General features: G+C 71.9%; 415 protein-coding genes, 3 tRNA genes, 3 pseudogenes and 1 riboswitch (1 of these 422 running past the window's edge). Of the genes and pseudogenes, 164 read left to right on the top strand and 257 right to left on the bottom strand.

Annotation, left to right across the window (positions count from 1 at the left end):
• Positions 1-1087, top strand: partial view of a maltokinase gene (locus ABZ898_RS02105; protein WP_361651823.1) — the 3' portion only. 311 nt of this gene lie to the left of the window's left edge; 1087 of the gene's 1398 nt are visible here — the last part of the coding sequence; the start codon falls outside the window, past its left edge; its stop codon occupies positions 1085-1087.
• A 26-nt stretch (positions 1088-1113) separates the two neighbouring features.
• A complete protein-coding gene (glgB, locus tag ABZ898_RS02100) occupies positions 1114-3534 on the top strand; it encodes a 1,4-alpha-glucan branching enzyme (RefSeq protein ID WP_361651822.1) in 2421 nt (806 codons plus the stop codon).
• Between the two features lie 42 nt (positions 3535-3576).
• Here glgB and ABZ898_RS02095 read toward each other — a convergent pair whose 3' ends face one another.
• The 17 genes and pseudogenes from ABZ898_RS02095 to ABZ898_RS02015 form a co-directional block, all read right to left on the bottom strand.
• The gene (locus ABZ898_RS02095; RefSeq protein WP_361651820.1) at positions 3577-5850 is read right to left on the bottom strand and encodes an ATP-dependent DNA helicase; all 2274 of its coding nucleotides are present in this window, start codon (positions 5848-5850) and stop codon (positions 3577-3579) included.
• 132 nt (positions 5851-5982) lie between these two features.
• The gene (locus ABZ898_RS02090; RefSeq protein WP_361651818.1) at positions 5983-6315 is read right to left on the bottom strand and encodes a thioredoxin domain-containing protein; all 333 of its coding nucleotides are present in this window, start codon (positions 6313-6315) and stop codon (positions 5983-5985) included.
• The gene (locus ABZ898_RS02085) at positions 6312-6740 is read right to left on the bottom strand and encodes a MerR family transcriptional regulator (protein WP_361651815.1); all 429 of its coding nucleotides are present in this window, start codon (positions 6738-6740) and stop codon (positions 6312-6314) included. The genes ABZ898_RS02090 and ABZ898_RS02085 overlap by 4 nt, the downstream gene beginning before the upstream one ends.
• A 43-nt stretch (positions 6741-6783) precedes the next feature.
• A complete protein-coding gene (locus tag ABZ898_RS02080; RefSeq protein WP_361651813.1) occupies positions 6784-8196 on the bottom strand; it encodes a DUF6177 family protein in 1413 nt (470 codons plus the stop codon).
• A pseudogene (gene eccCb, locus ABZ898_RS02075) lies at positions 8193-12199 on the bottom strand (type VII secretion protein EccCb). The gene ABZ898_RS02080 and the pseudogene eccCb overlap by 4 nt, the downstream one beginning before the upstream one ends.
• Positions 12196-13317 carry a type VII secretion protein gene (locus ABZ898_RS02070; protein ID WP_361651811.1) on the bottom strand — a complete coding sequence of 374 codons (1122 nt, stop codon included), beginning with the start codon at positions 13315-13317 and terminating at the stop codon, positions 12196-12198. Before ABZ898_RS02070 ends, eccCb begins: the two are co-directional and overlap by 4 nt.
• Before the next feature lie 16 nt (positions 13318-13333).
• Complete coding sequence (gene eccD, locus ABZ898_RS02065; RefSeq protein ID WP_361651809.1) at positions 13334-14644, bottom strand: type VII secretion integral membrane protein EccD; 1311 nt, start codon at positions 14642-14644, stop codon at positions 13334-13336.
• Between the two features lie 52 nt (positions 14645-14696).
• Positions 14697-14942 carry a hypothetical protein gene (locus ABZ898_RS02060; protein ID WP_361651807.1) on the bottom strand — a complete coding sequence of 82 codons (246 nt, stop codon included), beginning with the start codon at positions 14940-14942 and terminating at the stop codon, positions 14697-14699.
• 76 nt (positions 14943-15018) lie between these two features.
• Positions 15019-15468 carry a hypothetical protein gene (locus ABZ898_RS02055; RefSeq protein ID WP_361651805.1) on the bottom strand — a complete coding sequence of 150 codons (450 nt, stop codon included), beginning with the start codon at positions 15466-15468 and terminating at the stop codon, positions 15019-15021.
• Entirely contained in the window at positions 15468-15716 is a 249-nt protein-coding gene (locus tag ABZ898_RS02050; protein WP_361651803.1) for a hypothetical protein, read from the bottom strand. The genes ABZ898_RS02055 and ABZ898_RS02050 overlap by 1 nt, the downstream gene beginning before the upstream one ends.
• Positions 15717-16002: 286 nt before the next feature.
• Positions 16003-16863 carry an immunity 49 family protein gene (locus ABZ898_RS02045; protein ID WP_361651801.1) on the bottom strand — a complete coding sequence of 287 codons (861 nt, stop codon included), beginning with the start codon at positions 16861-16863 and terminating at the stop codon, positions 16003-16005.
• A 12-nt stretch (positions 16864-16875) separates the two neighbouring features.
• The gene (locus ABZ898_RS02040) at positions 16876-17247 is read right to left on the bottom strand and encodes a hypothetical protein (protein WP_361651799.1); all 372 of its coding nucleotides are present in this window, start codon (positions 17245-17247) and stop codon (positions 16876-16878) included.
• Positions 17247-19469 carry a YwqJ-related putative deaminase gene (locus ABZ898_RS02035; RefSeq protein ID WP_361651798.1) on the bottom strand — a complete coding sequence of 741 codons (2223 nt, stop codon included), beginning with the start codon at positions 19467-19469 and terminating at the stop codon, positions 17247-17249. Before ABZ898_RS02035 ends, ABZ898_RS02040 begins: the two co-directional genes overlap by 1 nt.
• Positions 19466-19867: a DUF6507 family protein gene (locus ABZ898_RS02030; RefSeq protein ID WP_361651796.1), complete on the bottom strand. Its 402-nt coding sequence runs from the start codon at positions 19865-19867 to the stop codon at positions 19466-19468. Before ABZ898_RS02030 ends, ABZ898_RS02035 begins: the two co-directional genes overlap by 4 nt.
• 59 nt (positions 19868-19926) lie before the next feature.
• On the bottom strand, positions 19927-20238 hold the full coding sequence (locus ABZ898_RS02025) for a pore-forming ESAT-6 family protein (RefSeq protein WP_361652274.1): 312 nt from the start codon (positions 20236-20238) through the stop codon (positions 19927-19929).
• Positions 20239-20257: 19 nt separating this feature from the next.
• The gene (locus ABZ898_RS02020) at positions 20258-20587 is read right to left on the bottom strand and encodes a hypothetical protein (protein WP_361651795.1); all 330 of its coding nucleotides are present in this window, start codon (positions 20585-20587) and stop codon (positions 20258-20260) included.
• Between the two features lie 205 nt (positions 20588-20792).
• Positions 20793-22472 carry an MFS transporter gene (locus ABZ898_RS02015; RefSeq protein ID WP_361651793.1) on the bottom strand — a complete coding sequence of 560 codons (1680 nt, stop codon included), beginning with the start codon at positions 22470-22472 and terminating at the stop codon, positions 20793-20795.
• A gap of 131 nt (positions 22473-22603) precedes the next feature.
• Between ABZ898_RS02015 and ABZ898_RS02010 the strand changes: the two genes are divergently transcribed.
• Positions 22604-23221, top strand: coding sequence for a TetR/AcrR family transcriptional regulator (locus ABZ898_RS02010; protein ID WP_361651791.1), 618 nt, complete (start codon positions 22604-22606; stop codon positions 23219-23221).
• An 81-nt stretch (positions 23222-23302) separates the two neighbouring features.
• Here ABZ898_RS02010 and ABZ898_RS02005 read toward each other — a convergent pair whose 3' ends face one another.
• Positions 23303-24718, bottom strand: coding sequence for a cation:dicarboxylase symporter family transporter (locus tag ABZ898_RS02005; protein ID WP_361652273.1), 1416 nt, complete (start codon positions 24716-24718; stop codon positions 23303-23305).
• A 122-nt stretch (positions 24719-24840) separates the two neighbouring features.
• On the opposite strand from ABZ898_RS02005, the gene ABZ898_RS02000 reads away from it, so the two are divergent.
• Positions 24841-26532 carry a sensor histidine kinase gene (locus ABZ898_RS02000; RefSeq protein WP_361651790.1) on the top strand — a complete coding sequence of 564 codons (1692 nt, stop codon included), beginning with the start codon at positions 24841-24843 and terminating at the stop codon, positions 26530-26532.
• Positions 26529-27233 carry a response regulator gene (locus tag ABZ898_RS01995; RefSeq protein WP_361651789.1) on the top strand — a complete coding sequence of 235 codons (705 nt, stop codon included), beginning with the start codon at positions 26529-26531 and terminating at the stop codon, positions 27231-27233. The genes ABZ898_RS02000 and ABZ898_RS01995 overlap by 4 nt, the downstream gene beginning before the upstream one ends.
• 62 nt (positions 27234-27295) lie before the next feature.
• On the opposite strand, the gene ABZ898_RS01990 is transcribed toward ABZ898_RS01995, so the two are convergent.
• A complete protein-coding gene (locus ABZ898_RS01990; protein ID WP_361651787.1) occupies positions 27296-28321 on the bottom strand; it encodes an ATP-dependent 6-phosphofructokinase in 1026 nt (341 codons plus the stop codon).
• 269 nt (positions 28322-28590) lie between these two features.
• Between ABZ898_RS01990 and pta the strand changes: the two genes are divergently transcribed.
• The 3 genes from pta (at position 28591) to pyk (ending at position 33425) form a co-directional block, all read left to right on the top strand.
• Complete coding sequence (pta, locus tag ABZ898_RS01985; protein ID WP_361651785.1) at positions 28591-30681, top strand: phosphate acetyltransferase; 2091 nt, start codon at positions 28591-28593, stop codon at positions 30679-30681.
• The gene (locus ABZ898_RS01980; RefSeq protein ID WP_361651783.1) at positions 30678-31886 is read left to right on the top strand and encodes an acetate kinase; all 1209 of its coding nucleotides are present in this window, start codon (positions 30678-30680) and stop codon (positions 31884-31886) included. Before pta ends, ABZ898_RS01980 begins: the two co-directional genes overlap by 4 nt.
• A 108-nt stretch (positions 31887-31994) precedes the next feature.
• Positions 31995-33425: a pyruvate kinase gene (gene pyk / locus ABZ898_RS01975; protein ID WP_361651781.1), complete on the top strand. Its 1431-nt coding sequence runs from the start codon at positions 31995-31997 to the stop codon at positions 33423-33425.
• A 96-nt stretch (positions 33426-33521) separates the two neighbouring features.
• Here the strand turns inward: pyk and ABZ898_RS01970 are convergent, their stop codons facing one another.
• From ABZ898_RS01970 to ABZ898_RS01955, 4 genes are all read right to left on the bottom strand, one after another.
• The gene (locus tag ABZ898_RS01970; protein ID WP_361651779.1) at positions 33522-34826 is read right to left on the bottom strand and encodes a hypothetical protein; all 1305 of its coding nucleotides are present in this window, start codon (positions 34824-34826) and stop codon (positions 33522-33524) included.
• On the bottom strand, positions 34816-35364 hold the full coding sequence (locus tag ABZ898_RS01965; protein ID WP_361651777.1) for a DUF6114 domain-containing protein: 549 nt from the start codon (positions 35362-35364) through the stop codon (positions 34816-34818). Before ABZ898_RS01965 ends, ABZ898_RS01970 begins: the two co-directional genes overlap by 11 nt.
• Positions 35365-35574: 210 nt before the next feature.
• A complete protein-coding gene (locus ABZ898_RS01960) occupies positions 35575-36216 on the bottom strand; it encodes a DUF6230 family protein (RefSeq protein ID WP_361651775.1) in 642 nt (213 codons plus the stop codon).
• 622 nt (positions 36217-36838) lie between these two features.
• Positions 36839-37810, bottom strand: coding sequence for a tetratricopeptide repeat protein (locus ABZ898_RS01955; RefSeq protein WP_361651773.1), 972 nt, complete (start codon positions 37808-37810; stop codon positions 36839-36841).
• A 214-nt stretch (positions 37811-38024) separates the two neighbouring features.
• On the opposite strand from ABZ898_RS01955, the gene ABZ898_RS01950 reads away from it, so the two are divergent.
• Positions 38025-38675 (top strand): TetR/AcrR family transcriptional regulator, encoded by a 651-nt coding sequence (locus tag ABZ898_RS01950; protein WP_361651771.1) that lies wholly within the window; start codon positions 38025-38027, stop codon positions 38673-38675.
• A 24-nt stretch (positions 38676-38699) separates the two neighbouring features.
• Here ABZ898_RS01950 and ABZ898_RS01945 read toward each other — a convergent pair whose 3' ends face one another.
• From ABZ898_RS01945 to ABZ898_RS01930, 4 genes are all read right to left on the bottom strand, one after another.
• The gene (locus ABZ898_RS01945; protein WP_361651769.1) at positions 38700-40400 is read right to left on the bottom strand and encodes a methylmalonyl-CoA mutase family protein; all 1701 of its coding nucleotides are present in this window, start codon (positions 40398-40400) and stop codon (positions 38700-38702) included.
• A 74-nt stretch (positions 40401-40474) separates the two neighbouring features.
• A complete protein-coding gene (locus ABZ898_RS01940; RefSeq protein ID WP_361651767.1) occupies positions 40475-40813 on the bottom strand; it encodes a DUF3817 domain-containing protein in 339 nt (112 codons plus the stop codon).
• A 68-nt stretch (positions 40814-40881) separates the two neighbouring features.
• A complete protein-coding gene (locus ABZ898_RS01935) occupies positions 40882-41391 on the bottom strand; it encodes a MarR family transcriptional regulator (RefSeq protein ID WP_361651765.1) in 510 nt (169 codons plus the stop codon).
• Positions 41392-41402: 11 nt separating this feature from the next.
• On the bottom strand, positions 41403-42644 hold the full coding sequence (locus ABZ898_RS01930) for an MFS transporter (protein WP_361651763.1): 1242 nt from the start codon (positions 42642-42644) through the stop codon (positions 41403-41405).
• A 75-nt stretch (positions 42645-42719) separates the two neighbouring features.
• On the opposite strand from ABZ898_RS01930, the gene ABZ898_RS01925 reads away from it, so the two are divergent.
• Both ABZ898_RS01925 and ABZ898_RS01920 read left to right on the top strand, forming a co-directional pair.
• Positions 42720-43697 carry a DUF5937 family protein gene (locus ABZ898_RS01925; protein WP_361651761.1) on the top strand — a complete coding sequence of 326 codons (978 nt, stop codon included), beginning with the start codon at positions 42720-42722 and terminating at the stop codon, positions 43695-43697.
• A gap of 281 nt (positions 43698-43978) precedes the next feature.
• The gene (locus tag ABZ898_RS01920; protein ID WP_361651759.1) at positions 43979-44959 is read left to right on the top strand and encodes a hypothetical protein; all 981 of its coding nucleotides are present in this window, start codon (positions 43979-43981) and stop codon (positions 44957-44959) included.
• 41 nt (positions 44960-45000) lie between these two features.
• On the opposite strand, the gene ABZ898_RS01915 is transcribed toward ABZ898_RS01920, so the two are convergent.
• Positions 45001-45294: an MTH1187 family thiamine-binding protein gene (locus ABZ898_RS01915; protein ID WP_361651757.1), complete on the bottom strand. Its 294-nt coding sequence runs from the start codon at positions 45292-45294 to the stop codon at positions 45001-45003.
• Positions 45291-45635 (bottom strand): DUF3817 domain-containing protein, encoded by a 345-nt coding sequence (locus ABZ898_RS01910; RefSeq protein WP_361651755.1) that lies wholly within the window; start codon positions 45633-45635, stop codon positions 45291-45293. The genes ABZ898_RS01915 and ABZ898_RS01910 overlap by 4 nt, the downstream gene beginning before the upstream one ends.
• Positions 45636-45836: 201 nt before the next feature.
• Here ABZ898_RS01910 and ABZ898_RS01905 point away from each other — a divergent pair, with 201 nt between their 5' ends.
• The 4 genes from ABZ898_RS01905 to ABZ898_RS01890 all read left to right on the top strand — a co-directional run bounded on the left by ABZ898_RS01905 (position 45837) and on the right by ABZ898_RS01890 (position 48505).
• Entirely contained in the window at positions 45837-46469 is a 633-nt protein-coding gene (locus tag ABZ898_RS01905) for an AIM24 family protein (RefSeq protein ID WP_361652272.1), read from the top strand.
• 1 nt (position 46470) lies between these two features.
• Positions 46471-47121 carry an AIM24 family protein gene (locus ABZ898_RS01900; RefSeq protein WP_361651753.1) on the top strand — a complete coding sequence of 217 codons (651 nt, stop codon included), beginning with the start codon at positions 46471-46473 and terminating at the stop codon, positions 47119-47121.
• Entirely contained in the window at positions 47118-47936 is an 819-nt protein-coding gene (locus ABZ898_RS01895; RefSeq protein ID WP_361651751.1) for an AIM24 family protein, read from the top strand. Before ABZ898_RS01900 ends, ABZ898_RS01895 begins: the two co-directional genes overlap by 4 nt.
• A gap of 92 nt (positions 47937-48028) precedes the next feature.
• Positions 48029-48505 (top strand): MarR family transcriptional regulator, encoded by a 477-nt coding sequence (locus ABZ898_RS01890; protein WP_361651749.1) that lies wholly within the window; start codon positions 48029-48031, stop codon positions 48503-48505.
• A gap of 143 nt (positions 48506-48648) precedes the next feature.
• On the opposite strand, the gene ABZ898_RS01885 is transcribed toward ABZ898_RS01890, so the two are convergent.
• The 3 genes from ABZ898_RS01885 to ABZ898_RS01875 all read right to left on the bottom strand — a co-directional run bounded on the left by ABZ898_RS01885 (position 48649) and on the right by ABZ898_RS01875 (position 52210).
• Positions 48649-49863, bottom strand: coding sequence for an MFS transporter (locus ABZ898_RS01885; protein WP_361651747.1), 1215 nt, complete (start codon positions 49861-49863; stop codon positions 48649-48651).
• A 137-nt stretch (positions 49864-50000) separates the two neighbouring features.
• Positions 50001-50957 (bottom strand): methylmalonyl Co-A mutase-associated GTPase MeaB, encoded by a 957-nt coding sequence (gene meaB / locus ABZ898_RS01880; protein ID WP_361651745.1) that lies wholly within the window; start codon positions 50955-50957, stop codon positions 50001-50003.
• Positions 50958-51010: 53 nt separating this feature from the next.
• The gene (locus tag ABZ898_RS01875; protein ID WP_361651743.1) at positions 51011-52210 is read right to left on the bottom strand and encodes an acetyl-CoA C-acetyltransferase; all 1200 of its coding nucleotides are present in this window, start codon (positions 52208-52210) and stop codon (positions 51011-51013) included.
• A gap of 149 nt (positions 52211-52359) precedes the next feature.
• Here ABZ898_RS01875 and mce point away from each other — a divergent pair, with 149 nt between their 5' ends.
• The 5 genes from mce to ABZ898_RS01850 all read left to right on the top strand — a co-directional run bounded on the left by mce (position 52360) and on the right by ABZ898_RS01850 (position 60234).
• Complete coding sequence (gene mce, locus ABZ898_RS01870; RefSeq protein ID WP_361651741.1) at positions 52360-52800, top strand: methylmalonyl-CoA epimerase; 441 nt, start codon at positions 52360-52362, stop codon at positions 52798-52800.
• A 209-nt stretch (positions 52801-53009) separates the two neighbouring features.
• A complete protein-coding gene (gene scy / locus ABZ898_RS01865) occupies positions 53010-56855 on the top strand; it encodes a polarized growth protein Scy (RefSeq protein WP_361651739.1) in 3846 nt (1281 codons plus the stop codon).
• Positions 56856-57077: 222 nt separating this feature from the next.
• Positions 57078-58013: a cellulose-binding protein gene (locus ABZ898_RS01860; protein ID WP_361651737.1), complete on the top strand. Its 936-nt coding sequence runs from the start codon at positions 57078-57080 to the stop codon at positions 58011-58013.
• A gap of 197 nt (positions 58014-58210) precedes the next feature.
• The gene (locus ABZ898_RS01855; protein WP_361651735.1) at positions 58211-59380 is read left to right on the top strand and encodes an ABC transporter ATP-binding protein; all 1170 of its coding nucleotides are present in this window, start codon (positions 58211-58213) and stop codon (positions 59378-59380) included.
• A complete protein-coding gene (locus tag ABZ898_RS01850; protein ID WP_361651734.1) occupies positions 59377-60234 on the top strand; it encodes an ABC transporter permease in 858 nt (285 codons plus the stop codon). The genes ABZ898_RS01855 and ABZ898_RS01850 overlap by 4 nt, the downstream gene beginning before the upstream one ends.
• A gap of 12 nt (positions 60235-60246) precedes the next feature.
• Here the strand turns inward: ABZ898_RS01850 and ABZ898_RS01845 are convergent, their stop codons facing one another.
• Positions 60247-60579, bottom strand: a complete 333-nt coding sequence (locus ABZ898_RS01845; protein ID WP_361651732.1) for an ATP/GTP-binding protein — start codon at positions 60577-60579, stop codon at positions 60247-60249.
• Between the two features lie 242 nt (positions 60580-60821).
• Here ABZ898_RS01845 and ABZ898_RS01840 point away from each other — a divergent pair, with 242 nt between their 5' ends.
• Entirely contained in the window at positions 60822-61850 is a 1029-nt protein-coding gene (locus tag ABZ898_RS01840) for an LLM class flavin-dependent oxidoreductase (protein ID WP_361651731.1), read from the top strand.
• Positions 61851-61879: 29 nt separating this feature from the next.
• Here ABZ898_RS01840 and ABZ898_RS01835 read toward each other — a convergent pair whose 3' ends face one another.
• Positions 61880-62272 carry an SCO5389 family protein gene (locus ABZ898_RS01835; RefSeq protein ID WP_361651729.1) on the bottom strand — a complete coding sequence of 131 codons (393 nt, stop codon included), beginning with the start codon at positions 62270-62272 and terminating at the stop codon, positions 61880-61882.
• A 299-nt stretch (positions 62273-62571) separates the two neighbouring features.
• Here ABZ898_RS01835 and nucS point away from each other — a divergent pair, with 299 nt between their 5' ends.
• Complete coding sequence (gene nucS / locus ABZ898_RS01830; protein WP_361651728.1) at positions 62572-63243, top strand: endonuclease NucS; 672 nt, start codon at positions 62572-62574, stop codon at positions 63241-63243.
• Positions 63244-63250: 7 nt separating this feature from the next.
• Here the strand turns inward: nucS and ABZ898_RS01825 are convergent, their stop codons facing one another.
• The 3 genes from ABZ898_RS01825 to ABZ898_RS01815 form a co-directional block, all read right to left on the bottom strand.
• The gene (locus ABZ898_RS01825; RefSeq protein WP_361651726.1) at positions 63251-65719 is read right to left on the bottom strand and encodes an ATP-binding protein; all 2469 of its coding nucleotides are present in this window, start codon (positions 65717-65719) and stop codon (positions 63251-63253) included.
• A 254-nt stretch (positions 65720-65973) separates the two neighbouring features.
• On the bottom strand, positions 65974-66297 hold the full coding sequence (locus ABZ898_RS01820; RefSeq protein ID WP_361651724.1) for an STAS domain-containing protein: 324 nt from the start codon (positions 66295-66297) through the stop codon (positions 65974-65976).
• Positions 66298-66478: 181 nt separating this feature from the next.
• Positions 66479-67327: a 3-hydroxyacyl-CoA dehydrogenase family protein gene (locus tag ABZ898_RS01815; protein WP_361651722.1), complete on the bottom strand. Its 849-nt coding sequence runs from the start codon at positions 67325-67327 to the stop codon at positions 66479-66481.
• 263 nt (positions 67328-67590) lie between these two features.
• Between ABZ898_RS01815 and ABZ898_RS01810 the strand changes: the two genes are divergently transcribed.
• Positions 67591-69237: a hypothetical protein gene (locus ABZ898_RS01810; protein WP_361651721.1), complete on the top strand. Its 1647-nt coding sequence runs from the start codon at positions 67591-67593 to the stop codon at positions 69235-69237.
• 42 nt (positions 69238-69279) lie between these two features.
• Positions 69280-69852: a cob(I)yrinic acid a,c-diamide adenosyltransferase gene (locus ABZ898_RS01805; protein ID WP_361651719.1), complete on the top strand. Its 573-nt coding sequence runs from the start codon at positions 69280-69282 to the stop codon at positions 69850-69852.
• 56 nt (positions 69853-69908) lie between these two features.
• Here ABZ898_RS01805 and ABZ898_RS01800 read toward each other — a convergent pair whose 3' ends face one another.
• Genes ABZ898_RS01800 through ABZ898_RS01785 form a run of 4 tightly spaced genes read right to left on the bottom strand, consistent with a single transcriptional unit; the run spans position 69909 to position 72733 of the window.
• Positions 69909-70109, bottom strand: a complete 201-nt coding sequence (locus tag ABZ898_RS01800; protein ID WP_361651717.1) for a hypothetical protein — start codon at positions 70107-70109, stop codon at positions 69909-69911.
• Complete coding sequence (locus ABZ898_RS01795) at positions 70106-70516, bottom strand: hypothetical protein (RefSeq protein WP_361651715.1); 411 nt, start codon at positions 70514-70516, stop codon at positions 70106-70108. The genes ABZ898_RS01800 and ABZ898_RS01795 overlap by 4 nt, the downstream gene beginning before the upstream one ends.
• A 55-nt stretch (positions 70517-70571) precedes the next feature.
• Positions 70572-72041 carry a HAMP domain-containing sensor histidine kinase gene (locus tag ABZ898_RS01790; RefSeq protein WP_361651713.1) on the bottom strand — a complete coding sequence of 490 codons (1470 nt, stop codon included), beginning with the start codon at positions 72039-72041 and terminating at the stop codon, positions 70572-70574.
• Positions 72038-72733 (bottom strand): response regulator transcription factor, encoded by a 696-nt coding sequence (locus tag ABZ898_RS01785; RefSeq protein ID WP_361651711.1) that lies wholly within the window; start codon positions 72731-72733, stop codon positions 72038-72040. The genes ABZ898_RS01790 and ABZ898_RS01785 overlap by 4 nt, the downstream gene beginning before the upstream one ends.
• Positions 72734-72971: 238 nt before the next feature.
• Here ABZ898_RS01785 and ABZ898_RS01780 point away from each other — a divergent pair, with 238 nt between their 5' ends.
• Positions 72972-74798: a glycoside hydrolase family 18 chitinase gene (locus ABZ898_RS01780; RefSeq protein WP_361651710.1), complete on the top strand. Its 1827-nt coding sequence runs from the start codon at positions 72972-72974 to the stop codon at positions 74796-74798.
• A gap of 87 nt (positions 74799-74885) precedes the next feature.
• Here ABZ898_RS01780 and ABZ898_RS01775 read toward each other — a convergent pair whose 3' ends face one another.
• From ABZ898_RS01775 to ABZ898_RS01655, 25 genes are all read right to left on the bottom strand, one after another.
• Complete coding sequence (locus ABZ898_RS01775) at positions 74886-75332, bottom strand: DUF2550 domain-containing protein (protein WP_361651708.1); 447 nt, start codon at positions 75330-75332, stop codon at positions 74886-74888.
• A gap of 171 nt (positions 75333-75503) precedes the next feature.
• On the bottom strand, positions 75504-75881 hold the full coding sequence (locus ABZ898_RS01770; protein WP_361651706.1) for a F0F1 ATP synthase subunit epsilon: 378 nt from the start codon (positions 75879-75881) through the stop codon (positions 75504-75506).
• 111 nt (positions 75882-75992) lie between these two features.
• Positions 75993-77429 carry a F0F1 ATP synthase subunit beta gene (gene atpD / locus ABZ898_RS01765; RefSeq protein WP_361651704.1) on the bottom strand — a complete coding sequence of 479 codons (1437 nt, stop codon included), beginning with the start codon at positions 77427-77429 and terminating at the stop codon, positions 75993-75995.
• Positions 77430-78347 (bottom strand): F0F1 ATP synthase subunit gamma, encoded by a 918-nt coding sequence (locus ABZ898_RS01760; RefSeq protein WP_361651702.1) that lies wholly within the window; start codon positions 78345-78347, stop codon positions 77430-77432.
• A 21-nt stretch (positions 78348-78368) separates the two neighbouring features.
• Complete coding sequence (atpA, locus tag ABZ898_RS01755; protein ID WP_361651700.1) at positions 78369-79961, bottom strand: F0F1 ATP synthase subunit alpha; 1593 nt, start codon at positions 79959-79961, stop codon at positions 78369-78371.
• A gap of 134 nt (positions 79962-80095) precedes the next feature.
• Positions 80096-80911 carry a F0F1 ATP synthase subunit delta gene (locus ABZ898_RS01750; protein ID WP_361651698.1) on the bottom strand — a complete coding sequence of 272 codons (816 nt, stop codon included), beginning with the start codon at positions 80909-80911 and terminating at the stop codon, positions 80096-80098.
• Positions 80908-81453, bottom strand: coding sequence for a F0F1 ATP synthase subunit B (locus tag ABZ898_RS01745; protein ID WP_361651696.1), 546 nt, complete (start codon positions 81451-81453; stop codon positions 80908-80910). Before ABZ898_RS01745 ends, ABZ898_RS01750 begins: the two co-directional genes overlap by 4 nt.
• Before the next feature lie 35 nt (positions 81454-81488).
• On the bottom strand, positions 81489-81728 hold the full coding sequence (locus ABZ898_RS01740) for an ATP synthase subunit C (protein ID WP_037721453.1): 240 nt from the start codon (positions 81726-81728) through the stop codon (positions 81489-81491).
• Between the two features lie 77 nt (positions 81729-81805).
• A complete protein-coding gene (atpB, locus tag ABZ898_RS01735; protein WP_361651694.1) occupies positions 81806-82642 on the bottom strand; it encodes a F0F1 ATP synthase subunit A in 837 nt (278 codons plus the stop codon).
• Positions 82643-82852: 210 nt separating this feature from the next.
• Positions 82853-83293, bottom strand: a complete 441-nt coding sequence (locus ABZ898_RS01730) for a hypothetical protein (protein ID WP_361651692.1) — start codon at positions 83291-83293, stop codon at positions 82853-82855.
• A gap of 405 nt (positions 83294-83698) precedes the next feature.
• On the bottom strand, positions 83699-85021 hold the full coding sequence (locus ABZ898_RS01725; RefSeq protein ID WP_361652271.1) for an MraY family glycosyltransferase: 1323 nt from the start codon (positions 85019-85021) through the stop codon (positions 83699-83701).
• A 129-nt stretch (positions 85022-85150) separates the two neighbouring features.
• Positions 85151-86389, bottom strand: coding sequence for a serine hydroxymethyltransferase (gene glyA, locus ABZ898_RS01720; protein WP_361651690.1), 1239 nt, complete (start codon positions 86387-86389; stop codon positions 85151-85153).
• A gap of 118 nt (positions 86390-86507) precedes the next feature.
• Entirely contained in the window at positions 86508-87167 is a 660-nt protein-coding gene (locus ABZ898_RS01715) for a protein-tyrosine-phosphatase (protein ID WP_361651688.1), read from the bottom strand.
• 52 nt (positions 87168-87219) lie between these two features.
• Positions 87220-87867, bottom strand: a complete 648-nt coding sequence (locus ABZ898_RS01710) for an L-threonylcarbamoyladenylate synthase (RefSeq protein ID WP_361651686.1) — start codon at positions 87865-87867, stop codon at positions 87220-87222.
• Between the two features lie 52 nt (positions 87868-87919).
• Positions 87920-88759, bottom strand: a complete 840-nt coding sequence (gene prmC / locus ABZ898_RS01705; protein WP_361652269.1) for a peptide chain release factor N(5)-glutamine methyltransferase — start codon at positions 88757-88759, stop codon at positions 87920-87922.
• Positions 88760-88842: 83 nt separating this feature from the next.
• A complete protein-coding gene (gene prfA / locus ABZ898_RS01700) occupies positions 88843-89919 on the bottom strand; it encodes a peptide chain release factor 1 (protein ID WP_361651684.1) in 1077 nt (358 codons plus the stop codon).
• A 108-nt stretch (positions 89920-90027) separates the two neighbouring features.
• The gene (gene rpmE, locus ABZ898_RS01695; protein ID WP_161145758.1) at positions 90028-90249 is read right to left on the bottom strand and encodes a 50S ribosomal protein L31; all 222 of its coding nucleotides are present in this window, start codon (positions 90247-90249) and stop codon (positions 90028-90030) included.
• A gap of 192 nt (positions 90250-90441) precedes the next feature.
• Positions 90442-91572 (bottom strand): LCP family protein, encoded by a 1131-nt coding sequence (locus tag ABZ898_RS01690; RefSeq protein WP_361651682.1) that lies wholly within the window; start codon positions 91570-91572, stop codon positions 90442-90444.
• Positions 91573-91920: 348 nt separating this feature from the next.
• Complete coding sequence (gene rho / locus ABZ898_RS01685) at positions 91921-93903, bottom strand: transcription termination factor Rho (protein WP_361651680.1); 1983 nt, start codon at positions 93901-93903, stop codon at positions 91921-91923.
• Positions 93904-94326: 423 nt separating this feature from the next.
• Positions 94327-95244 (bottom strand): homoserine kinase, encoded by a 918-nt coding sequence (thrB, locus tag ABZ898_RS01680; RefSeq protein WP_361651678.1) that lies wholly within the window; start codon positions 95242-95244, stop codon positions 94327-94329.
• Between the two features lie 260 nt (positions 95245-95504).
• Positions 95505-96563, bottom strand: coding sequence for a threonine synthase (gene thrC / locus ABZ898_RS01675; RefSeq protein WP_361651676.1), 1059 nt, complete (start codon positions 96561-96563; stop codon positions 95505-95507).
• Between the two features lie 6 nt (positions 96564-96569).
• On the bottom strand, positions 96570-97862 hold the full coding sequence (locus tag ABZ898_RS01670; RefSeq protein WP_361651674.1) for a homoserine dehydrogenase: 1293 nt from the start codon (positions 97860-97862) through the stop codon (positions 96570-96572).
• Positions 97863-98007: 145 nt separating this feature from the next.
• Positions 98008-99399, bottom strand: coding sequence for a diaminopimelate decarboxylase (gene lysA / locus ABZ898_RS01665; RefSeq protein ID WP_361651672.1), 1392 nt, complete (start codon positions 99397-99399; stop codon positions 98008-98010).
• Positions 99400-99432: 33 nt separating this feature from the next.
• Positions 99433-100425 carry an ArgS-related anticodon-binding protein NrtL gene (gene nrtL, locus ABZ898_RS01660; protein WP_361651670.1) on the bottom strand — a complete coding sequence of 331 codons (993 nt, stop codon included), beginning with the start codon at positions 100423-100425 and terminating at the stop codon, positions 99433-99435.
• Between the two features lie 134 nt (positions 100426-100559).
• Positions 100560-101045: a response regulator gene (locus tag ABZ898_RS01655; protein WP_361651668.1), complete on the bottom strand. Its 486-nt coding sequence runs from the start codon at positions 101043-101045 to the stop codon at positions 100560-100562.
• Between the two features lie 142 nt (positions 101046-101187).
• Between ABZ898_RS01655 and ABZ898_RS01650 the strand changes: the two genes are divergently transcribed.
• The 3 genes from ABZ898_RS01650 (at position 101188) to ABZ898_RS01640 (ending at position 104317) form a co-directional block, all read left to right on the top strand.
• Positions 101188-101259 (top strand) — tRNA-Arg (locus ABZ898_RS01650).
• 250 nt (positions 101260-101509) lie between these two features.
• The gene (locus ABZ898_RS01645) at positions 101510-103627 is read left to right on the top strand and encodes a toll/interleukin-1 receptor domain-containing protein (protein ID WP_361651667.1); all 2118 of its coding nucleotides are present in this window, start codon (positions 101510-101512) and stop codon (positions 103625-103627) included.
• A 15-nt stretch (positions 103628-103642) separates the two neighbouring features.
• On the top strand, positions 103643-104317 hold the full coding sequence (locus ABZ898_RS01640) for a class I SAM-dependent methyltransferase (protein ID WP_361651665.1): 675 nt from the start codon (positions 103643-103645) through the stop codon (positions 104315-104317).
• Here the strand turns inward: ABZ898_RS01640 and ABZ898_RS01635 are convergent.
• The 3 genes from ABZ898_RS01635 to ABZ898_RS01625 form a co-directional block, all read right to left on the bottom strand.
• Positions 104309-104803 (bottom strand): NUDIX domain-containing protein, encoded by a 495-nt coding sequence (locus ABZ898_RS01635; RefSeq protein ID WP_361651663.1) that lies wholly within the window; start codon positions 104801-104803, stop codon positions 104309-104311. The two genes, ABZ898_RS01640 and ABZ898_RS01635, sit on opposite strands and share 9 nt — an antisense overlap.
• A 219-nt stretch (positions 104804-105022) precedes the next feature.
• Entirely contained in the window at positions 105023-106090 is a 1068-nt protein-coding gene (locus tag ABZ898_RS01630) for a hypothetical protein (protein ID WP_361651661.1), read from the bottom strand.
• 198 nt (positions 106091-106288) lie between these two features.
• Entirely contained in the window at positions 106289-107335 is a 1047-nt protein-coding gene (locus tag ABZ898_RS01625; protein WP_361651660.1) for a Ku protein, read from the bottom strand.
• A gap of 65 nt (positions 107336-107400) precedes the next feature.
• Between ABZ898_RS01625 and ligD the strand changes: the two genes are divergently transcribed.
• From ligD to ABZ898_RS01585, 8 genes are all read left to right on the top strand, one after another.
• Entirely contained in the window at positions 107401-108282 is an 882-nt protein-coding gene (ligD, locus tag ABZ898_RS01620; RefSeq protein WP_361651658.1) for a non-homologous end-joining DNA ligase, read from the top strand.
• A 153-nt stretch (positions 108283-108435) separates the two neighbouring features.
• On the top strand, positions 108436-108861 hold the full coding sequence (locus ABZ898_RS01615) for an SH3 domain-containing protein (RefSeq protein WP_361651656.1): 426 nt from the start codon (positions 108436-108438) through the stop codon (positions 108859-108861).
• Between the two features lie 31 nt (positions 108862-108892).
• On the top strand, positions 108893-110254 hold the full coding sequence (locus ABZ898_RS01610; protein ID WP_361651654.1) for an FtsW/RodA/SpoVE family cell cycle protein: 1362 nt from the start codon (positions 108893-108895) through the stop codon (positions 110252-110254).
• Positions 110255-110295: 41 nt separating this feature from the next.
• Positions 110296-111753: a penicillin-binding transpeptidase domain-containing protein gene (locus ABZ898_RS01605; RefSeq protein ID WP_361652267.1), complete on the top strand. Its 1458-nt coding sequence runs from the start codon at positions 110296-110298 to the stop codon at positions 111751-111753.
• A 131-nt stretch (positions 111754-111884) separates the two neighbouring features.
• Positions 111885-112823, top strand: coding sequence for a diiron oxygenase (locus tag ABZ898_RS01600; RefSeq protein ID WP_361651652.1), 939 nt, complete (start codon positions 111885-111887; stop codon positions 112821-112823).
• Positions 112824-112870: 47 nt separating this feature from the next.
• Positions 112871-113530, top strand: coding sequence for a TetR/AcrR family transcriptional regulator (locus tag ABZ898_RS01595; RefSeq protein ID WP_361651650.1), 660 nt, complete (start codon positions 112871-112873; stop codon positions 113528-113530).
• Positions 113517-113900 (top strand): hypothetical protein, encoded by a 384-nt coding sequence (locus ABZ898_RS01590; RefSeq protein ID WP_361651648.1) that lies wholly within the window; start codon positions 113517-113519, stop codon positions 113898-113900. Before ABZ898_RS01595 ends, ABZ898_RS01590 begins: the two co-directional genes overlap by 14 nt.
• Before the next feature lie 115 nt (positions 113901-114015).
• Positions 114016-115059 (top strand): C40 family peptidase, encoded by a 1044-nt coding sequence (locus ABZ898_RS01585; protein ID WP_361651647.1) that lies wholly within the window; start codon positions 114016-114018, stop codon positions 115057-115059.
• A 35-nt stretch (positions 115060-115094) separates the two neighbouring features.
• Here ABZ898_RS01585 and ABZ898_RS01580 read toward each other — a convergent pair whose 3' ends face one another.
• From ABZ898_RS01580 to ABZ898_RS01560, 5 genes are read right to left on the bottom strand one after another with little or no spacing between them, the layout of a single operon-like run.
• Positions 115095-116348 carry a styrene monooxygenase/indole monooxygenase family protein gene (locus ABZ898_RS01580; protein WP_361651645.1) on the bottom strand — a complete coding sequence of 418 codons (1254 nt, stop codon included), beginning with the start codon at positions 116346-116348 and terminating at the stop codon, positions 115095-115097.
• Between the two features lie 29 nt (positions 116349-116377).
• Positions 116378-117034 carry an ATP/GTP-binding protein gene (locus ABZ898_RS01575; protein WP_361651643.1) on the bottom strand — a complete coding sequence of 219 codons (657 nt, stop codon included), beginning with the start codon at positions 117032-117034 and terminating at the stop codon, positions 116378-116380.
• Positions 117015-117437, bottom strand: coding sequence for a DUF742 domain-containing protein (locus ABZ898_RS01570; protein ID WP_361651642.1), 423 nt, complete (start codon positions 117435-117437; stop codon positions 117015-117017). Before ABZ898_RS01570 ends, ABZ898_RS01575 begins: the two co-directional genes overlap by 20 nt.
• Positions 117434-117934, bottom strand: a complete 501-nt coding sequence (locus ABZ898_RS01565; protein WP_361651641.1) for a roadblock/LC7 domain-containing protein — start codon at positions 117932-117934, stop codon at positions 117434-117436. Before ABZ898_RS01565 ends, ABZ898_RS01570 begins: the two co-directional genes overlap by 4 nt.
• Positions 117931-120684: a nitrate- and nitrite sensing domain-containing protein gene (locus ABZ898_RS01560; protein WP_361651639.1), complete on the bottom strand. Its 2754-nt coding sequence runs from the start codon at positions 120682-120684 to the stop codon at positions 117931-117933. The genes ABZ898_RS01565 and ABZ898_RS01560 overlap by 4 nt, the downstream gene beginning before the upstream one ends.
• Positions 120685-121064: 380 nt before the next feature.
• On the opposite strand from ABZ898_RS01560, the gene ABZ898_RS01555 reads away from it, so the two are divergent.
• Positions 121065-121853, top strand: a complete 789-nt coding sequence (locus ABZ898_RS01555; RefSeq protein WP_361651637.1) for a protein phosphatase 2C domain-containing protein — start codon at positions 121065-121067, stop codon at positions 121851-121853.
• Between the two features lie 16 nt (positions 121854-121869).
• Here ABZ898_RS01555 and ABZ898_RS01550 read toward each other — a convergent pair whose 3' ends face one another.
• Entirely contained in the window at positions 121870-122316 is a 447-nt protein-coding gene (locus ABZ898_RS01550; protein WP_361652265.1) for a MarR family transcriptional regulator, read from the bottom strand.
• Positions 122317-122588: 272 nt separating this feature from the next.
• On the opposite strand from ABZ898_RS01550, the gene ABZ898_RS01545 reads away from it, so the two are divergent.
• Positions 122589-123407 carry a lysozyme gene (locus ABZ898_RS01545; RefSeq protein WP_361651635.1) on the top strand — a complete coding sequence of 273 codons (819 nt, stop codon included), beginning with the start codon at positions 122589-122591 and terminating at the stop codon, positions 123405-123407.
• Between the two features lie 57 nt (positions 123408-123464).
• On the opposite strand, the gene lon is transcribed toward ABZ898_RS01545, so the two are convergent.
• A complete protein-coding gene (lon, locus tag ABZ898_RS01540; protein ID WP_361651633.1) occupies positions 123465-125894 on the bottom strand; it encodes an endopeptidase La in 2430 nt (809 codons plus the stop codon).
• 126 nt (positions 125895-126020) lie between these two features.
• Here lon and ABZ898_RS01535 point away from each other — a divergent pair, with 126 nt between their 5' ends.
• The 4 genes from ABZ898_RS01535 to ABZ898_RS01520 all read left to right on the top strand — a co-directional run bounded on the left by ABZ898_RS01535 (position 126021) and on the right by ABZ898_RS01520 (position 132808).
• Entirely contained in the window at positions 126021-126698 is a 678-nt protein-coding gene (locus ABZ898_RS01535) for a spermidine synthase (RefSeq protein ID WP_361651632.1), read from the top strand.
• A 108-nt stretch (positions 126699-126806) separates the two neighbouring features.
• Complete coding sequence (locus ABZ898_RS01530) at positions 126807-127547, top strand: response regulator transcription factor (protein WP_161148422.1); 741 nt, start codon at positions 126807-126809, stop codon at positions 127545-127547.
• Complete coding sequence (locus ABZ898_RS01525; protein ID WP_361651630.1) at positions 127544-128656, top strand: HAMP domain-containing sensor histidine kinase; 1113 nt, start codon at positions 127544-127546, stop codon at positions 128654-128656. Before ABZ898_RS01530 ends, ABZ898_RS01525 begins: the two co-directional genes overlap by 4 nt.
• 315 nt (positions 128657-128971) lie before the next feature.
• Positions 128972-132808, top strand: a complete 3837-nt coding sequence (locus ABZ898_RS01520) for a multifunctional oxoglutarate decarboxylase/oxoglutarate dehydrogenase thiamine pyrophosphate-binding subunit/dihydrolipoyllysine-residue succinyltransferase subunit (protein WP_361651629.1) — start codon at positions 128972-128974, stop codon at positions 132806-132808.
• Positions 132809-132879: 71 nt separating this feature from the next.
• Here the strand turns inward: ABZ898_RS01520 and fxsT are convergent, their stop codons facing one another.
• From fxsT to ABZ898_RS01480, 8 genes and pseudogenes are all read right to left on the bottom strand, one after another.
• Entirely contained in the window at positions 132880-135885 is a 3006-nt protein-coding gene (gene fxsT / locus ABZ898_RS01515) for an FxSxx-COOH system tetratricopeptide repeat protein (RefSeq protein ID WP_361651627.1), read from the bottom strand.
• 129 nt (positions 135886-136014) lie between these two features.
• The gene (locus ABZ898_RS01510) at positions 136015-137418 is read right to left on the bottom strand and encodes an HEXXH motif-containing putative peptide modification protein (protein WP_361651626.1); all 1404 of its coding nucleotides are present in this window, start codon (positions 137416-137418) and stop codon (positions 136015-136017) included.
• The gene (locus ABZ898_RS01505) at positions 137415-138584 is read right to left on the bottom strand and encodes an FxsB family cyclophane-forming radical SAM/SPASM peptide maturase (RefSeq protein ID WP_361651624.1); all 1170 of its coding nucleotides are present in this window, start codon (positions 138582-138584) and stop codon (positions 137415-137417) included. The genes ABZ898_RS01510 and ABZ898_RS01505 overlap by 4 nt, the downstream gene beginning before the upstream one ends.
• A 304-nt stretch (positions 138585-138888) precedes the next feature.
• Positions 138889-139074 carry an FxSxx-COOH cyclophane-containing RiPP peptide gene (fxsA, locus tag ABZ898_RS01500; RefSeq protein ID WP_361651623.1) on the bottom strand — a complete coding sequence of 62 codons (186 nt, stop codon included), beginning with the start codon at positions 139072-139074 and terminating at the stop codon, positions 138889-138891.
• Between the two features lie 35 nt (positions 139075-139109).
• On the bottom strand, positions 139110-142421 hold the full coding sequence (locus tag ABZ898_RS01495; RefSeq protein ID WP_361651621.1) for an SAV_2336 N-terminal domain-related protein: 3312 nt from the start codon (positions 142419-142421) through the stop codon (positions 139110-139112).
• 7 nt (positions 142422-142428) lie between these two features.
• Positions 142429-143469 carry a MoxR family ATPase gene (locus ABZ898_RS01490; RefSeq protein ID WP_361651619.1) on the bottom strand — a complete coding sequence of 347 codons (1041 nt, stop codon included), beginning with the start codon at positions 143467-143469 and terminating at the stop codon, positions 142429-142431.
• Between the two features lie 109 nt (positions 143470-143578).
• Positions 143579-145717, bottom strand: a complete 2139-nt coding sequence (locus ABZ898_RS01485; RefSeq protein WP_361651618.1) for a trypsin-like peptidase domain-containing protein — start codon at positions 145715-145717, stop codon at positions 143579-143581.
• Between the two features lie 434 nt (positions 145718-146151).
• Positions 146152-146481: pseudogene (locus ABZ898_RS01480) on the bottom strand (CU044_2847 family protein); the annotation flags it as partial.
• 240 nt (positions 146482-146721) lie between these two features.
• Here ABZ898_RS01480 and ABZ898_RS01475 point away from each other — a divergent pair.
• The 3 genes from ABZ898_RS01475 (at position 146722) to ABZ898_RS01465 (ending at position 149173) form a co-directional block, all read left to right on the top strand.
• Positions 146722-146901 carry a DUF6104 family protein gene (locus tag ABZ898_RS01475; protein ID WP_003992906.1) on the top strand — a complete coding sequence of 60 codons (180 nt, stop codon included), beginning with the start codon at positions 146722-146724 and terminating at the stop codon, positions 146899-146901.
• A gap of 258 nt (positions 146902-147159) precedes the next feature.
• A complete protein-coding gene (locus ABZ898_RS01470) occupies positions 147160-148050 on the top strand; it encodes a DUF4097 family beta strand repeat-containing protein (RefSeq protein ID WP_361651617.1) in 891 nt (296 codons plus the stop codon).
• Position 148051: 1 nt separating this feature from the next.
• The gene (locus tag ABZ898_RS01465; protein ID WP_361651616.1) at positions 148052-149173 is read left to right on the top strand and encodes a helix-turn-helix transcriptional regulator; all 1122 of its coding nucleotides are present in this window, start codon (positions 148052-148054) and stop codon (positions 149171-149173) included.
• A gap of 62 nt (positions 149174-149235) precedes the next feature.
• Here the strand turns inward: ABZ898_RS01465 and ABZ898_RS01460 are convergent, their stop codons facing one another.
• The 4 genes from ABZ898_RS01460 to ABZ898_RS01445 all read right to left on the bottom strand — a co-directional run bounded on the left by ABZ898_RS01460 (position 149236) and on the right by ABZ898_RS01445 (position 152503).
• Entirely contained in the window at positions 149236-149799 is a 564-nt protein-coding gene (locus ABZ898_RS01460; protein WP_361651615.1) for a Clp protease N-terminal domain-containing protein, read from the bottom strand.
• Positions 149799-150008, bottom strand: a complete 210-nt coding sequence (locus ABZ898_RS01455; RefSeq protein ID WP_030807538.1) for an HTH domain-containing protein — start codon at positions 150006-150008, stop codon at positions 149799-149801. The genes ABZ898_RS01460 and ABZ898_RS01455 overlap by 1 nt, the downstream gene beginning before the upstream one ends.
• A 152-nt stretch (positions 150009-150160) precedes the next feature.
• Positions 150161-151126 carry a zinc-binding dehydrogenase gene (locus tag ABZ898_RS01450; protein ID WP_361651613.1) on the bottom strand — a complete coding sequence of 322 codons (966 nt, stop codon included), beginning with the start codon at positions 151124-151126 and terminating at the stop codon, positions 150161-150163.
• A gap of 153 nt (positions 151127-151279) precedes the next feature.
• Complete coding sequence (locus tag ABZ898_RS01445; RefSeq protein WP_361651611.1) at positions 151280-152503, bottom strand: NADP-dependent malic enzyme; 1224 nt, start codon at positions 152501-152503, stop codon at positions 151280-151282.
• Positions 152504-153120: 617 nt separating this feature from the next.
• On the opposite strand from ABZ898_RS01445, the gene ABZ898_RS01440 reads away from it, so the two are divergent.
• The 3 genes from ABZ898_RS01440 to ABZ898_RS01430 are packed head-to-tail and all read left to right on the top strand — an operon-like array spanning position 153121 to position 155841.
• Positions 153121-154068, top strand: a complete 948-nt coding sequence (locus tag ABZ898_RS01440) for an ABC transporter substrate-binding protein (RefSeq protein WP_361651609.1) — start codon at positions 153121-153123, stop codon at positions 154066-154068.
• 37 nt (positions 154069-154105) lie between these two features.
• Positions 154106-155041 (top strand): amino acid ABC transporter permease, encoded by a 936-nt coding sequence (locus ABZ898_RS01435; protein ID WP_361651608.1) that lies wholly within the window; start codon positions 154106-154108, stop codon positions 155039-155041.
• Positions 155042-155079: 38 nt separating this feature from the next.
• Positions 155080-155841: an amino acid ABC transporter ATP-binding protein gene (locus ABZ898_RS01430; RefSeq protein ID WP_361652263.1), complete on the top strand. Its 762-nt coding sequence runs from the start codon at positions 155080-155082 to the stop codon at positions 155839-155841.
• A gap of 56 nt (positions 155842-155897) precedes the next feature.
• On the opposite strand, the gene ABZ898_RS01425 is transcribed toward ABZ898_RS01430, so the two are convergent.
• The gene (locus tag ABZ898_RS01425; protein ID WP_361651607.1) at positions 155898-156683 is read right to left on the bottom strand and encodes a class I SAM-dependent methyltransferase; all 786 of its coding nucleotides are present in this window, start codon (positions 156681-156683) and stop codon (positions 155898-155900) included.
• 77 nt (positions 156684-156760) lie between these two features.
• Here ABZ898_RS01425 and ABZ898_RS01420 point away from each other — a divergent pair, with 77 nt between their 5' ends.
• Positions 156761-157408, top strand: coding sequence for a CGNR zinc finger domain-containing protein (locus tag ABZ898_RS01420; protein WP_361651605.1), 648 nt, complete (start codon positions 156761-156763; stop codon positions 157406-157408).
• On the opposite strand, the gene sodX is transcribed toward ABZ898_RS01420, so the two are convergent.
• The gene (sodX, locus tag ABZ898_RS01415) at positions 157294-157725 is read right to left on the bottom strand and encodes a nickel-type superoxide dismutase maturation protease (protein WP_361652261.1); all 432 of its coding nucleotides are present in this window, start codon (positions 157723-157725) and stop codon (positions 157294-157296) included. The genes ABZ898_RS01420 and sodX overlap by 115 nt on opposite strands.
• A 144-nt stretch (positions 157726-157869) precedes the next feature.
• On the opposite strand from sodX, the gene sodN reads away from it, so the two are divergent.
• Entirely contained in the window at positions 157870-158265 is a 396-nt protein-coding gene (gene sodN / locus ABZ898_RS01410) for a superoxide dismutase, Ni (protein ID WP_217463124.1), read from the top strand.
• Positions 158266-158272: 7 nt separating this feature from the next.
• Here the strand turns inward: sodN and ABZ898_RS01405 are convergent, their stop codons facing one another.
• On the bottom strand, positions 158273-159427 hold the full coding sequence (locus ABZ898_RS01405) for a site-specific integrase (protein WP_361651603.1): 1155 nt from the start codon (positions 159425-159427) through the stop codon (positions 158273-158275).
• Between the two features lie 21 nt (positions 159428-159448).
• Complete coding sequence (locus ABZ898_RS01400; RefSeq protein WP_265292550.1) at positions 159449-159952, bottom strand: helix-turn-helix transcriptional regulator; 504 nt, start codon at positions 159950-159952, stop codon at positions 159449-159451.
• A 120-nt stretch (positions 159953-160072) separates the two neighbouring features.
• Here ABZ898_RS01400 and ABZ898_RS01395 point away from each other — a divergent pair, with 120 nt between their 5' ends.
• From ABZ898_RS01395 to ABZ898_RS01380, 4 genes are all read left to right on the top strand, one after another.
• Positions 160073-160267: a helix-turn-helix domain-containing protein gene (locus tag ABZ898_RS01395; protein WP_361651601.1), complete on the top strand. Its 195-nt coding sequence runs from the start codon at positions 160073-160075 to the stop codon at positions 160265-160267.
• A gap of 574 nt (positions 160268-160841) precedes the next feature.
• A complete protein-coding gene (locus tag ABZ898_RS01390; protein WP_361652259.1) occupies positions 160842-162026 on the top strand; it encodes a DUF3631 domain-containing protein in 1185 nt (394 codons plus the stop codon).
• 373 nt (positions 162027-162399) lie between these two features.
• Positions 162400-162951: a hypothetical protein gene (locus ABZ898_RS01385; protein ID WP_361651599.1), complete on the top strand. Its 552-nt coding sequence runs from the start codon at positions 162400-162402 to the stop codon at positions 162949-162951.
• Positions 162941-164635, top strand: coding sequence for a mobilization protein (locus ABZ898_RS01380; protein ID WP_361651597.1), 1695 nt, complete (start codon positions 162941-162943; stop codon positions 164633-164635). The genes ABZ898_RS01385 and ABZ898_RS01380 overlap by 11 nt, the downstream gene beginning before the upstream one ends.
• A gap of 65 nt (positions 164636-164700) precedes the next feature.
• Here the strand turns inward: ABZ898_RS01380 and ABZ898_RS01375 are convergent, their stop codons facing one another.
• The 4 genes from ABZ898_RS01375 to ABZ898_RS01360 form a co-directional block, all read right to left on the bottom strand.
• A complete protein-coding gene (locus ABZ898_RS01375; protein ID WP_361651595.1) occupies positions 164701-165279 on the bottom strand; it encodes an HAD domain-containing protein in 579 nt (192 codons plus the stop codon).
• Positions 165280-165309: 30 nt separating this feature from the next.
• Positions 165310-166005: a class I SAM-dependent methyltransferase gene (locus ABZ898_RS01370; protein WP_361651594.1), complete on the bottom strand. Its 696-nt coding sequence runs from the start codon at positions 166003-166005 to the stop codon at positions 165310-165312.
• Entirely contained in the window at positions 166006-166917 is a 912-nt protein-coding gene (locus ABZ898_RS01365) for an aminoglycoside phosphotransferase family protein (protein WP_361651592.1), read from the bottom strand. It lies immediately after the preceding gene.
• Positions 166918-166994: 77 nt separating this feature from the next.
• A complete protein-coding gene (locus ABZ898_RS01360) occupies positions 166995-167744 on the bottom strand; it encodes a hypothetical protein (protein ID WP_361651590.1) in 750 nt (249 codons plus the stop codon).
• A 227-nt stretch (positions 167745-167971) separates the two neighbouring features.
• Between ABZ898_RS01360 and ABZ898_RS01355 the strand changes: the two genes are divergently transcribed.
• The gene (locus ABZ898_RS01355) at positions 167972-169330 is read left to right on the top strand and encodes a tetratricopeptide repeat protein (protein WP_361651588.1); all 1359 of its coding nucleotides are present in this window, start codon (positions 167972-167974) and stop codon (positions 169328-169330) included.
• 35 nt (positions 169331-169365) lie between these two features.
• Positions 169366-169866, top strand: a complete 501-nt coding sequence (locus tag ABZ898_RS01350) for an NUDIX domain-containing protein (RefSeq protein ID WP_361651586.1) — start codon at positions 169366-169368, stop codon at positions 169864-169866.
• A 97-nt stretch (positions 169867-169963) separates the two neighbouring features.
• Here the strand turns inward: ABZ898_RS01350 and ABZ898_RS01345 are convergent, their stop codons facing one another.
• The 7 genes from ABZ898_RS01345 to ABZ898_RS01315 form a co-directional block, all read right to left on the bottom strand.
• Positions 169964-170320 carry a hypothetical protein gene (locus ABZ898_RS01345; RefSeq protein WP_361651585.1) on the bottom strand — a complete coding sequence of 119 codons (357 nt, stop codon included), beginning with the start codon at positions 170318-170320 and terminating at the stop codon, positions 169964-169966.
• Positions 170317-171075, bottom strand: a complete 759-nt coding sequence (locus ABZ898_RS01340; protein ID WP_361651583.1) for a hypothetical protein — start codon at positions 171073-171075, stop codon at positions 170317-170319. The genes ABZ898_RS01345 and ABZ898_RS01340 overlap by 4 nt, the downstream gene beginning before the upstream one ends.
• Positions 171076-171255: 180 nt before the next feature.
• A complete protein-coding gene (locus ABZ898_RS01335; protein WP_361651581.1) occupies positions 171256-172836 on the bottom strand; it encodes an AAA family ATPase in 1581 nt (526 codons plus the stop codon).
• A gap of 457 nt (positions 172837-173293) precedes the next feature.
• Positions 173294-174097, bottom strand: a complete 804-nt coding sequence (locus tag ABZ898_RS01330) for a class I SAM-dependent methyltransferase (RefSeq protein WP_361651579.1) — start codon at positions 174095-174097, stop codon at positions 173294-173296.
• Between the two features lie 698 nt (positions 174098-174795).
• Positions 174796-175161: a DUF952 domain-containing protein gene (locus ABZ898_RS01325; RefSeq protein WP_361652257.1), complete on the bottom strand. Its 366-nt coding sequence runs from the start codon at positions 175159-175161 to the stop codon at positions 174796-174798.
• A 229-nt stretch (positions 175162-175390) separates the two neighbouring features.
• Complete coding sequence (locus tag ABZ898_RS01320; RefSeq protein WP_361651577.1) at positions 175391-176533, bottom strand: family 2 encapsulin nanocompartment cargo protein polyprenyl transferase; 1143 nt, start codon at positions 176531-176533, stop codon at positions 175391-175393.
• Between the two features lie 92 nt (positions 176534-176625).
• Entirely contained in the window at positions 176626-178032 is a 1407-nt protein-coding gene (locus tag ABZ898_RS01315; protein WP_361651575.1) for a family 2B encapsulin nanocompartment shell protein, read from the bottom strand.
• Between the two features lie 322 nt (positions 178033-178354).
• On the opposite strand from ABZ898_RS01315, the gene ABZ898_RS01310 reads away from it, so the two are divergent.
• Both ABZ898_RS01310 and ABZ898_RS01305 read left to right on the top strand, forming a co-directional pair.
• Positions 178355-178948 carry an N-acetylmuramoyl-L-alanine amidase gene (locus ABZ898_RS01310; protein WP_361651573.1) on the top strand — a complete coding sequence of 198 codons (594 nt, stop codon included), beginning with the start codon at positions 178355-178357 and terminating at the stop codon, positions 178946-178948.
• 43 nt (positions 178949-178991) lie between these two features.
• Positions 178992-179915, top strand: coding sequence for a pyridoxal-phosphate dependent enzyme (locus ABZ898_RS01305; protein WP_361651571.1), 924 nt, complete (start codon positions 178992-178994; stop codon positions 179913-179915).
• Positions 179916-180135: 220 nt separating this feature from the next.
• On the opposite strand, the gene ABZ898_RS01300 is transcribed toward ABZ898_RS01305, so the two are convergent.
• Positions 180136-181731, bottom strand: coding sequence for a Na+/H+ antiporter (locus tag ABZ898_RS01300; protein ID WP_361651569.1), 1596 nt, complete (start codon positions 181729-181731; stop codon positions 180136-180138).
• A 60-nt stretch (positions 181732-181791) separates the two neighbouring features.
• Here ABZ898_RS01300 and ABZ898_RS01295 point away from each other — a divergent pair, with 60 nt between their 5' ends.
• From ABZ898_RS01295 to ABZ898_RS01285, 3 genes are all read left to right on the top strand, one after another.
• On the top strand, positions 181792-182052 hold the full coding sequence (locus ABZ898_RS01295) for a UBP-type zinc finger domain-containing protein (RefSeq protein WP_361651567.1): 261 nt from the start codon (positions 181792-181794) through the stop codon (positions 182050-182052).
• 290 nt (positions 182053-182342) lie between these two features.
• Complete coding sequence (locus tag ABZ898_RS01290) at positions 182343-182759, top strand: anti-sigma regulatory factor (protein ID WP_018544439.1); 417 nt, start codon at positions 182343-182345, stop codon at positions 182757-182759.
• The gene (locus ABZ898_RS01285) at positions 182756-183865 is read left to right on the top strand and encodes an RNA polymerase sigma factor SigF (RefSeq protein ID WP_361651565.1); all 1110 of its coding nucleotides are present in this window, start codon (positions 182756-182758) and stop codon (positions 183863-183865) included. Before ABZ898_RS01290 ends, ABZ898_RS01285 begins: the two co-directional genes overlap by 4 nt.
• A 25-nt stretch (positions 183866-183890) precedes the next feature.
• On the opposite strand, the gene ABZ898_RS01280 is transcribed toward ABZ898_RS01285, so the two are convergent.
• Positions 183891-184340 (bottom strand): hypothetical protein, encoded by a 450-nt coding sequence (locus tag ABZ898_RS01280; RefSeq protein WP_361651563.1) that lies wholly within the window; start codon positions 184338-184340, stop codon positions 183891-183893.
• A 125-nt stretch (positions 184341-184465) separates the two neighbouring features.
• Between ABZ898_RS01280 and ABZ898_RS01275 the strand changes: the two genes are divergently transcribed.
• Positions 184466-185434 carry a diacylglycerol kinase family protein gene (locus tag ABZ898_RS01275; protein WP_361651561.1) on the top strand — a complete coding sequence of 323 codons (969 nt, stop codon included), beginning with the start codon at positions 184466-184468 and terminating at the stop codon, positions 185432-185434.
• 321 nt (positions 185435-185755) lie between these two features.
• Positions 185756-186013, top strand: a complete 258-nt coding sequence (locus tag ABZ898_RS01270) for a WhiB family transcriptional regulator (RefSeq protein ID WP_016639615.1) — start codon at positions 185756-185758, stop codon at positions 186011-186013.
• Between the two features lie 242 nt (positions 186014-186255).
• Here the strand turns inward: ABZ898_RS01270 and ABZ898_RS01265 are convergent, their stop codons facing one another.
• Positions 186256-187731, bottom strand: a complete 1476-nt coding sequence (locus ABZ898_RS01265; protein ID WP_361651559.1) for a PAS domain-containing sensor histidine kinase — start codon at positions 187729-187731, stop codon at positions 186256-186258.
• Positions 187732-188215: 484 nt separating this feature from the next.
• Between ABZ898_RS01265 and nagB the strand changes: the two genes are divergently transcribed.
• On the top strand, positions 188216-189001 hold the full coding sequence (gene nagB / locus ABZ898_RS01260) for a glucosamine-6-phosphate deaminase (protein WP_361651557.1): 786 nt from the start codon (positions 188216-188218) through the stop codon (positions 188999-189001).
• Between the two features lie 46 nt (positions 189002-189047).
• Here the strand turns inward: nagB and ABZ898_RS01255 are convergent, their stop codons facing one another.
• The 4 genes from ABZ898_RS01255 to ABZ898_RS01240 all read right to left on the bottom strand — a co-directional run bounded on the left by ABZ898_RS01255 (position 189048) and on the right by ABZ898_RS01240 (position 193720).
• Positions 189048-190529: a glycoside hydrolase family 3 protein gene (locus ABZ898_RS01255; RefSeq protein WP_361651555.1), complete on the bottom strand. Its 1482-nt coding sequence runs from the start codon at positions 190527-190529 to the stop codon at positions 189048-189050.
• Positions 190530-190537: 8 nt separating this feature from the next.
• Positions 190538-191380: a carbohydrate ABC transporter permease gene (locus ABZ898_RS01250; protein ID WP_361651553.1), complete on the bottom strand. Its 843-nt coding sequence runs from the start codon at positions 191378-191380 to the stop codon at positions 190538-190540.
• Positions 191377-192366 (bottom strand): sugar ABC transporter permease, encoded by a 990-nt coding sequence (locus ABZ898_RS01245; protein ID WP_361651551.1) that lies wholly within the window; start codon positions 192364-192366, stop codon positions 191377-191379. Before ABZ898_RS01245 ends, ABZ898_RS01250 begins: the two co-directional genes overlap by 4 nt.
• An 85-nt stretch (positions 192367-192451) precedes the next feature.
• A complete protein-coding gene (locus tag ABZ898_RS01240; protein ID WP_361651549.1) occupies positions 192452-193720 on the bottom strand; it encodes an extracellular solute-binding protein in 1269 nt (422 codons plus the stop codon).
• 409 nt (positions 193721-194129) lie between these two features.
• Between ABZ898_RS01240 and ABZ898_RS01235 the strand changes: the two genes are divergently transcribed.
• The 6 genes from ABZ898_RS01235 (at position 194130) to ABZ898_RS01210 (ending at position 201242) form a co-directional block, all read left to right on the top strand.
• Positions 194130-194894 carry a GntR family transcriptional regulator gene (locus ABZ898_RS01235; protein ID WP_161148126.1) on the top strand — a complete coding sequence of 255 codons (765 nt, stop codon included), beginning with the start codon at positions 194130-194132 and terminating at the stop codon, positions 194892-194894.
• A gap of 132 nt (positions 194895-195026) precedes the next feature.
• The gene (locus tag ABZ898_RS01230) at positions 195027-195290 is read left to right on the top strand and encodes a DUF3311 domain-containing protein (RefSeq protein WP_361651547.1); all 264 of its coding nucleotides are present in this window, start codon (positions 195027-195029) and stop codon (positions 195288-195290) included.
• Entirely contained in the window at positions 195287-196897 is a 1611-nt protein-coding gene (gene mctP / locus ABZ898_RS01225) for a monocarboxylate uptake permease MctP (RefSeq protein ID WP_361651545.1), read from the top strand. Before ABZ898_RS01230 ends, mctP begins: the two co-directional genes overlap by 4 nt.
• 78 nt (positions 196898-196975) lie before the next feature.
• Positions 196976-197482 carry a GNAT family N-acetyltransferase gene (locus tag ABZ898_RS01220; protein ID WP_361651543.1) on the top strand — a complete coding sequence of 169 codons (507 nt, stop codon included), beginning with the start codon at positions 196976-196978 and terminating at the stop codon, positions 197480-197482.
• Between the two features lie 88 nt (positions 197483-197570).
• Positions 197571-197650, top strand: a riboswitch (cobalamin riboswitch).
• A gap of 143 nt (positions 197651-197793) precedes the next feature.
• Entirely contained in the window at positions 197794-200178 is a 2385-nt protein-coding gene (locus tag ABZ898_RS01215; protein WP_361651541.1) for a ribonucleoside-diphosphate reductase subunit alpha, read from the top strand.
• Between the two features lie 56 nt (positions 200179-200234).
• Positions 200235-201242, top strand: a complete 1008-nt coding sequence (locus tag ABZ898_RS01210) for a ribonucleotide-diphosphate reductase subunit beta (protein WP_361651539.1) — start codon at positions 200235-200237, stop codon at positions 201240-201242.
• Here the strand turns inward: ABZ898_RS01210 and ABZ898_RS01205 are convergent.
• Positions 201155-201403, bottom strand: coding sequence for a hypothetical protein (locus ABZ898_RS01205; RefSeq protein WP_361651537.1), 249 nt, complete (start codon positions 201401-201403; stop codon positions 201155-201157). The two genes, ABZ898_RS01210 and ABZ898_RS01205, sit on opposite strands and share 88 nt — an antisense overlap.
• Positions 201404-201495: 92 nt before the next feature.
• Between ABZ898_RS01205 and ABZ898_RS01200 the strand changes: the two genes are divergently transcribed.
• Positions 201496-202458 carry a helix-turn-helix domain-containing protein gene (locus tag ABZ898_RS01200; RefSeq protein ID WP_361651535.1) on the top strand — a complete coding sequence of 321 codons (963 nt, stop codon included), beginning with the start codon at positions 201496-201498 and terminating at the stop codon, positions 202456-202458.
• A gap of 28 nt (positions 202459-202486) precedes the next feature.
• Here the strand turns inward: ABZ898_RS01200 and ABZ898_RS01195 are convergent, their stop codons facing one another.
• From ABZ898_RS01195 to ABZ898_RS01150, 10 genes are all read right to left on the bottom strand, one after another.
• Positions 202487-203857: a cytochrome P450 gene (locus tag ABZ898_RS01195; protein ID WP_361651533.1), complete on the bottom strand. Its 1371-nt coding sequence runs from the start codon at positions 203855-203857 to the stop codon at positions 202487-202489.
• On the bottom strand, positions 203854-204936 hold the full coding sequence (cyc1, locus tag ABZ898_RS01190) for an epi-isozizaene synthase (RefSeq protein ID WP_361651531.1): 1083 nt from the start codon (positions 204934-204936) through the stop codon (positions 203854-203856). The genes ABZ898_RS01195 and cyc1 overlap by 4 nt, the downstream gene beginning before the upstream one ends.
• 245 nt (positions 204937-205181) lie before the next feature.
• Positions 205182-205832 (bottom strand): peptide deformylase, encoded by a 651-nt coding sequence (gene def / locus ABZ898_RS01185; RefSeq protein ID WP_361651529.1) that lies wholly within the window; start codon positions 205830-205832, stop codon positions 205182-205184.
• A gap of 80 nt (positions 205833-205912) precedes the next feature.
• The gene (locus tag ABZ898_RS01180; RefSeq protein ID WP_361651527.1) at positions 205913-206893 is read right to left on the bottom strand and encodes a tetratricopeptide repeat protein; all 981 of its coding nucleotides are present in this window, start codon (positions 206891-206893) and stop codon (positions 205913-205915) included.
• A gap of 110 nt (positions 206894-207003) precedes the next feature.
• Complete coding sequence (locus ABZ898_RS01175; RefSeq protein ID WP_361651525.1) at positions 207004-208233, bottom strand: metal-dependent phosphohydrolase; 1230 nt, start codon at positions 208231-208233, stop codon at positions 207004-207006.
• On the bottom strand, positions 208230-209543 hold the full coding sequence (locus ABZ898_RS01170) for an HD-GYP domain-containing protein (RefSeq protein WP_361651523.1): 1314 nt from the start codon (positions 209541-209543) through the stop codon (positions 208230-208232). The genes ABZ898_RS01175 and ABZ898_RS01170 overlap by 4 nt, the downstream gene beginning before the upstream one ends.
• Positions 209544-209650: 107 nt before the next feature.
• The gene (rsrA, locus tag ABZ898_RS01165) at positions 209651-209953 is read right to left on the bottom strand and encodes a mycothiol system anti-sigma-R factor (protein ID WP_361651521.1); all 303 of its coding nucleotides are present in this window, start codon (positions 209951-209953) and stop codon (positions 209651-209653) included.
• A complete protein-coding gene (locus ABZ898_RS01160) occupies positions 209950-210645 on the bottom strand; it encodes a sigma-70 family RNA polymerase sigma factor (protein WP_361651519.1) in 696 nt (231 codons plus the stop codon). Before ABZ898_RS01160 ends, rsrA begins: the two co-directional genes overlap by 4 nt.
• A gap of 258 nt (positions 210646-210903) precedes the next feature.
• Positions 210904-211554 (bottom strand): alpha/beta family hydrolase, encoded by a 651-nt coding sequence (locus ABZ898_RS01155; protein WP_361651517.1) that lies wholly within the window; start codon positions 211552-211554, stop codon positions 210904-210906.
• A 1-nt stretch (position 211555) separates the two neighbouring features.
• Positions 211556-212410: an SOS response-associated peptidase gene (locus ABZ898_RS01150; RefSeq protein WP_361651515.1), complete on the bottom strand. Its 855-nt coding sequence runs from the start codon at positions 212408-212410 to the stop codon at positions 211556-211558.
• A 50-nt stretch (positions 212411-212460) separates the two neighbouring features.
• Here ABZ898_RS01150 and ABZ898_RS01145 point away from each other — a divergent pair, with 50 nt between their 5' ends.
• From ABZ898_RS01145 to ABZ898_RS01130, 4 genes are all read left to right on the top strand, one after another.
• Positions 212461-213183: a M50 family metallopeptidase gene (locus ABZ898_RS01145; RefSeq protein ID WP_361651513.1), complete on the top strand. Its 723-nt coding sequence runs from the start codon at positions 212461-212463 to the stop codon at positions 213181-213183.
• A gap of 60 nt (positions 213184-213243) precedes the next feature.
• On the top strand, positions 213244-214560 hold the full coding sequence (gene aroA, locus ABZ898_RS01140; RefSeq protein WP_361651511.1) for a 3-phosphoshikimate 1-carboxyvinyltransferase: 1317 nt from the start codon (positions 213244-213246) through the stop codon (positions 214558-214560).
• A gap of 17 nt (positions 214561-214577) precedes the next feature.
• Complete coding sequence (gene rsgA / locus ABZ898_RS01135; protein WP_361651509.1) at positions 214578-215588, top strand: ribosome small subunit-dependent GTPase A; 1011 nt, start codon at positions 214578-214580, stop codon at positions 215586-215588.
• Positions 215589-215672: 84 nt separating this feature from the next.
• Entirely contained in the window at positions 215673-215996 is a 324-nt protein-coding gene (locus ABZ898_RS01130; protein WP_361651507.1) for a multidrug efflux SMR transporter, read from the top strand.
• A 4-nt stretch (positions 215997-216000) separates the two neighbouring features.
• Here the strand turns inward: ABZ898_RS01130 and ABZ898_RS01125 are convergent, their stop codons facing one another.
• Positions 216001-216606 (bottom strand): helix-turn-helix domain-containing protein, encoded by a 606-nt coding sequence (locus tag ABZ898_RS01125; RefSeq protein ID WP_361651505.1) that lies wholly within the window; start codon positions 216604-216606, stop codon positions 216001-216003.
• Positions 216607-216770: 164 nt separating this feature from the next.
• Between ABZ898_RS01125 and hisN the strand changes: the two genes are divergently transcribed.
• The 3 genes from hisN (at position 216771) to ABZ898_RS01110 (ending at position 218692) form a co-directional block, all read left to right on the top strand.
• Complete coding sequence (gene hisN / locus ABZ898_RS01120) at positions 216771-217571, top strand: histidinol-phosphatase (protein WP_361651503.1); 801 nt, start codon at positions 216771-216773, stop codon at positions 217569-217571.
• A gap of 162 nt (positions 217572-217733) precedes the next feature.
• Positions 217734-218159 carry a CBS domain-containing protein gene (locus ABZ898_RS01115; protein ID WP_361651501.1) on the top strand — a complete coding sequence of 142 codons (426 nt, stop codon included), beginning with the start codon at positions 217734-217736 and terminating at the stop codon, positions 218157-218159.
• Positions 218160-218275: 116 nt separating this feature from the next.
• Positions 218276-218692: a transcriptional repressor gene (locus tag ABZ898_RS01110; RefSeq protein ID WP_361651499.1), complete on the top strand. Its 417-nt coding sequence runs from the start codon at positions 218276-218278 to the stop codon at positions 218690-218692.
• Positions 218693-218783: 91 nt separating this feature from the next.
• Here the strand turns inward: ABZ898_RS01110 and ABZ898_RS01105 are convergent.
• The 4 genes from ABZ898_RS01105 to ABZ898_RS01090 all read right to left on the bottom strand — a co-directional run bounded on the left by ABZ898_RS01105 (position 218784) and on the right by ABZ898_RS01090 (position 223958).
• Positions 218784-218857, bottom strand: a tRNA-Met gene (locus tag ABZ898_RS01105).
• 72 nt (positions 218858-218929) lie between these two features.
• Entirely contained in the window at positions 218930-220759 is a 1830-nt protein-coding gene (locus ABZ898_RS01100; protein WP_361651497.1) for a tetratricopeptide repeat protein, read from the bottom strand.
• Between the two features lie 205 nt (positions 220760-220964).
• Positions 220965-221038, bottom strand: a tRNA-Met gene (locus ABZ898_RS01095).
• Positions 221039-221081: 43 nt separating this feature from the next.
• Positions 221082-223958 (bottom strand): UPF0182 family protein, encoded by a 2877-nt coding sequence (locus ABZ898_RS01090; RefSeq protein WP_361652255.1) that lies wholly within the window; start codon positions 223956-223958, stop codon positions 221082-221084.
• 157 nt (positions 223959-224115) lie between these two features.
• On the opposite strand from ABZ898_RS01090, the gene ABZ898_RS01085 reads away from it, so the two are divergent.
• On the top strand, positions 224116-224664 hold the full coding sequence (locus ABZ898_RS01085) for a PPA1309 family protein (RefSeq protein ID WP_361651495.1): 549 nt from the start codon (positions 224116-224118) through the stop codon (positions 224662-224664).
• A gap of 97 nt (positions 224665-224761) precedes the next feature.
• Here the strand turns inward: ABZ898_RS01085 and ABZ898_RS01080 are convergent, their stop codons facing one another.
• The 4 genes from ABZ898_RS01080 to ABZ898_RS01065 all read right to left on the bottom strand — a co-directional run bounded on the left by ABZ898_RS01080 (position 224762) and on the right by ABZ898_RS01065 (position 227892).
• The gene (locus tag ABZ898_RS01080; RefSeq protein ID WP_361651493.1) at positions 224762-225859 is read right to left on the bottom strand and encodes a PDZ domain-containing protein; all 1098 of its coding nucleotides are present in this window, start codon (positions 225857-225859) and stop codon (positions 224762-224764) included.
• Between the two features lie 50 nt (positions 225860-225909).
• Positions 225910-226083, bottom strand: coding sequence for a hypothetical protein (locus tag ABZ898_RS01075; RefSeq protein ID WP_361651491.1), 174 nt, complete (start codon positions 226081-226083; stop codon positions 225910-225912).
• 141 nt (positions 226084-226224) lie between these two features.
• A complete protein-coding gene (locus ABZ898_RS01070) occupies positions 226225-226686 on the bottom strand; it encodes a molybdenum cofactor biosynthesis protein MoaE (RefSeq protein ID WP_361651489.1) in 462 nt (153 codons plus the stop codon).
• Positions 226687-226764: 78 nt separating this feature from the next.
• Positions 226765-227892 (bottom strand): SDR family oxidoreductase, encoded by a 1128-nt coding sequence (locus ABZ898_RS01065; protein ID WP_361651487.1) that lies wholly within the window; start codon positions 227890-227892, stop codon positions 226765-226767.
• A gap of 191 nt (positions 227893-228083) precedes the next feature.
• On the opposite strand from ABZ898_RS01065, the gene ABZ898_RS01060 reads away from it, so the two are divergent.
• Positions 228084-229553 carry a zinc-dependent metalloprotease gene (locus ABZ898_RS01060; RefSeq protein WP_361651485.1) on the top strand — a complete coding sequence of 490 codons (1470 nt, stop codon included), beginning with the start codon at positions 228084-228086 and terminating at the stop codon, positions 229551-229553.
• Positions 229550-230071 (top strand): NUDIX hydrolase, encoded by a 522-nt coding sequence (locus tag ABZ898_RS01055; RefSeq protein WP_361651483.1) that lies wholly within the window; start codon positions 229550-229552, stop codon positions 230069-230071. The genes ABZ898_RS01060 and ABZ898_RS01055 overlap by 4 nt, the downstream gene beginning before the upstream one ends.
• A 103-nt stretch (positions 230072-230174) precedes the next feature.
• Here the strand turns inward: ABZ898_RS01055 and ABZ898_RS01050 are convergent, their stop codons facing one another.
• The 4 genes from ABZ898_RS01050 to ABZ898_RS01035 all read right to left on the bottom strand — a co-directional run bounded on the left by ABZ898_RS01050 (position 230175) and on the right by ABZ898_RS01035 (position 233928).
• Positions 230175-230930, bottom strand: coding sequence for an AIM24 family protein (locus ABZ898_RS01050; RefSeq protein ID WP_361651481.1), 756 nt, complete (start codon positions 230928-230930; stop codon positions 230175-230177).
• 17 nt (positions 230931-230947) lie between these two features.
• The gene (locus ABZ898_RS01045) at positions 230948-231628 is read right to left on the bottom strand and encodes an AIM24 family protein (protein ID WP_361651479.1); all 681 of its coding nucleotides are present in this window, start codon (positions 231626-231628) and stop codon (positions 230948-230950) included.
• 11 nt (positions 231629-231639) lie between these two features.
• Positions 231640-233250, bottom strand: a complete 1611-nt coding sequence (locus ABZ898_RS01040) for a TerD family protein (RefSeq protein ID WP_361651478.1) — start codon at positions 233248-233250, stop codon at positions 231640-231642.
• 111 nt (positions 233251-233361) lie between these two features.
• The gene (locus ABZ898_RS01035) at positions 233362-233928 is read right to left on the bottom strand and encodes a M48 family metallopeptidase (RefSeq protein ID WP_361651476.1); all 567 of its coding nucleotides are present in this window, start codon (positions 233926-233928) and stop codon (positions 233362-233364) included.
• Between the two features lie 239 nt (positions 233929-234167).
• Between ABZ898_RS01035 and ABZ898_RS01030 the strand changes: the two genes are divergently transcribed.
• Both ABZ898_RS01030 and ABZ898_RS01025 read left to right on the top strand, forming a co-directional pair.
• The gene (locus tag ABZ898_RS01030) at positions 234168-235427 is read left to right on the top strand and encodes a TOMM precursor leader peptide-binding protein (protein ID WP_361651474.1); all 1260 of its coding nucleotides are present in this window, start codon (positions 234168-234170) and stop codon (positions 235425-235427) included.
• Positions 235420-236838, top strand: coding sequence for an AarF/ABC1/UbiB kinase family protein (locus ABZ898_RS01025; RefSeq protein ID WP_361651472.1), 1419 nt, complete (start codon positions 235420-235422; stop codon positions 236836-236838). Before ABZ898_RS01030 ends, ABZ898_RS01025 begins: the two co-directional genes overlap by 8 nt.
• A 162-nt stretch (positions 236839-237000) precedes the next feature.
• Here ABZ898_RS01025 and ABZ898_RS01020 read toward each other — a convergent pair whose 3' ends face one another.
• The 4 genes from ABZ898_RS01020 to ABZ898_RS01005 form a co-directional block, all read right to left on the bottom strand.
• Positions 237001-237327, bottom strand: coding sequence for a hypothetical protein (locus ABZ898_RS01020; protein WP_361651471.1), 327 nt, complete (start codon positions 237325-237327; stop codon positions 237001-237003).
• A gap of 11 nt (positions 237328-237338) precedes the next feature.
• Positions 237339-237716 (bottom strand): WhiB family transcriptional regulator, encoded by a 378-nt coding sequence (locus tag ABZ898_RS01015; RefSeq protein ID WP_350744648.1) that lies wholly within the window; start codon positions 237714-237716, stop codon positions 237339-237341.
• A 172-nt stretch (positions 237717-237888) separates the two neighbouring features.
• Positions 237889-238206 (bottom strand): hypothetical protein, encoded by a 318-nt coding sequence (locus ABZ898_RS01010; RefSeq protein WP_361651469.1) that lies wholly within the window; start codon positions 238204-238206, stop codon positions 237889-237891.
• Positions 238207-238344: 138 nt separating this feature from the next.
• Positions 238345-240633 carry an ATP-dependent DNA helicase UvrD2 gene (locus ABZ898_RS01005; RefSeq protein ID WP_361652253.1) on the bottom strand — a complete coding sequence of 763 codons (2289 nt, stop codon included), beginning with the start codon at positions 240631-240633 and terminating at the stop codon, positions 238345-238347.
• A gap of 135 nt (positions 240634-240768) precedes the next feature.
• Between ABZ898_RS01005 and ABZ898_RS01000 the strand changes: the two genes are divergently transcribed.
• Positions 240769-241026 (top strand): mycoredoxin, encoded by a 258-nt coding sequence (locus ABZ898_RS01000; RefSeq protein ID WP_361651468.1) that lies wholly within the window; start codon positions 240769-240771, stop codon positions 241024-241026.
• A 60-nt stretch (positions 241027-241086) separates the two neighbouring features.
• On the opposite strand, the gene nudC is transcribed toward ABZ898_RS01000, so the two are convergent.
• From nudC to ABZ898_RS00975, 5 genes are all read right to left on the bottom strand, one after another.
• Entirely contained in the window at positions 241087-242031 is a 945-nt protein-coding gene (gene nudC, locus ABZ898_RS00995) for an NAD(+) diphosphatase (protein ID WP_361651467.1), read from the bottom strand.
• Positions 242032-242186: 155 nt separating this feature from the next.
• Complete coding sequence (locus tag ABZ898_RS00990; protein ID WP_361651465.1) at positions 242187-243590, bottom strand: dipeptidase; 1404 nt, start codon at positions 243588-243590, stop codon at positions 242187-242189.
• Positions 243591-243600: 10 nt separating this feature from the next.
• Positions 243601-247011 carry an ATP-dependent DNA helicase gene (locus ABZ898_RS00985; RefSeq protein ID WP_361651464.1) on the bottom strand — a complete coding sequence of 1137 codons (3411 nt, stop codon included), beginning with the start codon at positions 247009-247011 and terminating at the stop codon, positions 243601-243603.
• A 96-nt stretch (positions 247012-247107) separates the two neighbouring features.
• The gene (locus ABZ898_RS00980; protein ID WP_361651462.1) at positions 247108-250512 is read right to left on the bottom strand and encodes an ATP-dependent DNA helicase; all 3405 of its coding nucleotides are present in this window, start codon (positions 250510-250512) and stop codon (positions 247108-247110) included.
• Positions 250513-250716: 204 nt separating this feature from the next.
• Positions 250717-251088 carry an MGMT family protein gene (locus ABZ898_RS00975; protein WP_361651461.1) on the bottom strand — a complete coding sequence of 124 codons (372 nt, stop codon included), beginning with the start codon at positions 251086-251088 and terminating at the stop codon, positions 250717-250719.
• Between the two features lie 185 nt (positions 251089-251273).
• Between ABZ898_RS00975 and ABZ898_RS00970 the strand changes: the two genes are divergently transcribed.
• Both ABZ898_RS00970 and ABZ898_RS00965 read left to right on the top strand, forming a co-directional pair.
• Positions 251274-254084, top strand: coding sequence for a lysylphosphatidylglycerol synthase transmembrane domain-containing protein (locus ABZ898_RS00970; RefSeq protein WP_361651459.1), 2811 nt, complete (start codon positions 251274-251276; stop codon positions 254082-254084).
• A gap of 96 nt (positions 254085-254180) precedes the next feature.
• Positions 254181-255722, top strand: a complete 1542-nt coding sequence (locus ABZ898_RS00965; RefSeq protein WP_361651458.1) for an alpha/beta hydrolase — start codon at positions 254181-254183, stop codon at positions 255720-255722.
• An 82-nt stretch (positions 255723-255804) separates the two neighbouring features.
• On the opposite strand, the gene moeZ is transcribed toward ABZ898_RS00965, so the two are convergent.
• The 12 genes from moeZ to ABZ898_RS00905 form a co-directional block, all read right to left on the bottom strand.
• Complete coding sequence (moeZ, locus tag ABZ898_RS00960; protein WP_361651457.1) at positions 255805-256983, bottom strand: adenylyltransferase/sulfurtransferase MoeZ; 1179 nt, start codon at positions 256981-256983, stop codon at positions 255805-255807.
• Positions 256984-257047: 64 nt separating this feature from the next.
• A complete protein-coding gene (locus ABZ898_RS00955; protein WP_361651455.1) occupies positions 257048-257788 on the bottom strand; it encodes a spherulation-specific family 4 protein in 741 nt (246 codons plus the stop codon).
• Complete coding sequence (locus ABZ898_RS00950) at positions 257776-258735, bottom strand: NAD-dependent epimerase/dehydratase family protein (RefSeq protein WP_361651453.1); 960 nt, start codon at positions 258733-258735, stop codon at positions 257776-257778. The genes ABZ898_RS00955 and ABZ898_RS00950 overlap by 13 nt, the downstream gene beginning before the upstream one ends.
• A 207-nt stretch (positions 258736-258942) precedes the next feature.
• On the bottom strand, positions 258943-260115 hold the full coding sequence (locus tag ABZ898_RS00945; RefSeq protein WP_361651451.1) for a hypothetical protein: 1173 nt from the start codon (positions 260113-260115) through the stop codon (positions 258943-258945).
• Positions 260112-261794, bottom strand: a complete 1683-nt coding sequence (locus ABZ898_RS00940) for a DUF3492 domain-containing protein (RefSeq protein ID WP_361651449.1) — start codon at positions 261792-261794, stop codon at positions 260112-260114. Before ABZ898_RS00940 ends, ABZ898_RS00945 begins: the two co-directional genes overlap by 4 nt.
• Positions 261795-261996: 202 nt before the next feature.
• Entirely contained in the window at positions 261997-263592 is a 1596-nt protein-coding gene (locus ABZ898_RS00935) for an ABC transporter ATP-binding protein (protein WP_361651448.1), read from the bottom strand.
• The gene (locus tag ABZ898_RS00930) at positions 263589-264587 is read right to left on the bottom strand and encodes an ABC transporter permease (RefSeq protein WP_361651446.1); all 999 of its coding nucleotides are present in this window, start codon (positions 264585-264587) and stop codon (positions 263589-263591) included. Before ABZ898_RS00930 ends, ABZ898_RS00935 begins: the two co-directional genes overlap by 4 nt.
• Positions 264584-265579, bottom strand: coding sequence for an ABC transporter permease (locus ABZ898_RS00925; protein WP_361651444.1), 996 nt, complete (start codon positions 265577-265579; stop codon positions 264584-264586). Before ABZ898_RS00925 ends, ABZ898_RS00930 begins: the two co-directional genes overlap by 4 nt.
• Positions 265580-265583: 4 nt before the next feature.
• Entirely contained in the window at positions 265584-267296 is a 1713-nt protein-coding gene (locus ABZ898_RS00920) for an ABC transporter substrate-binding protein (RefSeq protein WP_361651443.1), read from the bottom strand.
• Between the two features lie 185 nt (positions 267297-267481).
• Positions 267482-267577, bottom strand: coding sequence for an Ms4533A family Cys-rich leader peptide (locus tag ABZ898_RS00915; RefSeq protein WP_324608470.1), 96 nt, complete (start codon positions 267575-267577; stop codon positions 267482-267484).
• A 57-nt stretch (positions 267578-267634) separates the two neighbouring features.
• Positions 267635-269011, bottom strand: a complete 1377-nt coding sequence (locus tag ABZ898_RS00910) for a DUF3152 domain-containing protein (protein ID WP_361651441.1) — start codon at positions 269009-269011, stop codon at positions 267635-267637.
• Between the two features lie 8 nt (positions 269012-269019).
• Complete coding sequence (locus ABZ898_RS00905; protein WP_361651439.1) at positions 269020-270000, bottom strand: alpha/beta fold hydrolase; 981 nt, start codon at positions 269998-270000, stop codon at positions 269020-269022.
• 198 nt (positions 270001-270198) lie between these two features.
• Here ABZ898_RS00905 and ABZ898_RS00900 point away from each other — a divergent pair, with 198 nt between their 5' ends.
• The 4 genes from ABZ898_RS00900 (at position 270199) to ABZ898_RS00885 (ending at position 271997) form a co-directional block, all read left to right on the top strand.
• Positions 270199-270423 (top strand): hypothetical protein, encoded by a 225-nt coding sequence (locus tag ABZ898_RS00900; protein ID WP_361651437.1) that lies wholly within the window; start codon positions 270199-270201, stop codon positions 270421-270423.
• A 146-nt stretch (positions 270424-270569) separates the two neighbouring features.
• Positions 270570-271211, top strand: a complete 642-nt coding sequence (locus ABZ898_RS00895; protein WP_361651435.1) for a TetR/AcrR family transcriptional regulator — start codon at positions 270570-270572, stop codon at positions 271209-271211.
• A 120-nt stretch (positions 271212-271331) separates the two neighbouring features.
• Positions 271332-271559, top strand: coding sequence for a DUF3107 domain-containing protein (locus ABZ898_RS00890; protein WP_361651433.1), 228 nt, complete (start codon positions 271332-271334; stop codon positions 271557-271559).
• A gap of 168 nt (positions 271560-271727) precedes the next feature.
• Positions 271728-271997 (top strand): hypothetical protein, encoded by a 270-nt coding sequence (locus ABZ898_RS00885; protein ID WP_361651432.1) that lies wholly within the window; start codon positions 271728-271730, stop codon positions 271995-271997.
• Between the two features lie 22 nt (positions 271998-272019).
• Here the strand turns inward: ABZ898_RS00885 and ABZ898_RS00880 are convergent, their stop codons facing one another.
• On the bottom strand, positions 272020-272784 hold the full coding sequence (locus tag ABZ898_RS00880; RefSeq protein ID WP_361651430.1) for a ferritin-like fold-containing protein: 765 nt from the start codon (positions 272782-272784) through the stop codon (positions 272020-272022).
• 504 nt (positions 272785-273288) lie between these two features.
• Here ABZ898_RS00880 and ABZ898_RS00875 point away from each other — a divergent pair.
• The gene (locus ABZ898_RS00875; RefSeq protein ID WP_361652251.1) at positions 273289-275556 is read left to right on the top strand and encodes a DEAD/DEAH box helicase; all 2268 of its coding nucleotides are present in this window, start codon (positions 273289-273291) and stop codon (positions 275554-275556) included.
• Between the two features lie 63 nt (positions 275557-275619).
• Here the strand turns inward: ABZ898_RS00875 and ABZ898_RS00870 are convergent, their stop codons facing one another.
• Positions 275620-276516: an NYN domain-containing protein gene (locus ABZ898_RS00870; protein ID WP_361651428.1), complete on the bottom strand. Its 897-nt coding sequence runs from the start codon at positions 276514-276516 to the stop codon at positions 275620-275622.
• A 219-nt stretch (positions 276517-276735) separates the two neighbouring features.
• Between ABZ898_RS00870 and ABZ898_RS00865 the strand changes: the two genes are divergently transcribed.
• The gene (locus tag ABZ898_RS00865) at positions 276736-276891 is read left to right on the top strand and encodes a hypothetical protein (protein WP_361651426.1); all 156 of its coding nucleotides are present in this window, start codon (positions 276736-276738) and stop codon (positions 276889-276891) included.
• 47 nt (positions 276892-276938) lie between these two features.
• Here the strand turns inward: ABZ898_RS00865 and ABZ898_RS00860 are convergent, their stop codons facing one another.
• From ABZ898_RS00860 to ABZ898_RS00845, 4 genes are all read right to left on the bottom strand, one after another.
• The gene (locus tag ABZ898_RS00860; protein WP_361651425.1) at positions 276939-277544 is read right to left on the bottom strand and encodes a MarC family protein; all 606 of its coding nucleotides are present in this window, start codon (positions 277542-277544) and stop codon (positions 276939-276941) included.
• 141 nt (positions 277545-277685) lie between these two features.
• On the bottom strand, positions 277686-278543 hold the full coding sequence (locus ABZ898_RS00855) for a PHP domain-containing protein (protein ID WP_361651423.1): 858 nt from the start codon (positions 278541-278543) through the stop codon (positions 277686-277688).
• 92 nt (positions 278544-278635) lie between these two features.
• Entirely contained in the window at positions 278636-279283 is a 648-nt protein-coding gene (locus ABZ898_RS00850) for a DUF6758 family protein (RefSeq protein ID WP_361651421.1), read from the bottom strand.
• A 118-nt stretch (positions 279284-279401) separates the two neighbouring features.
• Positions 279402-279998, bottom strand: coding sequence for a suppressor of fused domain protein (locus ABZ898_RS00845; protein ID WP_361651419.1), 597 nt, complete (start codon positions 279996-279998; stop codon positions 279402-279404).
• Positions 279999-280457: 459 nt separating this feature from the next.
• On the opposite strand from ABZ898_RS00845, the gene ABZ898_RS00840 reads away from it, so the two are divergent.
• Entirely contained in the window at positions 280458-281573 is a 1116-nt protein-coding gene (locus tag ABZ898_RS00840; protein ID WP_361651417.1) for a magnesium and cobalt transport protein CorA, read from the top strand.
• A 23-nt stretch (positions 281574-281596) separates the two neighbouring features.
• The gene (locus tag ABZ898_RS00835) at positions 281597-282124 is read left to right on the top strand and encodes a hypothetical protein (RefSeq protein ID WP_361651416.1); all 528 of its coding nucleotides are present in this window, start codon (positions 281597-281599) and stop codon (positions 282122-282124) included.
• 19 nt (positions 282125-282143) lie between these two features.
• Here ABZ898_RS00835 and ABZ898_RS00830 read toward each other — a convergent pair whose 3' ends face one another.
• The gene (locus ABZ898_RS00830; protein WP_361652249.1) at positions 282144-282800 is read right to left on the bottom strand and encodes a hypothetical protein; all 657 of its coding nucleotides are present in this window, start codon (positions 282798-282800) and stop codon (positions 282144-282146) included.
• 295 nt (positions 282801-283095) lie between these two features.
• Between ABZ898_RS00830 and ABZ898_RS00825 the strand changes: the two genes are divergently transcribed.
• Genes ABZ898_RS00825 through ABZ898_RS00815 form a run of 3 tightly spaced genes read left to right on the top strand, consistent with a single transcriptional unit; the run spans position 283096 to position 286114 of the window.
• Positions 283096-284400 carry a CBS domain-containing protein gene (locus ABZ898_RS00825; RefSeq protein WP_361651414.1) on the top strand — a complete coding sequence of 435 codons (1305 nt, stop codon included), beginning with the start codon at positions 283096-283098 and terminating at the stop codon, positions 284398-284400.
• Positions 284393-284938: a DUF1003 domain-containing protein gene (locus ABZ898_RS00820; RefSeq protein WP_361651412.1), complete on the top strand. Its 546-nt coding sequence runs from the start codon at positions 284393-284395 to the stop codon at positions 284936-284938. Before ABZ898_RS00825 ends, ABZ898_RS00820 begins: the two co-directional genes overlap by 8 nt.
• Before the next feature lie 42 nt (positions 284939-284980).
• Positions 284981-286114, top strand: a complete 1134-nt coding sequence (locus tag ABZ898_RS00815) for an Mrp/NBP35 family ATP-binding protein (RefSeq protein ID WP_361651410.1) — start codon at positions 284981-284983, stop codon at positions 286112-286114.
• 61 nt (positions 286115-286175) lie between these two features.
• Here the strand turns inward: ABZ898_RS00815 and ABZ898_RS00810 are convergent, their stop codons facing one another.
• The 5 genes from ABZ898_RS00810 to sigE form a co-directional block, all read right to left on the bottom strand.
• Positions 286176-286847: a hypothetical protein gene (locus ABZ898_RS00810; protein WP_361651408.1), complete on the bottom strand. Its 672-nt coding sequence runs from the start codon at positions 286845-286847 to the stop codon at positions 286176-286178.
• A 273-nt stretch (positions 286848-287120) separates the two neighbouring features.
• A complete protein-coding gene (locus tag ABZ898_RS00805; RefSeq protein WP_361651406.1) occupies positions 287121-287573 on the bottom strand; it encodes a sec-independent translocase in 453 nt (150 codons plus the stop codon).
• Positions 287574-287657: 84 nt separating this feature from the next.
• Entirely contained in the window at positions 287658-289370 is a 1713-nt protein-coding gene (locus ABZ898_RS00800; RefSeq protein ID WP_361651405.1) for a trypsin-like peptidase domain-containing protein, read from the bottom strand.
• 141 nt (positions 289371-289511) lie between these two features.
• On the bottom strand, positions 289512-290441 hold the full coding sequence (locus ABZ898_RS00795; RefSeq protein ID WP_361651403.1) for a zf-HC2 domain-containing protein: 930 nt from the start codon (positions 290439-290441) through the stop codon (positions 289512-289514).
• Positions 290438-291220, bottom strand: a complete 783-nt coding sequence (sigE, locus tag ABZ898_RS00790) for an RNA polymerase sigma factor SigE (protein WP_361651402.1) — start codon at positions 291218-291220, stop codon at positions 290438-290440. The genes ABZ898_RS00795 and sigE overlap by 4 nt, the downstream gene beginning before the upstream one ends.
• A 158-nt stretch (positions 291221-291378) precedes the next feature.
• Here sigE and ABZ898_RS00785 point away from each other — a divergent pair, with 158 nt between their 5' ends.
• Entirely contained in the window at positions 291379-292092 is a 714-nt protein-coding gene (locus tag ABZ898_RS00785) for an O-methyltransferase (protein ID WP_361651400.1), read from the top strand.
• A gap of 71 nt (positions 292093-292163) precedes the next feature.
• On the opposite strand, the gene ABZ898_RS00780 is transcribed toward ABZ898_RS00785, so the two are convergent.
• Complete coding sequence (locus ABZ898_RS00780; protein ID WP_018544333.1) at positions 292164-292331, bottom strand: DUF3117 domain-containing protein; 168 nt, start codon at positions 292329-292331, stop codon at positions 292164-292166.
• 373 nt (positions 292332-292704) lie between these two features.
• On the opposite strand from ABZ898_RS00780, the gene ABZ898_RS00775 reads away from it, so the two are divergent.
• Positions 292705-293511, top strand: coding sequence for an enoyl-CoA hydratase-related protein (locus ABZ898_RS00775; protein ID WP_361651399.1), 807 nt, complete (start codon positions 292705-292707; stop codon positions 293509-293511).
• Position 293512: 1 nt separating this feature from the next.
• On the opposite strand, the gene ABZ898_RS00770 is transcribed toward ABZ898_RS00775, so the two are convergent.
• On the bottom strand, positions 293513-294118 hold the full coding sequence (locus tag ABZ898_RS00770; RefSeq protein ID WP_361651397.1) for a DNA-3-methyladenine glycosylase I: 606 nt from the start codon (positions 294116-294118) through the stop codon (positions 293513-293515).
• The gene (locus tag ABZ898_RS00765) at positions 294115-294462 is read right to left on the bottom strand and encodes a DivIVA domain-containing protein (protein WP_361651395.1); all 348 of its coding nucleotides are present in this window, start codon (positions 294460-294462) and stop codon (positions 294115-294117) included. Before ABZ898_RS00765 ends, ABZ898_RS00770 begins: the two co-directional genes overlap by 4 nt.
• 157 nt (positions 294463-294619) lie before the next feature.
• Between ABZ898_RS00765 and folP the strand changes: the two genes are divergently transcribed.
• The gene (folP, locus tag ABZ898_RS00760) at positions 294620-295480 is read left to right on the top strand and encodes a dihydropteroate synthase (protein WP_361651394.1); all 861 of its coding nucleotides are present in this window, start codon (positions 294620-294622) and stop codon (positions 295478-295480) included.
• Positions 295481-295537: 57 nt separating this feature from the next.
• Here the strand turns inward: folP and ABZ898_RS00755 are convergent, their stop codons facing one another.
• Together ABZ898_RS00755 and dapE are read right to left on the bottom strand one after the other, a co-directional pair.
• A complete protein-coding gene (locus tag ABZ898_RS00755) occupies positions 295538-296296 on the bottom strand; it encodes a TIGR00730 family Rossman fold protein (RefSeq protein WP_361651392.1) in 759 nt (252 codons plus the stop codon).
• A gap of 106 nt (positions 296297-296402) precedes the next feature.
• Complete coding sequence (gene dapE / locus ABZ898_RS00750) at positions 296403-297482, bottom strand: succinyl-diaminopimelate desuccinylase (protein WP_361651390.1); 1080 nt, start codon at positions 297480-297482, stop codon at positions 296403-296405.
• Positions 297483-297577: 95 nt separating this feature from the next.
• On the opposite strand from dapE, the gene ABZ898_RS00745 reads away from it, so the two are divergent.
• Both ABZ898_RS00745 and ABZ898_RS00740 read left to right on the top strand, forming a co-directional pair.
• On the top strand, positions 297578-298576 hold the full coding sequence (locus tag ABZ898_RS00745) for a heavy metal transporter (RefSeq protein WP_361651389.1): 999 nt from the start codon (positions 297578-297580) through the stop codon (positions 298574-298576).
• A gap of 292 nt (positions 298577-298868) precedes the next feature.
• Positions 298869-299027 (top strand): annotated as a pseudogene (locus tag ABZ898_RS00740) (ATP-binding protein); the annotation flags it as partial.
• 184 nt (positions 299028-299211) lie between these two features.
• On the opposite strand, the gene ABZ898_RS00735 reads toward ABZ898_RS00740, so the two are convergent.
• Both ABZ898_RS00735 and fdxA read right to left on the bottom strand, forming a co-directional pair.
• Entirely contained in the window at positions 299212-300309 is a 1098-nt protein-coding gene (locus ABZ898_RS00735) for a bifunctional succinyldiaminopimelate transaminase/glutamate-prephenate aminotransferase (protein ID WP_361651387.1), read from the bottom strand.
• Positions 300310-300431: 122 nt separating this feature from the next.
• Complete coding sequence (fdxA, locus tag ABZ898_RS00730; RefSeq protein ID WP_018561461.1) at positions 300432-300752, bottom strand: ferredoxin; 321 nt, start codon at positions 300750-300752, stop codon at positions 300432-300434.
• 140 nt (positions 300753-300892) lie between these two features.
• Here fdxA and ABZ898_RS00725 point away from each other — a divergent pair, with 140 nt between their 5' ends.
• Positions 300893-301912, top strand: coding sequence for a GNAT family N-acetyltransferase (locus tag ABZ898_RS00725; RefSeq protein WP_361651386.1), 1020 nt, complete (start codon positions 300893-300895; stop codon positions 301910-301912).
• A gap of 9 nt (positions 301913-301921) precedes the next feature.
• Positions 301922-302803, top strand: a complete 882-nt coding sequence (locus ABZ898_RS00720) for a transglutaminase-like domain-containing protein (RefSeq protein ID WP_361651385.1) — start codon at positions 301922-301924, stop codon at positions 302801-302803.
• 57 nt (positions 302804-302860) lie between these two features.
• Here the strand turns inward: ABZ898_RS00720 and ABZ898_RS00715 are convergent, their stop codons facing one another.
• The 9 genes from ABZ898_RS00715 to ABZ898_RS00675 form a co-directional block, all read right to left on the bottom strand.
• The gene (locus tag ABZ898_RS00715) at positions 302861-303475 is read right to left on the bottom strand and encodes a response regulator transcription factor (protein WP_361651384.1); all 615 of its coding nucleotides are present in this window, start codon (positions 303473-303475) and stop codon (positions 302861-302863) included.
• Positions 303472-304656: a histidine kinase gene (locus tag ABZ898_RS00710; RefSeq protein WP_361652247.1), complete on the bottom strand. Its 1185-nt coding sequence runs from the start codon at positions 304654-304656 to the stop codon at positions 303472-303474. Before ABZ898_RS00710 ends, ABZ898_RS00715 begins: the two co-directional genes overlap by 4 nt.
• Before the next feature lie 5 nt (positions 304657-304661).
• On the bottom strand, positions 304662-305420 hold the full coding sequence (locus tag ABZ898_RS00705) for an ABC transporter permease (RefSeq protein WP_361651382.1): 759 nt from the start codon (positions 305418-305420) through the stop codon (positions 304662-304664).
• Positions 305417-306352, bottom strand: a complete 936-nt coding sequence (locus tag ABZ898_RS00700; protein ID WP_361651380.1) for an ABC transporter ATP-binding protein — start codon at positions 306350-306352, stop codon at positions 305417-305419. Before ABZ898_RS00700 ends, ABZ898_RS00705 begins: the two co-directional genes overlap by 4 nt.
• A 129-nt stretch (positions 306353-306481) precedes the next feature.
• Positions 306482-308737 carry a hypothetical protein gene (locus tag ABZ898_RS00695; RefSeq protein ID WP_361651379.1) on the bottom strand — a complete coding sequence of 752 codons (2256 nt, stop codon included), beginning with the start codon at positions 308735-308737 and terminating at the stop codon, positions 306482-306484.
• 152 nt (positions 308738-308889) lie between these two features.
• Positions 308890-309306, bottom strand: a complete 417-nt coding sequence (locus tag ABZ898_RS00690) for a DUF6113 family protein (protein ID WP_361651377.1) — start codon at positions 309304-309306, stop codon at positions 308890-308892.
• Entirely contained in the window at positions 309303-310157 is an 855-nt protein-coding gene (gene mshB / locus ABZ898_RS00685) for an N-acetyl-1-D-myo-inositol-2-amino-2-deoxy-alpha-D-glucopyranoside deacetylase (RefSeq protein ID WP_361651375.1), read from the bottom strand. Before mshB ends, ABZ898_RS00690 begins: the two co-directional genes overlap by 4 nt.
• Complete coding sequence (locus ABZ898_RS00680) at positions 310154-311008, bottom strand: helix-turn-helix domain-containing protein (protein ID WP_361651374.1); 855 nt, start codon at positions 311006-311008, stop codon at positions 310154-310156. The genes mshB and ABZ898_RS00680 overlap by 4 nt, the downstream gene beginning before the upstream one ends.
• A 229-nt stretch (positions 311009-311237) precedes the next feature.
• Positions 311238-311663, bottom strand: a complete 426-nt coding sequence (locus tag ABZ898_RS00675; RefSeq protein WP_361651372.1) for an ATP-binding protein — start codon at positions 311661-311663, stop codon at positions 311238-311240.
• Between the two features lie 183 nt (positions 311664-311846).
• Between ABZ898_RS00675 and ABZ898_RS00670 the strand changes: the two genes are divergently transcribed.
• The 3 genes from ABZ898_RS00670 to rho (ABZ898_RS00660) all read left to right on the top strand — a co-directional run bounded on the left by ABZ898_RS00670 (position 311847) and on the right by rho (ABZ898_RS00660) (position 314389).
• Entirely contained in the window at positions 311847-312722 is an 876-nt protein-coding gene (locus ABZ898_RS00670; protein WP_361651370.1) for a helix-turn-helix transcriptional regulator, read from the top strand.
• Positions 312719-312925: a DUF397 domain-containing protein gene (locus tag ABZ898_RS00665; RefSeq protein WP_361651368.1), complete on the top strand. Its 207-nt coding sequence runs from the start codon at positions 312719-312721 to the stop codon at positions 312923-312925. The genes ABZ898_RS00670 and ABZ898_RS00665 overlap by 4 nt, the downstream gene beginning before the upstream one ends.
• 330 nt (positions 312926-313255) lie before the next feature.
• A complete protein-coding gene (rho, locus tag ABZ898_RS00660) occupies positions 313256-314389 on the top strand; it encodes a transcription termination factor Rho (protein WP_361651366.1) in 1134 nt (377 codons plus the stop codon).
• 53 nt (positions 314390-314442) lie between these two features.
• Here the strand turns inward: rho (ABZ898_RS00660) and ABZ898_RS00655 are convergent, their stop codons facing one another.
• Complete coding sequence (locus ABZ898_RS00655) at positions 314443-314637, bottom strand: hypothetical protein (RefSeq protein WP_018544306.1); 195 nt, start codon at positions 314635-314637, stop codon at positions 314443-314445.
• 214 nt (positions 314638-314851) lie between these two features.
• Here ABZ898_RS00655 and ABZ898_RS00650 point away from each other — a divergent pair, with 214 nt between their 5' ends.
• Positions 314852-316972 (top strand): alpha/beta fold hydrolase, encoded by a 2121-nt coding sequence (locus tag ABZ898_RS00650; RefSeq protein WP_361651364.1) that lies wholly within the window; start codon positions 314852-314854, stop codon positions 316970-316972.
• Between the two features lie 140 nt (positions 316973-317112).
• Here the strand turns inward: ABZ898_RS00650 and ABZ898_RS00645 are convergent, their stop codons facing one another.
• Genes ABZ898_RS00645 through ABZ898_RS00625 form a run of 5 tightly spaced genes read right to left on the bottom strand, consistent with a single transcriptional unit; the run spans position 317113 to position 322679 of the window.
• Positions 317113-318177: a dipeptide ABC transporter ATP-binding protein gene (locus ABZ898_RS00645; protein WP_361651363.1), complete on the bottom strand. Its 1065-nt coding sequence runs from the start codon at positions 318175-318177 to the stop codon at positions 317113-317115.
• Positions 318170-319156, bottom strand: a complete 987-nt coding sequence (locus ABZ898_RS00640) for an ABC transporter ATP-binding protein (protein ID WP_361651361.1) — start codon at positions 319154-319156, stop codon at positions 318170-318172. The genes ABZ898_RS00645 and ABZ898_RS00640 overlap by 8 nt, the downstream gene beginning before the upstream one ends.
• Positions 319153-320136 (bottom strand): ABC transporter permease, encoded by a 984-nt coding sequence (locus ABZ898_RS00635; RefSeq protein WP_361651359.1) that lies wholly within the window; start codon positions 320134-320136, stop codon positions 319153-319155. Before ABZ898_RS00635 ends, ABZ898_RS00640 begins: the two co-directional genes overlap by 4 nt.
• The gene (locus ABZ898_RS00630; RefSeq protein ID WP_361651358.1) at positions 320129-321052 is read right to left on the bottom strand and encodes an ABC transporter permease; all 924 of its coding nucleotides are present in this window, start codon (positions 321050-321052) and stop codon (positions 320129-320131) included. Before ABZ898_RS00630 ends, ABZ898_RS00635 begins: the two co-directional genes overlap by 8 nt.
• A 4-nt stretch (positions 321053-321056) precedes the next feature.
• The gene (locus ABZ898_RS00625) at positions 321057-322679 is read right to left on the bottom strand and encodes an ABC transporter substrate-binding protein (RefSeq protein ID WP_361651356.1); all 1623 of its coding nucleotides are present in this window, start codon (positions 322677-322679) and stop codon (positions 321057-321059) included.
• Between the two features lie 471 nt (positions 322680-323150).
• On the opposite strand from ABZ898_RS00625, the gene ABZ898_RS00620 reads away from it, so the two are divergent.
• From ABZ898_RS00620 to ABZ898_RS00595, 6 genes are all read left to right on the top strand, one after another.
• On the top strand, positions 323151-324182 hold the full coding sequence (locus tag ABZ898_RS00620; RefSeq protein WP_361651354.1) for an ABC transporter permease: 1032 nt from the start codon (positions 323151-323153) through the stop codon (positions 324180-324182).
• Positions 324183-324266: 84 nt separating this feature from the next.
• Positions 324267-326027 carry an ABC transporter substrate-binding protein gene (locus ABZ898_RS00615; RefSeq protein ID WP_361651352.1) on the top strand — a complete coding sequence of 587 codons (1761 nt, stop codon included), beginning with the start codon at positions 324267-324269 and terminating at the stop codon, positions 326025-326027.
• A 95-nt stretch (positions 326028-326122) separates the two neighbouring features.
• The gene (locus tag ABZ898_RS00610) at positions 326123-327103 is read left to right on the top strand and encodes an ABC transporter permease (protein ID WP_361651351.1); all 981 of its coding nucleotides are present in this window, start codon (positions 326123-326125) and stop codon (positions 327101-327103) included.
• A gap of 47 nt (positions 327104-327150) precedes the next feature.
• Positions 327151-328188 (top strand): ABC transporter ATP-binding protein, encoded by a 1038-nt coding sequence (locus ABZ898_RS00605; protein ID WP_361651349.1) that lies wholly within the window; start codon positions 327151-327153, stop codon positions 328186-328188.
• Positions 328189-328214: 26 nt separating this feature from the next.
• Positions 328215-329258, top strand: a complete 1044-nt coding sequence (locus ABZ898_RS00600) for a dipeptide ABC transporter ATP-binding protein (protein WP_361651347.1) — start codon at positions 328215-328217, stop codon at positions 329256-329258.
• 205 nt (positions 329259-329463) lie between these two features.
• A complete protein-coding gene (locus ABZ898_RS00595; protein ID WP_361651345.1) occupies positions 329464-330204 on the top strand; it encodes a class I SAM-dependent methyltransferase in 741 nt (246 codons plus the stop codon).
• 54 nt (positions 330205-330258) lie between these two features.
• Here ABZ898_RS00595 and ABZ898_RS00590 read toward each other — a convergent pair whose 3' ends face one another.
• The 7 genes from ABZ898_RS00590 to ABZ898_RS00560 form a co-directional block, all read right to left on the bottom strand.
• Entirely contained in the window at positions 330259-331383 is a 1125-nt protein-coding gene (locus ABZ898_RS00590) for an oligopeptide/dipeptide ABC transporter ATP-binding protein (RefSeq protein WP_361651343.1), read from the bottom strand.
• Between the two features lie 20 nt (positions 331384-331403).
• Positions 331404-332462 (bottom strand): ABC transporter ATP-binding protein, encoded by a 1059-nt coding sequence (locus tag ABZ898_RS00585; protein ID WP_361651341.1) that lies wholly within the window; start codon positions 332460-332462, stop codon positions 331404-331406.
• Between the two features lie 10 nt (positions 332463-332472).
• Positions 332473-333453 carry an ABC transporter permease gene (locus tag ABZ898_RS00580; protein WP_361651339.1) on the bottom strand — a complete coding sequence of 327 codons (981 nt, stop codon included), beginning with the start codon at positions 333451-333453 and terminating at the stop codon, positions 332473-332475.
• Between the two features lie 88 nt (positions 333454-333541).
• Entirely contained in the window at positions 333542-335368 is a 1827-nt protein-coding gene (locus ABZ898_RS00575) for an ABC transporter substrate-binding protein (protein WP_361651338.1), read from the bottom strand.
• An 88-nt stretch (positions 335369-335456) separates the two neighbouring features.
• Complete coding sequence (locus tag ABZ898_RS00570; protein ID WP_361651336.1) at positions 335457-336491, bottom strand: ABC transporter permease; 1035 nt, start codon at positions 336489-336491, stop codon at positions 335457-335459.
• Positions 336492-337069: 578 nt separating this feature from the next.
• On the bottom strand, positions 337070-338977 hold the full coding sequence (typA, locus tag ABZ898_RS00565; RefSeq protein WP_361651334.1) for a translational GTPase TypA: 1908 nt from the start codon (positions 338975-338977) through the stop codon (positions 337070-337072).
• 158 nt (positions 338978-339135) lie between these two features.
• Positions 339136-341301 carry an ABC transporter family substrate-binding protein gene (locus ABZ898_RS00560; protein ID WP_361651332.1) on the bottom strand — a complete coding sequence of 722 codons (2166 nt, stop codon included), beginning with the start codon at positions 341299-341301 and terminating at the stop codon, positions 339136-339138.
• A gap of 196 nt (positions 341302-341497) precedes the next feature.
• Here ABZ898_RS00560 and ABZ898_RS00555 point away from each other — a divergent pair, with 196 nt between their 5' ends.
• On the top strand, positions 341498-343003 hold the full coding sequence (locus tag ABZ898_RS00555; protein WP_361651330.1) for a hypothetical protein: 1506 nt from the start codon (positions 341498-341500) through the stop codon (positions 343001-343003).
• 164 nt (positions 343004-343167) lie between these two features.
• Here ABZ898_RS00555 and ABZ898_RS00550 read toward each other — a convergent pair whose 3' ends face one another.
• The 5 genes from ABZ898_RS00550 to ABZ898_RS00530 all read right to left on the bottom strand — a co-directional run bounded on the left by ABZ898_RS00550 (position 343168) and on the right by ABZ898_RS00530 (position 348528).
• A complete protein-coding gene (locus tag ABZ898_RS00550; RefSeq protein ID WP_361651329.1) occupies positions 343168-345750 on the bottom strand; it encodes a SpoIIE family protein phosphatase in 2583 nt (860 codons plus the stop codon).
• Positions 345751-346072: 322 nt separating this feature from the next.
• The gene (locus tag ABZ898_RS00545) at positions 346073-346501 is read right to left on the bottom strand and encodes an ATP-binding protein (RefSeq protein ID WP_361651327.1); all 429 of its coding nucleotides are present in this window, start codon (positions 346499-346501) and stop codon (positions 346073-346075) included.
• 184 nt (positions 346502-346685) lie between these two features.
• On the bottom strand, positions 346686-347096 hold the full coding sequence (locus ABZ898_RS00540) for a (deoxy)nucleoside triphosphate pyrophosphohydrolase (protein ID WP_361651326.1): 411 nt from the start codon (positions 347094-347096) through the stop codon (positions 346686-346688).
• Between the two features lie 72 nt (positions 347097-347168).
• Complete coding sequence (locus tag ABZ898_RS00535; protein WP_361651325.1) at positions 347169-347360, bottom strand: SPOR domain-containing protein; 192 nt, start codon at positions 347358-347360, stop codon at positions 347169-347171.
• A 415-nt stretch (positions 347361-347775) separates the two neighbouring features.
• Entirely contained in the window at positions 347776-348528 is a 753-nt protein-coding gene (locus ABZ898_RS00530) for a GntR family transcriptional regulator (RefSeq protein WP_361651323.1), read from the bottom strand.
• Between the two features lie 379 nt (positions 348529-348907).
• Here ABZ898_RS00530 and ABZ898_RS00525 point away from each other — a divergent pair, with 379 nt between their 5' ends.
• From ABZ898_RS00525 to ABZ898_RS00505, 5 genes are all read left to right on the top strand, one after another.
• Positions 348908-350125 carry a serpin family protein gene (locus ABZ898_RS00525; RefSeq protein WP_361651321.1) on the top strand — a complete coding sequence of 406 codons (1218 nt, stop codon included), beginning with the start codon at positions 348908-348910 and terminating at the stop codon, positions 350123-350125.
• 44 nt (positions 350126-350169) lie between these two features.
• On the top strand, positions 350170-350445 hold the full coding sequence (locus ABZ898_RS00520) for a hypothetical protein (RefSeq protein WP_361651319.1): 276 nt from the start codon (positions 350170-350172) through the stop codon (positions 350443-350445).
• Entirely contained in the window at positions 350442-350849 is a 408-nt protein-coding gene (locus ABZ898_RS00515; protein WP_361651318.1) for a PIN domain-containing protein, read from the top strand. The genes ABZ898_RS00520 and ABZ898_RS00515 overlap by 4 nt, the downstream gene beginning before the upstream one ends.
• 78 nt (positions 350850-350927) lie before the next feature.
• A complete protein-coding gene (locus ABZ898_RS00510; protein ID WP_361651316.1) occupies positions 350928-351194 on the top strand; it encodes a hypothetical protein in 267 nt (88 codons plus the stop codon).
• Positions 351191-351583 (top strand): PIN domain-containing protein, encoded by a 393-nt coding sequence (locus ABZ898_RS00505; RefSeq protein WP_361651314.1) that lies wholly within the window; start codon positions 351191-351193, stop codon positions 351581-351583. The genes ABZ898_RS00510 and ABZ898_RS00505 overlap by 4 nt, the downstream gene beginning before the upstream one ends.
• Positions 351584-351783: 200 nt before the next feature.
• Here the strand turns inward: ABZ898_RS00505 and ychF are convergent, their stop codons facing one another.
• Entirely contained in the window at positions 351784-352872 is a 1089-nt protein-coding gene (gene ychF, locus ABZ898_RS00500; protein WP_361651312.1) for a redox-regulated ATPase YchF, read from the bottom strand.
• Between the two features lie 216 nt (positions 352873-353088).
• Between ychF and ABZ898_RS00495 the strand changes: the two genes are divergently transcribed.
• Positions 353089-353655: a DUF6542 domain-containing protein gene (locus ABZ898_RS00495; RefSeq protein WP_361651310.1), complete on the top strand. Its 567-nt coding sequence runs from the start codon at positions 353089-353091 to the stop codon at positions 353653-353655.
• A 46-nt stretch (positions 353656-353701) separates the two neighbouring features.
• Here the strand turns inward: ABZ898_RS00495 and ppgK are convergent, their stop codons facing one another.
• Positions 353702-354457, bottom strand: coding sequence for a polyphosphate--glucose phosphotransferase (gene ppgK / locus ABZ898_RS00490; protein WP_361651308.1), 756 nt, complete (start codon positions 354455-354457; stop codon positions 353702-353704).
• A 29-nt stretch (positions 354458-354486) separates the two neighbouring features.
• The gene (locus ABZ898_RS00485; protein WP_361651306.1) at positions 354487-355494 is read right to left on the bottom strand and encodes a 4-hydroxy-3-methylbut-2-enyl diphosphate reductase; all 1008 of its coding nucleotides are present in this window, start codon (positions 355492-355494) and stop codon (positions 354487-354489) included.
• Between the two features lie 100 nt (positions 355495-355594).
• Here ABZ898_RS00485 and xseA point away from each other — a divergent pair, with 100 nt between their 5' ends.
• From xseA to ABZ898_RS00470, 3 genes are all read left to right on the top strand, one after another.
• Positions 355595-356815 carry an exodeoxyribonuclease VII large subunit gene (gene xseA, locus ABZ898_RS00480; protein WP_361651304.1) on the top strand — a complete coding sequence of 407 codons (1221 nt, stop codon included), beginning with the start codon at positions 355595-355597 and terminating at the stop codon, positions 356813-356815.
• A 9-nt stretch (positions 356816-356824) separates the two neighbouring features.
• On the top strand, positions 356825-357049 hold the full coding sequence (locus tag ABZ898_RS00475) for an exodeoxyribonuclease VII small subunit (protein WP_361651303.1): 225 nt from the start codon (positions 356825-356827) through the stop codon (positions 357047-357049).
• Positions 357050-357152: 103 nt separating this feature from the next.
• Positions 357153-357743 (top strand): malonic semialdehyde reductase, encoded by a 591-nt coding sequence (locus ABZ898_RS00470; RefSeq protein ID WP_361651302.1) that lies wholly within the window; start codon positions 357153-357155, stop codon positions 357741-357743.
• 124 nt (positions 357744-357867) lie between these two features.
• On the opposite strand, the gene ABZ898_RS00465 is transcribed toward ABZ898_RS00470, so the two are convergent.
• Positions 357868-358392 carry a DUF4245 domain-containing protein gene (locus tag ABZ898_RS00465; protein WP_361651301.1) on the bottom strand — a complete coding sequence of 175 codons (525 nt, stop codon included), beginning with the start codon at positions 358390-358392 and terminating at the stop codon, positions 357868-357870.
• Positions 358393-358517: 125 nt separating this feature from the next.
• Here ABZ898_RS00465 and glpX point away from each other — a divergent pair, with 125 nt between their 5' ends.
• Complete coding sequence (gene glpX / locus ABZ898_RS00460) at positions 358518-359552, top strand: class II fructose-bisphosphatase (protein WP_361651300.1); 1035 nt, start codon at positions 358518-358520, stop codon at positions 359550-359552.
• Between the two features lie 80 nt (positions 359553-359632).
• Here the strand turns inward: glpX and ABZ898_RS00455 are convergent, their stop codons facing one another.
• Positions 359633-359998 carry a WhiB family transcriptional regulator gene (locus ABZ898_RS00455; RefSeq protein WP_361651298.1) on the bottom strand — a complete coding sequence of 122 codons (366 nt, stop codon included), beginning with the start codon at positions 359996-359998 and terminating at the stop codon, positions 359633-359635.
• Between the two features lie 177 nt (positions 359999-360175).
• Complete coding sequence (locus ABZ898_RS00450; RefSeq protein WP_361651297.1) at positions 360176-360877, bottom strand: DUF1707 domain-containing protein; 702 nt, start codon at positions 360875-360877, stop codon at positions 360176-360178.
• 189 nt (positions 360878-361066) lie between these two features.
• On the opposite strand from ABZ898_RS00450, the gene ABZ898_RS00445 reads away from it, so the two are divergent.
• From ABZ898_RS00445 to ABZ898_RS00425, 5 genes are all read left to right on the top strand, one after another.
• Positions 361067-362737, top strand: coding sequence for a fumarate hydratase (locus tag ABZ898_RS00445; protein ID WP_361651295.1), 1671 nt, complete (start codon positions 361067-361069; stop codon positions 362735-362737).
• Between the two features lie 48 nt (positions 362738-362785).
• Positions 362786-363565, top strand: coding sequence for an SDR family oxidoreductase (locus ABZ898_RS00440; protein WP_361651293.1), 780 nt, complete (start codon positions 362786-362788; stop codon positions 363563-363565).
• 128 nt (positions 363566-363693) lie between these two features.
• Complete coding sequence (locus ABZ898_RS00435) at positions 363694-365082, top strand: class II fumarate hydratase (RefSeq protein ID WP_361651291.1); 1389 nt, start codon at positions 363694-363696, stop codon at positions 365080-365082.
• A gap of 94 nt (positions 365083-365176) precedes the next feature.
• Positions 365177-365866, top strand: a complete 690-nt coding sequence (locus ABZ898_RS00430) for a DUF402 domain-containing protein (protein WP_361651289.1) — start codon at positions 365177-365179, stop codon at positions 365864-365866.
• Positions 365867-366161: 295 nt separating this feature from the next.
• Positions 366162-368240, top strand: a complete 2079-nt coding sequence (locus ABZ898_RS00425) for a SpoIIE family protein phosphatase (RefSeq protein WP_361651287.1) — start codon at positions 366162-366164, stop codon at positions 368238-368240.
• A 67-nt stretch (positions 368241-368307) separates the two neighbouring features.
• Here the strand turns inward: ABZ898_RS00425 and ABZ898_RS00420 are convergent, their stop codons facing one another.
• On the bottom strand, positions 368308-370659 hold the full coding sequence (locus ABZ898_RS00420; RefSeq protein ID WP_361651285.1) for a transglycosylase domain-containing protein: 2352 nt from the start codon (positions 370657-370659) through the stop codon (positions 368308-368310).
• Between the two features lie 234 nt (positions 370660-370893).
• Between ABZ898_RS00420 and ABZ898_RS00415 the strand changes: the two genes are divergently transcribed.
• The gene (locus ABZ898_RS00415; protein ID WP_361651283.1) at positions 370894-371415 is read left to right on the top strand and encodes a PadR family transcriptional regulator; all 522 of its coding nucleotides are present in this window, start codon (positions 370894-370896) and stop codon (positions 371413-371415) included.
• The gene (locus ABZ898_RS00410; RefSeq protein ID WP_361651281.1) at positions 371412-372101 is read left to right on the top strand and encodes an ABC transporter ATP-binding protein; all 690 of its coding nucleotides are present in this window, start codon (positions 371412-371414) and stop codon (positions 372099-372101) included. Before ABZ898_RS00415 ends, ABZ898_RS00410 begins: the two co-directional genes overlap by 4 nt.
• A 20-nt stretch (positions 372102-372121) precedes the next feature.
• On the opposite strand, the gene ABZ898_RS00405 is transcribed toward ABZ898_RS00410, so the two are convergent.
• Positions 372122-373090, bottom strand: a complete 969-nt coding sequence (locus tag ABZ898_RS00405; RefSeq protein ID WP_361651279.1) for a hydrogen peroxide-inducible genes activator — start codon at positions 373088-373090, stop codon at positions 372122-372124.
• Positions 373091-373225: 135 nt separating this feature from the next.
• Between ABZ898_RS00405 and ABZ898_RS00400 the strand changes: the two genes are divergently transcribed.
• The gene (locus ABZ898_RS00400) at positions 373226-373780 is read left to right on the top strand and encodes a peroxiredoxin (RefSeq protein WP_361651277.1); all 555 of its coding nucleotides are present in this window, start codon (positions 373226-373228) and stop codon (positions 373778-373780) included.
• Between the two features lie 3 nt (positions 373781-373783).
• Positions 373784-374317 carry an alkyl hydroperoxide reductase gene (locus ABZ898_RS00395; RefSeq protein WP_161178329.1) on the top strand — a complete coding sequence of 178 codons (534 nt, stop codon included), beginning with the start codon at positions 373784-373786 and terminating at the stop codon, positions 374315-374317.
• A gap of 22 nt (positions 374318-374339) precedes the next feature.
• Here the strand turns inward: ABZ898_RS00395 and ABZ898_RS00390 are convergent, their stop codons facing one another.
• The 6 genes from ABZ898_RS00390 to ABZ898_RS00365 all read right to left on the bottom strand — a co-directional run bounded on the left by ABZ898_RS00390 (position 374340) and on the right by ABZ898_RS00365 (position 381162).
• The gene (locus ABZ898_RS00390) at positions 374340-375680 is read right to left on the bottom strand and encodes an AI-2E family transporter (protein ID WP_361652245.1); all 1341 of its coding nucleotides are present in this window, start codon (positions 375678-375680) and stop codon (positions 374340-374342) included.
• Positions 375681-375825: 145 nt separating this feature from the next.
• Positions 375826-376524, bottom strand: coding sequence for a transglycosylase SLT domain-containing protein (locus ABZ898_RS00385; protein ID WP_361651275.1), 699 nt, complete (start codon positions 376522-376524; stop codon positions 375826-375828).
• 420 nt (positions 376525-376944) lie between these two features.
• Positions 376945-378270 (bottom strand): PhoH family protein, encoded by a 1326-nt coding sequence (locus ABZ898_RS00380; protein ID WP_361651273.1) that lies wholly within the window; start codon positions 378268-378270, stop codon positions 376945-376947.
• A gap of 406 nt (positions 378271-378676) precedes the next feature.
• Positions 378677-379450, bottom strand: coding sequence for an isoprenyl transferase (locus ABZ898_RS00375; RefSeq protein WP_361651271.1), 774 nt, complete (start codon positions 379448-379450; stop codon positions 378677-378679).
• 387 nt (positions 379451-379837) lie between these two features.
• Positions 379838-380620 (bottom strand): methyltransferase domain-containing protein, encoded by a 783-nt coding sequence (locus ABZ898_RS00370; RefSeq protein WP_361651269.1) that lies wholly within the window; start codon positions 380618-380620, stop codon positions 379838-379840.
• Positions 380621-380652: 32 nt separating this feature from the next.
• Positions 380653-381162 (bottom strand): GNAT family N-acetyltransferase, encoded by a 510-nt coding sequence (locus ABZ898_RS00365; protein ID WP_361651267.1) that lies wholly within the window; start codon positions 381160-381162, stop codon positions 380653-380655.
• An 81-nt stretch (positions 381163-381243) separates the two neighbouring features.
• Between ABZ898_RS00365 and ABZ898_RS00360 the strand changes: the two genes are divergently transcribed.
• Positions 381244-381603, top strand: a complete 360-nt coding sequence (locus ABZ898_RS00360; RefSeq protein WP_361651265.1) for a DUF192 domain-containing protein — start codon at positions 381244-381246, stop codon at positions 381601-381603.
• A gap of 255 nt (positions 381604-381858) precedes the next feature.
• Here ABZ898_RS00360 and ABZ898_RS00355 read toward each other — a convergent pair whose 3' ends face one another.
• The 14 genes from ABZ898_RS00355 to ABZ898_RS00290 all read right to left on the bottom strand — a co-directional run bounded on the left by ABZ898_RS00355 (position 381859) and on the right by ABZ898_RS00290 (position 392958).
• The gene (locus ABZ898_RS00355) at positions 381859-382446 is read right to left on the bottom strand and encodes an OmpA family protein (RefSeq protein ID WP_361652243.1); all 588 of its coding nucleotides are present in this window, start codon (positions 382444-382446) and stop codon (positions 381859-381861) included.
• 37 nt (positions 382447-382483) lie between these two features.
• Positions 382484-383062 (bottom strand): hypothetical protein, encoded by a 579-nt coding sequence (locus tag ABZ898_RS00350; RefSeq protein ID WP_361651263.1) that lies wholly within the window; start codon positions 383060-383062, stop codon positions 382484-382486.
• A gap of 22 nt (positions 383063-383084) precedes the next feature.
• Positions 383085-383678 (bottom strand): pilus assembly protein TadG-related protein, encoded by a 594-nt coding sequence (locus ABZ898_RS00345; protein ID WP_361651261.1) that lies wholly within the window; start codon positions 383676-383678, stop codon positions 383085-383087.
• Positions 383678-383863, bottom strand: coding sequence for a hypothetical protein (locus ABZ898_RS00340; protein WP_361651259.1), 186 nt, complete (start codon positions 383861-383863; stop codon positions 383678-383680). Before ABZ898_RS00340 ends, ABZ898_RS00345 begins: the two co-directional genes overlap by 1 nt.
• A 113-nt stretch (positions 383864-383976) precedes the next feature.
• On the bottom strand, positions 383977-384702 hold the full coding sequence (locus tag ABZ898_RS00335; protein WP_361651257.1) for a response regulator transcription factor: 726 nt from the start codon (positions 384700-384702) through the stop codon (positions 383977-383979).
• Positions 384703-384723: 21 nt separating this feature from the next.
• Entirely contained in the window at positions 384724-386046 is a 1323-nt protein-coding gene (locus ABZ898_RS00330) for a histidine kinase (RefSeq protein ID WP_361651255.1), read from the bottom strand.
• A 47-nt stretch (positions 386047-386093) separates the two neighbouring features.
• Entirely contained in the window at positions 386094-386981 is an 888-nt protein-coding gene (locus ABZ898_RS00325; RefSeq protein ID WP_361651253.1) for a DUF5936 domain-containing protein, read from the bottom strand.
• A 16-nt stretch (positions 386982-386997) separates the two neighbouring features.
• On the bottom strand, positions 386998-387942 hold the full coding sequence (locus ABZ898_RS00320) for a type II secretion system F family protein (protein ID WP_361651251.1): 945 nt from the start codon (positions 387940-387942) through the stop codon (positions 386998-387000).
• Positions 387943-387946: 4 nt separating this feature from the next.
• A complete protein-coding gene (locus ABZ898_RS00315; protein ID WP_361651249.1) occupies positions 387947-389284 on the bottom strand; it encodes a CpaF family protein in 1338 nt (445 codons plus the stop codon).
• Positions 389285-389297: 13 nt separating this feature from the next.
• On the bottom strand, positions 389298-389648 hold the full coding sequence (locus tag ABZ898_RS00310; protein ID WP_361651247.1) for a TadE/TadG family type IV pilus assembly protein: 351 nt from the start codon (positions 389646-389648) through the stop codon (positions 389298-389300).
• A 1-nt stretch (position 389649) separates the two neighbouring features.
• Complete coding sequence (locus ABZ898_RS00305) at positions 389650-390036, bottom strand: TadE family protein (RefSeq protein WP_361651245.1); 387 nt, start codon at positions 390034-390036, stop codon at positions 389650-389652.
• Between the two features lie 2 nt (positions 390037-390038).
• Positions 390039-391292 carry an AAA family ATPase gene (locus ABZ898_RS00300; protein ID WP_361651243.1) on the bottom strand — a complete coding sequence of 418 codons (1254 nt, stop codon included), beginning with the start codon at positions 391290-391292 and terminating at the stop codon, positions 390039-390041.
• A 12-nt stretch (positions 391293-391304) separates the two neighbouring features.
• Positions 391305-392015, bottom strand: coding sequence for a Flp pilus assembly protein CpaB (gene cpaB, locus ABZ898_RS00295; protein WP_361651241.1), 711 nt, complete (start codon positions 392013-392015; stop codon positions 391305-391307).
• 61 nt (positions 392016-392076) lie between these two features.
• Positions 392077-392958, bottom strand: coding sequence for a hypothetical protein (locus tag ABZ898_RS00290; RefSeq protein WP_361651239.1), 882 nt, complete (start codon positions 392956-392958; stop codon positions 392077-392079).
• Between the two features lie 307 nt (positions 392959-393265).
• Between ABZ898_RS00290 and ABZ898_RS00285 the strand changes: the two genes are divergently transcribed.
• Positions 393266-394963, top strand: coding sequence for a glycoside hydrolase family 18 protein (locus ABZ898_RS00285; protein ID WP_361652241.1), 1698 nt, complete (start codon positions 393266-393268; stop codon positions 394961-394963).
• Between the two features lie 64 nt (positions 394964-395027).
• Here ABZ898_RS00285 and ABZ898_RS00280 read toward each other — a convergent pair whose 3' ends face one another.
• The 5 genes from ABZ898_RS00280 to ABZ898_RS00260 form a co-directional block, all read right to left on the bottom strand.
• Positions 395028-395561, bottom strand: coding sequence for a hypothetical protein (locus tag ABZ898_RS00280; protein ID WP_361651237.1), 534 nt, complete (start codon positions 395559-395561; stop codon positions 395028-395030).
• An 89-nt stretch (positions 395562-395650) separates the two neighbouring features.
• The gene (locus tag ABZ898_RS00275; RefSeq protein WP_361651235.1) at positions 395651-397129 is read right to left on the bottom strand and encodes a gluconate:H+ symporter; all 1479 of its coding nucleotides are present in this window, start codon (positions 397127-397129) and stop codon (positions 395651-395653) included.
• Between the two features lie 127 nt (positions 397130-397256).
• Entirely contained in the window at positions 397257-397667 is a 411-nt protein-coding gene (locus ABZ898_RS00270; RefSeq protein WP_361651233.1) for a RidA family protein, read from the bottom strand.
• Positions 397664-398428, bottom strand: a complete 765-nt coding sequence (locus ABZ898_RS00265; RefSeq protein ID WP_361651231.1) for an IclR family transcriptional regulator — start codon at positions 398426-398428, stop codon at positions 397664-397666. Before ABZ898_RS00265 ends, ABZ898_RS00270 begins: the two co-directional genes overlap by 4 nt.
• Positions 398425-399483, bottom strand: a complete 1059-nt coding sequence (locus ABZ898_RS00260; RefSeq protein WP_361651229.1) for a sugar kinase — start codon at positions 399481-399483, stop codon at positions 398425-398427. The genes ABZ898_RS00265 and ABZ898_RS00260 overlap by 4 nt, the downstream gene beginning before the upstream one ends.
• A 146-nt stretch (positions 399484-399629) precedes the next feature.
• Between ABZ898_RS00260 and ABZ898_RS00255 the strand changes: the two genes are divergently transcribed.
• A complete protein-coding gene (locus ABZ898_RS00255) occupies positions 399630-400907 on the top strand; it encodes an alanine racemase (protein ID WP_361651227.1) in 1278 nt (425 codons plus the stop codon).
• Positions 400908-400920: 13 nt separating this feature from the next.
• Positions 400921-402531, top strand: coding sequence for a D-aminoacylase (locus tag ABZ898_RS00250; RefSeq protein ID WP_361651225.1), 1611 nt, complete (start codon positions 400921-400923; stop codon positions 402529-402531).
• Positions 402532-402547: 16 nt separating this feature from the next.
• On the opposite strand, the gene ABZ898_RS00245 is transcribed toward ABZ898_RS00250, so the two are convergent.
• The gene (locus tag ABZ898_RS00245; RefSeq protein ID WP_361651223.1) at positions 402548-403372 is read right to left on the bottom strand and encodes a serine protease; all 825 of its coding nucleotides are present in this window, start codon (positions 403370-403372) and stop codon (positions 402548-402550) included.
• 239 nt (positions 403373-403611) lie between these two features.
• On the opposite strand from ABZ898_RS00245, the gene ABZ898_RS00240 reads away from it, so the two are divergent.
• A complete protein-coding gene (locus ABZ898_RS00240; RefSeq protein WP_361651221.1) occupies positions 403612-404823 on the top strand; it encodes a pyridoxal phosphate-dependent aminotransferase in 1212 nt (403 codons plus the stop codon).
• 110 nt (positions 404824-404933) lie between these two features.
• Positions 404934-405347 (top strand): hypothetical protein, encoded by a 414-nt coding sequence (locus ABZ898_RS00235; protein ID WP_361651219.1) that lies wholly within the window; start codon positions 404934-404936, stop codon positions 405345-405347.
• Positions 405348-405353: 6 nt separating this feature from the next.
• Here ABZ898_RS00235 and ABZ898_RS00230 read toward each other — a convergent pair whose 3' ends face one another.
• Positions 405354-407186, bottom strand: a complete 1833-nt coding sequence (locus tag ABZ898_RS00230) for a phosphoenolpyruvate carboxykinase (GTP) (protein WP_361651217.1) — start codon at positions 407184-407186, stop codon at positions 405354-405356.
• Positions 407187-407558: 372 nt separating this feature from the next.
• Here ABZ898_RS00230 and ABZ898_RS00225 point away from each other — a divergent pair, with 372 nt between their 5' ends.
• Complete coding sequence (locus ABZ898_RS00225) at positions 407559-408242, top strand: hemolysin III family protein (RefSeq protein WP_361651215.1); 684 nt, start codon at positions 407559-407561, stop codon at positions 408240-408242.
• Positions 408243-408273: 31 nt separating this feature from the next.
• Positions 408274-409005, top strand: coding sequence for a Mut7-C RNAse domain-containing protein (locus ABZ898_RS00220; protein WP_361651213.1), 732 nt, complete (start codon positions 408274-408276; stop codon positions 409003-409005).
• A 7-nt stretch (positions 409006-409012) separates the two neighbouring features.
• On the opposite strand, the gene ABZ898_RS00215 is transcribed toward ABZ898_RS00220, so the two are convergent.
• The 3 genes from ABZ898_RS00215 to ABZ898_RS00205 all read right to left on the bottom strand — a co-directional run bounded on the left by ABZ898_RS00215 (position 409013) and on the right by ABZ898_RS00205 (position 412720).
• Positions 409013-409900: a prohibitin family protein gene (locus tag ABZ898_RS00215; protein WP_361651211.1), complete on the bottom strand. Its 888-nt coding sequence runs from the start codon at positions 409898-409900 to the stop codon at positions 409013-409015.
• Positions 409901-410014: 114 nt separating this feature from the next.
• Positions 410015-412048, bottom strand: coding sequence for a thioredoxin domain-containing protein (locus ABZ898_RS00210; RefSeq protein WP_361651209.1), 2034 nt, complete (start codon positions 412046-412048; stop codon positions 410015-410017).
• A gap of 78 nt (positions 412049-412126) precedes the next feature.
• Complete coding sequence (locus tag ABZ898_RS00205; RefSeq protein WP_361651207.1) at positions 412127-412720, bottom strand: TetR/AcrR family transcriptional regulator; 594 nt, start codon at positions 412718-412720, stop codon at positions 412127-412129.
• 50 nt (positions 412721-412770) lie between these two features.
• Here ABZ898_RS00205 and ABZ898_RS00200 point away from each other — a divergent pair, with 50 nt between their 5' ends.
• From ABZ898_RS00200 to ABZ898_RS00190, 3 genes are all read left to right on the top strand, one after another.
• Complete coding sequence (locus tag ABZ898_RS00200) at positions 412771-413322, top strand: GNAT family protein (RefSeq protein ID WP_361651205.1); 552 nt, start codon at positions 412771-412773, stop codon at positions 413320-413322.
• 28 nt (positions 413323-413350) lie between these two features.
• The gene (locus ABZ898_RS00195) at positions 413351-413827 is read left to right on the top strand and encodes a YbaK/EbsC family protein (protein ID WP_361651203.1); all 477 of its coding nucleotides are present in this window, start codon (positions 413351-413353) and stop codon (positions 413825-413827) included.
• 146 nt (positions 413828-413973) lie between these two features.
• Entirely contained in the window at positions 413974-417180 is a 3207-nt protein-coding gene (locus ABZ898_RS00190) for a tetratricopeptide repeat protein (RefSeq protein WP_361651201.1), read from the top strand.
• A 42-nt stretch (positions 417181-417222) separates the two neighbouring features.
• Here the strand turns inward: ABZ898_RS00190 and ABZ898_RS00185 are convergent, their stop codons facing one another.
• Together ABZ898_RS00185 and mca are read right to left on the bottom strand one after the other, a co-directional pair.
• Positions 417223-417462: a hypothetical protein gene (locus ABZ898_RS00185; protein ID WP_361651200.1), complete on the bottom strand. Its 240-nt coding sequence runs from the start codon at positions 417460-417462 to the stop codon at positions 417223-417225.
• Positions 417455-418336 carry a mycothiol conjugate amidase Mca gene (gene mca, locus ABZ898_RS00180; protein WP_361651198.1) on the bottom strand — a complete coding sequence of 294 codons (882 nt, stop codon included), beginning with the start codon at positions 418334-418336 and terminating at the stop codon, positions 417455-417457. Before mca ends, ABZ898_RS00185 begins: the two co-directional genes overlap by 8 nt.
• Before the next feature lie 158 nt (positions 418337-418494).
• On the opposite strand from mca, the gene ABZ898_RS00175 reads away from it, so the two are divergent.
• Entirely contained in the window at positions 418495-418893 is a 399-nt protein-coding gene (locus ABZ898_RS00175; protein WP_361651196.1) for a DUF4307 domain-containing protein, read from the top strand.
• 171 nt (positions 418894-419064) lie between these two features.
• Positions 419065-419565 (top strand): transcription elongation factor GreA, encoded by a 501-nt coding sequence (greA, locus tag ABZ898_RS00170; RefSeq protein WP_361651194.1) that lies wholly within the window; start codon positions 419065-419067, stop codon positions 419563-419565.
• Between the two features lie 64 nt (positions 419566-419629).
• Here the strand turns inward: greA and ABZ898_RS00165 are convergent, their stop codons facing one another.
• The 3 genes from ABZ898_RS00165 to ilvA form a co-directional block, all read right to left on the bottom strand.
• A complete protein-coding gene (locus tag ABZ898_RS00165) occupies positions 419630-420487 on the bottom strand; it encodes an ABC transporter permease (protein WP_361651192.1) in 858 nt (285 codons plus the stop codon).
• Entirely contained in the window at positions 420484-421485 is a 1002-nt protein-coding gene (locus ABZ898_RS00160) for an ATP-binding cassette domain-containing protein (RefSeq protein WP_361651190.1), read from the bottom strand. The genes ABZ898_RS00165 and ABZ898_RS00160 overlap by 4 nt, the downstream gene beginning before the upstream one ends.
• A 193-nt stretch (positions 421486-421678) precedes the next feature.
• Positions 421679-422908: a threonine ammonia-lyase gene (gene ilvA / locus ABZ898_RS00155; RefSeq protein ID WP_361651188.1), complete on the bottom strand. Its 1230-nt coding sequence runs from the start codon at positions 422906-422908 to the stop codon at positions 421679-421681.
• Positions 422909-423131: 223 nt separating this feature from the next.
• Here ilvA and ABZ898_RS00150 point away from each other — a divergent pair, with 223 nt between their 5' ends.
• From ABZ898_RS00150 to ABZ898_RS00140, 3 genes are all read left to right on the top strand, one after another.
• Complete coding sequence (locus ABZ898_RS00150; RefSeq protein WP_361652239.1) at positions 423132-423626, top strand: MarR family transcriptional regulator; 495 nt, start codon at positions 423132-423134, stop codon at positions 423624-423626.
• A gap of 124 nt (positions 423627-423750) precedes the next feature.
• Positions 423751-424236, top strand: a complete 486-nt coding sequence (locus ABZ898_RS00145) for a sigma factor-like helix-turn-helix DNA-binding protein (protein WP_361651186.1) — start codon at positions 423751-423753, stop codon at positions 424234-424236.
• Positions 424237-424249: 13 nt separating this feature from the next.
• The gene (locus ABZ898_RS00140; RefSeq protein WP_361651184.1) at positions 424250-424498 is read left to right on the top strand and encodes a hypothetical protein; all 249 of its coding nucleotides are present in this window, start codon (positions 424250-424252) and stop codon (positions 424496-424498) included.
• A 6-nt stretch (positions 424499-424504) separates the two neighbouring features.
• On the opposite strand, the gene ABZ898_RS00135 is transcribed toward ABZ898_RS00140, so the two are convergent.
• The gene (locus ABZ898_RS00135; protein WP_361651182.1) at positions 424505-425662 is read right to left on the bottom strand and encodes a cystathionine gamma-synthase; all 1158 of its coding nucleotides are present in this window, start codon (positions 425660-425662) and stop codon (positions 424505-424507) included.
• Between the two features lie 177 nt (positions 425663-425839).
• Between ABZ898_RS00135 and ABZ898_RS00130 the strand changes: the two genes are divergently transcribed.
• The 4 genes from ABZ898_RS00130 (at position 425840) to msrA (ending at position 430740) form a co-directional block, all read left to right on the top strand.
• Positions 425840-426958: a hypothetical protein gene (locus ABZ898_RS00130; protein WP_361651180.1), complete on the top strand. Its 1119-nt coding sequence runs from the start codon at positions 425840-425842 to the stop codon at positions 426956-426958.
• A 222-nt stretch (positions 426959-427180) separates the two neighbouring features.
• Entirely contained in the window at positions 427181-428815 is a 1635-nt protein-coding gene (locus ABZ898_RS00125; protein ID WP_361651178.1) for a M48 family metallopeptidase, read from the top strand.
• 63 nt (positions 428816-428878) lie between these two features.
• Positions 428879-430000 (top strand): hypothetical protein, encoded by a 1122-nt coding sequence (locus ABZ898_RS00120; protein WP_361651176.1) that lies wholly within the window; start codon positions 428879-428881, stop codon positions 429998-430000.
• A 74-nt stretch (positions 430001-430074) separates the two neighbouring features.
• Positions 430075-430740, top strand: a complete 666-nt coding sequence (msrA, locus tag ABZ898_RS00115; protein ID WP_361651174.1) for a peptide-methionine (S)-S-oxide reductase MsrA — start codon at positions 430075-430077, stop codon at positions 430738-430740.
• A gap of 111 nt (positions 430741-430851) precedes the next feature.
• Here msrA and ABZ898_RS00110 read toward each other — a convergent pair whose 3' ends face one another.
• Positions 430852-431895 (bottom strand): NAD(P)-dependent alcohol dehydrogenase, encoded by a 1044-nt coding sequence (locus tag ABZ898_RS00110; RefSeq protein WP_361651172.1) that lies wholly within the window; start codon positions 431893-431895, stop codon positions 430852-430854.
• A gap of 179 nt (positions 431896-432074) precedes the next feature.
• Between ABZ898_RS00110 and ABZ898_RS00105 the strand changes: the two genes are divergently transcribed.
• Positions 432075-432962: a helix-turn-helix transcriptional regulator gene (locus tag ABZ898_RS00105; RefSeq protein WP_361651170.1), complete on the top strand. Its 888-nt coding sequence runs from the start codon at positions 432075-432077 to the stop codon at positions 432960-432962.
• Between the two features lie 78 nt (positions 432963-433040).
• Here the strand turns inward: ABZ898_RS00105 and ABZ898_RS00100 are convergent, their stop codons facing one another.
• Positions 433041-434303 carry an Ig-like domain-containing protein gene (locus ABZ898_RS00100; RefSeq protein ID WP_361651169.1) on the bottom strand — a complete coding sequence of 421 codons (1263 nt, stop codon included), beginning with the start codon at positions 434301-434303 and terminating at the stop codon, positions 433041-433043.
• Between the two features lie 225 nt (positions 434304-434528).
• Entirely contained in the window at positions 434529-434879 is a 351-nt protein-coding gene (locus ABZ898_RS00095) for a hypothetical protein (RefSeq protein ID WP_361651167.1), read from the bottom strand.
• Positions 434880-434988: 109 nt separating this feature from the next.
• Here ABZ898_RS00095 and ABZ898_RS00090 point away from each other — a divergent pair, with 109 nt between their 5' ends.
• Positions 434989-435339: a hypothetical protein gene (locus ABZ898_RS00090; RefSeq protein ID WP_361651165.1), complete on the top strand. Its 351-nt coding sequence runs from the start codon at positions 434989-434991 to the stop codon at positions 435337-435339.
• 65 nt (positions 435340-435404) lie between these two features.
• On the opposite strand, the gene hutH is transcribed toward ABZ898_RS00090, so the two are convergent.
• The 3 genes from hutH to ABZ898_RS00075 form a co-directional block, all read right to left on the bottom strand.
• The gene (gene hutH / locus ABZ898_RS00085) at positions 435405-436943 is read right to left on the bottom strand and encodes a histidine ammonia-lyase (RefSeq protein ID WP_361652237.1); all 1539 of its coding nucleotides are present in this window, start codon (positions 436941-436943) and stop codon (positions 435405-435407) included.
• Positions 436944-437015: 72 nt separating this feature from the next.
• A complete protein-coding gene (locus ABZ898_RS00080) occupies positions 437016-438164 on the bottom strand; it encodes a GGDEF domain-containing protein (protein WP_361651163.1) in 1149 nt (382 codons plus the stop codon).
• A gap of 75 nt (positions 438165-438239) precedes the next feature.
• Positions 438240-439034, bottom strand: coding sequence for an enoyl-CoA hydratase-related protein (locus ABZ898_RS00075; RefSeq protein ID WP_361651162.1), 795 nt, complete (start codon positions 439032-439034; stop codon positions 438240-438242).
• Between the two features lie 625 nt (positions 439035-439659).
• On the opposite strand from ABZ898_RS00075, the gene ABZ898_RS00070 reads away from it, so the two are divergent.
• Positions 439660-440196 (top strand): hypothetical protein, encoded by a 537-nt coding sequence (locus ABZ898_RS00070; RefSeq protein ID WP_361651161.1) that lies wholly within the window; start codon positions 439660-439662, stop codon positions 440194-440196.
• Positions 440197-440202: 6 nt separating this feature from the next.
• Here ABZ898_RS00070 and ABZ898_RS00065 read toward each other — a convergent pair whose 3' ends face one another.
• Positions 440203-441327: an adenylate/guanylate cyclase domain-containing protein gene (locus tag ABZ898_RS00065; protein WP_361651159.1), complete on the bottom strand. Its 1125-nt coding sequence runs from the start codon at positions 441325-441327 to the stop codon at positions 440203-440205.
• Positions 441328-441653: 326 nt separating this feature from the next.
• Entirely contained in the window at positions 441654-442514 is an 861-nt protein-coding gene (locus tag ABZ898_RS00060) for a biotin--[acetyl-CoA-carboxylase] ligase (protein WP_361651157.1), read from the bottom strand.
• A 110-nt stretch (positions 442515-442624) separates the two neighbouring features.
• On the opposite strand from ABZ898_RS00060, the gene ABZ898_RS00055 reads away from it, so the two are divergent.
• From ABZ898_RS00055 to ABZ898_RS00040, 4 genes are read left to right on the top strand one after another with little or no spacing between them, the layout of a single operon-like run.
• A complete protein-coding gene (locus tag ABZ898_RS00055; RefSeq protein ID WP_361651155.1) occupies positions 442625-444226 on the top strand; it encodes an acyl-CoA carboxylase subunit beta in 1602 nt (533 codons plus the stop codon).
• 22 nt (positions 444227-444248) lie between these two features.
• Positions 444249-444458: an acyl-CoA carboxylase subunit epsilon gene (locus tag ABZ898_RS00050; protein ID WP_361651153.1), complete on the top strand. Its 210-nt coding sequence runs from the start codon at positions 444249-444251 to the stop codon at positions 444456-444458.
• Between the two features lie 60 nt (positions 444459-444518).
• A complete protein-coding gene (locus tag ABZ898_RS00045; RefSeq protein WP_086693449.1) occupies positions 444519-444647 on the top strand; it encodes a hypothetical protein in 129 nt (42 codons plus the stop codon).
• A gap of 27 nt (positions 444648-444674) precedes the next feature.
• Positions 444675-445289 carry a nucleoside triphosphate pyrophosphatase gene (locus ABZ898_RS00040; RefSeq protein WP_361651151.1) on the top strand — a complete coding sequence of 205 codons (615 nt, stop codon included), beginning with the start codon at positions 444675-444677 and terminating at the stop codon, positions 445287-445289.
• Here ABZ898_RS00040 and ABZ898_RS00035 read toward each other — a convergent pair.
• A complete protein-coding gene (locus ABZ898_RS00035) occupies positions 445261-445794 on the bottom strand; it encodes a hypothetical protein (RefSeq protein WP_361651149.1) in 534 nt (177 codons plus the stop codon). The genes ABZ898_RS00040 and ABZ898_RS00035 overlap by 29 nt on opposite strands.
• A 387-nt stretch (positions 445795-446181) precedes the next feature.
• Here ABZ898_RS00035 and ABZ898_RS00030 point away from each other — a divergent pair, with 387 nt between their 5' ends.
• Positions 446182-447954, top strand: a complete 1773-nt coding sequence (locus tag ABZ898_RS00030; RefSeq protein WP_361651147.1) for a biotin carboxylase N-terminal domain-containing protein — start codon at positions 446182-446184, stop codon at positions 447952-447954.
• A gap of 60 nt (positions 447955-448014) precedes the next feature.
• Here ABZ898_RS00030 and ABZ898_RS00025 read toward each other — a convergent pair whose 3' ends face one another.
• The 3 genes from ABZ898_RS00025 to ABZ898_RS00015 form a co-directional block, all read right to left on the bottom strand.
• Positions 448015-448965 carry an HNH endonuclease signature motif containing protein gene (locus ABZ898_RS00025; RefSeq protein WP_361651145.1) on the bottom strand — a complete coding sequence of 317 codons (951 nt, stop codon included), beginning with the start codon at positions 448963-448965 and terminating at the stop codon, positions 448015-448017.
• Positions 448966-449002: 37 nt separating this feature from the next.
• Positions 449003-449941, bottom strand: a complete 939-nt coding sequence (locus tag ABZ898_RS00020) for a DeoR/GlpR family DNA-binding transcription regulator (RefSeq protein ID WP_361651144.1) — start codon at positions 449939-449941, stop codon at positions 449003-449005.
• Between the two features lie 154 nt (positions 449942-450095).
• Positions 450096-451544, bottom strand: coding sequence for an NAD(P)H-quinone dehydrogenase (locus tag ABZ898_RS00015; RefSeq protein ID WP_361651142.1), 1449 nt, complete (start codon positions 451542-451544; stop codon positions 450096-450098).
• A gap of 166 nt (positions 451545-451710) precedes the next feature.
• Between ABZ898_RS00015 and ABZ898_RS00010 the strand changes: the two genes are divergently transcribed.
• Positions 451711-452535, top strand: coding sequence for a purine-nucleoside phosphorylase (locus ABZ898_RS00010; protein ID WP_361651140.1), 825 nt, complete (start codon positions 451711-451713; stop codon positions 452533-452535).
• Positions 452536-452580: 45 nt separating this feature from the next.
• A complete protein-coding gene (locus ABZ898_RS00005; protein WP_361651138.1) occupies positions 452581-454212 on the top strand; it encodes a phospho-sugar mutase in 1632 nt (543 codons plus the stop codon).
• Positions 454213-454334: the final 122 nt, after the last annotated feature.

The following is a 454334-nucleotide window of genomic DNA, read 5'->3' as shown; positions in this document are numbered from 1 at the left end:
CGGCCATGTCGCGGACGGCCCGCTCGCCGGGCGCACGGTCTACGACGCGCTGTACGACCCGCGGCCCGCCGAAGTGCTGCTGGAGGCCCTGCGCACCGGTGCGCGCGTGGGCGCCCTGCGCTTCGAGAAGGACCCGGCGCACGAGATCCGGGAGCAGCTGGTCGCCCGGCTGATGACCGCGGAGCAGTCCAACTCCTCCGTGGTGTACGGAGATACGTTCATCCTAAAGCTGCTGCGCCGGGTCACCGCCGGCGTCAACCCCGACCTGGAGCTGCCGCTCGCGCTGGCCCGTGAGGGCTGCCCGCGGGTACCCGCCCCGGTGGCCTGGCTGCGCGCCGAGCTGGACACCGAACCGTACGTGCTCGCGGCGCTCCAGCCGTTCCTGAACGGCGCGACGGACGGCTGGGAGCTGGCGCTGCGCGAGCTGGCCAAGGGCGAGGAGTTCACCGGCGAGGCGCGGGCGCTGGGGCGGGCCACCGCCGAGGTGCACACCGCGCTCGCCCGCGCCCTGCCCACGGTCACCCTCGGCCACGCCCAACTGGACCTCCTGGTGGCCGGGATGACCGAGCGGCTGACGGCCGCGGTGCAGGCGGTCCCCGCGCTGCGGCCCCACGAGCGGGGGCTGCGCTCGGCCTACGAGGCCCTGGCCGACCTGGGCCGCGAGGGCCAGAGGTGGACCGCGCAGCGGGTGCACGGCGATCTGCACCTCGGGCAGTGCCTGCGCTCGCCGTCCGGCAACTGGTCACTGATCGACTTCGAGGGCGAGCCGTCCCGGCCGCTGGCCGAGCGGCGGATGCCCCAGCCCGCGGTGCGCGACATCGCGGGGATGCTGCGCTCCTTCGACTACGCGGCCGCGCATTCCCCGCAGGGCCGGGCCCCCGCCTGGGCGCACGCCTGCCGGGCCGCCTACTGCACCGGGTACGCCGAGGTCACCGGCCGCGACCCGCGCACCGACCCGGTGATGCTGCGCGCCTACGAGACCGACAAGGCGGTCTACGAGGTCGTCTACGAGGCCCGGCACCGCCCCGAGTGGCTGCCGGTCCCGCTGTCGGCGGTACGCCGCCTCGCCACGTCCGACCCGACCTGACCCGAACCCGACCGGGAGACTCGTCCGTGACGCCCAAGAAGTCAGCCGGCCCGAAGAGCAAGTCCGGTAAGAAGCAGGCCAAGTCCGCGCAGGCGGACGTCGCCGGGAAGACCCGGGCGAAACCCGGCAGGCAGGCGGACTCCCCGGAGAACGCGCCGGAGAAGGCGCCGGGCAAGACACCGGAGAACGCGCCCGCGATCCCGAAGGCGCGCACCCCCGAGGCAGGCACCCCCGAGGCGCCCGCACCCGAGGCGCCCGCCGTCTCCCCCGCCCTCGGCCCGGCCGACCGCGAACGCCTGCTCGCGGGCACCCATCACGACCCGCACTCCGTGCTGGGCGGCCACCCGGTGCCCGGCGGGGTCGCCTTCCGGGTGTTCCGCCCGTACGCGCACGGGGTGACCGTCGTCTTCGAGGACGTCCGGGCGGAGCTGCGCGACGACGGGGACGGCTTCTTCTCCGGTTTCCTCCCGCTGACCGAGGTCCCGGCCTACCGGCTGGTGGTGACGTACGACGGCTCGACGCACGAGACCGAGGACCCGTACCGCTTCCTGCCCACCCTCGGCGACCTGGACCTGCACCTGCTCGGCGAGGGGCGGCACGAGGAGCTGTGGCGGGCGCTGGGCTCGCGGGTGCTGACCCAACAGGGCGTCACCGGCACCCGGTTCGCGGTGTGGGCGCCGAACGCGCTCGGAGTGCGGGTGGCGGGCGGCTTCGACTTCTGGGACGCGACCGGCTTCCCGATGCGCTCGCTGGGCTCGTCCGGGGTGTGGGAGCTGTTCGTGCCCGGGGTCGGTGAGGGCGAGCTGTACAAGTACGAGATCACCCGCCCGGACGGCTCGCGGACCACCCGCGCCGACCCGATGGCCCGGCGTACGGAGGTGCCGCCGGCCACGTCCTCGATCGTGGACGTCTCCCGCCACGAGTGGGGGGACGCGGAGTGGATGGCCCACCGCGCGGACCGCCCGGTGCACGAGGCGCCGTTCTCGGTGTACGAGGTGCACCTGCCGTCCTGGCGGCCGGGGCTGACCTACCGGCAGCTGGCCGAGCAGCTCCCCGCCTATGTCGGCGATCTCGGCTTCACCCACGTCGAGCTGATGCCGGTGGCCGAGCATCCCTTCGGGGGTTCCTGGGGCTACCAGGTCACCGGGTTCTACGCCCCGACGGCCCGGCTCGGTACGCCCGACGACTTCAAGTACCTGGTGGACAGGCTGCACCAGGCGGGCATCGGCGTGCTGATGGACTGGGTGCCCGCGCACTTCCCGCGCGACGAGTGGGCGCTGGCCGAGTTCGACGGGCGTCCGCTGTACGAGCACGCCGATCCGCTGCGGGCCGCCCATCCCGACTGGGGCACGCTGGAGTTCGACTTCGGGCGCCGCGAGGTGCGCAACTTCCTGGTCGCCAACGCCGTGTACTGGTGCGAGGAGTTCCACATCGACGGCCTGCGCGTGGACGCGGTCGCCTCGATGCTCTACCTCGACTACTCGCGCGAGGCAGGCCAGTGGACGCCGAACGAGTTCGGCGGGCGGGAGAACCTGGACGCGGTCGCCTTCCTCCAGGAGATGAACGCCACCGTCTACCGGCGCTGCCCCGGTGTGGTCACCGTCGCCGAGGAGTCGACCGCCTGGGACGGCGTGACCCGGCCCACCCACCACCAGGGCCCGAGCGGCTTCGGCGGGCTGGGCTTCGGGCTGAAGTGGAACATGGGCTGGATGCACGACTCGCTGGCCTACATGGCCCATGAGCCGGTGCACCGCAAGTACCACCACCACGAGATGACGTTCTCGATGGTGTACGCGTACAGCGAGAACTACGTCCTGCCCATCTCCCACGACGAGGTCGTGCACGGCAAGCGGTCGCTCGTCTCCAAGATGCCCGGCGACTGGTGGCAGCAGCGCGCCAACCACCGGGCCTACCTCGGCTTCATGTGGGCCCACCCGGGCAAGCAACTGCTCTTCATGGGGCAGGAGTTCGCCCAGGGCGCCGAGTGGTCCGAGGCACACGGCCCGGACTGGTGGCTGCTCGATCCGGCCTACGGCGCCGAGTCCGACCACCGGGGCGTGCGCGACCTGGTCCGCGACCTCAACACCGCCTACCGGGACACCCCGGCGCTGTGGGAGCGGGACACCGATCCGGCGGGGTTCGAGTGGATCGTGGGGGACGCGGCGGAGGACAACGTCTTCGCCTTCCTGCGCCGGGACGCCGAGGGCAACCCGCTGCTGTGCGTCGCCAACCTGTCCCCGCTGGTCCGCCACGAGTACCGGCTGGGCGTCCCCGACGACGTCCCCGCCTGGCACGAGACCCTCAACACCGACCTCGGCCGCTACGGCGGCGGCGACGTGACGAGCCAGGACACCGTCAAGCCCGAACCCCAGCCGTGGCACGGCCGCCCGGCCAGCGTCCGCCTCACCCTGCCCCCGCTGGCGACGGTGTGGCTGCGGCCGGCCTGAGGCCCGGTCCGTCCGGGGGCACCGGCCCCCGGACGGGACCCGTCACACCGTGAGCGCGGCGGGGACCTCGCCGGTGTGCAGCACGCCGAGCCGCTGCGTGGCGCGGGTCAGGGCCACGTAGAGGTCGCTCGTGCCGTAGGCCGCGGGTTCGACGACCAGGACCGAGTCGAACTCCAGGCCCTTGGACTGGCGCGGGTCGAGCAGGACCACGTTCCGGGTCAGGTCGGGCAGGCCGTCGGCCGTGACGCCGTCCAGCCGGGCGGCCAGGCTGTCGTGTAGCTCGCGCGGGGCGATCACCGCGAGGCGCCCCTCGGCCGGGGTCAGCTCGGCGACCGCCCGCTCGACCGCGCCGGGCAGGTCGCCGGCGGCGTCCCGCACCCAGGGCCGGACGCCGGTGGAGCGGACCGAGCTGGGCGGCTCGAAGTCCGGCCGCCCGGCGCGGACCACCGCGGCCGCCAGCTCCATGATCTCGGCCGGGGTGCGGTAGTTGACGCCCAGCCGGGTGTGCTCCCAGCGGTCCTCGACGTACGGCTGGAGGATCTCGGACCAGGACCCGACACCGGCCGCCTCGGCGGTCTGCGCGGGGTCCCCGACCAGGGTCATGGAGCGGGTCGGGCTGCGCCGCATCAGCAGCCGCCACGCCATCGGGGACAGCTCCTGCGCCTCGTCCACGATGATGTGCCCGAACGCCCAGGTCCGGTCCGCCGCCGCCCGCTCGGCGGCGCTGCGGTGGTCGTCCTCCTCGTGCCGCTCGGCGAAGCGCTCGGCGTCGATGATGTCGTGCGCGGAGAGCACCTCGGACGACTCCGGGTCGTCCTCCTCCTTGTCGTCGAACTCGTAGGTGCGCGAGGCGTACGACACGTCCAGCACGCCCTGCGCGTACGCGATCTGCGTCTCGCGCTCCCGGTCCGCGCGGGCGCGGGCCAGCCGGTCGTCCTCGCCGAGGAGTTCGGCGGCCTCGTCCAGCAGGGGCACGTCCGCGACCGTCCAGGCCCGGGTCACCGGACGGCGTACCGCGTCGGCGTCCTCGGGCGCCAGGTGCCCGCCCGGCTCGGCGAGGAAGTCCGATACCAGCCGGCGCGCCGTGATCCGGGGCCACAACTGGTCGATGGCCGCCCAGACTTCGGGGTTCTCGGCGAGTTCGTCGCGGATCTGGGTGATGTCGGAGGGGTCGAGCAGGCTGGAGCCGTCGTAGGGGTCGGTGCCCACGCGCTCGGCGTACAGGTCGGTGAGCGTGTTGAGGATGTGGCCCTCGAAGTGCTCGCGGGCCGCGTTGTGCGGCAGCTTGGCCGCGCGGGTGCGCTCGCGGGCGGTGGCCACCAGGCCCTCGTCGAGCATCAGCACCTCGCGGTCGTGCTCGATCGCGATCACCGGGTCCGGCAGCGCCTGCCGCTCGGCCACGACGGCGGCGAGCACGTCGGCCATCTCCGCGCGCCCCTTCACGACGGCCGCCTGAGGGGTGTCGGCGGCGGTGGCCCTCACCCCGGGGAACAGCTCCCCGACGGTGGCCAGCAGCACGCCGGTCTCGCCGAGCGCCGGCAGCACCTCGCCGATGTAGCCGAGGAAGGCGGGGTTGGGGCCGACGATCAGCACGGCGCGCCGGGCGAGCAGTTCGCGGTGCTCGTAGAGCAGGTAGGCGGCCCGGTGCAGGGCGACCGCGGTCTTGCCGGTGCCGGGACCGCCCTCGACCACCATGACACCCCGGTGCGGGGCCCGGATGATGTCGTCCTGCTCGGCCTGGATGGTCTGCACGATGTCGCTCATGCGGCCGGTGCGCGCCGAGTTCAGCGCGGCCAACAGCACGGCGTCGCCGGTGGGGTCCTCGTGGCCGGTGCGGGTGTCGTCGCCGAGGTCGAGGATCTCGTCGTGCAGCGCGGTGACGGTACGGCCCTCGCTGGTGATGTGCCGACGGCGGCGCAGGCCCATCGGAGTGTGCCCGGTGGCCACGTAGAAGGGGCGGGCGACGTCGGCGCGCCAGTCGATGAGGACGGGGGTGCGCTCGGCGTCCTCGCGACGCAGGCCGATGCGGCCGATGTGGTGGGTGGTGCCGTCGGCGAGGTCGATCCGGCCGAAGCAGAGCGAGCCGTCGACGGAGTTCAGCGCGGCGAGCAGCCCGGAGCGCTCGGCGACCAGGATGTCCCGCTCCAGCCGGGCCTGCTGGGGCTTGTCGCCCTGCGCGAGGGCGTCCTTGACGCCGGTCTCCGCGTCACCGCGCAGCTCGTCCACGCGCTCGTAGAGTCCGTCGATGAATTCCTGCTCGAACCGCAATTCATCGTCCGGATATTCGGTGTTTGACAATTCCACTCCCGCCCGCATATACTGTGCTCATCAAGCTTCCGCGCAACTTCTCATAAAGAAGTCGCGAACGGTCCAATATACCGAAAGAAATCCCCCGGGCGCCAATGCCCGGGGGATTTCTTCGCTTACGGGGTGCCTTGTTCAGGGCAGTCAGAGCAGGTCGGACAGCTCCTCCAGCAGCTTCCGCTTCGGCCGGGCGCCCACCATGGACCGCACCGGCTCACCGCCCCGGAAGACCATGAGCGTGGGCGTGGAGAGCACGTTGTAGGCGATCGTGGTGCCGGGATTGCGGTCCACGTCGAGCTGGAACACCTTCAGCCGGTCCCCCTCCTCGAAGGCGATGTCCCGCAGCACCGGCGCGAGCTGCCGGCAGGGCCCGCACCACTGGGCCGTGAACTGCACCAGCACCGGAAGATCGGAGCCCAGCACCTCGCTCCCGAAATCCGCGTCCGTGACCTCGTCCAGTCCGCTGACCGCACTCATGCCTTCGTCCCTCCCAGCTCGCACACGGGTTCCGGACCCCCCGGAACCAGCGAGTCGGCGGCCAGCCCGTCCCGCGCCTCCTCGGCCCGCCGCAACTGCCCCGCGACCGTCGCCCGCACCGCCACCAGCTCCCCGATGAGCCCGTCCAGCTCATCCAGCTTCCGCCGGTACACGGCCTGCGACGCCGGACACGCGTCCCCCTCCGGATGCCCGGCCCGCAGACACTCCACGAACGGCCGCGTCTCCTCCAGCTCGAACCCGAAGTCCCGGAGCGTGCGGATCTGCCTGAGCAGCGCGAGATCCCGCTCGCCGTACACCCGATGCCCGTTGCCGTCCCGCCGCGCGGGCAACAGCCCCCGGCTCTCGTAATACCGCAACGCCCGCACGGTCGTCCCGGCCCGCTCGGCCAGCTCACCGATTCGCATGGACTCGACGGTAGGGGGTGACGTGGGCGTCAGGGCAAGGCGCTCACGCGGGGGAACCGGCCTTGAGGTGCTCGGTGAGCACCTGGAGCGCCGTCCAGGCGGCGGCCTCGGTTCCGTCGCCCAGGGCGTAGTGGAGGGCGGGGGCGGTCGCGGGACCGAGTTGCCGGGGGCGCGGGGCGAGGGGCGGCCGCCGGGCGTGGGTGAGGCCGATGGTCCGTACCTCGCGCGACCCGAGGGTGAAGGCGACCGGCAGGGGCGGCGGCTCCAGGTGCGGCGGCAGCGTGAGGTCGGCGCGCGCCCGGCGCAGCGTGGTGAGCATGGTGGTCAGACCGTGCTCACCGACCAACTCCTCGGCCATGGCCTCCAGCGCGTCGAGAGGAACCTCCTCGGGTGCGGTGAAGCCGAGAGTCAGGGTGGTGTCCTCGGCCACTCCGGCGGTGGTACGGGTGACGCGATGCGTGGCGACGGCCGGCCGGCCGGGTGCGCCGATGACGACGAGGTGGGTCGGCGAGGGCGCCCGGTCACGAGCCGCCTGGGTCAACTGACGCCGCGACCAGGGCAGGTTCACCGGCTCCGCGGTGCCCCATCCGGCGGGCGGCGCACCGGTGAGGTGACGCCAGGCGGATTCGAGGGCGCCGCCCAGCTCCAGGCCGGCGTCGGGTGCGTGCACCGTTCGGAAGGAGATGGTGAGCTGTCGGTGCCCGGCGGGCGTCGCCCGCGAAGTGAAGGCGGCGGCGACCTCGGTGCCGAGCGGGGCGAACGTACCGTCGCGCCAGGCGAGCCGGAGACCGGACAGGCCGTCGTGGTACCCGCCCGCGGGGTCCTGGACCACCCAGCGGTTGGGCGCGCCGCCCAGTGCGGTGCGCAGCGGCAGCGTCAGGCGGACATGCGGCGGAGTGACGAGGTGGAACGCACGGTCGGAACGGGTGGTGGCGCGCAGGAGGTCCGAGAGCCATGCGGTGAGCGGGACGACGGGGCGGTCCGCCAGGACCACAGCAGTCGACCCGGTCAGCACGTCGACGACGGGCAGAGCGGGAGCTCCGGAAGCCGGGGACGGCTGCGCGGCGTCGCCGTCCGGCGTGGTCACGCGTGCGGTGTGCCCGGCCTCCGGCGGCCACACGGAACCGCCGAGCAGCATCGTCAGGCGGCCGCACACGGAACCCGCGAGGGACTCCGCGGCGGGGACCGCGGTGGACGCGCGCGTCTCGGTCCACCAGTACGGAGGCTCGGGCGCACCGGCCCCCAGACCGAGCAGACGCTCCGCCTCACCGGGGGTGTGGACGAGGAGCGGGGCCTCGACCGACACCAGCGGACGCCCGTCGGCCGTGCAGAGCTGGAGGACCGCTCCGTCGTCCGTGGCGGTCAGGCCCAGATCGGGTCCGCCCGCGTGCAGAGCGGCCAGGAGTGCGTCGGTGCCGGGCATCTTCGGGGTGAGCGCGATGACGTCCTTGGTCACGCCGGTGCCTCCCCGGCCCCGTTCTCGGCCGTGAGGGCCGTCTGGATGAGCTGGTGGCGCGGCCCCGGCGCACCAGAGTGCCCCGGCCCGGCGGCTGCGCGGAGGCGTACAGACCGGGAAAGAGCTGGCCCTCCGTGCGGTCTCCCGTCATCACCAGCGCCGATGCGCCGGTCTCGCGCAGCGCCGTCATGACGGGGTCGTACAGGGCCCGCGAGGCACCTGCGACCCGGCGCGCGACGACGAAGTGGAGTCCGATGTCCTGGGCGGCGGAGATGTACGGGAGGAACGGCGCGAGAGGCTGTGATCCGGCCGCGGTGAGGACGTCGTAGTCGTCGACGAGGATCACGACGCGCGGGCCGGAGAAACCGGGTTCGTCGGTCAGGGCGTCGGGATCGACGGAGTCCGGGAGACGCTTGCCCAGCTCGGCCTCTATGCCTCCCGCCAGCGCCAGCGCCAGCTTGGCGTTGTGCGCGTAGCCGCCCCGGTACGGCTCCGGCACCGCGCGGCGCAGGCCGCGCCGGGGATCGAAGACCGCGAACACCAGCTCGTCCTCGCCGTACCTGTCCACGAGCGCTTGGGCGATCAACCGGAGCAGGTTCGTCCTGCCGCACTCGTTGTCCCCGAGCACCAGGAGGTGCTGGTCGGTCCCGAAGAGGTCCAGGACGACGGGGGCCAGGGAGTCCTGGTCGACCCCGATCGGCACGGCGCGGGGTTCCTTGTCCGGGCCGGGCAGGTGCCGCGCGGGCAGGCGCGTCGGCAGCACCCGGACGGGGGCGGCGGAATCGCCGTGCCAGGTGGCCCGCAGGGAACGCGCGGCGGACTCCAGGGCCGGACCCAGGTCCGTGGCGGAGGCGGTCGCGTCGAGCCTCGGCAGGGCGGCCTGCGCGAACAGCTTGCCGTCGGTGAGGACCCGGCCGGGGGTGTCCGCGGGCAGCGTCTCGGACAGTTTGCGGTCCACGGAGGAGTCGGCGGGATCGTTGAGGCGGAGCTCGATCCGGCTGCCGAACATCGACTGTGTGGCGATGCGTACGTCGTTCCAGCGGAGCATGCCCGCGACGACGTGGATGCCGTAACCGCCGCCCCGCTTGAGGAGGTCGGCGACCGGCTCGTCCAGCTCGGCGAACTCGTCCCGCAGCGCGCCGAACCCGTCGATGAGCAGCACCACGTCGGTGGAACCCAGTTCTGGCAGTTCGCCCTTGGCGCGCAGCGTGCGGAGCTGGTCGACGGAGTCGATGCCGCGCTCACGGAAGACGGCCTCCCGCTCGGCGAGCATCGCGCGCACCTCGGCGACCGTGCGGGCGGCGCGCTCATGGTCGGCGCGTCCGGCGATCCCTCCGACGTGCGGCAGTCCGGCCAGTGCTCCGAGGCCGCCGCCGGCCAGGTCGAGGCCGTAGACCGCGACATCGCGCGGGGTGTGCGTGACGGCCAGGGACAGCGCCAGGGTGCGCAGCAGCGTGGTCTTGCCGGACTGCGGGCCGCCGATGACGGCGGTGTGACCGCCGGCGGTGTTCAGGTCGTGCACCCATCGGCTCTGCCACTGCTTCGCCGGGTCGTCGAGTATCCCGAGAGGTACACGCAACGGACCCTCCGCGGAGGTGAGTCGTATGCCCTCCGCGGATGCCCGCACGGGTCCGGCCGCGCCGGTCAGCGTCACCGCTCCGGGCAGGGGCGGCAGCCAGATCCGGCGCACCGGCCTGTCGGCGTCCGTGAGCCGGTCCACCACGACGGACAGCACGGTGGGTCCGGTCTCCCGCTCGCGCGGGAGGGCCTCCTGTCCGTCACCTCCCGAACCGGCGGGACCGTCGAGCGTGTTGTAGGCCGGGTACGGCCACGCGGAAGGCTCCTCGTCGGCCACAGAGTCCGGCCGGAGCGGCCCGCGGTACGCACCGGAGACGAAGCCCGCCTTGAACCGCGTATAGGTGGAGGTGTCGACCTTCAGGTAGCCGAAACCGGGAAGCGGCGGCAGGTTGAAGGCGTCCGGGGTGTCAAGGACCGTACGCGACTCGTCCGCCGAGAAGGTGCGCAGCCCGAGGCGGTACGACAGATAGGTCTCCAGACCCTTCAGCCTGCCGCTCTCGATGCGCTGGCTGGACAACAGCAGATGCACGCCGATGGAGCGGCCGATCCGGCCGATCGAGAGGAACAGGTCGATGAAGTCCGGTTTCGCGGTGAGGAGTTCACCGAACTCGTCGATCACGACGAACAGATGAGGCAACGGTTCGAGGTCCGGGCGGGCGGTCTCGCGCAGCGACCGGTAGTGGCCGATGTCCGCGACGTTCCCGGCGTCCTTCAGGACCTGCTGGCGCCGCTTGATCTCCCCGGCCAGGGAGGCGTGGACGCGCTCCACCAGATCGGCCTGGTTCTCCAGGTTGGTGATGACACCCGACACGTGAGGCAGACCCGCGAACGGCGCGAAGGTGGCACCGCCCTTGTAGTCGACCAGCACCATCGCAAGATCCTCGGGCGGGTGTGTCGTCACCAGGGCGAGCACGAGGGTGCGCAGCAGCTCGCTCTTGCCGGAACCGGTCGAACCCACGCAGAGACCGTGCGGCCCCATGCCGAGTTCCGACGACTCCTTGAGGTCGAGCAGGACCGGCTGATGCCGGTCGTCCAGCCCGATCGGCACCCGCAGGAAGTCGCGTTCCCCGCGCGGCGCCCACTGCCTCGGCAGGTCGAGCGCCGCCGGATCGTCGATGCCGAGCAGATGCGGGAAGTCCACCGGCCCCGACACCGGGGCGCCCTCCGCGGACGACTCCGGGGAGAGCCGCAGCGGCGCCAGCATCCGGGCGAGCCCCTCGGCCAAGGCGTCGCTCACCGGGTCCAGGGTCCCGGCGACGCGTACGACCCGCTCGCCCCGCAGGTCCTCGACCACGACCCGGTCACCGTCGACGACGATCCGCACCGCCACGTCACCGGGCTCCTGCACCTGCTCGGCGAGCAGATGCAGGACGGTGACGCCCATGTCGGAGAGGGCCACCGCCGAGTCCGGCCGTGGGAGTTCGGCCGCGTTGTGCCCGTACTCGTCGCTCACCACGAGCAGACGGCCGCCGAGGCTCAGCGCCGTACGGTCGGCGAGGCCGCGGCCCACCTCGGCCGCATAGGAGGCGCGCTTCTTCAGATCGGCACCGATGACGCGGGCCAGCTCGTGCAGATCGGGTGCGATCCGGCGGGCGGCGACCGGACCGTCGTCCGTGCCGGTGTCGAGGACGTGCGGGAGCCACTTGGCCCATTCCCACTCCGCCAAGCGCTCACAGGGCACGCCGAGGCCGAGCGCCAGGTCGTCCGGGGCGTGGGTCACCGCGGCCTGTACGAGGAGCGCCCGTGCGACCCGTAGGACACCCTCGCGGTCGCCGACCACGCTCACGTCGCCCACCCGGTCCAGCGGCACGGTCAACGGATGTCCTGCGGATGTGGTGAAGCGCGCCTGGAGAGCGCGCGCCTCGTTCAGCATGAACGGGTCCGGTGGAGTGAGCACGCCGCCCGCCGTGTTCTGGCCGACCACCACGTCCTGCACCGGTACGTCACCGACGCCGACCCGTACCCGCAGGAAGTCCGCGTCCGCGCGCCGGCGTTCCCACAGCCGGGCCGGGTCGCGCAGAAGGTCGTACAGCGCGGCCGGCGGCGGGCTGAGTTCCCGGGCCCCCTGCCGTCGGGACCGCTCGGCCGCGCCCAGTTCCTCCCGCAGTTCCTCCAGATACTCCAGATACCGCTCGCGCTGAACCCTGCGCTGGCGCTGCGCCTTGCCGCGCTGCGACAGGAACAGTGCCACCGCGCCGAGGAGCGCGATGACGAGCACGACCGCGCCGAGACCCGCGAACTGGCTGGACCGGATGACGGTCATCATCACCACGGACCCCATGACACCGGTCATGGGCAGCAGTGCGGTGGCCGCGCTGCCCATCTTGCCCTCGGGCAGGTTCGGCGGCGGCTCGATGGTGCGCGCCTCGGTCTCGGGCAGCGGGCGGGTGGCACGGGCCGGCCGGTGGACGACGTGCTGCGTCAACGGACCCGCACCGCCCGCCCGAGCGCTTCCGCCGCCAGCCGTGTGCTCGCACCGCGGGTGGCGGACGCCAGCAGTTCCGTGCGTATGGGTCCGCCGGCCGCGAGATGCCGGTCGTAGGGCAGGTGCACGATGGTGACCCCTGTCTCGCGCAGATGCGCCGTGGCCGTCTTCAGGTCGAGATTCATGTCGGGTGTGCCCGAGGTGAGGGCGACGGTGGTGGAGGCGAGGGCATCGTGCGGGAGCCGGGCCAGCCAGTCGAGGACGACCCGGGTGCCGTCGACGCCCTCGGCGGTGAGCGGCGCGACGACGACCCGGGCGTGAGCGGTGTCCATCGCGGCGCGGGCCACTTCGGCGGGGAGCGTCTCGCAGTCCACCACGGTGACGGCGAAGTACCGGCGCAATGCCTGCGTCACCTTGAGGTAGACCCGCGTCTCCAGGGGCGCGCCGACCCGCCCCTGGCTAGCCGGGAGCAGCCAGCCGCCGTCCGGGACGGGCACCAGGTAGCCGGTGATGTCGGTGAGCTGCATGGACGGGGTGAGGATCTGGGCCAGTTCGGCACACGACCACCGCACCGACTCCGCGCCCATCCGCACCGGCAGCGTGCCGAGCGCGGCGTCCGCCTCCAGTGCCAGCACCGGGTCGTGCCGGTAGTGGTGGAGGGTGCGGGCGAGCAGCGCGGCTGTCGTCGTCTTGCCGACCCCGCCCCGGATCGACGTCACGGCGATCACCCGGCCGGTCGTCACCGGCTGCTGAAGCTCCTGCGCGATGCGCGTCTCCTCCGCAACCTCCTGCGAGGCGGACGCGGCCAGCCGCCGGATCGAGCGTCCGGTGCGCCGGGTGACGGAGTCCCCGTGGTGCGGCCTGCCGAGGGCCACGGCCAGCCGGGGGTCGATGGTAGGGACGGACTCGGGGGTGGGCAGGGGGCGGGAGAGGGTGGTGGGAGCGCGGACGACGGGGGACGTGCTCGGCCGCCTCTCCTGCACCGGTGCCTCGGGTTCGGTGCTGTCGTCCACGGAGGTCGCGGCCGTCTCCGCTGCCGCTGTCGGGCTCGGCAGGGATATGTCGCTCCGCAGTTCGCGCAGCACATCGTCCTGCCAGCCGTCCTGGGGCCGGGTCATGCTTGCCGCCTCCAGCTCACGCGAACGTGCCGAGCAGCCGCCCGTACACCCCGAAGACGCCCATCAGGAGCGGGAACAACGCGATCACCCCGATGGACTCCAGTACGTCGCCCAGTCGGCGCAGCCGTACCCGTACGTGCTCGGGCGGCTGGACGACGAGGACGGCGAGCGGTACGACCGCCAGCGCCACCGGTACCGCGAGCGGGGCGGCCGTGGCCGACCGTTCCTGCCACACCCAGGCCAGCCGGACCAGCACGACCGCGGCGGCCACGAGCAGGGCCACCACCTCGGGGACCAGCGGGTACGCCCGCGCCCGCAGGCCGAGCACCAGCGCGACGGCCACCGCGAGCAGCACAGTCCAGACCGAGACCGTACGCAGCGCGAGCGCCCCGGCGACCGCGGCGGAGACAGCGGTCACGACCGTCGCCAGTACGAGTCCCCGGTGCGCGGCGGCGAGCGCGGTCGACACCTGATACCGGCTCACGGAGACCCCGCCGGACCGGCGGTCGTCGAGCCCCGCGAGGCCCGAGGCCATCAGAGCGAACCTGGGCAGCAGCCCCAGCACCACCACGGACACCACGGACAGCAGCGCCCCCGAGCGGGCGGCGGACTGGAAGAAGAGAGCGGCCTCCCAGCAGACGCCGCCACCCACGAGCGCGGCAGCGCCGAACAGTCCGCCCCGCCCGAGGGACGAGCACCATCCGAGCAGCAGCAGCGCTCCGGCCAGTACGCCCGCGACTCCGGCGAGCCGCGCCGGCCCCGACCAGGCGTGGGCGTCCGCGAGACTCCAGGCCCCGAAGCAGCCCAGCGCACCACCGGTGACGGCCAGCGTGGCGGCGAGCCCGCGCGCACCGGCCCGTCCGGCCACGGCGCCCGCGACCGCGCCGAGCACGGCGAGGACGACCAGCGCGGTACCCACGGTCTGCGCCGCGAACTCCTGCCGGGCGAGAACCGACGCGGCAAGGGCCCAGGCGACGGCGGCGGCTCCGGCGACGACCCGCCGCGCCGCGGGGTTCCACCGCCACGCCCGTACGTCCAGGTCGTCCGCGGCCTCGTCGGTCACGTCGTGGATGACGGGCGCCGACGGAACATCCTCCACACGCACGAGCCGCAGCACCGCGCCGTCGGCCACGGCCGCCGACTCCAGGGTGGCGTCCGGCTCCAGGACACTGCCGTCTCCGGCGACCAGATGCCGCGTTTGCGGTCGCGTACCGACCTGGTCGTCCAGCAGTCGCATCACCTCGGGAAGCAGCCGCCCGACCGGCTCCCGCGAAGGAAGGACCAGATCGACCCGCCGCCGCTCACCGACCAGAGTGACCCGGCTCAACGCCGGTCCCGTACGGCTCGATGTCCCCGTAGATAGCACGCGTTCGAACTTATCACCGAGTGGTGGTCGGGCCAGCGGGCGAGGAAGTGGCGGGCAGCACCCGGTGCGAGACGAACGACCACCCCACGCAACCGGCACAGAGCACGGCCCCGATCACGAGCCCCGCGAACACCTTCCCCAGCCGCTCATCGACGGTACGCCGCTGCCGCTGCCCCCCGAACAACACCGCATCCCGCAACCTCCGTCGCCGCACGGCGACGGATTCGAGAAGCTGGCTGTCGTAGTCCTGGGCCGACATGACTCAATTCCTCGGGATGCTCAAGGGCAAGCAAGACAGATTCGGTTCCGACACTGTGGCGGGGGCGCTCCGCCCCTCAGCGATCGCTGCCCGTCGGCGATGCCAGGCCCAGAGCAAACTCCGCGCCAGCCAGCATTCGGGTAATGTCGATCGGCAGACTAGCAAATTCCTGACCCACCAACTGAAGCGGGTCAAGGACACGGCTGCGCCCGTCACGCCCAACAGCAGCGATCACGTACCGATACCCGCGAGGCGACGCAGGATCATTCTCAACGCTCCAACGTGCACCATGCTTATTGATCAGGTAGTCCGCGACGTAGGACATCAAATCGGCGTGCAGGGTAACCCAGTCGGACTGCTCGAACTCCTCGAACGGTGCGCGCGAGACGTAGTCCTGGAGGGCGGGGACGAGATTCGCCGGTTCGGCGCGGTACGCCTCGGGAGACACGCCGAGCACGTCGGCCAGATCGAGGACGTTGCGCCTCTCGCTCTCGGCCCACCCGTGCAGGTCTGGTTCCTTGTTCATCACTGGGACGAGGTGCTGGTGGGGGCGGGCGCTGTGGTCGCGGGCAGTACCCGGTGCGAGACGAATGACCAGCCCACGCATCCGGCACAGAGCACGGCTCCGATCACGAGCCCCGCGAACACCTTCCCGAGCCGCTCGTCGACGGTACGCCGCTGCCGCTGCCCCCCGAACAACACAGCGTCCCGCAACCGCCGCCGCCGCACGGCGACGGATTCAAGAAGCTGACTGTCGTAGTCCTGGGCCGGCATGGCTTTCCTAACGTCGCAGAGACAATCTCGGACATCGAACTCGTCGACCCAGTCTCGCCAGAGGAGTTACTCCCGCTCCCGCCCGGGAAGTTTCCCAGAGTACGGATCGATCACGAGGCAGGCTTTGAGCCACAACGACCTCACTCGGGAGGAACGGGCTGCACCCCTCCCTCGAACGAGTAGCCGCCGCATCCCGCAGCCTCCGCCGCCGCACGGCAACGGATTCGAGAAGCTGACTGTCGTAGTCCTGGGCGGACATAGCTTTCCTTACGTCGCAGAAACGATCTCAGACCTCGAACTCGCCGAGCCAGTCCCGCTGGAGGAGGTGCTTGGGGAGGTACTCCGACTCCACCTCGATCGGGAAGCCGGCGTCGCAGGCGAGACAAGTGATGGCCAGGAGGCTGAACGACGCCACACCCTCGAAGTCGTTGGCACGCTCTTCGTCGGCCGACCAGTAGGCCTTGTGGAAATGCAGCGCCTCGATCAGCGCGGTGTTGAAGGCGTCGTGATCCTTGCGGAGAAACTGGTAGAAGAGGTTGATCGGTGGATACAGGACGTTCTGGAGGAGAGCGCGAGGCGCGATCGTGGCGACTTCGGGGAAGGAATTGTCAATCGCCTGCCCCAACTTCTCCACCAGGCCCGGACGTTCGAGCCAATACGCCTGAAGTGCGTCGATCCAGTTGTAGATGTACTCGTCACCCCGGACGCCGGATGCCCGCAGCACTTCCAGCGGGACCTCGCACAGCTCGGTCATGCGCACCTGATCACGACAGATGATGGCGAGCCAGAAGGCGTTGAGCCAGTTACCCGCATTCGCGTGGAACTGAGGGCCCGTTGCGGGGATCGACCGCACCTCGTGCAGGATTCGGCACTCCACAGTGCCGTCCGTCCGCGCTGCAGCGGCGAAGGCAGCCTGCCTGACCTGCATGGCAGCCACAGTCGCCTCCCACGTGGGAAGTTCCTCAGCGTTCGGGTCGATCACGAGGCGGGCCAGGAGAGCGGTGAGAGATTCATCGACAGCGAACGCAAAGACCGTTGTCGATGCCCCAAGGCTCTCGACATCGCTCTTCACATCCTCGATCAGCTCCTGCACCGCAGCCACGTCTACAACACCGGGCCTGCGGTGCCGGTTCACCGCTTCCGTCACGACAGCCCTCCCTCAGCCGTCTTTCAGCCGCCACTCACGCGTCGGCCTACCCGCGTCATCCCATGCAAGGTCACATCTGAGCGTGAGGCCGTCCTCGTCGAAGATCTTCAACGATGCCAAGACCCCGTTCGGGTGCCACTCTCGGTGTTCTCCGCGAGGCAGGCCGCCGCGTACGAGACCTTCGGATCGGAGAGTTCCATCCTTGTACCATTCCCGCGACAAACCATTCAGCAATCCGTCAGCATAGATATCTAGACTGACGAGCTTGCCAGTGAGGTGTTCGGTCACCTCACCCGTGAATAGACTGCCACGATAAAGTAGTCGTTGCGCATCGTCCATATCAACGTCCGGGTCGTCGATGTCGATCCTGGGGACATCACTCATCAGGGAATCCAATTCTCGTCACTCGGCGGGTACCCGGTAAATCGCCCGTGGCTGCTCGGCACTCCCCTGAGCATGTGATTACAGTTCGCGCAGAAGGGAGCCGACCTGCCTTGAACTCCCGTCACTCTGTCCGCGAGGTAAGGGAATACGACGGAGGCCCGCATCTCGTGCAGCGCTTCTTCACCGTCAGGCATGCCACGTTTCGCGCGCTCCCAGAGTAGCGCGTTGGCCGCCTTCACCTCCGCATGGCCCAGTGGATGGTCCTCGTGCGGGGGCTGCGCACGAATTTCCTCGTAACGGGCAGCCAGCGTCGGGTGAAGCTGATCGACGGGGATCACGTTGCCGGGCTTACCATTAAGCCCTTCGACGACCTCACCCGTGCGCAAGTCGATCACGGCCCCCACACACGCGCCAGCCTGCTTGCGCGGAAAGGTCCCGGCTTCCTTCGCCGCCAGGTAGGCCGCGCCGCGCCGCTGGGACAAACCGTCGAGGTAATCGCTGACAGGTCGGCCGTCAACGTGTGTGATCAGGCCGTTCGCTCGCCTCACTCGTGCCTCGGGGAGTTCAACGAGAATTTTGTCGCCATGACCCGGAAGGGGTGCACTCTCGAGGTCCGCATGCATCGAACCCGGCGGATGTTCGTCACCGGGTGATGAATGATGGACGTGATGATGATCGAAAGAGTGCGGGCCGTCGCCGACTGCCGGTTTGGATGAGGAAAAGTGTGCGCCGTCGGCGCTGCCGACACCGTGAGCAGCCTCGTCGCGTCCGACATGGGCCTGCACAGTAGAACGTTCGCTCGACTCGGCACCATGCGCCGAGTGATCGTCGTGTCCCGCATGGGCATGGGCGTTCAGCCCGCTTCGGTCATTGGCCGAGGGTTCCACCATGGCGTGGTCGGGGTTCTGACGTACGCTGCCGTCCGCATTCAGTACATGGCCGTCCTCGGTCAGGTAGACAGACCTGCCCCGCGCATCCACGTACTCAACAGCACTCTCCGGCACAGAAACCGGCCGCTCCCCCACCCCCAGCGGATGCTCCGCCGGCGCATACCTCCCGCCCAGGTCGGCCATGTCCGCGTACGCGCCCGTGCGGAGGTTCTTCAGGGTGCTGAAGGTGTCGCCGACCCGGACGAAGGCGAACTTGGCGGCCTTGCCCGCGTAGGTCATCGGGTCGATGGCGCGGCCGACCTTGCCGGCGAGGGAGAGGGTGCGGGCGGCGGCACCCGCCTTGCCGGCGCCGCTCACGGCGCTGCCCGCGCCCTCGGTGCCGACGATGGTCAGTACGTTGAAGCCGACCGCGCCCGCAGCACGGGCGGGGTTCGTCTTCCACTGGTCGTAGGCGATGAAGCCCTTGGCCGTCTCCTTGTACGCCTTGCGGGAGTCGCGCAGCCAGGACGGCTGCTTGTCCTCGGGCAGCAGCCACCACGTGCCCATCGTCACGCTGGTGAGCGCCGAAGCCGTGCCCAGCTTGGCCAGGTTCTTCCACGCCTCACCGGCCGCGTCCCAGCCGTCCGAGCCGAACAGGGTGCCCACCCCGTGGATGGTGCCGATGACGCCGTCCTGCCAGACGCCGTCCCACACCTGCTTGCCCTGGTGGGCCAGCCAGGCCCACCCCTCGTACTCCCGCTCGGCGGGCGCTCCCCAGGGGGTCGCCTCGGCGTGGTCGAGGTCCTCGGCCCGGTAGCCGTACTTGTTCTTGCCGCCGGAGCCGTCGTCGACGCCCATCCGGGTGCCACCGATCAACGCCATGATCTTGTTGTAGGCGGTGCGTTCGGCGTCCTGGAAGGCGGCGACGGTGTGGTTGACGTCGTGCCACAGGTCGTTGTTGTGGTCGACCTTGTCCTGGTCCTTGCGCCAGTCGTCGTCACCGGAGACGGAGTTCACGAAGGCGGTGGCGTCGGACTTCAGCGTGTCCAGCTTTCTCGCCAGCGGCTGGACCTCGAAGCTGTAGTCCGACAGGGCGGTGGCGACCTTCTCCAGATCGTCGGCGAAGGCGTCGGACTTCTGCTTCACCGGAAGCGTGGTGGCGAACAACTGCTCCGCCTCCGGCGCCTCGTAGAACGCCGACAGCCCCTGGAACTCGGTGTGCACGTCCGCCCCCGAGGCGCGGAACTGGCCCGCGTCCGCCGTCAGCAGCATCACGTCGGTGTCCAGCGTGCCCAGGTCACCGATGAAGTGCGGTATGCCGGACGGATCGATCAGCTTCGCGTCGTCGCTCATCGCCGCGGCCCGTCTCCCCCGTGGCCCCCGCCCTCACCGGGCAGGTCCACCTTCGGCTCCCTGGCCGCCTCCCGCTGCGCGTTCGCCGCCTGCTCCAGCGCCCCGGCGACATAGCAACGGGTCGCCTGATCAGCCCCGTCGAGGGACTTCGACGTGCGCTCGGCGATGTAGAGCAGGTCCCGGCCCCAGGCCTGCGCGAACTGTCCCAGCGCCGAGCCGACGAGCCCGACCGTACTGCTGTAGGGACCGTACTGACTGGTCAGCGTGCCCGCGGCGGACGCCGCCTCCTCCAGATTGCCCTGCATCGCGCTGCCCGTGTCCGACATGCTCTTCGCCGCGGTGCCGGCCTTGGACAGCACGCTGTACACCCCGGCCGGATCGACGTCCCACCCCGTCACGAAATGCCCCTCATCCCCGTACCCGCCGAGCACCTGCGCGACGGGCTTCTGCCGCCGTGTCAGCCGATGTTGTCGACCGCGGCACGGGCCTTGGCCAGCGTGGCCTGCGCGGTGCCGTCGTTCTTCTCCAGCGTGCCGCGCACCAGTTGGATGATGTCGCGGACCTCGCCGGCGGCCTTGTGCCAGCGGACTTCCTTGCCGTGGTACTCGTCCGAGACCCCGTCGGCCTGGTAGTCGGCCATGGCGGCCTTCACCGCGCTCTCGCGCTCGCCGAGCACGGTCTCCAGCCGGCCGATGATCCCCTGAAGACTGCTCTGTACGTCGCCGGAGGCACCGGTGTCGTAGGAGCGGCGGTCCTGGTTGGCCATGATGCTCAAGTCCCCCTCTGGTTCAGCCGCGGAAGCGGGCCGCGTCGAAGTTGGCGGCGCTCATCGTCTGGTGGGCGTTGTCGGACTGTTCCTGGTCACCACTGACGAACGCCTTGTCCATCCCGGACTGACCGCCGAGGATCGAGGCGAGCGAGCCGTTCAGCGCGGCGGTGATCTCGTCCGCGCGCTGCTTGAACGAGTCGAACATCGTCTTGCCCTCGCCGTTGAACTTCCCCTCCAACGGCTGGGCCGCGGCGATCAACTGGTGGATCAGCGCCCCGAGATCGTCGCTCGATCCGACCGTGCTCTTCGTCAGAGTCGCCAGCGTCGTCGACCCCATGTCGAACTTCATGCAGATTCCCCCCGCACCCGTGGTCCAGATCATCGGTGGCGTTGACGTCACATCACTCTCCGACGCCACACCTGCCACCCATCTCATCACACATACTCACGGGGGGCGGTTGCTGGTGCAACGCATAAACGCCGAGTTGGCTTGAACTGCTGTCGTGGCGAACGTGCCGCTCCGTCACATCGCGGAGCGGCACGTTGGTGGACGGTCAGTTGGCGGCAGTCTCCACGGAGGGCTCTTCCGGCTTCTCGGCAACCTCGGCCGGAGGCGGCGTCTCCCGCCCCGGCAGCAACACAGCCACCACGACTGTGCCCACGCCCAGGATCACCGCCCCGATCAGGCTCGTATGGGCCACCGCGTCCGAGAACGACGCCCCCACGGCCTCCGCCATCCGATGTGCCCCCGTCGCCAAGGACGAAGCCTGCTGCTTCAGTTGGGCCGCCTCGGCCGGGTCCCCCGCCCCGGCCGCCTTCGCGGCCAGGGACTGGGCCTTCTCGCCGATGGCCTGGGCGACCGCGTAGCCCGCGCCCACGGAGTCCTGGGCCTGCGCCAGGGCGTCGGCGGGCAGGCCGCTCCCCTTCGTCGCCGACGTCAGGTGGTCGTCGTACGACGTCGCCAGCAGCGAGCCCAGGATCGCGATGCCCAGCGAGCCGCCCAGTTCCAGCGACGTGTCGTTGACCGCGCCGCCCACGCCCAGCTCGGACTCCGGGAAGGCGCCCATGATCGCGTCCGTGCAGGGGGACAGGGCGAGGCCGATGGCGAGGCCCAGGACCACCAGGGACGGGACGAAGTCGGCGTACGTCGACCCCGCGTCCACCCGCGTCAGCAGCGCGAGCGCCACCGTGCCGCCGACCATGCCCGCGCCGACCGTCCAGCGCATGCCGACGCGCGGCGTGAGGTAGCCGGTCAGGGCCGAGCCCGCGAAGACCGCGCCGGCCAGCGGCAGCATGCGGACGCCGGTCTCCAGGGCGTCGTAACCGAGGACGAACTGGAGGTGCTGGGTGAGGTAGTAGAAGGCGCCGAAGACGGCCAGGAAGAAGAGGGCGACGGCGAGGTTGGAGCCCGCGAAGCGGCGGTTCGTGAAGCGGCGTACGTCCAGCACCGGGCGCGGGTGGCGCAGCTCCCAGAGGACGAAGGCGATCAGGCCGACGCCAGCGACGACCGCCGCCGTCACCGCCTTCGCGCCCCAGCCGAAGTGCGGGCCCTCGATGATCATGTAGACCAGCGCGGCGATCCAGAGGACCGAGAGCAGGCCGCCGACGTAGTCGATGCGGTCGTGGTGGCCGGCCCTCGACGGCGGTACGAGCACCAGCGCGCCGACGATCGCCAGGGCGACGACGGGCACGTTGATCAGGAAGGTCGACGCCCAGCCGTGGTCCCGCAGCAGCGCGCCCGCGACGACCGGTCCGGCCGCGATGGCGAGGCCGGCGGTGGCGGTCCACAGGGTGATCGCCTTGACCCGCTCGGCGCGCGGGAAGGTCGCGGCGAGCAGCGAGAGCGTCGCGGGCATGATCAGCGCCGCGCCGACGCCCATGACCGCGCGGGCCGCGATGACCGTGGCCGCCGAGTCCGCGAGGTTGCCGAACACCGCGCCGCCGCCGAAGACGACGAGGCCGAGGACCAGCGCCCCACGCCGGCTGTACTTGTCGCCGATCGCGCCGAGCAGCAGCATCAGCGCCGCGTACGGGACGGTGTAGCCGTCGATGACCCACTGGAGGTCAGCGCTGGACAGCCCGAGGTCGCGGGTCATGTCGGGCGCGGCGACCGTGAGGGCGGTGTTGGCCATCACGATGATCAGCAGGCTGAGGCAGAGCACGAGCAGCGCCCACCAGCGCCGGGCGTAGGGGCGCTCCATCCTCTCGACCGGTTCGTTCATGACGAGTCGCATGGCAGCGGCTGACCTTCCTCGACAACAGGGACAACAGGTACTTGCACAGTGGCGTGCAATTGCACAACCATGTGCAATGTACGACCTTGCACAGTGCCGTGCAAGTCGAGAAGGTGTGCACAATGACTGCCATGACCACGGGTAACACCAGCCGCGCCGACACCAACCGCCGCCGCATCCTCGACGTCGCCCTCGCCGAACTGCTGCGCGACCCGGACGCCTCGATGGACCAGATCGCGCGCGCTGCCGGTGTCGTACGACGCACGGTGTACGGGCATTTCCCGAGCCGGGAGGCGCTGATCGGCACGCTCGTCGACGACGCGGTGCGGGTCCTGACGGAAGCCGACGTGTGCGCCCGCGACGACGGGGCCGGACCGGCCGAGTCGGTGGCCCGCTCGGTGCTCGCGGTGTGGGACATCGCCGACCGATACCGCCTGCTGATCGCCCTGGCCCAGCGCACGGTCACCGTCCAGGGCATCCGCGACCGCCTCGCACCCCTGCGCGAGGAGAAGACGCGGGTGCTCCAGCGCGGCCTCGACGAGGGCGTGTTCAGCACGCCGCTGCCCGCCGCCGCGCTGGCCTTCGTGCACGAGCAGCTGCTCTTCGCCGTCATGGAGTCGGTGAACGAGGGCCTGCTCGCGCCCGAGGAGGCGGGCCCCGCCGCGGCGGTCACCGCGCTCACGGCGGCGGGCGTCCCCGCGGACCGGGCGACGGAGCTGGTGGCGCGGGCGGCCCGCGGCGCCACGTGAAAGACCGGCCGCCCGGCCCCGGTTCAGGCGGGGTCGGGCGGCCGGCGGCACAAGGGCCCGCGATCGGGCCCCGCTACGGGATCACGCCTTGGCGAGTTCCTTCCCGCCCTCTTCCTCTTCCTCCGCCGGGCGCCGCTCGTCAACCCCTTCGTCCAGCAGCGTCGTCTCGTCGAAGGGCAGCTCCCCGGCGAGCACCCGCTTCACCCGGTCCGCGTCGATCTCCTTGGTCCAGGTGCCGATCAGCACGGTGGCGACGGAGTTGCCCGCGAAGTTGGTCAGCGCGCGGGCCTCGCTCATGAAGCGGTCGATGCCGACGACCAGGCCGATCCCGTCCACCAGCGCGGGCTTGTGCGACTGCAGGCCGCCCGCGAGGGTGGCGAGACCGGCGCCGCTGACACCCGCCGCGCCCTTGGAGGCCAGCAGCAGGAAGAGCAGCAGCGGGATCTGCTCGCCGAGGGACATCGGGGTGCCCAGCGCGTCCGCGATGTAGAGGGACGCCATGGTCATGTAGATCATGGTGCCGTCGAGGTTGAAGGAGTACCCGGTCGGCACGGTGATGCCCACGACCGCCTTGCTGACGCCGAGGTGCTCCAGCTTGGCGATGAGCCTCGGCAGCGCGGACTCCGAGGACGAGGTCGACAGGATCAGCAGGAACTCGCGGGCGAGGTACTTCAGCAGCAGGAAGATGTTCAGCCCGGAGACGATCCGCAGCAGCGCGCCGAGCACCACGAAGACGAACAGCACGCAGGTGACGTAGAAGCCGAACATCAGCACGGCGAGGCTCTTGAGCGCGTCCATGCCCGCGGAGCCGACCACGGCGGCGATGGCACCGAAGGCGCCGACGGGCGCGGCCCACATGACCATGGCCAGGATGCGGAAGACCAGCCGCTGGACGTGCTCGATGCCGCGCAGCACCGGCTGTCCGGCCGGGCCCATGGCCTGGAGCGCGAACCCGGCGAGCAGTGCGATCAGCAGGGTCTGCAGGACCTGGCCCTCGGTGAAGGCGGAGACGAAGGTGACCGGGATGATCGACAGCACGAAGTCGACCGGGGGCAGCGCGTCGCTGGAGACCTGGGCGTGGCCGGTCTGGCGGAGCGCGTCGGTCAGGTGCAGGCCCTCGCCGGGGTGCAGGACGTTGCCGACGACCAGGCCGATGGCGAGCGCCACCAGCGACATCACGGTGAAGTAGCCCAGCGCGATGCCGCCGACGGCGCCGACCTTGGCGGCCTTGCGCACCGAGCCGATGCCGAGCACGATCGTGCAGAAGATGATCGGCGAGATCATCATCTTGATCAGGTTCACGAACCCGGTGCCCAGCGGTTTGAGCTCGACCCCGGCGTCGGGCCAGATGAGGCCCACGGCGATGCCGAGCGCGACCGCCACGATGACGGCGATGTACAGGTAATGGGTCCGGTCCCGCTTCACGGCGGGTGCGGCGGGTGCCGGTGCGGGGGTGCTGGCGGCCACGACTGCTCTCCTTGACGTCTTCGTCGGCATGACCGGCGTGCGGCTCACGTCCGGGCGTTGCAGGGGATCGCGGAGACTATCTCCCGCCGTGTGAGGGCGGTCACCCTTCCGTTCATTTAGTTCATGCCCGAACGGACAGGCACACTGCTGGCATGCGTGCCCCCGCTCTCCCCCGACCCCGCAGCCTGGCGGGCCAGCTCTTCGCCATGCAGGCCGTGCTGATCGCGGTGGTCGTGGCCGGGTACGCGCTGTTCACCTACGTCAGCGACCAGCGCCAGGCGCACGACGCGGCGGTACGGCAGGTCACGGCGGTGGCCCGGTCGATCGCGGACGCCCCCTCGGTCCGCGCGGCGATCCGCACCCCGGACCCCTCCGCCGAGCTGGAGCCGTACGCGCTCCAGGTCATGCGGGACGCCGACGTCGACTTCGTCACGATCATGGACCCGGAGGGCATCCGCTGGACCCACCCCACGCGGGACGAGATCGGCCGGCGCTTCCTCGGCCGGATCGCGCCGGCCCGGCAGGGGCACACCTTCACCGAGACGTACACCGGCACGCTGGGCCCCTCGGTGCGCGCGGTGACCCCGGTGACGGACGGCGGCCGGGTGGTGGGGCTGGTCAGCGCAGGGATCAAGGTGGAGGCGATCAGCGCGCGGGTCCAGGACCAGGTGGCGGCGCTGCTCGGGGTGGCGGGGGCGGCGCTGCTGCTGGGCGCGGTGGGGACGTACGTCGTCAACGCGCGGCTGCGGCGGCACACCCACGGGATGAACGCGGCCGAGCTGAGCCGGATGCACGACTACCACCAGGCGGCACTGCACGCGGTGCGCGAGGGGCTGCTGATGCTGGACGGGCGGTACCGGGTGGCGCTGATCAACGACGGCGGCCGGGAACTGCTCGGGGTCGGCGCCGAGGCCGTCGGCCTCTCCGTCGCGGAGCTGGGACTGCCGGGACCGCTCACCGGGGCGCTGCTGTCGTCGGAGCCCCGGGTGGACGAGGTGCACCTGACCGCGTCCCGGGTGCTGGTGGTCAACACCTCGCCGGTGTCCGGCGGGGAGCACCGGGGCACGGTCGTCACGCTCCGGGACGTCACCGAACTCCAGTCGCTGACGGGTGAGCTGGACTCCGAGCGCGGGTTCAGCCAGGCGCTGCGGTCGCAGGCGCACGAGGCGGCGAACCGGCTGCACACCGTGGTCTCCCTGATCGAGCTGGGGCGGGCTCAGGAGGCGGTGGAGTTCGCCACGGCCGAGCTGGAGCTGGCCCAGACGCTCACCGACCAGGTGGTGGCCGCGGTCGGCGAACCGGTGCTGGCGGCGCTGCTGCTGGGCAAGACCGCGCAGGCGCACGAGCGGGGCGTGGAGCTGGTCGTCTCCCCCGACAGCCGCCTCGACGACGGCGTGCTGCCGCCGGGCCTCGCCGTACGCGACCTCGTGACCGTCCTCGGCAACCTGATCGACAACGCGGTGGACGCGGCGCAGGGCAGCCCCGGGGCGCGGGTGACGGTGACGGCGTACGCGGCCGGGGAGTCGCTGCTGCTGCGGGTGAGCGACACCGGGCCCGGCGTCGACCCGGCCCACGCGGACCTGGTGTTCCGGCGCGGCTTCACCACCAAGCCGGCGGGTCCGGGCGGCCGGGGGCTCGGGCTGGCGCTGGCCCGGCAGGCGGTTACCCGCCTCACCGGCACGCTGACGGTGGCCGAGGCGGAGGGCGGCGGCGCGGTGTTCGAGGCCCGGCTGCCGCTGGGACCGCCGACGGAGAACGAGGCCACCCGGCCGTCCGCCCCGGCGGCCGAGGCGTGCGGACGCATGACGCCGGGTCCCGCCGGGACACCGGGAGGCGGCGGATGACCTCCGAGCAGCCCCCGATCCGTGTCCTGGTCGTGGAGGACGACCCGGTGGCCGCCGACGCGCACGTCCTCTACGTCGGGCGGGTGCCGGGCTTCGTGGCCGTCGGCCAGGCCGGGACCGGGGCCGCCGCACGGCGGTTCCTGGAGCGCGCCCCGGTCGACCTCCTCCTGCTCGACCTGCACCTCCCCGACGTGCACGGCCTGCAGCTGGCCCGCTCCCTGCGCGCGGCGGGGCATCAGGCGGACGTCATAGCGGTGACCTCGGCCCGCGATCTGGCGGTGGTCCGGGAGGGCGTCTCGCTGGGCGTGGTCCAGTACGTCCTGAAGCCCTTCACCTTCGCCACCCTGCGCGACCGCCTGCTGCGCTACGCCGAGTTCCACGCGGCGGCGGGCGAGGCGAGCGGCCAGGAGGAGGTCGACCGGGCCCTGGCCGCCCTGCGCACCCCGGCCCCCGCGGCCTTGCCGAAGGGCCTGAGCGCGCCGACCCTGCAACGCGTCACGGCGGTCCTGCGCGACTCCCCGACCGGTCTGACGGCGGCGGGCGTCGCCGAATCCGTGGGCATCTCCCGCATCACGGCCCGCCGCTACCTGGAACACCTGGTGACGACCACCCGAGCGGCCCGAAGCCCCCTGTACGGCCAGGTGGGCCGCCCGGAACTGGTCTACCGCTGGCTGTCGGAGGCGGAGGGCAGGGGCCGCTGAGCCCGTAGGGACCTCGGCTCCCGTGCGCACGGGGCTGCCGAGCCCCGCCCGGCAGGACCGGTCTAGAAGACCGACTCCGCCTCGTCCATGCGGGACACCGGGACCGTCTTCAGTTCGGTGACCGCCTCGGCGAGGGGGACCATGGCGATGTCCGTGCCGCGCAGGGCGGTCATGCCGCCGAACTCGCCCCGGTGGGCGGCTTCCACGGCGTGCCAGCCGAAGCGGGTGGCGAGGACGCGGTCGTACGCGGTGGGGGTGCCGCCGCGCTGGATGTGGCCGAGGATGACCGGCCGGGCCTCCTTGCCGAGGCGGCGCTCCAGCTCGTAGGCGAGGGCGGTGCCGATGCCCTGGAAGCGCTCGTGGCCGAACTGGTCGATGTCGCCCTTGCCGTAGTCCATGGTGCCGTCGAGCGGGTGCGCGCCCTCGGCGACGCAGACGACGGCGAACTTCTTGCCGCGCGCGAACCGCTCCTCGACCATCTTCGTGAGGTCGGCCGGGTCGAAGGGGCGCTCGGGCAGGCAGATGCCGTGGGCGCCGGCGGCCATGCCGGACTCCAGGGCGATCCAGCCCGCGTGCCGGCCCATGACCTCGACGACCATCACGCGCTGGTGGGACTCGGCGGTGGTCTTGAGGCGGTCCATCGCCTCGGTGGCCACGCCCACGGCGGTGTCGAAGCCGAAGGTGCGGTCGGTGCCGGAGATGTCGTTGTCGATGGTCTTCGGCACGCCGACGACCGGCAGGCCCGCGTCGGACAGCATGCGGGCCGCCGTCAGGGTGCCCTCGCCGCCGATCGGGATCAGCGCGTCGATGCCGAACTCCTCGGCCATGTCGGTGGCCCGCTCGCAGGCCTCGCGCAGCCGGTCGCGCTCCAGGCGGGAGGAGCCGAGGATGGTGCCGCCGAGCGCCAGGATGCCGCTGACCGCGTCCAGGTCGAGGGTGCGGTAGTGGCTGTCGAGCAGCCCCCGGTAACCGTCCTCGAAGCCGATGACCTCGTCGCCGTAGTGCGCCACGGCGCGGTGCACGACCGACCGGATCACGGCGTTCAGGCCGGGGCAGTCGCCGCCTGCGGTGAGAACTCCGATGCGCATCGTGCTGTGTCTCCTGCTCGCTGTGGGTACCGGTGAGCCGCTCCGATTCTTTCACGGCCGCCGAACAGGCGACGACCACCACCTGCTCACGGCCGCGAACCCGCCCCGACCAGCACGGACGTGGCCCCACCGAGCTGACGGGCGCCTTATCCAGCCCCGCAGGTATTGTCAAGAGGGTTCCGCTCACCTCGGGTGGGCGATTTCTGTGAAGCGTGCGGCGGCGCCACGATTCGGGCGGACGGCGCACGAGCGAGGATCGGAGAGCACGCGTGACACGCAGCGTGTACGTGACCGGGATCGACCGGGGAGACGGCCGCCAGGTCGTCGACCTGGGCGTCATGGAGCTGCTGACCCGGCAGGTGGACCGGGTCGGGGTGTTCCGCCCCCTGGTGCACGACGGGCCCGACCGCCTCTTCGAGCTGCTGCGGTCCCGCTACCGCCTGAGCCAGGACCCCGCCACCGTCTACGGCATGGGTTACCAGGAGGCGTCCACGCTCCAGGCCGAGCGCGGGACCGACGAACTCGTCTCCGCCCTGGTCGACCGCTTCCACCTCGTCGCCCGCGAGTACGACGTGGTTCTCGTCCTCGGCACCGATTTCGCCGACACCCAGCTTCCCGACGAGCTGGCCCTCAACGCCCGCCTCGCCAACGAGTTCGGCGCGTCCGTGATCCCGGTGGTCGGCGCCCGCAAGCAGTCCGCCGAGTCGGTGCTGGCCGAGACGCGCAACGCCTACCGCGCCTACGCCGGTCTCGGCTGCGACGTCCTCGCCATGGTCGCCAACCGGGCCGCCCGCGAGGACCGCGACGAGATCGCCGGCCGGCTCGCCGACCGCCTGCCGGTCCCCTGCTACGTCCTGCCCGACGAGCCCGCCCTCTCCGCGCCGACCGTCTCGCAGATCGGGCACGCCCTCGGCGCCAAGGTGCTGCTCGGCGACGACTCGGGCCTCGCCCGCGACGCGCTGGACTTCGTCTTCGGCGGCGCGATGCTGCCCAACTTCCTCGCCGCGCTGACCCCCGGCTGCCTGGTCGTGACCCCGGGCGACCGCGCCGACCTGGTCGTCGGCTCGCTGGCCGCGCACAGCGCCGGCACCCCGCCCATCGCCGGTGTGCTGCTCACGCTGAACGAGGTGCCGAGCGAGGAGATCCTCACCCTCGCCGCCCGCCTCGCCCCCGGCACCCCGGTGCTCTCGGTGGCCGGCACCAGCTTCCCCACCGCCGGGCAGCTGTTCTCGCTGGAGGGCCGGATGACGGCCGCCACCCCGCGCAAGGCGGAGACCGCCCTCGGCCTGTTCGAGCGGTACGTGGACACCGCGGACCTGGCCCGCCGGGTCTCCGCGCCCAGTGGCGGCCGGGTCACCCCGATGATGTTCGAGCACAAGCTGCTGGAGCAGGCCCGCTCCGACAAGCGCCGGGTCGTGCTGCCCGAGGGCACCGAGGAGCGCGTGCTGCACGCGGCGGAGGTGCTGCTGCGCCGGGGCGTGTGCGACCTCACCCTGCTCGGCCCGGTGGACCAGATCCGCAAGAAGGCCGCCGACCTCGGCATCGACCTGGCCGACTGCCAGTTGATCGACCCGGCCACCTCCGAGCTGCGCGACTCCTTCGCGGAGAAGTACGCGGCCCTGCGCGCCCACAAGGGCGTCACGGTGGAGCTGGCCTACGACGTGGTCTCCGACGTCAACTACTTCGGCACCCTGATGGTGCAGGAGGGCCTGGCCGACGGCATGGTCTCCGGCTCGGTGCACTCCACCGCGGCCACCATCCGCCCGGCCTTCGAGATCATCAAGACCAAGCCGGACTCGGCGATCGTCTCCTCGGTGTTCTTCATGTGCCTGGCCGACAAGGTGCTGGTCTACGGCGACTGCGCGGTGAACCCGGACCCGAACGCCGAGCAGCTCGCGGACATCGCGGTGGAGTCGGCGGCGACGGCGGCGCAGTTCGGCGTGGAGCCGAGGATCGCCATGCTGTCGTACTCGACGGGCACCTCCGGCTCGGGCGCCGACGTGGACAAGGTGCGCGAGGCCACCGAGCTGGCCCGCGAGCAGCGGCCCGACCTGAAGATCGAGGGGCCGATCCAGTACGACGCGGCCGTGGACGCCGCCGTGGCCGCGACCAAGCTGCCCGGTTCGGAGGTCGCGGGCCAGGCCAGCGTGCTGATCTTCCCGGACCTCAACACGGGCAACAACACCTACAAGGCCGTCCAGCGCTCGGCCGGCGCGATCGCGGTCGGACCAGTCCTGCAGGGCCTGCGCAAGCCGGTCAACGACCTCTCGCGCGGCGCCCTGGTGCAGGACATCGTCACCACCGTCGCCATCACCGCCATCCAGGCGCAGGCGCCGACCGGAAAGGCTCCCCAGCAGTGACCGCCACCCGTGTACTCGTCCTCAACTCCGGCTCGTCCTCGCTGAAGTACCAGCTCCTGGACATGCGGGACAGCAGCCGCCTGGCGGTGGGACTGGTGGAGCGCATCGGCGAGCAGACCTCGCGGCTGCGCCACACCCCGCTGTCCACCGGCGAGAGCCGCGAGCAGAACGGGCCGATCGCCGACCACGAGACCGCGCTGAAGGCGGTCGCCGAGGAGCTGGCCCGCGACGGCCTCGGCCTGGACTCGCCGGAACTGGCCGCCATCGGGCACCGGGTGGTGCACGGCGGCATGTTCTTCACCGAGCCGACCGTGATCGACGACTCGGTGCTCACCGAGATCGAGCGCCTGATCCCGGTGGCCCCGCTGCACAACCCGGCCAACCTGACGGGCATCCGTACCGCCATGGCGCTGCGCCCCGACCTGCCCCAGGTCGCCGTCTTCGACACCGCGTTCCACACGTCGATGCCGGAGTCGGCCGCGCGCTACGCGATCGACCCGAAGCTCGCCGACCGGTACCGCATCCGCCGCTACGGCTTCCACGGCACCTCGCACGCCTACGTCTCGCGGGAGACCGCGCGGCTGCTGGGCAAGGAGCCGGAGGACGTGAACGTGATCGTGCTGCACCTGGGCAACGGCGCCTCCGCCTCGGCGGTGGAGCGGGGCCGGTGCGTGGACACCTCCATGGGGCTGACCCCGCTGGAGGGGCTGGTGATGGGCACCCGGTCCGGAGATCTGGACCCGGCGGTCATCTTCCATTTGGCCCGTGTCGGGGATATGTCCATGGACGAGATCGACACTGTTCTCAACAAGAGGAGCGGTCTGTTCGGTCTGTGCGGGGACAATGACATGCGGGAGATCCGGCGCCGGGTGGACGAGGGCGACGAAGCGGCGGCTCTCGCCTTCGACATTTACATTCATCGCATCAAGAAGTACATCGGCGCCTATTACGCCGTACTCGGCCATGTGGACGCGGTCGCGTTCACGGCCGGGGTCGGGGAGAACGCGGCGGCGGTGCGTTCGGCGGCGGTCGCGGGCCTGACGGGCCTGGGCCTGGCCGTGGACGAGGAGCTGAACGCCGTACGGAGTGGCGAGGCACGGCTGATCTCGCCCGGTGACGCGCGGGTGGCCGTCGCCGTGGTGCCGACCGACGAGGAACTGGAGATCGCCACGCAGACCTATGCGCTGGTCGGAAAGAAGAGCTGAGCATTACACCGCAGTAACACGCCTGAGCGCCTGTCCGCCCATTTGTATCGTCTCTATCTTCCGCCGGCCGGAATATTCCGCGGTGAAACAAACCGATAGGATCACCTCATGCGCCGTTCGAAAATCGTCTGCACTCTCGGCCCCGCGGTCGACTCCCACGACAAGCTTGTCGCCATGATCGAGGCGGGCATGAATGTGGCCCGCTTCAACTTCAGTCACGGCACCCACGCCGAGCACCAGGCGCGGTACGACCGCGTCCGGGACGCCGCCAAGGAGACCGGGCGCGCCATCGGCGTCCTGGCCGACCTCCAGGGCCCGAAGATCCGTCTGGAGACCTTCGCCGAGGGTCCGGTGGAGCTGGAGCGCGGCGACGAGTTCGTCATCACGACCGAGGATGTGCCGGGCGACAAGCACATCTGCGGTACGACGTACAAGGGCCTGCCGGGCGACGTCTCGCGCGGCGACCAGGTCCTGATCAACGACGGCAACGTCGAGCTGAAGGTCGTGGACGTCGAGGGTCCGCGGGTGAAGACGATCGTCATCGAGGGCGGTGTCGTCTCCGACCACAAGGGCATCAACCTGCCCGGCGCGGCCGTCAACGTGCCCGCGCTGTCCGAGAAGGACGTCGAGGACCTGCGCTTCGCCCTGCGCATGGGCTGCGACATGGTCGCCCTGTCCTTCGTCCGCGACGCCAAGGACGTCCAGGACGTCCACAAGGTGATGGACGAGGAGGGCCGCCGGGTCCCGGTGATCGCCAAGGTGGAGAAGCCGCAGGCGGTCGAGAACATGGAGGACGTCGTGATGGCGTTCGACGGTGTGATGGTCGCCCGTGGCGACCTCGCCGTCGAGTACCCGCTCGAGAAGGTCCCCATGGTGCAGAAGCGCCTGATCGAGCTGTGCCGGCGCAACGCCAAGCCGGTGATCGTGGCGACCCAGATGATGGAGTCGATGATCACCAACTCCCGGCCGACCCGCGCCGAGGCGTCCGACGTGGCCAACGCGATCCTGGACGGCGCGGACGCGGTCATGCTGTCGGCCGAGTCCAGCGTGGGCGCGTACCCCGTCGAGACCGTGAAGACGATGTCGAAGATCGTCAAGGCGGCCGAGGAGGAGCTGCTCTCCAAGGGGCTCCAGCCGCTGGTGCCGGGCAAGAAGCCGCGTACGCAGGGTGGTTCGGTGGCCCGCGCGGCCGCGGAGATCGCCGACTTCCTCGGCGGCAAGGGGCTCATCGCCTTCACCAAGTCCGGTGACACCGCCCGCCGTCTGTCCCGCTACCGCGCGGCCCAGCCGATCCTGGCGTTCACCACGGACGAGGGCACCCGCAACCAGCTCACCCTGAGCTGGGGCGTGGAGTCGCACGTGGTGCCGTTCGTGAACACCACGGACGAGATGGTCGACATGGTCGACCAGGAGCTGGCCAAGCTCGGCCGCTTCAACGACGGCGACACGGTCGTCATCACCGCGGGCTCGCCCCCCGGCGTCCCCGGCACCACCAACATGGTCCGGGTGCACCACGTGGGCGGCGGCGACCGCGACTGACGTTCCCCGGAACACGACCGTGGCCCGGTCCCCCTCGGCTGGAGGGGGACCGGGCCACGGTCGTGTTCGACTCCCGGAGGGTCCGGTGGTTCCGGCTCAGTCGATGTACTGGTGGAGCCGGGGGATGGTCAGCGTGCCGCCGAACTGGCCGGCCTGGCGGACCGTCACGTCGGTGAAGTAGATCTCGGGGAGGTTGAGCGGCGGCGGGCTGTCCGGGGTGAAGGTCAGCGGGATCAGGCCGAGCAGCTTGCCCGAGATGCTCTCGGTGTACATCACCGTCTCGCCGCCGGTGATCGTGGACTTCGTGCCTTTGCCGGCCTGTACGTGGTACGTCTTGCCGGTGGCCTTGTCCTTGACCGTCTGGTGCAGGTCCCCGATCTCGGTGCCGTCGGAGATGACGTACTTCAGCACCTTCTTGGTCTTGCCGCTCGCGGTCCGCACCTCGACGATGCCCTTGTAGTCGGCGCCCTTGAGCAGCAGGGAGCTGGCGTTGAGGTACCACGGGTCGTCGGGCAGCAGCTGCTTGTTGTCGACCCCGCCGACGGCGTCGGTGGCCTTCTCGCAGTCCTCCGCGTCCTTGGAGGCACTGGCGGAGGGGCTGGGCGTGGCGGACTTGGAGGCGGACTCCTCGGGCTCCTGCCCGGCCTTCTCCGTCTCCTGACCCGTACCGGGTGCGGGCGTGTCCGCGGTCTTGGCCGCGGCCCCGGCCGCCGCCTCCCGCTTCTGCCCCGCGGAGGCGGAGGCCGAGGGCGTCCCGGAAGCGGACGGCGTGGCGGAGGCGGAAGCGGAGGGGGTCGGACTCGCGGACGGCGAGGCGGACTTGCTCCCGCCGTTCAGCACGTCGCCGATCGTGTCCCCGATCGTCCCCAGCAGGCCGCCTCCGGCCTCCTTCGAGCCGCCGTCGGCCGGGGCCGAGCCGGCCGGGTCCGAGGGCTTGGCGGAGGACGTGGGCGCGGGCGCGGAGGCGCCGGGCTCGGGGGACTTCCCGCCGTCGGAACCTGAATCCGACGATGAGGTCCCGCCCGCCTTGCCGGCGGACGCCTTGCCGTCCTTGCCCGCGTCGCTCGCGGAGCCGTCGTCCTTGGCGGCGCCGGTGTCGCTCGCGGACGGGGAGGGGGTGGCGGAGGCGTCGTCCTGGTCGCCGCCGAGGGCGTCGACGCAGTCCTTGTACTCGTCCGCCAGCTTCGAGTTGGGGGGCTGGTCACGGGCGACGGCCAGCGTGGGCGTGAATCCCATGCCCATGAGCACGGCCGTCGGCATGGCCGCCATGGCTATCGCCTTGCCGGCGGGCAGGTGCAGCCGGGTCATCAGCGGTTTGCGGTGGGCGGCGTGGCGGGGGCCGGTTCTGTCCTGCTCCGGTTCCGCCGCCGCGCTCTGGCCGCGGGCCTCGTCAGCCGACACGGTACCCCCCGTTGGAGTCGTCGGTCCGGGCGGCCTCTGCGGGCGCGCCCTCGGACAGCGGGGCGTCGACGCCGCCCTCGCGCGGAGCCGGTACGTACCCCGTGGCCGTGTCGGCCGGGGCGGTCCCGGGCTCGGGGGCCGTCTTGGCCGGAGCCCAGGCGATGGACAGCGCGCCGCCGAGCATGGCCAGCACGAAGCCCACGATGAAGCCGCCGATGTTGGAGACCACCAGGGAAACCAGCGCCAGCAGGATCGCGGCGACGCCCGCGAAGATGCGGGTGGCCTGCTGGAACCACATGGTCAGGCCAAGGGTGACCAGGAGGAGCCCGATTATCAGCGAACCCGCGCCGGCGGTCGTCGCCATGGAGACCGCCATGGTGCCCAGCTTGAGCGTGGCGTAGGGGAAGTAGGCGATCGGCAGTCCGCCGAGCAAGGTGAACAGACCCGCCCAGAACGGCCGGCCGCCCCGCCAGTCACGGAATCGCAGGCGCAGTCGGGTGAAAGTCCCGACGCTCTGGACCGGAGTCTCGGCACTCATGGAAAACAGCTCCCTGGGTCCGGTGGTAGTTCATACCGGCTAGGCCGTATGCGTGGAGAAGCCGGAAGGTCTGAGTCTGGGGAGAGGCGGCCCGGTGCACGGCACCGGACCGGGACGGCGGCCCGGGACGCAGGGCGGGGAAGCTCGCGCTCCCCCGCCCTGACCCGGTCACGGCTCAGCCGGCCGGGAACGCCCCGAGGGACGGAGCCGTCAGTAGCACTCCATCTTGGGGTTCAAGCCGAGGCGCATCTTCAGGCCGCTGAGCTTGAAGGTGCCCGCCGTGGTCGCCCACGCCGTCTGCTCGACGTTGTAGAGGTCGGCCGACTGCGCCTGCTGGGCGAAGCCGCCCGGCAGGGTGGACTGGTCCTTGACCGCCGGGCCACGGGTCTTGTCCTTGACCGCGACGCCGATGTCGATGTTGTTGAACGTCGCGTCGGCGTCGAGCTGGGCGACGTCGATGTAGAGGTTCTTCGCCTCGACCTTGTGGTCGTCGTCCGGACCGGCGTCCAGACGGAGGTAGATCGTCTTCCCTATGAGGGGAATCTCCGTCTTGACGGACTGGCACATCTTCGTGATCTGGGCGCTGTCGAACGACGAGATCGCGACCGGGCGGATCGTCTTTTCCTTGCCCTCGGTCGACGTGTAACCGGTGTCGATACCGCCGTACTGGGCGAAGCCCTCACCGTGCAGATGCTCGGCGCCGACCTTGAACTCCTGGCCGGAGACGCTGAAGGACGCCGCGAGGGCACCCTGCGCGAGACCGACACCCACACACGCTGCGGCAGCGACGCTGGGCACCATGACCACAGCGAAGCGCTTCCATCTGGTCCCGCCACGCACCTGGGACTCCATATTTCCTCCTTCTCGGACGTACATCTCCTGTCCCGGGATCGCCCCAGCGGGCGGCTCGGCCGGGCAGGGATGGGAGAAGTGCTACGTCCTCGGGAAGGGGAGCGCCCGCGCTCGACGGCACGAACCCGCGCCCGAACAACCGGCGTTCACCCCCGAGCGACAACCACTGGTCGCGCCTGACGCACATCACGCACAACCTTCGGGACAGGCTCCGCCGTTGTGGCGAAGACCCCCCTGTCCCAGAGCCGGCGCCACTGCCGCCGGCTCTGCTCGGTGGGGACCCAGAGGCTCCGCTTCCCGGCCGGCTGCCGGGGGTGCGGAAATGGACCGAGCGTGGCCGATCGTGGTGCATTCTCGCCGCCCGCACAAGGGGCGCCGTTACCGGCTAGTAACGGCGCGATAACCGAACAACGACCCAGTGGTCTCGGAGGGCGACAGACCGTGCCATCGGTGGGCAGAGCAAAGCCGTTGATCCTCGGGCGAAGCCGGACAGACCAACGGCTCTGGCTTACTCGGAGTAACAGTGAGCGGGTTTACCAAGTTTTGGTAAAGCGTGATCACTCAGGCATCAGATCGGCCATTCGGCGAGCACGGCCCCAGGCGCCTCGCGCCCGACGCGGGGTCAGAACAGCGCCCGCGCCAGGGCCCTGCGCGCGGCGACGACCCGGGGGTCGTCGGCACCCACGACCTCGAACAGCTCCAGCAGGCGGCGGCGCACCGCGTCCCGCTCGTCGCCGGCCGTGCGGCTCACGGTCTCGATGAGCCGGCCGAAGGCGTCCTCGACATGACCGCCCACCAGATCCAGGTCGGCGGCCGCGATCTGGGCGTCCGCGTCACCCGGCTTGCCGGCGGCGTCCGCGCGCACCTTCTGCGGGTCCATGCCCTGTACCCGCTGGAGCAACTCGGCCTGCGCGAGACCGAGTTTGGCCTCGGTGTTGGCCGGGTCGTCGTTGAGCACGTTCTTGTACGCCTGGACGGCACCGCCCAGGTCGCCCGCGTCCAGCGCCTCCACGGCGGCGGCCAGCAGGGCGTCGTACGGACCCTCCGGCAGCTCGGCCGCGGGGGCGGCGCCCGGAGCGGCGTCCGGGTCGACGGCCAGACCGGTCAGGCCGAAGCGCTGCTCGGCGACCTGGACCAACTGGTCGAGCGTCTCCCGGATCTGCTGCTCGTCGGCCGCGCCCTGGAAGAGCGGCAGCGCCTGTCCCGCGACGACCGCGAAGACGGCCGGAATCCCCTGGACCCCGAACTGCTGCATCAGCATCTGGTTGGCGTCGACGTCGACCTTGGCGAGCAGGATGCGCCCGTTGTACTCGACGGCCAGCCGCTCCAGCAGCGGGCTGAGCTGCTTGCAGGGCTGACACCATTCGGCCCAGAAGTCGATGACGACCGGGACTTCGGCGGAGCGCTGGAGGACTTCGCGCTCGAAGCCCGCCTCATCGACGTCGATGACGAGGTCGGCGGGCGAGACCGCGCCCGCGCCGCCGTGCCGGGCGGCCTCGGCGCGCGCCTGCTCCGCCTTGGCCTTGGCCTCCTGGGCCGCCTTCACCGCGGCGAGGTCGACGACGCCGCTCATGGACATGTTCCGTGGCTGCATGCGTCTATCCTCCCCCGTTCCGGCGTATGAAGGAAAAAAGCGATCGTGGTCGGCGATCGCGGTCGGCGCCGGGTCCCCACCTGGCGCCAGTGGTCGTCGCCCGTGTACGTCCGTCACGAGCTTTCGCTACGAGTCGTAGCGTAATACCGGAACCCCGGTGCGCGACACCGCTTTCCGGTGATCTCTCTCACGACCTGCGGTTAAGGTCGTGTCCATGCAGAGCCGCACCCCCGCCGGACGTACCGGCCGCCCGCGCAGCGCCGCCGCGGACGCCGCGATCCTGGGCGCGACCCGGCAGGCGCTGGTGGAGCTGGGCTGGTCCGGACTGACGTTGTCCGACGTGGCCGTGCGGGCCGGGGTGGCGAAGACCACGGTGTACCGGCGGTGGCCCGGCAAGCACGAACTGGTCGTCGACGCGGTCGCCGAACTCTTCGACGAGCTTCAACTGCCCGACCGGGGCTGCCTGGCCGCCGACATCGAGGGCGTGGTGCTCCAGTTCGCCGCGATCCTGGCCCGGCCGGAGGCCAAGAGCGGCCTGATGGGCGTGGTCGCGGAGTCGACGCGCGACGACGCGCTGCGCGAGCGGGTGCGGACCTCGATCGTGGAACGGCAGAAGCGGCTGGTGCTGGACGGGCGGGCGCGTGCCCAGGAGCGCGGCGAACTCCCGCCGGAGGCCGACCCGGCGGAGGCCGCGCGCACGGTCGACCTGATCTTCGACATGGTGGCGGGCGCGGTGGTGCACCGCACCCTGGTCAGCGGCAAACCGGCGGACGAGGAGTGGGTGCGCGGCTTCACCCACATCCTCCTGCTGGGCCTGTCGGCCCCGGCCCCCGACCTCACTCCTCCGGGGGGACCGGCGAGTTGACGCGGGGGCTCTGACCGAGGGGCGTCAGAAGCCCGCCGGTTCCGTGTAGACGCCCCACTCGTCGCGCAGCACGCCGCAGATCTCGCCGAGGGTGGCCTCCGCGCGGACCGCTTCCAGCATCGGTCCGATCATGTTGGCGCCGGAGCGGGCGGCGGCCAGCATGGCGTCCAGCCCCTTCCGTACGGCCTGCTCGTCGCGTGCCGCCTTGCGGTCGGCCAGGACGCGGACCTGCTCGCGCTCGACCTCGTGGCTGACCCGGAGGATCTCCAGGTCGCCGGTGACCGAGCCGGTGGCGACGTTGACGCCGACGACCCGCTTCTCGCCCTTCTCCAGCGACCGCTGGTAGCGGAAGGCGGACTCGGCGATCTCGCCGGTGAACCAGCCGTCCTCGATGCCGCGCAGGATGCCGGAGGTGATGGGGCCGACGGGGTGCTGCCCGTCGGGGTGGGCCCTGAGGCCGCGCTCCTTGATCTGCTCGAAGATCTTCTCGGCGTCGGCCTCGATGCGGTCGGTGAGCTGCTCGATGTACCAGGAACCGCCCAGCGGGTCCGCGACGTTGGCGACGCCGGTCTCCTCCATCAGCACCTGCTGGGTGCGCAGCGCGATCTCGGCGGCCTGCTCGCTGGGCAGGGCGAGGGTCTCGTCGAGGGCGTTGGTGTGCAGCGAGTTGGTGCCGCCGAGTACGGCCGCGAGCGCCTCCACGGCGGTGCGGACGACGTTGTTGTACGGCTGCTGCGCGGTCAGCGAGACCCCGGCCGTCTGGGTGTGGAAGCGCAGCCACTGCGCCTTGTCGGTCTTCGCCCCGTAGACCTCCCGCATCCACCGGGCCCAGATGCGGCGGGCGGCGCGGAACTTGGCGATCTCCTCGAAGAAGTCCACGTGGGCGTCGAAGAAGAAGCTGAGGCCCGGCGCGAAGACGTCCACGTCCAGGCCGCGGGAGAGGCCGAGTTCCACGTACCCGAAGCCGTCCGCGAGGGTGTACGCCAGCTCCTGCGCGGCCGTGGCCCCGGCCTCGCGGATGTGGTAGCCGGAGACCGAGAGCGGCTTGTACGCGGGGATGCCGGCGGCGCAGTGCTCCATCAGGTCGCCGATGAGGCGCAGGTGCGGCTCGGGCTGGAAGAGCCACTCCTTCTGCGCGATGTACTCCTTGAAGATGTCGGTCTGCAGCGTGCCGTTGAGCACCGCCGGATCGACACCCTGGCGCTCGGCGGCGACCAGGTACATGCAGAAGACGGGGACGGCGGGCCCGCTGATGGTCATCGAGGTGGTGACGTCACCGAGCGGGATGTCCCGGAACAGCACCTCCATGTCGGCGGCCGAGTCGATGGCCACACCGCAGTGCCCGACCTCGCCGAGCGAGCGCGGCTCGTCGGAGTCGCGGCCCATCAGCGTCGGCATGTCGAAGGCGACGGACAGGCCCCCGCCGCCCGCGGCGAGGATCATCTTGTACCGCTCGTTGGTCTGCTCGGCGTTGCCGAACCCGGCGAACTGGCGGATGGTCCAGGTGCGGCCCCGATACCCGGTCGCGTGCAGCCCGCGCGTGTAGGGGTACTCCCCCGGCCACCCGATCCGCTCGAACCCCTCGTACACGTCCCCGGCCCGGGGCCCGTACACGGGCTCGACGGAGTCACCGGAGAGCGTGCTGAAATCCGCGTCGCGCTTGCGCGCGGCGTCGTACCGGTCCTGCCAGCGCCGGCGGCCTTCTTCGATCGCGTGAGCGTCCATGGCATCGAATTTACTTGGACGTCCTACTAAATGTCGATGGGAAACCGCCGTACGAGTGCGTACGGCGGTTCCGGTTACGCCTCGACGGCCGCCCCGGACGGCTGCGCGACCTTGCCGTCCAGCTCGCGGCTGATCTTCCGCTCGACGAAGAACGCGGCGGTCGGGATGGTGCCCGCGATCAGGACCCAGAGCTGCTTGCCGACCGGCCACTTCGCCTTGGAGCCCAGGTCGAAGGCGAAGACCAGGTAGACGACGTACAGCCAGCCGTGGGCGATGCCGACGATCCGCGTGAAGTCCGCGGCGCCGTCCATCTCCAGGAGGTACTTGGCGATCACGCCCAGGGTCAGCAGGACCAGCAGCACACCGGTGACGTAGGCCATCACGCGGTAGCGGGTCAGCACGCTCTTCTTCATGCACACGAGCGTAACCACGCGTTCCGGGAGATCTTGCCCCAGGGTCACCCCCGCGGGGAACCCCGAGGTCACTCCCCCTCGAAGTCACCCGCCGCGACCCGCAGGGGGCGCAGGATCTCGAAGACGTCCGCGCAGCCCTCCGCGTCGTAGGCGCCCAGACCGAAGTCCATCGCCATCAGGTCGCGGGTGGCGGAGTCGACCACCTCGCGGCCCTTGGCGGTGATGACGGCGAGGGTGCCGCGGCCGTCCTTGGGGTTGGGCCGCTTGGCCACCAGACCGGCCTTGACCAGGCGGTCCACCGTGTTGGTCACCGAGGTGGGGTGCACCATCAGCCGCTCGCCGATCTTGGACATGGGCAGCTCACCCTCCTTGGAGAAGGTGAGCAGCACCAGCGCCTCGTAGCGCGCGAAGGTCAGCCCGTACGGCTTGACCACCGCGTCGACCTCGGCCAGCAGGATCTGCTGGGCCCGCATGATCGACGTGATCGCGGCCATCGAGGGCACGCTTCCCCAGCGCTGCTTCCAGAGCTCGTCGGCACGGGCGATGGGGTCGAAGGGGAGACTGAGAGGCTTGGGCACGTCATCAGACCCTACCGGCCGGTCATATGCCGGGCAGCCCCGTCTCGGCTTTCGGTCACCCGGCACGCCACCGCGAGCCCCACGCAGCACAGCGTTCCCGCGGCTCCGGCCGCCACGACGGCCGTGCGCGCCCCGACGGCCTCGGCCACCACGCCCGCCAGCGCCATCCCCACGCCCTGGATCGTCATCAGCCCGGCGCTCAGCAAGGTCATCGCCCGCCCCCGGAACTCCTCGGGCACCGCCCGGACGAACCACTGGTCGAGCCCGAGGGTGTACGCCGAGCACGCGCCCGCGAGGACCAGGAGCAGCAGGGAGGGCCAGAGCCCCGGCGCGAGGGCGTAGCCGAGGTACGGCACCACGGCGAGGCACAGCAGCGGCAGCACGATCCGCTCCCGGCCGGCCGGTCCGAGCCGCGCCCCGGCGAACAGCTCGCCCGCGACCGTGCCGACGGGCAGCGCGCACATCAGCAGGCCGAGGCCGGTGGAGCCCGCGCCCAGGGCGTGGGAGTAGGGCGCGGCGAGCGCCTCGGGGACGACGGAGAACATCGCGGGCACCCAGAAGACCAGCAGCAGCACCAGCACGCGCCGGTTTTGCAGCAGCGCGCGCGTGCCGCCGCCGTCCTTCCGCTCCGGCCGCCGCCGGGCCGGCCGCTTCCGGGTGCCGAAGCGCAGCAGCGCGGCCGAGGCGAGGAAGGTGCCGACGGTGATCAGCAGGGCGTGCCGGGGGCTGACGGCGGTCAGCAGCAGCCCGCCGAGCCCGTACCCGGCCAGCAGCGCGCTCTGCGAGACGATCCGGATCAGGGAGCGGCCGAGCACGAAGGCGTCGCCGTCGCCGAGGACGTCCGCGAGGGTGGCCATCCGGGTGCCGGAGAACACCGGGGAGACCACGGCGACACCGAAGCGCAGCGCGAGCAGCACGGCCACGCCCGTGCCCGGCGCCACCATCGCCGCGACGCACGCCGCGCACACCAGGTCGCAGACCACCAGCACCCGCCGGGCCGGGAAGCGGTCGGCGACGGGGGCGAGCAGGGTGCCGCCGAGGGCGTAGGGCAGGAAGCCGACCGCGAAGGCGAGGGCGCTCATCAGCGGCGAGCCGGTGAGGTCGTAGACGAGCACGGACAGCGCGATCTCGCTGACGACCATCCCGAGCAGGGACAGCACATGGGCGGCGAAGACGGCCCGGAACTCGGGGACGGCGAGGACGTGGCGGTAGCCGGTGCGGGCGGAGGCCGGGGCCCTGGGCGGTGCGGACATGCCCGGCAGCCTGCCGGGGGCGGCGGCGGGCGACGTAGAGTTTCGGCTCCGGCCGAATGTCAGGGGGGAGCGATCGTGGCCTCGCACCTGCGCTTCGGCGAGGAGGACTTCCTCAACTGCCGGTTCGCGCTGTCCCCGCTGTGGGAGACGCAGGACGCGGTGCGCACGCTGCGCCGCCCGGACCGGCACGGCTACCACACGCCGTGGCTGCGCCGCATCCGTGCGGCGGCGGCCGGTGTGGACCTGGCCCCGCTGTGGCTGCTGATGCCCCGCCGGGGTCACTCCCCGGACTGGCTCGGGGCGCCGCCGATCGGTCCGGCGGCCACCTTCGAGGAGGAGATCGCGGCGGTACGGGCGGCCGACCCGGAGGCGGCCCGTGCGGACACCGCCCGCTCGCTGGCCTGCACCCCGGGCGCGCTCGACTCAGGCCGGGGCCGGGCGTGGCTGGCGGACCCGGTGCGGATGGTGCGGGAGCTGGCGGACGCCCTGGAGGCGGCCTGGCGGGTCCTGGTGGAGCCGGAGTGGCCCCGGCTGCGGGCGCTGCTGGAGGCGGACGTGGCCTTCCACTCGCGCCGTCTCGCCGAGGTCGGGCTCGGCACGCTGCTGCCGGAGCTGGACGCGCGGCTGAGCTGGGACGGCCGCACGCTGACCGTGCCGGGCGGGGCGTACGAGCGCCGGCTCGGCGGGAGGGGGCTGGTGCTGATGCCGAGCGTGTTCTGCTGGCCGGACGTGATCACCGGCTTCGACCCGCCCTGGCAGCCCACCCTCGTCTATCCGGCGCGCGGTGTCGGCGGCCTGTGGGCCGAGCCGGGCGCCCGGACGCCCGGTGCCCTGGTCCGTCTGCTGGGCCGCAACCGGGCGGCCGTGCTGGCGGCGCTGGACGATCCGGCCTCCACCACGGCCCTTGCCCACCGGCTCGGGCTCGCCCCGTCCTCGGTCTCCGCCCATCTGTCGGTGCTGCGCGAGAGCGGCCTGCTGACGTCACGCCGGTACGGGCACCAGGTGCTGTACGAGCGGACGCCGCTGGGGATGGCGCTGGCGTCAGGGGGCTGAGGGACACCGCGCCGCGTGGAACATCCATGCCGGAAATCGAACTTTCACGCCAGTTTCATGGCACCGCATCTCCAATGATCACTGACGGTTCGTCACATTATCCGCCGGGAAGTCCAGTTCTCCATGGGGAGTACCGGGGGTGATGCCTCGAACTGGACGTTCGAGCGGTCCGGGGCGCACCTATTCTGGGCGGTCTTCATGCCGCGAGGCATCGCTGCCGATGGACGTGGAGAGGGAGGCGCGCCGTGGATGCGCCACGCATGTCCGCTTTTCAGCTTCGGATGACAGTGGCCACGCTCAGCCTCGTGCTGTTCGCCCAGACGGCGTTCTGGCTGCTCTACGACATCGTCGCGAGGGGCCTGCCCACCGCATGGTCCGGGTGGACGTCGGGTGACGCCACGGGCCTGTCGGCGACCTCCTCGCTCGACCTGGGACTGGCGGCCCTGCAGCTCGCGGCGGGAGTCGCGGCGCTGTTCGAGACCCGCGCCGTCGGTGGTCTGCTGCTGGCCGCGTGCACCGTGACGCTCGGGTTCAGGCTGCCCGTCGTCTGGTACTTCCTGCTCGACTCGCCGTCCGACCCCTGGTTCGGCACGCTCGCCGGCCCCTCGGTCGGCGCGGTCGGCGGCACCGCGATCCTCGCGGTCCTGGTGGCCCTCGCCCTCGGCGCACTGCTGCTCTGGGCGCGGCAACAGGAACAGCAGGCGTCCCTGCGCATCGGCGCCGTCGGGGGAATCCGCCCGGTGAAGGTGACCGCGACCGCCTCCGGCATGCTCCTCGCGGTGCTGAACATCTTCTACATCGGCCGCAACGCCGTGACGGCGTTCGACGTCGGCCCCGGCGTGCTGGGCGACCTCATCGTGGGGAAGGGCAGCGGTCGCGCTGTGCTGGGGGTGTCCTCCCCCTACCAGTGGGCCTGCCTGACCGTGCTGTGCGGGGCCGGCATGTTCCTCGCGGCCCGGCGGCGGCCCACGGCCACCGGCTTCTCGGTCGGACTGTCCCTGTTCATGATGCCGTCGGCGTTCACCGACCTGTGCGCCTACGCGGCAGGCGGGGCCTCGCAGACCCTCGTGGACACGTCCCAGAACCTGCTCGAGTTCATCGGGTCCGCGGCGGTGGTCGCCCTCATCGTCAGGGACATCCGGAACGACCACCGGCCGAAGCCGGGCGAGGACGACGGCAGCGGGCCGGCCCTCGGCACCGAGGGCGCCGAGGCAGCCGCCCCGCGGCAGAGCGTCACCACGGCGGACGCCGGCGAGGGCTGAGACGGTCATCCGGTGAGAGCGAACCCCGACGGGCATCCCCGCTAAGGGCGCAGGTGGCGTTCCACCGTCTCCACCTTGGAGGTGAGGCCGTCCTCGACGCCGGGGCGGATGTCGGCCTTGAGGACCAGCGAGACGCGCGGCGCGCGGGCCTCGACGGCGGCCACGGCGCGCTTCACGACGTCCATGACCTCGTCCCACTCGCCCTCGATGGACGTGAACATGGCGTCGGTGCGGTTCGGCAGCCCGGACTCGCGGACCACGCGGACGGCGTCGGCGACGTACTCCCCCACGTCCTCGCCGACGCCGAGGGGCGTCACGGAGAAGGCGACGATCATGCGTTCACGGTCCCTTCCTCGCGGGCGCGGGCCGCGATGAGGGCGTTCTCGGACTCGCGGCGCAGCTTGCGCTCGGCGAAGAAGCCGCCAGTGGGCAGCACCGAGAGGACGAAGTAGAGGGCGGCGGTGCCGAAGCTCCACTTGGCCCGGTTCCAGGCGTCCAGCCAGAAGATCACGTACAGCACGAACAGCACGCCGTGGACCGCGCCCATCACGGGGACCGCGTTGAAGTCCGTGGTCCGCTTCAGCACCGAGCACAGCAGCAGGATCAGGAAGGACACGGCCTCCGGCGCCGAGACCAGGCGGAGGCGGCGGATGGCGGAAGCGGTCTTGAGGTCCACGGGTCACCTTCGGGGAGACGTCGGCTGGGGCTGCCGGGCACGCGATCGGCGCACGACCGGCTCATGATCCGGTTTGTGAATGGAAGCACAAGCGTCCCCCCATTGTGACAAACGCGGCCCCTAGGGGTGTGCTCAGGGTCGCTCTCCACCCAGGGGCCCTGTTCGCTCCACCCGGGCGCCCGCTACTTTCGCGGTGTGGCGATGTTCCGACTGCAGGGAAGCAAGGTCCTCGCCGTCGACATGACCGGGGACGCCGTGAAGGCGAAGAACGGCTCGATGGTCGCGTACGACGGACAGATGGCCTTCAAGAAGATGAGCGGCGGCGGTGAGGGGCTGCGCGGGATGGTGACGCGCAGGCTGACCGGCGAGCAGATGACGGTGATGGAGGTGAGAGGACAGGGGACCTGCTGGTTCGCGGACCGGGCGTCCGAGATCAATCTCGTCGCCCTGCGCGGCGACACGCTGTACGTGGAGTCGAGCAACCTCCTGGCGACCGACGGAGGGCTGCGCACGGGCACCACCTTCACCGGGCTGCGCGGTGCCTCGCAGGGCAACGGGCTGTTCACCACGACCGTGGAGGGCACCGGCCAGGCGGCCCTGCTCTCCGACGGTCCTGCGGTGGTGCTCCGGGTCAGCCCGCAGTACCCGCTGACCGTCGACCCGGGCGCGTACATCGCGCACCAGGGGAACGTCCGGCAGTCCTTCCAGTCCGGCGTCACCTTCCGCACCCTCATGGGCGAGGGCGGCGGGGAGGCGTTCCAGATCCGCTTCGAGGGTGACGGGCTGGTCTATGTGCAGCCCAGCGAGCGGAACACGATCGCGGGGGATCTGTGAGATGAGCTTCCGGGAGATCAACTCCAAGATGGTGCAGGCCACCGTGGCGCCGGGCGAGCGGCTGTTCAGCCAGCGCGGGGCGATGCTGGCGTACAGCGGCGAGGTGTCCTTCACCCCGAACACGCAGAGCGGCCAGGGCGGGGTCCTGTCGATGCTCGGGCGCCGGGTGGCGGGCGAGGCGGCCCCGTTGATGACCGTGGAGGGCAGCGGAACGGTCCTGTTCGGGCACGGCGGCCACCACACCCATGTCATCAACCTCGGCGGGGACACCCTGTACGTGGAGGCGGACCGGCTGCTCGCCTTCGAGGGCTCGCTCCGGCAGGGCACGATGTTCCTCGGCTCGCAGGGCGGCGTCATGGGTCTGGTGCGCGGCCAGGCGACCGGCCAGGGCCTGTTCACCACGACCCTCCAGGGCCACGGCTCGGTCGCGGTGATGGCGCACGGCGGGGTCTTCGAACTGCCCATCACCCCGCAGCGCCCGGTCCATGTGGACCCCCAGGCGTACGTCGCCCACCACGGGGACGTGCGCAACAAACTCTCCACCGCGCTGGGCTGGCGCGACATGGTGGGCCGCGGCTCGGGCGAGGCGTTCCAGCTGGAGCTGAGCGGCAGCGGCACGGTCTACGTCCAGGCGTCGGAGGAGAAGCTGTGAGCGGATACACGAGCGCGGGCGGCCCGGCGGCCGGCCCGGTGGTCCTCGACCCGGTGACGCTCCCTGTCGACGACAACGTGAACCCGTACACCTTCTGCGTGGAGCTCAAGGGCTCCCAGTGGTTCCTGCAGAAGGGGAAGATGATCGCCTACTACGGTTCGATCGAGTTCAACGGCATCGGGCACGGCCGGCTGGACCGGCTGGTGCGTACGTCGTTCCATTCGCCACTGCACGCGAGCGACTGGGTCGTGGCGGAGGGCTCGGGCAAGATGCTGCTCGCCGACCGGGCCTTCGATGTGAACTCGTACGACCTGGAGGACGGCAATCTGACCGTTCGCGCGGGCAACTTGATCGCTTTTCAGCCAAGCTTGGCACTCAAACAGTCGATCGTGCCGGGCTTTCTGACGCTGATCGGAACCGGAAAGTTCGTGGCCGCCTCGAACGGCCCTGTGGTCTTCATGGAGCCGCCGATCCGGGTGGACCCCCAGGCGCTGGTCGGCTGGGCCGACTGTCCCTCCCCCTGCCATCACTACGACCACTCCTACCTCACGGGCGTGATGGGCGGTCTACGTGCGATGACGGGACTGGGCGGGGCTTCCGGGGAGGAGCACCAGTTCGAGTTCACGGGTGCGGGGACCGTGCTGCTGCAGTCCAGCGAGACGCTGATGGCCGAGCAGTCCACGGGCGCTGTTCCGGCCGAGCCGGGGGTACCCGGAGGGGGCGCAGCAGGGCCGATGGGGCCCGGAACGGGGGCTTCCGGGGTACCGCGCCTTCCCGGACAGCTGGGAGACCTCCAGCGTCGCTTCGGGCTGTGAGCGGTAGTCTGCGGAGTGTGACGTCGAACGCGTGCGCACAGTCACATCACCCAGAGTAGTTCGTCATTCAACTTCTTAGGTAGACTTCATTCATGGAGACCGAGACGGCCACGCACTGGCTGACCGATGCGGAGCAGTGCGCCTGGCGCACCCACCTGGAGGTCAACAGGCTGTTGACGTACCAGCTCGAAAAAGATCTGCAGCCGTTCGGGCTGACGATGAACGACTACGAGATCCTCGTCAATCTGTCCGAGTCGGACGACATGCGGATGCGGATGAGCGACCTGGCGGGCGCGACCATGCAGTCCAAGAGCCGCCTCTCGCATCAGATCACGCGCATGGAGAACGCGGACCTGGTCCGCCGGGAGAACTGCGAGTCGGACCGGCGCGGTCTCTTCGCCGTCCTGACCGAGCACGGCCTGCAGACGATGCGCAAGGTGGCCCCGCACCACGTGGCCTCCGTCCGCCGCCACTTCATCGATCTGCTCTCCCCCGACGCCCTCCAGGACCTGGACAAGTCCCTGAAGCCCATCGCCGAGCACCTCAGGGACCAGCGCGGCAGGCCGTAACCCGGCCGGGTCCGCGGGCATCCGTCCGGCGCGACGCCCCGCCCACCCGACGCACCGCACAGGTGCGAGGGGGGCGGGGCGTTCGGCTGTCCGGGAGACGGCCCGGCAGGCCGAGCGGCATCAGCGGCTCACCACCGCGCGGCTCAGACCGCCGCGGGCTCCCGCCGCCTCCCGCTCGCCAGGGCCACCCCCGCCGAGGCCAGCGCGGTGGCTCCCGTCAGGGCGAAGCACAGGGGCAGGGGAAGGTGGCCGACAAGGGCGCCGGTGCTCACGCCGCCGGCCGAACTGCCCGCGTTGACCGCCATGTTGACCCAGGCCCCGGCCCGGGTGCGGTCGCTCGCGGGGGCCGACTCGTCCGCCAGCAGGTAGGCCGTGGTGAGCGCCGGGGCGATGAAGGCGCCCGCGCAGGTCATGGCCGCCGTGAGCGTCAGGACGCCCGGCGCCAGGCCCGCCGCCGCGATCGTCAGGCCGAGGGCCGCCGCGAGACCGGCGAGACGCGGCCCGGCGGGACCGCGCCAGTCGATCGCCCCGTTCGCCAGCCCGCCCAGCGCGCTGCCCACCGACAGGGCGCCCAGCACCCAGGGGACGAGGTCGGTGTCGCCCGAGTGCTCGCCGACGTGCGCCAGCACCAGCAGTTCCACCCCGCTGACGGCGAGCCCCGCGCCCGCCGCCACCGCGACCGGCGCCACGAGACTCCGGACGCCGCCCAGACGGCCCTCGTCCCCGGTCCGGGGCCGGGGCCCCGTCATCGCCGGGGAGGTGACGAAGGCGGCGGTCCCCGCGATCATCAGTACCGCCCCGGACAGCACCCCGGCCGCCGGGACGGTCCAGGCGACCAGGACGCCCACCAGGGCGGGACCGGACACGAACAGCAGCTCCTCCGCGACACCGTCGAGGCTGTACGCCCGCCGCAGCAGGTCCCGGTCGGCGAGGAGTTCGGACCACACCGCCCGCATCGTCGGCCCCAGCGGCGGGGCGCAGGCGCCCGCGAGGACGGCGGCGCCCCCGATCAGCGGCACCGGCGTACCGGGCCGCCAGGTGAGCGCGGCCAGCACGCCCAGCAGCAGCCCGTGGGCGACGCCCAGCGGGAGCAGGGCGCGGCGGGCGCCGTGCCGGTCCACCAGGGAGGCGCGCCGCGGGGTCAGGAGGACCACGGCGGCGCCGTACAGGGAGAGCACCGCACCGGAGGCGGTGTACGAGCCCGTGGCCCGCTGGGTGGCGAGCAGCAGGGACAGCGGGACGATCCCGTAGGACAGGCGGCCCACCAGCGCGGTGGCGAAGGTGCGGCGCGCGTGCGGGACGCGGAGGACGGCGGCGTACGAGGGCGCGGCGGGGCGCGCGGAAGCGGGCGCGGACATGCGCGGGGTTCCTCACGGGAGGCGGGACGAGGGCACGGGTGCGCCGCGCGAGACCCCGGCCCGGAGCCGGTCGGCCGCGCGGCGCGGGTGCGCTCTACGCCATCAGGAGGAACATGCCGATCAAGGTAGCAGCGGCCTCAGCCCTGCGTAAGCCCCTCCACCAGCTCGTCCGCCGCGCGGTACGGGTCGAGTTCGCCCGTGACGATGCGGTCCGCGAGGGCGGAGAGGCGGCGGTCGCCGTGGAGGTCGCCGATGCGTTCGCGCAGGGTGGTGACCGCGATCGTCTCCACCTCGCGGGCCGCGCGGGCGCGGCGCCGCTCGGCGAGGACGCCGTGCTCCTCCATCCAGGCCCGGTGCTTCTCCAGGGCCTCCACCACCTCGTCGATGCCCTCGGCGCGGGCGGCGACCGTCTTGACGATGGGCGGGCGCCAGTCGCCGGGGCCGCGGGCCTCGCCGAGGCCCAGCATGTGGTTCAGCTCGCGTGCGGTGGCGTCGGCGCCGTCGCGGTCGGCCTTGTTGACGACGTAGACGTCGCCGATCTCCAGGATTCCGGCCTTCGCGGCCTGGATGCCGTCGCCCATGCCGGGCGCCAGCAGGACCACGCTGGTGTCGGCCTGGGAGGCGATCTCCACCTCCGACTGGCCCACGCCGACCGTCTCGACCAGGATCACGTCGCAGCCGGCCGCGTCCAGCACCCGGATCGCCTGCGGCGCGGACCAGGCGAGCCCGCCGAGGTGGCCGCGGGTGGCCATGGAGCGGATGTAGACGCCGGGGTCGGAGGCGTGGTCCGACATCCGGACCCGGTCACCGAGCAGCGCGCCCCCGGAGAACGGCGAGGACGGGTCGACGGCGAGCACGCCGACCCGCTTGCCCTGCTTGCGGTACGCGGTGACCAGCGCGGAGGTGGAGGTGGACTTGCCGACTCCGGGTGAGCCGGTCAGCCCGACCACGTAGGCGTTGCCGGTCAGCGGGGCCAGCGCCGCCATCACCTCACGGAGTTGCGGGGACGCCCCCTCGACCAGGGAGATCAGCCGGGCCACGGCCCGGGGCCGGCCTTCCCTGGCCTCGGCCACCAGAGAGGAGACGTCCCGCATCAAACAGCTCCGTTCACTCGCACCGCTCGCGCACACCGCCGGAAAAGAACAGCTCAGCCCTTGGGTACCCGCACGACGAGCGCGTCACCCTGCCCGCCGCCACCGCACAGCGCGGCCGCGCCGATGCCGCCGCCCCGGCGCTTCAGCTCCAGCGCCAGGTGAAGGACCAGACGGGCGCCGGACATGCCGATCGGGTGACCGAGGGCGATGGCGCCGCCGTTGACGTTCACCTTTTCCGTGGACACCCCGAGGTCGTCCATTGACTGCACGGCGACCGCCGCGAACGCCTCGTTGATCTCGATGAGGTCCAGGTCGGAGACGTCCAGGCCCTCCTTGCCCAGGGCGTGCCGGATCGCGTTGGACGGCTGGGACTGGAGGGAGTTGTCGGGGCCGGCGACGTTGCCGTGCGCGCCGATCTCCGCCAGCCAGTCCAGGCCCAGTTCCTCGGCCTTGGCCTTGCTCATCACGACCACGGCGGCCGCGCCGTCGGAGATCTGCGAGGAGGACCCGGCGGTGATGGTGCCGTCCTTGGCGAAGGCGGGCCGCAGCCGGCCGAGCGACTCGGCGGTGGTGTCCCCGCGGATGCCCTCGTCCTTGCTGAACAGCACCGGGTCGCCCTTGCGCTGCGGGATCTCCACGGGGGTGATCTCGGCCTCGAACAGGCCGTTCTTCTGCGCGGCGGCGGCCCGCTGGTGGGACAGGGCGGCGATCTCGTCCTGGGCGGCGCGGGCGATGCCGAGGCGGGTGTTGTGCTTCTCGGTGGACTCGCCCATGGCGATGTTCTCGAAGGAGTCGGTGAGCCCGTCGTGGGCCATCGAGTCCAGCATCTCCACCGCGCCGTACTTGAAGCCCTCGCGGGACTTCGGCAGCAGGTGCGGGGCGTTGGTCATGGACTCCTGGCCGCCCGCGACCACGATGTCGAACTCACCCGCGCGGATGAGCTGGTCGGCCAGCGCGATCGCGTCGAGGCCGGAGAGGCAGACCTTGTTGACGGTGAGCGCCGGGACGTTCATCGGGATGCCGGCCTTGACGGCCGCCTGGCGGGCCGGGATCTGACCGGCACCCGCCTGGAGCACCTGGCCCATGATCACGTACTGGACCTGGTCGCCGCTGATCCCGGCGCGGTCGAGGGCGGCCTTGATCGCGAAGCCGCCCAGGTCGGCACCCGAGAAGGACTTCAGCGAACCGAGCAACCGTCCCATGGGCGTCCGGGCGCCCGCGACGATCACGGAGGTGGTCGTTCCAGAAGACATGAGCTGCGATCCCCTTACCGGCCTGCACAGCCGAGGAGTGAACGAGGGTTTACTTCGAATGTACTGACCGGTACCGGAGCCCGTCATCGCCCGTGCGGTGTGATCGCGCGCACGTTGCGTAACCACCTCCGGAGCGCTGCACTGAAACCATGCTGACGCGAATCGACCACATCGGGATCGCCTGCCACGACCTCGACACCACCGTCGAGTTCTACCGGACGACCTACGGCTTCGAGGTGTTCCACACCGAGGTGAACGAGGAGCAGGGCGTCCGGGAGGCCATGCTCAAGATCAACGAGACGTCGGACGGCGGCGCCTCCTACCTGCAGCTGCTCGAACCGACGCGGGAGGACTCCGCGGTCGGCAAGTGGCTGGCCAGGAACGGCGAGGGCGTCCACCACATCGCCTTCGGTACGGCGGATGTGGACGCGGACGCCGCGGACATCCGCGACAAGGGCGTACGCGTCCTGTACGAGGAGCCCCGCATCGGTTCCATGGGGTCACGGATCACCTTCCTGCACCCCAAGGATTGCCACGGAGTCCTGACAGAACTGGTCACTTCGGCGGCAGTTGAGTCACCTGAGCACTGACTCTCGTACATAAGGGCCGGTAGGGTTGGGGGCGGTCGTCCCCGAACACGGGGGACGACCGATGCCGGGGTTAAGGGTTTCGGGGGACGAGCGTCGGGGCAGCAGCCGGTGCTCCGCCGTTGATCTGACACCATTCCCCGGAGGGCCCCGTCCGGCGGACGGACGGTGCTCGTCGGAGAAATTCACCAGGGGACGGATGGGACCGCGCAGTGCGGGGCTACGAGAGCCAGGAGCGAGAGCCGGCGGCTGACGTCGACCACCTCTCTCGGTTCGAGGCCGAGATGAAGCGGCTGAAGACCGAGCGGGAAAAGGCGATCCAGCACGCCGAGGACCTCGGCTACCAGGTCGAGGTGCTGCGCGCCAAGCTGCACGAGGCGCGCCGCACCCTGATGACCCGTCCCGCCTATGACGGCGGTGACATCGGCTACCAGGCCGAGCAGTTGCTCCGCAACGCCCAGGTCCAGGCCGACCAGTTGCGGCAGGACGCCGAGCGCGAGCTGAGCCAGGCCCGCGCGCAGACCCAGCGCATCCTGCAGGAGCACGCGGAGCACTCCGCGCGGCTCCAGGCGGAGCTGCACCAGGAGGCGGTGACCCGCCGCCAGCAACTGGACCAGGAGCTGGCCGAGCGGCGCCAGACGGTCGAGTCCCACGTCAACGAGAACGTGGCCTGGGCCGAGCAGCTGCGCGCCCGCACCGAGCAGCAGGCACGCCGGCTGCTCGACGAGTCCCGCGCCGAGTCCGAGCAGGCCATGGCCGCCGCCCGTACCGAGGCCGAGCGGCTCACCCACGAGGCCCGTGAGCGGCTGCGCACCGACGCGGAGGCGGCCCGCAGCGAGGCCGAGCAGATCCTGCGCCGGGCCCGCACGGACGCCGAGCGGCTGCTGAACGCGGCCTCCTCGCAGGCCCAGGAGGCCACCGACCACGCCGAGCAGCTCCGCACCTCCACCGCCAGCGAGTCGGACGCCGCGCGCCGGCAGGCCGCCGAGCTGAGCCGGAGCGCCGAGGAGCGGATGGCGGAGGCCGAGCGCAATCTGCGCAGCGCCCGGTCCGAGGCGGAGAAGCTGGTCACCGAGGCCAAGGAGTCCGCCGCGAAGGCGCTCTCCAGCGCCGAGGCCGCCAACGAGACCCGGACCCGGACCGCCAAGGAGCAGGTCGCCCGGCTGGTCAGCGAGGCCACCAAGGAGGCCGAGTCCACCAAGGCGGACGCCGAGCAACTGGTCGCGGACGCCCGCGCGGAGGCCGAGAAGATCCTCGCGGAGGCCGGGGAGAAGGCCCGCAGCGCCACCGCAGAGGAGACGGCGAGCCAGCTCTCCAAGGCGGCCCGGACGGCCGAGGAGGTCCTGAACAAGGCCGCCGAGGACGCCCGCAGGACCACCAGGGCCGCCACCGAGGAGGCCGAGCGCATCCGCTCGGAGGCCGAGACCGAGGCGGACCGGCTGCGTGCCGAGGCGCACGACATCGCCGAGGGGCTCAAGGGCACGGCGAAGGACGACACCAAGGAGTACCGCGCCAAGACGGTCGAGCTGCAGGAGGAGGCGCGCCGGCTGCGCGGCGAGGCCGAGCAGCTGCGCGCCGACGCGGTCGCCGAGGGCGACTCCATCCGCGCCGAGGCCCGCCGGGAGGCGGTCACCCAGATCGAGGAGGCGGCGAAGTCCGCCGAGGAACTCCTCGCCAAGGCCAAGGCGGACGCGGACGAGCTGCGCAAGACCGCCACCACCGACAGCGAGAAGGTCCGCACCGAGGCCATCGAGCGGGCGACCGGCCTGCGCCGGCAGGCCGAGGAGACGCTGGAGCGCACCCGCAAGGAGGCCGAGCGGCTCAAGGCCGAGGCCGAGGAGCGGGCCGAGACGGTCGGGGCCGACGCCGAGAAGGCCGCGCGCGAGCTGCGCGAGGAGGCCGAGAAGGCCGCCGAGGCCCGCCGCGAGGAGGCGGCCGGTGAGCTGACCCGGCTCCAGACCGAGACGCAGGAGCGGCTGGACTCGGCGGAGGGCGCGCTGTCCGAGGCGCGCGAGGAGGCGTCCCGCATCCGGCGCGAGGCCGGCGAGGAGTCCGAGCGGCTGCGTTCGGAGGCCGCCGAGCGCATCCGTACGCTCCAGCAGCAAGCGGAGGCCGAGGCCGAGCGGCTGCGCGACGAGGCCGCGGCGGACGCGTCCGCCTCGCGTGCCGAGGGCGAGTCGGTGGCCGTGCGGCTGCGGTCGGAGGCCGCGTCGGAGGCCGAGCGGCTCAAGGCGGAGGCCCAGGAGACGGCCGACCGGGTCCGCGCGGAGGCGCAGGCCGCCGCCGAGCGGCTGGGCACGGAGGCGTCCGAGACGCTGGCCGCCGCCCAGGAGGAGGCCGCCCGTCGCCGCCGCGAGGCGGAGGAGCTGCTCGGTTCCGCCCGCGAGGAGGCGGACCAGGAGCGCGAGCGGGCCCGCGAGCAGAGCGAGGAACTGCTGGCCTCGGCGCGCAAGCGCGTGGAGGAGGCGCAGGCCGAGGCGACCCGGCTGGTGGAGGAGGCGGACCGGCGGGCCACCGAGATGGTGTCCGCCGCCGAGACCCACGCGGCGCAGGTCCGGGAGTCCGTCAGCGGGCTGCACGAGCAGGCGCAGGAGGAGATCGCCGGGCTGCGTTCGGCCGCCGAGCACGCGGCGGACCGTACCCGGCGGGAGGCCGAGGAGGAGGCGGACCGGGTCCGCACCGACGCCTACGCCGAGCGGGAGCGGGCGAGCGAGGACGCCACGCGGCTGCGCCGGGAGGCGGACGAGGAGTCCGAGACGGCGCGGGCGCTCGCGGAGCGCACGGTCGCCGAGGCGGCCGAGGAGTCGGAGCGGCTGCGTTCGGAGGCGTCCGAGTACGCCCAGCGGGTGCGTACCGAGGTGTCGGACAAGCTGGCCGAGGCCGACCAGAGCGCGTCGCGGACGCGGGCGGACGCCCGTGAGGACGCCAACCGCATCCGTTCGGACGCGGCGACGCAGGCCGACGCCCTGATCACCGAGGCGAGTTCCGAGGCGGAGCGGCTCCAGAGCGAGACGGCCGCGGAGGCGGACCGGGTCCGCGCCGAGGCGGTGGCGGGCGCCGAGAAGCTGATCGCGGACGCGACCGACGACGCGGAGCGGCTGCGCGCCGAGGCCGCGGAGACGGTCGGTACGGCGCAGCGGCACGCGGAGCGGATGCGTGCCGACGCCGACCGGGCCAGGTCCGACGCGGAGGCCGAGGCCGAGCGGCTGACGGGCTCGGCGCGCGAGGAGGCCGAGCGCACGCGGGACGAGGCACGGCAGGACGCCAACAAGCGGCGCTCCGAGGCGGCCGAGCAGGTCGACACGCTCATCGCGGAGACGGCGGCCGAGGCGGACAAGCTGCTCGCGGAGGCGCGGCAGCAGGCGCAGCAGGCGACCAGGGACGCGGAGGGCCAGGCCGACACGATGGTGGGCGCGGCCCGCACCGAGGCCGACCGGATCGTGTCCGAGGCGACGGTGGAGGGCAACTCCCGTGTGGAGAAGGCCCGTACGGACGCCGACGAGCTGCTGGTCGGGGCGCGCCGGGACGCGACCGCGATCCGGGAGCGGGCCGAGGAGCTGCGCGTGCGGGTCACCTCGGAGATCGAGGAGCTGCACGAGCGGGCCCGCCGGGAGGCGTCGGAGACGATGAAGTCGACCGGGGACCGCTGCGACGCGCTGATCAAGGCGTCCGAGGAGCAGTTGTCCAAGGCGCAGGCGAAGGCCAAGGAGCTGGTGTCGGAGGCGAACTCCGAGGCGGGCAAGGTGCGGATCGCCGCCGTGAAGAAGGCGGAGGGTCTGCTCAAGGAGGCCGAGCAGAAGAAGACCAGGCTCGTCAAGGAGGCCGAGGAGCTGAAGGCCGAGGCGATCCGCGAGGCGCGGCTCACGGTCGAGGAGGGCAAGCGGGAGCTGGAGATCCTGGTGCGCCGCCGGGAGGACATCAACACCGAGATCTCCCGCGTCCAGGACGTGCTGGAGGCGCTGGAGTCCTTCGAGGGTCCGGCCGGCAAGGACGGCGTTGTCAAGGCGGGGGCCACGGTGGGACCGCCCCGATCGGGTGGCAAGAACTCGGAGGGGTAGAGCCGGGAGGAGACGGGTAACTCCGGCGGCGCCGGGCGGCGCGGAGGGCGGATTACGGGTCTGATGGGCTGCTTTGCCCTGGTATTCGGCAAGCTGTCGGGTGGTCAGCCACCCGAAAGAGGTGTCATTCTCCAGACCAAACACGTATCCGCTCGATGACACACCGCTTCGGCGCCTAGGATTCCCTCTATCACCTCACCGGTCTCATTCGACAGGAACCCCATGAGCGACACTTCCCCCTACGGCTTCGAGCTAGTGCGGCGTGGATACGACCGCGCTCAGGTGGACGAACGCATCTCCAAGCTCGTCTCCGACCGTGACAGCGCGCTCTCCCGGATCACCGCACTGGAGAAGCGCATCGAGGAGCTCCACCTCGAGACGCAGAATGCCCAGGCCCAGATCACCGACGCCGAGCCGTCGTACGCGGGTCTCGGCGCGCGGGTCGAGAAGATCCTGCGCCTCGCCGAGGAGGAGGCGAAGGACCTGCGCGAGGAGGCGCGGCGCGCTTCCGAACAGCACCGCGAGCTGGCCGAGTCGGCCGCCCAGCAGGTCCGCAACGACGCCGAGGCGTTCGCCGCCGAGCGCAAGGCGAAGTCCGAGGACGAGGGCGTCCGGATCGTCGAGAAGGCCCAGGGCGAGGCGTCGCAGCTGCGCTCCGACGCGCAGAAGGACGCGCAGTCCAAGCGCGAGGAGGCGGACGCCCTCTTCGAGGAGACCCGCGCCAAGGCCGCGCAGGCCGCCGCCGACTTCGAGACCAACCTCGCCAAGCGGCGCGAGCAGTCCGAGCGGGACCTGGCCTCGCGTCAGCAGAAGGCGGAGAAGCGGCTCGCGGAGATCGAGCACCGCGCCGAGCAGCTCCGCCTGGAGGCGGAGAAGCTGCGCACCGACGCCGACCGCCGTGCGCGCCAGACGGTGGAGACGGCGCAGCGTCAGGCCGAGGACATCGTCGCGGACGCGAACGCGAAGGCCGACCGCATCCGTTCGGAGTCCGAGCGGGAGCTCGCGGCGCTGACCAACCGCCGCGACAGCATCAACGCGCAGCTCACCAACGTGCGCGAGATGCTCGCCACGCTGACGGGTGCCGCGGTCGCCGCCGCCGGTTCCCCGGTGGACGACGAGACGGTCGCGCGCGGCGTTCCGGCGCAGCAGACCCGGTAGGGTCCGGCGCGGTCCCGTCGAGCGCGAAGCCCTCTGCCGCCGGCGCGGCAGGGGGCTTCGGCCGTCCCGGTCCGGACACTCCCGGTGAGCCTTTGGCTTTACTTTCTCTTGGGCGGAACCGGGGTGGTCCGGATATCCTCCTAACCCTTACGGGGGCACGCGCCCCGCTGTCCTGAACCTTCCGATGGGTGCGGAGCATGATCGAGGCTGTTGGCCTGACCAAGCGGTACGGCGACAAGACCGCCGTGCACGACCTCTCCTTCCAGGTGCGTCCCGGTGCGGTGACCGGCTTCCTCGGTCCCAACGGCTCCGGCAAGTCGACGACCATGCGGATGATCCTCGGGCTGGACAACCCCACCTCCGGCTCGGTGACCATCGGCGGCTACCCGTACCGCAAGCTGCCCAACGCCCCCCGTCAGGTCGGCGCGCTGCTGGACGCCAAGGCCGTGCACGGCGGCCGCAGTGCCCGCAACCATCTGCTGAGCCTCGCCCAGCTCTCCGGCATCCCGGCCCGCCGGGTGGACGAGGTGCTCGGGGTCGTCGGTCTGCAGGAGGTGGCCCGGCGGCGTTCCAAGGGCTTCTCGCTCGGCATGGGCCAGCGTCTCGGCATCGCCGCCGCGCTGCTGGGCGACCCCCAGGTGCTGCTCTTCGACGAGCCGGTCAACGGGCTCGACCCCGAGGGCATCCTCTGGGTCCGCAATCTGATGAAGGCGCTCGCCGCCGAGGGCCGTACGGTCTTCGTGTCCTCGCACCTGATGAGCGAGATGGCGCTGACCGCCGACCACCTCATCGTGATCGGGCGGGGTCAGCTCCTGGCCGACATGAGCGTGACCGACTTCATCTCCGCGAACTCCGCCGACTTCGCCCGGGTGCGCACCCCGGACACCGAGCCGCAGCAGCGGGAGAAGCTGACCTCGGCGCTGACCGAGGCGGGCGGCCATGTGATGCCCGAGCTGGACGGCGCGCTCCGGGTGACCGGGCTGGCACTCCCCCGCATCAGCGACCTCGCGCACGAGGCGGACGTACGGCTGTGGGAGCTGTCGCCGCATCAGGCGTCGCTGGAGGAGGCGTACATGCGGATGACGCAGAGCGTCGTCGACTACCGCTCCACCGTCGACCAGCGCTCGGGGCTCCAGCAGCCGCTGCCGCCCGGTGTCCAGCCGCCCATGCCGGTGCCGGGCCAGGGCCAGCCGGGCTGGTACGCACCGCCGCCGCCCGCGCCGGGCACCCCGTACGCGCCTCCGGCGCCGGTCGCGCCCGCCGGTCCCGCGGCCGGTGGGCCGAACCCGTACGCGGCGCCCGCCACCGGCGAACCGAACCCGTACGCCGCGCCCGCCGAACCGACCAAGCCCGAGGACTCCCGATGAGCACCCAGCAGCCCCCGACGCCCGAGGCGCCCGCCGTCGCGCCCGGCGGCCCCCACGCCGGCTACAGCTCACCGATCCCCGTGACCCGGACGCATCTGGGGCACGCGCTGGCCTCGGAGTGGACGAAGATGAAGTCGGTGCGCTCCACGGTGTGGACGCTCGGCGTGTTCGTCCTGCTCGTGGTCGGCATCGGCCTGCTGGCCGCGGTGGCGGTCCGGGGCGCCGGTGAGCTGGACGGCCAGAACCCGCTGACCCTCGGCTTCTTCGGGCTGCTGCTCGGCATGATGTGCGTGATGACGCTGGGCGTGCTGACCACGGCGTCCGAGTACGGCACGGGCATGATCCGTACGACGATGACCGCGTGCCCGGCCCGGGGGCGGGTGCTGGCGGCCAAGTCGATCGTGTTCTTCGTCGTCGCCTTCGTGGTGACGCTGGCCACCGTGTCCTTCGTGGCGCTGCTGCAGACCGCGATGCTGGAGGGGCACGGCACCCTCACCCCGAGCACCGGGGAGTGGGTCAAGGCCACCGTCGGCATCAGCCTGTACGTCGCGCTGCTCGGTCTGCTGTCGCTGCTGGTCGGCTCGATGATCCGGCACTCGGCGGGCGCGATCACCATCATGATCGGCGCGGTGCTGGCCCCGCTGGTGATCGCGCTGTTCATGAACGCGAACTCGCTGGAGAAGGTGCAGCAGGCGCTGCTGGAGTACTCGATCCCGAGCCAGATGGGCGTCTTCTACGACAACACCCTCAGCCACTCCGGGCCCTCGGGCTGGGAGCCGCTGTGGATCATTCTCGGTGTGACGGCGGCGGCGTTCGCCGGCGCGTACGCGCTGCTGGAGAGCCGGGACGTCTGACCCCGGCCGGGTTCAGAACCTGGGCCAGTCACCGGACCGCCGCACCCGCGTGGTGCGGCGGTCCCGTGCGTTCCAGCACGCCTTGTGCCAGTGCCGCCGGTCGTCGACGCCCGCGTGCTGCGGCCAGGCCACCACGTGCGGGACGCCGGAGGGGATGACCTGGTCGCAGCCGGGGCAGCGGTAGGTCTTGCCGTCGGCGTTGGCCCCCGCGACGTGGCGCACGCTCCACTCCTCGCCCTGCCAGCTCTCGGTCGACTGCCAGCCGCCGTACCGGCCCGACCGGTCGTCCTCGGCACCCCGGCCGGACGAGTCTGCGGTCTTGGGTCGGTTGCGACGCGGGGACACGGGGCACCTCTCGGGGCTATACAGGAAGCACGGGCCGCATCCAGCCTACGCGGCACCGGCCGGGGTACGCGTAGGTCACCAACCCGTGCAAGTCCCCTTCCAGGTCGATCCATTCCAGCAGAGAAGCGACCATTCTGCAGACAATCCGCAAATCCCTCCACGAAGCCGTGTCCTGGGCACGTGTCATGTGGTTATGCCGGTCGGGGGAGCTCCCGGTCGGAGCCAAGGAAGCGGGAAATGCGATGCGCGTAGGAAGTTTTGTGCTGTCGGCCCAGTATCCGGGCCAGGGCGCCGGAGAGGCCCTGCACCGGGCGGTGCGCTCGGCGGAGGTGGCCGACGAGGCGGGGCTGGACACCGTGTGGCTGGCCGAGCACCACTTCGTGCCGTACGGCACCTGTCCGTCGGCCGTCACCCTGGCCGCGCTCCTGCTGGGCCGCACCCGGCGGGTCCGCGTCGGCACGGCGGTCAGCGTACTGCCCACCGCCCATCCGGTGGCCCTCGGCGAGCAGGCCGCGCTGCTGCACGTCACGAGCGGCGGCCGGTTCACGCTCGGCGTGGGGCGCGGCGGCCCCTGGGTGGACCTGGAGGTGTTCGGCGCCGGACTCGGGGCGTACGAGCGCGGGTTCCCGGAGTCGCTGGACCTGCTGCTGCGCTGGCTGCGCGAGCCCTCGGTCGGCGCCTCGGGCGAGCGGTACGCCTTCCGCGAGGTGCCGGTGGTGCCGCGCCCGGCCGACGCGCTGACCGAGGCTCCGGGGCCCGAGGTGGTGGTGGCGTGCACCTCGCCGGGCAGCGTGCGGCTGGCCGCCGAGCGGGGGCTGCCGATGCTGCTGGGCATGCACGTCGGGGACGAGGAGAAGGCCGAGATGGTGGCCCTGTGGCGGCGCCACGCGCGCGCGGCGGGGCGGGCACCCGAGGAGATCGCGGCCGCCGGGCACGTCTCGGCCGGCGTCTGCCAGCTCGCGGACCGCCCCGGCGATGCCGCCGAGACGCTCCTGAAGGCGATGCCAGGCTGGCTGAAACAGGGCCTGGAGGCCCATGTGACGGTGGACGGCCGGGCCCGCGCGATGCGCGATCCGTACGCCTACACCGAACTGCTCTGCGGGCTGCACCCGGTGGGTACGCCCCGGCTGGCCGCCGACCGTCTCGCGGCCACCGCGGAGCGCACCGGGATCTCCCGCTTCGCCCTGCTGGTCGAGGGCTCCGGCGATCTGGCGGCGACGGAGGAGAACCTGCGGCGTCTGGGCGCCGAGGTGCTGCCCCAGTTGCGCTGACCGCCGGAGCGGGCGTCGCACGTCGTACGTCAGCAGTCCCTGAGCTCCGGGGACTGGTTCAGTAGCTGGCCGCGCACCGAGGTGAAGCGGGCCAGCCTCTCGTCCACCGCGGGGTCCAGCGGGAACACCGCCACCCGGTGGCAGTTCTGGAAGGCCAGGCGCACGCCGAAGTGGCGCTGGAGCGCGCCGCGTATGGCGTCACTGGCGAGCGCGCGCAGCAGCTGGCCGCGCGCCTGCTCGTTTGGCGGCGGCGTCTGGTTGTCGGCGAACTCTCCGCCGTCCACCTTCAGCCGGGCCACCAGGGAGCTGATCATCTCCCACGCGTAAGGCAGGGAGGTCCGGACGCAGTCGACGAATTCTGCTTCGTCGACCTCGCCTCGCTCGGCCTGTTCGAGTAGGGCCGGTGAGACGTCGAGCGACATGGGTTCTCCTCTCGCACCCCTGATGGACAGGGGTTGCCGGACAGAAAGAGGGAGTGCGCGAGACCGGACACGCTCGTACCCCCACCGCGGCCTCCCTTGTCCTACGGTAGGCAACCGTCGGTGACGACACCAGCAGAATGCGTATATGGAACGGTCGCACTGCGGTCACAATCGGCCAGGGATGAACAAGAGTTTCCAGGGACAATTGGGGTGGCCCACCGGGCCGGGGTGACTGCGGGCATGGGGTGGGGAGCGGGCGAATCGCGTGCACCCGTGCGCGTCGAGTAGCGTTGCCGACCATGCGTCTCGTCATTGCCCGGTGCTCGGTCGACTACGCCGGCCGGCTCACCGCCCACCTGCCCTCGGCCCCCCGCCTGATCCTGGTCAAGGCGGACGGCAGCGTCTCCATCCACGCGGACGACCGGGCCTACAAGCCCCTCAACTGGATGTCGCCGCCCTGCACGCTGAAGGAGGGCGCGGGTGACGAGGCGGGTGTGTGGACCGTCATCAACAAAGCGGGCGAGAAACTGATCATCACGATGGAGGAGATCCTCCACGACTCCTCGCACGAGCTGGGGGTGGACCCCGGTCTGATCAAGGACGGCGTGGAAGCGCACCTCCAGGAGCTGCTCGCCGACCGCATCGAGACGCTGGGCGAGGGCTACACCCTCATCCGCCGCGAGTACATGACGGCGATCGGCCCGGTCGACATCCTGTGCCGGGACGCGAACGGCGGCACGGTCGCCGTCGAGATCAAGCGGCGCGGTGAGATCGACGGCGTGGAGCAGCTCACCCGTTACCTGGAACTGCTCAACCGCGATCCGCACCTCGCCCCGGTGCGCGGGGTGTTCGCGGCCCAGGAGATCAAGCCCCAGGCCCGCGTGCTGGCCACGGACCGGGGCATCGACTGCCAGATCCTCGACTACAACGCGATGCGCGGCATCGAGGACGACAAGCTCCGCCTGTTCTGAGCCCGGCTCACATCACCGTGGGCACGGCGCCGGCGCTCTGGGTCGCCGCCCCGGACGCGGACGCCGGCCCGGTCACGGTGGGACCGCTGGCCGAGGTCGAGGTCGTCGGGGGCGTGCTGGGGGCGCCGGTGGGCGTCTGACTGCCGGTCGGCTTCGAGGACGGCGACGGGCTGGAGCCGGTCGGGGACGGCGACTGGCTGGTCGTCCCGGTCGGCCTGCCCGACGGCTTGCCGGACCCGCCGCGCGGCGGCGTGGCGGACTGCTTGCCGCCGCCGCTGCCCTTGGTGCCCGTCGGGCCGGCGGTCGGTGTCCCCGCGCTCGTGGACGGCTCCGGGGCGTCGGAGGTCGCGGCGCCGGGGCCGGGCGTGACGGGGTGGCTGGTGGCGGCGCGGGCGGGTGCCGGTTCGTCCCCGCGCGGGACCGCGCCCAGGTTGCCGTCGTCCAGGTCCTGGGTGGCGGACGGGTTGCCCCCCACCTCGCTCGCCGGACTGCGCCCCGCGCCCTCGTCCGAGGCCATGCCGAGGGTCACGACGGTGCCGAGCACCGCGACCAGCAGCGCGCCGGACCCGGCGGCGACCAGGTTGCGCCGGGCCATGGCCCGCACCCCGCCGCGCCCTTGCGCCGTGCCGGAGCCCCGGCCGACCACGGTCTCGTCCCCGAAGCCGTACGCGGGCGGGTGGGCGGCCGGGACCGGGGCGAGCGTCGCCGTGCGGGACGCCGGGGTGTCCTCGGCCGTCAGCGCGGCGAGACCCGGCAGATCGCCGCTGCGGTCGGCGACCAGGGCGAGCGCCCTGCGGCCCGCGACGGTGCCCCGCTTGTCCGCGAGCGCGGTGCGCAGCCCGTGGGACGCCTCCAGTTCGGCGCGCGCCCGGTCCAGTTCACCGGCCACCAGCGCGAGGATGCCCAGCTCGTGGTGGAAGTAGGCCCGTTCGGCGGGGTCCTGGGCGAGGCGGGCGGCCTCGGAGCCGGCGTGCAGCGCCTGCTCCCAGGCGGTCCAGTGCAGTCCGGCGGCGAAGGCAGCGGCGGCGGCGTGGGCGAGCCGGACCGCGCAGGCCGGCTCGTCCTCGCCTTCGGCGGCGGGTTCGGTACCGGGGACGACGGCCTCGAGCGCGGCCAGCACCGCGTCGGCCTCGGCGCACGCCCGCTCCGGGGTGACCGAGGGGTGGGCGGCCCACCAGGCGTAGTGCCGGGCGGCGGTGAGCGCCTGCGCGGAGGCGTCCTCGTCGTATCCGGCGGCCTCCAGCTGGGCGCGGACCCCGGCGGCCAGGCGGTAGCGGGGGCCGGCCGGGGAGACCAGTCCGCAGCCGAGGAGTTCGCCGAGCGCGGCGTCGGCGTGGGTGTCGCCGACGAGGGCGGGCAGGTGCGCCGGGTGCGGCAGCTCGCCGTCGAGGGCCACGGCGAGGCGCAGCGCGTCGCGGGCGGAGGTGCTGAGCCGGGAGGCGAGCAGCGGCGCGGGGGCGGCGGCCTCGGCGAGGGAGGGCAGCGGGACCTCCTCGGCCTCCTCTTCCTCCAGCGGCCGGTCGAGCACGGCGTCGGCGGGGGCGCGTACGTCTTCGAAGACGCCGTACTCGTCGACGACGCCGCCGCTGGCGCGCAGTTGCTCGCGCTGGCGGAGCAGGGCGCCGGCCTGGACGAAGCGCAGGGGCAGGCCCTCGGACTCGAACCAGAGGTCCCCGGCCCAGACGGCCTCCTCCTCGGTGAGCGGCCGGCCCACCGAGCGCTCCAGGATCTCCGCCCCGGCCGCGCGGTCGAGGCCCGGAAGGCCGACCTCCTCGATGTCACTGGCGGCGGGGGCGGGGGCGTCGGGGGTGGCGGCGAGGAGGAACGCGCACTCGGGGGCGGCGTCCAGCAGTTCCGCCAGGGCGGCTCCCCCGCACTCCAGGTCGTCCACGACGACGACCGCGCCGATCGTCCCGACCGCCTCCCGCAGCTCGTCCGGCTGGAGCCGGTGGTGCGGGGCGTCGTGGACGGTGTGGAAGAGGTCGCGCAGCAGGTCGTCGGGGGTGCGGTTGAGGCCGTCGAGCCGGACCACACCGTCGGGGGCGAGGTCGGCGCAGTCCTCGGCGACGAGGTCCAGCAGGGCGCTGCGGCCGGAGCCGCCCGGGCCGGTGAGGCGGACGGTGCGGCCCCGGGTGAGCAGCCGGACCAGGCGCTCGCGGGTCTCCTGGCGCTCCAGCAGCTCGGTCTCGGGGAGCCGGGCCCCGGGCGGGGCGGGCGGCAGCGCGGCGCGTTCGTGCTCGGCGCGGCCGGCCGGGGTGCGCCGGGCGGGGCTGTCGGGGCGCTGGTGCGGGGGGCAGGGTTCTATCTCGCCGCCGTCGACGGGGTTGACGGTCAGCAGGAAGTCGCCGCAGACGAGCCGGGTGGTGCGGGCGGGCACGGGGCCGCCCGGGGCGAACTCGGCGGTGAGGGGGTCCCGCGGCGGACGGCGGCTCGGTGCCTGACCGTGGTCCTCGGTTCCCGGGAGTATCGGGTCCATGGGTTCCAGCCCCCAAAAGCGTCGTGTGCCGTCCTCGGCCCCTCCCGGCCTGCCGCACATCGCGCTGTCGCCTGTGGTCCGGGCCCGCTCGCGGTTTCACGAGGCGGCGGGCGACCGAACCCTAAACCGTCAGGCGGTGTCCCCGACAGGGCGGGGTACCGACCGGTCCGAGACATCCGGGAGATGACGGTCCGGCGAGGATTGTGCGCGACGCGCGGTTCGGGACGACTTGGAGCCCGCCCGGTGCCGGGCGCTCACACGCGGGGCAGGGACTCCACGCCGACGCCGCCCTCGATGGCGAGGATGCGGTGCAGCCGGGTGGCGACCAGCAGACGCTGCATCTGCGGCGGCACCCGGCGCAGCACCAGGCGGCGGCCGCAGCGGCCCGCGCGCCGGTGGGCGCCCATGATGACCCCGAGACCGGTGGCGTCCCAGGAGTCCAGCTCGGACAGGTCGAGCACCAGATCACCGGTCCCGGCGTCGAGCGCCGCGTGCAGGGCCGTACGGGCGTCCGCCGCGCTGCGGACGTCGAGGCGGCCCCCGACGACCAGCTCGGCGTGGTCGCCCCTGATGTGCATATGCGCTCCCCGTTGAGTGCGAGTGGCGTTCTTTCGTCACGGTGCTGTGCACCGTCTGACTGTGTGAGTGTCGATCCGGTTGCTGGTTGTAAGCGAACCGATACCGAATTCACCCGCGGGGGTGATCCCCCTGGGCGGTTGTGCGGATCGCGTACGGGATCGGGGTGCGACCCGGACGCGATCAGTACGTGTAGAAGCCCTGCCCGCTCTTGCGGCCGATGTCACCGGCGTCCACCATCCGGCGCATCAGCTCCGGCGGGGCGAACTTCTCGTCCTGGCTCTCGGTGTAGATGTTGCCGGTGGCGTGCAGCAGGATGTCGACGCCGGTCAGGTCGGCGGTGGCGAGCGGTCCCATCGCGTGCCCGAAGCCGAGCTTGCAGGCGAGGTCGATGTCCTCGGCGGTTGCCACGCCCGACTCGTAGAGCTTGGTGGCCTCGACCACGAGGGCGGAGATGAGGCGGGTGGTGACGAACCCGGCGACGTCGCGGTTGACGACGATGCAGGTCTTGCCGACCGACTCGGCGAACTCCCGCGCGGTGGCCAGGGTTTCGTCGCTCGTCTTGTAGCCCCGGACCAGCTCGACCAGCCGCATCATCGGCACCGGCGAGAAGAAGTGCACGCCCACCACGCGCTCGGGGTGCTCGGTGGCGGCCGCGATCTTGGTGATCGGGATGGCGGAGGTGTTGGAGGCGAGCACGGCGTCCGGGCGCACGATCCTGTCGAGCGCGCGGAAGATCTCGTGCTTGACCTCCAGCTTCTCGAAGACCGCCTCCACCACGATGTCGGCGTCGGCGACCGCCTCAAGCTCGGTGGTCGGGGTGATGCGGGCCAGGGCGGCCTCGGCGTCGGCCGCGTCGAGCTTGCCCTTGGCGACGAACTTGTCGTACGAGGCACGGATGCCGTCGAGACCCCGCTTGAGCGCCTCGTCGGTGACGTCGCGCAGGACCACGTCCCAGCCGGCCTGCGCGGCGACCTGGGCGATGCCGGACCCCATGAGACCGGCCCCGATGACGGCGAGCTTCCCTGCCACTCCGACTCCCCTTACGCGCTGTTTATGGTTCCTCTCGGCGGACACTAGCGCTCCGCCGACCGGTTGAGGACGGTAAGTAATGCGTGTCACGGTCTCACGGGGTGAGACGCCGGTCACGTCCGCGGTGGCGGGTCAGTTCGGGCGCGCAGCAGTGCAGTTGGGGGCCTCCGCGTACAACCGTTTGTCCGCGGCGGCGGTCTGGTCGGTCGCTCGGCCGACAACCCGGTCGTCCGGCTGCCCGAAGGAGTCCCGTGCTGCGATCCATGCCCCGACACGCCCTCAGGGCGGGCTCCACCGCCGTCGCGGTGGGACTGCTGACCCTGGGCGCGGCACCCGCCGGCCATGCCGACGAGGCCCCGGAGACGCTGAGGTTCTCCGACTACGGCAAGACGGTGAACGTGGAGCCGTACACCGACGGCGGCTACACCAGCCCGCTCTGGACGTCGGCCGTGAACACGAGTTCACAGCCGTTGAAGGACTTCACGGTCACGATCGACGCCTCCGCCTTCAAGGGCCAGTTGAGTCTGTCGGCGTCCGACACCCCCACGCCCTGCGTCAGCAGGAGTGAGTCGGTCCTCGTCTGCGACAGCGAGAAGCTCGACGACGGCCGGCCGGTCCCGCCGGGTGGCCATATGCGGGGTATCGACTTCCGGCTCCGGACACTGGCGGCCGCGCGCCCCGGCTTCTCGGGACAGATCCGGATCACGGCCGAGAAGAACGGAGCGGTGATCGGAAAGACCGGGATCAAGGCGGCGGTGGCCGACATCGGCCCGGTCACGGACCGCCACGGGCAGGACGTCTCCGGTGTGAAGCCCGGCGCGGTGCTGGGCACGACGGCCGGCTTCACGCAGTACAGCGCCCGCGGGCTCGACGGTGTCTGGGTCAGCGCCTCACTCAGTCCGGGGCTGTCCTTCACCAAGGAGTTCGGCAACTGCGAGTACGGCGACGAGGGGTACGGCAGCGGAGCGCGCTGCTACGTCGAGACCCCGGTCGAACCGGGCCACGCCTACGACGTCGGCAGTTTCCCCTTCAAGGTCGACGGCACCGCGCTGGCCGAGCGGTGGGGCGTCACCGTGAGCGCGGAGCGCCCCTCCTACCCGGAGCTCTCCCACAGTCACCGCGGCGACGGCCCCCGACTGAACCTCAGCGAAAGGCCCTCGGGACCCGGCCTGCTCCAGCGCGGTGGAGCCTCCGCGAGCGTCCAGGCCGACAACACACTCGACCTCCAAGTGCTGGGCACCTCCGTCGACGGCAAGGCGGGACAGGTGGTGCGGGCGAAGCTCGGCGTACGGAACAACGGGGCCGCCGTCTTCAGGCAGTGGTACGGGAGCGACCGAGGCGACGACCCCGGCGTCATCGTCCAGGTCACCGTTCCCGCGGGCACCACGGCTGTCGATGTCCCCGAACGGTGCAAGGCGATGGGCGAGTCCGGGGCCCAGGTCTACTGGTGCTATCAGGACGTGGACGACACCTGGTTCGAGGTCGGTCAGCTCACGTCGTACGACTTCGGCCTGCGCATCGACAAGCCCTCCGCCCTCGCACCCGGCTCGGTGAAGCTGACGCGGCCGGAGAGCGACGACAACAGCAAGAACAACACCGCCGCTGTCATCGTCACCGTGGACGGCAAGCTGGGTGACGGCTCCGTCCCCGCCCCGGGCGGCGACGGCTCGACGGGCGGCTCGGGCGGCTCGGGCTCCGCCGGCGGTACCGGTTCCACGGCCGGGAGCCAGGACTCCGCGGGCACGTCCGCCGCGGGCGGCACCGGAACCGGGGCTCCGGACCCCGCCCCGCGCGGCTCCATGGCCTCCACCGGCGCGGGCCCGCTCGCCTGGTACGCGGCCGGAGCCGCCGCGGTCCTGGCCACCGGCGCCTCGCTGTTCACCGCCGCCCGCCGCCGCAGGGCCGCCTGAGCCCCATCCCCAGGTCCCGGCGAAGCTCACTACGCTGGCCGCATGGTCAATCTGACGCGCATCTACACCAGGACCGGCGACCAGGGCACCACCGCCCTCGGCGACATGAGCCGGACCGCCAAGACCGACCTGAGGATCTCCGCGTACGCGGACGCCAACGAGGCGAACGCGGTCATCGGTACCGCCGTCGCGCTGGGCGGGCTGGAGGAGGAGGTCGTCACGGTGCTCACCCGGGTGCAGAACGACCTGTTCGACGTGGGCGCCGACCTGTCGACGCCCGTGGTGGAGGACCCGGCGTATCCCCCGCTGCGGGTCGAGCAGTTCTACGTGGACCGGCTGGAGGCGGACTGCGACCGGTTCAACGAGCGGCTGGAGAAGCTGCGCTCGTTCATCCTGCCCGGCGGCACCCCTGGCGCGGCCCTGCTGCACCAGGCGTGCACGGTGGTCCGCCGGGCCGAACGCTCCACCTGGGCGGCCCTGGAGGCGCACGGCGAGACGATGAACCCGCTCACCGCGACCTACCTCAACCGCCTCTCCGACCTCCTGTTCATCCTGGCCCGCACGGCGAACAAGGAGACCGGGGACGTGCTGTGGGTACCGGGCGGCGAGCGCTAGCACCGCGTACGGGGGCGGGGGGACGTCCACGAGACGTCCCCCCGCCCCCTTCCGCCCTAGCGGTCCGCGTCGCTCGTGGCGTCGCTGTCGGCCGCGGCGGCCGCCGATTCGGCCGCGTCGACCTTCTGCTTCATGTCGGCGTAGCCGGAAGGGGTGCTCGACGGTGTGGCGGCGTCGTCGTGGCCGCAGGCGGTGGTGAGGGCCGCGAGGGCGGCCAGGGCGACGGCCGCCGCCGCTCGTCGGAGGCCGCGCCTCACTTGCCGCCGTCCTTCTTGCCGTCGTCGTTCTTCTCGCACCAGGTCTTGACCCCGGCGAGGTCCTTCTTGCGCTCCGCCAGGTCCTTCTTCAGCGACTCGCGGTGGTCGAGGCGGCCCTGGAGGAAGGTGGCGATCTCGGTGTGGCCGGCCTTCTTGGCGTTGTCCACCCGCTGCTGGAGCCGGGCGACCGAGCCGCGCCGGGCCTTGCCCGCGTCGAGCCGCTTCAGGGCGCGGTCGATCCGCTTGTCGATCTTCGGGGCCCGCTTGCACAGCGCGTGCGCGCCGTCGCCGGAGGGCTTCGCGCCCTGTGTGGCGTCGGCCGCGGACGCGGCGCCGGCCGAGCCCGCCAGCACCGCCGCGGCGGCCAGGCCCGCGAGGAGGGTGCGGGTGCGTCGTCGTGCGTCCATGTGCGTCTCCGTTCACGTCCGGGAGGGGCGTGGCGCCCCTCCGTCGCCCGGAAGGCTAGGAGGCGTCTTTGGGGAAACCCTGTGACCGGTTCGTCCCGGCCGTGGACCCGCCGGGTGCCGCCGTGCCGATGAGCCAGTCCCGCCGCCCGACCTCCCCGGTGCCGTCCAGGGGGAGGCGCACCTCGAAGCGGGCACCGGTGCCGTGCGGGGCGGCTGCCGCCTCGACGCTGCCCCGGTGCAGGGCCGCCTGCTGGGCGACGAGCGTGAGTCCGAGGCCGGAGCCGGTGCTGTCCGGGCCGCGCTGGAACCGCTCGAAGAGCCGCTGCCGGGACTCGGGCGGTATGCCGGGGCCCTGGTCGGTCACCACGAGGACCGCCCGCTCCCCGGCCCGCCGCACCTGGACCCGTATCCGCGCCAGGCCCGCCGGATCGCGGCCGTGGGCGAGCGCGTTGGCCAGCAGGTTGTCCAGCAGCAGCCGCAGGCCCGGCTCCCAGCCGGGCACGGTGAGTCCCGGTTCGGCGTCCAGGGTGATGTCGGCGGCCCGGTCGCGGCGCCGTACCTCGGCCACGGCGGCGTCCGCGAGGTCCGCCAGGTCCACGGTGTCGAAGGTCTCGGCCTCCACCAGGTCGCCGCGCCCCAGTTCGCGGAGCATCACGAGCAGGTGCAGCAGGCGGGCGTGTTCGAGGCGCAGGTCGGCCAGGGCGTCGTCCCGGTCCGGGGCGGGCAGGCCGGGCAGGGCGAGGACGTCGAGGTTGGTGCCCATGCTCATCAGCGGGGTGCGCAGTTCGTGCGCGGCGGCCGAGGAGAAGGAGCGGGCGGTGTCGAGGGCTTCGGCGGTGCGGGCGGCCTGCTCGTCGTAGCGGGCGAGGACGGTGCGCAGGGTGGCGCTGAGTTCGTCGACCTCGGTGACGCCGGTGCGTTCCGGCTCCAGCCGTACGCCGCTGGTGCGCGGGTCGAGACCGGCGGTGCGCCGGGTGAGGCGGCGCAGCGGGGCGCTCACGCCTCCGGCCAGCGCCCAGGCGAGCACGCCGGAGGCGGGGGCGGCGAGCAGCGCGGTGAACACGACCCGGCGCCGGACCAGCAGCACCTGCGCCCGGTCGGCGGTGTCGGGGGCGAAGACCCACAGGGTGCCGCCGCGCACGGGCCGGGCCAGCGCGCGCCAGCTCCGGGCGCCGTCGCGGACGGTGACCGGTCCGGTGGCCGCCGCGGGCAGCCGGGCGGCGGGGCCGGGCTGCGGGCCGCCGCTGAAGACGCCGTCCGGCCCCTGCACGCGTACGCCGACGTCGAGGGCGGCGCTGAACAGCCGCCGCTCGCGCAGGTCGGCGACCTTGGGGCGGTCTCCGGCGGAGGCGCGCAGCAGGGCCCGCGCGTCGGGGGCGATGGCGGTGGCGCGCTGCCGCAGGTGCTGGTCGCCGGCCCGGTGCAGGTCGCGCGCGACGAGATGGGTCAGCAGCCAGCCGGAGGCGAGCACCAGCAGCGGCACGGTGCAGCCGACGGCGAGGCCGACTCGGGTGGAGAGCCTCATGACGCGTCCCGGAACACGAAGCCGACGCCGCGCACGGTGTGGACGAGCCTGGGGGCGCCGCCCGCCTCCAGCTTGCGGCGCAGATAGCTGACGAAGGTGTCGACGGCGTCGGTGCGGACCTCGAAGTCGTAGCCCCAGACGCGTTCGAGGAGCTGGTCTCGGGTGAGGACGAGTCCGGCGTTGCGCATGAGCACCTCCAGGAGCTGGAACTCGCGCCGGGTGAGGTCGAGCAGGCGGCCGTCCCGGCGGGCGGTGCGGGCGCCGAGGTCGATCTCGGTCCCGGCCTCGCGCAGCACCTCGCGGCCCGCGGGCGGGCTGCGGCGCAGCAGGGCGCGCAGGCGGAGCACGAGTTCCTGGAGGGCGAAGGGCTTGACGAGGTAGTCGTCGCCGCCCGCCTGGAGCCCGGCGATCCGGTCGGCGGTCTCGTCCAGGGCGGACAGCATCAGCACGGGCAGCTCGCGCCCCTCCTCGCGGAGCCGGGCGCACACCTGGATGCCGCTGAGGCCGGGCATCGACACGTCCAGCACCAGCACGTCCGGCGGCTCCTGGGCGACGGCGGCGAGCGCGGCGGTGCCGTCGGCGGCGGTGCGCACGCGGAAGCCGTTCAGCCTCAGGCCGCGTTCCAGGGAGCGGCGGATCGCCGCGTCGTCGTCCACGACCAGGACGGTGGTGGGGCTCGCCGAGTCACTCATGAGCGGCCACGATACGGCGCCCCGCCGAGCCGTCGGCAGGCATCCGCCGGGTCTCTCGCGTCTCCTCAAACCCCCTGAGTCACACGCGAGTTGAGGTTAAGTCGAATTGCGGAACAAATGGTCCAGACCTATTGACCGCTGGTCCAGACCTTTCTATTCTCGCGGCAGCATGGGCGTGAAGGCTCAGTCATGCCCCCCATGCCTCCTGAAGTTCCCCCCGACATCGAGGGAGGCGCACATGCGCTTCAGACACAGAGTCGCGGCGGGTGCCGTGACCCTGCTGCTCCCCCTGGCCGGCCTCGTCGGCCTCGCCGCCCCAGCCCAGGCCGCCACGAACGTCACCGCGACCTACGTGAAGTCCCAGGACTGGGGCAGCGGCTTCGAGGGCAAGTGGACCGTCAAGAACACCGGCACCACGGCCATCAGCTCCTGGACGATCGAGTGGGACTTCCCCTCGGGCACGTCCGTCTCCTCCGCCTGGGACGCCGACGTCACCTCCTCCGGCACCCACTGGACGGCGAAGAACAAGTCGTACAACGGCTCGGTCGCCCCCGGCTCCTCCGTCTCCTTCGCCTTCAACGGCGCCGGAACCGGCTCCCCCGCCAACTGCAAGCTCAACGGCGACAGCTGCGACGGCACCACGGTCCCCGGCGACGCGGCGCCCTCCGCCCCCGGCAAGCCCACCGCCTCCGCCGTCACCGACACCTCGGTGAAGCTGAGCTGGTCGGCCGCCACCGACGACAAGGGCGTCAAGAACTACGACGTGCTGCGCGACGGCACCAAGGTCGCCACCGTCACCACCACCTCGTACGCGGACACCGGCCTGAGCGCCGGCACCGACTACTCCTACAGCGTGCGGGCCCGTGACACCGCCGACCAGACCGGTCCGGCGAGCGGCTCGACCGCCGTGCGCACCACCGGCGGCGGCACCAACCCGCCGCCCGCCACCGGCGACAAGGTCAAGCTCGGCTACTTCACCGAGTGGGGCATCTACGGCCGGAACTACAACGTCAAGAACATCGTGACGTCCGGCTCCGCCTCCAAGATCACGCACATCAACTACGCCTTCGGCAACGTCACCGGCGGCAAGTGCGCGATCGGCGACTCCTACGCCGACTACGACAAGGCGTTCACCGCCGACCAGTCCGTCAGCGGCACCGCCGACACCTGGGACCAGCCGCTGCGCGGCAACTTCAACCAGCTGCGCCAGCTGAAGGCCAAGTACCCGAACATCAAGGTGCTGTGGTCCTTCGGCGGCTGGACCTGGTCCGGCGGCTTCGGCGAGGCGGCGAAGAACCCGGCCGCGTTCGCCCAGTCCTGCTACGACCTGGTGGAGGACCCGCGCTGGGCCGATGTCTTCGACGGCATCGACATCGACTGGGAGTACCCCAACGCCTGCGGCCTGTCCTGCGACACCAGCGGCTCGGCCGCCCTCAAGAACGTGGCGTCCGCCCTGCGTTCCAAGTTCGGCGCCAACTACCTGGTCACCGCCGCGGTCACCGCGGACGGCTCCAGCGGCGGCAAGATCGAGGCTGCCGACTACGCGGGTGCCGCGCAGTCGATGAACTGGTTCAACGTCATGTCCTACGACTTCTTCGGCGCCTTCGACGCCAAGGGTCCGACGGCCCCGCACTCCCCGCTCACCTCGTACAGCGGCATCCCGAAGGCGGGCTTCACCACCGCCGACGCGATGGCCAAGTACAAGGCGGCCGGCGTCCCGGCGAGCAAGCTCCTCATCGGCATCGGCTTCTACGGCCGCGGCTGGACCGGTGTCACCCAGGACGCCCCCGGCGGCACCGCCACCGGAGCCGCGCCCGGCACCTACGAGGCGGGCATCGAGGACTACAAGGTGCTCAAGGGCTCTTGCCCGGTCACCGGCACGATCGCGGGCACCGCGTACGCCCACTGCGGCAGCAACTGGTGGTCCTACGACACCCCGTCGACCATCGCCGGCAAGATGAGCTGGGCCAAGAACCAGGGCCTGGGCGGCGCGTTCTTCTGGGACTTCACCGGGGACACCAGCAACGGTGAACTCGTGACGGCCCTCAGCAACGGCATTTCGTAGGGAAGTTCGGGGGCCTGACCCCCTAAGCGACGTTGACGCTCCCCCAGACTTCGTCCGGGGGGACCCCCACCCAGCGAGTGAATGTGGCTACGCCACATTCACTCGCTGTCCGGGCGGGGCTGCTTCCAGCCAAGCGAGAAACCCGGTCAGCGCGTCCTCGCTCATGGCGAGTTCGAGGCGGACGCCCTGGTGGACACAGGCCAGGATCACCGCGTCGGACAGCAGCGCCAGTTCCTCCTCGCCCTCGGGCAGCCGGCGTCCGGCCACCTCGATCCGCGAGCGCTCCAGGACCCGGCGCGGGCGCGGGGCGTAGGAGAAGACCCGGAACCACTCGATGCGGTCGCCGTTGTAGCGGGCGACGCCGTAGCTCCAGCCCTTGCCGTTCACGTCCGACCGCTCCGACACGTCCCACCGCAGCGAGCAGTCGAAGGTGCCGCCGGAACGCTGGATCAGCCTGCGGCGCAGGCCGAACAGGAACAGACCCACCACCACGAGCGCGACCACGATTCCGCACACAGTCAGAGCGAGGACCATCGACACCGACCTCCTCGTCTCCCAGTAGTGGAACTGCTTCGGCTCAGGGTAATGAAACCGCAGAGCCAGGTAATGGAACCGGAAAAACACCCGGATTCACCTCAGCCGCGACCGGCACCGGAATGCTCCGGGCCGGCCGCGGCTGAATGATGGGTCATACGGCGCGATGGATCAGCGCGCGGCGGTCGCCGCCCGCAGACGGACATCGGCGCGGCGCTGGGCGTCCGCGTCCTCGTCCGCCTTCGCACGCTCCAGCTCGCGCTCGGCGCGCTGGACGTCGATCTCCTCCGCCAGCTCGGCGACCTCGGCCAGCAGCGACAGCTTGTCGTCCGCGAACGAGATGAACCCGCCGTGCACCGCGGCGACGACGGTTCCGCCGTCGCTGGTGCGGATGGTCACCGGGCCCGACTCCAGCACACCGAGCAGCGGCTGGTGACCGGGCATGACGCCGATGTCGCCGGACGTGGTGCGCGCGACGACCAGGGTGGCCTCGCCGGACCAGACCTGGCGGTCGGCGGCGACCAGCTCGACGTGCAGCTCAGCAGCCAAGGTTGGCTCCTCGGATCACCACCCGGCTGTGGTGCCGGGTGTCGGGGTCAATTCTAGTGGGCTTGGCCGAGGGGGCGGGACGTGCCCGCCCCCCGGCCAGGAGCGCGGGGGTCAGGAGACGCCCAGCTCCTTCGCGTTCTTCTTGAGGTCCTCGATGCCACCGCACATGAAGAACGCCTGCTCCGGGAAGTGGTCGTACTCACCGTCGCAGATCGCGTTGAACGCGGCGATGGTCTCGTCCACCGGAACGTCCGAACCGTCCACGCCGGTGAACTGCTTGGCGACGTGGGTGTTCTGGGACAGGAAGCGCTCCACGCGACGGGCACGGTGGACGACGAGCTTGTCCTCCTCGCCCAGCTCGTCGATACCGAGGATCGCGATGATGTCCTGGAGGTCCTTGTACTTCTGCAGGATGTTCTTGACGCGCATGGCGCAGTCGTAGTGGTCCTGCGCGATGTACCGCGGGTCCAGGATGCGGGACGTGGAGTCCAGCGGGTCCACGGCCGGGTAGATGCCCTTCTCGGAGATCGGACGGGAGAGAACCGTCGTCGCGTCGAGGTGGGCGAACGTGGTGGCCGGGGCCGGGTCGGTCAGGTCGTCCGCGGGGACGTAGATCGCCTGCATCGAGGTGATCGAGTGACCGCGCGTCGAGGTGATGCGCTCCTGGAGGAGGCCCATCTCGTCGGCCAGGTTCGGCTGGTAACCCACGGCGGACGGCATGCGGCCGAGCAGCGTGGAGACCTCGGAACCGGCCTGCGTGAAGCGGAAGATGTTGTCGATGAAGAACAGCACGTCCTGCTTCTGGACGTCACGGAAGTACTCGGCCATGGTGAGGCCGGCCAGCGCGACGCGCAGACGGGTGCCCGGCGGCTCGTCCATCTGACCGAAGACGAGCGCGGTCTTGTCGATGACGCCCGACTCGGTCATCTCCGCGATGAGGTCGTTGCCCTCACGCGTGCGCTCACCGACACCGGCGAACACGGAGACACCGTCGTGGTTGTTGGCGACGCGGTAGATCATCTCCTGGATGAGCACCGTCTTGCCGACGCCGGCACCGCCGAACAGGCCGATCTTGCCGCCCTTGACGTACGGGGTGAGCAGGTCGATGACCTTGACGCCCGTCTCGAACATCTCGGTCTTCGACTCGAGCTCGTCGAAGTTCGGCGCCTTGCGGTGGATCGGCCAGCGCTCACCGGTGTGCTTCTCGTCGACGTTCAGCACCTCACCGAGGGTGTTGAACACCTTGCCCTTGGTGAAGTCGCCGACCGGGACGGAGATGGCGTCGCCGCTGTCCGTCACGACGGACTGGCGGACCAGACCGTCGGTGGGCTGCATGGAGATGGTGCGGACCAGGCCGTCACCCAGGTGCTGGGCGACCTCCAGGGTCAGCGTCTTCTTCTCACCCTGCTTCGCCGGGTCGGAGACCTCGACGGTGAGGGCGTTGTAGATGTCCGGCATCGCGTCGACGGGGAACTCCACGTCGACGACCGGGCCGATGACGCGGGCGACGCGACCCGTGGCCGCCGCGGTCTCAACAGTGGTGGTCATTTATCGGTCACTCCCCGCGGTCGCGTCGGCCAGGGCGCTGGCGCCACCGACGATCTCGCTGATTTCCTGGGTGATTTCGGCCTGGCGGGCCGCGTTGGCAAGACGGGAGAGCGTGTTGATCAGCTCGCCCGCGTTGTCGGTGGCCGACTTCATCGCGCGCCGCGTGGCGGCGTGCTTCGAAGCGGCCGACTGGAGCATCGCGTTGTAGATGCGGCTCTCCACGTAGCGCGGCAGCAGGGCGTCGAGGACGTCCTCCGCCGAGGGCTCGAAGTCGTACAGCGGGAGGATCTCGCCGTCGCCGGCCTTCTCCTCCGCGACCTCGTCGAGGCTCAGCGGCAGCAGTCGCTCGGCGACCGCCGTCTGCGTCATCATCGACACGAACTCCGTGAAGACGATGTAGAGCTCGTCCACACCGCCGTCCGCGTCGGGCGTCTCGATGGCCTCGATCAGGGGCGCCGCGACCTTCTTGGCGTCCCCGTACGTCGGCTCGTCGGTGAAGCCCGTCCACGACTCCGCGATCTTGCGCTCGCGGAAGTTGTAGTGCGCGACACCGCGGCGGCCGACGATGAACGTCTCCACCTGCTTGCCCTCGCGCTCGAGGCGCGCGGTCAGCTGCTCGCCCGCCTTGATGGCGTTGGAGTTGAAGGCGCCGGCCAGACCGCGGTCGCTCGAGAGGAGCAGGACCGCGGCACGGGTCGGGTTCTCGGCCTCCGTGGTGAGCGGGTGCTTCGTGTTCGACCCGGTGGCGACCGCCTTGACCGCGCGGGTGAGCTCATCCGCGTACGGCTTGGAGGCCGCCACCTTGCGCTGCGCCTTGACGACACGCGAGGCGGCGATCATCTCCATCGCCTTGGTGATCTTCTTGGTCGCGGTGACGGATCGGATGCGACGCTTGTAGACCCGGAGCTGGGCTCCCATGAGTCAGGTCCCTTCCTTACGTCACTTGGCGGCAGCGGCCGGGGTGTCGTCGCCGAGGAGCTTGCCGTCCGAGGTCTCGAACTGCTTCTTGAACTCCGCGATCGCGTCACCGATGCCCTGCAGGGTGTCGTCCGACAGCTTGCCGCCCTCCTTGATGGAGGTCATCAGGCCCTGGTGGCTGCGGTGCAGGTACTCCAGCAGCTCCTTGTCGAAGCGGCGCACGTCGTCGACCGGCACGTCGTCCATGCGGCCCGTACCACCGGCCCAGATCGAGACGACCTGGTCCTCGGTGGACATCGGCTGGTACTGGTTCTGCTTCAGCAGCTCGGTCATGCGCTGACCGCGCTCCAGCTGGTTCTTGGACGCCTGGTCCAGGTCGGAACCGAAGGCGGCGAACGCCTCCAGCTCACGGAACTGGGCGAGGTCCACGCGCAGTCGGCCGGAGACCTGCTTCATCGCCTTGTGCTGGGCGGAACCACCGACTCGGGAGACGGAGATACCGACGTTCAGCGCGGGACGCTGACCGGCGTTGAAGAGGTCCGACTCCAGGAAGCACTGGCCGTCGGTGATGGAGATGACGTTGGTCGGGATGAACGCCGAGACGTCGTTGGCCTTCGTCTCGACGATCGGCAGACCGGTCATCGAGCCGGCGCCCATGTCGTCGGAGAGCTTCGCGCAGCGCTCCAGCAGACGGGAGTGCAGGTAGAAGACGTCACCGGGGTACGCCTCGCGGCCCGGCGGGCGGCGCAGCAGCAGCGACACGGCGCGGTAGGCGTCGGCCTGCTTCGACAGGTCGTCGAAGACGATCAGGACGTGCTTGCCCTGGTACATCCAGTGCTGGCCGATGGCGGAACCGGTGTACGGCGCCAGGTACTTGAAGCCGGCCGGGTCGGACGCCGGGGCGGCGACGATGGTCGTGTACTCCAGCGCGCCGTTCTCCTCCAGCGCGCGGCGCACGCTGGCGATGGTGGAGCCCTTCTGGCCGATGGCGACGTAGATGCAGCGGACCTGCTTCTCCGGGTCGCCGGTGCGCCAGTTGTCGCGCTGGTTGATGATCGTGTCGACGGCCAGGGCGGTCTTGCCGGTCTGGCGGTCACCGATGATGAGCTGGCGCTGGCCGCGGCCGATCGGGGTCATGGCGTCGACCGCCATGTAGCCCGTCTCCATCGGCTGGTGCACCGACTGGCGCTCCATGACCGTGGGGGCCTGCAGCTCGAGGGCGCGGCGGCCGTCGGTCTCGACCTCGCCGAGGCCGTCGATCGGCTGACCCAGCGGGTCGACGACACGACCGAGGTAGCCGTCGCCGACGGCGACGGAGAGGACCTCTCCGGTGCGGTGCACCGGCTGGCCCTCCTCGATGCCGCTGAACTCGCCGAGAACGATGGCACCGATCTCGCGCTCCTCGAGGTTGAGGGCGAGACCGAGGGTGCCGTCCTCGAACTTCAGCAGCTCGTTGGCCATGGCCGAGGGGAGACCCTCGACCTTTGCGACGCCGTCGCCGGCGACGGTGACCGTACCGACCTCCTCGCGCGAGGCCGCGTCCGGCTTGTACGACTGGACGAAGTTCTCCAGTGCGTCCCGGATCTCCTCCGGCCGGATCGTGAGCTCCGCCATCTGGGTTCCCTGCTCTCCTTGTTGGGCCCGAAGTTTCACTTTGGGGGGATGTCTGGACTCCGGACTCCCCCCTGAACGAGGTGAATCCTCTGCACGGCCCAACCAGGGCCGTAAGTACGTCTTACGTTGTGTTACTAGCTCGCCATACGGCGGGCGGCGTCGTCCAGCCGGTCCGCCAGGGAGCCGTTGATGACCTCGTCACCGACCTGGACGCGGATACCGCCGATGACATCGGGGTCCACCTCCAGGTTGAGGTGCATCCGGCGGCCGTAGAGCTTCGCCAGGGCGTCGCCCAGGCGACGCTTCTGGGTCTCGCTCAGCGGCACGGCCGAGGTGACGGTCGCCACCAGCCGGTCACGGCGCTCGGCGGCCAGCTTGGACAGGGACTCCAGTCCCGACTCCAGGCTACGTCCACGCGGCTGGGTGACCAGCCGGGTGACCAGACGCTCGGTGGCGGGCTTGGCCCGACCGCCCAGCAGCCGGTGCAGCAGCTCGACCTTGGCCGAGGTGTCGGCACCGCGGTCGGTGAGCGCGGCCCGCAGGTCCGGGTGCGAGGCGACGATCCGGCCGAACCGGAACAGCTCGTCCTCGACGTCGTCCAGCGTGCCCGACTTCTCCGCGGCGGTGAGGTCGGCGATCTCCGCCAGCTCCTCCGTCGCGTCCACCAGGTCGCGGGTCTGCGACCAGCGGGACCGGGCCATCTGGGCCACCAGGTCGGCGGTGGTACCGCTCACCTGGCCGCCGATCAGGCGCTGCACCAGCTCGGCCTTCGCCTCGGCGGGCTGCGCCGGGTCGGTGAGGACCCGGCGCAGGCCGGCCTCGCGGTCGAGCAGCGCGGTGACACCCGCCAGCTCGTCGGCGAGCTGCGCGGCGTCCACGGACGGGGAGTCCGTGGCGGCGTCGAGACGCTCCCGTGCGGCTGCCAGGGCCTCGCGGCTCGCTCCGTTCATCGCGTGGCCTCGGCCTTCTCGTCGAGCTCGTCGAGGAAGCGGTCGATCACACGGCTCTGCCGGGCGTGGTCCTCGAGGGACTCACCGACGAGCTTGCCGGCCAGGTCGGTGGCGAGCTTGCCGACGTCCTGGCGGAGCGAGGCCGAGGCGGCCTTGCGGTCGGCCGCGATCTGGGCGTGACCGGCGGCCACGATGTCCTCGCGCTGACGCTGGCCCTCGGCCCGCATCTCGGCGATGAGCGTGGCGCCCTGCTCCTGAGCCTCCTGGCGAAGCCGGGCGGCCTCGTGACGGGCCTCGGCGAGCTGGGCCTTGTACTGCTCGAGGACGCTCTGAGCCTCGGTCTGCGCGGCCTCGGCCTTCTCGATCCCGCCCTCGATCGCTTCGCGGCGCTCCTCCAGAACCTTGTTGATGTTCGGGAGGAGCTTCCAGGCGAGGAAGCCGAAGACGATGACAAAGGCGATCAGGCCGATGACGAGCTCTGGGATCGGCGGGATGAGGGGGTTCTCGGCCTCCTCAGCCGCCAGCTGAACCAGGGGGCTCATATCAGTGCCTTCCGTCTAGTGGTGCGGCGGTCGAGTCAGGAGCCGTAGACGAACGGCATAACCAGACCGATCAGGGCGAGCGCCTCACAGAAGGCGAAGCCGAGGATCTGGTTGGCGCGGATCAGGCCGGCAGCCTCGGGCTGGCGGGCGAGAGCCTGGGTGCCGTTACCGAAGATGATGCCGACGCCGACGCCGGGGCCGATGGCGGCGAGACCGTAGCCGATGGAGCCGAGGGCCTTGAGGTCACCGGTGACAGCGGCGAGAGTCTGGGTCATGCCAGTTCTTCCTTCTCTTTCAAGGACCGGTGGACTTGGGCCACCGGACGTCTCAGGGGATGGGGGTTGGCGGATGCTCAGTGGTGCTCGGCGAGCGCGCCCTGGATGAAGCTGCACGTCAGGAGCACGAAGACGTACGCCTGAAGGGCCTGGACGAACAGCTCGAAAGCCGTCATCACGATGGTCATGATGAACGACACGCCGGCGTACGCGATTCCGATGCCGTTCAGCAGGTACCAGCTGGCGATCGTGAAGAGCAGCAGCAGGGTGTGACCCGCGAACATGTTCGCGAAGAGCCGGACCGCGTGCGTGAAGGGGCGGACGATCAGGTTCGAGAAGAACTCGATCAGCATGGCCAGCGGGAGAACCGCGCCGAGCGACTTGTCGTAGCCGGTGAAGTTCTTGAACGCCCCGACGAAACCGTGCCGCTTGAACGTCAGCGACACCCACAGGATGTAGACGATGAGGGCGAGGCCGATCGGGTACGCGATGATCGACGTGACCGGGAACTGCGCGACCGGAATGATCGCCCAGAGGTTCATCATCCAGATGAAGAAGAAGAGCGAGACGACCAGGGGTACGTACTTCTCGCCTTCCTTCTTTCCGATCGTCTCGTAGACGACGCCGCGCCGGATGAAGTCGTAGCCGGACTCCGCGATCATCTGGAGCTTGCCCGGGACGACCTTCGGCTTGGCGAAGGCGGCCCAGAAGAAGACCACGACGATGATGGAACCGAGCAGCGCCAGCAGCATCGGCTTGTTGAAGTACAGGCTGCTGTCCGCGTCGCCCCAGAGCGGCTTGAACAGGAACGAGTGCAGGCCCGGAGCCGGGAAGCCGCACCCGGAGAACAGGTGGCAGCTCGTGTCGAAAGCGAGCGTCTGCGTCGGCTCAGCACTCACCGCGGGCTCCTTCATCGTGGCGCATAGGTACGGCAACCTCGTTGTGTCGGCGCGGCGTACGGCCGCGGTTCGGCACGGGACTGGTGTTACGGATGTGGGGGCGGCCGGGGGGCATCTAGCCTCGCAGTGGAACAGGCGTCAGCTCGGATGCCCGCGCCCGCGATGCCGCAGTTGGCACCGGACGATAGCAGGATCTCTCCCGCGCCTTTATCCCGGCCCTACCCCTCATGACGAACGGTCCGTCTTCTGGGACTTGTCTTCCTTCGACGACGCGTCGGGATCGACGTAAAGGATCTTCGCCTTCATGTGGGCACGCGCCTGGGCGGCGATCCACGTCAGGGTGGCCACCACCAGAACGACGGCGAAGGCACGGGGGTTGAACAGGGTCGTGTTCTTGAACAGGCCCACGAAGATGACCAGCAGCAGGAGTTGGGCCGCGTAGAGCAGCAGACCCATCATCTGGAACAGCTGCGGGAAGGACCTGGCGGTGCGCTGGAGAACGTAAAGACCGATCCCCATGAAGAGGATGACGATCAGTGTGCCCACGACGGCCCCGACCGCGCCCTTGCCGCCGACGACAACACCGCTGACGACGGCGGCTATCGCGCCGACGGCAGCCGTGGGCACGGCGGCCTGGGCAAGAATCCGGACGTCATTGGACGGCATGGCGGCAACTCCGCTTTCACAAGGGGGCAGGGTGTCGTCATGGACGAGCGTAGTCCCGGTCCGAGTACGGAAAGTCTCACGCCGTCGGACCGTCGCTTCACGGTCTCCGGCTCTGTCCCGGGTTCTCGTGAACCGTATCACAAACTATTTGATGCAGTCTTTACCTGGGGGTGTGCCAGACGTCACGCATGAGAGTGATGGTGCGCGCATGTGCGGGAACCGGGTGGGCTTGTCTGGTATTAGGGGACTTTGCTCCCCCACGACTTGGCAATGCTCTAGTCAGATTCTTACCTTGTGACGGTCCGGACGCCGGTCTGCATCGCACCGGACGGCCACCTGCCCGGCATGCCAAGAGCGCCTCCGGGAAACCCTTTACGGGCTCCCGGAGGCGCTCGGACATGGTCCTCAGATCCTGACCTTGCCGTCCTTGGCGGCGCGGGAGCGGGCGCCGAGGGCCGTCGCTCCGTTGACGCCGGGTACGGCTGCCGCGGTGGGGGTGGGCTCTGTGAGGGCCGGGGTGTCCTCGGGGGACTCCTCGGCGGACTCCTCCGGGGGCTCTTCGTACCTTCGGTAGCGCGGGGGGACGAAGCGTTCCGCCCAGCGTGGGGCGTGGGGGGTGAAGCGGGGCAGGAGCAGCATCACCAGGCCGATGGCGCTGAGGAAGACCACGCCGAGCACGATCCACATCGACGCCGAGTTCACCGAGTACGCCAGCACGCCGAAGCCGATGAGCGCCGACCAGAAGTACATGATCAGCACGGCCCGGCTGTGCGAGTGGCCGATCTCCAGCAGCCGGTGGTGCAGGTGGCCGCGGTCCGCCGCGAACGGCGACTGGCCGCGCCAGGTGCGCCGCACGATGGCCAGCACGAGGTCGGCGGCCGGGATGGCGATGATGGTCAGCGGCAGCAGCAGCGGGATGTACGCGGGCACCATCTGGTGCACGGTGCTGCGCTCGGAGCCGGAGAACAGGTTCAGCCGGTCCGGGTCGACCTGCCCGGTGACGGAGATGGCGCTGCCCGCCAGCACCAGGCCGATGAGCATCGATCCCGAGTCGCCCATGAAGATGCGCGCCGGATGCATGTTGTGCGGCAGGAAGCCCAGACACATGCCCATCAGGATCGCCGCGAACAGGGTCGCCGGCGCGGCCGCCTCGATGCCGTAGCCGTACCAGATGCGGTAGGCGTACATGAAGAACGCGGCGGTGGCGATGCACACCATGCCGGCCGCGAGACCGTCCAGGCCGTCGACGAAGTTGACCGCGTTGATGGTGATGACGACCAGGGCGACGGTCAGCAGCGTGCCCTGCCACTGGGTGACGGCGACCAGGCCCACACCGGGGATCGGCAGCCACAGGATCGTCAGACCCTGCACGACCATCACACCGGCGGCGATCATCTGGCCGCCCAGCTTGATCAGGGCGTCGATCTCGAACTTGTCGTCCAGCACGCCGATCAGCCAGATCAGCGCGGCCCCGGACAGCAGGGCGCGGGGCTCGTTGGAGTTGACGAAGACCTCGTTGAGGTTCTCCAGGTGGTCCGCGACGAGCAGGCCCGCGCACAGTCCGAAGAACATGGCGATGCCGCCGAGCCGCGGAGTGGGCTCCCGGTGCACGTCCCGGGCCCGGATCTCCGGCATCGCTCCGGCCACGATCGCGAATTTCCGTACCGGCCCTGTCAGCAGGTAGGTCACCGCGGCCGTGATGCAGAGCGTCAGGAGGTATTCACGCACGGGCATCCCCACAGATTTCGCTGGCCATCACAGCCCCACACCCTAGCGAGGGACAGGTAATGGTGAGGACCTGCGGGGGCCGGTGACGGTTGCGGCCGGGGCCTTGTGTCCCGTATGCCGCCCTCCGGCTCACTCGGGGTACGGCGGGAAATCGGCGGTCAGCGCGCGCACCTCGGCCCGTGCCGCGGCCGGGTCCCGCCCGCCGCTGACCACTCCGGCCAGCAGCGCGGCGATCCGCGCCATGGCCGGCTCGCCCATGCCCTGGGTGGTCACGGCGGCCGTTCCGAGCCTGAGCGCCCGGCCGCCTGTGTGCGCAAGCGCACAGCAGTCCAGCACCAGACCGGCCGCCGCGAGCCTGCCGCGCGCGGTCCGGCCGTCCATGCCGAGGGGGGCGGGATCGGCCACGACGAGATGGGTGTCGGTGCCGCCGGTGGCGATCGTGAACCCGGCCGCCGCCAGGTGCCCGGCGAGCGCGCGCGCGTTGGCGACCGCCTGGTGGGCGTAGGCGGCGAACGCGGGGGTGGCCGCCTCGCCGAACGCGACGGCCTTGGCGGCGATGGAGTTCATCTGGGCGCCGCCCTGGGTGAAGGGGAAGACGGCCCGGTCGACCCGCCGCGCGAGCCCGGCCCCGCACAGGATCATCCCGCCGCGCGGCCCGCGCAGCGTCTTGTGCGTGGTGGCGCACACCAGGTCGGCGTACGGCAGCGGGCTCGGCGCCGCTCCCCCGGCGACCAGTCCGGCGGAGTGCGTCAGCGTCACGATGAGATACGCCCCGACCTCGTCCGCGACCTCGCGGAAGAAGGCGTGGTCGAAGTGGCGGGGGTAGGCGGTGGAGCCGCACACGATGGCTTTCGGCCGGCGCTCGCGGGCCAGCCGGCGCACCTCGTCGTGGTCGACGAGCCCGGTGCCCGGGTCGAGGCCGTAGCCGACGAAGTCGAACCAGCGGCCGGAGAAGTTCGCGGGCGAGCCGTGGGTGAGGTGGCCGCCGTCGTCGAGGCCGAGGGCGAGGACGGTGTCGCCGGGGCGCAGCACGGCGGCGTAGGCGGCCAGCATGGCCGAGGAGCCCGTGTGCGGCTGGACGTTGGCGTGCTCGGCGCCGAAGACGTCCTTGGCGCGCTCGACGGCGATGCGTTCGGCGGTGTCGGCCAGCGCGCAGCCGCCGTGGTGGCGGGCGCCGGGATACCCCTCGGCGTACTTGTTCGCCAGTGACGAGCCGAGGGTGGCGAGGACGGCGGGCGAGGCGAAGTTCTCGGCCGCGGTGAGCTGCAGGGTCGTCGACTGCCGGTCCAGTTCGCCGCGCAGGATCTCCGCCAGCTCGGGGTCGGTCCGGCTCAGGGCGTCCGTGTCCAGCACGGGTGTGACCGACATGACGGGCTCCGGGCGGTCGACGGTGACGAGGGGCGGCGCCCCGGGTCTCCAATGTAGGCCGTGCCGCGGGCGGACGCTTCTCCGCCGGGTCCGGCCCCCTGCCGGAGCCCGGCGCGCGTCACATGCGGGCGGGCACGCCCGTCAGCGCGGTGACGACCGGGTCGAGGGCGTCGCGTATCTCGTCGCCGATGGAGCGGAAGAAGGGCAGCGGGGCCCCGTAGGGGTCGTACACCTCGTCCGCCTCGGCGGTGGGGGCCAGCAGCCAGCCGCGCAGCGCGGCGGCCGCGCGGACCAGGGCGCGGGCGCGCAGCACCACGCCGTCCTCCAGGGGCGGCAGGGTGGCCGGGTCTATCGCGCGGACCAGGCGGGTGAACTCCTTCAGCGTGAAGGTGCGCAGGCCCGCCGAGTGGCCCATGGAGATGACCTGGGCGCGGTGGTCGCGGGTGGCGGTCAGCACCAGGTCGGCCATGATGACGTGCTCGTCCAGCAGCTCCCGGCCGGTGAACCCGGCCGCGTCCGCGCCGAACTCGGCGAGCACGGTCTCCGCGTTCTCCTCCATCCGGGCACCCTCGTGGCCCCAGGTGCCGGCGCTCTCCACGATCAGGCCGCCGCCGAGCACGCCGAGCCGCTCCGCCACGAAATGCCGGGTCAGCCGCTCGGTGATGGGTGAGCGGCAGACGTTGCCGGTGCTGACGTGGAGGATGCGGAAGGTGTCGCGCGGGAACCCGAACGTCGTGGTCTGCTCCGCCGGGTGTTCCGCGCCGCCTATGCCGCGCATGGGGTGACCCCCTGCTCGGGCGGGACGGCGCGGGTGTGCGGTCCGGGGGCCGTCAATTCGCCACCTCAAGGTCGGGTACGACCTTGCGCAGCTCCTCCGGGGAGATCGCGCCCTGGCGCAGCAGCAGCGGCACCGGGCCGGAGACGTCCACGATGGACGACGGCACGTTGCCGGGGGTGGGGCCGCCGTCGAGGTAGACGGAGACGGAGTCGCCGAGCATGCGCTGGGCGTCGTCGCAGGTCTCCGGCGCCGGGTGGCCGGTGAGGTTGCCGGAGGAGACGGCCATCGGGCCGAACTCGTTGAGCAGCTCGATGGCGACCGGGTGCAGCGGCATGCGCACGGCGACGGTGCCGCGGGTGTCGCCGAGGTCCCACTGCAGGGACGGCTGGTGCCGGGCGACCAGGGTGAGCGCGCCGGGCCAGAAGGCGTCGACGAGCTCCCAGGCGGCCTCGGAGAAGTCGGTGACGAGACCGTGCAGGGTGTTCGGGGAGCCGATGAGCACGGGGGTGGGCATGTTGCGGCCCCGGCCCTTGGCGGCGAGCAGGTCGGCGACGGCCTCCGCGGAGAACGCGTCGGCGCCGATGCCGTAGACCGTGTCGGTCGGCAGCACCACCAGTTCGCCCCGGCGTACCGCGGCCGCGGCCTCGCGCAGGCCCGTCACGCGGTCGGTGGCGTCGTTGGTGTCGTATCGCCGTGCCATGTCTAGCGGGCCTCCTCGTACGCGTACAACTGGGGGTGGTTGCGGTCGGTGCTCACGGTGTCGCCTTGCGGGCCGTGGCGAACCGCGGGCGGTTGTTGAGGTCGGGGTGGTCGGCCGCGTCGGCCCAGCCCCGCTCCTCGGTGAAGATCCACGGCACCTGGCCGCCCTGGGTGTCGGCGTGCTCGATGACGACGACCCCGCCGGGGCGCAGCAGCCGGTGCGCGGTGCGTTCGATGCCCCGGATGAGGTCGAGCCCGTCCTCTCCGGAGAACAGGGCCAGCTCGGGGTCGTAGTCGCGGGCCTCGGGGGCGACGTACTCCCACTCGGTGAGCGGGATGTACGGCGGGTTGGAGACGACGAGGTCGACCTGGCCGTCGAGGTCCGGGAAGGCGGACAGGGCGTCGCCCTGGCGCAGGTCGACGCGGGAGCCCTCGACGTTCTTGCGGGTCCACCGCAGGGCGTCCTCGGACAGCTCGACGGCGTGCACGCGGGAGCGCGGCACCTCCTGGGCGAGCGCCAGCGCGATGGCGCCGGAGCCGGTGCACAGGTCGACGATGCAGGGCTCGACGACGTCCATGGCGCGTACCGCGTCTATCGCCCAGCCGACCACCGACTCGGTCTCCGGCCGGGGCACGAAGACTCCGGGGCCGACCTGGAGCTCCAGGTAGCGGAAGTAGGCCCGCCCGGTGATGTGCTGGAGCGGCTCGCGCTGCTCGCGGCGGGCGATGACCTCCCAGTACCGGGCGTCGAAGTCGGAGTCCTTGACCGTGTGCAGGGCGCCGCGCTTGACGCCGTGCACGAACGCGGCCAGTTCCTCGGCGTCGGTGCGCGGGGAGGGCACTCCGGCGTCGGCCAGCCGCTGGGTGGCCTGGGCGACCTCCGCGAGCAGCACGCTGCGGGGGCTCGGGGGTCGCCCCCCGAAGTCTTGCTGCACGCTTCTCCTCCGGTCCTCGTGCGTGGTCCTGCCGGGCGTTCTTACGCGTTCGCGAGCTTCGCCGCCGAGTCGGCGTCGACGCACGCCTGGATCAGCGCGTTCAGCTCGCCGTCCAGGACCTGGTCCAGGTTGTACGCCTTGAAGCCGACACGGTGGTCGGAGATGCGGTTCTCCGGGAAGTTGTACGTACGGATCTTCTCGGAGCGGTCCACGGTGCGCACCTGGCTGCGGCGGGCGTCGGCGGCCTCGGCCTCGGCCTTCTCCTGGGCCGCGGCGAGCAGCCGGGAGCGCAGGATGCGCATGGCCTGCTCCTTGTTCTGGAGCTGGCTCTTCTCGTTCTGGCAGGAGGCGACCACACCGGTGGGCAGGTGGGTGATGCGCACGGCGGAGTCGGTGGTGTTGACGGACTGGCCGCCGGGTCCGGACGAGCGGTAGACGTCGATGCGCAGGTCGTTGGGGTTGATCTCGACGTCGATCTCCTCGGCCTCCGGGGTCACGAGGACACCCGCGGCGGAGGTGTGGATGCGGCCCTGGGACTCGGTGGCCGGCACGCGCTGCACGCGGTGCACGCCGCCCTCGTACTTCAGGCGGGCCCACACGCCCTGGCCGGGCTCGGTAGCGCCCTGGCCGCCCTTGGTCTTCACGGCGACCTGGACGTCCTTGTAGCCGCCCAGCTCGGACTCGGTGGCGTCGATGATCTCGGTCTTCCAGCCGACCCGCTCGGCGTAGCGCAGGTACATGCGCAGGAGGTCACCGGCGAACAGGGCGGACTCGTCGCCGCCCGCTCCGGCCTTGATCTCCAGGATGACGTCCTTGTCGTCGCTCGGGTCGCGCGGGACCAGCAGCAGGCGGAGCTTCTCGGTGAGCTGCTCGCGCTGCTTCTCCAGGTCCTTGACCTCGGCGGCGAAGTCGGGGTCGTCGGCCGCGAGCTCGCGCGCGGTCTCGATGTCGTCCCCGGTCTGCTTCCAGGAGCGGTAGGTGCCGACGATCGGGGTCAGCTCGGCGTAGCGCTTGTTGAGCTTGCGCGCGTTGGCCTGGTCGGCGTGGACCGACGGGTCGGCGAGCTTGCTCTCCAGATCGGCGTGCTCGGCGACGAGTTCCTCGACGGCCTCGAACATCTTTCGGCTCCTGATACGGCGGGTGAAGGGGTGGCGGGCGACCAAAAACGCCGGTCCCTGGCGCGCCCCGCGAGGGGCGCGACCGTGGACCGGCGGTTCGGGGGCTCGCTACTTCTTGGAGCCGGAAGCCTTGCCGAAGCGGGCCTCGAAGCGGGCCACACGGCCACCGGTGTCGAGGATCTTCTGCTTGCCCGTGTAGAACGGGTGGCACTCGGAGCAGACCTCGGCACGGATGGTGCCGGAGTCGATGGTGCTCCGCGTGGTGAACGAGGCGCCACAGGTGCAGCTGACCTGCGTCTCGACGTACTCGGGGTGGATCTCGCGCTTCAAGGTGTCTCCTAGGTTCAGGGAGGGCGCCGGGTCGCCACCGCGGGATGCGGGCGCGTGAACCGGAGCCGACGTACCAGTCTGCCAGGACTGGCGCCATCCCCCAAAACCGGGGGTGGGGCCGATGTATTCCCGCGGGCGTCCCGAGGGGGGGCGCGGAACGGCGTGGGGCCGACTTGGGGGGGCGGGGCCGCGTCAGGGTGTGACGACGCCCTTGGCCCCGCCGGTGGCCGTGCCGATGGTCGCCGAGTCGGGGATCGGCCTGTCGTTCTTCAGGGCCGTCCAGATCCGCTGGGCCTTGTGCCGCTCCAGCAGGACGCGGTTGGGGTCGGCGGGGTCGTACTGGACGGGCATCGTGACCATGTGCATCCCGGAGGCGCTGATGCCCTTGAGGCCGCCCGCGAAGTCCGCGAGGGAGTTGACCGAGCCGAGGTCGGAGTCGGTGGTGACGGTCCGGGTCGCGGTGTCGGCGAGGTCGTAGAGCTTCTTGGGGTTGCTCAGCACGCCGAGCTGCCTGGTCTGGGCGATCAGGGCCTTCACGAACGCCTGCTGGAGCTGGATGCGGCCCAGGTCGGAGCCGTCGCCGACGCCGTGCCGGGTGCGGACCAGGCCGAGGGCCTGCGCGCCGTCGAGGGTGTGGGTGCCCGCGGTCAGGTCCAGGTGGCTGTCGGGGTCCTGGATGGCGCGGGTCGTGGTGACGCGTACGCCGCCGAGGTCGTCGACGAGGCGCTCGAAGCCCGCGAAGTCGACCTCCAGGTAGTGGTCCATGCGGATACCGGTGAGCGACTCGACGGTTCTGACCGCGCAGGGCGCGCCGCCGGTGGCGTAGGCCGAGTTGAACATGACGTCCCGCGCGGCCGGATACGTGTGGCCCTTGGTGTCGGCGCAGGCGGGGCGGTCGATGAGGGTGTCGCGGGGCACGGAGACGACGGACGCCTTCTTGTGGCCCTTGTAGAGGTGGACGATCATCGCCGTGTCGGAGCGGGCGCCGCTGTCGGCCGCTCCGCCGCCGAGCTTGCGGTTGGCGCCGGCGCGGGTGTCGGAGCCGAGGACCAGGATGTTCTGCGAGCCGTTGTCGGCCTTGGCGGGCCGGTCGCGGCCCAGCACCTGGTTGATGTCGATGCTCCGGATGTTCCCGTTGAGCTTGAAGTAGACGTACCCGGCGCCGGCACCGGCCAGCACGACCACGCCCGCGGCCGTCCAGGCCGTGGCGAGCAGGGCCTTGCGGCCCGCGCTGCGGGGCTTGCGGCGGCGGCCCTTGCCCCGGCGGCGGGGGCCGTCTCCGGTCTCCGGTATGCCGGGCTCCGGCGTGCTCTCGGTGGACACTGCGCTCCTAGGTCTCGTCCGTTCGATTACCCCCTGCGATCAGGGTCGGGAGCGGTCATCACCACTCCATCGTCGCTCCGCCTGCTGGAACAGGGAAACTCGGGACAGGCTCGCACAAAGCACAGCGCCGCCTGGTTCGACAGTGGTCACCTTGAGTGATCGACTCCGCGGAGCGTCTCCGCGTTCACCTGCGCTTTCTCGGAAGGGGCCGTACCGAGCCAAGTCGGTACCGAACGTCACACCTGTGGCAAAGGTCTCGCGGGAGCCGTCGGCACGCAAAAGGGCCGCTCCCGTCGCGTGTGCGGCGGAGGCGGCCCTTGAGGTCCCGGGAGGGTGGCTCAGCTGTGCTCAGTCACCGTTGCCGGGAGCCGGCGTCGTCTTCTGGATCTGGGTCAGGAACTCGATGTTCGACTTGGTCTGCTTCATCTTGTCGAGCAGCAGCTCGATCGCCTGCTGCTGGTCGAGCGCGTGCAGCACGCGACGCAGCTTCCAGGTGACGGCGAGCTCCTCGCTGCCGAGCAGGATCTCCTCCTTGCGGGTGCCGGACGCGTCGACGTCCACCGCCGGGAAGATGCGCTTGTCGGCGAGCTTCCGGTCGAGCTTGAGCTCCATGTTGCCGGTGCCCTTGAACTCCTCGAAGATCACCTCGTCCATGCGGGACCCGGTGTCGACGAGCGCGGTGGCGAGGATGGTCAGCGAGCCGCCGTCCTCGATGTTGCGCGCCGCGCCGAAGAAGCGCTTCGGCGGGTAGAGGGCGGTCGAGTCGACACCACCGGAGAGGATGCGGCCCGACGCCGGGGCGGCGAGGTTGTACGCACGGCCCAGACGCGTGATCGAGTCGAGCAGCACGACGACGTCGTGGCCCAGCTCCACCAGGCGCTTGGCGCGCTCGATGGCCAGCTCCGCGACCGTGGTGTGGTCCTCGGCCGGGCGGTCGAAGGTCGAGGAGATGACCTCGCCCTTGACCGAGCGCTGCATGTCGGTGACCTCTTCCGGACGCTCGTCGACCAGGACGACCATCAGGTGGCACTCGGGGTTGTTGTGCGTGATCGCGTTGGCGATCGCCTGCATGATCATGGTCTTGCCGGTCTTCGGCGGGGCCACGATCAGACCGCGCTGGCCCTTGCCGATCGGCGACACGAGGTCGATGATCCGGGTCGTCAGGATGCCGGCCTCGGACTCAAGACGCAGACGGTCCTGCGGGTACAGCGGCGTCAGCTTGTTGAACTCCGGCCGCCCGCGGCCGTGTTCGGGCGCCATGCCGTTGACGGAGTCGAGCCGCACCAGCGCGTTGAACTTCTCGCGGCGCTCGCCCTCCTTGGGCTGGCGGACCGCGCCGGTGAGGTGGTCGCCCTTGCGCAGGCCGTTCTTGCGGACCTGGGCGAGGGAGACGTACACGTCGTTCGGGCCCGGCAGGTAGCCGGAGGTACGGATGAACGCGTAGTTGTCGAGGATGTCCAGGATGCCCGCGACGGGGATCAGGACGTCGTCCTCGTTGACCTGCGGCTCGGCGATCTCGTCGCGTCCGCGGCGGCCCCGGCGGTCGCGGTAGCGGCCGCGACGGCCACGGCGGCCGCCCTCGAAGTCGTCGTCGTCCTGCTGCGTCTGGCGGTCCTGCCGGTCCTGACGGCCGCCCTGCTGCTGGCCCTGCTGGCGGTCCTGGCGGCCGCCACCCTGCTGGTCGTCGCCCTTGCCGCGGCGGTCGCGGTCACGGCCGCCCCGGTCGCGGTCACGGTCACGGCGGTCGCGGCGGCCACGGCCCTCGCCGTCGCCCGCGTCGCCCTTGCCCTCGGCCTGCGTCTGCTGGGCGTCGCCCTTCGGCTCGCCCTTGTCGCCCTTGTGCTCGGCGGACTCGGCGGCGGCCGGGCTGCCGGCGTCGGCGGTGGCACGACGGCGGCGGCGCTCGCCCTGCGCGTCGTCGCGCTCGGCGGCGGGCTGACCCGGGATGTCGATCTGCTGCGCGGCGGCGGCCTTGTCGGCGGCCGGCTGCGCGGACTTCTCCGCCTTCGCCTCGGTGGAGGCCTCACCCGTACGGGCCTTGGAGGTGGCGCGGCGCTTGGGCTTGGTCTCCTCGGCGGCCTCGGCCTTGGGGGCGCCGCCCCCGGCCTGGGCCTCCTTGATGACCTCGATGAGCTGGCTCTTGCGCATCCGCGCGGTGCCCCTGATGCCGAGGCCCGAGGCGACCTGCTGGAGCTCGGCGAGCACCATGCCCTCGAGGCCGGTGCCGCGGCGCCGACGGGAGCCGGCACCGGTGGCGGGCGCGGAGTCCGTGGCGGGCGCGGCAGCGGTCTCCTCGACACGCGCGCCCATCAGATCGGTGGTGTCGCTCACGAAGGGTCCTTCCCTGGAGCGGACGTCGGCCTGTCTGGCTCGGCGACCGGTTGTGCTGTCCGGCATCGGTGCTGTGGGTAAGTACCTGGCCGGGGCGGTGGTCCGCCTGGAAGCGGCGGAAGAGAATTTCTGGTGATGACGCTCCCGCGAGCCGTGACACCCGGTGTCACGTGGCGCGGCGGCGCCGGTTCCGGAGCTCCCCCAGAGGGGACACCCCTACCGAGGACTGGCTCAGCGCCCCCATCCGACGTACTGCCCAAGTACGGCGCACGGAACACGGAGTGGCTCGGGAGGCTCCCGGAAGAATGTCTGTCCCTGACGGGGACACGAAGCACCGCGCCATGGTGGGGTCGGGTGCAGACTTGAGATTAACACTACCGGATGCAACAAACATTCCCCCTCTCCAAATCCGGCAACCGGGTGTCAGGGCGCAAGCGGCAGCACGCTCGCTCCCTGCATGTCGAGGCTCAGCCGGTTGGCCGCCCAGTCGGCGCCCGCGAGGGCTTCCACCTTGTCCGCGGTGGCCTCGTCGGTGAGCGCCATGACGGTGGGCCCGGCACCGGAGATGACGGCCGGTACGCCGTCCGCGCGCAGCCGTTCCACCAGCGCGGCGCTCTCCGGCATGGCGGGTGCGCGGTACTCCTGGTGCAGCCGGTCCTCGGTGGCCGGCAGCAGCAGCTCGGGGCGCCGGGTCAGGGCCTCCACCAGCAGCGCGGCACGGCCGGCGTTGGCGGCGGCGTCCACATGGGGGACGGTACGGGGCAGCAGACCGCGCGCGGTCTCGGTGAGCACGGGCTTCCCGGGCACGAAAACCACCGGAACGATGGAACGCTCGGGGTCCATCCTGATGGCGCGGGCGGCGCCGGACTCCAGCCAGGAGAGGGTGAACCCGCCGAGCAGACAGGCCGCGACGTTGTCCGGGTGGCCCTCGATCTCGGTGGCCAGCTCCAGCAGCGCGGTGTCGTCGAGGCGGGCCTCGCCGCCTATGGTCACCGCGCGCGCGGCGACGATGCCGGCGCAGATGGCGGCGGAGGAGGAGCCGAGGCCCCGGCCGTGCGGGATGCGGTTGGCGCAGACGATCTCCAGCCCGCGCGGCTGCCCGCCCAGCAGGTCGAAGGCGGTGCGCAGGGACCGTACGAGCAGGTGGCGCTCGTCGCGCGGGAGGGTCTCACCGCCCTCGCCCGCGATGTCGATGTGCAGCCCTGAGTCGGCGACCCGGACGACCACGTCGTCGTACAGCCCCAGTGCCAGGCCCAGGGCGTCGAAGCCCGGACCGAGGTTGGCGCTGGTGGCGGGGACGCGCACCCGGACGGCGGCGGCGCGGAAGGCGGGACCGGCCATCGCTCGAAGTCTCTCCTTGAGCTGCGTGACGGACGTGATTGCCGAACGACCCGCTGGGGGCGTCCGGTGCGGACACTCGATGACGTACGAAACCCGTCGGGCCGCTCGGCACGGCGCGGCCACGGGCCACACGCGTGGGCATATGCGGTGGGCGGGTTGCTCACAGCCTATCGAAGGAAGGTTCTGCCGCGACATAGGGCGCACAGGAGGCGCACGATGCGTGTCGCAAGCCCCCTGTGCACCCTCCGCGGTGCGGCACGTCAGGCGAGGCCGAGCCGCTCGGCCGCGACGGACGCGTCGACCGGCACGGTGACCGGCGGCGGGGCGCCGGCCACGGCCCAGTCCGGGTCCTTCAGACCGTTGCCGGTGACGGTGCAGACGATGGTCTGGCCGGGGTCGACCTTGCCCTGCTCGGCGGCCTTGAGGAGACCGGCGACCGAGGCGGCGGAGGCGGGCTCCACGAAGACACCCTCCTGCGCGGCCAACAGCCGGTAGGCGCGCAGGATCTCACGGTCCGTCACCTCGTCGATGTGGCCGCCGGACTCGTCCCGCGCGGCCAGCGCGTGACTCCAGGACGCGGGGTTGCCGATGCGGATGGCGGTGGCGACGGTCGAGGGGTCCTTGACGACCTCTCCGCGCACGATGGGCGCGCTGCCCGACGCCTGGTAGCCCCACATGCGCGGGGTCCGGCCGGCCGGACCGTCGGCGGCGTACTCCCGGTAGCCCTTCCAGTAGGCCGTGATGTTGCCGGCGTTGCCGACCGGGAGGACGTGGATGTCGGGGGCGTCGCCCAGCATGTCCACGATCTCGAAGGCGGCGGTCTTCTGGCCCTCGATGCGCACCGGGTTGACCGAATTGACCAGCGACACCGGGTAGTTGTCGCTCAGGTCGCGGGCGAGGTCGAGGCAGTCGTCGAAGTTGCCGTCGACCTGGAGGATCTTCGCGCCGTGCACGAGGGCCTGGCCCATCTTGCCGAGCGCGATCTTGCCCTGCGGGACGAGCACGGCGCAGACCATGCCGGCCCGCACCGCGTAGGCGGCCGCGGAGGCGGAGGTGTTGCCGGTGGAGGCGCAGATGACCGCCTTGGCGCCCTCCTCCTTGGCCCGCGTGATGGCCATGGTCATGCCCCGGTCCTTGAACGAACCGGTGGGGTTGGCCCCCTCCACCTTGAGGTGGACCTCGCAGCCGGTGCGCTCGGAGAGCACCTGCGCGGGCACGAGGGGCGTGCCGCCCTCGCGGAGCGTCACGACCGGCGTGCTGTCGGAGACCGGCAGCCTGTCCCGGTACTCCTCGATGATTCCGCGCCACTGGTGGGTCATTGCCGCTTACTCCCCTTCAACCCGCATGATGCTGGCGACACCCCGCACGGTGTCGAGCTTGCGCAGCGCCTCCACCGTCCCCGTCAGGGACGCGTCGGAGGCCCGGTGGGTGACGACGACGAGGGACGCCTCGCCGTCCTTCCCCTGCTGCCTGACCGTATCGATGGACACCCCGTGCTCGGCGAAGACCGTGGCGACCTGCGCGAGGACACCCGGTTTGTCGGCGACGTCGAGGCTGATGTGATAGCGCGTGACGACGTCCCCCATCGGGGAGACGGGCAGCGCCGCGTACGCCGACTCGCCGGGGCCGGTCGCGCCGCCCAGGCGGTTGCGGCAGACGGCGACGAGGTCGCCGAGGACGGCCGAGGCGGTGGGCGCGCCGCCGGCGCCGGGGCCGTAGAACATGAGCTGCCCGGCCGCGTCGGACTCCACGAAGACCGCGTTGTACGCGCCGCGCACCGAGGCCAGCGGGTGGGTCAGCGGGATCATCGCCGGGTGGACGCGGGCGGTGACCGAGGCGCCGTCCCTGGCCCGCTCGCAGATGGCGAGCAGCTTGATGGTGCAGCCCATCTCGCGGGCCGAGCGGAAGTCGGCCGCGGTGACCTCGGTCATGCCCTCGCGGTGCACGTCGTCGAGGCGGACGCGGGTGTGGAAGGCGATCCCGGCCAGGATGGCGGCCTTGGCGGCGGCGTCGAAGCCCTCGACGTCGGCGGTGGGGTCGGCCTCGGCGTACCCGAGCGCGGTGGCCTCGTCCAGCGCCTCCTGGTAGCCGGCGCCGGTGGAGTCCATCTTGTCGAGGATGAAGTTGGTGGTGCCGTTGACGATGCCGAGCACCCGGTTGACCTTGTCACCGGCGAGGGACTCGCGCAGCGGGCGGATCAGCGGGATGGCACCGGCGACGGCGGCCTCGTAGTAGAGGTCGCGGCCGTGCTCCTCGGCGGCGGCGTGCAGGGCGGCGCCGTCCTGGGCGAGCAGGGCCTTGTTGGCGGAGACGACGGACGCGCCGTGCTCCAGGGCGGTGGTGATGAGGCCGCGGGCGGGCTCGATGCCGCCGATGACCTCCACCACCACGTCGATGTCACCGCGCTTGACCAGGGCGGTCGCGTCGGTGGTGACCAGCGCCGGGTCGATCCCCTCGCGCACCTTCGAGGGCCGCCGTACGGCGACCCCGGCCAGTTCGACCGGGGCCCCGATGCGGGCGGCGAGGTCGTCGGCGTGCGTCGTCATGATGCGCGCCACCTCGGAGCCGACCACTCCACAGCCCAGCAGCGCCACCTTCAGCGGACGCGTACGCATCATCCGACCTCGTTTCCTCTCACCGTCTACGGTTTGACCAGTCTCACTCACCGGACGGGGCTTTCTACCCTTCGTCCGGATCGTGAGACATCTGTTTCGCGTTCCCGGACCGGTACGGACCGGGACCTGTGGCGGCCCTGGGCGGGCCTCAGCCGACGTCGAGCCGGAGCAGGTCCTCCTCGGTCTCACGCCGGACGATCACCCGCGCCTCGCCGTCGCCGACCGCGACGACCGGCGGGCGCAGGACGTGGTTGTAGTTGCTGGCCATGGACCGGCAGTAGGCGCCCGTCGCCGGTACGGCGATCAGGTCGCCCGGCGCCAGGTCGGCGGGGAGGAACGCGTCCTTGACCACGATGTCCCCGCTCTCGCAGTGCTTGCCGACCACGCGGGTCAGCATCGGCTCGGCGTCGCTGGTGCGCGAGACGAGGGCGACGCTGTACTCGGCGTCGTACAGCGCGGTGCGGATGTTGTCCGACATCCCGCCGTCGACGGACACGTACGTCCGCAGCCCGTCGAGCGGCTTGACCGTGCCCACCTCGTACAGCGTGAACGCGGTCGGCCCGACGATGGCGCGGCCGGGCTCGACGGAGATACGGGGGACGCCGAGCCGCGCCGCCTCGCACTCGCGGGTGACGATCTCGGTGAGCGCCTTGGCGATCTCGTGCGGCTCGCGGGGGTCGTCGGAGCTGGTGTAGGCGATGCCGAGGCCGCCGCCGAGGTCGATCTCGGGCAGCTCGACGCCGTGCTCGTCGCGGATGTCCTTCAGCAGGCCGACCACGCGGTGGGCGGCGACCTCGAAGCCGGACATGTCGAAGATCTGCGAGCCGATGTGGCTGTGGATGCCGATGAGTTCGAGCCCGTCGAGGGTGAGCGCGCGCCGTACGGCCTCCGCGGCCTGTCCCCCGGCCAGCGGGATGCCGAACTTCTGGTCCTCGTGCGCGGTGGCGATGAACTCGTGGGTGTGCGCCTCGACGCCGACGGTGATCCGGATCTGCGCCTTCTGCCGCTTGCCCAGTTCCTGGGCGATGTGGGCGACGCGGACGATCTCCTGGAAGGAGTCGAGCACGATGCGGCCGACCCCCGCCTCGACGGCGCGGCGGATCTCCTCGGTGGACTTGTTGTTGCCGTGGAAGGCGATGCGCTCGGGGTCCATCCCGGCCGACAGCGCGGTGGCCAGCTCGCCGCCGGAGCAGACGTCGAGGTTGAGCCCCTCCTCGTCCAGCCAGCGCACGACGGCGCGGGAGAGGAACGCCTTGCCGGCGTAGAACACGTCGGCGTCGGCGCCGAAGGCGGTGCGCCAGGCGCGGGCCCGGGCGCGGAAGTCGGCCTCGTCGAGGATGTAGGCGGGGGTGCCGAACTCCTCCGCGAGCCGCGTCACGGCACGGCCGCCGACGGTGAGGACACCGTCCTCGTCCCGGCTCACGGTCCGGGCCCACACCTTGGGGTCGAGGGCGTTGAGATCGGACGGCGGGGCGGAGTAGTGCCCCTCGGTCAGGACATCGGCGTGACGGGGCCCGGCGGGGTGGGCGGAACGGCTCATGAGTGCTCTCTGTTCTCTGATCGTTCTCTGATCTCAGAGGTGTTCGGGTGCGTCGATGCCGAGCAGGGACAGGCCACCGGCAAGCACCGCCCCGGCGGCTTCGGCGAGCGCCAGCCGGGCGCGATGGGCGGCCGTGGGTTTCTCCTCCCCGACGGGGAGTACCTCGGGGAGGAGGGGGAGGAGAGCGTCGGCGACGGTGAGGAGGTGCCGGGCCAGGCGGTCGGGGGCGTGCTGGGTGGCGGCCGCGCGGAGGATGCGGGGGTGGTCGGCGAGGGGGGTCTGGAGGGGGTGGGGGTGTCCGGGAGCGGCGCCTGTGTCGAGGTCGCCCGGCTCCCCGGCGAAGCCGAGGTCGCGGGCGTTGCGGGTGAGGGCGCGTACGCGAGCGTGGGCGTAGCGGACACGGAAAAGGGGGTTGATCTCGCGCTGCACGAGGTGGTCGGCGGTGATGCGGGGCCGGTCGTGCGCGGCGGGGTGCAGCAGGGCCCAGCGGGCGGCGTCGGGCCCGAGCGGCGCGGGGTCCTCGGGTGCCGGTACGGGCCGCAGGGTGACGGGCTCGCCGTGCTCGATCTCCGCCCGGCCGCCCTGGGCGGCCACGAGCCGCGCGACGGCGTCGGCGACGACCTCGGCGCGCACCTCGTACGGCACCCGCAGCACGACGGTCTTCCCGGCGAGGGCGTCGCCGTGCCCGTACTCCGTACCGCGCTCGCGGATCTCGCGGACGAGCCCGGTGAGGAGTCCGTCGCGCGCGCGGAGGGTGATGTTGAGGAACCCGGGCCCGGTGACGACGACGTCCCGAATCCCCTCGGCGTCGAGCACGTACGTCCGCAGGACCTCGGCGACGCGCAGCGGGGGCAGGCCGGCGGGGCGGGCGAGGCGGAGGGCCACGTTGGTGGCGAAGTCACCGCACCCACCAGGGCCGGGCTCGGTCACGGTGACCCCGTCCGGCGGGGCCACACTCAGCTCCCCCGTACCCACGGCACGGCGCACCGCGTCCAGCACGGTACGGGACAGCTCGGCGGGGGTCACGGGACAAGCCTAGGGGAGGAGGGTGGGGCGGAAGGGGACGGGTGGGTGGGCGTCCGGGCGGCCTTGATCCGGAGAACGGCCATGACCCGGAGGACGGGCTGATCTGGAGGACGGGCCTGATCCTGTGGACGGCCCTACCCGCCGAAGCAGACCCCGTCGGCGAGCCCACTGGCACCGTCTCCCCCGCGCCGCGGGTCGCTGCGCTCCAGGAGCCCCTTGACCAGGCGGACCAGTTCGTCGGGCTCGAAGGGCTTGGGGAGGAAGGCATCGACACCGGCGTCGAGCCCGCTCTCGACCTCATACTGGGTGCAGGCACTGATGATCGCGAGCGGGAGGTCACGCGTACGGGGGTCGGCGCGGAGGCGGGCGGCGGTGCTGAGCCCGTCGAGGCGCGGCATGACGACGTCGAGCGTGACGACGTCGGGCCGTACGTGATGCACCACCTCAAGACACTCGGCACCATCGACCGCGGTCACCACCTCGAGCCCTTCCAGCTCGAGGTTGACCTTGATCAGCTGCCGGATGCCCTTGCTGTCGTCCACAACAAGCACCCGGCCAGAGGCGCCTGACACAACTCGAGAGTAGGTCGGGGCGAGGGGCGGCGTCCCGGTTTTCCCCACTTCTCGCTCTGACGGGTGGGGGCGGGATCTGAGTGGACGCGGATGGCCGGCGACGCCGCGACCCTGCCTGCACAAAGCCGTTCCTGATCACCCCGGAAGACCTGCTAGGGTTCTACCCGTCGCCGCAAGCAGCGGCCGACACGCCCCCGTAGCTCAGGGGATAGAGCAACGGCCTCCGGAGCCGTGTGCGCAGGTTCGAATCCTGCCGGGGGCACCCACTATGAGGTGCCCAAAGACCCCGTCACCAGCGGAAACGCTGAGGCCGGGGTCTTCGCGTATGTGCGGGCTAGTACGGATGCCATGATCGACGTCGGCTCGACCGCGCCACTTGCCCTGCTTCGCAAATCGCGAGGTCAGTTATCGGCATGATCCGAACTTCGCCGCTCTCCACTCCGGCCCATACCGTCAAGAGGTCTCTGCCAGTACGCTGGTTGTCGTGTGATCCGACGGGGCGGGGGCGGTACATGGCGGACGTGACCGACGCCTGGGAGTACGACGCCTTTATCAGCTACGCGCGCTTCGACGAGAAGACGCGTGGCTTTCTTTCGGATTTCACCGGTGCCCTGTCCGAGGCATTCCGCTCGCTGAGCGGCCGGCCGTTGAGGCTTTTCGTCGATACCACGCAGATTCGGGCGTCGTCCTTATGGGAGACGCGGCTGCTCCATTCTCTGCGGCGCAGCGCGACCCTCATAGCCGTTCAGTCTCCCTCGTACGCCACCTCCGACTGGTGCGCCCGGGAGTGGGACACCTTTCTCACTCTGGAGAAGGAACGCAGGTCGGAGTACGAGCTGCTGCCTTACGAGTCCCTGGTGTTCCCGGTGCGTTTCATCTCCACCGGGCAGGTGTCGGCCCCAGGGCCGGACGCCGCTCGCAGGATCAGGGAAGCCCAGACGAGGCAGAGCGTGGACCTGACCGGCATCGAGCCCGGTGACCCGCTCTTCGCGACGCGCGTCACGGCCCTGGCCCGCGACCTCCTCGCCATGCTGGAGAATCTCGCTCCGGACCGGCGCCTCCGGGCACAGGGCGATGACGACGGAGGGCCCTCGCTCCACATCGGCGCCTCCCCGGAAGCCCATGTCCCCCTCGTCACCACACATCGCGGGCCGGACCAGCGCCGGTTCATCGAGCACCTCACCGAAGCCCGTTCGGTCACGATCATCACCGTGTCCGACGACTCGCTGCCGGATCTCATCGAGGAAGCGGCGTTACGGAAGGCGCGGACCGCCGAGGGATTCTGGGATCACCTGCACGTGGTCTTCCCCGACAACTCCGTTCTGCCCTTCATCAACGACGGACTCAGCGCGCGTTTTCCCGACCGGAACGCCGCGGTCGCGGAGCGCAAGTACCGGGTCTGGCAGGTACGTCGACGCCTCATGTCGCTGCTGTTGCGGTACGGCCGGCTCGGCCACTGGACGATTTCCTTATGCCCTTTCGCGCCGCCGTTCATCGGGACGCTGTTCTCCATGCCCGACGGAAGACAGAGCGTGCAGCTCTCGATCTCCCGGCCCAAGCTCGAATCCGCCGAGGATCTGCAGGTCAATTTCCTCGACCGGGTGGACCACTACTTCGAGCAGGCCTTCCGGGAAGTCGTGGAGTCGAGCCGCGAGGAGCACGAGATCGTGCTCGCCGGCGAGCCCACCCCGGGTACGCACGAGTTCCGGTGCAGCGGAGCTCGGTTCAGACGCAGCGTGCTGGTCGACGGCCAGGAGACCGGCGACTGGCTGGCGGCGCTGGTCGCGATCACGTGGAGACGGGGCAGGACCGGCGCCGAACCACTGCTCCAGATCAATACTCCGCGCACGTCGACCCGCGAGATGGGGAAGATCTCCCATGTGAGCGGGTACATCAATCAGCGGGACTGCGCTCTCCCCGAGTCGGGCTTCCTGACACCGTCGGGTGATTCCCACTTCCTCGTTTCCGATGTCGCGGCCCGGACGGCTCTCGATCGCGAGCTTCTGCAGGATTTCGGCATCTCTGAGTGCACCGATCCACCCGAGCTGGTGGATTCTCTCAATTTCTACTACCCGGACAAGGAAAATCTCTTCTTCTACCTGTTCGAGCAGCAACTCCCCCGCGAGACCAGATACGCCGCCGAGCTGCACATGCTCCCCTGGGGGATGGACGACCTGGTGACCATCAGGGAACACCAGGTGTATTCCAACGTGCTGACGATCTGCGGGAACGACTCACTGGACTCGTTTCAACGCGCCGGCGTCGCCCACGTTCTCGCGCTGAATCTGCGTCTGCACGGCAAGAGTGACGCCGCCGATGCGCTCGTCAGGGAGATGAGCCGGGCGAAAGTGTCCGACGAACTGCTCGGCCAGTTCGCCGCGGCCCTGCAGGAGACCAAGCGCACGCGGCGTTCGGCCCAGAAGAACGTCTACATCACGGGAATCGCGGGACTGCAGTACCGGGCCTTTTTCACGCACCTGGTTCCGACCTACGAGCGCGTGGGCGTTCCCGGCGCTCCGGATCTGCTGTCCGCCATCCAGGACGACGCATCGAGGAGGAACGCGCTCTCGGAGCTGGCCGAAGCCTACGACGACCGTGAATTCATGGAGTCTCTTCCTCTGGAAGCATAAGGACAGGGGTGTCGCATGACGGAGATACAGGAATTTTTCGATGCCGCCTACCGCGGTACCGATCGGTACTGGTGGCGCCAGGCCCACCGGTACTCCACCGATCCCGACGACCATCCCGCGTCGCTCATGACGCAGTCGATCCTGCGCTGGGCACGTCAGCGGCCGCCGGGGCGCGCGCTCGACATCGGCAGCGGAGAGGGTACGGACGCCATCAGGCTCGCCCTCCTCGGATGGCAGGTCGAGGCCGTGGAGCTGAGTGGCATCGGCGCTGCCAAGGTCCGGCGTTTCATGCGTGAGGCCGGGGTGGAGGTGGCGGTGCATCACACCGACATCCGCGATTTCGCGCCTGCCCACGCGTTCGACCTCGTCGTGTGCAACGGCGTCCTGCACTACATCGAGGAGAAGTCCGCGGTGTGCAAGCAGATGCAGGACATGACGGCCCCGGGCGGCATGAACGCCGTGTCGCTGTGGAGTACGTTCAGCCCCGTGCCCCGGCCGCACCAGGTGGTCCCGACCTTCCCCGACGACGAGGAGGGCGCCGTCGTGGGCGCGTACGGCCGGTGGCGGAAGGTCCTGCTCTACATGGAGAGGATCAAGCAGGAAGCCGGGCATCTGGACATGGACGAGCATGCCCACAGTTTCATCAAGATGATCGCGGAAAAGCCGTCCACCGCAGACGAATCACGCTGAATCCTGCGTCACCTTCAGGGCCTCGGCGACCATGGGGAGCGAGCGGTCGACGAAACTCGTCACCTGCATCGCTTCCCGCTCCTGGCTGAGCCGTTCGAGGCTGAAGTGCTCCACGCGCGCGACCTCGGCCTCTTCGATCTTGATGGGGCCGTCGTAGGAACCCAGGAAGACTCCGACCATCTCGCGGTCGGCCTCGGAGTAGAACTTCCCCACCTGCCGGCACTTGGTCTCGATGCCGAGCTCTTCCCTCAGCTCCCGGTGGGCAGCCTCTTCGTAGCTCTCGCCCGCGTCCACATGTCCGGCCGCCGCCCCCGACCAGTACAGGGGGTATGCGCGCTTCGTGGCAGCACGCTGATGCAACAACAGCTCCCCGCGGCCGTTGTGGAGCATCACGAACGCGACGCGGGAGATCAGACCCTTTTCCTCGATCTCACCCTTCTCGGCTTGCCCAATAACCTCGTCGTCCGTATTGACGATGTCTCGCATGGGTCCCCTTCGAAGTGGTGGGTCGACGCCCCGACGTGCGTTACGCACGGCGCAGCCTAGCAGTGACAGACGATCAAACTCCGTTGATCTACGTCGCATTGACGTCGACGGAAAGGTGTCTCCGCCGCCTCTACTCGCACGATCCCAATAGCCGACTCGAAGTCCTCTCGCCCTGGTCGCCGAAAATGTGGTCGCGGTCGGTTCTCCCGGTGCGCCCCCTCACTCCGGCAACTCCACCACCGTCTCCTCGTCCTCGTTCGCCGCGTACGGGTGTACCGGGGAGACCGGGGTGTACGGGGTGAACCAGGTGTCGGGGTCGTCGGGGGTGGGGGGTGCGGGTGGGATCGGGGGGTGGAGGGTGGTGGCGAAGGTTTCCAGGGCCTGGGTGACCTCGTCGGTCAGGAGGCTGTAGAGGTCGGCCGTCACCTCCGCCTGGTTCAGCAGCGACTTCAGGAGGAGTTCCTCGGCCAGACAGGTGGGGTGGTCGAACGGGGGGCGGGTGAGGCGGCCCGTCAGGGTGATCGCGGTGACGGTGAGGCGGCGGGTGAAGAGGACGGTGTAGGCGTCCGCCAGGTGCGGGGGCAGGTCGTCCAGGATCATGAACGTCGCGTTGCTGCGGGCGACCGTGGGGCCGTCGTCCTCCAGGGCGGCCAGGTCGGTGAAGAGTTCGTCCACCAGGAGGTCGATCGCGTAGACCACGGCGCCCGCCGCTATCTCCGCCGCCTCCCTGCCGACCTCGCACTCCGGCGCCGACTCGTGGTGGCCGAACGCCTCCAGCGTGAACGCCGTGAGGGTCGGCGCCAGTTCGCGCAGCCTCGTGCGCATCGCCTGGCTCTCCGAGTGGCCCGGGGCGTCCGGGGCCGCGGGGGTGGTGCCCGCCGCGTGGCGCCGGGCGCGTTCCGCCGGGTCGGACGGCGGGGCGTCGGGGCCGTCCGCCGCGTCCAGGCTCTCCTGGAGCATCTCGGAGTTCAGCTCCACCGCGCAGCGGGTCAGGCGCCAGTCGGCCAGCGGCTCGGTGCGCTCCATCAGCTCCGTCACCACCTCCCGCGCTGCGTCCTCCGCGAACTCCAGCGCCGGGGCGTCCACGAAGAGCTTCAGCAGGGCCCCACCCGGGTGGGCGGCGATCACGTCGTCCAGCAGGTCGACCTCCATGCCGTCCGGGCCCTCGACCGCCTCCAGCGAGTCGAAGCCCTTGCGCAGCAGGAAGACGACTCCCTCCCGGCGCAGCGCGTCGAGTTCCGGGGCCCCCTGGGGCGGGGCCATCGCCACGGTCACCACGTATGTCACATGTTCATCGTGCCTGAGGGCGCGCCGTTCGGGGAGGTGAATCCGAGGTACGGGACGCGGGGGCGTGCGCGGGCGGCGACCCCGGGTGCGTCTACAGCGCCGGTCCTGCTCCGTCCCCTCAGGTCCTCAGGTCCTCAGGTCCTCAGGTTCTCGATCCCTCGATCCCTCGATCCCTCCCGCCCTCACGCCCTCCCACCCTCAAGCCGACCGCTTCCCCGCAGCCGCCTTCTTCGCCGTCTGCTTCTTCGCGGGTGCCTTCTTCGCCGCGCTCGCCGTCTTCTTCTCCGTCGCCTTCGACGTGGACTTCGCCGCCCGCTTCCCCGTCTTCGGCTCCGCCGCCTTCGACGTCGACTTGCGCGCGCTCGCCGTCTTCTTGGCGGCCGCCTTCCCCGTCGTCGCCGTGGACTTCTTAGCCCCCGTCTCCTTCGGCGTCCCCCGCCCGTGCAGGTTTCTGACCTCCGCCTCCCCGGCCCGCGACTCGCGGGCCTCGCGGACGCTCTTCTCCAGGGCCGCCATCAGGTCGAGGACCTTGCCGCCGTCGGCCGGGGCGGGGGTCTCGGGCGGGGTCTCGCCGGCCGCCTTGGCGGCGATGACCTCCTCCAGAGCCTCGCGGTACTCGTCGTGGAGGTCGGACATGTCGACCTCGCCGAGGGTGTCCATGAGGGCGTCCGCGAGGTCGAGCTCCTGGTCGCGGACGGTGACCTCCACGTCCGGGGCGACGCCCTCGGGCGCGCGTACCTCGTCGGGCCAGAGCAGGCCGTGCAGGACGATCACGTCGCCGACCACGCGCAGCATGCCGAGCCGCTCCCGGCCGCGCAGCGCGAACTTGGCGATGGCGACCTTGTGGCTGCGCTTGAGGGCCTCGCGCAGCAGGGTGTACGGCTTGGCGGCCGGGGCTCCGGCGGCGGCGATGTAGTACGCGGCGTCCATCTGGAGCGGGTCGATGCGGTCGCCCGGGACGAAGGCGACGATCTCGATGGTGCGGGCGGTGGGGAGCGGGAGGTGGGAGAGGTCGTCCTCGCTGATCGGGATGATCTCGCCGTCGGCGCCCTCGTACGCCTTGCCGATCTCGGACTGGGTGACCTCGCGGTCCTCCAGTTCGCAGACCTTGCGGTAGCGGATGCGGCCGTTGTCCTCGGTGTGGACCTGGCGGAAGGAGACCGAGTGGTTCTCGGTGGCGTTCACCAGCTTGATCGGGATGCTGACGAGGCCGAAGGAGATGGCGCCGTTCCATATGGATCGCACGTGCCGGGTCCCTTCCGTACGGTTTCGATTTATCCCGTTCGCCCCAGTTCTGGGATTGTCATCCTATGACGCCAGTGACGGAGGTGGAGGGGCGGCGGGTCACGCTCAGCAACCTGGAGAAGGTGCTGTACCCCGCGACCGGCTTCACCAAGGGCGAGCTGCTGCACTACTACGCCACCGCCGCCGACGCGCTGCTGCCTCATCTGCGCGACCGGGCGGTGTCCTTCCTGCGCTATCCGGACGGTCCCGGCCACGGGGAGTTCTTCACCAAGAACGTGCCGCCGGGTACGCCCGACTGGGTCACCACCGCCGAGGTCCCCCGTTCGGCGGGCGCGGCCCGGATGGTGGTGGTGCGGGACCTGCCGAGCCTGATGTGGGCGGCGAACCTGGTGACCGAGTTCCACACCCACCAGTGGCTGGTGGGTCGCCCGGACGTCGCCGACCGGCTGGTCTTCGACCTCGACCCCGGCGCCCCCGCCACGGTCGTCCACTGCTGCGAGGTCGCCCTGTGGCTGCGGGACCGGCTCGCGGCCGACGGGATCGAGGCGTACCCCAAGACCGCCGGGTCCAAGGGGCTGCACCTGCTGGCGGCCGTGCGCGGCGGCTCGTCGGCGGAGGCGAGCGACTACGCCAAGGCGCTCGCCGTGGAGGCGGAGCGGGCGATGCCGGGGCTGGTGCTGCACCGGATGACGCGCAGCCTCCGGCCGGGCAAGGTGTTCGTCGACTGGAGCCAGAACGCCGCCCGCAAGACCACGGCCGCCCCGTACACCGTGCGCGCTCGCGCGGTCCCCGCCGTCTCCACGCCGGTCACCTGGGACGAGGTCGAGCGCTGCCGCGAGCCGGCCGGCCTGGAGTTCACCGCCGGGGACATCGCGCCCCGGCTGGAGCGGTACGGGGATCTGCTCGCCGGCCTGCTGGACCCCGGACGGGCGGCACCCATGCCCTAAGGGCCCTTAGCCCCCCCCTTACCCCCCCTGAGCGGGCCGACCGGAGGAAGCCCGCGGGACACTCCTCCCCGATGGCCCACTGCGGCGGGCAGTCGCCCGGGGTGCCTCCTAATGTGGCGGTTAGTCAGATCCGTCCGCTTCCGGAGGTCTTCCATGTCCCTGCGTTCCGTCCTCTACCACGGCCTGGCACTGGCGGCCGTGACGGGCGTGCTGCTCGGCGGGGCCGTGCCCGCCGGTGCCGCGGACGGCCCGGCCGGCTCTGCGGCCGCCCGGCAGTCGGGCGGTACCGGCGGTGCCGGGAGCCCCGACGGGCAGGCGGGCGGGCGGGGCGACCGCGACCCTCGCCGCTACGACGGTGTGGTGACGGCCAAGGGCGGCATCTGGCTGCGCGACCGTCCCGACCGCGGCACCCGCCGCGTCCGCTTCGCCGCGCAGGGCGAGCACGTGTCCATCTACTGCAAGGTGGCCGGCGACCGGGTGGACGGCAACCCGCTGTGGTACCTACTCACGGACGGCACCTGGGCGTGGGCCTCGGCCCGGTACATCGGCAACGTCGGGCCCGCCCCGCGCTGGTGCTGACCCCCCGGGGACGGGCGGGCGGGGCGTGCCCATGACCCAGGCCGGGACCGTGCCCCCCACCTCGCCCGCGACCGCGCCGAGCCCGGTCCTGCCGCGTCGGCGCGGGGTGGAGCTGGCCCTGATCGTGCTGGCCGTGCTGCTGTCGGTGTACGGCTACTGCGCGGTCGGTCTGGCGCGCACGGGCGCGGTGCCGCCCGGCGCGGTGGGGTACGGCGCCGGGCTCGGCGGGCTGGCGCTGCTGGCGCACCTCGCGGTGCGGCTGCGGGCGCCGTACGCCGATCCGCTGCCGCTGCCCATCGCGGTGCTGCTGAACGGGCTGGGGCTGGTGCTGATCTACCGGCTCGACCTGCAGACCCCGGCCGACCGGGCCGCTCCGGCGCAGCTGGTGTGGTCCACGCTCGGGGTCGGTCTCTTCATCGTGGTGGTGCTGGTGCTGCGGGACCACCGGGTGCTGCAGCGGTACGCGTACGTGTGCGTGGCGGCGGCGCTGGTGCTGTTGCTGCTGCCGATCCTGTTCCCGGCGGTCAACGGCGCCCGGATCTGGATCAGGATCGCCGGGTTCTCCATCCAGCCGGGCGAGTTCGCCAAGGTGCTCCTCGCGGTGTTCTTCGCCGCGTACCTGGCCGCGAACCGCAGCGCGCTGGCGTACACCGGGCGCCGGCTCTGGCGGCTGCAGTTCCCGACCGGGCGGGTGCTCGGGCCGATCGTGACGATCTGGCTGCTGAGTGTCGGGGTGCTGGTGCTGGAGCGGGATCTCGGCACCTCGCTGCTGTTCTTCGGCCTGTTCGTGGTGCTGCTGTACGTGGCGACCGGGCGGACCGGATGGATCGCGGTGGGGCTGGTGCTGGCGGTGGTGGGCGCGTGGGCGGTGGGGCATCTGGAACCGCACGTGCACGGCCGGATCGAGGACTGGCTGCACCCGTTCGCCACCATCGACGCCGGTCAGGGCCCCAACCAGCTCGCCCAGTCGCTGTTCGCCTTCGCGGCGGGCGGGATGTCGGGCACGGGGCTGGGGCTCGGCCACTCCACGCTGATCGGCTTCGCCACCAAGTCGGACTTCATCCTGGCGACGGCGGGTGAGGAACTGGGCCTGGCCGGGCTGGCGGCGATCTTCCTGCTGTACGCGCTGCTGGTGGAGCGGGGTTTCCGGGCGGCCCTCGCGCTGCGCGAGCCGTTCGGCCGGCTGCTCGCGGTGGGGCTGGCGTCGATCCTGGCGCTGCAGGTGTTCGTGATCGCGGGCGGGGTGACCGGGCTGATCCCGCTGACCGGCATGGCGATGCCGTTCCTCGCCCAGGGCGGCTCCTCGGTGGTCACCAACTGGGCGATCGTGGCGCTGCTGATCCGGGTGAGCGACTCGGCGCGCAGCCAGTACGACGGCGAGGAGGCCCCGTGAGCGGACCCGGCGAGTACGGCGACACCCCCGCCAACCGCCCGATGGCCCCGTACATCCGGCACGCGCTGGGCTTCTGCGGGCTTCTCCTGCTGGCCCTGCTGGTCAACGCGGCCCGGGTGCAGGTGGTGGAGGCGGGGGCGTACGGCGACAACCCGGCCAACCGCCGCTCCGCCATCGCCCGGTACCAGCAGCCGCGCGGGAACATCGTGGTCGGCGGGACGGCGGTGACCGGCTCGCGGGACACCGGCGAGCAGTTGCGCTACGAACGCACGTATCTGGACGGCCCGTTGTACGCCCCGGTGACCGGCTTCGCCTCGCAGGGGTACGGCTCCACGCTCCTGGAGCACACCGAGGACGGGCTGCTCGCGGGCACCGACCCGCGGTTGTCGGGGTTCCCGGTGTGGAACGACGTGTCCCACGAGCTGAACCCGGGCGGGAACGTCGTCACCACGCTGGACGCGAAGGCGCAGCGGGCCGCGTTCCGGGGGCTGGCCGGGCGCAAGGGGGCGGTGGCGGCGATCGAGCCGGCCACGGGCAAGGTGCTGGCGCTGGTGTCGGCGCCGTCGTACGACCCGGCGCTGCTGTCGGGGAACGGCGCGGGCACGACGGCGGCGTGGGAGCGGCTGAACGCCGATCCCGACAAGCCGATGCTGAACCGGGCGGTGCGGCAGACGTATCCGCCGGGGTCGACGTTCAAGGTGGTGACGGCGGCGGCCGCGCTGGACGCGGGGGTGATCACGGATCTGGACGCCTCCACCGACTCCCCCGACCCCTACCGGCTGCCGGGCACCACGACCCGGCTGACCAACGAGGCCGACGGCTGCCGGAACACCTCGCTGCGGGAGGCATTCGCGTGGTCCTGCAACACGGTGTTCGCCAAGCTGGGTGTGGACGTGGGGCTGCCGGACATGACGGCGACGGCGCGGGCCTTCGGCTTCAACGACACCGGGCTGCGGGTGCCCTTCTCGGTGGCGCAGTCCACCTTCGACACGACGATGGACAAGGCGCAGCTGGGGCTGTCCTCCATCGGGCAGTACAACACGCGGGCCACTCCGCTGCAGATGGCGATGGTGTCGGCGGCGGTGGCGGGCGGCGGGCAGGCGCGGGCGCCGTATCTGGTGGAGCGGACCACCCGCTCCGGCGGGGAGACGGTCTCGGGCGGGGGTGCCCACGCGCTGCGGCAGGTGATGCGGCCGTCGACGGCGTGGCAGCTGAAGGAGCTGATGCGGGACGCGGTGGAGCACGGCACCGGCGGCAACGCGGCGATCCGGGGTGCCACGGTCGGCGGCAAGACGGGGACCGCGCAGCACGGGGTGGGCAACACCGGGCTGCCGTACGCCTGGTTCGTCTCCTGGGCGCAGGCGGACGGCTCCCCGGAGCCGGAGGTGGCGGTCGCGGTGGTGGTGGAGGACGCCTCGGCGGACCGGGGGGAGATCAGCGGGGGCGGGGACGCGGCGCCGATCGCCCGTGAGGTGATGCGGGCGGTGCTGGGGTCCTGAACCGGGTCCGGCAGCAAGGGGGTTCGTCGTCGTCAAAAGTCGTGCGCGGGGGATTGACGCCCTTGCTGACACGCAGTCTCATAAGAGGCGGACGACGACGTACCCCTGGCTGGACGAGGTGACTTCAGGCCATGACGACCCTGACGGAAGAGGAAACGCTCGACGGGCTCCGCGACGCGCTGGGCGCGCTCAAGGACCGCGAGCAGGTGGCCGAGCGACTGCTCGTCTCCTCCGCCAAGCACTCCTTCGACCCGGACAAGGAGCTGGACTGGGACGCCCCCTTCGAGGAGGGCAAGTGGTTCTGGCCCCCGGAGCTGGTGTCCCTGTACGGCACCCCGCTGTGGCACCGGATGAGCGAGGAGCAGCGCATCGACCTCTCCCGGCACGAGGCCGCCGCGCTCGCCTCGCTGGGCATCTGGTTCGAGCTGATCCTCATGCAGCTGCTGGTACGGCACATCTACGACAAGCCGGCCACCAGCGCCCATGTGCGGTACGCGCTCACCGAGATCGAGGACGAGTGCCGGCACTCCAAGATGTTCGCCCGCGTGATCACCCGCGGCGGCACCCCCTGGTACCCGGTTAGCCGGGCCCACCAGAACCTCGGGCGGCTGTTCAAGACCATCTCCACCACGCCCGGCTCCTTCACCGCCACCCTGCTCGGCGAGGAGGTGCTGGACTGGATGCAGCGGCTGACCTTCCCCGACGAGCGGGTGCAGCCCCTGATCCGGGGCGTCACGCGCATCCACGTGGTGGAGGAGGCCCGGCACGTGCGGTACGCCCGTGAGGAGCTGCGCCGCCAGATGGTGACGGCGCCGAAGTGGTCGCGGGAGTTCACCCGCGTCAGCTCGGGCGAGTTCGCGCGGATCTTCTCCGTCGCCTTCGTCAACCCGGAGGTGTACACCAACGTCGGCCTCGACAGGCGCGAGGCGCTGGCCCAGGTGAAGGCCAGCGGGCACCGGCGCGAGGTGATGCAGACCGGCGCGAAGCGGCTCACCGACTTCCTGGACGAGATCGGCGTCCTGCGCGGCACCGGGCGGCGGCTGTGGAAGGCGTCGGGGCTGCTGGCGTAAGGGCGGCCACGGCCGGGGTCCGGGCCGGAGCGATTACGCTGCCGGACATGACCCCGCAGGCCGCCACCCCCGCCTACCGACGCCTCAGTGTGGAGCAGCGCCGCAGCCAGCTTCTGGAGTCGGCGCTGTCCCTCTTCGCGCACCGCGCGCCCGAGGACGTCTCGCTGGACGACGTCGCCGAGGCCGCCGGGGTCTCCCGCCCGCTGGTCTACCGCTACTTCCCCGGCGGCAAGCAGCAGCTCTACGAGGCCGCGCTGAAGTCGGCCGCCGAGGCGCTGCGACTGTGCTTCGACGAGCCCCGCCAGGGGCCGCTGACACCCCGGCTCGGGCGCGCCCTGGACCGCTACCTGGCCTTCGTGGACGAGCACGACACCGGGTTCAGCGCCCTGCTCCAGGGCGGCAGCGTGGTGGAGACCTCCCGGACGACGGCCATCGTGGACGAGGTGCGCCGGACCGCCGCCGAGCACCTCTTCAGCCACCTCGGGGTGGCCGACCCGGGCCCCCGGCTGCGGATGACGGTGCGGATGTGGATCGCGGCGGTGGAGGCGTCGTCCCTGATCTGGCTGGACGAGGGCAAGCGGCCGCCCAGGGACGAGCTGCGCGACTGGCTGGTGGAGCAGTTCACGGCCGTGCTGGCGGTGACGGCCGGGCGCGACCCGCAGACGGCGGCCGCCCTCGCCGCGGCCGGACCGGATGACCGACACTGAGGGCGTGAAGAGTCAGGACACCCCCTTCGAGGGCGGGCCCATGGACGGCAGGGTGCTGCCCGTGCTGCTCGGCCCGACCGGCCACCCCCCGAAGACGTACCGCATCCCCGTCCCCGACGCGGCCGGCGGCCCGCCCACCGTGCTGGTCTACCGCCGCACCCCGCGCGGGCACTCCAGGCGGCTGGGGCTGGTGCGGGGGTGGAAGTACGTGCACGACCCCGAGGGCCTGGGCGACGCCGACCGGCTCCGCTGGCCCTGGTCGAAGCCGAGGCCGAGGCCCCGGCCCGGGGCCGGTCCCGCCTCGGGCGGCACCCCGGAGGGCACCCCGCACAACACGCCGGACGGCAAGCCGGACGACCCCACCGGGTGACAGGGTTGCGCCGGTCCGCGCACGCTCGGCGCGCGGACCCGGCGGGACGCGGCACAAGCTCGCGGTACGAAAGGCAGGCGGGAGGACCGCCGCCCCTCGCACCGGAGGTGATGTCATGTCAGGAACCCTGCTGCGCCTGGCCTGCACGGCCGCGCTGGCGGCCCAGGCCGCCCTCGCACCGCTGCCCGCCGCGGCGGCGCCGGAGCCGCGGCGCTCGGTGGCGCAGCTCCTGACGGACCTTCAGCAGGCGTACCGGCAGGCGGAGCAGGCCACCGAGACCTACAACGCCACCACCGGGAAGCTGGCCGCGCAGCGGGCCGAGGTGAAACGCCTGGACGGCGAACTGGCCCATGCCCGGCTCGCGTTGCACGGCAGCCGGGCGGACGCCGGACGGCTGGCCCGCGCGCAGTACCAGAACAGCTCCGGCTTCTCCGCCTACGTCCGCCTGCTGCTCGCCCGCGATCCGCAGCAGGCGCTCGACGAAGGCCATGTCATCGGCCGGGTCGCCACCGAGCGCGCCGCCACCCTGGACCGGCTGAGCGGCGCCGAGAAGCGGGCGGACACCCTGGCCAGGGCGGCCCGCAAGGCCCTGGACACCCAGCTGACGCTGGCCGGCCGGCAGAAGGAGCAGCGCGACGACGTGACGGGGCGCCTGTCGGAGGTGGAGCGCCTGCTCGCCTCCCTCACCCCGGAGCAGCACAGCGAGGTGTCCCGGCTGGAGCAGGAGGGGGTCCAGGCGGCTCAGCGGCGCCTGACGGAGTCCGGCGCCCTCGGCGAGGACCGGCCGGCGTCGGCGGAGGGCGGCCGTGCGGTGGGGTACGCGCTGGACCAGATCGGCAAGCCGTACCGCTGGGGCGCCCAGGGCCCCGCGTCCTTCGACTGCTCGGGCCTCACCTCACGCGCCTGGGCGCGGGCGGGCACCCCGATCCCCCGCACCAGCCAGGAGCAGTGGGCCCGTCTCCCCCACGTCCCCCTGGACAGCCTGCGTCCCGGCGATCTGGTGATCTACTTCCCCGAGGCCACCCACGTCGCCCTCTACCTGGGCGAGGGCAAGGTGGTCCAGGCCCCGCGGACCGGCGAGAAGGTACGGATCTCTCCCCTGGCGGCCAACCCGGTACTGGGCGCGGTCAGACCGGACGCGGCCCCGCGCCGCCTGTGACAGGCGGGCACGGGGCCGGGAGAGTCGTCGGTGGATCAGGCTCCGGCGACCGAGCCGACGTACGCCTCCGTCTTCGCGGGGTCGTAGAAGAAGTTCTCGAAGTCGGCCGGGTTGTCGAAGCCGTTGGCGAAGCGGTCGGCGACGGGCTGGAGCTGGCCGGCGGCGCCGATCAGGTTGAGGATGTGCTCCGGCGGCGGGGCCAGCATGGCGTTGGTCCACTTGGTGACGTGCTGGGCGGTGTCCCAGTAGCGGTCGAAGGTGGCCTTCATCCACTCCTCGTCGAAGGGCTGGTCGCCGCGCTCGATGATGGAGGCAAGGTAGGCGGCCGCGCACTTGGACGCCGAGTTGGAGCCCTGGCCGGTGATCGGGTCGTTGGCCACGACCACGTCGGCGACGCCGAGGACCAGGCCGCCGCCGGGGAGCCGGCCGATGGGGTTGCGCACGGTCGGCGCGTAGCGGCCGGCCAGGGTGGCGCCGGCGTCGGTCAGTTCGACCTTGGTGGCGCGCGCGTACTCCCAGGGCAGGAACTTCTCCATGAGTTCCAGGGTCAGGGAGAGGTGCTCGGCGGGGTCCTTGATGCCGTTGAACACGTCGAGCGGGCCGCCCGGGATGCCCTCCCAGAAGAGGATGTCGGCGCGGCCGGACGTGGTCAGGGTCGGCATCACGAACATCTCGCCGACACCGGGGACCAGGTTGCAGCGGACCGCGTCGAACTCCGGGTGCTCCGGGCGCGGGCCGAGCCCGTGCACGTACGCCACCGCGAGCGCGCGCTGCGGCTCGGTGTACGGGGAGCGCTCCGGGTCGCGGCCGAACATCGACACCAGTTCGCCCTTGCCGGCCGAGACCAGCACGAGGTCGTAGGTGCGGGAGAAGTAGTCGAGGTCGCCGACGGCCGCGCCGTGGATGACGAGCTGGCCGCCGCGCTGGGCGAAGGTCTCCATCCAGCCGGCCATCTTGACCCGCTGGTCGACCGACTGGGCGTAGCCGTCGAGCTTGCCGACCCAGTCGATGGCCCGCTGGGAGGGGCCGGGGTCGAAGGAGCCGGGGGCGGCGACCGAGACGCCGAGCCCCTCGATCTTCGGGGCCTGCGACTCCCAGAAGTTGAGCTGGAGGTCGCGCTCGTGCTGGAGGGCCGTGTCGAACATGCACTGGGTCGACATGACCCGGCCGGAACGGATCTCGTCCGCCGTCCGGTTGGACATCAGGGTGACCTCGTAGCCGTTCGACTGCAGGCCGAGGGCGAGCTGGAGACCGGACTGACCGGCTCCCACGACGAGTATCTTCCGCATGCGGGGGTTTCTCCTACGGGGGCTGGGGGCTACTCGGGGGTTACGTCGAGCGCGTGGCCCACCAGGGCCAGGAGGGTCTCGATGGCCGAGATCCGGCGGCGCGCATCCATGATCATGACAGGGATGTGCGCGGGTATGGTCAGGGCCTCCCGCACGTCCTCCGGTCCGAACATCTCGCTGCCGTCGAAGTGGTTGACCGCGACCACGTAGGGCAGGCCGCAGCTCTCGAAGTAGTCCAGCGCCGGGAAGCAGTCCTTGAGCCGCCGGGTGTCGGCCAGGACCACGGCGCCTATCGCGCCGCGGACGAGGTCGTCCCACATGAACCAGAACCGCTGCTGGCCCGGCGTGCCGAACAGGTAGAGCACCAGGTCGTCGTCGAGCGTGATGCGGCCGAAGTCCATCGCCACGGTCGTGGAGGTCTTGCCCGGCGTGGCGGTGAGGTCGTCGGTCTCCTCGCTCGCCTGGGTCATCAGCGCCTCGGTCTGGAGCGGGGTGATCTCCGAGACCGCGGTGACCAGGGTGGTCTTGCCGACGCCGAAGCCGCCCGCCACCACGATCTTCGTGGCGACGGGGGCCCGGCTGCGGTCCTGCTGCCAGGACTTCAGTTCCCCGTCGGGTTCGGCAAGGCCGTCGACGAGGGGAGCGTTCCCGACGGGGGCGGTCGCGTCAGAGACGGCGGAGTCCACTCAGCACCCTTTCCAGCAGCGCGCGGTCCGGACGGCCGGTGCCGTGACCGGTCCCGGTGCCGTAAACACGGATCTTTCCCTGGTCCGCGAGGTCGCTGAGGAGCACGCGGACGACACCGAGCGGCATTCTCAGCAGCGCGGCGATCTCGGCCACCGTGCGCATACGGCGGCACAGTTCGACGATGGCGGCCATCTCCGGCATCACGCGCGGAGTGGGGCCGTTCGCCAGTTCTCTGCGCTCCTCGGCGGCGTCGAGCGCGGCGGTGCTGGCCACGAACGTCTCCACGAGGAGGACGTGGCCGAAGCGGGTGCGGCCGCCGGTGAGCGAGTAGGGGCGCACCCGGGCGGCCTTGCGGTCGCCGCCGCGCGTGGGGAGCTGCGTCTTCTTGGCGATGGCGCTCATCGGACGCTCCCGCTCGGCTCGGACTCCATGGATTTCCGCAGTTCGCTGCGGAGTTCCGGGGTCAGCACGTGTCCGGCGCGGCCGACGAAGAGCGCCATGTGGTACGCGATCACACTCATGTCGCACTCGGCGGAGCCGTGCACGCCGAGCAGCGAGCCGTCGCTGATCGACATGACGAAGAGGCTGCCCTCGTCCATGGCGACCATGGTGTGCTTGACCGAGCCGTAGTCCATCAGCTTGGCGGCGCCCACGGTGAGGCTGCCGATGCCGGAGACGATGGTGGCGAGGTCTGCGGCGGAACCGCGGGGGCCCTTGGTGACGGGGCGGCTCTGCCGCTCCGCCTCGGCGCGGCCCGGGTCGGACGACAGCAGGAGGAGGCCGTCGGAGGAGACGACCGCGACCGACTGGATACCGGGTACTTCTTCGACCAGGTTGGTCAGCAGCCAATGCAGGTTGCGGGCTTCACTGCTCAGTCCGTAGGTACTGGGCGTGGTCAACTGCTTGCCTCCTCGGCGTGTCCCCCCGTGGACTCTTCGGCGTTCGCGCTGGTGGCGGGCCGCTGGTTCTGCGCCGTGCGCTCGGCGATCTCCGCTTCGACGTCCCGGTACCCGGCCTGGGCGCCCTGGCGGAAGCCGCCGAGCCTGCGGCGCAGGGCCTCGGCGTCCACGCCGGTGGCGCGCGGGCGGACCGGCTCCTCGGGAGCGGTGATCTTCGGGGTGCGCTTGGGCAGGCCCTTGCTCGTCAGCTTCTCCTCCGTCTCGTCCGGGGCACGGTCGTGCGTGGCCTCGGCGGGGAGGGGGGCGGCGGGCTCGGGAGCGACAGGCGCGGGGGTGGCGGCCGTGTTCCCGTCGGCGGGGGCGGCCGCCGGGAGCAGCAGCTCCATCGTGGTCTCGGGGGCCGACTCCGGCAGTGCGCCGGGCGGCGTCTCGGGCGGCAGCGCGCGGGTGGCCTGCCGCGGGATCACCGCGTCGCCGGCCGGTTCGGGCTGCTCGGCGGCCGCGTTCCGCTCGCTGTCGGCCACGGCCTTCTCGGCGAGGGCGACGAGCGGGTCGGCGCCCTTGGGGCGGCCGCGCAGCACGTTGGAGTTGGCCTCGGCGTCGGCGCCGGGCAGGGAGAAGCTCCGGCCGGCGTCCGTGCGGGTGGCGGGGTCCGGGACCGCGCCGACGGGGGTCTCGGTGAGCAGCGACCGCGGCAGGACGACGACGGCGGCGACCCCGCCCTGCTTCTGCTCGCGCAGCTGGACGCGGATGCCGTGCCGGTGGGCGAGCCGGGCTACGACGTACAGCCCGAGGCCGAGACCGTCCTCGCCCTCCTGCTCGTACGGCGACTCCGGGTCGAAGTCCGCGAGGCGGCCGTTGAGGCGCTCCATGCGCTCGTCGGCCATGCCGATGCCCTCGTCCTGCACGGAGAGCATGACCTCGCCGGACTCCAGCAGCCAGGCGGAGACCTCGACGGGCAGGTCGGGCGGGGAGAACGAGCTGGCGTTCTCCATCAGTTCGGCCAGCAGGTGGGAGAGGTCGTCGGCGGCGAAGCCGGCCACGTGGGCGTGCGGGGGCAGCGCGGCGATGCGGACGCGTTCGTAGCGCTCGATCTCGCTGACGGCCGCGCGGACCACGTCGACCAGCGGGACCGGCCCGTGGGCGGGCTGGATGTGCTCGGTGCCGGAGAGGACCAGGAGGTTCTCGCTGTGGCGGCGCATGACCGTGGCGAAGTGGTCCAGCTTGAACAGGGTGGCCAGCCGCTCGGGGTCCTGCTCGCGCTCCTCCAGGCCCTCGATGACGGAGAGCTGGCGCTCGACCAGGCCGAGGGTGCGCAGCGCGAGGTTGACGAAGGTGCCGCCGATGCTCTCCCGCAGCCGTTCGAGCTGGGCGCTGGAGTCGGAGAGTTCGCTGCGCAGGGCCTCGCGGGCGTCGGCCATCTTCTGGCGCTGGCCGACCAGGTGCTTGCGGTCGGCCTCCAGGGTGGCGACCCGCTCGTGCAGGGCGACGGCGTGCGCGTGCAGGGCGTTGACGGACCGGACGACCTGGGCGAACTCGTCGTTGCGGCCGGTGAAGGCGATCGGCTCCTGCCCGGTGGGGTCCTCGGCGCCGGCCAGGCGGGCCGAGCCGCGGCGCAGCACGGACAGCGGCCGGGTGAGGGTGCGGGCCATGGCGGTGGCGATGCCGACGGCGACCAGCATCAGGGCGCCGAGCACCGCGATGCGGATCTCCAGGCCGGTGACGTCGTCGTCCCGGAGGGTGGCGAGGCTCTGCCCCTGGCGCTCGTAGAGAGCGGACTCGGCGCCGCGCATCAGGTCGACGCGGGCGGAGAGCGCGGCGTCCAGCTTCTTGGCGCTGACGGCCATCTGGCTGTCGCCGAAGGTGGGCTGGGTGGTGAGGAGGTCCAGGTACTTGTCGGCCGAGTTGACCTCGGGGCCGGTGACCGTGGAGTCGTAGGAGGTGACGGCCGTCTTGGGCGCGGTCTCGCGGAAGGTGGCGAGGCCGGCGTCGGCGCGCAGCCGGGCCCGCTGGGCGGCGGCGGTGAGCGCGTCGCGGCGCGCGGTGTCGGCCTCGGAGCTGCCGGAGGTCGTGACGGGCAGCCCGGTGACGGGGTTGATCTGGGTGCGGGACGTCGAGGGGACGCTGAGCGCGGCCAGCAGCAGGCCGCGGGCGGCGGCGGACTGCTGGACGGCGGAGTCCAGTTCGGCGAGCGCGTAGGCACCGGAGCCGGCCCGCGGGGGCGTCCGCTCGGCGAGCTCCTCGGCGAGCCGGTGCAGTTCGGTGATGGTGGCGGAGTACGCCTGGTGCGTGCGCAGCGCGTCGGTCTTGCCGCTCAGGGCGGCCCGGCGCAGCGTGGCGATGCCGTCCAGCGCGGTACGCAGCCTGGCGGGCAGGTCGGTGTCGGCGCGCAGGTCCTCGACCTGGCGGTCGACGCGGGTGCCGCGCTGCTCGGAGGGCGCCTTGGTCTTGGGGCGTCCGGCGGCGACGTAGGAGGTGACCTCGTCGCGTTCGTCCGCCAGGGAGTGGGCGAGCGCGAGGGCGTCCTGCGTCTCGTCCGCCCGGGTGACCAGCTCCTGGGACTCGTTGAGGTCCTGGGAGGCGGTGAGCAGGGCGGGGGCGCCTGCTCCGGCTATGGCGGCGGCCACCACGGCCACGGCGACGATCAGCCGGTTGCGCACATGGGTGGGGCGTCCAGCGCCCACGGGGGTCTGTTCGGTCCCCTCGGGGGCCGTCTGCCTGCCTGTGCGCCGAGGCCGCTTCTTCTGCACCGGTGCTCGCAATCCTGAACTCGTCTACGGAAGGGCCGGGCGGCGCCCCGTCGTCTCGGTGCCAAGTGGTGCGTACACCCGATTCGTGGTTCCCGACCCTCCCAGCGCCGGTGGGCAGTGGCCGCGCATCACCTGACCCGCCACCCGAAGGAGTGAACATGCCCGGGGAGTTGGCGGGCAAGTCGCGGTGGCGCGCCGAGGGGCCCCGCACGGCGGGCCGGTTGGACGCGCGGGGCAGGCTTTGGCAATATTCGCCGCCACGCATTCCCGGACCATGCCATTTGCCGCCAATTCCGGCGTGCGGGGCGCGCGTCGGCGCCGATCGGGGCTGACGGACCGGTCCCGGTCCGGCTCGTGAAGGCTTCGTGCAGACTGGCGGGGTGCGTACTGATCTCGTCTCGGAACCCGGCGACGCCGGCCGGCCCAACGAGGACTTCGCGGGGGTCGGACTACCCGCCTCCGGACAGGGCGGTTGCGTGATCTTGCTGGACGGAGTGACACCGCCCGAGCGGACGCCGGGCTGTTCGCACCCGGTCCCCTGGTTCACGGCCCGGCTCGGCGGCGCGCTGACCGAACTGACCGTTTCCCACCGAGATCTGACGCTGACGGAGATTCTCGGCCGGGCGATCCGCCAAACATCCGAGGCCCATCTGATCACCTGTGACCTTTCTCACCCGCGCACACCACAGGCGACGGTGGTGCTGGTGCGCTGGTCGGAGCGGACGGTGGAGTACCTGGTGCTCTCGGACTCGGCGCTGCTGCTGCGCGCGCCGGACGGCACGGTGACCCCGGTGCTGGACGACCGGCTGGCCCGGCTGCCGCGCTCGGCGCTGGCGAGCGCGGCGCGGGTGGACGCCGAGCTGCGCAACCGGGAGGGCGGGTTCTTCACGGCCGCCGCCGACCCCTCGGTGGCCCGGCGCGCGGTGACCGGCACGGTGCCGCGCGGGGAGGTGCGCTCGCTGGTGGCGCTGACGGACGGCGCGGCCCGCTGGACGGAGAAGTTCCGCGAGGGCGACTGGACCGCCCTGTTCGACCTGGTGGCCAAGGAGGGCACCCGGGCCCTGGTGGACCGGGTGCGGGAGCTGGAGTCGGCGGACCGCGAGGAGCGGGCGTTCCTCGGCCGGAGCAAGACGCACGACGACGCGACGGCCGTCCACGTGGAGCTGTGAGGGCCGCCGGAGCGCGCTACTTCTCCGCGATGGCGTTCAACTCGTGCAGCAGCCGTGCCAGTTCGGCGACCTCGCGACGGTCCCAGTGGGCGAGCTGGCTGACGTAGCGGGCGCGGCGGGCCTCGCGGACCCGGCCCACGCGACCCCGGCCCTCGTCGGTGAGGGTGACCAGCCAGGCGCGTCCGTCGGCCGGGTCGGGCTCGCGGGCGATCAGGCCCAGGTCCTCCAGCGCGCGCAGCTGGCGGGACATGGTGGCCTTGCCGACCCCGATGTAGGCGGCCAGGTCGGTGGCCCGCTGGGCGCCCTGCTCGTCGAGCCGGATGAGCAGCCCGTAGGCGGCGGGCTCCAGGTCGGGGTGGACCTCGCGGGCCATCTCCCCCTGGTTGGACCGTGCCCGCCTCAGCAGCACGGTCAGTTCGCGCTCCAGCGCCAGGAATTCCTGGTCGACACAGCGCGGCGCCACGGGTGCGGTGTCGCCGCCCGTACCGTTGTTCCCGTCCTCGTGCACCTCAGTACCCCTGCCCGGTTTCGCGTCTGAAAGTTTCTGCCGGACCCCGTCATCTCCGCAGCTCGGTCAGTATTTCGCAGGCGTAGACCAACGGCGGCATCCGGACCCTCTTCCCACTCCGGCATCTACGTGCGTAGCTGGAGCGGCGGGCCCCTTGCGGCGGCCCGGCGCAACAGGCTCACCGGTCGTTTCAGGTCCCCCCACTTTCACTCCCGAAAGGCCACGCCATGCCCGTGCACAGACCCGGCCCCGCCAGCGGGCGCACGCTCGCCGTCTGGCTCACGGCCCTGCTCGGCACGCTCAGCCTCGTCATCGGTACCGCTCCCGCCCAGGCCGCGCCCCACCGCGGCGACGCCCACCTCGGCATGGGCGTCCTCGCCCACGACGGCAGTTCCGGCACCCCGGACGGTTCCCGGGCCGCGCAGACCGAGGGCGTCGACGTCTCCGGCCACCAGGGCGCCGTCGACTGGGCCACGCTGTGGAACAGCGGGGTGCGCTGGGCCTACACCAAGGCCACGGAGGGCACCTACTACACCAACCCGTCCTTCGCCCAGCAGTACAACGGCTCGTACGACGTGGGCATGATCCGGGGCGCGTACCACTTCGCGACCCCCGACTCGGCGAGCGGCGCGGCGCAGGCGAACTACTTCGTGGACCACGGCGGCGGCTGGTCGCGCGACGGCCGGACGCTGCCCGGGGTGCTGGACATCGAGTGGAACCCGTACGGCGACGCCTGCTACGGCATGGCCGGGGCGGCGATGACCGGCTGGATCGCGGACTTCCTGAACACCTACCGGGCGCGCACCGGCCGCGACGCGGTGATCTACACGGCGACGAGCTGGTGGACCCAGTGCACGGGCGACAGCGCCGCCTTCGGCGCGGTCAACCCGCTGTGGATCGCCCGGTACGCGACCGCGCCGGGCACGCTGCCGGCGGGCTGGGGCGTCCACACCATGTGGCAGTACACCTCCTCGGGCCCGACGGTCGGCGACCACGACCGGTTCAACGGCGCCCTGGACCGGGTGCAGGCCCTGGCCAACGGATAGCGGCACGCCGAAGGCCCGGGTCCCCCTGAGAACAGGGGACCCGGGCCTTCGTGCGGCTCAGGCCGCGACCGGGACCCCGGCCGGGGCGGCGGCGGGCGCGAGGGCCAGCTCCAGCACCTGGCGCACGTCGGTCACCGCGTGGACGTCGAGCTTCTCCAGCACTTCGGCCGGGACGTCGTCCAGGTCGGCCTCGTTGCGCTTGGGGATGATCACGGTGGTCACCCCGGCGCGGTGCGCGGCGAGCAGCTTCTGCTTCACCCCGCCGATCGGCAGCACCCGCCCGGTGAGCGAGACCTCGCCGGTCATCGCCACGTCCGTGCGGACCAGCCGGCCGGAGAGCAGGGAGGCCAGCGCGGCGGTCATGGTGATGCCCGCGCTCGGCCCGTCCTTGGGGACCGCGCCCGCCGGGAAGTGGATGTGCACACCCCGGTCCTTGAGGTCGGCCACCGGCAGCTCCAGCTCGGCGCCGTGGCTGCGCAGGAAGCTCAGCGCGATCCGCGCCGACTCCTTCATCACGTCACCGAGCTGCCCGGTCAGGGTCAGCCCCGCCGCGCCCGTCTCCGGGTCGGCGAGCGACGCCTCGACGTAGAGCACGTCGCCGCCCGCGCCGGTGACGGCGAGTCCGGTCGCCACACCGGGTACGGCGGTACGGCGCTCGGCCGGGTCCTGGGCGGACTCGGGCACGTGGTGCGGGCGTCCGACCAGTGCGCGCAGGTCCTCCTCGCCGACGGTGAACGGCAGCTCCCGCTCGCCCAGTTCGTGCTGGGCGGCGACCTTGCGCAGCAGCCGGGCCACGGTCCGCTCCAGGGTGCGCACGCCCGCCTCGCGGGTGTACTCCCCGGCGAGCTTGCGCAGCGCGCCCTCCTCCAGCGTGACCTCGTCACCGGTCAGGCCGGCCCGCTCCAGCTGGCGCGGGAGCAGGTGGTCGCGGGCGATGACGACCTTCTCGTCCTCGGTGTAGCCGTCCAGCCGGACGATCTCCATCCGGTCGGCGAGCGCCTCCGGGATCGCCTCCAGCACGTTGGCGGTGGCGAGGAAGACCACGTCGGAGAGGTCGAGTTCGACCTCCAGGTAGTGGTCCCGGAAGGTGTGGTTCTGCGCGGGGTCGAGCACTTCGAGCAGGGCGGCGGCCGGGTCGCCCCGGAAGTCCGAGCCGACCTTGTCGATCTCGTCGAGCAGCACGACCGGGTTCATCGACCCGGCCTCCTTGACCGCGCGGACGACGCGGCCGGGCAGCGCGCCGACGTAGGTGCGCCGGTGGCCCCGGATCTCCGCCTCGTCGCGGACACCGCCGAGCGCGACCCGGACGAACTTCCGCCCCATCGCGTGCGCGACGGACTCGCCGAGGCTGGTCTTGCCGACGCCGGGAGGTCCGACCAGCGCGAGCACGGCACCGCCGCGCCGCCCGCCGATCACGCCGAGGCCGCGCTCACCGCGCCGCTTGCGCACCGCGAGGTACTCGGTGATGCGCGCCTTCACGTCGTCGAGGCCGGCGTGCTCGGCGTCCAGGATCTCCTGGGCGCCCTGGATGTCGTAGGCGTCCTCGGTCCGCTCGTTCCACGGCATCTCCAGGACGGTGTCCAGCCAGGTCCTGATCCAGGAGCCCTCGGGCGACTGGTCGGAGGAGCGCTCCAGCTTCTCCACTTCCTTGAGCGCGGCCTCGCGGACGTGCCCGGGCAGGTCGGCGGCCTCCACGCGGGCGCGGTAGTCGTCGGACTCCTCGGCCGCGTCCGGGCCGTCGCCGTTCAGCTCGCGCAGTTCCTTGCGGACCGCTTCGAGCTGGCGGCGCAGCAGGAACTCGCGCTGCTGCTTGTCGACGCCCTCCTGGACGTCCTTGGCGATGGTCTCGGCCACGTCCTGCTCGGCGAGGTGGTCGCGGAGCTGCTGGGCGGCGAGCTTCAGGCGGGCCACCGGGTCGGCGGTCTCCAGCAGCTCGGTCTTCTGGTCGGTGGTGAGGAAGGGCGAGTATCCGGAGTTGTCGGCCAGCGCGGACACGTCGTCGATGGCCTGGACCCGGTCCACGACCTGCCAGGCGCCGCGCTTGCGCAGCCAGGTGGTGGCCAGCGCCTTGTACTCCTTGACCAGCTCGGTCACCTGGCCGGGCAGGGGGTCGGGGAGCGTCTCCTCGACGCGGACGCCCTCGACCCACAGGGCGGCGCCGTTGCCGGTCGTGCCGGCGCCGATGCGCACCCGGTCACGGCCCTTCACCAGGGCGCCGGGGTCTCCGTCGGCGAGCCTGCCGACCTGCTCCACGGTGCCCAGCACGCCGGTCTTCGCGTACGTGCCGTCGATGCGCGGGACCAGCAGCACCTTCGGCTTGCCGGAGCCCGGACGCGCGGCGGCCTGGGCGGCCTCGACGGCGGCCCGGATCTCGGCGTCGCTCAGATCCAGCGGCACGACCATCCCGGGCAGCACGACCTCGTCGTCGAGCGGCAGCACGGGCAGGACGAGCGTGAACTCCATGGAGTCACCCGACTCATTAGCCATGATCTCCCCTTTGGCAGTCAACTTGAGCAACACTGACTCAATGCGCCGGGAAGCTTGAATGTTCCGCGAACGGCGTTCGCTCTGGGCGAAAGAAGACTTCCTCGACGAGCGGGGCAGGATGTCGGCATGACTGCCACGCACGAAGACCCCGTGGTCCTGGACCGGCGGGAGGGGCCGTACGGGGAGGTGGTGCTGCGCCGCAGCGGGGAGCTGCTGCAGATCATCGCCAACGGATGCTTCCTGATGGACACTTCGGACGGCCGCTCGGAGCGCCTCCTGGTGGACGCGGCGCGGGACGCGCTGGACGGGCGCCCGGCGCCGGAGGTGCTGATCGGCGGGCTCGGCGTGGGCTTCTCCCTCGCACACGCGGCCGCCGACCCCCGCTGGGGCCGGATCACCGTGATCGAGCGGGAGTCCGCCGTCGTCGACTGGCACCGGGCCGGGCCGCTGGCCGCGATCTCCGCCCCGGCACTGGCCGACCCGCGCACGCGCGTCGTGGAGGCGGATCTGGTGGCTTACGTCAATGAGACATCGGACACGTTCGACGCGTTGTGCCTCGACATCGACAACGGGCCGGACTGGACCGTCACCGAAGGCAATGACAGCCTGTACACACCGGACGGACTCGCCGCGTGCGCAAGGGTGTTGAGGCCCGGTGGGGTACTGGCCACCTGGTCCGCGCAACCCTCTCCGGAATTTGAAGGAACCTTGCGGAATGCCGGGTTCCGACAGGTGCGTACCGAAGAGGTCCCCGTTGCCCGTGGCGTTCCCGACGTGGTCCACCTCGCCGTCCGACCTGGATAGCGATGGCCAGGCGTGTCCCCGTAATGTGCAGCGTGACGCGGATCATTCAAGCGTCAATCGCAGTCATGGGATCACCCCACGGATTCCGGAAAGCAACAGGGGCGGGCGATGGAGCAGACACACACCTCCCAGACCGGTGCGGCGACGACGTCTCAGGGCGCGCAGCGCCGGGTACTGGTCGTCGAGGACGACCCCACGATCGTCGATGCCATCGCGGCGCGGCTGCGCGCCGAGGGATTCCTCGTGCAGACCGCCGGTGACGGTCCGTCGGCGGTCGACACGGCCGAGGCCTGGCAGCCCGACCTGCTGATCCTCGACATCATGCTGCCCGGCTTCGACGGCCTGGAGGTCTGCCGCCGGGTGCAGGCGTCCCGCCCGGTGCCGGTGATGATGCTCACCGCGCGCGACGACGAGACCGACATGCTGGTGGGCCTCGGCGTCGGCGCCGACGACTACATGACCAAGCCGTTCTCCATGCGGGAGCTGGCGGCGCGCGTGCACGTCCTGCTGCGCCGCATGGAGCGCGCCGCGCTGGCCGCGACCACTCCCCGCTCGGGCATACTCCGCCTCGGCGAGCTGGAGATCGACCACGCCCAGCGCCGGGTGCGGGTGAAGGCGGACGACGTCCACCTGACGCCCACCGAGTTCGACCTGCTGGTCTGCCTGGCCAACACCCCGCGCGCGGTGCTCTCCCGGGAGCAGCTGCTGGCCGAGGTCTGGGACTGGGCGGACGCCTCCGGCACCCGGACCGTGGACAGCCACATCAAGGCGCTGCGGCGGAAGATCGGCGCCGAGCGCATCCGCACGGTGCACGGAGTCGGTTACGCGCTGGAGACGCCGACGCCGTGAGTCCGGAACGGGAAGCGGGGCGCGGACGTTCCTGGGGCGAACCCTGGAGCGGCATACGCCCCTTCTCGATCAAGACCAAGCTGGGCGCGCTGGTCGTCATCTCGGTGCTGATCACCACCGGTCTGTCCATGATCGCGGTGCACACCAAGACCGAACTGCGCTTCATCACGGTCTTCTCGATGATCGCCACGCTGCTGATCACCCAGTTCGTGGCGCACTCGCTCACCGCGCCGCTGGACGAGATGAACGCGGTGGCCCGCTCCATCTCGCACGGCGACTACACGCGCCGGGTGGGCGAGGGCCGCCGCGACGAACTCGGCGACCTGGCCGTGACGATCAACGTCATGGCCGACGAGCTGGAGGCACAGGACCTCCAGCGCAAGGAGCTGGTGGCGAACGTCTCGCACGAGCTGCGCACCCCCATCGCGGGGCTGCGCGCGGTGCTGGAGAACATCGTCGACGGCGTCACCGAGGCCGACCCGGAGACCATGCGCACCGCGCTGCGCCAGACCGACCGGCTGGGCCGGCTGGTGGAGACCCTGCTCGACCTCTCCCGGCTCGACAACGGCGTGGTCCCGCTGAAGGCCCGCCGCTTCGAGGTGTGGCCGTACCTGTCCGGGGTGCTCAAGGAGGCCAACATGGTCGCCTCCGCGCGTGCCGGGCTCGCCTCCGGCTCCGGCAGCCACACCCGTACCGACGTACACCTGCACCTGGACGTGTCGCCGCCGGAGCTGACCGCGCACGCGGACCCCGAGCGCATCCACCAGGTCGTGGCGAACCTCATAGACAACGCGGTCAAGCACAGCCCGCCGCACGGCCGGGTCACGGTGAAGGCCCGGCGCGGACCCCGTCCGGAGTCGCTGGAGCTGGAGGTGCTGGACGAGGGTCCGGGCATCCCCCGCTCGGAGTGGCACCGCGTGTTCGAGCGGTTCAACCGGGGCTCGGTGACCCGGCCGCACGGTCCGGGCAGCGACGGCGGCACCGGGCTGGGCCTGGCCATCGCCCGCTGGGCGGTGGATCTGCACGGCGGCCGGATCGGTGTGGCCGAATCCGAGCGCGGATGCCGGATCATCGTCACCCTTCCGGGAGCCGCTCCGGCGTCGAGTTGACGCTCCGGGTGACGTAGGGTTCGGCTCGAAGGATCAAGATCCACGAGCGTTCGCGCAGCCGGACACGTGTGATCAGGGAAGGGCCCGCGCACAGCGCCGAGCGAAGACGCTCCTGGCCCCGCTCCGCCGCACCCTCATCCCCTCCCCCACATGCGGAACCCCGCTTGTTTCCCGCCATTTCACGGCCCGAAACACGGTTCCGGATGTGACTTACACGACGATGAACGGGCCCGACCTGACCTTCCCGCTCCGGGAGGCGTAGCCTTTATTCCCGCTGTCCATCACCTTGTGAAGCGGAAGAGGGCGGTTGCCGCCGTGTCGCCACAGTCCCCCAGTAACTCGAACTCCCCCAGCCTTCGGCCGGGTGGTGCCCCCAGGACCGACGACCAGGCCGGGAAGAACCCCGCCGCGGCGTTCGGCCCGAACGAGTGGCTCGTCGATGAGATCTATCAGCAGTACCTCCAGGACCCGAATTCGGTAGACCGTGCCTGGTGGGACTTCTTCGCCGACTACAAGCCTGGGGCGCCCGCCGCCTCGGCTCCGGCGGGTACCGCGGCCGCGGGGGCCGCGGGCACCACCCCCACCGCTCCCCCGGTCCAGGCCGCGCCCGCCCAGGCGCAGCCGCAGGCCCCGGCGAAGCCCGCCGCGGCGCCCGCCCAGGCCCCGGCTCAGGCTCCGGCCCAGGCGCCCGCCGCGAAGGCCGCTCCGGCCGCGGCCGCGCCGGCGAAGCCCGCGCAGGCCCCGGCCAAGCCGAAGGCCGCCGCGCCCGCCACCGAGGCCCCCGAGGGCCCGGAGCTGGTCACGCTGCGCGGTCCGGCCGCCGCGGTCGTCAAGAACATGAACGCCTCGCTGGAGCTGCCGACCGCCACGTCGGTCCGCGCCGTCCCGGTGAAGCTGCTGTTCGACAACCGCATCGTCATCAACAACCACCTCAAGCGGGCCCGCGGCGGGAAGATCTCCTTCACGCACCTCATCGGGTTCGCCATGGTGCAGGCCATCAAGGCCATGCCGCCGATGAACTACTCGTTCGGCGAGAAGGACGGCAAGCCGACCCTGGTCAAGCCGCCGCACGTCAACCTCGGTCTGGCCATCGACCTGGTGAAGCCCAACGGCGACCGCCAGCTGGTCGTCGCGGCCATCAAGAAGGCCGAGACGCTGAACTTCTTCGAGTTCTGGCAGGCCTACGAGGACATCGTCCGCCGCGCCCGCGAGGGCAAGCTCACGATGGACGACTTCACCGGTGTCACGGTCTCCCTGACCAACCCCGGCGGACTCGGCACCGTGCACTCCGTGCCGCGCCTGATGCCCGGCCAGTCGGTGATCATGGGCGTCGGCTCCATGGACTACCCGGCGGAGTTCCAGGGCACCAGCCAGGACACCCTGAACAAGCTCGGCGTCTCCAAGGTCATGACGCTCACGTCGACCTACGACCACCGGGTCATCCAGGGCGCCGCCTCCGGCGAGTTCCTGCGCCAGGTCGCGAACCTTCTCCTCGGCGAGAACGGCTTCTACGACGACATCTTCGAGGCGCTGCGCATCCCCTACGAGCCGGTCCGCTGGCTCAAGGACATCGACGCCAGCCACGACGACGACGTCACCAAGGCCGCCCGCGTCTTCGAGCTGATCCACTCCTACCGGGTCCGCGGCCACGTCATGGCCGACACCGACCCGCTGGAGTACCAGCAGCGCAAGCACCCCGACCTCGACATCACCGAGCACGGGCTCACCCTGTGGGACCTGGAGCGCGAGTTCGCCGTCGGCGGCTTCGCCGGCAAGTCGATGATGAAGCTGCGCGACATCCTCGGCGTGCTGCGCGACTCGTACTGCCGCACCACCGGCATCGAGTTCATGCACATCCAGGACCCCAAGCAGCGCAAGTGGATCCAGGACCGTGTCGAGCGCCCGCACTCCAAGCCGGAGCGCGAGGAGCAGCTGCGCATCCTGCGCCGCCTGAACGCCGCCGAGGCGTTCGAGACCTTCCTGCAGACGAAGTACGTCGGCCAGAAGCGCTTCTCGCTGGAGGGCGGCGAGTCCGTCATCCCGCTGCTGGACGCGGTCATCGACTCCGCGGCCGAGTCGCGCCTGGACGAGGTCGTCATCGGCATGGCCCACCGCGGCCGGCTCAACGTGCTCGCCAACATCGTCGGCAAGTCGTACGCGCAGATCTTCCGGGAGTTCGAGGGCAACCTCGACCCGAAGTCGATGCACGGCTCCGGTGACGTGAAGTACCACCTGGGCGCCGAGGGCACCTTCACCGGTCTTGACGGCGAGCAGATCGCGGTCTCCCTGGTCGCCAACCCCTCGCACCTGGAGGCGGTCGACCCGGTCCTGGAGGGCGTCGCCCGCGCCAAGCAGGACATCATCAACAAGGGCGGCACGGACTTCACCGTGCTCCCGGTGGCGATCCACGGCGACGCGGCCTTCGCGGGCCAGGGCGTGGTGGCCGAGACCCTGAACATGTCGCAGCTGCGCGGCTACCGCACCGGCGGCACGGTCCACATCGTCATCAACAACCAGGTCGGCTTCACCGCCGCCCCGGAGTCCTCGCGCTCGTCCATGTACGCCACCGACGTGGCCCGCATGATCGAGGCCCCGATCTTCCACGTGAACGGCGACGACCCGGAGGCCGTGGTCCGCGTCGCGCGGCTCGCCTTCGAGTTCCGCCAGGCGTTCAACAAGGACGTGGTGATCGACCTCATCTGCTACCGCCGCCGCGGTCACAACGAGTCGGACAACCCGGCCTTCACCCAGCCGCTGATGTACGACCTGATCGACAAGAAGCGCTCGGTGCGCAAGCTGTACACCGAGTCCCTCATCGGTCGCGGTGACATCACCCTGGAGGAGGCCGAGCAGGCGCTCCAGGACTACCAGGGCCAGCTCGAGAAGGTCTTCACCGAGGTCCGCGAGGTCACCTCGCAGCCGACTCAGGGCGAGTCCCAGGCGCCGAAGGACGGCTTCCCGACGGCGGTCCCGACCGCGATCTCCGCGGAGGTCGTCAAGCGGATCGCGGAGTCCCAGGTCAACGTCCCGGACAACATCACCGTCCACCCGCGTCTGCAGCCCCAGCTCCAGCGCCGGGCGGCGATGGTGGAGGACGGCACGATCGACTGGGGCATGGGCGAGACCCTGGCCGTCGGCTCGCTGCTGCTGGAGGGCACCCCGGTCCGCCTCGCGGGCCAGGACTCCCAGCGCGGCACCTTCGGCCAGCGCCACGCGGTGCTCATCGACCGGGAGACCGGCGAGGAGTACACCCCGCTGCAGTACCTCTCCGAGGACCAGGCGCGGCTGAACGTCTACAACTCCCTGCTGTCCGAGTACGCGGCGATGGGCTTCGAGTACGGCTACTCGCTGGCCCGCCCCGACGCGCTCGTGATGTGGGAGGCGCAGTTCGGCGACTTCGTCAACGGCGCGCAGACGGTCGTCGACGAGTTCATCTCCTCGGCCGAGCAGAAGTGGAACCAGACCTCCGGTGTGGTCCTGCTCCTGCCGCACGGTTACGAGGGCCAGGGCCCGGACCACTCCTCGGCCCGTCCGGAGCGGTTCCTCCAGCTCTGCGCGCAGAACAACATGACGGTCGCCATGCCGACCTCGCCGGCGAACTACTTCCACCTGCTGCGCTGGCAGGTCCACAACCCGGACCACAAGCCGCTGATCGTCTTCACCCCGAAGTCGATGCTGCGTCTGAAGGCGGCGGCCTCGTCGGCGGAGGAGTTCACCTCCGGCGAGTTCCGTCCGGTGATCGGCGACAGCACGGTCGACCCGGCCGCGGTCCGCAAGGTCGTCTTCTGCACCGGCAAGGTCTACTACGACCTGGAGGCCGCACGGCAGAAGCGCGGCGCCACGGACACGGCGATCATCCGCATCGAGCGGCTGTACCCGCTGCCCGGCGAGGAGCTCCAGGCCGAGGTCAACAAGTACCCGAACGCCGAGAAGTACCTGTGGGCCCAGGAGGAGCCGGCGAACCAGGGTGCGTGGCCGTTCATCGCGCTCAACCTGATCGACCACCTGGACCTGGCGGTCGGCGCCGACGTCCCGGCCGGCGAGCGGCTGCGGCGCATCTCGCGCGCGCACGGCTCGTCCCCGGCGGTCGGCTCCGCCAAGCGCCACCAGGCGGAGCAGGAGCAGCTCATGAACGAGGTCTTCGAGGCGTAGCCTCCGGCTTCGGCACCTGAAGGGCCCGGCCCCCGGATCTGATTTCCGGGGGCCGGGCCCTTCCCGCGTGCTCAGCTGGCCTGCGGCTCGAAGTCCCAGTAGGGGCGGTTGCGGGAGCGGGCGGAGACGGTGTGGATGTGCTGGGGGCCGAGGGTGGCGGCGAGGTCGGCCAGGGCCTCCTGCTCGACCTTCTCCGCCTGCCGGCGTTCCCGCAGGCCCCGCAGGTCGGCCGCGTGGGCGACCCGGGCGGTGAGGGTGAGGGGGTGGGTGCGGCCGAGGGTCTCGGCGGCGCGCAGGATGGTGAGCCGGCTGAGTTCGGCGGCGGACTCGGTGTCCCCGACGAGGTTGCGCAGCGCGGCGGCGTTGACGGCGCAGCCCAGCGCGTAGGGGTGGCTGTCGCCGAGCGCGGCGGACATGTCGGCGAGGCTCTGCTCGATCAGTACGTGCGCGTGGTCGCGTTCGCCGACGCTGCGCAGCACCAGGGCGTGGTTGGCGCGGGCGCCGATGACGAAGGGGTGGCCGTCGGGCAGCAGCAGTTCGTAGCGGGCGAGGACGGACTCGCTGGCCTCGCGGGCCTGGTCGATGTCGCCGTGTTCGCGGGCGAAGCAGCTCTGGCTGACGGCGGCGGCCAGGGTGTGGGTGTGGGTGTCGCCGAGCTTGCGCTCCAGCCCCTCCAGGACGCGGGTGAGCAGTCGGCCGGCCGCCGCCCGGTCCCCGCCGCGCAGCTTGCACAGGGCGAGGTTGTGCTCGGCGCGCAGGGTGTTCTGGTTGTCCGGGCCCATGACGATGCGGTACTCGCGGACGTTCTTGGTCTGGATGGACTCGGCCTCGGTGTAGCGGCCCAGCAGGCGCAGGTCGACGGCGTAGGAGACCTCGGAGAACAGGGTCCAGGGGTGGCGGCCCTTGAGCAGCAGGCGGCGGGCCTCCAGGGTGCGGGCGTCGATGCCGCGGGCCTCTTCGTAGCGGCCGAGGAGGCGCAGGGTGAAGCCGAGGTTGTTCTGGGCGTTGAGGGTGCGGGAGTCGTGTTCGCCGAACAGGCCCTTGTAGGTGGGGTAGAGCCGCTGGTCCAGGTCCAGGGCGGCGTCGTACTGGCCGAGTTCGCGCAGGTCGGCGGCGAGTCCTCCGGCCATCCTCAGGTGGTCGAGGTCGTTCTCGCCGCGTTCGGCGAGCAGTTGGTCGCGGGCGGCCCGGTCGATGGCCTCGGTCTCCTGGAAGCGGCCGGCCGAGCGCAGCAGGTTGGCGTAGTGGTAGGTGACCTCCCACACGCGGGGGTGGGACTCGCCGAGCAGCCCGCGCCAGGTGGCCAGCGCGCGGCCGCCGAGGTTGACGCCGGCGGTGTACTCCCCGGCGAAGAGCATGTACCGCAGGCAGTTGAGCACCAGCCCCTGCACCCTGCGGTCCTTGCTGCGCAGCACGTCGGCGTATTTGAGGTGCGGGACGATCTCGGCGTACGCGTCCCAGTTGCGGGTGTCGGTGGGGCGGCCGGGGTCGGCCTCGGCGAGGGCGCGGCGTACCACCTCGATGAACTCTCCCCGGTCGGTCTCGGGCATGTCCTTGTGCACGATCTGGTGGACCATGCGGTGCAGGTAGACCGACTCGCCGGAGGCGACCGCCTCGTCCAGCATCGCCTCGTGCGACTCCAGCCGGACGACGGAGTACTGGCGGAGCTGGTTGACGGCCTTGTTCCACAGCAGCGGGTCGTCGAGCAGCCCGGCGAGCTGTTCGGGCAGGTCGTCGTGGTTCATCTCCTTCAGCAGCCTGACCGGGATGAAGCCGGGGGCGAAGAAGGTGCACAGCCTCAGCAGGTCGACCGATTCGGGGACGGTCTCGCGGAGCTTGTTCAGCAGTATCGACCAGGCGGTCTGGAAGGCGAGCGGGAAGTCCGCCGACACCTTGACCACGTCCTGGTCGATCCCGCCGTCCAGCAGGGCGATGTACTCCTCCACCGACAGGTCGGAGTCGTTGAGCCAGCCCGCGGTCTGGTCGAGCAGCAGCGGCAGGTCCTCCAGGGCCTGGGCGAGCTGGTCGGCGTCGGCCTCGGTGAGCCGGGGCGCGCGGCGCCGGATGAAGGCGACCGACTCGTCGCGGCCGTAGACGGGGACTTCGAGGAGCTTGCTGTTGTGCTCGCTCCACTCGGGGTTGCGGGAGGTGATGAGGACGTGGCCGGGGCCGGTGGGGACGAGGTCCCAGATCTGGTCGGGTTCGTCGGCGCCGTCCAGCACGAGCAGCCAGCGGGAGTACGGGGTGCCCCGGCGCAGCGCGTCGCGGACGGCGCGCAGCCGCTCGCCGTACTCGGCGCCGGTGGACAGGCCGAGTTTGGGGGCGAGTTCGGCGAGCAGGCGGCGGTAGCTGACGCGTTTCTCGGCGTTGACCCACCACACGACGTCGTACTCGGAGCCGAAGCGGTAGACGTACTCGGCGGCGAGCTGGGTCTTGCCGACGCCGGACATGCCGTGCAGGGTGAGGACGCCCGCGCCGGGGTCGCTGCCCTGGAGCAGGTGGTAGGCGTCGTTGAGCAGCGGCTCGCGGCCGGTGAAGCGGGTGTTGCGGCGCGGTACGCCGCCCCACACGTCGGGCATGGCGGCGGGGAAGCGGGGGGCCGGGTGGGCCGGGTCGTCGGCGCGGGGGCCGTCGTAGGGCAGGTCGAGGCGGTCCAGCAGGCGGCGTTCGGCCTCGTCGGCGCCCATGTTGGTCAGGTCGACGGGGGCGAGGGCGGCGACGGCCGAGGGCACGGAGGCGGTGGTGACGGAGACGGCGGCGAACCGGCCCGGAGCGGACCCGGCCACCTCGCGCAGGGCCGCGTTCCACTCGTCGTGGCCGCGCGGGCCGAGCTGGAAGTACCACTCGCTGACCACGATCAGGGTGCGGCCCTCGGCGAGGGTGAGGTCGCGCAGCAGGTCGGTGAGCGACTGGTCCGGCGGGGCGTCCCAGCGCAGGTAGACGACTCTGAGGCCGCGCCGCTCCAGCCGGTCGCCGATCCAGGCCGCCCAGGCCCGGTTGAACCCGGCGAAGCTGATCGTGACGGTCTGCCGGCCGGCCCCGTTCCCGTTCGGTGCCGGCGTACGAGCTTCAGACATGCGGCGGCCTCCAGCACGTAGACAGGAAATCGTAGAACCTCGGCGCGGCTCTGGGGAGTACGGCGACCGCCGGAGACGAACGCCTCGGTGCGCCGATCTTCGCGCAGCCGGGGGTGGTAAGTCGGCATTTCACCGGTTCGGGATCGGTGGCGTGGGGGGCCGTCGCTGGGCCCAGAGGGTGCGGGCCGCCTTGACGTACGCCTGCGCGCGCGCCGTGTGCCCCCGGGGTGCGGGGCGGGCGGAGAGCCGTTCGTGGGCGGCGGCCATGCCGTCGACGAACCGCCGTCCGGCCTCGGTGAGGTCCGGTGAGGCGGCGAGCGCGGGCAGGGCGGCGGCGACCTGGGCGTGGTAGCGGGCGTGTTCGGCCCAGGCCGCCTCGCGGCGGGCGGGTTCGGCGAGGGCGGTGCGCTGGAAGTGGCCGGCCAGCGCGAGGTGCGCGTAGGTGCCGTGCAGCAGTCCGTCGTAGGGGCGCGGGTCGGGGCGCCAGGGCGCGAAGTAGCGGGCCTCGGGTCCGGCCCGGTGCAGTTCCACCAGCTCGCCGAGCGCGGCGAGTTTGGTGTGCTGCATCTCGTGCACGAGGGTCGCGGCCAGCGCGGCCGGAGTGGCGGGGGTGGTGCTGAGCAGCGCGCCGAACGCCTCGCGGCGGGTGCCGCTGGAGCTGCCCCGGCCGTCCGAGCCGGGCGGGGACGCGAGCGGGACGAGGCAGCGCAGCAGGGTGACGGCCTCGGTGAGCCGTTGTTCGCCGCCGGTGCGCAGAGCCTGAGCGGTGCCGGACCACGCCTGGAGCCAGCGCTTGCGTTCGGCGTGGTCGGGCCCCATGGGCCCGCTGAACGCGAAGCGGCCGGGGTCCCTGGGCGGGGTGCGGTACGGGTCGAGGTCGTCCAGCGGTACGGGGGCGGCGCCGGGCAGCAGGCCGGGCAGGGCGTGGGCCGGGGTCCAGGCCGGGGCGCCGGACCAGGCGCCGACGCCCTGCTCCAGCCGGACGTGGACGTCGGAGGCGCCGCGTCTGCGCAGGGTCAGGCGGCCGTTCTTGTGCCGTACCTCGATCCGGTCCGCGCCGGTGCGCGCGATGCGCAGGGCGCCGAGGGAGGGCAGGCAGAGCACGCCGTCGCGGGCGGTGACCTCGGTGGTGAAGGGCAGACCGGCGCGGGCGGCGGCGGCCACCGCCACGGCGCCGAAGTAGGCCAGGTCGAGCGGGAGCCGGCCGGTGCGGGCGCCGTCGCCGCCGGTCAGCGCGGTCAGGCAGCGTCTGGCCCAGGGGCCGGTGAAGGGGTGGGTGAGGCGGTCCCGCGCGGGCGAGCGGGGTCCTTCGGCGGCCCGGTCGGCCGCCACCAGCAGGGCCCAGTCCTCGCGCAGCCGCCGTTTCGCGGCGGGCGGGCAGTCGGCGGGGCCGGCCGCCTCGGCGGCGTCGAGGACGGCGCGCAGCAGGAGCATGCGCCGGGTGTCCTGGTCGCGGACGAGGAGGGCGAGGGTGTCGGGTCCGCCCTCGGTGCGGCTGAGTTCGGCGAGGGCGCGGTCCAGCGGAGCGGTCACGGGGCGCCCCCTTCGTCGGCGGCCGGGCGGGCGCCGGCCCGGGCGAGCCGGGCGGCCACGTGCCGGATGAGGAGCTGGAGGTCGGCGCAGTACACCGACGGGTTCCCGAAGCCGTGCCCGGCGCGGTAGCGGTGGGCGTAGTGGCCGCCCCCGCACACCGTGACCAGCGGGCAGGCGCGGCAGTGTGCGGACAGTCCGGCGAGACCGGCCTGCCGGGCGGCGACGCCGGGGTGGGCGAGGGCCTGGTCGAAGTCGTGCCGGAAGACGTCGAGTCCGGTCTCGGCGGCGCCGTCGTAGGCGGACTTCAGCGAGTCGACCTGTTCGATGGAGCCGTCGGTCTCGATGACGACGGCGTCGAAGGGGGCGAGGCCGAGGGACTCGGTGGCGGCGGGCAGGCCGAGCAGCAGGGCGAGGCACTCCTCGAAGAGCCGTACCCGTGTCTCGCGCCGCCCGGCGGACCACCAGCGGTCGAAGACCCGGCACAGCCAGCGGCCGTACTCGCCCCGGTGCGGGGGCGGTGCCGACCAGTTGCCGTGCGGCAGCAGCAGGTCGAGCGCGGGCGGGCGCAGGGTGAGCAGCGATTCGTAGGTCCCGACGGGGTCGGTGGTGGGGTCGACGACGGTGAGGACGCCCGCGTACGCCTCGGGGAAGCGGTCGGCGACCAGGCGGGCGCCGCGTGCGGCGGCGGGCCAGGAGGGGCGTCCGGCGTGGTCGACGCGGCGGTGGTTGAGCGCGGCGCTGCCGCCGTCGAGGCTGATGCCGACCCGGATGCCGTGCCGGGCGAGGACGGCCACCCGGTCGTGGGTGAGCAGGGTGGCGTTGGTCTGCACGGTGGCGTGGACGGCGCAGCCCCTGGGCACGCGGGCGCGCACGGTGGTGGTGAAGCCGGCCAGGGTGCCGGCCCCGGCCAGCAGGGGTTCGCCGCCGTGCAGGACGAGGGAGAGCGCGGGCAGGGCGTGGTCGCGGGCGTGCCGGGCGATGCGGTCGGCGGTGCGGTCCAGCACCTCGGCGGGGGCGGCGGCGGGGCGGTCGCGCCAGGTGCGGTCGGGGCCCTCGTACAGGTAGCAGTAGCGGCAGGCGAGGTTGCAGCGGCCGTGCGCCTTGACGATGAACTGGCGGAAGGGGCGCGGTCTGGCCCGCGCCGGGGCCGCGGTCGTCCCGGACATCGCAGCACCCCCGTACCCCCGCGCGGCGTGATGCGGGCGCGGCTCGTTCGCCCGTGTGTGCGGGCCCATGCCCGGCCGGCGCCCGAAGCCAAACGCACGGCGGCGGAACTTGCCGGTTTCCGCCGTGGAGTGACCAGTATCTAAGGGCTGTCCCGTAATCCCCGGCGGATCAGCGCGCGGCGTCAGATGCGGTGCATCGCAAGGCGGAGGGTCATCCGCATACTGGATGTATGCGGATGATCCGACAACGCGGCGAGGTGCCGTAGCTGTCGTCGCGCGCCCGCTGGGGATTGCGGGACAGCCCTTAGAGGCAGTTGTTGAAGCCCCAGAGCATCTCGGCGGGTTGCCGGGCCCGCTCGGTGAGCGTCTCCAGGACCTCGCGCAGGACGGGGTGGTCCAGGGTGCGCAGCTCCTCCAGGTCCATCGCCAGCAGATCGGGCAGCGGCTCGCCGTGCTCCGGTACGGCCGTCTCGTCGCCCGCGCTCGTCATCGCTGCCTCCCGTGATGTCCCTCGCCGCGGTCCGGTCAGCCGAGCCCGGCCAGCCGGCCGGCGGTGTCCTCGGCCGTCGGGGCGCCGGTGCCGAGGGTGCCCTCGGGCAGACGCGCCCACTCGGCGCGGGCCGCGCGGTAGGCCTCGCGGGCCGCGCGCGGCCGGGACGCCGCCTCATAGGACATACCCCGCCAGTGGTGCGCCTGCGCGCACAGTTCGACGGCGATCCGGCGGGCGCGGTCCGACTCGGCCGCCGCCTCGGCCTCCCGCGCCGACTCGGCCGCCGCGCGGAAGGCGTCCACGGCGTCGTCCAGCCGGGTCGGCCGGGCCAGGCCGCGGTACGCCTCGTACTGCGCCTGGCCCAGCTCCAGGGAGCAGCGCGCCGCCAGCAGCGGGTCGTCCGCCTCGGCCGCCGCGAGCCCGAAGAGGTGCTCGGCCTCGCGCAGGTCGACCCGGTCGGCGTGCAGCCGGTAGCGCCGCATCAGGGCGCGGCCCAGCATCAGCAGGCGGTGCGCGGCGTGCCTGCTGCCGGTGTGGGTCTCGCGGCGGCAGTCCCGCAGCACCCGGATCGCCTGCGCGAGGGACTGCCGGGCGAGTTCGCCGCTCTCGGCGTCCGCGAGCCGCAGCAGCACCTCACCCCACTCGGCGAGCACGGACGGGTAACCGGGGGCCTCCCGTGAGGTGTCGGCGGCCGCGCGCGCGAACGCCTGCGCCGCTTCGCGCAGTTCACGCGACTCGCCCGTCTCGGCGTACCGGGCCACCCCGATCCGGCCGGCCCGCACGTGCAGCCGGGAGCGCAGGGCGCGTCCGGTGGTGGCGGCGAGCGCGGCGTCGACGTGCCCGCGGGCCTCGTCGAGGTCGCCGCCGGAGCGCAGCAGGGCGTCGGCCAGGTCGAGCCGTGTCCGGACCGGGTCGCGTCCCGCGTCGTCGCCCGCCGTGCCCGGCGCCGGTCCGGCGGCCAGCGCGTCGCGCAGCGAGGCGGCGGCCTGCGCGGCGTGGCCGCGCGCCTGCTCGGGGTCGCCGGTGGCGTCGGCCAGGCGCAGCAGGAGTCTGCCGTGGGCGAGCGGAAGGTCACCGGGACGCTGTCTGCGGTCGGGCCAGACGTCGGCGAACGCCTCCAGCATGCCGACCGCGACCTGGAGCAGGGCGCTGTCCCCGCCGAGCCGCCACTGCGCCTCCAGCGCGCCGACCCGTTCCAGGGTCAGCCGCAGCGCCTGGCCGGGTTCGAGGTCGGGCGCGGCGCAGGCGACGGCGTACTCCCGGTCGGCGCGGCGCAGCAGGTCCAGGGCGCCGGGCCGGTCGCCGTGCCGTCTGCGGTCGGTGGCGCCCGCGTGCAGCACACGGGCCAGCGCCGCCCGCTCCCGCTGGGCGTGCGGGTGGGCCGCGGCACGCTCGGCGGCGGCCTCCGCCTCGGCCAGCAGCGCGGGCCCGCCCTGCACCTCCCACAGCCGCAGCGTGGCGTGCGCGTACTCGGCCCACAGGCCGGGGTCCGCCCCGGCGGGCCGCTCGTTCTCGGTGGCGCCGCGCAGCAGCTGGACGGCGTCGATCACGTCCTGCACCATGCCGTCGGTGCCGAAGCGGGCGAGCAGGGTGCGGGCCCGGAGCACCGCCGGGTGCGCGGGCCGGGGTCCGGCGGCGGGGCCGAGGCGGGTGCCGTAGATCCGGAACTGCTCCGGCAGCGGCATGAACCGCTCCAGCACCCGCGCGGCGACCTCGGCGAAGGGCTGGGGGACGAGGGTGGCGTCGCCGTTCTCGCCCGGGTACGCGCCGAACAGGCGGGCGCCCGCCGCCGTCTCCTCGGCCCGCCCCGGCTGGGAGGGGCCGCCGAGCTGGGCGAGGGCGAGGGCCGGGAAGTTGGCGCCGCCCTTGCCGAAGCGCTGCTCGATGTACTCGGAGCAGTGCTTGAGGACGAGCAGTGCCTCGTCCCGGCCGAGCGTGGACAGCAGCGCCTCGCGCACCGCCGGCTCCATCTCGTACCACTGGCCCGCGTCCGGCCCGTGGTCCTCCCCCGCCCTCCGGACGAGGCCGCCGAGGAGCACCTCGGCGAGTTCGGCCGGGCCGGAGCCGGGCAGCATGGTGCGCTGCACCAGCCGCATCACCGGCAGGCAGAGCGGGGCGGCGGCGAGGTAGACGGCGAGGCGTCCGGCTGCCGGTGAGGCGGTGGAGCGGAACCTGCTGACCCGCTCCACCGGCGTCGGCGCGCGTCCGCCGCCCGCCTGCGGCGCGGGCCGCTGGTCGGCGCGCACCCAGCCCACCGCGCCGGGCACCGGCCCGGCACCGGCCCCGGCGAGCAGCCGCGCCCACGCCCCGAGCGCCACCGGTTCGGGCGGCAGCACCGGCACGGGCAGCACGCCCGGCGGCGGTACGAGGGGTGCGCCGTCCGGGGTGCGTACCCGCAGCGCGGTGCCGCCGGGGGTGTCGCCGCGGGTCAGCGCGGCGTAGGTGACCGGCAGCCGGGTGCGGCTCCACAGCCGCTGCGGGAGCGGCTGGAGCACGGCGACGGGGGCGATCCGGGCCAGCCGGTGCAGCAGGCGGTGCGCACGGCCCGAACGCCACAGGGGGCCCGCGCAGTCGCTGACCAGGAGGGTGATCCGGCGCCCGGTGGGATCGCTGAGCCGGTCGACGGTGTGCTGGGGCGCGCCCCCGGGATCGGCGCCGGCGCTGACCGTCGCCTCCCCGTCGGGGCCGGTGTGCAGATGGGCGATCCGGATGTCCGCGAAGGCGCCGAGCCGGGCGAAGACCTCTTCGAGTTCGGTGAAGAGCCGGTCCCACACCCGCATCGAGGGGGCCGCGTCCAGCACGAGCTGGAGCCGGGTGTCGCCGCGCCGCGTCTCCCGGTACACCGGCAGGATCAACCCGCATGCCTGGGCGCTGAGTTCGGCGGTCGCAGTCTCGTCCAGCTCCCGGCGCAGCGGCGGCGCGGCACTGCGGTACGCCTGCAACGGACGTAATGCGCGCTGGAGTTCGAGTGCGGAAGGCAGGGCGGGAGCGGCGGGCACGCCGACCGGGAGCGCGGCGAGCCGCACGGCGGTGCGGGGGCGGCCGGTGCGGGCCGCCGGGTAGAGCGGGACGCTCCGGTCGGGACCGGCGGGCGCCGGCTCGGGGTCCCGGCGCGGGACGGGCGGCCGGGGCGCTGGCGGGGGGACGGGAGCGGGCGCGGCGGGACCGGGGTCCGGGTCCCGCCCGGCCGGGCCGTCCGCAGACCGGCCGCCCGTCCACCGGGCCAGCCACAGGGCGTCGCTCAGCCCCTCGGCGTCCGGCTCCAGTCCGGCTCCCCTGAGGTGCAGGACGAGTTCCGCGAGCCGGTCGGGGGTGTCGGGGCCGTGTCGTGCCGGGGCGTCGGGCATCGGCTCCTCACCTCGGGCGGTCGAGTCGCTGGACGAGCAGGTCGGCGAGGCGCTCGCGGCTGGGCGGGGCGGCCGCGTCGGTGAGGTAGATGGCGTTCAGCAACTGGTCGGTGGCGAGGAGTTCGCCGCGCGAACGCTCCAGGAAGCGGGCGATCAGGTCGTCCCCGGCCCGCGCGGCCTCGTCGCCCAGGTGCGCGCGGACGAAGGTGGCGAGCCGGTTGTGGTCGGGCCGGCCCAGCTCCAGGTGGATGCAGCGGCGCATCAGCGGGGCGGGGAAGTCCCGTTCGCCGTTGCTGGTGAGGACCACGAAGGGGAACGAGGTGCAGCGCACCCGGCCGTCGCGCACCCGTGCCTTGGTGCCGTCGGCGGTGAGCACCTCGGCCTCGCCCCCGGGCAGCCGGTCGGCCAGGCGCCGCAGCTCGGGTATCTCGAACTCGCCCTCCTCCAGCACGTTCAGCAGGTCGTTGGGCAGGTCGATGTCGCTCTTGTCGAGTTCGTCGATGAGCAGCACGCGCGGGGTGTCCGAGGGCAGCAGGGCGGTGCCGAGCGGGCCGAGCCGGATGTACCCGCCGATGGCCTCGACCGAGCCGGGGCTCCCGGCCGCGCCGCCGTACCCGCCCTGCGCGGCGATCTGCACGTCCTGGAGACGGGCGATGGCGTCGTAGTGGTACAGCCCGTCGAGCAGGGTCGAACGGCTGACGACGGACCAGCGCAGCACCTCGCCGAGCCCCAGCTCGTAGGCCACGGAGTGCGCGAGCGTGCTCTTGCCCGCGCCGGGGCTGCCGGTGACCAGGAGCGGACGGCGCAGGTACAGCGCCGCGTTGATCATCTCCAGCTCCTCGGCGCCGGGCCGGTGCAGTTCGGCCAGGTGCCGGTGCGCGCCGAGCCTGCGGTCGCGGGAGCCGTCGCCGTCCTCGCCCTCGGTACGGGCGGTGTCCGCGGCGCGGCCGGAGAAGTCCCGCCAGGGCGGCGGCGGGGGCAGCCGGCTCATGCCGTCATGGGGTTCCCCGGCGCCTCGGTAGATGAGCCACTCGCTGGATTCCGTCATGTGCGGTCCTCGTCGTCACTCGTCGCCGGGGGCAGCCGTGGAACGCCCCTCACGGTATCGACCCGTCCGGCGCCTGGTAAGGGGACCAGGAACGAACCGGCGCCCCGGATCACGGCGCCTCCAGCAGGTCCCCGGTGCCGGGCAGGGGGCGGTACGGGTCGTCGTACAGCAGCGCGGTGCCGTGGGCCCAGAAGGACTCGGTGTCCCCGGCGCCGACCTGTCCGCGCAGCGCGTGCACCGCGCCGGGCAGGGACCTGGCGCCCTCGCTGTCGTCCACGGCCGCCTTCACGCCCCGGTGGAACTCCCCGCACACCGCGTCCGGCCCCCGCCTGCGGCGCCACAGCACCACCCCGAACCCGGCCCGCAGCACCCGGCCGAGCGCGGCGGGGTCGTCCGTGGAACGCGGGTCCCCGGGCCGGCACAGCACCGGCACGGTGTACGGCGCGAGCCCGCGCAGCGCCGCCGCTTCCGGTACGGGTCTGCGGACGCCGTCGTCGCAGTCCAGCACCTCGGCCTGGGCCTCGCGCAGGTGCAGCCGCCGCCAGCGGTCCCGGCGCTCGGCGTCCAAGTCCCCCGCGCCGTACGCCTCCCAGGGCGCGGAACCGCTCCGCCGGGACGGCGGTTCCTCGTCGGGGAGCTGGTCGCGGTCCGAACAGCGGACCAGGACCGGCCGTTCGGCGCCGAGGGCGGCGCCGCCGGGTGCGAGCCGCCAGTCGTCCACGGGCAGGCCGAGGTGAAGGTGGGGCAGGGCCGCGTAGAGGACGGCGGGCCTGCCCGGCCGGTCGCAGTGCCGGAACGCCTCGGCCAGGGGCGCCGCCACATGGTCCGACAGGACGGCCAGCGGGGCGCGTTCGCCCTCGTAGAGCCGGGTCGGCTCCTCCTCGGGGCCGCCGCCCACCGACACCGACCAGTCGCAGTGGTCCGGCTCCCAGCCCCGGCTCAGCACCACCAGCAGCACGGAGGCGTCCGGGGACCGGTCCGGCCCGGCGGGGCGGGGGCGCGCCGGCCGCGGCGCCGTCACCGTGTCCGCGCCGGACGCGGCCCTTTCGTCGTCCGCCCGGGTACGGCCGAGCAGCCCGGCCCGGCGCTGGGCGAGGGTGTGGCGGTAACCGCTGTCCAGCCCGGCCGCCGTGTGCCGCACCCACTCCCACAGGGCGCGTTCGGCGGCGAGCGTGCTGGGGGCGGCCGGGCGTTCGGCGGCGAGCACGGCCATCGCGTACTCGAGCACCAGCTTCAGCGCGCCGTCCGGGCGGGCGTGCTCGTAGAGCAGCCCCAGCCCGTCCCGCCAGCCGCGCGGGGCGGGGACGAGGGAGGGCACGCGGAAGTCGGGCAGCGAGCGGAGCACGTCGAGCAGGCCGCGGGTGCTCGCGGGCGGGGGCAGGTCGGCGAGCAGCCCGAGCAGTTCGCCGCGCTGCTGCGGGCTGAGGGTGCGGCCGGGGCGGGCGCCTAGCTCGCCCTGGATGTCGGCCCAGGTGGGGTCGGGCGAGTCGGCGGCCTGCTGGCGGTCGCGGTGGTAGCGGTCGTGGGCGTGGAAGACGGACTGGTACACGTCGTTGCCGTCGGCGGGCAGGCGCAGGGTGCGCAGGCGTTCCACCCCGATGGAGGTGCCGCCGCCCCCGTGGTCCGCGCGCGACTTGAGCACGCCCACGACCTCACCGCGCACGAGGTCGACCACGGGCCCGCCGGAGACGCCGGAGGGCAGGTCGTTCTGTCCGAGCCGGACCTGTTCCTCGGGCGACCAGGCGCTGATGGTCCCCTGCACGGTGAGCCGCCCGTCCAGGATCTGCAGCCTGCCCCGGGGCGCGGTCCAGCCCGCGTAGAACACCCCGGTGCCGCCGAAGTGGGGGTTGGGGCGCTCGGAGACGTACACGCAGGTGTGGCCGGCCGGTTCGCGCAGCCGGACCAGGGCGAGGTCGGGCGCGGGCCAGTTCGCGGGCACGGGGCCGCCGGTCCGCTCGGGAAGCATCGCGGCCACGCGTCCGGGCACCGCGCGCGGGTCGTCCCAGGGGCTGGTCCGGTACACCACGGTGACCTCGCCCCCCTCCCCGGCGTGAACCACGTGTGCGCAGGTCAGAACCCAGTTCGGCGCGACGAAGAAACCACTGCCGAGGAAGCTGACGGGCTCGTCGTGGGCATACCCGGCCCCCGCGCGATGAATGCGTACGGTCGCCGCCAGAACGAGGTCACGCAGCGCAAGTTCCGCAGCACCGCCCCCGTCCGGTGCGCCCCCGCCGTACCCCACGCTCATCCCGCATGCCCCCGCACGCCGACCAACGCCCCGGACCGGGGGGTTGAGGAGGGGCGGCGAGCGGGCATGGAGGGGGACGCCTCGGAGGGGGGCGGGCCGGGGAGGTCCCCCGGGTCCGGCGTCCCCGCCGGGCCCTCTCCGTGACCGGTGCCTGTGCCTGAGGCTTGGGCGGTGGCTGTGTCTGAGGCTTGGGCGGTGTCCGTGTCTGACGCGCGGGCGATGCGCGTGCTCGACGCGTGGACGGTGCCCGTGCCCGGCGCGTAGGCGGTGCCCGTGGGCGGGGCGGGCGCGCGCGGGGCGGGGGGCGGGCCCGCGCCCGGTGACGCCAGGCCGCCGGAGCCGCCCGGGCCGGGACCGGCTCCCGGTCCGCTCCCGCCGAACGGACCAGTACCGGACCCGGACCCGTCCGGCGCGGTACCCGGCACCGGGCCCGGCTCGGGCGGGCCGCCGTTCCACGTCAGGGTGACCGTCAGCGCCGCCTTGGCCTCGCCGTCCGCGAGCAGGCCGACGACCTTGCCGGCCTTCGCGGTCAGCTCGATGCCGAACTCCACGCTGACCTCGTCCGGCCGCACCGCGCTGAGCGGGCCGGACAGCGAGCGGGCGACCCCGGTGATCAGCGAGTGCAGGCTCTCCACGCTCGCCTCCACCCGGTCGTGGAAGCCGGTGTCGGTGTACGACAGCTCCTCGGCCCCCGAGATCCGGGCCCACACCGGCGTGCCGTCCGGCAGCTCGATCCGCGCTACCCGCGTCGATTCCCCGTTCATCGGACTCCCCCGTCCTCTCCCCCGCAGGTCCCCCGGTACCGCGGCGCCCGGCGCCCCCGCCGCCGCCTCGCGGCACCGGCTGCCCACCGCGCCCGGAGGCTGCCTATGCTTTTCCTGTCCTCGACCGGCTCCCCAGCCGGAGCGGGCGGCACCCTCCGTGCTCGCGGTCACGTCCGCGAATGAGGGTTCTTCCCGCCCAGGACCGGACCTACCCCTGCACCGACCGACGGAGCGTCATCCATGTACTTCACCGACCGAGGCATCGAAGAACTGGAGAAGCGGCGCGGCGAGGAAGAGGTCACCTTCGAGTGGCTCGCCGAGCAACTGCGCACGTTCGTCGACCTGAACCCCGACTTCGAGGTCCCGGTGGAACGCCTGGCCACCTGGCTCGCCCGGCTGGACGACGAGGACGACGAGTAACCCGGCTTCCGCCCCGGTTCTCACGTGAGGGCACCGGCCCCACCGGCGGCCGGTGCCCTCACGCATGCCCGGACACCGCGAGTCCGATCGCCTTCGCGGCTCGCCCTCCTCGTCCCCCGAAAGGGTGTCTTGACTTCCGACAGGCACGATATATCGTGATTGACAGGAGACGCGATATGGCGTGACGAGCAGGCACGCTCGCGCACCGCACCTCGCCCCGCTCCGCCCTCTTGTCCGCGTCACGCCCGAGGAGGACCCGTGTCCGAGTGGACCGTCGCCGAACCCCAGAAGCTGACCTTCGACGCCCCGGTGACCGAGCTGAACGTCCGCATCGTCAACGGCACGGTGAACGTCGTGGGCACCGAGGAGAGCTCCGCCCGCCTGCAGATCTCGGACATCGAGGGCCCTCCCCTGATCGTCACCGAGCGCCAGGGCGTCCTGACGGTGGCGTACGAGGACCTGCCCTGGAAGGGCTTCCTGAAGTGGCTGGACCGCGACGGCTGGCGCCGCAGCGCGGTCGTCTCCCTCGCTGTACCCTCGGGCACCCGCGTCGAGGTGGGCGTGGTGGGCGCCGCGGCGGTCGTCTCCGGGGTGCGCGGCCCCTCGGTGGTCAAGGGCGTCACCGGCGACACCACCCTCGTCGGCGTCTCCGGCCCGGTCCGCGCGGACACCGTCTCGGGCAATGTGGAGGCCCAGGCCGTCAGCGGCGAGCTGAGGTTCAAGTCGGTCTCCGGCGACCTGACCGTGGTCGACGGCACGGGCCCCTCCGTCCGCGCCGACTCGGTCAGCGGCTCCATGATCATCGACCTGGACCCGGAGGGCCCCACCGACGTGCGCCTGACCAGTGTCTCGGGCGAGATCGCCATACGGCTCCCGCACCCGGCGGACGCGGACGTGGAGGCGAACACCGCCAGCGGATCGATCTCCAACGCCTTCGACGGCCTGCGCGTGCAGGGCCAGTGGGGCGCGCACAAGATCACCGGACGCCTCGGCTCGGGCACCGGCAAGCTCCGGGCCACCACGGTCTCCGGTTCGATCGCCCTGCTGCGCCGCCCGGCCGGGGAGGACGACGACATCCCCGGGGAGACCGCCCCCGGCTCCGCCCCCGCCTCCCCCGCGGACGGCACGACCGACAAGAAGGTGCTCTGACATGCCCCCCGTCTTCGCCCACGGCCGCCTCCGCCTGTACCTCCTCAAGCTCCTCGACGAGGCCCCGCGCCACGGCTACGAGGTGATCAGGCTCCTCGAAGAACGCTTCCAGGGCCTGTACGCCCCCTCGGCCGGCACGGTCTACCCGCGCCTGGCCAAGCTGGAGGCGGAGGGCCTGGTCACCCACACCTCCGAGGGCGGCCGGAAGGTGTACTCCATCACCGACGCGGGCCGCGCCGAGCTGGCCGGCCGCAGCGGCGAACTGGCCGACCTGGAGCTGGAGATCGGTGAGTCGGTCGCGGAGCTCGCGGCCGAGATCAAGGCCGATGTGCGGGGCGCCGCGGGCGACCTGCGGCGCGAGATGCGCGCGGCGGCCTCCCGCACCCGCGGCGGCGACGCGGGGGCCGCGCGTGCGGGCTCCTCCGACGCCCAGGCCGGCCACGGGGACGCCGAGGCGTGGCGGACCGCCAAGGAGGAGATGCGCCGCGCCAGGCAGGAGTGGAAGGAGCAGGCCCGGCGCGCCAAGGACGAGAGCCGCCGCGCCCGCGAGGAGGCCCAGCAGGCGCGGCGCCAGGCCCAGGAGGCGCAGTCTCGGGCCAACGCCCAGGCCCAGGAGGAGATGCGCCGGCTGGCGAACCGGGTCCAGGAGCGGGTGCAGGACCACTTCACCCGCGGCGACTGGCCGACGGGCGTCCGTGAGGGACTGGCCGAGCTGGCCCGGGAGTTCGGCGACTTCGGCAAGGAACACGGCAGGCGGACCGGCGCGGCGGGCTCTGGCGCGACAGGGTCCGGTGCGACAGGGCCTGGCGCAACGGGGCCCGGTGCGGCCGAGTCCGAGCCGGGCAGGTCCGGCGCGGGCAGCATGAAGGCCGAGCCGCCAGTCCCCGACTACTCCGCCACCTCGCCGGACTTCCCGATGGAGTACGAACCGGCGTGGGCCCATGAGCCCGCCACGGGCGATCCGGCCCGTGACCTCGACCGCCTGCTGGACCGCTTCCGGGACGACGTCCGGGACGCGGCCCGCGACCACGGTGTCACCGAGGACCAGCTCCAGGACGTCCGCCGCCGCCTGTCGTCGGCGGCGGCCCACATCGGGGCGATACTCGGCGGCCCGAAGGTCTGAGCCCCTCCGGCTGAGGTCCGAGCCCCTCCGGCTCCGGCAGGGGGGGGCGGCCCGAAGCGGCGTCAGCCCGCCTGCGCCGCCCCCTCGCCGTACAGGACCCGGTGCAGCGACTCCTGGGTCACCCCGTGGTCGGCGAGCACCTCGGCGGGCACTCCGGGCCGTACGGTCAGGGCGAGCAGGAGGTGTTCGTCGCCGATGCGCCGGTCGCGGTGGCCGATGGCGGCGCGCAGGGCACCCTCCAGCACGTCCTTGGCGTCCTGCTCGAAGGTCCGGCGGCCGGACCAGCCGGCCGTCTCGCGGCGGTCGCCGGACAGCGCCCCGGCGCCGTGCGCCTCCTCGACCCGGGACACGATCTCCGTGACGTCGATCCCGAGTCCGGCGAGGGCGTCCGTGTCCGCGCGGGTCAGTCCCGCCCGGCGGCGGGCCTCGGCCAGCGCCAGGCGCAGGGACTCCTTGCGTTCGGCGAGGCCGAGCGCGGCGAGGGCGAAGGAGGCCCGGCTGCCCTCGCGGTCGAGGAGGGCGAGCAGCAGATGCTCGGCGCCGACGGACCGTACCCCGGCGCGCTCCGCGTGCTCGACCGCGCGGCGGACGACGTCCCGGGCGTCCTTGGTGAAGCGTTCGAACATCACTGCCTCCCGTACTTCTTGTGCACGGCCTGCCTGCTGACTCCCAGCTCGGCGGCGATCTCCTGCCACGACCAGCCCTGATTGCGCGCGCCGCGCACCTGCACCGCCTCCAGCTGCTCCAGCAGCCTGCGCAGTGCGGCCACGGCCCGCAGCCCGACCCGCGGATCGCGGTCACCGGCCCGCTGGGCGAGATCCGTTGCATCCGTCATGATGTCAACTTAGGTTGACGCGTCACGCTTGTCAATCAAAGTTGACAAGCGAGTCCGCGAAAAGGCGGGCCCGGCATCCGGACCCGCCTGTGCGCACCTCACGCCGCGCACCTCGTTCCGCGCAGCTCATCCCGCCCCGCCCGAGAAGGAGTTCAGGAGTTGCTGAGCACGATCTTCCCGAACTGCTCACCGGACTGCAGCCGCTCGAAGCCCTCCCGGGCCCGGTCCAGCGGCAGCACCTCGTCGACGACCGGCCGCACACCGGTCGCGGCACAGAAGGCGAGCAGATCCTCCAGCTCGTCCTTGGTGCCCATGGTGGAGCCGACGACCTTCAGCTCCAGGAAGAAGATCCGGGTCAGCTCGGCGTGCGAGGGCCGGTCGCCGCTGGTGGCCCCGGAGATCACGACGGTGCCGCCGGGCCGCAGCGACTTGACGGAGTGCGACCAGGTCGCGGCGCCCACGGTCTCGATGACGGCGTCCACCCGCTGCGGCAGCCGCGCCCCCGGCTCCAGGGCCTCGACGGCGCCCAGCTCCAGTGCCCGCTTCCGCTTCGCCTCGTCCCGGCTGGTGGCGAACACCCGCAGTCCGGCAGCCCGGCCGAGCACGATCGCGGCCGTGGCGACACCGCCGCCGGCCCCCTGCACCAGGACCGAGTCGCCGGGCCGCACCCCGGCGTTGGTGAACAGCATCCGGTACGCGGTCAGCCAGGCGGTGGGCAGACAGGCGGCCTCGGCGAAGGACAGCTCCTTCGGCTTGGGCAGCACGTTCCAGGTGGGCACGGCGACCCGCTCGGCGAAGGTGCCCTGATAGCGCTCGGTGAGGATGGAGCGGGGTTCGCGGGGACCGACCCCGTGGCCGCTCTGGCCGATGACGGAGTGCAGGACGACCTCGTTGCCGTCCTCGTCGATCCCGGCCGCGTCGCAGCCGAGGATCATCGGCAGCCGTTCCTCGGGGAGTCCGACGCCCCGCAGGGACCAGAGGTCGTGGTGATTGAGGGAGGCGGCGCGCACGTCGATGACGCTCCAGCCGGGCCGGGCCCCGGGGGCCGGGCGCTCCCCCAACTCAAGGCCGGAGAGCGGCTGGTCACGGTCGATCCGGGCGGCATAGGCAGCGAACATGCCGCCGACGATAGATTCCGCACCGCTCCGGCGGAACCGGCCGGTGGTGTGACACACACCCTCTTGCGCGAGCACGTCCGCGGCTTTCGGAAGAACAGAACGGCCCCGCCCTTGCGGACGAGGCCGTTCACGCTCACACCCCTGCGCGCGCCGTCAGCGCCGGGCGACGCCCTCCGCACGGGCGGCCGCCGCGACCGCGGCGGTGACCGCCGGGGCGACCCGCTCGTCGAACGGCGAGGGGATCACGTAGTCGGCGGCGAGGTCGTCGCCGACGACCGCGGCGAGCGCCTCGGCCGCGGCGATCTTCATCCCCTCGGTGATCCGGGAGGCCCGCACCTGCAGCGCCCCGGCGAAGATGCCGGGGAAGGCCAGCACGTTGTTGATCTGGTTCGGGAAGTCCGAGCGCCCGGTGGCGACGACGGCCGCGTACTTGTGCGCGACCTCCGGGTGCACCTCGGGGTTCGGGTTGGCCATGGCGAAGACGAAGGCGCCCTTCGCCATGGAGGCGACCGCCTCCTCCGCGACCGTGCCGCCGGAGACGCCGATGAACACGTCGGCGCCGGCCAGCGCGTCCTCCAGCGTGCCGGTGAGACCGGCCTTGTTGGTGAAGGAGGCCAACTCCCGCTTGACGTCGGTCAGGTCGGTCCGGTCGGCGGAGACGACGCCCTTGCGGTCCGCGACCGCGACGTCCCCGATCCCGGCCTCGATCAGCATCCGGGCGATGGCGACACCGGCCGCCCCGGCCCCGGAGATGACGACGCGCAGTTGCCCGATCTCGCGTCCGCTGAGGCGGGCCGCGTTGCGCAGCGCCGCCAGCGTGACCACGGCGGTGCCGTGCTGGTCGTCGTGGAAGACCGGGATGTCCAGCCGCTCCTGCAGGCGCCGCTCGATCTCGAAGCAGCGCGGCGCGGAGATGTCCTCCAGGTTCACACCGCCGAAGGACGGGGCGAGGCGGACGACGGTCTCCACGATCTCGTCGACTCCGGTGCAGTCGAGCGCGATCGGCACCGCGTCGACTCCGCCGAACTGCTTGAACAGGATCGCCTTGCCCTCCATCACGGGGAGGGAGGCCTCGGGACCGATGTCCCCGAGACCGAGCACGGCCGTGCCGTCGGTGACGACGGCGACGACCGAGGACTTCCAGGTGTAGTCGTTGACCAGCTCCGGCTGTTCCGCGATCGCGGTGCACACGCGCGCGACGCCGGGGGTGTACGCGAGGGAAAGGTCTTCCGTGTCCGTGACCGGCACGGTGGCCCGCACGGCCATCTTGCCGCCACGGTGCAGCGCGAAAGCGGGGTCGAAGGAGTCCAGGGGCTCGGCCCCGCCCTCCGGTCCGGCACCGCTGTCGCTGCGAGGATTGACGATCTCCGCTGCCACTTTGTCTTACCCCTTAGGTATGCATGGTTGAGGGTCGACCACTCCGGGTGAGGAGTGGGCGGGCACCGCGCACGGCTCGATTGACGGATACGTACGAGCACATACGCGACGGGCGCGCCGCACACGCGCCCTGAGCCCCGGATGAGGGGTGTAAAGAACCTTCATACCGGACGGAGGGACGGACCACGAGTCCATTAGGCGCTAGGTCACATGTCGCCCCGGAATGCCGGGAGCGCGCCAGGGGTGCCCCGGGAGCCCCTCGCTGACACCTCGCGGGCATCCCGCGGGCACCTCGGAGGGTGCCTCAGGAGAACCTCAAGCGCCTCGCGAATCCCCCGAAACACCGCACAGCAGCCGTCCGCATGATGAGACCCCGTGCGGATCTTCCGGTGTGAACAGCGTATTTCCGCAGATCATCCGGCATGAATAGAGCGCTGATGTACCGACCTGATGCGGTTCTCGATCACCCGTTATCCGATTTTGACATTGTGACGCCCCTGAATGGCCCAGTCCGAATGGCAAGATGCCGTAAACCCACGAGGTCGCGACACCCGAAGGTGTGTGTTCTCGTCGACCCATCGGTACGTCTTCTCTTCCCATCCGCCGGAGGAACCACGATGACCGCAAGCTCCACCCGTCGTACGACCGCACGGTCCCGGATCGCAGCGGTCGGTGCGATCGCGGTCGCGGGCTCCCTGCTCCTCACCGGCTGCGGTGACCAGACCAAGAGCAAGGACGCCGGCAGCACCTCCAGCGACGCCCCGCTCGCCAAGCTGCTCCCCGCCGACATCCGGGACAAGGGCGAGATCCTGGTCGGCTCCGACATCCACTACGCCCCGGTCGAGTTCAAGGACTCCTCGGGCAAGGTCGTCGGCATCGACCCGGACATCGCCACCGCCCTGGGCGACCAGCTCGGCGTCAAGTTCACCTTCAAGGAAGGCACGTTCGACGGCCTGCTGACCGGTCTGCGCTCCGGCCGCTTCAACATGGCCATGTCCGCGATGACGGACAACAAGAACCGGCAGGAGGGTGTCGACCCCGACACCGGCAAGAAGGTCGGCGAGGGCGTCGACTTCGTCGACTACCTGACGGCCGGCGTCTCCATCTACACGCGCAAGGGCGACACCAAGGGCATCACCGACTGGTCGGACCTGTGCGGCAAGAAGCTCGCGGTCCAGCGCGGCACGGTCTCCGAGGACCTGGCCAAGCAGGAGAACAAGAAGTGCGCGGCCGGCAAGAAGATCCACATCGAGCCGTTCGACGACGACCAGCAGTCCCAGACCCGGCTGCGCTCCGGTGGTGTGGACGCGGCCTCCTCCGACTTCCCGGTCGCCGCCTACGCGGTGAAGACCTCCGGCGGCGGCAAGGACTTCGAGGTCGTGGGCGACCAGGTCGAGGCGGCGCCGTACGGCATCGCGGTCGCCAAGAAGGACACGCAGCTGCGCGACGCCCTCAAGGCCGCGCTGGACGCGATCATCAAGAACGGCGAGTACGCCAAGATCCTCAAGACGTGGGGCGCGCAGGACGGCGCCGTCAAGGAAGCCGCGGTCAACGGCGGCAAGTGATCCGCGGAACCTCAGCGGCCACCGAGAGGCAATACCTGTGACTGACATCGAGAAGACGGCCGGGGACAAGGGCGCTGCCCCGGCCGTGCCGGAGGCCATCAGGGCCATCCCGGTCAAGCACTACGGACGCTACGTGTCCGCCGTCGTCGCCATCGCCCTGCTCGCGGCGATCGTGTACGCCTTCAGCCAGGGCAAGATCAACTGGCAGGCGGTCCCCGACTACTTCTTCGACGACCGCATCCTGACCGGCGTCGGCAAGACGCTGCTGCTGACGGTCCTGTCGATGGTGATCGGCATCGTGGGCGGCATCGTCCTCGCGGTGATGCGGCTGTCGAAGAACCCGGTGACCTCGTCGATCTCCTGGTTCTACATCTGGTTCTTCCGCGGCACCCCGGTGCTGGTGCAGCTGTTCCTGTGGTTCAACCTGGGTCTCGTCTTCGAGTACATCAACCTGGGCCCGATCTACAAGAACTACTGGTCGGACTTCATGACGCCGCTGCTCACGGCGCTGCTGGGCCTCGGCCTCAACGAGGCCGCCTACATGGCGGAGATCTGCCGGGCCGGCCTGCTCGCGGTCGACGAGGGGCAGACCGAGGCGTCGCACGCGCTGGGCATGAGCCACGCCAAGACGCTGCGCCGGGTCGTCATCCCGCAGGCGATGCGCGTGATCGTGCCGCCCACGGGCAACGAAGTGATCAACATGCTGAAGACGACCTCGCTCGTGGCGGCCGTCCAGTATCCCGAACTCTTCCGCTACGCCCAGGACATCGGCCAGAACTCGGGCGCACCGGTGGAGATGTACTTCCTCGCCGCCGCCTGGTACCTGATCATGACCTCGATCCTGAGCGTGGGCCAGTACTACATCGAGCGGTACTACGCCCGAGGCTCCAGCCGCCAGCTGCCTGCCACCCCGTGGCAGAAGGTGAAGGCGAACATGTTCTCCCTGGGCCGTCCGAAGGGAGGCGCGGCATGACCGACAAGCTGAGCAAGACGGACACTCCGCCGAAGGCGATCGTGCCGATGGTGAAGTCCGAGGGCGTGCACAAGTCCTTCGGCTCGGTGGAGGTCCTCAAGGGCATCGACCTGGAGGTGAAGCCGGGCGAGGTGTTCTGCCTCATCGGCCCCTCCGGCTCGGGCAAGTCGACGTTCCTCAGGTGCATCAACCACCTGGAGAAGGTCAACGCCGGACGCCTCTACGTCGACGGCGAGCTGGTCGGCTACCGCCAGAAGGGCGACAAGCTGTACGAGCTGCGCGACAGCGAGGTCGCGCTGAAGCGCCGGGACATCGGCATGGTCTTCCAGCGCTTCAACCTCTTCCCGCACATGACGGCCGCGGAGAACATCGCCGAGGCGCCCGTGCAGGTCAAGGGCGTCTCCCGGCGGGCGGCGCAGGAGCAGGCGATGGAGCTGCTGGAGCGGGTGGGCCTCGCCGACAAGGCGGGCAACTACCCCTCCCAGCTCTCCGGCGGCCAGCAGCAGCGGGTGGCGATCGCGCGGGCGCTCGCCATGGAGCCCAAGCTGATGCTGTTCGACGAGCCGACGTCGGCGCTCGACCCGGAGCTGGTGGGTGACGTCCTGGACGTCATGCGCGACCTGGCCGAGTCGGGCATGACGATGGTCGTCGTCACCCACGAGATGGGCTTCGCCCGTGAGGTCGGGGACAGCCTGGTCTTCATGGACGGCGGCGTGGTCGTCGAGTTCGGCCACCCGCGCGACGTCCTGACCGACCCCCAGCACGACCGCACCAAGTCGTTCCTGTCGAAGGTGCTGTAAGCCGCGACCCGCGAGGGGCGGTACGGGTTCAGCCCCGTACCGCCCCTCGCGCGTTGTCACTTCAGGGCGAGCAGCAGGGTGTCCGAGGGCGAGCACCACACCGGCCGGACCTCCGCGAACCCCTTCTCGCGCAGGGCCGCCGCATGCCAGGCGGCGGAGGGGGTGTCGCCGTCCGCGTGCTCGCCGTAGATCTCGTAGCGGCGGGCGGTGGGTCCGGCGAGGACCGGGTCCTGGGCGGCGAGCCGCCACCACTCGGACCAGTCCAGCACGCCGTCGCGCTTGGCCCGCTCCATGCCGGCGTGACGCTGCGCGTGCTCGGCCGCGTTGATCCGGGGCGTGGACTCGTCGGGCATGTGGTCGGCGTTCATGAAGACCCCGCCCTCCCGCACCAGCGGGGCGAGCTGTCCGTAGAGCGTGGCGAGGGCGCCGCTGTGCAGCCAGTGCAGCGCGGTCGCCGTGAGGACGGCGTCGTAACTCCCGTGCGGCAGGGCCGCCGGCCAGTCGGGGCTCTTGAGGTCGGCCTCCACGAGGGTGACCCGGTCGTCGCCCTCGAAGGTGCCGCGCGCGATGGCCAGCAGCGCCGGGTCGAGGTCGACGCCGGTGCTGGTCGCCCCGGGGAAGCGGGCGAGCAGCCGCGCGGTGATGCTGCCGGTGCCGCAGGCGAGGTCGAGCACGCGCGGGGCGGTGCCGACGAGCGCCTCGACCATGTCGAGCATGACCCGGAACCGCTCCTCGCGGTCGGGGAGGTACCACTCCTGCTGCCGGTCCCAGCTCTCCTGCCAGGCGGTCCAGTTCGTTCCCGTACCCGTGGTGGTCACGATTTCCCGTCCCTTTCCCCGCATGCGTAATACCCTGGAAGCGCGATCGGCTGTTACCCGGCCGCGGACACGACCATAGAGCGCCTCCGTAAGGACTACAAGTGGAACTCGCCCATTACTCGGATTACGCCGTGCGACTCGTCAACAGCGAGGAGCCGGGCCAGGGCAAGGACTCCCTGACCTCGGTCGAGGCGGTGCGCGACCTCTTCGGCGCCAACGCGTCGGCGGCCCGCCGCGCCGCCGACGCCGATGTCACACGATTCCGTTCGGTGCGCGGCAGGCTGCGCTCGGTGTTCGAGGCGGCCGACGCGGGTGACGAGACGCTGGCCGTGGACCTGCTCAACTCCCTGCTGCTGGAGTTCCCGGTCAGCCCGCAGATCTCGGGCCACGACCACCGCGACGACGACGGCCGCCCGCTGTGGCACATGCACCTGGCCGACCACCCGTCGAACGCGACCGCCGGGTACGCGGCCATCGCCGCGATGGGCCTGGCCTTCCACCTGACCGAGTACGGCGTCGACCGGCTGGGCCTGTGCCAGGCCGCCCCCTGCCGCAACGCCTACCTGGACACCTCCACCAACCGCTCCCGGCGCTACTGCTCCGACCGCTGCGCGACCCGCGCCAACGTCGCCGCCTACCGCGCCCGCAAGCGCCTGGCCGCCGACCGGTCCGACGGCAACGGCCTGGCCGCCGAGAACGCCCAGCGCAGCAGCGCCAGCGGCGAGCGCCGGCCGGCCGGCGGGCGGTAGCGCAGCCACGCCCGCCCGAGGATCAACTCCTCGGGCACGACGCCGTAGTCGGTGCTGTCCCCACCGGCGTACGGGTTGTCGCCGAGCACCCACCAGCCGCCCTCGCGGCGCTCGACCGCGCGCTTGACGACCAGCAGATCCTGCTGGAACGGGTGACGCAGGACGACGATCTCCCCCGGCCTGACCGGAGTGCCGTACCGCAGCAGCAGCCGGTCCCCGTGACGCAGCGTGGGCACCATGGAGGGACCCGTGACCTCGGCGATCCCGAAGGGCGGCAGCGCCCGGCCCCGCTCGGTCTCCTGCGACAGCTCCGGCATCCCCGGCACCTCCCCGGTCCGTTCCTCCACAGTCCCAGTCTGACCCCGGACTTTTGTCCTAAGCCCTGGGGGGCACTCGGGAAAACCAGTCCCTCAGGGAGTAATGTCCCACCTGAGAAGACGATCACGAGGAAGGAACGCTCCATGCTTTCCCGCCTGTTTGCCCCCAAGGTCAAGGTCAGCGCCCACTGCGACCTGCCCTGCGGTGTGTACGACCCCGCTCAGGCCCGCATCGAGGCGGAGTCGGTGAAGGCCATCCAGGAGAAGATGGCCGCCAACGACGACCCGCACTTCCAGATCCGTGCCACGGTGATCAAGGAGCAGCGCGCCGAGCTCGCCAAGCACCACCTGGACGTGCTCTGGAGCGACTACTTCAAGCCGCCGCACTTCGAGAGCTACCCGGAGCTGCACACCCTGGTCAACGAGGCGGTCAAGTCCCTCTCCGCCGCCAAGGCCTCCTCCGACCCGGCGACGGGCCAGAAGGCCCTGGACTACATCGCCCAGATCGACAAGATCTTCTGGGAGACGAAGAAGGCTTGATCTTTAATCATGCCTTCTGACCTGCGATTTCTATGGTTGCAGCGTCTCCCAGTCCGCACCCGGTCCGCAGGCCGCCGAGAACGGCGTCCATGACGGTCCGGGTGCGGTCTTCTTCGCCCGGCCACAGGTGGGCGTAGATCCGCAGCGTGATGACTGCGGACGCGTGGCCGAGAACCAGCTGGACCTGCTTGACGCTCGCGCCGCCGGCGATGAGGGCGGAGGCGTAGAAGTGGCGCAGGTCGTGGGTCACCATGTGCGGCAGCTCGACGGGCTTGCGGCCCTCGCGCTCGGCCGCCTCGTTCTCCGCTGCTTGAAGCGTCCTGCGGGCGCAGTTCCACTCCGTCTTCCAGCGGCGGTAGTTGAGAGGCTCACCCTCCTCCATCGTGAACAGCCACTCCTTGGAGGGGCGTGCGGCGAGGTGCGCGAGGAGGGCGTCTGTGGCCACCTCACCGACCGGGACGGTACGCCGGGACTTGGCGGTCTTCGGCGGGCCGATCTTCCCGGACTGGAGGCGCTGCCGCTCTACCCGGAGGGTGCCGGCCTTGAAGTCGACGTCCGAGACCTTGAGGCCGAGCAACTCGCCTATTCGCAAGCCTGATCCGGCAAGGGTGACGATCGCCGCGCGGATGTACGGCGGCATCACGCGGGCCATGGCCTCGACCTGCGCAACCGTGGGCGGGGTGACCTCCTCGTCCGGCATGGGCGGAAGGGTGATCCGGCGGCACGGGCTGGAGGCGATGACCTTGTCCTCGACGGCCGCGGTCATGAGGCGCACGAGGACGTCGTAGACGTTGCGCACGCTGCCGGGGCCGAGCAGCTCGGACAGGCTCTTGAAGAGCACCTGGAGGTCGTTGCGGCGTATCGCCGCCATGGCGCGGGAGCCCAGTGCCGGGACGAGATGGAGTCGGAGCGCGTTGTCGGTGATGCGCTCCCCCGCCTCGCTGGCGATGAGTGACTCCTCCCACTTCTTCGCGTACTTCTCGAAGGTGATCCGTCCGGCGCGCGGGTCCACGTATTGGCCGGTCACGATGCTGGCCGTGACCTCGTCCAGCCAGCGCTGAGCGTCGATCTTGCGGTCGAAGTGGCGGGCGTGCTCCTTGCCGTCGAGGTCTCGGTAGCGGGCCCGCCATTTGCCATTGGGGCGCTTCTGAATGTTCGCCAAGTGGCTTCTCCCTCGGGTTGGTTATCGGTGGTAGCCGCCGCCCTCGATGTGCTCGGTGAGGGTGCGGGCGTCGCGCTCGTCGCCCATGAGGCGAAGGCACTGTTCGTGGATGGCCCGTGAGCTGTCGGGGTGGGCCTGGATGTAGTCGGCGATACCGATGACGGCGCGGTGCAGGCGGTCCTCGGCGTCGCGTGTCTCGTAGTACGCCTCGACGGCTTCCTGGACGAGCCGTCTGCTGTCGAGGTCCAGCCCTTCCAACGGCGGGGACATCAGCTCTTCGAGGGGCAGCTCGAAGACGCGGGCGAAGGCGAGGGCTTCGTCGACGTTGATACGGCGGCGTGGCGTGCCGTTCTCAATGCGCCAGACGGCGGTCTGGTTCATCTTGACGCCGGCCTTGGACACCCGGTCTGCCAGCTCGATCGTGCTCCACCCTCTGACCTCGCGCTCCAGTGCCACCCGTGCGGCGATGTTGCCCTCGCTATAGAGCAGCGGCACCTCACCGCCGTCGGCCTTATCGCCTGTCATCGGACCTCCATCATGACCATCACTATCCCAATTGAAACATATCCTTGCCGATTTGGTTAACCGGCGATCGTCGAGTACAACCTATGCAGAACGGATTGCCGCCTAGTCGATTGGGAATGCATGCGATACCTGACCACCGCCGAGGTCGCCGAGCGCTACCGCACAGCGGAGAGCACTGTCCGCTACTGGCGCCAGATCGAGAAGGGCCCGCGCGGCATCAAGATCGGCAAGCGGGTGCTGTACCCCGAGGCCGAGCTGCTGCGCTACGAGCGGGATCTGATCGAGGGCCGAGACGAGTGGGGTCTGGCCTCCTGAGCCGCCGGAGGCCCGGGACACGGAAACGGCCCTCGGCGCGCCAACGCCGAAGGCCGGAGAGTCCCCCGCACACAGCCCATCCCTGAACGAACAAGCCGACGAGGGGCTGGACCTTGCCCGTCCTGCCCCTCGTCTGAGAGGAACGTCTATGGAGGACTCTACGTCCCCCACCAACCCGAACACGGTCCCCGAGGTCAACTGGCCCGAGGTCGCGGTCCCCGGTCAAGGCGTCCCCGGACGCCGCGGGGACGAGCATTCTGCTGATGCGGTATCAGGGGACCGTCCCCGCGATACATCCGGTCCCCTGTCGGCGCGAACCACGGTCCCCATACCCAATTCCGTTGGAGACGTGCAGGTCAGCGGCATCGGCGCGCCAACGGGGACCGGTCCCCAAGACTCTGGAGTTGCACCAGGGGACCGCAGCGGGGACCGGGACAGCGGCCGTCACCTGTCGCCGGGGACCGACGTCCCCGTGGAGCGGGCCGAGCAACAAGAGAGCGCAGCCACCGATGGCGGGACACGCGCCGGCGGCCATGAAGGCGCCGGTGCTCAGGTAGCCGCTGAGGGGGTCGCGCTGCTGGACGAGTTGCGGGCAGCGATCGGCAAGTACGTGGTACTGCCCAGCGAGGAGGCGCTGACCACTGTCACCTTGTGGGTGGCGGCCACGCACATCCAGACGGCTCTGCAGCATGCTCCGCGTCTGGCGGTGGTGAGCCCTACGAAGGGGTGCGGCAAGTCCCGGGTTCTGGATGTACTCCACGAGACAGTGCACCAGCCGATGATGACGGTGAACACCTCCCCGGCGGTCATCTTCCGGATCATCGGCAAGAACCCGCCTACTCTGCTGGTGGACGAGGCGGACACCATCTTCGGCCCCAAGGCGACCGGTGACAGTGAGATCCTGCGCGGCCTGCTGAATGCCGGGCACCAGCGCAACCGGCCCGCCTGGCGAATCTCCGGTCCGGATCACAAACCGACCCCGTTCCCTACCTTCGCCATGGCTGCCATCGCGGGTATCGGCGACTTGCCGGACACGGTCATGGATCGGGCGGTCGTTCTGCGGATGCAGAAGCGCAAGCCGGGCGAAAAGGTCACCCCGTTCCGCTCCCGGTATTCGGTGCCGGAACTCAACGCGCTGCGTGACCGGCTGACCGCCTGGCTGGGTCCCCTGCGCGGGCAGGCTGCCCGAATGGTGCCGCAGATGCCGGTGGAAGACCGGGCGGCGGACACCTGGGAGCCGCTGGTCATCATCGCCGACCTGGCAGGCGGCCAGTGGCCCGCCCAGGCTCGTGCCGCCTGCTTGGCCATGACCCGCCACGAGGCGGCCCAGGACGAGCAGAGCAGCCTCAAGACGCGGCTCCTGCGCGACATCCACCGCATCTTCGCGCAGGCGGACAACCCCGAGGCCCTGGCCACTCAGGATCTGGTCGCCTCGCTGCTCCAGGACGCTGAGGCCCCGTGGGCGGAGTACGGCACCAAAGGGCTGAACGCGTACCACCTGAGCAACCTGCTGCGGGACTTCAACATCAGCCCGGCCAACTACCGGTTCGACAAGGGCAGGCAGGCCAAGGCATACATGCGCAACCGGTTCCTGGACGCCTGGGCCCGCAACTGCCCTGACCTCGTCGAGGCGGCACCCGAGCCCGAACGCGGCGCCGCCCCCGCCCGCATGCCGCAGGGCAGGCCGCCCGCCGCCCCGGCGGGGACGCTGCCTGTCGGCCCGCCCGGTGGCCCCGCCGGACCGAAGCGCGCTCTCTGATCCCACCGGGGTCCGTATCACTCCGTCGCATCCGTCCCCGCGCAGGTCAGCGCGGGGACGGACTCTGTCGCCGGGACGGATTTCTCCGTACCTGCCCGCGTCTCCGTACCTGCGTTGACCAGGCATGCGACGGATGCGACGGACGTGACACAGCCCGATCCCCCTCTCCTTCGGAGCACCCACCATGCACACCGAGAACGACACGAACCCCTCTTCGTCCCGCCGCTGGGGTTGGTTCAGCCGGGACCGACGAACAGCAGCAAGCTGGAGCGAACGAGCCCCTAACGGGGCTTCGTCCGCGCTTGCCTCCGCCCCTGGGGTGGCGGCGGGAGAGGGGGCCGGGCGCCAGCGGGCGCCCGAGCCTGAGGAGGGGATGCCCGAGCCCCGCACCGCGTCTCCCGCCGACAGCACCGAGCAGCCCGTCGCCGGCTCCAACACCCCACTCGCCGAGACGTCTGCCCGTCAAGCGCCCGCGGCCGTTGAGCAGCCCTCGTGGCGTGAGCCCGACGCCCCCGCACTGCCCGCGCGGATGAACCGCAAGCGCACTATCGAGAAACGCGACCAGGAAAAGAAGATCCGCTTTACCCCGACCGCGGTCCGCCTCATCGATGCCGAGGCCAGGCGGCGCCACCAGAAGTTCGCCGGCTTCGTCGGCGACGCCGCCCTCGCCGTCGCGCTCGGCAAGGCGGGCATGGTCGGCAGCCCAGAGGACGACCCCATCCGCCCGCTTGTGGAAGCCATCGAAGCGCACACCAAGGCGCTGAACCGGATCGGCACCAACCTCAACCAGGTCACGACAGCCATCCACTCCGGCGCGATACCCGAGCGTGCCGAGGCCGTCCTCGACCGCATTGAGCAGGCCGCCCAGGCCAGTTACGCACTCATGGACCGGCTCTTGGCGGAAGGAACCGGTCATGGTGCCTGACGTCTCCACCGGCTCCAGCACCCTCGGCCTGATCAACTACCTCTTCGGCAAGGGGAGGCGCGACGAGCACACGGACCCCCACATCGTGGCTGCCTGGGACATGGCCGGCGCCCCCGACCCCGGCCGCGACCCCACCGCCACCTACACCCAGCTCGCCCGGCGCCTGGACCACCACGTCGACCTCCGCACCCGGGAACTCGGCGGAAAGCAGCCACCGCAGCATGTGTGGCACTGCCCGGTGCGCACCGCGCCCGGCGACCGCTACCTCACCGACGCTGAGTGGGCCGAGGTTGCCCGCCGCGTCGTAGCCGCCACGGGCATCGCCCCCGAGGGAGACGACAAGGCGTGCCGCTGGATCGCGGTCCGGCATGCCGACGACCACATCCACATCATGGCCACCACCGTCCGAGCCGACGGCCGCCGCCCTCGTACGAACCGGGACGGCTGGCGGGCACAGCTGGAATGCCGCAAGATCGAGGCCGAGTTCGGGCTGCGCCGCCTGAAGTCCGGTGACCACACTGCCCCGCGTACCCCGACCGGCGCCGAGCGGGCGAAGGCGGAACGCCAGGGCCGGGAGGAGACCGCGCGGGAGTGGCTGCGCGCGCAGGCGTACGCGGTCGCCGCCGCCGTACGCAGCATCGACGAATACTTCACCGTGCTGCGCTCCCTCGGCATCCAGGTCAAGCCGCGCATCGGCCCCGAGACCGGCGAGGTGACCGGCTACAGCCTGGCCGCGCCCGGCGACACCAGCAAGGACGAGCCCATCTGGTTCGGGGGCTCAAGCCTCGCCCCCGACTTGTCCTACAACCGCCTGTGTGAACGCCTCCCCACCCAGCCCCTGGCCGACCGCCCCCAGCAGATGGCGGACCCGGCCGAACGGTGGCACCGCGCCGAAACCGCCATCCGCGACGCCCACGCCGTCCTCGACTCGGGAGACGACACCGTGGCCCAGGGGTACCTGGATGCCTTCGGCGACACCCTTCACAACCTGGCCCTCACCGCCAACGGCGGGCATCGGGCCGAACTGCAGGCCGCGGCACGGGCGTTCAACCGCGCCCGCCGCTCGGCGATCCGGGCCGACCACCAGGCCGCTACCGCCCTGCGGGAAGCCGCCAAGGAACTCGCCTACGCCTCACACAATCCGGGCGGACTCGCCATCGCCCTGATCTTCGCCGCGCTCCACGTGGCGCGCGCCGCCGCCAAGTGGCATGAGCAGCGCGGTCACGAGCAGCAGGCCGCCGCGGCCGAAGAAGCCTTCCGCCACCTGCAGGCCGGTTACCAGCAGGCCGCCCAGCCAGTCTTGGCGGATCTCGCCCATCGCGCACCACGTGCCACAACAGCCAACCGCTTCGAGCAGGACCTGCGCGCAGTCCTCCCCGACCACGCCGACCGCGTCCTCTCCGATCCCGCATGGCCAGCCCTGACCACGACCCTCGCCCGCGCCGAGACCGCCGGCCACAACCCCCGCCGCCTCCTGTCCGAGGTCGGCGCCCGGAGGGAACTCGACAGTGCCGAGCATCCCGCCGAGGTCCTCAACTGGCGCATCACCGCTCAACCGGACAGGCGCGCTCAGGCAGCACGTAGGAAAAGCACCATCAGCGGCACGACGTCCATGTCCGCCGCTCCACATCCTCCGGCCACACCAGTGAACATGGCGCCCGAAGAACGTGGTCGGCACCGCTGAACCCGGTCGGATGCCCTCGCCATACCGCGCGGCGGGGGCATCGACTGTTCTGCCACGGCTCCGCGTCAGGCTGCTTCGGTTCCGCTTGGAGCAGCGGGTGCACCAGTCCGCACGGCGAGTAGCCGCCCGGACCACGCTCGGGCTTCGGCCAGGTGTTCAGCCTGCAGCCCGGCACGGGGATCAGGCTGTACCAGCAGGGTCACCGCGCCACGGGCGGTGCGCTCCGCGGCCCAGGAGTGGTCGAGGTCAGTGAAGTCGTCGTCAATCCACACAGCGGGGGCGTCAGCCAGCCACGCGTCGACGTAGTCGCGTTTCCACAGGTAGCCGTTGGGGTGGCTTGTTGTGATCTTGGGGCGCGGGAGATCGACGTGCGGCAGGGGTGGGAGACCGAGGAGCGGTCCGATCAGAGTGGCGGCGTCCTGGCGCCAACTGGTGCACCAGACCGGCGTGACCATGCCGGTACGGATCACTTCCATGAGCATGGGGCCATGGGCGGGGTTGAGCCAGATGGTGACCGGGGCGTCGGCGCTGCGGCCAGTGGGGACGACGTCGTGGCGGGCGTGGGTGGCTGGGGTCGAGCCCTCCGCGTCGGGGAAAGGTATGAGGACGCCGTCGATGTCGAGGAGCAGGTAGGGCGGGCGCATCGGATTCTCCCAGGGGAGCCGGGGTGAGGGTCAGAGTTTGCGCGCGGTGATCAGCAGGGTGGTGGGCCAACAGCCTCCGTGGCGGGCGTCGTGGAACTCCTTGGCCGAGGTCAGCCAGAGGCCAGCGCGGTCGAGGTGTTTCTCCCAGCGGTCGGCGTCGAAGTCCCAGCGGGCGAGGGGCAGTCGGGTGCGGTCGGGGAGGGTGACGTAGTCGCGGCGCGGCCGGTCGTCGGTGGCCGGGCGGAGGCCGCCGCGTTGCGGGTGAGGAACGGAGAAGGCGAGAGTGCGGCCGGGCTTGAGGTGCTGGGCGATGGCCGGGAGTAGGAGTTCGGGGGCGACGAGCCCGATGGCGCCGAAGACGGAGTAAACCGCGTCGAATTGCTCGTCTGAGGCTTGCAGGTAGTACAGAGCGTGGCCCGCCACGAAGGTGAGGCTGTTCAACCGGCCGTAGTGCGAGCGGGCTCGACGGACCTGCAGGCCGACGAGGTCGACGCCGGTGACCTGGGCACCGTAGCGGGTGGCGAGGTGGGCGGCGTTGTGGCCGGGGCCGCAGCCGAGTTCCAGCAGCCGCTTGCGCCGCAGGTCCGGGCCGAGAGTCTCGGCGCCGGGCCCGGTGCCCGGCCGCGTGGTCCACTCCATCCGCGCGGGGACCGAGAGTGGCTCGGCAGGGTTTGCCGTGGTGCGTTGTAGGGCGTGGACGTACCAGGGGGAAGCGTGGGCGAGCACCTAGACCCCCAGGAAGTGGAGGACGTCGGTGAGGTGGCGGCGTACGGCCTTGATGTAGGCGGGGTCGGTGGCTGGGTCGTTGATCCAGCGGATCGACTGCTCCATGAACCACTCGACGGCCCACATGCGATGCCAGCCCAGGGCCCAATTCTCGGCGGTGAGCCCGCCACGCTGGGTGAGGGCGTCGGGGGTGCCGCCGGCGGTGACGTACTGCTCCAGGAAGACCCGCAGGCGTACGGGGTCGGGGGCGTCGACAGTGCCGTGCCAGCTGGCGAGGTCGAGCAGGCCGGGGCCGGTGAAGGCGCGGGCGAAGTCCAGCAGCCGCCAGCCGTGTCGGCCGATGTGGAGGCTGGTGGGGTGGAACTCGGAGTGCACCCAGCCGAATGGAGCCACTGTGGCACCGGCCGAGCGTGTCTCGGCGGCCTGGGCGATCCGATCGAGCGCGTCCTCGACGTCGTCCGCCTCCTGCCACCGGTCGGCCTTGCGGAGTTGGGCGAGGTGCTCCAGGGCGCGGTCCGGCAGCGTACGGAGGCGGGCCTGGTCGAGGACGGGCAGGGCGGGTGCAGTACGGGTGCCGTGCAGGACCACGGCCGCGGCGGTGCCGTCGAGGTCGTCGGCGTCGCGGACGGCGGGGTCGAGGTCCTCCATGAGCATGCCGAGCCAGCCGTCCAGGACCGCGGAGGCGTGGACCTGCGGGACGGGAACGCCGAGCGTGCGCGCCAGACGGAGAGCTTGATCCTCGCTGTCGAAGGGCCGCTTCGCGTACTTGAAGATCGCGGTGGTGGCGTCGGGGAAGGTCAGGCGCTCGACACCGGACATGGACCACACGCGCACCTCCTCGCGCCCGGCGGTGGTGCGGCCGACCATGGTGAGCAGGTTGTCGAGGAGTTCGGCGCTGGGGTTCGCGGTCACGTGATGGCTCCAAGGAGGTTGAGGGCGTCCAGGGTGGGCGAGGGGTGCCGGCCCGCCCCGGAGCCTGGTGTGCGGTGTTACGCGGCTGGGCTCACGCGGTGGGCGTAGACCTGCTCGATCCATCCGGCCTTGAAGGCCGCGAGGTCGTCACGGAAGGCGGCCATCGAGGCACCGTAGGGCGCGACGACGCCACCGGTCTGGTCCGGCACGGACTGGCAGCCGTGCACAAGTCGGCCCCCGAGGGCGGCGTGGGCCTTGATGGACTCGATGCGGCGGTGCTCGTTGAACCAGCCGCCGTGGTAGACCTCGTCGAGCATGCCGCCCATCTCGTCGCTCAGGTCGAAGACGACGGAGGTGGCGGCGGGGAAGAACCAGCACGGGCCGACGTTGGAGATGTGCCCGTCCAGCTCCACCTTGTTCAGCGCCATCAGCGTGGCCGCCTCGCGCAGCATCCGCAGATGCTCGGCGGTGATCTGCGGCAGGCCGAGGCCAGCGAGGTGCTCGTCGCGGAAGAGGTACCTGTACACCGCGTGGGCGGTGGACAGCACGTGGGCAGCGTCCGAGGTGGACTCGGCGTGGGCCTTGATGAAGTCCAGTGCGAGCTGCTCGACGGCGCTCTCAGTGCTCTCCTGCACCTCCAGGAGCTGGGACTTGACCAGCTCCCAGTCGGCGACGAGCCAGGAGCTGGACTCGAAGCGGAAGAAGTACTCGGCCGGGTCGATGGTGATGCGCCGGCCGTCGACCTGGATGCCGGGCAAGCGGCTCCAGCGCTCGTCGAACGCCTCGGGCAGCTCGACCGTGATGGCCTTGGTGTCGATGGTGGTCACCGTGTCTCCGTCTCTGATCGGCCGGGTTCGGGCACAGGAATGCCCGAACCCGGTGTAGGCGTACGGAACTTCGGGGAACCGCCCGGCCCGAAGCGGGGAGCCTGGTCACGGTGTCGGACCGGGGCCGGGCGGCTGATGATTAGTGAACCCTCCGTCACGCACAGTGGGTACGGTGAGAGGCAGTTGAAGCGGTATACGCGGTTTACAGCTCCTGAGCGGAGGCGATCGTGGCAGCAGCGCCGAGAGGTCCCAACTCCCGCCTGCGTGACGTCATCGAGGCGATCGGCTGCACCTACGAGGCTCTGGCGAAGGACATCCGGCGTATCGCGACCGAGAACGGCGAGATCCTCCAGACCAACAAGTCGGCCGTCTCTCACTGGGCCAACGGCACACGTCGGCCGACCGGACGGACCGGCCAGTACCTCGCTGAGGCGCTGTCCCGCCGAGCAGGCCGCACCATCACCTCGGTCGAGATCGGCCTGCGAGCGCCCGAAACTGCTGCGTCGGAAGAGCCCGATCCTGTTCTGGCCGCCACCGATCTGGGACGTGCCGACGTCGAGCGCCGCCGTTTCCTGGCCGTGGCTGCCTTCACCACGGCTGGCGTGGCTATGCCGCTCTTCTACGACCACGAGGCCACCGCCCGCATGTTGCGGGCCCGCACCGGCAGCTCGCTGGTCGGGATCGAGGACGTGGAGGTCGTACGGCAGATCACCGCAGCCTTCAGTGCGGCCGACGAACGCCTCGGCGGAGGCCACGGGCTGACCACCGTCACCGCCTACCTCGCCGACACCGCCGCCCCCACGCTCCGCGGACGCTTCCCGAACGAAGCCTTACGGCAGGCCGCCTTCGGCGCCGTTGCCGAGCTCGCTTACCTAGCCGGATGGAAGCACCACGACCTCGGCCAAGAAGGCGCCGCTCAGCGTTACTACCAGGTCGGCTACCAACTCGCCTGTGAAGCCGACCCGCGCGGTCACGCCGCCTGGATGATGCGCGCCCTCGCCCACCAAGCCCTCAGCCTCAAACAGCCCCACCACTGCGTCGACCTCGTCGAAGGGGCCCTCACCCGCGGTCTGGGCCACGTCGATGGCCAGACCGAGGCGCTGCTGCACATCACTCACGCCCGCGCATACGCTGCCGTGGGTGAGAGGCCCGCGGCAGCCCGTGCCCTGCTCGCCGCTGAGGATGCCCTCCTGCGTGACGATGGCCCCCAGCCCAGCTACTCCCGAGTCAGTGGCCCGGCCGCCGGCACCGTCGCCAGCCACACCGCCCGCACCCTGACCGACCTCGCCGACCACGTCGGCACCGAACAACAACACCGCGACGCCCTGGTGCGCTGGGACCCTGAGAAGTACAAGCGCGTCCACGCCCTCACTCACGCCGATCTCGGCGACAGCCTCGCCGCCCAGGCCCGAGCCGACGAAGCCGTCACCGCCTGGTCACAGGCCCTGAACCTGATGGAGGGAATGACGTCCGACCGCACCCGCAAAGCGATCACCTCGCTCCGCTCCACCCTCTCGATCTATCAGCGCCGCAAAGTGCCCGGAGCCGCCGAACTCGCCCGCCGCGCACGCGAAGCACTGGCCTAAGCTGCCACCATCCGGCCGACGAAGGGACACAAGCCGTGGCTCAGCGGACAACCGACGACCAGCCCAAAGCCCTGCCGCCCGCTCTCGAATCCATGACCCTGCTGGTCGCCGCCGTCATCGTCCACGACAAGGCCACCAACAGCGTCGTCCTCCTCCAGCGCAGCCAGAACGCCAAGTTCGCCCAGGGCATGTGGGACCTCCCGGTCGGCAAGAGCGAACCCGGCGAGCCCATCACCGAGACGGCGGTGCGAGAGCTGTACGAGGAGACGGGCCTGACCGTGAAGCCCGAGTGCTTGAAGGTCGCCCACATCATCCATGGCGCCTGGGGCGTGGAAGCCCCCAATGGCTTCCTCACCGTCGTCTTCGCCGCCCACGAATGGACCGGCGAGCCCGTGAATCGCGAACCGCGCAAGCACGCGCAGGTCCGCTGGGTTGACGCCGACGCTATCCCAGAGGAATTCGTGGACACTACCGCCAGCGCGCTCCGCAGCTATCTTGCCAACGGCCCGGAAGTCTCCCTCGATGGCTGGCGGTAGAGACGCCGACGCCTTCCAAGCGGCCGTTTTCAACACTACCGCTATTGAGGCAAGCAGAGCGTATACAGTGGGCTGGTAATCGAGCATCCAGAAATCTTTAGTTCGAATCCACAACTGGCTGTACGCCAGCTAGAGTCTCCAACCTCTCAACGATACTGCGCCATTCGTCGATTATCACGGCGGGGGCATCAACCATACTCGATCGACCGTGCAGGATATCCGATGCTCGGCCGTAAACATGCCTGACCAAGCGCACCAACCCTGCCGCTTCCACAAATTCCTCTGGGGGCACCAGGCCGATAACGATGGAGAGCCGACCTGGTACGTTATTGATGAACAGAAGCGGATTTTCCGGCTGACAAACTCTATGGTAAGCCTCGATAGTGGCCAACTCGATACGGAGCCTCAACTCAAACACTTCAATGCGGCGTCGAGACGCGGTGTCGAGCTTCACGAGAAGTCCCAAGAAGTGATCACTGCGCAAGCCTCCCACGCCTTTTCGATCTCCAGGGTCAGGTTTGCCTTCGCGTCATCAGATCCGTGAACCGCCTTGTTCCAGCCACGCAGGTAATGCCCACAGATCTTACTGAACTCATCGATCGGGTTTCTACCACTATGGGTCTGATTTATAAGCTCTTCCGCAAAAGCCACCCTCTTGGGGGTATTGTCAACTGCGTCAATAGATGAAACATTGCGTGCCACATCCTGCCTCTGCGCTAGCGAGTAGCGGACAACGCAAGAATGCAGAGCATGATCGACCGCCTGCCGACAAAGCCCCCTAACAACCTGCGCTTCGGTCAGATAGGTCGTAGGTGACGGTCGTGGAGCCCAAGTGACGATATTTCGCGCATCATCGAGCAGGACCCTCCACATCTCATCCGTTGATTCGATGCTGATTTCCCCCTTCTCGACATCGCGGCTTACTCGCCAGGCTTGACCGTTAGCTGCCCGAGCAAGGAGGTGCTGCTTCAGCCGTTCATCATGGGTAAAAACGATAACCCGCCTCTCGAAACTGAGATCGACCAAGACTGCGGCCAGACGATCAACTCGGATCTCATCAAATGCATGAACAGGGTCGTCCAGGATCAGAAATGAGAAAGGTCCCGACTCTGCAGTAGAGAGCAATGGGGCGAGCAGGAAGGCGTTTCTCTGCCCGGCACTCAGCATGGACAGCTGCAATTCCTGACCACTCGAATTGCTCACACTCACGTCGGCTCTGGTTGTCGTCAGATGAATCCCATCCAGATAGATGCCAACGTCCTCAAGCAACTGCCTGACTCGCTTATCGGCCTTTTCCTTAAAGTGTTCCGTGCGTTCTTTTCGCAGCTTGTCAGCGAGAGTACTGGAACACTTCTTGGTCTCTTGCCACAGGGCGCTCTCCCTGGCCTTTTACTGCTCCGTGCGCCAGATATGCAAAAAGTTCTCAAGAGCCCCTCTGCGCTCCCGAAGCCACTTCCGCGTGATCTCGCTCGCTTCGACTGCCGCGGCGCTTGCCCCATCCCAGTCGGCAGTACTGATGGAGTTCCTAAGGGCCAGGAACCCCTCACGCACCTCCGGCGCAGGCCGGCTTCCGTAAGAACTCATCACGGCGCGAAGGCGCTCTGCAACCTTCGCTGCAGCCGTCGATGCAATCCTGTAGCCATGTCCAGTCGAGCTAATCAGCGCGAGAACTTCCGCTACGCAATTCACTACGACAGACGCGTCCCTGAGGTCACTCAATGCATCGCGCGCCTCTTCGTGAATCGGCGACAGCACGGCATGTCTCTCTACGTTCTCCTGCAGGGTTTCTACCCAGTTATCGACTATCGAATTGCAAACAGGGCATATCGAACCAGGCGAAGTAATCTCCACAGCATCCTTATAAAGAGCATCCAGATGCTGAGCAATTCTCGGACTAGTCAGCTCGGGGGCGCTTTCCAGTTTCTGGAACGCGGCATCCACGCCTGACATCGCCACTCTCAGGCGTTCTACGTCTGCGCCTGTGACTTCGACCGTGAGCGAGCCGGCGTCCACAAGATTATGTCGCGTTAGCCAGTCCTCGACATCATCATCAATTGCCGGCCAGGAAATGTCACCGATATCGACCGCTGGCTCGTCGAGGCGAAATTGATGGTCAACCTCGGCGACCCGGGCTTTGCCATCCTTGAGAGCGGCATCGATTTTCTTTTTACTCGCCGCAGCAGCCTCACTCAACTCGGACACCAGGGCCTCTAGATGTGTGAACGCCCCTCCGAGTGCAAGGAGATTGGCGATATAGCGCTGCAAATCGTTACTCTGCTGAACACGCCGCTCCACCTCGGCGTACGAAAAGACAGGCGGATGTCCTTCCAATGCGTGACGCCACGCACTTCCCATATCAACACGGCAAGCTTTGCCAGATGAGGTTGTCCATTCGCCGTAAGCATCCTTGACTTCGCCGTCGTCAGTGAGTTCGCACCTCAGGACCAGCTCTTCGCTGTTTCGCACAAGGGTGACTTCTGCCCAAGATTGTGCACTGTCACGAGCCCTGTTGATCTTTTCCCAGAGCGGGTCAAATTTGCTTCGCCCTGTCGGCGCGGCTACATCGGCCCACCATCCCGTTTTTCCGGAGATGGCGGTTCGAATACCATCAGAAATGGTCGACTTCCCAGATCCGTTCGGCCCGTGATAGATACTGATCCCGGGAGAGGGATCGATCTGCATGAAAAATTCAGATGTAGTTCCCTGGAATCCGCAAAGGCGAAGTCCCTTTATTCCCCACGCCTCCCCCTGGGTAGGGTCAAGCGCACCTGCATTCTCGCCTTGGAGTCGAGCAATCAACGCTCGCAGGTTCTCCCAGCCCGCTTTCGTCTTAGTCGCACCAGCCTGCATCCTGGTTGCAGCCTCGGCCAGGTCGGCATAGGTGAGCAGGGAGAGCTTCTTCTCCTCATCGCTCGCCCCCGTACTCTTCGGGACCCCTGCATCAGGGGTTTCGTTGTCCGTGACGGTCATGCCGACTCCACTGCCATGGTGCTCGTGCCGCATCTAGGGGCGTAATGCTAGCCGTGGGGCGGTTCAGGAGTATGGGGTTTTTGTAGCTTCCCGGAACTCAGGGAGTATTTATATGCTTAGCCGGTTACGTCCTGATTCTGATCCATACAGACTGCAAGGCTCTGGCCATGATGGTCGTTGAGTCGTGATCAGGTAGCGGAGGATTGTGTAGGGGCGCGAGGACTAGATATCAAGCGCGCGACCGGGGAGGGCTGCGGCGCGGGATCCTCCAACTCTGCAGGTCGGGAGCGGATATGCAGGTGTGACCTGGGCAGTGAGCTGTTTCCAACCTCAGCTTGAGCAGGTCAGATGCAGGGTGAGGACCGCACCCGCAGCAACCGCTTCAAGCGCTGAACACTTCGCGAAGCACTGCAGGCGGTCGCGAGCTGGCAGGTTGGCAACGACGACGAAAGGCGGATCAGCGCGCCGGCTCAGACGTGCCTCGCGCCTGGTCGCGGCTGGCGACCACCAGGTATCCATCGTTCTCGGGGTCGAAGGTGGTGGACTGCACCGTGAGCCCGACACTCCGCAACTGCGCCACGAGGTCCTCGTACCGGTAGGGCCAGATGGACAACCGCTCCGAGCAGGCTCGCACTGCCCCATCCGGCTCGATCTGGGCGACCACGATCTCGAGGAAGTGTTCCTGCTCCCAGCGCTGCTCGATCTGCCAGTAGTAGCTGACGACCGCATCGCGGTCGTTGCGGCGGATGAGTCGATCGCGGACGTCTACCCGTGAGCCGGCGGAGCGCACGAGCTCCCAGTTGCGTGAGTGGAGCACAAGGCGTCCGCCCGGATTCAGCAGCCGCGACATCGCTTCCAGTGCGGTCAGGCGCCCGGCTGCGCCCTCGGCGTGCCCGAGCGAGTTGCCGACGCAGAACACCAGATCGAACGTGGAGTCCTCCAGGTGGTCGGGCAGCTCATCCCAGCTCGCGCGGAGGGCTCGAAGCGAGACACCCTGCTCGTCGGCGGCCTTCTCGGTCCGGCGAACCATCCCATTGCTGGCGTCTGCGGCGACCACGTCAAGGCCAAGACTCGCGAGACCGACGGCGAGCTGGCCGGTTCCACACGCGCAGTCGAGGACGCGCGCGTTGGGCGGCAGAGAGCCCACGACATCGCTGTAGTAAACCGCGGCTGCCTTGGCGGGGGTCAACCTGTCGTCACCGATCAGCCACTCGTATACGTCGGAAAGCGCCCCATAACCAGCCACCGCGATAGCCTCCATCACTCGACGCCACGCGGGCTAGACCGCGCCTGCGATTCGGACCTTGCGCCTCGCACTGTGCCGGGCCGTGTCAGCGAAGCATTGAGCAGGACCCAACCACTTCCGGCCGCTGAGACTCCACCGGATTTCGTGGGAAACCGCGGCACGCCGCACCGACGCAGGTCCCCACTCCACCAGCGCCCCATCGGCCACGATGGGGACCGTGGTCGGCAAGCGCGCGTTCACTGCGGAGCGCTTTAGGCACAGCCATCCAAACTGATTGCCGAAACGCCGCGTCCGGATGAAGGACCGCCAGCGACCGCCTCTGGCGTCATTTCAGTTGGTGAGCCTGCGGTGGCATATGAGGGTTGCGGCGATGGCGAGGAAGTGTCACTTACCGGAATGACTCGGGCCTGTCGACGTATCCGGATCGCTACTGCCCACGAGCGCCAGCGGTCCGCACACAGTCCGCAAGACACCCGCTCAAGACCATCGCACCCCATCGCCATCAATCACCAAAAGGCCAGGTCAGCGCCCCGCAGGAATCATCCCCGCAGGTCACCAACCTGGCCCACTACTAGGAGACGAAGAAGGCTTGATGCCTCCAGGCCCGGTCCCTCCGGCCGGCCTCGCCGACCCGCGGATTCCCTGAGGCCCGCGGCGGCCCCGACCGCACCCGGTGCCCGAGAGGCGCCGGGTGCGGTCTTCTGTGTGCCGCCCTACCCGGCTGTCCGCGGCCCGGCTGTCCGCGCCCCGCCCCACGGCTCCACATCCACCACCGCGGCCACCGGCAGCGGGCCGTACACGTGCGGGAACTCCTCGCCCTCCGGGGGCATCGGCTCGTAGCGCAGCGGTACGTCGAGCAGGGCGGGGTCGACAACCAGGGTCACCAGGTCGTCCCGGCCGGGGTCCTCGCCGTACAGGAAGGCCGCCACGCGCGGGAGTTGGGCGCGGGTGGAGAAGTGGATGTAGCCGACCTCGCCCAGGGTGCGGCCGCGGGTGGAGATCTCGTAGGTGCCCCGCTCGCGGGCCGAGTCCCACAGGGCGCGCTCGGTGAGGTGGAGGATGGGCTGCTGCTTCGGCATGGCCCCCACGCTACGGTCCGGGGCGTCCGCCGACTCGGCGCAGCCGGGGTTGTGGCACGGGCCCGCCTTCCAGACCGGCACCCACGCGCCCAGCGTCTTGTGGCGGGCGACGACCGTGTCGACGGGGTGTCCGCAGGCGGGGCAGACAGCGCCTTCCCTGTCCATACCTCCAGCTTAGAGCGGCCGGGCCCCGCGCACCGTGGGGATGCGCGGGGCCCGGTGGAGATGCTCAGCTGCTGCGCCGGGTGACGAACTCCGCCAGGGCCAGCAGGCCGCCCGCCGCCTCCGGGGCCGGGACCGCGCGGGCCAGCTCCTGGACCGCCCGGGCCATGCGGTCCGCCGCCTCCGCCTGTGCCCAGTCACGGCCGCCCGCCTGCTCCACGGCGGCCGTGGCGCGGGCGATCTCGCCGCTGTCCCCCGCCTGGTGCGGGCGGGCGTACAGCGTGGCCAGCTCGGCCGCCGCCGGGGTGCCGGAGGTGAGCGCGGCGACCACCGGCAGGGACTTCTTACGGACGGCGAGGTCGGCGCCGGCCGGCTTGCCCGTGCGCCGGGGGTCGCCCCATATGCCGATCACGTCGTCGATGAGCTGGAACGCCAGCCCGGCCTGTCGGCCGAAGGTGTCCAGCGCCGCCACGACCTCGTCCTCGGCGCCCGCGTACAGCGCGCCCACGGCGCAGGCGCAGCCGATCAGCGCGCCGGTCTTGGCCTCCGCCATGGCGAGCACCTCGTCGAGCGTGACCTCGCCGGGTGCGCGCTGTTCCAGGGCGGTGTCGGTCTGCTGGCCGGCGCACAGCTCGATGACGCACTCGGTGAGCCGGACCGCCGCCCGGCCCGCGGCCGGATGCGGGTCGTCGGCGAGCAGCCGCAGGGCCAGGGCCTGGACGGCGTCACCGGCGAGGATCGCGTCGGGTTCGCCGAACACGGTCCAGGCGGTGGGCCGGTGCCTGCGGGTGGTGTCGCGGTCCATCACGTCGTCGTGCAACAGCGTGAAGTTGTGCGCCAGTTCCACGGCGGCCGCGGCGCGCACGGCCGCCGCCCGCGCCTCGGCGCCGCCCAGGGCGGAAGCCGCCGCGAGGACGAGGGCGGGCCGGATCGCCTTGCCCGCGTTGCCCGCGGCCTCAGTGCCGTCCGCGTGGCTCCAGCCGAAGTGGTAGAGCGCGATCCGCCGCAGCTGCTGCGGCAACGAGTCGATGGCGGCGCGCAGTTCGGGGTCCACGACACCCCGGGTGCGCTCCAGCAGCACGGTGGCCTCATGGCCGTCCGCCGCGGCCTCGCCCCCCGGCAGGTCGTCCGCCGCCGGCCGCGGTCTCGGCACGGCGTCCGACGCCGCCGCCTCGCGCCCACCGGGCACGGACGTCATGGCCTCGTTCATGGTTCCCCCTCACGGACTCCGGTGACGGTGGGGCCGCCCGCCCCGGCGGCAGGGACCGCCGGGGCGGGAAACGGCCGTACGCGGCAGGCGCCTCAACGCCACCGGCCGATCTCGACGTTCTCCAGCACGCCCAGCGCGTCCGGCACGAGCACCGCGGCCGAGTAGTAGGCCGTCACCAGGTAGTTGATGACCGCCTGCTCGTTGATGCCCATGAAGCGGACGGACAGGCTGGGCTCGATCTCGTCCGGCAGGCCGGACTGCCTGAGGCCGATGACGCCCTGGTCGGCCTCGCCGGTACGCATGGCGATGATCGAGGTGGTGCGGGCCTCGCTGACCGGGATCTTGTTGCAGGGGTAGATCGGCACACCGCGCCAGGTGGGGATGCGGTTGCCGCCCACGTCGATGGTCTCCGGGACCAGCCCGCGCTTGTTCAGCTCGCGCCCGATCGCCGCGATGGCGCGCGGGTGGGCGAGGAGGAACTTGGTGCCCCGGCGGCGGCTGAGCAGCTCGTCCAGGTCGTCCGGGCCGGGGACGCCGTCGTGCGGCTGGAGACGCTGGTCGTACTCGCAGTTGTGGAGGAGGCCGAACTCGCGGTTGTTGACCAGCTCGTGCTCCTGGCGCTCCTTGAGCGCCTCGACGGTGAGCCGCAACTGCTGCTCGGTCTGGTTCATCGGCTGGTTGTAGAGGTCGGCCACGCGGGAGTGGATGCGCAGCACGGTCTGGGCGATGCTGAGTTCGTACTCCCGGGGACGCCCCTCGTAGTCGACGAAGGTGTGCGGGATGTCGGGCTCGCCGGAGTGGCCGGCCGCCAGCTCGACCTCCTTCTCGCCGTACTTGTTGGTCCGCTGGTCCGGGAGCGCGCGCAGCCGGCCGACGTGCTCGCCGAGGGAGTCGGACCGCTCGGCGACCTGCTCGAAGTCCTGGCGGCTGAGGACGAGCACCGTGCACGCGGTGGCCGCGCGGGCGGTGTACTCCCAGATGGCGTCGGGGTCGAGGAGCGTCTGCTCGCCGAAGTAGGCGCCGTCGGCGAGGACTTCGAGGACCGCGTCGTCGCCGTAGGGGCCCGTGCCGACCTTCTCGACCCGGCCGTGGGCGAGCAGGTACACCTCCTCGGTCCGGGTGCCGAAGGAGCTGATCACCTCGCCCGCGGCGATCTCGCGCTGGCTGCAGCGGCGCGCCAGCTCGGTGAGCACCTCCTCGTCCTCGTACGAACGCAGCGCGGGCAGTTCGCCCAGCTCGGCCGGGATGACCTCGACCTGGTCCCCGGTCTTCACGAAGGTGATGCGGCCGTCGCCGACGGCGTAGGTGAGCCGCCGGTTCACCCGGTACGTGCCGCCCTGGACGTCCACCCAGGGCAGGTTGCGCAGCAGCCAGCGGGAGCTGATCTCCTGCATCTGGGGTACGGACTTGGTCGTGGTGGCCAGGTTCCGCGCGGCCGCCGTGCCGAGGGACTGCTGCGGCTTGCCCTGTTCCGTGCGGACCTCTTCGCCTACCGACATAAGGAATTGCCCTCCCATGTATGCCCGGTACCGAATCTCGCCGGGCACCGGTCTCGGGGCCGAGCCTTTCATCACGGAGCGTGCCCGCACCATTACACGAAAGGAGGGGAATGGATGATCGGACTACTGGGCAGAGTGGGGGACCTTGTCCACGCGGGCACGGCGTGTTCCCGGCCGGGAAATGGCCGGATCGGCTCGCACGTCGTGCGAACGATGTGGTCCGCACCGCCCGACATCGGTACAAGCAGCGTGACGGGTGTGCCGCCGCGGGCGGCCGGCCCGCACGGTACGGAACTTCCAGAACGGTACGAAGGAGGCGGCCATGTCCCCACCCATGTCCGCGAGCGGATTTCTGAGCGCACTCAAGGCCGAGGGCCTGAGGGTCGTGGAGGTCGGCGCTTGGCGGGTCCACAACCGCAACCACAAGGGCCCCTGGGGCCCGGTCCACGGCATCATGATCCATCACACGGTGACCAGCGGCAGCGCCCGCACCGTGGAGCTGTGCCGCGAGGGCTACGAGGACCTCCCGGGCCCGCTGTGCCACGGCGTGATCACCAAGGACGGCAGGGTCCACCTGGTCGGCTACGGCCGCGCCAACCACGCCGGTCTCGGTGACGACGAGGTGCTGCGGGCGGTCATCGCGGAGAAGGGGCTGCCACCGGACAACGAGTCCAACACCGACGGCAACCGGCACTTCTACGGCTTCGAGTGCGAGAACCTCGGCGACGGCGAGGACCCGTGGCCCGAGGCGCAGATGGAGGCGATCGTGCGGTCCGCCGCCGCGATCTGCCGCCATCACGGCTGGACCGAACGCTCGGTGATCGGCCACCGCGAGTGGCAGCCGGGCAAGGTGGACCCGCGCGGCTTCACCATGACCTCGCTGCGTGCGCTGGTCAAGGAGCGGCTGAAGGGATAGCGCCGCTCACCGCGGTGACGCCGCCCGAGGCGACAATGGGCGGATGACCAGCGCCGCAGCCCTCACCCCGGCACTCCCCTCCCCCCTCGTGGAGGTGCGGGACGACCGTTTCTCCCGGCACGGCGTGCGACTGCTGCTCAAGCGGGACGATCTGATCCACCCGCAGCTGATCGGCAACAAGTGGCGCAAGCTCGTGCCGAACATCGAGGCGGCGCGGGGGCGGGCGCTGGTCACCTTCGGTGGCGCGTACTCCAACCATCTGCGCGCCACCGCGGCCGCCGGGCGGCTGCTCGGGCTGCCCACGGTCGGCGTGGTGCGCGGCGACGAACTGGCCGGGCGCCCGCTGAACCCGTCCCTGGCCAGGTGCGCGGCCGACGGCATGCGGCTTCACTTCCTGGACCGGTCCGCGTACCGGCGCAAGGGCGAGCCGGAGACCCTCGCGCGGATTCTGCGCGAGTCCGGCGCGGAGGGCGCGTACGTGATCCCCGAGGGAGGCAGCAACGCCGAGGCCGTGCGCGGCTGCGTGGTGCTGGGCGAGGAGCTGCGGGGCCGCGCGGAGGTCGTCGCGGTGGCCTGCGGCACCGGTGGCACGCTCGCCGGACTGGCCGCCGGGCTCACGCCCGGACAGCGCGCGCTCGGGGTTCCGGTTCTCAAGGGGGGTTTCCTTCAGGCGGAGGTCCTGGCGCTCCAGGAGCGGGCCTTCGGCGCGCGCACCGGCGACTGGTGGCTGGAGGAGCGGTTCCACTTCGGCGGCTACGCGCGGACGACACCGGAGCTGGAGACCTTCGCGGCGGACTTCGAGGACCGCCACGGGGTGCCCGTGGAGCGGCTGTATGTCGCCAAGTTGCTGCGCGCCCTCACCGCGCTGACGGAGGAGGGCGCCTTCGCGCCCGGCACCGCGGTGGCCGCCGTCGTCACCGGGCGGCCGTTCCCCGACGGCACGGAGCGTGACCAGGTGCGTGACTAGGGCCTGTCTTCCGGATCTTGCCGGGGTCGCGGGCCCTGGCACGCACGTCTGCCGCGTTGTCGTCACTCTCCCCCAAGGTCTCGACTTCGCTCGAGCAGGGGGGACCCCCACCGCTCCGCGTCGACTCCCTCCTCTGCCTTGCAGCCGCACGCACCAGACCCCGCTCGGGTCGGCCCGGAGGCACCGTCGGCCCGAGCCGGCCTGATCCGGAAGAAAGGCCCTAGGTCACTTCGCGGTAGGCGGCCGCCTCCTCCAGGTCGAGGCGGCGGAGCAGGGCGCGGAGCATCTCGTCGTCGATGTAGCGGAGGTCGCGCAGGCGGACGAAGACGTCGCGTTCGGCGCTGATCATCTCGCGGGACAGCCGCCGGTAGGTGTCGTCCACGGACTCGCCGGTGACGGGGTTGGACTGGCCGAGGCGCTCCCAGACGGCGTCGCGACGGCGCTCCATCACCGCGCGCAGGCGGTCGGCGAGGGGGGTCGGCAGGGCGTTGCGCTCGTCGGCGAGGAGTTCGCCGAGCCTGGTCTCCGCCGCGCGGGACGCCTGGGCCTGGGCGTTGGCCTCGGCGAGGGTGTCGGCCTGGGCGTCGCGGGCGGGGAAGCGGAGGGCGCGGATCAGCGGGGGCAGGCTCAGGCCCTGGATGACGAGGGTGCCGATGACGGTGGTGAAGGTCAGGAAGAGGATCAGGTTGCGCTGCGGGAAGGCGTGGCCGCCGTGCACGGTGAGCGGGATGGAGAAGGCGATGGCGAGGGAGACCACGCCGCGCATCCCGGCCCAGCCGGTGACCAGGGCGCCGCGCCAGGTGGGGTTCTCCTCGCGTTCCCGGATGCGGGCGGAGAGGATGCGGGGCAGGAAGGCGGCCGGGTAGACCCAGGTGACGCGGGCGAGGACGACGACCACGAAGAGGATCGCCGCGTACCCGACGGCCCGCGCGCCCTCGTTCGCGCCGAGCCCCTCGACGACGACCCGCAGCTGGAGGCCGATCAGGGCGAAGACGGCGGACTCCAGCACGAAGGCGACCATCTTCCACACCGCCTCCTCCTGGAGCCGGGTGGCGAAGTCGACCTCCCACGCCCGGTGTCCGAGGTAGAGCGCCACGACCACGACCGCGAGCACCCCGGAGGCGTGGAACTGCTCGGCGACGGCGTAGGCGACGAACGGGATGAGCAGGGAGAGGGTGTTCTGGAGCAGGGGTTCGCGCAGGTGGGTGCGCAGCCAGTGCAGGGGCGCCATGAGGACGAGGCCGACGCCGACGCCGCCGACCGCGGCGATCAGGAACTCCAGCAGCCCGCCCGCCCAGGTGGCGCCCTCGCCCACGGCGGCCGCGAGGGCGACCTTGTACCCGGTGATGGCGGTGGCGTCGTTGAGCAGGGACTCGCCCTGGAGGATGGTGGTGATCCGGGACGGCAGGCCCAGCCGGCGGGCGACCGCGGTGGCGGCGACGGCGTCGGGCGGCGCCACCACCGCGCCGAGCACCAGCGCGGCGGTCAGCGGCAGGCCGGGGACGATCAGATGCGCGACCCAGCCGACGACGACGGTGGCGAACAGGACGTAGCCGACCGACAGCAGTGCCACCGGCCTGAGCTGGGCGCGCAGGTCGAGGTAGGAGCTGTCGCTCGCCGAGGTGTACAGCAGCGGGGGCAGCAGCAGCGGGAGGACGACCTCGGGGTCGAGGGTGTAGTCGGGTACACCGGGCACGTAGGACGCGGCGAGGCCGACTCCGACCAGCAGCAGCGGCGCGGGCACCGGGCCGCGCCGGGCGATTCCCGCGACAGCGGCGCTCCCCGCGATCAGCAGCAGGAGCGGCATCACGTCCATGTCTTCGCCCACCCTCGTTCTCCGCGCGGCCGAGCGCGCAACCGACGTAATCTGGCAATCATGAAACAGTGCACGCACGTCGCCGCGCTGCCGCTCCCGGAACCCGGCCCACTGAGTGAGACATGCCTGGAGTGTCTGGCCGAGGGGACGGACCCGGTGCAGCTGCGGATCTGCCTCAGCTGCGGCCATGTCGCGTGCTGCGACTCCTCGCCGAACCGGCACGCGACGAGGCACCACTCGGACTCGGGCCATCCGGTGATGCGGACGTTCGAACCCGGAGACGACTGGCGGTGGTGTTTCGTGGACCACGTACTCGTGTGAGAGTGGACGGCACGGCGGGACCGGGGGCGGCCACGCGGCGCCGCGGTTCCCCGACGGTTCGACCGGCCGGTGCCTGGGTACGTCAACCCGGCGCGCGCTCTTCCCATTTGAATCCGCCCAACCCCCTAGACACGGAGCGTATACGGAGCTTTACTGTGAGTAACGCCAGGGGGCGGGGGCGCGGGGACAGAAACGTTCCGAGCGCGATAGCGTCACCGCGGAACCACGTACGCGTTACGCCGGGGGGCGACCCTCGGCCCCGTAAAGCTTGTACCACCATGGAGGTGAGGGTGTCCCAGATCGCAGGCGAGCCCACGGCGAACCAGGACTTCGTGGAAGTCCGGCTGCCGGCCGCGGGTGCCTACCTGTCGGTGCTGCGGACGGCCACGGCCGGTCTGGCGGCCCGCTTGGACTTCACCCTGGACGAGATCGAGGACCTGCGCATCGCGGTGGACGAGGCCTGCGCGATCCTGCTCCAGCAGGCCGTGCCGGGATCCGTCCTGAGCTGCGTCTTCCGGCTCGTCGACGACTCGCTGGAGGTCACGGTGTCCGCTCCGACCACCGACGGCCACGCCCCGTCGCGCGACACGTTCGCCTGGACCGTGCTGTCGGCCCTGGCGGGCAAGGTGTCGTCCGCCGTCGACGAGGACCGGACCGTGTCGATCAGCCTCTACAAACAGCGCGGCGCGGGCCCCGGCCCGGCGTGAGGAACGGGGACGGTCCGGTGCGTGACGAAGAGCGCGGCGCGCGGGAACTGCCGACCGGGAAGGCCGAGAGCCTGCGGGCGGGCCCCCAGGACGGTTCCCGGCACATGGCCGGCGGCGTCGACGGCATCCCCGAGCAGGCCAGGCCCCACCCGGAGGACGACTCCGCGCAGGCCGGCCGCGGGGGCGCCGTGCGGAGCGCGCCCCCGGGGGAGCGCGGCGGGGACCGATCCGCCGGCCGCGCGGGGGCGAGGGCTCGGGGAAGGGCTACGGGCGGGACGATGAGCGAGCACGAGCGATACCCCGAGGGCGCCGCGCCGGGCGCGGAGGCCGTGCGGGCGGCACAGCACGACCCTCATGACCGCAGCGGGGCGCGGGCGCTGTTCATCGAGCTGCGCGGCCTCGAGGACGGCAGCCCGGAGTACGCGGAGCTGCGCAACCGGCTGGTCCGCATGCACCTGCCGCTCGTCGAGCATCTGGCGCGCCGCTTCCGCAACCGGGGCGAGCCGCTGGACGACCTCACGCAGGTGGCCACCATCGGGCTGATCAAGTCCGTGGACCGGTTCGATCCGGAGCGGGGCGTGGAGTTCTCCACGTACGCCACTCCCACGGTGGTCGGCGAGATCAAGCGGCACTTCCGCGACAAGGGCTGGGCGGTCCGGGTGCCGCGCCGGCTGCAGGAGCTGCGGCTGGCGCTGACCACGGCCACGGCCGAGCTGTCCCAGCTGCACGGCCGCTCCCCCACGGTGCACGAGCTGGCCGAGAAGCTGGCCATCTCCGAGGAGGAGGTGCTGGAGGGGCTGGAGTCGGCGAACGCGTACTCCACGCTGTCGCTGGACGTCCCCGACACCGACGACGAGTCCCCGGCGGTCGCCGACACCCTCGGCGCGGAGGACGAGGCGCTGGAGGGGGTGGAGTACCGGGAGTCGCTCAAGCCGCTGCTGGAGGATCTCCCGCCGCGCGAGAAGCGCATCCTGCTGCTGCGGTTCTTCGGGAACATGACCCAGTCGCAGATCGCGCAGGAGGTCGGCATCTCGCAGATGCACGTCTCCCGGCTGCTGGCCCGCACGCTGGCCCAGCTGCGGGAGAAGCTCCTCGTGGAGGAGTAGTCCCCCGTCGTCCCCCGTCTCCGCGTTATTCGGCGCGACCCGGCCCGGTGATCCCGAGGGCGCGGGTCGTGGCGGGGTTGACCAGCAGCACCAGCGCGGCCACCGAGACCGCCGCCAGGCCGATGCCCGCCGGGATGGCGATGCTGTCGGCCTGGAGCAGGTTGTAGGCGACCGGCAGGGCGAGGATCTGGGTGATGACGGCGGGGCCCCGGCTCCAGCGGCGCTTCAGCCACAGCCCGCGCGCGGCGAGCAGCGGCAGCAGCGCGAGCGCCAGCAGCGTGATCCCGCCGGTGACGGCCTGCTGCCGGTCGTCGGGGGCGCCGGTCAGACCGAGCGCGAGAATCCACACGCCCGCCACGACGAGGGCGATCCCCTCCAGCGCGGCCAGTACGGCGGCGTACGTCAGGCGTCGCGGGCGTTCCCCGGCGGCCGGGGCGGTGTCGGCGGTCTCCGCGTGGGTCTGCTCACTGCTCACCCGAGAAGGGTAGCCCCGCGCCCGGGACACCCTCCGGGGCGCGTGGCGAGGCTCACGCCCGCGAGGGCAACCGGATCTCCGACTCGCCCTGGGTTCGATACCCCCCAGTAGGTACGCTGCCATGCATGCGTGCACTTCTCGTGGTCAATCCGGCGGCAACCACCACAAGCGCCCGCAGACGCGACGTTCTGATCCACGCGCTCGCCAGCGAGATGAAGCTGGAGGTCGTCAACACCGAGTACCGCGGTCACGCGCGTGATCTGGGGCGGGCGGCTGCGGAGAGTGACGACGTCGACATGGTGGTGGCCCTCGGCGGCGACGGCACCGTGAACGAGGTGGTCAACGGCCTGCTGCACGCCGGCCCCGACCCGGAGCGGCTGCCCGGCCTCGCGGTGGTGCCCGGCGGATCGACCAATGTCTTCGCCCGTGCGCTGGGTCTGCCCAACGATCCCGTGGAGGCGACCGGCGCCCTGCTGGACGCGCTGCGCGAGCGCCGGGAGCGGGTGGTGGGCCTCGGTCTGACGTCCGGTACGCCGGGCACGGCGGACGAGGCGGTGCCGGAGCGCTGGTTCACTTTCAATGCCGGACTGGGCTTCGACGCGGGCGTCGTGGGCAGGGTGGAAAGGGAACGGGAGCGCGGCAAGAAGTCGACGCACGCGCTCTATGTCCGCCAAGTAGCAAGGCAGTTCATCGGTGAACCCCATCGCAGACACGGCACGATCACACTGGAAAGGGCCGGCGCCGACCCGGTGGCCGATCTCGCCGTCGCCATAGTCTCGAACACGTCGCCCTGGACGTATCTCGGCAATCGCCCGATGTACACGTCGCCTAAGGCGTCGTTCGATAAAGGCATCGACGTGCTCGGTCTGAAGCGGCTGTCGACGGCTGCGGTTGCCCGGTATGCGACCCAGTTGCTCACTTCGTCCCCCGAGCGCGGACCCCATGGCAGACATGCGGTCTCCCTGCACGACCTGGACCGCTTCACCTTGCATTCGAAGGTCCCTCTGCCCCTTCAGATGGACGGTGACCACCTGGGGCTGCGGACTAGCGTGACGTTCACAGGCGTTCGCCGTGCACTGCGTGTGATTGTGTGAGCGGAACGGGCTAAAGTCCTTTCACTCGAACGTTTAGGCCACTATCCACCCCATGGAAGTACGGCTGTGACCTAGTCGACACCGAGGAATCAAAAAAAATCTTCCGGAAGGGGTTGTATCCGTCGCCGAGGTTTGCGAGTCTCTACATGGCGATCGGGACGGCCCGCTAGACCGGCTTCCGGTGATCGCCAGAACCCCCCTCTTCAAACCCAGGACCACGCCGGGGAGATCCGGCGATCGGCCCTTCACTTGTTGAGGGACTCGTGAAAGCGTTCACATTCACAAGCAATGTGCATGTAATACCAAGGAGAGGTAGCAGCCATGGACTGGCGTCACAACGCCGTTTGCCGCGAGGAAGACCCCGAGCTGTTCTTCCCCATCGGCAACACCGGTCCCGCGCTGCTGCAGATCGAGGAAGCCAAGGCCGTCTGCCGTCGCTGCCCCGTCATGGAGCAGTGCCTGCAGTGGGCGCTCGAGTCCGGTCAGGACTCCGGCGTCTGGGGTGGTCTGAGCGAGGACGAGCGTCGCGCGATGAAGCGCCGCGCCGCCCGCAACCGTGCTCGCCAGGCTTCCGCCTGACGAGTCACCCCTGCTGACAGCCTGAGCTTGGCGGCGCGTGGCCCGGTCCGACCGGGCGACACGCTTCTCCCGCCCCCGAGCCGCAGCGCGCAGTACCCCCCGATGCTCCCCCCGGCTCTCGGCCCCGCCGACCCGGGGGTTGCTCCGTCCCGACGGAGCAGCTCAGCAACGAGCAACAGCCTCGGACCGTCACCGGTCCGGGGCTTTTCGCTTGCCCGCGCCGGCCCCCGCGCCGCCCGGCGTCACTTCTGCGGGCGCACCGGGATGTCCAGGATCACCTGGGTGCCGCGCTCCGGCGCCCGCACCATGTCGAAGGTGCCGCCCAGTTCGCCCTCGACCAGGGTCCGGACGATCTGGAGGCCGAGGTTGCCCGCGGTGTGCGGGTCGAACCCCTCGGGCAGGCCGACCCCGTCGTCCTGGACGGTGACCAGCAGCCGGGACTCCTTGGTGGTGCCGCCGCGCACCGCCGACACCTCGACCGTGCCGGTGTCGCCCTCGCGGAAGCCGTGTTCCAGGGCGTTCTGCAGCACTTCGGTCAGCACCATCGACAGGGGGGTGGCGACCTCGGCGTCCAGCCAGCCGAAGCGGCCGGTGCGCCGGCCGGTCACCTTGCCCGGCGAGATCTCGGCGACCATGGCCAGCACCCGGTCGGCGATGTCGTCGAACTCCACCCGCTCGTCCAGGTTCTGAGACAGCGTCTCGTGCACGATGGCGATCGAGCCGACCCGGCGCACGGCCTCCTCCAGCGCCTCCCGGCCGCGCTCGGAGTCGATGCGGCGGGCCTGGAGCCTGAGCAGGGCGGCCACGGTCTGGAGGTTGTTCTTCACCCGGTGGTGGATCTCCCGGATGGTGGCGTCCTTGGTGATCAACTCCCGCTCGCGGCGGCGGAGTTCGGTGACGTCCCGGCAGAGCACCAGGGAACCGATGCGCGTGCCCTTGGGCTTGAGCGGGATGGACCGGAACTGGATCACCCCGTCGTTCGCCTCGATCTCGAACTCGCGGGGCGCGTAGCCGCTGGCCGCCTTGGCCAGCGCCTCGTCCACCGGGCCGCGGGTCGGGGCGAGTTCGGCGGTGGTCTGCCCGAGGTGGTGGCCGACCAGGTCGGCGGCGAGCCCGAGGCGGTGGTACGCGGAGAGCGCGTTCGGGGAGGCGTACTGGACGATGCCGTCCGCGTCCACCCGGATCAGGCCGTCGCCCGCGCGCGGGGAGGCGTCCATGTCGACCTGCTGGTCGGGCATCGGGAAGGAGCCGGCCGCGATCATCTGCGCGAGGTCCGAGGCGCTCTGCAGATAGGTGAGCTCCAGCCGGCTCGGGGTGCGCACGGTCAGCAGGTTGGTGTTGCGGGCGATCACCCCGAGGACGCGGCCCTCCCGGCGGACGGGGATGGACTCGACCCGTACGGGGACCTCCTCGCGCCATTCCGGGTCGCCCTCGCGCACGATCCGGCCCTCGTCCAGGGCCGCGTCCAGCATGGGGCGGCGCCCGCGCGGGACAAGGTGGCCGACCATGTCGTCCTGGTAGGAGGTGGGACCGGTGTTGGGGCGCATCTGGGCGACCGAGACGTAGCGGGTGCCGTCGCTGGTGGGGACCCACAGCACGAGGTCGGCGAAGGAGAGGTCGGAGAGCAGTTGCCACTCCGAGACCAGCAGATGGAGCCACTCGAGGTCGGTGTCCCCGAGGGTGGTGTGCTGGCGGACGAGTTCGTTCATGGAGGGCACGCTGCGAGCGTACCGGGGGCGCGGCACCGGCCGGAAAGACACCCGCGGGCCGCGGCGCCTGAGAGGGACCCTCAACCCTCCCCGCGCCGCAGCCCGGAGCATCATCGGCCGTGGGGTGTGCGGTCCCGGTCGGCCGAAGGCCGAGGAGCCGGAGCAGTCAGGGCAGAGAGCACCGGTTCCTCGATCCGCCTTCCTGTGCGGGGAGGGCGGAGGCTTTTCAGCTTGTCGTCCTGCGTTTGCCTCCCTCGCATTCTGGACTAGACCACGAGGGTGTGTCCATGGTCGGAAGCGACCCGAACCCGGGGCGGCCACAGGGGCGCCGTGCGGCCAGCCTAGCCGGGCCGGGGCCGCCATGGGGGCCCGTCGGGCGGGCGATTCCCGGGGCGTCCGGCACGGCCGCTCTGTTAGATTGGTCTAAACCACATAGCAGGCGTTCCCCCGGTCCCCAGGACCGTCGGCCCTCTTCCAGATCGGCAGGCCCAGCGTGGAAGTTGTCATCGTCCCGGACGCCGCGGCGGGCGGCGAGCTGATAGCCGAGGCCATGGCCCGGCTGCTGCGTCGCAGGCCCGACGCCCTGCTCGGGGTGGCCACCGGCTCCACCCCGCTGCCCGTCTACCAGGCCCTCGCGGCCCGGGTGGATTCCGGCGCCGTGGACACCCGCCGGGCCAGGATCGCCCAGCTCGACGAGTACGTGGGGCTGCCCGCCGAGCACCCCGAGTCCTACCGCTCGGTGCTGCGCCGCGAGGTGCTGGAGCCGCTCGGCATCGGCATGGACGCGTTCATGGGCCCGGACGGCACGGCCGCCGACGTCCAGGCGGCGTGCGAGGAGTACGACCGGGCGCTCGCCGCGGCCGGAGGGGTGGACCTCCAGCTCCTCGGCATCGGGACCGACGGGCACATCGGCTTCAACGAGCCGTGTTCCTCGCTCGCCTCGCGCACCCGGATCAAGACGCTCACCGAGCAGACCCGGATCGACAACGCCCGCTTCTTCGACGGCGACATCGGCCAGGTCCCGCACCACGTGATCACCCAGGGCATCGGCACCATCCTGGAGGCCCGCCACCTGGTGCTGCTCGCCACCGGCGAGGGCAAGGCGGACGCGGTCGCGGCCACGGTCGAGGGACCGGTCGCCGCGATCTGCCCCGCCTCCGCGCTCCAGCTCCACCCGCACGCCACGGTGGTCGCCGACGAGGCCGCGGCCTCCAAGCTGAAGCTGGCGGACTACTTCCGCCACACCTACGCCCACAAGCCGGAGTGGCAGGGCCTGTAGAGACTCTTCCGTCCCCGTGGGCGCACCACGGGGACGGAAGCCGGGCTCACGCGCCCGCGACGACCTCGGCCGCGGCCCGCCCGCAGACGCGGGCCGCGCCGTGGGTGGCCAGGTGGAGCAGGCCGCGCGGCGGCGCCTGCGGGACGCCCATCTCGACGACCACGGTGTCCGGGCGGGCGGTCAGCAGGGTGGTCAGGGCCTCACTCATCCAGGGGTGCCGGTGCTCGTCCCGGACCACCGCGACCACCCGGCGCTCCCCCGCCGCCGCGAGGGCGTCGGCGCCGGCCGATTCGCCGGTGAAGCTGCCGGTCAGGGTGCCGGGGAGCAGCCGGGCCAGTTCGGCGGCCACGCCCCAGGGAGTCTCGTCGCCGACCGCGATGTTGGCGACCGGGGTGAAGGCGGCGACATAGGGCGCCTCGGTGAACGGCGTGAAGGACTCGCCGCCGGTCACCACGAGGGCCCGGCGGGCCGCACGCAGGCCGACCTCGGCGTCGGGGGCGAAGTCCTTGCCGGCCGTACCCGCGCTCCACTCCGCGAGTTCCCGTACCCGGCGGGCGGCGTCCGCGAGGCGCTCCTCGGGCAGTTCGCCGGAGCGCACGGCGGCCACCAGGGCGTCGCGCAGCCGCCGTACCGTCTCGTCGTCGGCGAGGCCGCCGCCCACGCAGATCGCGTCGGCGCCGGCCGCGACGGCGAGGACGCTGCCGTGCTCGATGCCGTAGGTGCCGGAGACGGCGCGCATCTCCATGCCGTCGGTGACGATCAGCCCCTGGTAGCCGAGTTCGCCGCGCAGCAGGTCGGTGAGGACCGGGCGGGAGAGGGTCGCGGGGCGGTCCGGGTCCAGGGCGGGGACCAGGATGTGGGCGCTCATCACCGCGCGGGTGCCCGCCGCGAGGGCCGCGCGGAAGGGGGCCAGTTCGCGGGCGTGGAGGACGTCGGCGGGGACGTCGATGCGGGGCAGCGCGTGGTGGGAGTCGACGGAGGTGTCGCCGTGGCCGGGGAAGTGCTTGGTGCAGGCGGCGACCCCGGCGGACTGCAGGCCGGTGACGTAGGCGGCGGTGTGCCGGGCGACCAGGCCGGTGTCGGCGCCGAAGGAGCGGACGCCGATGACCGGGTTGCCGGGGTTGGAGTTGACGTCGGCGGAGGGCGCCCAGTTGAGGCGGACCCCGCACTCGGCGAGGCGGCGGCCGAGTTCGCGGGCGACCGCGTGAGTCAGCTCCACGTCGTCCACCGCACCGAGGGCGTGGTTGCCGGGGAAGGAGGAGCCGCTGCGGGCCTCCAGGCGGGTGACGTCACCGCCCTCCTCGTCTATCGCCACCAGCACCTCGGGGCGCTCGGCACGCAACTGGGCGGTGAGTGAGGCCAGTTGGTCCGGCGAGACGATGTTGCGGCCGAACAGGCCGACCGAGGCGAGGCCCTCGCCGAGCCGGCGCAGCAGCCAGTCGGGGGCGGTGGTGCCGGTGAAGCCGGGCTGGAGGACGGTGAGCGCGTCGCGCGTCAGGGTGTCGGTACCGCGGGCGATTGTCGTCATCGGGTGCGTTATCCCTTCACGGCGCCCGCGGTCAGGCCCGCGGCCATCTTGCGCTGGACGAGGAGGAACAGCACGACGATCGGCAGGGCCATCATGGTGGCTCCGGCCATCATGGGGGCGTATTCGGTGCCGTGCTTGGTGGTGAAGTTGCCGAGCCAGACGGTGGCCGTCTGGTTCTCCTGGCTGAGCAGCATCAGGGCGTAGAGGTACTCGTTCCATGCCTGGATGAAGCCGTAGACGGAGGTCGCGACCATGCCGGGGGCGAGCAGCGGGAAGACGACGCGGACGAAGGCGCCGGTGCGGGAGCAGCCGTCGACCATCGCGGCCTCCTCCAGCTCGCGCGGGATGTTGACGATGAAGCCGCGCAGGGTCCACACCGTGAACGGCAGGATGAAGGTCAGGTAGGTGATGATCAGCCCGCTGAGCTTGTCGTACTGATGCAGGTCGTTCAGCAGCAGGAAGACCGGGATGATCATGGCGACCAACGGCACCATCTGTACCGCGAGGATGCCGATGATCACGATCTTCCGGCCTCGGAAGGCGAACCGGGAGATGGCGAGCGCGGCGAGCATGCCGACGACGACGCCGATGACGACGACGGACAGCGAGACGGCCAGGCTGCGGCCGACCGGGCCCCAGAAGTCGGCGATGTCGAAGGCCCGCCCGAAGTTGTCCAGGGTGAACCCGGTGGGCAGCAGGCTGGGGTCGGGGTCGATGGCGTCCTTGGCCGGCTTGATCGCGGTGTCGAGCATCCAGTAGACGGGGAAGCCGACGGTGGCGAAGACGAGGAGGCCGAGGATGTTCCAGCCGGCCCTGGCGGTCCGGCGGGCGGGGGAAGCCGTGCTGGTCACTCGACCTCTCCGATCTTGAGCATCTGGCGCATGTAGACGGCGACGACGCCGAGCAGCAGCACCACGGTGATGAGGGCGATGGCGGAGCCCTGGGCGTAGTCGTTGACCACGAAGGCGCGGTCGTAGGAGTAGGTGGTCAGCAGCTGGAACTGGGCCTCGGGGTGGCCGCCCCGCATCACGAAGACCTGCGGGAAGACGCCCATGTCCCAGATGACGGAGAGGGTCGTCAGCATGACGACCACCGGCTTGAGCACGGGGAGGGTGACGTACCGGAAGACGCCCCAGGCGCCCGCGCCGTCCAGCCGGGCGGCCTCCTCCAGTTCGGCGGGGACCTGGGTGAGCCCGGCGCTGAGCGTGATGACCACGAAGGGCACCGCGCCCCAGACCACCAGCAGCATGATCACCGCGAGGCCCTCGGGCCCGCTGGCGAACCAGTTGTGGCCGATCAGGTCGACGCCGGGGAGCTTGCTGACCAGGGCGTTGAGGATTCCGTAGTCGGCGTCGAAGAGCCACTTGAAGACCGTGGTGGCGACGATGACGGGCATGCCCCAGCTCGCCACGAGGGCGATGTTGACGAGGGTCTTCACCCAGCCGGAGACCCGCCTCAGCAGCAGCGCGATCAGCATGCCGAGGAGCATGGTGAGGGCGACCGCGCCGAAGGCGAAGAGGACGGTACGCAGCACGACCCGCCAGAACTCGCCGTCGCCGAGCACCGCGGTGAAGTTGCCGAACCCGGCGGACCGAGGTTCCTGGAACCCCCAGAGCTGGGACTGGCCGAACTTCTGGAACGACAGCGTGACCAGCCGGACCAGGGGGTAGCCCATGACGCCGGCGAGGATCAGGAGACAGGGCGCGAGCAGCAGCCAGGGGGTGGCGGTGGCGCCCTTGGCGGAGCCGGGTCGGGGCCGCCGGGGCGCGGGGCCGGGCGGCGGCGCCTGCCGCGGCGGCGGCACCTTGGCAGGCGTGGTCGTGTCTGCGGCACTCATCGTGCTCCTCGGCGATCCCTGAAGTCCGGTGCAGGCGGTACGGCGGGCGCCGCGCGGGCCCGCTGGCCCGCGCGGCGCACCCGGGTCACTTGGTGTTGATGACCTTGTCGATCGCGGCGTCCGCCGCCGTGGCGGCGTCCTGGACCGACTTCTTGCCGGTGCCGATCTGCTGGAGCATGGTCTGCAGGACCTGCGCCTTCTCCACCTGACCCCAGCCCGGGGCCATCGGCACGAACCAGTTGGACTCGGCCGCGGTGGCCGGCACGGCGGTCTCCGGGGAGTTCTTCAGGGTGGCGAGGTCGGTCTTGTTGTTGGGCAGGTTGCCCTTGGCCATCAGGCCCTTCTGGCCCTCGGGGCCGGTGAAGGCGTTGATCCACTCGGCGGCGACGTCCTGGTTGCGGGACTTCACCGGGACGGCGAGGTCGGAACCGCCCAGGAACACCGGCATGTTCTTGCCGGACGGGCCGGGCATCACGAAGTTCTCGAGGTTGTCCTTGAGCTTGCCGGTCTTGTCGTTGGCCGGGTCGGCGGAGGTCGCGCCCTCCCAGGCGGCGGCGAAGATCATGGCCGACTTGCCCTGGCCGTAGACGAGGTAGCGGTCGGCCTCGTCCTTGGTCTTGTCGCCGTGCATGTACTTGTCGAGGATCTGCTTGTAGGCGGTGAGGCCCTTGACCGACTCCGGCGAGGAGAGGGTCGCCTTCCACTTGCCGCCCTGCTCCTCGGCGATGGCGCCGCCCGCGTCGTAGACGAAGGACATGCCCGCGTACCAGTCACGGGTGGGCTGGTACCAGGCGTTGAACTTGTCCCCCTCCTTCTTCTGGATCTTGTCCAGCGCGGCGGTCAGCTCGGCGTAGGTCTTCGGCGGGGTCTTGACGCCGACCGAGGCGGCCACGTCCTTGCGCCAGTTGGCGACGCGGCCACCGGCGTAGTACGGCACGCCGTAGGTCTTGCCGTCGTAGGTGACCGAGGTCTTCAGGCCGTCGAGCCAGGCGTCGGAGGCGGCGAACTTGCCGGGCTCCAGCGGGGCGAAGGCGCCCTTGACCATGTAGCCGAGCATCTCGCTGTTGCCCATCTCGACGACGTCGGGGGCCTTGTCGGTGGCGAGTACGGCGTCCAGCTTGGCGTTCTTGTCCGGCCAGCCGTAGTACTCGTGCTTGATCGTCAGGTCGGGGTGCTTCTTCTTCACGGCGGCGTCGGCGGCCTTGACCAGGTCGGGCCAGTTGTTCTGCGCGTCGACGGTGAGCCAGACCGTCAACTGGTCGCTGCCCGCCCCCTTGTCGTCCTCGCTGCCGCACGCGGCGATGGAGACGATCATGCCCGCGACCCCGATCGCGGCTATCAGTCTGCGCTTCACGCCATCCTCCTCAGGGATGCCCACAACCCCCCTGCCTCCCCGCGGTGTCACACTCGCGCGTCGAACCGCCCTCGGAGCCGGGACTGGACCAATGGTGTAGACCAGCACGGGGAGCTTGGCCCAGACCAAATGGGCTGTCAAGGGTGTTCAGGCGGGGTCAGGATGTCCGTGACGCGACCGAGATATGCAGGGACCTTTCATTGCGCAACCCGACAGATCGGACGGACCAGTTCCACTGGACCACGGGAGCGTGCCGCACGGGTGGACTAGACCAACCAGGGGTGCGGCGGTATACAGGGAGATCACGGAGCGTGCGGGCGCACCCGCCCGCGCGCGGCCGTGCCACGATGTGAGCCGTGACCGATGGCGATGTCGGTCGCTTTCGGCATCCGGAGCCGGGAAGGCAGCCATGAGCACCGACGTCAGCAGGGCGGAGAACGAGGCCGGCGCGACCGTCCGTACCGCGCGCGTGCCCAAGTACTACCGTCTGAAGAAGCATCTCCAGGAGATCACGGAGACGCTTCCGCCGGGCACGCCGGTGCCGCCCGAGCGCACGCTGGCCGCGGAGTTCGACACCTCGCGCACCACGGTCCGCCAGGCGCTCCAGGAACTGGTGGTCGAGGGCCGGCTCGAACGCATCCAGGGCAAGGGCACCTTCGTCGCCAAGCCCAAGGTCGCCCAGGCGCTCCAGCTCACCTCCTACACCGAGGACATGCGCGCCCAGGGGCTCGAACCCACCTCGCAGCTGCTGGACATCGGCTACATCACGGCCGACGACCGGCTCGCCGGACTGCTGGACATAAGCGCCGGGGGCCGGGTGCTGCGCATCGAGCGGCTGCGCATGGCCAACGGCGAGCCGATGGCCATAGAGACCACCCACCTATCCGCCAAGCGCTTTCCGGCGCTGCGCCGTTCACTGGTGAAGTACACCTCGCTGTACACCGCGCTCGCCGAGGTCTACGACGTGCACCTGGCCGAGGCCGAGGAGACCATCGAGACCTCGCTGGCCACCCCGCGCGAGGCGAGCCTGCTCGGCACCGACGTGGGCCTGCCGATGCTGCTGCTGTCCCGGCATTCCGTGGACCGCGAGGGCCGGCCGGTGGAGTGGGTGCGCTCGGTCTACCGCGGCGACCGCTACAAGTTCGTGGCGCGGCTGAGGCGTCCCCAGGACTGACAGGTTCCGCTCACACCGCCCCCACCAGCTCACATCGTCATATCGATACCCGGACGAGGGCTTCCGCTCCGCCGTGCCGTCACCTAGATTGCGTGCGCATTACGCAGTGATCAACGAGGGACGGAGTCCGGCATGCCCGAAGATTCTGAACAGAGGCAACCGGTGGTGACACCGGTCCGTGTCGTCATCGGACTGTGTCTCGTGGCGCCGTTCGTGGCGATGCTGTGGGTGGGCTCCTTCTCCAAGGTGGACCCGACCTTCATCGGCATCCCGTTCTTCTACTGGTACCAGATGCTGTGGGTGCTGGTCTCCACCTCGCTCACCATGACCGCGTACCAGCTCTGGCAGCGCGACCAGCGCTCCCGCAAGGTCAAGAACGGGGGTACTTCCCGGTGAAGGACGGCGTCAACGGCGTGGCGCTCGGCGTCTTCGTCTTCTTCTTCCTCGCGGTCACGGTCCTGGGCTTCCTCGCCTCGCGCTGGCGCAAGGCCGAGAACGAGCACTCGCTGGACGAATGGGGCCTGGGCGGCCGTTCGTTCGGCACCTGGATCACCTGGTTCCTGCTCGGCGGCGACCTGTACACCGCGTACACCTTCGTCGCGGTGCCCGCGGCGATCTACGCGGCCGGCGCGGCCGGGTTCTTCGCGGTGCCGTACACGATCCTGGTGTACCCGCTGATCTTCACCTTCCTGCCCCGGCTGTGGTCGGTCTCGCACCGGCACGGCTATGTCACCACCTCCGACTTCGTGCGCGGCCGGTTCGGTTCCAAGGGGCTGTCGCTGGCGGTGGCGGTCACCGGCATCCTGGCGACCATGCCGTACATCGCGCTCCAGCTCGTCGGCATCCAGGCGGTGCTGGACGTGATGGGCGTGGGCGGCGGCGAGGACACCAACTGGTTCGTGAAGGACCTGCCGCTGCTGATCGCGTTCGGCGTGCTGGCGGCCTACACCTACTCCTCGGGTCTGCGCGCCCCGGCGATGATCGCGTTCGTGAAGGACACGCTGATCTACATCGTCATCGCGGTGGCGATCATCTACATCCCGATCAAGCTCGGCGGCTTCGACGAGATCTTCGCCAAGGCGGGCGAGAAGTACACCGCCGCGGGGGCGGGCGGCATCGTCCCGGCCCCGGCGGGCCAGTGGACCTACGCCACGCTGGCGTTGGGCTCGGCGCTCGCGCTGTTCATGTACCCGCACTCGATCACCGCGACCCTCTCCTCCAAGAGCCGCGACGTCATCCGGCGCAACACCACGATCCTGCCGCTGTACTCCCTGATGCTCGGACTGCTGGCGCTGCTGGGCTTCATGGCGATCGCGGCCGGGGTGAAGGTCACCAACGGGCAGCTCGCCATCCCGCAGCTGTTCGAGGACATGTTCCCGGACTGGTTCGCGGGCGTGGCCTTCGCGGCGATCGGCATCGGCGCGCTGGTGCCGGCGGCGATCATGTCGATCGCGGCCGCGAACCTGTTCACCCGCAACATCTACAAGGACTTCATCAAGCCCGACGCGACGCCCGAGCAGGAGACCAAGATCTCCAAGCTGGTCTCGCTGCTGGTGAAGGTGGGCGCGCTGGTCTTCGTCCTCACCATGGACAAGACGGTGGCGATCAACTTCCAGCTCCTGGGCGGCATCTGGATTCTGCAGACCTTCCCGGCCCTGGTCGGCGGCCTGTTCACCCGCTGGTTCCACCGCTGGGCGCTGCTGGCGGGCTGGGCGGTCGGCATGCTCTACGGCACGCTGGCCGCGTACGGGGTCGCCTCGCCGACCCAGAAGCACTTCGGCGGCTCGGCCAAGGAGATCCCCGGCATCGGTGAGATCGGCTACATCGGCCTCACCGCGTTCGTGCTGAACGTCGTGGTCACCGTGGTCCTCACCTTCGTCCTGAAGGCCGTGAAGGCCCCCGACGGCGTCGACGAGACCAGCCCGGCCGACTACACGGCCGACGCGGGCGACCCCGGCGTCGAGGTCGAACTGCCCCCGGCCACGGCGGGCAGCGCGCACTAGGACGACTCACGTCCGACCGGTCACGGGCCGCCGTAAAGCGAGAGCGACGGCGGCCCGTCGTCGTACACACTCCCGGTCATGGACCTCATCATCAGAGCCGCCGAGCCGGCCGAATACGCCGCTCTGGGCGAGATCACCGCGCGGGCGTACCTTGAGGACGGGCTGCTGGACTTCGGCGAGAGCGACCCCTACCTGCGCGAGCTGCGGGACGTGGCCCGGCGGGCGGCCGCCGCACAGATCCTGGTGGCCGAGCGCGGGGGCGTGCTGCTCGGCGGGGTGACCTTCGTCCCCTCGGGCGGACCCATGGCCGACATCGCGGGTCCCGGCGAGGCCGAGATGCGCATGCTGGCGGTCGCGCACGCCGGCCGCGGGCAGGGAGCCGGGGAGGCGCTCGTACGCGCCTGTGCCGAGCGCGCACGGGCCGTCGAGGGGTGCCGGAGCCTCGTCCTGTCCACCCAGCCGGCGATGCACACCGCTCACCGGATCTACGAACGCCTCGGTTTCCGGCGTACCCCGGACCGCGACTGGAACCCTTTGCCGGACCTGTGGGACCTCGCCCTGCTCACCTACGAGTTGACGCTTTGAAGCCGCCGTGACACACAACAGACACAACATCTGGGGGTGACACGACAGCCCGGCACTAGATGTATGCTCGTGCTCGCTGTCGCCGCAGGGGAATCCGGTGCGAATCCGGAACTGTCCCGCAACGGTGTACTTGCGTGCTTCGCGCACGCCGGAGTCAGTCCGAGGACCTGTCGACAGCTGCGCCCGGCCGTCCGGTCCGGGTGCCCGAAGACGTCCGGGCCTCGTGGAGTGGGCCGGTGGACGCGACGCCGCGCGCGCTCGTGCCTTCCTGCTCTCCGCCTGGCCCCGTGCCCAGCGAGGGAGAGCCCCACGTGACCATCGCGCCTGCCGACCCGGCTTCAGCCACCCCGGCGACGAAGGCCCCTGTGGAGAACGACGGTCCCGGCGCCGCGCTGCTGCGGACCCTGACCGAGCTGACCGCCGATCTCCCCGACGCGGACCCCGGACGGGTCGCGGCCGCCGCGCTGCGCGGCCGGTCGGCGCGCGCCGACGAGGCGGAGCTGCGCGAGCTGGCCACCGAGGCCGCCGCCGGTCTGATCTCGGAGGACCCGGCCTATTCCCGGCTGGCCGCCCGGCTGCTCACCCTCTCCATCCGCGCCGAGGCCGCCTCGCAGGGCGTGACGTGCTTCACCGAGTCGGTGTCCGTGGGCCACCGCGAGGGTCTGGTCGCCGACCGCACCGCCGACTTCGTGGCGCTGCACGCCGCCCGCCTGGACGCCCTGATCGACACCGGCGCCGACGACCGGTTCGGCTACTTCGGCCTGCGCACCCTGCACAGCCGCTACCTGCTGCGCCACCCGATCACCCGCAAGGTGGTCGAGACCCCGCAGCACTTCATGCTGCGCGTGGCGAGCGGCCTGGCCGAGAACGACAGCGCCCCGGCCGTCGACGAGGTCGCCGCGCTGTACGGCCTGATGAGCCGCCTGGACTACCTGCCGTCCTCGCCGACCCTGTTCAACTCCGGTACGCGCCACCCCCAGATGTCGTCCTGCTACCTGCTGGACTCGCCGCTGGACGAGCTGGACTCGATCTACGACCGCTACCACCAGGTGGCCCGCCTCTCCAAGCACGCCGGCGGCATCGGTCTGTCCTACTCCCGCATCCGCAGCCGGGGCTCGCTGATCCGGGGCACCAACGGGCACTCCAACGGCATCGTGCCGTTCCTGAAGACGCTGGACGCCTCGGTGGCCGCGGTGAACCAGGGCGGCCGGCGCAAGGGCGCGGCGGCGGTGTACCTGGAGACCTGGCACTCCGACATCGAGGAGTTCCTGGAGCTGCGCGACAACACCGGTGAGGACGCGCGCCGTACGCACAACCTGAACCTGGCGCACTGGATTCCGGACGAGTTCATGCGCCGGGTCAACGTCGACGAGCAGTGGTCGCTGTTCTCCCCGGCGGACGTGCCGGAGCTGGTGGACCTGTGGGGCCCGGAGTTCGAGGCGGCCTACCGCAAGGCCGAGGAGTCGGGCCTGGCGAAGAAGACCATGCCGGCCCGTGAGCTGTACGGCCGCATGATGCGCACCCTCGCGCAGACCGGCAACGGCTGGATGACCTTCAAGGACGCCGCCAACCGCACCGCCAACCAGACGGCGCTGCCGGGCAACGTGGTCCACTCCTCCAACCTGTGCACGGAGATCCTGGAGGTCACCGACGACGGCGAGACCGCGGTCTGCAACCTCGGCTCGGTGAACCTCGGCGCCTTCGTGGCCGACGGCGACATCGACTGGGAGCGCCTGGACGAGACCGTCCGCACCGCCGTGACCTTCCTCGACCGCGTGGTGGACATCAACTTCTACCCGACCGAGCAGGCCGGCCGGTCCAACGCCAAGTGGCGTCCGGTGGGCCTGGGCGCCATGGGTCTGCAGGACGTCTTCTTCAAGCTGCGCATCCCCTTCGACTCCCCCGAGGCGAAGGCGCTGTCCACGAAGATCGCCGAGCGCATCATGCTGGCCTCCTACGAGGCGTCCGCCGACCTCGCCGAGCGCAACGGCCCGCTCCCCGCCTGGGAGCAGACCCGTACCGCCCGCGGCGTGCTGCACCCCGACCACTACGGCGTCGAGCTGACCTGGCCCGAGCGCTGGGAGGCGCTGCGCGCCCGGATCGCCCAGACCGGCATGCGCAACTCGCTGCTGCTGGCGATCGCGCCGACGGCCACCATCGCCTCCATCGCGGGCGTGTACGAGTGCATCGAGCCGCAGGTGTCCAACCTGTTCAAGCGCGAGACGCTGTCGGGTGAGTTCCTCCAGGTCAACGCGTACCTGGTGCAGGAGCTGAAGAACCTCGGCGTGTGGGACGCCCGCACCCGCGAGGAGCTGCGCGAGGCCAACGGCTCGGTGCAGGGCTTCGCGTGGATTCCCGAGGACGTGCGGAAGCTGTACCGCACGGCGTGGGAGATCCCGCAGCGCGGCCTGATCGACATGGCCGCCGCGCGGACCCCGTTCCTCGACCAGGCGCAGTCGCTGAACCTGTTCCTGGAGACGCCGACCATCGGCAAGCTCTCCTCGATGTACTCCTACGCCTGGAAGTCGGGGCTGAAGACCACGTACTACCTGCGTTCGCGTCCGGCGACCCGCATCGCCCGCGCCGCCGGGGGCCGCGCCCCGGAGGCCAAGACCATCCCCGTCCAGCAGGCGGCCGACCCCGACGCCGTCGCCTGCTCCCTGGAAAACCCCGAGTCCTGCGAGGCCTGCCAGTAATTCCCGCCCGTCGCCCGACCACCACCCCTGGAGGACGGCGCTTCGCGCCGACTGTTATGACCACCAAGAACCTGCTCGACCCCGGCTTCGAGCTGACTCTCCGCCCCATGCGCTACCCGGACTTCTACGAGCGCTACCGGGACGCGATCAAGAACACCTGGACCGTCGAGGAGGTCGACCTCCACTCGGACGTCGCCGACCTCGCGAAGCTCTCCCCCGAGGAGCAGCACCTGATCGGCCGCCTGGTGGCGTTCTTCGCCACGGGTGACTCGATCGTGGCGAACAACCTGGTGCTGACGCTGTACAAGCACATCAACTCCCCCGAGGCGCGGCTCTACCTGAGCCGTCAGCTCTTCGAGGAGGCCGTGCACGTCCAGTTCTACCTGACGCTGCTCGACACCTACCTGCCGAACCCCGAGGACCGCGCGGACGCGTTCGCGGCGGTGGAGAACATCCCCTCCATCCGGGAGAAGGCCGAGTTCTGCTTCAAGTGGATCGACTCGGTCGACAAGCTGGACCGGCTGGAGACCAAGGCGGACCGCCGCAAGTTCCTGCTGAACCTGATCTGCTTCGCGGCGTGCATCGAGGGCCTGTTCTTCTACGGCGCCTTCGCGTACGTCTACTGGTTCCGCAGCCGGGGCCTGCTGCACGGCCTGGCCACCGGCACCAACTGGGTGTTCCGCGACGAGACGATGCACATGTCGTTCGCCTTCGACGTGGTCGACACCGTCCGCAAGGAGGAGCCGGAGCTGTTCGACGACCAGCTGGAGCAGCAGGTCACGGACATGATCCGGGAGGCCGTCGCGGCCGAGCTGCAGTTCGGCCGCGACCTGTGCGGTGAGGGCCTGCCCGGCATGAACACCGAGTCGATGCGGCAGTACCTGGAGTGCGTCGCCGACCAGCGGCTCACCCGCCTCGGCTTCGCCCCGGTGTACGGCTCGGAGAACCCCTTCTCCTTCATGGAGCTGCAGGGCGTTCAGGAGCTGACGAACTTCTTCGAGCGCCGTCCGTCGGCGTACCAGGTGGCGGTGGAGGGCACCGTCGACCTGGACGAGGACTTCTGAGTCTGCTGAATCTCCCTTCCCTGGTCCTTCTGGGCCTGCCTGATCTGTCGGTCCGCGCGCCGGTCGCGTGCGATGCCGATCACGGAGGGCAGGACCAGGAGGACCAGGATGCCGAGGGTGGCGACCATTCCGATGAGACCTTCGATCTGGTTTCCGTTCATGTCATCAGCCTCGCGCTGAACGCTCCTGTCCAACACTGGCAGGAGTGCCATGAGCCCTCGAATTCCTGCCAGCGCCGAGGCACACTGGCAGCATGCTGAAGAACGTGGTCGCGGTCCTGCTGGACGGAGTGCACCCCTTCGAGCTGGGGGTGGTGTGCGAGGTGTTCGGCATCGACCGCAGCGAGGACGGACTGCCGGTCTACGACTTCGCGGTCGCCTCCGCCGAGGGGCCCACCCTGGACACCCACTGCGGCTTCACCGTCTCCACCCCGCACGGTCTGGAGCGGCTGGAGGAGGCGGACCTGATCGCCGTCCCGGCCGGCGAGACCTACGTGTCCCGCGTCTATCCCCCCGAACTGCTTCACGCCCTGCGCCGGGCCGTGGCCCGCGGCGCGCGGGTGCTCAGCGTGTGCTCGGGGGTGTTCGTGCTGGCCGAGGCGGGGCTGCTGGACGGACGCCGGTGCGCCGTGCACTGGCACCACGCCGACGAGCTGAGCCGGCGCCATCCGCGCGTCACCGTCCAGCCGGACGTGCTCTACGTCGACGAGGACCCGGTGATCACGTCCGCGGGCACGGCGGCCGGTATCGACGCCTGTCTGCACCTGGTCCGCAAGGAGCAGGGCCCCGAGGTCGCCAACAAGATCGCCCGCCGGATGGTGGTGCCCCCGCACCGCGACGGCGGCCAGGCCCAGTACATCGAGCGCCCGCTGCCCAAGGGCCCCTGCGACACCGTGGGCGAGGTGCTGGCGTGGATGGAGGAGCACCTCGACCAGGAGGTGACCGTCGAGCAGCTCGCCGCTCGCGCGCACATGTCCCCGCGCACCTTCGCCCGCCGCTTCCAGCAGGAGACCGGCACCACGCCGTACCGCTGGATTCTGCGCCAACGCGTGGTGCTGGCACAGGAGTTGCTGGAGGCGACAGACGAGACGGTGGACTCGATCTCCTGGCGGGCCGGGTTCGGCAACGCGGCCGCCCTGCGCCACCAGTTCGTGCGGGCGCTCGGCACCACCCCGAACGCCTACCGGCGCGCGTTCCGGGGCCCCGAGGCCGCCTGAACGCGCGCCGGCGGCGCGGCCGGGCCCCTCACCACTCCACGGGCTCGACCAGCAGCCGGTGCGGGCGCAGGGTGATGCCGACCCGGGTGGTGGCGTCCGAGTCCTCGACCTGGCGGAAGCGGTACTTCGCCGAGACCGCCGCGACGATCAGGCTGAGCATGGCCATGGAGAAGTGGTCGCTCGGGCACTTGCGGTTGCCGACGCTGAAGGGGCTCATGGCGTACTTCGGCACCTCCTCGGCCCGCCCCGGCAGCCAGCGGTCGGGGTCGAAGTCGAGGTGGCGGGCGTAGGAACGGCTGTCGCGCTGAATCGCGTAGGGGCTGTAGATGATGTCCGCCCCGGCCGGAATGCGATAGACACCCAGTGCGGTGTCGGTGAGCGCGCGCCGGGTCAATATCCATACGGCGGGCCGCAGCCGGAGGGCCTCCAGGACGACATTGTTCGTATGGCCGAGCGCGCGGACGTGCTCGAATCCGACCGGCGCACCGCCGGTTACCGATTCAACTTCCGCGCGCACCTTCTCGGCGTGCTCCGGATGGTCCGCGAGGATCTGGAGAAGCCACATGATCGTGGAGGCGATTGTCTCGCTTCCGGGGGTCAGTATGGCGACGACCTGGTCGTGGATCTCCTGTTCGCCGATGGGGTCGCCATTGCCGTCCTTGGCCTCCAGCAAAGCCGTCAGCAAATCGTCCGGCCTTTGGCCCGACTCCCTCCGCTCGTGCACGATCTCGTCGACCAGCAGATGCAGATCGGCCAGTGCCCGGTTGAATTCGCGGTGGGACGGGAACGGCAGCCGGTACAGCGCGCCGAGGGGAAGCACCATGCGCCGGTACATGCCCCGGAAGACGGTGGCGAGGTCCGTGCTCAGCCGCTCCGCGCACTCGTCCATGTACCTGCCGCGCAGCAGGCAGCGGGCCGCGACGCGCACGGCGACCCGGAACGCCTCGGAGGTGGCGTCGACGGGCTGCCCCGGACGCCAGCGCTCGGTGAGCGCGTGCGCCTCCTCCTCCATGATCGGCCCGTAGGCGGGGATCGCGGCGAGCCGGAACGCGGGCTGGATGGTGCGGCGCTGGCGGCGGTGCAGCGGGCCGTTGGCGGTGGCCACGCCCTCCTTGCCGAGCAGCCCCTCCAGCGACTCCCAGACCGGTCCGTCGATCTTGAAGTCGGGGCTCAGCGCGAGTGCGCCGGTGAGCGCCGGCGCGGTGACGGCGTACACCGTCTTGGGGCCGAGCTTCAGGCGCACCACCTCACCGTGGTCGCGCAGTTGTGACATGAACGCGAGCGGGTCGCGGGCCAGTTTCAGGCCGTGCCCGAACACCGGGACGGCGCCTCCCGCGAGGGGCGGCTCCTTCGATCCGGCCACTTCCAGCGTCCCGGGACCGACGGCGTCGACGGTCATTTCTCACCTGCCGCTTCGTTGTTGACGTACGGGGGTGTGGACCGGTCCTCCCAGCTGTCGACCATGTAGCGGCCGGACTCGTGGTGGAACCAGTAGACGGTGCTGAACCAGTTCCGCATATTGCCGACGCAGGTCCGCACGGCGGCGCTCAGTTCCATTCCGCGCACGGTCGAGTCGGCGAGCCGGTCGGCGAACTCCAGTGCCTCGCGCTCGGCTTCGGTGAATTCACTGACGCATTTCTCGATGCGGCGCCGGAGTTCTTCGACGGCTTCTTCGAGAGTGAGCCCGGAATGGGTGACGAGACTGATTCCGAGATTGTGCACCTCGTCGCCCGCTATCTCCTTCGGCAGCGAGCACAGGTCGTTGTACCAGGCGGCGAATTCCTGGCTCAGCAGCGCCGCGCGCCGAAAGGCGGGGTTCTTCCGGACCGCGTCGGGGAGCAGGCATCCGGCGCTGGGTTCCAGGAGGTCGGTCCATATCCAGTGGGCGAAGGTGAGCCGCCGCAGCGCGAGGTACTCCTCGACACCGGGCACCCGGCCCTGGACGCGGTTGCGGAACTCGCGGTCGTACGCCTCGATCACCTCGTGGAAGTGCCGGGCGAAGCGCTGGTTCCAGGCGGGCGGCAGGAACGCGCAGAGCCGCAGCACGCTGTCGGCGAAGGCGGCAACCAGGGCGTCCTGGTGGTGCAGATGGTCCTCGGGTGCGTCGAGCGCGGTATGGAGACGCTGTCGCAGCCGGCGCCAGTCCTCGGTCCGGCCGTGCACGACGTCGCGGTCGTGCCGGTCGTCCCAGACGAAGAACCACGCGCTGTAGTCGGCGATGGCCTGGAGCACGTCGTCGGGGGCGCCCAGGTAGTACCCGGCCATCAGATCCGTGTAGCGCAGGTCGTCGGCGTACTCGCGGACCTTGTCCGGGGACATGAGCCGCTTTTCCAGCAGCCAGTGCCGGGTGTTCTCCTGGAGCCTGGGCCAATACGGGTGCAGCTCCCGGGGAAAGGACGCCTCGATCACCGGAAGCGCGAGGGAGGGTGGTACCGCGACCGCTGTCGCCGATGTGGTGCCGCGTGAGAAAGCATGCACGAACTGTCCCCTCTCGACCGCCAGGAGCACACGCCCCTCCTTGCCGTGCCGGGCGTGCGCCGTTGCGTATCCCCGCACCCCCATTCAGCACTACAACTGACCGTTAGGGGAACGGATTTGCTCCATTCACTACCCCAAGTCGCCGGGATTCTTTCGGCGAACAGACGAACGACGCCCGGCCGGGGAGGTCCCCGGCCGGGCGTCGTGGCTGTTCGGTGCCGTGGCGGCGGTGCCGCGCGCTCCGGTCAGTCGTTGGCGACCACGGCGTAGCGCGGTTCGTTCTCGGCCATCTGCCGCAGCGCGTCCTTGCGGTCACGCTTGGAGAGGCGGTCGATGTACAGGTACCCGTACAGGTGGTCCGTCTCGTGCTGGAGGCAGCGGGCGAAGTAACCGGTGCCGCGGACCTTGACCGGGTTGCCCTTCTCGTCCTGCCCGGTCACCTCGGCGTAGTCGGGGCGCGCGAGCGGCGCGTACGCCGTGGGCACGGACAGGCAGCCCTCGTTGCTGTCGTCCAGGCGGCGCGCACCGGCGGGCAGCTCGGCCAGCACGGGGTTGCAGATCACGCCGACGTGGCGGACGCCGTCGTCGTCCGGGCAGTCGTAGACGAAGACCTTCTGGCTCACACCGATCTGGTTGGCGGCCAGGCCCACGCCCTCGGCGGTGCGCTGGCTGGCGAACATGTCCGCGACGAGCGTCTGGAGCTCGGGGCCGAACTCGGTGACGTCCGCGCACTCCTTGTGCAGCACCGGGTTGCCGACGACCGTGATCGGCCGCGAGGTCCCCCGCTCACGCCAGGCCGTCTCGCGCTCCTCACAGTCCTGGGTGTCGACGACATAGCCCTCGTCGTCGACGGGGAGCACGCCCGCCTGCTGCTGATCGGTGTCCTGCTGAGCCATGACCGAGTGACGCCTTCCTCAAAACAAACATGGGGGGACTAGCGGATACAGGGTACGTGGGCGGGCTCGCCGCAGGAGCCTCAGCAGACCTCTTCGAGATCCCGCCAGTCCCGGGAATCAGGACTGTCCGCGACCCACCCGTCCAGCAGCCCCCGGACCAGCGAAGCCGGCGCGGCGATCCCGCACTCCCGCTCCGGCACCCACAGCTGCCCGTCGGTCCGGTGCCCCAGCGGACCGGGATGACCGGGCTCACTGTGGTCGTGGGGATCGAGGTGCACGCCCTCGCCCTCGTCGGAAGGCATCCGCGACTCAGAACACATCCGGCACAGCAACCGCACCGAAGACGACCAGTCCTCCGCCGCGAAACCGGCGTCAGCGGCAAGCTGCTCCAGCGCGTCCCGGTCCGCCTCGGTCGCCGCCTCCAGCAGCACCACCCAGGTCGGCACCGGCGAGGGCGCCCACAGCTCGATCTCGTCGAAGACCGGATAGGAGTGCCCGGTGGAGGTGGTGCGCTCACCGTGCGGGACACCGTCGTGCAGGACGACCTCGCCCCAGCGCCGCCCGGAGGACGGCAGCGGGATGGACAGCACCTCGATCCGGGCGGGGTCCAGCCGGCGTCCCCAGACCACCTCGGCCTCACCCTCGGGGGAGAGCCGTACGGCCGCGCTGCCCAGCTCCATGCCGAGCGGCTCACCGAGCGCGGTGGCGCCGCCGGGCACCTTCAGCCCGTAGGCCTGCCAGGCGCGGCGGGCCAGCGGCCAGTCCTGGAGTCCGGTGGCGGCGATGCCGACGTTCCACCAGTCGGGCGCGCCGGTCCCCCGGTCCAGCAGGGCCACCGCGCGCAGCCCGGCGGCGCGGGCCTGCTCCCAGTCGTGCCGGAACTTGTGCAGCAGGGCCAGGTTGAACCAGGACTCGGCGAGCCAGGGCTCCAGATCGGCCGCGCGGGTCAGCAGCTCGCCCGCGTCCTCGTACCGGCCGTCGCCGATGAGCGTGAACGCCCTGTCGGTGGCCTGCCGCCAGGAGGCGGAGGGCCGGTTCCGTACCTTGCCGAAGATCCTCACGATTCCCGCCTGCCAGTTCCGTTCCGCTCAGTGGGCTGGCTCTTGCCCCCGGACTGCCTCTCCCTCGCATCCAACCACGTCACGCGGGAGAGGCGCTCATTACCCATCGGTTACCCAGCCGAGGGCAAGGTCAGACAGTCGCGGGACAGGACCCGCGCCAGCGATTCCACCACCTCGGGGGCGTAGTCCCCGGCGGTGGCGAGCCGCAGTTCCTCCAGCGCGCACAGCGGGCCGCCGGCCCCCGCCTCGCGCGCCTTCTCCTCGTACGCGTTGACCGCGCGCACGATCCGGGCGGCGACCGGCTGCTCCCGGTAGGGGTCGGCCTGCCGCTCCACGACCACGGCGACGGCCGAGGACACCCCGGTCTGCCGGACCACGGCGCCGCCGAGCAGGGCGATGCGCCGCTGCTCCGCACCGGACAGGCCGGCGGTGGCGCCCGCGTGCACGGGGTCGACCAGGCTGAGCTGGCCGATGTCGTGCATGAGGGCCGCGTGCTCCAGCACGGTCAGCTCGGTCCCGGTGAGCCCCAGGTCACGGCCCACCGCGAGGCTCAGGGCGGCGACCCGGCGGGCGTGCCCGGCCGGGGTGTACCCGGCGATCTCGGTGGCGCGGGCCAGGGAGGTGATGGTCTGCCGGTAGGTGGCCCGCACCGCGGCGTACCGGCGCAGCGACAACTGGGTGAGGAGCAGCGGGAGGCAGAACACCGGCAGCGCCCACAGTCCGGCGACGGCGACCGCGAGCGCCATCACCGCGCCGGTGGCGCAGACGGCGGAGCCGATGCCGAGCAGCCCGCGCAGTTCCTCGCGCAGCAGCGGCCCGAACGGCCAGCGGGTGCGGGAGCGGGCGAGCGCGGCGGCCAGCACCGCGTCGCACAGGGCGGTCAGCGCGAGCAGGGCGAGGAGCAGCAGGGCGTAGGCGGAGCCGTCCCAGTGGTCGAACACGCCTCTGGCGTAGAGGGGTTGGAAGCAGACCGCGGCGAAGCCGACGGTGAGCAGGCGCCGGGCCAGATGGTCGAGGGTGGGGGTGCGGCCGCGCCAGATGTGCGGGACGCCGCCGAGCAGGGAGGCCACGAGCACCACGGTGACGATCTGGGCCGCGCCGTGCCGGGCGGGGTGTCCGGCGTCGGCGCCGAGCAGCGCGTAGGAGAGGGAGCCCGCGGTGCCGAGGGGGGCGGCGCGGCGGCTGCCGCCGCCCTTCCAGCGGGTGAGTTCGCCGACGGATATGAGGACGCCGAAGGCGAGCGCGGTGCCCCGGTCGTCGACGCCGGTCCACAGGGTGACGCCGAGCGCGACGGCCGCGACGAGGGCGGCGGCGCCGTGGATGAGGCGCCGGGCGGTCATCGGTGCGCCCCCGTGGTCCGGCCGTGGGCGCGCTGGCGGGGCGGACCGCCCGCGGCCGGTTCGTCGGCGGTGACCTCGGGGTGCCAGCCGTGCCGGCGCAGGGCGGCGGCGAGCGCGCCGACCATTCGGGGGTCGAACTGGACGCCCGCGCACCGCTCCAGCTCGGCGACGGCGGTCTCGACCGGGCGGGCCCGGCTGTAGGAGCGGGTGGAGGTCATGGCGTCGAAGGCGTCGGCGACGGCGACCAGGCGGGCGCACTCGGGGATCTGGCTCCCGGCGAGGCCGTAGGGGTAGCCGCTGCCGTCGAGGCGTTCGTGGTGGTGCAGGATCGCGGCGCGGGCCTCCCCGAGGAAGGAGATCCCGCGGGTCATCTCGTGGCCGTACTCGGGGTGGAGCTCGATGATCCGGCGTTCCTCGGGGGTGAGCGGGCCGTCCTTGCGCAGCAGCCGGGTGGGCACGCCGAGCTTGCCGACGTCGTGCAGGATGCCGGCGAAGCGGAGCACCTCCACGCGCGCGTCGTCCATGCCGAGCTGGCGGGCGATCATCATGGACGCCCGTCCGACGCGCTCGCTGTGGCCGCGGGTGTAGCCGTCCTTGATGTCGACGGCCTGGACGAGTGCGCGGATGGTGGCCTGGTGGGCGGCGCGTTCGCGGTGGTACTGGGCGAACACCCAGCAGGAGACGCCCATCGGCAGCAGCACGAGCAGCGCGGCGACGGGCCCGTAGGGGCTGCGCCAGAGCACGGCGGTCATCAGTCCGGCGAGGCCGTGCGCGGCGACGGGGGCCAGGGAGCGGCCGAAGACGCCGCGCCAGGCCCGGCGGAGCGGAACCCGGTCGGCGGCCGCGTGCATGGCGCCGTCGAGCAGGGTGAGCACCAGGCAGAAGGCGAGCACGGCGGCACCGGCGGGCAGCAGCGCGTAGGGGAAGGCGGAGTCGTCGACGGCGGCCTCGCCGTCGAGCGCGTGGTGCACGCGGGCGGCGGCCCAGACGGCGAGCGAGGGACGGGCCGCGCGCCAGACGCGGCGCGGGAGCGCCGGCGCGTGCTCGACCGGGGAGAGCAGCGCCGCGGGCAGCGGGACGAGCGCGGCGGCGGCCGGGGGCAGCAGGAAGGCCCCGGCGAGCAGGACGGGATAGAAGGTGCCGCCGAAGCGGCGGCGGACGACCTGGTCGCACAGCGCGTAGAGCGCGGCGAGGGCGGTCAGCTGCGCCCACGGGACGGGGGTGCCGGCCGGCGGGGGCAGTGCGCAGAGCGCGGCGAGTACGGCGGCGCCGGCCACGCAGGCCCGTGCTCGTGCCGGAACCGCCTCCATGCCGCCCTCCCCGACCGTGCCCCGTCCGGGTGGAGCGTAGGACGGGGTACGGGGAGTGCGGGGGTCAGTCCGGTGGGATTAGCACGTTCGGGTGACGGGGGCGCCGATCAGGTCTCGCGGGCGACCGTGGTCACGTCATGCTCGGGGACGGTGCCGCCCGAGCGGATCAACTCGATCCGGCCCATGACCTTGGCGCGCAGGTCGGCGGGGACGTCGTCATGTCCGCAGCACCGCTTGACCAGCTTCTTGACGGCCTGCTCCAGACCGTACTTCTCCAGGCACGGGTGGCATTCCTCGAAGTGGTGCTGGAACTTGTCGCGGTCGACGTCCGGCATCTCGCTGTCGAGGAACTCGTACAGGTGGTCGAGGACCTCACTGCAGTCCGTCTCGTGCGGCTCTCCGCAGCTCATGAGCCCGAGCCTTTCGCTTCGTCCGACTCTCCGGCGCCCGCGGGGACCAGGCCGCGCTCGCGCGCGTAGTCCTCCAGCATGCCGCGCAGTTGGCGGCGGCCCCGGTGCAGCCGGGACATCACCGTACCGATGGGTGTCCCCATGATGTCCGCGATCTCCTTGTAGGCAAAGCCCTCTACGTCCGCGAGGTAGACGGCGATGCGGAACTCCTCGGGGATCGCCTGGAGCGCCGACTTCACGTCCGAGTCCGGCAGGTGGTCCAGCGCCTGGGACTCGGCGGAGCGCAGGCCCGTCGACATGTGCGACTCGGCACGCGCGAGCTGCCAGTCCTCGATCTCCTCGGCCGCGCTGCGCTGGGGTTCGCGCTGCTTCTTGCGGTACGAGTTGATGAAGGTGTTGGTGAGGATCCGGTACAGCCACGCCTTGAGGTTGGTGCCTTCGCGGAACTGGTGGAACGAGGCGTACGCCTTGGCGTACGTCTCCTGCACCAGGTCCTCGGCGTCGGCCGGGTTGCGCGTCATGCGCAGCGCGGCCGAGTACATCTGGTCGAGGAACTCCAGCGCGTCCCGCTCGAAGCGCGCGCTGCGCTCCTTGCTCGTCTCGGCGCCCGGTTCCGCGTTCACGCCCTGGTCCTCGGGCTGCTCCGCGTGGCCGCTGCCGGCCCCTGCGTCGGTACCGGTGACCGGACCCACCTCCTCAAGTTCCCGCGCGAGGCCGAGACCGGCCCCACTCGTTTCGGAGGATAGAACACGACCCGTACCCGCCGCCGCTCGAATCGGAGCGGTCCTGGCCGCGTGCAGCACCGTCCAGTCCAGGTCAGTACGGCTGCTGCGACTCGGACATGCGGTCGAACCCATGCGGCTGACTTCCTCTCCCGCGACGACGCCTCTCCGGCGCTCCAGCACTTCTGTCCGCCACAACAGCGGTGCCCCGCGCGGCATTCCCGAGGGTCACCCGAGTGACGTGGCCCACCTCGCGGCGGCGTCCGTCACGGTCGTCAGGGCCGCGTCCCGGGTCACGGGGGCCCGTTTCGGTACGGCGAAGGAGTGATCGCCGAAGGGCACCTCGACGAGTTCGAACCCGCCCTCCGAAGGAAACTCCTCCGGCCTGCCGAAGGGGTCGTTCCCGCCCTGGACGACGAGGGTGGGCACCCCGGCGCCGAGCAGCTCGTCCGCGCGGGACTTCTCGGGTCTGCCCGGCGGATGGAGCGGGAAGCTCAGCGCGAGCACCGCGCGGGCCCCCAGTTCCCCGGCGGTACGGCAGGCGACCCGGGCGCCCGCGCTGCGGCCGCCGGAGATCACGGGCAGGCCGGGCCTGGCCAGCGCGGGCCACAGGCCCCGCCAGCCGGTGTCCAGCGTCTTCGGCGCGGGGGCCACCTTGCGCCCGGCCACCCGCCAGGGCTGCTCGACCAGGGCGACGCTCACCCCGTGCGCGGGCAGCACGGCGGCCAGCGCCTGGAGATCGGCCGCCTCGATCCCGCCCCCGGCGCCATGGCTCACGGCCAGGACGAGGCGGGGGTCGGCGGCGGGGTACCAGGTGACACGGGCTGTCCCGGCCTCGGTCTCGACGGTCTCGGTGGCAGCGGCGGAAGTGGGGCTCACGTCAGAAGAGTGTGCCCTCCTCCGGCCCCTCCAGCTCCTTCAGCAGCTCCGGGCCGTTGTTGCGGACGTTGCTGACGGCCGTGGGGACCGGGTAGGCCCGCATCAGGCCCTCGGGCGGCGGGGCCAGGAGTTCCCGCAGCTCCCCGGGGTCGGTGCTCGCGGGGTCCAGCCAGGCGTCCCAGCGGTCCGGGGTGAGCATGAGGGGCATCCGGGGGTGGATGTCGGCGAGCGAGCCGGGGCCCTCGGCGGGGGCGACGGCCAGCGGGCCCCGCTCGGCCTCGGTGGTGATCACCGAGCAGGTCGCCCACCAGGCGCCGGGGTGGTCGGCGGGCAGGGTCGGGTCGCGCCAGAACTCGTACAGCCCGGCCATGGCGAACACCGAGCCGTCGGCGGGGAGCACGAAGTACGGCTGCTTGCGGGGGCGCTTCTTCCTGCCCTCCACCTCCAGGTCGCGCTCCTGCTCACCGGTGACCCACTCGTAGTAGCCGTCGGCGGGCAGGATGCAGCGCCGGGCGGCGAAGGCGCGGCGGTAGGCGGGCTTCTCGTGCACGGTCTCGGCGCGGGCGTTGATCATCCGGGCGGCGCCCTCGGGCGTCTTGGCCCAGGACGGCACCAGTCCCCACCTCAGCCGGCGCAGCTGGCGAACCGGACGGCGGTCGGCGGCGTCTTTCAGCGGACGGTCCAGGATCGCGTAGACCTCCTTGGTGGGGGCCACGTTGTAATCCGGCGCCAGGGTCTCCTCGGGCTCCGGCGCGTGGGCGCTCCCTTCGGCGGGGGCCGGGGGGACCCCCATTTCGATGTCGAAGACCGCCGCGAGATCCTCTGGGCTACGACTGGCCGCATACCGTCCGCACATATGAGCCACAGTGCCAGAGTCCGTCCGACGACAGGGAGCCACCCGTAGACATGGACAGCAATACGACCACCGCGCTGCCCGACCTCTGGGACCGGCTCAGCGGTACCCAGCCCGGTCCCGATCTGTGGGTGGTCCTCGCCACACTGGCCGCCGCGCTCTGCGCGGTCGCCCCGCATCCGGTGTGGCGGGTGGCCCGGAACGCGGTCACCATCGCGCACGAGGGCGGCCACGGGCTGATCGCGCTCGTGACCGGCCGCAAGCTGACCGGGATACGCCTGCACTCCGACACCAGCGGCCTCACGGTCAGCCGGGGCAAGCCGTACGGGCTCGGCATGATCCTGACCGCGGCCGCGGGCTACACCGCCCCCTCGCTGCTCGGGCTCGGCGGCGCCGCGCTGCTGGCGGCGGGCCGGATCACCCTGCTGCTGTGGGTGGCGACCGCCCTGCTGCTGGCGATGCTGGTGATGATCCGCAACGCCTACGGGGTGCTGACCGTGGTGCTGACCGGCGGGACCTTCCTGCTGGTGTCGTGGCTGGCGGGGCCGCAGGTGCAGGCGGCGTTCGCGTACGCGGTGGTGTGGTTCCTGCTGCTGGGCGGGGTGCGCCCGCCGTTCGAGCTGCAGGCGAAGCGCATGCGGGGCGGCGCCGGGGACTCGGACGCGGACCAGCTGTCCCGGCTGACCCACGTACCGGCGTGGCTGTGGCTGTTCCTGTTCCACGCGGTGTCGGTGTGCTCGCTGATCGGGGGCGGGCGGTGGCTGCTGCGGCTGTGAGTGTCCAAGGGCTGGTTGGATCAAGATCTGGGTACGGTCCCAGCCACTAAAGTGGGGCGCATGACCGTGAACCCCGCTCATACCGCCCTCTGGCCCGCCCCGCACGCGACCGGAGCCGTCGACGCGACGGTCCACGTGCCCGGTTCCAAATCGGTCACCAACCGGGCCCTGGTGCTGGCCGCCCTCGCCTCCGAGCCGGGCTGGCTGCGCCGCCCGCTGCGCTCGCGGGACACACTGCTGATGGCCGGGGCGCTGCGCGCGATGGGCGTGGAGATCGAGGAGGGCGTCGGTCCGGACGGTTCCGGCGAGGCGTGGCGGGTGCTGCCGACCGGGCTGCGCGGTCCGGCCACGGTGGACGTCGGCAACGCGGGCACGGTCATGCGTTTCCTGCCGCCGGTGGCCGCGCTGGCCGACGGCCCGGTCCGCTTCGACGGCGACCCCCGTTCCTACGAGCGTCCGCTGCACGGCGTGATCGACGCGCTCAGGGCGCTGGGCGCCCGGATCGACGACGACGGCCGGGGCGCGCTGCCGCTGACCGTGCACGGCGGCGGGGCGCTGGAGGGCGGCCCGGTGTCGGTGGACGCCTCGTCCTCGTCGCAGTTCGTCTCGGCGCTGCTGCTGTCCGCGCCGCGCTTCAACCAGGGTGTGGAGGTCCGTCACACGGGCGCGACGCTGCCCTCGCTCCCCCACATCCGTATGACGGTGGACATGCTGCGCGCGGTCGGTGCCCAGGTGGACACCCCGGAGTCGGGCGGCGAGCCGAACGTGTGGCGGGTGACGCCGGGCGCGCTGCTGGGCCGTGACCTGACGATCGAGCCGGACCTGTCCAACGCGCAGCCGTTCCTGGCGGCGGCCCTGGTCACCGGCGGCAAGGTGACGGTCCCGGACTGGCCGGAGCGCACCACCCAGCCGGGTGACCGGCTGCGGGAGATCTTCACCGAGATGGGTGGCTCCTGCGAGCTGACCGAGTCCGGGCTGGCCTTCACCGGCTCCGGCTCGGTGCACGGCATCGACGTGGACCTGAGCGACGTGGGCGAGCTGACCCCGGGCATCGCCGCGGTCGCCGCGCTGGCGGACTCCCCGTCGACCCTGCGGGGCGTGGCCCACCTGCGGCTGCACGAGACCGACCGGCTGGCGGCGCTCACCAAGGAGATCAACGAGCTCGGCGGCGATGTCACCGAGACCGCCGACGGTCTGCACATCCGCCCCCGCCCGCTGCACGGCGGCGTGTTCCACACCTACGACGACCACCGGATGGCGACGGCCGGTGCGATCATCGGCCTGGCGGTGCCCGGCGTGCGGATCGAGAACGTGGCGACGACGGCGAAGACCCTCCCGGACTTCCCCGAGCTGTGGGCCGGGATGCTCGGTAACTGACGGGCGGACTGACGATCATGCGCCGCTACGGCAAGCACACCGACGAGGACGACATCCGCACGCGTCCCAACCGCAAGGGCAACCGGCCGCGGACCAACATCCGGCCCAAGCACGAGGACGCGGCGGAGGGGATGGTCCTCACCGTCGACCGCGGCCGGCTGACGTGCCTGGTCGAGGGGCGGACGGTCACCGCGATGAAGGCCCGGGAGCTGGGCCGCAAGGCGGCGGTGGTGGGCGACCGGGTGTCGCTCGTCGGTGACCTGTCGGGCCAGAAGGACACGCTCGCGCGGATCGTGCGCATCGGGGAGCGCTCCTCCCTGCTGCGCCGCACCGCCGACGACGACGACCCCTACGAGCGGGTCGTGGTGGCCAACGCCGACCAGCTCGCCATCGTGACCGCCCTCGCGGACCCCGAGCCGCGCCCCCGGCTGATCGACCGCTGCCTGGTCGCGGCGTTCGACGGCGGCCTGGAGCCGCTGCTCGTGCTGACCAAGTCGGACCTGGCGAGCGCGGACAAGCTGCTGAAGCTGTACGGCGACCTGGACATCCCGTACGTGGTGACCAGCCGCGAGGAGCTGGAGACCGGCGACGCGGCGGACCGGGTCCGCGAGCACCTGGACGGGAAGATCACGGCGTTCGTCGGCCACTCCGGGGTCGGCAAGACGACCCTGGTCAACGCGCTGGTGCCGCGGGACCGGCGGCGTACGACGGGACACGTCAACGCGGTGACGGGCCGGGGCCGGCACACCACGACCTCCGCGCTCGCGCTGCCGCTGGGCGACGGCGAGGGCTGGGTGGTCGACACTCCCGGCGTGCGGTCCTTCGGGCTGGCGCACATCGACCCGTCACGGGTGATCAACGCCTTCCCGGACCTGGTGCCGGGGACGGCGGACTGCCCGCGCGCGTGCAGTCACGACGAGCCGGACTGCGCGCTGGACGCGTGGGTGGCCGAGGGGCACGCGCGCCAGGCCCGGCTGTACTCGCTGCGCCGGCTGCTGGCCACGCGGGAGCGCCGCGAGGGCGACTGAGCGCCGTGTGGTTTGCGAGGACCCGGGTTCGGTAAGTGCATAATCGCCCCGAGCCGGGGTTCCGGACCTACGGGAGGACAGCACATGGCGTGGCTGATGGTCATCGTCGCCGGGCTTCTGGAGACCGGTTTCGCCGTGTGCCTGAAGCTGTCCCACGGGTTCACCCGGCTGTGGCCCACCATCGCCTTCGCGTCCTTCGCCCTGGGCAGCTTCGGTCTGCTCACCCTGGCCCTGAAGAAGCTGGACGTCGGTCCGGCCTACGCGGTGTGGACGGGGATCGGCGCGGCCGGCACGGCGATCTACGGCATGATCTTCCTCGGTGACCTGGTCTCCACCCTGAAGATCGTGTCCATCTCCCTGGTGATCATCGGGGTGATCGGTCTCCAGCTGTCGGGCTCGGCGCACTGAGGCGTCAGAGCCGCTGGCGGTGCAGGGCGTTGTGGACGAGCGCCGCGGTGCCGCCCTCGTCCGCGGGTGCCGCCACGCAGGACAGGCCGAGCCGGAGGGCCACCTCGCAGGCGAAGGCCAGCCCGGCGGCCTCGGAGGCGGGGGTGCCGGGCGCGGTGAGGACGGCGACGGCACGGTCGCGGACGATCCGCAGGAAGTCGCCGGGGGCGGGCAGCGGCCCGTCGGCCCGCCGCTGCGCGGGCACGGTGGAGGCGGAGGGCAGGCCGGGGCGGGCGGGCTCGGGGAGCCGTTCGGTCCAGGCGCCGGTGAGCATGGCCCGTACGAGCGCGTTGCCGCGGGCGGCCGTGGCGGTCCACTCGGCGGTGGCGGCGAGGCGGTCGCGGGGGTCGGCGTGGGTGGCGAGGGCGCGGTCCACCCCGGCGAGGTAGCCGTCGGCCTCGCGCCGGATGAGCGCCCTGGCCAGGCCGTCCTTGCTGCCGAACTCGTTGTAGAGCGTCTGCCGGGACACCCCGGCCGCCGCGGCCACGTCGACCATGCGCACCGTCGACCACGGCCGGTGGGCGAGCGCTCTGCCTGCGGCGTCCAGCAGCGATTCGCGGGCTGCGGGCATCTTCGCCTCCCTGGGGCGAGCTGTGGCGCTTAGATTTGACTCGCCGGTGGGCCCTGTCAAGACTCCGGGGGCGTACCGGGGGCGCGGTCCGGCCGTCGCGCCGTACGCCGCGCCCGTGCTCCCCCTGGTGGCTTCGGGACGCCCCCGGCCGATACGGTCGTCACATGCCGGACTATCTCGACGATCTGCGCCTCGCCCATGTCCTCGCGGACGCCGCCGACGCCGCCACCATGGAGCGCTTCAAGGCCCTCGACCTGAAGGTCGAGACGAAACCGGACATGACGCCGGTCAGCGAGGCGGACAAGGCGGCCGAGGAGCTGATCCGCAATCATCTCCAGCGCGCCCGTCCGCGCGACTCGGTGCTCGGCGAGGAGTACGGCGCCGAGGGCTCGGGGCCGCGCCGCTGGGTGATCGACCCGATCGACGGCACCAAGAACTACGTGCGCGGGGTCCCGGTGTGGGCGACCCTGATCGCGCTGATGGAGGCGGGTCCGGGCGGGTTCCACCCGGTCGTGGGCCTGGTGTCGGCGCCCGCGCTGGGCCGCCGCTGGTGGGCGGCGAAGGACCACGGCGCCTTCACCGGGCGCAGCCTGACCTCGGCGAGCCGTATCCATGTGTCCGGGGTGAACGACCTGGCCGACGCCTCCTTCGCCTACTCCTCGCTGACCGGCTGGGAGGAGCGGGGCCGGCTCGACGACTTCCTCCAGCTGTCCCGTGAGGTGTGGCGCACGCGCGCGTACGGCGATTTCTGGCCCTACATGATGGTGGCGGAGGGCTCGGTGGACCTGTGCGCGGAGCCGGAGCTGTCGCTGTGGGACATGGCGGCGAACGCGATCATCGTGACCGAGGCGGGCGGCACCTTCACCGGCCTCGACGGGCGTCACGGCCCGCACAGCGGTGACGCGGCGGCGTCCAACGGACTGCTGCACGGGGAGCTGCTCGGCCGCCTCGGCCAGGAGCGCTGACCCGGCCGGACCGGGCACACCCACGCGGGCCGCGCGCCCTCAACTGGCCGCGTGCGCCCTCTTGTTGACCTCTCCTTTACCTGTCACTCTGAAGCCTCCCTCACTTGTGAATTCGTGAATCCGCGCGTGCGGCGCGGATTCCGCAGGAGGTGGCTTCCTTCCATGCTCACGCCCGCGCCCGACTCCTCCCCCACCCTCGTCAAAGACGCCATGAGCACGGTGGTCCTCACCATCGGCCCCACCCACACCCTCCGCCAGGCCGCCGCCCTGATGTCCGCCCGCCGGGTCGGCGCCGCCGTGGTGCTCGACCCGGACGCGGGCGGCATCGGCATCCTCACCGAACGGGACATACTCAACTCCGTCGGCCTGGGCCAGGACCCGGACGCGGAGGCCGCGCACGCCCACACCACGACGTCCGTGGTCTTCGCCGCCCCGGCTTGGACCCTGTACGAGGCCGCCCGCGCCATGACGCACGGCGGCTTCCGGCATCTGGTCGTGCTCGACCGGGGCGAGCCCGCGGGCATCGTCTCGGTCCGCGACATCATCCGCTGCTGGAGCCTGCTCCGGGCCCCCGAACCCGCTCTCTGAACCCCGCCCGGCAGGGTTGGAACCCACCGAACCAACTTGGACATGGTCCAACCCTGCCCTGATTCCAAAATCACACCTGTTCGGGATCTGTCCGGCCGACTGTTACCCTGGCTGCCATGAGTGACCTTCTGGACCGGCTGCGTGGACGCGGATGGCGGATGACCTCGCAGCGCCGTGTGGTGGCCGAGGTGCTGGACGGCGAGCACGTCCACCTCACGGCCGACGAGGTCCACGCGCGCGCCGTGGTGAAGCTGCCCGAGATCTCCCGCGCGACCGTCTACAACACCCTGGGTGAGCTGGTCTCGCTGGGCGAGGTGCTGGAAGTCACCACGGACCGGCGTGCCAAGCGGTACGACCCGAACGCGCACCGCCCGCACCACCACCTGGTCTGCTCGGGCTGCGGCGCGATCCGTGACGTGCACCCCACCGGCGACCCGCTCTCCGAGCTGCCCGACACCGAGCGCTTCGGCTTCGCGGTGTCCGACGTCGAGGTGACCTACCGCGGCCTGTGCCCGGAGTGCTCGGCCGCCTGACGCACAGGCGTGGGCGGTCCCGCCCACGCCTCACCGTCCGCATACGACTGAGGGCCGGAATCCATTTCGGATTCCGGCCCTCAGCCTTCAGTAGCGGGGACAGGATTTGAACCTGCGACCTCTGGGTTATGAGCCCAGCGAGCTACCGAGCTGCTCCACCCCGCGTCGGTGAACACGACACTACGGGACCCATGGCCGCCGAGGCAAATCCGTTCCCACGGGCCCCGTCGGCCCAGGTCACGCGGACAGCTCCTCGCGCAGCGCGTCGCGCAGCCGCGCCGCCCGCTCGCCGACCTCCTTGGGGCCCAGCTCCACCGCGCGGGCGGCCCAGCGCTGCCCCTCGGCCAGCTCGCCCCGGCGCGCGTACACCAGGGCCAGGCGCAGCGCGGCCCGGCCGTGCCCGGCGTCGGCGGCACGGGTCCACCACACGGCCGCCTCGGGCTCGCTGCCCTCGCGGGCCAGGAGCAGCCCCAGGTTGAAGGCGCCGTTGCGGGAACCCGCCTCGGCGGCCGCCCGGTACCAGCGGGCCGCCTCGACCACGTCACCGCGCGCCGCCGCGAGCATGCCGACCCGCACCTGCGCCCGCCGGTGGCCCTGTCCGGCCGCCCGCTCGTACCACTCCTCGCACTCGGTCTTGTCGTGCACGCTCTCGCCCAGCTCGTGCGCGGGCTCGGGCGGGCGGCGCGCGTCCAGCACGGTGGCCAGCCGGTACGCGGCCTCCGCGCTGCCGCCGCCCGCGGCGCACCGCAGGTGGCGCTCGGCGGTCTGCTCGTCGCCCTCGCGCAGCCGGGCGATGCCGACCTGGAGGGCGGCCTCGGTGTGCCCGGCGGCGGCCGCCCGCTCGTACCAGCGCACCGCGGCCTCGCGGTCCCGCTCGGTGTCCCGGCCGGCGTGCAGGATGCCGAGGTTGAACGCGGCGTCCACGCTGCCGGCCTCGGCGGCCTTGGAGAACCACGGCTCGGCGCCGCTGGTGTCGCCGCCGCGCAGCAGCAGGATGGCCAGCGCGTTCGCCGCCTCCCGGTGCCCGGCGTAGGCGGCGCGCCGGTACCACTGCTCGGCCTGGGCGGTGCGGCCCTGCTCGGCGCAGAGCAGCCCGAGGTTGTAGGCGCCGTTGTCGTCCCCGGCGTCCAGCGCGGCCCGGTACCAGCGCTCGGCGGTCTGGGTCTCGCCGCGCTCGGCGTGCAGCGCGCCGAGGGCGTTGGCCGCGTTGCCGTCGCCGTCCTGGGCCGCGCGCAGCCACCACACGGCCGCGCTCTCGGTGTCCCCGGCGTCGCGCAGCAGGAAGCCGAGGGCGCAGGCGGCGCGGGCCTCGCCGTCCTTGGCCGAGGTCAGGTACCAGCGCCCGGCCTCCTTCAGCTCGCCGCGCTTCTCCAGGATGGCGCCGAGGTGCAGCGCGGCCCGGCGGTGGCCGCGCGCGGCGGCCTGCCGGTACCACTGCTCGGCCTCGGCGGACGCCTCCTCGGTGCCCGGCTCCTCCTCCGGGCCGCCGGGCTCGGGGTCGCCTCGGTCCAGGGAACGGGCGAGCCGGTAGGCGGCCTCGCGGTGGCCGCGCTCGGCGGCGGCACGCATCCAGTACGCGGCGCGCGAGTCGCCGCGGTGCTCCAGCAGGTCGGCGAGGGCGTAGGCGCCGAGCACGTGTCCCTGCTCGGCGGACTGGCGCAGCCAGTACTCGGCGGCGGGTTCGTCGCCGCGCTCGCGGTGGTGGCGGCCGAGCGCGTGCGCGGCGGCGGCCGATCCGGCGACGGCGGCGATCCGCCACCAGCCGGCGGCCTCGTCGGGGTAGCCGCGCTGGTGCAGCAGGACACCGAGGTTGTTGGCGGCGGGCCGGTCGCCGGCGGAGGCGGCGGCGCGGAGCTGGGGTTCGGCGGCGTCGAGATCTCCCCGGCGCAGCAGCATGGCGCCGAGTACGCTGGCGGCCTCGGCGTCTCCGGTGCGCGCGGCCATCCCGAGGCGCACCTCCTCGGCGTCCTCCACCGTCTCGTACTCGTCACGAGACGGTCCCTCACCCGAAGGCTGCACAAATCGCCCTGTCTCGAACAGAGTTGCCTTGTCCCCCATAACGTCCATCGTCGCACCACCTGCAACCTGGGTACACCCGGTGTACCGCAGCCCGTGAGGTCACTTCAGCGTTTTGTCGACATGCCCACAGAGAGACAAGTCAAACACAGTTGGCCCAACTCCGGTCGGCGGCGCGGCCGATGAGACACCGCGTACATGAGTTCGCACATCACGAAGGCCCGGATCTCGATGAGATCCGGGCCTTCGTTTTCAGTAGCGGGGACAGGATTTGAACCTGCGACCTCTGGGTTATGAGCCCAGCGAGCTACCGAGCTGCTCCACCCCGCGCCGTTGTGTGCACAACTCTAGCACGGCGCGGGGCGGGCTCGGGTCAGTCGCCGCTGGTCCGGGGCTTGTCCGCCGCGGACTGGGCCTCCTCGGCCTTGCGCAGCGCGTCCTGGAGGTCCTTCTGGGCCTTGGCGTAGGCGTCCCAGTCAGGGCCGGACTTGAGTGCCTCCTGGCCCGCGTCGTACGCCTTCTGCGCGTCCTGGAGCGCCTGGCGGACCGTCGGGTTCGTGGACGCCGGCGGTTCGGTGGTGCCGGACTCCGGCGGCTCGGAGCCCTTGACCCCGAAGACCTTGTCCAGCGCCTCGTCCAGGGTGTCCTCGAAGGCGGTCCGGCCTTCGTAGGTCACCAGCACCTTGCGCAGCAGCGGGTACTTCAGGGCGCCGCCGCGCACGTACACCGGCTCCGCGTACAGCAGGCCGCCGTCGAGCGGGACGGTGAGCAGGTTGCCGTACTCCACCTGGGAGTGGCCCCGGCTCAGCAGGCTGATCGTCTCCGCGATGGACGGTTCGGAGTTGAACTGGCTCTGGACCTGCTTGGGGCCGTCGACGGTGGTGCTCGTCGGCAGCTTCAGGATTCTGATCGTGCCGTAGTCGCTGGCGCGCGGATCGGAGTCGACGGCCATGAACGCGCTCAGGTTGTCCCGGCCGTTCGGCGTGAAGGTCGTCGTCAGCGAGAAGACCTGCTTCTTCTGGTCCGGCATCTTCATGCTCAGGTAGTACGGCGGGACCGAGTCGCGGGAGTCGTTGGACGGGTCGTCCGGGACCTGCCACACCTCGCTGCCGCTGAGGAAGGTCTGCGCGTCGGTGACGTGGTAGCGGGTGAGCAGCTCGCGCTGGACCTTGAACAGGTCCTGCGGGTAGCGCAGATGGGCCATCAGCTCGGGGCTGATGTCCGCGCGGGGCTTCACCGTGTGCGGGAACGCCTTCATCCACGTCTTGAGCACCGGGTCGGCCGAGTCCCACTGGTAGAGCTTGACGTCACCGGTGTACGCGTCGACGGTCGCCTTGACCGAGTTGCGGATGTAGTTGACCTGGTTCTGCTGGGCCACCACCGCGCGGGAGTTGTTGGTCGCGGTCAGCGAGTCGGCCGTGGTGTCCCCGAGCGTGGTGCGCGAGGCGTACGGGTAGCCGTTGCTGGTCGTGTAGGCGTCGACGATCCACTGGATGCGCCCGTCGACCACGGCCGGATAGGCGTCGCCGTCGATGGTCAGCCAGGGCGCGACGGACTCGACGCGGTCCTTGGGCGTGCGGTTGTACAGGATGCGCGAGCCGTCGCCGATCGCCCCGGAGTAGAGGATCTGCGGCTCGTTGAAGGCCACCGCGTACGCGGCCCGGTTGAACGGGTTGTCGAGGTTGACGCCGCTCTTGCCCTGGTAGCTGGTGGTCTTCTCGCCCTCGTCGTCGGAGTAGTCGATCTCCTTCTGGGGACCGCCGACGATGGAGTAGGTGGTGGTCTTCTCGCCGTAGTAGACCTGCTGCTGGTACGAGCCCAGGTCGCCCTTGGAGGGCAGGTTCTTCTCGGTGAAGACCGGGCGGCCCTTGTCGTCGGCCTCGGTCCCCTTGGCCGCGACGACGCCGTAGCCGTGGGTGTAGCGGAAGTGGTCGTTGATCCAGTTGTTCTTGGGGATGCCGGCGAGGTTCAGCTCGCGCAGGCCGAGGACGGTGTCCTGCTCCTTGCCGTCCTTGGTGGCGTACCGGTCGACGTCGAGGTTGGTCGGGAAGCCGTAGTAGTTCCGGATCTGCTGGAGCTGCTGGAACGTGGGCGAGACCACGTTCGGGTCCATGATGCGGATGCTGGCCGTCTGTCCGACCTGGTCGCGCAGCTTGGTCCGGTCGTCGGTGGCCGCCCGGCCCGGGTACTCGCTGACCTTGGTGTGGTCGATGCCGTACGCCTCACGGGTCGCCGTGAGGTTCTTCCGCACGTACGGGGCTTCCTTGGCCTGCTCGTTGGGCTGGACCTGGAACTTCTGCACGATGGCCGGGTAGAGGCCGCCGATCAGGACCGCGGAGAGCACCATCAGGCCGAAGCCGATGACGGGGAGCTGCCAGGTGCGCCGCCACAGGGTGGCGAAGAACAGCAGGGCGCAGATGACGGCGATGAAGAACAGGATCGTCTTGGCGGGCAGATAGGCGTTGGCGTCCACATAGCGCAGGCCCGTCCAGTTGCCCGTGGTCTTGAAGTCGCTGGACTTCACCGCGAGGCCGTACCGGTCGAGCCAGTAGGCGATCGCCTTCAGGGACACGAAGAGGCCGAGGAGCACCGACAGATGCCCGGTCGCGGCGGCGGAGGCGCGCGAACCGGGGCTGGTGACGCGCAGCCCGCCGTACAGGTAGTGGGTGAGCGCGGCGGCGATCAGCGACAGGATGGCCGTGGCGAAGCCGAAGGCCAGCAGGAAGCGGTACCAGGGCAGGTCGAAGGCGTAGAAAGAGACGTCCCGGTGGAACTGGGGGTCCTTCTGCCCGAAGGAGACGCCGTTGACCCACATCAGCCAGGTCCGCCACTGGCCGGCCGCGGAGGCGCCGCCGATGAGGCCGACCAGCGCGGTGACCGCGAGCAGCAGCCAGGTCTTGTACGGGGCGATGCCCATGCGGTACCGGTCGAGGCTCTGCTGTTCCATCGACATGGCGCTCAGCGGGGGCCGCAGCCGGTGGGCGAGCCAGATGTTGAAGCCCACCGCGAGGGCCATCAGCACGCCGCAGACGAAGAACAGCCCGATCTTCGTCCACAGGGTGGTGGTGAACACCGAGGAGTAGTGGACCGACCGGTACCAGAGCCAGTCGGTCCAGAAGCCGGCGAACATGGTGAAGGCCATGGCGAGGGCGGCCAGCACACCCAGGGTCACGAGGAGGGTCCTCACCCGCCGGGACGGTCGGCCCGCCCTGATCCGTGGCCCCGTCGGGCCTCCGCCGCGGTCCGGCATCTGGAAAGCCAAGGTGCGCACCTCGAAGTCGCTGTCGATCCGTCAGACCCTCGGGTTCGCGGGCCCCTGGTGGCCCCCTGTGATCGAAGGCCCCCACCTATGCAACTTACTCACGGTTTACTCGGTTCCCGTTTTCGGCCGGGAACGAGGCAGGATTGTGACCATGTCCAACACTCCCATGGCGGCGAGCCCGCTCACCCGGGCCGTACTCGAGATCGACGAGTACGCGTCCGGCCTCGGCTGGGACCAGCCGGCCCGCCTCTTCGCCCTCGTCGACACCGCGCGGCTGCGCACCCAGGAACCTTCCCTCGCGGCCCAGTTGGGTCTGGACGAGGAGACCGCGACCTCCGGCCTCACCCCGATCGAGCAGGACGAGGTCCCGGCGAACAAGCCGCTCGACGAGTTCCTCGCCACCATCGCCTGGCCCGACGCGGTGGTCGGCTGCGCGCTCACCGTGGAGCGCCTGATGCTCCCCTCGTCCGTCGACACGCAGGTCCCGCAGGGGCTGAGCGACGCCGAGCTGGCCAAGTGGGTGGCCTCCCGCCCGGAGCGGCAGGAGGTGCGGATGACGGTCGCGGTGCTGCGTGACGGCAACCGCGAGTCGGCGCTGCGGCTGCGCGAGAAGGACAGCTCGACCGAGGTCCTGACCGGTCCCGACCTGGTGCCGGGGCTGGCCGAGGCGCTGGCGGCCACCTTCGCCGACTGATCCTCGTACCGCACCTGCGCGCGGGGGCGCCCACCGGTTTCCCGGGGGCGCCCCCGCGCGTTCGCGTGCCGCGCGTCTCGGCTCCGCGCCGGTCGTCTCAGCCCTTGGTGGTGCACTTCGGCAGGTCGGCGGTGCGTCCCTCGCGGATGTCCTCCAGGGACTTCAGCGCGTCGCCGATCTTCTTCACCTTGACCAGGGTGAGGCCGTCCGGGGTGTCCTTGGCGGCGGAGGCGCAGTTGTCGGCCGGGGTGAGGAAGTACTCGGCGCCCTTGTCGCGCGCGCCGACCGTCTTCATCTCGATGCCTCCGATGGGGCCGACCGTGCCGTCGTCGTCGATGGTGCCGGTGCCCGCGACGAACTTGCCGCCGGTGAGGTTGCCGGGGGTGAGCTTGTCGTAGATGCCGAGCGCGAACATCAGTCCGGCGCTGGGGCCGCCCACGTCGGCGAGCTTGATGTCGACGGTGAACGGGAAGGTGTGGTCGGTCCCGGCGGAGATCCCGACGATGGCCCGGTGGGCGCCCTTGTCGGCGGAGTCGGCGGTCGTGATCGTCACGTCCTGGGTCTTCGTCGCCGTCCGGTGCGCCTTCTCGGCGGCCGCCTGCTCCTTGGCGGGGACGACGGTGAAGACGGCCTTCTGGCCCGGCTTGTGCGCGGTCACCAGCTTGGCCACGTCGGCGGGCTGCCGTACCGGCTTGCCGTCCACGGCCTTGATCACGTCACCCGCGTGCAGCCGGCCCTCGGCCGGGGAGTCCTTGATCACCGTGGAGACGATCACCCAGGACTTCACCGGGATGCCCAGTTTCTCGAGCGCGGCGACCTTGGCGCTCTCCTGGGACTGGCTGAACTCCTCGGCGTTCTCCTGGGTGGACTGCTCCTCGGTCTTGCCGTCCGGGTAGAGCGTGTCGTGCGGGACGACCTTGGTGTCGTGGGCCAGCCAGCCGTAGACGGCCTCCACGAGGTTCATCCGGAAGTCCGCGCTGGTCACCCGGACGGTCGTCATGTTCAGGTGGCCGTCGGCCGGATAGGTGCGGCGGCCCGAGACCTGGAGCACCGGCTCGCCGTCGTGCTCCCCGAGCGTGTTCACGGTCGGCCCCGGGGACATCTCCGCGTACGGCACGGGGATGAGCACTCCCGCGCACAGCAGCGCGATCAGCATCAGGGTGGACGCGAGCATCGTCGCAGTACGGCGTGGCATGGCACGACAGTACGGGACAGGGGTGTCAGCACCCCGTCAGGGCACCCCTGTCAGGCGCCGGGGGCTCCGGTGCGGGACTTCTCCATGGCCTCGCGGAAGCGCGCGTAGCCGTCGAGCTCGGGGCCGTCGCCGCGGGTTCTGCGGGTCCGGTTGGCCCAGCTCCCCCACAGACCGGCCGCGACCGCGGCGATAAACGGAATCAGCAACCAGGCGAGCACCGCCATGCCGACCTCCCAACCCCATGAGCGTCCGCGAACCGACTGATCAGCAGATTAACCATTCGCAGAGACAACGCTCACGCCCGGGGTGCGGTTACGCAACCGGAGCACCCGATGGGCCGAACGTCACCGGCGTGCCCGCGCGGGTCAGCAGGCGCCGACCCATTCCTCGGTGCCGTCGGAGAAGCGCTGGTGCTTCCAGACCGGCACCTCGTGCTTGATGTCGTCGATCAGCTTGCGGCAGGCCTCGAACGCCTCGGCGCGGTGCGGGCAGGACACTCCGACGACGACCGCGAGGTCACCGACGGCCAGGTCACCCACCCGGTGGACGGCCGCCAGGGCGCGCACCGGGTACTCCGCGGCGACCTTCTCCGCGACCCGGCGCATCTCCTCGGTGGCGGAGGGGTGGCAGGAGTAGCCGAGGGCGTCGACGTCCGCGCCGCCGTCGTGGTTGCGCACGGTGCCCACGAACAGCGAGATGCCGCCCGCCGCCTCGTCCCCGAGGGCGGCGTACACCTCGTCCACCGAGAGCGGCGTGTCCCGGATGCCGATCAGCTTGATGGGACTGGGGGCCGCCTGCTCACCGGGGTGTTCGTTCGTGAGTGCCATGCCTCCATGGTGCCGCACGCCGTGCGGCGGGTCGCGGAGGAGGCGGCCGCGACGCCCGGCGGGCGGGCGCCGGCGGCGTCAGATGCGGCGCCGCGCCTTGCGGGCCCGGCGCACCACCGCCGCCGCGCCCAGCAGGGCCACGGTCGCGCCCGCCGCGCCGGCCGCCGTGGCGTCCTTGCGGCCGAGCCTGCGTCCGGCGACCGTGTGCCGGCCGGAGACCTCCTCCAGCAGTTCCGCGAGGACCTCCTCGTTCGTCCAGCGCGGCCGCCACCCGGCCGAGTGCAGCCTGCTGCCGCTGACCACCCAGGGGTACATCGTGTACGCCAGGTCGCCCGCCGGGGACGGGGTGAGCCCGATGCGGTGCAGCCGGGCGGCGGCGCCCAGGGCGACCGCGGAGGGCAGCTCCATGCGCCGGATGCCGCTCAGCTCCTCGACCTCCTCCTGCTCCAGCCAGCCGTCGCAGCCGACGGCGAGTTCCCCGTCGACCTTCTCCAGCACGGCGTACTCCAGCGCCGAGCACAGGTCGTCGACGTGGCAGAACTGCCAGGCGGGCCGCGAGTCGGCGACCACGAGCAGCCGGGGGGACTCGAAGTACCTGGTCAGCGCGGTGTCCGTGCCGCCGACCAGCAGGGCGGGGCGGACCACGGTGACGTTCAGGCCGGGGTGCGCGCGGGGCGCGCGGCGGGCCAGCCGCTCGATCTCCAGCAGGTCGGCGACCCCGGTGGCCTCGGCGGTCGCGCGCAGCTCGGCGTCCTCCGACAGCGGCAGCTCGTTGTCCGGCAGGGCGCCGTAGACCATGGCGGACGTGCACAGCACGACCCGGTGCACCCCGGCGGCGGCCGCGGCGGTCAGCACGGTCTGGGTGCCGCGCACGTTGTAGGCGGTGCGGGCGGCCGCGTCGCTGCCGAGGTCCAGGTCGAGGGCCAGGTGCACGACGACGTCGGCGCCGCGCAGCTTCTCCGCGATCGCCGGGTCCCGCACGTCCAGGATGTGCCACTCGGCCCCGGCGCACTCCCCGCGCCGCTCGTCGATGGCGACGACCTGCCGGATCTCCTCCGACGCCGCCAGCCGCTCGGTCAGCAGCGCGCCGATCCCGGTGGCGGCGCCGGTGACCGCGACGACGGGCCCGCGGGCGGCGGGCGAGGGCGATGCGGGCGGAGATGAGGGGTTTCGCGCTGCGCGAACCTGCGGATCTGGGGAACTCACCGGGCGTCTCCAGCGGTTGTCTTCAGTACGAGCGCGGACGACGCGCCCGTACCAGGTGCATCCATCCTGCCGCAGCCCATCTGTGGGCGAAGCACCGAGGCCCTATCCGGTCCGGGTGTCTACGCTGGGTGGTGAAGTCGGGCAGCCGCGCCGCCGGAGAGAACCGGTGGCCTTACCAGCCGAGGAACCCCGTGAGTGACACCCCATTCGGATTCGGCCTTCCGCCGGAGGAGCCGGACGACGGCGACGAGGGCAAGAAGAAGGACCAGCAGAGCGGTGGTGGGCAGGGACCGGCCAACCCGTTCGGTTTCGGCGGTCTGCCGGGAGCCGGTGGCTTTGGCGGCCCCGGCGCCGACAACCCGCTCGCCGCGATGTTCGGCTCCCTGAACCCCAACGACTTGGGCGCGGCGTTCCAGCAGCTCGGCCAGATGCTCTCCTACGAGGGCGGCCCGGTGAACTGGGACATGGCCAAGCAGATCGCCCGCCAGACGGTCGCGCAGGGCACCCAGGACGGCGTCAAGGACGCGAGCGTCGGTGCTTCCGAGCGCTCCGCGGTCCAGGAGGCCGTGCGCCTGGCCGACCTGTGGCTGGACGACGCGACCTCGCTGCCCTCCGGCGCGAACACGGCCGTGGCCTGGTCGCGCGCGGAGTGGGTCGAGGCGACCCTGCCGGCCTGGAAGGAACTGGTCGACCCGGTCGCCGAGCGGGTCGGCGCGGCCATGGGCGACGTCCTGCCGGAGGAGATGCAGGCCATGGCGGGCCCGCTGATCGGCATGATGCGTTCGATGGGCGGCGCCATGTTCGGCACCCAGATCGGGCAGGCGGTCGGCGTGCTCGCGGGCGAGGTCGTCGGTTCGAGCGACATCGGCCTGCCGCTGGGCCCCGCGGGCAAGGCCGCGCTCCTCCCGGTCAACATGGAGGCGTTCGGCAAGGACCTGGGCGTCCCGGCGGAGGAGGTGCGGCTGTACCTCGCCCTGCGCGAGGCGGCTCACCAGCGTCTGTTCGCACACGTGCCGTGGCTGCGCTCGCACCTGTTCGGCGCGGTCGAGGGGTACGCGCGCGGGATCAAGGTCGACACCGCGAAGCTGGAGGACGTGGTCGGCCAGTTCGACCCGCAGAACCCCGAGCAGCTTCAGGACGCGCTGCAGCAGGGCATGTTCCAGCCCGAGGACACGCCCGAGCAGAAGGCGGCCCTGGCCCGGCTGGAGACGGCGCTCGCCCTGGTCGAGGGCTGGGTGGACGCGGTGGTCCACGCGGCCGCGAAGCCCCGGCTGTCCTCCGCCGACGCGCTGCGCGAGACGCTGCGCCGCCGTCGCGCGAGCGGCGGTCCGGCGGAGCAGACCTTCGCCACGCTGATCGGTCTGGAGCTGCGCCCGCGCCGGCTGCGCGACGCCTCCCGCCTGTGGGCCTCGCTCACGGACGCGCGCGGCGTGGACGGCCGGGACGACCTGTGGCACCACCCGGACATGCTGCCGACGGCCACCGACCTGGACGACCCGGACGGCTTCGTCCACCGCGAGCAGATGGACTTCTCCGAGCTGGACAAGATGCTCGGCGAGGCCGCGGGCGGCGGCGTCCAGAAGCCCGACCTGAAGAAGGACGGGAACAAGGGCGAGGACGAGAACAAGGGCGACGAGACCATGGGCGACGAGACCGAGTGAGCCTGTACGACGACGCGGTCCTCGTGCTCAAGGGGTACGAGGACCAGCCCGAGCTGCGTGACGCCTACCTGGCCCACCTGGCCGCCCACCCGGACGGCATGTGGAAGTCCTGCCACGCGGGTCACCTCACGGCCAGCGCCCTGGTGATCGACCCGGAGCACGGCCGGGTGCTGCTCACCCTGCACAAGAAGCTGCGGATGTGGCTGCAGATGGGCGGCCACTGCGAGCCGGGCGACACCTCGGTGGCGGCCGCGGCGCTGCGCGAGGCGACGGAGGAGTCCGGCATCGGCGGTCTGACCCTGCTGCCCGGCGGCCCGGTCCGGCTGGACCGCCACCCGATCCCGGCGCCCTGCCACTGGCACCACGACGTGCAGTACGCGGTCCTGGCCCCGCGCGGCGCCGAGCACGCGATCAGCGACGAGTCGCTGGACCTGCGCTGGTTCGGCTACGACGAGGTCGCCGGCGTGGCCGACGACTCGGTGGTGCGGCTGCTGGAGGCCACCCGCGCCCGGCTCTGAGCGCGGCCCGTGCGTGAGCGGGAGAGGCCCGTACGTGAACGGGTGCGGCTCTTACGTGAACAGGTGAAGGGCGGCCGCCGGCGCGGCCGCCCTTCGCGTGCCGTCAGCTCCAGACGTTGCCCTGGTTCTGCCCGCGCGCGCCCTGCTGGCCCATGCCGAACTGGGCCGCGACTCCGCCGCCGATCTGCGCGTGCTGCGGCGGCAGCAGTTCGCTGGGCTGCACCAGGGCGAACCCGGAGCCCATGAAGCTCAGCTCCCAGCCCTCTCCGGTGCTGCCGCGCCGCCGCCACACCCCGGCGGAGTGGGTCTGCGCCTGCATCTGCACCCGCAGCGAGGTGGACCAGGCGACGATGGCGTCCGCGTCGCAGTTGACGTAGCGGTCGGGCGTGACCCGCATCAGCAGGGGCGCGCCGGACGTCATCAGGGCGACCTTGCCACGGCCGGTGATGTTGAGCTGGTACTTCCCGGAGCCGGAGATGCCGTAGAGGCTGTCCACGGCGATGACCTCGTGGTGCAGCGAGGAGTCCATGGCGAGGACGTAGGAGCTGTCGACCGTCAGGCCGTCCTGCTCGACGTCCAGGAGGTGGACGTGCTGGGCGAGGTTGGCGAGGTAGACGGTGCCCTGGCCGTGGCAGCGCATCAGGTCCAGGCCCTCGCCGGTGTGCGCCCGTGCCCGGCGCCGGCCCTGGCCCTGGTACTCGGCGTCGAACTCGACCATGCCCTGGTAGGCGACCATGGTGCCCTTGCGGGCGAGCAGGTCGTCGTGACCCTGCAGGGTGACGCGGAGCATCTGCGCGTTCTGCAGGCTCCAGCGTTCCTGGGTCTGGATGTCGTTGTGCGCGAAAAGCGGGCTCTGCATGGTGTCGGTTCTCCCCCTCAGCCCCGGAACCGGAGGCGGTCGGTGCTGTCCTCGCTGGGCTGCACGACGACGATGCCCTGCCCGGAGAAGGCCATCTGGTACGCCTCGCCGCTGCCCCGGCCGATCAGCGACTGCGCCTTGAAGCTGCGCTTGCCCTTCACCTTGAGGTTCGGGGACCACGCCACGAGCGCGTCCGGGTCGACGTAGGTCTCGTCCTCGCCACCGCCGCAGTCCACGACGATGGGGGTGCCGCGCGAGGTCAGCGCGACCCAGCCCTGCCCGGAGATCCGGGTGTTCCACAGGCCCTGACCGGCGAACTTGGCGAGGCCCTTGACCCGTTCGACGCTCCAGGTGAGCCCGGCGTCGAAGGCGAGCAGGTTGGTGGCGTTGACGGAGATGCCGTCGCCGTTGAGGTTGATCACGACGACGTCGGCGCCGTAGTCGGCGAGGTAGAGCAGGCCGTCGCCGGAGCACTTCATCAGCGGGGCGCCCTCGCCGGTCATCCAGTCGCGGGCGATCTGGCGCACGGCGGGCGGGTTGGGCTCGTACTGGATGAAGCCCTCGTAGGCGATCATCGAGCCCACGCGGGCGAGGAGGTCGTTGCCGGTCTGCAGGGCGACCTTCAGCATGTGGCTGCCGTGGTTCTCCATGCGGGCGGTGACGGGTGCGGGGGCGAAGCCCGCGAGCGGCTGGTTCATGACGGGCTCCCTCAGACCTCGTACGGCTGGACGACGATGAAGTTGCCGGGCGCGCCCCGGAACTGAAGGTTCACGCTCTCCCCGGTGTCGCCCGCGTAGGAGTTGCGGCGCATCCGGACCTGGCTGGAGACGATCACCTGCGAGGCCGCGGACCAGGCGACGACGGCGTGGCAGTCGGCGAAGGTCGTGGGCGTCACGGGCAGCACGACGGGCGTGCCGTGGGTCTTGACGACGAGCGTGCCGGTGCCCTGGAACTGCATGGTGAACAGCGCTCCGCCGGGGATGCCGTGGCCCTCGATACGGCGGACCTCGTACTGGAGGCTCTCGTCGAAGGCGAGGACGTTCTCGGCGGAGACGCAGATCGCGTCGCCCTGGAGCTCGATGGGGTGGAGGTGGGTGGACTCGTCGGCGAGGAAGACCTGACCCTGGCCGGTGCAGCGCATCAACTGCATCTCCTGGCCGGTGGCGTTGCCCACGATCCGCCCGGCGAATCCGGCGCCCTTGTAGTTGAAGTCCACCTTGCCCTGGTAGAGCACCATGCTGCCCTGCCGGGCCAGCACCGGCTGGCCGCCCGCGCCGAGGTCGACGCGGATCAGCTTCTCGTTCTGCTGGGTCCAGCGCTGCCCGGTGGGCGCCTCCTTGAACTTCTGGAGCGCGGCGCTCACTCCGGCCGGTCCCTGGGGCGTGCCCTGGGGGACGCCGTAGGACGGGGTGGCCTGGCCGGGGACCGAGGCGTATCCGGGGGGCATGGGGGCGGTGGGCGGCTGCCCGCCGTGGGAGGGCTGTCCGCCGTGGGAGGGCGTGGGGCCGTAGCCGGGCGGCAGCGGCGCGGCCGGGGGCAGGCCCGGGCCCGGTGCCAGGGGCGCGCCCGGCGGGGCCGGGTGGCCGTGGGCCGCGGGCGGCGGGACGGTCCCGGCGGGCGGGGTCAGGGGTTCGACCAGGGTGGGCGCCGCGTGCACGTCGGGCCGGGGCGCCGGGGGCGGGGCGAACGCCTGGGGAGCAGGGGGCGTGGCCGGTCCGGAGGGGACCGCGAAGGCGGGCGGCGCGAAGCCGGGGGCGGCGGGCTCCGGCTGGGCCGGGGCGGGCGTCTCTTCCTCCTCCACCTCGCCGCCGAAGTTCTTCAGCAGGGCCTCCAGGCCACCGTCGAAGCCCTGTCCGACCGCGGCGAAGCGCCACACGTCCTTGAGATAGAGGTCGCCCAGCATGACGGCCCGCTCGGTGGAGAACTCGGCGCCGGTGAAGGAGTACCGCGCCACCTCCTCGCCGCCCGCGACGATGCGCAGATAGCCGGGCGCGATCCGGGACATCTGTCCGTCGCCGTCGATGGTCGCGGTGAACGACAGCTTGTGGATCTGCGCCGGAATCCGGTCCAGCGTGACCCGGAACGACTCGGTGTCGCCGGCCTGCGCGCCCAGGAGCTGGATGGACTCCTCGGGCGACTTCGGCTGGTTGAAGAAGACGAAGTACCGGTCGTCGGAGAGGCGTTCGTCGGCGTCGAGGCCGAAGCAGGTGATGTCGAAGCTCAGTCCGGGAGCGGAGATCTGCACACCCACGTACAGATCCGTACCCGCGGTGAGGTCAATGATCCTGGCCTTGTGGCCGCGTTGGAATTCCCTGGACATACGTTACGTCCGTCCCCCGTCCCGAAAGCTAGTACGTCGCGTCAGGCTAACCGCAAATACCGACATCGGCCTCAGCCGGTACACACCCGGTACAGAACCGCGTCCCGGTGCTCACACCTCCTCGTCGTCGGTGTCCTCGGGCAGCCGTGCGGCGGCGGCCACGCCCTCCAGATAGCCGCGGGCCCGCTCGGTGCGCGGGTACGGCTCCAACAGCGCCCAGAAGTCCGGTCCGTGACCGGGCACCAGCAGGTGCGCCAGCTCGTGGCAGAGCACGTAGTCGACGACGTACTCGGGCATCGACCGCAGCCGGTGCGAGAGCCGGATGGTGCCCTCCGCAGGGGTGCACGAGCCCCAGCGGGTGTTCTGGTTGGTCACCCAGCGCACCGAACTGGGCTTGGCCCGGCCCTCGAAGTACCGCCGGGACAACCGCTCGGCGCGCTCGGTCAGCCCGGCGTCCCCGCCGGGCGCGGTCCGCCTGGCCTCCTTGGCGGCGAGCCGGTCGAGCATGGCGGTGACCCACCGCCGCTCCTCCGCCTTCGACATGCGGGCGGGGATCAGGACGACGGTGCGGTCGCCGTCGCGGTACGCGGAGACGGTCCGGCGGCGCCGGTCGCTGCGGCGGACCTCGACGGGGCCGTGCGCGGTGGACGGCTGCTGTTCGGCGGGTTCGATGGGCACGCTCCGAAAGTACCCGCCCGCACCGACGACGGGCCGGACCTGTGGACAGCCGGTTCACCCTCCGGGCAGCTCGTACGACGATCACCCCGTGCCTGTGGACAACTCTCGGCACGCTTTCCGGAACCCGGCCATGCTGGCTGTCGTCGGAGCGAGCGGGACCGGCTCGGCCGACGTATGCGAGGGAAGAACGGACGCATGCCCGGCCGGGCGTGCGCGAGACCTGGGAGACGGGGGCCGTCATGCATCCGATGGTGAAGCCGGCGCTGCGGCGCGGCTGGCGCGATCTCGGCACCGTGCAGTTCGGCATGACCCCGGCGCACGCGATCACGCTGGGCCCGGTGGATCTGGCCACGGCCGGCTTCCTCGACCTGCTCGACGGCACCCGCGACGTACCGCTGCTGCGGGAGGAGGCCCGGCGGCTGGACCTCCCGGAGGGGCACGCCGACCGGCTGGTGCGGCGGCTGGGCCGGGCCGGGCTGCTCGACGACACGCGGGACCGCTCCCCGGCCGCGACCGCGCTGCGGGAGAGAGGGGAGGCGTTGGAGCGGCTGCGCCCGGATCTCGCCTCGCTGTCGCTGACCACGGCGAAGCCGGGCGGGGCGCTGGCCCGCCTCGCCGCCCGGCGTGCTCTGCGGGTGCGGGTCCTCGGCGCGGGCCGGGTGGGTTCCGTGCTGGCGGCGCTGCTGTCCGGGGCCGGGGTGGGCGAGGTCGACGTGCGCGACACCGGCCGGGTGCAGGCGTGGGACGTGGCGCCCGGCGGGCTGCCGGCCGAGGCGGTGGGCGAGCGGCGGGACGAGGCGGCTCGCACGGCCGTGCGCCGCGCGGCCCCGGACCGGCCGCCGCGCCGGGTCCGCGGTGGCCGGCTCTCCGCTCCCGGCCCGGACGAGCCGGGCCTGTCCCTGGTGGTGCTCGCGCCGCGCGACGACGTGGCGGTGCACGCGCCGGACCCCTTCCTCGCCGAGCCGTTCATGATCTCCGGGACCCCGCACCTCTACGCGGGCGTGGTGGAGGGCACGGGTGTGGTCGGGCCGCTGGTGCTGCCGGGCCGGACGGGGTGCGCGGGCTGTCTCCAGCAGCACCGCACCGACGAGGACCCGGCGTGGCCCCGGCTGATCACCCAGTGGCGCTCCGGCAGGGCGCGCCGGGTGGGCGCCTGCGATCTGACCCTGGCCACGGCGGTGGCGGGGCTTGCCGCGGCCCACGCGTTGAGCTTCCTCGACGGGGCCTCCCCGGCCGCCACCGGCACCCGCTGGGAGGCGTCTCTACCCACTCTGACCTGGGAGGCTCGCCCCGTCGCCCCGCATCCGGCATGCGGCTGCGGGGCGAAGGAGAGAAGGAGGGGAAGCACCCCGGCACGCACCGGGGAGAAAGCCGAGGGGGAGCACTCCTCAACGCGAGGGCTGCCGCGCGCGACAATGGCGGTGCAACGGCCGTCGGCCGAGCGGCGACGCGAGACCGGCGCGGCGCGGCCGACAGGGACTTGGAGGGCGCATGTCTGATCTTCCCCGGAAGGCGGTCACCCGGACCGCGAAGCTCGCCGCGCTCCCGCTCGGCTTCGCCGGCCGGGCCACCTGGGGGCTGGGCAAGCGGATCGTGGGCGAGTCGGCGGAACTCGTCGGCCGGGAACTTCAGCAGCGGACGGCCGAGCAGCTCTTCAAGGTCCTCGGTGAGCTGAAGGGGGGCGCGATGAAGTTCGGGCAGGCCCTGTCCGTCTTCGAGTCCGCGCTGCCCGAGGAGGTCGCCGGGCCCTACCGCGCCGCGCTGACCAAGCTCCAGGAGGCCGCGCCCCCGATGCCGACCCGCACGGTGCACGCGGTGCTGGCGGAGCGGATGGGCGAGGACTGGCGTGAGCTGTTCCTGGAGTTCGAGGACAAGCCCTCGGCGGCGGCCTCCATCGGGCAGGTGCACCGGGCGGTGTGGCGCGACGGCCGGGAGGTGGCGGTCAAGGTCCAGTACCCCGGCGCCGGTGAGGCCCTGCTGTCGGACCTGAACCAACTCAGCCGCTTCGTCCGCCTGTTGGGGCCGCTGATCCCCGGCATGGACATCAAGCCGCTGATCGCGGAGCTGAAGGACCGCGTCTGCGAGGAGCTGGACTACGAACTGGAGGCGCAGGCGCAGGCCGCGCACGCGGCGGAGTTCGCGGACGACCCTGACGTGCTGGTCCCGGCGGTGGTGCACCAGTGCGACCAGGTGCTGGTGACCGAGTGGATCGACGGCATCCCGATGTCGGAGGTCATCTCCGGCGGTACGGAGGAACAGCGCGACCGGGCCGGGCAGTTGCTGGCGCGTTTCCTCTTCTCCGGTCCGGCCCGCACCGGTCTGCTGCACGCCGACCCGCATCCGGGCAACTTCCGGCTGCTGCCGGTGGGACCGGACGGCGCGGACGGCTGGCGCCTCGGTGTACTGGACTTCGGGACGGTCGACCGGCTCCCCGGCGGGCTGCCCTCGCCGATCGGGGTGGCGCTGCGGATGACGCTGGACGGAGACGCCGAGCCGGTCTACGAGATGCTGTGCGAGGAGGGCTTCATCAAGGAGTCCATGGATCTGGACCCCGACGCCGTCCTCGACTACCTGCTGCCGATCATCGAGCCCGCCCAGGTGGACACCTTCACCTTCACCCGCTCGTGGATGCGCGGCCAGGCGGCCCGGGTCGCCGACCCCCGCTCCCCCGCGTACCAGCTCGGCAAGCAGCTCAATCTGCCGCCGTCGTATCTGCTGATCCACCGGGTGACGCTGAGCACCATCGGTGTGCTGTGCCAGCTGGGGGCGACGGTCCGGCTCCGGGAGGAGCTGGAGGAGTGGCTGCCGGGCTTCGGTCCGGACGCGGCGCGGACGGAGCCAGGCGAGGAGGAGGCCGCCGTGGCCGACGGTGAGGAGGAACTGGCGGAGGCGCCCGCGGCGGAGGCGTAAGCGCAGGCGGGAGGCGGGCGTCGGGCGTCGGGTTCGTCGCCCGGCACGCCCAGGGGGCCGGTCCGTTCGGCCGGACCGGCCCCCTGGGGAAGTCTTCGCCTCCCCCTGAAGGGGAGGCCACCGCTTCGGGTGGGTGCGCTCGGTGCGCGTCGAGGGCGGCGCCTACTGCATGACGGCGACGGCGAGCGCACGGCGGGCGCGCAGCGAGGCGCGCTCGGCCCGGCGCTGCATCCGCCGCGCGGTGACCAGGCTCACGGCCCGGCGCTCCCGCTGAGCGTCGTGCAGGCGCTCGTGCATATGCGCACGAGCGAGGGCTTCTGGGATGAGTTGCATCTCTCGGGTCCTGTTCTTCTGGCGCGAGCCTGTCACGCCACGGGTGTCGAGGTCTGGGGTCGCCGAGCCGGTGGGCTCGCTGGTGGACGGCTTCATCGGGGCCTGCTTCTTGGGGTCGTGCGTGAGGGGACGGTCGATCGTTCCTGCGGTGTTCATGCCGGCGATGTTCATGCCGTGACCGGGTTCTTGCGCGGGCGGCCTCGGGGCCGCTTCCGGGCGACGACGACACCCTGGACGAACAGCTCCCCGCCCCAGACGCCCCACGGCTCGCGCCGCTCCTTGGCGCCGGCGAGGCAGGCCTCGACGAGCGGGCAGGTGCGGCAGAGCGACTTGGCGTACTCGACGTCGGCCGGCGACTCGGCGAAGAAGACCTCCGGGTCGTAGGAACGGCAGGGGACGGGCACGCCGAGGTTCTCGATGGCGTCGTCGAGCGCGGTGAGCGCGGTGAGCGCGGTGAGGGGGAGCAAGGCGGGGTCCTCCGTGGAGCCGAGCTGAGTGATCGCTTGTGAGGGCGGTACTGACGGGGCGTGCGCTTCGAGTTGCACGGGGTGTTTTCCTCGTCTGGTCGTCCGGCCTGTGGACCGGGTGTCGGCTGGGTACCGGGTTCTTCTCTTGTCCCGTGGCGCCTTCTGGTGTTCTCCCTGTTCGGGGAAAACAGAAGGGCCGCGGTTCCCGGATGGGGTTCCGCGGCCCTGAAGGCGCCTGCCTGATCGGCGATCAGGCTGGATCACTCCAGGGTTCTGGCCCACGGAAGGCCCACATCTGGGGGTGCTGCGTCTGCTTCCGGAATCCGGCACCGGTCGCCGTGAAGGCATAGGCGCCCTGCGCCTGTGCCTCTACCGCTGCCAGTGCCTTGGTCGGTCGCTCGTTGCGCTCACGGACGGGAAGATCCGCGAGGTGCAGGGAGGACGCCGGGCGGTCGGCACGGATGCCGGACAGACCGGTGGCCTGGGAGGGAGCGCCGAACACGCACAGGGAGACGGCCGGACGATCGGTCATGTGGACCGGGCTGATGATGGTCTGGATGCTGATCACTGGGCTCGCCTCCTCTCGGCGCTTGGGGACCGGTGGAACCGGTCGTCGGATAAAGAAGTACAGCACGGAATCACAGCCTTCGAGAAGGCCGCCGTTTCCGTGCCTAGAACCTATGGGGATTCGCGGCGCGGGCGCAAACTATTTTTCCGACGAGTTCCGATCAATCGTCGAAGCGGTGCCCAATGGGTCCGCACCGACTTCCTGACCTGCGCAGATGGCCAGAACGTCGGGGCCGTAGCGGCGCAGCTTGCGGTCCAGGACGCCGGGGATGCGGGAGAGTTCGGCGGCGCAGTCGGGCCGGGTCTCGGCGATCGCCATGAGGGTCCGGTCGGTGAAGACGCAGAAGTCCGGCTGCCCGCTCTGCCCCGCTTCGAGGGCCCGCCAGGCGCGCAGGCGCTCGTACAGCCCCTCGTCCATGTCGGAGGGGCAGTCCTCGCACCGCATCAGCTTCATCTCGCCCGCGTCGGTGAGGGTGCGTCCGCAGACCCGGCAGCGGGCCGGGGTGCGCTGGGCGCGCCGGGGGGCGGCCGGGAGGCCGCCGAGGGTGCCGCGCTCGACGCCGCCGGCGCCGGTCGCGGCGCGGCCCACGGTGGCGGTGGAGCCGGGGCGCAGTCCGTCCAGGAAGCGGCTCGGCTTCCGGCCCGCCCTGCCGCCGGGTGAGCGGGCGAGGGACCAGGAGAGGTGGAGGCTCTCCCGCGCGCGGGTGACGCCGACGTAGAGGAGGCGGCGTTCCTCCTCGATCTGCTCGTCGGTCCTGGCGTAGGTGATGGGCAGCATGCCCTCGGCGACGCCGACCAGGAAGACGGCGTCCCACTCCAGGCCCTTGGCGGCGTGCAGGGAGGCGAGGGTGACGCCCTGGACGGTCGGGGCGTGCTGGGCACTGGCCCGTTCGTCCAGTTCGGCGACCAGGTCGCCGAGGGTGGCCCCCGGGTGGGCGGCGCTGAAGTCGTGGGCGAGGGCGACCAGCGCGGCCAGCGACTCCCAGCGTTCGCGGACGGCGCCGGAGCCGGCCGGGGGTGCGCTGCTCCAGCCCTCGCCGGAGAGCACCGCGCGCACCTGGGAGGGCAGGTCGACCGCCTCGTCCAGCAGGGAGTCGTTGCCGCCGAAGCGGGCGGCGGCGCGCAGGGCGACGCCCGCCTTGCGCACCTCGGGCCGGTCGAAGAAGCGCTCGGCGCCGCGCAGCTGGTAGGGAACGCCGGCGTCGGCGAGGGCCTGCTCGTAGGTCTCGGACTGGGAGTTGGTGCGGAACAGGACGGCGATCTCGGCGGCCGGGGTCCCGGCGGCGATCAGCTCGCGGATGCGGCGGGCGGCGCCCTCGGCCTCGGCGGGCTCGTCGGTGTACTCGGTGTAGACGGGTTCGGGTCCGGCGGTGCGCTGGGAGACCAGTTCCAGCCGGTGGTCGGCGGCGCGGCCGTGGGCCTGGGCGAGCAGGCCGTTGGCGAGGCGGACCACCTGGGGGGTGGAGCGGTAGTCGCGCACGAGCTTGACGACGGTGGCACCGGGATGGCGCAGCCGGAAGTCGAGGAGATGGTCGGGCGTTGCGCCCGTGAACGAGTAGATCGTCTGGCTGGCGTCGCCCACGACGCACAGGCTGTCGCGCTCGCCGAGCCAGAGTTCGAGCAGCCGCTGCTGGAGCGGGCTGACGTCCTGGTACTCGTCCACGACGAAGTGCTGGTACTGGGCGCGTACCTGGTCGGCGATGTCGTGCCGGTCCTGGAGGACGGCGACGGTGAGCAGCAGCACGTCCTCGAAGTCGATGACGGAGCGGTCGCGCTTGAGGTTCTCGTAGGCCGCGTAGAGGTGGGCGATCTCGGCCGGATCGCGCGGGGTCTCGCGGCCGGCCTTCACTGCCGCGTACGGATAGTCGGCCGGGACGGTCTGGGTGACCTTGCACCACTCGATCTCCGCGGTGGCGTCCCGCAGCTCGCCCCGGTCCAGGCGCAGCCCACAGGCGGCGGCCGCGTCGGCGACGAGCTGGATCTTGCGGTCGGCCAGGCGGGGCATGCCGCCGCCGATCGCCTTCGGCCAGAAGTACTGGAGCTGGCGGAGCGCGGCGGAGTGGAAGGTGCGGGCCTGCACGCCCTGGGCGCCGAGCTGGCGCAGCCGGCCGCGCATCTCGCCCGCGGCGCGGTTGGTGAAGGTGACGGCGAGCACGCTGGAGGGCGCGAGGAGGCCCGAGCGCACCCCGTAGGCGATCCGGTGGGTGATCGCGCGGGTCTTGCCCGTGCCCGCTCCGGCCAGGACGCACACCGGCCCGTGCAGGGCGGTGGCGACCTCGCGCTGCTCGGGGTCGAGCCCTTCGAGCACCGCGTCGGCCGACTCCGGGGTCCGCGGGAAGAGGGGGGAGGACGTTGCTGCTGTCACACAGCCATGCTGCCAGGTCGTCCGGGACCGCCGCGTCGGTTGTCCACAGGCGGGCTCCGACAGTCGTACTTATGCGGCGGGGGTCACAGCGTCCGGTGCGGCGGGGGTCACACCGGCGGGAATTCGTACCCGCTCCCGCACGTTTGCCCTGTGCACGACGTAGAGACGTACCCCCCGGCCGCCTGAGGAGCGCGAGACATGCAGGGCACTGTGACGATGTACAGCACGACTTGGTGCGGTTACTGCCGACGGCTGAAGGGCCAGCTCGACCGGGAGGGCATCCCCTTCACCGAGATCAACATCGAGCACGACCCCGAGTCCGCCGCGTTCGTGGAGAAGGCGAACGACGGCAACCAGACGGTGCCGACCGTGCGTGTGGTGCCCTCCGCGGGCGGCTCCGAGGTCGTCATGACCAACCCGAGCCTCGCCCAGGTGAAGCAGGCGCTCGGCGCCTGACCTCTGCCTGACGGAAGAACCCCGGCCGCCCTGTCCACGGGCGGCCGGGGTTCTTCGCGTCTAGAAAGCGCTCCGGGTCGGCAGCGGCTTGCCGTACCACATCTCGATCAGCCGGGCGGCGATCGAGATGCCGTAGGGCGGCAGCACCTCGCCGGACTCGAAGGCGGCGCCCAGTTCGTCGCGGGAGAACCAGCGGGCCTCCTCGATCTCCTCGCCGTCGGCGTCGATGTCCGTGGAGGTGGCGTGGGCGAAGAAGCCCAGCATCAGGCTGGACGGGAACGGCCAGGGCTGGCTGGCGATGTACTCGACCTCGCCGACCGTGATGCCCGCCTCCTCGAAGACCTCGCGGCGCACCGACTGCTCGATGGACTCGCCGGGCTCGACGAAGCCGGCCAGCGTGGAGAACCGGCCCTCGGGCCAGTGCACCTGGCGGCCGAGCAGGAGGCGGTCCTGCTCGTCGGTGACCGCCATGATCACGGCCGGGTCGGTGCGCGGGTAGTGCTCGGCGCCGCAGGCCTGACACCGGCGGATGTGCCCGGCGGCGGCGATGACGGTGCGCTCGCCGCAGCGGGAGCAGAAGCGGTGGGTGCGCTGCCAGTTCTCCAGGCCGACCGCGTGCACCATCAGCCCGGCGTCGCGCGGGGAGAGCAGCAGGCCCGCCTCGCGCAGCCCGGCGGGACGGGCGGACTGGTCGATGCGGCCGGGCAGCGAGTCCTTCTGGAGCGCGAAGTAGCTGACGCCGTCCTCGTCCTCGCCCAGGAAGTAGCGGTGGGCCTCGGTCAGCGGTGCCTCGAAGGAAGGGGTCATGACGAGTTCGGTACGCCCGTCGGGCGTCTCGTCGATGAGCACCTGGCCGCCGGAGACCACGAAACAGCGGGTCGAGGGGTGGCTCCACGCCGCCGCGAGCCAGGCTTCGTCGAGCCGGTGGTGGGCGGCCCGGTCGATGCCGCTCGGGGCGGTGAGCGAGATGGGTCGGTCAGCGGTGTGGTCGGTCCGGGTGGTCACTGGTGCTTCCAACTCCCCCAATGGAACGGTTCGGTTCGGCGGTCGGTCGTGCGGGACGTGAGACAGGGGCACCGCGGCCTGGGCGGGGGCGGCCGGGCCGGGCGGTCCTTCCAGTGTGCCCGTCGCGCGGCGCCGTTCCCGAACGGCGGGTCTCCTCAGGGGGCGGGACGCCAGTTCTCGGCGAGGTCGCTCCACAGGTGGGCGCCGGCCTCGACGCCCTTGAACAGCAGGTTCAGCTCGACCTTCTCGTTGGGCGCGTGCCAGCCGTCGGAGGGGACGGAGATGCCGAGGAAGAGGACCGGGGCGCCGAGCACCTCCTGGAGGTCGGCGGCGGGGCCGGAGCCTCCTTCGCGGGTGAAGCGCACCGGCTTTCCGAAGGCGCGGCCCATCGCGCGGGCCACGGACTCCAGCGCCGGGTGGTCGAGCGGGGTGAGGCAGGGCCGCGTACCGGGGCTGAACTCGGTCTCCAGCCGGATTCCGGCGGGCGCCTGCCGCTCGGCCCAGTCCCGCACGGCCTTCTCGACGGCGCCGAGGTCCTGGCCGGCGACGAGCCGGAAGGACAGCTTCACCACGGCCGAGGACGGGATGATCGTCTTGCTCCCGGCGCCCTGGTAGCCGCCGCCGATGCCGTTGACCTCGGCGGTCGGGCGGGCCCAGATCCGCTCCAGGGTGCTGTACCCGGCCTCGCCGTGGGCGGCGTGCGACTTGGCGGTGCGCAGCCACTCGGCCTCGTCGAAGGGCAGCTCGGCGAAGAGTTCCCGCTCGCGGTCGGTCAGCTCCACGATTCCGTCGTAGAAGCCGGGGACGGCCACCCGCCCGTGCTCGTCGTGCAGGGCGGCGACCAGGCGGGCGGCGGCGGTGGCCGGGTTGGGCACGGCGCCGCCGAAGGAGCCGGAGTGGATGTCCTGGTCGGGGCCGTACAGCCGGATCTCGCACTCGGCGAGGCCACGCATGCCGGTGCAGACGGTGGGGGTGTCCTCGGACCACATGCCGGTGTCGGAGACGATCACCGCGTCGGCGGCGAGCCGGTCGGCGTGCTCCTCGACGAGGGCGCGGAAGTTCGGGGAGCCGGACTCCTCCTCGCCCTCGATCAGCAGCTTGAGGTTGACGGCCGGGGTCTCACGGCCGGTCGCGGCGAGGTGGGCGCGGACGCCGAGTGTGTGGAAGAACACCTGGCCCTTGTCGTCGGCGGCGCCGCGCGCGTGGAGCCGGTCGCCGCGCACGACGGGCTCGAAGGGGTCGGTGTCCCAGCCGTCCTCGCGGGCGGCGGGCTGGACGTCGTGGTGGCCGTAGACCAGCACGGTGGGGGCCTCGGGGTCGTCCGAGGGCCATTCTGCGTAGACGGCCGGGGCGCCGGCGGTGGGCCAGACCTCGGCGACGGGGAAGCCGGTCTCGGTGAGTTTCGCGGCGAGCCAGTCGGCGCTGCGCCGGACGTCGGGCGCGTGTTCCGGCTGGGCGGACACGGACGGGATGCGCAGCCAGGCGGCGAGGTCGTCGAGGAAGGCGGCGCGGTGCCGCTCGATGTACGCGCGGACGGCGCTGTCCGGGGTCTGGCTCATGCTCACGAGCCTATCGGCCCGCGCGGACATCCTCGGCGGGCGGTTGGTCACACCCCGGCGTCCCCGTCGCCCCGGTTCGTTCCCCTTCGAGCAGGCGCGCGAGCTCCTCCCGGCCGGGCAGCGGGTCCGGGCGGTCGACCTCGCCGGTGCGCACGTACAGGAACGCGGCCGTGACCGATTCGGGCGGTACGCCCTGCTGCTCGGCCCAGGCCAGCCGGTAGACGGCGAGCTGGAGGGGGTCGGCGCCGCGCGTGCGGCCGGTCTTCCAGTCGAGGATCTCGTACGTGGCGTCCTGGCCCTCGCCGGTCCGGTAGACGGCGTCGATCCGGCCGCGTACGACCCGTCCGGCGAGGGTGAGCTGTACGGGGACCTCGACCCGGTAGGGCGTGCGCCGGGCGTACTCGGTGCGCTCGAACGCTTCCTTGAGGGCTTCGAGGTCGGCCTCGTCGGCGATCTCGGCGTCGGTGCCCGGCAGGTCGTCCGGGTCCAGCAGGGGCAGCGTCAGCTCCTCGTAGCGGGACTCCACCCAGGCGTGGAAGCGGGTGCCGCGGCGTGCGGCGGGCTGCGGGGGGCGCGGCATGGGGCGCGCGAGTTCCTGCGCGAGCCCGTCGGGGTCCTCGGCCAGCCGGAGCATCTGGGTGGCGGTGAGGACGGCGGGCAGCGGTACGTCGATGACGCTGCGGCGGGCGCGCATCAGTTCACCGGCGAGGGCGTCGAGGTCCCGGTCCCAGGAGGCCACGGCGCGGGCCTCCTCCGGGGTGAGCGGCTCGGGAGCGGACGCCTGGTGCGGGACGGACACGGGTGGGCGGTCGCCGCTCAGCCACTCCTGGTCGCCGGGCTCGTCGAAGGCGTCGTAGGGCTCGTCGTCCTCCGGTGGCTCGGTGGGCCACTCGGGGTCGTCGTACGGTACCGGGGCGGCGGGCGGGGTGCTCAGGTGGGCGCGGACGGCGCGGGCGGCCCGGTGGCGGCGTTGCAGGGCGAGGTCGTCCAGGGGCAGCGGCCACGCCTGCTCGGCGGTGCCGGTGTGCAGGGCGGGGTTCTCCTCGTCCTCCTCGGGCGCGTCCGCCCACACCTCGGTCTCGCCGTACCCGGCGGCGCAGTGGTCGTGGAGGGCCTGGAGGAAGTCGGAGGGGCCGCGCGGCTTCTTCTGGCTGGGTCCCCACCAGTGGCCGGAGCCGAGCAGCAGGGAGCGGGGGCGGGTGAAGGTGACGTAGCCGAGGCGGAGCTCCTCGGTGTGCTGGTGCTCCTTCATGGCCTCGTGGAAGCCCTTGATCCCCTTGGCGTCCCAGGAGTCGACGTCGGGCAGGGTGGCGGTGTCGCCGCGCAGGGCGTGCGGGAGCACCTTGGCCTGCGCGGTCCACTTCTCGCGCCCCTGGCCGCTGGGGAAGGTGCCCTTGACCAGGCCGGGGACGGCGACCACGTCCCACTCCAGCCCCTTGGACTTGTGCGCGGTGAGCACCTTGACGGTGTTCTCGCCGCCGGGCAGCGCGTTGTCGAGGCCCTTCTCGTACTGGGCGGCGGTGCGCAGGAAGGCGAGGAAGGCCAGCAGGGTGGCCTCGCCGTCGCCCGCGGCGAAGGAGGCGGCGACGTCGAGGAAGTTGGACAGGGTCTCGCGGCGGCGGGCGGCCAGCGCGTGCGGGGACGCCGACAGCTCTACCTCCAGGCCGGTGACGGCGAGCACCCGGTGCAGCACGTCCATCAGCGGGTCGGACAGGCTGCGGCGCAGGTCGCGCAGCTCGGCGGCGAGGCGGGCGAAGCGCACGCGCGCGTCCGGGGAGAACGGCAGGTCGTCGTCGTACCCGTCGGTGCCGAAGGAGGTCTCCAGGAAGGTGTCCAGGGCGTCCGCGAGCGAGGTGACCTCGGAGGGGTCGACGCCTTCCACGGCCTCGGCGAGCCGGCGGTCGGGGTCGTCGTCGCCGTCCACGCGCGCGTGGGCGACGAGCAGCCGGGCGCGGCGGCCGAGCAGCGCCAGGTCGCGCGGGCCGACGCGCCAGCGCGGGCCGGTGAGCAGCCGGACCAGGGCGGCGTTGGCGCCGGGGTCCTGGAGCACCTCGCAGACGGCGACCAGGTCGGCGACCTCGGGCAGGTGCAGCAGCCCGGACAGCCCGACGACCTCCACCGGCACGTCACGGGCGACCAGGGCTCCCTGGATCTCCGCGAAGTCGGTGGCGGTGCGGCACAGGACGGCGATCTCGCCGGGCGGGGTGCCGGTGCGCACGAGGTGGGCGAGGGAGTCGGCCAGCCAGTCGATCTCCTCGGCGTGGGTGGGCAGCAGGGCGCAGCGGACCAGGCCGTCGCGCTCGGCGCCGGGGGCGGGCCGGAGTGCCTCCACGCCCGCGTGCATGGCGCGCAGGGGCTCCGCGAGGCCGTTGGCGAGGTCGAGGAGGCGGCCGCCGCTGCGCCGGTTCTCGCTGAGCGCCTGCCGGGCGGCGGGGGTGCCGTCGGCGCGGGCGAAGTGCTCGGGGAAGTCGTCGAGGTTGGCGACGGAGGCGCCGCGCCAGCCGTAGATGGCCTGACAGGGGTCTCCGACGGCGGTGACGGGGTGGCCGGTGCCCTGGCCGAAGAGGCCGGCGAGCAGGACGCGCTGGGCGACGGAGGTGTCCTGGTACTCGTCCAGCAGGACGACCCGGAACTCCTCGCGCAGCAGGCGGCCCACCTCGGGGATGCGGGCGAGGCGGGCCGTCAGGGCGATCTGGTCGCCGAAGTCGAGCAGGTCGCGGGCGCGTTTGGCGGCCCGGTAGCGCTGGACGAGCCCGGCGAGTTCGCCGCGCGCGGCGAGGGTCTCGGGGACCTTGCGCAGGTCGGCGTTGCTGAGCTTCACCCCGGCCAGGGTGGTCGTCAGATCGGCGTCCCAGACGCGCAGCTCCTCGGGGCCGACCAGGTGCTCGGACAGCTCGGAGTCGAGGGCGAGCAGGTCGGTGACGAGGTCGGCGAAGGAGCGGGTCAGCGCCGGGTACGGGCCCGGCGCCTCGCGCAGCACGCGCGCGGCGAGCTGGAAGCGGGTGGCGTCGGCGAGCAGCCGGGAGCTGGGCTCCAGGCCGAGGCGCAGGCCGTGGTCGGTGAGGAGGCGTCCGGCGAAGGCGTGGTACGTCGAGATGACGGGCTCGCCGGGCGGGTTGTCGGGGTCGATCGCGTCCGGGTCGGTGATCCCGGCCTTGATCAGCGCCTTGCGGACGCGTTCGGCGAGTTCGCCGGCCGCCTTGTTGGTGAAGGTCAGGCCGAGCACCTGCTCGGGGGCGACCTGGCCGGTGCCGACCAGCCAGACCACGCGCGCGGCCATCACGGTGGTCTTGCCCGAACCGGCCCCGGCCACGATCACCTGCGGGGCGGGCGGCGCGATGATGCAGGCCGTCTGCTCCGGGGTGAACGGGATGCCGAGCAGCTCTTTGAGCTGTTCGGGGTCGGTGAGGTGCGCGGGCATGCGGGGAAGGCTAGCGGCGGGCGCCGACAACCGGACGCCTGGCCTGTGGAAAGCGCAGGTCAGCGAGGTGCGGTGGTGCCGTACGTCACTCCGCCGTCACTCCACGACCTGCCGCCCCTCGGGGCGGGCGCTGCACGAGGCGCGGAACGAGCAGTGGGCGCAGTGCTGGCCGGTGGTGGGGGTGAACCGTTCGTCCAGCACCTTTCCGGCGGCCGTGGCGAGCAGGTCTCCGACCCACTCCCCCTCCAGCGGCTCCTGGGCCTGCACCTTGGGCCGCGTCTCGCCGCCGTCCTTCTTCGCCGCGCCCTGCCGGAGCTGGACGAGTTCGGCGCCGCCGGGCTCGGGGCGGGCGCCGCCGAAGGCGTCGTCCACGGCGCCCTCGGCCACGGCGAGCTGGTAGACGGCGAGCTGGGGATGGCGGGCGACCTCGGCGGCGGTGGGGGTGTTCTTGCCGGTCTTGAAGTCGACGACGTAGGCGCGTCCGTCGCCGTCGGTCTCGACGCGGTCCATCTGGCCCCGGATGCGGACCTGGTACTCCCCGGCCTCCAGGGTCACGTCGAAGTCCCGCTCGCTGGCGACCGGGGTGCGGGCGGCGCGGTCCAGGACGTGCCAGTTCAGGAAGCGTTCGAGCGCCGCGCGGGCGGTCTCCTTCTCCTGGGCGGACTTCCAGGGCGCGTCGAAGGCGAGCGCGTTCCAGACCGAGTCCAGGCGTTCCATCAGGACGTCGAGGTCGGCGGGGGTGCGGCCGGAGGCGACCTCGTCGGCGAGGACGTGGACGACGTTGCCGAAGCCCTGGGCCGCCGTGGCGGGCGCGTCGGCCTTCACCTCGCGGCCCAGGAACCACTGGAGGGCGCAGGTGTTGGCGAGCTGGTCCAGCGCGCTGCCGGAGAGCACCACGGGCTGGTCGCGGTCGCGCAGCGGCACCTTGCTCGCGGTCGGCTCGTACATCCCCCACCAGCGGTCGGGGTGCGCGGCGGGCACCAGCGGGCGGCCGTCCTCGTCGGCGAGCGCGGCGAGCCGGGCCAGCCGGTGCGCGGCGGCGTCCCTGAGGGCGTCCGAGACGTCCGGGTCGACGGTGGTGGCGCGCAGCTCGGCGACGAGCGCGGCGACCGCGAGCGGGCGGCGCGGGCGGCCGGTTATGTCGCGGGGCTCCACGCCCAGCTCGGTCAGGAACCGGGACGGCTGGTCGCCGTCGTCGGCGGGCGCCTTCACGGCGGTGACGACGAGCCGGTCCCGCGCGCGCGTGGCGGCCACGTAGAACAGCCGCCGTTCCTCGGCGAGCAGGGCGCCCGGGGTCAGCGGCTCGGCGAGGCCGTCCCGGCCGATCCGGTCGGCCTCCAGCAGGGAACCTCGGCGGCGCAGGTCGGGCCACAGCCCCTCCTGCACACCGGCGACGACGACGAGCCGCCACTCCAGGCCCTTGGAGCGGTGCGCGGTCATCAGGCGGACGGCGTCGGGGCGTACCGCGCGCCGGGTGAGGGTGTCGGCGGCGATGTCCTCGGCCTCGGTCTCCTCCAGGAAGTTCAGCGCGCCGCGTCCCCCGGTGCGCTCCTCCGCGCGGGCGGCCGTGGCGAACAGCGCGCAGACGGCGTCCAGGTCGCGGTCGGCGTTGCGGCCCGCCGCTCCCCCGCGCCGGGCGGCCCGCTCCAGCCTGCTGGGCCAGGGCGTGCCGTTCCACAGCGTCCACAGCGCCTCCTCGGCGGTGCCGCCCCCGGCGAGGCACTCGCGCGCCCTGCGCAGCAGCGCGCCCAGCCGCTGCGCTCCGCGCGCGTAGGCCGGGTCGTGCGCGACGAGCCGCTCGGGCTCGGCGAGGGCCCGCGCGAGCAGCACGTCGGACGGCGCGGGCAGGGCCTGTCCCGCGGCGCGCTCCTCCTCCCGCAGGGCTCGCCCGAGCCTGCGCAGGTCGGCGGCGTCCATGCCGCCGAGGGGAGAGGCGAGCAGGGTCGCGGCGGTCTCGGCGTCCAGCCAGGACGCGGGGGTACCGGCCTCGGCCGCACCCGCCGGGCCGGCCTCAGACTCCTCCTCGCCAGCACCCTCGATCGCCTCCTCGGGAGCGCCCTCGGCCTCCGTGTCCGCCGTCCCCGCGCCGAAGGCCCCGGCGGGGCCCGTCTCCGCGAGTGCCACCGCGCGCAGCGCGGTCAGCAGCGGGGCCACCGAGGGTTCGTGCCGCAGGGGGAGGTCGTCGCCGTCGATGTCGAGGGGGACGCCCGCCGCCGTGAGGGCACGGCGCAGGGTCGGGATGGTGCGGGAGCCCGCGCGGACGAGGATCGCCATGTCGTTCCACGGGACGCCGTCCTCCAGGTGGGCGCGGCGGACGATGTCGGCGATGTTGTCCAGCTCGGTGCCGGGCGTCGGGTAGGTGTACACCTCCACCCGGCCGCCCTCGCGGACGGCCGTCGGCTCGCGGTGGACGCGGAGCTTCTCGGCGGGGAGCTGGGACAGCGGCATGCGCCGGGTGATCCGCCGGGTCGCTTCCAGCAGGTCCGCGCCGGAGCGGCGGGAGGTGCGCAGCACCTCGACGGGGGCGGGGGCGCCGTCCGCCCGCGGGAAGGCGGCGGGGAAGTCGAGGATGCCGTTCACGTCGGCGCCCCGGAAGGTGTAGATCGACTGGTCGGGGTCGCCGAAGGCGACCAGGGTGCGGCCGCCCCCGGCCAGCGCGTGCAGCAGCCGCACCTGGGCCGGGTCGGTGTCCTGGTACTCGTCGACGTACACGGCGTCATAGGACGCGGCGAGGCGCTCGGCGACCTCGGGGCGGTTCGCGAGGAGCACCGCGCGGTGGACGAGCTCGGCGTAGTCGATGACGCCCTGGAGGTCGATCACGTCGAGGTACTCGGCGAGGAAGGCGGCCGCCGCCTGCCAGTCGGGCCGGCCGGTGCGGCGCGCGAAGGAGGCGAGCGCGCCGGGCGCGAGCCCCAGCTCGCGGCTGCGCGCGAGGACCGCGCGGACCTCGTCGGCGAAGCCGCGCGTGGTGAGGCAGGCCCGCAGGTCGTCGGGCCAGCGCACGTGCGTGAGCCCGAGCCGCTCCAGTTCGGGCTGCCCGGCGAGCAGCTCGCGCACGGTGACGTCCTGCTCGGGGCCGGAGAGCAGCCGCAGCGGTTCGGCGAAGCGGTCGCCGTCCTGGTGGGCGCGGACCAGGGCGTAGCAGAAGGAGTGGAAGGTGGTGGCGCGGGGCGCGTGGGCGGCGCCCATGCGCCGGGCCATCCGGTCCCGCAGCTCGACGGCGGCCTTGCGGCTGAAGGTCAGCACGAGGACGCGCTCGGGGTCGCCGCCGCGGGCGACGCGCGCGGCGACGGACTCGACCAGGGTGGTGGTCTTGCCGGTGCCCGGCCCGGCGAGGACGAGCAGCGGCCCGGACCGGTGGCCGATGACCGCGCGCTGGGCGTCGTCCGGGCGGGGCGGCGGCGTCCGGTCGGGCGGGGTGCGCACCAGCCGGTAGGCACCACCGGGCGCCTGCCGGCCCTGGGGGTGCGGCAGGCGCCTCGCGGAGGATGTGGTGCTCACGTGGTTCGCCGGTCCTGGTGGTGGTGCGGGGTGGTCGTACGGGGTGGTGGCGTGGTCGTTCTGCGGGGTGCTGCCGTGATCGTCGTACGGGCGTGGCGGGGCGGGCCGCCGCCCTGTCCGCCCACACGAACGTACGTCATGTCGCGGACGTGCCCGGCGTCCTCCGTACGAGCGAACCTCGGCCGCGCCCCTTGCCCAGGGGCCTCAGCTGTGGTCCGCCGGGGTCCCGTCCCAGCGGGCCCGTCTCATGTCGAGGCGCGGCAGATGCCCCTGCGCGCCGCGCGCGGCCTCCTTCAGCGGGGTGCCCTCGGCGCGGTAGTGGTCGAGGGCCCGCAGCTCGGCGCCGGGGAGCAGCGCACCGTCGGCCCGCACCACGCGCCACCACGGCACCGCGCCCCCGTACAGCGCCATCACCCGGCCGACCTGGCGCGGCCCGCCCTCCTCCAGCCACTCGGCGACGTCGCCGTAGGTCATGACCCGGCCGGACGGGATGCGCTCGGCGGCGTCGAGCACGCGCTCGGCGTACTCCGGGAGCGCGTCCGCGCGCCCCTCCTCGGCAGGGCTCTGCTCGCTCATCCACCCCATCCTGCCGTACGCCTACGACAATGGGACCGGGCGCGGCCGGGGGTGTCCGGAGTGGCCCGCACGGCGCCCGATCGCACTTTTCGCACCCCCATCCGCACCCTGATGCCCCCTCGCGCCCCTCAGTCGTGCCACCATCGTGCGGGCGGTGACCGGTGATACGAGACCAAGAAGAGATCATGAAACAGCAGGGTGTGCACCCCGACGACGCGGAGGGCACCTCCGGCGCGTCCGCGCGCCCCGGCGCCTCCCGCGAAGCCACCGACGACCCCGGAGCCTCGTCCGGGCGGGACGTGACGGGCGCGCGTGAGCGCGACCGGGACGAGCCGGTCACGCACGAGGAGAGCGGCCGCCCCGCGCGGGCGCACGCCCCCGCGCGCCCCGGCGACGACGCCCTGACGCCGGAGGAGGTCGAGGGCGACGAACCGCTGCTTCCCGCGCGCGTGCACCGCCCCTCCGACCTCATGCGGCTGCTGGTGGGCGTGCTGGCGATCGCGCTGCTGCTCGCCATCGCCGCGTTCGCGCACGGCACCACCTCCGGCCTCGAACAGGACATCAACAAGGGCACCGGCCAGGCACCCGACCTGCTGATCAAGATCGCGGGGCTGGCGTCCAGCATCGCCATCCTGCTGGTGCCGGTGGCCTTCGCCATCGAGCGGCTGATCAAACGCGACGGGCTGCGGATCGCGGACGGTGTGCTCGCGGCGGTCCTGGCGCACGGGGTCACCCTCGCCACCGACCTCTGGGTGGCCCGCGCGGCTCCCGGGTCCATCCAGGAGGCGCTGACCCAGCCCGCCCCCGGCGACATCCACGCCCTGACCGACCCGGTGCACGGCTATCTGGCGCCCGTCATCGCGTACATGACTGCCGTCGGCATGTCCCGCAGACCCCGCTGGCGGGCGGTGCTGTGGATCGTGCTGCTCCTCGACGCCTTCTCCATGCTGGTCACCGGCTACACCACGGCGTTCGCCATCATCCTGACGGTGCTGATCGGCTGGACCATCGCCTACGGCACGCTCTACGCCGTCGGCTCCCCCAACGTCCGCCCCACCGGGCGCACCCTGATGGCGGGCCTGCGCCACGTCGGCTTCCACCCGCTCAGCGCGGTCCGCGAGGAGGGCCCCGAGGCCGAGAACGGCGACCGGGGGCGGCGCTACTTCGTCACCCTTGAGGACGGCCCGCCGCTGGACGTCACGGTCGTCGACCGCGAGCAGCAGGCCCAGGGCTTCTTCTACCGCGCCTGGCGCAACCTCACCCTGCGCGGCTTCGCCACCCGCTCCAGCCTCCAGTCGCTGCGGCAGGCCCTGGAGCAGGAGGCGCTGCTCGCGTACGCGGCCATCGCGGCCGGCGCGAACGCGCCCAAGCTGATCGCCACCAGCGAGCTGGGCCCGGACGCGGTCATGCTCGTGTACGAGCACACCGGCGGCCGCACGCTGGACTCGCTGGCCGACGACGAGATCACCGACGGGCTGCTGCACAAGGTCTGGCACCAGGTGCGGGCGCTGCAGTCCCGGCGCATCGCGCACCGCAGGCTGGCGGGCGACGCCGTCCTGGTGGATCGTTCCGGCAAGGTGATCCTGGCCGAGCTGCGCGGCGGTGAGATCGCCGCGGGCGACCTGCTGCTGCGCATGGACGTGGCCCAGATGCTCACCACGCTCGGCCTGAGGGTCGGCGCCGAGCGGGCGGTGGCCTCGGCGGTCGAGGTGCTCGGCCCGGACACGGTGGCCGACTGCCTGCCGATGCTCCAGCCCATCGCGCTGACCCGGTCCACCCGCGCCACGCTGCGCAGGCTGGGCCGCGAGCGCGCCGAGCGGGAGCGGGAGGCGGTGCTGGAGTCCTCCCGGCTGGCCAAGCAGGCCCGGCTGGAGGCCGCCTCCGAGGAGGGCGAGACCCTTCCGGAGAAGCCCGACAAGAAGACCGTCCGCGCCGAGCAGCGGGCCGAGAAGCGGGCCATCGACGAGGCGATCGACGAGGCCCGCGAGGAGGACCTGCTCACCCAGATCCGGCACCAGGTGCTGCGGATCAGGCCGCAGGCCCCGGTCGAGCCGGCCCGGCTGGAGCGCATCCGGCCGCGCACCCTGATCAGTGTCATCGCGGGCGCGATCGGCGGGTACTTCCTGCTGACCCAGCTCACCCACATCGAGTTCGGCACGCTGTTCGCGCAGGCCCAGTGGGGCTGGGTGGCGGCGGCGGTGGCGTTCTCCGCGCTCAGCTACGTGGCCGCCGCCATGGCGCTGCTCGGGTTCGTGCCGGAGCGGGTGCCGTTCGTGCGGACGGTGGCGGCGCAGGTCGCCGGCTCGTTCGTGAAGATCGTCGCTCCGGCGGCGGTCGGCGGCGTCGCGCTGAACACGCGGTTCCTGCAGCGGCAGGGAGTGCGGCCGGGGCTCGCGGTGGCGAGTGTGGGCGCCTCGCAGCTGTTCGGGCTGGGCTGCCACATCCTGATGCTGCTGTCCTTCGGCTATCTGACCGGCACCGAGAAGACCCCGTCGCTGTCGCCGTCCCGGACGGTCATCGCCGGTCTGCTGACGGTGGCGGTGCTGGTGCTGGTGGTGACCTCGGTGCCGCTGCTGCGGAAGTTCGTCGTCACGCGGGTGCGGTCGCTGTTCGCCGGGGTGGTGCCCCGCATGCTGGACGTGCTCCAGCGGCCGCAGAAGCTGGTCACCGGCATCGGCGGCATGCTGCTGCTCACCGGCTGCTTCGTGATGTGTCTGGACGCCTCGATCCGGGCGTTCGGCGACGAGTCGGTGTCCATCAGCATCGCCAGCGTCGCGGTCGTCTTCCTCGCGGGCAACGCGCTCGGCTCCGCCGCGCCGACGCCGGGCGGTGTCGGTGCCGTGGAGGCGACGCTGACCGTCGGTCTGATCGCGGTCGGCCTGCCCAAGGAGGTGGCGGCTCCGGCGGTCCTGCTGTTCCGGCTGCTGACGCTGTGGCTGCCGGTGCTGCCGGGCTGGCTGGCCTTCAACCATCTGACCCGCAAGGGCGCGCTGTAGGCGACGGGTGAGCGCGGGAGCCGGTGCTTCCCTCGGCCGTACTCCTTACGGACCGTGCCCCGCGCGCGGTGGCGGGCGCGCCGTGAGGATGGCTGTATGCCGAACCCTTCCCGGCCGCGTGCCGCCGCTCTGACGACCAGTGCCGTGCTCATGGCCGCCCTGCTGGCCGGCTGCGGCGGGTCGGGGGACGGGGATCTGACGAAGCAGCGGCTGGAGTGGAAGGACTGCCCCGCCCCGTCCGAGGCGGAGGGCGGCGGCCCCTCCCCGTCGCCGCTGCCCGGCGGCACCACGTGGCAGTGCGCCACCATGAAGGCGCCGCTGGACTGGGGCAAGCCCAAGGGCGACACCATCGGCATCGCCCTGATCCGGGCCAGGTCGTCCGGCCCGGACACGGACCGGATCGGCTCGCTGATCTTCAACTTCGGCGGCCCCGGCGGCAGCGGTGTCACCACGCTGCCCGCGTTCGGCTCGGACTACACGACCCTGCGCACCCGCTACGACCTGGTCAGCTTCGACCCGCGCGGGGTCGGCCGCAGCGCGCCGGTGCTGTGCGAGACCGACTCCCAGCTCGACTCGTACTTCCAGCAGGACGCGACGCCGGAGGACACCGCCGAGGAGAAGCGGCTCGTCGACCGGACCGTGAAGTTCAACGACGCCTGCGAGCGCCGGTCCGGGAAGATCCTGCCGCATGTGCGCACCACGGACACGGCCCGCGACATGGACCTGATGCGCCAGGTGCTCGGCGACTCCAAGCTGTACTACTTCGGCATCTCCTACGGCACCGAACTGGGCGGTGTCTACGCCCACTTGTTCCCGTCGCACGTGGGCCGGGCGGTCTTCGACGCGGTCGTGGACCCCACCCAGACCCCGGAGCAGGGGGCGCTCAGCCAGGCGCGCGGGTTCCAGCTCGCCCTGGACAACTTCGCCGAGGACTGCGCCTCCAAGGTGGAGGACTGCCCGGTCGGGGACAGCGCCGAGGACGTGAAGGCCAGGATCGCCAAGCTGCTGGCGGACCTGGAGAAGAAGCCCATCCCCGGCATCTACCCGCGCCGGCTGACGCAGACCGCGGCGACCAACGGCATCGCGCAGTCGCTGTACTCCAAGGACTTCTGGGAGTACCTGACCGAGGGGCTGGAGCAGGCGTACGACGGTGACGGCAGGGTGCTGATGCTGCTGTCGGACTCGATGAACGGGCGCAGCCCCGACGGCGAGTACAGCAACATCACCGCGGCCAACATCGCCATCAACTGCTCCGACGAGAAGCCCCGTTACGACGCCGCCGCCATCCGGTCCCGGCTCCCCGAGTTCCGCGAGGCGTCCCCCGTGTTCGGGGACTACCTCGCCTGGGGCATGGCCGGCTGCACCGACTGGGCCGTCCCCGGCGCCGCCGACCACCCCGACGTCCACGCCCCCGGCTCCGCCCCCATCCTGGTCGTCGGCAACACCGGCGACCCCGCGACCCCGTACGAGGGCGCCCGCAGGATGACCGACGCCCTCGGCAAGGGCGTGGCCGTCGAACTCACCTACGAGGGCCAGGGACACGGCGCGTACGACAGCAAGAACAACTGCGTCCAGAAGGCGGTCGACGACTACCTCCTGACGGGCAGGACCCCGAAGCCGGACACGGTCTGCTCCTGACGGGGCCCGCGCCGCAGGCGGGGAACGCGAAAGGCCCACGCCCCCCTCGTCGGGGGCCGTGGGCCTTCGGGGCCGGAAAGGGTCAGTAGACCGGCTTGGACGGTTCGATCTGGTGGACCCAGCCGATCACGCCGCCGCCGACGTGGACCGCGTCGGCGAAGCCCGCGGACTTCAGGACCGCGAGGACCTCGGCGCTGCGGACGCCCGTCTTGCAGTGCAGGACGATGCGCCTGTCGTGCGGGAGCGACTCCAGGGCGGTGCCCATGAGGAACTCGTTCTTCGGGATCAGCTTGGCGCCGGGGATGGAGACGATCTCGTACTCGTTCGGCTCGCGGACGTCGATGATCTCGATGTTCTCGCCGTCGTCGATCCACTCCTTGAGCTGCTTGGGAGTGATCGTGGACCCGGCGGCGGCCTCCTGGGCCTCCTCGGAGACGACGCCGCAGAACGCCTCGTAGTCGATCAGCTCGGTGACCGTCGGGTTCTCGCCGCACACCGCGCAGTCGGGGTCCTTGCGGACCTTGACCTGGCGGTACTGCATCTCCAGGGCGTCGTAGATCATCAGGCGGCCGACCAGCGGGTCACCGATGCCGGCGAGCAGCTTGATCGCCTCGTTGACCTGGATCGAGCCGATCGACGCGCACAGCACGCCGAGCACGCCGCCCTCGGCGCAGGAGGGGACCATGCCGGGCGGCGGGGGCTCGGGGTACAGGCAGCGGTAGCAGGGGCCGTGCTCGGACCAGAAGACGGACGCCTGGCCGTCGAAGCGGTAGATCGAGCCCCAGACGTACGGCTTGTTCAGCAGCACGCACGCGTCGTTGACCAGGTAGCGCGTGGCGAAGTTGTCCGTGCCGTCCACGATCAGGTCGTACTGGGAGAAGATCTCCATCACGTTCTCGGCCTCGAGCCGTTCCTCGTGAAGGACCACGTCCACGTACGGGTTGATGCCCTTGACCGTGTCCCGCGCGGACTCGGCCTTGGAGCGGCCGATGTCGGCCTGGCTGTGGATGATCTGCCGCTGGAGGTTGGACTCGTCCACCTCGTCGAACTCCACGATGCCGAGCGTGCCGACGCCGGCCGCCGCGAGGTACATCAGCGCGGGCGAGCCCAGGCCGCCGGCGCCCACACAGAGCACCTTGGCGTTCTTCAGCCGCTTCTGCCCTTCCATCCCGACATCCGGGATGATCAGGTGGCGGGAGTACCGGCGGACCTCGTCTACGGTGAGCTCGGAAGCGGGCTCGACCAGGGGTGGCAGCGACACGGGGACTCCGTTGCTCGGTCGATCACTACGGGTTGTTCTCCCCGTAACACTGCCACGGCCTTCTTCATTCCGAGACACCCGTTCCGACCCGCGAGACGAATTCGTCCCAGTGGCCGGGCATGGTCTCCCAGGGGTTGGCCCGGCCGCCGTGGTCCGTGCGGTCGGTGAAGTAGACCGTCCCGGCGCCCTGCCAGCGGGCGATGCGCAACGCCTCCTCCAGATGGCCGCGCGGCACCCCGTGCACGAAGTGGCAGAACCGGCTCTCCGGGTAGTCGGCCGTCCACTCGGCCACCTGGGACCAGCGGTAGTCGCTCCAGGAGCCGCGGAAGGTCACCAGCTGGTCGGCGTTCTCCGCGTACCCCGGGCAGGGGTGGGTGCCGTGGCCGAGGACGACGTGGGTGTCCCCGGCGAGCGCCCGCAGCGTGGTGATCACGCGGCGGACCTCGGGGAGCGCGGCCCGCTCGCCGGGACACCGCTCCAGCAGGAAGCCGTCGACGCGGTACCAGTCGAGGTGGCGGTGCGCCTCGGAGACCAGGTCGGCGAAGGCGCGGGTGCCGTGGGCGAGGTCGAGGTGCCCCAGCACGCGGACGCCCCCGTTGCGCAGCCGGCCCGCCGCCTGAAGGCAGTGCGGGTCGGGGCGGGTGCCGGGGCCGGCCGCCACGTTGAGCACCACCCAGTCCAACGGGGTTCCGGGACGGGCCAGTTCCGCCCACTGGTCCGGCGCGGTCAGCGGGTGAGCGTAGTCGGGGACGCCGATCGCGGTGCGTACGCCGGTGGTGGCGGGCGCGGTGGTCAGATGCGGCACGCCGCCTCCATCCAGATGTCCGCGAGGGACTCCTCCAGATTGATCCGGGGGCGCCAGCCGAGCCGGTCCCGGGCGGTGCGCACGTCGGCCTGCTGCCAGCTCCCGCAGCCGTCCGGGTAGGGGTAGGCGACCGGTACCGCGTGGTCCATGTCGCCGCGCGGGTGCCCGATCGTCCCGCGCAGCGGACCGGCCGGGGCGTCGAGTTCGTTGAGCGCGCCGCCGTACCCGGCGACGCGGGCGAGGACGGTGGCGGCGTCGCGCAGGCGCACGGCACGGCCGGAGCCGATGTTGATGACGCCCTGCGCGGCGGAGAGCGAGGCGGCGTGCACGGCTCTGGCCACGTCGCGCACGTCGACGAAGTCGCGCTGCACGCCGAGCCCGGCGAGCTTGAGTTCGCCGTCGCCCGCCTGCATGGCACGGCGCATGGCCTCGGCGAGCCTGCCCAGGGGCGACCCCGCCGGGGTGCCGGGTCCGGCGGGCGAGAAGACGCGCAGGACGACGGCGTCCAGACCGGAGCCGAGGACCAGTTCGGTCGCGGCGAGCTTGCTCACCCCGTAGGGGCCGCCCGGACGGGGTACGGCGTCCTCGGCGGTGGAGGAGCCGGGCTGGCTGGGCCCGTACTCCGAGCCGCAGCCGATCTGCACCAGCCGGGCCCCGCAGCCGCTGCGCCGCAGGGCCTCGCAGACGGTGGCCACCGCGACGGTGTTGTGCCGGGTGAGGTCGCGGGCGCCGCCCCGGGTGGCCCCGGCGCAGTTGACGACGACACCGGGGTGCACGGCGTCGAGGAACCTCGTGAGCGCGCCGGGGCTGCCGGTGGCGAGGTCGAAGCGGACGTCGGCGTCGTCGCCCCGGCCGAGCGCGGTGAGCTGCACGGCCGGGTCGGCCAGGAGACGGTCGGCGACGAAGCGGCCGATGTACCCGTTGGCTCCGATCAGCAGAACCCTCATAGCGCGGCTCCCGGAGTGTGCGCCGCGACGGCTCCCACGGCCCCGGCCACTGCGGTGACTCCGTGTCGGGAGGTGGTCATCTGGTGTTCTCCTTCTCAGGGATGAAGGGGGAGAGGACGTTGGGGCGGTGGGGCGCCGGTGCGGTGGGGGGAGGTGGGGGAGCGTCCCGCGCCGGGCGCGGACCCCCTGCGGTGCCTGCGGGAAGCCTCATTCCGGGGCTCCCTCGGGAGCGTGCGCCGAGGCACGGGTGAGGGTCCGCAGGGCGTGGACGAGGAGGATCAGGGCGGCCGGGCCGCAGGCGAGGGCCGGGATCACGGCCGGGCCGAGGGGGTCGGACAGGGTCGTCACGGGGACGGCGAGGAAGCCGCAGCCGGGGAGGCGTCCGCTCAGGACCAGCGCGGGCGCGGCCAGTTCGGCGGCGGCCGCCGCGCCCAGGAGCACGGCCGGGGCGTGCCGGTGCCGGTGGACGGTGAGGAGGCGGGCGAGGAGGAGGAGCGCTCCCAGGGTGAGCGCCTGCGGGTAGGCGGGGTCCTCGTGCAGTACGGCGCCGGTCAGGGCGAGCAGTCCGGTCAGGGCGGCCAGGTACAGGGCGAGGACGCCGAGGAGCAGGGGGCGCGCGCCGGAGGTGAAGTCCTCCAGGCCCCGGCTGCCGGCGAGCCGGCGGCGGGCGCCGAGGCCGAGCAGGTGGGCGCACCAGGCGGCGGGGGCGAAGGACAGTGCGAGGGCCAGTAAGGGCGCGGTGGCGACGGGCCAGGGGCCGTCCGGCGCGCCGGTGGGCGGCGCGTCGGGGCCGCCGCTCACCACGGCGTCCAGGAGGCCGTCGCCGAGGAGGGCGTAGCCGAGCAGGCAGACGGTCCAGAGGGGTACGGAGTGCCGTGGGGCGGCGCCGGGACGGGCCGCGAGCGGGCCCCGGCCGAGGGCGGCGCGCACGGCGAGGGCGAGGGCGAGCAGTCCGCCGAGGGCCACCAGGGGGCGGACGTCGCCGTGGCCGAGGCGGAGTCCCGCCACGGTGCCCGAGGCGACCGCGCCGGGCAGCAGGGCGAGCAGGACCCGCCCGGCGCGCACCCGGGGGCGGGGCCCCGGCGCCGCCTCGGGGGACGGGCCGGTGTCGCGGGGCACGCGCGCGTAGAGCTCCTCGGCGAGCGAGAACACGTCCCGGTGCCGGTAGCGGGCGGCCGAACGGTCGGTGAACCCGTGCGACTCCAGTCCGGCCGCGATCTCCAGGGGGTCCACGGCCCGTTCGCACAGTTCCCGGTGCTGGTGCAGCAGCGTCTTGACGGGGTCGACGGCGCCCCTGCGCGGGGCGCTGCCGCGGGTGTCGGCCTCGCCGGTGCCGGTGGCGGCCGCCGGTGACGGGCCGGTTCTCTCCGCGCCCTTCATCGGGCCCCCTCGGCGCTCGCGGGGACGGGCGCGGCGGTGTCCCGGCCGTGCGGGCGGGTGCGGGCCGCGGGGAGGGGCCAGCCGCCGGGGACGCGGGCCTCGGCCGGGACGGCGAACGGCAGCGGCGCACCGGCCTCGTCGACGACGGCCCGCCGCACCGGGCAGTGCGACATGATCTCCAGGTAAATGCCGTGAAATGCCGTGATGTTCTGCTCGACGCCGAACAGCTCCAGCGCGCGGGCCCGCGCCGCCGCCCCCAGGCGCGCGCGGCGCTCGGGGTCGCGCAGCAGCGCCACGCACGCCTCGGCGAGGGCGCGCGGATTGCGCGGCGGTACGACGAGACCGGTGCCGCCGATGACCTCGACCACCGCGCCGACGTCCGTGGAGACGGTGGCCCGCCCGCAGAACATGGCCTCGGCCAGGCTGACCGGGAACCCCTCGGCCACGCTGGACAGCACGACGACGGCCCCGGCGGCGTACGTCTCGGGCAGCGTCGGCGTCTCGGGCGCGCCCACCTCGGTGAAGGACACGGGGTTGTCCCCGACGGTGTGCGGTCCCTCGGCCTCGTCCGGGAAGAGCTGAGCGGCCAGCGCCCGGCACTGCGCGAGGTACGCCTCACCCTCGGCCCCCACCGGCCCGCCCACGATGCGCAGCCGCGCCCGCGGTTCCTCCTTGCGGACCTCGCCGAAGGCGTGCAGCAGGGAGACCAGGTCGCGGGCGGGCTCGATCCGGCCGACCCACACCAGGGTGTCGGCGTCGGCGCGGTCGGGTGCCTCGCCGACCTCGGCGAAGCGGTCGGCGTCCATGCCGGGGTGGACGGTGCGGATGCGGGCGCGGTCGGCGCCGCATCTCTCCTGCCAGCGGCGGGCGTGGGCGCTGCCGGGGGTGAGGATCTCGGCACGCCGGTAGACCTCGGCGGCGAGCCGGCCGTGGAAGGCGGCGAGCAGCGCGCGTACGGCGGGGGCGGCCGCGCCGGGGCCGAGCGCGAGGTAGTGCGCGCGCAGCTGGACGCCGTACTCGGTGACCAGCAGGGGCACGCCGGCGAAGTGCCGGGCGAGCAGGCCGGGCAGGGCGACGGAGCCGCCGGAGGTGGCGTGGCAGAGGTCGACGGCGCCGAGGGCGTCCTCGCCGTACCAGTCGAGGGAGAGGGGGAGCAGGGCGCGGGCGAGGTGGTCGGTGACGGCCAGCAGGTCGGGTACGCGGGCCTCGCGCGCCGTGCGCGGCGCGCCGGGGGCGCGGCAGGCGCGTTCCAGGGCGCTGACGGCGTGGTCGGAGCGGAGTGCTCCGGTCAGGGCGCCGGTGTCGCGGGCCAGTTCGGCGAGGTGGTACAGCGCGTTGCCGAAACGGTCCGCCACCTCGGCGCCGGAGTCCTCCGGGGAGGTGCCGGCCGGGGCGCAGACCGCGCCGAGCAGCTCGCCGTAGTGCTCGGCGAACCGTTTGCGGGCGCGGCGGCCGAGGGGGGCGCCGGCGTCGCCGGGCGTCCGGGGCGGGGCGGTGCGGACCCGCCTGACCTGCGGCGGGAGCGGCTCCCGGCCGTCCTCGTCCCGCTGCCCGCCGCGGCTGAGCGCGTAGACGTCGAACTCGTGCTGCCCGAGCCCGCGCACGAGCCGGTCGCACCAGAGCCCGGTGTCACCGCCGGCATAGGGCTGACCACCCTCGGTAAGCAGTCCGATGCGCACGCGTGCACCCCCGATCTCCCGTGTGTGGGAGCCGCCGTCGTCCCGGCGGCTCGCAGCGGGACGAACGTACGCGCAGAGGGCGGTGGCGCGACGGACGGTTGTCCGTCGCACCACCAAAAGGGGTGAACGGTCGTAACTTTCGCGGACGATCCGCGTTCCGGCACGCTAAGAGATCAGCCGGTGACGGTCCGCAGGCGAAACGTCACGCCGGGGCGGGCTCCCGCCGCGCCGCCCGGCGCCGGGCGGCGGCCTCCGGGTCCAGGGCCGGTACGGCGGCCAGGAGTTGGCGGGTGTAGGGGTCGCGCGGGTTGTCGTACACCTCGTCGGCCGGGCCGGTCTCGACGATCCGCCCCGCGCGCATCACCGCGACCCGGTCGCTGACCTGGCGGACCACGGCGAGGTCGTGCGCGACGAAGACGAGCGCGAGCCCCAGCTCCCGGCGCAACTCGTCCAGCAGCGCGACCACTTGGGCCTGGGTGGTGACGTCGAGCGCGGACACGGGCTCGTCGCAGACGATGACCCGAGGATCGGCGGCCAGCGCCCGTGCGATGCCGACGCGCTGGCGCTGGCCGCCGCTGAACTCGTGCGGGTAGCGGTCGTGGTGGGCGGCGTCGAGCCCGACCCGCTCCAGCAGCCCGGCCACCCGCTCCCGGACGGCCCGGTCGCCCCGCTCTCCCCGGGCGCGCAGCGGGTCGGCGATCGATTCGCCCACCGTGCGACGGGGGTTGAGGGAGGAGGAGGGGTCCTGGAAGACCATCTGCACGGAAGGGTCGGTCCCGCTGTGCGCGCGGCCCGCGTGCCGGACGGTGCCGGAGGTCGGCTCCAGCAGCCCGACCAGCATGCGGCCCAGCGTGGTCTTGCCGCTGCCGCTCTCCCCCACGATGCCCAGGGTCTCCCCCCTGCGCAGGGTGAGCGAGACGCCGTCCACGGCGGTGAACGCCCGCCGCCCGCGCCCGAACTCGCGCCGCAGACCGGACGCTTCGAGCACGGTCTCCCCCGTCTCCGCGGCGGGCGCGGCGCGCGGCGTGTCCACCCGCGGTACGGCGGCGAGCAGTTCGCGGGTGTACTCCTGCCGGGGTCGGGCCAGCACCTCGCGCAGTGGCCCGTGCTCGACCTCCCGGCCGTGCCGCATCACGAGCACGTCGTCGGCGCTCTCGGCGGCGACGCCCACGTCATGGGTGACGAGCAGCAGGCCGAGGCCGTTCTCCCGGCGCAGGGCGTGCAGCAGGTCGAGGATCTGGGCCTGCACGGTGACGTCGAGCGCGGTGGTCGGCTCGTCCGCGATGAGCAGCTCGGGTTCGCACGCCAACGCCATGGCGATGAGCGCCCGTTGGCGCATGCCTCCGCTGAACTCGTGCGGCCGGGACCGGGCACGCCGGGCGGCGTCCGGGATGCCGACGCGGTCGAGCACCTCGACGGCACGCGCGCGTGCGGCCCGCCGGGAGGCGCGGGTGTGCACGCGGTACACCTCGGCGATCTGGTCGCCGACCGCGTAGTACGGGTCGAGGGAGGACAGCGGGTCCTGGAAGACCATGGCGGCCTTGGCCCCGCGCAGCCCGCGCAGTTCGGCGTCGGAGGCGGCGGCCACGTCGGTGCCCGCGACCAGGACCGAGCCGCCGACCCGTGCCCCGGTGTCCCGGTGCAGGCCCAGCAGCGCGCCCGCGACGGTGGACTTGCCCGAGCCGGACTCCCCCACGAGGGCCAGCGCGGCCCCCTTCTCCACGGTGAACGACACTCCGTCGACGGCCCGCAGGGTGCCGAAATCGACGGTGAGATCGGTGACTTCGACCAGGCTCATGCGAGCACCACCCGGCGGTCGGCCAGCGCGTACAGGACGTCCGCGACGGCGTTGGCGATGACGACGAAGAAGGCGACGACCAGGACCATGCCGACGACGACGGGCAGGTCGACGACCTTGACCGCGTGCACCAGCTCCTGGCCGATGCCGGGCATCCCGAACAGGGTCTCGGTGAGGACCGCGCCGCCGACGGCGGAGCCGACGTTGTTGGCGTTGAGCGCGATGACGGGGGCGAGCGCGCCGCGCAGGGCGTGCCGTCCGACGATCGCCCGCTCGCCGACGCCGTAGGCGCGGAAGGTGCGGATGTGGTCCTCGGCGAGGGTCTCCAGCATGGCGGAGCGGGTGAGCCGGGCGAACGCGGCGGCCTCGATGAGGGCCAGCGAGAACCAGGGCAGCAGCAGGTTCCACGCCCACTGCTCGGGGTCCTCGGCGAAGGGCACGTACTGCGGGAACGGCAGCAGCCGGAGTTCGCCGCAGACCACGATCATCAGCACCAGGCCGAGCACGAAGACGGGCGTGGCCCAGCCGGCGAGGGTGAGCACGGTGAGGACCCGCTCGGAGAGCCGGCCGCGCCGCCAGGCGGAGAGGACGCCGGTGCCGACGCCGATGACGAGCCAGAGCACCATCGCGCCGAGCACCAGCGAGAGGCTGACGGGCAGCTTGGCCAGCAGCAGCGTGAGCACCTGCTGGTCGCTCTGGTAGGAGAGCCCGAGGCAGGGTGCGGCGCAGTGCGCGACCGAGGTGCCGGTGGAGTAGTCCTGGCCCGCGAACAGGCCCTTCAGGAAGTGGAGGTAGCGCAGGTACAGCGGGTCGTCGAGCCGGAGCTGGGCGGCGACCTGGTGCACCTGCGCCGGGGAGCAGCGCGGGCCGCAGGTGATCTGGGCGACGTCGCCGGGGGTGGCGTAGAAGACCACGTAGACGAGGACCGAGACGGCGAGCAGGGTGACGGCGGCGCTCACCGTGCGGCGCAGCAGGAATCCGCCGAAGCCGTTCACGCGGCGCCCTCCTTCCGGGTACGGCCGGTGCCGACGCGCAGCCGGGAGGCGGCGCGGGGGTCGAGTGCGGTGCGTACGCCGTCGCCGAGGACGGTGAGGGCGAGCACGGTGGTGAACAGGGCGCCGGCCGGGAACAGCAGGTACTGCGGCGCGGCCTGGTACCAGACGTCGGCGGCGGTGATCATCTGTCCCCAGGAGGGCGTGGGCGGCTTCACCCCGACGCCGAGGAAGGACAGGGCGGCCTCGATGGAGATGTTGGTGGGCACCAGCAGCGCGGCGTAGGTGATGACGGGCGCGGCGAGGCCGGGCAGCAGCTCGCGGCGGGCCACGCGCACGGAGCCCCAGCCGCTGAGCCGTGCGGCGGCGACGTGGTCGAGCCCCTTGAGGGTGAGGGTCTGCGCGCGCACGATCTTGGCGACGTTGCCCCACGCGATCAGGCCGATGACGAACGCGACCAGCACCGGGCGGGGGAAGTCCGCGGGCACGACGGCCAGCAGCGCCAGCGCCATGATCATGAGGGGCAGGGCGACGATGATGTCCGTCACCCGGCTGAGGAGCTGGTCCAGCCAGCGGCCGCCCATGGCCGCGGCCACGCCGACGGTGACGCCGATGAGGACCTGGAGGACGGTGGCCGCGAGGGCGACGCCGAGCGAGACGCGGGCGCCCTCCACCAGCCGGGCGAACAGGTCGCGGCCGGTCTGCGGTTCGACGCCCAGCCAGTGCTCGGCGCTGATCCCGCCGAGCGGCCCGACGGGCACCCCGCCGCGCGCGGAGTCGATGAGGCCGGGGTGGTAGGTGGTGGGGTCCTGGCCCTCGATCGCGGTGAGCAGCGGCGCGGCGAGCGCGATCAGGACGAGGAGCGCGACGATGGCCGCGGCGGCGAGGGCGGCCCGCTGCGCGCGCAGCCGCCGCCAGAACGTGGCTGCCCCCGGGGCCGCCGGGGCGGTGGTGTCCGCCCCGGCGGCCTCGACGGCGACGAGTGCTTCGCTCACCGGGTCACTTCACCGAGACCTGGGAGATGTCCAGCACGCCGGTCCAGTCGCTGATCACGACGTTCTTGACGTCCGAGCCGTACAGCCGCTTGTAGACGGGGTGGAAAAGCGGCACGACGAGGGCCTGTCCGGCGATCTTCCTGTCCAGCGCGCCCCAGCGGGCGGCGGCGGCGTTCAGGTCGGTCAGCTTGTTGATGGCGTCGATCTCGGTGTTGACCGACGTGTCGTCCAGCAGACCGGTGTTGAAGTTGGCGCCGTCCTCGACGATCTGGCGGCCGTCGAAGATCGGGGCGAGGAAGGGGCCGCCGGAGGGCCAGTCCGCACCCCAGTGGGCGAGGAAGAAGCCGGGCTCGGTCTTGATGCCGTGGATCTTGTCCCGGTAGTCGTTGTCCTCAAGGCCCTGCAGCCTGACCGTGATCCCGGCCTTCTTCAGGGCGTCCTGGAGGGCGGTGGCGATCTCGGGGCTGGTCTCGAAGTCCTTGCTGTTGGAGTGGGTGAGGGTGACGGTCAGCCCCTTCGGGTGCCCGGCCTCCTTCAGCAGTTCCCTCGCCTTGGCCGCGTTGCCGGACCTGCCCGCCGGGAAGAGGTCGTGCGGGGTGTACCCGAAGGATTTCTGGTCGGGCAGGAAGGTGGTGGCGGGCTCGGCGAGGGCGGAACCGCCGGCCGCGTTGACGACCGAGGAGCGGTCGACGGCGTAGGCGATCGCCTGGCGCACCTTCGGGTCGTCGAACGGCTTCACCTCGGGGTTGAAGGCGATGTAGTTCGTGTAGCCGAAGTGGCCGGTGCCCACGCGGGCGGCGAGGCTCTTGTCGCCGCTGACGCGGGCGAGTTCGGCCGGGCCGAGGTTGGTGTCGGTGGTGACGGCGGCGGCGTCGGTGCCCTGGGAGGCGGCGAGCCGCTGGTTGATCACGGAGGAGTCGAGCCCGGAGCGCACGTCGACCTTGTCCGGGTACGCCTTGCGCTCGTCGTCACCGCTCCAGTGCGGGTTGCGCTCCAGCAGGACGCGCTCGCCGTCGTTCTGGTTCTTCACCACCCGGTACGGGCCCGAGGAGACCGGGTGCTGCTCGTACGCGGTACCGGTGTCCTTGCTCTTCGGCACCGGCGCGAACTGCGTCTGGGTGGCGAGGAAGGGGAACTCGCCCTCGGGCTTGTTCAGGTGGAAGACGATCGTGCGCGCGTCGGGCGTCACGATCGCGGAGAGGCCCTTCTTGTCCTTGTACGGGCCCTGGTAGCCGGCGGCGCCGGTCAGCCAGTCCCGCAGGTAGGGCGCGCCGCCGGAGAGTTCGGGGGCGAAGGAGCGCTCGATGCCGTACTTGATGTCGGCCGAGGTGATCGGCGTGCCGTCCTCGTACTTCAGCCCCTTCTTGAGGGTGTACGTCCACACGGTCGCGTTCTTGTCGGGGCGTCCGGTGTCGGTGGCGAGGTCGGGGACCACCTTGGCGCCCTCGGCGCCGTTCTCGCGGTTGCGGGTGGTGAGGGTGCGGAAGACCAGCGAGGGGACGTTGCCGCCGCCGGAGGTGTAGAGGCGGGCCGGGTCGAAGTCGGTCTGGGCCTCGGCGTTCAGCACGGTGAGGGTGCCGCCCTTGTGGGGCGTGGAGTCGCCGCCAGCGCCCTTGGCATCGTTGTCCTCAGGGCCGCACGCGGCGGCACCCGCTGCCACGGCCAGGCTGACGGATGCCGCGGCCACGCGGCGCGCTATGACGGACGGTTGACGCATCGGAAATGACGACCTCTCGGGGAACCCTCCGGGATGTTCCCGAAGGGTGAGACAGAAGGACGAGGAGTGAGACACCTGCGGACAGGTGCCGGCCCGGACGCCGGTCGTCGAGAGGTCCCGCGACAACGGTCACGGGGTGCGGGGAGGAAGAGTCACGCATCGACGCGGACGCCGGGAGGGCGGCGTCAGCGACAGTCGATGTCGGCCACGCAGAGGGCGGTCACACCGATGAGCGCCAGCTCGATGGCGGCGCTGCGGAAGACGGCGTGACGGGACCACATGCGCAGAAATATGAACGAACTTGCGACTCATGTCAATGCGACATGAGTCCGCTTCCGTCAACTCTTGGGGTAGGGCCAGGCGTTGGGCAGGCAGTGGATGCCGTCGTGGTCGAGGAACTTGGTCTGCTGCTGCATGACCGGGGCGATCTCGCCGTCCTTCTCGCACGTCACGTGCCCGTGGCCGAGCCGGTGGCCGACCTCGTGGTTGATGAGCATCTCGCGGTAGGAGTAGATCTTGGCGTCCCCGTAGGTGGCACTGCCCTGCGCCCAACGGTAGGCGTTGATCATCACGCGTTCGGTGGCCGCCGAGTCGCAGGAGACGTTGTCCTCGGTGGTGTCCAGGCCCGACTTGGCGCACCACTCGGCGGTGGTGCCGGGGCTGGCCAGCGTGATCACGAAGTCCGGCTTGCCGGTGGAGACCCGCTCGAAGGTGCGCTCACCGCCGTGGGCCCAGCTCCGCTCGTCGTTGAGGGTGCGCTGCACCGCCTCGGCGAACAGCACGCCGTCCAGGCCGAGTCCCTCCTCGACGTCCACCCGGTAGGTCAGCTTGCGGCCCTTGCCGGGCGCCTCGGCGGAACCGGGCACGGTCTCGAACTTGCCCGAACCCTTGAGGGTCGCCCCTAGGGGATAGAGGCGGTCCATCTTCTGGGCGTACGTCAGGGGGACGACGTCCGGCGGGGCGGAGGGCAGCACCTGGCCGCCGGCCGCCACGCCTCCGGTGGCCGCCTGGGCCCGGGACTCGCCCTGGGCGCGGCCGTCGGCGACCTGGCCGGCGACGACCACGGCGAGCACGGTGGTCACCGCGGCGGCCGCGACCCCGGTGAACGCCCGGCCCTTGCCGCCGTGCCGGGGCGCGGGCGCGGCAGCGGGCGGCGGCGTCCCGCCGTCGTCCGGCGCGGTCCTCGGGCCGGGTACGGCGGGACGGCGGGCGGTGTCCGGGGCGGCGCCCTCCGCGAAGGCGTCCAGGTACTCCCGGCGGGGGCCGGGGCCCGCGTCCACCGGCTCCGAGCGGCGCTGCCGGGGGAAGGGCGGGGCGGCGGGACGCTGCCCGGTGTTCTCGAACTCCCCCCAGCCGCCGCCCTCTTCGCGCTGCTCGGGGTGGGGTCCGCGGGCCTGCCCGAGCCGGTCGGCGTAGGCGCCCGGAGCCCGGCCGCGGCCCCCGTCGCCCGCGTCGCGGTCCTGGCCGCCCGGCACATGCCGCCCGGCACCGCTGACGGTCGCGCCGAAGGCGCCCGCGGCGGAACGCCCGGCACCCCACGACTCGCCGCCGGGAGGTGTCCCCCGGCCGTCCTGGCCGGCGGCCGCGGGCCGCCGGCGGGCGGCGAAGTCACCCGTCCCGGTGAAGTCCTCGGCGGCCGGGGCCGCCGTGTCCGTGCCCTGTATGGCCGAGGCGTCCCCCTTGGGAGCCGGTCCTCGGCGGCTGTGTCGTCCCACCCCTGCCCTCAGTTCTGCGCGTCCGTGGCGTCCGATGCGGCGCTCTTCGCGAGGAGTTCACGAAACGCCCTGGCCACCAGTTCCGGATATTCCATCATCGCCACGTGCCCGGCGTCCGGCAGGGACAGCAGCGTGGAGTCCCTGAAGGAGCGGGCGGCCTTGGCGGCCATGCGGAAGCCGACGAGTTGGTCCCGGCCACCGTAGACCAGCAGGGTCGGCGCGAGCACACGCTCGGCCTGCCGCCACAGTCCCTGCTGCCCGCCCAGGGTGTAGGCGTCGACGATCCCGCGCGCGGAGCAGGCCATCGCGTCCCAGAAGTACGGCAGCCTCAGCCGTCGTTCGAGTTCCTCCACCGCGTACTGGAACGCCTCCGGCGACACGCTCGCGGGATCGCCGTAGCAGAGGGCCGTCACCCCGCGCACCCGCTGCTCGGCGGTCCACCCCCTGGTGATCCGGTTGAACAGCGAGGACACACCGGGCACGCCCAGCAGGGCGGTGGGGACCGCGCTGCGCTGGACGCGCAGCTCCGGCAGGGCCGGTGAGATCAGCGTCAGGCTGCGCACCAGGTCCGGTCGGACGGCCGCCACGCGCGTGGAGACCGCGCCGCCCAGGGAGTTGCCGAAGAGGTGGACCGGACCGCGACCGGCGGCGTCGAGATGGCGGATGACGGCGCGCGCGTGGCCGGTGACGGAGTAGTCGCCGTCGTCCGGCGGCGGGGAGTCGCCGAAGCCCGGCAGATCGACGGCCTCGGAGTCGACGACGCCGTCCAACTCGGCCATCAGCGCCGACCAGTTCTGCGAGGAACCGCCGAGGCCGTGCACGTACAGCGCGGGTTCCAGGCCGTCTCGCGCGGGCGGCCGGGACCGGACCGACAGGGTGACCCCCGGCAGTCGCACCGACCTCATCCGCTCGCCCTCGCCCACCCTTACGGGTGCGACCCGAGGGAGCACGCTCGCGGCCGGCACGGAAGGTGACTCGGTCGAAGACATGCGCCAATGTTACGAGACGATCACACCGTGGCTCATGTGTTCGCCCTCACAGGTGCGGACGAGTGAGGCGGCGACGGCCTTCGCCGACGGCGTGGCGTCGCCGGAGGCCGTTTTCTAGGCTTGTATGACAGCGCACCCGCGGGGTACCCGCCCGACCCAGAGGTTCCTGGACGGATGCTGGAAGGAAGGGAGGCCGTCATGGCCCACTACCCCACCGAGCCGGACGAGATCGAGAGCCCCGACGACGGCTCCGGGGCGCCGATCGATGTCGAGGCCCCCGAGAACGACGCCGCCGAGCAGCGCGCGCCTCTCACCCAGGAGCGGGACGAGCCGCTGAGCGAGGTGGACCCGGACCGGGGCAGCGAGGGCGATCTGATCGAGCAGGCGCGCGTGGTGGGCACCGACGAGGACGACTACCGCTGACCGGACGGGACCGGGGCCGAGGGCCACGGCTTTCGCCGTCGTCCGCCACGTGAAATTCTGCGCTCGCACCGCGCACACCACGGTTACCGAAAAGTACGATGGCCGCGCGGCCCGACACCGCATGAGGGACGACATTGGGAGGCGGCGTGACAGCCATCGAGCAAACAGAGGCAGCACGCCCGCGCGGCACCCGTCTGCCGCGCCGAGCCCGGCGCAACCAGTTGCTGGGCGCTGCCCAGGAGGTCTTCGTCGCCCAGGGCTATCACGCGGCGGCGATGGACGACATCGCCGAGCGCGCCGGAGTCAGCAAGCCGGTGCTCTACCAGCACTTCCCCGGCAAGCTCGACCTCTATCTCGCACTGCTGGACCAGCACTGCGAGGCGCTGATCCAGGCCGTGCGCGCCGCGCTCGCCTCGACGACCGACAACAAGCAGCGCGTACGGGCGACCATGGACGCCTATTTCGCGTACATCGAGGACGACGGCGGCGCCTTCCGTCTGGTCTTCGAGTCGGACCTGACGAACGAGCCGGCCGTGCGCGAGCGCGTCGACAAGGTGACCACCGAGTGCGCCGAGGCGATCTGCGAGGTCATCGCGGAGGACACCGGCCTGTCCCGCGCGGAGTCCATGCTGCTCGCCTCCGGGCTCGGCGGCCTCGCCCAGGTGGTGGCCCGCTCCTGGCTGCACAGCGACCGCAGCGTGCCGCGCGACCAGGCGGTGCAGCTGCTCGCCTCGCTGGCGTGGCGCGGCATCGCGGGTTTCCCGCTGCACGGCACCGACCAGCACTGACGCGGCGTGTTCGCTGATGGCGTTCCCGCCGGAGGCGTACGCGTCCCCTCACCGGGCTAATGTGTGCAGCGTACGGCGCGGCAGAACGCGCACATCACTGACCGTCGGAGGGACATAGCCGTGGAGGTCAAGATCGGCGTGCAGCACGCGCCCCGCGAGATCGTTCTGGAGAGCGGTCAGAGCGCCGAGGAGGTCGAGCGCGTCGTGGCCGACGCCCTGGCCGGCAAGTCGCCGCTGCTGAGCCTCGAGGACGAGCGCGGCCGCAAGGTCGTGGTCCCCGCGGACCGTCTGGCGTACGTGGAGATCGGCGCGCCGGCCGCCCGCAAGGTGGGCTTCGGCACGCTGTAGGCGCGACATTCGTGAAGGACCCGGTGGCCTCTGGCCGCCGGGTCCTTTCGTGTGTGCGGCGCGCACCGCTCGCGCACCCGACGGGTGCGGGGGAGGATTGCAACGCGCAGGTCACGGGTATGTCGGGCTGTGACCGCATGAGGACGCAGATGTGGGAGGGACCGCTAGATGATCCTGGATGTGCTCGGTTCGGCCGCGCTCGGCCTCGTCCTCGCCTTCGCGGCCGCGCGCCGTCTGCCGCACCGGCTGCCCGCCCGCCCCCTGGTCTTCGCCACGGCCGTCGCGGGCGCCCTGTTCGGGGACTTCGTCACGCACAGCAGCCTGGGCCCGGCCCCGCTCCCGCTGACCCTGCTGGGTGCGGCCGTGGTGTCCGCCGCTTCCCTGTCGCTGCTGTTGCGCCCGGCCGGGCGACTGCGCGGGCGATCCGCGCCGGCGTAGCCGCCCCTGACCGGTCGGGGGGTCAGGCCGCGAGACCCAGCGCGGCCATCCGCTTGGTGTGCGCCTCGGTGATCCGGGTGAACATCCGGCCGACCTCCGCGAGGTCGAAGCCGTCGGCGACACCGCCGACCAGCATCGTGGAGAGCGCGTCCCGGTCCGCGACGACCCGCTGCGACTGGGACAGCGCCTCGCCCATCAGCCGCCGGGCCCACAGCGCGAGCCGCCCGCCGACGCGCGGGTCGGCGTCGATGGCCGCGCGGACCTTCTCCACCGCGAACTCCGCGTGCCCGGTGTCGTCCAGGACGGCGAGGACGAGTTCACGGGTGTCGGTGTCGAGGCGGGCCGCGACCTCGCGGTAGAAGTCGCTCGCGATCGAGTCGCCGACATAGGCCTTGACCAGGCCCTCCAGCCAGTCCGAGGGGGCCGTCTGGCGGTGGAAGCTCTCCAGCGCGGCGACGAAGGGGTCCATCGCGGCGGTCGGCTCCGCGCCGATCTCGGTCAGCCGGTTCCGCAGCCGCTCGAAGTGGTGGAACTCCGCCGACGCCATCTTGGCCAGCTCCGCCTTGTCCGCGAGGGTCGGCGCCAGCTTGGCGTCCTCGGCCAGCCGCTCGAACGCCGCCAGCTCGCCGTACGCGAGCGCGCCGAGCAGGTCCACGACGGCCGCGCGGTACTGCGGGTCGGCCGCGGCCCGCGCCCAGTCCTGGGCGGCGACACCGGTGGGGCCGTCGGTGGCGGCGTCCGCGGTCTCAGGGTTCTCGGACTTGTCAGAGCTAGTCATGAGCCGCACAATAGCCCGCTCGCCCTGTCCCGGAAGCCCCTGGTCAACCACTGTGACCACCACTACGTGACCAATTCGGCCATCGCGTGTGCGTCGATCCGGGGTATGGTGGTAATGCGCCCGCTGAGCGTGCCGACGGTTTTCGGCACGTCCCGACGGGGGCGCACGTATGAGGATGCCCGGTCGGTGGCCCGATCGGCTCCGACCTGACAGCTCTCCCCGGCCGTACCGCAGCACGCGTACGACGAGCGGAGGGACATCCTTGGCGGTTCGAACGCTAGAGCGTCGGCAGAGGTCCCGTGTCATACGGCTTGCCCAGTTGGTCCGTCCGAACGGCGGCCGGCGTCCCCGGCACGGTCGACATGATCCCCGCGATCCCCGCGCTCGCCTCGCACCGCATACACAGAAGAGGCAAAGCTCCTGACTACGACATTTCGTGACCTCGGCATCCTTTCCGAGACCGCTGAGGCCCTGGAAGCCGTCGGCATCACCAACCCCTTCCCCATCCAGGAACTGACGCTCCCGGTGGCCCTCTCGGGCTCGGACGTCATCGGCCAGGCCAAGACCGGTACGGGCAAGACCCTCGGCTTCGGTCTGCCGCTCCTGGAGCGCGTCGTCGTCCCCGCCGACGTCGAGGCCGGCCGCGCCGCCCCGGAGGCGCTGACCAGCGCGCCGCAGGCGCTCATCGTCGTGCCCACCCGCGAGCTGTGCACCCAGGTCACCAACGACCTGCTGACCGCCGGCAAGGTGCGCAACGTTCGCGTCCTCGCCATCTACGGCGGCCGTGCCTACGAGCCGCAGGTCGAGGCCCTGAACAAGGGCGTCGACGTCGTCGTCGGCACCCCCGGCCGGCTGCTGGACCTGGCGGGGCAGAAGAAGCTGGACCTCAGCCACGTCAAGTGCCTGGTGCTGGACGAGGCCGACGAGATGCTCGACCTGGGCTTCCTGCCCGACGTCGAGAAGATCGTCAACATGCTGCCGGCCAAGCGCCAGACCATGCTGTTCTCGGCCACCATGCCGGGCGCGGTCATCGGTCTCGCCCGCCGCTACATGTCCCGCCCGACCCACATCCGCGCCACCGCGCCGGACGACCAGGGCGCGACGGTCGCCAACATCAAGCAGTTCGTCTACCGCGGTCACTCCATGGACAAGCCGGAGATGGTCGCGCGCATACTGCAGGCCGAGGGCCGCGGTCTCGCGATGATCTTCTGCCGCACCAAGCGCACCGCCGCCGACATCGCCGAGCAGCTCCAGCGTCGCGGCTTCGCCTCCGGCGCGGTCCACGGCGACCTCGGCCAGGGTGCCCGCGAGCAGGCGCTGCGTGCCTTCCGCAACGGCAAGGTCGACGTGCTGGTCTGCACCGACGTGGCCGCGCGCGGCATCGACGTCGGCGGCGTGACCCACGTCATCAACTACCAGTCCCCCGAGGACGAGAAGACCTACCTGCACCGCGTCGGCCGCACCGGCCGCGCCGGTAACAAGGGCACGGCCGTCACGTTCGTCGACTGGGACGACATCCCTCGCTGGCAGCTCATCAACAAGGCGCTGGAGCTGGACTTCAACGAGCCGGTGGAGACGTACTCGACGTCCCCGCACCTCTTCTCCGACCTCAACATCCCGGCGGGCACCAAGGGTGTCCTGCCTCGCTCGGAGCGCACGCGTGCCGGTCTGGACGCGGAGGTCGTGGAGGACCTCGGCGAGACCGGTGGCCGTGGCGCGCGCGGCGGCCGGTCCGACCGCGGTGGCCGTGGCGGCCGCGCCGAGGCCGCGCCGGAGCGCGAGCGCTCGGAGCGTTCGGAGCGCACCCCGCGCCGTCGCCGTCGTATGCGCGGCGGTGCTCCGGTGGAGGCGGGCGCCGCTCCCGCGGCGGAGACCACCGCCGTGGAGGAGCCGCAGGGTCCCCGCACCCCGCGCCGTCGTCGCCGTACGCGCGGCGGTGCGGCCGGTGAGCCGGTGACGGCGGCCGTGGAGACGGTCACCGAGACCCCGGCGGCCGACGCCCCGAAGCAGCCGCGTCGCCGTACGCGGGCCGCCGCGGTGGCCGAGCCGGCGGCTCCGGCCGTCGCCGCTGTGGAGGTCCCCGAGGCGCTGGAGGCTCCGGCCCAGCCGCGCCGCCGTACCCGCAAGCGCGCGGAGGCCGTCCCGGCCGTGGCCGAGACCGTCGTCGAGGCTCCGGTCGTGGAGCCGGTGGCCGAGGCCCCGGCGACCAAGCCGCGCCGCACCCGCAAGGCCGCCGTCACCGCCGAGGCGGTCGTGGACGCGGTCGAGGCCCCCGTGGCCGAGGCCCCCGCGACCAAGCCGCGCCGCACCCGCAAGGCCGCTGCCGCCACGGTCGACACGGCCGAGGCCGTCGAGGCCAAGCCGCGTCGCACCCGTAAGGCCGCCGTCGCGGAGCCGGTCGAGGCCCCCGAGGCCGAGGCCCCCGCGACCAAGCCCCGCCGCACCCGCAAGACGGCCGCCGCCAAGGCCGACACCGCCGGCACCGCCGAGGTCGTCGAAGCCGTCGAGGCCAAGCCGCGTCGCACCCGTAAGGCCGCCGTCGCCGCGGTCGACACGGCGGAGGCCGTCGAGGCCAAGCCGCGCCGGACCCGCAAGGCCGCCGCCGCGGAGCCGGTCGAGGCCCCCGAGGCCGAGGCCCCCGCGACCAAGCCCCGCCGCACCCGCAAGACGGCCGCCGCCAAGGCCACCGCGGAGATCCCGGCGCAGGCGAGCGAGGAGCCGGAGGCCAAGCCGCGCCGCCGGACCCGCAAGGCCGCCGCCGCGGAGCCCACCGAGGCCTGAGCGAAACCCGCACGACGAGGAAGGCCCGGCCCCCTGGCGAAGGGGGCCGGGCCTTCCCGGCTGTCAGTACTGCGTCTGCAAGTGCTCCCAGAACCCGTCCCGCAGGGCCCGGCGCAGGTCGGCCTGGCCGCGCAGGGAGTACTGGAGCAGTCCCTCCGCCTCCACCAGGAGGTCCTGGTCGACCGAGCCGGGCAGGTACGGGTGGCCGGGCAGCAGCTCCATCAGGCTGTCCCGCCCCCGGGAGACCAGCCACTTCGCCGCGATCTGGGCGCCGACGAAGCGCACGTCCTCGCGGGTCGGCCGGTTGCCGGACGTCGCCTCGTAGGCGGCGGCGGTGCGGCGGGAGACGTACGGCTTGCAGAACTCCAGGTCGAAGGTGCGCTGGCTGTCGACCTCCCAGAGCAGCGGCTCGGCCTGGTTGCGGCCCTCGGGCGCCTCGATGCCCCACAGGTGGACCCGGGCGCCGTACCCCTGCGCGGCCTCGACCGCCGACACCAGATCCTCGTCCCCGCCGAGGAGCGCCGCGTCGCTGATGGCGCGGTGGCGGGCCAGGGACTCCAGGTCGGTGCGGATCAGGGAGTCGACGCCCTTCTGCTGGTTGTGGGCGTTGAGGTTGCCGAGGCGGACCTTGACGTCGGGCAGCTCGGCGATGGACTGCTGCTCGGAGGTGTGGATGCGGCGCCGGGCGCCGTCATACCAGTACACGCGCAGCAGGCGGCTGTCGGCGAAGATCGAGCGGGCCTTGTCGATGAGCGCGTCGATCAGGCCCTCGGCGTCGAGGTCGAAGGCGCGGCGGTCCTCGGTCCCGGCCACCAGACGTCCGGCGGCCGCGTAGAGATAGCCCGCGTCCACGAAGATCGCGTGCGTGGAGGGTGTTTTCGCCACCTCGGCGAGCATGCGTTGTAGCAGCTCGTTGGTGTGATCGATGCGGGCGCCGAGTGCCGCCAGGTCGTCGTTCATCGGGTCCATTGTCCCGGCCGTCACGCTGCGAGTACAACCGGTCCCCGTCAGTCCCCTTGCGAGGTGCTTTTACCGGACAGTAATTAGCCCGTCAAAAAATTTCCTTAGCGTAGGGAATGTTTGCGGTAGGCCGTTCGTTGTCTACACATGTGACACCGCGACAACACGTCGCACACCAGTAGTTCTCCGCAGGAGGATGACCAGACGAAGGGAGAAGCCATGCGCTTCGAGATCAGGCGACTCGACGAGGCCGACGGTTCGACCGTGGACAGCACCGTCGTGGACGCCGCCTCCGTCAACCGGATCGTGCAGCAGGCGGCCGCCATCGGCCAGCGCCTGTGGATCCGCCCCGCTGAAGGCTGCCCGGCCTCATAAGGGCGCACGACGCACCCAAGCCTTCCGGGGGAGCCGAGAGCTGGCTCTCAGCTCCCCCGGATCACCTGAGTGACTCCGTTGATGATCTGCTGCACGGCGATCGCGGAGAGCATCATGCCCGCGAGCCGCGTCACCAGGACGACACCGCCGTCCTTGATGACCTTGATGACCAGCAGCGAGTAACGCATCACCAGCCACAGCACGACATGGATGGCGAGGATCGCCGACCAGACCGAGACCTGCGTGGCGACACTTCCGGCCTTCTGCACGGCCAGGATCACCGAGACGATCGCGCCGGGACCGGCGAGCAGCGGCATGCCCAGCGGGACGAGGGCGACATTGACGTCCTTGGTCTGCTTGGGCTCGTCGGTCTTGCCGGTCAGCAGGTCGAGCGCGATCAGCAGGAGCAGCAGCCCGCCCGCGATCATCAGCGCCGGGACCGAGACGTGCAGGTAGTCGAGGATCTGGTGGCCGAGGAGGCCGAAGACGGTGATGACGCCGCCCGCCACGCAGACGGCCTGGAGGGCCATCCGCTTCTGGACCTTGGCGGGCCGCCCGGCGGTGAGGGCGAGGAAGATCGGGGTGATCCCCGGCGGGTCCATGATGACGAAGAGGGTCAGGAACAGGGAGCCGAAGACGGCGAGGTCGAACATCGAGTGCCTTGCTTGATGGTGCAACCGCCGCACGGACGCCCGCGACTTCCTCACGGGGAGGATCGCGGGCGCGCGCACGGCGGACGTGCGGGTGATCGGATGAAGGGGATGCGGAAGAAGGAGGGGCGGGCGCCCCGGGGCTCAGGCTCCGCCGGTGCCGGGCACGGGGAACGCGCCGGTGGCCCGGCGGATGATCTCCCCGTAGACCTCGGGATCGGTGGTGTTCTCGCCGAGGGCGACGGTCTTCCGGGTGCCGTGGTAGTCGGAGGAGCCGGTGACCAGCAGGTCCAGCTCCCCGGCGAGGCCGCGCAGCCGGGTGCGGGTGGCCGGGTCGTGCTCGGTGTGGTCGGCCTCCAGGCCGTCCAGGCCGGCGGCGGCCATCGCGGCGATGGCGTCCGGTGGCACCGTGCGGCCGCGCTTGGCGGCGGCGGGGTGGGCGAGGACGGCCACGCCGCCCGCGTCCTTCACCAGCCGGATCGCCTCCAGCGGGTCCGTCTCGTGCTTGTCGACGAAGGCCCGGCCGCCGTCGGCCAGCCACTCGGGCGTGAAGGCGTCGCTCACGGTCGGGACGACACCCAGTTCCACCAGCGCGGACGCCAGGTGCGGGCGGCCCACCGTGCCTCCGGCGGCGATCCGCTCGACCTGCTCCCAGGTGACCGGTACGCCGAGCGCGTTCAGCTTGGCGATCATCGCGTGGGCACGCGGCACCCGGTCGTCCCGGACCAGCTCGCGCTCGGCGAGCAGGGCGGGCTCCTCGGGGTCGAAGAGGTAGGCCAGCAGATGCAGGGAGACCCCGTCGATCCGGCAGGACAGCTCGGCGCCGGTGACCAGGGTGAGCCCGTCGGGCAGCGCGGCGAGTGCCTCGGCGTACCCGCGGGTGGTGTCGTGGTCGGTCAGCGCGACCACGTCCAGTCCGGCGCCGGCGGCCGCGCGCATCAGCCCGGCGGGGGTGTCCGTGCCGTCCGAGGCCGTGGAGTGGCAGTGCAGGTCGATGCGCACGGCTGCTCCGGAGGGCTGGGGGACGACGGGGACCACCCAAGGATAGCCGCGCCCAGGGGATGCCTGTCACCCCCGCTCCCCGGGGGCGCCCCCTACACCTCGGGGCTCATCAGCCGGGGCGAGAGCGCGCCGCAGGGCACGAGATCCACCTCGGGGCCCGCGTCCCGGAGATCCGTCAGCACCAGTTCGTCGTACATCAGCAGGCCGGACTGCGCGGGCCAGGTGACCGCCCACAGCCATACGCCGAGGGCCTCGCCCGCGAAGACGGCACGGTCGTCCGGGGTGTCGGTGACGTGCCAGAGCGGGGTGGGCCGGCCGGCGGCCAGCACCTTGGCCTGCGGCGGTTTCTCCACGTCCATGCAGGGGCCGGGGTCGGGGCCCTGGAGCCCCGCGTACCGCGCGCCGAGGCCGACGCCGGGCTCCTCGGCGACGAGGACCAGCTCGCCGGGGCCGCCGAGCGGGCCGGGTCCGGAGCAGGCCACGACGGTGGCCCGGCCGCCGCCGGGTGCGTCTCCCGCGTAGGCGACGCCCGTGAACAGCCAGCCGACCGGCAGCGGCCACGGCATCCACAGCGGGACCTGGGTGCGCTGCACGACGGCGGTGAGCGCCTCGACGCTGGGCGGGATCACGGGCTGCAGCGGGTACACCGCGCCGTGCGCGTCGCACTGCCACGTGTCGGCGAAGAGGCCGGGGGCCCGGACCCGGCCACCGCACCTCGGGCAACTGGGTTCGCCCTTCATAGAGCCCCACGGTCCTACCCCGGCAGCCGCACGTCAAGGACGATCACCCGTACGGCCCCGGCCCCTTTATCGGGGTTCAGTCAACTCCCCGACCTTCAGCGGCACTTGGTGACCTTCCTCACTCCGGGGCAGGTCCGAGCGGCACGGAGGCGCGGCCCGGGTCGCGCAGGTCGGTGCCGTGGGTGAGCCAGCGCTCCTGGAGCGCGCCCGCGCCGTGCACCCGCTTCCAGGCGGCCTCGTTCGGGGTCATCGGCAGCAGCGGCAGGAAGCGCACCGGGTCCAGCGGGGCGTCCAGCTCCAGGTCCTCCACCAGCCCGCCCGGCTCCCCCACCAGCACCGATGTGAAGGGCGCTCCGGCCCACAGCGGCTCACCCACGTCCAGCGAGGCGCCGGGGGCCACGACCAGACCCTCGACCTGCGGGGACGCGGCGAGCACGGCGAGCGGACGGAGCACGCCGCCGGTGTCGGTGACGCCCGCGCGCACGGAGAGGACCAGCTCGGCGCGCGGCCCCCCGACGGGGTCGGCGATCATCGCCGTGGGGTCGGTCATGGGGTGTGCCGACATGCCCAGGGTGGCGTACCGGACCACGTCCCCCTCCTGGAAGCGGAGCACCTCGACGCGGTCGGCGCCGAGGAAGGTGACCGAGGCGCGCGCGTCCGGTTCGCCCAGCGCCGAGTTCAGCCGTGCCTCGACCAGAGGAAGAACATCAACCATGCGGTGAGCATAGAACTCGTCAGCGGCAGGCAAAGCTGCGCCTTGACACAACGGGCTGCTGCTACGCTGAGCCGGTGGTTCGGGGCCGCGTGCACATGCTCGCCGTCGAGTCCCCGACGCCGATGAGACTCCCTTACGAGGGACCGGCCGGAGGAGGTGGGGCTGTCATGGATCGAAGTCGACCGTGCAGTACCACTCGCTCTTCCGGCTGTTGATGTCATTCCTGGCTGACCGCCACCTTTTCGTTCGCTTCGCCGTCCGGAAGAGCACTTCGTTTCGCTTTGCCTGATCTGCCTGATCTCACTCAGTCCTGCATCAGTAGCGAAGTCGCCACCGCGACGGTGCGGTGCTCCCCGCTTTGTGGACGTGCCGAACACACGCAGTCCGGACGTCCCCATTCCGGGTAGTTCCACCCGTCGCCGGCGCACTCTCGTTGCCCGCCCGCGAAGGAGCCTGCCCATGTCGATGATCCGCGACCTGCGAGCCGTGGTCCGTCCGTCCCGCCCCGCCCCGCGCAAGGACGCGGCCTCCTCCTTCGCCGCCGATCCCACCACGTCCTCGGCCGTGGTCGACTGCGCCGTCTACCGCGACGGAGCCCGGGTGGACAGCGGACGCCCCCTCAGCCCGCAGGAGGCGATGCGCGAGGTCCGCAAGGACGGCGGCTTCGTCTGGATCGGTCTGCACGAGCCGACCGAGGCCGAGTTCGCGGGTATCGCGGGCGTGTTCGGGCTGCACCCGCTGGCCGTGGAGGACGCGGTCCAGGCGCACCAGCGGCCCAAGCTGGAGCGGTACGACGACTCGCTGTTCACCGTGTTCAAGACCGTCCACTACGTCGAGCACGACCAGCTCACCGCCAACAGCGAGGTCATCGACACCGGTGAGGTCATGTGCTTCACCGGCCGGGACTTCTTCATCACCGTCCGGCACGGCGGCCAGGGTTCGCTGCGGGCGCTGCGGCACCGGCTCCAGGACGACCCCGAACTGCTCGCCAAGGGCCCCTCGGCGGTGCTGCACGCCATCGCCGACCACGTGGTGGACGGTTACATCGCGGTCGCCGACTCGGTGCAGGACGACATCGACGAGGTGGAGACGGAGGTCTTCTCCCCCGGCCGCAACGGCGGGGTCTCCCGCGGTGTCGACTCGGCCCGGATCTACCAGCTCAAGCGCGAGGTACTGGAGTTCAAGCGCGCGGTCGCCCCGCTGCTGCGCCCCATGCAGCTGCTGAGCGAGCGGCCGATGCGGCTGATCGACCCCGACATCCAGAAGTACTTCCGCGACGTCGCCGACCACGTGGCCCGCGTCCACGAGCAGGTCATGGGCTTCGACGAGCTGCTGAACTCCATCCTCCAGGCCAACCTGGCGCAGGCGTCCGTCGCGCAGAACGAGGACATGCGCAAGATCACCGCCTGGGCCGCGATCATCGCCGTGCCCACCATGGTGTGCGGGGTCTACGGCATGAACTTCGACCACATGCCCGAGCTGCACTGGAAGTACGGCTACCCGGTGATCATGTGCGTCACGGTCGTGCTCTGTCTGGGCATCCACCGCACGCTGAAGCGCAACGGCTGGCTCTGAGCGCTCCTGGATAGGCTGGGCGCATGACCAGCGAGCCGCCCGCCCGGGCCCTCTTCGACCAGGCCCTCATCGAGGAGGCCACCAAGAAGTCCGGCCTGATCTGGGTCCGGGGGGATCAGGCGCCCGCCGCGCGCCCGCTGTGGCACGTCTGGCACGACGGTGCCGCCTGCCTGGTCGGTGACGGCCCCGGCGAGCAGCCGCTGACCGGTCTCACCGACGGCGGCGCGGCCGAGGTGGCGGTGAAGAGCAAGGACAAGGGCGGCCGGGTGGTCACCTGGCGGGCGACCGCGCACCGGCTGGCCCCCGGGTCTCCCGAATGGGAGGCGGCCGTCGCGGAGTTGAAGGGCAAGCGGCTCAACGCCCCCGGCGGCGAGGAGATCACGGCCCGCTGGGCGCGCGAGTGCGCGGTGCTGCGCCTGGTGCCCACCGGGGTGGCGCCGCCCCCGGCCGGCAGCCTGGCCGAGCCTCCGCTGCCCACCCCGGCCACCACCCGCTCCCCCGTCCCGGCCGCCCTGCCCAGGCTGCTGGCCCGGCGCCGCAAGCGGGCATAGCCCCCTGGGCCGCGTCCGCCTAGGAGGTGGGGAGCTGGCCGCCGTAGTCGACCGTCTCGGACTCGTCGGGCTCGGCGGCGGTGAAGTCCTTGCCCCACTCGGAGAAGGTCAGCGTCCCGGCGCCGCCGCCGCGCACCAGGCGCAGCGGGTAGGGCTTGCCCCGCAGGGAGACGTCGAGGGTGCCGCCGGGGCCGCCGTCGCCGGTGATCCGGATCGTGGGGGTGCCGGCCTGCTCGTGGTGGCCCACGGTGGCGAGCTTGCCGTGCAGGGGGAGCAGGGCGGGCAGCAGGACGTCCTTCTCGGTGAAGCCGCTGAACTTCTTGTACGCCGGGTCCTCCTGGGGGACCTTCACGTACTTGCCGTCCAGCTTGCCCGCGGCCGAGGTGTCCCCGCCGTGGTTCCAGAAGGCGGCGTCGGCCTTCAGGTAGAGCTCGTCGCCGACCCGCAGCAGCCGGAAGCTGGACTTCTTCGAGGTCACCGAGCCGCTGGCGCCGCCGGACTTCAGCCGCATGTCCAGCTTGAAGGACACCCCGCCGGTGACGACGGTCCCGGCCAGGTGCACGGCGGGTGCCGCGTCGGCGGCCGCCCGGCTCTGTGTCCGGATCTTCTGCGCGGGCAGCCGGCCCACCCCGTTGGTCCCGGCGTCCGGGTCCTCCTCGCCGCATCCCGTCAGCATCGTGAGCGCCGACACGGCCAGCACGCACAGCGCGGTGGCCCGCGCGGTCCGCACCGCTCTCCAGGTGTGGGCCTGGAAAATCGCAGTCACAGGTGGGGCTGCCTCTCTGCCGGGTGCCAAATGGGCGTACGGCAGCGTACCGGGGGCACGCGCCCCGAGCGGAGCCCGTCCGTCCGGACCGTCCGCCGGGGCGTTTCCGATCGGTACGGGCTAGCCTGAAGCGCACGGACATGGCCATACCGGAGCGAATCGACACCAATCCCCACGCGTCCCGCGCACGGCAAAGGAAGCAAAGATGGCAGCCGGTGTTCCCCGGATCTTCGTCTCGCACCTCGCCGGGGTCCCCGTCTTCGACCCGGCGGGCGACCAGGTGGGCCGGGTCCGCGACGTCGTCGTCATGCTGCGCGTCGGCCGCCGCCCGCCCCGGGTGCTCGGACTGGTGGTGGAGCTGTCCACCCGGCGCCGCATCTTCCTGCCCATGACCCGGGTGACCGGCATCGACTCCGGCCAGGTCATCTCCACCGGCGTGGTCAACGTCCGCCGCTTCGAGCAGCGGCCCACCGAACGCCTGGTCTTCGGGGAACTGCTGGACCGGCGGGTGAAGCTGGTGGAGACCGGCGAGGAGGTCACCGTCCTCGACCTGTCCGTGCAGCAACTGCCCGCACGGCGCGAGTGGGAGGTGGACCGGGTCTTCGTCCGCAAGGGGAAGAAGGGCGGCGCCTTCCGGCGGGCCAAGGGCGAGACGCTGACCGTGGAGTGGTCGGCCGTCACCGGGTTCTCCCTGGAGGAGCACGGGCAGGGCGCGGAGAACCTGCTCGCCACGTTCGAGCAGTTGCGCCCCGCCGACCTGGCCAACGTGCTGCACCACCTCTCCCCCAAGCGGCGCGCGGAGGTGGCGGCCGCCCTGGACGACGACCGGCTCGCGGACGTGCTGGAGGAGCTGCCGGAGGACGACCAGATCGAGATCCTCGGCAAGCTCAAGGAGGAGCGCGCGGCCGACGTGCTGGAGGCCATGGACCCCGACGACGCCGCCGACCTGCTGGGCGAGCTGCCGGAGGACGACAAGGAGCGTCTGCTGAGCCTGATGGCGCCCGAGGACGCGGCGGACATGCGGCGTCTGATGCAGTACGAGGAGCACACCGCGGGCGGGCTGATGACGACCGAGCCGATCGTGCTGCGCCCGGACGCGACGGTCGCCGACGCGCTCGCGCGGGTCCGCAACCCCGACCTCTCCCCGGCGCTCGCCGCCCAGGTCTACGTCTGCCGCCCGCCGGACGAGACGCCGACCGGGAAGTACCTGGGCACCGTGCACTTCCAGCGGCTGCTGCGCGACCCGCCGTACACCCTGGTCAGTTCGCTGGTGGACGACGACCTGCTGCCACTCGCCCCGGACGCCACGCTGCCCGTCATCGCCGGGTTCTTCGCCACGTACGACATGGTCGCCGCGCCCGTGGTGGACGAGTCCGGGGCGCTGCTGGGCGCGGTGACCGTGGACGACGTGCTGGACCACATGCTGCCCGACGACTGGCGCGAGACGGAGTTCCACCTGGACGAGATGCCGGACGCGGGCGCCGGGCGGGAAGCGGGCACGCATGGCTGAGCGCGACGGCGGCCGGGAGGGCCGCGACCGCGCCCCGGCGGGCGCCACCGCCTCCCGGCCGCGCGGATTCCGGCTGGACCAGCCGCGCCCGCCCCGCCGCCGGGTCCTGCCGGAGTGGGACCCCGAGGCGTTCGGCCGGCTGTCGGAGAAGATCGCCCGGTTCCTGGGCACGGGACGCTTCATCGTCTGGATGACGGTCGTCATCATCGTCTGGGTGCTGTGGAACATCGCGGCACCGGACGTGGTGCGCTTCGACTCCTACCCCTTCATCTTCCTGACGCTGATGCTGTCCCTCCAGGCGTCCTACGCGGCGCCGCTGATCCTGCTCGCGCAGAACCGGCAGGACGACCGCGACCGCGTCAATCTGGAGCAGGACCGCAAGCAGAACGAGCGGTCGATCGCGGACACCGAGTACCTGACCCGCGAGATCGCCGCGCTGCGCGCGGGCCTCGGCGAGGTCGCCACCCGCGACTGGATCAGGTCCGAGCTGCAGGACCTGGTGCGGGAGCTGGAGGGACGTGACGCAGACGACCGCTGAGGGGCTACCCGAAGGCCCCCGGGGGCGCCGTACCATCGTCCTATGGCTACGGAAGACGCGGTGCGCGAGGCACTGGCGACGGTGAACGACCCCGAGATCAACCGCCCCATCACCGAACTCGGGATGGTCAAATCGGTGGAGATCGGCGCGGACGGAGCGGTCGCGGTCACGGTCTACCTGACGGTCTCCGGCTGCCCGATGCGCGAGACGATCACCCAGCGGGTCACCGACGCGGTCGCCGCCGTCGAGGGCGTCACCTCCGTCGAGGTCACGCTGGACGTGATGAGCGACGCTCAGCGCAAGGAGCTGGCCGAGGCGCTGCGCGGCGGACAGGCCGAGCGCGAGGTCCCGTTCGCCAAGCCCGGCAGCCTCACCCGCGTCTACGCGGTCGCCTCCGGCAAGGGCGGCGTCGGCAAGTCCTCGGTGACGGTGAACCTGGCGGCCGCGCTGGCCGCCGACGGTCTGAAGGTCGGTGTCGTGGACGCCGACATCTACGGGCACAGCGTGCCGCGCATGCTGGGCGCGGACGGCCGGCCCACCCAGGTCGAGAACATGATCATGCCGCCGTCGGCGAACGGCGTGAAGGTCATCTCCATCGGCATGTTCACCCCCGGCAACGCCCCGGTCGTGTGGCGCGGCCCGATGCTGCACCGGGCGCTCCAGCAGTTCCTGGCGGACGTGTACTGGGGCGACCTGGACGTGCTGCTGCTGGACCTGCCGCCGGGCACCGGTGACATCGCCATCTCGGTGGCGCAGCTGGTCCCGAACGCGGAGATCCTGGTCGTCACCACCCCGCAGCAGGCGGCGGCGGAGGTCGCCGAGCGCGCGGGCTCCATCGCGGTGCAGACGCACCAGAAGATCGTCGGCGTGGTCGAGAACATGTCCGGGCTGCCCTGCCCGCACTGCGACGAGATGGTGGACGTCTTCGGCACGGGCGGCGGCCAGGCGGTCGCGGACGGCCTGACCCGCACCACGGGCGCGACGGTCCCGGTGCTCGGCAGCATCCCGATCGACGTGCGGCTGCGCGAGGGCGGCGACGAGGGCAAGCCGGTCGTGCTGACCGACCCCGACTCCCCGGCGGGTGCGGCGCTGCGCGCCATCGCGGGCAAGCTGGGGGGCCGTCAGCGCGGCCTGTCCGGCCTGTCGCTGGGGATCACCCCGCGCAACAAGTTCTGAGCCCGGACACGACGGAAGGGGGCGCCGGCGGGATTCCGCCGGCGCCCCCTTCCGTCGTCCGTCAGGCGTAGGCGCCGATGTCCTTCACGACGGCGAAGCCGAGGCCGTAGGCGCTCATGCCCCGGCCGTACGCGCCGACGTGGACGCCCGCCTCGGTCGCGCCGGCGAGCACCCAGCCGAACTCCGACTCCCGGTAGTGGAAGGGCGTGGCCACGCCGTCCACCGGCAGGGAGAGCTTCGACCACTCCGCGCCGTCGAGGTCGTCGGCCAGCGCCCAGGCGGTCTCGGTCTGCTGGTCGAGCCAGTCGTCGCGCAGGGTGTGGTCCATCTGGCCGGGCCAGGTGACGGACAGCAGCCCGACCCCGGCCAGCCAGGCCGCCGAGGAGACCGACGTGGCCTCCAGCAGCCCGGTGCCGTCGGCGCTGCGGCGCGAGGGATTGACCGGCACGGTGACGACGACGGCGAACTTCTCCCGCGGCTCGTCCGAGGAGTTCGCGCTGTGCTCGTTGCGTACGGACGGCTCGTCGCCGTGGCCGATCGAACCGTGCTCCACCGCCCCGTCGGCGGCCAGGCCGACCTGGAGCAGCCAGCGGGGGCCCGTGAACGCCTCGTCGAGGCCGTACCAGGGGAAAGGCGCCCGCAGATAGCCGTCGACCGACCGGCCGCCGAGATGGCCGCGCCGGCCGCTCTCACCGGCCGGCGTCTGCGCGCTTACCCGACTCGTGGTCTCCATCTGCCCGGACGCCTCCTCGTTCTCGTCGGACCGGGGCGGGACCCGCCCCCCTTCGGGCGTACGCGCCCGGTCCGCACAACAACTCGGCAGCATATCCACACCGCTGAGGGCAGCCCGGAATGCGGCGGGCGCGTGGGGCTCCGGAGACCGCCGATCGCGCGATGGACGGCTGGTACACGCCACGGAACCCGCCTCGTGGGGCGGGTTCCGTGGCGTGTCGTGATCCTTCGGCGCGCTGCGGGGCCGAGCGGGTGATGCCGTGCGGTACGGGCGTCAGGTGGCGTCGGCGTCGAAGGGCGGGCGCTCGTCGCGCGCGGGCTCGGGCTTCTTCGTCATGTCGACCCGGCCGCCGGACTCCGCCGGGGCGGACGTGGTGGGGCCGGGCAGGGCCGGGGAGGCGCTGTCGCGGCCGTTCACGGAGTCCGTCAGCTCGGCCATCTCGCGCTTCAGGTCGAAGCCGCTGCGGATCTCCCCCAGCCCCAGCTCGTCGTTGTCGAGCTGCTTGCGCAGGAACGCCTTGGGGTTGAGGTCCTCGAACTCGAAGTCCTTGAACTCCGGCCCCAGCTCGCTGCGGATGTCCTGCTTGGCGTTGTCGGAGAACTCCCGGATCTTGCGCAGCGTGCGCGTGACGTCCTGGATGAACTTGGGCAGCTTGTCCGGACCGAAGACGAGCACGGCGAGGACGATGAGCGTGACCAGCTCAAGCGGCCCTATGTCATTGAACACCTGAAAGCTCCTTGCGTGTCCTCGGTCGCTCAACGGTACCCGGCACACCTGCCGGACCGGTACCGCCCCGTGGTGAGACTTGCGTCAGTTCTCCCCGGAGGCCGCCCCCAGCTTGAGCGTGACGGTCCGCCCGGCACCCGGGCGCCCCACGGTGAGGCGGAGCCGGTCGCCGGGGCGGTGCGCGCGGACCCGGACGATCAGCTCCTCACCCGAGTGGACGGGGTGTCCGTCGACCTCGGTGATCAGGTCGCCCGGCTTCAGTCCGGCCCGGTCGCCGGGGCCGCCGCCGACGACGGCGGAGCCGTCCCCGATCCGGGCGCCGTCGCCGGAGTAGTCCATGTCGAGCGTCACGCCGATCACGGGGTGGGTGGCGTGCCCGTCGTTGATCAGTTCCTCGGCGACCCGGCGGGCCTGGTTGACCGGGATGGCGAAGCCGAGGCCGATGGAGCCGGACTGGCTCTCGGTGGAGCCGGAGTCCCGGCCGGCCGAGCGGATGGCGGAGTTGATGCCGATCACACGGGCGTGGGAGTCGAGCAGGGGGCCGCCGGAGTTGCCGGGGTTTATCGGCGCGTCGGTCTGGAGCGCGTCGACATAGCTGACGTCGCTGCCGTCGCCCTTCTCGCCGCCCGCGGTGATGGGGCGCTCCCTGGCGCTGACGATGCCGGAGGTGACGGTGTTGGCGAGGTCGAAGGGGGCGCCGATGGCCACCACCGGGTCACCGACCCGTACGCCGTCGGAGTCGCCGAGGGGCAGCGGGGTGAGGCCCTTCACGCCCTTGACCCGGACGACGGCCAGGTCGTAGCCGCTGTCCCGGCCGACCAGCTCGGCCTCGGCGGTGTCGCCGCTGCTGAAGGTCACCGTGATGTCGCCGTCGGCGGAGGCGGGCGCGACGACGTGGTTGTTGGTGAGGATGTGGCCCCGGCCGTCGAGGACGAAGCCGGTGCCGGTGCCCGCCTCGGCGGCGCCCCGCACATGGAGGGTGACCACGCTGGGCAGGGCGCGGGCGGCTATCCCGGCCACGCTGTCGCGGGCCCGCCCGTCGGGCACGGCCCCGGCCTGGGGCAGGCGGACCGTCGTGGTCCCCTCCCGCTCGATCCAGGCCCCGGCGAACCCTCCGACGCCGCCGGCCAGGAGCGAGATGCCCACGAAGGCTCCGACGAGCCTCCTCCGGGCCCGCCCCCCGCGCCGCGCCTCGGTGAGGAGGGGCGGCACGGGGTGCTGGAGGGGCGCGGAGCCCCCGCGCGCCTGGAGGGAGGGCGGTGCCGGGTTCCAGGGGTCGTAGCGGGGCGCCGGGTCCTGGTCGGGGGCGGCGTCCGGGGGCGGTACGGGGGTGTGCGCGGCCGGGTCGGGCGGGACGGGGGGCGCGGGTGCGGAGGGGCCCGGCGGGGTCTGGGGCGACGGTGTGCCGTGGGCGGGGGTCGCCATGGGGTGCTGAACGGGCGGCGCGGGGGCCCAGGGGCCCGGTCCGCCGTAGGGCGGGGTGCCGTAGGGGTCGGGGTCGTGCAGCGGCCTGGGGCGCGTGGTGGCGCCGCCGTCCGCGTGGCCGGCGTCGGTGCCGGGCGGCGGCCCGGCGGGGCGGTCGGCGCTGTCGGGGCGGTCGGCGTCGTCCGGGCGGTCGGCGCTGTCGGCTCCGGTGGGCGTCTCCTCCGGCTGCCCGGCCGGTCCCGGCTCGCCGCCTCGGGCGACGGCTTCCGCCCCGGTCCCGTCCGCGCCGGCGGCGGTCTTCGGCCTGGCCAGTTCGAAGTCGCCGCCGGTCCGGGACGGGGACGGCTCCGGCGTCGGGTTCCCCTCGTTCATGCTCTCCCCAGGGCTGGCCGCGCCCGCGTCGTGCGGCGGCGGGCGCGGTGTGTCGATCCCGTGCCCGGCGTCGATGGCGCGGCGGGCACGGCCTCACAGGATTCAACCAGGTCCGCCGGGCTCGCCGCAGGCGTCGCCGGGTCAGGGAGCCGAGGCGGAGGGGGAGTTCGTCGGCGCGGCGGCCGCGGTGGTCCGGGCCGCCGGGGGCGCGAGGGGCCAGGAGTCCAGGGAGAAGGGGGTGGTCTCGCCGAGCGGGCGTATCAGGGGGGAGACGGCGGCCGCACCGGCCATCACCGGCATGGCGAGGTCCCGCGCGGTGTTGCGCACCCCCGCGTCGACCGGGGCCGTGATGCCCGGCAGCAGGGGCGCGGAGGCGGTGACCGGGGCCGCCGGGGTGCGGTCGGGCGCGTCCTCGCCCTGTGCGAGCAGCGGGGCCTCGGAGCGCCGGCGCTGGGTGTCGGGGGCCGCGGTGGCGGCGGTGCTGCCGGAGCCCGCCGAGCGGGAGGGGGCGACGTTGCTCCCGGCGCCAGCGCCGCCGCGGGCGTCGGCGGTGAGGCTGCCGGGCAGGGCGGTGGTCACGCCGCCGAGGGCGACGGCCGCGAGGGAGACCGCTCCGGCGGCCGCGACGGCGAACCGCAGCCCGCGCGAGGAGGGCCGGTCGGCGACGGGGTGGACGCGGAAGCCGCGCTGCCCGGAGGCGTGCGCGGAGGCGGCCGGGACGTACCGGAACGCGAACCGCTCGCCGTCGCCCATGCCGAGGACGCCCTCGCCGGGACCGCGTCCGAAGGAGCCGCCGGGGCTCGCCGGACCGTCGGCGTCGCCGCCGGGGAGGCCCTGGAGGCGGGCGAGGAAGGATTCGGAGGGCGGGGGCGGGGCGGCCTCCGCGAAGACGTTCTTCAGCCGGCGCTGCGCATCGGCCTCGGCCCGGCACCGGCAGCAGGTCGCCAGGTGGGCGAGGACGCGGTCGCGCGACTCATGACCGAGTTCTCCGTCCACCAGGGCGGAGAGCCGGTCTCCCAGATGCTGTTCCGCGAGGTGTGCCTCCGCGGGGTTCGGTCCGGTTCCACTCACGCGGGCGTGCCCCCTGCCCCCAGTGCGGGCACCCGAGGCATGAAGGAACGGCGCTCGGCCTTGCGGGCCTCGGGAGAGCGGTGGGCGAGAGCCTTGCGGAGCTGCGACCGGCCCCGGTGGATACGGGAGCGGACGGTGCCGAGCTTGACGCCGAGGGTCGCGGCGATCTCCTCGTACGACAGCCCCTCGATGTCGCACAGCACCACGGCGGCGCGGAACTCGGGCGCGAGGGTGTCCAGGGCCTGCTGGACGTCGGCGTCGAAGTGGGCGTCGTTGAAGACCTGCTGCGGGGAGGGCTCGCGGCTGGGCAGGCGCTCGGCCGCGTCGTCGCCCAGGGCGTCGAAGCGGATGCGCTGCTTGCGGCGGACCATGTCCAGGAACAGGTTGGTGGTGATGCGGTGCAGCCAGCCCTCGAAGGTGCCCGGCGAGTACGTCGACAGTGAGCGGAAGACGCGGACGAAGACCTCCTGGGTGAGGTCCTCGGCGTCGTGCTGGTTGCCCGTCAGGCGGTAGGCGAGGCGGTAGACGCGACCGCTGTGGGTGCTGACGATCTCCTCCCAGGTGGGCGGAGTCCACGCCTGCCCGTCCGCGTCGGTGGCGAAGGTCGCGGTCTGGGTCTCGCCTGCGGCGGGACCGGCGGCGTGGTGGTCAGCAGCGGTGTCGGTCACGGATTTCGGCCTGCCCGAACCGAGGAAGCGCCGCAGCACTCCGGCCCGGTCCTCGGGTGCGGCCGCACCTCCCCTGTCGGCTCTGGTGGTGTCCAGTGGAGCCCCTACCATAGCCACCTCGCCCGTTAGCTCCGGATAAGCGGTTTTACGAGAATTTGACACCCGCTGACCAGGCTCATCCACCCGCGTCAGCATGTGATCCACACCCTCCGTCACCTCTCACCCCCGTCGCGTGCCGGCCGTGCTCCGCGCACGTCGGCTCTCCTTATGTGAACGCTCGGTCCCATCAGCGGGTTCCCGGCGCAACGGATACAGTCACGCCGAGGCAATCACGGGGACAGGAGAGGGTCATTACCGGCAACCGGCAGACGAGCTGGGCGTTCGCCGACGCCTTTGTCGCCGAGGACGAAGCACTGCGCTGGGCCCGCGACCGTGCCCGCGACGCGGGGCTGCGCTCGGTGGCGCCCAGCACGGGTGCCGCGCTGCGACTGCTCGCCGCCTCCGTGGACGCCAAGGCCGTCGCCGAGATCGGCACCGGCTGCGGCGTGTCCGGCATCCACCTGCTGCACGGGATGCGCCCCGACGGGGTCCTGACCACCGTCGATCCGGAGCCGGAGCACCAGCAGTTCGCCCGGCAGGCGTTCCGCGCCTGCGGCTTCGCCAGCAACCGGGCCCGCTTCATCCCGGGCCCCGCCCTCGACGTCCTGCCGCGGCTGGCGGACTCGGGCTACGACCTCGTCTTCTGCGACGGTGACCGGCTGGAGTACTCGGACTACCTCGCTGAATCGTTGCGCCTTCTCAGACCCGGCGGGCTGGTGGTCTTCGAGGGCGTCTTCGCCAGCGGCCGCACCGTCGACTCCGGCCCGCAGCCCACCGAGGTGGTCCGGCTGCGCGAGCTGCTGCGCACGGTGCGGGAGAGCACGGAGCTGGTGACATCGCTGCTGCCGGTGGGCGACGGGCTGCTCTGCGCCGTCAAGCGCTGACGCTCCGGACACGCGACTGCCCCGGCACCGCGTGGGTACCGGGGCAGTCGGAAGGAAAAGATCTCAGCGCGTCAGACGACGACCTTCTTCAGGGCGTCGCCGAGCGCCTCGGCCTCGTCGGGGGTCAGTTCGACGACGAGTCGCCCGCCGCCTTCGAGCGGAACGCGCATGACGATGCCCCGCCCCTCCTTGGTCACCTCGAGCGGGCCATCACCCGTCCGCGGCTTCATGGCCGCCATGCTCGTACCCCTTCCTGAAACCAGGCTCATCGTCTGCCGACGACCCCACGGAGGGCACCCGCGGTCCAGGAGGGACACGCGACACCGGCATCGAACACATTGCTTCCCAGCCATTATCCCGCATCCCAGGACCCGATGACCAACATCGGTCCGCATCGCTTGGACAACGCGCGCGAGCAAAACCACTCAATTCGGGGATGTGCCTGCGATACTGCGCCACCCTCGGCATGCCTCGCCGCCCCGTCCGTGTCGCTTTTGTTAGACGCAGGTCACACGTCCGGTGCGACTGCCGGGCCGGGATCTCCGCCATGCTGTGCACGGACAACGACGTACCGACCGGTACGTCATCAGCCGCGAACGGAGGGGACGCGCCATGGCCGACACCGTGCTCCACGAGGTGAACGACGGGCTCGCCACGATCACCCTGAACCGCCCGGAGGCGATGAACGCGCTGAACATCGCCACCAAGAACGCGCTGCGCGAGGCCGTCGAGGCCGCGGTGGCGGACGACGCGGTGCGGGCGATCCTGCTGACCGCGGCGGGTGAGCGGGCGTTCTGCGTGGGCCAGGACCTCAAGGAGCACATCGGGCTGCTCGCCGCCGACAGGCAGGGCGAGGGCGGCGGGAAGACGATGAGCACCGTCAAGGAGCACTACAACCCGATCGCGCGGGCGCTGGCCGGGGCGAAGAAGCCGGTGATCGCCGCCGTCAACGGCGTGGCGGCCGGTGCGGGCTTCGGCTTCGCGCTCCTCGCCGACTACCGGCTGGTCGCGGACACGGCCGCCTTCAACACCTCGTTCGCGGGCGTGGCGCTCAGCGCCGACTCCGGCCTGTCCTGGACGCTGCCCCGCGTGATCGGCACGAGCCGCGCCACCGACCTGCTGCTCTTCCCGCGCAGCATCGGCGCCCAGGAGGCGCTGGACCTGGGCATCGCCAACCGGGTCGTCCCGGCCGCCGAGCTGCGCGCCGAGGCCGAGAAGGTGGCGCGGGCGCTGGCGGAGGGCCCGACCGTGGCGCTCGCGGCGATCAAGGAGGCCGTGGCCTACGGGCTGACCCACTCGCTCGACGAGGCGCTGGAGAAGGAGGACGAGCTCCAGACCCGCGCGGGTGCCTCCGAGGACCACACCATCGCGGTGCAGGCGTTCGTGAACAAGGAGAAGCCCAAGTACCTGGGCCGCTGAGTCACGGGGCGCCGTCGCGCGCGGCGGCGCCCCGGCTGACGCAGGCCGCGAGGTGGTCGTCGACCAGCCCGCACGCCTGCATCAGCGCGTACGCCGTGGTCGGGCCGACGAACCTCAGGCCCCGCTTCTTCAGTGCCTTGGACAGGGCGGTGGACTCCGGGGTCACGGCGGGCACGTCGGCGAGCACCTTAGGGACCGCGCGGGCGGCGGCGTCGGGGGCGTGCGACCAGATCAGCTCGTCGAGGTCGCCCTCGGACCAGCCGGCCAGCTCGCGCGCGTTGGCGAGCGTGGCGTCGACCTTGGCGCGGTTGCGGATGATGCCCGGATCGGCGAGGAGGCGCTCGCGGTCCTCGCCGGTGAAGGCGGCGACCTTCTCGATCCGGAAGCCGGCGAACGCGGTACGGAAGGTGGGGCGGCGGCGCAGGATCGTGATCCAGGACAGGCCGGACTGGAACGCCTCCAGGCTGAGCCGTTCGAAGAGGGCGTCGTCCCCGTGCACCGGGCGGCCCCACTCGTCGTCGTGGTAGGCGACGTAGTCCTCGGTGGACAGTGCCCAGGGGCAGCGCAGCGCGCCGTCGGCCCCGGCGACGGCGTCCCCGGTGCTCATCGGCCGTCCTCCGGTCCGGGCTCGTCCGGCCGGGGGTGGGTGGCGCGGGCGCCGGCGAGCGCGGCCTGGAGGTCCGCGATCCGCGCGTCCCGCTCGCCGAGTTCGGCGGCCAGGCGGCTCAGCGCGTCGTCGACGTCGGCCATGCGGTACCCGCGCGGGGCGAGGGGGAAGCGCAGGCTCTCCACGTCGGCGCCGCCGAGCGGGCGGTCCGCGGGCAGCGGGTCCTGGAGCCGCTCGGGCGCGGCGTCCTGGAGCGGGGCGCTCTCTCCGCCGCCCACCACGGCGAGTGTCACCGCGCCGACCACGACGGCCAGCGCGAGGACCAGGAACAAGAACATCAGCATCGCCAGGGTTCCCCAAGCTCGATGTGCCGGACGCCGGGTCTTGTCGGACCTCGCGTCCGGAAGCCGGATGTGTCTGGGTCCGATCGTGCCATGCGAGGCTGACAGTCCGGGCCGCAGGCGGCCGGGACGTCCGAGGTACGAGGAGAGGTCACAGGGGATGCTCAGGCTGGGCAAGCGGGAATTCGGGGCGCGTGAACCGGTGATCATGGCGATCGTGAACCGGACCCCGGACTCCTTCTACGACCGGGGGGCGACGTTCGCCGACGACGCCGCCCTCGCGCGCGTGGAGCGCGCCGTGGCCGAGGGCGCGGCCATCGTCGACATCGGCGGGGTGAAGGCCGGGCCGGGCGAGGAGGTCACCGCCGAGGAGGAGGCCCGGCGCACGGTCGGCTTCGTGGCGGAGGTCCGCCGCAGCTTCCCCGACGTGATCATCAGCGTGGACACCTGGCGGGCCGAGGTCGGCGCGGCGGTGTGCGAGGCGGGCGCCGACCTGCTGAACGACGCGTGGGGCGGCGTGGACCCCGGCCTCGCGGAGGTCGCCGCGCGCTACGGGGCGGGCCTGGTGTGCACGCACGCCGGGCGCGCCGAGCCCCGTACGCGTCCGCACCGGGTGGCGTACGACGACGTGATGGCCGACATCCTGGACGTCACCGTGGGCCTGGCCGAGCGGGCGGTGGCGCTCGGGGTGCCGCGCGAGTCGGTGCTGATCGACCCGGGGCACGACTTCAACAAGAACACCCGGCACAGCCTGGAGGCGACGCGGCGGCTGGACGAGATGGTGGCGACGGGCTGGCCGGTGCTGGTGTCGCTGTCCAACAAGGACTTCGTCGGGGAGACGCTGGACCGGCCGGTGAAGGAGCGGCTGATCGGCACACTGGCCACCACGGCGGTGTCGGCGTGGCTCGGGGCGCAGGTGTACCGGGTGCACGAGGTGGCCGAGACCCGGCAGGTGCTGGACATGGTGGCGTCCATCGCGGGCCACCGGCCTCCGGCGACGGCCCGCAGGGGTCTCGCCTGACAGGGGTTCCCCTTACGGGACGGCCCCCAGTGGCCGCCCCGTAAGGGGAACGAGGTACTACCGGGCGGCTTCCTTGGAGACCAGGGCGACCGCCTCGTCCACGTCGTCGGTCACGTGGAACAGCATCAGGTCCTTCTCCGCCGCCTTCCCCTGCGCGACCAGCGTGCTGCGCAGCCAGTCCACGAGTCCGCCCCAGTACTCGCTGCCGAACAGCACGATCGGGAAGCGGGTGACCTTCTGGGTCTGCACCAGGGTGAGCGCCTCGAACAGCTCGTCCAGCGTGCCGAGCCCGCCGGGCAGCACGACGAAGCCCTGCGCGTACTTCACGAACATCATCTTGCGGACGAAGAAGTACCGGAAGTTGAGTCCGATGTCGACGTACGGGTTCAGCCCCTGCTCGAAGGGCAGCTCGATGCCGAGGCCGACCGAGATGCCGCCGGCCTCCAGCGCGCCCTTGTTGGCCGCCTCCATGGCGCCGGGGCCGCCGCCGGTGATCACGGCCCAGCCGGCCTCGACCAGACCGCGCCCGAGCCGCACGCCCGCGTCGTACTCGGGCGAGTCGACCGGGGTCCGGGCCGAGCCGAACACGCTGATCGCGGGCGGGAGTTCGGCGAGGGTGCCGAAGCCCTCGATGAACTCCGACTGGATGCGCAGCACCCGCCAGGGGTCGGTGTGCACCCAGTCGGTGGGGGCGCGCTCGTCCAGCAGCCGCTGGTCCGTGGTGCTGGCCTGGACCTGGCCCCGCCGCCGGAGCACCGGGCCGAGACGCTGCTCGTCCGGTGGGCGCTTCTTCCCCTCGGGGTTTCCGGTAGCCATGTGCGCTCCCTCCGCTTGCCGGTAGTTCGCCCTCAGCCTAGATCCGCATCCGTTACGGAGGGGGGACGTGAGCATGTCCGGAACGCGGCGCCGCGTGGTGCGGGCGTCACGCGGTGAGCCAGGCGCGCAGCCGCTCCTCGCCCGCGAGGATCTTCGCCGTCTCCACGCGCTCGTCCCGCTTGTGCGCCAGGTGAGGGTTGCCGGGGCCGTAGTTGACCGCCGGGATGCCGAGGGAGGCGAAGCGGGAGACGTCCGTCCAGCCGTACTTGGGGCGGGGCGTGCCGCCGACCGCCTCGATGAAGGCCGCGGCGGCGGGGTGGGACAGGCCGGGCAGGGCGGCGCCGCTGTGGTCGTCGATCACGAACTCCTCGACGCCGCAGTCCGCGAACACCTCGCGCACGTGCGCGATCGCCTCCTCCTCGGTGCGGTCGGGGGCGTACCGGAAGTTGACCGTGACCACGCACTCGTCCGGGATGACGTTCCCGGCCACTCCCCCGCCGACGCGGACCGCGTTGAGGCCCTCGCGGTACTCAAGACCGTCGATCACCGGCCACCGGGGTTCGTAGGAGGCGAGGCGGGCGAGGATCGGGGCGGCCGCGTGGATGGCGTTGGAGCCCATCCAGCCGCGCGCGGAGTGGGCCCGCTCGCCCTTGGTCCGCAGCAGCACCCGCAGGGTGCCCTGGCAGCCGCCCTCGACCTCGCCGTCGGAGGGCTCCAGCAGGACCGCGAAGTCGCCGTGGAGCAGTTCGGGGCGGGCCTCGGCGAGGTGCTTGAGGCCGTTGAGTTCGGCGGCGACCTCCTCGTTGTCGTAAAAGACGAAGGTGAGGTCGCGGTTGGGTTCGGGGACGGTGGCCGCGATGCGCAGCTGGACCGCGACGCCGGACTTCATGTCGCAGGTGCCGCAGCCCCACAGGACGCCGTCCGCGTCGAGCCGTGAGGGGACGTTCTCCGCGATCGGGACGGTGTCGATGTGCCCGGCGAGGATGACGCGTTCCGCGCGGCCCAGAGCGGTGCGGGCGATCACGTTGTTGCCGAAACGCTCCACCGTGAGGTGGGGCAAAGCGCGCAGGGCGGTCTCGATCGCGTCCGCGAGGGGCTGCTCGGTGCCGCTCTCCGACGGGATGTCCACGAGCCGGGCGGTCAGTTCGGCGGCGTCCAGCGTGAGGTCAAGGGTGGTGTCGGCCATGCTGGTGACCCTAACGCCCGCCGCCCCGGCCCCCGCCGCACCACCGGGTGCGGGCCCGCGGCGAGGCTGGTCGCGCGCTCCAGTACCTTGTACGCGTGTCAGAGCCGTCCCCTTCTCGCCCCAAGCGTCGCGGCCGTGTGTTCCGGATCGGTGCGGCCCTGCTCGTCCTCGCCGGTGTCGGCGCCTACCTCGTGGTCCAGTACGTGACCGGAGGCGGCGCGGCGCGCGGCTGCACGGTGGTCTCCGTGAAGGGCGACGCCACGTCGTACGCCTTCACGCCGGAGCAGGCCGTGAACGCGGCCACCATCGCCGCCGTCGGCACCGGGCGCGGCATGCCCCAGCGGGCGGTGACCATCGCGCTCGCCACCGCCCTGCAGGAGTCGGGGCTGCGCAACATCACGCACGGGGACCGGGATTCGCTGGGCCTGTTCCAGCAGCGGCCCTCGCAGGGCTGGGGCACCGAGCGGCAGATCATGGACCCGGCGTACTCGGCGGGCATCTTCTACGCGCATCTGGCCCGGGTGCCGGGGTACACCGGACTCCCGCTCACCGTGGCGGCGCAGAAGGTGCAGCGCAGCGGCTTCCCGGAGGCGTACGCCAAGCACGAGCCGGACGCCACGCTGCTGGCCGCCGCTCTCACGGGCCGTTCGGCGGCCACCCTGACCTGTGACGGCCGCACCGCGCGCACGGCCGAGGCGGCCGGCCCGGACGCGGTACGGGCGGCGCTGGTACGGGACTTCGGGCGGGACGCGCTCCAGGAGACCGGGGCGGAGGTGGGCGGCACGGCGGTCCCCTCGCCCTCTCCCTCGCCGAGCGTGACCGCCACGGCGCGGGGGCGGACGGTGACGGTCCCGGTGCCGCACGGCACGCGGACGGACGTCCACGGGCGCACCGAGCGGGAGCGGGGGTGGCAGCTGGCCCAGTGGGCGGTGGCCAACTCCTCGGCGCTGCACATCGCCCGGGTGTCGTACGAGGGGCGCGAGTGGACGGCGTCCAACGGCGGCGGGGACTGGCACGCGGTGCGGACCTCGTCGTCGGGAGCGGCCGGCGCGGAGTCGTCGCTGGCGTCCGTCCGGATCGTCGCGGGGTCCTGAAAGGGCCGCGGACGCTTGTGCGGGGACACCCTCGTACGGGTTGCGGGGGCGGTCGGGGGGCGTGTGCGGGGGCGGGCCGGGGAGCAGGGCCCCGATCCCTTGCGCCTCAAGGGGTGTAAGGATTCTGCGGGGCGGCTCCGGGACAGGCTTTGCCCGTTTTTATCCACACCTGATAATGCGATGCGTTATCCAGTCTTTACCTTCGGCGTCCGCAACCTTCGGCGGGTTCGAGCGGTAGTCACTGCGTCCGGGCTCGGACACCACACCGTTCTCTCCTGTCGAATGGAGCATCATGTCCCTCCCCCTGACTCGCCGGATCACCCAGGCCGCGCTGCTCGTCGCCGCCGGTGCGGCCGCCGGGGTCGGCGCCGCCGGCACCGCCGGTGCGGCCACCAACCAGCCCGCCGTGCCGGACCTCGGTGGTCTGACCAAGCTGGACGGCGGGCACGTGGACAAGGCCGTGGGCGGGCTGGCGGACAGCAAGGCCGTGAAGAAGGCCGTCCCGGCGCCCGCGGCCGGCAAGGCGGCGGGGAACATGCTCGGCGGCCTCCCGCTGAAGGGGCTGCCGCTCGGCTAGTCACCGCGTGGCGAAGGGGGGTCCTGGGCGTCTGCCCGGACCCCCCTTCGCCGTGTGCCTACGCGGTCAGCCGTGCCACCGCTTCGTCGATCCGCTCGTCCGTCGCCGTCAGCGCGACGCGGACGAACTCCGCGCCCGCCTCGCCGTAGAAGTCGCCGGGGGCGACCAGGATGCCGAGGCCGGCCAGGTGGGCGACGGTGTCCCAGCAGGACTCGCCCCGCGTGGACCACAGGTAGAGGCTGGCCTCGCTGTGCTCGATGCGGAAGCCGTGGGCCACCAGGGCGGCGCGCAGGCGGTCGCGGCGGGCGGCGTAGCGCTCGCGCTGGAGGCGTACGTGCTCGTCGTCGCCGAGGGCGGCGACCACGGCCGCCTGGGTCGGCGCGGAGGTCATCATGCCGCCGTGCTTGCGGATCTCCAGCAGCGGCATCAGCACCGCCGGGTCGCCCGCGAGGAAGGCCGCGCGGTATCCGGCCAGGTTGGACCGCTTGGAGAGGGAGTGGACGGCCACGATGCCGTCGTAGGAGCCGCCGTTGACGTCCGGGTTCAGCACCGAGACGGGGTCGGCCTCCCAGCCGAGCTCCAGGTAGCACTCGTCGGAGACGATCAGCACGCCGTGCTCGCGGGCCCAGGCCACGATGCCGGTCAGTTCCTCCTTGGAGAGGACCTTGCCGGTCGGGTTGGACGGCGAGTTGAGCCAGAGCAGCTTCAGGTTGGCCGGGTCCAGTTCGCGCGGGTCGTCGTAGACCACGTGTCCGGCGCGGGCGAGGCGGGCGCCGACCTCGTAGGTCGGGTAGGCCAGGCGCGGGTAGGCGACCTCGTCGCCGGGGCCGAGGCCGAGCTGGGTCGGCAGCCAGGCGACCAGTTCCTTGGAGCCGACGACCGGCAGGACGTGCCGGTGGGTGACGTCGCGGGCGCCGAGGCGGCGCTCCAGCCAGCCGGTGATCGCGTCGCGCAGCTCGGGCGTGCCCCAGACCGTCGGATAGCCCGGCGAGTCGGCGGCGCCGGCCAGGGCCTTCTGGATCAGCTCGGGCACCGGGTCGACCGGGGTGCCCACGGACAGGTCGACGATCCCGCGGGGGTGCGCGGCGGCGGTCTTCTTGTAGGGCTCCAGCTTGTCCCAGGGGAAGGCGGGGAGCCGGTCGGAGACTGCGGACACGGGACTGCTCTCTTTCCTAGGTACGGCAAACGCCTCGGTCCCGTACCGCCGCGGTCGGGGTCGACCGGGCCGTACGGGACCGAGGCGGCACGCTCATGCGGGCCGCCGGCCCGGCGAACGGGTCACTCGCCCTGCGGCGGGAGCGCGGCGATGAAGGGGTGGTCGCGCTCGATGAGCCCCAGCTTGCTGGCGCCGCCGGGAGAACCCAGCTCGTCGAAGAACTCGACGTTCGCCTTGTAGTAGTCCTTCCACTCCTCCGGAGTGTCGTCCTCGTAGAAGATCGCCTCGACCGGGCAGACCGGCTCACAGGCACCACAGTCGACGCATTCGTCCGGGTGGATGTACAAGGACCGCTGGCCCTCGTAGATGCAGTCGACCGGGCACTCCTCGATGCACGCCTTGTCCTTGACGTCGACACAAGGCTGCGCGATGACGTAGGTCACGCTGTCGTTCCTCCTCGATAGGGCGCTGGCGGGCCTCCTCAGGCTCCGCCGCCTGGCGCGCGGGAGCGCGGCGTCGTCGATGCCCGCCCCTAGTATCTCCGTTCCGGAGCGTGATCCGAACAGGAGGGGTGGAGCGACCCGTGGAAATCTCGGTGACAGGACTGCTCAAGGTCCTCATCACCCCAGCAGACGTGGGCAAAAGGGTATCCGTACGGCAGTTGACGGGATCGGGTGCGGCGGGCGAGAAGTTCACCGACACGGTAGGTGTTCTCACATCCTGGGACGACGACGGCGTGCTCATGATCACACGGCGGGACGGCCGGGTGGTCAGGGCCGAGGCGTCGTCACTGGTGGCGGGCAAGGTCGTGCCGGCCGCCCCGGCGCGTCGCCGGGGTCCGGCGGCGGGGTACGGGGAGCTGGCGCGGACGGCGGCGCGTGCGTGGCCGCCGGTGGAGAGCGAGCCGCTCGGCGAGTGGGAGCTGCGGGCGGCCGGCGGCTTCACCCGGCGCGCGAACAGCGTGCTGCCGCTCGGCGAGCCGGGGCTTCCGCTCGACGCGGCCCTCTCTTCCGTAAGACGCTGGTACGGCGAGCGCGGACTGCCCGCCTATGTCCAGACCGCCACCGGTGCCGAGGGCACGCAGGAGCTGCTGTCGGCGGAGCTGGAGCGGCGGGGCTGGACGCGGGAGGTCACGGCGGAGCTGTGGACCGGGGAGACGGCCCCGGTCGCGGACCGGGCCGCGGGCTCGGGTGTGCTGCTCTCCCGCGAGGCGGACGAGGCGTGGCTCGCGCGGTACGGGCGCGAGGGAGTGAGTGAGGTGGCCCTGCGGGTGCTCGGCGGCGGGCGGTCGGTGTGGTTCGCCCGCGTGCCCGGCGCGGACGGTGAGCCGCCCGCGGCGATCGGGCGGTGCGTGGTGGACGGCCGCTGGGCCGGTTTCGCCGCGGTGGAGGTCGATCCGGCGCGGCGGCGGCAGGGGCTGGCCACCGAGGTGATGGCGGCGCTGGCGCGGCGGGCGCTGGAGGAGGGCGCCTCGGCGGCGTGGCTCCAGGTCGAGGAGGACAACGAGGGCGCGCGGCGCCTGTACGACGGGCTGGGCTTCGCCCGGCACCACGCCTACCACCACTACCGGGAGCCGGACGCGGCCGGCTCCGGGCGGCCGTAGGGGCCCGCCGTGGACGCCCAGGAACCCCGCCGCCCCGCTTTCCCGCCCCCGTACCCGCCCGGGGCCGAGCGGTCGGCCGAGCTGCGGCGGCGGTTCACGGAGGAGGCGCGGTCGCAGTGGCCCGACCTGTCCGCGCTGTGCCTGCTGATCGGCGCGGAGGCGGACGGCACGCTGGACGAGGCCGGGATGGACGCGGTCCAGATCGAGCTGGACGAGCTGGCGGGCCGGCTGCCGTACCGGCCGGGCGAGCCGCTGGCCTGGGCCCGGGCGGTGGGCCGGCTGCTGGGCGGCACGGGCGGTTTCCGCGGGAGCGCCGGGGAGTACGAGCGGCTGGAGTCCTCGCTGCTGCACTCGGTGCTGCGGCGGCGGCGCGGGCTGCCGATCCTGCTGTCGGTGGTGTGGATGGAGGTGGCGCGGCGGGCGGGCGCCCCGGTGTACGGGGTGGCGCTGCCGGGGCATTTCGTGGTCGGGTTCGGCACGGCCGGCGACCGGGTCCTCGCGGACCCCTTCGACGGGGGCCGGGTGCTCAGCGGTGTGGACACCGAGCTGCTGGTGGCCGGGGCGACGGGCGCGCCGCTGGAACCCTCGATGCTGGTCCCGGCGGCCCCGCTCCAGGTCGTGCAGCGCGTCCTGAACAACATCCGCGCCTGGGCCACCTCCCGCCCGGAGCGCTCCGACGTGGCCCTGTGGGCCGTGGAGCTGGCGATGCTGCTGCCGTCCCGCCCGGCCCGCCTGCGCTACGAACGCGCCCGTCTGCTGGTCCAGCGCGGGGAGTTCACCGAGGGCGCGGCGGAGCTGGAGGCGTACGCGGAGCTGGTCTCGGTGGTCGATCCGACGGCCGAGGAGAAGGCCCGCGCCCAGGCCCACGCGGCGCGGGCGCTGCTCAACTGACGGCGCTGCTCAACTGACGGCGCTGCTCAACTGACGGCGCTGCTCAACTGACGGGGGTCAGAGCCAGCCCTTCTCCCGGGCGATCCGCACGGCCTCCGCCCTGTTGCGCACCGCCAGTTTCTGGATCGCGGTCGAGAGGTAGTTGCGGACCGTGCCCTGGGAGAGGTGGAGGGCCCGGGCCAGCTCGGCGTTGGTGGAGCCGTCGGCCGCGGCGCGCAGGATCTCGCGCTCGCGGTCGGTGAGCGGGTTGGCGCCGTCGGCGAGGGCGGCGGCGGCCAGGGTGGGGTCGATGACGCGTTCCCCGGCGAGCACCGTGCGTACGGCGGCGGCGAGTTGGGCGGCGGGGGCGTCCTTGACGAGGAAGGCGTCGGCGCCCGCCTCCATGGCGCTGCGGAGGTAGCCGGGGCGGCCGAAGGTGGTGAGGACGACGAGCTTCACGCCGGGGTGCGCCCGGTGGACCTGAGCGGCGGCCTCGATCCCGGTGCAGCCGGGCATCTCGATGTCCAGCAGGGCCACGTCGACCCCGTGCTCGGCGACGGCGGCCAGGACCTCGTCACCGCGCGCGACCTGCGCGACGACCTCGATGTCGTCCTCCAGCCCGAGCAGGGCGGCGAGCGCCTCGCGGACCATCGACTGGTCCTCGGCCAGGAGGACCTTGATCGTGCTCGTCATGACCCGGATACTACGTCCGCGACGGCGGCCGACGGGACGCGGGCGACCAGCCGGAAACCCTTGGCGGACCGGCCCGCCTCCAGCGTGCCGCCGGTCTTCTGGAGCCGTTCGGTGAGGCCGGTCAGGCCGTTGCCCGGCCCCTTCCCCGGGCCGCCGGAGCCGTTGTCCTCGACGGAGAGTTCCAGCACCGGCCCGTCCAGGGTGTGCCGGTGCAGCAGTTCCACCGCGCACCGCTCGGCCCCGCTGTGCCGGACGACGTTGGTGACCGCCTCGCGCAGGGTCCAGGCGAGGGCGGCCTCCGCCTCCTCGGGAAGTCCGGCGAGGTCGGGCTCGCCGGGGATCTCGGCGACGACTCCGGCCGCCGTCAGCGCGACCTGCGCGCCCGCTAGCTCGGCGGCGAGCCGGGGCCGCCGGTAGCCGGTGACGGCCTCGCGGACGTCGACCAGGGCCTGCCGGCTGACCCGCTCGATGTCGGCGACCTGCTGGGCCGCCTGGTCCGGGCGGCCGGGGAGCATGCGTCCGGCCAGTTCGCTCTTGAGCGTGATCAGGGACAGCGAGTGTCCCAGCAGGTCGTGCAGGTCGCGGGCGAGCCGCAGCCGCTCCTCGTTGGCGGCGAGCTGCGCCACCGTGGCCCGCGCCTTGCGCAGCTCGACGGTGGTGCGGATCAGCTGCCGTACGCCGGTCATGGCGAAGCCGATCAGCACCACCAGCAGCAGGAGGTTGCGCGCCTCCTCCTGGCCGGAGTGCAGTCCGACCAGGTACATCAGGGCCGCCGAGGCCGGGATCGCCCAGTAGGTGGCCGGGGTGGGCAGGGTCGCCCCGCAGGCCACCGAGAGGTAGACGAAAAGGCCGAGCCAGGCGCTGCCGAGGGTGTAGGCGAGGAGCGGGGCGAGGACGCCGAGGACCAGCAGGAGCAGGACGACGGCCGGGCCGGAGAAGGACCTGCCCATGTTCCGGAAGACCAGCGCCAGGTAGACCGCGACGAACGCGGCGAGTCCGGCCGCTCCGGCCCAGGTGGCGGCCGTGCCGTGGCCGCCGCTCACCAGGTCGTGGACGGGCGAGCTGAGGAAGACCAGCCAGACGCCGATCCACAGCAGCTTCACCCACAGCTCCCGCCGGCCTCGCGGCGTACGCCCCACGGGGGTGTCCGACGCGGGCCCGGCGTACGGGTCCTCGGTCATCGCGTTCACGCCTTCAGCGTGTCCTTCCGGTACAGCCAGGCCGCGCCGCCCGCGAAGAGGACGAAGTACACGGCGAGGACGGCGACGTCCCGCGCGTGCGGGGCCTGGCTCTGTTCGACCGCGCGTCCCAGGGCAGCGTACGCGTACGTCGGCAGCCACTCGGCGATGTTCTGGAGCCACCGGGGGAAGCCGGCCGAGGGCATCCACAGGCCGCCGAGGAGGGAGAGCGCGAAGTAGACGATCATCGTGATGGGGCGTACCGCGTCCCCGGAGGCGAGGTAGCCGATGGCGACGCCGAGCGCGGCGAAGACGAGGCTGCCGGCCCAGATGACGCCGGTGAGGGCTAGCCACTGCCAGGCGTCGAGCGTCACGTCCTTCACGACGGCGGCGACGATGAACACCATCACGATGGACGGCAGGCTCACCACGGCCGCGCTGGCCGTCTTGGCGAGGACGTAGCCGTGGCCGGGCAGCGGGGTCAGCCGGAGCTGGCGCACCCAGCCGCTCTCGCGCTCCTTGGCGATGCGCTCGCTGTTGCCCATCAGCACGGCGGTCAGGGCGCCGAAGGAGGCCATGGAGACCATGAGGTAGGTGGCGACGGTCAGGCCGGTGCCGTCCACCTTCTCGCCGGTGCCCGAACTCCCCGCGAAGATCAGGAAGATGATCGAGGGGTAGAGCACGGAGAAGAACAGGAACTTGCGGTTGCGCAGGGCGCGGGCGAGTTCCAGCTTGATCAGGGCCCGTGAGGCGAGGATGCCGGTCATGCGCGCTTGGCCTCCTCGGCCTCGGTGATGGCGACGAAAGCCTGCTCCAGGCCGAGGCCGGCGACTTCCAGGTTGCGGGGGTAGAGGCCGAGCCCGTACACGGCGTGCACGGTGGCGTCGGCGTCGGCGGACTGGATGCGGACGGTCTGTCCGGACACGTCGAACGAGGTGAGCGCGGGCAGGGCGGCGAGCGCGGTCTCGTCGATGGTGCCGGTGAGGTCGAAGGAGACCCGGCGGGCGCCCGCGCGGGCCTTGATCTCGGCGGCGGTGCCGTCGGCCAGGAGCCGGCCCCGGTGCAGCACCAGCACGCGGTCGGCGATGGCGTCGGCCTCTTCGAGGTAGTGGGTGGCGAAGAGGACCGTACGGCCCTGGTCGGCCTGGTCGCGCATGGTGGCCCAGAACGCGTGCCGGGCGGAGACGTCCATGCCGGTGGTGGGCTCGTCCAGCACGATCAGGTCGCTGTCCCCGGCCGTGGCCAGGGCGAAGCGGACGCGCTGGGCCTGGCCGCCGGAGAGCTTGTTGACCTTGCGGTCGGCGATCTGCGTGATGCCGGCGCGCGCGAGCACCTCGGAGGCGGGGTGCGGGCGGGGGTGCAACGAGCGGGCGAGGCCGACCAGTTCGGCGACGGTCACGTCCTCCATCAGCCCGCCGCTCTGCAGCATCGCCCCGACCCGCCCGGCGACGATGGCCTCGCGCGGACTGGTCCCGAACACGGTGACCTGCCCGGTGTCGGCCTGCTTGAGGCCGAGCAGCAGATCGAGCGTCGTGGACTTGCCCGCGCCGTTGGGGCCGAGCAGGGCGACGGTCTCCCCCGGCCGCAGCGCGAGCGACAGCCCGTCGACCGCGCGCACCTCCCCGTACACCTTGCTCACCTGGTCGAACCCGGCCACCACCGGCGCGGCGGTGGCGGTCGGTACCGCTGTCGTCGTCATGCCGTCCATGCTGTCCGCCCCGGGCCACCGGACGGCAGTGCCTTCGGTCCTGGGTGCCGGATGACAGATGTCATACGACGGCGGGGGCACCCGGAACGCCTCCGGATGCCCCCGCCGTACCGCGCCCTGCTAGTTGGGCTTGGTGTCGATGGTGCCGATGCGCTGGGCCGGGGTCTTGCCGACCAGGGCCTTGCGCAGGGCGGCGACGACGTCCTGGGGGAGGATGCCGCGCTTGCCGGTCGCGCTCTCGACCTGCACCCCGTCGAAGGTGGTGCCGTAGGCCGCCTTGAGCGCTTCCAGGTCGTAGGTGTCGGTGAGCTTGCCGCCCACCGCCTTGAACCCGAGGATCTTCGGCAGCGACTTGGGGCCGAAGTTGATGCTGTGCGCCGTGTCGACCTGCACCGTCACGATGTTCGACATCGCGGGCTCCGCGAACGCCTTCATCATCCGGTTCACCTCGGCGTCGGGCACCGTCGGCTGCTTGGTGGTGGAGGGGACGCTGACCGGGGCCGCGGTGCCGGTCTCGATCAGGGTGCGGTAGGCCTGCTCGACCGCCTTGCCGGAGGCGGCCGCGTCGACGGCCTTGCCCGGCTTGCCGTAGACCGCGACGGCCTTGCCGGACTTGAAGGTGATGCCGCCCTCGACGACCGAGCCCGAGCCGCCGCCCGCCTGCTGCAACGCGACCTGGAGCTTCTCCTCGTCCACCGGGGTGACCGGCTGGACGACCCGCTTCTGGCCGAAGAGGGAGCCGATCACGGAGACCGGGTTGTAGTCGCTCTTGGCGGCCTCGGCGACCGTGGCCGCGTAGTCGAACTGGAGGCCCGCCTTGTCCGGGGTGAGGGCGACGGCGGAGCCGCCCACGGACAGCTGGAGCGGCTTGTTCACCCGGCCGCGGAAGGTGTCGTCGAGCTTCTTGACGGCGTCGTCGCGGGTGCCGCCGCCGATGTCCAGACCGAGCACGGTGGTGCCCTTGGGCACGTCGGTGCGGTTCATCAGCAGTCCGGCGCCGTAGGCACCGCCCACGACGACGACCACACCGGCGACCAGCAGCATGAGCTTGCTGCGGCCCTTCTTCTTCGGCGCCGGAGCGGCCTTCGCCTGCGGGGCGGCCGGCTTGGGCGCGGTGTACGCGGCGGGGTCGGCGCCCGGGGTGGGGCCGAACGGGTCGGCCTCGTCGCCGGGGAAGACGGGGATGCCGCTGGTGACGGTGTGTCCGGAGACGCCCTGCGGCCCGCGGCCGGGACCGCCGGGACCACCGGGGGCGGCGGCCAGCGGCTGCGGGGTGAGGATCGCGGTGTCCTCACCCGGGGTGCCGCCGGGCCGCGGAGCGCCGTGCGGGCCGGGGCCCGCGCCCTGCGCGCTCTTGGGCGCACCGCCGCCGGGGGCGCGGAACGCGGGCGGGCCGTCGAAGGGCTCGCCGGGCTCCATGCCCCGCATGCCGGGGGCACCGGGGGCGCCAGGTGCGTTGCCCGGGACCGGGCGGGTGGGCAGCGGGCCGTCGCCGGTGACCGGGCCGCCGGTCGGGCCCGCCGGGCCCTGGGGACCGGGTGCGCCCGGACCACCGGGGCCGCCCATGCCGTTCGGGCCGCCGGGGCCGCCGCGGCCGTTGGCGCCGGGCGCGCCGGGGCCACCGGCCGGGGCGCCGCCGTTGTCGGAGAAGAACGGCAGGTCGTCGCGGGTGGCGTCACCGGCGCGGGCGCCGCCGCGCGGACCCGAGGCCAGCGCCTCGGTCACGTCGAAGGAGCCGGTGCCACCGCCGTGGCCCGGCGCGACCGGGCCGCCCGTGGCACCGGACATGCCGGCGCCGTTGGTGCCGCCGGGGCGGGGTCCGCCGGGCGCGGGGGTGCCCGGCGCGGGGGCGGAGGGGCGCGGGGCGGGGGCTCCGGTGCCGGGGCCGAGGGCCGGGGCGGAGGGGCGCGGAGCGCCCGCTCCGGCGGCCGAACCGCCAGGCATTCCGGCGCCGTTGGTACCGCCGCCGCCCGAACCGCCCTTGGGGCCGCCGGACTTGCGGGGGTTGAACCAGTCGCTGGTCTTCTCCTCCGCCTGCGGCGCGGCCTCGGGGGCCGGCTTGGCGACGGGCGGGGCGGCGGGCTCGGGCCGCGCGTCGGCGCGCGGTTCGTCGCCGCCGGTCTCGCTTCCCGCGGCGCCGTCGACGGTCTTGCGCACGACGACCGGCGGAATGGGCCGCGATCCGGGGATGTTGATCCGGATGCGCGTGGTCAGCGTGGTCTCGGTCTTGCGGTCCTCGGGACGCGCGTCCGGACTTCCCGCGCCGGTCCCGTCGCCGGAAGCCATGGGGGTCCCGTACGGCGGTGTGCCGGAGGGGTATGCGGCTCCGCCGCGCCCGTTGGGCCCGGAGGACGGAGTGTCAGTTTCACGACTCAAGGCAGGTTCTCCCGGTTGGCTCCGCCGCCCGTCACGACCTCAGCGGGCATCTCGGCGGCGCGCACCACCATACTGGCCACCTCTGGCGGGAATCCCACGACCGCCGGGGAAATCCGCACCGGACCCGCACGAGGGCCACGCGAAGTGGTACGTCACTTGCCAAGTCGATCGGAGGGCCCGCCGGGTTGCCGTCCGGGGGCCAAGGTGGCGCAGATCACAGCGAGTGCCATGCCTCCGAGCAGGAAGACGTACGAGCCGCCGCCCGCGCCGAACATGAAGTCGCCCTCCGGGCGGCTGGCGGTGAGCAGGATGACGACGATGATCCAGCCGAGCACCGGCGCGACCGCCCCGGACCGTCCGCGCAGCAGGTAGCCCCCGCCGAGGAAGACCCCGGCCGCGCCCGCGAGGGCGAGCAGCAGGCCGAGCGGGAACCAGGCGGCCTGGAGCAGTGCCCCGGCGACGCCGACGACCGCGCCGAGCAGGCACAGCCCGAGCAGCGCGGCCATCCGGCCGAAGGAGGGGCGTTGCAGCGGCTGGGCGAGCATCGACCCGCGTCCGGCGTCGCTCATGACGCCACCTCCACTCCGGCGAACAGGTCGCTCTCGCCGGGCTCGGCGTGGCCCTGGACCAGCTCGTAGTACTCGGTGGTGAACAGCGGCTGGGCCAGGTCGTTGGAGAGCGCGAAGTACTCGCCCGCGACGGTGATCTGGGTGGCGTGGGCGCGCATCGCGGCGGCCTTGGCGGCGGCGTGCGCGCTGCCGTCGACGGCGGTGGTGACGCGCTCGTCGGGGACCACGCCGGGCAGGTCGGCGATGTCGGCGGCCTTGCCGAACGGCAGCCCGGGCAGGTCGTCGGCGAGGCGCGCGAAAGCGTCCTCGACGACCGAGCGGGGCATGCGGTTCCAGTAGACCTTGGCCACCCGGTGGCCGCGTGCGGCGGCCAGCTCGACGGCGCGCATGGCGACGCGGTGGGCCTGGATGTGGTCGGGGTGGCCGTACCCGCCGTTGTCGTCGTAGGCGACGACGACCTGCGGCCGGACCTCCAGCAGCACGTCCGCGAGCGCCCCGGCGGCCTCGTCGAGGTCGGCCTGCCAGAAGCAGGCGGGGTCGTCGTTGTCCGGCAGTCCCATCATCCCGGAGTCCCCGTACCGCCCCGCGCCGCCGAGCAGCCGCACGTCCGTGACGCCCAGCTCGCCGAGCGCGGCGTCCAGCTCGCCCTTCCGGTACGCCCCGAGCGCGGCCCCTTCGAGGTGCGCCAGCTCGGGCGGGATGACCTCCCCCCGCTCCCCGAGCGTGCAGGTCACCAGGGTCACGTGCGCCCCCTCGGCCACGTACTTGGCCATGGTCGCGCCGTTGTTGATCGACTCGTCGTCCGGGTGCGCGTGCACCAGCAGCAGACGCCGGGAGGGCAGTTCCGTCATGGGCCCCAGCGTACGAGGCCGGAGCCCGCGGAGCTTTCCCGGCAGTCGCGGCACAGGCCCGGTTCGGGGGCCCGGAAGCCCCGGTCGCAGCCGCCGCAGTTCTGGAGGGGGTGGCGTACGGCGGGTTGCGGGGCGGGCGGGGAGAAAGGGGGCGGGGGTGGGAGCAGCGCGGTCAGGCGGTGGGCGAGCAGTGCGGCGGGGCGGTGCAGGGGGCCCTCGGGGAGACCTTCGGTGAGGGCTGCGCGCAGGGCCGCCGGGGTGATGTCGCGCTCCAGCCAGGCCGCCGCGCCGGGGGCCAGGTGGGAGGTGTCGTCGGTGGAGAGCAGCAGGCGGCTGTCGTGGCGGCGCAGGCCCGCCAGGAGGTCGGTGGCCGGCTGGAGGAGGGCGGAGGTGACGGGGACCGGCACGGCGGGCAGCGCCTTGCGCCGGGCGGGGGCGGGGGCCGTGCGCGCCCGGTGCTCCCTCTCCTGGCCGCGCGGGGCGCCGGGCTGGTTGCAGGAGATCGTCCGCGTGATGATGCGGCCGCCGGGGACACGTTCGCGCACGCGCCGCAGGTAGCCGTGCCGCTCCAGCTCGCGCAGGGCGGCGGCGATCCGGGTGGCCCCTTCCGGGAACCTCGCGGCCAGGCTCTTGATGGCGATGTGGGCGCCGGGCGGCAGCGACTGGATGTGCGTCCCGAGTCCGATCGCCAGCAGGGAGAGGTCCGCGTGCTGGGCCAGGTGGTTGCCGATCACCGTGAAGCGGCTGGTGTGGCGGGAGTTGTCGTGGACGAGGCCACCCCGGTTCGGGTGGCCGTTGCCCGCATCGCGGGACCGTGCGCGCGAGGGCGCGCTAGGGTGCTGGGTATCCATCAGGAAGGGCCTAACTTCCTCGGTGGTCAGGCCCTCGCACTGGGAAGCCACTCCCGGCGGGGGCCGACGTATGTCTGCGGTTGTCGGGCCGAGCGTAGAGCCCTCAGGGGTGGCAATTGCCAGTCGAGTAGGCGATGTTCACCCGCCCGAGTGAGCGAGGCTCCACGGGCCGCCACGGGCGGGAGGGGTGGGGCTTGGTGGGGGTGCTTTCCCCCAGGTCTTCCGGGTCTTACTGATCGCGCCCGGCACCGGAACACGCCGCCACGGGTTCCGGTCCCGGCAGCCCCAGTTCGGCCCAGACGATCTTGCGCGGGAACCGGTCCTCCGCGACCCCCCAGCGGTCGGCCAGCGCGTCCACCAGAAGCAGACCCCGGCCGCTCTCGGCGTCCTCCTCCGGGGCACGGCACACCGGACGCCGGTCACCGCGCGTGTCCGTCACCTCGATACGGAGGGTGTCCCGCCCGGCGTACAGCCCCAGCCGGAAACTCCGCCCCGGCAGGCGGCCGTGGGTGATCGCGTTGGCCGCCAGCTCGGCGACGATCTGCCCCGCCTCCTCCCACGGCAGCCCCCAGCTCCGGAGCTGTTCGGCCGCGAGCAGCCGGGCCAGCCGGGCACCTCGCGGCGTCGAGGAGAACAGCAGACTGAAGTCGTGCACACGGACATCGAGTTGGGCAGCGGCCCCGGCGTTTTCCTGATTCACATCACCCAGAGTGTCCGCCGAGCCCTACCGTGAGGAGTGATCGCACCGTTGCGTACGGTCACTGTCGGCACGTTGTCCGGGGGTGTCCACGCTGTCCGGCAGGGGGTGCGGGCGGGACGACGGACCGGAGGGGCGCGCATGTCGGTGGAGACGGGGTCGGCACGACCGGCGGCGGAGACGGAGGAGCCCGGCTGGGAGCTGGAACCGGACGACGAGTGGGGCGCGGCCGTGATCGCCACGGTGGGACGCCAGTTGAAGCTGCGCCGCGAGGCGGCCGGGCTCCGCGCCGCCGAGTTCGGCACGCGGATCGGGTACGGCGAGGACCTGGTCTACAAGGTGGAGGCGGGCAAGCGGATTCCCCGGCAGGAGTTCCTGGACAGGGCGGACGAGGTCCTGGACGCGGGTGGTCTGATCGCGGCGGCGTGGGAGGACGTGAAGAGGGTCCGGTATCCCAGGAAGGTCCGCGAACTGGGCAAGCTGGAGGCGCAGGCGGTCGAGATCGGGGTGTACGAGTGCAACATCATCGCCGGGTTGCTGCAGACGCCTGAGCACGCACGGGCGCTGATCGGGGCGGCACAGCCGCCGTACTCACCGGACGACGTGGAGCGAATGGTGGCTGCGCGGCTGGCCCGGCAGTCGGTGTTCGACCGCGTCCCAGCACCGCCGATTCACTTCGTGCTGGAAGAGGCTCCCCTGCGTCGCCAAGTCGGAGGCACAATGGCATGGCGACGGCAGCTCGAACGCCTCCTGGAGGTAGGACAGTTGCATAACGTCACGCTCCAAGTCATCCGGACGAACACCGAGGCCCATCCCGGTCTCGACGGCAGGATCGAGCTGCTGAAGTTCGCGGACGGCACCGCGATGGGCCGCTCCGATGGGGCGTTCAACGGTCGGCCGACCTTGGACCCCAAACAGCTACGCGTCCTTGAGCTGCGGTATGGCACGATCCGGGCTCAGGCGCTCTCGCCACGGGAGTCGCTGGCCTTCATCGAACAACTGCTGGGAGAGACATGATCCGCAAGACCACGGCCGGAGAAACCTCCGAGCTTGTGTGGTTCAAGAGCAGCTACAGCGGCGGAACCGACGGCAACTCCTGCGTGGAACTCGCCGTCACCCCCAGCACCGTCCACGTCCGCGACTCCAAGCACACCGAGGGCCCCCGGCTGGCCCTCGCCCAGAAGACCTGGGCGGCCTTCGTCGCGGGTGTGCGCGACTGACGCCTGACGGCCCCGGCACAGCCCGCCGGGGCCCGCTCTCGTACCGCGTCCCCCTTGACGCCACCCTCCGCACGGGTACAGTGCGATGAGCGGCATGTCCGCGCCCTTCTTTACGGCGCCGGTGCCGCATCCCTCTCCCAGCCCTTGTGCCGTTGGTCGTCGACCAGGCCGGGCTTCTTCTCGGTAGCACCTCCTGACCAGGGCTTTTCCTGTCCGGTCACGGTGTCGTCCCGTCGCCCGGAGGCAGGCGTGTCCGCCCCTCCGCGATCCGCGACCCCTCCCCTCCCCCTCGGCCTGTGCCGTTCTCCGTCCGGAAAGGACACCCCGACCATGACCACCACCCTCGAACCCCCCGCCCGGGCCGCGGAAGCGACCCGCGCCGTCACCGGCGTCCTGGACGTCGACGCGCACGGGAAGGGGCACCTGCGGGCCGCCACGACCCTCCTGCCCTCCCCCGCCGACCCGCGCGTCCCGCCCGCGCTGATCCGCCGGTACGGACTGCGCAAGGGCGACCTCGTCGAAGGCGCCGTCGGAGCGCAGCGCACCCTGACCGAGGTGGCCGGCGTGGACGGCCGCCACCCCTCCGGGCAGCGCCGGGACTTCCGCGACCTGACGCCTCTCCACCCGCACCGGCGCCTGCGCCTCGAACACCCCGCGTCCGGCCCGGCCGGACGCCTCACCGATCTGCTCGCCCCCGTCGGCAAGGGCCAGCGCGGGCTGATCGTGGCCCCGCCGAAGAGCGGGAAGACCGTCCTGCTCCAGCAACTCGCCGCGGCCGTCGCGGGCAACCACCCCGAGTGCCGCCTGATGGTGCTGCTGCTGGACGAACGCCCGGAGGAGGTCACCGACATGCGCCGCTCGGTGCGCGGCGAGGTGTACGCCTCCACCTTCGACCGGCCCGCGAAGGACCACATCGCCCTCGCCGACCTCGTCGTGGAGCGGGCCAGGCGGCGGGTGGAGGCCGGGGAGGACGTCGTCATCCTGCTGGACTCGCTGACCCGCCTGTGCCGGGCGTACAACAACGCGGCGGGAGCGGGCGGACGGACCCTGAGCGGAGGCGTCGACGCGGGCGCGCTCATCGGCCCCAAGCGGTTCTTCGGCGCCGCCCGGCAGGCCGAGGAGGGCGGTTCGCTGACCATCCTCGCCAGCGCGCTCGTGGACACCGGGTCACGCGCCGACGGATTCTTCTTCGAGGAGCTGAAGGGCACCGGCAACATGGAGATCCGGCTGGACCGGGAGGCGGCGGCCCGTCACGTCTTCCCGGCCGTCGACATCGACCGCAGCGGCACCCGCCGCGAGGAACTCCTGCTGGACGCGGACGAACTGGCGGTCACGCGAGGACTTCGCCGCGCCCTGCGCTCCCAGGGGGAATCCTCACTGGAGACCCTGCTCAAGCGGATGCGCGAGACCCCGGACAACGCCGCGTTCCTGCGCCGCGTGCGGCCGACCCTGCCGGCCGCCTGAGCGCCGTGCCCGGCGGGTGGGGTGCCCGGTCGTGAGGACACCCCGGGCCCGCGTCAGAACTTGATGCTTCCGATCATGCTGGCGACGTTCGTGGTCAGCTCGCTGATCGTGGGTGCGATGGTCGAGGAGGCGAGATAGAAGCCGAGGAGCATGCAGATGGCGGCGTGCCCCCCTTTCAGTCCCGACTTCTTGATCAGCAGGAAGACGATGATCGCCAGCAGCACCACCGCCGAAATCGAGAGTGCCACGGCGGCTCACCTCCAATGAATCCCAGGGACACGGGGGGTTCGGACTATGGGGGTTGTGACTCGGTCCAGCCCCGGCGGACCAGCCCGAGAGCCAAGTCCACGCGGACGCCACCAGGTTCATACCCACGCAGCGACAGTGATCATAACTATCCGTGCTCGCGCATCGCTCGGCGCACGGCCGCACAAGGGGGCGCATGGCCAATATGGTCGGGCCATGACGACCCAGACAGCCGACACCGGCTCCTTCCCCCGTCGACACGCCCGGACCCAGCGCTTCTCCCTCGGCGCGCCGCGCGCGTTCACCGTGGCCCCCGACGGCTCACGTGTCGCGTTCCTCCGCTCGGGCTCCGGGACGGATCGCGCCAACTCCCTGTGGCTCCTGGACACCGAGGACGGCACCGAGCGCCTCGCCGCCGACCCGCGCGCCCTGCTCGCGGGCGCCGACGAGGAGCTGTCGCCCGAGGAACGGGCCCGCCGCGAGCGCAGCCGCGAGGGCGGCGCGGGCATCGTCGGCTACGCCACCGACTCGGCGGTGGAACTGGCCTCTTTCGCCTTGTCAGGGCGGCTTTTCACCGCCGAGCTGCGCGCCGGCACCGCGCGCGAACTCTCCGTCCCCGGCCCGGTGATCGACCCCCGGCCCTCGCCCGACGGCAGGCACATCGCCTACGTCGCCGGAGGGGAGCTGCGGGTCATCGGCGCCGAGGGAGCCGGGGACCGGCCGCTCGCGGCCCCGGAGAACGACGAAGTGACGTACGGCCTGGCCGAGTTCATCGCCGCCGAGGAGATGGACCGCACCCGCGGCTTCTGGTGGTCCCCGCGGTCCGACCGGCTGCTGGTCGCGCGGGTGGACGACACGCCGGTGCGGCGCTGGTGGATCGCGGACACGTCACACCCGGACCGTGAGCCACACCACGTGCGCTACCCGGCGGCGGGCACCGCCAACGCGGAGGTGACGCTGTTCGTCATCGGCCTGGACGGAACCCGCACGGAGGTCCGCTGGGACCGCGAGCGTCACCCCTATCTGGCGCGAGTGCACTGGTCACAGGCAGGTGCCCCGCTGCTCCAGGTGCAGTCGCGCGACCAGCGCGCACAGGCGTACCTGGCCGTCGACCCGGACACCGGCGAGACCCGTACGGTGCACACGGACGAAGATCCAACTTGGCTGGAACTGTTCGCCGGGGTACCCGCCTGGACGCCCTCGGGAGAGCTGGTCCGCATGGCGGACGAAGACGGCGCGCGTGTCCTCAACGTGGGCGAACGCCCCCTGACAGGACCCCAGTTGCACATCCGGGCGGTGCTGGACGTGTCGGCCGCCGACATCCTCGTCTCGGCCTCCGCGGGCGAGGCGGCCCAGGACCCGGAAATCGGCGAGATCCATGTGTACCGGGTCGGCGAAAGCGTCGTGGAGCGGGTGTCGGCGGAGCCCGGCGTGCACTCGGCGGTGCGCTCGGGCGACGTGACGGTCCTGGTCTCCGCGACACCCGACAACCCGGGCACCCGTGTCCAGGTGCTGCGTGACGGAAAACCGGCTCTCGGTGTCCGCTCGTACGCGGAAAACCCCGGTATGTCCCCCAGGGTGACCCTGACCGAGGGGGGCGCACGACGAATTCCGTGCGCCGTGCTTATGCCTACGGACTACCCCGACGACACTCCCCTGCCCGTCCTGCTCGACCCCTACGGCGGCCCGCACGGCCAGCGGGTCGTCGCCGCCCACAACCCCCATCTGACCTCGCAGTGGTTCGCCGACCAGGGCTTCGCGGTGATCGTCGCGGACGGCCGCGGCACCCCCGGCCGCTCCCCCGGCTGGGAGAAGTCGGTCCACCAGGACTTCACGGCCACCCTCGACGACCAGATCGACGCCCTCCAGGACCTGGCGAAGCGGTACCCGCTGGACCTGTCCCGCGTGGCGATCCGGGGCTGGTCCTACGGCGGCTACCTCTCCGCGCTGGCCGTCCTGCGCCGACCGGACGTGTTCCACGCCGCCATCGTCGGCGCCCCCGTCACCGACTGGCGGCTGTACGACACCCACTACACCGAGCGCTACCTGGGCGACCCGGAGACGGACCCGGAGAGCTACGCCCGCAACTCCCTGATCACCGACGAGGGCCTGTCCGCGCCCGCCGGACCGCACCGGCCGATGATGATCATCCATGGCCTGGCCGACGACAACGTGGTCGCCGCCCACACCCTGCGGCTGTCCTCCGCCCTGCTGGCCGCGGGCCGCCCGCACGAGGTGCTGCCGCTGTCGGGCGTCACCCACATGACCCCGCAGGAACAGGTCGCGGAGAACCTGCTCCTGCTCCAGGTGGACTTCCTCCGGCGCTCCCTGGGGTGACGGCCCCGCACACGGGGCAAATCCACGTGAACCGCGTTAACACGCGGGCAACTTCACCGACGCCGCTCCGATATACGGACCCGCGAGTCTGAAGGACGTACGGCCGTGCGGGTGCCGTGAACGGGCCGGGATACGCCATGTCATCCCGGCCCGTTGCCGTGCCCCCCGTGCCCTTCCATGGCCCCCGGCACCACCCGCCGCTCCGCCGCGAACAGACACGCCGACGGATGCGCGGCCGGCCCCCCGGCCGCCCGGAACTCCTCGGGCACCGCCAGCTCCGGCACCTCCCTCGCACACCGCTCCCGCGCCTTCCAGCACCGGGTGCGGAACCGGCACCCGGAGGGAATCGCGGTCGGCGAGGGCACGTCACCGCTCAGGATGATCCGCTCCCGGTGCGCGCGCGCCTCCGGATCGGGCACCGGCACCGCCGACAGCAGCGCCTGGGTGTACGGATGCGTGGGGTGCTCGTAGATCTCCGCGTCCGTCCCGGTCTCCACGATCCGGCCCAGGTACATCACCGCGACCCGGTCCGAGATGTGCCGCACGATCGACAGGTCGTGCGCGATGAACACGTAGGACAGCCCGAACTCCGCCTGGAGCCGCTCCAGCAGGTTGATCACCTGCGCCTGCACGGAGACGTCCAGCGCGGACACCGGCTCGTCCGCGACGATCACCTCCGGGCGCAGCGCCAGCGCCCGCGCGATGCCGATCCGCTGCCGCTGGCCGCCGGAGAACTGGTGCGGATAGCGGTTCAGGAACTCCGGGTCGAGCCCCACCACCTCCAGCAACTCCTGGACCCGGCGCCGCCGTTCCCCCTTGGGCGCCGCCTCGGGATGGATCTCGAAGGGCTCCCCGACGATGTCCCCGACCGTCATCCGCGGATTGAGCGAGGTGTACGGGTCCTGGAACACCATCTGGATGTTCCGGCGCACCTCCTTCAGCCGGCGCCCGGACACCCCGGTGATGTCCTCGCCGCGGAACCGGATCTCCCCCTCGGTGGGCCGCTCCAGATGGCAGAGCAGCCGGGCCACCGTGGACTTGCCGCACCCCGACTCCCCCACGATGCCGAGGGTCTCGCCGCGGCCGAGCGTGAAGTCGACACCGTCGACCGCCTTCACCGCGCCGATCTGCCTGCGCAGCACGATCCCCCGGGTGAGCGGGTAGTGCTTCACCAGGCCGCGGGCCTCCAGGACGGGTTCAGCCATCGAGGCACTCCCTGAAGAAATGGCAGGCGCTCCGCCGGTCCGGTCCCGCCGGGTACAGCGGGGGCTCGTCCGTGCGGCACACGTCCCGCGCCATCGCGCAGCGCGGATGGAAGGCGCAGCCCGCCGGGACACGGGTCAGGCTCGGCGGCAGCCCCTTGATGGCGTACAGCTCGCGTCCCTTGTGGTCGAGGCGGGGGATGGAGTCGAGCAGACCGCGCGTGTAGGGGTGGGCCGGCGCCTTGTAGATGTCGTGCACGGGCGCCGACTCCACGATCCGGCCCGCGTACATCACCGCGATCCGGTCGGCGACGTCCGCGACGACGCCGAGGTCGTGGGTGATGAGGACGAGCCCCATGTCGTACTCCCGGCGCAGCTCGGCGAGGAGGTCCATCACCTGGGCCTGCACGGTGACGTCGAGCGCGGTGGTGGGTTCGTCTGCGATGACGAGCGCGGGTTCCAGCGCGATCGCCATGGCGATCATGATCCGCTGGCGCATGCCGCCGGAGAACTGGTGCGGATAGTCCCGCACCCGCTGGGCGGCGCCCGGGATGCGCACCCGGTCCATCAGCTCGACGGCTCGCTTCCGCGCGTCCTTGCGGGACATTCCCCGGTGCACGGTGAACATCTCGCCGAGCTGGTCGCCCACCGGGAGCACGGGGTTCAGGGCGGACAGCGCGTCCTGGAAGATCATCGCCATGCCGGCGCCCCTGATCCGCCGCCGCTCCTCCTCCTTCATCGTCAGCAGGTCGCGGCCCTGGAAGAGGATCTGCCCGCCGGTGATCCGGCCGGGCGGCATGTCGAGGATGCCCATCACGGCCTGCGCGGTGACCGACTTGCCCGACCCGGACTCCCCGAGCACGGCCAGCGTCTCCCCCGCGTCCACCTCGTAGGACACCCCGTTGACGGCCTTGGCGACACCGTCGCGGGTGCGGAACTCCACGTGCAGGTCGCGCACTTCGAGCAGCGGCACGTCTCTCACCTCAGCTTCGGGTCGAGGGCGTCACGCACCGCGTCGCCGAGCATGATGAAGGCCAGGACGGTGATGGCCAGCGCCCCGGAGGGCCACAGCAGGGCGTGCGGGGCGTTGCGGATGTAGGGCGAGGCCGCGGAGATGTCGATGCCCCAGGACACACTGGGCGGTTTCAGGCCGACGCCGAGGTAGGACAGGGTGGCCTCCAGCGAGATGTAGGTGCCGAGCGCGATGGTGGCCACGACGATGACGGGGGCGACGGCGTTGGGCGCGATGTGCCGCAGCAGCAGCCGGGCGGGCGAGGCGCCGAGCGCGCGGGCGGCCTGCACGTAGTCGTTCTGCCGGGCGGTGATGACGGAACCGCGCGCGATGCGGGAGATCTGCGGCCAGCCGAGCAGCACCATGAACCCGACGACCGGCCAGACGGTGTTGCTGGTGACCACCGACAGCAGCACCAGGCCGCCGAGGACCACCGGGATGGCGAAGAAGATGTCGGTGACCCGCGACAGCACCGCGTCCCAGGCGCCGCCGAAGAACCCGGCGAGCCCGCCGAGCACCGATCCGAACAGGGCCACCCCGAGCGTGGCGCACACACCCACGGTGACCGAGGTGCGCGCGCCGTACACCGTGCGGGTGTAGACGTCGCAGCCCTGGCCGTCGAAGCCGAAGGGGTGGCCGGGCGCGGAGCCGTCCTGCGCCTTGGCGAGGTCGCAGTCGAGGGGGTTGCCGGAGGTGATGGCCGAGGGCCAGATGGAGATGACGACCAGGAAGACGATGACCAGCGCCGAGAGCAGGAAGACCGGGTTGCGCCTGAGGTCCCGCCAGGCGTCGGACCACAGCGAGCGCGGCCTGCTGTCCGGCCCGCCGCCCGCCGGTCCGCCCGGCACCCGCTCCAGGGTGGCGGCCTCGCCGGCCGCGAGGTCCATCGCCCCGCCCGCGCCGGTCCCGGCGATCGCCCCCCGTGACTCGTAGGAAGACGGCTCAGGCATAGCGAATCCTCGGGTCGAGTACCGCGTAGAGCAGGTCCACCAGCAGGTTGGCGACCAGGAAGACCAGGACCAGCACGGTCACGAAACCGACCACGGTCTGCGTGTTCTGCCGCAGGATGCCCTGGTAGAGCTGGAAGCCGACGCCGTGGATGTTGAAGATCCGCTCGGTGACGATCGCGCCGCCCATCAGCGCGCCGACGTCGGTGCCGATGAAGGTGACGACGGGGATCAGCGAGGTCCGCAGCAGGTGCCGGACGATGACCCGGCGCCGGGGCAGCCCCTTGGCGACGGCGGTGCGGACGTAGTCCGAGCGCCGGTTCTCCGCGATGGAGGTGCGGGTCAGCCGGGTGACGTAGGCGAGCGAGACGGAGGCCAGCACCAGGCCGGGCACGATCAGCTCGTCGAACGGCGCCTCCGGGGAGACCGAGGGTTTGATCCAGCCCCACTCCACGCCGAGCAGCAGCTGGAGCACCAGGCCGGTGACGAAGGTCGGCACGGAGATCACCACGAGGGTGAGCAGCAGCACCCCGGTGTCGACGGGCCGGCCTCGGCTCAGCCCGGTGAGCACGCCGAGGCTGATGCCGACGACCAGCTCGAAGAGGACGGCCACGATGGTCAGCCGGAGGGTGACGGGGAAGGCGGCCGCCATCAGCTCGGTGACGGGCTGCCCGTTGAAGGCGGTGCCGAAGTCACCGGTGAAGACGTTGCCCATGTAGGTCGCGTACTGCTGCCAGAGCGGCCGGTCGAGGCCGAACTCGCTCTTGAGCTGGGCGGCGGTGGCCGCGTCGCACTGCCGCTCCCCGCACAGGCCCGCGATGGGGTCGCCCATCACGTTGACCATGAGGAAGATCAGCAGGGTGGCCCCGACGAACACCGGCACCATCTGGAGCAGTCGCCGGACGACGTAGCGCCCCATCGGCTCAGCTCACCTTGATCTCGTTGTACACCGGCACGCTGAACGGGTTGAGCTGGACGCCGGTGAGGCGCTGGGAGTAGCCCGCGTTGCCGTTCTGGTACCAGAGCGGGATGGCGGCCATGTTGTCCCGGACGACCTCCTCGGCCTGCTGGAAGGTGGAGACGGCCTTGGCCGGGTCGGTCTCGGCGTTGGCCCGGTCCACCAGCTCGTCGAACTCGGAGTTGGACCACTGGCCGTCGTTGGAGGAGGCGCCGGTGAAGTACAGCGGCTGGAGGAAGTTCTGGATCAGCGGGTAGTCCATCTGCCAGCCCGCCCGGAAGGGGCCGCTCATCTTGTGCTGCCCGAGCTGGTTGCGGAAGTCGGCGAAGGTGCCGACCGGGTTGCCGACACAGGCGTTGTCGTCGTCCAGGGCGTTGTTGATGGAGTTGCAGACCGCGTCGATCCACTCCCGGTGCGAGCCGGTGTCCGCGTTGTAGGTGATCTTCAGGGTGCCGCCGGGGATGCCCCCGCCCTGCCGGACCAGCTTCCTGGCCGTCGCCGGGTCGTAGGTGCAGGCCCGGCCGCACAGCCCGGCCTTGAATCCGCCGTCGACGCCGAGGACGGGTGAGGTCCAGTCGGTGGCGGGGGTGCGGGTGCGCTGGAAGATGGTCCGGGTGATCTGGTCCCGGTTGACGGCCATGGACAGCCCGGTGCGCACCTTCTCCATGCCGGGCTCGTTCCAGCGCTCGTCGTAGTACGGGAAGGCGAGGGTCTGGATGATGCCGGCCGGGGTGTTGATGTACCGCTCGCCCAGGTCGGTCTTCACGTTCTTCAGCTGGGCGGCCGGGATGTCGTCGGCGAGGTCCAGGTTGCCGGCCATCAGGTCGGTGTAGGCGGTGTTGCTGTCGGTGTAGACCTTGAGGATCACCCCGTCGTTGAGCGCCTTGTCGGCGCCGGGGTAGCGGTCCCACTTCGCCAGCGTCATCTGGGAGCCCTTGGTGTAGGACTCGATGGAGTACGGGCCGTTGCCGACCGGGTTCTTCAGCCAGGCGGCGTGGTCGGTGAAGAAGGCGCGGGGCAGCGGGGCGAAGGCGGCGTAGCCGAGGGTGTCGGGGAAGCCGGAGAACTTCTGGTTGAGGGTGACGGTGAAGGTGTGGTCGTCGACCACCTCCAGCCCGCTCAGGGTGTTCGCGCGCTGGCCGCCCATCTCCGGGTGGACCTGGTCGTAGCCCTCGATGTAGCCGAAGAAGTACGCGTTCTTCTGCCGGTTCTTCAGGCTCGCGCCGTAGTTCCAGGCGTCGGTGAAGGAGCGGGCGGTCACCTTCTCGCCGTTGGAGAAGGTCCAGCCGTCCTTGAGCTTCACGGTGTAGTGGCGGGAGTCGGTGGTCTCGATCGACTGGGCCAGCATGTTCTGGGCCTCGCCGGTCCTCGGGTCGTACCGCTTCAGACCCCGGAAGACCATGTCGAGCACCTTGCCGCCCTGCACCTCGTTGGTGTTGGCCGGCTCCAGCGGGTTCTGCGGGTCGCCCCAGGAGGAGGTGAGCATCCCGCCGTTCGCGGCGCCGCTCGCTCCGCCGCCGCAGCCGGTCGCGGCGAGCGCCACCGCGGCGGCGGCGACGAGCCATCGGGCGGGCGTGATTCCGCGCATGCTTGCCTCCTCGAAGATCACCTCACCGTTACCGGTCAATATCGGCCCGTACGGCACATCCCGCATGCCCGCCGCCCGATTGCCCCGCCTTCGGGGGAACAGGTCAGCCATATGCAGGCAGGCCGGGCGCGCCCTCGGCGATCTTGCCGACATGACGCAACGGATCGCCGCGCAACGTTGCCGAAACGTTGGATCACGACGCGCCGATGTACGCATTTCGACACCTCGCCGTCCGCATATCGAACCCATTGACCGATCTACCCGAATAGTCCGGAGTGAAGCACGGATTGATTACGGTCGCGCTACACGCGTAGCTACGGATGCGTCAAGCAGAAGTAAAGGAGGTAAAGAGAAAACCAAGTCGACCGAGAATTTATTGACCTTGAATGAATTGCGTTGAAAAAGTCCGGCGTAGCCCGTAGGGGAGCACCCTGCGGAGTCCTCAGACCCTCCCCCGGGCCAGGAGCACCGATGACCACCCCAACTCCATCCGCGGCTGCCCCGCTTGAGGTGACCGACGAGCCCGTCGAGAAGTCGGCCGCTTCCCCGGACGCGCCGAAGGGCGGCGAGAGCCGCTCCCCCGGACGGCTGGCGTGGAAGCGTTTCAAGCGTGACCGGACCGGCGTGATCTCCGCCTTCGTCGTCATCTTCTTCTTCGTGATCGCGATAGCCGCGCCCCTCATAGCGAAGCTGTACGGCAAGGACCCGTACACCACCTACGCGAGCGAGCGGCCCGAGCTGCTGGACGCGTTCTCCTACCCCGTCGGCCCCAACGGCGGCATGAGCTCCGAGTTCTGGTTCGGCATCGAGCCCCAGCTCGGACGCGACGTCTTCACCTTCCTGCTCTACGGCATCCGGACCTCGCTGGGCATCGCCACCGCCGCCACGCTCCTGACCACGGTGGTCGGCGTCGTCATCGGCGTCACCGCGGGCTACCTGGGCGGCAAGACCGACTACCTCGTCGGCCGGATCATCGACATCGTCCTGTCGTTCCCGTCCACGCTGTTCTTCATCGCGTTCATGCCGGTCGTCTACGGCATCTTCGTCGCGGCCGACGAGAACATCCCGACCTGGCTCGTGGCGATGTCGCTGATCATCGTCCTCTCCGCCTTCGGCTGGGCGTCCATCGCCCGCCTCCTGCGCGGTCAGGTGCTGGGCCTGCGCGAGCGGGAGTTCGTCGAGGCGGCCAAGGTCACCGGTGCCTCACCGCGGCGCATCGTGTTCAAGGAGCTGCTGCCCAACCTGTGGACGCCCATCCTCATCCAGTCCACGCTGATGCTCCCGGCCTACGTGACCGCCGAGGCCGGACTGGCCTTCCTCGGCGTCGGCATCACCGACCCGACCCCGGACTGGGGCGTGATGATCGGCCGCGGCGCCACCTTCTACTCGCAGGACATCACCTTCATGCTCTTCCCGGGCATCGCCATGGTGATCTTCGTCCTCGCCTTCAACTTGCTCGGTGACTCCGTGCGTGACGCCCTCGACCCGAAGTCGAAGCGGTAGCAGACCCGTTCCACCCGGCCCAGTCCTCCATGACGTCCGGCTGATTCCGATCGTCCGAATCTGACACTCACAGGCAGGCTCAGCATGGCTTTTTCCCGTAGGAACTTCCTGATCGCCACCGGTGTGGCCGCCGCCTCCACCAGTGTGCTGACCGCCTGCGGCAGCAGCGACAGCAAGGGCTCCGGCCCCCAGGTCCCGTCCGTGAGCAAGGGCAAGACCATGAACATCCCGGTCGGCACCAAGGCCGACTCCACGGGGCCTGCCCCCGAGGTGCCGGGCGCGGTCAAGGGCGGGACGATCTACTCGCTCGACCAGTTCGACATGGACCACATGGACCCGGCCCAGATCTACGTCTCGACCGAGGCCGCCATCACGGTCCCGATCATGCGCGGTCTGACCGGCTACCGCCTCGACGACAAGGGCGGCTGCGTCCTGGTCGGTGACGCGGCCACCGACGCCGGCACCATGAAGGACGGCGGCCGCACCTGGTCCTTCACGCTCAAGGACGGCATCAAGTGGGAGGACGGTTCCGACCTCTCCATGGACGACGTCCGCCACACCTTCGAGCGCCTCTTCGCCTCCTTCGTCACCGAGGGCCCGCGCTACGTCCAGCAGTGGCTGGTCGGCGGCGACAAGTACAAGGGCCCCTTCGAGGGCGGCAAGAAGCTCGACTCGGTCGAGATCTCCGGCAAGACGGTCACCTTCCGCCTCACCGAGCCGCGCGCCGACTTCAACTACACGCTGGCCATGCGCGGTTACGCCCTGGTGTCGAAGAAGAAGGACACCAAGGAGAAGTACGACAAGCGCCCGTTCTCCTGCGGCCCGTACCGCATCGAGAGCCGCAGCATCGGCAAGTCGATGACCTACGTGCGCAACGAGCACTGGGACCCGAAGACGGACTCGATCCGCAACAACTACCCGGACAAGTACGTCTTCCAGTACGGCTTCCAGCCGGTCTCCTCGACCGACCGCTTCATCTCGGACCGCGGCAACGACCAGTACGCGATGTCGATCTTCAACGAGGTCGCCGCCGAGCGCGTCGCCCAGGTGCTGACCGACCCCAAGATCAAGAAGCGCGTCCTCACCGCGGTCGACACGGTCACCTACTACTGGCCGATCAACACCACCCGCATCAAGGACGTCAAGGTCCGCCAGGCCATCAACTGGGCGTGGCCGCACCAGCAGCTCCAGACCATCCGCGGCGGCCGCGCCTCGACCGAGATCGCCACCACGATCCTCAGCCCGGTCACCCCCGGCTACCAGGACTTCGACCTCTACGGCGTGGAGAAGAAGCCCGGCGGCGACCCGGCCAAGGCCAAGGCGCTGCTGAAGGAGGCCGGCAAGGTCGGCCAGAAGCTGGTCATCGCGCACCAGCAGTCGGACAACGCGGTGAAGCAGGCCGTCGCCATCAAGAACGCCCTTGAGGCCGCCGGCTTCGTGGTCGTCAACAAGCAGATCGACAAGTCGACCTTCTACACGCAGATCGGCAAGATCGACAACGGCTACGACCTCTTCGCGGCCGGCTGGAGCCCGGACTGGCCGAACGGCTACTCCGTGTTCTACCCCTGCTGGAGCGGCAAGAACATCGGTGACGGCCGCAGCAACTACGCCCAGCTCAACGACCCGAGCGTCAACAAGGCGATCGACGCCGCGTCCAAGATCGCGGACGTCGAGGCGGCCAACAAGGCGTGGGGCGCCGTCGACCGCCAGATCATGGAGCTGGCCGCCGTCGTGCCGGACTACCACTCCATCCGCAACTGGATGTTCGGCTCCAAGGTCGGCAACGTGATCTACGACTCGGGCAACACCTGCGTCGCGCTCTGCAAGCTGTACGCCAAGAAGTAAGCGCGCACGACCCACCGGGGGCGGCCACGACCGGGCCGCCCCCTCATGGCCCCCCTCACCCCGGCGACGGCGCCCCGTCCGGAAAGTCACGCCCCATGCTCCGCTTCCTCGTCCGCCGAGTCTTCGGCGCGCTGGCGATTCTGTTGATCATCAGCGCCGTCACCTTCTGGCTCTTCTACGCCATCCCGCGTGACCCCGCCATGATGTCGTGCGGCAAGAACTGCACGCCTCAGATGCTCGCGCAGGTGCGGCACAACCTGGGCATCGACCACCCGGTCCCGGTGCAGTACTGGTACTGGATCAAGGGCATCTTCGTCGGCCGCAGCTACGGCGACTTCGGCGACTGCAGCGCCCCGTGCCTCGGGTACTCCTTCGCCAACCGCGAGCCCGTGCTCGGCACGATCATGGACCGGCTGCCGCTGACGCTCTCGCTGGCCTTCGGCTCGGCCGTCGTCTTCCTGATCTTCGGCATCGGCGCCGGCATGATCGCCGCGGTGAAGCAGGGCAAGTGGCAGGACAAGCTGGCCAGCTCGGCCTCGCTGGTCGCCTCCTCGCTCCAGATCTACTTCGTCGGCTACATCGCGATGTACTTCCTCGTCGCCAAGCTCGACGTCCTGGACAACCCGTCCTACACGCCGATCACCGAGAACCCGGCCGCCTGGGCCTCCGGCCTGCTGCTGCCGTGGCTGGTGCTCGCGCTGATCTGGACCGCCAACTACACCCGTATGACGCGCTCCCAGCTCGTGGAGACGCTCAGCGAGGACTACGTCCGCACCGCCCGCGCCAAGGGCCTCTCCGGCCGCAACGTGTTCTTCCGGTTCGCCTGGCGCGGCGCGATGGGCCCGATCGTCACCATCTTCGGCATCGACCTGGCCACCCTCATCGGCGGCGCGATGATCACCGAGTACACCTTCAGCCTCCAGGGCGTGGGCCGGCTCGCGGTGGACTCGGTGGAGAAGAGCGACCTGCCCATGCTCATGGGCGTCACCCTGCTGTCGGCCGGCGCGATCGTCGTCTTCAACATCATCGTCGACGCGGTCTACGGCATGATCGACCCGCGCATCCGGCTCGCCTGACCTCCGTCCGTCCCCCTACCCCTCGCATCACCCCCAGGAGCGTCCCCGTGACGAGCACCCATCAGCAGCCGTTCCTCTCCGTCAAGGACCTCAAGGTCCACTTCTCCACCGAGGACGGCATGGTCAAGGCCGTCGACGGACTCACCTTCGACCTGGCCAAGGGCCAGACGCTCGGCATCGTGGGCGAGTCCGGTTCCGGCAAGTCCGTCACCAACCTGACGATCCTGGGCCTGCACGACCGCGACCACACCACGATCGAGGGCCAGATCCTGCTGGACGGCGAGGAGCTGCTCGGCGCCCCGGAGCGGAAGCTGGAGAAGCTCCGCGGCAACAAGATGGCGATGATCTTCCAGGACGCCCTGGCCTCGCTGTCGCCGTACCACACCATCGGCACCCAGATCGGCGAGGTGTACCGCAAGCACACCGGTGCCTCGAAGAAGGCCGCGCGGGAGCGGGCGATCGAGATGCTGCGCCGGGTCGGCATCCCGCAGCCCGACCGCCGGGTGGACAACTACCCGCACGAGTTCTCCGGCGGCATGCGCCAGCGCGCGATGATCGCCATGGCCCTGGTCTGCGACCCGAAGCTGCTGATCGCGGACGAGCCGACCACCGCGCTGGACGTCACCGTGCAGGCCCAGATCATGGACCTGCTCAAGGACCTCCAGCAGGAGTTCGGCACCTCGATCATCTTCATCACCCACGACCTGGGCGTCATCGCGGACGTCGCCGACGACGTGCTGGTGATGTACGGCGGCCGCTGCGTGGAGCGCGGCCCCAAGGAGGAGGTGCTGCGCACCCCGCAGCACCCCTACACCTGGGGCCTGCTCGGCTCCATGCCGAGCCTGGACGGCCCGGTCGACGTGCCGCTCAACCCGATCCCCGGCTCCCCGCCCTCGCTGCTGAACCCGCCCACCGGCTGCCGCTTCCACCCCCGCTGCGCCTTCGCGGAGAAGGTGGAGGGCAACCGGTGCGCCACCGAGCGCCCGCCGCTCCAGATCGAGGACGGCCGCGGCAACGCCTGCCACCTTTCCGACGGCCAGCGCCGTGAGTTCCTCGCCGGCCTTGCCGCCAGCAAGGCCATCTGACGTACACGAGACGGGATTTCACCACCATGAGCGACTCCACCCCCCTCCTGGACGTCTCCGGGCTGACCAAGCACTTCCCGATCAAGGGAGGCTTCCCGATCCGCCGTACCGTCGGCGCGGTCCAGGCCGTGGACGGACTGGACTTCCAGGTGGCCGAGGGCGAGAGCCTGGGCCTGGTCGGCGAGTCGGGCTGCGGCAAGTCCACCACCGGGCGGCTGATCACCCGGCTGATGGAGCCGACCGCGGGCCGGATCGCGTACCGCGGCAAGGACATCACGCACGCCGGGCGCAGGGAACTCGCCCCGATCCGGTCCGAGATCCAGATGATCTTCCAGGACCCGTACGCCTCGCTGAACCCGCGGCACACGGTCGGCAAGATCATCTCCGGGCCGATGGAGATCAACGGCATCGAGCCGCCCGGCGGCCGCGAGAAGCGGGTGCGGGAGCTGCTGGAGATCGTGGGTCTCAACCCCGAGCACTTCAACCGCTTCCCGCACGAGTTCTCCGGCGGCCAGCGCCAGCGCATCGGCGTCGCCCGCGCGCTCGCCCTGAACCCGAAGCTGATCGTGGCCGACGAGCCGGTCTCCGCACTCGACGTCTCCATCCAGGCCCAGGTCGTCAACCTGCTCCAGAAGGTGCAGCGCGAACTCGGCATCGCCTTCGTGTTCATCGCGCACGACCTGGCGATCGTCCGGCACTTCTCGCAGCGCGTCGCGGTGATGTACCTCGGCAAGATCGTGGAGATCGGCGACCGCGACGACCTCTACGAGAACCCGCGCCACCCCTACACCCGCGCGCTGCTCTCCGCCGTGCCCGAGGCCACCGTCGACGAGACTCCGCGCGAGCGCATCCGTCTGGTCGGGGACGTGCCCTCCCCCATCGACCCGCCCTCCGGCTGCCGCTTCCGCACCCGCTGCTGGAAGGCGACGGAGAAGTGCGCGGCCGAGGCCCCGCCGCTCGTGGAGGCCGAGGGCAACAAGCCCGGCCACCTCACGGCTTGCCACTACCCGGAGTCACAGGAGATCATTCCGGTCGCCAGTCTCTCCAAGACCCCCCAGGAAGCGGTCTGACACACCCCTTTCGTCGACCGCCGCCTGCGGAACGGACTTTCACCGGCCCATTGACCCGAGCCCCGAATGTCCTGTTCCAGGGGACCGAAGGCCCGCGTCCACCCCGACGCGGGCCTTCCGCCTTTCCCCGGTGGACCCGCGCCAGGTGGCCGGAATCGTTCGCCGGCCCGCACGCGCTCCGCGGTGCCCGTGTGAGACTGCCCCGGTGGCAGCGCACCCCTTCAACGACCTGTCGCTCGCGGCGCACTACGACGCCCTCAACCCGTGGGGCCCGGGCGACGACTTCCACCTCGGCCTGATCCGGACGGCGCGCTCCGTGCTCGACATCGGCTGCGGCACCGGGCAGTTGCTGCGCCGGGCCCGCGCCGAGGGGCATCCGGGACGGCTGACCGGGCTCGACCCGGCCGCGGCCATGCTGGTCCAGGCCCGGCGGGGCACCCCGGACATCGAGTGGGTGCTCGGGGACACCCGCAGCGGGCGGTGGAAGCGGGAGTTCGCGCTCGCGGTGATGACCGGGCACGCCTTCCAGCAGCTGGTCCGCGACGAGGACATCCGGCAGTGCCTGGACGCCGTACGGGAAGCCCTGACCGAGGACGGGCGCTTCGTCTTCGAGACCCGCAACCCCGAGGCCCGCGCCTGGGAGCGCTGGACCCCGGACCGGGTGCACACGATCACCGGCCCCGACGGCACGGAGATCCGGGTCAGCCACGAGGTGACGCACGGACCGGCGAACGGCGTCGTCGGCTTCACGGAGACCTACGCGTGCGACACCTGGCCGGCCCCGGCCGTCGGCCGCAACGCCCTGCGCTTCCTCACCACCGCCGAACTGGACCGCTTCCTCGCCGACGCCGGCCTGCACGTCCTCGCCCGCCACGGGGACTGGGACCGAAGTCCGCTCACCCCCGCGTCCCCGGAGATCATCACCGTGGCCGTGGCGGCTTCCTAGGGCTTTTCTTCCGGATCTTGCCGACCCGAGCCGGCCTGATCCGGAAGAGAGGCCCTACTCCTTGGCCACGTCCTCCTCCAGCGCCACCAGCGCCGGGTCCAGGACGATGTCCTCGTCGCGGGCCTCGGTCGTCGGCTCCTCCGGGAAGTGGCAGGCGGTCAGGTGACCGGCGCGGTTGCCGTCGAGCCGGACCAGCGGCGGTTCCTCCGTCGCGCACTTGTCCTGCGCCTTCCAGCACCGGGTGCGGAAGCGGCAGCCCGAGGGCGGGTCGATCGGGGACGGCACGTCACCGGCGAGGCGGATGCGCTCGCGCGGCGGCGCGTCCTCGCCCGCCACGCTCACCTCGGGCACGGCGGAGAGCAGGGCGTGGGTGTACGGGTGGCGAGGGCGGTTGTAGATGGAGTCGCGGTCACCCACCTCGATGATCTTGCCCAGGTACATCACCGCCACCCGCTGCGAGAAGTGCCGGACGATGGCGAGGTCGTGCGCGATGAACAGGAACGCGATGCCCAGCTCACGCTGCACCTTCTGGAGCAGGTTCACCACCTGCGCCTGGATGGAGACGTCCAGCGCGGAGACCGGCTCGTCGGCCACGATCAGCTTGGGCTCCAGCGCGAGCGCCCGCGCCACACCGATGCGCTGGCGCTGGCCGCCGGAGAACTCGTGCGGGAAGCGGTTGAAGTGCTCCGGGTTGAGACCCACGATCTCCAGCAGCTCCCGCACCCGCTTCTCGCGGCCGCCGGACGGCTCGATGCCGTTGATCTCCATCGGCCCGGAGATGATCCTGCCGACCGTCTGGCGCGGGTTGAGGGAGGAGTAGGGGTCCTGGAAGATCATCTGGATCTCGGACCGGATCGGCGCCAGCTCCCGCCGCGAGGCATGGCTGATGTCCTTGCCCCGGTAGGAGATCGTGCCCGCGGTCGGCTCCATCAGCCGGGTGATCAGCCGGCCCGTGGTGGACTTGCCGCAGCCCGACTCACCCACCAGCCCGAAGCTCTCCCCCACCCCCACCGACAGGTCGACACCGTCCACCGCCTGGACCGCGCCGACGGTACGCCGGATCGGGAAACCCCCCTTGACCGGGAAGTGCTTGGTCAGACCGGAGACCTCCAGCAGCGGTTCGCCGCCCGCCTCGGCACCCTCGCCCCGCGGAGTGGGCACGAGCAGGTCCTTTGTCATGACGGTTCCTCCTTCACGCCCTAGCCCAGCCGGGGCTTGATCTCGTCCACGAAGATGTCCCGCTTCTGCGCCGGGGTCAGATGACACGCCGACTCCCGCGCCCCGAGCAGCGGACGCTCGGTGACGCACCGGTCGCCCTCGACCCGGTCCCGGAAGGGACAGCGGGGATGGAAGCGGCAGCCCGAGGGCGGGCTGAGCAGGGAGGGCGGGGCACCCGGAATGGGGGTGAGCGCGATGGACGGGTCGGAGTCCAGCCGCGGCATCGAGTTCAGCAGACCCCAGGTGTAGGGGTGTTCGGGCGCGTGCAGCACGGCATCGACCGAACCGCGCTCCACCGCGCTGCCCGCGTACATCACCATGATGTCGTCGGCCATGTCCGCGATCACCCCCAGGTCGTGGGTGATGAAGATGATGCCCGAACCGAACTCCTGCTGCAGGTCCTTGAGCAGGTCGAGGATCTGCGCCTGGACCGTCACGTCCAGCGCGGTGGTCGGCTCGTCCGCGATCAGCAGGTCCGGGTCGCAGATCAGCGCCATGGCGATCATCGCGCGCTGGCGCATACCGCCGGAGAACTGGTGCGGGTAATCGGCCGCCCGCGCCTTGGGGTTGGGGATGCCGACCTTGCCCAGCATCTCCACCGCACGGCTCCACGCCTCCCGCTTGGAGGCGCCGGTGTGCTTCATGTACGGCTCGGCGATCTGCCGGCCGACCGTGTAATAGGGGGAGAGCGCGGTCAGCGGGTCCTGGAAGATCATGGCGACCTTGTTGCCGCGCAGCTTCTCCAGCTCCGATTCCCGTGCGGTCGTCAACTCCCGGCCGTCCAGCAGGATCTCGCCCTCGACGGTGGTGAACATCGGGTTGTGCAGGCCGAGCACGGTCAGGTTGGTCACCGACTTCCCGGAACCCGACTCGCCCACGATGCCGAGCGTCCTGCCGCGTTCCAGGTCGAAGGAGAGCCCGTCGACCGCCCGTACGATGCCGTCCTCGGTCTTGAAGCTGACGTGCAGATCACGCACGGACAGCAGCGGACCGGCGCCCGCCGGGGCCGGACCGCCGGCCTCCTTGGTCAAAGTGGTCACGACAGTGCTCCTAGGACAGCCGCACGCGCGGGTCGATGAAGGCGTACGCGGCGTCGACGACGATGTTGAAGAGCAGGATCATGGCGGCGGCGAACAGCATCACGCCGAGCAGCAGCGGCAGATCGCTGAAGTAGACGGACTGCACGGAAAGTTGGCCGAGCCCCGGCAGACCGAAGGTCCACTCGGTGATGATGGCGCCGCCGAGCAGGGAGCCCAGGTCGATGCCGAAGATGGTGACGATCGGGATCAGCGAACCGCGCCAGGCGTACCGGAAGAAGACGTACCGCCGGGACATGCCCTTGGCGCGGGCGGTGCGGACGTGGTCCTCCTGGAGCTGCTCGATCATCGAGGAGCGCGCCATACGGGTGTACTGCGCCGCGAAGATGGTGGAGAGGATCACCCAGGGGATGATCAGCCCCGAGAACCAGGTGACGGGGTTCGCGGTGAAGTCGTTGTAGCCGGGCTTCTCGAACCAGTGGGTCTGGTAGACGAGGAGCGCCAGGGCCAGCGGGCCGAGGAAGTAGATCTGCATACCGCTGATGACCATCGCGCCGGCCGTCGCCACCTTGTCGACCATGGTGCCGCGCCGCCAGGCGGCCACCAGACCGGCCCCGATGCCGATGGCGAGGAAGATCACCGCACTGCCGATGGTCAGCGAGACCGTGGTGGGCAGCCGGTCGATCAGCGTGCCCCAGACCTGCTCGTTGGTGTGGTACGAGTAGCCGAAGCAGGGTGCCGGGCACGGCCCCTGGGCGAAGCTGTCACTGCCCACGGCGATGTTGTGCAGGAAGATCATGTACTGCTCGGGGATGGACTTGTCGAGGCCGAGCACATGGTGGATGTTCTCGATGGCCTCCGGGTTGCAGGTCTTGCCGCACATCAGCAGCGCCGGGTCGCGCGGCACCCCGAAGAACAGGATGAACGTGACGATGCTGAGCAGGAAGAGGATGACGACGGCACCGAGGGTCCGGCGGACGAGGAAGCGCAGCATGACAGGGGCAGCTCTCTGACGTCGGCGGTCCGGGGCCCGGGCCCGGCGCGCCCCCCGCGGGTGCGCGCCGGACGCCGGGCGAGGGCGGTTACTTGATGAACAGACGGCGCGGGTCGATCCCGCTGAGCACGTCGTCGTAGACCAGGCCGCCGACCTTGGAACCGGCGATCTGCGTCTGCTTGTAGTACGCGGTCGGGACGACGTTGATGACGTCCTTCACGATGTACTGGTCGAGCTTCTCCCACTCGGACGCGGCCTTCGCCGGGTCGGTGATCTTGCCGATCCGGTCGATCTCGCTGTTGATCTTCGGGTCGTTGACCTGCGAGTAGTTCTGCGCGCCCTCGGCGATCACGCGGCCGTCGTACAGCGGCGGGATCACGGTCGAGGTGGACGGCCAGTCGGCGCCCCACGCGGTGTGGAAGATGTCGTAGTTGTTGTCCAGCTTGGAGACCTGGTCGTAGTAGGTCTCGGCCGGGATCTCCTGGCGCTGGACGTCGAAGCCGGCCTTCTTCAGGCCCGCCGCCATGGCGGTGGAGTACTGCTGGCCCTCGGGGGTGTTGATGTAACCGAAGGTCAGCTTCATGTTGAGCTTGCCGGCCTTCTTCAGCAGCTCCTTGGCCTTGGCCGCGTCACCGGCGGGCTTCTTCTTCTTGCCCCACGGGTCGAAGGCCGCGTCGTAGCCGGAGACGGTCGGGGAGATCAGACCGCCCGCGACCTCCATGGCGTCGGTGCCGCCGTAGGCACGGACGAACGGCGTGACCGGCAGGGCGTAGGCGATGGCCTCGCGGACCGTCTTGTCCTGCATCGGCTTGTGGCTCATGTTGATGTTCATCTGGCCGACGAACGACTGGTAGCCGGAGACCGTGCGCGACTTCAGCTTCGCGTCGTTCAGCACCGAGGACAGGTTGCCCGCGTCGACCTGGTTGTTGAAGCTGATGCCCGTCCGGTCCTTGCCGCCGTCGGCGAGCAGGGCCTTGGTGGACGCCTCGTACTGCTGGTTGAACGTGAAGTTGAACCGGTCGATGTACTGGTGGCGGATCGGGTCCGTCTTCGGGTCCCAGTTGGTGTTCTTCACCAGCACCATGGACTTGCCGGACTTGAACGACTCGACCTTGTACGGGCCGGTCGTCACGGGCGCCTTGTCGTAGCGCTCCTTGGTGTCGCCCTTCTGGGAGACGATCCCGTAGCCCGCCATGGCCAGCGCGTACGGCAGGTCGGCGTGCGGGGTCTTGAAGTGGAAGACGATCGTCTTGTCGTCCGGCGTCTCCAGCACCGAGTCCGGCAGGTGCTTGCCCTTGTAGGGGCCGTCCTTGAGCAGCTTGCGGTAGGTCGCGCCCGGCGAGTCGGCCAGCCACTGCTGGACGAAGGTCGGGCCCTGGTTGATGAAGGGCGCGAAGAGCCGCTCGACGCTGTGCCGGACGTCCTTGGACGTGATCGGCGTCCCGTCCTGGAACTTGATGCCGTCCTTGAGCGTGTACTTCCAGGTCTTGCCGCCGTCGGTGGTGGTGCCGGAGTCGGTGGCGAGGTCGCCGACCACCTCGTGCTTGCTGCCGTCGTCGCCGGTCGCCTTGTAGCCGGTCAGGCCACGGTGCAGCAGCGTGGCCAGCGAGCCCTCGTCGGCGACGTAGATCTGCGCCGGGTCGAGGTGCGCGTAGCTGTCGCGCTGGAGCACTTCCAGGGTGCCGCCGGGCTTGGCGCCGGGCACCTCGGCGGCCGGTCCGGTGGACGCCTTCGCGTCACCGAACTCGATCAGCGCCTGCTGGCGCTGGGCGTTCTGCTGCTGCTTGTCGTCGTCGCCGCCCTTGTCGCTGCCGCCCTTGCTGCAACCGGTGAGCACAAGCGCTCCGGCCGCGAGCACGGAAAGCGCGCCGTATGCGTGGCGTCCGCCCCTACTCGTCACGAGGTTCCCACCCATCTCTGTGTCACCAGTGCGTTCTGTGTCACCAGTGCGGAGAAACTGCTGGTAGTGCTGTGCGTGCGATGCTGTGGTGCGAAATGGACGGTCAGCGCGCCGACTTGGGGTCGAACGCGTCCCTGACCGAATCCCCGAGCAGGTTGAAGGCCACGATGAAGATGATCATCGAGATGCCGGGGAAGAACATGTAGGTGATGTCGTTCTGCATCACCAGTTCGGTGGACGCCTTGGAGAACATCTGCCCCCAGTCCGGCGTCGGTTCGACGATGCCCACGCCCAGGAAGGACAGTCCCGCCTCGGCGGTGACGAACGCGGGCAGCAGGTAGGTGGCCTGCACCAGCAGCGGGGTGACCACGTTCGGCAGGATCTCCTTGCTGATGATCCGCCACGGCGAGGCCCCGCTGACCCTCGCCGCCTCGATGAACTCCCGCTCGCGCAGGGCGAGCGAGGTGCCGCGCAGAATGCGGGCGAGACTCATCCAGCCCAGGAACCACTGGACGATGATCAGCGCGAACACCCGGACGTAGGTGGGGGTCTCGTCGCGGGGGCTGACGAACAGCGAGACGACGACCGGCATGCTCGCGATGAAGAACAACTGCGCCGGGAAGGCGAGGAGGAAGTCGATGACCCGGCCGATGACGAAGTCGACGCGCCCGCCGAGGTAGCCGGCCGCGACCCCGAGCAGGATGCCGGTGAGGACGACGGTTATGGTGACGGCCAGCGAGATCATCAGCGAGGTACGGATACCGAAGATGAGCTTGGTGAAGACGTCGTACCCGTTGCCCGGTTCGAGGCCGAACCAGAACTCGCCGCTGATACCGCCGTTGGGCTGCACCGGCACACCCGCGCTGTCGAACAGTTCGGGGCGCTCGTCCGCGTACACCGTGTACGGGTCCTTGCCGTACAGCTTGGAGATCAGCGGTGAGAGCAGCCCGATCGCGAAGAAGAAGGCCACCACACAGGCCGAGAGCACGCCGGTGCGGTCGCGCTTGAAGCGCAGCCACATCAGCCGGCCGGGAGAACGGCCTTCGAGCTGGGCGGTCTCGGCCTTCGTCAGCGGCCCTGGTTCGCCGTCGACGACGACCGAAGTCCCGCCGCCCTCGATGTCGAGAGGACTTGTCACGGTTCGTCCGTTTCGCAGATATGAGTGCGGGAGGTTCCGGGAAAGCTGGACAGCGCGCGAAACCGCAGCCGGACGCGCGTAGTTCTATGGCCGGATCAGACCGCTGGAAGCGACGGACAGCTCCGCTTGGCGCCTGTGACACCGCGCATGGGGGTTCCCTCCTCATGACTTCACGTGTTCACCAACAGGAGAGGGTTCCCGTCTTTCTCCCGACACCCCTGACGGAAGTTCAGACACCCTCTGGTGCTCGTGAGTCGGCGCTGTCCCCACAGCGCGTGACCCATTGACCCGAGCGGTACGCGGCTAACTATCTGCCATGAGCCACATGGCGACCACAGTCTTTAAATCTCAATTCAGTCACGGCTGACGGGCCGAACTTCCAAAAACCGGACAAACATCTCCCCTACTGAAGGCCACGAAACGGACGTGTTACATGGCTATCGGTCCGGGATCTCCGCGTTCCGGACACCCGCACCCCCGCCGCCCGGGCGAAAACAGGTTGCGAAAAAGCCCGGCCGCCCCCGAGACGGGGACGGCCGGGCTCAACCACCCGGCGCTCAGGCCGGATTGTTCAGACGTCAGTTGTGCTTGGCACGGCTGGCGGTGCGGCCGCGCTCCTTCTGGTCGAGCACCACCTTGCGGATGCGAACCGCCTCCGGGGTCACCTCGACGCACTCGTCGTCGCGGCAGAACTCCAGCGACTGCTCCAGGGAGAGCTTGCGCGGCGGGACGATCGCCTCGAACGAGTCGGCCGAGGCCGACCGCATGTTCGTGAGCTTCTTCTCCTTGGTGATGTTCACGTCCATGTCGTCGGAGCGCGAGTTCTCGCCGACGATCATGCCCTCGTACACCTCGGTGCCCGGGTCGGTGAACAGCACGCCGCGCTCCTGGAGGTTCGTCATCGCGAACGCGGTGACCGAACCGGAGCGGTCGGCGACGAGCGAACCGTTGTTACGGGTCGTCAGGGTGCCGAACCACGGCTCGTGGCCCTCGTGGATGGAGTGGGCGATGCCCGTACCACGGGTGTTGGTCAGGAACTCCGTACGGAAGCCGATGAGGCCGCGCGACGGGACGACGAACTCCAGGCGGACCCAGCCGGAGCCGTGGTTGGACATGTTGTCCATGCGGCCCTTGCGGACACCCATGAGCTGCGTGACCGCGCCCATGTGCTCCTCGGGGACGTCGATCGTCATGCGCTCGACGGGCTCGTAGGTCTTGCCGTCGATCTGCTGGGTGACGACCTGCGGCTTGCCGATGGTCAGCTCGAAGCCCTCGCGGCGCATCTGCTCGACCAGGATGGCGAGCGCCAGCTCACCACGGCCCTGGACCTCCCAGGCGTCCGGGCGCTCGGTGTCGAGCACGCGGAGGGAGACGTTACCGATCAGCTCGCGGTCGAGGCGGTCCTTGACCTGGCGGGCGGTGACCTTGCGGTCCTTGACCGCGGACTTGGCGTCCGCGCCCTTGCCCGTGCCGCCGCGGCCGACCAGCGGCGAGGTGTTGGTGCCGATGACCATGGAGATCGCGGGCTCGTCCACCGTGATCAGCGGGAGCGCGACGGGGTTCTCCGGGTCGGCGAGGGTCTCACCGATCATGATGTCCGGGATACCGGCGACGGCACAGATGTCACCGGGGCCCGCCACCTCGGCCGGCTTGCGGGTGAGCGCCTCGGTCATCATCAGCTCGGTGATGCGCACGTTCTGGACCGTGCCGTCACGCTTGATCCACGCGACGGTCTGGCCCTTGCGCAGCTCGCCCTGCTCGACACGGAGCAGCGCGATACGGCCGAGGAAGTTGTCCGCGTCGAGGTTGGTGACGTGGGCCTGCAGCGGCGCGTCCTCCTCGTACGTCGGGGCCGGGACGTGCTCCAGGATCGTGGAGAAGAACGGCTCCAGGCTGGTGGAGTCCGCCGGGACCGTGCCGTTCTCCGGCTTGGTCAGCGAGGCGATGCCGTCACGGCCGCAGGCGTAGACGATCGGGAACTCGATCTGCTCCTCGTCCGCGTCCAGGTCGAGGAAGAGGTCGTAGGTCTCGTTGACGACCTCGTCGATGCGCGAGTCGGGGCGGTCCGTCTTGTTGATGCACAGGATGACGGGCAGCCGCTGCTGGAGCGCCTTGCGCAGCACGAAGCGGGTCTGCGGGAGCGGACCCTCGGAGGCGTCGACGAGCAGGACGACCGCGTCCACCATCGACAGACCACGCTCGACCTCGCCACCGAAGTCGGCGTGGCCGGGGGTGTCGATGATGTTGATCGTGATCGGGTCCCCGCCGTCCTTGGGGTGGTACTTCACCGCCGTGTTCTTGGCGAGGATCGTGATGCCCTTCTCACGCTCCAGGTCGTTCGAGTCCATCATGCGGTCGTCGACGGAGTCGAGCTGGTGGGCGGCGAACGCGCCGGCCTGCTTCAGCATGCCGTCGACGATGGTGGTCTTGCCATGGTCGACGTGGGCGACGATGGCGACGTTACGGATGTCGTGGCGCGTGGCCATATTGCGGCGTTCTCCCGGAGTGTGCGGACTGCCCTGCGCGGGATTCTCTTGCGCGGGACCTGCCGGGCTGGACACGCCACGGCCTCACCCCATGGTACGTGGCCCTGCGGGGGACGGCCTCCGCAGGGCCACAAGGGCCGGTTCCGGTCAGTTCACGATCAGCTCTTGGACGGGCTCGGCGCGACCTTCGCGCCCTTCTTCAGGAAGCCCATGTCCTCGTAGACGGGCGTCTGGAAACCGAAGGCACCGACGTTGACCAGGGTCTTCCGCACCCCGACCAGCTGAGGGCGCTGGTAGAGCGGGATGGAGCCCGCGGCCGCCCAGATCCGGGTGTCGGCCTTGCGGATCAGGTCCCGCGACTCCTCCTCGTCCAGCGTCGAGGCGGCCTGGTCGAAGAGCTGGTCCACCTGGTCGGTGCCGACGCGGGTGTAGTTCTGCTCGACGTTCACCGAGCCGTCCGCGGCGGGCGCCGGCTTGGCGAAGATCGGGCGCGCGTCGGTGGCAGGGAACGCGGAGGCGGGCCAGGAGTACAGGGCGAGGTCGAAGTCGCCGGCCGCGATGTGGTCCTTGAAGTAGCTCTCGTCGGAGACCTTCACGACGGTGGTGCGGATACCGACCCGCTCCAGCATCGCGGAGATCCGCCCGGCCACGGTGTTCAGCGTCTGCGAGCCCGCGCCGGTGGGGAGCACGAAGCGGAGGTTGAGCGCCTGGCCGTCCTTGGCGAGCGGGCCGTTGACCGCGCCGGCCGGGGCCGCGGTGCCCTTGGGGGCGTACGCGCCGGGGGCGCCGCCCTGGCCGGAGTACTGCTTGCCGTCCTGGGCGAGGTGGCGGCCGTCGCCGCGCTCGTGCTTGCCGTCGCCGTCGTCGTGGTTCTTGTCGTCCTCGCCGACGATGTACTCACCGTCCTTGCCGCCCTCGGACCGGTCCTCGTCGTCCTTGGCGCTCTCGGGGCCCGCGGCCTCGCCGGTCTTCTCCGCCTTGACCGGGCCGCCCGCCACCCAGCCCGCGTCCGCGAGCAGGGCCTGCGCCTCCTTGGTGTCCTGGCCGCCGAGGGCGCCGCTGTTGTCGGCGTAGGCCGCCTGGCCGGACAGCGCGAGGTGGCTGCCGACCGGCTCGGCGGGCAGGCCGAGCGGGGTGAGCACCAGCCTGGCCAGCTCCTTGCGGTCCAGCGCACGGGCCACCGCCCGGCGCACCCGCTCGTCGGCGAGCACCCCGCCGGAGCCGTTCAGGGCGAGCTGGGTGTAGGCGGGCTCCAGCGACTTGCGCACCTCGAAGGAGCGCAGCGCGTCCTGCTCCTCCAGGTACCGGGTGATGGCCTTGCGCAGCTTCTTCTGCCCGGCGTGCGCCACCTTCCCGCGCTCCAGCCCGTGGGCGAGCGCCCAGGACCGGAGCTTCTTGGCGGAGGTCTTGCCGCCGCCCACGAGGGGGCTGCCGGTCCCGGCGCCTCCGGCGGCGCCGCCGATCCGCCCGGCGTCCGCCGCGTCGACGTCGGCGACGTCCACGGTCCCGTCGGCCAGCGCGGCCGCCCGGTCGTCCCGCGGGACGGTGTGCAGCGTGATGCCGTCGAGCTTGGCGGGCTGTCCCCACCAGCGCGGGTTGCGGGTGAGGACGATGTCCTTGGCCGCGGTGTCGACCTTCTCCACCTTGAACGGCCCCGCGGTGGTCCTGAGCTTGCGCCGGGCGCCGTCGTTGAAGGCGTCCGGGGTGCCCATGACGTCCTTCGGGTACAGCGGGGAGAACAGGGACTTCCAGTCGGCGTAGGGCCGGGAGAAGGTGACCCGGACCTGGAGGTCGCTGGCGCCGCGCTCGATCTTGGCGATGCGGTCGTAGCCCGCGTTGCGGGCGGTCCAGTAGGCGCTGTCCTTGCCGGACAGGGCGCGCCACTGGGCGACGAAGTCGGCGGCGCCGATCTCCCGTCCGTCGCTCCAGACCGCCTGCTGGTTCAGCTTGTACAGGACCACCTGGCGCGGCTCGGTCTCGATGACCTTGGCGGACTCCAGGTAGGCGGGGTTCACCGCCGGGCGTCCGTTCGCGTCGAGCTGGAACATCGAGGGGAGCGTGGCCTGGGCGATCCGGGTGGTGCCCGCGTCCGCGTCGGCCTGGTAGGCGTTCAGGGTCTCCGGCAGCGCGTCCACGGCCCACTTCATGGTGCCGCCCTGGGCGACCTTGGCCCGGGTGACCTGCGCGATGTCCTGTCCGGCCAGGGGGCGGCTGGCCTTCTCGTCCGAACCGCACCCGGCGAGGAGGGGCACCGCGAGTGCGCCCGCGGTGAGGAAGGCGGTCGCGCGCAGGACCGCGCGTGAGCCGACGCCGTCGTGGGACATCTCTGCTACCTCCGGAAGGGCGCGGGCGTGTTGATCACTTTTGGCGGTATATGGAGCTGATCAGATCTATGCGCCCACTGAAAACGACGGCACCGGGGGAAACGGGGCGACACGACCGCACCGCACGCCAAGCCCACCCGTGCGGCGCAACCCCGCCCGCTCGCGCGGGCCCGTACCCGCCCATACGCTCCCAAAGGTGACGTCCTCCCTGGTCCGGGGCCGCCCCCGGCACGCCACGGCGCACATACGGGTGCGGGTCGCGCACGCGCTGGTCGGCGCGGTCGCCGGGGCGGGCTGGCTGGCGATCCCGGTCCTCGCGGTCCAGGAACCGGCGACGGCCGCCCCGCCCGCGCACTCCGCCCCCGAAGACCCCGGGGACTCCCCTTCGCCCGGCGAGTCCTCCGCCGTCGACCTGATCCTCCCCGTCGCCGTGCTCGGCACGGCCGGCGTCCTGATCGCCTACACGCACGTACGCCGCTCCCGCCGCCCCAGCCGCGCCCCCGGCGTCGTCTCCGCCGCCCCGCCCGCCGCCACCCCGGCCGAGTCCGAGCGCCAGGTCCGCGAGGCCCTGGTCCAGGCCGACGACAGCGTCCGGGCGAGCGAGGAGGAGCTGCCCTTCGCGGCCGCCGTGGTGGACGGGCCGGCCCTCGCCCCGTTCCGCCGGGCCGTCCAGGCCGCCCGCACGGAGGTGTCCGCCGCGTTCGGCCTGTGGCACCGGTACGAGGAGGGCGAGCCCGCGGACCCCGGCGACCGGACGCGGGCGCTCGTGGCGGTCGTCGGCCGGTGCGCGGAGGCGGGGCGCCTGCTGGACGCGAGCGCCGGTGAACTGGACCGGCTGCGCTGGAACGACGTGCGGCACCCCCTGGAGGTCGCGGAGGAGACCTTCCGGCGGCTGGGGGCGCGGGCGGCGGGCACACGGGCCACGGCCCTTGCCCTGCGGGAGCGGTACGGGCCCTCGGTGGGCGCCCGGGCCACCGGGTGCGCCGAAGAGGCCATGGACCGGCTGGTGTTCACCACCGCCCAGCTCAACGAGGCCCGCCGCGCGGCCGACTCGGGCGACGACGGGCGGGCGGTGCGTCAACTCCGGTGCGCCGAGGGCGCGATGGCACAGGCCGGGATTCTGGTGGCCGGGGTGGACCGGCTGGCCCGCAGGCTCTTGGAGGCCGCGGCGCTGGTCCCGGCCGCGCTGACCGGGGCGGAGGCGGTGCTGGCGGCGGACACACCGGCACCCTCGGGCGCCGACGCCACCCTGGCCGCCGTCCGTACGGAGCTGACGGCGGGCCCGTACGACCCGCTGGACGCCCTGCGGCGGATCACCCGCGCCCTGGTGCGGCTGCCAGGGGCCCGGAGCGGGGTGCTCGACACCGCCGCCGACCTGGTCGCCCGGGCAGCCGCCGGCGAGGCGGAGGACTACGTCGCGGTGCACCGGGGCGCGGCCGGCGCCGACTCCCGCTCCCTGCTCGCGGCAGCCGTACGCACCCTCGCCGAGGGCCACCCCGTCGAAGCGGCCGTCCTCGCCCGCCGCGCTCTGGAACTGGCCGAACGGGACGTACGGGCACACGGCATACCCGAGTCCGGCACCGGCGGAACCGCCGGAGCGGCCCTCGGCGGGGTACTGCTCGGCGAGGAGCCGGACGGCGGCCCGCCGGCCGCCTTCGGCGGGCCGGAGACGCGCGGCCGCCTCCGGACCGGAACGGACTGAGCGCCGCCTTCCGAGGACGCGCGGCGCAGCGATGCGCTGTTCTCCGCCGCCGGGCCGCGCCGGGCCCCCGCCGACACGATCAGGTCCGGCTCGGGACGCGGCCGCCCGGCCCGCCACGCGCCGACGGCTCTCCGTAACGCGCCCAGCCCGCCCGGCAGGGCCCCTCAGAACAGGCTGAGCAGCGCCTCCGCCGGATCGGTCAGCGGACTGTCCGCGCCCGGCAGCGGCAGCTCGAACCACACCGTCTTGCCGCGCGGCGTACGCCGGGAACCCCACGCCGCGCTGAGCAGCCCGACCAGCTGCAGCCCGCGCCCGCCCTCGTCGGTGTCCCGCGCGCGCCGCCTGCGGGGCTGGACCAGACCGGCGTCCCAGACCTCGCAGACCAGGGTGCGGTCCAGCAGCAGCCGGAGCCTGATCTCCCCCTCGCCGTACCGCAGGGCGTTGGTCACCAGCTCGCTGACCAGGAGTTCCGTGGTGTCGACCAGGGGCTCCAGGTCCCAGCTCAGCAGTTGCGCCCGCGCGTACTCACGGGCCCGGCCCACGCTGCGCGGCTCGCGCGGCAGCGTCCAGTCGCCGACCGACTCGGCGGGCAGACCCTGGACGCGGGCCATGAGCAGGGCGATGTCGTCCTCGCCGTGCCGGGTGTCGAGGCTGTTCAGGACGTGGTCGCAGACGTCCTCCAGCGGCCGGGAGGGGTCGGTGAGCGCCTGCACGAACGCCTGCAGCCCCTCGTCCAGCGGATGGTCGCGGGACTCGACCAGACCGTCGGTGTAGAGCGCGAGCAGGGCGCCCTCGGGCAGATCGACCTCCACCTCCTCGAACGGCTCGCCGCCCACGCCCAGCGGCATCCCCGGCGGCACGTCCAGCATCAGCGCGGGCTCGCCCGGCTCCACCAGCACCGGCGGGAGATGCCCGGCGTTGGCGAAGGTGCAGCGCCGGGTGACGGAGTCGTAGACCGCGTACACACAGGTGGCGAGGTAGACCTCGCTCAGGTCGGCGTCGCGCGGCTGGCGCGCCGCCCGGGTGGCCTGCTGGACCCCGCCGGGGGTGCCGAGACCGCGCGCGATCTCGTCCAGCGCGGAGAGCACTTCGGCCGGTTCGAGGTCGAGCAGCGCCAAGGTGCGCACCGCCGTACGGAGTTCGCCCATCGCCACGGCAGCGCGCAGCCCCCGCCCCATCACGTCACCGACCACCAACGCGGTCCGGTGGCCGGGCAGTTCGATAACGTCGAACCAGTCGCCGCCGACCTCGGTGGCCGCGTTGCCGGGCAGATAGCGGCAGGCGATGTCCAGGCCGGACGCCTCGGGGTCGCCGGGCGGCAGCAGGGACCGCTGGAGTATCAACGCGCGTTCGTGCTCACGCCGGTAGAGCCGGGCGTTGTCGATGCAGACGGCGGCCCGCGCGGCCAGCTCCACCGCCAGGTCGCGGTCGCGGTCCCCGAACGGCTCGCTGCCCTTGGTACGGGCGAACTGCACGATGCCCACCACCGTGTCGTGCGCGACCATCGGCACGGCCAGCGTGGACTGCACCAGCCCGCCCTCCTCGGCGGGCACCCGCTGCGGCCGGGCGGTGCGCAGGGCGTCCGCGCAGGGCGAGTTGAAGGGGAAGCGGTGCACCGCGCCCAGCTCCACCCGCTCCCCCGCGCCGCCGAAGGGCTCGTCGGAGACGGCACTGGCGAAGGCCACCCGGCGCAGTTCCGCGCTGCCGTCGGCCAGCTTGGGCGGGGCCTCGTCGCCGGTCAGCAGCGCCTGGTAGAGGTCGACGGTGGCCAGGTCGCAGAAACCGGGGACGACCACGTCGAGCAGTTCGCGGGCGGTCGTCTCCAGGTCGAGCGAGTTCCCTATGCGGGCCCCGGCCTCGTTGAGCAGGGCGAGGTTGCGCCGCGCGGAGGCGGCCTCACGGGCGGCCTCGCGGCGGGCGGTGATGTCGGTGCCGAGCCAGGCCACGCCGATGGGGCGTCCGCTGCCGCTGTGCACGCGGTAGAGGTTGATGGACCAGTGCCTGCGCTCGTCGGAGTCGGGGACGAAGCCGGTGACGTGCATGTCGGCGATGGACTCACCGGTCTCCAGCACCCGGCGCATGGTGGCCGACACCCGGTCCGCCTCGGCGCGCGGCAGATAGTCGTGCACGCCCTTGCCGCGGTGGTCGTCCGGGGTGCCGCCGAAGGTCGAGGCGAAGCGCATGTTGGCCCGGCGCACCCGCAGATCGGTGTCGATCAGCAGGAACCCGAAGGGAGATTGGCCGAATATCGCCTGCGAGGCGGCGAGGTCGGTCTCGATGCTGCGCAGCGTCCGCACGTCCACGACGATGCACACGGCGGCCTTGTCGCCCTCGGCGGTCCGGGTCGGCATGACGTAGACCTCCGCCATGCCCTCCTCGCCGCGCGAGCCGTCGTCCCCGTCCGGCATCCGGAAGGGCACCACGCCGGTCCACTCACGGCCGTCCAGGATCTCCGCCATCTTGCGCTGACCACGACTGCGCAGGTCGGGATCGACGAACGCCTCGATCGGGTCGAGCCCCACGGCCCGGCCGGCCGGGACGCCGAAGAGCTGTTCGGCGCGCAGGCTCCACTGCTCGATCAGACCGCCGGGGCTGAGGGAGAAGGAGGCGACCCTTATGTAGTCGTAGATCGAGCCGGGCGGACTGCTCTGCCACATGTCAGCGGGGGCCGCCTCTTCGGCGGCCCGGCCCCTCGCGCCGTCCGACGGGTCCTCGGACTCCGTGGCCTTCGCTGGTATCTCGCTCACGCGAACCGTCCCCTCCAGCTCACCGCGTCCGGCACCGGTCACCGGGGGCGGCTGCCCGCAGTATCCAGCACTACGGCGCCGCACAACACGGTGTTCACGATCACAGCTCGGTACGGGTGCCTTCCGGACCGGGCCGCGACAACACTTCCAGTCTTCTAACCAGGGAACACGACCTCGAACCACGCGCCCGGCAACGCGCTTGCGCACCGGGGCACGAGCCGACCCACGCGGGGGCGCGCGCACCCCCCGCGTACCCCCGGTTCACCCCGCCGTGCCCCTGATGCCCCCGCCCGCGCTCCGGGTCGTGGGGCACTCGCGGGCATCATTCGGGGATGGCCAGCTCGAACCAGACGGTCTTGCCGCCGGCGCCGGGCCGGGTGCCCCAGCGACGGGATGAGCCGGCCACGAGCTGAAGGCCGCGCCCGCTCTCGTCCTCGGGCCGCGGGACCCGCTCGCGCGGCGGATCGGGCAACGGGTCGGACACCTCCACCAGCAGGGTGCCGCCGAGACCGCCGGGGCGCACCAGGCGCAGCCCGATGGGACCGTCCGCGTGCCGCAGGGAGTTGGTCACCAGCTCGCTGACCAGCAACGCCGTCAGATCGGCGAGGGAATCCAGCTGCCAGCCGCCCAACTGGCTCCGGACAGCGGTACGGGCCGCGCGCACCGCGCCGGGTTCCGCCGGGAACGTCCACTCGGCGCAGTCGCCCTCGGTGTCGAACACGCCGATCACTTCCCAGGCCAACGAGCCCACCCATGTCCGATTTCATGGGGTTACTGGCCACATACCCGGTATCCAGTGGGCAGTACCGCGCGGGCCGGGACACTGTGGCACGAACGGCGTACCCGCTCCGGGGCACACGGCCCCCAGGGGCGTGACGGGCGGCGGCCGCCTCCCGGTCCGCGCCACGCGCCGGCCGGTGCGTCCCGTACGCCGGTCAGCGCGCCCGCGCGCCGAGGCGTGCGGCGATCTCCCGGACGGCCGGCACGTCCTGGTCGAGCCAGGGGACCTCCCAGAGGCGGTCGGGGGTGAGCCAGCGCAGCTCGTCGTGATCCTCAAGGGCCTCGGGTTCCGGGGACCCCGGACGGAGCCGGGCCGTCCACACCCGCAGTACGTAAGGGGGCCTCAGGGGCCACTCCCCCGGCACGCGTTCGACCGCCTCGGCGTCCACGCCGAGTTCCTCGCGCAGCTCGCGCACGAGCGCGTCGTCGGGCCGCTCGCCGGGCTCGACCTTGCCGCCCGGCAGCTCCCAGCGCCCGGCCAGCTCCGGCGGCGCGCTGCGGCGCGCTGCGAGCAGCCGGTCCCCGTCGAGCAGTGCGGCTCCGACCACCACGATCCGTTCGGTCATGGTCCGGAGCCTACGGGAGCACGCGCGCGGTCAGTCGCGCCCGGTCGGTCGCGCGCGGCCGGTCGCGCACGGTCAGTTGCGCGTGCTCTCGCCGTGCTGCCCCACGCGCTCGACGCAGTAGAGCTGCCTGTGCCCGTGGCCGTCGAGACTGTCGGCGATCTTCTGGGCCTCGGCCCGCGTCGCGTACCGGCCGACCCGGTAGCGATTGCCGTTGTCGTCCTGCCGTATGACGAGCCAGGGCAGAACGACCGCACCCTCGTTCATCGCCCCCACCGTTTCCCTTCCCGTGCCACTTCGCACCGGCCCCACCCGCTTCCCGCTCCGGGGTTCCAAGGTGTCCCGCCCGAGGAAACCGCAATACGCATATGCCCGAGCGTACGCCCAACCTTCACACAGCGAATACGGCTTTTCACGAAGAGGTACGCAACCGGCCAGAACGCATGGGGCGCACGGAATCGAACGCGCCGCGTCGGCCGAGGGTACGGAGAAAGCCGCCCGGTCCGGGCCGACCCACGGCCACCAGCGAGAACGGCCGGATCGCGGCGGGTCGCCGGACCCCGGCGCACGAATCGCACGCCGGGGCACGTCACAGGGGGAGCGTGTCCCGTGTGCGCTACCTCACCGAGGGGTCAGCGGGTTGGGTGGGGGTGATGAGAGATCCGGCGCAGGGCCGAAGGATCTAGCGCACGGTGAGGTGGTAGGCGACCTGGTAGCGGTCGGCGGGGATGACCACGTCCGCGGTCTCCACCGGGCGGCCCGAGGCGTAGTAGGTGCGCTGGATGACCAGGACCACATGGCCGGGGACGCCGCCGAGCAGGATCAGCTCCTCGGCGAGGCCGGGGCGGGCCCCGACCTCCTCGGTGACGTTGTCCACGATGACGTCGATGGCACGCATCCGCTCCACGACGCCCATCCCGCCGAGCGGCCCCTCCTCCGGCAGCATGACCGGGGTGCGGCCGGTCACCGCCAGCGGCTCCCAGGAGGTGGAGAGCATCATCGGCTCCCCGGCGTCCCGGAACAGGTACTTGGTGCGCATCACACGCTCACCGGGCTTGATGCCGAGCCGCTCGGCGATCCCCGACCCGGCCTCGGCCCGCTCGCTGCTGGACTCCCAGGTGCCGCGCGCGCTCGCGTCGGCCTGCTCCTGCCGGAAGGGGGTGGCGCCGCCCGAGGGGCGGTATCCCGAGCGCGCCACACTGCGGGGCACCGGCCGCTCGCGGACGTACGTCCCCGAACCGGACCGGCCCTCGACCAGCCCCTCGGCCATCAGCACCTTGCGGGCCTCCAGCGCGACCGTGTCCGAGACGCCGTACTCCTGGCGGATGCGGGCCTGCGAGGGGAGGCGCGTATGGGGCGGCAGTGAACCGTCGACGATCTTCTGGCGGAGATCACCCGCCACACGCAGGTACGCCGGCTGTTCACCGAATGTCACGGGCCGCTCCCATCAGGTTGTACAGACAGCGACAGGGTGGCAACCGTGGGTTGTGCCACGCAAGCAGAGGCCAGAGAATCACTCGAAGTGATGACGGGGGGCCGCGCACACCCGCGTCCAGCGGCTTTCTCCGCTGATGACTCCCCCGTCCCGTCGTGATCACACCTGGGCACCCACCGGTTTCACCCGGCGCGCGAGAGGGACACCGGTACCGTTTCCGGGACGAGTCACGGCAGCGGGGGCGAGCGAGGACGCTCGGTCGGGCTACCGTACGAATGCGCGCATGGTGAGCGGGTCCGGACAAGACCGGAAAGCGCCCCGGCCCCGAACGGGCGCCGCGCGCAACGGACATGGGGGCGGACGAAGCGTGGGGGACACAATGAGCGGCACACTCGCGGAGAGCGCCACGCGGGCGGTCAACGGCCTCACCGCGCGGTGGGCACGGACGGTCGCGGCGGAGGACGGGACGGTCTTCTCGGCGGCCGGCGTGTGGCCGCTGCTGGCCTTCCTCGCCGACGGCGCGGGCGGCGCCGCGCGGGCGGAGCTGTCGGACGCCCTGGGCGTCCCCGCCGACGCGGCGGCAGCGGCGGCCCGCGGGCTCCTCGCCGACCTGGCCTCGGTGACCGGCCTGGACGCGGCACTCGGCCTGTGGACCCACCAGTCGCTGCGGCTCCGGGGCGACTGGCGCGCCGGGCTGCCCGCGGGCACGCAGGGCACGTTCGGGGACGACCTGATCACCGCTCAGGAACGCCTCGACGCCTGGGCCGCCGAGCGCACCGACGGCCTGGTCGAGCGGATGCCGATGAAACTCACCCGGGACGCCCGGGTGGTGCTGGCCGGCGCGCTGTCCCTGCGCACGACCTGGCGCCAGCCCTTCACCGAGATCCCGCTGCGCCCGGAGCACGGGCCCTGGCAGGGCCGCACCCTGCTCGGCCTCTTCCGCCGGTCGGTACGGCCGGACCGGGTGGGCGTGGCGGCGACCCCGGACGGCCATGTCACCTCCCTGACCATCCCCGGCGACAACGGCATCGACGTCCACCTGGTGCTCGGCGAGGAGGGCATGACCCCGGGTCAGGTCATCACCGCCGGAGTGGGCCTGGTGGAGCGCGCGTTCCCGGTCACCGAGGGCGGCCGTCTGCCCCTCGGGCACGCGGGTCCGGGCCTGCACGTGGAGCAGCGCCCGTCCGCGAGCCCGGAGCCGACGGCCCTGGACGTCCGCACGGTCGCGTACGAGGTACGCGCCGACCACGACCTCCTGGCCGACCCCGACCTCTTCGGCCTGACCACCGCCCAGTACACCCCCGGCGCCCACTTCCCCGGCATCGCGGACGCCCCCCTGGCGATCGGCGCGGCCCGCCAGTCGGCGGTGGCCCAGTTCGGCGCGAAGGGCTTCAGGGCGGGCGCGGTGACGGCGGTCGCGGCCCGCGCGGGAAGCGCCCCGCGGCACACCCACACCACCACGGTCCTCACCCTCACCTACGACCGCCCCTTCGCCTTCCTCACCACCACCCGCTCCCCCCGCCTCCTCCTCACCACGGGCTGGGTGACGAGCCCTGTGCCTTATCCGGCGATGCGCCTGACGCCTCCGGCTGTGTAGCAGGACCCCGGCGCTGTAATAGTTTCTGTACTAGATTTGAGCTCATGACGTCACCCCGCCCCGGCGGCACGGAGAACATCTCCGTCTCGATGCCCTCGGAACTCCTCGGTGCTCTGCGCTCGCGCACGGGCAAGCGTGGCGTGTCCGCGTACGTGACCGCGGCGGTCCGGCATCAGTTGGCGATGGACGGTCTCGCCGAGATCGTGGCCGCCTACGAAGCCGAGCACGAGCCGTTGAGCGAGGCCGAGGTCCAGGCAGCTCAGCGCGAACTGTTCGGCGACGCACCGGCGCCCTACGCGTCGGACGACAGCGCCGCATGAAGGAACCCGCGGCCCGGTCCCTGGTCCTCGACTCCCAGGCGCTGTCACTGCTGCTGCGCGACGACCGCCAGATGATCACCCGGATCGAGGCCGCCCGGCGCGTAGGCGTACCCGTCCTCGTGTCCGCCCTGACGGTGGTGGAGGCCGTCCACGGGAAGACGGACACCGCCCGGCTTCACTGGGTGCTCTCCCGTCTCCAGGTCCAGGACGTCACCCGGGCCGACAGCCTCACCGCGGTCCAGCTGCTGAGCGACGCCGGCGGCCTGCACGGCCACAAATACGCCATCGACGCCCTCGTCACCGCGATGTCGCTCCGCTCCCCGGCCCCCGTCCTCGTACTGACCTCGGACCGCGACGACTGGTCGAAGCTGTGCGGCGACCAAGTCCAGATCAAGGACGTCTGACGGCGGCGCCCACTCCGCGCTTGTCGGCACGCGATTCGTGCACCGACACCGAAGGCCATACCGCGCTATGGTCGATGTATGGCTACCAAGAAGGTGACTATCACTCTCGACGAATCCCTGGTCGAAGCCCTGGCCGGAGCCGCCGAAGAAGAAGGCATCCCGCTCTCCCGTCTCGTCGCCGGAGCAGCCGAACGCGAGCTGCGCCTGCGGGCCGGCAGGGCCGTCATTCGGGAGTGGCAGGCGGAGAACGGCGCCTTCACCCCGGAAGAGCTCGCCGCCGCCCGCGCGGACATCGCCGCCGCCGACGCCGAGTACCTCAGCGGTTCCGGAGCCTCGGCCGCGTGAACATCCCCTACCTGTACGACGCCGGGGTCCTCATCGCCATCGACAACGACGACCGGAGTATGTGGGCCCGCCACAGCCTGGCCCTCGAAGACGGCCGGGACATCCACGTCCCGGCCGTTGTCGTCAGCCAGGCATGGCGGGACGCCCGCCGCCAGGTCAGACTCGGTAAGTTCCTCGCCGGGTGCCACGTCGTACCCGTCGGCCTCGAAACCGCCAAAGCCGCAGGCATCCTCTGCGGCAAGGCCGGCACTTCCGACATCGTCGACGCCACCGTCGTAACCATGGCAGCCGGCCTCGGCGCCATCATCTGGACGTCGGACCCGAAGGACATCCGCACCCTCGTCGACGCCCAGGACATCAAACCCGCCCCTGTCGTCCGCACCATCTAGCAACCGATGACCTCCTGGGAAGCCCTGGCGCTCGCAGATGCGGATGATCCTGGGGTGCGGGCGCCGGCCCGGTCGCACCGGGCGAGGGTGCCGTCCAGCAGGACGAAGTCCGCCGGAGCCGCAAAAGGGGCCCGTCTTGGATTGACGGGCCCCTTTGGGCCTGCACCTTTACGGAGCAAGAAGTTTGATCGGAACTTCGATCAGACGTTGAACCGGAACTCCACCACATCCCCGTCCCGCATCACATACTCCTTGCCCTCCATCCGCGCCTTGCCCTTCGCGCGGGCCTCGGTGACGGAGCCGGTTTCGACCAGGTCCTCGAAGGAGATGACCTCCGCCTTGATGAAGCCCTTCTGGAAGTCGGTGTGGATGACTCCGGCGGCCTCGGGGGCGGTGGCGCCCTTCTTGATGGTCCAGGCGCGGGATTCCTTGGGGCCGGCCGTGAGGTAGGTCTGCAGGCCCAGGGTGTTGAAGCCGACGCGGGCGAGGGTGGCCAGGCCGGGCTCCTCGGCGCCGACGGACTCCAGCAGCTCCATCGCGTCCTCCTCGTCCAGCTCGGCGAGGTCCTGCTCCAGCTTGGCGTTGAGGAAGATCGCCTCGGCCGGGGCGACCAGGGCGCGCTGGGCGTTCTTGAAGTCCTCGTCGGTCAGCTCGTCCTCGTCCACGTTGAAGACGTAGAGGAAGGGCTTGGTCGTCAGGAGGTGCAGGTCGTGCAGGAGCTCGGCGCGCTCCGAGCCCTGGAGGATGCCCTGCGAGAAGAGGGTGTCGCCCTTCTCCAGGATCTCCTTCGCCTCCTCGACCGCCTTCACCTTGGGCGCGATGTCCTTCTTGATCCGCGACTCCTTCTGCAGGCGCGGCAGGACCTTCTCGATGGTCTGGAGGTCGGCGAGGATCAGCTCGGTGTTGATCGTCTCGATGTCGTCCTTCGGCGAGACCTTGCCGTCGACGTGCACGACGTTCTCGTCCTGGAAGGCCCGGATGACCTGGCAGATCGCGTCGGACTCGCGGATGTTCGCCAGGAACTTGTTGCCCAGGCCCTCGCCCTCGGATGCGCCGCGCACGATGCCCGCGATGTCGACGAAGTCCACCGTCGCCGGGATGATGCGCTCCGACGAGAAGATCGACGCCAGCTGGGCGAGACGGCCGTCGGGGACGCCGACCACGCCGACGTTCGGCTCGATCGTGGCGAACGGGTAGTTGGCCGCCAGCACGTCGTTCTTGGTCAGGGCGTTGAACAGGGTCGACTTGCCGACATTGGGCAGGCCGACGATTCCGATCGTGAGCGACACGTTGCGACTTCCCGTAGAGGAGTGGGCCAGGGGCTGCCAGGGCCCAGGGGACACCGGCCGATCCACCAGTTTACGGCGTCCGCGAGGGGCTATTAGCGGGAGCGTCCCCCGTCCTACGAGCCGGAGCATCCCCCGTCCGGCCGGACTCGCCCCGCGGACACGTCTTCGGCGTGTCTGATGGGCGATTCGGCACATAAACAGACCTAAGTTGGTCCAGTGGAGCAACACAGAACGCGACCTCGGAAAGACGGGCCGCGACGCGGCACACCCACGCCCGCGCATCTTCCGCCCCAGGCCCGCCGCGGCCCGGACGCCCTGCGCGGCGGGTCCCCGGCGCCGGTCGCGGCCGTGCGCGGCCCCGTCGCCGCCGAGCAGCGCCCCGCGCCCGCGGCCGGCCGGCGGCTGCCGAACCCCCGGCTCACCGGGCTCGGCGGCGGCCTGTTCTGCGTGGCCGCGATGCTGCTGCTCGGCACGCTGGACTCGCTGCTGTTCGGCTCGTCGCTGATCGCGTACGCGGTGCTGTTCCTGCCGGTGTGCGTCCTGACCGCGCTGTGGGTGCGCGGCGGCGACCTGCTGACCGCCCCCGTGGCCCTGCCGATCGCCTTCGGCGCCGGACTGTTCCCCGTCGCCGACGGCGACGCGGGCTTCCTCGGCTCGCTGATGGGCGTCTTCACCGGCCTCGCCACCCAGGCCGGCTGGCTCTACGGCGGGACACTCGTCGCCGGGGTGATCGTCCTCGTACGCCGAGTGCGGTGGGTACGCAGCAGACGACGGCGCCCCTAGGGGCGCGGAACCGGGGAGCTTGCCGGTCAGGCTCCCCGGGCCCGCCCTACTCCGCCGAAGCCCGCTGCTCGGCGCGCATCGCCGCGCCCACGATCCCCGCGTTGTTCTGCAGCTGGGCCGGGACGATCTCGGCCTTGATGCCGGTGATGTGCGGGAGGAACTTCTCGGCCTTGCGGCTGACCCCGCCGCCGATGACGAACAGCTCCGGGGAGAACAGCATCTCCAGGTGCGCCAGGTACTTCTGGACGCGCCGCGACCAGTGCTCCCAGGTCAGGTCGCCGTCCTCCTTGGCCTTGCTGGACGCCTTCTTCTCCGCGTCGTGGCCGTTCAGCTCGACGTGGCCCAGCTCGGTGTTGGCGAGCAGCACGCCGTCGGTGAAGACCGCGCTGCCGATGCCGGTGCCGAAGGTGAGGACGATGACCGTGCCCCGCCGCCCGCGCCCGGCGCCGAACCGCATCTCGGCGATGCCGGCCGCGTCCGCGTCGTTGACCAGGGTGACCGGCAGGCCGCCCAGCCGCTCGCTGAACAGCGTGCGGGCGTCCGTGCCGACCCAGCTCTTGTCGACGTTCGCCGCGGTGAGGATGGTCGCGCCGTCCTCGACCACTCCGGGGAAGGTCAGCCCGACCGGGCCGGTCCAGCCGAAGTGGTCGATCACTTCCTTCACGCCGTCGGCGACACCCTCGGGAGTCGCCGGATGCGGGGTGAGCACCTTGCAGCGCTCCTGGGCGAGATCGCCCTTGTCCAGGTCCACCGGGGCACCCTTGATCCCGGACCCGCCGATGTCCACGCCGAAGATCTGCATGGCCATACGTTACGACGTACGACTGACGGTCACGCCTCGGGCGTACCGGTTCCGCCACGCGCGGCCGCCAGGTTGGCGGCCTCCTCGCGCAGGTCGCGGCGGAGCTCCTTGGGCAGGGAGAAGGTGATGGACTCCTCGGCCGCCTTCACCAGCTCCACGTCGCCGTAGCCGCGCTGGGTCAGCCACTCGAGGACCTCCTCGACCAGGACCTCGGGCACGGAGGCGCCGGAGGTCACGCCGACCGTGGTGACGCCCTCCAGCCAGCTCTCGTCGATCTCGCTCGCGTAGTCCACGAGGAACGCCTCTCGGGCACCGGCGAGCTTGGCGACCTCGACCAGGCGGACCGAGTTCGAGGAGTTGCGGGAGCCGACCACGATGACCAGCTCGGCCTCGGCGCCCATCTGCTTCACGGCGAGCTGGCGGTTCTGGGTGGCGTAGCAGATGTCGTCGCTGGGGGGCGAGACGAGACCGGGGAACTTCGCCTTGAGGGCGTCGACGGTCTCCATGGTCTCGTCCACGGACAGGGTGGTCTGGGAGAGCCAGACGACCTTGGAGGGGTCGCGGATCTCGACCTTGGCGACGTCCTCGGGGCCGTCGACGAGCTGGATGTGCTCGGGGGCCTCGCCGGAGGTGCCGATGACCTCCTCGTGGCCCTCGTGGCCGATCAGGAGGATGTCGTAGTCGTCGTTCGCGTAGCGGACGGCTTCCTTGTGGACCTTGGTGACCAGCGGGCAGGTGGCGTCGATGGTGGCGAGCCGGCCGCGCGCGGCCTCCTCGTGCACGGTCGGGGCGACGCCGTGCGCGGAGAACATCACGATGTGGCCCGGGGGCACCTCCTCCGTCTGCTCGACGAAGATCGCGCCCTTCTTCTCCAGGGTCTGCACGACGTACTTGTTGTGGACGATCTCGTGCCGGACGTAGATCGGGGCCCCGTACTGTTCGAGGGCCTTCTCGACGGCGATCACGGCGCGGTCCACACCGGCGCAGTAGCCACGGGGGGCGGCGAGCAGGACACGGCGGCCAGGCGAAGCGGTCATGCGTCCCATCGTAAGGCCGGGTGCCGGACCCCGTAGATCCGCCCAGGGGGGTGTCCCCCGGCGCACCCCCTTTGTCGGTGGCGGCCGTTACGCTCGCCGCATGGCTGTGAACACGTCGCCCGAGGCCCCGCTCCCGGTCGGAGAGGTCTCCCGGCTGATCGGACGCTGGATCGACCGGCTGGGCGCGGTGTGGGTCGAGGGGCAGATCACGCAGTTGTCGCGGCGCCCCGGTGCCGGGGTGGTCTTCCTGACGCTGCGCGACCCGGCGCACGACATCTCGGTGAGCGTGACCTGCTACCGCCAGGTGTTCGACGCGGTGGCGGACGTGGTCGGCGAGGGCGCGCGGGTCGTGGTGCTCGCCAAGCCGGAGTGGTACGCCCCGCGCGGCCAGCTCTCGCTGCGCGCGGCGGAGATACGGCCGGTGGGCGTGGGCGAGCTGCTGGCGCGGCTGGAGCAGCTGAAGAAGTCGCTGGCGGCGGAGGGACTGTTCGCGGCGGACCGCAAGAAGCCGCTGCCGTTCCTGCCGCAGCTCATCGGGCTGGTGTGCGGCCGGGCGTCGGCGGCGGAGCGCGACGTGCTGGAGAACGCCCGGCACCGCTGGCCCGCCGTCCGCTTCGAGGTGCGCAATGTGCCGGTGCAGGGGGTGCACGCGGTGCCGCAGGTCGTCCAGGCGGTCAAGGAGCTGGACGCGCGCGAGGACGTGGACGTGATCGTGGTCGCCCGCGGCGGCGGCAGCGTGGAGGACCTGCTGCCCTTCTCCGACGAGGAGCTGATCCGTACGGTCGCCGCCTGCCGCACGCCGGTTGTCTCGGCCATCGGCCACGAGCCGGACACCCCGCTGCTGGACCTGGTCGCCGACCTGCGGGCCTCCACCCCGACCGACGCGGCCAAGAAGGTCGTGCCGGACGTGGGTGAGGAGCTGGCGCGGGTGCGGATGCTGCGCGACCGGGGCCGGCGCTGCGCCCACGCCCTGCTGGAGCGGGAGGAGCGGGGGCTCGCGCACGCGCTGGCCCGGCCGGTGATGGAGCGCCCGCACCGGATGCTGGACGAGCGGGACGAGCAGGTGGACGCCCTGCTGGGCCGCGCCCGGCGCACGCTGGGGCATCTGCTGGACCGGGCCGAGTCGGAGCTGACCCACACGCACGCACGCGTGGTCGCCCTCTCCCCCGCCGCCACGCTCCGGCGCGGCTACGCGGTCCTGCAGAAGGAGGACGGGCACGTGGTCCGCGACCCGGCCGAGGTGAGCGGGGGCGAGCCGCTGCGGGCGCGGGTGGCGGCGGGCGAGTTCGCCGTACGGGCCGATGTCGGTGGCGATGAATAGGGTGGGCGAATGAGCAGCAAGGTGGACGAGGCGCTTTCCTACGAGCAGGCGCGGGACGAGTTGATCGAGGTCGTGCGCCGGCTGGAGGCGGGCGGTACGACGCTGGAGGAGTCCCTCGCGCTGTGGGAGCGCGGCGAGGAGCTGGCCGGGGTGTGCCGCCGCTGGCTGGAGGGGGCGCGGGAGCGGCTGGACGCGGCGCTCGCGGAGGAATCCGGCGAAGGGGACGGCGAGTAGCACACCGGCGCGCCTTTGTTAAAGCTTGAACTTCTCTGGCGTAGGGTCGGTGCGTCAGCCGGTCCCGCACCGGGGACCGCACGCGCACCCCAGGAAGTCACGCATGTCTCTCGTTCTCGACCCGGCCGCCCAGGACCTGCTGTTCCGCGAGGCCCACACCGCCAACTCCTTCACCGACGAGCCGGTGACCGACGAGCAGGTCCGGGCGATCTACGACCTGGTCAAGTACGGCCCCACCGCCTTCAACCAGACCCCGCTGCGCATCACCCTGGTCCGCTCCCCCGAGGCCCGCGAGCGCCTGCTGGGTCACATGGCCGAGGGCAACCGCGCCAAGACGGCGGCGGCCCCGCTGGTGGCGATCCTCTCCGCGGACAACGAGTTCCACGAGGAGCTGCCGGCCCTGTTCCCGGCGTTCCCGCAGGCCAAGGACGTCTTCTTCGCCGAGCGCCCGGTCCGCGAGCACTCGGCCGCGCTGAACGCCACCCTCCAGGCCGCCTACTTCGTCGTCGGCGTCCGCGCCGCCGGCCTGGCCGCGGGCCCGATGACCGGCTTCGACCCCGAGGGCGTCCGCAAGGAGTTCCTGGACGACGACCACGCGCCGCTGATGATCGTCAACATCGGCCGCCCGGCCGCCGACGCCTCGCACCCGCGCGGCCCGCGCATGGCGTACGACGACGCCGTCACGACCATCTGACCCGCGCCCTTTCAGCAGGTCACCGCGTGCGCGAAGGCCCCCGGAACGCGATTCCGGGGGCCTTCGCGCATCGTGAGAGGGGGCCGTCGGGAAGACGGAGCCCCGAGCCGGTCTCGCGTGCCGGCTAGGCCATCCTGAGCGCAGTCGCCATGGTGGCCAGGCGCTCGAAGGACGCGGTGCCCGCCACCACCGTGGTGGAGCCGGGGGTGCCCTCCAGCACGAGGGCCTTGTAGCGCCCGCCGGTGTAACGGGTCCAGGTACGGCCGTCGATCTTCTCGGTCCGCCCGGTCGCCGAGGAGCCCTGGGTGGCCTGCTCGATGAAGTCGGAGCGCTTCAGGGCGGACTGCTCGACCTGCACGTACTGGCCCTCGGGGTCCTGGAAGCCGAGGTGCCAGCGGTCGGACTCCTCGCCGCGGAAGCGGACGGAGGTCGCCTTCCAGGTCTCCGGCAGCCCCTCGGGGGCCGCCACCGGATAGCTCACGGCCCGGCGTGCCGTGGTCGCCTCGACGGTGTAGTCGACCCGGGGGAGGTCGGGTGCGTGATCGTCGTGCGGGACGAAGACGTAGATGACCGCCGCCGCGATACCGATGAGGGCCAGGGAGAGGATCATGTCCCGGACCGTCTTCTGCTTGCCGTTCGAACCTGCCACGTCCCCTATGGTCTCAGGCGCCCTCGCCGCTCATCCGTGGGGCCCCCTGCTCATTTTTTCAGTCCGGGGATAGAGTCACCTCACACCCTCATCCGGCCGTCGTCGTATCAGAAAGGTGCGCTCCGATGACCGAGCATCATCATCTTCCGTCCGAACTCGATGTACCCTCCGAGGCTCCCGACCGGAACCTCGCCCTGGAACTGGTCCGGGTCACCGAAGCCGCCGCCATGGCCGCGGGCCGCTGGGTCGGCCGCGGCGACAAGAACGGCGCCGACGGCGCCGCCGTGCGCGCCATGCGGACCCTCGTCTCCACCGTGTCGATGAACGGCGTCGTCGTCATCGGCGAGGGCGAGAAGGACGAAGCGCCGATGCTCTTCAACGGGGAGCGTGTCGGCGACGGCACCGGGCCCGAGGTGGACATCGCCGTGGACCCGATCGACGGCACCACGCTGACGGCCAAGGGCATGCCGAACGCGATCGCCGTCCTCGCCGCCGCCGAGCGGGGCGCCATGTTCGACCCGTCCGCCGTGTTCTACATGGACAAGCTGGTCACCGGCCCCGAGGCCGCCGACTTCGTGGACATCGACGCCCCCGTGTCGGTCAACATCCGCCGGGTCGCCAAGGCCAAGCGGCGCACGCCCGAGGACGTCACCGTCGTCATCCTGGACCGGCCCCGGCACGAAGGCGTCATCAAGGAGATCCGGGACACCGGCGCGCGGATCAAGCTGATCTCCGACGGCGACGTGGCCGGCTCCATCCTCGCGCTGCGGGAGGGCACGGGCATCGACCTGCTGCTCGGCATCGGCGGCACCCCCGAGGGCATCATCTCGGCCTGCGCGGTGAAGTGCCTGGGCGGCACGATCCAGGGCAAGCTGTGGCCCAAGGACGACGAGGAGCGCGAGCGGGCGGTGGCCGCCGGGCACGACCTGGACCGGGTGCTGACCACCGACGACCTGGTGAGCGGCGAGAACGTGTTCTTCGTGGCGACCGGCATCACCGACGGCGAGCTGATGCGGGGGGTGCGCTACCGGTCCGAGACCGCCACCACCGACTCCATCGTGATGCGGTCCAAGTCGGGAACAGTGCGGAAGATCGACTCCGAGCACCGGCTGAGCAAGCTGCGCGCCTACAGCGCAGTCGACTTCGACCGGGCGAAGTAGCGGATCAGAGGGCGCGGGCGCCCGTGCGGGTGCCGGTCCGTCGCGGCCGGCGGCCCGGTGCCCCGCGCCCCTGAGAGCCGTCAGCCCGCTATGCGCGTCGCCGTGGCCTTCTTCAGCTCCACCTCGCGCCGGCGCCTGCGGGCCAGCACGACCCGGCGCTCGGCCGCGGTCAGGCCGCCCCAGACGCCGTACGGCTCGGGCTGGAGCAGGGCGTGTTCGCGGCACTCGATCATCACCGGACAGCGGGCGCACACCCGCTTCGCCGCCTCCTCGCGGGACAGGCGGGCGGCGGTCGGCTCCTTCGACGGCGCGAAGAACAGACCTGCCTCGTCGCGGCGGCACACCGCCTCGGTGTGCCAGGGCGCGTCCTGATCCCTGTCTCGCGCCGGACCCCGCTGGGCCGGGACGGCGGCTACCTGCGGGGACGAATGCGGCGGTTGCAGCACGGTCTACTCCTGACGACGGATTCGCTAGCGAGAGACGATGCAGCAAGCCCTACCCGTTGTACGCGCGCCTATGCACTGCGTTCCCAACCACCGGCGTGCGACGGCTTGTTCACACCCTTCACGCGAGCGCCCGCCGGTGTTCCCGGCCCACGCGGAGCCGGGACGGATTCACGACCGTCAACGGTCCAGGTGTTTGCGCAGCTTCCGGTCGACCTGGCTCTGGACCCGGTCGAGGATGTCCGCCACGACCCGGCCGCGCCGGGGCCGCGCCTCCACGTTGCCGAAGACCGACCAGCCGTCGACGTAGATCACGGGAGCGTCGGACTGGACGGAGTCCAGCGTGCTCACCTCGAAGTTGCCCAGCACGCTGCCGCCCGTGCCGCGCAGCGACACGTTCTCCGGGACCCGGATCTGGACGTCCCCGAAGACCGAGACCGCCTTGATCACCACCTGCTGGTACTCGAAGAGCGCCTCGCTGAGGTCGATCTCGACGCTGCCGAAGACCGCGAACGCGTGCAACCGCCGGCCGGCCCGCCAGCGCCCCCGGCGCACGGCGCTGCTGAAGACCGCGACCACACTGGTGTCCGCCTCGGCCGGGAGCGAGCCGGGCAGCGGACGGTTGGGGACGGAGCCGTACGCGGGCGCGGCGGGCCGGTCGTGGGCGGCCGGGAGGTCGCGTATGAAGACCTCCAGCTCACCGACGGTCTTGGTGTGGAGCACCCCCTCCACCCGCTCGGCGTGCTCCTCGGCGGTCAGCCGGCCCTCGGCCAGGGCCTCGCGGAGGATGTCGGTGACGCGGTCGCGGTCCGCGTCGGAGGCGCGCAGGTCGGCCGGGCGCGGGGCGGTGTCCGCGGGCTGGGCGTGCTTGTGAAGGTCCACGGCAGCAGCGTACCCAGACGCGATAGATCGCGACCAGAGGCTGTGGACAACTGCGCACACCTACCGGCCGGCGGGGCCCGGGAAGCAAGTGAGTCTTACCTCACCGGAGCGTTGTCCGCCGGTGGTTCTACGCTGGAGGCGCCCGCCAGCGTCGGCGGGCGCCGTCCGTCGAGTGAGGAATGGGCTGAGATGCCTGAGTTCGCGTACACCGATCTGCTTCCCCAGGGAGAGGACACCACGCCGTACCGGCTGGTGACCTCCGAAGGCGTGTCCACCGTCGAGGGGCCGGACGGGCGGACGTTCCTCAAGGTGGAGCCGGAGGCGCTGCGCAAGCTGGCCGAAGAGGCGATCCACGACATCCAGCACTACCTGCGCCCGGCCCACCTCGCCCAGCTCCGCCGGATCATCGACGACCCGGAGGCGTCCGGCAACGACAAGTTCGTCGCGCTGGACCTGCTGAAGAACGCGAACATCGCGGCGGCGGGCGTGCTGCCCATGTGCCAGGACACCGGCACGGCGATCGTCATGGGCAAGCGCGGCCAGAACGTGCTGACCGAGGGCGGCGACGAGGCGGCGCTGAGCCGCGGCATCTACGACGCCTACCTCAACCTCAACCTGCGCTACTCGCAGATGGCTCCGCTCACCATGTGGGAGGAGAAGAACACCGGCTCCAACCTCCCGGCGCAGATCGAGCTGTACGCGGCCGACGGCGGCGCCTACAAGTTCCTCTTCATGGCCAAGGGCGGCGGCTCGGCCAACAAGTCCTTCCTCTACCAGGAGACGAAGGCCGTCCTGAACGAGTCCTCCATGATGAAGTTCCTGGAGGAGAAGATCCGTTCGCTGGGCACGGCCGCCTGCCCGCCGTACCACCTGGCGATCGTGGTCGGCGGCACCAGCGCCGAGTTCGCGCTGAAGACCGCGAAGTACGCCTCGGCGCACTACCTGGACGAGATCCCGGCCGAGGGCTCGGAGCTGGGCCACGGCTTCCGGGACAAGGAGCTGGAGGAGAAGGTCTTCGAGCTGACGCAGAAGATCGGCATCGGCGCGCAGTTCGGCGGCAAGTACTTCTGCCACGACGTGCGCGTGGTGCGCCTGCCCCGGCACGGCGCGTCCTGCCCGGTCGCCATCGCCGTCTCCTGCTCGGCCGACCGCCAGGCCGTCGCCAAGATCACCGCCGAGGGCGTGTTCCTGGAGCAGCTGGAGACCGACCCGGCGCGGTTCCTGCCGGAGACGACGGACGAGCACCTCGACGAGTCCTCGGACGTCGTCCGCATCGACCTCAACCAGCCGATGGACACGATCCTCGCGGAGCTGACCAGGTACCCGGTCAAGACCCGCCTCTCCCTCACCGGCCCGCTGGTCGTGGCCCGCGACATCGCGCACGCCAAGATCAAGGAGCGGCTGGACGCGGGCGAGGACATGCCGCAGTACCTGAAGGACCACCCGGTGTACTACGCGGGCCCGGCCAAGACCCCCGAGGGGTACGCCTCCGGGTCCTTCGGCCCGACCACGGCCGGCCGCATGGACTCCTACGTGGAGCAGTTCCAGGCGGCCGGCGGCTCCAAGGTGATGCTCGCCAAGGGCAACCGCAGCAAGCAGGTCACCGACGCCTGCGACGCCCACGGCGGCTTCTACCTCGGCTCCATCGGCGGCCCCGCCGCCCGTCTCGCCCAGGACTGCATCAAGAAGGTCGAGGTCCTGGAGTACGAGGAGCTGGGCATGGAGGCGGTCTGGAAGATCGAGGTCGAGGACTTCCCGGCCTTCATCGTCGTCGACGACAAGGGCAACGACTTCTTCCAGGACCCGGCGCCCGCGCCGACGTTCACCACCATCCCGGTCCGGGGCCCCGGCCTGGCCTGAGACCCCTCCCGGGGGGGGCCGTGACCCGCGGCCCCCTAGGGTGCCTGCATGACTACCCAGGCTTATCTCTCCGGGCTGTTCTCGCTGGACGGACGCGTCGCCGTCGTGACCGGGGGAAGCTCCGGCATCGGGCGGGCGATCACCGAGGCGCTGGCGCGGGCCGGGGCCTCGGTGGTGGTCGTGGCGCGGGGCGAGGAGGCGCTGAAGGCCACCTGCGACCGGCTTGCCGGACTCGGCTGCCGTGCCGGGTGGGTGAGCGCCGACCTCGGTACGCGGGACGGGGTGCGGGCCGCCGCCGAGGAGGCGGCCGGGGTGTTCGGGGAGCCCGACATCCTCGTCAACTGCGCCGGGATCAACCTGCGCCCTCCCTACGGCGAGTTGAGCGACGAGGAGTGGGACCGCACCCTCGCCGTGAACCTCACCGCCCCGCACCTGCTAGGCCAGAGGTTCGGGCCCGGGATGGCCGAGCGGGGATTCGGGCGGATCATCCACATCTCCTCCCAGCAGGCGCACCGCGCGTTCGTCCGCTCGGGGGCGTACGGGGTGTCCAAGGGCGCGCTGGAGTCGCTCGCCCGCTCCCAGGCCGAGGAGTGGTCGCCGTACGGCGTCACCTGCAACACGCTGGTGCCGGGCTTCGTGATGACGCCGCTCAACGCCCGGCTTTCGTCCGACCCGGAGAAGGTGGCGGCCCTGGCCGCGCGGACCATGGTGGGACGCAACGGCCTCGCCGAGGACTTCGCGGGCGCCGCCGTCTTCCTGGCGGGCGGAGCCTCCGCGTACGTCACCGGCCAGTCCCTGTTCGTGGACGGCGGCTTCTCGGTCCACTGAACCGCCGCCACTGCACCCCTGCCGCTGGACCGGGCCCACCGGACCGCGCCGCCCGCAGTGCCGCGCCCACCGGCCCCCGTCCGGCTCAGCCCAGGAACATCGCGGCGCCGCCGTTCGCTGTACCCGGCATGAGCGACGAGTACCGCACGGAGCACGATTCCATGGGCGAGGTCCGCGTCCCCGCCCACGCCAAGTGGCGCGCGCAGACCCAGCGCGCCGTCAAGAACTTCCCGGTGTCCGGGCAGCGTCTGGAGCGCGCGCACATCGAGGCGCTGGCCCGGATCAAGGGGGCCGCGGCGAAGGTGAACGCCGGCCTGGGGGTGCTGGAGAGGGATGTGGCCGACGCGATCCAGGCGGCCGCAGAGGAGGTCGCGTCGGGCCGCTGGGACGAGCACTTCCCGGTGGACGTCTTCCAGACCGGTTCCGGGACCTCCTCCAACATGAACGCCAACGAAGTGATCGCCACCCTCGCCGGGGAGCGGCTGGGCCGGGAGGTGCACCCCAACGACGAGGTCAACGCCTCGCAGTCGTCCAACGACGTCTTCCCCTCCTCCCTGCACGTCGCCGCCACCACGGCCGTGGTCCACGACCTGATCCCGGCGCTGGAGCACCTGGCCGCCGCCCTTTCCCGCAAGGCGGAGGAGTTCGCCGACGTGGTGAAGGCGGGGCGCACCCACCTGATGGACGCCACCCCGGTGACGCTGGGCCAGGAGTTCGGCGGCTACGCGGCGCAGGTGTCCTACGGCGTGGAGCGGCTGCGTTCCTCGCTGCCCCGGCTGGCCGAACTCCCGCTCGGCGGAACGGCGGTGGGCACCGGGATCAACACCCCGCCGGGCTTCTCGGCGGCGGTGGTCGAGGAGGTGGCGCGGGTGACCGGGCTGCCGTTCACCGAGGCCCGCGACCATTTCGAGGCGCAGGGCGCGCGCGACGGGATCGTGGAGACCAGCGGGCAGCTGCGGACCGTCGCGGTCGGCCTGACGAAGATCGCCAACGATCTGCGCTGGATGTCGTCCGGGCCCCGCACCGGCCTCGCCGAGATCCGGCTGCCCGACCTCCAGCCCGGCTCCTCCATCATGCCGGGCAAGGTGAACCCGGTCGTCCCGGAGGCGGTGCTGATGGTCGCCGCGCAGGTCATCGGCAACGACGCCACCATCGCCACGGCCGGCGCCGCCGGGAACTTCGAGCTGAACGTGATGCTCCCGGTCATGGCGAAGAACGTACTGGAGTCGGTCCGGCTGCTGGCCAACGTCTCCCGCCTGCTGGCCGACCGCACGATCGACGGCATCACCGCCGACCGGGAACGCGCCCGTGAGTACGCCGAGTCCTCCCCCTCGGTGGTGACGCCGCTCAACCGCTACCTGGGCTACGAGGAGGCGGCGCGGATCGCCAAGAAGTCGCTCGCGGAACGTAAGACGATCCGTGAGGTGGTGCTGGAGGGCGGCTATGTGGAGCGCGGTGACCTGACGCTCGACCAGCTGGACGAGGCGCTGGATGTCCTGCGGATGACGCGCCCGTGACGGGCCGCGAACGATGCCGCCGATTTCCCGCCACCTGTCCGGCGGGGTGACACGCACCGCAGCGTCGGGTGCTTCCGGCACCTAATATCTGTCCATGACGGACGACGAAGCGGTGAGACGAGCGGAAGCGGCCCCTACGGCGTACTGGACGCCCGGCACCCCGATCCTGTGGCGGTACCGGGAGAACGCGGGCGACGCGTTCCACATCGCGCGCCCCGTCACCGTCGTCCGGGACGACGCCGACCTGCTCGCGGTCTGGCTGGCCCCCGGCACCGAGTGCGTCAAGCCGGTGCTGGCCGACGGCACTCCGGTGCATCTGGAGCCGCTGGAGTCCCGCTACACCAAGCCGCGCGTGGTGCGGCGGGACCGCTGGTTCGGCACCGGTGTGCTGAAGCTGGCCCGGCCCGGCGAGCCCTGGTCGGTGTGGCTGTTCTGGGAACCGGGCTGGCGCTTCAAGAACTGGTACGTCAACCTGGAGCAGCCACTGGCCCGTTGGGCCGGCGGGGTCGACTCCGAGGACCATTTCCTGGACATCTCCGTCCACCCGGACCGGACCTGGCACTGGCGGGACGAGGACGAGTTCGCCCAGGCGCAGCGGGACGGCCTGATGGACGCGGAGACGGCCGGGCGGGTCCGGGCGGCGGGGCGGCACGCGGTGGAGGTGATCGGGGCATGGGGGCGGCCGTTCACGGATGGCTGGCAGCACTGGCGGCCCGATCCGTCGTGGTCGGTGCCCGCGCTTCCGGAGGACTGGGACCGTACGCCCGCGCACGTGTCCTCATGAGACCCTTGATGCGCCCCCGGACCACAACCGTAGGATCGTCCTCCGCAAGGGTACCGAGGCACAACTTCCGGTCTCTGCGCAGAGCCTGACCATATGTCACCGAGGGGCGGCAGCACGTGAGCGAGGGGTACGACGGCAACGGCGGCGCGGTCGCCGCGGGGTTCCCCCCGGCGGTGGAAAGTGCCTCCGACCACGCGGGAATTCCGTTCCCGGGGCACGTATTGCGGGTATCGGGACTTCGGCGGCATCTCTCGCGCGCCCTGCGCGCAGCCCCGGACGGACGGATTCGACACGCGTGACGGAGCAGCCCACTTCCTCCTGCGGACGCCCCCAGCCGGGCGTCGCCCCCGCCGCGCGCGGGGCGCTGCTGGGTGCCCCCGCCCAGGCACGGGACAGCGCGGGCACGGGGAAGAACAAGAAGAAGGAGCGCCCAGTCAACGGCCCTGAGCACTCGCAGCCGGCCGCCGCCGAGCCCATGGGGGAACCTCCCGCACGCGCGAAGTCCAGCGTGGGGGAGCACCGTCCGCGGCCGGCGCCGGAGTCCATTCCCGCCCAGCCGGGCGCCGAGCAGGAGCGTGGCCCCGGCGCCCAGGACCGCCGCACCGGGCGCGGCGGCCCGCCGGGCCGCCCCATGCCCATGCGCCGCGACGGCGACCGGCTGCGGTTCGTCGGCGCGGCCACCCGGCGCATCGCGCGCGGTCTCGACCTGGACGAGATCGTCATGGGCCTGTGCCGCGCCACCGTGCCCACGTTCTCCGACGCGATCCTCGTCTACCTGCGCGACCCGCTGCCGGTCGGCGACGAGCGGCCCACCGGGCCGGTGGTGCTGCGGCTGCGCCGCACCGACCGCATCCCGGACGAGCGGGAGACCGAGAGCCTGCTGCTGCCGCCGCCCTTCCCGGAGCCGGACGCCGAGCCCTCGGCGCTGGCCGCGCTCTCCGGGCCGGCCGCGCTGACCGCCGAACTGTGCGAGGTACGGCCGGGCGGCGCGCTGAACGAGGTGCTGCGCGGGGTGCGCCCGGTGTTCGCGGACACCCCCGCGGCCCGCGCCGCGCTGCCCGAACTGCTCGGCGAGGACGGCGAGGCGGTCGTACCGTCTGGGCAGCGGGCGATCCTCGCGCCGCTGCGCGGGAGGCGCCGGGTGATCGGCGCGGCGGTGTTCCTGCGCCGCCCGGACCGGCTGGCCTTCGAGGCGGAGGACCTGCTGGTGGCGGCGCAGCTCGCCACGCACAGCGCGCTCGGCATCGACAAGGCGGTGCTGTACGGCCGCGAGGCGTACATCGCCGACGAGCTGCAGCGCACCATGCTCCCCGAGACGCTGCCGCATCCCACCGGGGTGCGGCTGGCCTCGCGTTACCTGCCCGCGGCGGAGACGGCGCGGGTGGGCGGCGACTGGTACGACGCGATCCCGCTGCCGGGCAGCCGGGTGGCGCTGGTGGTCGGCGACGTCATGGGTCACTCCATGACCTCGGCGGCGATCATGGGCCAGCTGCGCACCACCGCGCAGACCCTGGCCGGTCTGGACCTGCCCCCGCAGGAGGTCCTGCACCACCTGGACGAGCAGGCGCAGCGCCTGGGCACGGACCGCATGGCCACCTGCATGTACGCGGTCTACGACCCGGTCGCGCACCGCATCACCATCGCCAACGCCGGTCATCCGCCGCCGGTGCTGCTGCACCTGGGCGGCACCGCGGAGGTGCTGCGGGTCCCGCCGGGGGCGCCGATCGGCGTGGGCGGGGTCGACTTCGAGGCGGTCGAGCTGGACGCGCCCGCGGGTGCCACGCTGCTGCTGTACACCGACGGCCTGGTGGAGTCCCGGCTGCGGGACGTGTGGACCGGCATAGAGCAGTTGCGGGAGAAGCTGACCGCGACCGCGCGGCTGACCGGCCCGGACCACCCGCCGCCGCTGGAGGCCCTGTGCGACGAGGTGCTGGACATGCTCGGCCCGGGCGACCGGGACGACGACATCGCCCTGCTCGCGGCCCGCTTCGAGGGCATCGCGTCCAGCGATGTGAAGTACTGGTCGCTGGACGCGGAGGACGCGGCGCCGGGCCGGGCCCGGCGGCTGGCCCGCGCGGCCCTGGCCGAGTGGGGTCTGGAGGAGCTGACCGACTCGGTGGAGCTGCTGGTCAGCGAGGTGGTCACCAACGCGGTGCGGTACACCACGCGCCCGGTGACGCTGCGGCTGCTGCGCACGGACGTGCTGCGCTGCGAGGTCGGTGACGACGTGCCGCAACTCCCCCGGCTGTGCCAGGCGAGAGCCACCGACGAGGGCGGCCGCGGCCTGTACCTGGTCAACAAGCTGGCGCGGCGCTGGGGCGCGACCCGGCTGAGCGTCGGCAAGGTCGTCTGGTTCGAGCTGCACGGGGGCTGACCCACCGTCCGGTACGACGCGGAGGGCGCCCGGCATGCCGCCGGGCGCCCTCCGTGTGCGCGGGGTGCTACTGCCCGTCGTCCCGCTGCCGGGGGTCGAACGGGTTGCGCGGGGTGATGCCCCCGCTCGGCGGCTGCGTGGTCGGCGGTGTCGTCGGGCTCTGGGTGGGCGGCGTCGGGGTCCCGGTGTCGCTCGGGGTCTCGGACGGCGTCTCGGACGGGCTCTCGGAGGCCGGCGGCTCGCTGCTCGGGGTCTCGGAGGGCGTCTGGGACGGCGTCTCGGACGGGCTCGGCGGCGGGGTCGGGGCGACGGCGGCACCCTGGGTGGTGTCGAGGTCGAACTCGGCCCGGCCGGTCACACCGAAGGTGTAGGCCGCCCAGATCTCGGCGGGGGGCCCGCCGCCGTTGACGCGGCCGCCGCCCATGGCGCCCTTGAGCGAGACATGGGCGTACTTCTTGACCTTCTCGCCCTCGCAGCCGGTGCCGCCGGCCTTGGCCGCCTCGCCGAACAGGCCGACGGAGGTGACGAGGTCGGGGGTGTAGCCGGTGAACCAGGCCGACCGGTTGCAGTCGGAGGTGCCGGTCTTGCCCGCCACCTGCTGCCCGGCGCGCAGCGCGTCGTCGGCCACGGACCTGCGGGCGGTGCCGTCGTCGACGACGCCGGTGAGCACGGAGGTCACGGTGTCGGCGGTGGTGCGGTCCAGCACCCGCTCGCCGACCGGGTCGGGCATCTCGACCGCGCTGCCGCCCTGTTCGGCCGACTTGACGATGCTCGGGGTGACCTTGCGGCCGTGGTTGTCGAGGGTGGCGTACATGCCCGCCATCTCCAGCGGGCTGGCGCCCATGGAGCCGAGGGTCTGCGCGGGCACCGCCTGCATGCCCTCGGTGTCCATGCCGAGCCGCCCCGCGGTGTCCATCACCTTGTCCATGCCGACGTCCACGCCCATCTGCGCGAACACGGAGTTGACGGACTTGTTCATGGCCGTCTGGACGCTGATCGGGCCGTAGTTCGCGTCGTCCTCGTTGGGCGGGGCGAAGCCGACGCGGGAGCCGTGGTCGAGGACCGGGCGGCGGCTGGTGCCGTCGTAGACGGTGTTCGCGCCGATCAGCGTCCCGCTCTGGGTGGTGGCGCCGTGCTCCAGCGCGGCCGCGAGGATGACCGGCTTGAAGGTGGAGGCGGGCTGGTAGTCGGGGCGGGTCGCGTTGTCGACCCAGTGGTCGAAGTAGTCCTGGCCGCCGTAGAGCGCGACGATCCCGCCGGTCTTCGGGTCGACGGAGACCGCTCCGGCCTGGACGTCCGCGTCGACGGAGCGCTTCTTCGGGTCGAGCTTGCCGGTGAGCCGGCTCTTGACCGACTTCTCCAGCGCGGCCTGCTTCTTGCGGTCGACGTTGAGGGTGATGGTCCAGCCCTGGCCCTCGACCTTCGCCTCGGCCTCGGAGCTGGAGATGCCCTGCTGCTTCATGAGCTGGTGGCGGAGCTGGGTGTTGGCGAGCGAGACCAGGTAGCCCTTCTGGCCGGCCATGCCGGGGGCGCCCTTGGGCTCCTTGGGCACCGGGAACTTCAGGGCGGCGCGCTTGCCCGGGTCGAGCCAGTGCTCCTTGACCATGTTGTTCAGCACGTAGTTCCAGCGCTCGGTGACCAGCCGCTTGCCGGTCGGGGTGGCGGTGGACCAGTCGTACTGGCTGGGGGCCTGGAGGAGGGCGGCGAGGTAGGCGCCCTGCTCGACGCTGAGGTCCTGGGCGTCGACGTGGTAGTACGCCTGGGCGGCGGCCTGGATGCCGTAGGCGCCGCGGCCGTAGTAGCTGGTGTTGATGTAGCCGGCGAGGATGTCGTCCTTGGACTTCTCGCGCTCCACCTTCAGCGAGATGACCATCTCCTTGAGCTTGCGGGAGACGGTCTGGTCCTGGCTGAGGTAGAAGTTCTTGACGTACTGCTGGGTGATGGTCGAGCCACCCTGCTTGCCGCGTCCGGCGAGGGTGTTGAGGATGCCGCGGGTGGTGCCCTTCAGGTCGACGCCGGGGTCGGTGTAGAAGGACTTGTTCTCGGCGGCGACGAAGCTGAGCTGGACCTTGCGGGGCACCTTGGAGAGGTCGACTATCTCGCGGTTGACCTCGCCGTCACGGGCGAGGACCGTGCCGTCGCTGAACTTGTAGACGTTGCTCTGCCGCTGGGCGGCCACGTTCCCGGCCGGGATGTCGACCGACATGTACAGCGCGGCCAGGGCGCCCATGCAGAGCAGGCACAGACCGAAGACGGTGCCGACGATCTTCTTCCAGGTGAAGAGCCGGCGTATTCGGCCCTTGGCGGGCTTGCCGCCGGCGTCGCCGGTGCCGTCGGAAGCCGGAGCTGCTGAACGGCGTCCGGGTGCCGCGCGGTGGCCGCCGCGCTGTCGCGCTCGTCTCTCGTCCGCTCGTCCCATGGGTCCCTTGGCTCCGCTTCCGTCTCGGGGTCAGCTCCGAAAGCTAACACCCCTCTATCCGACAAAGGGCGTCCGATCCACACTTTTACGGACGTGAGAATGAGCACCCGCCCCAAAGGAACCGACGGGCAGGAAGGGGTCGAGGTTGCCCTCGGGGACGCCCGGAAAAGCGGACTTGCCCGTTCCGTACTCCGGTGTACGCGGGATGTATACACCGCGTGTAGAGTGCTCGCCATGTCCATCGGCCGCACCCTTCTCGGACTCCTGGAGTCCGGCCCCCGGCACGGTTACGACCTCAAGCGGGCCTTCGACGACACCTTCGGCCACGACCGGCCGCTGCACTACGGGCAGGTCTACGCGACCATGTCCCGGCTGCTGAGGGACGGCCTGGTGGAGGTCGTGGGGATCGAGTCCGGCGAGGGACCCGAGCGGAAACGGTACGCCGTCACCGACGCCGGCGTCAGCGACGTGGAGAGCTGGCTGTCCGCCCCGGAGAAGCCCGCGGACCACCTCCGCCCGGCCCTCTGCACCAAGATCGTCCTCGCCCTCCTGACCGGCCGCGACGCCGCCGCCGTCCTCGACGCCCAGCGGGCCGAGCACCTGCGCGCCGTGCGCGCCCTGAAGGACCGCGGGGACGAGGGGAACCTGGCCGACCGGCTGATCCGCGACCACGCCCTGCTCCACCTCGACGCCGACCTGCGCTGGCTGGAATCGGCCGCCGGGCGCCTCGGAGTCCGTACCGAGGTGGTCGCGTGACCCCGCCCGACGGCCCGCTGCTCACGGCCCACGGCCTGCGCAAGTCCTACGGACCGGCCACCGCCCTGGACGGCGCCGCGTTCTCCGTCCGCCCCGGTGAGATCGTCGCCGTGACGGGCCCCTCCGGCTCCGGCAAGTCCACCCTGCTGCACTGCCTCGCCGGGCTCGTCCGGCCCGACGCCGGGTCGGTCACCTACGCCGGGACCGAGCTGACCGCGATGAGCGACGCCGAGCGCGGCGCCCTCCGGCGCGGCGAGTTCGGCTTCGTCTTCCAGTACGGGCAGCTGATGCCGGAGCTGACCTGCGTGCAGAACGTGGCGCTGCCGCTGCGGCGGAACGGCTCCTCCCGCAAGGAGGCGGAGCGGGCCGCGCTCGGCTGGATGGAGCGGCTGGAGGTGGCCGGGCTCGGGCGCGCGCGGCCCGGCGAGATCTCCGGCGGCCAGGGCCAGCGGGTGGCGGTGGCTCGGGCGCTGGTCACCGGGCCCCGGGTGCTGTTCACCGACGAACCGGCGGGCGCGCTCGACCCGTTCGAGGGCGAGCGCGTCATGGAACTGCTCACCGGCGCCGCCCGTACCGCCGGTGCGGCCGTCGTCCTCGCCACCCGCCAGGCGCGGGTCGCGGCCTGGTCCGACCGCGAGAGCGCCGTACGTGACGGCCGGTCACCGGACCTGCGGCGCACCGCCTGACCGGCTCCCGCACGGGGCGATCAGCCCGTCCCCGCCACGATGCGCACCGGCAGCGGGCACATCGCCTCGCGCAGCGCGTCGGCCAGCTCCTCGTACTCGGCGCGGCGGGCCGCCGACGTGCGCATGGCGAGGGCGATCCGGCGGCTCGGCGCGGGCGCCGCGAAGGAACCGGTGAGCACCTTGCTGCCCCGGGTGGCCTCCAGCCGTATCGCGGTGCGCGGCAGCAGGGTGCAGCCGAGGCCGCCCGCGACCAGCTGGACCAGGGTGGACAGTCCGGCGGCGGTCGTGGTGACCGGGGCCGTGCCCCCGCCCCGGATCTCCCGGCCGGCCTCCCGGCAGATCTCCAGCGCCTGGTCGCGCAGACAGTGCCCCTCGTCCAGCAGCAGCAGGTTCAGCTCGCGCAGCGCCTCGCGCGGGATGCCGCTGCGGCAGCCCAGTTCATGACCGAGGGGCGTGACCAGCACGAAGTCCTCGTCGAACAGGGGAAGTTCACTCACCCCGGGCACCCCGAGCGGGACGGCGAGCAGCAGCAGGTCGAGCCGCCCGGAGTGCAGGCCGTCCAGCAGGCTGGCGGTCTGCTCCTCGTGCACCTGGAGGTCGAGGAGCGGATAGCGCTCGTGCACCAGGCGGAGCACGGTCGGCAGCAGGTACGGGGCGACCGTCGGGATGACACCGAGCCTGAGGACACCGGTGAACGGTGCCCGGACGGCCTCCGCCTCCTCCAGCAGCGCCGCCATCTCGGCCAGCACCGCCTTCGCCCGCACCGCGAGCCGCTCCCCCTCGGGCGAGAGCAGCACCTTGCGGGTGGTCCGCTCCACCAGGGCCACCCCGAGGGTCTCCTCCAGCGCGGCGACCGCTCCGGACAGGGCGGGCTGGCTCGTCCCGACGGCGGCCGCGGCGTCCCGGAAATGCAGGTGCTCGGCGACCGCGGCGAAGGCACGCAACTGCGCCAGGGTCGGCTGTTTCCGCTTGCCGCTACTGATGGTCACTGATAGCCACCTCCGATCAACCGGACCGAGTGTAGCTATTTCACTAATCAATCCACCCTGTGCCAACATCGGCCGAGTCCAACCCATGGGAGACATCCCGCGACCCGGGGTGTCCCCGCGCTGCAAGGAGAGCACGTGCTCACTGTCGGTGACAAGTTCCCCGAGTTCGAACTGGCCGCCTGCGTCTCGCTGGAGAAGGGCGAGGAGTTCGCGACGATCGACCACAAGACCTACGAGGGCAAGTGGAAGATCGTCTTCGCGTGGCCCAAGGACTTCACCTTCGTGTGCCCGACCGAGATCGCCGCTTTCGGCAAGCTGAACGACGAGTTCGCCGACCGTGACGCGCAGGTCCTCGGCTTCTCCGGTGACTCCGAGTTCGTCCACCACGCCTGGCGCAAGGACCACCCGGACCTGACCGACCTGCCGTTCCCGATGATGGCCGACCCCAAGCACGAGCTGATGCGCGACCTCGGCATCGAGGGCGAGGACGGCTACGCCAAGCGCGCCGTCTTCATCGTGGACCAGAACAACGAGATCCAGTTCTCCATGGTGACCGCCGGTTCCGTCGGCCGTAACCCCAAGGAGGTCCTGCGGGTCCTGGACGCCCTCCAGACGGACGAGCTGTGCCCGTGCAACTGGAGCAAGGGCGACGAGACCCTGGACCCGGTCGCGCTGCTGGCGGGTGAGTGACCCATGTCCCTCGACTCCCTCAAGTCCCGCGTCCCGGACTACGCCAAGGACCTGAAGCTCAACCTGGGCTCGGTCATCGGCAACTCCGACCTCCCCGCGCAGCAGCTCTGGGGCACCGTGCTGGCGACCGCGATCGCCTCGCGCTCCCCCATCGTGCTGCGTGAGCTGGAGCCGGAGGCGAAGGCCAACCTGTCGCCCGAGGCGTACACGGCGGCCAAGTCCGCCGCCGCCATCATGGCGATGAACAACGTCTTCTACCGCACCCGGCACCTGCTGTCGGACCACGAGTACGGCACCCTGCGCGCCGGTCTGCGGATGAACGTCATCGGCAACCCCGGCGTCGACAAGGTCGACTTCGAGCTGTGGTCCTTCGCGGTCTCCGCGATCAACGGCTGCGGTCTGTGCCTCGACTCGCACGAGCAGGTGCTCCGCAAGGCCGGTGTCGAGCGCGACGTGATCCAGGAGGCGTTCAAGATCGCCTCCGTCGTGCAGGCCGTCGGCGTCACGCTGGACGCCGAGGCCGTGCTGGCCGAGTAGTCCCCCCGGCCGAGGGCCTCGCTCACTCCTGGTGAGCGAGGCCCTCGGTGTTTTCCGGGGCGCTCTCCGCCGGCGCGCCGGAGCCGCCGGACCCGCCCGGCTCGGCGGGCACTTCGGCCTCGGCGGACTCGCTCTCGAACGACGCCGTCGCCTGCTGCGAGTACTGCCGCAGGTATCCCACCACCGTGTTGGTCACCGCCACCAGCGGGACGGCCACGACCGCGCCGCCGATGCCGGCCACCATGCCGCCGGCCGCGACCGTGAGGACCACCGCGAGCGGATGGACCCGCACCGCCCGGCCCAGGATGAACGGCTGGAGCACATGGCCCTCGATCTGCTGGACCGCGAGCACCACCACCAGCGTCATCAGGGCGGCGAACACGCCCTGCGTCACCAGCGCGACGACCACCGCCAGCGCGCCGGAGGCGACCGCGCCGACCAGCGGGATGAACGAGAACAGGAAGATGAAGACGGCCAGCGGGACCGCCATCGGCACGTCGAGGAAGTAGATCCCGAGACCGATGAACACGGCGTCGATCAGGGCGACCAGGACCGTGCCACGGACGTACGCGGTCAGGGTCTCCCAGGCGCGCGGACCGGCACCGGCCACACCCGGACGGGCGGCGGCGGGCACCAGCTTCAGGAACCACTCCCAGATCCGCCTGCCGTCGTAGAGCAGGAACAGCGTCGAGAAGAAGACCAGCAGAATGCCGGTCAGTGCCTCGACGACGACCTGAACTCCCTCCAGACCGGCGGACGTTATCTGGTCGGTGTTGGCCCCGACGGCCTCGCGCAGATTCTTGGCGATCTGGTTGATCTGCTTGTCGGTGACGTGGAAGGGGCTCTTCAGCAGCCAGTTGCGCAGATCGTCGATGCCGTTCTGGATCTGGCTGGAGAGCGTGTCGATGTTCTCCATGACCTGCCAGGTCACGAACCAGCCCAGCAGGCCGATGATCACGAATCCCGATATGGCGGTGAGCGCCGTCGACGGACCGCGCGGCATGCCGTACCGCATCAGCCGGGCCACGGTCGGCTGGAGCAGCGCCGTGACCAGCAGGGCCACCACGAACGCGAACACCACGAGCTGAACGGCGCTGATGACCCGCATCAGCACCCAGACCGTGCCCGCGAGGACGAGCAGCCGCCAGCCGGCCTCGGCCGCGACCCGCACCCCCCACGGCACGGCGTGCGCCGGGTCGGGGCGCGGGGCGGGCGGCGGAGCGGGACGGGGGGCGGGGACGGCCGCGGTCTCCACGGGCACGTCGGATACGGCGTGCTCCTTCTCGACCTCGGCGCGGCGCTCGTCCAGGCGCTCACTCATCTCGGTCAGACCGGCACCGAGCCGGCCGAGCCATCCTGGCATTCGCGTCATGTTCCGTACCCTTCCCCCGCGTCCTGGCCCCACTCCGTCCCACAGGGGGGCCGTCCGAGGACGACCGTACAGTGCGAAAGCCCCTCACCCCGGGAAGGGGGAGGGGCTTTGCCGGGTCGAGTGTCCTGAAGGAGACTCAGTACCAGTGGTTGGCCTGCCAGAAGGTCCACGCCTCGCACGGGCTGCCGTAGCGGCTGTCCATGTAGTTGAGGCCCCACTTGATCTGGGTGGCCGGGTTGGTCTGCCAGTCAGCGCCCACCGAGGACATCTTGGAGCCGGGCAGGGCCTGGAAGAGACCGTAGGCGCCCGAAGAGGCGTTGACGGCGCGGTAGTTCCAGCTCGACTCGTGGTTCACGATGTTGCTGAAGCACTGGAACTGGCCGGCGCCCACCATCTGCCGGGCCATGGCCTGGATCTGGGCGACGGAGTAGCTGCTCTGCGGGGCGAAGCTGGAGGCGTCGCGGACGTCGCTGCGGCTGGCGGCGGCGGCCTTGGTCTCGGCGCGCTCCTTGGCCAGCTCGGCCGCCTTCTCGGCGTCCTTCTTCTTCGCGATGGCCGTCTCGGCCGCGGCCTTGCGAGCCGCCGCCTCCGCGTCCTTCTTGGCGCTCGCGTCGGCCGCGATGGCCTGCGCGTCGGCCTGCTGCGTCAGGGACGCGGTCTGGACCTGCGCCTGCTGATCCGCGGGGAGCTCAGCGAGAAGCGTGGCGTCGGCGGCCGTCGGCTCGGCGTCGTTGTTCTGCGCGACGCTGCCCGAGGCAACTCCGACGACGCTTCCCACGGCGGTGACCGCGGTGGCCGAGGCCACTGCGAATCCCCGGACCGAAATCCGGCTCACACGGTTTCCTTCCAGCACCGCCCGCTTCGGTGACCCTGGCGGGCGCAATCGTGCCCCCTGACACTGGCCTCCCAACTGAAGGGTCACGGGAGACACGGGCCCGGTGGGAACTCCCGCACGGGGAGCGCCGCGTGATGCTCGGGCGGCATACGACGACGCTATGGAGTTGGCGACTTGCTCCGTCGGATCGTGCCTGCCGGGGGGGCTGGCGCGGGCCTCGGGGTACAGGTGTGTCGTATGCGGGGCCTGACAGGAGTGAGACTCTGCCGTAACCCGGAGGCGAGTGGCAATTCCGTGTTGCGTGTGAAAGCTCACACCTCGTTTGGCCCAAGGTAATTCAGGAAACCCCCACGCGCGAAGACGCCGCCCGGCTAAGCTCTTCGGCTTCTCCGGGCGGCGCCTGTGGCGTCCGAGGACGGGTCAGATGTGGCCGTCCTCCAGCATTTCGGTCACCAGCGCCGCGATCTGGGACCTTTCGGACCGGTTCAGCGTGACGTGCGCGAAGAGCGGATGCCCCTTCAGCTTCTCCACGACGGCCACCACGCCGTCGTAGCGGCCGACCCGCAGGTTGTCCCGCTGCGCCACGTCATGGGTGAGCACCACCCGCGAGTTGGCGCCGATCCGGGAGAGCACCGTCAGCAGCACGTTGCGCTCCAGCGACTGCGCCTCGTCCACGATCACGAAGGCGTCGTGCAGCGAACGGCCGCGGATGTGGGTGAGCGGGAGGACCTCCAGCATCCCGCGCGCCGTGATCTCCTCGATGACCTCCCGGCCGGCCACCGCCCCGAGCGTGTCGAAGACGGCCTGGGCCCAGGGGCCCATCTTCTCCGCCTCGCTGCCCGGGAGGTACCCCAGCTCCTGCCCGCCGACGGCGTACAGCGGCCGGAAGACCATCACCTTCTTGTGCTGACGGCGTTCCAGGACCGCCTCCAGGCCCGCGCACAGCGCGAGCGCCGACTTGCCGGTGCCCGCACGGCCGCCCATGGAGAGGATGCCGATGTCCGGGTCGAGCAGCAGGTCGAGCGCGATGCGCTGCTCGGCGCTGCGGCCCTTGATGCCGAACGCCTCCCGGTCGCCCCGCACCAGCCGGACGTTGCCCTCCGGGGTGATACGGCCGAGCGCCTTGCCGCGCTCGGACTGGATGGTCAGTCCGGTGTGCACGGGCAGCTCGGACGCCTCGGGGACGAACACGTGGCCTTCCTCGAAGAGGATGTCCACCTGTTCACCGGGGAGCGCCAGCTCGGACATGCCGGTCCATCCGGAGGAGTCCGTGATGGCGAGTTCGGCGCGGTACTCCTCGGCCAGCAGACCGACCGAGGACGCCTTGATCCTGAGCGGCAGGTCCTTCGACACGACGGTGACGTCGAAACCCTCGGCCTGGAGATTCCGGGCCACCGCGAGGATGCGGGAGTCGTTGTCCCCCAGTCGGTAGCCGCTGGGCAGCACGCTGGGGTCCGAGTGGTTGAGCTCGACACGGACGGTGCCGCCGAGTTCCCCGATCGGGATGGGGGCGTCGAGACGGCCGTACCTGACCCGGTAGTCGTCCAGCAGGCGCAGGGCCTGGCGGGCGAAGTAGCCGAGTTCGGGATGGTGCCTCTTGGCCTCCAGCTCGGTGACCACCACGATCGGGAGCACTACCTCGTGCTCCTCGAACCGGGTCACGGCGTTGGGGTCGGCCAGCAGGACGCTGGTGTCGAGAACATAGGTGCGCCGGTCGGGCTTGTGGCGCTTTGTGCTGGTCACCACGGAAGGACGTACCCCCTCGGATGAGGTCGGGGAGCGACGAAGTGGACCTGGACCGGTCTCAAGGCCCTCGCGCGCGCGGCGGGCCGGCGACCGGTCCTCCGCGGCTGCTGCCGTGCGCGACGCACGGTCGGGCTGGTGCAAAGGGCCTCCCGGGCGGGCGACCCCGTGCCGCCCGCTGAGTCCGACGCCCGTGGTTCGGGTGTCGGCCTGAGAGCGTTATGCCCTCGAACCAGGCCGGCCATGCAGAACGGGCCACCGGCAGGCCGGTGAACTCCTTGTTACATCCCGGCGGGGGCGGGTAGACGCGCACACCCCGCCGGGCGGGTGCCGACGGGGTGTACGGGATGTTCCGGGTCGCTGAGGCCGGGGCCACGGGGGGCCACAGGCGGCCCGCCGGGGAGGGGGCTCAGCCGCCGAAGCGGCGATGGCGTGCGGCGTAGTCGCGCAGGGCGCGCAGGAAGTCGACCTTGCGGAAGGCCGGCCAGAAGACCTCGCAGAAGTAGTACTCCGAATGCGCGGTCTGCCACAGCATGAACCCGGAGAGCCGCTGCTCACCGCTGGTGCGGATCACCAGGTCGGGGTCGGGCTGGGCGCCGGTGTAGAGGTGGCGGCCGATCATGTCGACGTCCACGGACTCGGCGAGGTCGGCCATGGAGACGCCCTTCTCCTGGGCGTCGGCCAGCATGGAGCGCACCGCGTCGGCGATCTCCTGACGGCCTCCGTAGCCGATGGCCACGTTCACCGTTATGCCGTCGACGTGGGCCGTGCCCTCCTCGGCCTCCTTAAGGGTCTTCTGCATCCCGGCGGGCAGCAGGTCGCGGGTGCCCACGTGGTGCACCCGCCAGCGGCCGTCCTCGGCGAGGGTGCGTACGACCCCGTCGATGATGTCGAGGAGCGGGCCCAGCTCGTCCTGCGGCCGGTCGAAGTTGTCCGTGGACAGCAGCCAGAGGGTGACGACCTTGACGTCGGTCTCGCTGCACCAGCCGAGGAACTCCTCGATCTTCTCGGCGCCGACCCGGTGGCCGTGGACCGTGCTGGACCCCGCGGCCTTGGCCCAGCGGCGGTTCCCGTCCATGATCACGCCGATGTGCTCCGGCACCGACGCGTGGTCCAGGTGACCTTCCACCCGGCGTGCGTAGAGCCTGACCAGCAGGCCGCGCAGCTTGTCGCGCAGGTTCACGTGAGAGCCCCTCCAGTACGGCCGCGGTTGCGGTCCCCGCGAAGGGCGAGCCTAACCCGCGCGACTCACGCCCAAGAAAAACGGGCCGGTCCGTGGGGGGGGATACGGACCGGCCCGAGGGGGGGTTTCCACCATAACCCTTCGTGAGGGCAGAAGCGTTCCCCGGCGCGCCACAACTACTCTGCGGAGTCGTCCGGCGACGGCGGGGTGAGCGCGGAACGCTTGCTTCCATGGTGTCCGGTGGCCGATTCACAGCGGATTCCCAGGCGTTTCGTCCCGTCAGCGAATGATCATCAGGTTTTCAGGCCACTTCGGCCGTACCGGCCGTAAGCGCCCCGCGTCCCCCCGACGGGCGACCCGCCGACGAACGGTGACTTGACGATTCCGCTACGCGACGGCCGGCCTCCGGGCCACGAAGAGGTGGCGCGTGCTGTGCGCCACGAACGGCCCGTCGGCCGTGATCCGCCCGTGCAGCGCGCGCAGCCGGTCCTCGTACGCCCCGACGGTGAACCCCGGCACCATCCAGACCACCTTGCGCAGGAAGTGCACCACGGCGGCGATGTCGTGGAACTCCATCCGCAGCCTCGCCGTGCGCACCTCCTCCACCTCCAGCCCGGCCGCCCGCGCGTCCGCGCTCTCCCGCTCGGGATGCCGGGCTTCGCGCACCGCCCGCGGCTGGGGGCCGAGGAAGTACTCGACCAGCTCGAACGCGCTCGCCGGTCCGACGTGCTGCGCGAAGTACGTACCGCCCGGCCGGAGCACCCGCGCGATCTCCGGCCAGTCGGGGCGGACCGGGTGCCTGCTCAGGACGAGGTCGAAGGCGCCGTCCGCGAACGGCAGCGGCGAGCCGTCCCGCGCGGCGACGACCACGACACCGCGCGGGCCGAGCGACGCGTGCGCCCGGGCGACGTTCGGCGGCCGGCCCTCGGTCGCGGCGAGCAGGGCGGGACGGCCGGGAGCGGCCGCGTCCAGCGCGGACCCGAGCACCTCGCCGCCGCCGGTCTGCACGTCCAGCGCCGCCCCGGCGCGCGCCAGCCGATCCCCCGCCGAGCGGGCGTACCCCCACTCCGGCCGCTCCTCACTGGCCCGGCCCGCGAACCAGGAGAAGTCCCAGCCGTCGGTGGGCACGGCCGCGCCCTCGGCCACCAGTTCCTCGAAAGACCCGTCCATAAGGACATCGTTCTGGAGGCGTGGGCCGGCCGTCACGGGGTTTTCGGGGCGGGGCGGGCAGCCGGGGCCCGGCCGTCGAGGGCCGGGCCGAGGACCAGGAGGAGGTGTCCGTCCTCGTCGGGCGCCCCCACGCGCGTGAAGCCGTGCTTCTCCAGCAGGGCGACCGAGGCGATGTTGCCAGCGAAGGGATCGGCGTACAGGGGGCGCACCGGCTCCTCGGCGAGGAAGAGGCCGAGGGCGCGGCTGCCCACACCCCGGCGCCAGTAGGGACGGCCCAGCCAGTAGCCCGTGAAGCGTCTGCCGTCGTCCTGCGTCCAGGAGACGACGTTGCCCGCGACCTCACCGTCCACGACGACCGTGCGCACCAGGCAGTCGGGGTCGGGAAGGATGCGGGTGCGCCAATGGCGGAGGAACGCCTCCCGGGGGCGCGGGGTGAAGCGGGATCTGCGGACGGCCTCGGGGTCGTGTTCGAAGGCGAGGAAGACTTCGAGGTCGTCCTCGGTCACACCGCGCAGGCGTACGTCTTCGGGCTCGGCTGTCATGCCCCGGAGTGTGGCAGGGGGCACTGACAATCGCGTGGGGCGCGGGACGGGTGGGTACGGTCCCGGCGGAGGTGGGGCGGGATGGGGCACTGGCGGGACGGCCACGGGACGCTGACGGTCCATCGGCGGCAGGGGGACGAGGTGCGCGTGCCGCTGGAGTTCGCGGTGTCCTACCGGGCGCGGACCAGGGGGCTGCTCGGACGGGACGCGGTCGAGGGGGCGCTGCTGCTGTCACCGGCCGCGAGTGTGCACACCTTCGGCATGCGGATGGCCATCGACGTGGCCTACCTGGACCGCTCCCTGCACGTCCTGGCCGTCCGCACGATGCCACCGGGCCGCCTGGGCCTGCCCCGGCTCCGGTCCCGGCACGTACTGGAGGCCGGGGCCGGGGTGATGGCCGGGTGGGGGGTGGGGGTGGGGGTGCGGGTGTCGGTGGGCTAGGGCCTGTCTTCCGGATCAGGCCGGCTCGGGCCGACGGCGCCTTCGGGCCGACCCGAGCGGGGTCTGGTGCGTGCGGCTGCAAGGCGGAGGAGGGCGTCGACGCGATGGGGGTCCCCCCGCGCGAGCGCAGCCGAGCGTGGGGGAGTCGGTAACCGACGACAACGCCGCTGGGGGTCCCCCCTGCTCGCAGAGCTTGGGGGAGTGCGTGCCAGGGCCCGCGACCCCGGCAAGATCCGGAAGACAGGCCCTAGACGGTCACTGGGCGGTGCGGGGGAAGGAGACCTCCACGCGGCGGTTCTTCTTGCGGCCGGACTCGGTGGAGTTGTCGGCGATGGGGTACTGCTCGCCGTAGCCGCGTACCTCGAAGGTGACGCCGGGGGCGTTGAGGTCCTGGTCCAGCACGGCCTGTACGGCGTTCGCCCGGCGCTTGGAGAGGTCGTCGCCGTGGGCGGAGGAGCCCAGATCGTCGGTGAAGCCGAAGACGCGTACGCGGGTGGCCTTCTGCTTCTCGATCTCCGCGGCGATGGTGTTGATGCGGGCGCGGGCCTCGGGGCCGAGCTTGGCGCTGTCCTTGCCGAAGAGGACCTCCGCCTGGAGGGCGAAGGTGACGTCGGCGTTGGTGTCCTCGCGGCGCTCGTCCCCGCTCTGGTCCTCGACGACGGACTTGATGTCCAGCACCTTCGCCCCCGCGAGCGTGGCGCCCTCCGGCAGCTTGAGGTCCGGGTCGGTGGGGTCCACGTCGACCGGCGCGGCGGCGCTGGGCTCGGTGCCGGGGGGTTCGCTGGGACCGTCGGCATGGGCGGGGGTCAGGGGCGCGAGAAGCGCCGCGGCGGCGGCGGTCACGAGGAGGCGGGCGAGCCGGGTGGTGGTCACTTGGGCCTCAGCCGGAGATTTTGAGGGGGGCACTGGAGAAGGTCGGCAATTGCAGCGTCACTTCCGCGGTGCCGGCGGGCGGGGCGGGGAACTGGATGAAGACCGGAATGGTCTGACCCGGCTGGATCGTCGTCAGCCCGGTGGTCGTCAGCGGCCGCCCGTCGGTGTCCCGCAGTACGTAGTACCGCTTCTTCCCCTTGGGGTCCACGAGGGTCGCGCCGCCGAGTGACGTGCCGTGCTGCACGATCTCGGTCTCGTCGCCGCGGAGTCCGGACGGAATCACGAGCGACTTCGCGCCGTCGTTCTTCAGATTCCCGTTCACGGTGACGAAACCGCCCGCGTCGCGGTCCGCGGAGACGACCTGGAGCATCAGACCGTCCTGGCCGCGCAGTTCCGCGATCGGGTCCTGGGACTTTCCTTCCTGAGTGCTCGGCCCTGACCCTTCGCTTCTCGAAGCCGATGCCGAGGGCTCGGGCTTCTTGTCGTCGCCGTCGCCTCCGCAACTCACCACGCCAACGGCAAGACCCGTCGCGATGGCCAAGGCGACCGCCCCCCTTCGAGCCCTTGCAGTGAATCCGATACTCATCGCTCCGCTTCCTTCGTCGCTGTCAATTCACCGGTCGATCGGCCAGGTGGACGTCAAAGAGATCTTCGGGGCCGGGAAGGTCGCCGTCGCCGTCCGGCTTGAGGTCCCACAGGGTTCCGTCGCAGTCCAGGCTTGGCAGCGCGTGCGCCGCTCCGGACAGTTCGAATGAGCAGAGCGGCTTGATCACGGCGGTCGCGGAGGCCGAGGACTTGAGATCGTCCGTGCCGGGCACGACGGAATCCCCGACCGTCTTGTTGGTCGTGACATCGGCGGTGTATTCCAGTGCGGTGCCGCCGCAGTCGTCGAGCTGCGCGTCGTTCTGTTCCGCCAACTGACCGGCCCGCGTGCACGGGTCGTCGATGTCGACGGTGCCGGCGAAGATGTCGTCCCACTTGGTGGGGTCGAGAATGTCTTCCACCCACGCGTCGGTCAGCTGGTCGCGTACGTCCTGTGCGGCCGCGAGGGCCGCGGCGTCGGCCGCGGTCTGGGCGCCACCCCGGTTGACGGCGGCCTGGCCCACGGCGAGATAGGCCAGCGCAAGAAAGAGCAGGCCCGCCACCACCGTGATGTAGATGGGGAAGGCCTGCCCGGCGTCGCCGTCTCGGCGAGGGATCATCACACGATTCTGTTGATCTGCGTCATGATCTTGTCGAGGATCGCCGATCCGATACTCGTTCCCGTCACCGCGAGCACGATCGCCACCACCACAGCGATGATTCCCAGGTACTCGACGGCGGTCTGGCCCTTGTCGTCGCTGCGGCGCTGCATGGCAACCAACAGCTTCAGAATCTGATCGCTCATGGTGTTCCCCTCCGGATTCGCCTCCGATCCGCGCACCGTACGGTGTCGGGAGGAATCGGGCCCAGGGTCCGTGGGCCCAGTTCTGGGCCCAGTGCGGGGGGATCGTGCGCATCTCACCGCACCCCCAACCACTTGGCCGTCGCCTGGGTGCGGTTGGTGGTGTGGAGTTTGGCGAAGATGTGGTTGATGTGGTTCTTGACGGTCTTCTCGCTGATGAAGCAGGTCGCGGCGATCTGATGGTTCGTCATGCCGGACGCGACGAGGTCCATGATCTCCGCCTCCCTGATACTCAGTTGAAAACTCGACCGGAATGACTGTCCCACAGGGGATTGCAGTTGCGAAAGTCCTTTTGCGGACATCTCCCTGGGGAGGGCGGGAAGTTCAGGCTCCGGATGTGCATTCGCAGCCGGTGGCAACAGGGCCCGGGCCGCGCCCGGCGTCACATGCGGACGCCCCTCGCACACGTCCCGCACCGCCCGCACCAACTGCTCCGTGCCGAATTCCCCGTGCACCAGATATCCCCCCGCCCCCAGCCGCAGAGCCTCCCGCACGGTCTCCGTCTCGTGGCTGTAGGTCAGCATCATGACGGGCGCCAGCCGGACCAGGTGGGGCAATGCCGAGATTCCGTCGACACCCGGCATCCGGACGTCGAGGAGGACGACGTCGGGCCGGTGCCGCAGCGCGGCCTCGTACGCCTCGCGCCCGTCCGCCGCCTCGGCCACCACCGTGGTGTCCTCGCGGCCGGAGAGCAGCGCGGTGAGTCCGGCGCGGACCACGGGGTTGTCGTCGGCTACCACGAGGCGCAGCGGGGCGGTGGCGGGCGCTTGCGGGAACGGCATCGGAGGTCTCCTTTCGCGAATTCAGACGGGCAGGGGGAGTTCGACCCCGATCTCGGTGCCGGAGCCGTCCTCGCCCCGGCCGATACGGATGCGCGCCCCCGCCGACGCCGCCCGCTCCACCATGCCGAGCAGTCCGAAGTGGCCCGCCCCGCGCAGGGTCTGGAGGGTGGTGCCCGCCGGGAGGCCCCTGCCGTCGTCGTGGACGGCGAGGCGGAGCAGCCCGTCCCGGACGCCCGCGGTCACGAGGACCCGGGTGGCGTCGGCGTGGCGGTGGGCGTTGTCGAGGGCCTCGGCGGTGAGGGCGAGGAGGGCACGGGTGGTGGACGCCGGGAGGGGCGGGACCGGGCCGGCGGCGAGGTGGCAGGTGACCGGGAGGCCGGTGCGGGCCGTGAAGTCGGCCGCCTGGAGGTTGAGGCGCGGCCAGAGCGGTGCCTGCGGCGTCTCCTCGCGGAGGTCGGTGAGGAGTTCGCGGGACTCCGCCGCCGCCCGGCGGGCCGAGCGGGCGACCAGTTCCGCCTCCCGGCGCAGCCGCCCGGGGTCGGGGGTGGCGGCGGAGGCGGTGGCGGCGAGGGCGTCGGAGGCGAGGGCCACGCCGTGCAGGGTCTTGGCGAGCGAGTCGTGCATCTCGCGGGCCAGGCGCGCCCGTTCGGTCTGTACGGCCTCCGCCGCGGCCAGTCGGGCGCGTACGGCCGTCAGGGCCTGGGTGGCGGTGCCGAGCCGGAGCATCAGGTTGCGCAGGGTCGAGCCCATGGCGCCGGTGATCACGCACAGGCCGGGCAGCAGCAGGGCCTCGGCGGGGCCGGTGTGCCGTTCGGCGTCCAGGGTGGCGTGGACGAGGAGCAGGATCAGCGACTGGAGCGAGGCGAAGCAGGCGGCGGCACGCCAGCCGTAGAGGAGGCCGGCCAGCAGCGGGGTGCAGACGCTGACGTAGGCGAGGGTGGTGTCGGGGCCCGCGGAGACGAGGAGGAGCGAGCCGAAGAGGGTGTCGGCGGCCAGGAGGCTCGGGTGGCGCAGCAGGAGGGGGCCGAACCGTCCCCAGTCCCGGAAGAGCACGTACGACGCCATGAACGTGACGACGACGGCGGCGCCGACCAGCCGGGCCCCGAGACCGGGCGCGGCGTTGAGCAGCGCCGCCGGAGCGGCCAGCACGATCATCGCCAGCCGGAATCCGAAGACCTGCCGTCCGACGGCCTGCAGGGCACGGACCTGGAGTCCCTCGGGGGGCGCGCCGGGCCCGCCGCCCGGGCCGGACTCCGCACCTGCCCCGGCTTCCGCCCCCGCCGCTGCGCCGACGGCGTCCCGCGCGTCCGGGAGGCCCTCCGCGTCACCGCCCGGTCGCCGCACGGCCCACCCCCCTGCCGGGAACACCGCTCCCGCCTCCACGGCCCGCCTCACTCCCCCGCCAGCGTCCCGAAGTCCACCCCGGACCCGAGCAGGAGGCCCGCGCCCAGCAGCAGCATCGTGGCCGGGACCATGAACGTCGTGATCATCAGCGTGGCCTTGGGCACCGCGCGGGCGGCCTTGCGGCGGGCGTTCTGCGCGTCCGTGCGGCGCATGTCCTTGGCGAGGGAGACGAGGGTGTCGACGATGGGGGCGCCCAGTTCCTCGCCCTGCTGGAGGGCGGTGACGAACATGGCGACCTGCTCGGAGTCGTTGCGGCGGCGCAGTTCGGTGAACGCCTGGCGGCGGGTCATGCCGAGGTCCATCTGCCGCAGGGTGATGCGGAGTTCGTCCGCCCAGGGGCCTTCGTAGCGGGTGGAGACGCGGTCGAGGGCCTGGCGGAAGCCGAGGCCGGCGCTGACCACGACGGCGAGGACGTCGAGGAAGTCCGGCAGGGTCCGCTCGATGACGTCCCGGCGGACCCGGATCGCCGACCAGATGCCGACCTCGGTCCAGAAGGCGCCGAAGGCGAGCAGGAGGAGAGCCACGAACCACTGGCCCCTGAGGAGGAAGACCAGGAAGCCCAGGGTGCCGAGCGCGCCGTAGACCGCGCGGCGGGCGGCGTAGCGGTCGATGGTGAGGCCGCCGGGGTTGCCCGCGAGGTCGATGCGGCGGCGGTAGCGGGTGACCAGGGCCGGGCCCATCAGGCGCAGCACGAGGGGCGCGTACCGCATGCCCATGCGGTCGATGACGGAGCCGACCGCGCCGGTGCGGCTGGCGCCGATCTCCAGGGCGACGGCGAGGTCGCCGGGCAGCTTGGTCTCGGCGCGGTACATGCGGACGCCCGCGAAGGCGCCCCAGACGCCGAGGGCCGCCAGCAGGGCGAGCAGGAGTGTCATCCGGTCCGTCATCCCCTCACACGTCGATCCGGCTCATGCGGCGGATGAGGACGAACCCGACCGCGTACAGGGCGAAGGCGATGATCACGCAGCCCTGGCCGACCGGTGAGCCGGTCAGGCGTTCCAGGGCGCCGTCCTTGACGCCGTTCATCAGGAAGAGCGCGCCGACGCCGAGGGCGGGGACGGCGTACGAGGTCATGGTGACCTGGGAGAGCTGGGTGCGGATCTCGCGCCGGGTCTCCTTGCGCTCCTCCAGGGTCTCGGTGAGGTTGCGCAGCGCGGAGACCACCTGGCCGCCCGCCCGGTTGGAGAGCACGAGGGTGGTGACGAGGACGACGAGTTCCCGGGAGGGCAGCCTCGCGGCCAGCTCGCCGAGGGCGTCCTCCATGGACTGCCCGATCGCCAACTGGTCGGCCACCTGCGAGAGTTCCTCCCCGGCCGGCGCCTCCAGCTCCTCGGCGGCCATGCCGATGGCGGTGCGCAGGGCGAGGCCCGCCTGGGTGGCGTTGGCCAGGATGCGGGCCAGCTCGGGGAGTTGGTTGATGAAGCGCTCGATGCGTTTCTGGCGCTGCCAGTTGAGGAACTGCACGGCCGCCCAGATGCCGAGCAGACCGGCGATGGGGCCGAAGAAGGGGGCCAGGGTGGCCTGTCCGATGATCCAGAGCGCGGCCACCGCGGCGAGCATCCCGGCGAAGAACTCGCCCGGCGTGAGGTCGAGTCCGGTGGCGGCGAGCCGGAGTTCCAGCGCGCGGCCGAGCGAGGTGCGGCGCAGGCGGCGGTCCAGCCCGCGGAAGCGGCGCCTGCGGCCGCCGGCCGACACCTGGTCGGCGTGGGTGAGCCGGTCCTCCAGGGCGGCGCGCCGGGCCCGGCCGGAGGCGTAGGTCTGGAGGCCCGCGACGACGAGGACGCAGGTCAGCAGGGTGACGCCGGTGGTGAGCCGGGCGAGGGTGGACAGATCCATGGGCCTACCTGGCCTCTCGGGTGGCGAGCTGGTCCGCGGTGCGGGCGACGCCGAACGCCTGGGGTACGGGCTGGCCGGCCATGTAGAGGCGGTCGGCGGTGCGGCGGGGCAGCGGGAAGTACTGGAAGGCGCCGTGGACCTGGCCGTCGGCGGTCATCGGGCGGGCGTCGAAGCGGGCGACGGTCGCCAGCCGGTACGGCTCGCCGCCGTGGCTGTCGAGGAGGGCGACCTCGGTGATGCGGCGGGCGCCGTCGGCGAACCGGGTGAGCTGGACCAGGACGTCGACGGCGCTGTTGATCTGGTCGTGCAGCGCGGCGAAGGGCACCTCCACGTCGGACATGGAGGCGAGGGTCTGCAGCCGGGTGAGGGCGTCCTCGGCGCTGTTGGCGTGCACGGTGGCGAGCGAGCCGTCGTGGCCGGTGGACATGGCCTGGAGCATGTCCAGCGACTCCCCGCCGCGGACCTCGCCGACCACGATGCGGTCGGGCCGCATGCGCAGGGAGTTGCGCACGAGGTCGCGGATGGTGACCTGGCCGCTGCCCTCGACGTTCGGCGGGCGGGACTCCAGCCGGACCACATGGGTCTGCTGGAGCTGGAGTTCGGCGGAGTCCTCGATGGTGATGATGCGCTCGTGCGCCGGGATCAGCCCGGACAGGGCGTTGAGCAGGGTGGTCTTGCCGGTGCCGGTGGCGCCGGAGACGATCACGTTGAACTTGGCCTGCACGAGCCCGGCGAGCAGCAGCAGCATGTGGTCGTCGAGCGAGCCGAACCCGATCAGCTCCTTCAGGGTGTAGGAGCGCGGGAAGCGGCGGATGGTGAGGACGGGGCCGGTCAGGGAGAGCGGCGGGATGATGACGTTGACGCGCTCGCCGGAGGGCAGCCGGGCGTCGACCATCGGATTGGACTCGTCCACGCGGCGGTTGACGGTGGACACGATGCGCTCGATGGTCTGCATCAGCTGGTCGGCGGAGGCGAAGCGCAGCGGCAGCCGCTCGACGCGGCCGCCGCGCTCCACGAAGACCGAGTCCGGGCCGTTGACCATGATCTCGGTGACGGAGGCGTCCTCCAGGAGGGGTTCGAGGATGCCGAGGCCGAGCGCCTCGTCCACCACGCGGCGGATGAGCTGGGCGCGTTCGGCGGTGGAGAGCACCGGGCCCTCGCGGCTGATGATGTGGCCGAGGACGCGTTCGAGCCGGGCCCGGCGCTCGGCGGCGGCCAGCGAACTCATCTCCGCGAGGTCGATCTCCTGGAGCAGCTTGGCCCGGTAGGAGGCGACCAGGTGCCCGTCCTCGCCCCGGCTGCCCTGCTCCTCGGGGGAGTTGATGCGTGCCCGCAGGCTCATGGGACGGCCCTCCTCAGTGGTCGAGCGGCATGGTGGCGGACTTGACGGCGTCCCCGAGGTCCCAGCCGGGCACGACGTCGGGGATCTTGACGGTCGCGGTCACGGTGACCGAGTCCGCGCCCCCGCCGCCCTCCGAGCAGGTCACGGAGAGGCCGCCGCTGACCGCGGCCGCGCACGCCCCCTGCGCGCCCTGGTGCAGCGAGGCGGCGCGCGCCCCGGCCCGCGCGGCGGTGCCGGCCTGCTCGGCGGCGTAGGCGACGGCGCCGATCTGGATGCCGGCGAGCCCGACGATCAGCAGGACGGGGACGAACCCCAGGTACTCGATGGCGACCTGGCCCCGGTCGCGGACATGGCTGCGGCGCATCTCAGTCCTTCACCTCCTCCACGGCGCCGGCGTGGCCGCGCACCGTGACCGGGAAGTCGATGGAGCCGGGGAAGAGGACGGGGACCTTCAGCGACACGTCGGCGGTGACGAACCCGGTGCCGCCGCAGTTCACCTCCGCGCCGTCCCGCCACGCCCCGGACAGGTGCTCCAGCGCGGCGTCCGAGCAGGCTCCCTGCCGGGCGCCCCTCGGTGCGGCGGTGCCCGCCCGTACGCCCTCGTCGGCGGCGTTCCCGGCGAGCGTGAAGGCGTACCCGACCAGCACGCACTGCCACATCAGCACCAGGGTGAGCACGATCAGCGGCGTCATGCCGAGGAACTCGACCGCCACCTGCCCCCGGTCCTGGCGTAACCTCCCGCGGCGCCTCATGCCTACTCCTTCCGCCGCCGGAAGCCCACGGCTCCCCGGTCGCCGCCGCGCTGCCGGCCGCCCCGGTGGGCGGGGCCGTCGGGCGCCTTGGCCAGGCCCAGTTCCCCGGCCAGCGCCCACAGGGCCTGCCGTACGGTGCTGCGGGCGTCGAGTTCGTGCACGCGTCCGGCGTCCACCACGCCCTGGAGTTCCTTGTAGGCGGCGGGCACGGTGGTGCGGGCCAGGGCGGTGCCGGTGATGCGCTGGATCAGCGCGGGCTGGATCTCGGTGACCCGGGTGTACCGGTTGACCACGACGGTGGTCTCCTCGGCCTTGCGGATCTGCAGCCGGTCCCACATCCGCACGGTCCGCTTGGCGGCGCGTACGGAGACCACGTCGGGCGTGGTGACCAGCAGCGCGGTGTCGGCGCCCTCGACGGCGGCCGCGGTGGCCCCGGTGAGCTGGGCGCCGCAGTCCAGGACGACGACCTCGTAGCGGGCGCGCAGGGCGTGGACGATCTGGCGGACGGCGCGGTCGGTGACCTCCTCGCCGCGTTCGCCCTCGCCGGGCGCGAGCAGCAGGGCGAGGCCGGTGTCGTGGCGGTAGACGGCGTCGGCGAGGACGCGCGGGGAGATGTCGGCGATGGCGGCGAGGTCGGCGACCGAGCGGCGGAACTGGATGTCCAGGAAGGACGCCACGTCGCCGGTCTGGAGGTCGAGGTCGGCCAGCGCGGTGGACTTCCCCGACGCCTGCGCGGCGAGGGCGAGCTGGAGCGCGGCCGTGGTGGCGCCGGTGCCGCCCTTGGCCCCGCTGACGGTGATCACGGTGCCGCCGGGCCCGCTGAGCACGTCGGCCCCGCCGTGCCCGAGATGGCGGCGCACCCCGCTGGACCACTGGGCGACGGCCTGCACCCGGTGCGCGAGGTCCTCGTACGCCAGCGGCAGCCCGACCAGGCCGCGGGCGCCGGAGTCCATCGCCGCGGCGAACAGCGCGGGGCCGGCGTCGGTGGTGACGAGGATGACGCCGACGGCCGGGAAGCGCAGCGCTATCTCCCGGATCAGCTCCAGCGCCGGTACGGGACCGATGCGTTCATGGACGACGACGACCTCGGGCAGTTCGTCGACCGACTCGGCGGCCAGCCGGGCCAGGGTGTCGACGAGCTGGGTGGAGTCGGTCACCGGGGGGACCGGCTCGGCGTCCGGGAGCTGGCTGAGCAGCGTGGTGAGGGAGCGTACGGCGTCCGGGTCGGCGCCGGCCGGCAGGATCCTGGTGGGCATGCGGGACGCCTCTCACTTGTCCGTCGCTAGTTCGTAGGTGCGGTCGCGGTCCGGTATGTCGGACTCGCCGCCGGGGGCGACCAGGGCGAGCCGGACCCGCTGGGCGAAGGACTCGGCGTAGGTGACGCGCTGAGCGTCCAGGGCGGACAGCGCGAAGGTGATGGGGACGGCCTTGGTGGGCTGGCTCTGCTGGTCGCGGTCCCGGTCGGGTTCGAGATCGCGGATCTTCCCGAGGTCGAGCACCCGGGCGTTGGTGACGATGATCTTCGACTGGTCGGGGTCGCTCTCCTTCTTCCCCTCGAAGGTGGCGTAGACGTTGACCCGCGCGCCGGGCGTGATCTTGCCCGCGACGCCCGTGGCAGCGTCCACCATGATGGCGACCTCCTGCTCCCCGGACCGCAGTTCGGGCTGGTCGACGACCATGTCGGTCTGGAGCAGGGAGCCCGCGCGCAGGGTGGTGACGGCGATCTTGCCGCGCAGCTGGGCGAGGTCGGTGACGGCGTTGGCCGACAGCCACCTCTTGGGCATCGAGATCTTCTCGAACTGGTCCGCGCCCAGCACGGTGTACGGCTGGACCGCGGACTTCACCCGGTAGGCGGTGACCTCGGGGCCGACCTTGGAGCGCACGTCCTGGATGACGGAGAGCACGCCCGCGAACGCGCCGAGGGCGCACAGGACGGAGAGGATCAGGAGTATCACGCCGCGGCGCTGACGGGAGTTCATGAACCGTGCAACCTCATTGGGGGAATCGGTCGTGCGGGACGGGAGCGTGGTCCGGATCGGTTCAGGCGGGGGCGCGGCCGCGCAGGGCGCGCGGCGGGGGCAGCGGGTGTTCGGGCGGGGACGCGGAGCAGAAGACGCAGCGGTCGCCGATCACGTCCAGACCGCACCAGTGGCAGCCGGACTGCCTGACGGAGGCGACGAGCTGGTAGAGCACGGACAGGTCGGCGAGGTGGCCGCAGAACTCGATCATCCGGTTGGTGCCCCACCAGGCCGGGGACTCGGCGGGCAGCGGGGTCTCGCGCAGCCCGTGCGCGCCCCAGTCCTTGGCGAACCCGGTGATCCAGTCGGACTGGAGCTGGCCGCGGGCCAGCAGCATCCAGGTGCTGAACTCGGGGCCCTTGAGGGTGGCGCCGGGCACCGCCTTGACGAGCTGCGGCTCCGGGTGGGCGACGACGGCGAACTGGGCTCCGGGGACCCAGGACTTGGCGTGGGCCTTGAGCCCGACGGGCACGTGGTCCAGCCGGGCGACCGAGCCGAGGACGGCACCGGCGTGGATGTAGTGGGTGAGCAGCCGTCCGGCGGAGGCGAGCACCCCGGGGCCGAGGTCGCAGGTGGCGAGCTGGCGCAGCTGCCGGGCCAGGACCGCGACGCCGAGCGGCGGTAACTCCGGCCGGAACACGGCGATACGGTCGCTCTCCAGCAGGGAGCGCAGCGTGTGCAGGCGGCGCAGCACGGGCTCGGGGGTGGCCCGTGAGCACAGGACGACCAGGTAGCCGAACTGGTCGGTGATCGTCTGGATCTCGGTGAGGGTCTGGTCCAGCGGGCGCCGGTCGAGATCGCGCAGCACGACGGCGGGCATCGTCCGCTCGTCCTGTGCCGGCAGCGCCAGGTCGGCACTGGTCACGGCGATGGCAGTTGGCACGCGCAGCTCCCCGCTCTTCACACCCTCCGGCCCACCGGCACGGTTCCCCTCGGGCCAGGACGACTTCGTTGCGTGACTACGTGAGCACTGTAACCACGCCTGGATCACGGGAGAACAGCGTTTGTGTAGCTCGTGGGGAACTCTCCTGGCACAACTCCCGGCAAAGCGGGACAGGTTGCGCGACCGGACCGGGGGCGGACCGGACGCGGCCCCTTGACAGCGAGATTGGTCTGGACCAACTTGTACCACCAGGGGTGCGCCTCGGGCGTCCACTCCCCTCCCCCGCGAATTCCCCCACTGGAGGCTCCAGTTGGACCTCGTATCTGTCATGCCCGCGCGCGGCGGGCGCGGCCGGGCCCGCGCCTGGTCGGTGACCGCCGCTCTCGCCCTCGCCCTGGCGGGCCTGGCCGCCGCTCCGGCGTCGGCGGCGGACGTCAACAACGCGAAGAACGCCGGCTTCGAGTCGGGCCTGTCCGGCTGGACCTGCTCGGCCGGCAGCGGGACGACCGTCTCGTCCCCGGTGCACGGCGGTTCCGCCGCGCTGAAGGCCACCCCCGCCGGGCAGGACAACGCCCAGTGCACCCAGTCGGTGGCGGTGAAGCCCAACTCCACTTACACGCTGAGCGCGTGGGTTCAGGGCGGGTACGCCTACCTCGGGGCGACCGGCACCGGCACCACCGACGTGTCCACCTGGACCCCGGACAGCTCGTCGTGGAAGCAGCTCTCGACGACGTTCACCACGGGCTCCGCCACCACCTCGGTCACCGTGTACACCCACGGCTGGTACGGGCAGGCCGCGTACTTCGCCGACGACGTGCGGGTGCAGGGCCCGGACGGCGGCGGGGGCGGTGACCCGGCGCCCACCGTGCCGGGCACGCCGGGCGGTCTCGCGGTGTCCGGCACCACCTCGTCGTCGGTCTCGCTGGCCTGGAACACGGTGTCGGGCGCGAGCGGCTACAACGTGTACCGCAACGGCACCAAGGTCACCGCGGTGAGCGGCACCTCGGCCACGGTCACCGGACTCGCCGCGTCGACCTCGTACTCCTTCCAGGTCACGGCGGCCAACTCGGCGGGTGAGTCCGCGAAGTCGGCCTCGGTGACCGGGACCACCACCTCCGGCGGGACCGTGCCCAAGGGCGACCTGCCCAAGCACGCGGTGACCGGGTACTGGCAGAACTTCAACAACGGCGCGGCCGTGCAGAAGATCTCCGACGTGCCCTCCGCCTACGACATCGTCGCCGTGGCCTTCGCGGACGCCACCTCCACGCCGGGCGCGGTGAGCTTCTCCCTGGACTCGGCCGGGCTGAACGGCTACACCGTCGACCAGTTCAAGGCCGACATCAGGGCCAAGCAGGCCGCGGGCAAGAAGGTGATCGTCTCCGTCGGCGGCGAGCGCGGCACGGTCGCGGTCAGCGACACCGCCTCGGCGAACAACTTCGCCAACTCGGTGTACTCGCTGATGCAGACCTACGGGTTCGACGGCGTCGACATCGACCTGGAGAACGGGCTCAACCCGACGTACATGACGCAGGCGCTGCGGTCGCTGTCGTCGAAGGCGGGCTCGTCGCTGATCATCACGATGGCGCCGCAGACGATCGACATGCAGTCGACGTCCGGCTCCTACTTCCAGACGGCCCTGAACATCAAGGACATCCTCACGGTCGTCAACATGCAGTACTACAACAGCGGTTCGATGCTGGGCTGCGACGGCAAGGTGTACAGCCAGGGCTCGGTGGACTTCCTGACCGCGCTGGCCTGCATCCAGCTGGAGGGCGGGCTCGCGCCCTCCCAGGTCGGCATCGGTGTGCCGGCCTCCACCCGGGGCGCGGGCAGCGGGTACGTCTCGCCCACCGTGGTGAACAACGCGCTGGACTGCCTGGCCAAGGGCACGGGCTGCGGCTCCTTCAAGCCGGCCCGGACCTACCCGGACCTGCGGGGCGCGATGACCTGGTCGACCAACTGGGACGCGACGGCGGGCAACGCCTGGTCCGGCGCGGTCGGCCCGCACGTGCACGGGATGCCGTAGCGGTACCGGAAGACGGGCGGTGCCCCGGCTTCCCTCAAGGGGGAGGCCGGGGCACCGCCGTCGTTCACTCGGACTCGAAGTACGCGTCCAGTACCGCGTCCATCCCGGCGTCCCACTCCGCGAACCGCGCGCGGGAGGGGGCCTCGATCTCGATCGGGTACCAGCGGCGGTCCGGGGTGTGCACCGTGACGGTGAAGCGCTTCCCGAACCGGGCCGTCTCCGTCTCCACGGCGGCGATCTCCGGCCAGCCGAACTCGCACTCCTCCGCGTCCAGGCTGAGCCGTACGCCCTTCCGGTCCGCGACTATCCGCGCCCGGCGGTCGGCGGCCTCGAAGACGGGCCCCTCTTCCGCGGGCTCTTCCTCGGCGGACTCCGCCTCGGCGTCAGCCGCCTCGGCCTCCTCCGGAACGGATTCCGCGGGCGCCGAACTCCCTTCCGCCTCAGCCGAGTCGGCCGCTTCGGCCGTCGGCTCGGCGTCCTCCGGTTCCCCCTGGGCGGCGGAGCCCGTCAGGCCGGGGATGAAGGCCGGGTCGAACCCGGCACCCGTGACGGGCTCGCCCTTCAGGGGCTGGCTGCTCGATCCTATGCGCTGCTCCACGGCGGCAGTATGGACGACTTCCCTGTGCCGGAACCACCCGGCGCTCCATTCCCGCCGGTATCCCACCGGTAAGTCCCCCGTCGTGTCCGTCAGACGAACAGGCTGACGACCGCCGCGACGGCGAACCCGGCGACGGAGAGGACCGATTCGAGGACCGTCCACGTCTTCAGCGTGTCCCGCTCCGAGATGCCGAAGTACTTGGCGACCATCCAGAAGCCGCCGTCGTTGACGTGCGAGGCGAAGATGGAGCCCGCCGAGATGGCCATGATCACCAGGGCGGTGAACGCCTGGGAGTGGTCGCCCTCGGCGAGCAGCGGGGCGACGATACCGGCCGTCGTCACGATGGCGACCGTGGCCGAGCCCTGGGCGACCCGCAGGACCAGCGAGATCAGGTACGCCAGCACGATCACCGGCAGACCGACGCCGTTGAAGGTGTCCGAGAGCGCCTGGGCGACGCCGCTGGCCTTGAGGACGGCGCCGAAGACCCCGCCCGCGCCGACCACCAGCAGGATGTTGCCGACCGGCTTCAGGGAGGCGGTGGAGACGTTCTCCAGGGACTTGCGGGACCAGCCGCGCCGGATGCCGAGCAGGTAGTAGGCGAGCACCAGGGCGATGGTGAGGGCGACGAAGGGGTGCCCGAAGAACTCGATGACCGAGCGCACGGTAGACGGGTCCAGCGCGACCGAGGAGAACGTGGCGGCCAGGATCAGGATCAGCGGCGTACCGATGATGGCGAGGACCGTGCCCAGCGGGACCGGCTTCTCCGCCGGCTCCACGCCCGAGGCCCGCTGCTCGGCGAGGACCGCCTGCCGGGCCTCCTCCGCCGCCTCGACCATGTCCTGCGGGACGGGGACGAAGATGCGGCGGCCGATCCACGCGGCGAACGCCCACGCGGCCAGCACCGCCGGGATGCCGCAGACGACCCCCATGAGCACGACCCAGCCGAGCTGCACGTGCAGCAGTCCGGCCGCGGCCACCGGGCCGGGGTGCGGGGGCAGGAAGGCGTGGGTCATGGACAGGCCCGCGAGCAGCGGCAGGCAGTACAGCAGGATCGACTTGCCGCCCCGCTTGGCGGCCGCGTAGACGAGCGGCGCGAGGACGAAGATGCCGACGTCGAAGAAGACCGGGATGCCGAAGATGAGGCCGGTCAGGCCCATGGCGAGCGGCGCCCGCTTCTCGCCGAACAGCCGCAGCAGGCGCCCCGCGAGGACCTCGGCGCCGCCGCTGACCTCCAGGATCGCGCCGAGCATGGTGCCCAGGCCGATGATGATGGCGACGTGGCCGAGGATGCCGCCCATGCCGGACTCGATGGTGGAGACGGCGTCGGAGCGCTGGACGGTGCCGAAGAGTTCGGTGACCGAGAGACCGGCGAGCAGGCCGACGGTTATGGAGACGGTGAGCAGCGCGACGAACGGCTGGAGCCGGACCTTGATGATCAGGAAGAGCAGCAGGGCGATGCCGATGCCGGCGACGGTCAGCAGACCGGGGGTGCCGTCCAGCAGGAGGAGCAGTCCTCCGGTGTGGGGTGGTGCGGCGGGCGCGGGTGCGGCGGCGAGCGGAAGGGACATGAGAGGGAGGTCCTCTGCGTGAGTGAGGTAAGTGCATCGGGCTTTCGGGCAGGGTGGAGCGCGGCACGGCACCCGAAGGGGGTGCCGTGCCGTGTGCGTCGTGCGGGTGGTGCGGTACGGGGAGGGCTCAGCCGAGGACGGCGAGCGCGTCGATCTCGATGAGGAGCCCGGCGGGCAGGCCCACGTAGACCGTGGTGCGGGCGGCGGGGGGCTGGGTGAGGCCCTGCTCGCCGAAGTAGGTGTTGTAGATGTCGTTCATCTCGGCGAAGTGGTCCACGTCGGTGAGGTAGACGCGGATCATCATCACGTCGTCCCAGCCCGCGCCGCCCTCTTCGAGGATCGCCTTGACGTTGGCGAGGGTCTGCAGGGTCTGCTCGCGCAGGGTGGGACCGGCGGGGGTGGGGGCCTGGCCCTCCTCGGCGGGCAGGAAGCCGACCTGGCCGGCGACCTGGAGGATGTTGCCCTTCCTGACGCCGTGCGAGAACTTCGCGGGCGGCACGGTGTGGGTCTTGGGGGTCAGGGCGATCTTGTCGGTCATGCGGTGGGGTCCTTCACTGGGGTTCTTCCGGAGTACTCGCCGCTGATCGCGTCCGCCGTGCGGCGCACCCGCGGGAGCAGGGTGAGGAGTTCGTCGGCGGTGACGACCACGTTCGGCGCGGAGACCGACATCGCGGCGACCACCCGGCCGTCGGCGCCCCGGACGGGGGCCGCGACACAGTTGATGGACTCCTCGTGGCCACCGAGGTCGGTGGCCCAGCCCTGTTCGCGCACCTTCTCCAACTCGCGCAGGAAAGCGCCCGCGTTGGGGGTGGAACGGGCCGTGTACAGGGGGTATTCGAGCTTCTCCGCCAGCGCCCGCCGCTCGCCCTCGGGCAGATCGGCCAGCAGCAGCTTGGCGACGGCGGCGACCGTGATGGCGACCGGCTTGCCGACGCGCGAGTACATGCGCACCGGGTAGCGGCTGTCCACCTTGTCGATGTAGAGCACCTCGCCCTCCTCGTGCACGGCGAGGTGCACGGTGTGCCCGCACTCCTCGTTGAGCCGGACGAGGTGGGGGTGGGCGATCTCGCGGATGTCGAGGTTCTCCATCGCCTCCTGGGCGAGGGCGAAGAGGCGGGCGCCGAGCCGGTAGCGCTGGTCGGACTGGCGGTAGACCAGGCCGTGTTCGTGCAGGGTGCGCAGCAGGCGCAGCGCGGTGGACTTGTGCACGCCGAGCCGCTCGGCGACCTGGCCGAGGTCGGCGGGTCCCTCCGCGAGCAGCGGGAGGATGCTCAGGGCGCGGTCGACGGTCTGGCTCATGAGGTGCTCGTTCCTTCGGTGACCTGGTCGGCGCCGGTCCAGCCGGGGCCGAGTCGCAGTCTCCCCCACGCCGTCTCGTCCAGGGCGGCCAGCCGGTCGGCGTGGTCACAGGCGGGCGGGTCGGCGAGGTCACCGGGGACGGTGAGGGCGGCGGCGGCCATGAGGTGGCCGTGCCGCAGCCGGTCGCGCACGGGCAGCCCGCGCAGGGTGGCGGAGAGGAAGCCCGCGGCGAAGGCGTCGCCCGCGCCGACGGTGGCCACGACGTCGACGGCGAGGGCGGGCACGCGGACCGCGTGCTCACCGGTCGCCGTGCGCTCGAAGGCCGTCGCGCCGTCCGGGCCCTCCTTGACGACCAGCACCCGGGGTCCGGGCAGCAGCCGCCGTACGGCCTCGACCCCGCCCCGCGTGCCCCAGGCGTCCTCCGCCTCGTCGGTGCCGACGAACACGATGTCGGCCCGCCGGGCCAGGTCCAGCAGCACCAGGGCGTCGTCGCCCTCGCGCCACAGGCCGGGCCGGTGGTTGACGTCGAAGGACACCACCGGGCGTCCCTCGCGCGGCGCGGTCAGCTCGTGCAGCAGCTCCCGGCATCCCGGCGACAGCGCGGCGGTGATCCCGGACAGGTGCAGCACGCGGCCCGCGTCCAGCGCGGCGCGGTCGGTGTTGTCGGCGGCCATGGCGGAGGCGGCCGATCCGGCGCGGTAGTAGGCGACTTCGTGGGCGTCGGTGGCCCGGTCGGCGGCGGTGCGGAAGTAGACGCCGGTGGGGCGGGCCGGGTCCACGCGGACCGCGCCCGTGTCGACGCCGTAGGAGCCGATCTTCTCGACCAGGTGCTGCCCGAAGCCGTCGGCGCCGACCCGGCTGACCCAGCGGGCGGGGTGGCCGGCGGCGGCGAGGGTGCAGACGACGTTGGACTCGGCGCCGCCGATCCCCCGCCGGAAGGCGGGCACGTCGGCGAGGCGGCCGGGCCGGTCGGGGAGGAAGGTGACCATGGACTCGCCGAGCGCCACGACATCCACGGTGTCGGGGGCGGCGCTGGACTGTCCGTCGGCGGTCACGATGGTTCGGCTCCTCGTCGATGGTCCCTGGGCTTTCCGGGGTGACGACTTCGTTGACCCCGTGTTGGCCGAGATGTTAGACAGCTCTGAGCGACATACGCAATGGACGTTGCATGGAGTGCAACGCTGCTGATCAGGAGGCTCGCATGGCTCGTGAGACCGGCTCCGAAGCCCTGGCCCAGCTCGCCGGGGAACGGGTCGACCACCGTTTCAAGGGCCTTCCGCCGGACGCCGCCGGGCTGACGGTGGGCGAGCTGGCCGCCGAGCGCCGCAACCTGTTCACCGACGGCTTCGCCACCCCCGTCCTCGCACTGTCCGCCGAGCGCCTGGAGCACAACCTCGCGCTCATGGAGACCTACGCCGCCCGGCACGGCCTCGCCTTCGCCCCGCACGGCAAGACCTCCATGGCACCGCAGCTGTTCGCCCGGCAGATCGAGCACGGCGCCTGGGGCATCACCGTCGCGGCGCCCCACCAGGTATGGGTGGCACGGGAGTTCGGCGTCCGGCGGATCTTCCTCGCCAACGAGCTGGTGGACGCCGCCGCCCTGCGCCGCATCGCCGCCGAGCTGGCGGCCGACCCGGACTTCCGCCTCGTCACCTACGTCGACTCCGTGCGCGGGGTCGAGCTGATGGACGCGGCCCTCGCCGGCGCCGCCCGCCCGCTGGACGTGGTCGTGGAGCTGGCCGCCGGGGAGGGCGCCCGCACCGGCGCCCGCACCGAGGCCGCGTGCGCGGAGATCGCCGCCGCCGTGGCCGCCACCGGCACCCTGCGCCTGGTCGGCGTGGCGGGGTACGAGGGCGAGGTGCCGAAGGCCGACCCGGAGCGGGTCGCGGCCTACCTGCGCCGGCTCACCGCGCTCGCCGCCGCCCTGGACGCCGGGGGCCTCTTCGGCGAGGCGGACGAGATCGTGGTGAGCGCGGGCGGCAGCGCCTGGTTCGACACGGTGGCCGAGGTGTTCGCCGAGGTGCCCGGGCTGTCCCGCCCGGTGCTGAAGCTGCTCCGCTCCGGCGCCTACGTCTCGCACGACGACGGCCACTACCGCCGGATCACCCCCTTCAACCGGGTCCCGGAGGAGGGCACGCTGGAGCCCGCGTTCCGGCTGTGGGCCCAGGTGGTCTCCCGCCCCGAACCCGGCCAGGCGTTCGTCAACGCGGGCAAGCGGGACGCCGCGTACGACCTGGACCGGCCCGAGGCGCAGGTGGTGCGCCGGGACGGCGCCGAGCACCCCGCCACCGGCGTCACCGTGACCGCCCTGTCGGACCAGCACATGTGGCTGGCCACCACACCCGAGGCCGATGTCATGGTGGGCGACTGGATCGGCTTCGGCCTGTCCCACCCCTGCACCAGCTTCGACAAGTGGCAGCTCATCCCCGTGGCCGAGGCGGACGGCACGGTCGTGGAATACGTCCGCACGTTCTTCTAGGGAGGCCGCAGCCGTGGCAGAACTCGTCATCCGGGACGCCGACGTCGTCGACGGCGGCGGGGGGCCCGCCTACCGCGCCGACGTGGTGGTCGACGGCGGCCGGATCGTCTCCATCGTCAAGGAGGCCGCGGCGGCGGGCTGCCAGCGCCCGACCGCCCGGCGCGAGCTGGACGCGGAGGGCCTGGCCCTCTCCCCCGGCTTCATCGACATGCACGCCCACTCCGACCTGGCCCTGCTGCGCGACCCGGACCACAGCGCCAAGGCCGCGCAGGGCGTCACCCTCGAAGTGCTGGGCCAGGACGGCCTGTCGTACGCCCCCGTCGACGACCGCACCCTGGAGGAGGTCCGCCGGGCCATCACCGGCTGGAACGGCTACGGCGACGACCTCGACATGGACTGGCGCTCGGTCGGCGAGTACCTGGACCGGCTCGATCAGGGCATCGCGGTCAACGCGGCCTACCTGATCCCGCAGGGCACGGTCCGCGCGCTGGTCGTCGGCTGGGAGGACCGCCCGGCGACCCCGGCCGAGCTGGACCGGATGCGGCACCTGGTCGCGGAGGGCCTCGAACAGGGCGCGGTCGGCCTCTCCTCCGGCCTCACCTACACCCCCGGCATGTACGCGAACGACGCCGAACTGACCGAGCTGTGCCGGGTGGTGGCCTCCTACGGCGGCTACTACTGCCCCCACCACCGCTCCTACGGCGCGGGCGCCCTTCAGGCGTACGCCGAGATGGTCGCCCTCACCCGTGAGGCGGGCTGCCCGCTGCACCTGGCCCACGCCACCATGAACTTCGGCGTCAACGAGGGCCGCGCACCCGAGCTGCTCGCCCTGCTGGACGCGGCCCTGGACGCGGGCGCCGACCTCACCCTGGACACGTATCCCTACACCCCCGGCTCCACCACCCTGGCCGCGCTGCTGCCCAGCTGGGCGAGCGAGGGCGGCCCCGCGGAGATCCTGGCCCGGCTCACCGACCCGGAGACCGCGCGGCGCGTCCGGCACGACCTGGAGGTCACCGGCTCCGACGGCTGCCACGGCGTACCCGCGCAGTGGGAGACGATCGAGATCTCGGGCGTGACCGATCCGGCGCTGACCGCCTACGTCGGCCGGACCGTGGAGGAGGCGGCCGCGGCACGCGGCGAGGAGCCCTGGGAGACCGTCCGGCACCTGCTGGTCGAGGACCGGCTCGGCACCACGATCCTCCAGCACGTCGGGCACGAGGAGAACGTCCGCGCGATCATGCGCCACCGCGCGCACACCGGCGGCTCGGACGGCATCCTCCAGGGCACCAAGCCGCACCCACGCGCCTACGGCACCTTCCCGCGCTATCTCGGCACCTACGTCCGGGAGTTGGGGGTGCTGTCGCTTCAGGAGTGCGTCGCCCGGCTGACCTCGCGGCCCGCGGCCCGGCTGCGGCTGCCGGACCGGGGCCTGGTGCGCGAGGGGTACCGCGCCGACCTGGTGCTGTTCGACCCGGCCACGGTCGCCGCCGGGTCCACCTTCGCGGAGCCGAGGACACTGCCCACCGGGATTCCGCACGTGCTGGTCGACGGACGGTTCGTCATCGAGGACGGGCGGCGCACCGACGTGCTGGCGGGCCGGTCGGTGCGCCGTACCCCGGTGTGACGGCAGGGGGCGACGGTCAGGGCTTGGGCAGGGTGCAGCCGGCCGCGCTGAGGTCGAGCCGGTTGCCGGTCGTGAAGCAGGCCGGTATCTGGTAGGTCTCCTGCGCGTAGTTGATGCCCTGGCGGACGGTGACCTTGCCGTTCTGGTCGACCTCGCAGGGGTTGTTCTCGGTGCAGGACTGGCCGTCCTCGTTGCCCGTGTTGTTGACGGCGACGACCTTGCCGGTGGCGGTGTCGATCACCGGGGAGCCGGAGGTGCCGCCGATGGTGTTGCAGGCGGAGGTGTAGCGCAGCGAGTCCTTCCAGGTCCAGTCGCCCTCCTTCAGCCGGTACACGAACCCGTCCGCGTTGCAGGAGTAGATCCGCTTCCAGTAGCCGGAGACCACCTTGATGGCGCTTCCGGCGACGGGGTGGGTGTTGCTCAGGGGCAGCGCGTTGATGCCGTAGGAGCTCCGGATCGCCGCGTAGCTGGTGGTCAGCCGGTACAGGGTGACGTCGGTGTCCGTCATCGTGGAGTAGACGACCTGGTTGGCCCGGAGCGTGGCCACCTTGGTGCCGGCCGAGTTCAGCAGGCCGAAGGTGCGGCTGGAGGACTGGCCGGTGATGACCTCGCCGGGCTCGGGGAAGCCGGTCTCCAGGCAGTGCCCGTTGCTCATGACGAGCGCGGGGTCGCTGTCCGCCGAGTTCGGCAGCCGGACGACCGAGCCGGAGCAGTTGCTGAGCGACACGGTCCCGGCGAAGTCGACGGTCACCGCCTTGGCCTGCGGCGCGGCCAGGGCCGGGGTCGCGCCGAACCCGGCGAGCGCCACGGCGGAGAGCGCGGCCAGGAGAGGCTTGTTCATGTGGGGGTCCCCTCTTCGTGAATTGTCATGCACATTGTCACGAGAGGGGCGAGGGAGGACAAGAGTGCCGGCCCGAGGGGCCCTTTCCCCGCCGGGCGTCAACGCATGCGCGCGGACACGGAGTTGAGCGCACGGGAGATACCGCCGCGAACCCGGCCGTTCCGCACCCGGGGCCGGCGGCGGGACACGTGGTGGAAAACACCGTCCACCGGGCACGACCGGGCCGTAAGCTCGCGGGCATGCAGGTGATCCAGTCGACCAAGCTCGCCAACGTCTGTTACGAGATCCGGGGCCCGGTGCTCGAGGAGGCGATGCGACTGGAGGCGGCCGGTCACCGCATCCTGAAGCTCAACACCGGCAACCCGGCCGCCTTCGGCTTCGAGTGCCCCCCGGAGATCCTGGAGGACATCCTCCGCAACGTCTCCACGGCCCACGGCTACGGCGACGCCAAGGGGCTGCTGGCCGCCCGCCGCGCGGTGGTCATGCACAACCAGACCCTCGGCATCGAGACCGACGTCGAGCACGTCTTCATCGGCAACGGCGTCTCCGAGCTGATCGTGATGGCCATGCAGGCCCTGCTCGACGACGGCGACGAGGTCCTCGTACCCGCCCCCGACTACCCCCTGTGGACGGCGGCCGTCTCGCTGTCCGGCGGCACCGCGGTGCACTACCGGTGCGACGAGCAGGCCGACTGGATGCCCGACCTCGCCGACATCGAGCGCAAGATCACCGACCGCACCAAGGCCCTGGTGATCATCAACCCGAACAACCCCACGGGCGCGGTCTACGACGAGGCGATGCTCAGGGGCCTGACCGACATCGCCCGCCGCCACAACCTGCTGGTCTGCTCCGACGAGATCTACGACAAGATCCTCTACGACGGCGCGGTCCACACCCCCACCGCCAAGGTCGCCCCCGACCTGCTCACCCTCACCTTCAACGGCATGTCGAAGGCGTACCGGGTGGCCGGATACCGGGTCGGCTGGATGGCCGTCTCCGGCCCGCGCGCGCACGCCGACTCCTACCTGGAGGGCCTGACGATCCTGGCCAACATGCGGCTGTGCGCCAACATGCCGGGCCAGCACGGCGTGGTCGCCGCGCTCAGCGGGCGCCAGACGATCGACGACCTGGTACTGCCGGGCGGCCGGCTGAAGGAGCAGATGGACACGGCGTACGAGCTGCTCACGCGGATTCCCGGCGTGAGCTGCGTACGCCCCAAGGGCGCGCTGTACCTCTTCCCCCGCCTCGACCCGAAGGTCTTCAAGATCAGGGACGACCGGCAGATGGTCCTCGACCTGCTGCGCGAGGAGAAGATCATGGTGGTCCAGGGCACCGGCTTCAACTGGCCCGAGCCCGATCACTTCCGGGTCGTCACCCTGCCCAACGTGGCCGATCTGACCGACGCGGTGACGCGGATCGGGACGTTCCTGGACGGGTACGGCCAGCCGTAGCACCGCCGCGACACCGGCCGTAGCCACGGGACCGCCGTCCGTGACTCGGCTCAACTTTAGACAGAATCCAAGCTAGGATGGCTTCCTGCCAGCGCTGAGGAGGCCGTCCCATGTACGAACCGATCCGCACCAAGTCGGTCCACAGCACCCCGGCGGCCCCGGACTTCCCGCACCGCACCCGCGACGAGGAGCTGGACCTCCAGCTCGCCGGGCACCTCGCCGCCCTGCTCGCCGTCACCGACGAGCTGCGCGGCCCGTCCGCCGATGCCGAGCTGGACGCGGCCGCCGAGCGGCTCTCGGCCGAGGTGGCCCGGCTCCGCGGGGGCCACGCCCCGGTGCGGGCGCCGGCCGGCGCGGCCGGGGACCGGGCGCCGCTGCACCGCAGGGCCCACATGCTGGCCGGCCGCGCCCTGGTCGTCGCCGCGTCCCGCGCGGACACGGCCGCCGCCATCCTGGCCGCGGAGCGGATGGACGCCCACGCCGCCGCGCCGGCCGCGCCGAGGGAACTCAGCGCGGCCCGCTGACCCGGCTCAGCCCAGGCGCTCGACCAGGGCCCGGTACTGGTCCCACAGCTCCTTGGGCGTGTGGTCGCCGAAGGTGTTGAGGTGCTCGGGCACCAGGGACGCCTCCTCACGCCACACGTCCTTGTCGACGGTGAGCAGGAAGTCCAGCTCCGCCTCGGAGAGGTCCAGGCCCTCGGTGTCCAGGGCGCCCTTGGCCGGCAGCACACCGATCGGCGTCTCGACACCCTCGGCGCGGCCGTCGAGGCGGTCCACGATCCACTTCAGGACGCGGCTGTTCTCGCCGAAGCCCGGCCAGACGAACCTGCCCTCGCCGTCCTTGCGGAACCAGTTGACGTAGTAGATCCGCGGCAGCTTCGCCGGGTCCTTGTCCTTGGCCACGTCGATCCAGTGGGCCATGTAGTCGCCCATGTTGTAGCCGCAGAACGGCAGCATGGCGAAGGGGTCGCGGCGCAGCTCGCCGACCTTGCCCTCGGCGGCGGCGGTCTTCTCGCTGGCCACGTTGGCGCCCAGGAACACGCCGTGGTTCCAGTCGAAGGACTCCGTCACCAGCGGGACCGCGCTGGCCCGGCGGCCGCCGAAGAGGATCGCCGAGATCGGCACGCCGCGCGGGTCCTCCCACTCGGGCGCGATGATCGGGCACTGCCCGGCGGGAACCGTGAAGCGGGCGTTGGGGTGGGCGGCCGGGGTGCCGGAGTCCGGCGTCCAGTCGTTGCCCTTCCAGTCGGTCAGGTGCGCGGGCCGCTCCTCGGTCATCCCCTCCCACCACACGTCGCCGTCATCGGTGAGGGCGACATTGGTGAAGACCGCGTTGCCCCACAGGGTCTTCATCGCGTTGGCGTTGGTGTGCTCACCGGTGCCGGGCGCGACGCCGAAGAACCCGGCCTCGGGGTTGATCGCGTACAGCTGGCCGTCCTCGCCGAAGCGCATCCAGGCGATGTCGTCGCCGATGGTCTCCACGCTCCAGCCGGAGACGGTGGGCTCCAGCATGGCGAGGTTGGTCTTGCCGCAGGCGGAGGGGAAGGCGGCGGCGACGTACTTGGACTCGCCGTGCGGCGGGGTGAGCTTGAGGATGAGCATGTGCTCGGCCAGCCAGCCCTCGTCGCGGGCCATGACGGAGGCGATGCGCAGGGCGTAGCACTTCTTGCCGAGCAGGGCGTTGCCGCCGTAGCCGGAGCCGTAGGACCAGATCTCGCGGCTCTCGGGGAAGTGCGAGATGTACTTGGTGGAGTTGCAGGGCCAGGGCACGTCCCGCTCGCCCGGCTCCAGCGGGGCGCCGAGGGTGTGCACGGCCTTGACGAAGTCGCCATCCGCGCCCAGTTCCTCCAGCACCGCGCTGCCCATGCGGGTCATGGTGCGCATCGAGGCGGCGACGTAGGCGGAGTCGGTGATCTCCACGCCGAGCGCGGAGAGCGGGGAGCCGAGCGGGCCCATGCAGAAGGGCACCACGTACATCGTGCGGCCGCGCATCGAGCCCCGGAACAGGCCGCCCTCGCCCTTCGCCCCCTGGAAGACCTCCCGCATCTCGGCGGGGTCCTTCCAGTGGTTGGTGGGGCCCGCGTCGGCCTCCTTCTCGGAGCAGATGAAGGTCCGGTCCTCGACCCGCGCGACGTCGGTCGGGTCGGAGGCCGCGTGGTACGAGTGCGGACGCTTGACGGGGTCGAGCCGGGTGAAGGTGCCCTTGGCGACGAGCTCCTCGCACAGGCGCTCGTACTCGGCCTCGGAGCCGTCACACCAGACCACGCTGTCCGGCTGCGTCAGTTCGGCGATCTCGTCGACCCACGAGATCAGTTCCTGATGAGTGGTCGGGATGACGGTGGGAGCCGCGTTGTCGCGCGCCACGATCGCTCCTAAGTGAGGGTTTATGGCCCTGGTGAGGGATTCTCTCGGCCCCTTGGGGGCTGCGGCCCGGATGCCAGACGGCGACCCCGATGGGGTCACCGCTCATCCGGTACCGACCGCACTCATTTGATCATCCGATGCGAGTGCGCATATGTCCAGAGGGCGTCACAGGTGAGCGAGTACCCCCGAACCGGCGCGTTGCGCGTCCGTCCTGCTGACATGCGCACCTCTTTGCGTCCGCCTGGGATGTACATGGCGGATTTTTTACGCGCGGGCGCCGGAGCGGGCGTGAGACGATGGATCTTGACCGGGGTCCTCCCCCGGCCGCCCACGCAGGGGGACTGATCCGTAACTTACGGTCCCGTAGGTACGATGCGTTGCATGACTGCGTCCGTCTCCGCCGCGCTCTCCCTGCCGGAACCCGTCAAGCCCCGGCTCCGTGGCTGGCTGCACCTGGGCATGTTCCCGGCCGCACTCATCGCGGGCCTGGTGCTCACCGCCCTCGCCGACTCCACCCGGGGCCGGATCGCCTGCGGGATCTACGCCCTGACGGCCTGCCTGCTCTTCGGGGTCAGCGCGCTGTACCACCGGGGCGACTGGAGCCCCCGCGCCGACCGCGTGCTGCGCCGGCTCGACCACTCCAACATCTTCCTGATCATCGCGGGCACCTACACCCCGCTCACCCTGCTGCTCCTGCCGGGCACCAAGGGCCAGTGGCTGCTGTGGGGGATCTGGGCGGCCGCCCTGGCGGGCATCGCCTTCCGCGTCTTCTGGGTCGGCGCGCCACGCTGGCTGTACACCCCGTGCTACATCGCCATGGGCTGGGCGGCCGTCTTCTTCCTGCCCGACTTCATGCGCACCGGCGGCGTCGCCGTCCTGGTCCTGGTGGTCGTCGGCGGACTGCTCTACAGCGCCGGGGGCGTGGTCTACGGCATCAAGAAGCCCAACCCCTCACCGCGCTGGTTCGGCTTCCACGAGGTCTTCCACTCCCTCACCCTCGCCGCGTTCATCGTGCACTACGTCGGCATCTCGCTGGTCGCGTACCAGCACTCCTGAGGGTCTCCAGGGCGCGTGCCATCCTGAGCGGGTGAACGGACCCGTGATCCACCTCGAAGTCGCCCCGGACCTGCACCTGTTCGTGCCGCACGCGCACCGGGCGGGCGTCGCCGGACTCGGTGTCGACGGCGTCTCCTCCCTCGGCCATGTCGTGGAGTCCCTGGGCATCCCGCTGACCGAGGTCGGCACCCTGACGGTGGACGGCCGGGAGGTCCCCCGCGCCCACGTCCCGGCCGACGGCGAGTCCGTCCACGTCGGCCCGGTCCCCCGCCCCCAGCACGTGCCCGGCGCCCCCTTGCGCTTCCTGCTCGACGTGCACCTCGGCACACTGGCCCGCCGCATGCGCCTGCTCGGCGTGGACACCGCCTACGAGTCCACCGACATCGGCGACCCGGCGCTCGCCGCGCGCTCGGCGGCCGAGCGCCGGGTCCTGCTCAGCCGCGACCGGGGCCTGCTGCGCCGCCGCGAGCTGTGGTCCGGGGCGTACGTGTACAGCACCCGGCCCGAGCAGCAGCTCCGGGACGTGCTGGAACGCTTCGCCCCCGAGCTGTCCCCCTGGTCCCGCTGCACCGCCTGCAACGGCCCCCTTCGTCCGGCCACCAAGTCCCAGGTGGCCGACCGCCTGGAGGCCGGCACCCGCGACACCTACGACGTGTTCGCCGCCTGCGGCGACTGCGGCCGCGCCTACTGGAAGGGCGCGCACCACGAGCAGTTGGAGGCGATCGTGGCGGAGGCGGTGCGGTTCCGTTCGGAGCTTTCTTAGCGGGTAGCTAGTTCTTCGTACCGTCCACGATGACCGGGCTGCCGCCGGAGCCGGAGCCGCACGGGACGGCGTACACCGGGTGGGACTTGGCGGCCTCCCGGAAGGCGTCCAGGCACTGGTTGTAGAGCACCTTGTCGCTCAGGGAGCGCTCCAGGATCTTGTTGGCGCGGGCCGTGCCCTCGGCGTCGATCCGCTTGCGCTCCGCCTCCGCCTTCGCGGTCCGCGCGGCCTCGACGGCGCGCTCGGTGGCCTGCTCCTGCTGGATCTTCTTGTCGATCTGGCCCTGCAGCTGCTTGGACGGGCGGACGTTGCGCAGGTTGACGGTGGTGACGTCGATCCCGCGCGGCGCCAGCCGCTCCTTCACCTGGCTCTCGATCTCGCCGCTGATCCGCTCGCGGGCGGAGGCGTACCCCTCCTCGCTGGTGTGCTTGGCGAAGACGTTGCGGATGATCTCGCGGCTGTCGGGCAGCACCAGCCGCTCCTGCACGGCGTCCTCGCTGCCGGCCAGCCGGTACAGCGCGACCGCCTTGCCCGGCACGACCGCCCACTTGACGGTGACGTCGGCGTACAGCACCCCGCCCTGCGAGGAGCGGACCTCGACGACGTCGTCACCGCCCAGGTCGAGGTCCACCGGGCGGGTGGAGAAGGAGGTGACGTCGGTGAACGGCGACTTCAGGTGCATGCCGGAGCCCAGCGGGGTACCGACCCGGCCGAACGTCACCGGCACGCCGACCTCGTAGGCGCTGACCACGTGGACGCAGGCGAAGAGCGCGGCAAGAACCCCGCCCAGGGCACTGAGGGCGGCACCGATCCACCAGCCGGTCTCGTCCCGGCTTCTTCCGACGAAGAACAGCACGACCGCCGCCACGAGCAGCAGTACGGACAGCACGAACACGGGCTTCCCCCCACAGGACGCGATGAACCCGCCACCCCTTCGCCGGGGCGGCGGGCAGCGCATCGTAGCGGGAACAGGTGTACGGGAAGTAGCCGTCGGGCGTACCCGGTCCGGTCAGCGGCCACCCAGTGCCGTGCGCAGCGCGCCGGGGTCGGTCACCGGGGCCTCGCAGGTGAAGTCCCGGCAGACGTAGGCGGCCGGTGCGCCGTCCACCAGGGGGCGGTGGGCGAGCAGGGGGAACTCGTCGCCGTCCGGGGTGCCGGCCGCGACGACCGCGCCGGGGGCCGTGGCGAGGAGGGCCGTGCGGTGCAGGGCCGCGGTCCGCTCGTCGCCGAGGGACGGTCCGACGACCGCCACCTCGCGCGGGCCGTCCTGGAGCGCCTCCGCCGCGGCGAGGCCCCAGCCGATGAACCGGGGCACCCGCGGCCCGAGCGCCTTGACCACGCCGAGGGCGCGTTCGGCGGCCGTCCGGTGGGCCTCGGAGCCGGTGTGCGCGGCGTAGGACAGCAGGGCGGCGGTCGCGGCGGACCAGCCGGAGGGGGTCGCGTTGTCGGTCGGGTCCTGCGGGCGGCGGATCAACTGCTCGGCGTCGGAGGCCGTGTCGTACAGCGCGCCGGTCTCCGGGTCGGTGAAGCGGGTCAGCACCTGGTCGAGGAGGAGGCCGGCGAAGTCCAGCCACACGCCTTCGCCGGTCACCGAGGCGAGCGCGAGGAAGCCCTCGGCGACGTCCGCGTAGTCCTCCAGTACCCCGGCGTTGGTCCCGGCGCGGCCGTCCCGGCTGGTCCGGGTGAGCCGGCCGTGCTCGTCGAGGTGGACCCGGACCAGGTGGTCGGCGGCGGCGACGGCGGCCTCGACGAGGTCGGGGCGGCCGAAGTAGGCGCCGGCCTCGGCGAGGGCGGCGACGGCCAGGCCGTTCCAGGCGGCGACGACCTTGTCGTCCCGGCCGGGCGCGGGCCGCCGGGAGCGCTCGGCCAGCATCCGCTCCTTGACGGAGGCGATCCGGGCGGCATCGAACACCCGCTCCGTCTGCGGCAGTTGGAGCACGGACTGACCGTGCTCGAAGGTGCCCTCACCGGTCACGCCGAAGTACTCGGCGGCGAGGTCGCCGTCCTCGTCCCCGAGGAGGGCTCGGAGCTTCTCGGGCGTCCAGACGTAGTACGCGCCCTCGATGTGCTTCCCGCTCCCGTCGTCGCTGTCGGCGTCCAGCGCGGAGGCGAACCCGCCCTCCTCGGTGCGCAGTTCACCAACGAGGAAGTCGGCGGTCTCCAGCGCGACGCGGCGGGCGAGGTCGGAGCCGGTGGCCCGCCAGAGGTGGGCGTAGACCCGGCAGAGCAGGGCGTTGTCGTAGAGCATCTTCTCGAAGTGCGGCACGACCCAGTCGCGGTCCACCGAGTAGCGGGCGAAGCCGCCGCCGAGCTGGTCGTAGATGCCGCCGCGGGCCATCCGCTCGCAGGTGTCGGCCGCCATCTGCAGGGCGCCCTCGGAGCCGGTGCGGGCGTGGTGGCGCAGCAGGAACTCCAGCGCCATGGACGGCGGGAACTTCGGCGCGCCGCCGAACCCGCCACGCTGCGGGTCGTACTCGCGGGTGAGCCCGAGCAGCGCCTGCGCCAGCTCCTCCTCGCCCGGCACCCCGGCCGCCTGCTGGACGATCTCGCGCTGGGCGAGGTCCCGCGTGATCTTCCCGGCGACCTCGGTGACCTCGTCCCGCCGTCCGTCCCACGCCTGGTGGACGCCCTCCAGCACCTGCGGGAAGGAGGGCATGCCGTGCCGGGGGCGGGGCGGGAAGTAGGTGCCGAAGTAGAAGGGCTCGGCCTCCGGCGTGAGGAACACCGTCATGGGCCAGCCGCCCTGCCCGGTCGCCGCCTGCACGGCCTCCATGTACACCGCGTCGACGTCCGGCCGCTCCTCCCGGTCCACCTTCACGCTGACGAAGTGCTCGTTCAGGTAGTCGGCGGTGGCCTGGTCCTCGAAGGACTCGTGCGCCATGACGTGGCACCAGTGGCACGCGGAGTACCCGACCGACAGCAGGATCGGCACGTTCCGCCGCCGCGCTTCCTCGAAAGCCTCCGGCCCCCACGGGTACCAGTCGACCGGATTGTCAGCGTGCTGGAGCAGATACGGCGAGGTCACGTCGGCTAGCCGGTTCATACGATCCAGCCTCTCACAGCGCCCCCGCCGGGCGGCGAAGCCCGCGCGCACCGCCTGTCCGGGGCGGTCGCGCGCCGCTCACCCGGTACGGGGGGCCAGTGCGGCGAGGTACTCGTCCAGCAGTTCCACCTGCCGCCCGGGCGGGAACTCCGCCGGGGCGAGCAGGGCCTGCACCACCAGGCCGAGGACGAAGGACTGGGCGCGGGTGGCGATCCCGGCCGGGTCGCCGGGGGCCAGTTCACCGAGCGCCTGGGCGGCGGCCACGCGTCCGGCCAGGCGGGTGCGGCTCTCCGCGTACCTGCGGGCGTGGTCGGCGCTCAGGGCGGGGTCCGAGAGGGCGGTGTCCCAGGAGGAGACCCAGACGCGGTTGCTGTCGGCGGCCTCGGGGGTCAGCGGCAGGATGTCGAGCAGGGCGTCCCGCAGCGCCGCGAGCCCCGGCCCGCTCGAACGGCGCGGGCGGGCGCGGGTGCGCCGGTCGAGCAGGTCGAGGGCGTGCTCGACCAGGGCCCGCTTGGTCGGGAAGTAGTGGGTGAGCAGGCCGGTGGTGGCGCCGAGTTCGGCGGCGACGGCACGCAGCGTCAGCCCCGCGAAGCCGCGCGCGGCCATGACCCGCCACACCGCCTCGGAGACGTCCCGTCTGCGGGCCTCGTGATCTCCCTTGGTGCGTGGCATGCCGCCACGGTACATTGCCGTAACACTTGTTATGCGAACGGGGAGGCCCCATGTTCCTGCTGCCGCTGCGCGACGGCGCCCACCTCGCTCCGTTGGAGCCCTGGCACGCCGAGGAGTTCGCCGCGCACCTGGACCGCGCCCGCGAGCACATCCGCCCGTGGGTCGGCGCCGGATTCGTCACCACGGACCTGCCGGGCGCGCGGGCCACCCTGGAGCGGTACGCGGCCCGCCAGGCCGCCGACGGCGGCCGCCTCTACGGCATATGGCGGGACGGCACCCTGGTCGGCGGCGTGATGTTCACCGACTTCAGCACGGCCCTCGGCTCCTGCGAGGTCGGCTGCTGGCTGGAGCCCTCCGGCGAGGGCCACGGCCTGGTCACCCGGGCCTCGTCCGCACTGCTGGACTGGGCGTTCGGCACCCGCGGCCTGCACCGGGCCGAGTGGCACTGCCGGGCCGACAACGACCGCAGCGCGGCGGTGGCCAAGCGGCTCGGCATGACCATGGAGGGCGTGCGGCGCGAGGCGTGGCCGTACGCGGGCACGCGCCACGACAAGCAGGTCTGGGCGGTCCTCGCTCCCGAGTGGCACGCTCGGGAGCGGTGAACCGCACCCCAGCGAGGAAAGGGACTTGATGCACGAGCGAGTACGACGGGTCAGCACGGCCCTGCGGGAACGCGGCAGCGCGGCCGAGGTGGTCGAACTGCCCGCCCCGGCACCCACCGCCGCCGACGCGGCCGCCCAGCTCGGGTGCACCGTGGGGGCGGTCGCCAACAGCCTGGTCTTCTCCGTGGACAGCGCCCCGGTGCTCGTCCTGACCAGCGGCGCCCACCGGGTCGACACCCGGCTGCTGGCCCGCCTGCTCGGCGTCGGGCGGAGCAAGGTGCGCCGCGCCGACCCGGCGTTCGTCCTGGAGGTGACCGGCCAGGAGGTCGGCGGCGTGGCTCCCGTGGGCCACCCCCGTCCCGTACGCACCCTGGTCGACGTCGCCCTGGAGGACCACGGTCAGGTCTGGGCGGGCGCGGGCATGCCGCACACCGTCTTCCCCACCACTTTCGCGGAGTTGGTGCGCATGACCGGCGGCGAGCCGGCCGTGGTGGCCGCCGACTAGTCAGCCTGGGCCCGCGGCCCGCCTCGCGGCCCGTCCCCCGTGACCGCCGTTCCCCGGCCGGTGATCGACGCACTCTCGCGCCGGCCGCCCACCCGAAGGACACTGGTGGGCAAGGGAGTTGCGGTATCCGGCGCCGAGGGGGACGCATGCGGGACGGACATCGGGCCGAGGCCGACCGGCTGTTGGTACGGGCCGTGGAGGAGGAGGTGCGCCGGTCGGGCGGGCGGACCGACGGCGCGCCGCTGCTCGCGCGGGCGCGCGCCGCGCTCGACGGCATGGCGGGGGCGGCGGAGGAGGAGTACACCGCCTACACCCGCGCGCTCGACGCGTCCGAGGCGGACCGGCTGACCTTCGGCCGCCGCTACGCCCGCGAGGGCGCCGGGACCCCGCTGCTGGTGGCGGCCGTGGCCGCGGCCGGCGCCGCCGTCGCCGACCTGTCCCTCGGCACCGGCGCGGGCACCGCGCTCGGGGCGGGCCTGATCGCCGGAGTGGCCGGAGCCGCCGCGACGGTGGTGAAGGTGGCCGGCACCCATCTGCCCGCCGCCCACCACCGCAAGGGCGCGGCGAGCCAGCCGGGCGGCCCCGAGCAGTTGCGGCTGCAGTGGCTGACCGCGCTGGAGGTACGGGGCATCCGCCCCTTCCTGGACCAGCAGCGGATGCTGGCCGCCTCCACCGCCCCGCGGAAGCCGGGCGGCGGCCCGGCGCTGCGCGGCGCGGACAAGAGCGCGGCCGCCCGGCGGCGCACGGCACTGGACCAGTCCTTCGGCCAACTGCCCGACCCCGACGACCTGTTCGCGGGCCGTGCGGAGGAACTGGCGCGCATCCGCCAGTGGGCGCTGGCCGCACGCGCGGAGACGGAGACCCGGCCGACCGTGGTCGTCCTGCACGGCGAACCCGGCTCGGGCCGCACCACCCTCGCGGTGCGCGCGGCACACGAACTGCGCGACCACTTCCGGGGCGCCGTCGTCGTCGACCTGCGCGGCGACGGCCGCGAGACCCGCCCGCTGCCCGTCCGCGACGCCCTGCTGCACCTGCTGAACCGGCTCGGCGCACCCCGCGAGCAGCTGCTCTTCCGTGAACACGCCTCCCCCGAACAGCAGGTCAAACGGCTCGGCGAGCTGTACCACCAGCACCTGGCCGGGCTGCCGGTCGCCCTCGTGCTGGACGACGTGTCCGACCCGGCGCAGGTACGCGCGCTGATCCCGGAGCGCTCCGACAGCCTGGTCCTGGTCACCGCCACCGCCCCGCTGAAGCTGGACGCCGGCCTGCCCGCCTGGGTGCACCAGCTGCCCGTGACGGCCCTGGACTCGGCCGGCGCCGGGGAACTGCTCGGCGCCGGGGCGCGCGAGTCCGGCCACCCCCACGACGCCGACTCCACCGAGCGGATCAGGGAGCTGTGCGGCGGACTGCCGCTCGCGCTGCGCTGCGCGGGCTCCGCGCTGGGCTCCCGCCCGGCGAGCGCGCTGGCGGCGGAGCTGGCCGCCTACGGCCCCGTGGCACCGGTGGAGCGGGTGCTGTGGCTGCGCTACACCGACCAGCCGGAGCCGGCCCGCCGCCTGCTGCGCCGGCTCGCGCTGGCCGGACGGGCCTCACTGGGCGTGGCGGCGGCCGCCGCGCTGCTGGGCGCCGGCGAGCAGGAGGCGGGCCGGCACCTGGCCGCGCTGGCCCGCGCCGGGCTGCTGGACCACGTCCGCGACGACCGGTACCGGCTGCACCACCTGGTACGCGCCTTCGCCGAGGCCCGGCTGCTGGACGAGGAGGAGCCTGCCGAGCGCACCGCCGCCCAGGAACGGCTGATCCTGAACTACGCGGAGCTGGCCGACTCGGTGCTCCGCCTGGTCGACGGCAACATGTCGACGCGGTCGGACCGGTTCGGCTCGCACGGCTTCCTGTCGCTGGAGGAGGCGCTGCGCTGGCTGGACGACGAGACCAGCTTCATCACGGCCACCCTGCGCCGGGCCGAGGGCGTGGACCAGGGGGCGGTGCTCAACCTGCTGGGCGCGCTGTGCGACTACTGCCTGCTGCGCGGCGACCTGTACCGGCTCGGCGAGATCAACGAGCTGGCGCAGGCCGTGGACGAAGGGCTGCTGGTGCGCTCGGTGCAGTGGCGCACCGGCATCGCGGCCCGGCAGCTCGGCGAGCTGGACAAGGCGCGTACCACGCTGACGTCGGTGGTGGACCTCTACCGGGAGGCGCAGCACGACGCGGGCGCCGCCCGCGCGCTGTGCTCGCTCGGCATCACCCTGCACCACCAGGGCAACCTGACCGAGGCGGCCGCCAAGCTCCAGGAGGCGATGGATCTCCAGGCGCCGCCGCAGCTGGCCACCGACCGCGCCTGGACGATGCACGCGCTCGCCGCCGTCCAGCGCGACCGGGCCCGGCTGCCGGAGGCGCTGGAACTGCTGGAGCGCTCCCTGGTCCTGCACCGGGCGGGCGGCTCGGTGCACGGCGAGGCGTGGGCCCACTACCAGCTCGGCCAGCTCGCGCTGTGCCTGGGCGACGTGCCCCGCGCGGAGTCGGAGCTGCGGGCGGCACTGGACCGGTACGGCCGCACCCGCGACGGGCGCGGCGAGGCGTGGGCGCTGACCCAGCTCGCCCGCGCCCGGATGGTCGACGGCGACGCCGGGCCCGCCGTGGAGGGGCTGCGCCAGGCGGCCGCGCGACACCGGGACAACGAGGACGCGCGCGGCGAGGCGTGGACGCTGTACCACCTCGGGCAGGCGCTGGAGGAGACCGGCGATCTGGACCGGGCGGTGCGGGAGCTGGAACGCTCGCGCACGATGTTCTCCCGGATGCGGGACGTGTACGGCCTGGCGTGCGCCCGGCACCACTCGGCGCGGGTGACCCGCGACCAGCGGGCGGCGCAGACCGGCTCGCTGCGCAACTCCGGCTTCGCCCGCCAGCTACTGGTCGACGCCCGCGCCGACTTCCAGCGGGTCGGCGTCCCGCACGGCGAGGCGTGGTCCTGCCTGGAGCTGGCGGTGGTGGACGCCGGCAACGCCCGTACCCAGCAGGCGCTGGCCCTGTGCGACGAGGCGCTCGGACTGTTCACCGCCTACGGCGACCGGCGCGGCGAGGACTGGGCACGCTTCCTGCGCTGCACCCTGCTGCCGTACGCGGCGCCCGGCGGCACCGAGGTGGGCACGACGGTCGCCCAGGAGGAGCTGGCCCGCCTGGTCCGCTCCGAGCACCCGCTGCGGGACGAACGGCTCACCGACTGCGCCCCGGCCTACGCCCTGCTGCTGCAGCGCGGGGTGAGCCTGGAGGCGGGCTGGCAGGCCTGGCGGCTGCGCATGACACCGGACCGGCACGCCCGCGATGTGCTGGGGGTGCCGGTACCGGGCAAGAGGTGAGCGCGGCGCGGCCGGTCCGGTCGCGCCCCGCTCGCGGCAGGTTCAGCCCTGCCGGGAGTCGGTCTTCGTTCCGGAGGTCTCCCCCTCGGCGGGGGCCTCCTTGAAGTCGACCTTCCCCATGTGCTTGCTCATGGACTTCATCAGGCCCCAGACGGCCAGGGCCATCACCGCGAACACGATGAAGCCGAGGACACCGGGGGTGACCTTGTTCTCGTCGATCTCCTTGGCGAGAGGGACGAGGTGCGTCACTGCGAGGCTCACGCTTGCGCTCATGTCAGGCATTGTCCCGGATGCCCGCGAAGAGGTCGTCCTCGGGGAGGGAGGTGTCCACGAGGGACTTCGCCAGCTCGTACTCCTCGGTGGGCCAGACCTCCTTCTGGAGCTCCATCGGGACCTTGAACCAGCCGCCGTCGGGGTCGATCTGGGTGGCGTGCGCGATCAGCGCCTTGTCCCGGATCTCGAAGAAGTCGGCGCAGGGGACGTGCGTGGTCAGGGTGCGCTCGACCCGCTCGAACTCCTTCCACCGCTTGAGCCAGTCCCCGTACGGCGACTCCAGGCCGCGGTCCAGCATCGCGTGGTGCAGGGCCTCGGTGCGGGGGCGGTTGAAGCCCTGGTTGTAGTACAGCTTGCCCGGCTGGAAGGCCGGGCCGAACTCGGACTCCGGGTACTTCTCGGTGTCCGCCGCGCCCTCGAACGCCACCATCGAGATCTTGTGGGTCATGATGTGGTCGGGGTGGGGGTAGCCGCCGTTCTCGTCGTAGGTGGTGATCACCTGCGGACGGAACGCGCGGATCTTGCGCACCAGCTCACCGGCCGCCTTGTCGACGTCCTCCAGCGCGAAGCAGCCCTCCGGCAGCGGGGGCAGCGGGTCGCCCTCGGGCAGACCGGAGTCGACGAAGCCGAGCCACTCCTGCTTGATCCCGAGGATCTCGCGGGCCTCGTCCATCTCCTTCTTGCGCACCTCGTGGATGTTCTCCTCGATGTACGCGTCACCCTGGAGCTTGGGGTTGAGGATGGAGCCGCGCTCTCCACCGGTGCAGGTCACCACCAGCACGTCCACCCCGTCGGACACGTACTTCGCCATGGTGGCCGCGCCCTTGCTCGACTCGTCGTCGGGGTGCGCGTGGACGGCCATCAGTCGCAGCTGGTCAGTCAAGACTCGTTCCTTGTTGGTCGGCGCCCCGCGGTTCGGTGGGGCAGTCAACGGGTGCCGTGCCGGGGGCACGTCGTCCATGGGGCGGCGGTCGGAGGGCGGGCGGCAGGCTTCTATAGTGACCGAATCGGGGGGCGAATAATTCCGCGGAGAGGACGATCATGGCTACGGCGAGCACGCGGCTGCCCGAGGGCCGCTACGGCCGTTCCTCGGACGAGCGTGCCGACCACCGGCTCAAGATCCTCGGCGCGGTGCTGGGCGCGGCCCTGATCGCGCTGGTCGGCTTCTTCGCCTACCACTACGTCGCCAAGAGCGAGATCAGCGCCCAGGTCATCACCTTCCAGGCCACGGACCACTCCGTGCGGGTGCATCTGGAGGTCCACCGGGACGCCGGTGTCGCGGGCTACTGCACGCTGCGCTCCCAGTCGGCCGAAGGGGCCGAGGTCGGCCGGGCCGACTTCCGTTTCACCGGGCCGGACACGCGGGTGGACAAGGTCGTCACGCTCCGTACGACCGCCAAGGGGTCCACCGCCGAACTGCTGGGCTGCCACGCCGGCTGAGGCACCACCCGGAATGCGTACGGCATGACCTGCGCTGATGCGATTCTGATGGCTTATGTCCTCCCCCTTTCGCCCCTGAATTGTTAGGCTCGTGGTTTCGCCCATCCAAGAGAGAACATGCTTCTGGGTAGGGCGATGCTTTGTATTCCCAGTACCGACGAGGAGCACCCTGTGACCCAGACCAGCGAGAACGTCACCTGGCTGACCCAGGAGGCGTACAACAAGCTCAAGGACGAGCTTGAGTACCTTACTGGTCCTGCGCGCACGGAGATCGCGGCCAAGATCGCGGCCGCGCGCGAGGAGGGCGACCTGCGCGAGAACGGCGGGTACCACGCGGCCAAGGAGGAGCAGGGCAAGCAGGAGCTGCGCGTGCGCCAGCTCACCCAGCTTCTGGAGAACGCCCAGGTGGGCGAGGCTCCGGCCTCCACCGATGGTGCCGTCGCGCCGGGCATGGTCGTCACGATCGCCTTCGACGGTGACGAGGACGACACGATGACGTTCCTGCTCGCCTCCCGCGAGTACGCGAGCTCCGATGTCGAGACCTACTCCCCGCAGTCCCCGCTCGGCTCGGGCGTGATCGGCCACAAGGTCGGCGAGGACGCGGAATACGAGCTGCCGAACGGCAAGAAGGCCACGGTGAAGATCCTGAAGGCCGAGCCGTACTCGGGCTGACCCGATCCCCCTTTTTCTTCCGGCCGGCCCCCGGCGCCCTCGCGGCGCCGGGGGCTTCGTCGTGTCAGGCGGTGGCCGAGCGGTACTTGCGGACCGCCAGGGTGCGGAACACCACGATGATGAGGACCGAGTAGATCAGCGAGGCCCACACCGGGTGCTGCATGGGCCAGGCGGTGGACGTGGACCCGCCGGGGTTGGCGAACAGCACACGGGCCGCCTCGACGGTGGCGCTGAACGGGTTCCAGTCCGCGATGTGCCGCAGCCACGGGGTCATGTTGCCGGTGTCGACGAAGGCGTTGGACAGGAAGGTCACCGGGAAGAGCCAGACCAGTCCGCCGGAGGTCGCCGCCTCGGGGGTGCGCACGGACAGGCCGATCAGGGCGCCGATCCAGGTGAACGCGTACCCCAGCAGGAGCAGCAGGCCGAAGGCTGCCAGCACCCGCAGGGCGTCGGTGTCGCCGTCGGACCCCACCCGCCAGCCGACCAGCAGGGCGACCACGGCCAGGACCAGCAGGGTGAGCGCGGTCTGCACGAGGTCGGCGAGCGTACGGCCGGTCAGCACCGCACCGCGTGCCATGGGCAGCGAGCGGAAGCGGTCCACCAGGCCCTTGTGCATGTCGTCGGCGATGCCCGCGCCCGCGCCGGCGGTGGCGAAGGTGACGGTCTGCGCGAAGATCCCGGCCATCAGGAAGTTGGTGTAGGCGGTGGCGCTGGTGCTGCCGCCGACCTTCATCGAACCGCCGAAGACGTAGGTGAACAGCACCACGAACATGATCGGCTGGATGAGGCCGAAGATGACGACCTCGGGGATGCGGACCATGCGGATCAGGTTCCGCTGGGCCACGATCAGGGAGTCCCGGACGGCCCGCCCCAGCGGATGGGCGGGCGCCACGGCCTGGGCGCTCCGGCTGACGGCACTCACTTGACGGCCCCCTCGGTCTCGGTGGTGCTCTCGGTGTCCGCAGGCGCGCCCGGGCCGGCCTCGGCGGTGTGTCCGGTCAGGGAGAGGAACACGTCGTCCAGGGTCGGACGGCGCAGCGCGATGTCGTCTATCTCGATGCCCCGGGTGTCCAGCTCCCGGATGACCTCGGCGAGCAGCTTGGCGCCGCCGGTGACGGGGACGGTGAGCTTGCGGGTGTGCTCCTCGACCGTGGTCTCGCCCTTGCCGAGGGCGCGCAGCACCTCCGCGGTGCCCGCGATCCGGTCCCGGTCGTGCACCACGACCTCGACGCGCTCCCCGCCGGTGCGGGCCTTGAGCTGGTCGGAGGTGCCCTGGGCGATGACCTTGCCGTGGTCGACCACGGCGATGTCGTGGGCCAGGTGGTCGGCCTCCTCCAGGTACTGCGTGGTGAGCAGCAGGGTGGTTCCGCCGGAGACGAGCTGCTTGATGACCCCCCACAGCTCCTGGCGGTTGCGCGGGTCGAGGCCGGTCGTCGGTTCGTCCATGAACATCACGGGCGGCGAGACCACGAGCGCCGCCGCGAGGTCGAGCCTGCGGCGCATGCCCCCGGAGTAGGTCTTGGCGGGCCGGTCCGCGGCGTCGGCGAGATGGAACTGCTCCAGCAGCTCCGCCGCGCGCGCCTTCGCCGCCTTGCCCCGCATCTGGTAGAGCCGGCCGACCATCTGGAGGTTCTCCCGGCCGGTCAGATACTCGTCGACCGCCGCGAACTGGCCGGAGAGACCGATGGAACGGCGCACGGTGTCCGGGTCCTTGAGCACGTCCACCCCGGCGACGACCGCCCTGCCGCTGTCGGGGCGCAGCAGGGTGGTCAGGCAGCGGACGGTCGTGGTCTTGCCCGCGCCGTTCGGCCCGAGCAGCCCGAGGACCGTCCCCTCCGGAACGTCGAGGTCGACGCCGTCCAGAGCCTTTACGTCCCCGAAGGTCTTCACCAGACCCTCGGCATGGATGGCGCCCGGCATGATGTCTCCACGTCGTCGGTGGTGCACGGAATTGGCTGCTGCGCGGACCCGGCCCCCAGACGAGCGAGCGGCGATCGGACCCCCGTGCGAAAAACCGTAACGCGATGTATCGCGTCGCTCAACGGGTTTTCGCAATCCTTCCCCGAACGAGTGACACGGGCCGCGGACCGCCCCGGTTCGGCCGCCCGGCCGCTCAGTCGATGATCGTGTACCCCGACTCGCGCAGCGCGGCCGTGACCTCGGCGCGGTGGGCGGGGCCCTGGGTCTCCAGGTGGAGTTCCACCTCGGCCTCGCTGAGGCCGAGCCGCGGGTCGGTGCGGATGTGGCTGACGTCGAGGACGTTGGCGTCGGCCGCCGACAGCACGCCGAGCAGGGTGGCCAGCGCGCCGGGGCGGTCGGTCAGCCGCAGCCGGACCGCGAGGTAGCGGGACTGGGCGGCCATGCCGTGCCGCAGCACCCGCTGGAGCAGCACCGGGTCGACATTGCCGCCGGACAGCACCGCGACGACCGGACCGGGGAAGCCGCCGGGGTCGGCGAGCAGCGCGGCGACCGGGCTGGCGCCCGCCGGTTCCACGACCAGCTTGGCCCGCTCCAGGCACAGCAGCAGCGCGGCCGAGAGCTGGTCCTCGCTGACCGTGCGCACCTCGTCCACCAGGTGCTCGACGATCCCGAACGGCACCGTGCCGGGCGTCGCGACCCTGATGCCGTCGGCCATGGTCGCGGGGTTCCCCACGGTCACCGGGTGCCCGGCGGCCAGCGAGGGCGGGTAGGCGGCGGCGCCCTCGGCCTGCACGCCGATGATCCGCACGTCGGGCCGCAGCATCTTCACCGCCACCGCGATCCCGGCCGCGAGGCCGCCCCCGCCCATGCCGACGACGATCGTGCGGACCTCCGGGCACTGCTCCAGGATCTCCAGGCCGACCGTGCCCTGGCCCGCGATGATGTCGGGGTGGTCGAAGGGGTGGATGAACACCGCGCCCGTCTCGGCCGCGTACTCCTCGGCCGCCGCGAGCGCCTCGTCCACGACCTGGCCGTGCAGGCGCACCTCGGCGCCGTACTCACGGGTGGCGCTGACCTTGGGCAGCGGGGCGCCCTGCGGCATGAACACGGTCGAGCGCACACCCAGCAGGGAGGAGGCGAGCGCGACGCCCTGCGCGTGGTTGCCGGCGCTCGCGGCGACCACCCCGGCGGCGCGTTCCTCGGGGAGCAGTCCGGCGATGCGGACGTAGGCGCCGCGGAGCTTGAACGAGCCCGTCCGCTGGAGGTTCTCGCACTTCAGGTGCACCGGCGAGCCCACCATCCGCGAGAGGTGCCTGCTGCCCTCCAGGGCGGTCGCGCGGGCCACGCCCGAGAGCATCTTCTGCGCCCCGCGCACGTCGTCGAGGGTGACGGAGCGCAAGGGGTCGGCCGTGCGGTAGCTCATGCCTCAAGTCTCGCAGTTCACGCTCGCGTCCGACGACGATCCCGACAACGCCGCGAGCGTGCGTGCCAGGCGTCGCGCGCCAGGCGCCACTTTGCGGACACGGCCCAGCGCCGGTACCGGTTTGCGCAGCGCCCGTACGGGCCGCCCCCGGGCCGCGTACCCTGTCCCCCAACCCAGCACCCCTTCATGAAGCGAGCCTCCGGCCATGCCCACAACACCTGATATGTCGATGGACATGACAACCGTCGGTGACAGCGGTCTGCTCGACACCCTCCAGCACGAGGTGGCACTGTTCGCGCGCCGCGCCGAACAGACCCGGCTCGGCGGGGTCGGCCAGGTGCGCAACTCCATGGACCGTGCCGCCTACCTCCTGCTCAACCGCCTCGACAACGAGGGCCCCATGGGCGTGAAGGCGCTCGCCGCGAGCATGGGCATCGACTCCTCCACGGTGACCCGTCAGGTGGCCCCGCTGGTCGACTCGGGCCTGGTCAAGCGCACCTCGCACCCGGAGGACGGGCGCGCCGTGGTGCTCCAGCTCTCCCCGCGCGGCAGCACCCGGCTGGCGGAAGTACGGGCCTCGCGGCGCCAGTTGATGGCCGAGCTGACCGAGGAGTGGACGCCCGCCGAGCGCGAGAGCTTCTGCGATCTCCTCACCCGGTTCAACACCGCGCTCTCCGAACGCATGGCCGTACAGCCGCAGCCGCCCGCCGCCACCTGAAGGCGGCCCGCTCCCGGCTCTTGACCCCCGGGCCCCCTCGGGCCTCATATGAGACCGGACCCTCGGCACGCGTCCGGGTCCCACGGGTTCTTCTCGCGCCGCGGGGTGCGCTGGGGGAGGCGGGGTGCGTGATCGGCAGGCCGTGCGGGACGCCCGCAGGGCACAGGAGTTCGGAGGGTTCGTCGCGGGCGCGGCGGCCCGGCTGCTGCACACCGCCACCCTGCTCACCGCGGAGGCGCCGGACGCCAACCCGCGGGCGCGGCGCCTGCTGACCCGCGCCCTCGCCCACACCTACGCCCACTGGGACCACCCGCCCGGCGAGGACCCCTACGACCGCGCCCGCGGCTACCTGGCGACCCGCTTCGCCCACGCGGCCTGGCACCGCTCCCGCCCGCTCGGGCCGCTCGCCGCGCTGACCCCGCGCGAACGCCTGGTCCTGGTGCTGCGGCTGTACGAAGGGCTGGCCGACCAGCAGACCGCGGCCCTGCTGGGCCTGCCCGCCGAGCGGGTACGCGCGCTCTGCGACCGGGGGACGGCCACCGTGCTGCATCCCCCGCCGGGGCACCCGCCGCGCACGCGGACCGGGGCCGTGAAGGGACTGGGGCCGTGAAGGGACTGAGCCCGTGAACCGGCCCGAACGCGAGGCCGCCGTGCGGCGGCTGATGGAGACCCTGCCGGTGAGCGTGCCGCCGGGGCTGCCCGGTGAGGCGGCGCGCCGGGGCGAACGCCTCCTGCGGCTGCTGCGGACCGGGCGGCGCCTGCTGTGGCTGCTGCTCGGCGCGGCGGCGGTCGCCTTCCTCACCTGGGCCGCGCTGACCCGGCCATGGGCGGAGCCGCCGTCGTCGACGACCCCGCCCGTGTCCCGCTGGTAGGGCGGGTTACTTGCCGAGCGCCTGCTGCAGGTCCTCCAGCAGGTCGTCCGCGTTCTCGATGCCCACGGACAGGCGGACCAGGTCGGACGGGACCTCCAGCGGCGACCCGGCGGCCGAGGCGTGCGTCATCCGGCCGGGGTGCTCGATGAGGGACTCGACGCCGCCCAGGGACTCGCCCAGGGTGAAGATCCGGGCGCGGTCGCACACCGCGACGGCCGCCTCCTCGCCGTCCTTGACGCGGAAGGAGATCATGCCGCCGAAGGCCCGCATCTGCTTGGCGGCGACCTCGTGGCCGGGGTGCTCGGGCAGGCCCGGGTAGAGCACGCTGCTCACGCGCGGGTGCCGGGACAGCATGTCGGCGATCTTCGTGGCGTTCTCGCTGTGCCGGTCCATGCGCACCGCGAGGGTCTTGGTGCCGCGCAGCACCAGCCAGGAGTCGAAGGGGCCGGCGACGGCGCCCATCGAGTTCTGGTGGAAGCCGATCTCCTCGCCCAGGCCCTCGTCCGCGACGATCAGCGCACCGCCGACCACGTCCGAGTGGCCGCCCATGTACTTGGTCAGCGAGTGCACGACGACGTCGGCACCGAGGGACAGCGGCTGCTGGAGGTAGGGGGTGGCGAAGGTGTTGTCGACGACGAGCTTCGCCCCGGCGGAGTGCGCGACCTGGGCCACGGCGGCGATGTCGGTGATGCCGAGCAGCGGGTTGGAGGGGGTCTCCACCCAGACGGCCTTGGTGCGCGGGGTCATCGCGGCGCGCACGGCGGCCGGGTCGCTGGTGTCGGCGACGGACCACTCCACGCCCCAGCGGGAGGCGACCTTGGCGAAGAGGCGGAAGGTGCCGCCGTAGGCGTCGTTGGGGATGACGACGTGGTCGCCGGGGCTGAGCAGCGTACGCAGCCGGGTGTCCTCGGCGGCGAGGCCGGAGGCGAACGCGAAGCCGCGGCGGCCGCCCTCCAGCGCCGCGAGGTTCTCCTCCAGCGCCGTCCTGGTCGGGTTGGCGCTGCGGCTGTACTCGTAGCCGCCGCGCAGTCCGCCCACGCCGTCCTGCTTGTAGGTCGAGACCTGGTAGATGGGCGGGACGACCGCGCCCGTGAGGGGATCGGCGGTGTTGCCCGCGTGGATCGCCAGAGTCTCGAAGTGCTCGCTGATGTGCCTGTCGCTCATGTGTACCGAGCGTAATGCGCTCGCGGGGGTGCTGCCGGACGCCGGGCCCGGGACGGGAGCGGTGCGGGGGCGGGAGCGAGGGGCTGGAGGGGGCCGGGGGGCGAGGGCGGGCGGGAGTTTTCCACAGGGACGGGGAGGGGTTGGCCAAGTGTCGGCGGCATCTGGTTCGCTTGACGCATGGCGACTCTCTGGCTGCTCCTGGCGCTGGCCCTCCTGGTCTGCGCGCTGCTTCCGCTGATCCGGCGCGGACGCGGCGGGATCGAGCGCGTGCATCCGGGCCACCCCGACGCCGCCGACCCCGAGCGGTACGGCTTCCTGCGCCAGGAGGAGCTGGACGTCCGCATGCCGGGCCCGGACCAGGACCTGCTGGACGTGCTGGACCTGGTGCGCCGCACCGGGGACCACCGTGCCGCGGCCCAGTTGCTCGCGGGCACGGAGACCGAGGGCGAGAGGCGCTGGCAGCGGGTGCAGGCGTTCGCCGGGGCGGCCTCGCTGGAGCTGCGCGAGCGGCCCGGCGGCGTCCACGAGACGCCGGGCGGCCAGTGGCTGCGGGTGTGGCGGGCCGAGCAGCCCAAGGACGCGGGTGGTGCGGCGGTGCACGCCGAGTTCCTGGCGCAGCAGGCGTGGCGGACCTCCGTGCCGGGCACGGAGGACTTCCGGATCATCATGGAGGAGGCGCGTGACGCCTGCGGGCGGGCCGCGCTCGCCGCCCCCGGCGACCCGGTGCCGCACATCGTCACCCTCTCCGTGGCACGCGGACTGGGCTGGTCCCGCCCGGAGTTCGACGAGCTGTGGGGCAAGATCCTCGACACCGCCCCGCACCACATGGGCGCCCACCTCGCCGCCCTGCACCACCTGTGCGAGAAGTGGCACGGCTCCCGCGAGGAGGCGTACGCCTTCGCCGAGGCCGCGGCGGCCCGCGCGCCCCAGGGCTCGCTGCTGGCCGCGCTGCCGCTGTTCGCGGTCTTCGAGCACCTGCCCGAGGTCAATCTGGTCTCCGGGTTCTACCGCAGCGAGGTCGTCGTCAAGGCGATCCACGGCGCGCTGCACGCGGTGCACTCCGCCCGGCCGGACGACCCGATGCTGGCGCACGTCCGGCACCTGCTGGTCTTCTTCCTGGTGCGGGCCGAGCGCTGGGCGGAGGCCATGGACCAGCTCGTGCACGTGGACGGTCATGTGGGCGCGCTGCCGTGGACCCTGTCCGAGGACCCGGCGGAGGCGTTCGCGGTGTACCGGGCGCTGGCGGTCGCGGGCTACGAGGCCAACGGCGGCAACCCGGCGAGCCTGCCGGGCTGACCCCGCCGGGCCGGCCCCGCCACCGGTCCTCGTCCGGGCGGCCGGGGAATCGGTATTGCTGGGCTGACCTGCGGTAGGGCATACTCCGCTTGCCCCGGGCTCTGCTCCTGCTCTGCCCCCGGCCCGAGTCCCCCCACACTCAAGCGGCCGCACCGCGCGGCGGTGTGCGCCATGTCCGTACTGCTCCGGCTTGCCCGGTTCCTGTGGGGGGATCTCCATCCGATGGGCGCAACCTTGCGCGCGCTGCGCGCCCTCGTCCTGCTGTCCGGCTTCTATCTGATCAGCCTCGCCCTGCTGGCGGCGCTGATCGGCATCGACATCGCCCTGTTCGACCTGGGGCTGCGCGGCTTCGCCGCCGTCAAGATCGTCATCGTCTCGGTGCTGGTCGCCGTGCCCGTCGTACGCGGCATGTTCATGCTCCGCACGCCGAAGGGCGAGGACCCGGCCGCCGTCGAGGCCACCGAGGCCGACGAACCCCGGCTGTGGGCGCTGGTGCGCGAACTGGCCGCCGAGAGCGGCACCCGCGCCCCCGCCCGCATCCTGCTCACCGCCGACGTCAACGCCTCCGTGCGCGAGGACGCGCGGCTGCTCGGCCTGCGCCCCGGACCGCGCACCCTCACCCTCGGCCTGCCGCTGCTCACCGGACTGAGCGAGGCCCAGCTGCGCGCCGTGCTCGCCCACGAGTACGGGCACTTCACCGCCGGCGACACCCGGCTGTCCGCGATCGTGGTGCGCGGCCGGGCCCAGATCAGCCGGGTCGTCGAGCAGTTCCACGCCACCGCCGCGGGCAAGGTGGACGACGAGCGCGAGCGCCAGGAGCGGACCGCCGCCAAGCGGATCGCCAAGGGCAAGAAGGCCCGCGAGGTCGACACCCGGCACACCGGCGCCCTGTACCGGGGAATGGCGTGGCTCTACACCCAGTACGCCAAGCTGTATCTGCGGGCCTCCCGGTCCACCGGGCGCGGGCAGGAGTTCGCGGCCGACCTGGCCGCAGCCCGGATCGCCGGCCGCGACGCCACCGCCTCCGCGCTGCGCGAGATACCGGTGCTCAGCACCGCCCACGGCTTCTACCTGGAGTCGTACGCCACGATGGGCCTGCCCGTGCGTACGCTGCCGCCGCGCGGTCAGTTCTTCGGCGGCTTCGGCCGGTTGCTGACGGCCCGGGCCACCGAGCTGGACGAGCTGCGCGCCGACCTGCCCGATGAGCCCGAGTCCCGGTACGACTCCCACCCGCCCATCGCCGAGCGGGTGCGCCGCATCGAGGCGCTGCCCGCCGACGGACGCGGCACGACGGGCGACGGCCCCGCGCTGGAGCTGCTCACCGACCCGGCCCGGACGCTGAGCGCGCTGGAGGAGGCGGTGCTGACCGCCGAGGCGCTGGCCTACCGGCGCACCGACGACTGGCCGGAGCTGCTGAACGTCGCGATGGCCGAGGGCATGGGCTCCGCGCAGACCCCGCTGCACCGCGCGCTGGCCGCCTACAACGGACGCCCCGCGACGCTCGCCGACCTGCTCGACGCCATCGACGAGGGCCGGCTGTGGCGGGTGGCCGAGCGGCTGCCGCTGTCCGACGAGGCGGCCGCCGCGAAGGGGCGGGCGTTCCGCGCGTTCGTGCGGCCCGCCCTCGGCGACGCGCTGCGCACGATGGTGCTCGCCGAGTTCAGCGCGCGTTCGCTGCTGGCCTGGGAGTTCTCCTGGTCGCGCCCGGCGGCCGTGCGGCTGCCCGGCGCGACGGGCGCCACCGGGGCGAGCCCCGAGGACGTGCTGAAGGCGGCCGTGGACGCCGCCCTGGCCGACCGGCCGGACACGGCTCCCCTGCGGGCCCTGCTCCCGCCGGTGGCCGCCCAGCCTGCCTGAGCGCGCGGCCGCCACCGCCCCCTTCCTCTCCCCCCTCCCGACCCGAACGGACCCCGCCCGCCCATGACCGTCCTGCTCTGGATACTGGCCGTCCTGGCCCTGCCCTTCGTCCTCTTCGCGGCCTGGATGGCCAAGGTGTTCCTGAAGGAGTTCTTCTCCGGCAACGCGGAGGCCGCCATCGCCGCCGAGGAGGCCGCCACGGCCGCCGCCGAGACGGCCGCCGCCTCGGCCGCGCTCGGCCTGCTGCCCGCCGAGCGGCAGAACACCGCCTCGGCCGGCCCGCTGACGCCGGAGACGGTGACCGCGCTCGCCGGGGTGCGGGGCGGCGACTGGCACCCCGCTGCCGAGCTGATGGCGGCCGTCGGCCGGGACTGGGAGCGCCGGTCGCTGCTCACGTTCCAGCTGGCCGACAAGGCCGCCGAGGACGACGAATGGCTGCTGGCCTGGGAGGCCGAGCGTCCCGGGGACCCGGACGCCGCCGTGGTCCGGGCCCGCAGCTCCGTGCTCCTGGCCTGGCGGGTGCGCGGCGCGAAGCGGGCGCAGTACACGACGCAGGAGCAGTTCCAGGGCTTCCACCGCGCGCTGACCAGCGCCCGCGAGGACATCGCGCGGGCCGCCGAACTGAACCCGGACGACCCCACGCCGTACGTCGCGGAGATCTGGGTGGCGCTCGGCCTCGGCTACCCCAACGCCCGGATGGACACCCTGTGGAAGGAGATCACCGACCGCGCTCCGCACCACTACGAGGCCCACTTCTCGGCCCTGCAGTACTGGTGCGCCAAGTGGCGCGGCTCCGAGCGGCTGGCGACCGAGTTCGCCGAGCGGGCGGCGGCCGGGGCGCCCGTCGGCTCTCTGCTGACGACGCTGCCGCTGATCGCGCACTTCGAGCACGACGACTCCGACGACACGGCCGCCGACAACACCCCCGAGATGGTGGCGCGGGTGGAGGCGGCCCTCAAGGACGCGGCCGCGGCCGACCCGGCGCATCCGCGCCTGCCCGAGATGCGCCACCTGCTGGCGTACTACCTGCACCTCCAGGGCCGCGACGAGGCCGCGCTGGAGTACTTCCGGCTGGTCGACGGCCATGTCGACGCGCTGCCGTGGCGGTACCGGAACAACAAGGCGGAGTACTTCTGCGAGGTCCGCGACCTGGCCGTGGTCGCGGCCGGGGGCAACGCGGCCTGAACCGGAATGCGCGGGGCGCGCCCGCCGTTGTAACCAGTGCCCGTCCGCACACCGAGACCGACCAGGGAGACCCCATGCTCTTCGGCCGCACACCGCAGCTACCGACCCCGGAGCAGGCGCTCTCGGGCCGGGACGTGCCCGCCTTCGAGGTCCCCGCACGGCACACCGTCCTCGGCAACCCCCTGACCGGCCCCTACCCGGACGGTCTCGAGGTCGCCGACTTCGGGCTGGGCTGCTTCTGGGGCGCGGAGCGCAAGTTCTGGCAGCTCCCCGCGGGCGTCTGGACCACGCTCGTGGGCTACCAGGGCGGCTACACCGAGAACCCCACCTACGAGGAGGCGTGCTCGGGCCTGACCGGCCACACCGAGGCGGTCCGCGTGGTCTACGACCCGGAGGTCATCTCCTACGAGCGGCTGCTCAAGACCTTCTGGGAGTCCCACGACCCGACGCAGGGCTTCCGCCAGGGCAACGACGTGGGCACGCAGTACCGTTCCGCGATCTACACCCACACCCCGGAGCAGGCGGCCGCCGCCGAGGCGTCCCGCGACGCCTACCAGAAGGTCCTGTCGGGCTCCGGCCACGGCACGATCACCACGGAGATCCTCCCCGCCGAGGGCCGCCCGTTCTACCCGGCCGAGCCCTACCACCAGCAGTACCTGGACAAGAACCCCGCCGGGTACTGCGGCATCGGCGGCACGGGCGTCTCCTGCCCGATCGGCGTCGCGCCCGCGCAGGGCTGATCCCCCCGCCCAGGGCCGATCACAGAAGAACGGGCCGCCCGGCTCCGGCCGGGCGGCCCTTCTTCACGCCTGGGACGTCAGAATGCCTGGGACGTCAGAATGCCTGGGACGTCAGATCGTCGCCGTGTCGATGACGAAGCGGTACCGCACGTCGCTGGCGGTCACACGCTCGTACGCGTCGTTGATCTCGCCCGCGCCGATCAGCTCGATCTCCGCGCCCACCCCGTGCTCCGCGCAGAAGTCCAGCATCTCCTGGGTCTCGGGGATGCCGCCGATGTTGGAGGTGGTGAGGTTGCGGCGGTTGCCGAAGATCGACTGCAGCGTGACCTGCACCGGCTCCTCCGGGAGGCCGACGTTGACCATGGCGCCGTCCAGGCGCAGCAGGGACATGTAGGCCGCGAAGTCCAGCGGGGCCGAGACGGTGTTCAGGATGACGTCGAAGGTGCCCGCCAGCTTCTCGAAGGTCTCCGGGTCGCTGGTGGCGTAGTAGTGGTCGGCGCCGAGGCGCAGGCCGTCGTCCTTCTTGCGCAGGGACTGCGAGAGGACGGTGACCTCGGCGCCCATCGCGTGGGCGAGCTTCACGCCGACGTGGCCGAGTCCGCCGAAGCCCACCACGGCGACCTTCTTGCCGGGTCCGACACCCCAGTGCTTGAGCGGGGAGTACGTGGTGATGCCCGCGCACAGCAGCGGCGCGGCCACGTCCAGGCCCAGTCCGTCGGGGATGCGGACGACGAAGCCCTCGTCGACGACGATCTGCTCGGAGTAGCCGCCGTAGGTGGGCTCGCCGTCCTTGCCGACGGCGTTGTACGTCCAGACGGTGCCGGTGCCGGTGCAGTACTGCTCCAGCCCGGCCTCGCAGTTGTCGCACTCGCGGCAGGAGTCGACCATGCAGCCCACGCCCACCCGGTCGCCGACGGCGAACTTGGTGACTTCGGGGCCGACCTCGGTGACGACACCGGCGATCTCGTGGCCGGGCACCATGGGGAAGATCCCCTCGCTCCAGCCGTCACGGGCCTGGTGGATGTCGGAGTGGCAGATCCCCGCGAACTTGATGTCGATCAGGACGTCATGGGCGCCGACCGGCCGCCGCTCGATCGTGGTCCGCTCCAGCGGGGCCTTGGGGGCGGGCGCGGCGTACGCAGCAACAGTGGTCATGCCGGACTTCTCCTAGCTCTTGCCGGTGACCCGGACACGATTCGACCGGGCACTGTCCCAGAGTGCCCCGATCCGGCGCTCTCACCCAGGTCACGCCTTTACGTACGTCCGCCGTGCCTACCACTGGGAGGGACAGGCTCCGGCGCCTACGAAACGGGGCCGCCCTCGATACTTGAGGTATGGACGAACACCCGGAGACGGCCGCGGGGCGCCCGCTGGACCGGCGGGCGGAGCTGAGCGAGTTCCTGCGCAGCCGCCGGGCCCGGCTCAAGCCGGAGGACGTGGGGCTGCCCGAGTTCGGACACCGCCGCCGGGTGCCGGGACTGCGCCGCGAGGAGCTGGCACAACTGGCCGGGGTGTCGATGGCGTACTACACGCGTCTGGAGCAGGGCAACGGGCGGAATGTGTCGGCGGAGGTGCTGGACTCCATCGCCCGCGCCCTGCGCCTGACCGACGCCGAGCACGCGCACCTGACCCATCTGGCCAAGCCGGCGCCGCACAAGAAGCGGCCGCCGGCCCGCCGCCCCCAGGTGCGCACCGCGCTGCGGCACCTGCTGGACTCGATGGACGCGGTGCCGGCGTACGTCGTCGGGCGGCGCACGGAGATCCTGGCCTGGAACCGGATGGCGACCGCGCTGTTCGGCGACTGGGGCGGACTCGCGCCCGAGGACCGCACCTGGGCGCGGCTGGTGTTCCTCTGCCCGGAGTACCGCGAGCTGTTCGTGGACTGGGAGCAGAAGGCGATCGACATCGTGTGCGGGCTGCGCATGGACGCCGGACGCTTCCCGGACGACGCCCGGCTGGCCGCGCTGGTCGGTGAACTCTCGGTCAAGAGCGAGGAGTTCCGCAGGCTGTGGGCCACGCACGACGTGAAGGAGCAGTTCTACGGCGTCAAGCGGCTGCGGCATCCGCTGGTCGGTGAACTCGCCCTGGGTTTCGAGGGGTTGCGGGTGACCGGCGACGCGGACATCAGCCTGATCGTCTACCACGCCGAACCGGACTCCGCCTCGGCCGAGTCCCTGCGCCTGCTGGCCAGTTGGGGCGCCGCCGCGGTGCCGACGCTCTGACGCCCCGCACACGCGAAAGTGCCGCCCCTCACCGGGAGGGGCGGCACTCGTGCGCTCAGGGGGTGTCGCGGAGCGGGATCAGACGGCCGAACCGGCCTTCCACTGCGCCCAGTCCATGTTCCAGCCGTTGAGGCCGTTGTCCGGGGCGACGGTCTTGTCACCGGTGTTCTTGATGACGACCACGTCACCGACGAGCGAGTTGTTGAACACCCAGGCGGCCGGGGTGTTGGGGTCCTTGGCGCCCTTGGTGTCGGCGAGGCCCACGCAGCCGTGGCTGGTGTTCACGCTGCCGAAGATGGACTTCGCGCCCCAGTAGTTGCCGTGCAGGAAGGTGCCGGAGCCGGTGAGGCGGATGGCGTGGGGCACGTCCTTGATGTCGTACTCGCCCTTGCCGTCGTCGTCGGTGAAGCCGACGGTCGCGCCGTTCATCCGGGTCTGCTCGAACTTCTCGGACATCACCATGGTGCCCGCGTACGTCTTGTTCTCCGGGGAGCCGGCCGAGATCGGGATCTGCTTGACGACCTTGCCGTTGCGCGTGATCTTCATCTGCTTGGTCTTCGCGTCGACGTAGGAGACCTGGTTGCGGCCGACGTGGAAGGTGATCGTCTTCTGCTGGACGCCGTAGACGCCGTCGGCGCCCTCGACACCGTCGAGCGCCAGCTTCAGCGTGACGGTGGAGTTCTCCTTCCAGTACGTCTCCGGGCGGAAGTCGATCCGGTTGGCGTTGAACCAGTGGCCGACGACCTCCTGGCCGCTGCTGGAGGAGACCGTGATCCCCTTCTGCACGGCGGCCTTGTCGGTGATCGCCTTGTCGAAGTTGATCGACACGGGCATGCCCACCCCGACGGTGCTGCCGTTGTCCGGGGTGAAGTTGCCTATGAAGCTGTTGGACGGGGAGACCGTGGTGAAGGACGCGTTCTCGTGGGCCACCCGGCCCTCGGAGTCCTTGGCCTCGGCGGCGAGCTTGTAGGACGTCGACCGCTCCAGCTGGGTGGTCGGCTTCCAGCTCAGCTTGTCGGCGGAGAGCTCACCGTCGACGGGCTTGCCGTCCGCGGTGGTCATGCTCACGCCGGTCAGGGTGCCCTTGGCGACCTTGACCGCTGCCGAGTTGTTGATGGAGGCGTTGTTCGAGCCGTCCTTGGGCGTGATCGTGATCTGCGCCTCGGAGGACTTCTTCGCCGCCGCCTCGTCGGCCTTCGCCTGCGAGCTCTCACCGCCGTCGGACGCGCTGGCGTCACCGCCACCGGAACAGCCCGTGAGCACGAGCACACCACCGAGCAGTGCGGACGCGACCGTCAGGCCCTTGCGCCGCTTACTGTCCGTCATCACACGCTTCTCCATCGTTGCCGAATCCGCCAGAACCCCGAGAATCCCCGTTGAACCCTTTCAACGTCACGGCCGCGCCTACCCGTTCCCCGGTCAGGGGTTCTGTGGGAAACGCCACGTCCCCCCTCGGGGACGGGCGGTGCGCGCTGCTCCGTGCGCCACTTGTGAGACGAGAAAACCCGGACGGCGGTTGCCGTCCGGGTCATCCGTGCCCCGAATCGCGCGGCCGAAGCCGCCGGCCTACCGCCCGTTCTCGCCGTCCGGCTCCTCGCCGTCGTCCCCATCATCCTCGTCGAGGTCCCACTCGGGCGAATCCGCGTCGTACTCGGACCGCTCGCTCGACCAGGAGGCCTGCTGGAGCTCCACCCCGGGCACCTCGCTGACCAGGTCGAACGGGTCGACGAGATACGCCAGCGCCTCGGCGGTGTCTTCCGTCACAGCGCCCTCGGCATGGGCCTGCTCCGACTCCGGCAGCTCCGGGTCGGTGGCGATACGGCGCAGCGCGGCCTTGGTCAGCTCGTCGTCGTCGACCACTTCGAGGACCAGCTCGACCCGAAGACGTACAAAACGTGATGTCTCTTCAGCTTCCATGCGGGGAGCCTAGAACCGAAACCTGTCGTGACTTTCCTGTGACCCGCGATTTTCACTAACATCGCTCCACACGGCCAATTCGCCAGCGTCACAAGGGGATCGATATTCCGTGGCATCCGCTCGCCGTCCGTTGCTGACCGCCACCGCCGCGGGCACGCTGCTGTGCGCCCTGTGGTTCGTCCCGTCCGCCAACGCCTCGCAGGACAGCCCCTCGACGGGCTCCGAGGGCGTCGGTACGGCGGTCTCCGGTCCGGCGGACTCCGGGAATCCGGACTCGGGGATCACCGGGCAGGTCACCACGGTGTCCCAGCTGACCGGCCAGGACGCCTCCGACCCGGCCAGACTCGCCGACACGGGCAGCTTCGACACCACGCCCTACGTGGTCTCCGGCACCCTGTTCCTCGCCGTGGGCGCGGGCTTCGTGGTGTATTCGGTGCGCCGGGAACGCCTGGAGTTTTAAGCCCGCTTGACGATTGGTTGACCGCCCCATGGGGGTCCCGCCCGGCGGACGGGACCCCGGCGGTACTAGCCCAGCCGCCCGGTGACCGTCTCGGCGGCCGCCACGAGCCCGCCCCCGCGCACGAACGCGTCGGCTGCGGCGAGGTCCGGCGCCAGGAACCGGTCCGGCCCCGGGCCGCCCACCCCGGCCTCGCGCGCGGCCCGGATCACGGCACGGGAGGCGGGCGCGGGCTCCAGCCCCTCGCGCAGCTCGACGGCGCGGGCGGCCGCGTACAGCTCGACCGCGATGATCCGGGTGAGGTTGTCCACGGCGGTACGCAGCTTGCGCGCGGCGGACCAGCCCATGGAGACGTGGTCCTCCTGCATCGCGGAGGACGGGATGGAGTCGGCGGAGGCCGGTACGGCGAGCCGCTTCATCTCGCTGACCAGCGCCGCCTGCGTGTACTGGGCGATCATCAGGCCGGAGTCCACGCCCGCGTCGTCCGCGAGGAACGGCGGCAGCCCGTGGCTGCGGTTCTTGTCCAGCAGCCGGTCGGTGCGGCGCTCGGCGATGGAGCCGAGGTCGGCCGCGGCGACGGCCAGGAAGTCCAGGACGTAGGCGACCGGGGCGCCGTGGAAGTTGCCGTTGGACTCCACCCGCCCGTCGGGCAGCACCACCGGGTTGTCGACGGCGGCGGCCAGCTCGCGCTCGGCGACCAGGCGGGCGTGCGCCATGGTGTCCCGTCCGGCACCGGCGACCTGCGGGGCGCAGCGCACCGAGTAGGCGTCCTGCACGCGGGGCGCGTCGTCCTGGTGGTGCCCGGTGAGCTGGGAGCCCTTGAGCACCGCGAGCATGTTGGCGGCCGAGGCGGCCTGGCCGGGGTGCGGGCGGATGGCGTGCAGCTCGGGCGCGAGGACCTTGTCCGTGCCGAGCAGCCCCTCCAGGCTGAGGGCCGCGGTGATGTCGGCGGACTTGTAGAGCAGGTCGAGGTCGTCGAGGGCCATGATCAGCATGCCGAGCATGCCGTCGGTGCCGTTGAGGAGGGCCAGGCCCTCCTTCTCGCGCAGTTCGACCGGCTCGATGCCGTGCTCGCGCAGCAGCTCGCCGGCCGGGCGCACGGTCCCGTCGGGGCCCTCGGCGTCGCCCTCGCCCATCAGGGCCAGCGCGCAGTGCGAGAGGGGGGCGAGGTCGCCGGAGCAGCCGAGGGAGCCGTACTCGTGCACGACCGGGGTGATCTGGGCGTTGAGCACGTCCGCCATGGTCTGCGCGACCTCGGGGCGCACGCCGGTGTGGCCGGAGCAGACGGTCTTCAGCCGCAGGAACATCAGCGCGCGGACCACCTCGCGCTCCACGCGCGGGCCCATGCCGGCGGCGTGCGAGCGGACGATGTTGCGCTGGAGCTGCGCGCGCAGCTCGGGGCTGATGTGCCGGGTCGCCAGGGCGCCGAAGCCGGTGGAGACGCCGTAGACCGGGTCGGGTTTGGCGGCCAGCGCGTCCACGATCCGGCGGGCGGCGGCGAGCGCCGCGACCGCCTCATCCGACAGCTCCACGCGGGCACCGGCGCGCGCGACGGCGAGGACGTCGTGCGCGGTGACACCGGTGGTCCCCACCACCACAGTGTGCATATCCATATTCAGGAGCGTACGCATTGAATGCGTCGGTGTCACTAGTGGAGCGCGCCGGCGCCCCTTACCCCGTCACGGCCGGCGGCGGCCCCGGAACCTGCGCCGCTCGGTCCGCGCGGGCGGAGTCGCCTCGTCCGCCAACCGTACGACCGGGTCGTCCGGGCCCTCCCGGCCGGCCACCACGGGCAGGTCCGCGCGGTCCGCCTTGGCCCGGTACTGCGCCGCGTCGGCCAGCCGGAACAGCCGCCGGGCGTCGCGCACCGGGCCGATGTCGTGCCCCGTGGAGGCGACCCCGCAGGCCACCCCCTCGCCCAGCTCCAGCGCACCCGCCCGGCGGCACAGCTCGCCCGCCGCCACCACCACGTCCTCGGCCGGGGGCCCGAGCGCCAGCAGACAGAACTCGTCCCCGCCGAGCCGCGCCGCCAGCGCGCCCGGCAGCATCGCCCCGCACAGTGACAGCACCGACCCGAACCGCTCCAGCAGCCGGTCCCCCACGGCGTGCCCATGAGTGTCGTTGACCCGCTTGAGCCCGTTCAGGTCGCAGACGACGAGGCTGACGACCGACCCGTCCGCCCGGTGCCGCTCCACCGCCTCCTCCAGCCGTACGTCGACCGCGCGGCGGTTGGCCAGACCGGTGAGGGCGTCGGTGAAGGCCAGCCGCCGGGCCTCCTCCAGCCGCTCGGTCTGCGCGAGCCCGGCGGCGACGACCGCGGCCAGCACGGTGGCGAAGTCGGCGTCCCCGTGGTCGAAGACCGGCACCCCGGCCGCCCGGGCCACGTACAGCTCGCCCCACGCCCGGCCGTGCAGCACGACGGGCGCGACCACACAGCAGCCCCGGCCCCGGCGGCGCAGCGCGGCGACCCGCTGGTGGGTGTAACCGGGGGTGCCCGCGGCCGGGCCCTGCGCGGTCTCCACCCAGGCGTTGGGGCCACCGCCCCCGGCCCAGCGCTCGTGCAGGAACTCGGTGATCTCCGGGAACTGGTGGACCGGGTACGTCTCCGACTCCGGGAACTCCTCCTCGCCCTCGGCGCGCCTGCCGACGTTCACCAGGACCCTGAGCCGGCCCCGCTCCCGCTCCCACACCGACAGCGCGGCGAAGTTCCCGGCCAGTGCCCGGCAGGCGCCCAGCGCCGCCGCCCGCCAGGACTCCGGGGCCGTGTGCGCGGCCGCCATCCCCTGCGCGAGCCCCACCACGGCAGCGAGCCGATCATCCTCTCCCATCACCCCAGGTTAGGGACGAATGCGCACATCAGGGGCATCGGCGCGGGCGATCAGGTGGTCAGCGGCGCACCCGGCTCACTCCCCCGGCCACTGCGGCGCGCGCTTCTCGTTGAAGGCCGCGACGCCCTCCGGGCGGTCGCCGGAGAAGGCGGTCGCCCGCCAGGCCGCGTCCTCGACCTCCAGACCGGCTCGCAGATCCAGGCCCATGCCCAGCCGGAGGGCGCGCTTGGCCGAGCGGAGGCCCACCGGGGAGTTCGCCGCGATCTTCGCGGCCAGCGCGAGCGCGTCCTCGCGGTCCTGGCCGGCCTCGGTGAGCTGGTCGACGAGTCCGAGCGCGGCCGCCTCCGGCGCGTCGACCCGGCGGGCCGTGAAGATCAGCTCGGCCGCGCGCGCGGCGCCGACCCGCCTCGGCAGCAGCTGCGTGCCGCCGCCGCCCGGGATCACGCCCACGGAGACCTCCGGCAGCCCGACCACGGCCGTGGCGTCGGCGACGATCAGGTCGCAGGCCAGCGCCAGTTCGAAGCCGCCGCCGAGCGCGAAGCCGTGCACCGCCGCGATCGTCGGCACCGGCAGCTCCAGCACCCCGGTGTACGCGCCGCGCGCCGTCGGGCGCTGCCGGACCAGGTCGGCGTCGCTGAAGGAGTTCCGCTCCTTCAGATCCGCGCCGACACAGAACGCGCGTTCGCTGGAGGACGTCAGTACGACCACCCGGGCGTCCCGGTCGGCCGCGAGCGCCGCGCAGGCGGCCGCGAGGGAACGGGCCATCTCCGTCGACACGGCGTTCATGGCCTTGGGCCGGTCCAGCACCAGCTCGGCCACGTACCCGTGCCTGCGCACCAGCACGAACTCCCCGTACCGCTCCTCGCTCATGACACCCTCCGGTTAACGCGGGTTAACACACTGTGGGGCCGATCATCGCAGCAGGACCGGTCCCCGGAAAAGAGCGGAACCCACCCGATCGGGTGATGCCCCCGCCGACCGGGCCCGGACCACCCGCACGAGCGCCTACCGTCCCACTCGGCTGACGCGCCCGGCGGCGCGGCGGCGGGGAGGAGCGGAGCACATGACACCGAGGGAGCCGAAGTCCCCCACGCCTCCGCCACGGCCCGCCGCCGAATCGGTTCCGCTGGTGTCGCCGGGGCGCATCCCGACCGACCCGACCAAGCCGCCGGGGGTGTCGTTCCGGGTGCGGACGGGGGTCGTCCGGGGAGCGGCCGCGGGAGGCGGGCGTGACGGCCTGCCCCGGACCGGAGCGGGGGCGACCACGAGGGCGGCACGGAGCGGAGCCGCTGGTCCGCCGCAGGCGGGAGTCAGCAGGGCCGGGGCGACCGGTCGCCCCGAGGCGAGCACGCGCGAGGCACCCGGACGGGCGGAACCCGGTGCCGCCTCCACCGACCGGCCGAAACCAGTCGCGGCCCCGCCCGTCCCGGTCGCCCCGACCGCCGTGCTCCCCCCGCTCCCGGAACCGGACCCGCCCACCCTGACGTGTCGTGCCGTGGCCGCGCTGCGGCGCGGTCGGCATCGGCGCGGGCGACGGGTGGTGCTGCTGCTGGCCGGGGCGGCCGTGCTCGCCCTCGCGGTGTCGAGCCTCGTGCGGATCGCGCCGGACGCCGGGCCGGGTACCGCCGAGGCGGAGCCCCGGCGGCCGTGGAAACTGGGCGGCGCCGGCCCCTCGCCGGAGGTCTCGGCGACCGTCGTCGCCGTACCGTCGGCCTCGACCGCGAGCGCCTCCGGCCGGCGGGAGGCGGGTCCCGCGCCGAGCGGCACGGTCACCGCCGGAACCGAGGCGACCTCCGCACCCACCGGCGGGACCGTTCGGCCTTCCGCCGCCGCGACCGGCGTACCGCAGCCCCCGCCCGCACCGCACACACCCGCCACGCCGCACACGCCCACCGAAGCCCCCGCCCCGCCGCCGCAGGCACCGCCACCTGCGCCGACCCGGAGCAGTGCGCCACCGCCCACGCCTCCGCCGGAGAGCAAGGGCGTGTGCGTGCCCGTACTGGGACTCTGTCTGGAGTTGCGGGGCGGGTAGGGGCCGTCAGCCCTCTTCGCCCCGGCGGGCCAGCAGCCAGGGCTCGACCATGCCCAGGCCGCGCACCGAGCGCTGCCACATCGGGCGGAGCCCGAAGCGGTACTCCGGGGGCGCCTCGCCCTCCTTCTCGGCGGTGGCGGCGGCCTCCGCCGCGTCCGCCTCGGAGGCGGGCGCCAGACCGGTGCGGATCAGCTCCTCCGCGAAGGCGCTGTCGACCAGCACGGCGTCACGGGGTGCGATCGAGGTCAGCCGGGAGGCGAGGTTCACGGTGGTGCCGAACACGTCGCCCATCCGCGTGGTCACCGTGCCGAAGGCCATGCCGACCCGCAGTTCGGGCATCGTCTCGTCGTTGGACAGCGTCTCGACCAGGCGCAGCGCGATGTCGGCGGCGGTGGCGGCGTCGTCGGCGACGTACAGCACCTCGTCGCCCAGGGTCTTGATGAGGCGGCCGCCGCGCGCGGCCACGAGGTCGGCCGCGGTGGTCTCGAACGCCTCGACCAGTTCGCCGAGTTCCTCCTCCTCCATCCGGCGGGTGAGCCGGGTGAAGCCGACGAGGTCGGCGAAGGCGACGGCGAGCCGCCGGTCGACCATCTCCGCGTCGTCCACGTTCTGCACCACGCGCCCGGCGGACGCCGCGAGCTGGCGGCGCCAGACGTAGACGAGGAACTCCTCCAGCTCGGGCAGGAGCAGCTCGATGATCGGGTACGTGACCTCGGTCCGGGTCATGCCCGGCTCGGGGGGCTCGGTCAGGCCCTCCAGGAAGGAGTCGATCTGCCATTCGGCCAACCGGGCGGTGGTCTGCCCGGTGGAGCGGGCGACCTGTACCGCCATCGCCTCGCTGAGCAGCCCCGCCTCGACCAGACCGGCCAGCCGCCGCAGGGCGAGGACGTCGGCCTCGGTGAGCGCCTTGGCCTGGCCGATGTCGGCGAAGCCCATGGCCCGCCAGAAACGGGAGGCCAGTTCCATGGAGACACCGGCGCTGCGGGCGGCCTGGAAGGGGGTGTAGCGGCGCTCGGCGCCGAGGATGAGCTGTTCGAGGCGGAGGGCGAGCGGGTCGTCGCCGGGGTCGGGGGCGTCGGGGTCCACCCGGCCCTCCGCGCCCGCGCCGGAGCCCGTGTCGTCGACGCTCACGCCTGCTGCCCTTCCGATCTGCCGCGGTCAGGTCCGACCGGCCTCAACTCTACGGCAGGTGTGCGCCAGCTCACTCCGCCGGGACCGCCCGCCCGGACGCACCGCGCGGCCCCCGGAAGCACCGCCCCGCGCGCACAGCGCACACCGGGGGCGCGGTTCGGCGCCCTCACGCCCCTCTGCCCGCTCTCGCCGCCCGGGAACGCCCGGGGAGGCACCCCGCGACACCCCGAGGGCACCCGGAAACACCTGCAGACACCCGGAAACGCCCGAGGACACCCAGGGAAATACCCGGGGAACACCCACGGGAGACCCGGAAACGCCCGCCGCTACGCCGGCCGCAGATGCACGATGTCGCCCGCGCCGACCGCCTCCCGCTTCCCCTCCGCCGTGGCGATGACCAGCCGTCCGTCCCCGTCGATCGCCACCGCCTCCCCGGTCAGGTCCCGGTCGCCGGGGAGTTCCGCGCGGACCTGGCGGCCGAGGGTGGCGCAGCCGGCCGCGTAGGTCTCCTGGAGGGTGCTGGCGACCGGGTCGCCGTCGGCCGCGCGCCAGCGGTCGTACCAGGTCTCCAGGGAGCGGAGCACGGAGCGGAGCAGCGTGTCGCGGTCCGTGCTCACGGAGTTCGCCAGCGCCAGCGAACCCGCCTGGGGAACGGGGAGTTCGTCGGCGCGCAGGGTGACGTTGAGGCCGACGCCGACGACCACGCCGTCCTCCCCCGCCCGCTCGGCGAGGATGCCGCCCGCCTTGCGCTCCCCGCCGTCCACCGTGACCAGCAGGTCGTTCGGCCACTTCAGCGCCGTGTCGACGCCCGCCGCGCGGGACAGCCCGGTGGCCACCGCGACGCCGGTCAGCAGCGGCAGCCAGCCCCAGCGCTCCAGCGGCACCCCGGCCGGGCGCAGCAGGACGGAGAAGAAGAGGCCCGAGCGCGGCGGTGCCGTCCAGCGCCGGTCCAGCCGGCCGCGCCCCGCCGTCTGTTCCTCGGCGACGAGCACCGCGCCCTCCTCCGCCGTGCCGGAGGCGGCGCGGGCCACGAGGTCGGAGTTGGTGGACCCGGTGCGCTGGACCACGTCGACCGAGGACCACAGTCCGCCCTCCCGGACGAGGGCGCGGCGCAGCGCGGCGGCGTCGAGCGGCGGGCGGTCGAGGTCGGACCAGCGGCTGGGACCTGAGGCATTGTGCGGCGTCATGCAAGTCACCCTAGGTGTGGGAAAGACCGCACTCCCGGGAGGTGGGCCCCGCACTACGCTACGGATGAGTAATCGTCCCCCCTTTTGAGCAGGCAGGGAGCCGCATCCCGATGTCCGAGCCGGAAGAGCGTCACGAGACCGACATCCACACGACCGCCGGGAAGCTCGCTGATCTTCAGCGACGCATTCACGAGGCGACGCACGCCGGCTCCGAACGCGCGGTGGAGAAGCAACACGCCAAGGGCAAGCTGACGGCGCGTGAGCGCATCGAACTCCTCCTGGACGAGGACTCGTTCGTCGAGCTGGACGAGTTCGCCCGCCACCGCTCCACCAACTTCGGCCTGGAGGCGAACCGCCCGTACGGCGACGGTGTCGTCACCGGGTACGGCACGGTGGACGGCCGCCCGGTGGCCGTGTTCTCGCAGGACTTCACCGTCTTCGGCGGCGCCCTCGGCGAGGTGTACGGCCAGAAGATCGTCAAGGTCATGGACTTCGCGCTGAAGACCGGCTGCCCGGTCATCGGCATCAACGACTCCGGCGGCGCCCGCATCCAGGAGGGTGTCGCCTCGCTCGGCGCGTACGGCGAGATCTTCCGCCGCAACACCCACGCCTCCGGGGTGATCCCGCAGATCAGCCTGGTCGTCGGCCCGTGCGCGGGCGGCGCGGTGTACTCCCCCGCGATCACCGACTTCACGGTGATGGTCGACCAGACCTCGCACATGTTCATCACCGGCCCCGATGTGATCAAGACGGTCACCGGCGAGGACGTCGGTTTCGAGGAGCTGGGCGGCGCGCGCACCCACAACACCAATTCGGGTGTGGCCCACCACATGGCGGGCGACGAGAAGGACGCGATCGAGTACGTCAAGCAGCTGCTGTCGTACCTGCCGTCCAACAACCTCAGCGAGGCCCCGGTCTACCCGGAGGAGGCGGACCTCGCCCTCACCGACGAGGACCGCGAGCTGGACGTCCTCGTGCCGGACAGCGCCAACCAGCCGTACGACATGCACACCGTGCTCGAACACGTCCTGGACGACGGGGAGTTCTTCGAGACGCAGGCCCTGTTCGCGCCGAACATCCTCACCGGGTTCGGCCGGGTCGAGGGGCATCCGGTGGGCCTGGTGGCCAACCAGCCGATGCAGTTCGCGGGCTGCCTGGACATCACGGCGTCCGAGAAGGCCGCCCGGTTCGTGCGCACCTGCGACGCGTTCAACATCCCGGTGCTCACCTTCGTGGACGTGCCCGGCTTCCTGCCGGGCGTCGACCAGGAGCACGACGGCATCATCCGGCGCGGCGCCAAGCTGATCTACGCCTACGCCGAGGCCACCGTCCCGCTGATCACCGTCATCACCCGCAAGGCGTTCGGCGGCGCGTACGACGTGATGGGCTCCAAGCACCTGGGCGCCGACCTCAACCTGGCCTGGCCGACCGCGCAGATCGCGGTGATGGGCGCGCAGGGCGCGGTCAACATCCTGCACCGCCGCACCATCGCCGAGGCGGAGGCCGACGGCGCGGGCGAGGAGACCCGGGCGCGGCTGCTGCGGGAGTACGAGGACGCGCTGCTCAACCCGTACGTGGCGGCCGAGCGCGGCTACGTCGACGCGGTGATCATGCCGTCGGACACCCGCGCGCACGTCGTCCGGGGCCTGCGTCAGCTGCGCACGAAGCGGGAATCCCTGCCCCCGAAGAAGCACGGCAACATCCCCCTGTAGACCCGCGGACCCGGGAGCCGTCATGAACATCAAGGTCGTACGAGGCAATCCCACCCCGGAGGAGCTGGCCGCCGCTCTGGCGGTGGTCCGCGCCCGCGCCGCGGCGGCGGCCGAGCCGTCGCCCGGCGCGGAGGATCCCCGGGACGCGTGGTCGGACCCGGCCCGCATCGCGGCCCGGCGCCTGCCCCGGCCGGGGCCGGTGTCCTGGTCGCGCACCTACTGGCCGGGCTGAGCGGGAACCTGAGTACGGGTACTCAGGCGCGCGGACCGGGCCGCGCCGCAGGCTGGAGCCATGCTGTGGTCAGACCCGGAGAACGAGCCGCCCGAGGAACTCCGTCACATGGAGGAGAAGCTCAGGCGGCTCGGCCTCTTCATGGCCCTGGCCATGGTGCTGGCGATGATCGTCATCGGGCTGAGGTGAGAACGGCCGCGGCGCTAGGCTGATCGCATGACAGACCAGCGCCGCCGTCTCGTGCTCGCCTCCCAGTCCCCCGCCCGTCTGGGTCTGCTGCGGCAGGCCGGGCTGGCGCCCGAGGTGATCGTGAGCGGGGTGGACGAGGACGCCGTCAGCGCCCCCACCCCGGCCGAGCTGGCGCTCGCCCTGGCCGAGGCCAAGGCGTCCGTGGTGGCGGCCCGGCCCGAGGTGCGGGGCGCGCTGGTGATCGGCTGCGACTCGGTGCTGGAGCTGGACGGCCAGGCGCTCGGCAAGCCCGCCGACTCCGAGGAGGCCACCGCCCGCTGGAAGGCGATGCGCGGCCGCGCCGGGGTCCTCCAGACCGGGCACTGCGTGTGGGACACCGCGGCGAAGAGGTACGTGTCCGCGACCGCCTCCACCGTGGTCCGCTTCGGCGAGCCCACCGACGAGGAGATCGCCCGCTACGTCGCCTCCGGCGAGCCCCTCCACGTCGCCGGGGCCTTCACCCTGGACGGCCGCTCGGCACCCTTCATCGAGGGCATCGAGGGCGACCACGGCAACGTGATCGGCATCAGCCTCCCCCTGGTCCGCAAGCTGCTGCGCGAACTGGGTGTCGGGATCACGGAGTTGTGGGCGCCGTCCGAGTGATCTTCCCGGTGTCGGCCGGACGGCCCTGAGCGTCACCCGTAGGGGTGGACGTGGGGACCGGTTCCGGGACGGCCTCGGGGGCACCGCCCTGCCCGGGCGGATCGCCGGCCGGCCGGGCGCCCGCGTCGCGCGGACGGTCGTACGTCATCAGCAGCAGGACGATCAGGGCGAAGACCGCCATCAGCACCAGGAAGGCCGAGGGCCCCTGCAGGCCCCAGGCGACCGCGCCCAGCAGGGCGTTCACCACGGCGACGCTGATCAGCAGGACGCGGCCGAGACCGGCCGGGGCGCGGTCGCGCACCGCGACCAGCAGGGCGACCAGGGCGCAGAAGGCGAAGTAGAGCCCGAAGACCACGGCTCCCGCCTTCGCGGACGTCGCCATCGCATGGGGGTCCAGCCCGGCCAGGGACATGTTCTGGTTGCTCACCACCGTCCCGAGCAGCCAGTTCACCCCCGCTACGCCGACCGCCTCGGCCAGCAGGACCACCGTCACGATCCATGCCACCGGTCTGCGCACCACCGGTCCCACCCCACCTTCGCCGCCGCCCCCGCGGATCACCTGTTACCGGCAGTACGCCGGTCAGCGCGAACGCTACTAACGGGTAAGAGCGGGGACAAGACCTCGGCCGACCGCAAAGAATCATTGGGCCATTCGTAGGGACTCCACAAAGAAACCGCGTGGCCCGCAGCACGCTCTCACAGAGACCTTGACCACATGACGGGGCTAGGGTTTTCCGGTGGAGTCCTGCGTACCGAGGTGCGACAAGGGCTTTCGCGGGTCGAGCGGGCCTCGCATCACGCTCCGTGTGGGCAAGCTCACCATTGGGGACGGGTCGAAGTGTCGTGTCGGCTGTCCCTAAACTCGGCTTGTTTCAAGGAGGGAGCCTCAATCGTGCGCAAGGTGCTCATCGCCAACCGTGGCGAAATCGCTGTCCGTGTGGCGCGGGCCTGCCGAGACGCAGGTATCGCGAGCGTGGCCGTGTACGCCGACCCGGACCGGGACGCTCTGCACGTCCGGGCCGCGGATGAGGCGTTCGCCCTGGGCGGTGACACCCCGGCCACCAGCTACCTGGACATCGAGAAGGTCCTGAACGCCGCCCGGGAGTCCGGCGCGGACGCCATCCACCCCGGCTACGGGTTCCTCTCGGAGAACGCCGAGTTCGCCCAGGCCGTGCTGGACGCGGGCCTGAACTGGATCGGCCCGCCGCCGCAGGCCATCCGGGACCTCGGCGACAAGGTCGCCGCCCGGCACATCGCGCAGCGCGCGGGTGCCCCGCTGGTCGCCGGTACTCCGGACCCCGTCTCGGGCGCGGACGAGGTCGTGGCCTTCGCGAAGGAACACGGCCTCCCGATCGCCATCAAGGCCGCCTTCGGCGGTGGCGGTCGCGGCCTGAAGGTCGCCCGCACCCTCGAAGAGGTGCCGGAGCTGTACGACTCGGCGGTCCGCGAGGCCGTCGCCGCGTTCGGCCGGGGCGAGTGCTTCGTGGAGCGCTACCTCGACCGCCCGCGGCACGTGGAGACCCAGTGCCTGGCCGACAAGCACGGCAACGTGGTCGTCGTCTCCACCCGTGACTGCTCGCTCCAGCGCCGCCACCAGAAGCTGGTCGAGGAGGCCCCGGCGCCGTTCCTCTCCGAGGAGCAGGTCGCCGAGCTGTACCGGGCGTCCAAGGCCATCCTCAAGGAGGCCGCCTACGAGGGCGCCGGCACCTGTGAGTTCCTGGTCGGCCAGGACGGCACGATCTCCTTCCTGGAGGTCAACACCCGCCTCCAGGTCGAGCACCCGGTGACCGAGGAGGTCGCCGGCATCGACCTGGTCCGCGAGATGTTCCGTATCGCCGACGGCGAGGAGCTGGGCTACGGCGACCCCGAGCTGCGCGGGCACTCCTTCGAGTTCCGCATCAACGGCGAGGACCCGGGCCGGGGCTTCCTCCCCGCCCCCGGTACGGTCACCCGCTTCGAGGCGCCGACCGGTCCCGGTGTCCGCCTGGACGCGGGCGTGGAGTCCGGCTCGGTCATCGGCCCGGCGTGGGACTCCCTGCTGGCCAAGCTGGTCGTCACCGGCCGCACCCGCAAGGAGGCCCTGGAGCGGGCCGCCCGCGCGCTGGACGAGTTCCAGGTCGAGGGCATGGCCACGGCGATCCCCTTCCACCGCGTGGTGGTCCGGGACGCGGCCTTCGCCCCGGAGCTGACCGGCTCCAAGGACCCCTTCACGGTCCACACCCGCTGGATCGAGACCGAGTTCGTCAACGAGATCAAGCCCTTCACCGCCCCCGCCGACGCGGACGCGGACGAGGAGCTGGGCCGTGAGACGGTCGTCGTCGAGGTGGGCGGCAAGCGCCTGGAGGTCTCCCTCCCCTCGTCGCTCGGCATGTCCCTGGCCCGCACCGGCCTCGCGGCGGGCGCCAAGCCCAAGCGCCGCGCGGCCAAGAAGTCCGGCCCCGCCGCCTCCGGCGACACCCTCGCCTCCCCGATGCAGGGCACCATCGTCAAGGTGGCCGTCGAGGAGGGCCAGACGGTCCAGGAGGGCGACCTGATCGTCGTCCTGGAGGCCATGAAGATGGAGCAGCCCCTCAACGCCCACCGAGCGGGCACCGTCAAGGGCCTCCTCGCGGAGATCGGCGCCTCCATCACCTCGGGCGCCCCGATCTGCGAGATCAAGGACTGACGCGCAACTGACGCGCTCCGGCGCACTGTGATGAACGCCCGGCCAAGTGCCGGGCGTTCGTCATTTCCCGGCGGACTTCGCCCGGTGCCGCTCCTCGGCGACCCTCAGCAGCAGCGTGCGCAGCCGCTCGCGGGAACGGCCACGGGTCTTGACGGCGTGGCAGTTGGGGCAGAGAGCGACCATCTGGCCGGGGTGGTCGCGGCCGCCCAGGGCCAGGTCCCGCACATGGTCGACCTCCAGCAGCGGCAGCCCCCGGTCCGTCAGCTCCTCCGGCTGCCCGGCGCACTCCGGGTTCTCACAGCGCCCCTCGCTACGGCCCAGCACCAGCAGCCGGGCGGCCGACGAGCGGCGAGGCCGGCTGCCATCGGCGGGGGCCCGCGTGCCGTGCCGCCGTTCCTCCGTCAGCTCCAGCAGACGGCAGCCCTGTTCGTACTCGACCGCGGTGACGAGCCACGGCTCGGGATCACCCGCCCGCGGCCTCGGCAACGGAAGGTCCAACGGCTCCGGGGCCGTGGATGGCTCCGGCTCGGCACCCGCCGGCGCGGGCTCGGCGAGCAGCGGCCCCGGGTCGCGGTCCCCGAAGTACAGCTCCAGCAAATGCTCCCGCACCGCGAGCCGGGCCACGGTGGAGTCCCGGAAGAGGGCATAGACCTCCTCGGCAGGGCCACCCAGCGGCTGCCGCTCGGTGAACCACGGCTTCGGGTGTCCGTGTGCCGTGGGCACGTCGTCCTGGCCTGGCAGCGACCACAGTTTGTCGTGGTAGAGGGACGACACCCCGAACTCGGGTTTCTGGGGCGCTCCCTGGGCTTTCAGCGCCTCATTCAGTCCCCGCTCCGTCTGGGACCAGGACAGCAACCGCGCCTCACCCCGCGCCGCCCGTCCCATGGCCCACAGCACCGCCACCGGCTTGTACAGCGCCGGCCCGTCGGAGGAACGGTTCACCCGGAAGTGGGTGAGGCGGTGGAGCAGCTGCTCCGAGGCTGTGAGGGTGGTGGGGTGCGGCTGAGTCATGCCCGGAACACTACGAGCGGTCCGACCGCCGCAGGCGCTACCTGCGCCTCAGGTCTGCCACCCTGGCGCGTTCTGTTGGCTGGTCGTTGAGGACTCCTCGGAGGGCCGCGCCGGGGACCTGGCCGCGGCGGGGGCCGGGGAGTGGGGAGCGTTGGCCCCGGGGGGCCGGGGGCGTCTCCTGGGCCGGGGCGCCGGTCGCTCCGGCCACCGTGATCTGCACGCCCTGGTCGGCCAGGGCCTGGAGTTCGGTGGCGGCGCGGTCGTCGTGGGCCGGGGGGTCGTCGGTGACCAGGCGGGTGATCGCCTCGGTGGGCACCGTACGGAACATGGTGTCCGTGCCCAGCTTGGTGTGGTCGGCGAGGACCACCACCTCGGAGGCGGCCTGGACCAGGGCCCGGTCCACGGAGGCCGACAGCATGTTGGACGTGGACAGGCCGCGCTCGGCGGTCAGACCGCTCCCGGAGAGGAACGCCTTGGAGACGCGCAGGCCCTGGAGGGACTGCTCGGCGCCGGAACCGACGAGGGCGTAGTTGGACCCCCGCAGGGTGCCGCCGGTCATGACGACCTCCACCCGGTTGGCGTGGGCCAGCGCCTGCGCCACCAGCAGGGAGTTGGTGACCACGGTCAGGCCGGGCACCCGGGCCAGCCTGCGGGCCAGCTCCTGGGTGGTCGTACCGGCGCCGACCACGATGGCCTCGCCCTCTTCGACGAGTCCCGCGGCGAGGTCGGCGATGGCCGTCTTCTCCGCGGTCGCGAGATGGGATTTCTGCGGGAAGCCGGACTCTCGCGTGAATCCACCCGGCAACACCGCACCGCCATGCCGGCGGTCGAGGAGTCCTTCTGCCTCCAGAGCGCGCACGTCCCGCCGTACGGTCACTTCGGAGGTCTGGACGACGCGGGCGAGCTCACGGAGCGACACCGCTCCGTTGGCCCGCACCATTTCGAGGATCAGTTGACGACGTTCTGCAGCGAACACGAAACTGACAGTAACCCCAACGACCGTCTACTTTCAGCAGTTTGCGCCGAATAGCAGAAGTTGTTCGCAAGCGGACCCTGGAAGTGATATAGGGCTTTACCGGTCGACTATGCCGCCCGCATGGGCCGCACGGACCCGGCCGCTCGGCCCCCCGTCAGCCCCCGTCGGCCGTCTTGCGGGTCTGCAACTGCCGCGCCACCTCGGCGATCGAGCCGGACAGCGACGGGTAGACCGTGAACGCCTTGGCGATCTGCTCGACCGTCAGGTTGTTGTCGACCGCGATCGAGATCGGGTGGATGAGCTCCGAGGCGCGCGGCGCGACGACCACACCGCCGACCACGATCCCGGTGCCCGGCCGGCAGAAGATCTTGACGAAGCCGTCCCGGATGCCCTGCATCTTCGCGCGCGGGTTGCGCAGCAGCGGCAGCTTCACCACGCGCGCGTCGATCTTGCCCGCGTCCACGTCGGCCTGGGTGTAGCCGACGGTGGCGATCTCGGGGTCGGTGAAGACGTTGGAGGAGACCGTCTTGAGGTCGAGGGGGGCCACCGCGTCGCCGAGGAAGTGGTAGACCGCGATCCGGCCCTGCATCGCCGCGACGGAGGCCAGCGCGAACACGCCGGTCACGTCACCGGCCGCGTACACGCCGGGCGCGCTGGTGCGGGAGACCCTGTCGGTCCAGATGTGCCCGGACTCGCGCAGCCTGACCCCGGCCTCCTCCAGGCCGAGCCCGGCGCTGTTCGGGATCGCGCCGACCGCCATCAGGCAGTGCGTACCGGTGATCACGCGGCCGTCGGCGAGCGTGACCTCGACCCGGTCGCCGACCCGCTTGGCGGACTGGGCGCGGGAGCGGGCCATCACGTTCATGCCGCGGCGGCGGAAGACGTCCTCCAGCACGGCGGCGGCGTCCGGGTCCTCGCCCGGCAGCACGCGGTCGCGCGAGGAGACCAGGGTGACCTTGGAGCCGAGCGCCTGGTAGGCACCGGCGAACTCGGCACCGGTGACGCCGGAGCCGACCACGATCAGCTCTTCGGGCAGCTCGGTGAGGTCGTAGACCTGGGTCCAGTTCAGGATGCGCTCGCCGTCGGGCTGCGCGTCGGGCACCTCGCGGGGGTGGCCGCCGGTCGCGATGAGCACGGCGTCGGCGGTGAGGGTCTCCTCGGTGCCGTCGGCGGCGGTGACGACGACCTTGCGGGAGCCGTCGAGGGCCTGCATGCCCTCCAGGCGGCCCCGGCCGCGCATGACGCGGGCGCCGGCGCGGGTCACGGAGGCGGTGATGTCGTGGGACTGGGCGAGCGCGAGCCGCTTCACCCGGCGGTTGACCTTGCCGAGGTCGACGCCGACCACGCGGGCCGCCTGCTCGATGTGCGGGGTGTCGTCGGCGACGATGATGCCCAGCTCCTCGTAGGAGGAGTCGAAGGTGGTCATCACCTCGGCCGTGGCGATCAGGGTCTTCGACGGCACGCAGTCGGTCAGCACCGACGCTCCGCCCAGACCGTCGCAGTCCACGACGGTCACCTCCGCGCCGAGCTGGGCGGCCGTCAGCGCCGCCTCGTATCCGCCGGGTCCGCCACCGATGATCACGATCCGAGTCACGTACCCCATTGTCCCGCACCGGGCGGGAAGCGGGTGCGGCGGGGCGGTACTGGACGCCGCACGGCCGCTGCGCAGCCCTTTTGCCCAGCCTTTGCCGGAATCTGCCTGACAACGATCGCATTCCCGTGGGCTCTGTCATCTACGCGCGTAGGAGAACACCGGCTACCCTCGTCGCGTGAACGCATCTCTCCTTCCGGACGACCGCCAGGGCGACCCGCACGCCGCCGCCGACGCCGCCGCCGCGCGCCTGCGCGAACTCACCGGCGCCGAGACCCACGACGTCGCCCTCGTGATGGGCTCCGGCTGGGCCCCGGCCGTCGACGCCCTCGGCGCGCCCGACGCCGAGTTCCAGGTGACCGAGCTGCCCGGCTTCCCGCCGCCGGCCGTAGAGGGGCACGGCGGCAAGATCCGCTCGTACACCTTCGGTGACAAGCGCGCCCTGGTCTTCCTGGGCCGCACCCACTACTACGAGGGCCGCGGCGTCGCCGCCGTCGCGCACGGCGTCCGTACCGCCGTCGCCGCGGGCTGCAAGACGATCGTGCTGACCAACGGCTGCGGCGGCCTGCGCGAGGGCATGCGCCCCGGCCAGCCGGTGCTGATCAGCGACCACCTGAACCTGACGGCCACCTCCCCGATCGTGGGCGCCAACTTCGTCGACCTCACCGACCTGTACTCGCCGCGCCTGCGCGCCCTGTGCAAGGAGATCGACCCCTCCCTGGAGGAGGGCGTCTACGCGCAGTTCCCCGGCCCGCACTACGAGACCCCGGCCGAGATCCGCATGGCCCGCGTCATCGGCGCCGACCTCGTCGGCATGTCCACGGTGCTGGAGGCCATCGCCGCGCGCGAGGCGGGCGCCGAGGTGCTGGGCATCTCCCTGGTCACCAACCTCGCCGCCGGCATGACGGGCGAGCCGCTGAACCACGAGGAGGTCCTCCAGGCGGGCCGTGACTCGGCGGCGCGCATGGGCGAGCTGCTGGGACAGGTGCTGAACCGGCTGTAGCCGGCGCGGCGCAGCGGACGGAATCGAGAGAGAGGTTCACCCGAGGTGCAGGACGAAGTGATCGCACGGGCCCAGGCGTGGCTGGCCGAGGACCCCGACCCCGAGACCCGCGAGGAGCTGGCGAAGCTCATCGACGCCGGGGACACGGCGGAACTGGCCGAACGGTTCGGCGGCACGCTCCAGTTCGGCACCGCCGGGCTCCGCGGCGAGCTGGGCGCGGGCCCGATGCGGATGAACCGCGCCGTCGTCATCCGCGCCGCCGCCGGTCTGGCCGCGTACCTGAAGGCCCAGGGGGAGGCCGGCGGCCTGGTCGTCATCGGCTACGACGCCCGGCACAAGTCGGCCGACTTCGCGCGGGACACCGCCGCCGTGATCACCGGCGCCGGACTGCGCGCCGCGGTGCTGCCGCGCCCGCTGCCCACCCCGGTCCTCGCCTTCGCCATACGGCACCTGGGCGCGGTCGCGGGCGTGGAGGTCACGGCCAGCCACAACCCGCCGCGCGACAACGGCTACAAGGTGTACCTCGGCGACGGCTCCCAGATCGTGCCGCCCGCCGACGCGGGGATCGCCGCCGGGATCGACGCGGTGCGCGCGCTCGCCGACGTGCCCCGGCCGGAGTCCGGCTGGGAGGTGCTGGGCGACGAGGTGCTGGACGCGTATCTGGCGCGTACCGACGCGGTGCTGGCCGAGGGGTCGGCCCGCAGCGCCCGTACCGTCTACACCGCGATGCACGGCGTCGGCAAGGACGTGCTGCTCGCGGCGTTCGCGCGGGCCGGGTTCCCGGAGCCGGTGCTGGTGGCCGAACAGGCCGAGCCCGACCCGGACTTCCCGACCGTGGCCTTCCCCAACCCGGAGGAGCCCGGCGCGATGGACCTCGCCTTCGCCCGGGCGACCCGCACCGAGCCGGACCTGATCATCGCCAACGACCCGGACGCGGACCGCTGCGCGGTGGCCGTACGCGACGGCGGCGACTGGCGGATGCTGCGCGGCGACGAGGTGGGCTCGCTGCTCGCCGCCCACCTGGTGGGCCGGGGTGTGAGCGGCACCTTCGCGGAGTCCATCGTCTCCTCCTCCCTGCTGGGCCGGATCGCGGAGAAGGCCGGACTGGGCCACGAGGAGACCCTGACGGGCTTCAAGTGGATCGCCCGCGTGGACGGCCTGCGCTACGGGTACGAGGAGGCGCTCGGCTACTGCGTGGACCCCGAGGGCGTCCGGGACAAGGACGGCATCACCGCCGCCCTGCTCGTCACCGAGCTGGCGTCGGAGCTGAAGGAGGCCGGGCGGACCCTGCCCGACCTGCTGGACGACCTCGCCCTGGAGCACGGCCTGCACGCCACCGACCAGCTGTCGGTGCGGGTGGAGGACCTGTCGGTGATCGCGGACGCGATGCGCCGCCTGCGCGAGCGGCCGCCGGCCGCCCTCGCGGGGCTGCCGGTCACCTCGGCGGAGGACCTCACCCGGGGCACGGCCGCCCTCCCGCCCACGGACGGCCTGCGCTACACCCTGGACGGCGCCCGCGTCATCGTCCGCCCGAGCGGCACCGAGCCCAAGCTGAAGTGCTACCTGGAGGTCGTGGTCCCGGTCGCCGACCGCGCCGCCCTCCCGGCGGCCCGCGCCCGCGCCACGGAACTGCTGGCCGCGATCAAGCGGGACCTGTCGGAGGCGGCGGGGATCTGAGGGGGCGGGAGCCCCACCGGTCCTGGAGCGGGCCGGCGGCGGACGGATTCGTAGGGCGGGGAAGCTCGCGCTCCCCCGCCCTGACCCGGTCACGGCTCAGCCGGCCGGGAACGCCCCGAGGG

This window comes from Streptomyces sp. NPDC046860 (assembly GCF_040645115.1).
Lineage (GTDB): Bacteria > Actinomycetota > Actinomycetes > Streptomycetales > Streptomycetaceae > Streptomyces.
Note: the sequence above shows the minus strand (reverse complement) of the source record. Positions and strands in the feature narration are given on the sequence as shown.

Bases quoted from the DNA above. Each gene is read 5' to 3' on its own strand.
- ABZ898_RS02095 (WP_361651820.1), bottom strand. From the start codon at position 5,850: ATGCGGGCGGGAGTGGAATTGTCAAACACCGAATATCCGGACGATGAA.
- ABZ898_RS02090 (WP_361651818.1), bottom strand. From the start codon at position 6,315: ATGAGTGCGGTCAGCGGACTGGACGAGGTCACGGACGCGGATTTCGGG.
- ABZ898_RS02085 (WP_361651815.1), bottom strand. From the start codon at position 6,740: ATGCGAATCGGTGAGCTGGCCGAGCGGGCCGGGACGACCGTGCGGGCG.
- ABZ898_RS02070 (WP_361651811.1), bottom strand. From the start codon at position 13,317: ATGACCCGGCCCCAGGACGGCTGGCAGGACGATGTGCTGCGCGAACTG.
- ABZ898_RS02060 (WP_361651807.1), bottom strand. From the start codon at position 14,942: ATGTCGGCCCAGGACTACGACAGCCAGCTTCTCGAATCCGTCGCCGTG.
- ABZ898_RS02055 (WP_361651805.1), bottom strand. From the start codon at position 15,468: ATGAACAAGGAACCAGACCTGCACGGGTGGGCCGAGAGCGAGAGGCGC.
- ABZ898_RS02050 (WP_361651803.1), bottom strand. From the start codon at position 15,716: ATGCCGGCCCAGGACTACGACAGTCAGCTTCTTGAATCCGTCGCCGTG.
- ABZ898_RS02040 (WP_361651799.1), bottom strand. From the start codon at position 17,247: ATGAGTGATGTCCCCAGGATCGACATCGACGACCCGGACGTTGATATG.
- ABZ898_RS02035 (WP_361651798.1), bottom strand. From the start codon at position 19,469: ATGAGCGACGACGCGAAGCTGATCGATCCGTCCGGCATACCGCACTTC.
- ABZ898_RS02020 (WP_361651795.1), bottom strand. From the start codon at position 20,587: ATGAAGTTCGACATGGGGTCGACGACGCTGGCGACTCTGACGAAGAGC.
- ABZ898_RS02015 (WP_361651793.1), bottom strand. From the start codon at position 22,472: ATGCGACTCGTCATGAACGAACCGGTCGAGAGGATGGAGCGCCCCTAC.
- ABZ898_RS02010 (WP_361651791.1), top strand. From the start codon at position 22,604: ATGACCACGGGTAACACCAGCCGCGCCGACACCAACCGCCGCCGCATC.
- ABZ898_RS02005 (WP_361652273.1), bottom strand. From the start codon at position 24,718: ATGCCGACGAAGACGTCAAGGAGAGCAGTCGTGGCCGCCAGCACCCCC.
- ABZ898_RS02000 (WP_361651790.1), top strand. From the start codon at position 24,841: ATGCGTGCCCCCGCTCTCCCCCGACCCCGCAGCCTGGCGGGCCAGCTC.
- ABZ898_RS01995 (WP_361651789.1), top strand. From the start codon at position 26,529: ATGACCTCCGAGCAGCCCCCGATCCGTGTCCTGGTCGTGGAGGACGAC.
- ABZ898_RS01990 (WP_361651787.1), bottom strand. From the start codon at position 28,321: ATGCGCATCGGAGTTCTCACCGCAGGCGGCGACTGCCCCGGCCTGAAC.
- pyk (WP_361651781.1), top strand. From the start codon at position 31,995: ATGCGCCGTTCGAAAATCGTCTGCACTCTCGGCCCCGCGGTCGACTCC.
- ABZ898_RS01965 (WP_361651777.1), bottom strand. From the start codon at position 35,364: ATGAGTGCCGAGACTCCGGTCCAGAGCGTCGGGACTTTCACCCGACTG.
- ABZ898_RS01960 (WP_361651775.1), bottom strand. From the start codon at position 36,216: ATGGAGTCCCAGGTGCGTGGCGGGACCAGATGGAAGCGCTTCGCTGTG.
- ABZ898_RS01955 (WP_361651773.1), bottom strand. From the start codon at position 37,810: ATGCAGCCACGGAACATGTCCATGAGCGGCGTCGTCGACCTCGCCGCG.
- ABZ898_RS01950 (WP_361651771.1), top strand. From the start codon at position 38,025: ATGCAGAGCCGCACCCCCGCCGGACGTACCGGCCGCCCGCGCAGCGCC.
- ABZ898_RS01945 (WP_361651769.1), bottom strand. From the start codon at position 40,400: ATGGACGCTCACGCGATCGAAGAAGGCCGCCGGCGCTGGCAGGACCGG.
- ABZ898_RS01940 (WP_361651767.1), bottom strand. From the start codon at position 40,813: ATGAAGAAGAGCGTGCTGACCCGCTACCGCGTGATGGCCTACGTCACC.
- ABZ898_RS01930 (WP_361651763.1), bottom strand. From the start codon at position 42,644: ATGTCCGCACCGCCCAGGGCCCCGGCCTCCGCCCGCACCGGCTACCGC.
- ABZ898_RS01920 (WP_361651759.1), top strand. From the start codon at position 43,979: ATGACAGTGGCCACGCTCAGCCTCGTGCTGTTCGCCCAGACGGCGTTC.
- ABZ898_RS01915 (WP_361651757.1), bottom strand. From the start codon at position 45,294: ATGATCGTCGCCTTCTCCGTGACGCCCCTCGGCGTCGGCGAGGACGTG.
- ABZ898_RS01905 (WP_361652272.1), top strand. From the start codon at position 45,837: ATGTTCCGACTGCAGGGAAGCAAGGTCCTCGCCGTCGACATGACCGGG.
- ABZ898_RS01900 (WP_361651753.1), top strand. From the start codon at position 46,471: ATGAGCTTCCGGGAGATCAACTCCAAGATGGTGCAGGCCACCGTGGCG.
- ABZ898_RS01890 (WP_361651749.1), top strand. From the start codon at position 48,029: ATGGAGACCGAGACGGCCACGCACTGGCTGACCGATGCGGAGCAGTGC.
- ABZ898_RS01885 (WP_361651747.1), bottom strand. From the start codon at position 49,863: ATGTCCGCGCCCGCTTCCGCGCGCCCCGCCGCGCCCTCGTACGCCGCC.
- meaB (WP_361651745.1), bottom strand. From the start codon at position 50,957: ATGCGGGACGTCTCCTCTCTGGTGGCCGAGGCCAGGGAAGGCCGGCCC.
- ABZ898_RS01875 (WP_361651743.1), bottom strand. From the start codon at position 52,210: ATGTCTTCTGGAACGACCACCTCCGTGATCGTCGCGGGCGCCCGGACG.
- mce (WP_361651741.1), top strand. From the start codon at position 52,360: ATGCTGACGCGAATCGACCACATCGGGATCGCCTGCCACGACCTCGAC.
- ABZ898_RS01860 (WP_361651737.1), top strand. From the start codon at position 57,078: ATGAGCGACACTTCCCCCTACGGCTTCGAGCTAGTGCGGCGTGGATAC.
- ABZ898_RS01855 (WP_361651735.1), top strand. From the start codon at position 58,211: ATGATCGAGGCTGTTGGCCTGACCAAGCGGTACGGCGACAAGACCGCC.
- ABZ898_RS01850 (WP_361651734.1), top strand. From the start codon at position 59,377: ATGAGCACCCAGCAGCCCCCGACGCCCGAGGCGCCCGCCGTCGCGCCC.
- ABZ898_RS01840 (WP_361651731.1), top strand. From the start codon at position 60,822: ATGCGCGTAGGAAGTTTTGTGCTGTCGGCCCAGTATCCGGGCCAGGGC.
- ABZ898_RS01835 (WP_361651729.1), bottom strand. From the start codon at position 62,272: ATGTCGCTCGACGTCTCACCGGCCCTACTCGAACAGGCCGAGCGAGGC.
- nucS (WP_361651728.1), top strand. From the start codon at position 62,572: ATGCGTCTCGTCATTGCCCGGTGCTCGGTCGACTACGCCGGCCGGCTC.
- ABZ898_RS01825 (WP_361651726.1), bottom strand. From the start codon at position 65,719: ATGGACCCGATACTCCCGGGAACCGAGGACCACGGTCAGGCACCGAGC.
- ABZ898_RS01820 (WP_361651724.1), bottom strand. From the start codon at position 66,297: ATGCACATCAGGGGCGACCACGCCGAGCTGGTCGTCGGGGGCCGCCTC.
- ABZ898_RS01810 (WP_361651721.1), top strand. From the start codon at position 67,591: ATGCCCCGACACGCCCTCAGGGCGGGCTCCACCGCCGTCGCGGTGGGA.
- ABZ898_RS01805 (WP_361651719.1), top strand. From the start codon at position 69,280: ATGGTCAATCTGACGCGCATCTACACCAGGACCGGCGACCAGGGCACC.
- ABZ898_RS01795 (WP_361651715.1), bottom strand. From the start codon at position 70,516: ATGGACGCACGACGACGCACCCGCACCCTCCTCGCGGGCCTGGCCGCC.
- ABZ898_RS01790 (WP_361651713.1), bottom strand. From the start codon at position 72,041: ATGAGGCTCTCCACCCGAGTCGGCCTCGCCGTCGGCTGCACCGTGCCG.
- ABZ898_RS01785 (WP_361651711.1), bottom strand. From the start codon at position 72,733: ATGAGTGACTCGGCGAGCCCCACCACCGTCCTGGTCGTGGACGACGAC.
- ABZ898_RS01780 (WP_361651710.1), top strand. From the start codon at position 72,972: ATGCGCTTCAGACACAGAGTCGCGGCGGGTGCCGTGACCCTGCTGCTC.
- ABZ898_RS01775 (WP_361651708.1), bottom strand. From the start codon at position 75,332: ATGGTCCTCGCTCTGACTGTGTGCGGAATCGTGGTCGCGCTCGTGGTG.
- atpD (WP_361651704.1), bottom strand. From the start codon at position 77,429: ATGACCACCACTGTTGAGACCGCGGCGGCCACGGGTCGCGTCGCCCGC.
- ABZ898_RS01760 (WP_361651702.1), bottom strand. From the start codon at position 78,347: ATGGGAGCCCAGCTCCGGGTCTACAAGCGTCGCATCCGATCCGTCACC.
- atpA (WP_361651700.1), bottom strand. From the start codon at position 79,961: ATGGCGGAGCTCACGATCCGGCCGGAGGAGATCCGGGACGCACTGGAG.
- ABZ898_RS01750 (WP_361651698.1), bottom strand. From the start codon at position 80,911: ATGAACGGAGCGAGCCGCGAGGCCCTGGCAGCCGCACGGGAGCGTCTC.
- ABZ898_RS01745 (WP_361651696.1), bottom strand. From the start codon at position 81,453: ATGAGCCCCCTGGTTCAGCTGGCGGCTGAGGAGGCCGAGAACCCCCTC.
- ABZ898_RS01740 (WP_037721453.1), bottom strand. From the start codon at position 81,728: ATGACCCAGACTCTCGCCGCTGTCACCGGTGACCTCAAGGCCCTCGGC.
- atpB (WP_361651694.1), bottom strand. From the start codon at position 82,642: ATGAAGGAGCCCGCGGTGAGTGCTGAGCCGACGCAGACGCTCGCTTTC.
- ABZ898_RS01730 (WP_361651692.1), bottom strand. From the start codon at position 83,293: ATGCCGTCCAATGACGTCCGGATTCTTGCCCAGGCCGCCGTGCCCACG.
- glyA (WP_361651690.1), bottom strand. From the start codon at position 86,389: ATGTCGGTCACACCCGTGCTGGACACGGACGCCCTGAGCCGGACCGAC.
- ABZ898_RS01715 (WP_361651688.1), bottom strand. From the start codon at position 87,167: ATGCGCGGCATAGGCGGCGCGGAACACCCGGCGGAGCAGACCACGACG.
- ABZ898_RS01710 (WP_361651686.1), bottom strand. From the start codon at position 87,867: ATGGCACGGCGATACGACACCAACGACGCCACCGACCGCGTGACGGGC.
- prfA (WP_361651684.1), bottom strand. From the start codon at position 89,919: ATGTTCGAGGCCGTCGAGGAACTCGTCGCCGAGCACGCCGATCTGGAG.
- thrB (WP_361651678.1), bottom strand. From the start codon at position 95,244: ATGGCCGGTCCCGCCTTCCGCGCCGCCGCCGTCCGGGTGCGCGTCCCC.
- thrC (WP_361651676.1), bottom strand. From the start codon at position 96,563: ATGACCCACCAGTGGCGCGGAATCATCGAGGAGTACCGGGACAGGCTG.
- ABZ898_RS01670 (WP_361651674.1), bottom strand. From the start codon at position 97,862: ATGATGCGTACGCGTCCGCTGAAGGTGGCGCTGCTGGGCTGTGGAGTG.
- lysA (WP_361651672.1), bottom strand. From the start codon at position 99,399: ATGAGCCGTTCCGCCCACCCCGCCGGGCCCCGTCACGCCGATGTCCTG.
- ABZ898_RS01645 (WP_361651667.1), top strand. From the start codon at position 101,510: ATGGCGGACGTGACCGACGCCTGGGAGTACGACGCCTTTATCAGCTAC.
- ABZ898_RS01640 (WP_361651665.1), top strand. From the start codon at position 103,643: ATGACGGAGATACAGGAATTTTTCGATGCCGCCTACCGCGGTACCGAT.
- ABZ898_RS01635 (WP_361651663.1), bottom strand. From the start codon at position 104,803: ATGCGAGACATCGTCAATACGGACGACGAGGTTATTGGGCAAGCCGAG.
- ligD (WP_361651658.1), top strand. From the start codon at position 107,401: ATGACGCCAGTGACGGAGGTGGAGGGGCGGCGGGTCACGCTCAGCAAC.
- ABZ898_RS01615 (WP_361651656.1), top strand. From the start codon at position 108,436: ATGTCCCTGCGTTCCGTCCTCTACCACGGCCTGGCACTGGCGGCCGTG.
- ABZ898_RS01610 (WP_361651654.1), top strand. From the start codon at position 108,893: ATGACCCAGGCCGGGACCGTGCCCCCCACCTCGCCCGCGACCGCGCCG.
- ABZ898_RS01605 (WP_361652267.1), top strand. From the start codon at position 110,296: ATGGCCCCGTACATCCGGCACGCGCTGGGCTTCTGCGGGCTTCTCCTG.
- ABZ898_RS01600 (WP_361651652.1), top strand. From the start codon at position 111,885: ATGACGACCCTGACGGAAGAGGAAACGCTCGACGGGCTCCGCGACGCG.
- ABZ898_RS01595 (WP_361651650.1), top strand. From the start codon at position 112,871: ATGACCCCGCAGGCCGCCACCCCCGCCTACCGACGCCTCAGTGTGGAG.
- ABZ898_RS01590 (WP_361651648.1), top strand. From the start codon at position 113,517: ATGACCGACACTGAGGGCGTGAAGAGTCAGGACACCCCCTTCGAGGGC.
- ABZ898_RS01585 (WP_361651647.1), top strand. From the start codon at position 114,016: ATGTCAGGAACCCTGCTGCGCCTGGCCTGCACGGCCGCGCTGGCGGCC.
- ABZ898_RS01580 (WP_361651645.1), bottom strand. From the start codon at position 116,348: ATGCGGAAGATACTCGTCGTGGGAGCCGGTCAGTCCGGTCTCCAGCTC.
- ABZ898_RS01570 (WP_361651642.1), bottom strand. From the start codon at position 117,437: ATGAGCGCCATCGCCAAGAAGACGCAGCTCCCCACGCGCGGCGGCGAC.
- ABZ898_RS01545 (WP_361651635.1), top strand. From the start codon at position 122,589: ATGCCCGTGCACAGACCCGGCCCCGCCAGCGGGCGCACGCTCGCCGTC.
- lon (WP_361651633.1), bottom strand. From the start codon at position 125,894: ATGGCTAATGAGTCGGGTGACTCCATGGAGTTCACGCTCGTCCTGCCC.
- ABZ898_RS01535 (WP_361651632.1), top strand. From the start codon at position 126,021: ATGACTGCCACGCACGAAGACCCCGTGGTCCTGGACCGGCGGGAGGGG.
- ABZ898_RS01530 (WP_161148422.1), top strand. From the start codon at position 126,807: ATGGAGCAGACACACACCTCCCAGACCGGTGCGGCGACGACGTCTCAG.
- fxsT (WP_361651627.1), bottom strand. From the start codon at position 135,885: ATGTCTGAAGCTCGTACGCCGGCACCGAACGGGAACGGGGCCGGCCGG.
- ABZ898_RS01505 (WP_361651624.1), bottom strand. From the start codon at position 138,584: ATGTCCGGGACGACCGCGGCCCCGGCGCGGGCCAGACCGCGCCCCTTC.
- fxsA (WP_361651623.1), bottom strand. From the start codon at position 139,074: ATGACGAGCGCGGGCGACGAGACGGCCGTACCGGAGCACGGCGAGCCG.
- ABZ898_RS01495 (WP_361651621.1), bottom strand. From the start codon at position 142,421: ATGCCCGACGCCCCGGCACGACACGGCCCCGACACCCCCGACCGGCTC.
- ABZ898_RS01490 (WP_361651619.1), bottom strand. From the start codon at position 143,469: ATGACGGAATCCAGCGAGTGGCTCATCTACCGAGGCGCCGGGGAACCC.
- ABZ898_RS01485 (WP_361651618.1), bottom strand. From the start codon at position 145,717: ATGAGCGTGGGGTACGGCGGGGGCGCACCGGACGGGGGCGGTGCTGCG.
- ABZ898_RS01475 (WP_003992906.1), top strand. From the start codon at position 146,722: ATGTACTTCACCGACCGAGGCATCGAAGAACTGGAGAAGCGGCGCGGC.
- ABZ898_RS01465 (WP_361651616.1), top strand. From the start codon at position 148,052: ATGCCCCCCGTCTTCGCCCACGGCCGCCTCCGCCTGTACCTCCTCAAG.
- ABZ898_RS01460 (WP_361651615.1), bottom strand. From the start codon at position 149,799: ATGTTCGAACGCTTCACCAAGGACGCCCGGGACGTCGTCCGCCGCGCG.
- ABZ898_RS01455 (WP_030807538.1), bottom strand. From the start codon at position 150,008: ATGACGGATGCAACGGATCTCGCCCAGCGGGCCGGTGACCGCGATCCG.
- ABZ898_RS01450 (WP_361651613.1), bottom strand. From the start codon at position 151,126: ATGTTCGCTGCCTATGCCGCCCGGATCGACCGTGACCAGCCGCTCTCC.
- ABZ898_RS01440 (WP_361651609.1), top strand. From the start codon at position 153,121: ATGACCGCAAGCTCCACCCGTCGTACGACCGCACGGTCCCGGATCGCA.
- ABZ898_RS01425 (WP_361651607.1), bottom strand. From the start codon at position 156,683: ATGCGGGGAAAGGGACGGGAAATCGTGACCACCACGGGTACGGGAACG.
- sodX (WP_361652261.1), bottom strand. From the start codon at position 157,725: ATGCCGGAGCTGTCGCAGGAGACCGAGCGGGGCCGGGCGCTGCCGCCC.
- sodN (WP_217463124.1), top strand. From the start codon at position 157,870: ATGCTTTCCCGCCTGTTTGCCCCCAAGGTCAAGGTCAGCGCCCACTGC.
- ABZ898_RS01400 (WP_265292550.1), bottom strand. From the start codon at position 159,952: ATGACAGGCGATAAGGCCGACGGCGGTGAGGTGCCGCTGCTCTATAGC.
- ABZ898_RS01395 (WP_361651601.1), top strand. From the start codon at position 160,073: ATGCGATACCTGACCACCGCCGAGGTCGCCGAGCGCTACCGCACAGCG.
- ABZ898_RS01385 (WP_361651599.1), top strand. From the start codon at position 162,400: ATGCCCGAGCCCCGCACCGCGTCTCCCGCCGACAGCACCGAGCAGCCC.
- ABZ898_RS01380 (WP_361651597.1), top strand. From the start codon at position 162,941: ATGGTGCCTGACGTCTCCACCGGCTCCAGCACCCTCGGCCTGATCAAC.
- ABZ898_RS01375 (WP_361651595.1), bottom strand. From the start codon at position 165,279: ATGCGCCCGCCCTACCTGCTCCTCGACATCGACGGCGTCCTCATACCT.
- ABZ898_RS01335 (WP_361651581.1), bottom strand. From the start codon at position 172,836: ATGACCGTCACGGACAACGAAACCCCTGATGCAGGGGTCCCGAAGAGT.
- ABZ898_RS01330 (WP_361651579.1), bottom strand. From the start codon at position 174,097: ATGGAGGCTATCGCGGTGGCTGGTTATGGGGCGCTTTCCGACGTATAC.
- ABZ898_RS01325 (WP_361652257.1), bottom strand. From the start codon at position 175,161: ATGCCGAAGCAGCAGCCCATCCTCCACCTCACCGAGCGCGCCCTGTGG.
- ABZ898_RS01320 (WP_361651577.1), bottom strand. From the start codon at position 176,533: ATGAACGAGGCCATGACGTCCGTGCCCGGTGGGCGCGAGGCGGCGGCG.
- ABZ898_RS01315 (WP_361651575.1), bottom strand. From the start codon at position 178,032: ATGTCGGTAGGCGAAGAGGTCCGCACGGAACAGGGCAAGCCGCAGCAG.
- ABZ898_RS01310 (WP_361651573.1), top strand. From the start codon at position 178,355: ATGTCCCCACCCATGTCCGCGAGCGGATTTCTGAGCGCACTCAAGGCC.
- ABZ898_RS01305 (WP_361651571.1), top strand. From the start codon at position 178,992: ATGACCAGCGCCGCAGCCCTCACCCCGGCACTCCCCTCCCCCCTCGTG.
- ABZ898_RS01300 (WP_361651569.1), bottom strand. From the start codon at position 181,731: ATGGACGTGATGCCGCTCCTGCTGCTGATCGCGGGGAGCGCCGCTGTC.
- ABZ898_RS01295 (WP_361651567.1), top strand. From the start codon at position 181,792: ATGAAACAGTGCACGCACGTCGCCGCGCTGCCGCTCCCGGAACCCGGC.
- ABZ898_RS01275 (WP_361651561.1), top strand. From the start codon at position 184,466: ATGCGTGCACTTCTCGTGGTCAATCCGGCGGCAACCACCACAAGCGCC.
- ABZ898_RS01270 (WP_016639615.1), top strand. From the start codon at position 185,756: ATGGACTGGCGTCACAACGCCGTTTGCCGCGAGGAAGACCCCGAGCTG.
- ABZ898_RS01255 (WP_361651555.1), bottom strand. From the start codon at position 190,529: ATGACGACAATCGCCCGCGGTACCGACACCCTGACGCGCGACGCGCTC.
- ABZ898_RS01245 (WP_361651551.1), bottom strand. From the start codon at position 192,366: ATGAGTGCCGCAGACACGACCACGCCTGCCAAGGTGCCGCCGCCGCGG.
- ABZ898_RS01235 (WP_161148126.1), top strand. From the start codon at position 194,130: ATGAGCACCGACGTCAGCAGGGCGGAGAACGAGGCCGGCGCGACCGTC.
- ABZ898_RS01230 (WP_361651547.1), top strand. From the start codon at position 195,027: ATGCCCGAAGATTCTGAACAGAGGCAACCGGTGGTGACACCGGTCCGT.
- ABZ898_RS01220 (WP_361651543.1), top strand. From the start codon at position 196,976: ATGGACCTCATCATCAGAGCCGCCGAGCCGGCCGAATACGCCGCTCTG.
- ABZ898_RS01210 (WP_361651539.1), top strand. From the start codon at position 200,235: ATGACCACCAAGAACCTGCTCGACCCCGGCTTCGAGCTGACTCTCCGC.
- ABZ898_RS01205 (WP_361651537.1), bottom strand. From the start codon at position 201,403: ATGAACGGAAACCAGATCGAAGGTCTCATCGGAATGGTCGCCACCCTC.
- ABZ898_RS01200 (WP_361651535.1), top strand. From the start codon at position 201,496: ATGCTGAAGAACGTGGTCGCGGTCCTGCTGGACGGAGTGCACCCCTTC.
- ABZ898_RS01195 (WP_361651533.1), bottom strand. From the start codon at position 203,857: ATGACCGTCGACGCCGTCGGTCCCGGGACGCTGGAAGTGGCCGGATCG.
- def (WP_361651529.1), bottom strand. From the start codon at position 205,832: ATGGCTCAGCAGGACACCGATCAGCAGCAGGCGGGCGTGCTCCCCGTC.
- ABZ898_RS01175 (WP_361651525.1), bottom strand. From the start codon at position 208,233: ATGACCGCCCGGCGCCTCATCCACGGCGCCGCCGCCCTCGTCGCGGCC.
- ABZ898_RS01170 (WP_361651523.1), bottom strand. From the start codon at position 209,543: ATGGAGGCGGTTCCGGCACGAGCACGGGCCTGCGTGGCCGGCGCCGCC.
- rsrA (WP_361651521.1), bottom strand. From the start codon at position 209,953: ATGAGCTGCGGAGAGCCGCACGAGACGGACTGCAGTGAGGTCCTCGAC.
- ABZ898_RS01150 (WP_361651515.1), bottom strand. From the start codon at position 212,410: ATGTGCGGACGGTATGCGGCCAGTCGTAGCCCAGAGGATCTCGCGGCG.
- ABZ898_RS01145 (WP_361651513.1), top strand. From the start codon at position 212,461: ATGGACAGCAATACGACCACCGCGCTGCCCGACCTCTGGGACCGGCTC.
- aroA (WP_361651511.1), top strand. From the start codon at position 213,244: ATGACCGTGAACCCCGCTCATACCGCCCTCTGGCCCGCCCCGCACGCG.
- rsgA (WP_361651509.1), top strand. From the start codon at position 214,578: ATGCGCCGCTACGGCAAGCACACCGACGAGGACGACATCCGCACGCGT.
- ABZ898_RS01130 (WP_361651507.1), top strand. From the start codon at position 215,673: ATGGCGTGGCTGATGGTCATCGTCGCCGGGCTTCTGGAGACCGGTTTC.
- ABZ898_RS01125 (WP_361651505.1), bottom strand. From the start codon at position 216,606: ATGCCCGCAGCCCGCGAATCGCTGCTGGACGCCGCAGGCAGAGCGCTC.
- hisN (WP_361651503.1), top strand. From the start codon at position 216,771: ATGCCGGACTATCTCGACGATCTGCGCCTCGCCCATGTCCTCGCGGAC.
- ABZ898_RS01115 (WP_361651501.1), top strand. From the start codon at position 217,734: ATGCTCACGCCCGCGCCCGACTCCTCCCCCACCCTCGTCAAAGACGCC.
- ABZ898_RS01110 (WP_361651499.1), top strand. From the start codon at position 218,276: ATGAGTGACCTTCTGGACCGGCTGCGTGGACGCGGATGGCGGATGACC.
- ABZ898_RS01100 (WP_361651497.1), bottom strand. From the start codon at position 220,759: ATGGACGTTATGGGGGACAAGGCAACTCTGTTCGAGACAGGGCGATTT.
- ABZ898_RS01090 (WP_361652255.1), bottom strand. From the start codon at position 223,958: ATGCCGGACCGCGGCGGAGGCCCGACGGGGCCACGGATCAGGGCGGGC.
- ABZ898_RS01080 (WP_361651493.1), bottom strand. From the start codon at position 225,859: ATGCCACGCCGTACTGCGACGATGCTCGCGTCCACCCTGATGCTGATC.
- ABZ898_RS01075 (WP_361651491.1), bottom strand. From the start codon at position 226,083: ATGGCGGTGCTCGCCTGGTTGCTGATTCCGTTTATCGCCGCGGTCGCG.
- ABZ898_RS01070 (WP_361651489.1), bottom strand. From the start codon at position 226,686: ATGGCACTCACGAACGAACACCCCGGTGAGCAGGCGGCCCCCAGTCCC.
- ABZ898_RS01050 (WP_361651481.1), bottom strand. From the start codon at position 230,930: ATGCAGAGCCCGCTTTTCGCGCACAACGACATCCAGACCCAGGAACGC.
- ABZ898_RS01045 (WP_361651479.1), bottom strand. From the start codon at position 231,628: ATGAACCAGCCGCTCGCGGGCTTCGCCCCCGCACCCGTCACCGCCCGC.
- ABZ898_RS01040 (WP_361651478.1), bottom strand. From the start codon at position 233,250: ATGTCCAGGGAATTCCAACGCGGCCACAAGGCCAGGATCATTGACCTC.
- ABZ898_RS01030 (WP_361651474.1), top strand. From the start codon at position 234,168: ATGCATCCGATGGTGAAGCCGGCGCTGCGGCGCGGCTGGCGCGATCTC.
- ABZ898_RS01025 (WP_361651472.1), top strand. From the start codon at position 235,420: ATGTCTGATCTTCCCCGGAAGGCGGTCACCCGGACCGCGAAGCTCGCC.
- ABZ898_RS01020 (WP_361651471.1), bottom strand. From the start codon at position 237,327: ATGAACACCGCAGGAACGATCGACCGTCCCCTCACGCACGACCCCAAG.
- ABZ898_RS01000 (WP_361651468.1), top strand. From the start codon at position 240,769: ATGCAGGGCACTGTGACGATGTACAGCACGACTTGGTGCGGTTACTGC.
- ABZ898_RS00990 (WP_361651465.1), bottom strand. From the start codon at position 243,590: ATGAGCCAGACCCCGGACAGCGCCGTCCGCGCGTACATCGAGCGGCAC.
- ABZ898_RS00985 (WP_361651464.1), bottom strand. From the start codon at position 247,011: ATGCCCGCGCACCTCACCGACCCCGAACAGCTCAAAGAGCTGCTCGGC.
- ABZ898_RS00975 (WP_361651461.1), bottom strand. From the start codon at position 251,088: ATGAGCGAGCAGAGCCCTGCCGAGGAGGGGCGCGCGGACGCGCTCCCG.
- ABZ898_RS00970 (WP_361651459.1), top strand. From the start codon at position 251,274: ATGAAACAGCAGGGTGTGCACCCCGACGACGCGGAGGGCACCTCCGGC.
- ABZ898_RS00965 (WP_361651458.1), top strand. From the start codon at position 254,181: ATGCCGAACCCTTCCCGGCCGCGTGCCGCCGCTCTGACGACCAGTGCC.
- ABZ898_RS00950 (WP_361651453.1), bottom strand. From the start codon at position 258,735: ATGAGGGTTCTGCTGATCGGAGCCAACGGGTACATCGGCCGCTTCGTC.
- ABZ898_RS00945 (WP_361651451.1), bottom strand. From the start codon at position 260,115: ATGAAGGGCGCGGAGAGAACCGGCCCGTCACCGGCGGCCGCCACCGGC.
- ABZ898_RS00935 (WP_361651448.1), bottom strand. From the start codon at position 263,592: ATGAGCCTGGTCGAAGTCACCGATCTCACCGTCGATTTCGGCACCCTG.
- ABZ898_RS00920 (WP_361651443.1), bottom strand. From the start codon at position 267,296: ATGCGTCAACCGTCCGTCATAGCGCGCCGCGTGGCCGCGGCATCCGTC.
- ABZ898_RS00915 (WP_324608470.1), bottom strand. From the start codon at position 267,577: ATGTGGTCCCGTCACGCCGTCTTCCGCAGCGCCGCCATCGAGCTGGCG.
- ABZ898_RS00905 (WP_361651439.1), bottom strand. From the start codon at position 270,000: ATGTCTTCGACCGAGTCACCTTCCGTGCCGGCCGCGAGCGTGCTCCCT.
- ABZ898_RS00900 (WP_361651437.1), top strand. From the start codon at position 270,199: ATGGCCCACTACCCCACCGAGCCGGACGAGATCGAGAGCCCCGACGAC.
- ABZ898_RS00885 (WP_361651432.1), top strand. From the start codon at position 271,728: ATGATCCTGGATGTGCTCGGTTCGGCCGCGCTCGGCCTCGTCCTCGCC.
- ABZ898_RS00870 (WP_361651428.1), bottom strand. From the start codon at position 276,516: ATGAACGACGACCTGGCGGCACTCGGCGCCCGCATCGATCACACCAAC.
- ABZ898_RS00865 (WP_361651426.1), top strand. From the start codon at position 276,736: ATGCGCTTCGAGATCAGGCGACTCGACGAGGCCGACGGTTCGACCGTG.
- ABZ898_RS00860 (WP_361651425.1), bottom strand. From the start codon at position 277,544: ATGTTCGACCTCGCCGTCTTCGGCTCCCTGTTCCTGACCCTCTTCGTC.
- ABZ898_RS00850 (WP_361651421.1), bottom strand. From the start codon at position 279,283: ATGAAGGGCGAACCCAGTTGCCCGAGGTGCGGTGGCCGGGTCCGGGCC.
- ABZ898_RS00845 (WP_361651419.1), bottom strand. From the start codon at position 279,998: ATGGTTGATGTTCTTCCTCTGGTCGAGGCACGGCTGAACTCGGCGCTG.
- ABZ898_RS00840 (WP_361651417.1), top strand. From the start codon at position 280,458: ATGTCGATGATCCGCGACCTGCGAGCCGTGGTCCGTCCGTCCCGCCCC.
- ABZ898_RS00835 (WP_361651416.1), top strand. From the start codon at position 281,597: ATGACCAGCGAGCCGCCCGCCCGGGCCCTCTTCGACCAGGCCCTCATC.
- ABZ898_RS00830 (WP_361652249.1), bottom strand. From the start codon at position 282,800: ATGCTGACGGGATGCGGCGAGGAGGACCCGGACGCCGGGACCAACGGG.
- ABZ898_RS00825 (WP_361651414.1), top strand. From the start codon at position 283,096: ATGGCAGCCGGTGTTCCCCGGATCTTCGTCTCGCACCTCGCCGGGGTC.
- ABZ898_RS00820 (WP_361651412.1), top strand. From the start codon at position 284,393: ATGGCTGAGCGCGACGGCGGCCGGGAGGGCCGCGACCGCGCCCCGGCG.
- ABZ898_RS00815 (WP_361651410.1), top strand. From the start codon at position 284,981: ATGGCTACGGAAGACGCGGTGCGCGAGGCACTGGCGACGGTGAACGAC.
- ABZ898_RS00810 (WP_361651408.1), bottom strand. From the start codon at position 286,847: ATGGAGACCACGAGTCGGGTAAGCGCGCAGACGCCGGCCGGTGAGAGC.
- ABZ898_RS00800 (WP_361651405.1), bottom strand. From the start codon at position 289,370: ATGAACGAGGGGAACCCGACGCCGGAGCCGTCCCCGTCCCGGACCGGC.
- sigE (WP_361651402.1), bottom strand. From the start codon at position 291,220: ATGGTAGGGGCTCCACTGGACACCACCAGAGCCGACAGGGGAGGTGCG.
- ABZ898_RS00780 (WP_018544333.1), bottom strand. From the start codon at position 292,331: ATGGCGGCCATGAAGCCGCGGACGGGTGATGGCCCGCTCGAGGTGACC.
- ABZ898_RS00775 (WP_361651399.1), top strand. From the start codon at position 292,705: ATGGCCGACACCGTGCTCCACGAGGTGAACGACGGGCTCGCCACGATC.
- ABZ898_RS00770 (WP_361651397.1), bottom strand. From the start codon at position 294,118: ATGAGCACCGGGGACGCCGTCGCCGGGGCCGACGGCGCGCTGCGCTGC.
- ABZ898_RS00765 (WP_361651395.1), bottom strand. From the start codon at position 294,462: ATGCTGATGTTCTTGTTCCTGGTCCTCGCGCTGGCCGTCGTGGTCGGC.
- folP (WP_361651394.1), top strand. From the start codon at position 294,620: ATGCTCAGGCTGGGCAAGCGGGAATTCGGGGCGCGTGAACCGGTGATC.
- ABZ898_RS00755 (WP_361651392.1), bottom strand. From the start codon at position 296,296: ATGGCTACCGGAAACCCCGAGGGGAAGAAGCGCCCACCGGACGAGCAG.
- dapE (WP_361651390.1), bottom strand. From the start codon at position 297,482: ATGGCCGACACCACCCTTGACCTCACGCTGGACGCCGCCGAACTGACC.
- ABZ898_RS00715 (WP_361651384.1), bottom strand. From the start codon at position 303,475: ATGACGAGCACGATCAAGGTCCTCCTGGCCGAGGACCAGTCGATGGTC.
- ABZ898_RS00710 (WP_361652247.1), bottom strand. From the start codon at position 304,656: ATGACCGAGGACCCGTACGCCGGGCCCGCGTCGGACACCCCCGTGGGG.
- ABZ898_RS00705 (WP_361651382.1), bottom strand. From the start codon at position 305,420: ATGACCGGCATCCTCGCCTCACGGGCCCTGATCAAGCTGGAACTCGCC.
- ABZ898_RS00700 (WP_361651380.1), bottom strand. From the start codon at position 306,352: ATGACGACGACAGCGGTACCGACCGCCACCGCCGCGCCGGTGGTGGCC.
- ABZ898_RS00690 (WP_361651377.1), bottom strand. From the start codon at position 309,306: ATGAGCGACGCCGGACGCGGGTCGATGCTCGCCCAGCCGCTGCAACGC.
- mshB (WP_361651375.1), bottom strand. From the start codon at position 310,157: ATGACGGAACTGCCCTCCCGGCGTCTGCTGCTGGTGCACGCGCACCCG.
- ABZ898_RS00680 (WP_361651374.1), bottom strand. From the start codon at position 311,008: ATGGATACCCAGCACCCTAGCGCGCCCTCGCGCGCACGGTCCCGCGAT.
- ABZ898_RS00670 (WP_361651370.1), top strand. From the start codon at position 311,847: ATGTCGGTGGAGACGGGGTCGGCACGACCGGCGGCGGAGACGGAGGAG.
- ABZ898_RS00665 (WP_361651368.1), top strand. From the start codon at position 312,719: ATGATCCGCAAGACCACGGCCGGAGAAACCTCCGAGCTTGTGTGGTTC.
- rho (WP_361651366.1), top strand. From the start codon at position 313,256: ATGACCACCACCCTCGAACCCCCCGCCCGGGCCGCGGAAGCGACCCGC.
- ABZ898_RS00650 (WP_361651364.1), top strand. From the start codon at position 314,852: ATGACGACCCAGACAGCCGACACCGGCTCCTTCCCCCGTCGACACGCC.
- ABZ898_RS00645 (WP_361651363.1), bottom strand. From the start codon at position 318,177: ATGGCTGAACCCGTCCTGGAGGCCCGCGGCCTGGTGAAGCACTACCCG.
- ABZ898_RS00635 (WP_361651359.1), bottom strand. From the start codon at position 320,136: ATGCCTGAGCCGTCTTCCTACGAGTCACGGGGGGCGATCGCCGGGACC.
- ABZ898_RS00630 (WP_361651358.1), bottom strand. From the start codon at position 321,052: ATGGGGCGCTACGTCGTCCGGCGACTGCTCCAGATGGTGCCGGTGTTC.
- ABZ898_RS00625 (WP_361651356.1), bottom strand. From the start codon at position 322,679: ATGCGCGGAATCACGCCCGCCCGATGGCTCGTCGCCGCCGCCGCGGTG.
- ABZ898_RS00620 (WP_361651354.1), top strand. From the start codon at position 323,151: ATGACCACCCCAACTCCATCCGCGGCTGCCCCGCTTGAGGTGACCGAC.
- ABZ898_RS00615 (WP_361651352.1), top strand. From the start codon at position 324,267: ATGGCTTTTTCCCGTAGGAACTTCCTGATCGCCACCGGTGTGGCCGCC.
- ABZ898_RS00610 (WP_361651351.1), top strand. From the start codon at position 326,123: ATGCTCCGCTTCCTCGTCCGCCGAGTCTTCGGCGCGCTGGCGATTCTG.
- ABZ898_RS00600 (WP_361651347.1), top strand. From the start codon at position 328,215: ATGAGCGACTCCACCCCCCTCCTGGACGTCTCCGGGCTGACCAAGCAC.
- ABZ898_RS00590 (WP_361651343.1), bottom strand. From the start codon at position 331,383: ATGACAAAGGACCTGCTCGTGCCCACTCCGCGGGGCGAGGGTGCCGAG.
- ABZ898_RS00580 (WP_361651339.1), bottom strand. From the start codon at position 333,453: ATGCTGCGCTTCCTCGTCCGCCGGACCCTCGGTGCCGTCGTCATCCTC.
- ABZ898_RS00575 (WP_361651338.1), bottom strand. From the start codon at position 335,368: ATGGGTGGGAACCTCGTGACGAGTAGGGGCGGACGCCACGCATACGGC.
- typA (WP_361651334.1), bottom strand. From the start codon at position 338,977: ATGGCCACGCGCCACGACATCCGTAACGTCGCCATCGTCGCCCACGTC.
- ABZ898_RS00560 (WP_361651332.1), bottom strand. From the start codon at position 341,301: ATGTCCCACGACGGCGTCGGCTCACGCGCGGTCCTGCGCGCGACCGCC.
- ABZ898_RS00540 (WP_361651326.1), bottom strand. From the start codon at position 347,096: ATGACCGAACGGATCGTGGTGGTCGGAGCCGCACTGCTCGACGGGGAC.
- ABZ898_RS00535 (WP_361651325.1), bottom strand. From the start codon at position 347,360: ATGAACGAGGGTGCGGTCGTTCTGCCCTGGCTCGTCATACGGCAGGAC.
- ABZ898_RS00525 (WP_361651321.1), top strand. From the start codon at position 348,908: ATGAGCGGCACACTCGCGGAGAGCGCCACGCGGGCGGTCAACGGCCTC.
- ABZ898_RS00520 (WP_361651319.1), top strand. From the start codon at position 350,170: ATGACGTCACCCCGCCCCGGCGGCACGGAGAACATCTCCGTCTCGATG.
- ABZ898_RS00515 (WP_361651318.1), top strand. From the start codon at position 350,442: ATGAAGGAACCCGCGGCCCGGTCCCTGGTCCTCGACTCCCAGGCGCTG.
- ABZ898_RS00510 (WP_361651316.1), top strand. From the start codon at position 350,928: ATGGCTACCAAGAAGGTGACTATCACTCTCGACGAATCCCTGGTCGAA.
- ppgK (WP_361651308.1), bottom strand. From the start codon at position 354,457: ATGCAGATCTTCGGCGTGGACATCGGCGGGTCCGGGATCAAGGGTGCC.
- ABZ898_RS00485 (WP_361651306.1), bottom strand. From the start codon at position 355,494: ATGACCGCTTCGCCTGGCCGCCGTGTCCTGCTCGCCGCCCCCCGTGGC.
- xseA (WP_361651304.1), top strand. From the start codon at position 355,595: ATGGCTGTGAACACGTCGCCCGAGGCCCCGCTCCCGGTCGGAGAGGTC.
- ABZ898_RS00475 (WP_361651303.1), top strand. From the start codon at position 356,825: ATGAGCAGCAAGGTGGACGAGGCGCTTTCCTACGAGCAGGCGCGGGAC.
- ABZ898_RS00470 (WP_361651302.1), top strand. From the start codon at position 357,153: ATGTCTCTCGTTCTCGACCCGGCCGCCCAGGACCTGCTGTTCCGCGAG.
- glpX (WP_361651300.1), top strand. From the start codon at position 358,518: ATGACCGAGCATCATCATCTTCCGTCCGAACTCGATGTACCCTCCGAG.
- ABZ898_RS00445 (WP_361651295.1), top strand. From the start codon at position 361,067: ATGCCTGAGTTCGCGTACACCGATCTGCTTCCCCAGGGAGAGGACACC.
- ABZ898_RS00440 (WP_361651293.1), top strand. From the start codon at position 362,786: ATGACTACCCAGGCTTATCTCTCCGGGCTGTTCTCGCTGGACGGACGC.
- ABZ898_RS00435 (WP_361651291.1), top strand. From the start codon at position 363,694: ATGAGCGACGAGTACCGCACGGAGCACGATTCCATGGGCGAGGTCCGC.
- ABZ898_RS00430 (WP_361651289.1), top strand. From the start codon at position 365,177: ATGACGGACGACGAAGCGGTGAGACGAGCGGAAGCGGCCCCTACGGCG.
- ABZ898_RS00420 (WP_361651285.1), bottom strand. From the start codon at position 370,659: ATGGGACGAGCGGACGAGAGACGAGCGCGACAGCGCGGCGGCCACCGC.
- ABZ898_RS00415 (WP_361651283.1), top strand. From the start codon at position 370,894: ATGTCCATCGGCCGCACCCTTCTCGGACTCCTGGAGTCCGGCCCCCGG.
- ABZ898_RS00395 (WP_161178329.1), top strand. From the start codon at position 373,784: ATGTCCCTCGACTCCCTCAAGTCCCGCGTCCCGGACTACGCCAAGGAC.
- ABZ898_RS00390 (WP_361652245.1), bottom strand. From the start codon at position 375,680: ATGCCAGGATGGCTCGGCCGGCTCGGTGCCGGTCTGACCGAGATGAGT.
- ABZ898_RS00370 (WP_361651269.1), bottom strand. From the start codon at position 380,620: ATGGACGGGTCTTTCGAGGAACTGGTGGCCGAGGGCGCGGCCGTGCCC.
- ABZ898_RS00365 (WP_361651267.1), bottom strand. From the start codon at position 381,162: ATGACAGCCGAGCCCGAAGACGTACGCCTGCGCGGTGTGACCGAGGAC.
- ABZ898_RS00360 (WP_361651265.1), top strand. From the start codon at position 381,244: ATGGGGCACTGGCGGGACGGCCACGGGACGCTGACGGTCCATCGGCGG.
- ABZ898_RS00350 (WP_361651263.1), bottom strand. From the start codon at position 383,062: ATGAGTATCGGATTCACTGCAAGGGCTCGAAGGGGGGCGGTCGCCTTG.
- ABZ898_RS00345 (WP_361651261.1), bottom strand. From the start codon at position 383,678: ATGATCCCTCGCCGAGACGGCGACGCCGGGCAGGCCTTCCCCATCTAC.
- ABZ898_RS00340 (WP_361651259.1), bottom strand. From the start codon at position 383,863: ATGAGCGATCAGATTCTGAAGCTGTTGGTTGCCATGCAGCGCCGCAGC.
- ABZ898_RS00335 (WP_361651257.1), bottom strand. From the start codon at position 384,702: ATGCCGTTCCCGCAAGCGCCCGCCACCGCCCCGCTGCGCCTCGTGGTA.
- ABZ898_RS00325 (WP_361651253.1), bottom strand. From the start codon at position 386,981: ATGACACTCCTGCTCGCCCTGCTGGCGGCCCTCGGCGTCTGGGGCGCC.
- ABZ898_RS00320 (WP_361651251.1), bottom strand. From the start codon at position 387,942: ATGGATCTGTCCACCCTCGCCCGGCTCACCACCGGCGTCACCCTGCTG.
- ABZ898_RS00315 (WP_361651249.1), bottom strand. From the start codon at position 389,284: ATGAGCCTGCGGGCACGCATCAACTCCCCCGAGGAGCAGGGCAGCCGG.
- ABZ898_RS00310 (WP_361651247.1), bottom strand. From the start codon at position 389,648: ATGCGCCGCAGCCATGTCCGCGACCGGGGCCAGGTCGCCATCGAGTAC.
- ABZ898_RS00305 (WP_361651245.1), bottom strand. From the start codon at position 390,036: ATGAGGCGCCGCGGGAGGTTACGCCAGGACCGGGGGCAGGTGGCGGTC.
- ABZ898_RS00300 (WP_361651243.1), bottom strand. From the start codon at position 391,292: ATGCCCACCAGGATCCTGCCGGCCGGCGCCGACCCGGACGCCGTACGC.
- cpaB (WP_361651241.1), bottom strand. From the start codon at position 392,015: ATGAACTCCCGTCAGCGCCGCGGCGTGATACTCCTGATCCTCTCCGTC.
- ABZ898_RS00285 (WP_361652241.1), top strand. From the start codon at position 393,266: ATGCCCGCGCGCGGCGGGCGCGGCCGGGCCCGCGCCTGGTCGGTGACC.
- ABZ898_RS00275 (WP_361651235.1), bottom strand. From the start codon at position 397,129: ATGTCCCTTCCGCTCGCCGCCGCACCCGCGCCCGCCGCACCACCCCAC.
- ABZ898_RS00270 (WP_361651233.1), bottom strand. From the start codon at position 397,667: ATGACCGACAAGATCGCCCTGACCCCCAAGACCCACACCGTGCCGCCC.
- ABZ898_RS00265 (WP_361651231.1), bottom strand. From the start codon at position 398,428: ATGAGCCAGACCGTCGACCGCGCCCTGAGCATCCTCCCGCTGCTCGCG.
- ABZ898_RS00255 (WP_361651227.1), top strand. From the start codon at position 399,630: ATGGCTCGTGAGACCGGCTCCGAAGCCCTGGCCCAGCTCGCCGGGGAA.
- ABZ898_RS00245 (WP_361651223.1), bottom strand. From the start codon at position 403,372: ATGAACAAGCCTCTCCTGGCCGCGCTCTCCGCCGTGGCGCTCGCCGGG.
- ABZ898_RS00240 (WP_361651221.1), top strand. From the start codon at position 403,612: ATGCAGGTGATCCAGTCGACCAAGCTCGCCAACGTCTGTTACGAGATC.
- ABZ898_RS00235 (WP_361651219.1), top strand. From the start codon at position 404,934: ATGTACGAACCGATCCGCACCAAGTCGGTCCACAGCACCCCGGCGGCC.
- ABZ898_RS00225 (WP_361651215.1), top strand. From the start codon at position 407,559: ATGCGTTGCATGACTGCGTCCGTCTCCGCCGCGCTCTCCCTGCCGGAA.
- ABZ898_RS00210 (WP_361651209.1), bottom strand. From the start codon at position 412,048: ATGAACCGGCTAGCCGACGTGACCTCGCCGTATCTGCTCCAGCACGCT.
- ABZ898_RS00205 (WP_361651207.1), bottom strand. From the start codon at position 412,720: ATGCCACGCACCAAGGGAGATCACGAGGCCCGCAGACGGGACGTCTCC.
- ABZ898_RS00200 (WP_361651205.1), top strand. From the start codon at position 412,771: ATGTTCCTGCTGCCGCTGCGCGACGGCGCCCACCTCGCTCCGTTGGAG.
- ABZ898_RS00195 (WP_361651203.1), top strand. From the start codon at position 413,351: ATGCACGAGCGAGTACGACGGGTCAGCACGGCCCTGCGGGAACGCGGC.
- ABZ898_RS00190 (WP_361651201.1), top strand. From the start codon at position 413,974: ATGCGGGACGGACATCGGGCCGAGGCCGACCGGCTGTTGGTACGGGCC.
- ABZ898_RS00185 (WP_361651200.1), bottom strand. From the start codon at position 417,462: ATGCCTGACATGAGCGCAAGCGTGAGCCTCGCAGTGACGCACCTCGTC.
- ABZ898_RS00175 (WP_361651196.1), top strand. From the start codon at position 418,495: ATGGCTACGGCGAGCACGCGGCTGCCCGAGGGCCGCTACGGCCGTTCC.
- ABZ898_RS00160 (WP_361651190.1), bottom strand. From the start codon at position 421,485: ATGCCGGGCGCCATCCATGCCGAGGGTCTGGTGAAGACCTTCGGGGAC.
- ilvA (WP_361651188.1), bottom strand. From the start codon at position 422,908: ATGAGCTACCGCACGGCCGACCCCTTGCGCTCCGTCACCCTCGACGAC.
- ABZ898_RS00150 (WP_361652239.1), top strand. From the start codon at position 423,132: ATGTCGATGGACATGACAACCGTCGGTGACAGCGGTCTGCTCGACACC.
- ABZ898_RS00135 (WP_361651182.1), bottom strand. From the start codon at position 425,662: ATGAGCGACAGGCACATCAGCGAGCACTTCGAGACTCTGGCGATCCAC.
- ABZ898_RS00130 (WP_361651180.1), top strand. From the start codon at position 425,840: ATGGCGACTCTCTGGCTGCTCCTGGCGCTGGCCCTCCTGGTCTGCGCG.
- ABZ898_RS00125 (WP_361651178.1), top strand. From the start codon at position 427,181: ATGGGCGCAACCTTGCGCGCGCTGCGCGCCCTCGTCCTGCTGTCCGGC.
- ABZ898_RS00120 (WP_361651176.1), top strand. From the start codon at position 428,879: ATGACCGTCCTGCTCTGGATACTGGCCGTCCTGGCCCTGCCCTTCGTC.
- msrA (WP_361651174.1), top strand. From the start codon at position 430,075: ATGCTCTTCGGCCGCACACCGCAGCTACCGACCCCGGAGCAGGCGCTC.
- ABZ898_RS00110 (WP_361651172.1), bottom strand. From the start codon at position 431,895: ATGACCACTGTTGCTGCGTACGCCGCGCCCGCCCCCAAGGCCCCGCTG.
- ABZ898_RS00105 (WP_361651170.1), top strand. From the start codon at position 432,075: ATGGACGAACACCCGGAGACGGCCGCGGGGCGCCCGCTGGACCGGCGG.
- ABZ898_RS00100 (WP_361651169.1), bottom strand. From the start codon at position 434,303: ATGGAGAAGCGTGTGATGACGGACAGTAAGCGGCGCAAGGGCCTGACG.
- ABZ898_RS00095 (WP_361651167.1), bottom strand. From the start codon at position 434,879: ATGGAAGCTGAAGAGACATCACGTTTTGTACGTCTTCGGGTCGAGCTG.
- hutH (WP_361652237.1), bottom strand. From the start codon at position 436,943: ATGCACACTGTGGTGGTGGGGACCACCGGTGTCACCGCGCACGACGTC.
- ABZ898_RS00080 (WP_361651163.1), bottom strand. From the start codon at position 438,164: ATGGGAGAGGATGATCGGCTCGCTGCCGTGGTGGGGCTCGCGCAGGGG.
- ABZ898_RS00075 (WP_361651162.1), bottom strand. From the start codon at position 439,034: ATGAGCGAGGAGCGGTACGGGGAGTTCGTGCTGGTGCGCAGGCACGGG.
- ABZ898_RS00060 (WP_361651157.1), bottom strand. From the start codon at position 442,514: ATGACGCCGCACAATGCCTCAGGTCCCAGCCGCTGGTCCGACCTCGAC.
- ABZ898_RS00055 (WP_361651155.1), top strand. From the start codon at position 442,625: ATGTCCGAGCCGGAAGAGCGTCACGAGACCGACATCCACACGACCGCC.
- ABZ898_RS00050 (WP_361651153.1), top strand. From the start codon at position 444,249: ATGAACATCAAGGTCGTACGAGGCAATCCCACCCCGGAGGAGCTGGCC.
- ABZ898_RS00045 (WP_086693449.1), top strand. From the start codon at position 444,519: ATGCTGTGGTCAGACCCGGAGAACGAGCCGCCCGAGGAACTCCGTCAC.
- ABZ898_RS00040 (WP_361651151.1), top strand. From the start codon at position 444,675: ATGACAGACCAGCGCCGCCGTCTCGTGCTCGCCTCCCAGTCCCCCGCC.
- ABZ898_RS00025 (WP_361651145.1), bottom strand. From the start codon at position 448,965: ATGACTCAGCCGCACCCCACCACCCTCACAGCCTCGGAGCAGCTGCTC.
- ABZ898_RS00015 (WP_361651142.1), bottom strand. From the start codon at position 451,544: ATGGGGTACGTGACTCGGATCGTGATCATCGGTGGCGGACCCGGCGGA.